Raw genomic sequence first — 455,884 nt, forward strand, 5'->3', positions numbered from 1 at the left:
TCTGAGGGCGCTCCAGAGCGCGCCGTCAGTCCCGCCAAGGCAGGTCCCGGGCCAGGAGACGCAAAGCTACATCCCGCCACGTCCAGTGTGGCGCCGTGCTCAATCAGCGCAAGACCAAGCCGCTGCGCGGCGGCTGGACAGCCGGCCTTGCGCCGATCTGCGCGCGACGCTTTCGAGCGCCCTATGGTCGGGACGAACAGCTGCCCCACGATCAAACCAACAGCTAGCAGATCAACCTCTTGACCCAATGGCCCTCATGTGAGGGGAGAAGGAAGAGGCGCCGCCTCAATGCCCCTCGAACCCGATCAGCGTCCTGACCGGCACGCCGAGCGCTTCCAGCTTTTGGCGCCCGCCGAGGTCCGGCAGGTCGATGACGAAGCAGGCGGCAACGATGTCGGCGCCGATCTGCCTGAGCAGGTTCACCGCCGCTTCCGCCGTTCCGCCGGTGGCGATCAGGTCGTCGACCAGGATCACCTTCTCGCCCGGCGAGACGCCGTCCTTGTGCATCTCCATCTCGTCCAGCCCGTATTCGAGGCTGTAGGCCACGCGCACCGTCTCATAAGGCAGCTTGCCTTTCTTGCGGATCGGCACGAAGCCGGCCGAGAGTTGGTGCGCCACGGCGCCGCCGAGGATGAAGCCGCGCGCTTCGATGCCGGCGATCTTGTCGATCTTCAACCCGGCATAGGGATGCACGAGCTCGTCGATGGCGCGGCGGAAGGCGCGCGCATCGCCAAGCAGCGTGGTGATGTCGCGAAACAGGATGCCGGGCCTGGGGTAATCCGGAATGGTGCGGATGGCCGCGAGCAGTGTGTCTTCGAGGGAGGATTTCATTGGGGCTTTCCGCGTGTCCGGCTGTCGGATTTGGCGGCGTCGGCCATTGCTGCCCGACCCGGCCGGACAAGGGCTACCGCGATGCAGCGCCAGAGACAAGCGTATCCGGCAAAGCATGGCACCGGCCTTGCCCCATAAAAAAGGGCGCCGCGAAGGCGCCCTTCGAAAGGCAGGCGATGTTGCGCAACTACATCCCGAGATCCGAGCGCAGCTCGGACCGCGCCACTTCGTACTCAGCCTTGAAGTCGGGCCGGTTGAGCAGGACCGCCGCGATGACGCTGCCGGAAATCTTGCCCATTTCGATGTCGGACGGATAGTGGATGCCGCCGACCACGCGATTATGGGCAAATTCGGCCGCGCGCGCCATGATCTCGGCGCGCTTCTCCGGAACCATGTCGGCAAGGATGATGCCCATCATGGTGCCGACCGTCGCATGACCAGACGGCCAGGAGCCCGAGCTCGAGAGCTTCACGACCGGCTTGACCAGATCGCTGAGCTGATGCGGGCGCGGACGCTTCCAGACGTCCTTAGCCGGATCGACAACAGCGCCTTCTGTCGCCACCACGCGGTCGAAGAAGGCGCTGAACTTCGGCATTGTTTCCTTGTTGAACTTCGGCCCCATGACATCGGCGAAGCGCCAGACGTTCTCTTCGGCATCGGCGATGGCGCGTTTTTCCATTTCCGGCGTGCGCGTCACCTGCAGCGTCAGCACCTCGCCGAGCTCGGCTTTGGTTTCTGCCGAATCATTGGCCGGCGGCGGCGGCAGGATCATCGTCAGATCAATGTCCTTGCTGGTGACGAAAGGCTGGGCCTCGTCGGCATGGGCGGCGTATCCGGTGATAAGCAGCAGGAAACCCGCCGCGAGCGATGCGTATCTTTTCATGGGTTCGATCCTTTGATGTGGGCAAGGCAGGATCGCCACGCGCGATGACGGCCATGTGACATGGACCCCGTTTCGCGCATGCCAAAATGCAAAAGGGCGCCCTGCGGCGCCCTTCGGATTTCTGGCGGTCGATCGCGCCTCAGTGCGCCACGTCGGCCCACACCCTGCGCTTAGTCATGTAGACCAATGCGCCGAACAGCAGCAGGAACACCAGCACGCGGAAGCCGGTCTTCTTGCGCTCTTCCAGGTGAGGCTCGGCGGCCCACATCAGGAAGGCCGAGACGTCGCGGGCATACTGGTCGACGGTCTGCGGCGAGCCGTCGTCATAAGTCACCTGGCCGTCCGAGAGCGGCTTCGGCATCTTCAGCGACACGCCGGACAGAAAGTACGGATTGTAGTGCGTGCCTTCCGGGATCGCCATGCCGGCCGGCGGCGTCTGGTCGTAACCGGTGAGCAGCGAGTGGATATAATCCGGGCCACCCTGCGCATACTGGGTGAAGATATCGAAGACGAAGCGCGGGAAGCCGCGCTCGACGCCGCGAGCCTTGGCGAGCAGCGACATGTCCGGCGGCGCGGCGCCGCCATTGGCGGATGCCGCGGCCTGCTCGTTCGGGAACGGCGCCGGGAAGTGATCGGACGGCTTGCCGGGACGATCGAACATGTCGCCGGCATCGTTCGGGCCGTCATGAATGGTGTATTCGGCGGCTAAAGTCTTGATCTGCGCTTCCGAATAGCCGAGCCCTTCCAGCGTGCGGAACGCCACAAGGTTCATCGAGTGGCAGGCCGAGCAGACCTCCTTGTAGACCTTGAGGCCGCGCTGCAGCTGCGCCTTGTCATAGGTACCGAACGGGCCGGCGAAGCTCCAGCTCATTTCCTTCGGTTCGTTGATCGGGAAATGCGTCGGCGCGGCCGGGTTCTGCTCTTCCTCGGCGATGGCAACGGCACTTGACATCCAAGTACCCGCAACCACCAGGCCGAGCAGCGCCAGCGAGGTGAGAATCTTCTTCATACCCAAAATCCCCTCAGATTCTCAGCCTTTGGTTTCCGGCGCGGCGGTCGCGCCTGCCGGATGTCCGCCGCCGCCCTTGTTCTTTTCCAGCACCGCCTCGGTGATCGAGTTTGGCAGCCTGCGCGGCGTCTCGATCAGGCCGAGCACCGGCATGACGACCAGGAAGAAGGCGAAGTAGAACAGCGTCGCCATCTGCGCCATGAACACGTAGCTGCCTTCCGCCGGCTGCGAGCCCAGCCATCCGAGCAGGATGGCGTCGGCCACGAACAGCCAGAAGAACACCTTGTACCATGGACGGTAGACCGCCGAGCGCACCTTGGAGGTGTCGAGCCACGGCACCAGGAACAGCATGGCGATGGCGCCGAACATGCACAGCACGCCGCCGAGCTTGGAGTTGATCGGCCCGACGTTGAAGGTGATGGCGCGCAGGATCGCGTAGAACGGCAGGAAGTACCATTCCGGAACGATATGGGCCGGCGTCTTCAGCGGATTGGCGACCGTGTAGTTGTCCGGGTGGCCGAGATAGTTCGGCAGATAGAAGACGAAATAGGCGAAGATGAACAGGAACACGATCATGCCGAACGCGTCCTTGATGGTCGCGTAGGGCGTGAAGGCGACGGTGTCGGTCTTCGACTTGACCTCGATGCCGGTCGGGTTCGACTGGCCGACGACATGCAGCGCCCAGATGTGCAGCACGACGACGCCGGCGATCATGAACGGCAAAAGGTAATGCAGCGCGAAGAAGCGGTTCAGCGTCGGATTGTCGACGGCGAAGCCGCCGAGCAGAAGCTGCTGAATCCAGTCGCCGACCAGCGGGATGGCGCTGAAGAAGCCGGTGATGACGGTGGCGCCCCAGAAGCTCATCTGGCCCCAGGGCAGCACATAGCCCATGAAGCCGGTGGCCATCATCAAGAGGTAGATGATGCAGCCGAGGATCCACAGCAGTTCGCGCGGCGCCTTGTAGGAGCCGTAGAACAGGCCGCGGAAGATGTGGATGTAGACGGCAACGAAGAAGAACGAAGCGCCGTTCGAATGGAGATAGCGCAACAGCCATCCCGAATTCACGTCGCGCATGATCTTCTCGACCGAATCGAAGGCGAGATTGGTGTCGGACGCGTAGTGCATCGCCAGCACGATGCCGGTCAGGATTTGCGCGACCAGCATGATCGAAAGGATGCCGCCGAACGTCCACATGTAGTTGAGGTTGCGCGGCACCGGATAGGCGACGAAACTGTCATAGATCAGCCGCGGCAGCGGCATGCGGGCGTCGAACCAGCGCTCGATACCGGTCTTGGGCGTATAGGTCGAGTGTCCCTCGCTCATCGAAATGTCCCCTGCCTCAACCGATAAGGATCTTGGTATCGGAAATGAACTTGAATACCGGGATCGCCATGTTCTCCGGCGCCGGGCCTTTGCGGATGCGGCCGGCGGTGTCGTATTGCGAACCATGGCAGGGGCAGAACCAGCCGCCGAAATCGCCTTCCTGGCCGAGCGGGATGCAGCCGAGATGCGTGCAGACCTGCACCATCACCATCCAGGCTTCCTTGCCGGGCGTGGTGCGGTTGGCGTCGGTCGCCGGCGCGTCGGACGGCAGGTTGGCGTTGCGCGCGATCGGGTCCTTGAGATCGCCGAGGTTGACGGCTTCACCGTCCTTCATTTCCTTTTCGGTGCGGTTGCGCACCACCACCGGCTTGCCGCGCCACTTGACGATCAGCGAGCTGCCGGGCTGCAGCGAGGAGACATCGACCTCGACCGAAGCGAGTGCCAGCGTCGAGGCGTCGGGACGCATCTGGTCGATGAACGGCCACGCGACGGCTCCGGCGCCGACAACGGCGGCCATGCCGGTGGCTACGTAGAGAAAATCGCGACGGTTGGGATCGTGGATGTCGGTTGCGCTCACGGGTGCCTGATCCTTTCGCCTCTTCCTAACCGGAGGCCGAGCCTTGTCCCCGCTCAATCGCACCTGCCCGACAGCGCATGGCGAACAGGCTAGCGAATTCCTCCGGCATTTGGAGTTCGGTTTATGCGTGCGGCCCGTTTTTGTCCAGCGGGGTGAGGCCACAAGGGCAGATTGTCGCGGGGATGTGCGGCTGCCGTGGCCGGCGCCCCTTCGCCAAGCCGCCGGATGGGGTGAGACAGCGGGAATCCGGGATAAAATCGGGCCGGTGTTCGCCTCGACAGCGGCTCCTGGCCCGGTCTATTCTCCGGCCATGGCGCATGTCATTGAACGCGACAGCTGGGCCGACGCCCCAGACCGCTGGAAAGGCGAGCTGCAATGCGGCCAATTCGGCGCCAATTCCTGCCTGATCTTCAACTATCAGCCGACGGTCGGCGGCGGCCCACGCCTGCATAAGCACCCCTATGTGGAAATCTTCGTGATCCGCTCCGGCACCGGCCTGTTCACGATCGGCGACGAGGAAATCAAGGCTACGGCCGGCCAAATCCTGATCGTGCCGCCCGACACGCCGCACAAATTCACCAATCTCGGCCCCGGCCCGCTCGAAAGCACCGACATTCACGAGAACGGCCACTTCATCACAGAGTGGCTGGAATGATTCTTCCAATCCTTCGACTAGACCTGTCCGAAGGCTGACTGCGGCCTAGTTCCATCCATCTGGCACCGATGGAGATCGAGGCATGCAAACTCGCACCGTTGAGGTCGAGGGGCTGGCTATCGCGATCCGGGAAGCAGGACCGCCCGATGCGTCGGGCTTTCTGCTGCTGCATGGCTGGCCGCAGAGCTCTTACGCTTTTGAGGCAATCATCGACCGGCTGGCCAAGGACCAGCGCGTGGTTGCCCCGGACCTGCCGGGTATCGGCGGCTCGCACGGCATGCCCGGAAGCGGTGAGAAGGCATATCTGGCCAAGCTGATGGACCGTCTGATTAACGCCTGCGGCTTGCGGCAGGTCATCGTCGCCGGCCACGATGTCGGTGGCCAGATCGCCTACGCGCTGTTGCGGGACAAGCCCGCGGAATTGTCCGGCGCGGTGATTATGGATGTCGTCATCCCTGGCGTGGCGCCGTGGGAAAAGGTCATCCGCAACCCGCACATCTGGCATTTTGCCTTCCATGCGATCCCGGCTTTGCCGGAGCTGCTGGTGAGCGGCCATGAGCGCGCCTATTTCGATTTCTTCTTCGATATCCTTTCGAAGGAAAAGTCGGCGATCCCTGCCAAAGCCCGGGACATCTACACAAAGGCCTATTCGCGGCCGGAAAGCCTCAAGGCGGGCTTCGACTGGTATCGCGCCTTTGCCGACGATGCCAAGGCCAATTCCGTGCCGTCTGCGACCCCGATTACCACGCCGGTGCTTTATCTCAGGGGCTCGGCCGCACCCGGCGACATCGCCGATTATCTCGACGGCTTCAGGTCCGCCGGTCTATCGCGGGTCGAAGGCGACATCATCGCCGACAGCGGGCACTTCGCGGCCGACGAGAACCCGACAGCACTCGCTGCAAGATTGGCACGCTTTCGCGAAGAGATCGGCGCGCCTAATGCATGTCGCCCAGAAGTGTGCAGCGGTTCTGGGACAACGACATGCATAAAAACAAAGACTTAAAGCGTGTCGCCTGAATCCGTTTCAGCGCGACACGCTTTAGCTGGCGCCAAGCCTGACCAGAACCGCCCTTGGAATGTCATATTCACGGATCACCGCATCGTGCCTGCGCAACCCGCAAAGCTCGCGCTGGATGAAGTAGGCGTGGACGGCCGCGGCCGCTTCCTTGAGCAGCCGGGCGCGATCTTCGCCCTCGCCGCCCTCGCGCAACTTGCGTAGCGTTTGTTCGACGCGCTGCCCGGCGCGGCCGAGCGCGGCGGCCTTTTCGGCCAGGATTTCGTGGCCGAGCAGGTCGAGCGCATTTTCCTGCGCGCCTGACCGGCCGAAATTCGAAGGCATGCGTACCGACATGGTGCCGTTCTACTCCGCCGGCCGCGTCTCTTCCAGCACGCTTTCCTCGTTGAACAGGAAGCCGCCGGACTGCCGTTTCCAGAGCCGCGCATAGAGCCCGTCGAGCGCCACCAGCTCGTCATGCGTGCCCTGTTCGACGATGCGGCCGTCGTCAAGCACCACCAGCCGGTCGAGCGCCGCGATCGTCGACAGTCGGTGCGCGATGGCGATCACCGTCTTTTTCTCCATCAGTCTGGTCAGGTTCTCCTGGATCGCCGCCTCGATGTCCGAGTCGAGCGCCGAGGTCGCCTCGTCAAGGATGAGGATCGGCGCGTCCTTGAGGAAGACGCGCGCGATCGCCACGCGCTGCCGCTGGCCGCCGGAGAGTTTCACGCCGCGCTCCCCGACATAGGCCTCGTAGCCGGCGCGCTCGCGGTTGTCGCGCAGGCCGAGGATGAAATCATGCGCCTCGGCCTTCTTCGCGGCGGCGATCACTTGCGCGTCGGTCGCATTCGGCATGCCGAGCTTGATGTTGTCGCGCAGCGAGCGGTGGAACAGCGCCGTGTCCTGGCTGACCACGCCGATATTGCCGCGCAGCGAATTCTGCGTGACCCCGGCGATATCCTGGCCGTCGACCAGGATACGGCCGCCTTCCAGGTCGTAAAGACGCAGGATCAGGTTTGCCAGGGTCGTCTTGCCGGCGCCGGACGGCCCGACCAGGCCAACCTTCTCGCCCGGGCGCACGACGAGGTCGATGCCGTCCAGCACCCCTGCCCCTTTGCCGTAGTGGAAGGTGACGTTCTTGACCTCGATGCGGCCACCGGCGACCACCAATTCCCTGGCGCCCGGCGCGTCGGTCAGGCCAAGCGGCTGCGTGATCAGCGCCTTGGAGTTCTCCAGCACGCCGAGGTTCCTCAATATGCTGTTGAGCTGCATCATCAGCCGTCCCAGCAGCATGTTGAGCCTCAGCACCAGCGACAGCGTGAAGGCGACAGCGCCGACGGTGATCGAGCCTTCCACCCAGAGATAGATCGCAAAGGCCGCGATCGCGGTGATCATGACGCCGGAGAGCATGGTCAGCGCCATGCGCACGCCGGTCAGCCGGCGCGTGAACGGCCGCAGCGCGTCGAGATAGATATCGAAGCCGCTGCGGATATAGCGGTCGTCGCCGTCGGCCGAGAACAGCTTCAGCGTCTGCACGTTGGAATAGGAATCGACGATGCGGCCGGTGATCATCGAGCCTGCTTCGGCGGTCGCCTCGGCATGTTTGCGGATCGCCGGCAGATAGAGTTTGGCCAGCCAGCCGAAGGCGGAGATCCACACCACCACCATGACCGCCAGCCGCAAATCCAGCCCCGCCACCAGCGCCAGCGTCGTCACCGTATAGACGATCATGAACCAGACCACCTCGATGAAGCTCTCCATCAGGTCGCCCGTCGCCTGACCCGCCTGCCAGACCTTGGTGGCGATGCGGCCGGCGAAATCGTTCTGGAAGAAGGCGTAGGACTGGCGCGAGACATGCCGGTGCGCCTGCCAGCGCACCAGATTGTAGAACCCGGGCGTAATCGTCTGTTCGTCGACCAGCGCCGACAGGCCGACGACGGCCGTGCGGATGATGAGCACCACCGCGCCCATGAACAGCAGTTCGGGGCCTGCCGCGGCCCAAAGCGCGTGCCAGCTGCGTTCGCCGGGCAACTGGTCCAGGATATCGACCAGCCTTCCGACGAAATAGAAAAGGCCGGCCTCGACCAGCGGCGCGATGCCCCCGATGATGAGCATGGCGAAGAAGGCGAGCTTTGCCTGCCCGACATAGTGCCACAGGAAGCCGCCGACGCTGGCCGGCGGCCGCAGATTCGCGGGCTCGCGGAACGGGTAGACCCAATGCTCGAACCAGCGATAGATGGCTTGCATCATTCCGCGGCTTCACCCTTTGTCGACAGGTCTTCGGCGGCCTGCTTTTGCTCGAGCAGGAACCCGCCCGACTGGCGCCGCCAAAGCTGGGCATAGAGCCCGCCCTTGGCGATCAACGCCTCATGCGAGCCATCCTCGACGACGCGGCCTTTGTCCATCACCACCAGCCTGTCCATCGCCGCGATGGTCGACAGACGATGGGCAATGGCGATGACGGTCTTGCCCTGCATGAGCTTGTACAGATTCTCCTGGATCGCCGCTTCCACCTCCGAATCGAGCGCGGACGTCGCCTCGTCGAGAATAAGGATCGGCGCGTCCTTCAGCATAACGCGGGCAATGGCGATGCGTTGCCGCTGGCCGCCGGACAGCTTTACGCCGCGCTCGCCGACCAGCGCCTCATAGCCACTGTGACCATGCGGGTCGGTCAATCCGGCGATCACATCGTCGATCTGAGCGGCTTTAGCGGCGCTGACCATGGCCCCGTCGCTGGCGGACTGGCGTCCATATTTGATGTTCTCGCGAACGGATCGATGCAGCAGCGACGTATCCTGGTTGACGAAGCCGATCGCCGCGCGGACGCTCTCTTGCGAAACGTTGCGGATATCCTGTCCGTCGATCAGCACCTTGCCGTCCTGCACGTCGAACAGCCGCAGCACGAGGTTGACCAGCGTCGACTTGCCGGCTCCGGAACGCCCGATCAGGCCGACCCGCTCGCCCGGCGCGATTTTCAGCGACAGATCGTCAATGACACCGCCTTTGCCGTCCTTGCGCGAGTAGTTGAAGTTCACCCGGTCGAACTCGATGCCGCCGGCGCTCACGATAAGGGCCGGTGCGCCGGGTTGGTCCTGCATGGTGATGGGACGCGCGATCGTCGTCATCGAATTGCCGGCGACGCCGATCTGCCGGAAGACGTTGCCGCCGACATCGAGGATCCTGCCGGAGATGTTGGCGATCTGCAGCGCGAACGGTATGGCCGTCGCCACCGCCGCGGTGGTCATGGCGCCGGCGTTCCAGCCAGCGAGCGCCAGCCAGCTTATGGCGATAAGCAGCGCCGCGTTGAGCACGAACAAGGCCGACCACATTAGCGTGAAAACGCGCATCAGCTGGTAAAAGGTTTCGGCGTGCTCGACCACCGCTTGCGAGACATATTCGTCTTCGTGTTCGCCGGTCGAGAAGGTCTTGAGCGTCAGGATGTTGGTGTAGCTGTCGACCATGCGGCCACTCACCTGCGACCACCGCTCCGACAGCGCCGACGAGCGCCGCGTGATCCTGGGCATCGCCAACCAGAAGATCAGGCAATAGAACACCAGCCATAGCGCCACCACCGCCAGCAGAAGCGGGTCGAGCCGTGCCAGCACCACGATGGCCACGGCGACGAAGACCAGCGCATACCAGACGGCGTCGACGGTGAGGTTGACGCTCATCTCCACCGAATCGCCGCTCTGCATGACCTTGGTCCCGATGCGTCCGGCAAAGTCGTTCTGGAAGAACGACCAGTCCTGGCGCACGACATGCCAATGGCTCTGCCAGCGGATGAGGTCGATGAGATTTGGCGCGATCGCGTGGTTGCGAATGAGCGCGTCGACGACCATCGACAGCGGACGCAACAGCACGACGAACGCCATCAAGGCGAGCAGCGGCCAATGCGCCGCGAAGAAATCGCCGGGCTTGGCGTCAGTCAGCGCGCCCACGATCAGGCCGACGAAAATCGGCAGCATCGCGTCAACAATGGCGGCGACGGCAACGATGACCATGCGCAACCGATACGCGGCGCGAAACTGGCTTATGAAATACCAGTAGAACCGCCAAAGCCCCATTGGCGGTTGCCGGTCGTCGGCGAGCGCCACCGGCGAATAACGACTTTCGAACCAGGTGAAGATGCGGTCGAACATTTTTCTCTCGTGGACGCCGGAAACCCGCCTGCACCGATCTGGTAGCCGGCCTGCTCTGACCATGCCGTGGTTACGCCCGGGATCGATTCCCGGCAATCGTCGTGACCTGCTGGTGCCAGAGCGGTTCGGCGTTTCACAGAATCGCTGAACCGCTCCAAGTCTTGTTGTTGCGCAATTCCGAACGGAAAACCGCTATGCACTTTTCCTGGAATTGCTAAGTCCTTGTTGCTGCGCAATTCCGGACGGAAAACCGCTATGCACTTTTCCTGGAATTGCTCCAATCGCGATCGCGTTACTCCGCTGCCATCTCGGATTGGGGCCCCTTGGCATCCGACTCAGCCGGCGCGTCATCGAGCAGGAAGCCGCCGGACTGGCGCTGCCAGAGCTGGGCGTAGAGGCCGCCCTTGGCGACCAGCTCCTCGTGCGAGCCTTCCTCGATGATGCGGCCTTTGTCCATGACGACGAGCCGGTCCATCGCCGCGATGGTCGACAGGCGGTGCGCGATGGCGATGACGGTCTTGCCCTGCATCAGCTTGTAGAGGTTCTCCTGGATGGCCGCCTCGGCTTCCGAATCGAGCGCCGACGTCGCCTCGTCGAGGATCAGGATCGGTGCGTCCTTCAGCATGACACGGGCAATCGCGACGCGCTGCCGCTGGCCGCCGGACAATTTGACGCCCCGGTCGCCGACATGGGCGTCGAAGCCCTTGCGGCCGTTGTGGTCGGAAAGCTCGCTGATGAAGTCCAGCGCCTCGGCCCGTTTCGCCGCCTCGATCAGCATCTCGTCGGTTGCGTCTGGCCGGCCGTAGAGGATGTTCTCGCGCACCGAGCGATGCAGCAGCGAGGTGTCCTGCGTCACCATGCCGATCTGCGCGCGCAGCGAGTCCTGCGTCACCACCGCGATCTCCTGGCCGTCGACGAGGATCCTGCCGCCTTCCAGGTCGTAGAAGCGCAGCAAGAGATTGACCAGCGTCGACTTGCCGGCGCCGGAGCGGCCGACAATACCGACCTTCTCGCCGGGTTTCACGGTAAGCGACAGGTTCTCGATGACGCCCTTCTGCTTGCCGTAGTGGAAGCGGATGTCCTCGAAGCGGATCTCACCATGCGCGACGGCGATGTCCTTCGCGCCTGGCCTGTCCTCGACCAGACGCGGCAGCGAGATCGACTGGATGCCGTCGTGCACCGTGCCGATGTTCTCGAACAGCCCGGACATCTCCCACATGATCCACTGCGACATGCCCCACATGCGCAGCACCAGGCCGATGACCACCGCGACGGCGCCGATCGTTACCGCCTGGCCCAGCCACAGCCAAAGCGAGATCGCAGTCACCGAGAACAGCAGCAGCGAATTCAGGATGTAGAGCAGGCCGTAAAGCACGGTCACCAGCCGCATCGAGCGGTAGACCGTGTCGAGGAAGCCGGCCATGCCTTCCCTGGCGAAGGTGGCTTCGCGGCGCGCGTGCGAAAACAGCTTCACCGTCTGGATGTTGGTGTAACTATCGACGACGCGGCCGGTCATGGTCGAGCGCGCATTGGCCTGCTCCTCGCCGACCTTGCCGAGCCGCGGAATGAAAAAACGCAACAGCCCGATATAGCCGACCAGCCAGACGGCGAGCGGCGCGGCCAGCCGCAAGTCGGCCGAGCCGACGATGAACAGCATGCCGAGGAAATAGACGATGACGTAATTGAGAACCTCGATCAGCTTGATGACGCAGTCGCGCACGGCGAGCGCCGTCTGCATCAGCTTGGTGGCGATGCGGCCGGCGAACTCGTCCTGGTAGAAAGCCATCGACTGCTTCAAGAGATAGCGGTGCACCTGCCAGCGGATGCGCATTGGATAGTTGCCCATCAGCGTCTGCTGGTTGAGCAGCGAATGCAGCCAGACCGTGCCCGGCAGCGCGAACAGCACGACGAAAGCCATGCCGGCGAGCTTCCAGCTCTCGGTCTGCAGGAAAGTTTCGCGGTTCTGCGCCGACAGCCAGTCGACGATGCGGCCCATGAAGCCGAACATCCACACTTCGGCGATGGCGATCGACGTCATCAGGATCGCGTCTGGGATGATGTAGGGCAAGGCGCCGCGCGTATAATGCAAGCAGAACGCGATCAGCGTCTTCGGCGGCTCGACCGGCTCCTCGGCAGGGAACGGATCGAGCCTGTTTTCAAACCAGCGGAACATTCCAGGCACTCGACTGTCTCTGCGCTCACGCGGCGCGGGATTGATGGGCAAGGTTTTTCGGCCGCGCGGCGCCGCGGGCCGGCGATACGGATGGTTCCGTATCGCCGGCCCTGCTTCGCGCAATATAGGGTGTCGCGGGCTTTTCGCCGACAGGCTCGTTCGATGAGCCCGACGGCCCCGAACTTCCCGATGAAAAGCTCGAGTCTGCCCGGGCCTTGTCGCCCGGCCGGATCAAGCGGATGATCCGGCGCACCAGCGTGGGCCGGCTGTGGTCGGGCACCGCGCGCGAGAAATCGACGTCCGGCAGCATGCCGCGATGCGGCCTGCGCCGTTCCTCGGCATGCACCGCCGACGAATAGGTCTCGCCGATCAGCAGGGCCCAGGTCGCCGCCTTGCGCTCGTGCAGGCTTCTTGACCCCGGTATCTTATAGGGATCGAACATCGGTCCGTCCTCCATATGCAAATGCGTTAAAAAGGGTGATGCGGCTTCGACCACGGGCATTCGGCCGAAGGCGCGGATCGAATCGGTCGGGACGTGACGGCAAGCGTCGGTTGGGACACGACAAGTGTCGGTCCCGACACTTTCAGGTGGGGCGCGACGCCCTTTTGGCAGTTTGAAAAACATCGCAAGATTCCTTCGAAGGCCGAAAACTGGGTTCGGCGGGAATCGGTGCGATGAAGACTTAAAGTGTCAGAAGAATCGTCGTACCGAAACCGCCTGTGGGCATACGTGCGCCCCGGAAAGGAGCTGGATGTGCATGGTCATCATGTGGTTCCCCTCCTACGGTTTGGGTTGACGATGATGGGCATATACTCGACTTCGCAGAAAATGGCCACCCGCCAGTCCAGAAATCGCCGAAAGCCGGAGATGCCTGTGGCCGATCTGCCACTTATTAGCAGGATGCGGAAATGAACGATCGTCTCCGCATCGCGCTCTACCAGCCGGATATCGCCGGCAACACCGGGACAATCCTGCGCTTCGCCGCCTGCCTCGACCTTGCCGTCGATATCGTCGAACCGGCCGGCTTCCCGCTCGCGGACCGGACGCTGAAACGGGCCGGCATGGATTATCTCGAAATGGCGGCTCTGACCCGTCATGCCGACTGGCACGCCTTCGAGCAGTGGCGAAAGGCGCATGCGCGCCGCCTGGTTCTGCTCACCACCAGGGCCGCGGCCGCCTACACCGACTTTGCTTTCACCGCCGGGGACATTCTCCTGTTCGGCCGCGAATCCGCCGGCGTGCCGGATCAGGTCCACCAGGCGGCGGACGCGCGACTGACCATTCCGATGCGGCCGGGCGCGCGCAGCATCAATGTGGCGCTGTCGGTCGCCATGGTCGCCGGCGAAGCGCTCCGCCAGCTCGGTTAGTATCCGTGGCCCGCCATCCTTGCCGCCGCCGACGATGGCGGTTTCTCCCGTCATTCTCACCCAGGCGCACATCGCCTTCTCCTGCATTTGCCCTATCGACGGTTCTTCGCTACAAGCTCAACTTAACTTGAGGTCAAGCGGAAACTTCGAATGGCTACGGTGAAGGAATTGACGGTCGGCCAAGTGGCGGCGCGCAGCGGCGTGGCGGTATCGGCGCTGCATTTCTACGAAGCGCGCGGGCTGATCCGCAGCCACCGCACGTCAGGCAACCAGCGGCGCTACGGCCGCGACGTGCTGCGGCGCGTGGCGATCATCCGCGTCGCCCAGGAGGTCGGCATCTCGCTCGCCGACATCGCCGCCGCGTTCCAATCCCTGCCCGAGGGCCGGACCCCGACCCGCGAGGATTGGAATCTGCTTTCAACGGCTTGGCGCGATGGGCTCGATCATAAGATCAGCCAGTTGAAGAAGCTGCGAGACGGCCTGACCGATTGCATCGGCTGCGGTTGCATGTCGATCGACAAATGCCCGCTGAGGAACAAGGAAGACCGATTGAGCTCCCAAGGGGCGGGAGCGAGGCGGTTGTTGGTCGAGCGCTGACCAGAGCTTAGATGCTTGATTCTCAAAGGCCGACAGGTATCTTGCCAATCCTGCGAGCCGTCGAGATCGTCCCCAAAATAGTCATTGCCGGACAAGACCTTCGCTTGCAGGAGAATGCCCTAGACCTCAATCTTCTCCGCAACCCCGTGGATCGCAGCGGCATGAGTTGGAACGCCATCGCGTCCTTCGGTCCGAAGGCCCTGCACGGCCTGAATCTCGCCGCGCAGGATTTTGCCTCGCGCCGGCGCCCTGCTCCGGCCGGTCTCGCCGAAGCTTCGACGCATGATCTCTACCTCGCTCCCCATTGCGACGACATCTGCTTTTCGCTCGGGGCCTTCGCACTCAAGCGGCGAAAGGGCGTTCTGCTCACATTGTTCTCGAAATCGGGCTATGTGGCCCGCCCGCAGACGATCGCAGCGCTTGGCGATGAGCGCATCGCCGTGATCTCCAGCCTGCGCCAGCGCGAAGACCTCGCCTTTGCAGAGCAGGCTGGCCTGCGCCCTTGTTTCGGCGGGCTCGACGAGGCGCTGCTGCGCGGGCACGATCCGTTCGAAACCGCCAAGGCCCAGGACGACGCACGGCAGCTCGACGGCGCCGTCATCGCGGCGATCTTCGCCGCGGCAGCGGAACAGCCCAAGGACCGGCAGCCCTGGCTCTTCTGTCCGATGGCCATCGGCGGGCATATCGACCACATGGTGGTCCTCAAAGTCGTGTTGCGGCACTACAACGCCCTGCGGGCTCGCTGGCGCATCGCCTTCTACGAAGATCTGCACTATGCCTCCGCCTGGCAGGCGCGGGCGACCGGGCTTGCGAGGTTCCGTCACCTTGCCGTGGAGTTGAAGCCGCAGCGCTCGCTCTGGCCCATCGGCGCGGCGGCCGACAAACTGGCGCTCGTTGCGCTGTATCCGAGCCAGTTCGTCGAGCCGCCGGCCTCGATAAAGCCGTTCACTCCGGCGCAGCGCATCCCGGCCCCGGCGCATGAGGCGCTGTGGAGCGCCGAACAGACGTGACGCGCTCCAACTCCTCCTTGCCGCCGCTGCACCTTGCGTGGACGGCGCTGGCCAAAAGCTGGTCGGACACTAAAGACAAATGGCGCCGGCTGATGGCTCGCCTTCAGCTGAGGCCTCGCGCCGCCGTATCTCGAGAGCTGTTTTCCGCCCTGGCGCGGTCGCCGCGCGATGATGCGGACCTGCGGCCGCACTTGCTCGTCCTGGTGCCCTGGCTGCCGATCGGCGGCGCCGAAGTGCTGCTTGCCAATATCCTGGACAGCCTCAAGGCCGAATGGCGCCTCAGCATCGTCACCACCGAGCGCGGCGACCAGGCGTTGGCGCCGGCATTCGCGGCAATCACCCCCGAAATCTACCATTTGCCGAATCTGCTCAGTCGGCGGCATTGGTTCGACTTCGTCGCCGCGCTTATGGCCTCACGCGATTCCCGGGCGATCCTGTCGAGCGGATCGCGCTTCCTCTATGCCAATCTGGAGCGGATCAAGACACGCTTTCCGGCGATCCTGAGCTACGACATTGTGCACAATGATGCGCCGAAGGGGCATCTGGCGTCGGCGCTCCGTGCCAGGCTTCACATTGATCGTCTCATCGCGGTGAACGAAAGTATCGGGCGCTCGCTTACGCGTGGCGGCGCCGGTTCCGGGACGGTGGCTGTCATCCCCAACGGCGTAGATTACCAAGGCGTTTTCAATCCGCAAAGAGTTGACCACCACGCAGCCCGCGGACGCTTCGACATCGAGGATGGCGCTTTCGTCATCGGCTTCGTCGGACGGATGAGCGAGGAAAAGCGTCCGCTCGCCTTTCTGGCAGTGGCCGCGCCTATCCTCGCCGCCCATTCCCATGTCCGCCTGCTGGTGCTGGGCGACGGTCGAATGACCAAAGCGTTTCGCGCTGCTGCCCGTACCGCCGGCATCGCCGACCGCCTCCATCATTTGCCTCGCCTCGATCGGGCGGCGATGCCACAGTTTTACGCCGCCTGCAGCATCATGGTGCTGCCGTCGCGCATCGAAGGCACGCCGCTGACGATGCTTGAGGCGCTGGCAATGGGTTGCCCGGTGGCCGCCACCGATGTCGGCGACACGGCGCTCATCATCCGCGAAGGCATCAACGGCTTCATCGCTCCGGTCTCAATCCCGGAAGCGCTGACGCAGCGCGTTGCCGGGCTGGTCGGCGACGAGGCGGCCCTGGAGCGGATGCGCGCGGCCGCGCGGCAGTCGATCATCGACACCGGACGTTCGGCCGATGCGATGCTGGCCGCCTACAGGGCGTTGCTGCGGCCAACCCGGGAAGTTCCCGGGCAGCATCGAAGGTAGCTACGATCGCAGCGCCTCAATCCGCCGCCGGCAGCCGCCGCATGGTGAACTCGATGACATCGCCTGGACGTTCGAACCAGCTTTCGATCTCGGTCCAGTAGGCCTGTTTCGGGAAACGCTCGAACCACTCCTTCGCCTTGAGGCGCGCATCGGGCCGCGGCAGCACGAAGGTCTCGCGCAGGAATCCATCACGCGGCTGGTTTATGCGCTCGGCCCGCGAGCGTTCCAGCCTCTTCTTCAAGCCATCCAGCGGCGGTCTCGCCGGGGTGCGCACGAAGGAACTCCTTTGCACCTGGGTCAGACAGGACTTGACCCTTGTCCCCAAGAGATTAGGGATCGCGCGCAGAAAAAACGAGTCATTTGTCAGGCAGGCGTGCCTATGGCTGGAGACCGAATTGGAAAGACCTGACCTTCCCGTGGGCCTGCCGGCCGACATCGAGCAGAAGAAGATGAAGGCCCGCCTCTGGTTCGAGGCTTTGCGCGAACGCATCTGCGCCACCTTCGAGCAGATCGAGCAGGAACCGACCGGACCGCAAGCGTCATGGTCGCCCGGCCGTTTCGAAAAGACCCCCTGGGAGCGCGACGAAGGCCGCGGTGGCGGCGGCACCATGTCGATGATGCGCGGCCGCGTCTTCGAGAAGGTCGGCGTGCACACCTCGACCGTCCATGGTGAATTCTCGCCTGAGTTCAGGAAGCAGATTCCCGGCGCCGAGGAGAACCCGCGCTTCTGGGCAAGCGGCATCTCGCTGATTGCCCACCCCTGGAATCCCAATGTGCCGGCCGTGCATATGAATACGCGCATGGTGGTCACCACGCGCCAGTGGTTCGGTGGCGGCGCCGATCTGACGCCGGTGCTCGACCGTCGCCGCAACCAGGACGATCCGGACACGATTGCCTTCCATCGCGCCATGCAGTTCGCCTGCGAGAAGAACGCCGCGGTGGCCGACTATCCGAAATTCAAAGCCTGGTGCGACGAGTATTTCTTCCTGCCGCACCGCAATGAGCCGCGCGGCGTCGGCGGCATCTTCTTCGACTGGCTGCATTCGGAGGAGGACAAGGGCGGCTGGAACGCCGATCTCAATTTCGTCCAGGATGTCGGACGCGCTTTCCTCGTCGTCTATGCCCATCTGGTGCGCGGCAACTTCAACCAGAACTGGACCGATGGCGAGCGCGACGAGCAACTCATCCGGCGCGGCCGCTACGTCGAATTCAACTTGCTTCACGATCGCGGCACCATCTTCGGCCTGAAGACCGGCGGCAATGTCGCCTCGATCCTCTCCAGCCTGCCGCCAGAGGTAAAATGGCCGTAACAATCCGGTGAGCGCGGGCATCGCCGCATTGCTGTCCCATTCGCAGAATCTTGGCGGGCATTGTGGCAGGGATGATATCTTTTTCGTCTAATATCCTTTTGAAAAAATTGATGTATTTAACGTTTCCGGGTCGGGAAGCGCCGGCGGCAGAAGTGGAGATTGCGGTCTCCCGCGGGCCGTAACCCGACGCGACTTGACGGCCCTGATCAAGAGGGTGCCTGCCGAACGGGGCACCCGCATCCAGGAGAGCATGCTATGCGCAAGCTGATCGTGACGGCAGCAGCCGCTGCCTTTCTCGCCTCCGGTGGCGCCGCGTTCGCGGCGGTCAAGCACACCACCGGCACCGTGAAGAGCTTTGATGGAACGGCCAAGAGCCTTGTTCTGGACAACGGATCGACTTTCACGCTGTCCAAGGCCTTCAAAGATCCCGGCATTCAGGCCGGCGAGAAGGTCCGCGTGTCCTGGGACATCAGCGGCAAGAACAAAATCGCCGAGGCCGTTAAGATCATGAAGTAGCGGCGCTGAGCATGACGCCGAAAGTGTGAAGCGGTTTTCGGACAACATCGTGCTCTATCTCTTTGATTTGGAGCCGGATTCAGATTTCAGGTCGACTTGATCTGAAATCGCCCGGCTCTAGGCAGGCTCAGGCAACGCGAAAGGCGGAGCATCCTTGCTCCGCCTTTCGGTTTCATGGGTTTTGCCGCGCCGACCGCCCGTGGCTGCTCTTCATGCAACCGAAAACGGCGGCATGTGTTATTGATATCCATCCGAGCAATTCCGCGAAAACGCGCCCCTGCTTCCGACGGATTGCGTAAAAACAATGGCTGGAGCGGCCGGGCTGGGCAGCTCCAAAGCGAGGAAAGGAAAACCCATGAAGGAGTTTCAATGCGGATCGCTGGTTCCCGGCTGTGACTGGCACACGCGCGCCGACGAGGAAGCCGAGGTCATGCGCCGTGCCGTCGAGCATATGCGCGAGACGCATGGTGAGACTATCATCCGCGAGACGATGATCGAGGCGATCCGTTCGCGCATCCAGAAGGTCCGAGACGCGGCCTGACCGGGCCAGGTTGCGGACTTCGAACGTCGCAAGCCGACAGACAAAATAGTGGACGACGCTTCTGGCGCATCCCGTGCCCTGGTCGGCGATCCTTCGATCGCTGGCCAGGGCATTGTTTATGCACAATTCAGGCAAATTCTTATATTCGTAACAGCTTAGATAACCTCCCGGTAACGGTGTGCGTGCGATTGTCCGGCACATAATCCGGCCAGAGGCGGCTGCCCGAGGAGCCCTTCGCCATCAAGGCGCTGTCCGGAATGGTGGGGCGAGGTGCTTCGCGCATGCGCGAGCGGTTCAAGGTCCGGGGCGGTCTCTGCGTGGCGGCACTCCAGTTGTGCGCGTTCCTCTGCGCGCCGGCGGCAACCGCCCAGGAATGGACCACCTCGCTCGTCGATATCCATCAGGGCTCTCCGCTCAGCGACCGCGCCAGGGGCCTCGGCAACGGCGGCTATGAGTTGCAGAGCGGAAGCTGGGTGTCGTTCAACCGATGGTATCATGCGAGCTGGGTCGATATGCATGTCGACCTTCTCACCCAGATCACACCCGAGACGGGCATTCTTTGGGGACTCGGTACTGGGGAACAAGGCGAGAAATACAGCATCGCGCCTAGTCTCAAACTTGGCTTTCTCACCCAGGCCCATCTGAACCCGAACAGCAGCCTATCGCTGTCGGTTGCCTCGATCATCGGTGGCAGCCTGACCGAAAAGCCATGCGTGGCCGACTACGGTGACCTGGGAACCTACAGCGTCAATTGCCGGCTGGCGGCGGGCGAGACGGCGCCCGAGGAAACGTTGAAGTATCTGGTTAACGCCAGGCCGGAGACCATGCATCTCTGGCTGAACTACCGTCTCACTTTCTGATCGGAGGGGCTGCTAATGAAATTCATCTCGTCCCGAAGCTCGCCATCGTCCGTCCGGGCTCTTGTTTGACTGGAGTATGAACATGTCGGTTAATTCCTTGAAGTTCGGCCTAGCTGCTGCCTTGGCCATCCTTTCGGCGCCGATTGTATCGGCGCAGGAGGCTCTCAGCCCCGACGAGATGGCTGCCCTCTGCCATGGCGGCGGGTCAATCTGCGTGAGCGCAACGACCCCGGTCGCACGGACCACGCAAGCCGTGCAGAGCTGGATGAGCCTCGATGTCGGCGCCGCCTGGGCAGCCGGCTACAAGGGCAAAGGCGTCACCATCACCATCGTCGACGATTTCAGCAGCACATCGCGCTTCTCCGGCAATTTCGGCATCGGCGTGCAGACGCAACGGCACGGTGAATGGACGCGCGAGGAAGCAAGCATGATTGCTCCCTCGGCGACCATCCGCTCCAAGGATTTCTCGACGGGTTCGGCCGTCCCACTGGCCGCCGGTCGCAACGTGCTCAACCTCAGCTACGGCATGTACACCACCGCGGGCTACAGCGTGAACCAGATCGGCTGGGCTCCGGAAGAGGCGTCGATCATCTCTTATGCGACCAGGGGATCGGCCGTCGTCTCGAAGGCGGCCGGCAACGACGCCGTCGCCGTCGGCGGGGTCACGGGCGGCCAGCAAGACTATCTCGACCTCGCTCTGATCGGCAAGTCGACAGCGATCTTCGTCGGCGCGCTGTCGACGAACGGCACTACGGCTAACAAGGCTCAGCTCGCCTGGTATTCCGATTACGCCGGCTCCAACCCGCTGGTGCAGAGCCACTTCCTGGTGGTCGGCGTCGAAGGCGACAAGACCGGTCTTTACGGAACCTCATTCGCCGCGCCGATCATCTCTGGCTACGCCGCGATTATCGGCAGCAAGTTCACCAAGGCGACGCCGGTGCAGATCACCAACGACCTGTTCAACACGGCCCGCACCGACACGCTGGCCAATTACGACCCGTCCATCTACGGCAAGGGCGAGGCGAGCCTTTCTCGGGCGCTGGCTCCCGTTGCGATCAAATAACGCGACACTCCGTCGGCCAACCCGGCCAGTTCCCCTAGCTTTCCAGTGCCTGCGCGGCGCGTTCTATGAGCGCGCCGCGTTCCAACGTGAATCCCGACCCGACCCACTCCTTTTCGAGGTTCTTCAGCGTGGCGCCGAGCTTCGGCCCCGGCGGCGCGCCAAGTCCGGTCAGGTCGGCGCCTTTGATCGGAAACACCGGCTTTTCCCATTTCAGGGTGAAATTGAGCAGGCGGGAAAAGCCGCCGGCTTCCATCATCGCCTGATTGTCCTCCACGGCACGCGTCCGCGCGGCGGCGAGCGCCAGCCTGATGCGATCGAGATAGCCGTCGCGATCGCCGTAATAGAGTTTTTTGGCCAGTTCGGTCTCGGTTGCCTTCGCATCCGGGGCGACGGTCAGCGCCCAATGCCGTAGCCGATCGGCCTCTCCGTTCGAAAGTCGCAGCCGCTTGCCAAGCGTCTTCAAGCGCACGGCATCGGGGGGGACGATCGCCTCCAGTCTCAGCATCGGATCGGCGGTCCAGCCGAGATCCGTTCCAGTCCTGACCAGGCCGTGGACGGCGTCGATGCCCCACTTCTCGCTTTCCGGAAGTGCTGCGGACAGCACGCCTGCCTGGCGCATCCACAGCAGGGCGCGGGAAGGGTCCGGGGCAGACAAGAGCTTCTTGAGTTCGGACCAGACGCGTTCGGCCGAAAGCTGGGCAAGCCCGTCCTTCAGCCTGGCGCAGGCCTTTAGCCCTTCCGCGTCCGGCCGGCCGTCGCCATACCAGGCAAAGAAGCGGAAAAAGCGCAGGATGCGCAGATAATCCTCTCGGATGCGCGCTTCCGCGTCGCCGATGAAACGCAGCCGCCGCGCCTCGATATCGGCGATGCCGCCGACAAGATCGACGACCGTCCCGTCGGCTTCGGCATAGAGCGCGTTGATGGTGAAGTCGCGCCGCTCGGCGTCAAGCTTCCAGTCGCGCCCGAAGGTCACTTTCGCCCGCCTGCCGTCGGTCTCGATGTCGGCACGCAGCGTGGTGACTTCATAGGGCTTGCCACCCGTAATCACGGTGATGGTGCCGTGCTCGATGCCAGTCGGCGCCGTCTTGAAGCCGGCCGCCCCGGCGCGTCGGAGGGTCTCTTTCGGCAAGGTGGTCGTGGCGATGTCGATGTCGGCGACCGGCTGTCCGAGCAGCGTGTTGCGCACCGCGCCGCCGGCGACACGCGCTTCCTCGCCGCCCTGCTTCAGCACGGCCAGCAATTGCTGCAGGTGCTTGTCGCCCAGCCAATCGGCCCGGCCCGAGAGAGACACCTCGGCGCTCACGCATAGAGCCTTTCATAGAGGGTGCGAACGATGCCGGCGGTGACGCCCCAGATGCGCTGGCCACCATAGGGCATATCGTAGAAGAACCATTCGAGGTCGTTCCAGAAACGGCTGTCGCGCGTATGGTTGGCCGGATCCATCAGGAAACTCAGGGGCACCTCGAAGGCCGCATCGACCTCATCGGCGTTGAGCGTCAGCGAGAAGCCCGGCCGGACAATGGCAAGCACCGGCACGATGCGGTAGCCGCTGCCCGACACATAATCCGGCATGCGGCCAATGATCTCGATGTGGTCGCGATCGAGGCCGATCTCCTCGAAGGTCTCGCGCAAGGCGGCGGCTTCAGGGCCAGGATCGGTCGCATCGATGGTGCCGCCCGGGAAAGCCACCTGGCCGGAATGGCTGCGCAGCTTCTCGGCGCGCTTGGTGAGCAGCACCGTGGCGCCCTCGGCATGGTCGACCACCGGGATCAGCACCGCCGCGTCGCGCAGCGGCTTGACGTGCTTGAGCCTTGGGTGGCCGGGATTGAAGCGATGGTCGCCGAAATCGTCGCCGGGGGCGATTTCGGCCTGCGCCGCGACGCGGGCGCGAAAATCAGCGATCGAAAACGGCGCCGGCGTCACCTGGTCCATCACGCGCTCAGCCGTTTCAGTTTCTCGGCCGGCATAATCGGATAGACCTCGCCGCCCGAGCGGATGGCGAACATCGCCTTGCCGCCGATGTCGATCTCCTCGCCATGCTCGACCAGTTCATACATCACCGGCCGCGCCACCAACGCCTCCAGCCGTCCGCGCACCAGGACATACGGCTTCAGCCCGCCGGTTTCGTCTTCGTCGACGAAGCGCAACGGATGGCCGGGTCCGGCGGCGACGACATCGCCGACATTAGTGCGGAAGGTGACGACCTGGTCGTCGCCGCTTCCGGACACGTTCATTTCGACGGCGATGAAGGGCGCGTCGACGACGCGGATCCCGACCCGCTCGACCGGCGTCACAAGATAGGTCTTTCCGTCCGCATCCTTGCGCAGCACGCTGGAAAAAAGCTGTACCAGCGGCATGCGCCCGATCGGCGTGCCGAGATAGAACCAGGTGCCGTCGGCCTTGATCTCCATGTCGAGGTCGCCGCAGAAGTCGGGGTTCCAGCGCTCGACCGGCGCCGGCCCCTTGCCGGCCCGCGCGGCCCGCGAGATCAGCGCTTCCAGGCCGCGCGCCTCGGTGGCGCCGGTCAGGCTCTGTTCGCTCGGGCTTTGCTCACGATATTCGCTGCGTTCGGCCATGGTCACGAAATAGTCACTGTTGTCCCGATTGTCAGCCTTGTCGGCGCAAGTCTGTGATTTAAGTTCGAATGCAGGCGGCAGGCGAAGCCGAATCGCGGCATCCTGCGACATTGAGAATGCAGGCCGGTATTTCCAACCACAAGGATCGAACGGCATGAGCGTGATGATCAAGGAAAGCCCGATCAGCGAAAAAGCGATGATCGAGGAAGCCGAAAAGGCGCTTGCCGACATCTCCAGGGTCCGCGACGCGGTCGGCCGGGTGATCTTCGGCCAGGAAGCGGTCGTCGAGCGCACGCTCGTGGCGCTGCTGGCGGGCGGCCATGCGCTGCTGGTCGGCGTGCCGGGCCTTGCCAAGACCAAGCTGGTCGAGACGCTGGGCATCGTGCTCGGCCTTGATTCGCGCCGCGTCCAGTTCACTCCTGATCTCATGCCGTCAGATATCCTTGGCTCGGAAGTGATGGAGCAGGACGAGTTCGGCAAGCGTTCCTTCCGCTTCATTTCCGGTCCGATCTTCACGCAATTGCTGATGGCCGACGAGATCAACCGCGCCTCGCCGCGCACGCAATCGGCGCTGTTGCAGGCGATGCAGGAATATCACGTGACCATCGCCGGTGTTCGCCACGACCTGCCCTCGCCTTTCCATGTGCTGGCGACGCAGAACCCGCTGGAGCAGGAAGGCACCTATCCCCTCCCCGAGGCTCAGCTCGACCGTTTCCTGATGCAGGTCGACATCCTTTACCCGGAAATCGAGGCCGAGCGCCGCATCCTGCTTGAAACCACCGGCGTCGACGAGGCCAGGGCCGATAACATGCTGCAGCCGGCCAGATTGAGGGAAATCCAGACGCTGATCCGCCGCATGCCGGTGCCGGAAAGCGTCGTCGAGGCCATCCTCAAGCTGGTGCGATCGGCCAGGCCGGGCCAGGGCAATGCCGAGACCGACAAGCATGTCGCCTGGGGGCCGGGCCCGCGCGCCAGCCAGGCGTTGACCCTGTGCGCTCGCGCGCGCGCCCTATATGATGGCAGGTTGGCGCCCTCGGTCGACGATGTTCGCGCCTTGGCCGAACCGGTGCTGCAGCATCGCATGGCGCTGACTTTCGCCGCCCGCGCCGAAGGCACTTCGGTGCGTGACGTGGTGGCGAAACTGGCAAAAGGCATCTGATGGGTCGAATAGGCGAGGTCCAGGCACCGGTTGCGACGCGCGACGCGCTCGCCCGTGGCCGATTGCGGGCTTCACTGGTGCCGGACCTGCTGGTCGAGGCGCGCCGCATCGTCAACACGGTGATCGCGGGCTGGCACGGCCGCCGCAAGCGCGGCATCGGCGAGAATTTCTGGCAGTTCCGGCCCTATGTCGAAGGCGATTCCTCGCGCATCGATTGGCGCCGCTCGGCTAGGGACGACCATATCTATGTACGCGACCGCGAATGGGAAGCCGCGCACACCGTCTGGCTCTGGGCCGATCCATCGCCTTCCATGCTCTACAAATCGGCGGGCGCCGCCGTTTCCAAGGAATCGCGCGCGCTGGTGCTGTCGCTCGCCTTGGCGGAGCTTTTGTCGCGCAGCGGCGAGCGCATCGCCTGGCCGGGCCTGGCCGACCCGTTTACGGCCCGCAACGGCGCCGAGCGCATCGCCGCCCAGCTCAGCCATGCCGCCGCGTTGCCGGCCAAGCCCGACCTGTCTGCCATTCGACGCTTCTGCGACATCGTGCTCGTCAGCGACTTCCTCGATCCGGTCGAGGAAACCACGGCCTGGCTCGACGTGCTCGCCCGCCACGGCGTGCGCGCCCATCTGATCGAGGTGGCCGACCCGGCCGAGGAAACCTTCCCCTATGCCGGCCGCACCGAGTTCACCGATCCGGAGACCGGCGACAAGCTGACCGCCGGGCGCGCCGAGACGCTGGCCGAGGAATATCGCCTGCTTTACCGCGCCCGCCGCGAGGAACTGGCCGCCTGGTGCAAGCGTCTCGGCTGGAGCTACACCGTCAACCACACCGACCGTCTCGCCTCCGAGGCGCTGGTGGGCGTCCACTTGGCGATGACCGCCGACGGCACCAATCTTGGAAAGGCGGTCGCATGAGCTGGCTGCCGCTTTCCTTCGGAGCACCCGTGGTGCTGTGGGGCCTTCTGGCGCTGCCGGTGATCTGGTGGCTGCTGCGGCTCACCCCGCCCAGACCGCAAACGGAGGTTTTCCCGCCGCTCAGAATCCTCGCCCGGGTCCTTAGGCGCGAAGAAACCCCGCAGCAAAGCCCCTGGTGGCTGACCTTGCTTCGGTTGCTGATGGCGGCGCTAGTCGTGATGGCGCTGGCCGAGCCGGTCTTCAATCCGCGCGAGAAACTGCCGGCGGAAGGTGCCGCCTTGGCGCTTGTCATCGACAATGGCTGGGCGAGTGCCGCCGACTGGAGCAAGCGCGTCGCCACCGCCGAGCGGCTGATCGCCGATGCCGGCTCCAACGGCGTGCCAGTGGTGATCGCCTTCACCGCCGAGAAGTCCAATGCCGAGATCGGTCCTTTCGATGCTTCGGCCGCGCTCGATCACCTGCGCGCCGCCAAGCCGCGGCCGGTCCCCACGGATCGTCCAGCCGTCTACGCCCGCGTCGCCGCCGCCTTGGAGCGCCTGCCGGGCGCAAGCGTCGCGGTGCTGGCCGATGGGCTTGCCGCCAAAGGCGACGACGCCGCTTTCAAGACGCTGCTCGAAAAGAACGCGACGCGGCTGGTCTGGGCCACATCCGACCGGCCTTCGGTGACCGGCCTGATCGGCGCCGACAACCAGGTCGACGGCTTCGCGCTGACCGCCATTCGCGCGCCGGGCGATCCGGCGCCGGCGCAGGTCACCGCGGGCGCCTTCGACGACAAGGGCCGCCGCATCGCCGATGCGACGCTGACCTTCGCGCCGGGCGAAGCCACCGCCACGGCCACGATGGCGGTCCCGTTCGAGCTGCGCAACGACTTCGCCTCGATCGCGCTCGACGGCGAGCATCAGGCCGGCGCCGTGCGCGTGCTCGACGAGAGCTCGAAACGGCGGCGCGTCGGCCTTCTGTCGCAGGCCGAGGCCGACCAGGCGCAGCCGCTTCTGTCGCCGCTCTATTACATCCGCCGCGCCCTGCAGCCCTTTGCCGATCTGGTCGAGCCGTCGAGCGCCGACCTCGCCGACGCCATCCCGCAGCTTCTCGACCAGAAGCCGGCGATGATCGTCATGGCCGATGTCGGCACCATCCCGCAGCAGGTCAAGCAGCGGCTGGTCGACTGGGTCGACAAGGGCGGCACGCTGGTGCGTTTTGCCGGCCCGCGCCTTGCCGCCGCCGGCAATGACGATGACCTCCTGCCCGTCAGGCTGCGCAGCGGCGAACGCGCGCTGGGCGGTGCGCTGTCATGGACGACGCCGCAGGCGGTCACCGAATTCCCGAAGAATGGTCCGTTCGCCGATCTTTCCCCGCCCTCCGAGGTGACGGTGAGCCGGCAGGTTCTGGCCGAGCCGACGCCCGACATCGTCGAGCGCACCTGGGCCACGCTTGCCGACGGCACGCCGCTGGTGACGGGCATGAAGAAGGACAAGGGCACGCTGGTGCTCTTCCATGTCACGCCCGAGGCGACATGGTCGAACCTGCCGATCTCCGGCAGCTTCGTCGAGATGCTGAGGCGCGTCGTGCAATTGTCGCGCAACCAGGGCGCCGCGATCGCCAATGCCGAAGCCACCGCCGCGTCGCTCGCGCCCTACCGGATGATCGGCGCCGACGGCATGCTGACGCCGCCTTCGCCCGATGCGCGGCCGCTGGTGCCCGGCTCCGGCCCGCTGCCGGTGACGCTGGAAAACCCGCCCGGTCTTTACGGTTCGGAGACCGGCGTCTTCGCGCATAATCTTCTCAACGCTTCGAGCACGTTCGCGCCGCTGGCGCGCCCGCAGGTTTCGCTGCCGGTCACAGCCATTCCCTACGCCTTCGACGAATCGGAGAACCTTAAGGGTCCGCTGGTCGCCATCGCGCTGCTGTTGATGGTGCTCGACACCCTAGCCGTGTTCTGGATGGGCGGCCTGCTGACGCGCCGGCCGCGGCGTAACGCGGCGGCGGCCGCCGCAGCCGTTCTGGTCGTGCTGGGCGGTCTCGTCGGACATGCCGATCTTGCCCGCGCCGACGATTCGAAGCCCGGCGACGCGCAGGCGATCGAGGATATTTCGAAGACCCGCATGGCCTATGTGATCACCGGAGAGCCCGGCGTCGATTCGATCAGCCGCGCCGGCCTCGAAGGCCTGACGCGTTTCCTGATCGAGAAGACCGCGCTCGAGCCCGGCCCCCCGGCCGGCGTCGACATCGCCAAGGATGAGTTATCCTTCTTCCCCCTGATTTATTGGCCGATCGATGCATCGGCGCCTATGCCCAGCCAGGCGGCGATCGCCCGCATCGACGCCTACATGCAGCAGGGCGGCACGGTGCTCTTCGACACACGCGACCAGTTTTCAAACGGCATCGGCGCCGGCTCGGCAAGCCCGGCGACCGAGCGGCTGCGCGACATCCTCGGCAATCTCAACGTGCCGCCGCTGGAGCCCGTGCCGTCTGACCATGTGCTGACCAAATCCTTCTTCATCCTTCCGGAGTTCCCCGGCCGCTTCAACGGCAGCCCGCTATGGGTCGAGGCCTCGCTCGACGCCAGCAACACCGAGAACCGCCCCGTGCGCACCGGCGACGGCGTCTCGCCGATCATGATCACCGCCAATGATTTCGCCGGCGCCTGGGCGGTCGACGAGAACGGCGATCCGATGCTGCCGACCGTGCCGCCGGACCCGATGCAGCGCGTCTATGCGCTGCGCGCCGGCGTCAACATCATGATGTACATGCTGACCGGCAACTACAAATCCGACCAGGTGCATGTGCCCGTGCTGCTCGAACGGCTGGGGCAATAGGTCATGAACTGGTCGATCTCTTTCGAACCGCTCGTCTCCTGGCCGCTCTTCGGCCTGCTCTTCGTGCCGTTGCTGCTGCTGGCGCTGGTCGGCCTGTGGTTCCGCCAGCGCGGCTCGGCGCTGCGCTTCGTCGCACTGCTCGCGCTTGCCGCGGCATTGCTCAACCCTGTCTTCCTCGCCGAGGAGCGCGACGCGCTGAAGAGCGTCGTCGCCCTTGTCGTCGACCGCAGCCAGAGCCAGGAGATCGGCGACCGTACCAAGCAGACCGACGAGGCGCTGGCCGGGTTGCAGCAGCGTCTTGCCCGCTTCAAGCAGTTCGATGTCCGCGTCGTCGAGGCCGGCAAGTCCGAAGCCGCCGACGAGCGCACCGAAACCAGGCTGTTCAGCGCGCTGGAGGGTACCTTCCGCGACGTGCCGCCGTCGCGCATCGGCGGCGCGATCATGATCACCGACGGCGAGGTGCATGATGCGCCTGCCGGAACGCCGGAGTTCAACGCGCCGCTGCATGCGCTGATCACCGGCAACGAGCATGAGAAGGACCGCCGCATCCGCTTCGAGAACGCGCCGCGCTTCGGCCTCGTCGGCAAGCCGCTCGACATGACCTACCGCGTCATTTCGACGGAAGGCAATGGCGCTCCGGTGGATGTGCGCGTCTCGGTCAATGGCGAGCAGGTCTCGGTCGAGCACGCGACCGTCGGCCAGCCGATGAAACTCTCAGTCACCATCCCCAATGCCGGCCGCAACATCGTCCAGCTCGGCATCGACCGCGAGCCGGGCGAACTGACCGACGCCAACAACCGGGCGATTGCGCTGGTCGACGGCATCCGCGAGAACCTGCGCGTGCTCTTGGTTTCCGGCGAGCCGCATGCCGGCGAGCGCACCTGGCGCAACCTTTTGAAGTCGGATGCGTCGGTCGATCTCGTCCACTTCACCATTCTGCGTCCGCCGGAAAAGCAGGACGGCACGCCGATCAACGAGTTGTCGCTGATCGCCTTCCCGACGCGTGAGCTGTTCGTCGAGAAGATCAAGGATTTCGACCTGATCATCTTCGACCGCTACCAGCACCGCGACGTGCTGCCGATCCTCTATTACGACTACATCTCCGAATATGTCGAAAAGGGCGGCGCGCTGCTGATTGCCGCCGGTCCCGAATATGCGGGCGAAAACTCGATCGCGCGCACGCCGTTGAACAGCGCGCTGCCGGCAATGCCGACCGGCGAGGTGGTGGACAAGGCCTTTTATCCGCGACTGACGGATCTCGGCCAGCGTCATCCGGTGACGCGCGGGCTCGATGGCTCGGCGAGCGACCCCCCGCATTGGAGCCGCTGGTTCCGCACCATCGGCGTCAAGAATCCGGAAGGCGAAGTGGTGATGAAGGGCGCCGACGACCGCCCCCTGCTGCTGCTCGACCGCAAGGGCGAAGGCCGTGTCGGCATGCTCTTATCCGACCAGGGCTGGCTGTGGGCGCGCGGCTTCGAAGGCGGCGGCCCGCATGTGCAGCTCTACCGCCGCATCGCCCACTGGCTGATGAAGGAGCCGGAACTGGAAGAGGAACGGCTGACCGCCGACGGCCGCGGCATGATGCTTGAAATCCGCCGTCAGACGATGAGCGACGACCCTGGCCCGGCCCAGGTGATCACGCCCTCGGGCAAAACGGTGACGGTGAAGCTCGAAAAATCCGAGCCTGGTATTTTTACCGGTAGCCTGCAGACCAGTGAGATCGGCCTTTACCAGATCGGCAATGGCGACCTTACCGCGCTTGCCCATGTCGGCCCGATCAACGCGCCGGAATTCTCGGACGTGATCTCAACCGTGGATAGGCTGAAGGCGCCTGCCGAGGCGACCGGCGGCAGCGTGCGGCGGCTGGCTCCGTCATCGACGCTCGGCAATCTCGCCGGCGGCGTCACCTTGCCGTCGATCGTGCCGATCCGCTCTTCGGCGGCCGCTGCGGGCGATGACTGGATCGGTCTGCGCACCACCGACGACAGCGCGCTCAAGGCCGTATCGCGCGTGCCCCTGTTCGGCGGCTTCCTCGGCCTCGGCCTGCTGCTGCTCGCCATCGGCTCGATGTGGTATCGCGAAGGGCGGTAGACGCGGCTCTTCTCCTTCTCCCCTTGTGGGAGAAGGTGGATCGGCGCGATAGCGCCGAGACGGATGAGGGGTGTTCCAGCGGAGTGAGACGTTGGCGTTCCCTGGAACACCCCTCATCCGTCGCCTTCGGCGACACCTTCTCCCACAAGGGGAGAAGGAAAAACCCCTACTCTTCCGGCTCTGTCGTGAACAGCAGCGGATAGCCCTTGGCCTTGCCGGCATCCGTCGCCCGCGTGGCCTTGGTCTCGGCGATGTCGCGCGTAAACACCGCGACGACGCACACGCCGCGCGTATGCGCCGTGATCATCACGCGGTGCGCCTGATCCTCGCTCAGTTTGAATTCGCCTTTGAGCACGGTCACCACGAACTCGCGCGGCGTGAAATCGTCGTTGACCAGAATGACCTTGTAGAGCTTCGGACGCTCGGTCTTCGGCTGCGTCTTGACGCGGGGTTTGATAACGGTTTCGGGCATCGTATCCAGTAGCGAGCAACTGGGTTCTCGCTCTCACTTTGTCACGCGGGAAAACACACGTCCAACCCTCCGCGCGGCTGGCGACGGATTGGACGATCGACCTTATGTGGGGAAGCGCCGCCGGCGGGTCAACGGCCCTGGCGTCCGACCGGACGGCGCATCGCGGTTCCCGGTTTGCCCGGGATGGAGCCGCCATCGATGCCCGAGCCGCGTTCCATGAACGCAAAGAATATCCAGCCGGCAAAGCCGATCAGCGTTATGCCGGTCAGCACGATCAGGACCCAGGATTGCGCCGGGGTGATATAGTCGAAACTCGATGAGATCGCCGGCGCGAAGAGCTCGGGCTCGGTCCGGCCGCTGGCGGGATCCGGAACAGGGCTTGCGGTAAAAATGATCAACGATCGCGCCGCCGCGGTGGCGATCACGCCACCGATGGTCAGCGAGCGCATCAGGGACGAAAACCGCTTCTTCATGCGGATTGTCCTACAGCACCGGCATTGCGATCGGGTTAAGGGCTGCAACAGGCGCGGCGGAAGCTGCCGGCTGGGAGGCTTCTGTCACGCGTAAGCCGCTCCGGCCGAAATGGCTGGAGCGGCTTTGCAAGATGATGCCGAAACCTGGATCAGGTCTTCGGAGCGTCCTTCTTGTCGGTCTTCTTGACGACCTTCTTCGTGGCAGCCTTCTTGTGCTTCTTGACGGTCTTCTTGGCGACTTTCTTCACCGGCTTCGCGGTGCTGTCGGCCGGAACAGCCGTGGTGGTCGCGGTCGAAGCAGCCGGGGCAGCGGTCGTCGTGGCGGCGGCGTTGCCGAGAGCCGGCATCGCGAAAGCGAGAGCAACACCGAGGCCGAGGGCGGAGAGGATGGACTTCTTCATGGCTTCATTTCCTTTTCTTGCAGGTCTGGATGAGCGTCACTGAGCGGGATCGACCGGTGTCACTCCAAGCAGCTTCAAAGCATTTGCGAGCATCCGGATTCCCTGTGCCTGCTTCTTGTTGGCGCAGAACCGGATTCCCTTTCTTTGCAGTGCTTTCGCCGCGGTGACCTGCGTTGCCGCGGCATGGGTTTCGAGGGCTTCGTCAACTTGACGGCTCAGATTAGTGCAGCGCTCGCTCCGGGTGAGCGGCGCGACCTTTGCGGTGGAGGCGCCGGCCGCTGCCGTGACGAGCGATATGCTGAGCAAAGCACCCGTCACGCTGATCCAGAACCTCTGCATTGGTCTTGTCCGTAACTCCGGAAACTCGCGTCGCAGCCGATGACCTGACCGCCACGGCATCAGTTATGCCCTTGAAACTTTTCACCAGTTTTTCCCGACTGTAGAATTTTGTTTCTGGATTGTTTCTGGGGGATCGGGTTCGCGTGACGATCGCGGCCACTGGCCAACATGTGGCCCGAATTCTATCGTGTGGGTGGATCGGCAAAGGGATGCCAGGCAACAGGATCATAGGTTTCGAGTGAAATCAGACGCACACATACTGATCGTCGACGACGACAAGGGCATACGTGACCTGCTGCAGGAGTTCTTCCAGAAGCGCGGGCTGCGCACGACGGTGGCCGGCGACGGCACCGAGATGGAAGCGGTCCTGCGCCGCACGCCGGTGGACCTGATAATTCTCGACGTAATGCTGCCCGGCAGAAGCGGACTCGAGCTTTGCCGCGAGATCCGCGCCAACTACGCCACGCCGATCATCATGCTGACCGCGGTCACCGAAACGACCGACCGCGTGGTGGGCCTCGAAATGGGCGCCGACGACTATGTCCCCAAGCCCTTCGATCCACGCGAGCTTCTGGCCCGCATCCGCGCCGTGCTGCGACGCAACGGCAGCGCCGAGCCGCGTCGCCCCACAGCCAGGCAGATCTACCGCTTTGCCGGCTGGACCATGGATTTCGCGCGGCGCCGCCTGACTGCGCCCGACGATGTCCGGGTGGAACTGACGATGGCGGAGTTCAACCTGCTGCAGACCTTCGTCAAGAGCGCGCAACGCGTGCTTACCCGCGAGCAGCTGATCGAGCTTTCCGGCGGCGACTCCGGCTACAGCTTCGACCGCAGCGTCGACATTCTGGTCAGCCGCCTGCGCCGCAAGATGGAAGACGATCCGAAGACGCCGAAACTGATCCTGACCGTACGCAGCGGCGGCTACCAGTTCCTGCCCGAGACGACGTCCGAATGAGACGCTTCCTGCCGCAGACCCTGCCTGTCTGGGTGCTGCTCATCGTCATTGCCGGCCTCATGATCAGCCAGGTCGCGACGCTCTACATCGTCGCGCGTGACCGCGCCGCCGCCAACAGCGTGGTCGATCTCTACCGGTTGAACGACCGCGCCTATTCGCTCGTGCAACTGATGCATGACGCCGCGCCCGAAGAGCGCAAGGCGACCGCGTCCGGTTTGTTCAACTCGACCTATGCGCTGACGGTTTCGGACACGCCCGCCGTTACCTCTTCGATCGCCAGCGACGACCAGCTGGCCGAGTTGGAGGACATCCTGGTCGGCCGCCTGTCGAAGTTCGGCGTCACCGACGCGCGCGTGCGACGCGATCCGGCCACCCAGGAGGCCGATGTCCCGGACGGCCAGGCGGTGAACAGGGATGTCGGCCAGGTCGAGCGCGACCTGTTGGTTCTGGCAGCCGATTTTGCCCAGAGCGACAAGCTGACCGCGTCGCTGCGCTTCGCGGACGGACAGTGGCTGAATTTCACCGAGCCGATCACGCCGCCGGGGCCGATTCTGAGCCTCGACAGCCTGCCGCTCTACTCGCTGATTGCCGGGCTGGTCGTCGTCATGTCGATCTGGTCGCTGCGCCGGCTGACCGCGCCTTACCGGATGATGGAAACGGCGGTCAAGCGCATCGGCAACGACTTGAAGAGCCCGCCGATCGCCGAAAGCGGCAGCCGCGAGATCCGCGCCGCGGCAAAGGCGATCAACGCCATGCAGATGCGGCTGCGCGATTATGTCGAGGACCGCGAGCACCTTGCGGCCGCGCTGGCGCACGATCTGCGCACGCCGCTGACCAGGATGCGCCTGCGCCTCGAACTTCTACGCAGGTCGCCGGCGCGCGAGGCGCTTGCGCACGACCTCGCCGACATCGAAAGCATCGCCAGCTCGGTCATCGACTTCGCCAAATTCGAGGTGACCGAGGAAAAGGCCGAGCGGATCGATTTCTGGTCGCTGGTGGAATCGGTCGCGGACTCCTTCGACGGCGCGTCCTTCGACGAAGACGCGGTCCCTTCGCGCGGCCTGATCTGCGTTGCGCGGCCGGTGGCGCTGCGCCGCTGTGTCACCAATCTCATCCAGAACGCGGTGACCTACGGCAAGAAGGCGCATCTCGGCGTGCGGCGATCGGGCGACACGATCACGCTTTCGATCCGCGACGAGGGCCCGGGCATCCCGCAGGCGAAACTGGACGCGGTGTTCGGCTCCTTCGTGCGACTGGAGGAATCGCGCAACCGCACGACCGGCGGCCTCGGCCTCGGCCTCACCATCGCCCGCAACATTGCCCGCGGCGCCGGCGGCGAGGTCGATCTTTCCAATTACCCCGGCGGCGGCCTGCTCACCGAACTGCGGCTGCCCGTGGCAAGTTGAGTCAGCAGGCGGCTGCCTGATCTCACTACGCTACTGGATCGGCCGGCTCTTCCTTGTGATAGTGCCGCCCGTCTCGGCATGAGGAAACCACACCATGTTCTACGCTGTCCTTGCCTATCACGTCGAAGAGGCCGTCCAGTCCTGGACGCCCGATGAGGATGCCGCGTTGATGAAAGACCTGCTCGAGGTCAACGACAGGCTGACGCGCGCGGGCAAGCTCGGGCCGGCGGCCAGGCTCGGCGCGACGGCCGATGCCGTGACGCTGCGCGGTCCGGGCGACGGCATGGTCATCGACGGTCCCTTCGCCGAGACCAAGGAACAGTTGCTCGGCCTTTATGTCCTCGACTGCGCGAACCAGGACGAGGCGATCGCGGCGGCGCGCGACTTGAAGCGCGTCAATCCCAGCGCCGTCTACGAGATCCGGCCGATCATGCTCTATCTGCCAGGCGCCGCGCTGCAGGCTGATTGAAGGTACACTTAGCCCGCGTTTCACATAGATGTCGCGGCAGCCTCCCGTCCCAGCCGAAGCATCTCGCGCACCAGCAGGTCGAGATCGTCGCGTCGGGTTCGGTGATTGGCGATCGCCACCCTCAGGCAATGCCGGCCTTGCACCGTGGTGTCGGAAAGCGCCGCGATGCCATCCTCCTGCAGCCTGAGCATGATCTCCGTGTTGAACGCCTTAAGACGCTCCTCGGATGCGCCGTCCAGCCGGTGGCGGAAGCTGACGATGTTGATGGTGGTTGGGGCCATCAGCTCAAGCGCCGGCTCCGCCTCGATCAGCCGGGTCAGGTAATGGGCCTGGGCGATGTTCTGGTCGATCAGCCGGCCGAACTTCTCGACGCCGTGCTCCTTCAGCGCCATCCAGATCTTCAGCGCCCGGAAGCCGCGTGACGTCTGCAGTCCGTAATCGTGCAGCCACTCTCCGGACGCCAGGCCGCGCGGCGCTGATTCCAGATATTCCGGCGTGACGGCAAACGTGTTGCGGTGCGAGGATGCGTCCCGCACCAGCGCGCAACCGGCTTCGAATGGCGCGTGCAGCCATTTGTGCGGATCGAGCGCGATCGAATCCGCCTGCTCGATGCCTGCAACGAGCGATCGGTTTTCGGGGGCGATCGCGATCAGCGCGCCGATGCAGCCATCGACATGGAACCAGAGGTCTTCTTCGGCCGCCACTCTTGCCAGTGCCTGAAGATCGTCGACGGCGCCGGTGTTGACGGTGCCGGCAGTGCCGATCACGCAGGCCGGCTTGAACCCCGCCTCGCGATCCTCCGCGATTGCCGCCTGGAGCGCGGCGATATCGATGCACAATCCGGCGTCGGTAGGAATCCGCCGCAACGCCCGATTGCCGAGGCCCAGCACCTCCATGCCCTTGCGATGGCAGGAATGGACCTGGTCCGAGGCATAGTAGCGCAGCGGCTTGGCGATGGCGCCGACGCCACGCTCGCGCACGTCGACGCCGGCCTTGACGTTACGCGCCACGGTCAGCCCGATGATGTTGGCCATCGAACCGCCGCTGACCAGCGTGCCGCTGGCCGAGGCCGGGAAGCCGACCATTTCCTTGCACCAGTTGACGACCTGGCTGTCCATCAAGCCGGCGGCATGGTTGCCGCCGCCGAGATTGGAGCCCTGGATCGCCGCCAGGAAATCGCCGAGCGCACCGGTGAAATTGCTGGACCCCATGTACCAGGACCAGAAACGCGGATGGATGTTGCCCATCGGGTAAGGCATGACGTTGCTGGCGACGTCCTCATAGACGTCAGCCGCCGGCGCCGGCGATCGCGGCAATGGTGCGCTGAAGAATGACCGCACCTCGGCGGGCATCTCGCGCCAGACCGGGCGGTCGCGCACATCCTTGAGATAGGATATGGCGTCGTCGACTATCCGGTGCGAGAGCGCTCCGACCTCGGCCCAATTCGGCGGATCGAGCGTTTCGTCCGCGGCCGTCGCTTCCTGAAGTGTATCCATCCGGTCTCTCCGCCGACGCATGGCCGCCCCACGCGCAAAAAGAGCGACGCAGCCATGCCAGGCGGCGTCGCGGTTCTTCTCGTCAAGCTTCGAACTGACAGCTCGGCGTCGAGCGCGACAGCGCCGTTTCCCCGGCGTCCATGTCGGCCTCGATACCGTCGAAGAGCGGCGTCGACATGTAGCGCTCGCCCGTGTCGGGCAGCATGCACAGGATCACCGACCCGGCGGGAGCCTTGCCGGCGATCTGGCGGGCGACGGCGAAGGTGGCGCCGCCGGAGATGCCGGTGAAGATGCCTTCCTGCTGCGCCAGCGCCTTGGCCCATTTGATGCCTTCCGGACCGGGGATCGGCACCACCTCGTCATAGTAGCGCTGGTCGATCGCCTCCTGCAGCACGTTGGGGATGAAGTCCGGCGTCCAGCCCTGGATCGGGTGCGGCTCGAAAGCCGGATGGCTGGCGGCCGGCGCGCCGCCGGCGCCGCGCTCCTGTGCCTTGCCGCTGCCGATCAATTGGGCGTTGGCCGGCTCGGCCAGTACGATCTTGACCTCCGGCCGCTCGCGACGCAGCACGCGGCCGACGCCCACAACCGTGCCCCCCGTGCCGTAGCCGGTGACCAGCACATCGAGCCTCGAACCGGCGAAATCGTTGATGATCTCGCGGCCTGTGGTCGCCTCATGAATGGCGGCATTGGCCTCGGTCTCGAACTGGCGGGCCAGGAACCAGCCATTGGCTTCGGCAAGCTCGACCGCCTTCATGTACATGCCGAAACCCTTCTGCGCGCGCGGCGTCAGCACCACCTTGGCGCCAAGCATGCGCATCAGCTTGCGGCGCTCGACGGAGAAGCTGTCGGCCATCGTCACCACCAGCGGGTAACCTTTCTGCGCGCAGACCATGGCAAGGCCGATGCCGGTATTGCCGCTCGTCGCCTCGACCACCGTCTGGCCGGGCTTCAATTTGCCGCTGCGCTCGCCTTCCTCGATGATGTTGAGCGCCAGCCGGTCCTTCACCGACGCAGCCGGATTGAAGAATTCGGCCTTCACATAGATCGTCGCATGGCCCGGGCCGAGATTGTTGATGCGGATGACGGGCGTGTCGCCGACCGTGTCGAGAATGCTGTCGAACAGCCGGCCGCGCCCGGCGGTGGTTCTGATCTTCAACTGATGCAACATGGCTTTGCTCCTTGACGTGCTCACACGCCGGTTACAGGCCGGCGGCTTGGGCGGCGCTGTTTCGACACTTTGCCGCGATAGGTGTTGCGTGACCTGCCGCAAATGCGGCAACGGCGGCGTTCCGACATGGAATGGGGCTGCCGGCTGCCTCCTGTCGTCTTTGGTGATAGAATATGGACCAACTGGCCAGCGTTGGAGAAAGCGTGGAAACATACGTGGAATCCACCCGATCGTGCCGGAACGACACCGCCGGCGTACTCTCCGTGCGTTTGCTCGGGAAACTGACGATCGTGCGCGACGGCACATCTGTTAAGTTGCCTTCCTCGCGCAAGCTGCGCGCCCTGCTGGCCTATCTGGCGCTCGCGCCGCACCCGGTCGGCCGCAGCCGCCTGTGCGAGCTTTTGTGGGATGTGCCCAACGATCCGCGCGGCGAGCTTCGCTGGTGCCTGAGCAAGCTTCGCAGCGCGCTTGACGGCCCGGATCTGCGTCGGGTCGTCACCGACAGCGACACGGTGGCGCTCCGCTTTGCCGACATGAGCGTCGACGCCGTGGAGGCCGCGGCCGCAGTGGCGGAAGGCATCGACAGCCTGGGTATCGAGCAGTTGCGGGCACTTTCAGAGCTTTTCGCCGGCGACTTCCTCGACGGGCTGGAACTCGACCGCAGCCCGGTTTTCAGCAATTGGCTGACAGCGCAGCGCCGCCGTTTCTCGTCATGTCACGTCGCCGTTCTGGAGCACATTATCGGCCTCCTCCCGCCGGAGGCCGAGGAGGCCGCCGCCTACATCGACAAATGGCTGGAGCTCGCGCCCTTCGACGGGCGGGCGCATGTGGCGCTGCTGGAAAATCTCGCGCGGCGCGGACAGATTGGCGCCGGCGAGGAACATCTTGCCGCCGCGGCCGAGCTGTTTCACGCAGAGGAGCTGGATTTCGCTCCGCTGCGCGAGGCATGGCACGAGATACGAGCCCGCAACACCGCAACGCCATGTGCCCGATCCGGGTCGGCTTTCCCGGCCGCGCAACCGCCAATCGCGGCGATCGAATCCGAACCAGCGGCAACGCGCCGGGCTTCGCTTGCGGTGATGCCGTTTGTGGAGAACGCAAGTGCCGGCGGTCCCCGCGGCGGGCTGGCCGACGGCCTCACGCACGACATCATCACGCGGCTTGCCAAGCTCCGTGACTTCTTCGTCATCGCCCGCGGCTCGGTCTTTGCGTTGGCTGAGAAGAACATCGCGCCGGAGGACGCTGGGCGCAGGCTGAATGTCGACTATGTGGCGACAGGCTCGGTCCGCAGCCTCCTGGGCCGCGTTGTCGTCTCGGTCGAGCTCATCGAGGTGCGCACGGCCAGGATCGTCTGGACCGAGACCTTCGAGCACAAGCCCGACGAGATCTTCGTGGTCATCGAGGATATCGGCAACAACATTGTCTCATCCATCGCTGCCGAGATCACGACGGTCGAGCGCAACCGCGCCATGCTGAAGGCGCCCAATTCGCTGAGCGCCTGGGAGGCCTATCATCGCGGTCTCTGGCATATGTACCGCTTCACGCGCCAGGAGAATGAACTAGCACAGCACTTCTTCAACGAAGCGTTGAAGCTCGATCCTACCTTCGCCCGCGCCTATGCCGGCCTTTCCTTCACTCATTGGCAAAGCGCCTTCCAGCGTTGGGGCGACCGCGACCGCGAGACCGCGCTCGCCTTTGAAAGCGCCGGCCAGAGCCTGCTTGTCGACGACCGCAACCCGGCCGCCCACTGGGCGATGGGACGCGCGCTATGGCTGCGCGGCGAACAGGACGGCTCGCTGCTGGAGCTGACGAGCGCCGTCGACCTCAGCCCTAATTTCGCGCTCGGTCACTACGCCCTGTCCTTCGTCCATTCGCAGTCGGGCGACCCGCAATCGGCGATCGGTTCGTCCGATCATTCGCGCCATCTGAGCCCCTTCGATCCGCTGCTGTTCGGCATGATGGGCGCGCGCGCCATGGCGCATGCCCGCCTCGGCGAATTCGAAGCGGCCGCCGAATGGGCGCTTAAGGCCGCAGCACGCCCAAATGCCCATGTCATCATCCTGGCGATCGCCGCACACTGCCTCGCGCTGGCCGGCCGGCCGGATGAGGCGCGAAGCTTCGCCGCCGCGATCCGCAACACGTTGCCGAACTATCGCGCCGACGATTTCATCGCCACGTTCCGCTTCGACCGGGATGGCGAGGCGCTGTTCCGGAACGGCGCAAAGCTGATTGGGCTGAATTAAGTCCAGCCGCTAATGCACGAGCGGGCCGCTGGCCTTCCGCCACGCATCGATGCCGCCCTGGATGTGGCGGGCGCTCGATATCCCGACATCCTGCGCCGCTTGCACCGCCATCGCCGAACGCTCGCCGAAGGCGCAATAGAACAGGAGCTGCTTGCTCGTCGACGTCGCCAGCTCATGCAGCATGCCGCCGGCGGCGATGTTTTCCTGCAGCCGCGCATAGGGCAGATGGATCGCGCCGGGGATGACGCCGTGGCGTTCGCGTTCGGTCTGCTCGCGCAGGTCGATCAGCGCCACGTCGGGCCGCCCGACCAGCGCCAGCGCCTGCTCGGCGCTCACCGCCCAACCGCGGCTGGCGATGTCGTCCTGGTGCAGCCCGACCCGCATATTCGCCGGCACGGCCACATCCATCATCTTCGGGTTGGACAGATTGAGATTGTTCATGATGTTCACATACTCGTCGACCGACTTCACCTGCAGGCGCGGGTTGAAGGCCTTTTCCTCGCCGATCGTCGACACGGTCTCGCCCTTGTAGTCATGCGCCGGGAAGATCAGCGTCTCGTCGGGCAGCTTGAGCAGGCGGCCGAAGATCGATTCATATTGCTGGCGCGGATCGCCGTTCTGGAAGTCAGTGCGGCCGGTGCCGCGGATGAGCAGCGTGTCGCCGGTGAAGACACGGTCGGGCAGGATGAAGCTGTAGGAATCGTCGGTATGGCCGGGCGTGTAGATGACGTCGAGCGCCAGCCCTTCGATGCCAAGCTTGTCGCCGTCGGCAAGCCGCATCGACACCACGTCGGCCTTGGTCTGCTCACCCATCACGGTCACGCAATGCGTCCTGTCGCGCAACGCGCCGAGGCCGGTGATGTGGTCGGCGTGAAGATGCGTGTCCACCGCCTTGACCAGCCTCAGGTCGAGCTCATTGACCAATTGCAGATAGCGGTCGACCTTCTCCAGCACCGGGTCGATGATCAGCGCCTCGCCGCCGCGCCGGCTGGCGAGCAAATAGGAATAGGTGCCCGAGACGGAATCGAAAAGCTGACGGAAGATCATTCGCCATATACCCCGCTGCATCGCCGCCGGGCGCCCTCCGCGCGGTCGCGGCAATATCTTATCGCACGAACCGTCGGAATCGGAATGGATTTCGAAAAAAATATAGACCCGTAGACAGCCTTACCCGCAGCCACGAAGTGCCCGCCTTCAAATGTGGCGCAGGGGTGTGTCGAGCAGCTCGTTCAGAAGGCCTTGCTGAGACGAGCCTGGCCGCGGACAGTGAAGGCGTTGTCGCTTCCGTAGCCGGCCTCGAAGCCGGCATTGAGCGTCATGCCGGCGCCCACCTCCGCCGCGATGTCCGCGCCGGCAAAGCCGCGCAACACCACTTTTTTGCCGCCGGCGGCAAAAGAGATGTCCTGACCAAGAAGCGTCGCCGACAGGTCGTCGCTGTCCTGCGCTATCGCGTCGATCCCGGCTCGGAGCGTGGTTTGCCAGGTCTGGCTTTGCGTGCTGACGGGCGCCAGGGCCAGCGCGAGCTGGCCACGCGCCTCGAAGACGTTGACATCACGCCGCGAGACCGCGAGATCGCCGTTCGAACCGGTCTCCGCATAGTCATTGATGAACAGACCGATGTAGCGCAGCCTCACGCTCGGTATCAGCGTGCCCGCCGAGACCGGCAGCCGCGTGCCGAGCGTGAAAGACGGGCTAAGGAATACGCTGTTGAAATCGGCGCGCGCCGTCTCGACACCATTGAGCACCAAATTGTTCGCGACAAGGCGGCGGCTGCGCTCCTGTAGCACGCCGGCAATGAATGTCGCCTCGGCAAAATGCGCGCCTGCGTCATAGCCGAGATAGCCGCCCGCAAACACGCTGCGATGGACGATCTCCTGCGCATCGTCGTCGACCTCGGTCGATCCGGCGGCACCTCCCAGCAGCACGCCACCCAGGAACCCGTCGCCCGAGCGCCTTTCGGCGCCGGCGACGACGCCGCCCAGCGCCTCGCTGAATCCGGCCGATGCGCCGGAGCCGCCCTGGGCGCGTATCCCGCCGAAGGTGGAGATCCAGGCGTCCGGACCGTTATGCTTCGAAAGCATGGGGTCGCCTGGGGCGGACATGCGCGCCTCGGCGACGCCGGCTATGCCGTCGACAAGGTCTTCGACCAGTGGGCCGCTGCTCGCAAATCCGGTGATATCGACCACCGCCACGCTGTCGCCGCTCGTCACGAACGGCCTGCCGCCGGTCAGGACGGTTTGCGGCAAGCCGCTTCCTGAAAAACTCATGACGGCATTCAGTGCGGGACCGAAGGTCACGGTGTTGCCGCCGCCGGAAAAGACGATCGGTCCCTGGACGGCCGTCCCGCCCAGAAGATTCAGCGTCGCGCCGGGCGCGCCGAAATAGATCGCCGCGCTCTGGTCGCTGAAGACGCGGCCGGAATTGGTGATGACGGAGTTGCTGCCCTGGGCGGCAATGCCCACCGCAGCCAAACCCTCCACGATCACCGAACCGGAATTGGTTATCGTCGCGTTGCCGAGCAGTGTGCCGATGCCTGTCGAGGCTGTCCCGAAGACCTCGACCGTGCCGCTGTTGGCGATGGCGATGTCATTGCCGCTGGCGCCGATACCGACGGAAGCCAGCCCCGCCACCGTGATCGACCCCGAATTGTCAACCCGAAGGCTATCGTTCTGCCAGATGATCCCGGCGGCAGCAGTCCCATAGGCCTCGATCGAGCCGCTGTTGTCTATCGCCAGGTCTGGCCCATCGCCGATGATGCCGGCGGCGGCCGTGCCGGAAACGCCGATAAAGCCATGGTTGTCCACGCGCCCGCCCGGGGCATCGCTGATGATGCCGTACGTGGCGACGCCAAGCGCTTCGATCACGCCGTTATTGAGGATGTGCGCATTGCCACCCTCTGACAAAATGCCGATGGAGCCATCGCCTATCGCCAGAATGGCTCCGCTGTTGAGGATGGTAGCGTCGCTGCCTTGCGAATGCACATTGGCGGCACCGCCGCCCAGCGTTGCAATCAACCCGTAATTGGTGAGCCGCTGGCCCGAATTGAACATCCGCACGGCATCGACGCCGGCGCCGAATGTTTCGATCGCTCCGTTTGGGTCCACGACCCCGGCGTCGCCGGCCCCGGTCATCGTCTGCTGGCCAGCAACGACGCCATTGCCGATGACAAAACTTTGGGAAAACGCCGCGCCGCTTCCAAGCGAGACCCCGGCGAAAATCGACAGCGCAATCGCGCCTGGAACCCCTGTGCGCGACGTCGGCATCACCCCCTCGGCGCATGGCATGGGCACGCAACATAGGGACTCTGCGCTCGACGGAAGCGAAAAACAAGCCGTAGGCGGAACGCCCGGACCTCGGATTGAGCGCCTGCGAAAAGTCCTATCGCCTCAGCACCGCGCTCAGCACGTCGCGGATACCGATCGCACCGACGAAGCGCGAGCCTTCATCGAACAGCGCCACCGGGGCAGTCTGCGAGCGGTGCATGGCGAACATCACCGTTTTAAGCGAGGTGCCGGGATTGGCCCAGAAGACCTGCGAGGTCTCCTCCGGTTGGGTTTCTACGTCGGCGCAGGAAACCCACACCGCCGGCTTGCCGTCGCGTTCGGCCGCCGCCACCAGCCCGTGCTCGTCGATCTTGAAGCGCGTCGTCTTGCGCCGGTCGAGCCAAACCCAACCGTCGGTGCCATGTTCGAGGTCGCGGCGGTCGCGCATGACGTTCCAGGCCGTCAGCACCGAGAGCGGATTCACATTGGCGATGAAGTCGCGGACATAGTCGTTGGCGGGCTTGAGCACGATGTCCTCCGGCGCGCCGGTCTGCACGATGCGCCCGCCTTCCATGATCGTGATGTGGGTGCCGATCTTCAGCGCCTCCTCGAGATCATGGCTGACGAAGATGATGGTCTTCTTCAACTCGGCCTGAAGCTGCAGCAATTCGTCCTGCAGTTTGGTGCGGATCAGTGGGTCGAGCGCCGAGAACGGCTCGTCCATCAGCAGGATCGGCGCCTCGGTGGCGAAGGCCCGGGCGAGACCGACGCGCTGCTGCATGCCGCCGGAAAGCTCATGGGCATATTTCTTCGACCACTGGTCGAGATGGACAAGCTGCAGCTGTTTCTGCACGCGCGCCTTGCGCTCGGCCTCCGGCACGCCGGCAAGCTCGAGGCCGAAGCCGACATTTTCCTCGACCGTGCGCCAGGGCAAGAGGCCGAACTGCTGGAACACCATGGCCACCTGTTTCTGCCGCAGCCGCCGCAAGGTCGCCTCGTCGCAAGTGACGACATCGACGGTGCGGTCGCCATCCTTGACCAGCACCTGGCCGCGCGACACCACGTTCAGCCGGTTGACCGCCCTGAGCAGCGTCGACTTGCCGGAGCCGGACAGGCCCATCAGCACCGAGATCTCGCCCTCGTGGACGGTGAGGCTGGCGCCGGCGCAGCCCAGCACGTTGCCGGTCTTTTCAAGGATCTCGGCACGCGTGGCGCCCTTGTCGATCATCGCCAGCGAACCTGCCTGATCGGCGCCGAAGACGATGTCTACGTTCTTGAAATCAACCGCGACGGTCATTTCTTGCCTCCAACGCCGATGCGGGTCATGCGGTCGAGCACGATGGCGAGCACGACGATTGCCAGGCCGGCCTCGAGCCCGAGATCGATGCGGCGCGAGCCGAGCGCGCGGTTGATTTCCGTGCCGAGGCCGCCGGCGCCGATAAGGGCAGCGAACACCACCATCGACAGCGACAGCATGATCGATTGCGTCAGGCCCGCCATGATGGTCGGCAGCGCCGAGGGCAGCTCCACTTTCCACAGAAGCTGGCGCTTGGTGGCGCCAAACGCCTCACCCGCTTCGACGATTGCCTTGGGCACCGAAACCACGCCGAGATGGGTGAGCCGCACGGCGGTCGGGATGACGAAGATGATGGTGACGATGAGGCCAGGCGCGTTGCCGAGCCCGAACAGCGTGAGCACCGGGATCAGGTAGACGAAGGTCGGCAGCGTCTGCATCAGGTCGAGCACCGGCAGCATGATGCGGTAGACCTTCGGCTTGTGCGCGGCCCAGATGCCGAGCGGCACGCCGATCGCCATGGCCATGGCAGCCGCGGCAACGACCAACACCAGTGTCTGCACCGTCTGCTTCCACAGGTTCTGGTTGATGATGAAGATCAGGCCGAGGAAGACGCCGATAGCGAGCGGCCGCGAACGCTGCAACAGCCAGGCGACGATCGCGATGACCAGCACCAAAAGCACGGGCGGCACCATCAGCAGCAGGTCCACCGCACCGTCGAGGAGGAAATTCAGCCCGTTTGAAAACGCCCGGAAAATGGTGTCGAAATTGTCGGTCAGGAAGCCGAAGAAGGCCTTGCCCCATGGCCCGATGGGGATTTTGTATTCGGTCAGGAATTTCGAAATCGGATCCATCTTCCCCTCTTGGCTTCGCCGCACTTTCCGTACGGTCATCTTCTCACAGCTTAACGCATGTCACCCAAAAGTGTGCAGCGGTTTTGGGAAAATGACATGCGTAAAAACAGAGACTTAAAGCGCAGCGCGCTTTAAGAAAAAGGGCAGCCTTTTCTACTGGCTGCCCTCTTCCGGATCGTTATTCCGGACTCAAAGCCGGCTCAGCTGCCGAGTGCGGTCTTGATGGCAGCCGCCGCGTCGCCGCCGTCAAAGGTGGTGACACCGGCGATCCAGGGCGCGATCGCGTCCGGATGCTTCTTCAACCAGTCGGTCGCCACCGTCTGGGCATCGCCGCCTTTCAGGATGGCGTCCATCATCTGGCCTTCCATATCCAGATTGAACTTCAGGTTGGCGATGAACTTGCCGGCGTTCGGGCATTCGGTGGTGTAGCCCTTGCGCACATTGGTATAGACGGTGGCGGCGCCGAAGCCGCTGTCGCCCATGCCGTCGAGATAGGTGATCTTCATGGCGCCCATCACCGGATGCGGCGTCCAGCCGAGGAAAGCGATCCACTCATTGTTCTTCATCGACTGCTCGGCCTGCGTCAGCATGCCGGCCTCCGAGGACTCGACCAGCTCGAAGCCTTCGAGGTTGTCCTTCGGATTCTTGATCATGTCGAGGATGATGCGGTTGCCGTCGTTGCCGGCCTCGATGCCGTAGATCTTGCCGTCGAACTTGTCCTTGAACTTGCCGAGATCGGTCAGCGTCTTGACGCCGGCGTCCGCGACATAGGTCGGCACCACGATGCCATAGCCGGCGCCGGTCAGGTTGGTGCTGATCGTCTCGACGGAACCGTCGGCGGTATAGTCCTTGATGTCGTTGGTCATCGACGGCATCCAGTTGCCGAGGAAGACGTCGAGGTCCTTGTTCTTCAGCGACGCATAGGTCACCGGAACCGAAAGCTGGATCGTCTGCGGCTCGTAGCCGAGCGCGGTGAGCAGAACCGATGCCAGACCCGTGGTGGCCTGGATGTCGGTCCAGCCGACGTCGGAGAGACGAACGGCCTTGCAGCTCGCCGGATCGCCGGCATAGGCGGCGGTCGTTGTCAAAAGCGCCGCGAGGCCGAGGCCTGCGACGATAGATTTCATACGCGACATGAACTTTCTCCCATTGGAATTCCGAGGCAAAGCGAAGTCACGGTTCTTGCGCCCGCCTTGTTTCGTCAGCCAAACACCATTTTGATGTTGTTTCAAGCGGTTCGACACCGCGATGAACGGCGCGCACTGGCCATTAAGCGACATGACAGGTTTTTGAACGACATGGAGTTTTTGGTGGACGAAGCCGGTGCCCCCTCCCCGCGCCGCGGCAAGTCGGCTTAAAAGCACCTATGGCCAAGCTTTACTTCCACTACGCGACGATGAACGCCGGCAAGACGACCATGCTTTTGCAAGCGTCGTACAACTATCGCGAACGCGGCATGTCGACGATGCTGTTCGTCGCCGGCCACTATCGCAAGGGCGACAGCGGGTTGATCTCGTCGCGCATCGGTCTCGAATCCGAGGCCGAGATGTTCCGTGGCGGCGACGATCTCTATGCCAGGGTCGCCGAGCATCACCGGCATGCTGCGGTGCATTGCATCTTTGTCGACGAGGCGCAGTTCCTCGAGGAAGAGCAGGTCTGGCAGCTCGCCCGCATCGCCGACCGTCTAGGCATTCCGGTGATGTGCTACGGCCTTCGCACCGATTTCCAGGGTAATCTGTTTCCCGGCTCGCGCGCGCTTCTCGCCATCGCCGACGACCTGCGCGAGGTGCGCACCATCTGCCGCTGCGGCCGCAAGGCAACGATGGTGGTGCGCCTGGGACCTGACGGCAAGGTGGCCAGACAGGGCGAGCAGGTGGCGATCGGCAAGGACGTCTATGTTTCGCTCTGCCGTCGGCATTGGGAAGAGGAGATGGGCAGGGCCGCGCCCGACGACTTCATCGGCTTTGTCAGGGCATGAAGAGTCTCAGGCGGCCGAGACACGCCGTATCGGAAACCGCCGGCCAAGCCGCACGCCGAGGGTTGCCAGCGCGATCAGCGCCATGCCCACGGCCTGCGCCGGTCCGAGCGGATGCCGGTGCCTCAAGGCCGATCCCAAGCCCGACCGGTATTGCTGCCGCAAGAGGGCGCTGTTTGATTGCCCTTCGTAAAAACAAGAGCTTAAGGCATATCAGCTAAAGCTTTTCGACGACAGCGCACATTACTGGGCGCCTTACGCATGCTTGCCTTGTCTTTCAAGGATCTAACCAATTCTTTTGTTTTGACGCCTCTCCTTGTCTTCCTTCTTTCAATCCCTTGAAGCCCCACATATATTCGCCGCCACGACACGGAAAACGGATGCCGAAGCGGGAGGCCCCAATGGCGACATTGCAGAATTTCGATGCCGAAATTGCCAAGACCAAGCAGGTCGTGCAGGACATGCGCACCAAGATCGAGCAGTCGGGCACGGTGCTCGACACGCTTGCGCAGGCCGACAAGAAGATCGGCGACGCCAATTTCGACATCGAGAACGCCCGCATCGAGGATGTGCTCAAGCAGCAGAAGGTCATGGAAGGCAACATCGCCGACCTGATCATCGGACTTGAGGACGCTACCAACGTCTTCGGCGCCGAATTCGAAAGCATGAAGAACTACACCGGCTGGGAGAACTTCGTCGGCGTGTTCTCGGCGCAGCGCAAGCAGCGCATGCGTACCGATCGCGTCCGCAACATGTCGCTGGCCGGCAATCTGCAGGAGCTTTTGGCGAAGTCGGATACCATCGTCGGTATCCTTAAGGCGCAGAAACAGGTCCTCGACCAGCGCTACAAGACTTCAGAGACCAGCCTTTCGCAGGTGATCGAGCGCCGCAAGGTGACCATGACCAATCTGGAAGCGGTGCAGAAGCGCATCGAGGAATTGAACCCGATGCTGCTCGACATCGAGAACAAGATCGCCGCCTCGACGACGCAGAAGGAGCGCACCGGGCTTGAAGGCGAACGCTCGAAAATGGCGACCGAATACAACGAAAAGCAGGCCAAGGAACAGGAACTGCTGGCCGAAAGCCAGACGCTCGAGCGCTATACCTCGATGTTCCAGACCTTCGTCGATTCGCTCAACAACCAGATCGCAGCGCAGTCGACGCTGATCAACAAGCTCACCATCGACACCGAGCAGCGCATCGTCCTCTACAAGGCGCTGGAAGACTCGCTGAAAACCGCCGCCCAGCAGGACGTCGCCCACAAGATCAACACCCTGGGCAGCCAGGTCGACAACACGGCCGAGGAGACGATGGCCGGCATCGGCGCCGCCTCGCAGAAGCATATCGGCGACCTTCTGGAGATGCACGAGAAGAACATGGTGGCTTCAGCCGACATCCAGCGCCGCAAGAAACTCGCCGACGATGCCTTCGCCCGCCGCTTCGACGATGTGATGAAGAAGCACAACGCCGCCAACTACGTGCAGCAATAGGCGGCGCCGCTGACTTCATTTCCACGGCAGTCACATGACCCCTGAGAACGACGCGGCGGCACGCTATTTCTCCGCAATCACGGCGGCGCTGAGCGGGCTGGAAGTGTTCATGCGCGACGACCGGTCGCCGCTTTACCGGCACGGCATCGTCGCCAAGATCGTCGCGGAATATATCGCGCGGCTGGACAAGTCCTTTGCCTGCTGGCGCAACCGGCTGGGCTTCATGGACACCTTCCGCATTTCGCGCGCCGATAGCGGCTATCCCGTCTTCCAGAACCTGCTCGAGCTGGAAAACGACCGCCAGCAGGCCGATGCCCGCCTGGCCAACATCCCGCTGGCCGGAGAACTGCGCGAGGAGATGGCCGACTTCATCCTGCGCCACAAGGCGTTTCCGGAAGCTTTGCAGAAGTCGATGGCCGAGCGGCTCTATCTGGAAGACGTCAAGAGCGAGGCGACCTTCGGCCCCTTCACCCTGGCGCAGACGGCCAAGGTCTCGGTCAACCCGAAGACCATGCGGCCCTATTATCTCGTCCACTGGGCCTCGTTCGACGGCAGCGCCAACCTGCCGCTGGTTTACATGGTGACGGTGGAGGACTCTTCCGAAAGCATGGTGCGTCAGTTGGTCGACAGCAACGGCAAGCTGAACGAAAGGGTCGACATCCCGCTTCCCGTCGACGGCCTGCTCAACCCGGAGCTTGCCCACCGTTTCGATGACTTCACCGAAAAGAACTCGGCCTACACGCTCTCGCCTGCGACGATCGCGGTCAATCTCGATAAGGATTTCGAGCCGCTGCATCCCAAGCAGCTGAGGCGCGTCGTGCTTGGGCCCTTCTATTCGGCCGGCATCACCGAGAACAATTCGACCGTGGCCGAGGTTCTGGCCAAAGTGCGCAAGCCGGAGAACGCCTGGCTGCTCACCTGGACGATCCAGGAAGTCTTTTCCAAGGCCGAGAAGCCCGGCCGCAAGGGGCTGTTTTCCAGCGAGAAGACCACGCAGGAATTCTTCATCAACACCGACGACCTCGAAGCGGCGCGCCAGGGCGTATCGAGCTACGAGAACCATGCGCTGATCCCGCACGAGGCCTACCAGGCGCTCTATGCCGCCGGCGAAGCACAAAAGATCTTTTCCGGCTACAAGGTCCACATCCTGTCGAACGGACAGGTCATCAGCGATGTCTGACCGTCAAACCGCGGAGCATCCTTCATGGACACCGGCCTGACAACGATCTCGGAAGCCGCAATCGAAAAGCACCGCGCGACCGCGCAGAGCTTCATCACCCGCATCGTCGTGCTGGAGGATCCGTCCCGCGAATCCGGCACCGCGCTCGCCGGCACCAATCGCCGCTTCGTCTCGACGGTATCGGTCGGTTCGGTGCGCCGCACGCGCGAGGTCGAGCTGTCGAAGACGGTGGCGGCCATTCACCCCGACGACCAGTTGATGAGCATCCCGCAGCACACGCTGCTCTATCGCGCCCGGCGCGGCCTGGCCATCGCGCTCGCTATATCGGATGTCTTCGCCGAGGGCTCCGACCTCGAAAGCCTGCAGGCCAGGAACGTCCGCGCGCCGCTCGAAGGCGACGAAGCGTCGGCCTTCAAGAAGCTTCTGTCGGCCTCGGCTTACGTTTCGGCCTTCAGCCTCTCCTCGTATCTCTTCCAGTTGATCGACAGCGATGGCGAGGCGCCGAACGATAGCCCCGAACCCGACTTCCTGTTCGACACGCCGCAGGACGCGGTGAAGTCGATCGTCGCCGGCCTCGACAAGGCGATTGCCGATTCGAAGGATGACGCCGATCTGATGACGCGAGCCCGGGCCTTTGCCCGTATCGCCATCGATGGTCTGCTGGCGCGCAAGGCCCGCTTCGACGGCATCGGCCCGTTCGAGAACGCGCATATCCGTATCGACATCGACGATTTCACCCTCGACGGCTTCGACGTCGCGCCCGGCAAGCGCGCCAAGCCGCTGGTGATGACCTTCAAGAAACCGGAAGAGGTCGTCGGCAACCACATCGCCAAATTCCAGTCGGTCAGGCTGGCCAAGATGCTGATGGCCTATGATTTCGAGCGCGAGCTGAACCCCTTCGTCGAGCTCGGCGGCTTCCTGTTCACCTTCATCGGCGACGGTGCGCCCGGCACCGGCAAGACGACGCTGATCCAGATGATCGCCGGCCTCGTCAACGGTTACTGCCAGGTCGCCGGCTATCCCTTCGCCTACGAGAATTTCGGCGTCGACCAGATCTCGTCCTATCAAGGCAAATCCGGCCAGAACTGCCGCCAGTTCATCAACAACGTGCTCAATCCACGGGTCATCGGCTTCGGCACCATCGACGACATCGACCAGGTGGCGGCGCGCCGCTCCGACGACCGTGCCTCGGCGGGCCAGCAGGAAATCACCGGCGTCTTGATGGATGCCTTCGCAGGCGCCTCGACGGTCGTGCGCGGCAATTGCTCATTCGGCATGTTTTCCAACTATCCGGAAAATGTCGACGATGCGCTGCGCCAACGCGCCGGCGCCCGCTGGCTGGTCGACGGACCGCAGACCCGCGACGACTATATCGACATCTTCGTGCTGCTCGCCGGCAAGAACCACGAGATCCCGCTGGGCGAACACGAGCTCTATGCAGCGCAGGAGATCCAGCGTGCCGTGACCGAGGCTTATGAAGAGCACGAGAAGCCGCAGGAAGACGGGCTGACGAAGGTCTATGAGCGCTACATGAAGGAGAATGGCGCGCCCAAGACCATGGCCGATGTCGGCACCTACCTGCACATGATCAAGGACGCCGAGCCGCGCTTCACCGGCCGCGCCATCAAGAACGTCACCGACGCCATCAAGATGCGCGCCATGGACATCGAGCTTCCCGACGACTGGTTCGAAAAGCCCGAAGCATTCATGCACAAGGGCTACGACGAAAAGAAAGCGATGATCGAGGAACTGCGAGGCCCGTTCTCGCTTGCCATGGTCATGCAGGAGATCAACCGCTACGCCGATTCCGAATTCCGCTATTCCGACAAGTCCGACGACGCGGCGGTGGAGAAGATGCTGCGCGACGCCCGGCTGCGTGAGAGAGCAGCGCGGGAGATGGAGCAATTGAAGAAGAAGGGGCTGTGGTGATCTCTTCCTTCTCCCCGTTTACGGGGAGAAGGTGCCCGAAGGGCGGATGAGGGGCAGCGCCATGCGTGGAAGAAATGAGCCAAAGGTTGCGAGGGCTCGCGAGCTGCGGAAGGTTGAGAACGATGCCGAGGATAGGCTTTGGCATGAACTGCGCGGACGGCGACTGAATGGCTACAAGTTTGTTCGCCAACTGCCGATTGGCCCCTATTACGCGGATTTTGCTTGCCGTGAGGCCAATCTGGTTGTCGAGGTCGACGGCAGCCAGCACGCGGGTCGTTCTAGGGATCGATACAGGGACGAGACAATGAACGACAATGGTTGGTCGGTATTGAGGGTATGGCATGCGGACGTTTTGACCAGCCGTGCAAGTGTGCTGGATACGATTGTTGCGGCGCTGGATGGTCGGCTGGACCGCAAGATGATTGGTCTCGATGCAAAATTTCTTCCAGCTGCAAGATCGGAGCAAGGATGATGAGCGTCGGCGCCGCCCCTCATCCGCCCTCCGGGCACCTTCCCCCCGTAAACGTGGAGAAGGACAGGTGAAGAAAAAACCCGACCTTCTGCGCGACAACGAGCTGATCTACGGCCGCTTGCTCGCTATCGACGAGCCGCATCTCATCCAGCGCTACAACAAGGCTCTTGCCGCGTTCGGCCTCGAGCCCACCAAGCTAAAGAACTTCCAGATCGACCGCACCGGCTTTTCGCCGGAAATCGCCGAGGAGTGCGGCGACTACGACTATCTCGACCCCAACGAGGTCAACCGCCGCTTCATCATACTGACGCCGTCGCAGATCGACCTGCCGGTGGTGCACACCGCCTTCTCCAACACCTCGCAGCTGATGTTCGAGTTCATGTCGAAGAACCAGCGCGCCATCGACGCGCTGACCATCAAGGACGTGATCTACGGCGAGATCGAGGACTCCGTTCCCAAGGTCAACGACATCGAGGACCTGCTGTCGATCAACCAGGTCGAGTTCAAGGTGCTGTCGGCCGAGGACGTGCTGGGCAAGGCGGCCGAGCTCGGCAAGTTGGTCGACCGGCTGAAGCAGGAGCCCGACGCCTGGCGCGACAACGCTATGCTCGAGCGCATGGTCGACCTCGCCAAGGTCTGCGGCGACATCCGCGAGAACGCGCTGGTGCCAGACCAGGTGATCTTCCGCCACAACGCCTACTGGACCAGCCATTTCGGTGGCCTCTATGTGTTCGTCGACCCCGATATGACGACGGTGATCAGCGACCCCGCCGCGCCCGGCTTCCGCCGCTCGCGGCCGTGGCAGGTGAGCTATCTGTCGATCAACGACGCCGACAAGGTGTTCAGCTTCCTCGCCGCCACTGGCCGCCTCGACCTGCCGCGCGCCTCATGGATCGAGACTTCCGGCTATCTTGAGCATCGCGCCGAAATGGTCGTGCGCGCGCTGATCCGCGACGCCGAGCCCAACCGCAACCTGACCGATGTCGACAAGGTCTGGCTGCAGACCTGGATCCACAGCCATGCCGACCTGATTGCCCAGGACGGCAATTTTCCTTTCCTCAACGCCGCCAAGCGCGAGATCGCCCAACTCGGCCATCTCAAGATCGAGGATGTGCCGCCGCGCCAGCGCTTCCTGGTCGTGCGCGCCAAGCCCGATCATCCCGATGCCTGGCTGACCAACCAGCTGATCTCGGATTTCGTGCCGCAGGACTTCGTGTCGCGCTACGTCTTCAACAAGCCGGGCTTCTATAAGGACTATGACAGCTACAGCGACGCCTGGCGAAGCCATGTTGTGGACGTTCTGAAAACCACATATTTGAAGGACAAGGCAGCATTTCGCGCGCGCCTTTACGGCTTGACTGACTAGTGCAATTCCAGGAAAAGAGTGATCGTTTTTCCGCCCGGAATTGCGTCAAAACAAAGGGTTAGAGCAGATCGCCGTTTCCCGAGAAACGGCGAAATGCCCTGAGGGGTGAAACAGCCATGCTTGATCCGATCGTGAACTTCTTCACCCAGATCTTCCAATGGATCGGCCGCGGCATCGGCTTCGTCATTGGCGTCATCCTGTGGCCGTTCATGTGGGTCGGCCGCTGGTACGGTCAGCGCGGCTGGATCCTCAAGGCTGTCGTCGGTCTTGCCATACTGGTGCTGATCGGCCTCTACGCCAACTTCTTCTACGCCACGCAGTGGTGGAACAATTTCAACCCGAACTATCCCGACACCTACACTTTCGAGAAACGCAACGTTTCCGCCGGCGAGCAGGTTTCGGCCGGCGCTGGCAGCGATACGGCCAAGACCTGCGGCAACTCGGCGATCGCCCAGGTCGCCGCCGATCTGACGGACTTCAACGTCAATCAGAACGCCTGGATCTCGTCGATGATCCTCTACAAGCTCGGCCTGTTCGGCATCGACTGGGACAATACGCCCTGGATGGACAACAAGGCGTCCTTCCAGCGCGGCATCAACCAGGCGGTGCGGCGCACCGCGACCGAGCTTGCCGACAATCTCGGCCGCGTGCGCACGACCTCGCAGATCGACGCCGACCTGCAGGACGCGCGCGGCAATCTGCAGTTCGATGAGTACACCTGGTATTTCGGCTTGAACCCGTTCGGCCCCAAGACGCCGACGCCGAGCTACTATCGCGACGCGGTGCGCAAGCTGCGTTCCTTCAACGCCCGTCTCGCCACGTGCCAGGCGACGTTCGACGCGCGCGCCGACAATCTCAAGCAGTATATCGACCGCATCGCTTCCGACATCGGCTCGACCTCGGCGATCCTCAAGGAGCGCGCCGAAAACCACAACAATGGCTGGTTCGATACCCGCGCCGACGATCGCTTCTGGTTCGCCTATGGCCAGCTCTATGCCTATTACGGCCTGATGAAGGGCGCCCAGGCCGACTTCGACGACGTGATCAAGGAAAAGCACCTGCAGAGCCTGTGGGATACGATGGACCAGCAGTTCGTGTCGGCGCTGCGCATCCAGCCCTTCATCATCGCCAATGGCCGCGAGGATGGCTGGCTCCTGCCGACGCATCTGACGACGATGGGCTTCTACATCCTGCGCGTGCGCTCCAACATGGTCGAGATCAGCAACGTGCTGACGCAGTAGCGGCCTCTCGAGGCAACAAGCCGATGGCGGATTTGCGCCGTCGCCTCTGTCGCTTTTCGCGTATTCGGCGGCTGTTTTGAGACGGCGGAACGATTTCCGCTCTGGCTTCTATACGCCGCAAGCGACCGGGCACCGAAGACCCGAAGAAGGTCGGACCGGGAACAGCAGTACTCTTTCTTCGTAGGAAACATAGTTGCATGAAAGTTGACGCCGCGGCAGCGACAGGGTTAGAACGTGCCCTTGCATCCGCCCGCCGTTTCGAACATGCACAGATGACCACATCCGTCCCTTCCACCGCCCAATCCAGAGGAAAGCCGTCATGGCCGAAGTGAAGTCCGACATCGAGATCGCGCGCGCCGCCAAGAAAAAACAGATCCAGGAGATCGGCGCCAAGATCGGCATCCCGACCGAGCATCTCCTGCCTTATGGCCACGACAAGGCGAAGGTCTCGGCCGAGTTCATCAAGTCCGTGAAGGGCAACAAGGACGGCAAGCTGATCCTGGTCACCGCCATCAATCCGACGCCCGCCGGCGAAGGCAAGACGACCACCACGGTCGGCCTCGGCGACGGCCTGAACCGCATCGGCAAGAAGGCCATCATCTGCATCCGCGAAGCCTCGCTCGGCCCGAATTTCGGCGTCAAGGGCGGTGCCGCCGGCGGCGGCTACGCACAGGTGGTGCCGATGGAGGACATGAACCTCCACTTCACCGGCGATTTCCACGCCATCACCACCGCGCATAATTTGCTTTCGGCACTGATCGACAACCACATCTACTGGGGCAACGAGCTCGGCATCGACACCCGCCGCGTGATGTGGCGCCGCGTCATGGACATGAACGACCGCGCGCTGCGCGAAATCATCTGCTCGCTCGGCGGCGTCGCCAACGGCTATCCGCGTGAAGCCGGCTTCGACATCACCGTCGCTTCGGAAGTCATGGCGATCCTCTGCCTGTCCACCGACCTCAAGGACCTCGAGAAGCGCCTCGGCGACATCATCGTCGCCTACCGCCGCGACAAGTCGCCGGTCTATGCCCGCGACCTCAAGGCCGACGGCGCCATGGCGGTTCTGCTAAAGGATGCCATGCAGCCTAACCTGGTGCAGACGCTGGAGAACAACCCGGCCTTCGTGCATGGCGGCCCATTCGCCAACATCGCGCATGGCTGCAACTCGGTCGTCGCCACCACGACGGCGCTGAAGCTCGCCGACTATGTCGTCACCGAAGCCGGCTTCGGCGCCGACCTCGGTGCGGAAAAGTTCTTCGACATCAAGTGCCGCAAGGCGGGATTGAAGCCGTCGGCGGCGGTCATCGTCGCCACGGTGCGCGCCATGAAGATGAATGGCGGCGTCAAGAAGGAAGACCTCGGCAAGGAAAACATCGAGGCGGTGAAGAAGGGCTGCGCCAATCTCGGCCGCCACATCGAAAACATCCGTCAGTTCGGCGTGCCGGCGGTGGTCGCCATCAACCACTTCTATTCCGACACCGACGCCGAGATCCAGGCGATGAAGGACTATGTCACCTCGATGGGCGAAGAGGCGATCCTGTGCAAGCACTGGGCCAACGGCTCGGCCGGTATCGAGGAGCTCGCCAACAAGGTGGTGGCGCTGGCTGAATCCGGCGCCTCGCAGTTCGCGCCGCTCTACCCCGACGCCATGCCGCTGTTCGAGAAGATCAACACCATCGTCCAGCGCATCTATCGCGGCTCGGAAGCGATTGCCGACAAATCGGTGCGCGACCAGTTGCATGCCTGGGAGCAGGCCGGCTACGGCAACCTCCCGGTCTGCATGGCCAAGACCCAGTATTCCTTCTCGACCGACCCGAACCTGCGCGGCGCGCCGACCGGCCACACCGTGCCGGTGCGTGAAGTCAGGCTCTCGGCCGGCGCCGGCTTCGTCGTCATCATCTGCGGCGAGGTCATGACCATGCCCGGCCTGCCCAAGGCGCCGTCTTCGGAAAAGATCTTCCTCAATGAACAGGGCCAGATCGAGGGCCTGTTCTAAGCATCCACAAGGCTGGGAGTGATCAAGGGCGTCGCGCTATCGCGGCGCCCTTTTGCTTTGCCGGATCCTTACGCCACCGTGGGCGAACCGAACTTTTTGATGGCTGCGACCGACATAGAGACGAACTGGTCGAGGATGGCGAAGAAGATGTCCAGGCTGAAGCCGAACAGGAACGCGAAGGTGAACAGGCTGAAGCCTATCCCGGTGACCTCGCCGCCGAGCTTGGTGCCGGGCGCCATGAACCAGGCGAGGATCATGCCGGCAAGCCCGCCGAGCGCGATGCGGTGGATGAGCCGGGACAGCGGCGGATTGGGCAGCAGCGGATTGAGGATCATTCGCATGTGGAACATGATGCCGCCAAGCGCGCCGTAGAGCGCGGGCAGGATCCACAGTGCATAAGGACTGAGAACCTCACTGAGCGTCTTGGCCTGCAACGTCAGCGTCGAAATCGAATTCGGCGTGATCGTGATGACACCGTCGCACTGCAGGTTGCGTGTCGCCTCATCGAAGTCGGCGTTCACGTCTTCCGCCTGGCCGGACGTGCCGGTGGCACTGACGACTTGTGTGCCGCCTTGAGCATTGCCGTTGTTCTTGCAATCGAAATCCGACTGCTTGAGCGGTTGGCTGTCCCCAGCCCCGCCTTGCTGTTGCGCCAGCGCGACCTCCTGGCCACAGAACTGGTCTATGGCCATCTGCCGGGGGTTCGAGAAATCAAGCGGCGTGCCGGCTTTTGCCGGCGAAGCCGAAAGCTTGCAATAGGCCCATTGCATGCCCCAGAACGGAAACGGCGCCTCCTGCGTCATGAACCCTTGCGCCCTCACCAGCAGCGAGGAAAAACGCTGATCGAGCGAATGCAGGCTGTCGACGGAATTGTAATAGGCGTCTTTCAAGAGCGTAAGGTCGGTCGCTGATGCCTGCTGGGCGGTGGCGGAGCTCAGTTGCTTCTTCGTCGCCCAGACCTGCCTGATCGACTGCCCGAAGCGGGCGCTGAAATCATTGTTGTCGATCTCTTGCAACTCGGTGCTGATCGCGATGCCTCTGTTGTAGACATAGGTCAGCTTGCCGATGATGATCATCATCGTCACCGACAGGGCTATGAGAAAATAGGTCGCGAGCGCGGTCCGGCGCGACATGTCGCCCGGCGACCAGCCGGTGCGCAGGGCAGCCAGGGTGGAAAACGGCACGGTGCCGGAACAGTCGTTGAGCACCGTCTGCAGTTTGACGACCTCAGGCTGGCTTGCCGTCGCATCATGGAGTTTTTCCGCATCGCCGATCGCGGCGAACAGCGCGCTGTCCTTGAACACGCCGTAGCGGCCATAGCCGGCGACCAGCTTCGCATCGGCCAGCAACCCGGAGACAAGGGGATCGTGGGATGCCGTCATCGCGCGCCCTCCGACGACTAACCCAGGTAACCCTGCACGAAGCCGTATTGCGACGGGCATCCGCAGGCATAGCCGGGCGGCCCCGGCGGCTGCGCCCAGCACCAGAAGAATTGGGTAAAGCAGATCGTTCCGGGTGCGTGCGGCGGAACCTGTGCGAAGGCGGGCCACGGCAGCAGCGCTGCGCCGGCGGCGAGAGCCAGGACAACCAAGCTTCGTGCAACGCGCGCTTTCAATTCAGCCCCCAGCCAACCGCGCTTATTCACATGCGCGGTGACTCTCCGGAAGAACCGGGACGACTTCCGTGAAATGGGTCACGCTGTCCTGGATAATTTCGTCGTCAAAGCAAAGGCGCCGCATCTCGGCGGCGCCTTTGCCTGTTCGAAGGCGGCCCGAGCTACGCGGCGTTGCGGGCAAGCGCCCGCTGGTTCGATGCGTAGATCGTGTCGCGTTCCGGCAAAGCGCCGGTTTTCAGGCAATCGACCCATTCGGCGGTCTTCAGCACCGCCGCGAAGCGCGACTGCAAAACGACGCTCACCACCCGGTGGATATCCTCTGCCGACGCATAGCCGGCACTGTTGGCGTAAGGCACCGAGCCGCTGGCATCCGAAAGGAACTCGACGGCAAAGCCCATATGCACGGCGTGGATGATGGTCGACAGATCGCAATTGTGGGTCATGTAGCCAACGACCGCGATCGTATCGATGGCGTTGGCGCGCAGCCAGGCCTCCAGATCCGTGCCGGTGAAGGCCGACGGCAGCGTCTTTTCGACATAATGGTCGCGTGCGCGCCTGGCGATCTCCGGATGCAGTTCGCCGCCATGGCTGCCCTTGGCGAAGATCGGCGAGGTCTCCGGCGCCATCTGCTTGACGACGACGACCTTGATGCCGGCGGCGGCGGCGGCATCCATCGCGCGAGCCACGTTGGCGACACTGTCGGTGAATGGCGGATGCTGGATGGCGAGATTGCCGCCGTTGTAGTCGTTCTGGACGTCGACGACGACGAGCGCGCGGCGCGGCTGGATGGCAGGTGCTGACACGGCGGTTTCCTTTCGACCGGGTTGATGGGCCAAAATTAGGCGGATGCTTCGCGAGCCGAAAGCGGCCCAATTGACATCGTTCGAAAGAATTGGGACAATTCGCCAATCAACCCAAACGATGTCCGCCATGAAGAACCCGATCATTGCCGCTGTCGCCTTCGACGGCATAAGCCCGTTCCATCTCTCCGTGCCTTGCCTGGTGTTCGGCGCGGACCGCACGAAGCTTGGCCTGCCGCGCTTCGACTTCCGTGTCTGCGCGGCCGAGCAAGGGCCTATTCATACCGATGCCGGACTGAGCATCGTCGTGCCGCATGGACTATCCGCGCTCGACGAGGCCGACATCGTCATCATTCCGAGCTGGAAAGACCTCGAGGCGCCTCTGGCCGCGCCGTTCAAGGACGCGCTGCTACGCGCGCATCGGCGCGGCGCGCTGATCGTGGGCTTGTGTCTCGGCACCTTCGCCATTGCCGGCGCTGGCTTGCTTGCCGGACGGAAGGCGACCACCCACTGGGCCTATACGGATCAGCTACAGGCTCTGCATCCCGACATCGAGATCGATGCGAAGGTGCTCTATGTCGACGAGGGCGACATCGTCACCTCCGCCGGCGTCGCCGCCGGTCTCGACTGCTGCCTGCATATCGTGCGCGCCCGCTATGGCGCGGAAGCGGCACTTCGGCTTGCCCGCCACGTCGTGCTTTCTCCGCACCGGCAGGGCGGGCAGGCACAGTTCATCGAGCGCCCGCTCGCGCCGACGCCAAACGCCGACCGGTTCACGCAGGCTCTCGACCAGGTGCGGGCAACACCCGGCGAACCGCACAGTCTCGACAGCGTCGCCGACATGGCCGGCCTCACCCGCCGTACCTTCACGCGCCGCTTCCAGAAGTCGATCGGCACCAGTTTCGGCGACTGGCTTGCCGACCAGCGTGTCGCGCTGGCGCAAAGGCTGCTGGAGCAGACGGACAAATCGATGGACATGGTGGCCTTCGAAGCCGGCTTCGGCAGCGCCACGTCGCTGCGCCAGCACTTCGCCGCGCGGCTCAGAACGTCGCCGATGCAGTACAGGCGCGAATTTTCAAGAGTTGCTCAAACCGCAAACGTGCTCAGCGGCGCTTAACCGCGCGCGCCGGATTGCCAACCACCGTCGTGTTGGCCGGGACATCGCGCGTCACCACTGCGCCCGCGCCAACGATAGCGCCCTCGCCTATGCTGACGCCGGCCAGGATCACCGCGTTGCCGCCGATCCAGGCACTGTCGCCGATCGTCACCGGCCTGGCGATCTCCAGCCCGGCCAGCCGTCCAGTGGCTTCGCGGTGATGCTCGGCGCAGTAGATCTGCACATTGGGGCCGAGCAGCGTCCCGTTGCCGATGCGCACCGGCGCCGTGTCGAGGATGGTGCAGCCGGCATTGAGGAAAGTGCGATCGCCGAGGAACAGGTTGAAGCCATAGGCGCAGTGGAACGGCGCCTCGATGCGGGCCTCTTCGCCGACGCCGCCGAGCAGCGCCCGCAAGGCAGGACCCATATTGCCGCGCTGCCGGGGTGGCAGGCCGTTGTGCTCGAACTGCGCGTCGCGTGCCGTGACGCGCAGCGCCTCCAGCTCATCGTCGATACAGCTGTACCATTCGCCCGCCGCCATCTTCGTTCGTTCGCTTACCGTCATGGCCGCACCTCGGATCTGTCTGCTGCCAAAGCATAATCCATCGTCAGGCAAAAGCCCGTGGCCAAACGCCTGGCCTATGCTAGCCTGCTATCCTGGAACCGTGCGAGGTTCCGATCTTGAGGGGGTCGATCATGCTTTATAGCCTTGCACTGCTGATAGGTGTCGTTGCCGGCCTGCGCGCCATGACCGCGCCGGCAGCCGTTGCCTGGGGCGCCTGGCTAGGCTGGCTGCCGGTTGCCGGCACCTGGGCAAGCTTCATGGGCCACTGGATTGCCGTCGGCATCTTCACCATCCTGGCGATCGTCGAGCTGATCACCGACCAGCTGCCGTCGACGCCGAGCCGCAAGGTTCCGCAGCAGTTCGGCACGCGCATTGTCGTCGGCGCCTTCTGCGGCGCGGTGATCGGCGCCACGGCCGGCGCCACCATCGGCGGCCTGATCGCCGGCGCGATCGGCGCGGTGATCGGCACGCTGGGCGGCGCCGAGGCGCGCGGCCGGCTGGCCGCCGCTTTCGGCAAGGACCCGCCCGCCGCCTTCATCGAGGATGCGGTCGCCATCATCGGCGGGCTGCTGATCGTGGCGGCGGTGGCATGAGCGCGAAGAGCTTCGACGCCATCGTCATCGGCGCCGGCCAGGCCGGCCCGCCGCTCGTCGGGCGGCTCGAGGCCGCCGGCATGAAGGTTGCGCTGATCGAGCGCAAATTCATCGGCGGCACCTGCGTTAACACCGGCTGCATGCCGACCAAGACGATGGTGGCGAGCGCCTATGCCGCGCATCTCGCCCGGCGCGCCGCCGATTATGGCGTCGCGCTCTCGGGCCCCGTTGGCGTCGATTACAAGCGGATCAAGGCGCGCAAGGACAAGGTCACCAATGACGCCCGCGGCAATCTCGAAAAATGGATCGCCGGCATGAAGGGCTGCGCGCTCTATCGCGGCCACGCGCGTTTCGAATCCGCCGACACCGTGCGCGTCGGCGACGAGTTGCTGACCGCGCCAAAAATCTTCCTCAACACCGGCGGCCGCGCCTCGGTGCCCAACCTGCCCGGCGTCAACGAGGTGCCCTACCTCACCAACGCCTCGATGATGGATCTCGATGTGCTGCCCAGCCATCTGATCGTTGTCGGCGGCAGCTACATCTCGCTCGAATTCGCCCAGATGTTCCGCCGCTTCGGCTCCGAGGTCACCGTGATCGAGAAGGCGCCGCGGCTGACTGGCCGCGAGGACGAGGACACCTCGGCGGCCATTCTGTCGATCCTCGAAAACGAAGGCATCGCCGTCCATGTCGGCGCCGGCGATATAAGCTTCGCCAGGCAAGGCAGCGATATCGCCGTCAGCTTCGCCGCTGGCAGGCCGGCGGCGGTGGGCTCGCACGTGCTGCTGGCGCTGGGACGCACGCCCAACACCGACGATCTCGGTCTCGACAAGGCCGGCGTCGAGGTCGACCAGCGCGGCTTCATCGTCGTCGACGACCAGCTGCGCACCAATGTGCCTGGCATCTGGGCGATGGGCGACTGCAACGGCAAGGGCGCCTTCACCCACACCTCCTATAACGATTTCGAGATCGTCGCCGCCAACCTGCTCGACAACGACCCGCGACGGGTGAGCGACCGCATCGAAGCCTACGCGCTCTATATCGATCCGCCGCTTGGACGCTGCGGCATGACGGAAGCCGCCGTGAAGAAATCCGGCCGCCGCGCGCTGGTCGGCCAGCGGCCGATGACCCGTGTCGGCCGTGCCGTCGAAAAGGGTGAGACGCAAGGCTTCATGAAGATCCTGGCCGATGCCGACACCGGAGAAATCCTCGGCTGCTCCGTGCTTGGGCCGGGCGGCGACGAGGCGATCCACTGCGTGCTCGACCTTATGTATGCCAAGGCGCCGATCTCGACGCTGGCGCGCGCCATGCACATCCACCCGACCGTCTCGGAGCTGCTGCCGACCATCGCCCAGGAGCTGGAACCGCTGGCTTAGAGCTCCAGGTTCCCCCCGCAAAGCCGCTCTCGTCTTTCTGCATTGCTGCGTTGCAACAATGACGCTTGCGCGCCGAGCGCATCCAGAGCCAGTCTCGATTTTGAACCGATTCAGTCCGGATATCCCATGCCGCTGCCGATCCTAGCGCTTGCCATCGCATCCTTCTGCATCGGCACCACCGAATTCGTCATCATGGGTCTGCTGCCGGAAGTGGCCGCCGACCTCGGCGTCTCGATCCCCTCGGCCGGCCTTTTGGTCACCGGCTATGCGCTGGGCGTCGTGTTCGGTGCGCCGATCGTGGCCATGGCGACCGCGCGCCTGCCGCGCAAACCGGTGCTCGTCGGCCTCGCCACCCTCTTCGTCATCGGCAATCTCTTCTGCGCCATCGCGCCGAACTATTGGCTGCTGATGGCGGCGCGCGTCTTCACCGCATTCGGCCACGGCGCTTTCTTCGGCATCGGTTCGGTGGTTGCCGCGAGCCTGGTGCCGCGCAACAAACGGGCGAGCGCCATCGCCCTGATGTTCGCCGGCCTGACGCTTTCCAACATCCTCGGGGTTCCCGCCGGCACGGCGCTCGGCGAGGCTTTTGGCTGGCGCGCCACATTCCTCGCCGTGGTCGGCATCGGCCTGATCTCGGTCGCGGCCATCGCCTGGCTGGTGCCGTCGGATGTCGCGGAACCCAGCGGCGGCGGTCTGCTCGGCGAACTGCGCGTGCTCGGCAAGCTGCAGGTCTGGCTGGCGATGCTGATCGCCTCGCTCGCCTCCGCCAGCCTGTTCGCCGTATTCACCTACATCAAGCCTTACCTGACAGACGTCTCCGGCCTGTCGACGGCGACCGTCACCTGGGTGCTGCTGCTGTTCGGCGCCGGGATGACCATCGGCAACATCATCGGCGGCAGACTGGCCGACTGGAAGCTGATGCCGACAGTGATTGCCACACTGCTCGCCATGGCCTTGCTGTTCCTCGTCTTCACCGTGTTCGGCGCCATCGCAAGCGTAGCCGTGGCGATCGTCTTCCTATGGGGCATGCTGATCTTCATCGTCGTGCCGCCCCTGCAGATACGCGTCGTCGAAGCGGCTTCCGAAGGGCCTAATCTTGCAGCCACGCTCAACCAGGGCGCCTTCAATGTCGGCAATGCCGGTGGCGCCTGGATCGGCGGCCTCGCCATCTCCTGGGGCGTGTCCTACGCCAACCTGCCGCTGGTGGGCGCCGCGCTCGCCCTTATGGCCGTCGCGGTAGCCGTGCTGTCGCAGGCGTTCGACCGCCACGCCGTCCCGCAGGCGCAGCCGGCCGAATAAGGCTCGGCGTCTTCGCCGTAGCAGGCTTGGCGTCTTCGCCGTTGCCCTGCTGCCCCGACAGCGCGACGCGGCTGGACCACTCGACAGTCCGATCGCAAAAATGCATGGGTGAAACCTCTTCAGGCGGAGATGTCCCATGCAGAAAACGATCGAACGCATCGCCGGCGACAGCGAGGGCGTCGCTTACGAATTTCCGGTCTTCCGCTTCGAGGGCAAGGACAAGGCGGCCCCTTCCGCCTATCTGCAGGCGGCGCTGCATGCCGGCGAACTGCCGGGCGTCGTCGCCATCGACGCGCTGATGCCTATGCTGGTCAAGGCGGAGGCCGAGGGCCGCATCAAGGGCCCGATCACGATCGTGCCCTGGGCCAATCCGATCGGGCGAGCGCAATATCATTTCGGTGAGCATCAGGGCCGCTTCAATCTCGGCACAAGGACCAATTTCAACCGCTCCTTTCCGCTGCTTGCGGCGCCCGACGCCAGGCTCTTGCCGAATGTCAGCCTTGGCGGCGCCGATCGCCGGCTGAAGAACCGGCTCGTCCAGCTCTCGCTCGGCAACGACATCGTCCTTGACCTTCACTGCGACGACGAGGGCCTTGCCTATCTCTACATCCACACCAGCCTGTGGCCGCATATGGCCGACTGTGCCGCCGCGATGGGCGCCGAAGCCGTCTTGCTGTGGAGCGAGGACAATACCGGCACCTTCGAGGGCGCTTCGATCATGCCCTACCAGAACGTGCCCGCAGGCGTCGCGCGCTTCGACCGGCGCGTCGCCACCACGGTCGAATATCGCGGCATGCTCGATGTCGATGGCGCCCTGGCTGCGTCCGATGCCGAGGGCCTCTACCGCCTGCTGGTGACGCGTGGCGTCGTTCAGGACCCATCTGTCCCGAAATTCGAGAAATTTTCCGGCCCTGTGGTCCCGCTGGGAAACATCGACATGATGCCCTCGCCTCGGGCCGGCGCAATCCTTTACGACGTCAAGCCCGGCGACCGCGTCAGGAAAGGCGACAGGCTGGCGACGATCGTCCATGCGCCCGGCGAGGCCGGCGGCCGCACGGAAGTGTTTGCCCCGCAGTCCGGCTTCATCCTGACCCGCCGCTCGCGCCGCATCATCCGCGCCGGCGAGGACCTTTTGAAGCTCGCCGGCGACGGCAGGAGCAGCGACGCGCGCTCGGGCACGCTGGAGGACTGAGGCCCTCATCCGTCGACGGGAAGCCTCGGATCAAAGGCCGCGCAGGCTTTCCAGATTGTGCACATGGACATGGTCGCCGGCGGCGACGGGCGCCGTCAGCCGGCCGATGACTTCGCCGTATTTGCGGATACTGGCACCGGCCGGCAGATCGCGCAGCGCCAGTTTGTGCCCGGCATCGAGCGATGCGCCGGCCGTGAGCAAGAGCCCTTCGCGGGCCCCGCGCGTCGCAACGCTAGCCCCTGCTTCGACCGGCCCGACCAGCACCGCGACATCGTCGTCCGCATGCAGCACGATGGCGCCCGACACCGTCATGCGCTTGCCAGCCGAACCTGCACGCCGGCCGCGTCTTCCCTGAGTTTCAGCACCGCGCCGACATCCTTGCCGGCCATGCCGGCGTCCATCGTCTCCGCAAGCACCGCAAGCGTGGCGGCGCCAACCGGCGCTTCCAGGCCGAGCGCCTGGTTCATCGCCAGCGCCAGGCGGCAGTCCTTATGGGCCAGCTTGATCATGAAGCCTGGTTCGAAGTCGCCCTTGAGCGCGCGGTTGTGCATGGCGACCGCGAGCTGCTGGTTCCAGGCCATCGTCGTCTTCAGCACGCTGATCATCGTGTCGAGCGTCAGCCCGGCCTTGGCGCCGGCGACCAGCGCCTCCGAGCTGGCGGTGATCAGCACGCTGGCCAGAAGATTGTTGGTGAGCTTCATGGCCTGACCCATGCCGAGCGCGCCGCAATGGATGAGGTCCGTGCCCATCGCCGACAGGATGGGACGGGCGCGCTCCAGCACCGCGGCATCGCCGCCGATCATCAGCGTCGACGTGCCGGCAATCGCGTGCTCGACGGTCTTGCCCACCGGGCTGTCGATCATGTCGACGCCGCGCGCGGCGAGCCACGCCCCGACCCGTTGCGTGGTCTGCGGGTCGATCGTGCTCATGTCGACATAGAGGCTGCCGGATTTCAGCCCATGACCGATGCCGTCGTCGCCGAGCACGGCCGCCTCGACGTCGGGCGCGTCCGGCAGCATCGTGATGACCACGTCCGATCGCTCGGCCACCTCACGCGGCGACGCCGCCGCCCGGGCGCCCGCGTCCACGAGCTTCGCCACCGACGCCGGATTGAGATCGAACACGGTGAGCCCAAATCCCGCCTTGAGGACGTTGCGGGCCATCGGAGCGCCCATGGTTCCAAGCCCGACAAAACCTATTTCGGTCATCAATGCTTTCCTTCACTAACGTCACGGCATGATCCCAAAAGCGGAGTCCGGTTTTTGGAAAAGATCATGCTCAAGCAGGTAGACAGAACTCCATCCCGATCTCCCCGGGATGGGGCTCTGGGGACGCGCCTCAGGAGGGCGCTTTCCACTGGTCGAGCTGCCAGGCCGGCAGGCCACGCAGGTCCTTGGCGCTCTTGTCGGTGAAGCCGCTCTCGTCCGGCACCTTGCCGGTCCCCTCATAGGCCTTCTGCAGCAGCGGAGCCGCCTTGCCGAAGGCCGCCTTGACCTGATCCCAGCTCAGCGCCTCGGGGATCATCTTGCCCGCAACCATGAACTGGGAGATCTGGCTGACCGCGGCCGCATCGCCTTCCGTCGGCCAGATCCAGCCGCGCTGGAAAAGCACTTCGTCGCCGATGACCTTGGCGCCAAGCGTGGGATCGAGCCCCCAATATTTGTTGACTGATTGCGAAATGTCCTTCGGATCGATTTTCTGCAGTTCCGCCAGCGCCCGCTGAGCGGCGACCAGGAAGGCTTGGCCGATCGGCGCGTCATCGCCGACGATGCGGTCGCTGCAGATCCAGAAGGAACGGTGCAGATAGTAGCCGTCGGGGTAGAATTTCGACTTCTTGACGCCCGGCAGCAAGTGCCCTTCGCCCTCGCCCGCCGGTCCGCTGTAGCCGGCCTCGGTGTAGCCGAAGGAATTCATGATGCCCGTCAGCCCGGTCTCGGCATTGGCCTTCAGGAAGGCCGGGTAGATCACGACCGACGCGTCCATGCCTTGCGGCAGGGATGCGGCCACCGCCTGCGTCGGCGTGTTGACGATGTTGATGTTGAACGCGCGCGGATCGGCGTCGCCCAGTTCCTGCAGCAGCATCTGCGAGAGCGCGTTGTAGGGGTCGCCGCCGACCAGCGCGCCGACGGTCTTGCCCTTCAGGTCCTCGATGTTCCTGATCGGCGAACCCTTGCGGGTCGCGAGCACCATGCGCATGTGGCCTTCGCCCACGGTCAGGATGTTTATCGGCTGCGCCTGCGACAGCAGGCGCACGATCGGCGTGTTGCCCCACATGCCGATGTCGAGATCGCCTGAGACGAAGGCCTCGACCATGGGCAGGGCTGAAGGATAGTCGCGCCAGTCGACCGTCAGGTCATAGCCGAGTTCGGCCACCGCCTTCTCCAGCAGCTTCTCGTTGATCATGCGCTGTGTCAGCGGCGAGTTGCCGGCGGCGTAGGGCTGGCGGCCGATCGACACTTTCGCCGCCTTGCGGTCCTGCGCCCGCACGATCGCGGGCATGGCCAAGGCGCCCGCGGCGGCGCCCGCAAGGAACATGCGCCGGGTGAAAATGCTCTGCGTAAATCTTGTCATGACATTCCTCCGTCCTGTCGTGTCAGTTCATCGTTGCGCGATATGCTTCTTCGCGGATCAGCTCCCAGATCGACTGGCAAAGCCTGGCGAACTCGCCTGAGCGGCGGGTCGCGTCGCCACGCGGCCTCGGCAGGTTGATGTCGACGATCTGCTTCAGCCGGCCGGGATGGCTGCTCAGCACCGCCACCCGATCGGCCAGGAACACGGCCTCGTCGATGGCATGGGTTATGAAAACGACCGTGCGCCGTTCCGGCGCCGGGCGGTCCTGCCCCCAGATCCGCAGCAATTCGTCCTGCAGGATCACGCGTGTCTGCGCGTCGAGCGCGGCCAGCGGCTCGTCCATCAAAAGGATCTCCGGCTCGTTCGCCATCAGCCGCGCCAGCGCGACGCGCTGGCGCATGCCGCCCGAGAGCTGGTGCGGATATTTCTCCTGCGAGCCCGTGAGCCCTACCATCTCGATGGTGCGCTCCACGCGCTCGGTGCGCTCGGCCGGCGAAAGCCCCTGCCCGGCCGGCCCGTAGACCAGTCCGAACTCGACATTGCCACGCACCGTGCGCCACGGAAACAGCGCGTAGTCCTGGAACATCACGCCGCGCTCGGCGCCTGGTCCTTCGATCGGCTTGCCGTTCAGCATCATGGTGCCGGACGTCGCAGGCTCGAGGCCGGCCAGCATGTTGAGGACCGTCGTCTTGCCGCAGCCCGAGGGTCCGACGATGGCGAGGAACTCGCCATCCCTGATGTCCAGCGACAGCTTCTCGACGGCGACGACCGAGCCGCCGAAGAACTTGCTGACCGCATCGAGCCGGATTTTCGGCGTGCTCATATCCGGCTCCACGGTACGGTGATGGCGAGTGCCCAGCGCAAGGCGCGGTCGAGGGTGAAGGCGACGATGCCGACCGCGATCATGCAGACGACCATGCCGTTCAGATCGATCGAGTAGGCGTAGAAGACGAACATCATCTGGCCGATGCCGCCGCTGCTGCCGGACTTGGCACCGACCGCAAGCTCGGCGGCTATGATTGCCGTCCAGGCAATCCCCAATCCGATGCGCATGCCGACGAGGATCGACGGCAAGGCCGCCGGCAGCAGCACCACGCGCATGCGGGTGAGCGGCGTGAGCCCCATGGTGAGCGCTGCGCGCATCAGGCTGGGTTCGATGCGCTTCACGCCCGCGATGGCGTTGATCAGGATCGGGAAAAAGGCGGCATAGGCGACGATCGCGACAGCGGCGCCCGAGCCCGAGCCCAGCCAGAGGATGACGAGCGGCAGGATGGCGAGGGCCGCGATCGGGCGGAACGTCTCCACCAGAGGATCGAGATTGCGCTCGACCGTCGGCATGCTGCCCATGGCGATGCCGAGTGGAACTGCCAGGCACGCGGCTATCGCAAAGCCTGCAAAGACGCGTCCGAGACTGGTGGCGAGGCCGGAGAGGAGATCGCCCGTCCGCACCATGGCGATCGCGGCTTCGAGCACGGTGCTGGGGCGCGGCGCCTGGACCGAGCCCGAAGCGAGAAGCTGCCAGCCCACAAGGAGCAGCACCGGAACGAGGAGGCGGAGCGCCACGCGTTTCATTGCGCCGCTCCGGTCTGCGCCCACGGGGTCAGGACCCTCGAAAGCTGGCGCAGGCCCTTGTCGGTCAGGAAGCCGAGCAGGCCAATCGTAACGATGAAGGCCATCACCGTCGGTGTGGACAACATGCTGCGATAATACTCGATCGCATAGCCCAGTCCGTTCGGCGCGCCGACCAGCTCGGCGGCGACGACGGCGGTCCAGGACGCCGCCACCGCAAGCCGAGCCGAAACAAGGATCGCCGGCAGCGCCGCCGGCACGATGACGCGCCGCATGATCGTCGACCTGGACAGGCCCATCGTGCGCGCAGCGGCGATGAGGCGCCTGTCGACGGCGGCGGCGCCCGCGGCGGTACCGACCAGCAACGGAAAGAACGCCGTGTAGAACATGATGAACAGCGGCAGCCGATGGCCGATGCCGAAGAGATAGAGCGCAAGCGGTATCCACGCGATGCCGGCGATCGGCCGCAGCATCTCGACTGGCAGTTCGAGCAGGTCGTTCCACAGGCGGCTTCGGCCCATCAGCAGACCGAGCGGCACGGCAATGACGACCGCGGCCAGCATGCTGGCGGAAAGCCTTGCCAGGCTGATCAGCGCATTGCCGAACAACTCGCCGTTGAGCGCGGTGTCACGAAGCGCCGCAGCGACGGCCAGCGGCGACGGCAGCAGGAGTTTCGACGGCACGAGCAGCGATCCGGCGTACCAAGCAAGCACGAACAGTGCCATCGTGCGCAGATAGACCAACACTCCGCCCAGCCGCGTGGGGCCGGCCGCTTTCGCGTTTGTTGAGGAGACCACGCTCAAAGCGAACCCCGTATCCGGGTCGGAACTTCCAGTCCCTCTCCCAATATCTCGCCGAAGGTGAGCGTGCCGCCGGCGACATTGAATATCGTTGCGAGCAGCCGTCGAGCGGCCTCGTCTATTGTCTCGGTTCCTTCCGAGACCGGGCTGGCGTCGAAATCGATCTGCTCGAGAAGCCGGCGCGCGGTCTCGCGCCTGGCCGTGATCTTGATTGTCGGCGCGAGCGCGCTCGCCGTGCTGTTGCCGGGCCCGGTCGTGAACAGCATGAGCTGGGCGCCGGCCGCGGTGAAGCCGGTCATCGATTCCGGCGAGAAGGACGGGCCGTCCATCAGATAGAGCCCGCCGGTGGCCGGTGGCTCGGCGACGGCTAGCATCCCGTCGATGCGGCAGCTCCCTGTCTTTGCCACCGCCCCGAGCGATTTTTCCTCGATCGTGCTCAGCCCGCCCCGAATATTTTCCTCGCCGGGATTGTTGCCGGTCAGGCTGCGGCCCGACGAGCTGGCAAAGCTTTCCCTGCGCTCCACCGCCCGCAGGATTTCCTGCGCGATCGACGGATCGCGGGCGCGACCGGCCAGGATGTGCTCGGCACCCAGCCACTCGACGGTCTCGCCGGCAATGACGGTCGCGCCATGCGACACCAGGAGATCGACCACGGCGCCGACGACCGGATTGCTGATCAGACCGGAGGTTGCGTCGGAATGACCGCATTCGACGCCAACGACCAGTTTTGTTCCCGGCAGAGTTTCGCGACGGGCGCGGGAGGCCTCGCGCAGCAGCGCGGCACCTCGCCTGATGCCCTGCTCCAGGACCGAAAGCATGTCTTCCTCCTGCTCGGCGAAGGAGACGCTGGCGGCCGGCTTGCCGCTCTTTGAGATGCGGGCCGAAACCACCGCGGTCGTCGCCGCGTCGACACCAACGACCAGCACCGCGCCCACGTTGGGGTTGCGGCCAAGGCCGACAAGTTGATCAACGTGCAATCCGAGATCCGGTTCGACATGGCCCCTGCCGCCGCTCGTGGCCGCCAAGAGCGCGCCCTCCAGGCTGGCGGCGATCCGCTCGCTGACCCGCAGCGCAAGCCCGTTGATGCACAGGATGAGCACGTGATTGCGGATTCCGGCGCTGCCATCGGCCCGCTTGAAACCGCAAAAGGACGGCAGGCGATCGATTTCCCCGTTATCGGAGGCAAATGAAGGCATCTGGCGTTTCCATAATGTCGCTCGGGGCGATCTGTTGGCAAATCTCATATTTGATCAAATGTTCCGTTGGCAAGGGCAAAATTGACTTCTCTTGACGACCGTGCGAGCAATATTTGCTCAAATCCGGGTAGCGGGGACATATGGCGCGGATTCCCGACGTTCAAAAACTGCTTCGTGACGACATCATCTCCGGAGTCATTCCGTTCGGTTCGCGGCTGAGGATCGATGAGTTGGCGAGCCGCTACGGCGTGAGCCACATGCCCGTGCGCGAGGCACTGCGCGCGCTGAGCGGCACCGGTCTGGTGGTGCTGGAGCCAAATCGCGGCGCCCGCGTCAGAACCGTCCACATGTCCTTCGTTGTGGACCTTTTCGACATCCGCAGCGCCATCGAGACCATGCTTGCGCGGCGCGCCAGCGAGCGCCGCACCGCCGAGCATTTGCGCGACTTGAAAGCAGCCGAGGAATTGCTGGAGGCACGTGTGGCGAGCGAGGACTTTCTTGCCGTCCCCCATGCTAACAACATCTTCCACGGCGTCATCAATGAAGCCGCCGGCAATCCCGGCGCCCTGTCGATGGTGGATCGCAACTGGCTCCTGGTGGCGGCGATCTGGCAGCGCTACGGCTATGACGAGGCGCGCTTCCACGGCGTCATCGACGACCACCGCCACATCATCCACGCCATCGAGCGCCAGGATGCGGGCTCGGCCGCCTTGCTGATGGGAGCGCATATCGAGAAGGCTAAGCATGACCTTCTGGACAGGATCGCCGTCAATCCTAAGCCAGACATCGGCCTGCAATGACTGTCGCCATAGAGTTCGACGTCGCCGCGAAGACGGGCGACACGCTGGGCGAAGCGCCGACCTGGCATCCGCATACCGGCGAGTTCTTCTGGATCGATCTGCGCCGCCCTTGCCTGCATAGGCTGCAGCCGGAAAGCGGGAGCGTGACCTCATGGCCGATGCCCGACGTGATCGGCTCCGTCGTGCCGCGGGCGACGGGCGGCGTGGTCGTCGCGCTCGGCCAGGGCCTTCGCCTTTTCGATCCGGACAGCGGCCGGCTCACCCCGCTGACCACGGTCGAATACGGGCCGCCGCAACATCGCCTGAACGACATGAAGTGCGATCCCGCCGGCGGCATAATCTGCGGCAGCATGTGGGACTACGGATTGCATCCATCGGGCGCGCTGTACCGGGTCGACGCGACAGGGCGCCCGACTCTGCTCCGCGAGCGGATCGCCGTGCCCAATGCGCTCGCTTTCAGCCCGGATGGACGCACGCTCTACTTCGCCGATACCAGGAAGGGCGACATCGAGCGCGCGGACTTCGATCCGGCCGATGGGCGCGTCGGCCAATGGTCGAAGTTCGTCGCCGCGCAGGCGGCGCCGGGCCGGCCCGATGGTGCGACGGTCGATGCGGAGGGCTTCCTGTGGAATGCACGTTACCAGGGCGGCGCCCTCGCACGCTTCGCGCCCGACGGCACGCTCGACAGGCTGGTGCAACTGCCGGTCAGCCAGCCGACGTCATGCGCCTTCGGCGGCGAGGGACTGCGAACCCTTTATGTGACCACCGCGACCCAGACGCTGAATGAGATGGAACGAGCGGAACAGCCACTTGCCGGATCCCTGCTGGCGATCGACGCCGGCGTGGCGGGCCTGCCGGAACTGATGTTCGCCGGCTAAAGCAATTCCAGGAAAGGTGCGCGGCTGTTTTCCGTCGGGAATTGCACAAAAACAATGGTCAGAGCAGTTTGGCGTTCCACGAAACGATCAACTGCTCCGGACTCGGAAACGCGCCGCTATTGCCAGCCGAGGTGACGTCCTCCAGTCGCCTGCAGATCGATGCCGGTGATGAAACTGCCGGCATCGGAGCACAGAAGCAGTGCCGCTCCAGCCATCTCGCTTGCCTCCCCCGCCCGCTGTATCGGCGCTGAATTCTTCTGGATATCCGCCCACTTTGCCGCATCCTGGCGCCGCCAGCGATTGCGCTCGGTGATGACAAGGCCCGGCGACAGATTGTTGATCGTCACGCCGTGCGGTGCGTAGTCCTTGGCGAGATTGAATGACAGATTGTGCTGCGCGCTCTTCAGCGCAGCATAGACGGCAAGGTCGGATTCGGGGCGGGTCTGGTTGATGCTTCCAATCGTCAGCACCCGGCCCCAGCCATTGTCCTTCATAGCGGGCAGCGCAGCCTGGAAGAGTTCGATCGTCGCCCTGAAATTGATCTGGATCTGGCGCTCGACCTGATCAGCCGGCAGTTCGAGAAAAGGCGTCCGGTACTGGATGGAGGCGCAGACGACGAGCACGTCGATGCCGCCGAGCGCCTTGATCGCATCCTGGACGCAGCGTGTCGCCTCGCCGGGCTCGGCGAAATCGGCGTCGATCGCGACCCCTCGCCGGCCCTTTTCACGGACTTCGCGCACCGCGTCGGCGGCCGCCTCGGGTTGTCCGAACGCAATGTCGGCGGCGCGGGCGGAATGGACGGCCACATCGGCGCCGGCCTCCGCGAAAACCCTGACGATCTCGCGGCCGATGCTGATGCTGCCGCCGGTGACGAGCGCGCGTCGCCCTGCCATCGAGAAGCGGCGGGCCAGGAGCAGCGCGTTTTGAGTATCGATTTCGTCGTGCGGCATTCCAGTTGGCCCTTCGGTGATTTGATCATACCTATTCATCGAACGTTACAGGACGCGCTGAGATGTCAAGGACGGATCATCGAACTTTTCATGTTTTGATCAAACTTATGCCTCATGAGCTCACATGCGATCGATTGCTGGTCCGACCGCGAGGATCGGCCGACCGCCCATCTCTGCCGGCAGCGCGAGATATCGAAGCCGGCTTAAGCTCTCTTGCACCTCGCACAGCAGGCGATTGCCTCGTCCGACGAGTTCCCTGATTCCGCTTGCCGATCCAGTCATTCGCCGCTATGGGAGTCGGCATGAACATGCGTTCGAACAAGACCGTTTGGTGGTGGGCTCGCTGACAGCGGCCGGTTCGAACGCGCGTGCGTAAAGAGAGGGTGGCCGCAACGGAATGTCCGGGCGGCCATTTGTTTTTTCAAGCCATTCCCGGGTCCGTTGCCCAAAACGCTGATGGAGACGGCAATGACGACTAAGGTTCTGGACAACGGGGCGGAGCGCTTCGTCACCGCGGGCGGCGTGACGATCACCCGCGAGCGGCACGACCGGCCCTATGAAGGCGCGATCGATGCCTATGTCGATGGCCTGAATTCCCGCCGCGGCGCGGTGTTCTCCTCCAATTACGAATATCCGGGCCGCTACACGCGCTGGGATACGGCCATCATCGATCCGCCGCTGGTGATTTCGGCGCGCGGCCGCACGATGCGCATCGAAGCGCTGAACAAACGCGGCGAAGTGTTGCTGCCGGTGATCGGCAAGGCGCTGGCTGGCTTGAGCGAAGTGACGATCGCCGAGACCTCGAAAACGCTCATTCGTCTCGATGTCGCCAAGCCCGGCCGCGTCTTCACCGAGGAGGAGCGCAGCCGCGTTCCATCGGTCTTCACCGTGCTGCGTGCCATCACCGCTTTGTTCAAGACCTCCGAGGATGCCAATCTCGGCCTCTACGGCGCCTTCGGCTACGACCTCGCCTTCCAGTTCGACCCTGTCGACCACAAGCTCGAACGCAGGGAAAGCCAGCGCGACCTGGTGTTGTTCCTGCCCGACGAGATCCTCGTCGTCGACCATTATTCGACCGCGGCCTGGACGGACCGCTACGACTATTCCGGCGACGGTTTTTCGACCGAAGGCTTGCCGCGCGACGCCCATGCCGAGCCGTTCAAGACTGCCGATCGCATCCCGCCGCGCGGCGACCACGAGCCGGGCGAATACGCCAAGCTGGTGCGCCGCGCCATGGAGAGCTTCAAGCGCGGCGACCTGTTCGAGGTCGTGCCCGGCCAGATGTTCTACGAGCGCTGCGAGACCCAGCCCTCCGACATCTCGCGCAAGCTGAAATCGATCAATCCCTCACCCTATTCCTTCTTCATCAATCTCGGCGAAAACGAATATCTGATCGGCGCCTCGCCGGAGATGTTCGTGCGCGTCAACGGCCGCCGCGTAGAGACCTGCCCGATCTCGGGCACCATCAAGCGCGGCGACGACGCCATTTCCGACAGCGAGCAGATCCTGAAGCTGCTCAACTCCAAGAAGGACGAGTCCGAGCTCACCATGTGCTCGGACGTCGACCGCAACGACAAGTCGCGCGTCTGCGAGCCGGGCTCGGTGCGCGTCATCGGCCGCCGCCAGATCGAGATGTATTCACGCCTGATCCACACCGTCGACCACATCGAGGGGCGGCTGCGCGAAGGCATGGACGCTTTCGACGCATTTCTCTCGCACGCCTGGGCGGTCACCGTCACCGGCGCGCCGAAGCTGTGGGCCATGCGCTTCATCGAGCAGAACGAGAAGAGCCCGCGCGCCTGGTATGGCGGGGCGATCGGCATGGTCAATTTCAACGGCGACATGAACACCGGACTGACGCTGCGCACCATCCGCATCAAGGACGGCATCGCCGAGGTGCGCGCCGGCGCCACATTGCTCTTCGACAGCGTTCCCGAGGAAGAAGAAGCTGAAACCGAATTGAAGGCATCCGCCATGCTCTCCGCCATCCGCGACGCCAAGACCGGCAACGCCACCGGAACCGAGCGCACCACCGCGCGCGTTGGCGACGGCGTCAACATCCTGCTGGTCGACCATGAGGACTCCTTCGTCCACACGCTGGCGAACTACTTCCGCCAGACCGGCGCCAACGTTTCCACGGTGCGCTCGCCGGTGCCGGAGGAGGTCTTCGAGCGGCTGAAGCCGGACCTCGTCGTGCTGTCGCCCGGCCCAGGCACGCCGAAGGATTTCGACTGCGCCGCCACCATCAGACGAGCGCGCGCCCGCGACTTGCCGATCTTCGGCGTCTGCCTCGGCCTGCAGGCGCTGGCCGAGGCCTATGGCGGCGAGCTCAGGCAATTGCACATCCCGATGCACGGGAAGCCGTCGCGCATCCGCGTTTCGAAGCCCGGCATCATCTTCTCTGGCCTGCCCAAGGAAGTGACCGTCGGCCGCTATCACTCGATCTTCGCCGATCCGGTGCGCTTGCCAGACGGCTTCGTGGTCACCGCCGAGACCGAGGACGGCGTCATCATGGCCTTCGAGCATCGCAAGGAGCCGATCGCGGCGGTGCAATTCCATCCGGAATCGATCATGACGCTCGGTCACAATGCCGGCATGCGCATCATCGAGAACATCGTCGCGCATCTGCCGCGCAAGGCCAAGGAAAAGGCCGCATAGGAAACATGGCCGCAACGCAGGACACGACGGCGGCCGCGGCGAAAGCCGCGAGCCGGGAGAAGGTTGCCAGGCTCGCCTTCTGGTCGATCCTCGTCGCCTGCGTCGTGCTGGTCTTGAAGCTTGCCGCCTGGTACATCACCGGTTCGGTCGCGCTCTATTCGGACGCGGCGGAATCGATCGTCAATGTGATTGCTTCGGCGGCCGCCTTCTGGGCGATCCAGGTCAGCTACAAGCCCGCGGACCAGGACCATCCCTTCGGCCATCACAAGGCCGAATATTTCTCGGCCGTGCTCGAAGGGGTGCTGATCGTCGTCGCGGCATTGCTCATCCTCAACGAGGTCTGGCGGTCCTGGCAGCATCCGGCCCCGATCGAACAGCCCTGGAAAGGTCTTGCCGTCAACGGCGTGGCGACGATCATCAACGCGATCTGGGCCTGGACGCTGATCCGCGCCGGACGGAACGCGAGGTCGCCGGCGCTTGTCGCCGACGGTCAGCACATCATGACCGACGTGGTGACCTCCGTCGGCGTCTTTGCCGGCCTTGTCGGCGCGGTGCTCACCGGCTGGCAGATCCTCGACCCGGCGCTTGCCGTGATCGTCGCGCTCAACATCCTGTGGCAGGGCTGGCATGTCATCGGCTCGTCGATGAACGGGCTGATGGACCGCGCCGTTGACAGCCAGGAGAACATGCAGATCCGCGACATCATCTCGGCCAATTCGAAGGGCGCGCTGGAGGTGCATGATCTCAAGACGCGCATAGCCGGGCGCGCCACCTTCATCGAGTTCCACCTGGTCGTCGATGCCGACATGACGGTCGGCGCCAGCCATGTCATCTGCGACCGCATCGAGGACGCGCTGAAGGCCGAGATTCCCTCGGTGCGCGTCACCATCCATGTCGAGCCGGACGACGAGGCAAAGCTGCCGAAGGGCACGACAGCGGTGCCTTTCGCGTAGGTCGAGCTTCAATCCCTCAAGCAAAAGATTAATTGAAGATGTCGTCCAGAGCTGGACGCATTTGTTCCGTTGGGCGTTCCAATACCGCCCCGACAAAATCGTCGCCGAGCGGCCCGATGAATTGATCGAGCCAGTGCCAGTCCGTTGGAAGCGTTTCTTCAATCATCGGCAAACCTCACGGCGCGCAGGCCGACTGCGGCATCGGCTGCAGCCGATAGACCTTGTCGTCGGACCTGGTCTTGCCATTCGCCGCCTTCGAGCAGAGATCGAGGACCGCGATCGCATTGTTGGGATTGGCCAGCATCATCATGCCGTTGCCGCCACGCTTGAGGAAAATCTCCTTCTGCGAGATGTCGCAGGCAAAATCGCTCATCTTCGAGCTGGCCGAGCAGCGCCACTGGTCCGCCTCGCCCTGGCAGGAATAGGTCTGCGTGACCTTGGCCCCCTTCCCCCTGGTCGTCACCGACACGGCGATGTCCGCCCCGTCCGGCCAGTTTGCGGTATCCCCGCTTGCGGCAAAAGAGGCGAGCTCGACCGACCCGCGGAAGATGCGGATCGATTGCGTCAGTTGGTTGGGATGCGACTTCAGATGCGCGTCGTCGTAATCGCGCCCGAAGCAGAACGGCTGGTCGGGCTTAAGCCGCACACGCAACGGATCTCCAAGCGCCGGGTCGATCGGATCGATTCGCGCGAACTCTGCCTTGCAGGTCTCGGCCGGCATGGGATCGAGCTTGAAATTGTCGTCCTCGCTGCCCAGCGCCTGCTCGTTGTATTTCGCCTTGCCGTCCTCCTCCTCAGCGCCTGCGTCAAGATACACGTCAGGCTGTACGTTGGTGAGGATCAGCCGGCCCCTGTCGTCGACCTTGAGCGAGGCCAGCGTGCGGTCGCATTCCATGCCGCAGCGGATGCCGCTCGACGGATCGCTCGGGTCGTTCTTGTTGCACCAGCCGCTGGCCCATTCCGGCGCCTTGGCGCCGCGCACGGTGGTGGTGAGGAAGCCGTTATAGGAGCTGTCGGCGTTGGTGGCCGGCTCCTCGTTCGGACGGCTGACCGGGTCATGGCCGTAGAAGAAGAAGATGCGCGCCACCTTCTGTTGCGGATGCGCCTTGAGATGAGCGGCATCGTAGACGCGGCCGAAGCAGGCGTCGGCTCCGTTGGAGCTGAGTTCTTTAAGGCCGAGCGCGTCGTCGGCGCGCGCCGCCCCGGCAAAAATGGCAAGGGCAGTGCAAAGCGCCGCGCCCGCCGCGGTTCTCGCTACCACGCTCCACGATGTCATATGATCCTCCTCCCGCCTACAGGACTGGCATTATGCTAGTCTAGGAGTGCCGCCCGGACCATGCGAAATTGCGCAAGTGGGCGAGTGAAGGGAGGATACCATGCTGCGCCGCGATATTTTTCGCGCCGGTCTTGCAGGCGCTGCAAGCCTTTTCAGCCTGAGCCGGGCAAATGCGGCAACAACTGAGGAAAGGCTGAAAGTGGTCTATCACCTCAGCGACGCCGACAAGGTCAACTTCGTCCTCGGCAACATCAAGAACCACTATGAAGGCACCGGCGGCAATGTCGATATCGTGCTTGTGGTGCACGGTCCGGCTCTCGCAGCCTTCAAGTCCAAGGGCGCTTCCGGCGCGGTTTCCAGCCGCTTTGCCGGCCTTGTCCAGCAGGGACTGGTCCCGCAAGCTTGCGGCAACACCCTGCACGGCATGGACATCACGCTGACCGACCTACTGGCGGGCTTCGAGGTCGCCGAGAAGGGCGGCGTCGTGAAGCTCGCCGAGCTGCAGCACCAGGGCTATGTCTATCTCAGACCCTGAATACGCTCGGACTTGAACGGCAGGCCGGCAATGGCCTACGAAAGACGCCAACCTGGAGGCCAGCCGACATGACGACACTTGCCATCCCCGATCTTGCCGGCAAGGCGGTGCTGGTCACCGGCGCTTCGACCGGCATAGGCGCAGCACTTGCCCGTGCCTACGCGGCGCAGAAATGCCGGGTCGCGCTGCACTACAATGCGAGCCGCGAGGCCGCCGAAAGCCTGGCCAAATCCATCCGCGACGACGGCGGCGAGGTGTTTGTGACCCAGGGCGATTTCTCGATTGCCGCCGATGTAGAACGCGTTGTCGAGGAAAGTGCCCAGCATTTCGGCCGGCTTGACGGGCTGGTCAACAATGCCGGCGGCATGCTCGGCCGCGTCGCCTATGCCGACCAGACCGAGGTGCATTACGACGCGGTCATGGACCTCAACGCCCGCTCGGTGCTGACCGCCTCGCGCAAGGCGATCGCGTGGCTGAAGCGCCAGGGCGGCTTCATCATCAACACGTCCTCGATCGCCGCCCGCAACGGCGCCGGCGGCGGCGCCGGCCTCTATGGCTCATCCAAGGCCTTCGTTTCCAACGTGACACGCGGCATGGCCAAGGAGCTGATCGGCTTCGGCATCCGCGTCAACGCGGTGGCGCCGGGCACTATCCTGACGCCATTTCACGAACGTTATTCGAACGCCGAGCAGATCAAGGCCATGGTCGCCACCATTCCTCAAGGGCGTGCCGGCACGGCGCAGGATTGCGTCGGCGCTTATCTGTTCCTGTCGTCCGATCTGTTGAGCGGCTATATCATCGGCCAGGTGATCGAGGTGAATGGCGGCCAGTTGATGCCGTGAGCTGGCGATTGCATACTTGATGCAGCCTGCAACCTGGAGGGAGATCAAGGCATGTACGGACTGATCGGCAAGATGCGGGCGGCGCGCGGCCAGCGCGATGCGGTCATGGATGTGCTGCGCGAAAGCACCGGCGCGCTCCCCGGCTGCCTGAGCTACATCATCGCCATCGATCCGGTCGACGCCGACGCGATCTGGGTCACCGAGGTGTGGACCGACCAGGCGAGCCACAAGGCCTCGCTGCAATTGCCGGAGGTCCAGGCCGCGATCGCCAAGGCGCGTCCCTTCATCGCCGGCTTCGAATTCCAGGTCGAGACCCATCCTGTCGGCGGCTTCGGACTGCCGTCGCAAGAAAAGGCCGGCTGAACCGCCGCGAAATCTCGACACTGCTGAGCAAGGTCGCGGCTCTGCGACCAGTCGACCTCTCCGGCGGACGCACGATCTACTGATCGCAAGCCGCCTGCTGAGACTTATCGCCCGGCCGCAAGCCGCTCGGGGAGGAAATCGACAAAGACGCGGACCTTCGGCGAAAGGTGGCGATTGGACGGCCACAGCATGCGGAATTGGCCGCGGCCGTCGACATGGCCATCAAGCACTGTGCGCAGCTTTCCGTCATGCAGCGCCTCGCGCACCAGGAAATCGGGCATGCAGGCAATGCCGAGACCGGCGAGCGTGGCGCCCTTCAATGCTTCCATGTTGTTGCAGGTCAGCATCGAGCGGATCTGCGGCGCGGCGCTCCCGGCAGTGAACGGCCAGTGCAGCAGCCTGCCGCTGTTGAGAAAGCGGAAGTGTATGCCGAAATGCGCCGCGAGATCCGCCGGCGTGCGAGGGGTGCCATGGCGATCAAGGTAGGAAGGAGCCGCGCACAGGATCATGCGAAAGGGCGCAACCGGCCTCGACACCAATCGTGAATCGGGCAGCTCGCCGCTTCTGATCGCGACGTCGATACCCTCTTCTATGACGTCGACGATGCGATCGTTGAAATCGATATCGAGCTCGATCTCGGGGTAGCGGGCCATGAATTCCGACAGCACCGGCAAAAGCAGATGATAGGTGACGATCGGGGTCGAGATGCGTAGCCGCCCATGCGGCGTTTCGCGTGTACGCGACAGCATCGCCTCCGCGTCTTCGATATCGTCGAGGATACGGCGCACCCGCTCGTTGAACAGCTTGCCCTCCTCGGTCAGGCCTATGCGCCGCGTGCTGCGTTGCAGGAGCCGTACGCCGAGCTCCTGCTCAAGCCTGGCGACGCTCTTGCCGACGGCGGAAGCGGAGATGCCGAGCGCCCGCCCAGCGGTGACGAAACTGCCGAGCTCGGCGGTGCGGGCGAAAGCCAGAAGGCCGTTCAGACGATCCATGGTGAGCCTATTCGAGCGTTCTAGTCCGGTATGACCGGAGATCTAATACTATTTTGCCGGAAATGTCGCCGGCCTATCTTGTCGTTGCAACCGGCGCCGCCATCCGCGGCACGCCAAAAATCCCGCTTCAGATGGGAAAATCCATGACTTTGATGACCAGAACCGACCCGGCCGGGAGATGGCTTGTGCTGCTGTCGGTTTGCCTTGCCGCCATGACGATGCCGTTGAGCTTCACCGGTCCCGCCGTGGCGCTCTCGCGCATTGCCGCCGATCTTGGCGGCAGTCCGATCGAGCTCAATTGGGTGACGAATGCCTTCATGCTGACCTTCGGCGCCGGGCTGATGGCTGCCGGAGCGCTGGCCGACAACCATGGCCGCAAGCGGATCTTCCTCGCTGGCCTCGCCACCTATGTCCTTGCCGCGCTGGGCTCCACGCTGGCGCCCGGCATCGTCTGGTTCGACATGTTCAGAGCCCTGCAAGGCATCGGCGGCGCTGCCGCCTTCGCCGGTGGCGCCTCCGCGCTTGCCCAGGAATTCGACGGGCAATCGCGGTTGCGCGCCTTCAGTTTCCTCGGCACCAGCTTCGGCATCGGCCTCGCCTTTGGCCCCGTTGCCTCCGGCCTGCTCATCGACGCATTCGGCTGGCGCGCGATCTTTCTTCTGGTGGCGGTGCTTGGCGTTGCCGCCGCCGCGCTTGGCCTGCGCACCGTCGCCGAATCGCGCGACCCGGATGCAACCGGGCTCGACTGGGCGGGAGCCGGCACCTTCACGATCGCGCTTGCGGCGCTGACCTGTGGCGTGCTGCAGGCGCCGCAGAGCGGCTGGGCCGATCCTCTCGTTATCGCGCTTCTCGGCCTGGCTGTTATCGGCTTTGCCGCCTTCGTCATTGTCGAGCGGCGCATGCGCCGGCCGATGCTGGACCTGACGCTGTTTCGCTTCCCGCGTTTCGTCGGCGTGCAGTTCCTGGCCGCCGCGCCCGCCTATGCCTTCGTCGTCCTGCTTGTGCTCTTGCCGATCCGTTTCATCGGCATCGAAGGAATGAGCGAGATCAAGGCGGGGCAATTGATGATCTGCCTCTCCGGACCGCTGCTTGTATTGCCGCTGCTCGCCGGCCAGGCGGCGCGCTGGATCGCTCCGGCCACGATCTGTGGTGTTGGCCTGCTCGTCGCGGCGGCCGGCCTTGTATGGCTGAGCCGCGTGCCGGCGGCGGACGGCGCGCTGGTGGCCCCGCTGATCCTGATCGGTATCGGCATCGCCTTGCCTTGGGGACTGATGGACGGACTTGCCGTCAGCGTCGTGCCGAAGGAGCGCGCCGGCATGGCAGTAGGCATCTTCAACACCACCCGCGTCGCCAGCGAGGGCGTGGCGTTGGCGATCGTCATGGCGACGCTGTCGGGCTTCACCGCCACGCAGCTCGGCGCCCAGGGATTGGCCGCCCCTGCCGAAGCTGCCGCGGCGGCCCAGTTGCTTGTCACCGGCAGTGTCGGCGAAACGGCGCAGCATCTGCCCACGGCGGGCGCTGCCTTGCTGGTCCATGCTTACGAGACGGCTTTCGACCGGCTGCTCTTGGTGCTGGCGACGATCACCGTGATTACCGCCGTCATCGTCTTTGTCGGCCTGCGTCGCGGATCGGCGGCGGAACAAGACGTCACTCCTCTCCCGGCTTGCCAGGAAGGTTAGCGGTCAGGCGAGTCGCTTCCGAGGCTGCGGGAAGCGGCGCGGCGCCTCCGGCCTCAGCTGATGACCAGGCTTGCGATCCGGTCGCCGTCGAGCGTGAAGGCCATGTCGCCCTCGCCGTTGAAGCCATTGCCGGTCACGGCGACGCGGGCATGGTAGACGCCGTCGCGCTCCGCGACGCGCACGATGCGAAGGTTGGACTGCACGCCGATATTGTCCGACTGGTTCCACCGCGCGACCCCGTCGCGGCCATGGAAATCGCGACCCCAGTCGCTCAGGAACGCGTCGTCGGTGAATGTGCCCAGAAAGAGCTCGGTATCGCCGGCGTTGGTGGCTTCGACAAAACGGCGGATCGGATCGGGGGTGGTCATTGGTCTGTGCACTCAAGGTGTGTTGAGATTCAGATCAGGCCGGCATCGCCTGAATAGGCATAGCTTAGTCGAGCCTGTGCATCAGGTCGTCATCCAGCCAGCGGCCGAAGAAATAGACCAGTTGCTTGTGCCACCATGGCCAGTCATGGCTGACGTCGCCGCCCCAATAGTCGACCCAGGCGGGAATGGATTTGTCGCGGAGCACCTGTTCCAGTTCGCGCGTCTCGACCAGCATGCGCTCTTCCCAGGCGCCCTGCCCGCAGCAGAAGATCAGCCGCAGCGCCCTGAGCCGGCCGAGCAGCTTCTGGTCGACGATGCCCGGCAGATAGTCGAGCGGCGAGTTGAAATAGATGTTGCCCTCCAGCGTTCGGCCGAAAAAGTCGCGGGCCGAATAGACGCCGGACAGCGAGATCACGCCGCTCGCCAGTTCCGGAAAGCGGAACACGAAATTCGACGAGTGGTAGCCGCCCATCGAACACCCGCAGAACAGCGGCTTCAGGCTGCGTCCGCCATTGGCCTTGGCGGCGATCGCCTGCAGCTCCGGCAGCGCCTCCTCGCGCAAATAGCGGAAATAGGCCTCGTGGCGGGCGATGCGATGCGCGGCATCGGCATGCTTGTCGAAGAAGGATTCCGAATCGACGCCGTCCAGCGTGAACAGCTGTATACGGCCGGTGTCGATGAACTCGCCAAGTGCTGCGACCCCGCCCGAATCCTCGAACTGGTAGAAGCGTCCCTGCGAGGTCGGGAACACCACCACCGGGCGCCCGGCATGGCCGTAGCGCTTGTATTCCATATTGCGTCCGAGATTGCGGGCATGACCCTTGTGATAGGAGATGTCCATCGGTTCAGGCCTTTTCCGCGTGGATATAGTCGACCGCCTGGCGCAGCGCCTTCCGATCTTTCGAACGCATCTGATAGGCGTAATTGCCCATTGCGCGGCTGAAGACGTCTTCGATGGCCTGATGATGGACGATCTTGTCGCCATGGGCGGCTAGCACGTCCGCATGGCTGTGCAAATAATCGATATGGCGCTTGCGGCTGGCATAGGCGGTGAAATACTTGCCCTTGTAGGGGCCGCCGGCGGCATCCTTGACCACCATGTCGGCCCATGCGGCATAGACGTCGATGTCGAACGTGTAGTTGATGGCGTCCGTCATCCAGGCGCCCGGCGGGCGCATGTTGACCTCGAGCGCGATGACGCGATTGTCCTTGGTTTCGAACAGCTCGATGTGGAAGAAGCGCTCGCGCACGTCGAACGCTTTCAGGATTTTCCGGCCCGCCTCCTCCACCGCAGGCGTGATCTCGGGGAAGCAGGTGTAGCTCATATGGCGGTCGCGGTTGACCGCGTCCATGATGCTCTGATCGTAACGGTGGCTGGCAGCCAACACCACCTCGCCGTCCCGATTGACCAGTCCGTCGAAGGTCACCACCAGCCCCTCGATGAACTGCTCCATGACGAAAGTCACGCCCTCCGGCTTGTCCCTGAAGAACTGGTCGAGTTCCCTGGCGTTCGAGATCTTGAAGGTGTGGGAGGCGCCGGAACCCGAATCCGGTTTGACCACAACCGGGTAGCCGACACGGCGGATGAAGGTCATGGCGCCCCCGCGGTCGGAGCATTTGCGTTGCGGAATGGTTTCGACGCCGCTCTTGCGGAAGAAGGCGCGCATGCGGCTTTTCCGCTTCAGGTTCTTCACGAAGTCGAGCTTGGTGCCGAAGATGTTGAAGTCGGTGCGGATGTTGGCCTCGAGTTCCAGCCAATGCTCGTTGAGCGACTCGAAGCGGTCGATGCGGCCCCATTTGTGGATGAAATGCCCGATCGCCCGGAACACGGCATCGTAATCTTCCATGTCGGCGATGCGGTAATATTCCGAAAGCGCCGCCTTCAGCTTGCCATTCAAGGTCTCGTAGGGCGCATCGCCGATGCCGAGCACGGTGGCGCCGGCCTTTTTCAGCCGGTCGCAGAAATCCGTGCCGTTGGCCGGGAAATGCGGCGAGAAGAACACGAAATTCATGGACGGCCCCTCCCCGGAGCTTCGCGCGGTAGCCAAGCCTTCGTAGTCAAGTCTTCGTGGTCAAGTCTGGCGCATTTGCGAGGCGCGGGGAAGACTATCCGCATCGGCGATCATATTGGACACAATGCGTTCGTCCATGCGTTCCGCCCATGCGTCCCGCTTGCCTCCGCCGGGCCGCTCCTGTAAGAGAACCGCCATGACCACGCGCGTCCGCTCCGTCGCTTCTCCTCGCACCGGCTTTGCCGGCGAGACCGCGCGCGCGCTCGCCTCGACCCTGCTTCTTCTCGGCCTTATCGGCGATCGCCGGGTTCGCTGAAGGAGCGCCCGGCGGTCGAAACCGCCGCCTAAGGCGCATGCTCCTTGGCCAGACTTTGGCAAAGTCACATCAAGCGAACGAATTTTGGTAAAGGCGACGCTCGCCACCCATCCGCCTGAAGCGGGCATGCGGGCCGCCGGGAGAAATGACGATGAACGCACGAGAAGAAATCCGCACCGGCGAGGCTGAAAGCCGGAAGCGCGCGGCCGGCCACATGCCGGATGCGGCACGTAAATATCAATCCTACCCGACCGTCGGTCTGACCGACCGTACCTGGCCGAACAAAATTATCGACAAGGCGCCGATCTGGTGCTCGGTCGACCTGCGCGACGGCAACCAGGCGCTGATCGACCCGATGGGCCATGAACGCAAGGCGCGCATGTTCGCGCTGCTCATCGACATGGGCTTCAAGGAAATCGAGATCGGCTTCCCCTCGGCCTCGCAGACGGATTTCGACTTTGCCCGCTGGTGCATCGAGGAAGGCGGCGTGCCGCAGGATGTATCGCTCCAAGTGCTGGTCCAGTGCCGGCCGGAACTGATCACGCGGACCTTCGAGGCGCTGAAGGGCGCGAGCCGCCCGATCGTGCATTTCTACAATTCGACCAGCGAGCTGCAGCGCCGCGTCGTCTTCGAAAAGGACGTAGCCGGGATCAAGCGCATCGCCACCGACGCCGCCAAGATGATCACAGACATGGCCGCCAGAGCCGGCGGAGGCTTCCGCTTCGAATATTCGCCGGAGAGCTTCACCGGCACCGAGCTTGAGGTCGCGCTGGAAATCTGCAACGCCGTCACCGAGATCGTCAAGCCGACCCCCGACAACAAGCTGATCATCAACCTGCCCTCGACGGTCGAGATGTCGACGCCGAACATCTATGCCGACCGCATCGAATGGATGTGCCGCAACCTCGACAACCGTGAAAACCTGATCGTCTCGCTGCATCCGCATAACGACCGCGGCACCGGCATCGCCACCACCGAGCTCGGCCTGATGGCTGGCGCCGACCGCGTCGAAGGCACGCTGTTCGGCAATGGCGAGCGCACCGGCAATGTCGACATCGTCACGCTGGCGCTCAACATGTTCACCCAAGGCGTCGATCCGGAGCTCGACTGCTCGGACATCAACCGGATGAAGGATGTCTACGAATATTCGAACCAGCTGAAGATCCCGGAGCGACATCCTTACGTAGGCGAATTGGTTTACACCGCCTTCTCCGGCTCGCATCAGGATGCCATCAACAAAGGCATGAAGGCGCTGAAGAAGGCCAACACGCCGATCTGGGAAGTGCCTTATCTGCCGATCGATCCGGCGGATGTCGGCCGCACCTACGAGGCGATCATCCGCATCAACTCGCAATCCGGCAAAGGCGGCATCGCCTATGTGCTGCATGCCGACTACGGCCTCAACCTGCCGCGCAATCTGCAAATCGAGTTCAGCCAGGCGATCCAGGCGATCACCGATGCGGAAGGCAAGGAAGTGCCGGTCAAGCGCATCCATGAGCGCTTCCTCGAAACCTATGTCGACCAACCCGGCGCGCGGCTGAAATTCCTCGATCACCGCACCTATCCCGACACCGAGGTGAAGGGCCGCCGCATGGTCGAGGCTGACATCATCGACAATGGCAAGGAAATGACGATCACCGGCTCCGGCACCGGCCCGATCGACGGCTTTGTCGACGCGCTCTCGCGTCATGTCGGTGTCGACATGTCGGTGCTCGACTATTCCGAGCATTCCCTGCAGCGCGGCTCCAATGCCTCGGCGATCTCCTATGTCGAGATGGAGTATCCGGGCGGCAAGCTGTTCGGCGCCGGCATCAACACAAACATCGTCGCCGCCTCGCTGGAGGCCGTTGTTTCGGCCGCCAACCGGATCATCGGCCGCTAGAGCAATTCCTGGAAAGCGTGAAACGTCAGGCTTGGCGACTTCGCCGTAACCTCCGTCCGGAATTGCGACAAGACAAAGAGATAGAGCGGTTTGCCGTTTCCGCGAAACGGCAAACCGCTTTAATGCATGTCGCCCAAAAGTGCGCAGCGGTTTTGGGAGAACGACATGCATCAAAACAAAGACTTAAAAGCGCGTCGCCTGAATCCGTTTCGACGCGACGCGCTTTTAGGCCGCCCGATCTGATCCAGCGATGGAGCGTGGCGCACGCGCTTCAAAGACGGGCGCGAAAGCCTGCCATTCGTTAACCGGCATGGGAATTTCCGGTGGGCTTACGCGATCGCATAATAGAAGCATCCTTGTGCGCCGGCGCGAGCGCTATATGATCGCTCCCTAACCTGTGCCGACTTCGAAAGGTTCGACACTTGGAGCATGCCCCGCCTGCCGCCCCCGCAGTGCGCGAGACATTGGAGCGACTGCTTGCCAGCGAAACGTTCGGACGCTCCGAGCGTGCCCGCAGGCTTTTACGCTATCTGGTCGAACGCGAGCAGGCCGGCGAGGCCGACAGGCTGAAGGGTGTTTCCATCGCCATGGACGTCTTCGGCAAGGACGGCGATTTCGACGCCTCCACCGACGCCGTGGTCAGGGTCCAGGCCGGTCGCCTGCGCGAACTCCTGGAGCAGTATTTCGCTAATGAAGGTGTCGCCGAGCCGGTGCGCATCGCGATTCCGCGCGGCGGCTATGTCCCTTCCTACGAGCTGAACGCAATCCGGCTGCCTCGCGACGCCAGGTCCACTACCGGCAACATCGCGCAGCGGCCCGACGCATCGGCCGAAGCCGCTCCTGCCGCAACCGAATATTTCGATAGCCCCGCGCCGGGCGAGCCCGTGGCGCTCATGGCGCCGGCGGCACCGGCACAGTCGCTCACGCGGCAACTGCGATTCTTCTGGGCTGCCATGGCTCTGGTCATTGTCATGCTCGGCGTGCTCATCGTTCGTCAGAGCAATGCCTTCCTTGGCGGCGACGCGGCCGCGACGGTCGAAACGGCGGCTATAGGCGGCGCCGCCCAGCCGATATTCGACTCCTTGCCGCTGATCTACATTGCCGTGAAAGCCGACGGGGCGGAGGCGGCTCGCGTCGCATCGTCGCTGCGCGCCGGCCTTGCCGGTTTCGACACCATCGATTTCATCGGGCGCGATGCGGATTCAACGCGCGACCAGTCCGCCGATCCGATCAGTTTCGTCTTCGATGTTGTTCCAGGGCCCGCCGCCGGTGACGTCACGGTCGAATTGCAGAGCGTTGCGACGGGCCGGGTTCTGTTGTCGCGCAACCTTACCTCCACCGACACCGCGCCTTCGGCTGTCGAAAGCAGCATCGCCAGCCTGCTGACCTCGACCGTTCCGGCGTCCGGCGCGATCTACAGCTATATCGATCAAAGCGGGGTCCGGACGAGCCAGATCGGATGCCTGGTGCTCAGCGATCGGTACTATCTCGACCAGAGCGCCAAGACGCACGAGGCCGCCTATCGTTGCCTGGAAAAGCTGGTCGGCGAGAACACCAAGTCGTCCCTGGTCTATTCCGAGCTCGCCTCCCTGCATCTGGAAGCGGCGACGAACCACTACGCCTACCCGCCCGGCGCCAGCATCGAGCAGGCCATGGCATTCGGCCATCGCGCCATTCAAATGGGACCGATGAGCCCGCACGCGCACCGCGCCTACGGCTTTTTCAACAGCCGCCTGGGCAATACGGACGAAGCGACCCGATGGATGCGCAAGGCCTACGAACTCAACCCATACGACCTCGGCATGGCCGCAGCCTATGGCTACGGACTGATCTTCGCCGGCAAGTATGATGAGGGAACGCCGATCCTGGGCCGCGCGGTCGAAGCCTTCAGCGGCCACCCGACATGGTGGGATTATGGCCTGTTCGTCGGAGCCTTCATGCAAGGCGACTTGAAGAAGGCCGCTACCGCCAGCGAGTCGCTGCGCACAACGGCATCCAAGCCGCATTATCTGGCCGCGCGCCTGATCGGCGCCAGGATTTCGGGCCGTGACAAGCTGGCAAACGAGCTTGCCAACGAACTCACCGCCGAATTCCCGAATTTCGCCGCCGACCCGCGCGCGACATTCGCCGACCGCAAATACCCTGCGGATCTCACCGATCGGCTGGTGCAATCCTTGCGTGCCGCAGGGATCGGCAACCCGAGCTAATGCATGTCGCCCAGAAGTGCGCAGCGGTTCTGGAACAACGACATGCATCAAAACAAACACTTAAAGCGCGTCACCTGAATCCGTTCCAGCGCGGCGCGCTTTGGCACACTTCCGTCCGTGTGGGCCACCCGGAATTCTGAAAATATTATGATATGCTAATGTATTATATCGTACGAATCGCTTCGGTCGCGAAAATTTTACTGGCCATCGGTCTCGATCGGGAGCAATTCAGCCATAATTTCAAATAGCTGCCTGCCTTGCTCAGCGTTCCATTTTCATGCCTCCATTCCCCTATGCCGCCGAAGGCGGCGCTGGTCCGAAGACGATCATCTTGCTGCACGGCTTCGGAGCTTGCAGTGAGATCTGGCGCGACGTTATGGCGTCGCTGGCCGCGGAGGCGAGGCTATTGGTCTATGATCTGCCGGGCCATGGTCATTCACTGGAATGCGAAGGCATGGGCGGCGCCAAGCCGGCCGCACGAGCCATCCTCGCCGATCTCGCCGCCCGCCAGTCGGGCAAAATCCATCTCGTCGGTCACTCCATGGGCGGAGCGATCGCCACGCTGATGGCGCTTGCCGAGCCCGGCAGAGTGGCCTCGCTCACTTTGTTGGCGCCCGGCGGCTTCGGCCCGGAAATCAACGCAACCTTGCTGCGCCGCTATGCTGCCGCAGCCGGCAGGAAACAGGTCCGCGCCAGCCTCGCAGCCATGTTGGGCCCGCGGAGCGTGCCGCCCGACCACGTCGTGGACGCGCTCTGCCGGATGCGCAGACGGCCTGGCCAGTTGCAGACCCTGATCGATATGGCCGCAGCGATGACCAGGGATGGCCGGCAAGGGGTCATCCCCGGCGCGCAACTGGATACGCTCGACATGCCGGTGATGGTTGTTTGGGGAGCGGAGGATCCGCTCCTGCCTGTCGAGCAGACCGAGGCCCTGCCGTCGCACTTCCATCTGCACCATGTGCTTGACGCGGGTCACATGCTGGTCGAAGAGGCTCCGGACCTGGTTGCCGAGATCGTGCGCCGCAACACGCGACGGCGCGCCAGACGGTTGCGTCCGGCGCTGGGTGCCGCGGCGAGCTGATTGCAAAGCGATTTCCTGCTGGCTCCGGACCAGCTCGAAAATATCCGCGACGGGTCTCCGGCTGGATCGAAGCAGTCGTGCGGCTTGTCGTCGGCAGTGCATTTTGCCGGCGACTGTGTTAACTCGCTGTTAACCAACAGCGAGGCTGCCGCCATGATGGACGCAGGCGACAAAATCACCCCGAGCGAGCCGTCGCGAAAGCTTTCGGACGCCATACGCGACGTCAAGAACGCCTTCGCCGACCGCGATGACGTGGTCGTCGACATGCGCGAGGCGCACCGCATGCGGCTCGATCTCTTGGCAGCCGAGCTTGCCCCGGTCTTTGCCGATGTTCCGGCCGAAATGGACAGCTTCGACTTCGCCGTCTCGTCGGGCCTGCAGCCGCGGCTATGGATCGATGCGGTGAGCCACGTCGCCATGGGACGCGACCGCCGCACCTACCGCTTTCTCAAGGATACCCGCGTCGGTCGCGTGGTGCTGGCCGAATCGACCGATATGAAAACCGTCGCCGATGCGGTGACGCGCTACGTGGCGGAGCGTGTCGTCGAGCGGCAGCATGTGATAGAGGGCGGCATGGAGAGCGCTGTTCACGGCCTGCATCGTCCCGTGGTCCAGGAAGCGGAGCCGCCTATTCGATCCGAGACCCGTCGCAACGGCTGGACGACCTTCTTCGCCGGCCTCGGCCTCATCGCCGCTGGCGCCCTTGTCGGCCTGGCGGTTTCGCTGGCGTTGTTCTGGGACCGCATCATGCAGATGAAGATCAGCTTCTGACCTGGGCAAATTCCGGGAGAAGCGCGGAACGGTTGGGCTCGGCGCCTTCGCCGTAGCCCTGCGTCCGCAATCAAAAACAAAGAGACGGGTCAGTCCGCCGTTTCTATTAAAGCGCGTCGCGTCTAAACGCTGCGCACTTTTGGGCGACATGCATTAAACTGCGAGCTGCCCTATCCGGCGCGCGGCGCCGGCCGGCACGTCGAGGTCCATGGTTTGAAGGTCCGAAGGCGGGATGGCCGGGCCGGTCAGGCCGCGGCGTATCAGGCGAAGACGCCAGCTACCCTTTTCGCCATCGATTTCGAACATGTTGTACTGCGCCGCCGGGTGCTTGCCGCCGGGCGCCTGGCCAGCGGCGGCAACCCCGACCACCGGCACCTTGGCGCCACGTGGACCGATGGTGAACAAGGACGGCAGGTGAGAGTGGCCGTGCAGGACGAGTTCCGCGCCATGCTGGCGAATGATCTTATGGAAACGGGCAATGCCGAACAGCCGCTTGTGCTGCGGGACCGCGCCGCGCACCGGCGGGTGGTGGATCATGATGGCCCGAAACAGCCCTTGTTTCGACGTATCGTCGAGAATCTGGCCGAGCCGCTCGGCCTGCCCCTCCATGAAGAAGCCGTTTGCCATGAAGGGCGCGGTGGCGCGCGCCGTGGTGATGCCGATCAGCGCGACGTTGCCGCGCACGCGCAGATACGGAAAGGAATTGCGGTCGACCGGACTGTTGACCCCGTCGCCCGTCATCCAGGGAGCCCACGCCCGGCAGACCTTGTCGAAGGCGCCCGGCACATAGGCGTCGTGGTTGCCGGGAACCACGGAAACGTCGTGCGGCGATCCAAGCGTCTCCAGCCAGTGCTTCGCCATCTCGATCTCGCCGTCGAGCGCCAGGTTGACGAGGTCGCCGGTGACGGCGAGGTGGTCGGGCGCACCGGCCTTGATGTCGGCGACGAGAGTGTCGATCACCGCGTCATGCATATGGCGGCGGCGGTTGCGCTGCCAGTTGACATAGCCCAGCACGCGCTTGGACGCGAGGTCGCGATAGGTTACATCGGGCAGCGGTCCCAGATGAGCATCGGAAATATGCGCGAGCCTGAACATGGTCCTTTCTTAAGCGACGCCGACGAGGCTTTCCACTCACCGTTTGCTGTTCGCCTGGGGATCGTTGGATGAATGGCCGAACCGATCCGGACGAGGTATTCCGCCAGACCGGCTGGCCGGGGCTGCGGGCAAGGCTGTTCCATTTCTATTTCCTGCTGCGCCGGCCGATGACGCTTGGCGTGCGCGGGCTGGTTTATGACCGTGCCTCCAATTCGGTTTTCCTGATCCGCCACACCTATGTTCCGGGATGGCAATTGCCGGGTGGCGGTGTCGAAGCGGGCGAGACGCTGGAAGAGGCGTTGGCGCGCGAGCTCGCCGAGGAAGGCAACATCGCCCTGACCGCTCCCCCGGCGTTCAAGTCGATGCATTTCAACCGCCACTCCAGTCGCCGCGACCATGTCGGCTTATATCTGATCGAGGCCTTCAGCCAGAAGGCGCCGAAACTGCCGGATCATGAGATCGCCGAGGCGGGATTTTTCCCGCTTGAACGCTTGCCGGAAGATACGACGCCGGCGACGAGGCGACGGTTAGCTGAGATTTTCGGCCGCGAGCGGCCTTCGGCTTACTGGTAGTCACGCCGCCTTTCTGAACCTGCCCCGGTCATGCGGCGCGGCGTAATCAAGCTCCGGCCCCAGCGGAACGATTCTCGTCGGATTGATCGATCTGTGGCTGCCGTAATAATGCGCCTTGATGTGCTGCAGGTTGACAGTGCCCGACACGCCGGGCACCTGATAGAGGTCGCGCAGATAGTTCGACAGGTTCGCATAGTCGGCGATGCGGCGCAGATTGCATTTGAAGTGTCCGACATAGACCGGATCGAAACGAACCAGCGTGGTGAACAGCCGCCAATCCGCCTCTGTGATGCGATCGCCCGCCAGATAGCGCTGTCTCGACAGCCGCTCCTCGATCTCGTCGAGCGCCGAAAACAACGCGCTGAACGCTTCCTCATAGGCTTTCTGCGTGGTGGCGAAGCCGGCACGATAGACGCCGTTGTTGATCGCCGGATAGACCAGCGCATTGATCTTGTCGATCTCAGCGCGCAGCGCCGCCGGATAGAAGTCGAGGCCCGCATCGCCCCACTCGTCGAAGGCGGAATTGAGCATCCGGATGATCTCGGAGGATTCGTTGTTGACGATCGTCTTTTCCTGCTTGTCCCACAGCACCGGCACCGTCACGCGGCCTGAATAGGCCGGATCGGCCTTGGCATAGATCTGGTGCAGGAAATCGAGGCCGTAGAGCGTGTCCCCTGTGGCGCCGTCCTCGGCTTTGAAGGTCCAGCCGTTTTCGCCCAAGAAGTGGTGCACAACCGACACCGAGATGATGCCGTCGAGCTTCTTCAGGGCGCGGAAGATCAGTGTGCGGTGTGCCCATGGGCAGGCGAGCGAGACATAGAGATGATAGCGGCCGGGTTCCGCCTTGAAACCGCGTGTGCGGCCTTCTGCCGGCCTACCGTCGCGCGTGATCCAGTCGCGCCATTGCGACTCCGTCCGCACGAACCGCCCGCCGCTGTCGGTATTGGGCGAGCGATCCTGCCATTTGCCTTCGACAAGCAATCCCATGTGAAAATCTCCCTGTGGCTTGCATTATCTAGGCTGACGGCCGGGCTGGCGAACCCCCTCAGGCGCTGAACAGTTCGTCAACGACGAACCAGTTCGTCAAACGACATGAAAGAAAGGCGAAAAGCGCCGATTGCAGCGGCGCAAAATTGGTGCTAGCGGAGGCGCCCATGTTCGACTTTGCCTCGATCCGGTTTGACCGACGACGACAGGGCGCCCGCGCTTAGCAAGCGCTGACTGGCGAACGCTGCCGCTTTGCAGCAACCTTCCTCGCATACCGGAACGCAAAGACCATGAGCCTTGCCGACGTGAAATACCTGCCGGAAACCCCGGCGCATGATGCTGAAATCGAAGCCATCAACGACGAGGCCTTCGGCCCCGGTCGTTTCGTGCTTGCCGCCTACAAGATCCGCGAATCGGGAGGGCATGACCGCTCGATGTCGTTTGTCGCCGTCAAGGACGACGCGGTGATCGCTTCCGTGCGCATGACGCGCGTGGCGGCGGGCGCCGGACGCGCCATGATGCTCGGCCCGCTTGCGGTGCGCCCTTCCTTCAAGAATCTCGGCATCGGCCGCAAGCTGGTCGCGATTGCGCTGGAAGCGGCGAGGAAGGCCGGCGCGCCTGCCGTCATTCTGGTCGGTGACGAGCCATATTACGGACCGCTCGGCTTCAAGCGCTTTCCGCGCGGGCAGATAACCCTGCCGCGCCCGGTCGATCTCGACCGGCTGCTGCACCATGAAATCAAGCCGGGCGCCGTCGCCCGCTTTGCCGGCGATGTCTGTCACGCCGACACGACAAGGATTGCGGAATTCGTCCCGGCTTTGGCGCGCTCGGCTGCCAATGCGCAACCGTCGATGGACCCTAGCATTGCGATTGTGCCTCCTTTGCAGGCTTCGTAGCATAACCCGAAATCCTGGGAGGCTTGCATGAACCCGAACGGCCAGATCGCGATCGTCACCGGCGGCGGATCGGGCCTTGGCGAGGCGACGGCGCGCGCGCTTGCGGCCAAGGGTGCCCGTGTCGCGATCCTCGACGTCGGCATCGAGCGCGCGGCGAAAGTCGCGACCGACATCGGCGGCATTGCCGTGCAATGCGACGTCGGCAGCGGCGACAGCGCCACGGCCGCAATCGCCGAGGTGGCTGAAAAGCTCGGTGAACCGCGCATTCTGGTCAATTGCGCCGGCATCGCCATCGGCGTGAAGACGATCGGCAAGGACGGACCCCATCCGCTCGACCAGTACCGCAAGGTGATCGAGATCAACCTGATCGGCACGTTCAACATGATCCGCCTCGTCGCCGACCGGGCTGCCAGGCTCGATCCATTGAGCGGCGGCGAGCGCGGCGTCATCGTCAACACCGCTTCGGTTGCCGCCTATGACGGCCAGATCGGCCAGGCCGCCTATGCGGCTTCCAAGGGCGGCGTTGTCGCCATGACGTTGCCGGTGGCGCGCGACCTCGCCCGCTCTGGCATTCGCGTCTGCACCATCGCGCCCGGCATCTTCAAGACGCCGATGATGGCCGGCATGCCGCAGGAGGTTCAGGATTCGCTCGGTGCTTCCGTGCCCTTCCCGCCCCGGCTCGGCGAGCCGTCTGAATATGCGGCCCTTGCCCTCCACATCGTCGAGAACCAGATGCTCAACGGCGAGACCATCCGGCTCGACGGCGCCATCCGCATGGCGCCGAAATAAGCGGGATGACTGGCTCGCCGACAGGCGCCGGTGTTCCCAGCGAAAAGACCGGCCCGCTCGCCGGCTTGAAAGTGATCGAGCTGGCCGGGCTCGGTCCGCTGCCGCTTGCCGCCTTGATACTGTCCGAGATGGGTGCCGAGGTGCTACGCATCGAACGCGCCGACGCCGGCCAGCCGCTTTTAAGCCTGCCGGAAGAATACGATCTCGACCGCCACGGCCGTTCCATCCTCAAGCTCGACCTGAAGCGTCCGGCGGGCGTGGAACTGTTGCTGCGCTTGGCGGCACGCGCCGACCTGCTTGTCGAAGGCTTCCGTCCCGGCGTGATGGAGCGGCTTGGCCTCGGGCCTGACGACCTGTTCCAACACAATCCGGCGCTGATCTATGGCCGCTTGACCGGCTTCGGCCAGGATGGGCCGCTGTCCGGCCGAGCCGGGCATGACATCACCTATCTCGCCTATGCCGGGCTGCTGCACGCGATCGGCAGGCGGGAGGCGCCGCCGGTGCCGCCGCTCAACCTCGTCGCGGATCAAGGCGGCGGCGCTATGACGCTGGTCGCCGGCGCGCTCGCCGCGCTTTTCCAGCGTTCGCTGACGGGGAAGGGCCAGGTCATCGATGCCTCGATGATCGAGGGCGCCTCGATGCTCGCGGCGCCGATCCACGCCTACCTGGCGGCGGGTCTCTGGAGCGACAGGCGCGGCGAGAACCTGCTCGATTCCGGCGCGCCGTTCTACGACACCTATGGGACGGCGGACGCAAGGCACATTGCAGTCGGCTGCCTCGAGCCGCGCTTCTTCGCCGAATTCGCCAGGCTGCTGCCGCTCGACGGGCATTTTGTCGGCGGCCAATACGACAAGTCGCTATGGCCCGCGATGCGCGCCGCCATTGCCGGCCGGGTCAGGGAGAAAACGCGCGACGAATGGGCCGAGCTTTTCGCCCCGACCGATGCCTGCGTGGCGCCCGTGCTGTCCCTGGTCGAAGCCAGGCACCACCCGCACAATCGCGCCAGGCAGTCCTTTGTGAAGTCCGGCCGGCTAGAGCGTCCGGCGCCGGCGCCGCGTTTCTCGCAAGGCTTACAAGCGCTTGCCGCGGTGCCTACCGCCGCCGATCGCGAGCCCGCAGGCATATTGGCCCGCTTCGGCTTGAACGAACAGGAAATCGAGGCCCTTGCAAAGGCGGGTATACTCGGCCGATAACCGGACAATGGAAATCAACTTATCCCGGGTGAGCTTGTGACCGAGCCGAAAAAAGATGTCATTCGCGACACCGACGCCGAGGCGATCAGGCTGGCGAAAACCTTGATCCGCTCAGCGCGTTTCGGCGCGCTCGCTGTGATCGAGCCCGGCACCGGCGCACCGCTGGCAAGCAGGGTTGGCGTCGCCACCGACATCGACGGCGCGCCGCTGATCCTGATCTCGATGCTGTCCGCGCATACCGGTGCTCTAATCGCCGATCCGCGCTGCTCGCTGCTGCTTGGTGAACCCGGCAAGGGTGATCCGCTTGCGTATCCGCGCATCGGCCTGGCATGCCGGGCACGGCGGCTGGAACAGGGATCGGCCGATCAAATCCGAGCCGAACGGCGCTACCTCAACCGCAATCCGAAAGCAAAGCTCTATGCCGGGCTCGGCGACTTCTCGTTCTTCCGGCTCGAGCCTGAGCGCGCCAGGCTGAATGGCGGCTTCGGCAAGGCCTATCTTCTCGACCGCGATGATTTCATCACCGGCGGTCCCATTGTCGAAGAGTTCGCCGGCAGCGAACAGTCCGCGCTCGACCATATGAATGCCGATCATCGCGACGCGATTGCCCTTTATGCCCGTCATTTCGGCCGCGCCGAAGGCGAAGGGTGGATCGCCACCGGCTTCGACGCCGACGGCATGGATCTCGCCACTTCGGATGCGACCTGCAGGATTTTTTTTCCCCAACCTCTGCGAACGGCCCACGAATTGCGCTCCGTGCTGGTCGAGATGGCCAAGACGGGACGCGCGGCAGAGCAAGAGCGATAGTTGATCGCGCACCGGGGAAAGCAACGCTTGAGATTTAAACGAAATGATCTACCTTGTAATGACGCTGATTCAGCAGCGCCTATCGACATCTGAACATTGTGGAATCAGGCGCCATTGCCCCCTGGCGTCAGGATGAGCCAGGACCCTTGGGGGATCGATGATCTCAAATAAGCTAATCGCCAATGCGGAATCGGCTGCCGCCTTTCTCACTCTTATGGGCAACGAAAAGCGCTTGCTGATCGTGGCCCATCTGATCGACGGCGAAATGTCGGTCGGCGCCATCGCCGAGAAGGTGCAACTCAGCCAGTCCGCGCTGTCGCAGCATCTCGCCAAGCTGAGGGCGCTCGATCTCGTCGAGACCCGGCGCGACCGCCAGATGATTTACTATTCCTGTAAATCCGAGGCGGTTCGCGAATTGCTGCGCATGCTGGAAGGCATTTTCGGCGACGGCGACCTTTCCCAGATGGCCTATCGATTGCGCCGCGCCGGGGCTTGACCCGCGGCTCCAGTCGCTCATTACCTCGCTGACAAACCCTCGGCGAGGCATGTGTGAACCTCATCCCTATCGACGATCCCCGGGACCCGCGCGTCGCCGCCTATCTCGACATCCGCGAGCGCGACCTCGTCGGCCGGCACGGCCGCTTCGTCGCCGAAGGCAAGGTGGTGCTGGACCTCTTGCTGTCGACCGGGCGCTTCGCCGCCGAGTCGGCCCTTGTCCTCGAAAGCCGGCTGGCCGGCCTGCAGGCGGTCTTGCGCAAGGCTCCCGCGGATTTTCCGGTCTATGTCGCCGGCGGCGAGGTCACGGACCGGATCGCCGGCTTCCACATGCATCGCGGCATCCTGGCGATCGGCGTGCGTGGCGATCCGGCACCTGCCGAGGTTCTGGTGGAAACCTTGCCCCGGCGCGCCTTGGCCGTCGTCCTGGTCGGCATATCCAATCACGACAATATGGGGGCGATCTTCCGCAATGCCGCGGCCTTCGGCGCGGACGCGGTGTTGCTCGACCGGACCTGCTGCGACCCGCTCTACCGCAAGGCAATCCGCGTTTCGGTCGGCGCGGCGCTGAAAGTTCCCTTCGCGTCCTTCGGCGATAGCGCAACCTTCATCGCGGCGCTCGACCGGCTCGGCTTCAGCCAGTTCGCCCTCTCGCCGCGCGGAACCGTCGATATCCGTGCCGCGGAACGTTCGGCCAGGCTGGCGCTCTATCTCGGCACCGAAGGCGAAGGCCTGCCGCCGGATCTGCTCGCCAGGCTGCACACGGTGAGGATCGGCATGGCGGAGGGCTTCGACAGCCTGAACGTCGCCGCCGCGTCGGCTATCGCCCTGCATCACTTTTCGAAGCGGTAGTGGTCCCGACCTGGAGCCGAACAGCTGCGACGCTTTGAGGTGTGTTGAGATTCAGGTCAGGCCGAGTCGAAAATGGCGGATTCCAAGAACCGGCCTACGCCGGCCGTAGCCTTCGTCGGGCGGAAACACTTATGAAGGCTTCGGCCGGCGAAGGCCGGAGCGGAGCGTACTTAATGTACGTGAGCACCGGAAGCGCAGGAACCCGGCATTTGCAGGCCGGCCTCACCTGAATATCAACACACCTCAGTTGGCCGAGCCGGCCTTCTGCAGCGCTCTTACCCGGTCGGCAAGGCTGATGCCGCCCCCATTTTTCTGCCCGTCGCCCGCCAGGGCCTTGGCGATAGGCGAATCCGGCCCGTCGAGTTTCATCGTCAGATTGACGACCTCGGCCGCCAGTTCGTTCATTTGCTCGCGAAGGCCGGCGCCGGGGGGCGCGTCGCCTGCCGGTTCGGACATTGCCGTCCCCGAGGCGGCAAGGTCGGTTTTCAGCTGCTTGTTCTCGCGCGACAGCGCCGTCAGCCTTGCCTCCAGCCGTTCCCGATCGCCCTCGAGCCTGGCGATTGCCCTGTCGACATCGTCACCTTTCGCATCGGCGCCGGCAGCCAGCCGCGCAACGCCGTTCGCGGCGGCGGTCTCCTTCGAACGGTCGCGCATTCGAGCGAGGTCCTTCTCGCGCCGGTCGAGCTTTTCCTCGCGGTCGGCGAGCGTGGCAAGCAGCCGCTCGACCTTCTTCTCGAGCTCGGCCGTTTTCCTCTTCTCGGCCTTCAACGCTTCGCGCGCGGCCCTGCTCTCCGAAGCGATCTCCTGGTTTCGCCTGTCCGCCTCCTTGCGCTGACTGCGCAGCGTCGCGATGTCGCTGGCGAGTTTTTCCAGCTCCGATTCGCGGGCAACCAGCTCGATCTGGCGGTTCGAGGACGAGAAGCTGGCGTCGTCATACATCTGCTCGAGCTTCTGCAACTCCAGCGCGCGCTTCTCCAACGCCCGCTCCGTCTGCGCATGCTTTTCCGACAGGCGGTGCAAATCCTCCTCGCGCTGCCTGAGCTCCGCATTTTTGGCCTGCAGATCGGAGAGCGCCTGGTTCTTGTCTTTCTTTTCGACCGCGAGCCCCTTCAAGGCCTCGTGCCCGCGACCGATCTCGACCAACTGCTCGGCCACCTTCTCCTGCAGGTTTTTGACGGTTATCTCCAGCCGGCGCGTCGTCATGGCATATTCCGCCCGTACCCGGTCCTTGTCTGCCAGGATCTCGGCGGACGTCAGCGGCAGCGAGGCCTCGAGGCGCCTGCGTGTCAGGACAACGGCCCGCCGCCAGACCGCCGGCGCGATCAGCGACACCAGAAAAACGGCGCAAAGGAAACCGAGGACGAAGAACAGAACCGACTGGACCAAGGCGTGCTATCCACTTTACGGAGCGGCAATCGCTGGATTGTGTCATCTTGGCATGGCGGAAATTCAACGCCGCGGCAAGAGCTTGCCGCGGCGCGATCAGCACTGTCCGAGCGATTGCAACGGGCAGAACCCGATCAGAACGGGTTCCAGGTCGGTCTCTCGGTGAGCTTCAGATAGCCGAGATTGACGCCGAGACGGGCGCCGACGCCGGTACGGATCGGCACGATCAGCACGCGGTTGCTCTGCAACACGTTGAAGCCGACGCCCGCAATGACATAGGCGGAGCCGGCAACGCCGCCGAAGCGGTTATAGAGGCTGCCGATGTCGTCGAGGTTATAGACCAGCATCATCACCCGCGATCCCTCGCCGCCGAAATCCCAGCCGAGCGACGGACCTTGCCAGAACACCTTATGGTCGCCGGCGTTCTTGGTGTAGAGCGTCCCCTCGCCATAGGTCAGGCCGCCGATCAAGGCGCCGGAACCTTCCTCGCCCAGCAGGTAGCCGTTGGGCAGCCCGTAGGAGGCAAAGATCTTCTCGACGACTGTTGCCAGCCCCCCGGACGTCTCGCCGAAGAATTTATGACCGGAATCGACGATCTCCTGGGCGGTGTACTGTTGAGCCCTTGACGCCGCGGTCGAAAGGACAAGAGCCCCCAGGAGTGTTATGGTCATGGTGAGGACACGGACGAACGTCCGGTCGTAGTATCGGGAAAACATGCTTCCAATCTCCGTCAGGGAGCACTTTCGCCGACGCCTCGCACCCCTGCGGCTCTTGGCGGCCGTTCAAAGTGGCTATCACGGGCAAACTATGCCGTAATCCTTTTTCAACCATTAAGCTCTCACAGGAAGATGGCGGTTCGAAGGCTGCGCTTTCGCCCCGGAGACGGGTTTTCCCCCCGTGAACACACCATTTTCGCCATCGACAATTTGGGATTTGTTGATGCGCGCTCGGGCGCTGTGTATTCAGAAAGTCTTGGAAAAGAGCGTGATTCGCGTGGAGGGGGGCGCGAAGACGGTCGCTCGGCCATGAACAAGAGATTTAAGCAGGGATTTCACCGATGGCCGAGCTCTTTACCCTTTCCGCGCCCGATCTCGCGGCGCTGCTCTGCAGCCGTGTCTGCCACGACATCATTTCGCCGGTCGGCGCAATCAACAACGGCCTGGAACTGCTCGACGAAGGCGGCGCCGACGAAGACGCCATGAAGCTCATTCGCCAGAGCGCCAAAAACGCCTCGGCGCGACTGCAGTTTGCCCGCATCGCCTTCGGCGCCGCGGGTTCCGCCGGCATGATGATCGACACCGGCGATGCCGAGGCCGTGGCCATCGCCTTCTTGAAGAACGAAAAGCCGGAACTGGTATGGAACGGCCCCCGCGCGCTTTTACCCAAGAACAAGGTCAAGCTGCTGCTCAACCTCATTCTTGTCGCTCACGCGGCCATCCCGCGCGGCGGCAGGCTGGTGATCACGCTGGAAAATCTCGAAACCGAACCGCGTTTTTCGCTGTCGGCCAGCGGTCCGATGCTGCGTGTGCCGCCGAAATTCCTCGAACTGCATTCCGGACACAAGCCGGAAGAGCCGATCGACGCCCATTCGGTCCAGCCCTATTACACGCTGCTTCTGGCGCGCGAGGCCAATATGACGATCTCGATCCACGCGACCGCCGACGAGATCGTGCTCACGGCTGCATAATATCAAGAAACGACAAAGTATCGCCTGTTGCTGATATTTGTGCCGACAGCACGGGCGCAGCAATGTTTGCGTCCATTGCCGTAACGGCGCCACGGCCCAAAACGGCGCGGCATGCCTCTTTGGAAAAACTTTACCTAACGGCTTTTCGGCTTCTTTACCAGATTGGGCCTATGGTGCTTTCCGGTTACCCGGAGGTTTGCCGGTTCGGCAGATGGCAAAGAGGACCCGGACATGAAACGCTGCCTGTTCGTCGATGATTCGAGCGTCATCAGGAAGGTCGCAAGACGCATTCTTGGCGGCTCGGACATAATTGTCATCGAGGCGTCGACCGGAGTCGAGGCCGCGGAAATCTGCGCCAGCGACATGCCGGATGTCATCGTCATCGATGGCGGACTGACCGACGTCCGGGCCGTGGACCTTATTCGCCGCATTCGTGCTATCGAAGCTCCCACCAAGCCGCAGATCCTGGTCTCGCTGGTCGAGGTCGATGTCGCGGCGATCATGCGCGCCAAGCGCGCCGGCGCTCAAGGCTATCTGCTGAAGCCCTTCAACCGTGAGCAACTGCTCGAAAGCTTCCGAGTCCTGAAGATAGCCGCCTGATTCGCCGGAAGCGTTTCAAACAAAAAACCCGGCCTGAGCCGGGTTTTTCTTTGAAATCATCAGGTCGCTCAGGCGCTGACGCGGATATCTTCCGGTTCGCGCAGCACGTAACCACGGCCCCACACCGTCTCGATGTAGTTCTGGCCACCGGACGCCGCGTCGAGCTTCTTGCGAAGCTTGCAGATGAAGACGTCGATGATCTTCAGCTCGGGCTCATCCATGCCGCCATAAAGGTGGTTGAGGAACATTTCCTTGGTGAGCGTGGTGCCTTTGCGCAGCGAGAGCAGCTCCAGCATCTGGTATTCCTTGCCGGTCAGGTGCACGCGCTGGCCACCGACCTCGACCGTCTTGGCGTCGAGATTGACCACCAGGTCGCCGGTGGTGATGACCGACTGGGCATGGCCCTTGGAACGGCGCACGATCGCATGGATGCGCGCCACCAGTTCGTCCTTGTGGAACGGCTTGGTCATATAGTCGTCGGCGCCGAAGCCGAGGCCCCGCACCTTGTCCTCGATGCCGGCCATGCCGGAGAGGATCAGGATCGGCGTCTTGACCTTGGAGAGGCGCAGCGTGCGCAGGACTTCATAGCCCGACATATCGGGGAGGTTGAGGTCCAGAAGGATGATGTCGTAATCGTAGAGCTTGCCGAGGTCGACACCTTCTTCGCCGAGATCGGTCGTATAGACGTTGAAGCTTTCCGATTTCAGCATCAGTTCGATGCTTTGTGCGGTTGCACTGTCATCTTCAATCAGCAGAACACGCATTTCATTCCCCTTTTCTGCTGCCGGACCGTGTTACGACCCGTCCGGGACCCGGAGCAGTGATTGCCTGAACAGAAGGTGCCACCGACTGGTTAACAAATCCTAATTTCGTGCCATCCACGATACCAGATTTTTTAACCCCTTTCTACACCCACTTGAATCTAATAACGAATCACAGACCAAAATCGCTAATGCACCACATTAAAAAGTCAGTCTAAGTGACTCCAGAGACTCGCTGGCCCGGGCTTCCCGCCGCTGCCGGAATTTTTACCCGGCCTTAAGTCCTCGCCCGTATGATTAACAATGCCCGTAAACGAATGGTTACCGCCGGCAAAAATCTTTAGGGCTTTGTTTCCCATAGCCCGGGGAAAGCCGGTGGAAACGGGCAGCGCTTGGGTCGTTCCGGGCGGATTGAACGGTATTGCAGTTGTGCGTTTGCGGAGTATCGAGTCATGAAGTCACGTGAAAACCTCGTTCGGCTGAAGCAGTTTCAGGTGAATGAGAAGCGGCGGCAGCTCTTGCAGCTGGACATGATGATCGCCGAGTTCGAACGCATGGCCGTCGAGCTGGAAGCGCAGATCATCGCCGAAGAGAAAAAAGCCGGCATCACCGACATCAACCATTTCGCCTATCCGACCTTCGCCAAGGCGGCGCGCCTGCGCCGCGACAATCTCAGGAATTCACAAAGCGACCTCGCCCAGCAGCGCAGCACTGCCGAATCATTACTCGGCGAAGCTGAAGCGGAGCTGTCCAAGGCGGAGATGCTGGAATCGCGGGACACCAAGATCCGTGAGACCGAAACAGGCGGCCGCAGCGCCATGATCGGCTGATCCGGCCAGGTCCCGGTATCATCGGCGCCTCCGCGCAACGCGTCACGCGATGGCCCGAACGGCTCCGGCCGAATTTGCCGCGGAAGACCGCTGGTCTAAGCGACCAGTTCCCCTTCATTTGTGGCAACCGCCCTGGAACGGGCATCCTTGATCTCAGGTGCATGCTGCTCGGCCCATGACCTGATCTGGGTGAGCAGTCCCGCCAGATTCTGGCCGAGCTCGGTCAGTTCATATTCGACGCGTGGCGGAACGACCGGATAAACCTGTCGCCGCACTAGGCCGTCACGCTCCAGCACCCGCAATGTCTGCGTCAGCATTTTCGGCGTGATGCCTTCGAGCCTGCGGGCAAGCTCGCCATTGCGCTTCCGGCCTTGGCGCAGCGCGCAAACCACCAGATAGACCCATTTGCTGGCCAGCATCTCGAGCACGGTGTGCGACGGACATGTCCGCCGGAATGCGTCATAGCCTAGGCAAGAGTTTTCTTCACTATCCATGAGGTACCTATATATACAAAAGGTACATACTAGACAATGGGATATTACTATCCAAATGATAGTGGCACATCCACCCAACAGGAGGCGTTCATGCGTGCCGTTATCCAGACTTCCGTCGGCGGACCCGACGTTCTTTTCGTGGCCGAACGGCCAGACCCCTCACCCAAGCCGGGTGAAGTGCTGATCCGTGTCAAGGCGACGGGCATCAACCCGGTCGATGGCGCCGTGCGCGGCGGTTTCTACCCGCTGCTCGGCGAGCCGCCATTCATTCTGGGCTGGGACATTTCGGGGACCGTCGCGGCGCTCGGCGCCGGCGTGACCGCCTTCAAAGTCGGGGACGACGTGTTCGGCATGCCGCGCTTTCCCAAACAGGCTGGAGCCTATGCCGAACTCGCCGCGGCGGCGGCGGATGAGATCGCCGCGAAGCCTGCCGCCATTGACCATGCGCATGCCGCGGCGTTGCCGCTGGCTGGCCTGACGGCCTGGCAGGGCCTCTTCCGCCACGGCGGCCTGCAGGCGGGACAACGCGTATTGATCCATGCCGGTGCCGGCGGCGTCGGCCATCTGGCGGTGCAGATCGCCAAGGCGCGCGGCGCCTATGTCATTGCCACAGTCAGCCCGGACAAGCTCGATTTCGTTCGCTCGCTCGGCGCCGACGAGGTGATCGACTACACCAAGGACGATTTCACCCGGAAGGTCGGCAAGGTCGATCTGGTGCTGGATCCGATCGGCGGCGACCATGCCGACCAGTCGCTGGAAATACTGCGTGATAGCGGCGTTCTGGTGTCGCTGCTCAACGTTCACGACGCCACCAGGGCGAAGGCCAGCGCGCGCGGCGTCCGCGTCGAGCGCATGTCCGTGGTGCCCGATCGCGAGGGCCTTGTCGAACTCGCCAAGCTCGTCGATGCCGGGAAGCTCACGCCACACGTGGCCAAGACCTTCCCGCTCGATCAGGCGGGAGCTGCCCACGCCTTCCTCGCCACGCGGCCGATCGGCAAGGTTGTGCTGACGGCCTGAGGCTTCTGCAAAAAGCGAAAAGGGCGCGGAATTCCGCGCCCTTTTCTGTTTTGCGGCTATCCGGCCTAGTGCCTGTATTGCTGGATCCGCGTGGTGCGCAGCCCGGCAAGGCCGTATTCGTCGATCGATGCCTGCCAGGAGAGAAATTCTTCGGTGGTGAGCTTGTAACGCTGGCAGGCTTCCTCGAGGCTGAGCAGGCCGCCGCGTACCGCAGCAACCACCTCCGCCTTGCGCCGGATAACCCAGCGCCTGGTGTTGGTCGGCGGCAGATCGGCGATGGTAAGAGGGCTGCCGTCGGGCCCAATAACATACTTGACTCTAGGTCTAACCAGATCGGTCATCGTACTCTCTACTAAAAACTCAAAGACCCAATCCCCGCCACCGTACCGCCACAGCTTTAAAAATTGCCTAAGCGAACCCTAATCACTAGGTAAGGATCGTGAACGCCCGGTTAGGATTCCGTTTAGAATTTGAAACACCGGCCTCCAGGCCCTGATTTTGCCGATCACCCGTCCTGGGCCGCAAGCTGGCGCATACGTGGCGCTTGACCTATATTCCAGCCATTGGCATTGAGCGCCGCACAGTGAAAGCATCATGAACAGCCTCGATCTCCCCGGCCGCCCCGAAGAAACCCGCGTCGTCGTCGCGATGTCGGGCGGTGTCGATTCGTCGGTGGTTGCCGGCATCCTGAAGCGCGAGGGCTATGACGTCGTCGGCGTGACGCTGCAGCTTTACGACCACGGCGCGGCCACCCACCGCGCCGGCTCCTGCTGCGCCGGGCAGGACATCGACGATGCCCGCCGCGTCTCGGAAACGCTCGGCATCCCGCATTACGTGCTCGACTACGAGGAGCGCTTCCGCAAGGCGGTCATCGATCCGTTCGCCGAGAGCTATGTCGCCGGCGAGACGCCCATCCCTTGCGTTTCCTGCAACCAGACGGTGAAGTTCGCCGATCTGCTTGCGACCGCCAAGGATCTCGGCGCCGACGCTTTGGCCACCGGCCACTATATCCGCTCGCGCGCCAATGGCGCGCATCGTGCGCTCTACCGGCCGGTCGACGCCGACCGCGACCAGAGCTATTTCCTGTTCGCCACCACGCAGGCGCAGATCGATTACCTGCGCTTTCCGCTCGGCGGCCTGTCGAAGCCGCAGGTCCGCGCCATTGCCGAGGAAATGGGGCTGAGCGTCGCCGCCAAGCAGGACAGCCAGGACATCTGCTTCGTGCCGCAGGGCAAATATTCCGACATCATTGCCAAGCTGAAGCCTGCGGCCGCCAATCCCGGCGACATCGTCCACATCGACGGTCGCGTGCTCGGTCGCCACGAAGGCATCCTGCGCTACACGATCGGCCAGCGCCGCGGCATTGGCATCGCCTCCGGCGAGCCGCTCTATGTCGTTCATCTCGACGCTGACCGGGCGCGAGTCATCGTTGGCCCGCGCGAGGCGCTGGAGACGCACAAGATCTACCTGCGCAACATGAACTGGCTCGGCGAGGGACCGCTGTCCGGCATTCCGGCCGGCGGGATCGAGCTCTTCGCCAAAGTCCGTTCGACCAGGCCGCCGCGCCCCGCAGTGCTGCATCACCGCGACGGCGTGACTTCGGTCGAGCTGGCCGACGGCGAATCGGGCATCGCCCCCGGACAGGCCTGCGTGCTCTATTGCGACGACGGCAACGACGCGCGGGTGTTCGGTGGCGGCTTCATCGAGCGCTCGGAACGAGGCGCCGAGGCCGAAGCCATGCTGTCAAGGCTAGCGGCAAGGCCGGCCCAAATTCCCGCCGAGTAAGACCCCACTTCCGTCAGCCCGGCGTTTTCAGGCGGATTGAGGCTGTTTCGGTGCAGCCTCAGGCGGACGAACCGGTATGGATCACCGTGCCGGCGGTCAGGATGCGCAGCACCCGGATCGCTTCCTCGCCGTCGGTGCGCGGTTCGGCGCGCGTCTCGATGCATTGCATGAAATGGGCAAGTTCGCGCGTCAGCGGCATGCCCTCGCCGACCGGCACGTAGGAAGGCTCGTTGGCGGTGAAGGCCCACTGGCCACTGTCCTGCCAGACCGCGTGGCGGTAGACGGCAAGCTTGCGCTCCCAGGGCTCGACGTCGTCGAACACCGCCATCGCCTTGGTGCCGACCACCGTCAGCCGCCGCTCGCGATAGGGATTGAGGCGCGAGGCGAAGAGATGGCTGCGCAGGCCGTTCGGGAAGCGCATATGCAGATGCGCGAAGTCGCTGAGGTTGTCGAGCAGCGCCGCCCCCTCGCCTCTGACCTCGATCGGCTCGGTGCCGGTGATGGCGAGGATCATCGACAGGTCGTGCGGCGCCAGATCCCAGAGCGCATCGTTTTCGGTATGGAACTTGCCAAGGCCGAGCCGGTGCGAATGGATGTAGCGCACCTCGCCGAGCTCGCCATTGTCGATCAGCGCCTTCAGCGTCTCGAAGGCGGGATGGAAGCGCAGCACATGGCCGACCATGAAGACACGGCCATTGTCCTTTGCCGCCTTCACCGCGCGTTCGGCGTCCGCGACCGTCAGCGCGATCGGCTTTTCGACCAGCACGTCCTTGCCGCTTTCGACTGCGCGCACCGCGGTGTCGGCATGGAATTGCGGCGGCAGCGCCATGACGATGGCGTCGATGTCGGCTCGCTCGAACAGCTTGTCCGGCTCGATCGCCAGGCAGTCCTGCTCGCTGGCGAAGCCTTCGGCACGAGCGCGGTTGGCATCGGAAACGGCATGGAGCGCGCCAAGCGCCTTGAGGGTGCGGATGTGGTTGCTGCCCCAGTATCCGCAACCGAGGACGGCGATGCGCGGCTTCATTCGCTCAAACTCTAGAATTTCATGGCCGAGACATAGCGATCTGCCCCGCCGAACTCAACCCCGGGACATGAGCTGAGTGCCTGCCCGGCAAAGCTTGTCCGGGATGAGATTATGCTGGCCGGATTATGCCGGCACTTCGGCCGCTTCCAAGCTTGACAGGCTCACCCTCCCAACCTTATATCCGCGCGACCTTGGCGAACGCCTTGAAACACCCATCCCATTCAGGGCGGTTTTTCGAGCCATTTGCCACCCTGGCGGGGTAGCTCAGTTGGTTAGAGCACGGGAATCATAATCCTGGGGTCGGGGGTTCAAGTCCCTCTCCCGCTACCATCATCGCCACGTAACCATCTGATATTAATATATTTTTTTGGCGGAAGGGTTGGAGGGATACCTACCCAGGTAATCCTGATTCTCCTTAGCTTGTTGATAATAAAAGGCATTTTGTCTCGGGGGTTCAAAACCCCACCGCTACCATACGAGCCTGCCGCGTCCTTGGCCGCGAGCTTCAGGCCCCTTGACGGTCGTTTGGTAGAGGAAGATCGGCCTGCGGCGCCAGAATGCGCGCCCCGAGCAGCCAAGGAAGCGTTGTTAAGGTTCAACACGTGGCCCAAAAAGGATCACTGCAACGGCCACCAACGCGATTACGCCGCCTAAAACGTCCCAGGCATCCGGCCGATGTCCTTCGGCGACCCACAGCCAGAGCAGCGACGCGACGATGTAGATGCCACCATAGCTGGCGTAGGCGCGGCCGGCATAGTTACTCGGCACCAGCGTCAGCAGATAGGCGAACAGCACAAGTGAGGCGAGCCCTGGGGCCAGCCACAGGATCGATTTCCCCTGCCTCAGCCAAATCCAGAAGGCAAAACAACCGGCGATCTCGGCGAGCGCGGCCGCTGCGAACGTCAGGAAGGAGCTGAGGAGGATGGGCATGCCGTCCGAACTTGTCACAGGCTCGTGGTGATGGCCACCAGCCAATCCGGCAAAGCCCGTTCAAGGCCGATTTGTATCGTGCGGTCGAACCCCGACAGCGTCATAACACCGGCCACGACCAGCAGCGCACCGAGGGCCATTTTGACACCGCTGGACGCGCCGAGCATCCGACCCCGCCAGCGTTGCAACGCTTCGCGAGACATCAGAGCAAGAGCCAGCAGTGGCAATGATGTGCCGATGCCGAATGCCAGCATTGTCAGCACCACCATGCCGAGATTTTGACCTCGCGCGGCCATGATCGAAGCGGCACCTAGTGTCGGCCCGACGCAGGGCGTCCATACCGCGCCGAGCAGCATCCCAACGCCGAATTGACCCGAGATGCCGGAGGTCGAGAAACCACCGAAGCGGTTTTGCGTCCAGTTGCTCACCGGGCCGGCGGCTGTGGCAAACTGGGTCTGGAAGCGCGGGACGAGCAGCGCAGCGCCAACCAATATCAACAGCACAGCCGCGGCCGATCGAAACACCGTCATGTCAAGGCCGATTGAAAAGCCGATGGTGGCGACGAACACTCCTATTGCGGTGAAGGAGATGGCGACGCCGGCGGCCAGGGCCAACGGTGCCAGTCGATGTTCGGCCACCGCCCCGGTCAGCACGACCGGCAGCAGCGGCAGTACACAGGGTGAAAGGATCGACAGGACGCCGGCAAGCAGGGCAAGCAGCATGTTACAGGGCCTCGCGCAGCAGCGCTTCGATGACCGCCGGGTCGGTTTGGCCGGTTTGTCGGTCGACCTCCTTGCCACCCTTAAAGACGATCATCGTGCTCTGCATCTGCACGCGGTAGCGAGCCAGGATTTCCTTTTGCGTGTCGAAGTCGACATCGAACTTCTTCATGTTCTTAAAGTCCGGCGAGGCCAGCAGCGCCGCCACGATCGGCTTTTGCGCCTGACAGGTTTCGCACCATGGCGCAGTGATGTGGACCATCACCGGAACGCCGGCCTTGAGCGCTTCGTCGAAGCCAGGAATGGTTTCGTCGCCATTGTGGGCCAGCGCTGGCCACGCAGCGGCAACAGTACCGGCAGCAGCCGAAAGCATCAGAAAGTGACGACGTTGCATGCTATGCAGTCTCCTTGAGGTTGGATGCAGCGAGTTCGGGGGCGAAGTGGTCGAACAAGAGGTCGGCCGCTTCGGCCGCTGCCTGTGGTGCGGTAATGTTCAGGATCACACCGCGAGAATTGCTCTTCAGGTCAAAGGTTAGGAACGCGCAGCAGGTTTGCTCCTTGCGCATCAGATTTCTGACCTCTTCCAGTGCTTCCGGCCCATAGGTGAGTTTGAGTGACAGCGGCGTACGCTCGGTGTGGTGAAGCGACCGGCGAGCCAACGCGCGAATGCCAGCAACTCGCTCCTTGAAATCAGAGGCGCCAAGAGTGCAAGCGATGGACAGGGCATCACTCGCATCGTTCTCAACCGCAGAGGCGCAAGACGGGCCACAGCCGCACTCGCCTTGTGCCATCAATGATTGAAACGTCGCGTTGGGCGCGGCCTTCCGGCGCGAGAGAAGATAAAGCCCACCGGCGGCGACAACCACCAAAGCCAGGCCAAGCTGGCCGATCAATGCCAAGCCGGCACCGCTGGCCGCGATGGCGGCGACAATCGGCGGCGCAATCAGGGGCGCGCAGCAGGCCGCGCAGGCTACCAGAAAAAGGCCGAAGCCTGTGGTCGTCTTGTCAACATTCATTGCGTATTTCTCCCTGTTGCCGGGCCGGCGTGAGTGGAAGCGGCCTGCCAGGCCAAAACGGCGAGGATGACGACCGCAGCATGAGCGAAGGCTGTCAGCGCTGCCAGGCTCGCCACGCTTGCGTTGGCCCGAGCGAGTTGCAGGAAGACCTCGCGGCCATCGAGAATTGCCGCAGCACCAGCCAGCAGAATGGCCAGCAAGAGGGTCGCTTTGCCAAGCTTCAGAACGGCGGCGGCGAGCATGATCGAAACGCCGACGAACCCCCATACCAGCCAAGGGGTTTCGAGGTTGATACCAAGGATCGTTTGCTCGGCGTGACCGTCCGTTTCGCCGACGTCGGCGCTGTCACCACCCTGTTTCGCAGGAGAACTCTCGGCCGCTTCATCATGGCCGCCCTGTTCCTGGGACTCGGCCGCTTCGTCGTGCGCGGCCATGCCCGCGGGCTCCCGATGCCCGCTCCCTTCCATCAAGACAGCTGCGGCGAAGAGAAGCGCCGAGATCGCCAGCATGGCCGACGTCCAACGGACGAGGGCGACACGATTTGCGAAAAAGCCCATCAACAAAATCTTCCTTTCGCATCAGTATGAAGATACCGTACTCCTTCAAGTAACTTGAGGTTCAAGGAGTATTTTGCGATGAACCTTCACGTCCGCGTGTTCACCATCGGCACGCTCGCCAAGGCTACCGGCGTCACGACGCCGACCATCCGCTATTACGAAGAGATTGGTTTGCTGCCTCCCGCATCACGCACGGCGGGCGGACAACGCAGCTATGATGACAACGATTTGGGGCGGCTGACATTCATCAAGCAATGTCGGGACTTCGGCTTCGGCATCGATCAGGTGCGCGTGCTGCTGGACCTATCGATCAGCACTGACCGCGATTGTGTCGAGACGCGCGACATCGCCCAGGTGCATCTTGACGACGTGCGCCAGAAACTCGCCGAACTGCGGTTGCTCGAACGACGGCTGGAGAGCTTTGTGACGCGCTGCAACGTCGCCTGTGCCGGCGGTCCCGGCCAAGACTGTGTGATTTTCAAGGATATGGCGGCGCCCACCAAAGCCGGCGGCTGCTGCGGCTGACAACCCAGCCGTCCACGGGAATCGGTTAGCCGTGCCTCCAAATCTTCACGGCCGAAATCACCAGGATCGCAGCTAGGGCCGGCAGCAGGAAGGGGCTCGGCACCACACCAAGCAGCAGGCCTCCGATGAGCGTGCCGACGATGGAGCCCGTCGCCATGACGAGCAAGAAGGTCTTGTTGCGACCAAGGACAGAAAAGCTCTGGTCCCGGCTATAACGGGTGAAGCCAACGAGCATGGTCGGCAAGCTTACCGCGAGGGAGAGGCTTCCTGCCAGCTTGATATCGGCGCCGAACAGCAGCACCAAGGTCGGGATCAACAGCTCACCCCCAGCTACCCCGAGCAGCGACGCCACGACGCCGATGACGAACCCGGCGGCAATGCCTGCCACCGCCTGCGCAGCCCCGTTCAAAAGGGGTGCGCCGGACCTCGCATCGTGGCCGAACATCAGAACCGCGGCGATCACGACAAGAAGCACGGCGATCACGCGGTAGAGATTGCCCGACTTGAGGCGCGTTGCCCATCCTGCCCCGAGCCAAGCCCCGAGCAGGCTTCCCGCCAGCAGGTTCAAAATTATGGTCCAATGCGCAGCGATTTCAGAGAACGGCACCGTGCGGGCGCGGAAGGGCAGTGCAGATGCCACCACTACGAGACTCATGGCCTTGTTGAGGATGATGGCTTCCAGCGCCGCAAATCGAAACGCCCCGATCAGGAGCGGCAAACGAAATTCTGCACCGCCAAGACCGATCAATCCGCCCAGTGCGCCAATGATCGTCCCGCCACCAAATGCCAACGCCTTGTTTTGTGCCATGCGCAATCCCACCGTTTTTCGGCAACATGGCATAAGCCGCAATATTCGACCATACATATCGGTTGAGGCATGAAAGCGCGAATTACGCTTCGGCCCGGTGTTCCTCTCGTGCCGCTTCCCACACTTCGCGCGCCGCATCCGCGTTCATCCCTGCGATGCCCAGCCCCACGATCAGATCCGGCCACGCCGATTGCCACAACAAGGCCGTCACCAGGCCGGCAGCAATAATGGCGATGTTGGCGATAGCGTCATTGCGGGCCGACAGGAACGCCGCCTTCGTGAGGCTACCGCCATGATGACGGTACGCGGCGAGCATGTAGGCACAGGAGAGGTTGACGGCGAGAGCGCCGAGTCCCGCCAAGGTCAAGGCAATCGGCTGCGGCGGCACCGGCATGTTGAACTTCTCCCACGCCGTCCAGAGCGTTGCCAGGCCGGGCACGAGCAAGATGAGCGCCAGTGCCATCCCCGCCCGTGCGCGAGAGCGCAACGACCAGCCGAGTGCGAGCAGGATAAGGAGATTTACGGAGGCATCTTCCAGAAAATCGATGCTGTCGGCGAATAGAGACACCGACCCGATGGTGAGCGCTACGGCGAACTCGATCCCGAAGTAGGCGAGGTTGAGCAGCGCGACGATGAGGACGATGCGACGGAGTGCTAGATTCATCGTCTGAAAGTACCCGAGGTCAGAGCATCGAGCTACCGGTTCCGCAGTGTGTGGAACCACCCCGTTTTCCCAACACTCGGCGGAGATAGCATCTGACCAGCAATTCGAGACCCTGTGGCACCCCAATTGAATGTCGGCTTCGGCGAAAGGAATTGGGATCTCTTCAGGTCAGATTTGCCGTGGACCGGTGCCATGTCACGACTCGGGTCGCTTCGCGTTACGCGCGGCAGCGAAGTGCGAAATGCGGCGAGGCAGAGTGGGGGGAAAGGCGGTAGCGCTCTCCCGCTACCATCTCCCCACATTTTTGCTTTCGCGCTCGCGGTCATCCCTTGCGTTCCTGCAGGATGTTGCCGCCATCCACGACGAGAACGGCGCCGTTGACATAACTGGCTGCGTCGGATGCCAGAAACAGCACGGCCGCTGCGACTTCCCCGGGGCTGCCGGCGCGCCCAAGCGGCGTGTTGCGGGCAGCGCCGAGTTCCTCCGGCGTCGAGGCGCCGGTCGCGATCCAGCCCGGCGCCACGGCGTTGACCGTGACGCCGCTGCGGCCGACCTCGAGGGCAAGCGCGTGCGTCAGCCCGATCATGCCGGCCTTGGCCGCGGAATAAGCCGCCTCGCCTTCATTGGAGACGTAAGGCCCGGTCACCGAGGCCATGTTGACGACGCGCCCATGGCCGCGCTGCACCATGCCGGCCAAAAATCCGCGCGTGCTCAAGAACGCGGTTTTCAGGCTGACATCGATGCCGCGGTCCCAATCGCTTTCGCTGAGATCGAGAAACCGCCGCTGCAATGCCGGCTGGCCAACAGTGCCCATCCCGGCATTGTTGACGAGTACGTCGATTTCGCCCGCCTCGGAGCGTAAACGCTCGACATCGCCCGCGCGCGTCAGGTCGGCCACGAAAGCGCGGACATCCAGCCCATCCGCCCGCAGTTCCTCTGCCCGTTGCCCGACGCGCGCGGACGAAGCGGTGATGACGACCGAAAGACCGGCCTCGCCCAGCGCCCGCGCTGTCGCGATGCCGATGCCGTCGGCAGCCCCCGCGCCGGTCACCAGCGCCTTGCGGGATTTGCGAAACACCATCATTTCCTCTCCACGACGCAAGTGCCGCCATTCCGGCGCGGCAATCGGTCAGTAGCCGGCACTGACGCCGAAATCGATCGAAAGCGCGGCCCCGGTGATCGGCGCCGCGTCCGGTTGGCAAAGATAGTGGATGAAGGACGCAATCTCTTCCACCTGAATGAACCTTGCCCTGTCGCCTTGCGGATAGTGCCCCAGAAGCCGGCGTTTGTAGCCGTCGGGATCGCCTGCGCCATAAGTCCTGGCCTGATATTCGATCATCGGCGTTGCCGTGTCGCCGGGACAGACGGCATTGACCCTGATGCCTTGCGGGGCGAGTTCGAGGGCAAGGGCCTTGGTCAGCAGCACCAGGCCGCCCTTCGAGGCGCAATAGACGGCTGCCCCGTTGTTGCCGACGATGCCGGCGTCGGACGCGATGTTGACGATCACGCCTTGCGCCGCCGACAGATGGGGGATGGCCGCCGAGATCAGGAAGAACGCTCCTTTGAGATTGACGTCCAGCACCAGGTCCCACTGGTCTTCCTCGACCCCGTTTGCGGGTCCCTCGAGCCAAACGCCCGCGGCGTTGACGAGAATGTCGATTGAGCCACCCCAGTTCCTGGCCCTGCTCACCACGTCGCGGCAGGCAGCGACGGAGCGGATATCGAGCGGCAAACCGATCGCATCCGCTCCGGTCGCGGCGATCTTCGCCACGGCGGCGTCGAGCTTGGGGCCGGGAAGATCGGCAAGCGCGATCCGCTCGCCGTCGGCCGCAAGGCGCAGTCCGGTCGCAAGGCCCATGCCCCCGGCGCCACCGGCGATCAGAACCGTCCTGCCAGCCATCCGATAACCTCCACGAAACGCCGCGCCGGGCACAGGCAACCATGCCCCCAAATCACGTCATCGGGCCATGTCGCATGGACCAGCCAGGCAAAACAATGGTCTCGGCAGCCTCTGGCGTGCCGCCGGCGTTCAGCCCAACTCCAGCGTCGTGATGCCGAAAACCATCGACCGGACGTTGCCGGGCTTGCCGCTCTTGTACATGCGTGTCGTCGTGAAGCCCGCAGCCATCCCGGCGGCCTGAAGCATGGCGGTGAATTGAACCTGGCTGGCCGGCACGTCGATATGCAATGCCTCATTGCCGATCCTGCCTGAGAACTCCGCCACCAACGCCAGGGCATGGTCCGTCCCGTCCGCGAACAGCGGCCCGACCTTGAAACCTTCGCGGCACCGGCGCGCGACGCCATAGCCGGCGATGCCGGCTGATCCGGCGGAGAGCAGCGCGATCCGGGGCTGCCGCAGCCACTCCCGAAGGAAGGCGTCCCGCGGCGCCGGGAAGCACTGACGATCGTATGCGAGTATTCCGGCCGTGTCGGCGGCCGTCACGGGTTGTATGTCGCCACCGTCGGGCAATCCCGCGGGGCGACCGCTGTAGCGGACGGTCTCATAGACAGGCACGAAGCCCATGCGCTGGTAGTTGGCCCGTTGCTCGGCCACCCCGTCGAGACCGATGATGCGGTCGCCGAGGCGCGCCATGCCGGCGTCCCACACCGCCTTGCCATGGCCTTCGCCACGCCGGTCTGGCCGGCAGATATAGAGGCCGATGAAACCGAAACTCGGGCCGTATGCGACAGCCGAAATACCGGCCACCATCTCACCGCCGACGAAGGCGCCGATGAACCCCTCCGGATCGGCCGTCCGTAGCGCCGCGGCATCGCCGATACCTGGATTCCAGCCCTCTATTGCCGCCCAGTCGACGAGCGTTTCCACTTCGCTGGCGGTCAGCGTCCGGATTGTTCTCGGCATCGTTTCACTCTGTCGGCGGCGGGGGCGCCATGGTCAGGCATCAGCCGTCAGGATAGGCCGCCATCGGCGGACTGCAAGGCTGCGGAGCCCGACCATCGGAACGTTGTCGACCGGCGCGTTTGCTGTGCTGGCTTTGGTCGCAACAACGCGGCCTGCGGCAACTCTTTCGCCTTTGTTCCAATGAACAACTGGACACAACCGGCGAAGACTGGGAATCTTCTTTTGTCGTTGCTTGGAATCGCATGGAGTGCCACAGGAAATGCCGCTGAGTCCCGCAGAGATCGCCCGTCATCCGGCAGCGCTTCGCGGTGTCCAGGAACAGTCGCGCGCGCTCATTCATATTTACGAAACAAGTCCGCGGCTGGCCGCCGTCTTTGCCACCCAGCAGCGTTGGCTGCTCGGTCATGTCGGCCTTGCCCTGCATTTCCGGCGTGATCCCAATGACCGCCGCACCGAAATGACGATCGCGCGCTTCATCGAGGTCGTGCGCCGCAATTCCGTCGCCAGCCGCAACACCGCCGAAGCCTTCGTCAAGGAGATGCTGCATTACAACATCGCCGAATATATTTCGGTCAGCGGTGATGGCCGTGCCCACCCCTTGCGGGTCACTCAGGGCACCATCGAGACCTTCACCGGCTGGATCCATGCGCATCTGAGAACGCTGGACCAGATAGACAGCGGAAGCCGGCTGGCGACCTTTCTCGATCGACCCGACATGCTGCCCACATTGCAGCCGCTGATCGCCGACGGATTGCTGACCTGCCAGGACGTGCGGGAACCAAGTCAGACCTTCTCGTTATTTATCTGGCTGAATAACGGCGGCATCGTCATGGACTGGCTGATGTCGGGTGTCGATCCGGAGGACGCTCATCTCGACCGGATACCGACCAGCGTCATCTCGGTCAGTGAATTCGCGCACTGGCTGAAGCTCTCGCGCACCCATCTGGCGCGCAAACTCCATGACGCCGAGACGCTCGGCAGCATCGGCTGGGTCGGCCAGCGCGGCCATTCCGTGATGTGGGTCTCGCGGCAGTTCTTCGACGAATACATGGCCGTTCAGGCGTCCAAGCTCGCGGTCGTCGACGAGGCCTTCGACGCGGCCTTTGCAGCCAGCACGACGCCCGGGACCCGTTGACTTGCGCTTTCCTACCCGGCCTTGAGAATAGCGGAAAAACGCGGATCGAAGGCCCGGCTGATCGGCTCGGCCGCGGCGCCCACGGCGATCGCCCAGGGGTCGGTGGTGCCGAGTTGCAGGCGTGGCAGGCGCCGAACGGGGCGATCCGCAATCGATGGCAGCAGCGGATGCATGGCCTGGAGCAGAAGCCGGGCCAGCGCCTCGGGTGCGCTGCTGGTCAGGATGACCGTTTGCGGATCGAAGATCGTTTCGATCAGATGCACGCTCCAGCGCAGGTCGGAGGCCGCTCTTTCGACCCAGCCCATGACCCTTGGGTCTTGCGCAAGCGACAGCGCGCCAAGCTTCTCGTAAAGCCCTTTCTCGGTGGGGTCGACGCCGAGATGCTGGTAGAGCGAGGCGAGCGAGGCACGGTGCTCCAACGGCGTAGAGCCTGGACCGGCCGGCGAAAGCAGCGCCATGCCGACCTCGCCCGCATTGCCGTTGCCGCCGCTATAGAGTTCGCCGTTGAGGATCAGCCCGGCGGCTATGCCATAACCGACATAAAGACAGACGGCGTGGTCGACGCCATGCGCTGCGCCGACGATCCGCTCCGCCGTCGCACAGGCAGCCGCATCGTTCTGCAGGCCGACATCAAGCCCGGTACCGGCCGCAAGCGCCTCCACCAGCGGAAATTGCTGCCAGGCCGGCATCATCCATTTGTTGTCGGGGTTCTTCAGCCCGAACGGCCCCGGCATGGCGACGCCCAGTCCAACCAGCCGCCGCTCCGACTGGGCAAACAAAGAAGCCAGTTCGCGCCTGACGCGGTCGACGAGGCCGAGGATGATCTTGACGCCCGCCGATGGCTCGTCGAACGGCAGCCCCGCCTCGGCGCGGGCGATCACTTTGCCGACAAGGTCGACCACCACGACGCGCGTCAGATGCCGGTCGATCTGCAGGCCGATGGCGAAGGCGCCCTCGGGGACCAGCCGGTAGGGCGTGAAAGGCTGCCCCCTGCCCTTGCGCACCGCGTCCAGCGCCACGACCAGGCCATCCTGCTCGAGATCCTCGATGATGTTGGAAACCGCCTGCTTGGTAAGCTGCGTCGCCCGCGCCAGGTCGGCGCGCGAAAGCGCGCCGTTGAGCCGCAGCGCCTCGATCATGACGCGGCGGTTATGCGCGCTCGTGCCTTCCTGGTTGGTGCCGCTTTTGGCACGGATCGGACTGATGTCGTGCACTGTCGTTTCCCCTCTTGACTCCATTAAAAGATTGATCGACTAATTAAGTCAAGCGAATTGACTTAATAGGTGAAACCCAGGCGGTTCGACAAAAAGACGGCAGATGCCTCGAGCTCTCGCCGCACGCCGTTCGGGACAGATCCGGTCACACGCGAGGCGCATTCGAGGAAGCGGCACAGCCTTCGCCGCCCACTCGCAGCTGTCGAAAATGGGAGAAAGACAAATGCTGAAATCGATCGGTAAGACACTTCTGGGTGCGGTGTTCGTTGGCGGACTCTTCGTCCCTCACGCCTTCGCCGAAACCACCTTGAACGCGCTCTTCATGGCGCAGGCGGCCTATAGCGAAGCCGACGTGCGCTCGATGACGGAAGCCTTCACCAAGGCCAACCCTGACATCAAGGTCAATCTCGAATTCGTTCCTTATGAAGGCCTGCACGACAAGACGGTGCTCGCGCAAGGGTCGGGCGGCGGCTACGATGTGGTCCTGTTCGACGTCATCTGGCCGGCCGAATACGCGACCAATAAGGTGCTGGTCGACGTATCGTCAAAGATCACCGACGACATGAAGAAGGGCGTGCTGCCCGGCGCCTGGACCACCGTTCAGTATGACGGCAAGTACTATGGCATGCCGTGGATCCTCGACACCAAATACCTGTTCTACAACAAGGAAATCCTGGAGAAGGCCGGCATCAAGGCGCCGCCGAAGACCTGGGAAGAGCTTGGCGAGCAGGCCAAGGCCATCCAGGACAAGGGCCTGCTGAAGACCCCCATCGCCTGGAGCTGGTCGCAGGCCGAAGCCGCGATCTGCGACTACACGACCCTGGTCAGCGCCTATGGCGGCGACTTCCTCAAGGACGGCAAGCCGGACTTCCAGAACGGCGGCGGCCTGTCGGCGCTGAAATACATGGTCGACAGCTACAAGTCGGGCCTCACCAACCCGAATTCCAAGGAATTCCTCGAAGAGGATGTCCGCAAGGTATTCGAGAACGGCGATGCCGCCTTCGCGCTGAACTGGACCTACATGTACAACATGGCCAACGATCCGAAGGACTCCAAGGTCGCCGGCAAGGTCGGCGTCGTGCCGGCGCCGGGCGTTGCCGGCACCAGCGAGGTTTCGGCTGTGAACGGCTCGATGGGCCTCGGCATCACGGCGGTGTCGAAGCATCAGGACGAAGCCTGGAAATACATCGAGTTCATGACCTCGCAGGCAACGCAGAACCAGTATGCCAAGCTCTCGCTGCCGATCTGGGCCTCGTCCTATGACGATCCGGCCGTCACCAAGGGTCAGGAAGAGCTGATCGCCGCCGCCAAGCTTGGTCTCGCCGCCATGTATCCGCGCCCTACCACGCCGAAATACCAGCAGCTGTCGACGGCGCTGCAGCAGGCGATCCAGGAATCGCTGCTCGGCCAGACGACGCCGGAAGACGCGCTCAAGAGCGCCGCCGAAAACAGCGGCCTCTGATCTCGGTTTCTCGACGCACGGGCGGCCTCATCCACGAGCGCCGCCCGTGCCATTTCTGACCGGATGAAGGAAGAGAGGCGCCTCTGATGTCAGGCACCTGGATGACGCTTCGCGCGTGGCTGTTGATGCTGCCACTGCTGGTGATCATGGTCGCCGTCATCGGCTGGCCATTGGTCGATACCGTCAGGCTTTCCTTCACCGACGCCCAGCTGGTCGGAACGGCGGGCAACTACGTCGGCTTCGACAACTATACCAAAATGCTGACGAGCTCGAATTTCACCCGCACGCTCTCGACCACCACCTGGTTCGCGGTCGTCTCGGTCGCCGCCGAGATGGTGCTCGGCGTTCTTGCGGCACTTCTGCTCAACCAGGAATTTCGCGGCCGCGCCGTGCTGCGCGGGCTGATGATCCTGCCCTGGGCGTTGCCCACCGTCGTCAACGCGACGCTATGGCGGCTGATCTACAATCCCGAATATGGCGCGCTCAATGCCGCGCTGACGCAGCTCAATATCATTGGCGACTACCGCTCATGGCTGGGCGAGCCCGGCACGGCGCTTGCCGCGCTGATCGTCGCCGATTGCTGGAAGAATTTTCCGCTCGTGGCGCTGATCGCGCTCGCCGCGCTGCAGGCGGTGCCGCGCGACATAACCGCCGCGGCGCTTGTCGATGGCGCCGGCCCGTTCAACCGCTTCCGCTTTGTCATCCTGCCTTATCTCGCCGGGCCGCTGATGGTGGCGCTGGTGCTGCGCACCATCGAGGCGTTCAAGGTCTTCGACATCATCTGGGTGATGACCCGCGGCGGCCCGGCCAACAGCACGCGCTCGCTGTCGATCCTCGTCTATCAGGAGGCCTTCTCTTTCCAGCGGGCCGGCTCCGGCGCCTCGCTGGCGCTGATCGTCACCTTGCTCGTCACCGTGCTTGCGGTCGCCTACGCGACGCTGGTCCGCAAGACCGCCGGGAGCGCGACCTGATGGAACGCAAGGGCCCGGTCTTCAGCGCTTTCATCTATGTCTGCGCCATCCTGCTCGCCGCCGTGATCCTGGCGCCGCTCGCCTGGCTGTTCGTCATGAGCATATCGCCGGCGGCCGATCTCGCCGCCAAGCCGCTGCGCTGGTGGCCGCAAGTGGCCGACTTCTCCCGTTACGCGCAGCTTTTGTCGACGGTCGAGAACAGTGCCGGCGCCGCCTTCACCGCATCGCTGCGCAATAGCCTGGAAGTCGCCGGCATGGCGACGCTCGCCGCAGTCGTGCTTGCCGTGCCCGCCGGCTGGGCCGTCTCGCGCACGCCTTCGATCGGCTGGTCGCTGTCGATGGTGATCGCCACCTACATGCTGCCGCCGGTGGCGCTCTCCGTGCCGCTTTATATGGGCCTGTCCTATCTCGGCCTGCTCAACAATGTCTTCGGCCTGGCGCTGATCTATCTGACCATCCTCGCGCCCTTCACCACGTGGCTGATGAAATCGGGATTCGATTCCATCCCGCGCGAGATAGAGGCCGCCGCCATGATCGACGGAGCGGGACTGTTCCAGACCTGGCGCATCATCACCTTGCCGCTGGCGGCACCCGTGGTGGCGACATCGGCGCTGTTTGCCGTGCTGCTTGCCTGGGACGAATTCTTCTACGCCTTGCTTTTCACCTCGGACCAGCGGGCAAAGACGCTGACGGTCGCCATCGCCGATCTCGCCGGCGGCCGCGTTTCCGACTACGGACTGATCGCCACCGCCGGTGTGCTTGCGGCCCTGCCGCCGGTGATGATCGGCCTCGTCATGCAACGCGCGCTGATCTCGGGTCTCACCAGCGGCGGCGTGAAAGGATAATGATGACTGCAGAAAAGAGACGCCCGGCAGGCCTTGTCGCGATCGACCGCGAGATGGCGCGCCAGCATGAGGACGCGCTTGCCTCGTTCGAGAGCAATCGGGAGGTGGCTGCCAAGGTCGCCACCTCGATAAGGCGCAACGGCAGGCTCGTCCTGCTCGGCATGGGCGCCTCGCATGCCGTCGCCCGCGCTGTCGAGCCGCTCTATCGCGCGCACGGCATCGATGCCATCGCGCTGCCGCTTTCGGAACAACTCGGCCAGCCGCTGCCGCTCGTCGGCAAGACGGTGATTGTCACCTCGCAGTCCGGCGAAAGCGCCGAAGTGTTGCGCTGGTTTGCCGAGACCGCCGATCACGCCGAGACCTTCGGGCTGACGCTGGAGGCAGGCTCGTTCCTGGGTCGGACTGTGCCTTGCCTCGTCGGCGCCGGCGGTACCGAGCTCGCCTTTGCCGCGACCCGCAGCCTGACCGTGACCTTCGCTCTGCATCTCGCCATCCTGGCCGCGCTGGGCGACGATCCCGACGCCGCGCTTGCTGCGCTTGAAGTGCCGGAGACGGTTGCGATCGACGCAGCGCTTGCGGCCCTCGCCAACGTGGCGACCGTGGTCACATCCGGCCGCAGCCTTCAAGGTGTGGCTGAAGCATTGGCGCTCGGCCTCACGGAACTGTCGCGCCTGCCCTGCTACTCCCTCGAGGGCGGCCAGCTTCGCCATGGGCCGATGGAGATGCTCAGCGAAAGAATCGGCATCGTCCTCTTCCGCGGTGACGATCCGACATCCGACCTCGTCACCGCCATGGCCGCCTCGGTCGTAGAGGCCGGCGCGCGGCTCATTGTCTTCGATGCCTCCGGCAAACCGGAAGTCGCAGGCGCCGTCACATTGAGGTTCAAGCCCGCCTCCGGGCTCGCTGCGATCTTTGCCATGCTGCCGGTGGCGCAGCGCCTGATGATCGCCTTCGCCGATTCCCGCGTCGAGAATGCCGGCACGCCGGTGCGCACCACCAAGATCACGCGGAGCGAATGATGCGGCCGCTTGCGGTGATCGGCAACGTCAATGTCGACCTGATCGTCGGGCCGGTCGCGCCCTGGCCAAAAGCAGGCACCGAGACCGTCGTCGACCATGACGACCTGCGGGTCGGCGGCCAGGCCGGCAACACGGCGCTGGCCTGGCAGGCGCTGGGCATCGATTTCGACATCGCCGCCAATCTCGGTGACGACCAGTTTGGCCGCTGGCTGCGGGAAGCCTTCGGAGGCCGCGCGCGAAAATGGCCGGTTCGTCCCGAAGGCACGACATTGTCGGTCGGCATGACCCATCCCGATGGCGAGCGCACCTTCTTCACCACGCGCGGCCACCTGCCCCGCTTCAGCCTGGGTGACGTGCTCTCCGTGCTCGATGGAAAACGGCTTTCCGGCGGCCATGCGCTGCTCTGCGGCTCTTTCCTCACCGAGGACCTGACGCGCGACTACGACGCTTTCTTCGACTGGGCCGATGCGCATGGCATCGCCGTCGCGCTCGACACCGGCTGGCCGATCGACGGCTGGACGGAAGCGAACTGCGCCGCGGCGCGCGGCTGGCTGTCGCGCTGCGAACTGGCCCTCTTCAACGAGGTCGAGACGACCACGCTGGCCGGCCTGGTAATCCCGGCGGAAGCGGCGCGCAGGATCCGCGACGGCATGAAGGATGGAGCGACGGTCGTCGTCAAACGCGGCCCGGACGGCGCGATAGCCATCGGCGCCGACGGCGATCTCATTGAGGCGACAGCCCCGCGCGTTGCTGTCGTCGACACGATCGGCGCCGGCGACGTCTTCAACGCAGCCTTCCTGGCTGCACTGGCACAAGGCCGGCCGCTGAAGGACTGCCTGTCCGCCGCCATCCGGGTGGCGTCGCGCGCCATCTCAACCTTGCCCCGCGACTATGGCGGGCCGATCCAGTTCGAGGATGCCGTTCATGAGCGCGCTTGAAATCCGCGATGTCCGCAAGAACTACGGCAGCGTCGAGACGCTGAAAGGCATCGACATCGCGCTCGAAAACGGCGAGTTCCTGGTGCTGCTCGGCTCGTCGGGCTGCGGCAAGTCGACCCTGCTCAACATCATCGCGGGTCTCGCCGAGGCAACCAGCGGCGACGTGCTGATCGGCGGCCGGTCGGTGCTTGGCGTACATCCGAAGAACCGCGACATCGCCATGGTCTTCCAGTCCTACGCGCTCTATCCGAACCTGACCGTTCACCGCAACATCGGCTTCGGTCTGGAGATGCGCAAGGTTCCTGGCGTCGAGCGCGACAAGGCGGTGCGCGAGGCGGCGAGGCTCTTGCAGATCGAGAACCTGCTCGACCGCAAGCCCGGCCAGCTGTCCGGCGGCCAACGCCAGCGCGTCGCCATCGGCCGGGCGCTGGTGCGCAAGCCGCAGGTCTTCCTGTTCGACGAGCCGCTGTCCAACCTCGACGCCAAGCTGCGCCTCGAAATGCGCACGGAATTGAAGCGCCTGCACGAGATGCTGCGCACCACGGTCGTCTATGTCACGCACGACCAGATCGAGGCGATGACGCTGGCGACCCGCATCGCCGTCATGCGCGACGGCCGCATCGAGCAACTCGGCACGCCGCAGGAGATCTACAATCACCCGGCGACGCTCTATGTCGCGGGCTTCGTCGGCGCGCCGGCGATGAACATGCTGGAAGCGGTTGTCGAGGACGGCACGCTCGCGATAGCCGGCACCGATGCGCGGCTGGCGCTGCCGGCACGCTACGCAAATGCGGCCCGTGGCGGCGCCCGGGTCATTGTCGGCGTAAGGCCGGAAGCGCTCCGCCTCGATCCGGACGGTGGCGACCTGTCGCTGCCGGTCGAGATCGACGTCGTCGAACTGACCGGCCCCGAGCAGGTCACCACCGCCCGAATCGGCACGCAAAGGCTGACGGCAACGCTGCCGCCGCAAGCCCGCGTCGCCAAGGGCCAGCCATGCGCGTTTGCCTTCGACGCGGACACGCTGCGTCTTTTCGATCCGGCGACCGGCAAGGCTTTCTGAGAAACGGCGCCGCTTTGGCGGCGCCGTTCCGATTCAGTCGATGTCGAAGGACACGCCCTGCGCGAGCGGCAGCGCCTTGGAGAAGTTCACCGTGTTGGTGGCGCGGCGCATATAGGCCTTCCAGGCATCCGAGCCGCTCTCGCGGCCGCCGCCGGTCTCCTTCTCGCCGCCGAACGCCCCGCCGATCTCGGCGCCCGAGGTGCCGATGTTGACGTTGGCGATGCCGCAGTCCGAACCGTCGACGCCGAGGAACCGCTCCGATTCCTGCAGGTCGCGGGTGAAGATCGAAGACGACAGGCCGGCGCCGACCGCGTTGTGCTGCTCCAGCGCCTCGTCGAAATCGGAATATTTCATCACATAGAGGATCGGCGCGAAGGTCTCTTCCGTCACGGGAGACACTTGCTTCGGCATCTCGACCAGCGCCGGATGCACATAATAAGCGTCTGGATGGTCGTTTTCGACGCGCGCGCCGCCGGTCACCTTGCCGCCATGCGCTTCGGCTTCCTTCAGCGCCTTCTGCATATTGTCGAAGGCCGCCTTGTCGATCAGCGGACCGACCAGCGCCTTGCCTTCCAGCGGATTGCCGACCGACACGGACTGATAAGCCTTCTTCAGCCGCGGCAAGAGCGCATCATAGACGCTGTCATGCACGAACAGGCGCCTGAGCGTCGTGCAGCGCTGGCCGGCCGTGCCCATGGCGCCGAAGGCGATGGCGCGCAGCGCCATGTCGAGATCGGCGGTGGGGCACACGATGCCGGCATTGTTGCCGCCGAGTTCCAGCACCGCGCGGGCGAAGCGCTTGGCGAGCCTTGGACCGACCTCGCGGCCCATGCGGGTCGAGCCGGTCGCCGAGACCAGCGCCACCTTGGGATGGTCGACCAGCACCTCGCCGGCGACGCGGTCGCCGATCAGGACCTGCAGCAGGCCTTCCGGCGCGTCGGCGCCGAAACGCTTGGCGGCGCGCTTGAAGATCGCCTCGCAGGCAAGGGCCGTCAGCGGCGTCTTTTCCGACGGCTTCCACACCACCGAGTCGCCGCAGACGAAGGCAAGCGCGGAATTCCACGACCACACCGCGACCGGGAAGTTGAAGGCCGAAATCACGCCGACCACACCGAGCGGATGCCAGGTCTCCATCATGCGGTGTCCTGGGCGCTCGGTGGCGATGGTAAGACCATACAATTGCCGCGAGAGACCGACGGCGAAATCGCAGATGTCGATCATTTCCTGAACCTCACCCAGCCCCTCGGACGGGATCTTGCCGACCTCGATCGACACCAGCCGGCCGAGCTCGTCCTTATGCGCGCGCAATTCCTCGCCCAGCAGCCGCACCAGTTCGCCCCGCTTCGGGCCCGGCACCAGCCGCCAGGCCTGGAAGGCCTTGTGCGCGGCATCGATAGCCTTGCCGGCATCGGCGGCCGAGATCGACTTCAGCGCCGCGACCTGTTCGCCCGTCACCGGGCTGCGCACGATCAGGTCGCCGCCCGAAAGCGCATCCCTGGCAACACCGAGTTTCTCCAGAAGTGACGCCGTTTCCTTCGCCAATGTCATTTTTTGTCCCTTTCAGATCCCGCCTCTCATAGAGCGGAAGTGGAAGCCATGCGCCATGTCGTGGTCCGTACCGTTGGGCACAGCCGGGCGCTTTCATGGCGTGGCATTACTCGTTTCGGGGAAAAACCGCCACCCCGGCATGGTCCAAGGCCGGGTCGCGAAATTGGGCCAGACGATAGCGCATGATCCCGAGAACCGATTTTCGGATCATGCTCTAACAAAGAGTTAGATCAGGATGACGATTCAACGAAACGTCATCCCGATCTGGAGCCGGCTCAGCGCGCTTTTTGGAAAGAAGACTTTTCGGCGCTTTCCTTGATCAGCCGATCGATATGCATGCGGATATGCGCCGCCTCGGCGGCGGTGTTGGCCAAAGCGACGGCGCGGTCGAAGGCGACACGCGCCTCCTCGTTGCGGCCAAGCTGCATAAGCAGCCCGCCCCTCAGCCCGAAGAAGTGGAAATAGCCCGACAACCGGTCTTCAAGCGGCTCGATCATGGCGAGCGCTTCTTCCGGGCCGCGGACCTTGCTGACCGCAACGGCGCGGTTCAGCGTCACCACCGGCGACGGCTGCATCTGCTCCAGCAGGCCGTAGAGCAGGTCGATCTCGGTCCAGTCGGTGTCTTCGGCGGTCGCCGCGCGGGCATGCAGTGCCGCGATTGCCGCTTGCACCTGGTAAGGGCCGGGTTTGCGGTGACGCAGCGCCTTGTCGACCAGCGCCAGGCCCTCGTCGATCATCTTGCGGCTCCAGAGCGACCGATCCTGGTCCTCCAGCAGGACGATCTCGCCATTCTCGTCGAAACGCGCCGGCGCGCGCGCATGCTGGAGAAGCAGCAGCGCGGTCAGCCCCATGATCTCCGGTTCGGCCTGGAAGAGCCTGAGCAGCAGACGGGCGAGGCGGATCGCCTCTTCGCAAAGCGGCGCGCGGGCCGGCGCCTCGCCGCCATTGGTCGAGTAGCCTTCGTTGAAGATCAGGTAGACCATCGCGGCGACAGCGGCGAGCCGCTCCGAACGCTCGACGGCGCCTGGCGTTTCGAACGGCACGCCGGCATCGGCAATGCGAGCCTTGGCGCGGGTGATGCGCTGTTCCATGGCGCTCTCGCCGACCAGGAACGCGCGCGCGATCTGCTTGACGGTGAGGCCGGAGACGATGCGCAGCGCCACCGCGATCTGCTGCGTCGCCGGCAAATCCGGATGACAGCAGATGAACAGGAGCCGCAGGATGTCGTCGCGGTAATGCGCGCCATCGAGCCGCTCGGCGATGTCGCTCTCGGCGTCGTCCAGATCGGAAATCTGGTCTTCTTCCGGCATCGGCGCCTGCTTGGCGCGTTTGCGCACCGCGTCGATGCCGCTGTTGCGGCCGACGAAGATCAGCCAGGCGGCCGGATCGCGCGGCGGCCCGTTCTTCGGCCAGTTGTTGAGCGCTCTGAGACATGCATCCTGGAAAGCCTCCTCCGCGGCGTCGAGGTCGCGGAAGTAGCGCAGCAGCGCGCCCATCGCCTGCGGACGGGCGTTGCCGATTGCGGTGCTTATCCAGGCAAGCTCGGTCATACGGCGACCTTTGTCGGATTGAATACCGAAACGGGCCGGATCTCGTAGGAGCCGCCGCTCGGATTGACCTCGGAAAGCTCACGGGCGAACTCCACGGCTTCGTCGAGGTCGCGGCATTCGAGCGTGTAGAAGCCGAGAAATTGTTCCTTGGTCTCGGCGAACGGGCCATCGAGCACGATCGCTTCGCCCTTGACCCTTCTCAGCGTGGTCGCGGCAGTCGTCGGCAAAAGGCGCGCCACCGGCCCGAGCCGGCCGGCCTTGGCGTATTTATCCTGCACGTTGAGGAGCTTTGCCATGACCTCGTCGTCCTGTTCCTTGCTCCAGGAACAGACAACGTCTTCGGAGGCGTAGCAGAGGATGGCGTAGAGCATGGCAGGTCCTTTCCGTATCAAAGGACGCGACAGTAGGACCCTTCCCGACACAAGGTCGATAAAAAAATTCAGCGCGCGATCACGAGCTTGGCGACCTTTCCGGCCGGTCGTCAGGCGCCGTGCGCCTGCAGCCATCTGAGCACCAGCGCTTCTTCCTCGTCGAGGCCGGACATCAGCCGTTTGCGCTTGTTGGCTTCAGCAATTTCGTCAAGCAGGCGCCCTTCGGCCCACGCCTCGAACACCATGGGGTGAATATAGCATTTGCGGCAGACGGCACGGGTATTGCCCAGCCGCTCGGCGACCTTGTCGACGACGCTGTTTATCACCCGGTTTTGCTGCGTCTTGTTTTCAGGAAGCTCGGTCTGAGCAAACAGCGAGGCGGCATGAATGGTACCGCCCCAGGTGCGGAAATGCTTGGAGCTGAAATCGGCGCCGCAAGCCTCGCGAATGTAGCGATTGACGTCCTCCGAGCGCACCGGCCGCCGATCTCCATCCTCATCGAGATACTGGAACAGTTTCTGCCCGGGCAGATCCTGGGCGCCGCGCACGATCTTGGCGATGCGGCGATCAACCAGCCTCAGCTTCCATTCCTTGCCGGACTTGCCCTTGAAGGCGAAGCGCAGGCTGGAACCCGTGATCTCGACGTGACGGTCGCGCAGCGTGGTCAGCCCGAAACTCTTGTTGTCCCGCGCATAGGCCGCATTGCCGATCCGGATCATGGTGTTGTCGAGCAGCCAGACCACCGAGGCGACAACGCGCTCCAGAGGCAGCCCGTGCCGGCGCAAATCGGCATCGATCTGACGCCTGAGAGCGGGCAGGCTTTCCGCGAAGGCGACGAGGCTCGAATATTTGACGCCGTCGCGTTCCTCGGTCCATTGCGGGTGATAACGGTACTGCTTGCGGGCGCGCTGGTCCCGGCCCGTCGCCTGGATATGGCCGTCCGGATCGGGTGAGATCCACACATCCGTCCAGGCCGGCGGAATGACGATCGTCTTGATGCGGGCAAGCGTGGTTTCGTCGACGGCTCTGCCATCGGGTCCCAGGTAGGAAAATCCCGCGCCTTTCCTCAACCTGCGGATGCCGGGATCGGCATCGCTCACATAGATGAGCGACGCGCTCTCGGCGGAGGTCTGCGCACCGTTCCTCCGCGTTTCCTCGTCCCGAGCTGAACGGGCCGGGGACGATTGTGACCGCTGCAACATGCGGGCTCCGCGAAATTGTCCGTAGATAAAGCCGCGCGCCGGTGACTGGTTCCGAAAGCACTTCTCAGCCGTGCCAGATGGCCGATACATCCGCCATCAAGAGCCCGCCATCGTCGGCATGGGCGGGAAAATACTCTCGCCCGGCCGGTACGGCCTCGAGGATCATTCCCGCCTCGTCCGCCAGATAGTCGTAGCCGATTGATTGGAGTGCCCAGGATACCGACGGCAGTCGTGCTTGAGAAGCGCCTATCGGGAATCGGGTTTGTCGTCACACCTTTTCGACGACGACCGGAATGACGTCGACCGCCTGCTCGCCGGCTTGGCCGCCCGTCGTCTTCAACACACCGACGATCGGCGCCACATCGGAATAGTCGCGGCCGTAGCCGACCGTGATATGATCGTTGCTCGCCCGCATGCCGTTGGTCGGGTCGAATTCCTGCCAGCCGGCGTCGCGCCCGCACCACGCCTTGACCCAGGCATGCATGGCGTCGGCGCCTTCGAGCCGCGGCTTGCCCTTCGGCGGGATGGTGCGCAGGAAGCCGCTGACATAACCGGCCGGGATTCCCAGCCCGCGCAGACCGGCGATCATGATATGCGAAAAATCCTGGCAGACCCCGCGCTTCAGCGCGAAGGCGTCGCTGGCACGGGTCTGCACCGTCGTCGCCTTGCCGTCATAGGTGAAGTCGCGGTGGATGCGGTTGCAAAGATCGACCGCCGTAGCGACCGCCGAGCCGGCGAGGCTTTGCCGCGCATAGGCCGTGATCGCCGCGTCGATCCCAGCGTGGTCGCTTGCGGCGAGGAAATGATGCGGCGAAGCCGGCGCCAGCAAGCGCACCGCCTCCAGTTCGGCCCGCAGGCCATGAATGTCGGGCGAGACATCGAGACCTGGCTCAGGCCGCGAGACCGAGACACGTGCGCTCATTCGGATGTCGAGCGTCTCATGCGCGTCGCGAAAGGCGATGGAGGTGACGTTGTTGCCGAAGAAATCGGTGAAATCGGCGCGCTCCGCAGGCGTTGGCGCGAAGGACAGCGAGGCGGCGATTACCCGCTGCACCCCGGCAATCGTCTGCGGCATGACCCGAACCTGGTGCCGGCCGCCGCCGGCGGCGCCGGCATAATCGTAATGCAGATGAAGTTTGATGTCGTAGAGCACTAGAGAAATTCCAGCAAAAGCGCGCCGCGATTGGGCTCAGCGTCCTGGCCGCAGCCTTGCGCCAGAAACAACGTAAAAACAAAGAGATAGAGCATTGGAGGCGGTCCTTTTCGCTGCAGATGCTCTACCCGAAATAGGCTCTGGAAAGACTGCTGTAGAGATCGCCGATCTGGCCGGCGAAGTCGTCGAGCACCTTGGCGCTCATGTCCGACGGCTCCATGACGGCGATCGCCGTGTTGAGCTGCAGTATCTCCTTGGCGGCCGGCGACATATGCCCTTCGCCGCCAACCGAGGGCAGCAGGCCGATTTCCGCCTTCAGCCGCTCGAGCTGAAACAGGATGGAGCGCGGATTGAGCGGGTCGAGCGCCAAAAGGTCGATCACGGTGCGCCGCCCCGCCCGCACCGGGTATTGCCGGCGATGGGTCATGACGCTGTCGCCGATCTCCAGCATCATGTCGAGCGCCCCTTCCGGCGCCTCTTTCCTGGTCAGCCGGCCTAGCGTGCGGGCGATCTGGATGCCACGCTCCAGCCTGCGGCCGATCTCCAGGAAGCGCCAACCGGTGAAGCGGTACATGTTCTCGTGCAGCAGGCCGGAAAAGCCCGCCAATTTGCGCAGCAATACCGTCATCGCGCGCGTCGCGTCGTCGCCGGGCGCCACGATGCCGGCGAACCTATGGATGGTCTTCGACAGATCCTTCAGCGCCAGCCAGCCGTCCGGCGAAAAGCGGTCGCGGATTTGCCCTGCGCTGTAGACGGCGCTGTCCAGCGTGTCGATCAGCCCTGACGGGATCGCCGACTCGACGTCGATGCCGAACGGCTCGAGATAGTCCTTGATATCGGCAAGCAACGGCATCTCGGGGTCGGACGTCTCCGCCAGCCTGACGTGATAGGCGCGCAGCACCCGCACCGTGTCTTCCGAGCGCTCGATATAGCGGCCGAGCCAGGTCAGGTTCTCCGCCGCGCGGCTGGGCAGGCTGCCCGGCGTGGTTCGGGTGAAGCCGTCATGCTCCTGCGGCAGGAGCGTCTCACGCTCCACCGGCTTGTCGCTGACCACCCAGACATCCGCCGCCTGGCCGCCGCGCTGCATGGCGATCGCGGTCGGGTCGAGCGATAAGCCGACACGGGCGAAGCCGCCGGGCATTACGCTCCAGCCTTCCTGTGTTCGCGCCAGATAGACGCGCAGACTGGCTGGCCGCGGCTCCAGCCGGCCGTCGACAAACACCGGCGTGGTCGAGAGCGTCACCGCTTCCTGGCCGACAAAGCCGGCGCCGTCGGCTTCGATCCGCGCGACGAGTTCCGCCCGTTCCCCCGCCGAAAGCGCCGAACCGAGCCTGGTCGCGCCATCGTCCTCGAAGGCGAGCCGCGTCGACAGCGCCGGGCCAACCACCAAGCGGTCGATATTGGCAAGCACGTGGTCGCGTTCGTTCTGCTGCCCGCACCACCAGGTGGCGACGTTCGGCAACGAAAGGTCTTCACCTTGCAGTTCCCGCGCGATCCTGGGCAGGAAGGAAAGCAGCGCCCGCGTTTCCACCAGGCCTGAACCCAGGGCGTTGACCGCTGAGACCGTGCCGCGCCGGATCGCTTCGACGAGCCCCGGCGTGCCGATTTGCGACTCCGGCCTAAGCTCCAGCGGATCGGCGAAGGCGGCATCGAGCCGCCGCCACAACACGCCGATCGGCATTAACCCCGAAACGGTGCGCACCATCAGCCGGCCGTCGGAGACGGTCAGGTCCTCGCCCTCGAGCAGCATGATGCCGAGATAGCGGGCGATATAGGCGTGCTCGTAATAGGTCTCGTTGAGCGGTCCCGGCGTCAGGATGGCGACGCGGCCGCCGGAATCCTTCGCCATGCCGTTCAGCGCATCGCGGAAACGGCGGAAGAAGCCGGCAAGCCGGTGCACATGCATCTCGCCATAGATTTCGGACAGCGCACGCGTGGTGGCGACGCGGTTTTCCAGCGCGAAGCCCGCGCCCGACGGCGCCTGGGTGCGATCGCCCAACACCCACCAGCGGCCATCCGGCCCGCGCCCGAGCTCGAAGGCGACCATATGGAGGAAATGTCCGCTGGCCGGCCGGATGCCGGCGACAGGGCGCAGATATTCCGGGCTTGCGGCAATCAGCCCGGCCGGCAGGATGCCCTTCTCGATTAACCGGTTCGGCCCATAAATGTCGGCAAGGATCGCCTCGAACAGGTCAGCACGCTGGACGAGACCAACACTTATCTCGGTCCATTCCTTCTCGTCGATCAGCAACGGGACATGCGCCAGCGGCCATTCCCGTTCATTGGCGCCGGCCTCGTCGTAGACACGATAATAGACGCCCGCATCGCGCAGATATTGATCGGCGCGGGCAAACCGTTGTCCAAGCCGCTCCGCTCCAAGCTCGTCCAGCGCGTCGACGAAACTGCGCCAGGCCGGACGCGGGCTGCCTGACGCGTCGACCATCTCGTCGACGACGCCTTCGATCGGCCGGTACCGCTCCAGCAGGCTCTGCGCCCGCGGCCTGCCGCTCACCCGTTTCTGATTCCCCTTGGCCATTCCCGATCAGAGTCTCGCCGGCCGCCTGAGGTCAAGGGTCATCGAGAACTCTTCAGAGGCTTCTTCTTCACCCGGCACATAGGCACCCGGCGTGTGGCCGCGCGGTTCGAATCGCGCAAGCCGCCGCGCCTCGGCTTCGTTGCCGTTGACCGGGAAGGTGTCGTAACTGCGGCCGCCCGGATGCGCGACATGATAGACGCAGCCGCCGACCGAACGGCCCGACCAGCGGTCGTAGATGTCGAAGACCAGCGGCGTGTTGACCGGCAGCGCCGGATGCAGGCCGGACGCAGGCTGCCAGGCCTTGAAGCGCACACCCGCGACCGCGACCTCGCGATTGCCGGTCACTTTCATCGGCACGATGCGGCCGTTGCAGACGACGGCGTGGCGCTCCGGATTGAGGCCTTCCGTCTTCACCTGCAGCCGCTCGACCGAGGAATCGACGAAGCGGACCGTGCCGCCGATCGCGCCCTGCTCGCCCATCACATGCCAGGGCTCCAGCGCCTGCCTTAGCTCCAGCTTGACGCCGGCATGCTGAACCTCGCCGCAGAAGGGAAAACGGAATTCGAGTTGCGCCGCGAACCAATCGGGGCGGAAGTCGAAGCCGTTTTGCTTCAAATCCTCCAGCACGTCGAGGAAATCCGCCCAGACATGATGCGGCAGCATGAAACGGTCATGCAGCGAGGTGCCCCAGCGCACGAAGCGGCCATCGAGCGGGTTTTTCCAGGATCGGGCGATGATCGCGCGGACCAGCAATTGCTGCGCGAGCGACATGCGCGCATTGGGCGGCATCTCGAAGCCGCGGAACTCGACCAGCCCGAGCCGACCGGTCGGGCCATCCGGCGAAAATAGCTTGTCGATGCAGATTTCCGAACGGTGCGTGTTGCCGGTCACGTCGGTCAAAAGATTGCGGAACAGCCGATCGACCAGCCACGGCAAGGGTGCGGCGCCCTTGTCCGGATGCGGCACCTGCGCCAGCGCGATCTCCAGCTCGTAAAGCGAATCGTGCCGCGCCTCGTCGAAACGCGGTGCCTGGCTGGTCGGGCCGATGAACAGGCCGGAAAACAAATAGGACAGCGACGGATGCCGCTGCCATTGCAGCACCAGGCTTTTCAACAGGTCGGGCCGGCGAAGGAACGGACTGTCGTTCGGCGTGGCGCCGCCGACCACGACGTGGTTGCCGCCGCCGGTGCCGGTATGGCGGCCGTCGATCATGAACTTGTCGGTGCCGAGCCGCGACTGCCGTGCTTCCTCGTAGATGGCCGTGGTTGTTGCGACGCATTCCTGCCAATCGGCGGCCGGATGGATGTTCACTTCGATGACGCCCGGATCGGGCGCCACGCGGATGACGTTGAGGCGCGGATCGTGCGGCGGGCCGTAGCCTTCAATGTGTACCGGCAGCCCGATGGTCCTGGCCGCGTTCTCCGCCGCTGCCACCAGTTCGAGATAGTCTTCCAGCGCCTCGACCGGCGGCATGAACACGCAGAGCCGCCCGTCGCGCGGTTCGACCGAAAGCGCGGTGCGCACCGCGCCGCCGATCTCGGTGATCTCCTGCTCGACGCGGTCTTGCTGGCCGGTCGTGGCGGTGAACGACACCGCCTGCTGGCGGCGCGCCATTTCGTCGGCGCCTTCGAGCTCTGCTGGAGCAGCCCTAGGCAAAATCGCCTCGCGCGCCGGCAGCGGGCCGCGCGGCAGCGACGGATCGACCGGCACGATATAGGGGAACTGCGCCGGCGGCACGTAAGGCAGCGTGCCGAGCGGCAGGCGGTAGCCAACCGGGGAGTCGCCTGGCACCAGGAACAGCCGGCCGCGCCGTGTCTTCCATTTCTCCGAACGCCAGCGATGTTCCGCGGCCTGGCTGTTCCAGCGCTGCACCGGCAGCACATAGCCCGACGGCTTGGTCAGGCCACGCTCGAAGACGCGCGCCATGCGGCTGCGCTCCTCCGGGTCTTCCAGCTTGGAGTTGGAGGGATCGACATTGTCCGGCAGCTTGCCTTCCTTGAGCAGCCATTCGGCCGGATCCTCATAGGCCTCGCTGACCATCGCCTTGTCGATGCCGAGCTCGCCGGCAATCGCCGTCAGCAGGCTTTCGGCCTGCTCGGGCCCGACCGCGGCGCTGCTCTTCTCGCGCGCAATCAGCGAAGGGTCGCGCCACACCGGCTCGCCGTCGGCGCGCCAATAGAGCGAGAAGGTCCAGCGCGGCAGGCTCTCGCCCGGATACCATTTGCCCTGGCCGTAATGCAGGAAGCCGCCCGGCGCGAAGCGCTCGCGCAGCCGGCGGATCAGCTCATCCGCCTTGTCGCGTTTGGTCGGGCCGACGGCCGCCGTGTTCCACTCGGCGGCTTCGAAATCGTCGATCGAAACGAAAGTCGGCTCGCCGCCCATGGTGAGGCGCACGTCGCCGTCTCTCAGCGCCGCGTCGACCTTTTCGCCCAGCACGTCGAGCGCTTCCCAGCTTTCGTCAGAGAACGGCTTGGTGATGCGCGGATGCTCGGCGATCCTGTCGACGCGCATGTCGAAGTCGAAATCGACATTGGCGAAGCTTGCCATGCCGGAGATCGGCGCAGCGTTGCGGAAATGCGGCGTCGCGGCGAGCGGCACATGGCTTTCGCCTGTCAGCAACCCGGAAGTCGGGTCGAAACCGATCCAGCCTGCGCCCGGAAGATAGACCTCGCACCAGGCATGCAGGTCGGTGAAGTCGACGGCGGTTCCGGGCGGTCCGTCCAGCGCGACCAGATCGGGCTTGAGCTGGATCAGGTAGCCGGAAACGAAGCGGGCTGCGATGCCAAGGTTGCGCAGAATTTGCACCAGCAGCCAGCTCGAATCCCGGCACGAGCCCTTTTTCGCGGCAAGCGTTTCCTCCGGCGAAAAGACGCCAGTCTCCATGCGCACGATATAGGCGATCTCGCGCTGCAGCCGCGCATTGAGGTCGACGAGGAAATTGACGGTGTTCCTCGGGCTCCGATCGATCGTCGCCAGGAATGCCGAGAGCAGCGGCCCAGCCGGTTCCGGCATGCGGTAGATGGCAAGGTCGTCCCTGATCTCCTCGGGATAGTCGAACGGAAAGATCTCGGCCGATTCCTCGACGAAGAAGTCGAACGGGTTGTAGACCGTCATGTCGGCGACGAGGTCGACCTCGATCTTCAATTCGCTCACCGGCTCCGGGAAGACGAAGCGGGCGAGGAAGTTGCCGTAGGGGTCCTGCTGCAGGTTGACGAAGTGGTTTGCCGGTTCGACCTTCAGCGAATGGCTGAGCACCTTGGTGCGCGAATGCGGCGCCGGCTGCAGCCTGATCACCTGGGGGCCGAGTATGACCGGCCGGTCATATTTGTAATGGGTCAGGTGATGGACGGCTGCCAGAATTGCCATGGTGCCCCGGGGTTCGGCGTTTCAGTGGCCGAACCCTGACATAAGTGCTGGCCATTCTCCAAGCAGAGATGTTGCGCTGCACCTAATTTAAGCAGCGCTGCCGGCTTAGAAAAACGCCTGGATACCGGTCTGCGCGCGCCCGAGGATCAGCGCATGCACGTCATGCGTGCCCTCATAGGTGTTGACCGTCTCCAGGTTCTGCGCATGGCGCATGACGTGGTAGCCGATCTGGATGCCGTTGCCGCCATGCATGTCGCGGGCCTGGCGGGCGATGTCGAGCGCCTTGCCGCAATTGTTGCGCTTGACGATCGAGATCATCTCCGGCGCCATCTTGCCTTCGTCCATCAGCCTACCGACGCGCAAGCTACCCTGCAGGCCGAGCACGATCTCCGTCTGCATATCGGCGAGCTTCTTCTGGAACAGCTGCGTGCCGGCGAGCGGCTTGCCGAACTGCTTTCGGTCGAGGCCGTATTGCCGGGCCCGGTGCCAGCAATCCTCGGCCGCGCCCATGGCGCCCCAGGAAATGCCGTAGCGTGCCCGGTTGAGGCAGCCGAACGGGCCGCCGAGGCCTTTGGCATTGGGCAGCAACGCGTCTTCGCCGACCTCGACGCCTTCCAGCACCACCTCGCCGGTAATTGACGCCCGCAGCGACAACTTGCCGCCGATCTTCGGCGCAGACAGCCCCTTCATGCCCTTTTCCAGCACGAAGCCACGGATTTCATCCTTGCCGTTGTCGCCCTTCAGCTTCGCCCAGACGACGAAGACATCGGCGATCGGCGCGTTGGAGATCCACATCTTGGAGCCGGAGAGCCTGTAGCCGTTCGCGGTCTTCTCGGCGCGTGTCTTCATGCCGCCTGGATCGGAACCGGCATCCGGCTCGGTCAGGCCGAAGCAGCCGATCCATTCGCCCGACGCCAGCTTCGGCAGGTATTTCTTGCGCTGCTCTTCAGAGCCATAGGCATGGATCGGGTACATGACCAGCGACGACTGCACGCTCATCATCGAACGATAGCCGGAATCGATGCGCTCGACTTCACGCGCCACCAGCCCGTAGGTCACGTATCCGGCGCCGAGCCCGCCATATTCTTCCGGGATGGTGATGCCGAGCAGGCCGGCCTCGCCCATCTCGCGGAAGATAGACGGGTCGGTCTTCTCGTCGAGATAGGCCTCCTCGATCCGCGGCGCCAACTTGTCGGCGGCGAAGGCGGCGGCGCCGTCGCGCACCATGCGCTCATCCTCGGAAAGCTGGTCCTCGATCAGGAAAGGATCGTTCCACACGAAGGCATTCTTCTCGGCGGCCATGGCCCGCTCTCCCGGCAAGTTTTTGAGGTGCCCGGCTTATCGGCCTCCGCAAGGGAAAAATCAAACGAAATTGCATCACTGATCAATGAGCGTTAGTAATAGATCATGAACGTCCAACGCCGTCTTTTGCCGAACACCGCCGCCCTTGCCGCCTTTGAGGCGGTGGCGCGCCTCGGCTCCTTCACCGCCGCAGCGCGCGAGCTCGACCTGACGCAAGGCGCCGTCAGTCGGCAGATCAGCCTGCTGGAAGAGCAGTTCGGCCGGCGGCTGCTCGAGCGCGACAGCCGCAATGTCCGGCTGTCGGCGGCCGGCGAGATCTACGCCGAAGCGGTGCGTTCAGCGCTCGGCCAATTGCGCGATGCCGCGCTTGGATTGATGAGCAATCGGCATAGTGGTGTTCTCAATCTTGCCATCCTGCCGACCTTCGGCACGCGCTGGCTGATGCCGCTGATCCCGGATTTCGTCGCCAGAAACCCCGACATAACGATCAACTTCGCCACCCGCATCGGCCGCTTCGACTTCGCCCGCGAACGGCTCGATGCCGCGATCCATCACGGCATGCCCGACTGGCCGGAGGCCGACTGCACGCTTTTGATGCGCGAAACCGTGATGCCGGTGGTCTCGCCCGAATTCCTGGCCAACCGCGACATCACCACGCCGGCCGATATCGGTCGCCTGCCGCTGCTGCACATGGCGACGCGGCCCGGCGCCTGGAGCGAATGGTTCGAGGAGCAGGGTCTGAGCGCGCCGACTGGCCCCGGCATGCAGTTCGAGCAATTCGGCACGGTCGCCCAAGCCTGTATGGCCGGGCTCGGCGTGGCGCTGCTGCCGGAAATCCTGATTGCCGGAGAATTGCAGCGCGGCCAGTTGGTGCCCGCCCCCGGCCAGCCGATACAAAGCCGCAGCGCCTATTATCTGGTCGTGCCGCACGACAAGCGAGGTCATCCGCCGGTCGCCAGTTTTCGCGACTGGCTGCTGGGTCAGATCACCAAGGAGCCGGCTGTCCTTGCGTGGTAACTACTTGCGCCTCATCGCCTCGGCGAGCGCCGCTCCGAACGCGCCCTGTGCCGGCTTTTCCGGCTGGCGCTGCGGCGCCGTCGGGCGCGGCGCCGGCTTGCCGCCGCCGCTGTCACGCTGGCCACCGCGAGACGCCTCGCCGCCGTCCTTGCGCATCGAAAGCGCAATGCGCTTGCGCTTGATGTCGACATCGACGACCCGAACCTTCACCACATCGCCCGCCTTCACTACCTCATGCGCGTCCTTGATGAAGCGGTCGGCCAGTTGCGACACGTGCACCAAACCGTCCTGGTGCACGCCGATATCGACGAAGGCGCCGAATGCCGCGACATTGGTGACTGTGCCTTCAAGCAGCATCCCTGGCTTCAAATCCTTGACGTCGTCGACCCCTTCCGCGAAGGTCGCCGTCTTGAAGCCGGGGCGCGGGTCGCGTCCAGGCTTTTCCAGCTCGGCGATGATGTCGCGCACCGTCGGCAGGCCGAAACGCTCGTCGACGAAGACGCGCGGGTCGAGCGCCTTGAGCGCGGCGCTGTCGCCCATCAGCGCGCGCACGTCGCGGCCGCAGGCGGCGACGATCTTCTTCGCCAGGCGATAGGCTTCCGGATGCACCGCCGAGGCATCGAGCGGCTCTTTTCCGTCTGGGATACGCAGGAAGCCGGCGGATTGTTCGAACGCGCGTGGCCCGAGCCGGGACACCTTGAGCAGATCTTTCCGGCTGGCGAAGGGGCCGGTCGCATCGCGATGCGCGACGATCGCATCGGCAAGCGACGGGCCAAGGCCGGAAACCCGCGCCAGCAGCGGCGCCGAGGCGGTGTTGAGATCGACGCCGACGGCATTGACCGCATCCTCCACCACCGCCTCCAGCGAGCGTCCGAGCCGGTATTGATCGACATCGTGCTGGTATTGGCCGACGCCGATGGATTTCGGTTCGATCTTGACCAATTCCGCGAGCGGATCCTGCAAGCGCCTGGCGATCGACACCGCGCCGCGCAGCGAAACATCCAGGCCGGGGAACTCCGCCGCCGCCGTGGCCGACGCGGAATAGACCGAGGCGCCTGCTTCGCTCACGATCACCTTGAGCGGCTTGGGACCCGGCCCGACAGGCATGTCGGACAGCATGTCGGCCACGAGCTTCTCGGTCTCGCGGCTGCCGGTGCCGTTGCCGATCGAGATCAGCTCCACCTTGTGCTGGCGGATGAGGGCGGCAAGTTCGGCCTGCGTGCCGCGCACATCGTTCCTTGGCGGGAACGGATAGACCGTCGTCGTCACCACCAGCTTGCCGGTGCCGTCGACCACCGCAACCTTGACGCCGGTGCGGATGCCGGGATCGAGCCCCATGGTCGGCCGCGACCCTGCCGGCGCGGCGAGCAGCAGATCCTTGAGATTGCGGGCAAAGACATGGATCGCCTCTTCCTCGGCCCGTTCGCGCAGGTCACGCATCAGATCGAGCGTCAGGTGCAGCGAAAGCTTGATCCGCCACGTCCAGCCGGCAACCTCCATCAGCCAGCGATCACCCGGCAGGCTGCCGCCGATGGCATAGGCATTGGCGACCATCCGCTCGACCGGCTTCACTGGCGAGGTGTCATCGGCATCGACCTCGATGTCTAGCGACAGCACCTCTTCGTTGCGGCCGCGCAACATGGCCAAGGCGCGGTGGCTGGGCACGCCCGACCAGCGCTCGACATGGTCGAAATAGTCGGAGAATTTCGTGCCCGCCTCCTGCTTGCCGTCGACGACCCGGGCGCGCAGGAAGGCGCGCTCCTTCATATAGGCGCGCAACTTGCCGACCAGGTCGGCATTCTCCGCGAACTGTTCCGACAAGATGTCGCGCGCGCCTTCGAGTGCCGCCTTGGCGTCGGCCACCTCTTCCGTGACATAGGCGAGCGCGAGCTCGGCAGGCACTGCCGACCGGTCGGCCAGGATCGCCTCGGCCAGCGGCCCGAGCCCGCGCTCCCTGGCGATTTCGGCCTTGGTCCGGCGCTTCGGCTTATAGGGAAGGTAGATGTCTTCCAACTCGGCTTTGGTGCTTGCCGCGGCGATCTTGGCCTCGAGCTCTTCGGTCAGCTTGCCCTGCTCGCGGATGGAGCCGACGATCGTCTCGCGCCGCGCATCGAGCTCGCGCAGATAGGAAAGCCGCTCGGAAAGGTCGCGCAACTGCGTGTCGTCGAGGCCGCCGGTGACTTCCTTGCGGTAACGGGCCACGAACGGCACCGTTGCGCCTTCGTCGAGCAGCCCGATGGCCGCCGCTGCCTGCTCCGGCCGCGCCCTGATCTCGGCCGCGATGATTGCTGCGATGCGCTTGATGTCCGATGCCATGCTGGTCCCTGCCGAAAAGAGCGGCGACCATAGGCCGGGATGCCTGCTGCGCCAACCGCTCTGTTTTCGTTGGGTCGCTAGGTTCCACAGGAAAACATAGGTTCGAGGCGCCGCCGGCTCCGCTCAGACCATCCCGCTCAACGCCTCGAGAAAGGCGACGATATCGACATCGAGCCGATCGTCCACCGGCTCAGGCTGCGACGACATCTTGGCGATGACCACTTCCGTCTTCGGATTGACGTAAATCCACTGGCCGTGGATGCCGATGCCGCAGAACGCGCCGCTGTCGTGGCCGGTCTGGTACCATTTGTTGCGGTAGCGCCCCTTCGGGAACAGGAATGCCATCGTGCCGCGCTGCCAGGCTTCATGGCTGCCGCCGGCGGTAACCGTGTCGCGCACCCAGGCTTCCGGCACGATGCGGCGGCCATTGACTGTCCCGCCCTGCCGCATCATCTCGCCGATGCGGGCAAGATCGCGCGGCGTCATCGACATGCCGCCGGCGGTGCGCGCCGTGCCTTCCATATCGACCGTCACCGACATCTCGCTCGCGGCGCCCAGCGGCAGCCACAGTTTCCCGCTGAGCAAATCACCGATGCGCTTACCCGATACCCGCTCCACCAGCATGCCGAGCACGTCCGAATTGGGCGAACGATAGCGGTAGGTCTGACCGTGCGGCTCGGCGAGCCGCGGCAGAGTCAGCAGGAATGCCGCCAGGCTCTCGGACCCGCCGCCGGGATTCCACAGCATCGCGCGGCGATAGCGGGCGAAGGCGCTTTCCGGATCGAGATAGGCTTCCTCGAAATCGAGGCTGACTGTCATGTCGAGCACATGGCGCACGCTTGCGTCGCCATAGGCCGAGCCTTTGGCCTCGGGGATGTACTCTGTCACCGGCGCTTCCGGGTCGAACACCCCCTCGCCCTCCAGTATGCCGGCGAGCACCGCAGTCACCGACTTGCTGATCGAGAAGATGATGTGGCGCGCTCCGAACGCCATGTTGGGCGCCGTCCAGTCGCCGACCGGCTTGCCGCCCTTCAGGATCGTCAGCCCGTCTGTATCGGAACGCTGGAGGAAGGCCTGGACGGTTTCGGCGCCGCCGGCCAGCCCGACCTTTTCGTCCAGCAAGCTGCCAAGGGATTTCGCTGGCTCCTCGCCGCCCGGCGCGGCCTCGACATGCACGCTCGGCACCAACTCGCCGACATTCTGGAAAGACCATCGGCTGAACGGCGCCAACCGCCAGGTGTCGAGCCGCACATCCTTGCGGGCAAAGCCGTATTTGGTCTCGAACGCGGTTTTGCCGGTCATGATACTCTCCCGGTTTCCATCTTAAGGCTTTCAGGTCAGCGCGGCGGCGATGGCATGCACCGCCTTCTGCGTCGCCACCGAATAGGCGGGATTGAGGAAATCCGGATAAGTCGAAAGCTTCACCACGACCATCCTGTGCTCCCAGCTCATGTGGATCATTTGGCCGAACACGCCGCGGCACATCAGCGAGCGTGAGCGCGAATCCTCGATCCAGAATTGGTTGCGATAGCTGCCGTCCGGAAGGCTCGGGCTGAAATTCGGCCCATGCTTGCCGCTGCGCGTCGCCTCGACCCATTCGGCCGGAATCACGCCGCCGCCATTGTCGAGGATCAATTGCCCGAAACGGCCATAGTCGCGCAGCGTCGCGTTGAAGCCGCCGTCGGCCAGCGCATAGCCGGCACTGTCGACGGTGAAGCAGGCGCTCTCATCGGCGCCGAGCTTCTGCCAGAGTTCTTCCGAGACAAGCTGCGCAAGGCGCTTGCCGCTCACCCGTTCCATGATGAAGGCGAGCACGTCGGTCTCGATCGAGCGGTATTCGAAGGCCTCGCCGTGCGGGCGCACCTTGTCCTTCAGCCGCAGGATCAGCTCGAACAGATGCGAAGGCCAAGGAAACTTCGGGTCGCTGCCCGGCGGGACCGGCTTCCAGCCGGTGGCGACATCGACCTGGCCGATCTCGGAATAGCGATCGGTGTATTCTTCGGAAAAGCGCACGCCCGTCGTCATGTCGAGCACTTGCTGCACGGTGGCGCCAGCCCAGCCGGTTTCGCCGAGTTCCGGCAGATAGTCGGCCACCAGCTTGGCAGGATCGATAAGGCCGCGCCCGACCAGGATGCCGCACACCGATCCGGTGACCGACTTCGCCATCGATTGCGACAGGTGCAGCGTGCGCTCGTCCATGCCGTTGAAATAGCGCTCATAGGCTATTCTGCCGTCCTTCAGCACCAGGAAGCCGTCGGCATAGGTTTCGTCGAGCAAGCCGGCGAGCGTGGTAGCAGCACCCTTGCTGTCCACCACCGGCAGATCGTCGAGATCGACTTCCGCGCGCTCCAAGCGATGGCGATGGCCGTTGCCGCGCCAGACCTCGACCGTCGGGAGAAATTCGCGAATGTGCTGGAAGGCCCAGCGGTTCCATGGCGGCCGGTCCCAATCGAGCTTCGGCGGCACCAGCGTGGGCGGCGATCCTTGCATGATTGGCGGCCGCGGATCGGAGTTGCGGTAAGACGTCATCCTGTCCTCCCCAGAGCAATTCCAGGAAAAGTGTGAAGCGGTCGGGTTCGGCGACTTCGCCGTAACTTTCCGTCCGGAATTGCGTCAAAACAAAGAGATAGAGCGGGTCGCCGTTTCCATGAAACGGTGAAACGCACTAATGCATGTCGCCCAAAGGTGCGCGGTGGTTTTGGGAAAACGACATGCGCAGAAACAGTCACGCGAAGGGGAGGCCGGAGCCTCCCCTCCTGTCATGCATTCCTGCAGATTACTTGCGCAGGTTGGTCCAGATCTTGTTGTAGATCTCGACCACATCCGGTGGGCACGGCGGCACGAATTCCGGCGTCGGCGCGCCTGCCGGCGGGTTGAGTTCCGGCGAATTGGCGAATTCCGGCGGCAGGAATTTATGGCTGCCGGCAATGCCGTTGTCGTAGCCGGCGAAATCCGAGATCATGGCCGCGTTCTCCGGTGCCATGATGAAGTCCTGGAACAGCTTGGCGTTGTCGAGGTTCTTGGCGCCCTTCAGCACCGCGACATTGTCCATCCAGCCTTCGATGCCTTCCTTCGGATAGGCATATTTGACCGCCGGCATCGCCTTGCGCGAGCGATAGGTCGCGCCGTTCCACTGCTCGGTCACGATCACGTCGCCGGAGGTGATCTTGGTGATCGTATCGTAGCTGAACGTCTTCCACGACGGCTTGGCGGCCATCAGGATGTCGTTGACCTTCTTCAGATTGGCCTTGTCGGCGCCGCAGCGCGGCACGCCGGCATAGCGCTCGGCCGCGTGCATGACGGTGTTGACGTCGTCGAGCACGTTGATCTGGCCCTTGAGCTCATCCGGCGGATTGAACAAGATCGCCAGCGTGTTGATGTCGCCCTTGAACTTGTCGGTGTTGACGGCGAAGGCCGTCGTGCCGAACTGCCAGGGCGCAGTGTAGTGGCGGCCCGAATCCCAATAGACGTCGAGGAAGCGCGGATCGATGTTCTTGCCGTTCGGCATCGCGTTGGGCTCGGTCTTTTCGAGCAGGCCCTCTTCGACCATGATCTTCACGGTGTAATCGGACGGCACCACGATGTCGTAGCCGGAATTGCCGGCGCGCACCTTGGACAGCATGGTTTCGTTGGAATCGTAGTCGTCCAGCGTCACCTTGATGTTGTACTGCTTCTGGAATTTATCGATCAGCTTGGGGTTGGTGTAGTCGCCCCAGTTGTAGATGTGCAGTTCGCCGTCGGCGAGCGCCGGCACGGCCCATAACAGCACCGCCGCGGAAACGGCCGCCATCAGTTTTTTAGACATTTTATGTTTCTCCTTGCCTTCCCATTGTTGTGTTGGAGCTCTCAAGTCATTTTGCGCGTCGCCGCGCGATCAGGAACGAGACCGAGACGAACAGGATCGACACCAGGAGCAGGATCGTGGAGACGGCGTTGATCTCAGGCGTCATCGGTCGCCGGATCTGGTTCCAGATGTAGAGGGGCAGTGTCGTCTGGCCGGGACCGGCGACGAGCTGCGTGATGGTGAAATCGTCGAAGGAGACGATGAAGGCCAGTGCCCCGCCCGACATGATGCCGGGAACCAGCAGTGGCAGCGTTATGCGCTTGAAGGCGTTCCACGGCGTCGCGTAGAGGTCTGCCGCCGCGTATTCGAGCGTCAGGTCCATGTCCTCGAGCCGCGCCCTGATCGGCATATAGGCGAAGGGGATGCAGAACACGGTATGGGCGAGGATCAGATTGCCGATGCCGAAATTCAGCCCGAACGTGCCGGCAATCAGCGCGAAGAAGGAAAGCGTCGCCACCGCCGTGATGATCTCGGGCACCATCAGCGGCAGGTTGATGACCATGAAGGCCGCGGCAAGCCCGCGCCATGGCTTGACCCTGGTCATGCCGATCGCCGCCAGCGTCGCGCAGATCGTCGAGACGATCGTCGCGGTCACCGAGATGATCAGCGTGTTCTTCGCGGCGCTGTGGAACTCCCCGTTGACGAGCGCGCTGCCGTACCAGTTGAGCGAGACGCCTTCCCATTGCGTGACCAGCGAACCGCTGTTCAGCGAGAAGATCATCAGGATCAGCACCGGTACATAGAGCACCAAAAGGCAGATGATGGCGACCGAGCGGAAGCCCGGCTGGTCCTTGATGTCCATGATGCGGGGTTCAGCCATGCTGCAGCTTCCCCGACGTGTTGCGGACATAGAAGAAAAGCGCCACCAGCACCGCCGCCATCAGGATCAGCGCCTGCGCGCAGCCGAGCGGCCAGTTGCGCCCCGATCCGAATTGCTGCGCGATGAGATCGCCGATCATCAGGTGCACGCCGCCCCCCAGGATCAGCGGCGTCACATAGGCGCCGAGCGCCGGGATGAAAACCAGCAGGCAGCCGGCGATGATGCCGGGCTTGGACAGCGGAATGATCACCCGCCACAGCACCTGCCGACGTGTCGCGTAGAGATCGTAGGCCGCTTCGATCAGCCGGAAATCGAGCTTCTCGAGACTGGAATAGAGCGGCAGCACCATGAACGGCAGGAAGGCGTAGAGCAGGCCGAGCTGGATGGCGAAGTTGGTGTAGAGCATGGTGATCGGCTTATCGATCACGCCTAAACCGATCAGCGCGTTGTTGATCAGGCCCTCGTCGCGGATGATGAACATGATCGCCAGCGTGCGCACCAGAAGGTTCGACCAGAACGGGATGGTGATCAGAAGCACCCACCAATTGCGCTGCGCCGGCGACCGGGTCGCCATGAAATAGGCGGTCGGGAAGCCGAGCAGCAGGCAGATGATGGTCGTCACCACCGCGAACAGGAACGAGCGCAGGTAGATGATCAGGAAGTCCGGCGTGAATTGCAGCGTGTCGTCGAAAATGTCGCGCTGGAACAGGAAGTTCAGATAGGCGTCGGTCGAGAACTGCCACTGCACGCCGCCATAGGGCGCGGCGACGAGGAACGAGTACACGCAGATGATGATGAGCGGCAGCACGCCGAATATGCCGATGATGATCAGCGCAGGCAGCGACAGCAGCCGGTTGCGCCGCGCGCCGGCCTTCTCCGCCTGGGCCTCGAACGATGCGGCCTTGGAGAGCGGGATTGGGGAGAGCGTGGCTGTCGTCATCAGTCTTTCAGGACGCGGGCGGCGTCCTCCTCGAACTGGATGCCGACCTTGGCGCCGGTCTCGAAGGTCACCGCGCTCGAACGGCTGTTCTGGTGGCGCACGATGAAATCCTCACCGCCGCCGTCGAGCTTGACGTGATAATGCGTGTCGGTGCCGAAATAGACGATGTTGGAAAGCGTTCCGCCAATCGTGCCCTTTGCCGGATCGGGCACAAGATCGGCATGCTCGGGGCGCACCACCAGCGTGACCTCGCCCGATGGATCGAACCCTTCCGGATAGCCGGCGGAGATCGTCGCGTTGCTGGCGAACTTGACCGTCGCCACACCGGGTTTCTTCGACACCACAGTGCCCGGCAGGAAATTGGTCTCGCCGATGAAGTCGGCGACGAAGCGTTCCGCCGGCCGGTCGTAGATGTCGCGCGGCGTGCCGACCTGCAGGATCTTGCCGGCCGACATCACCGCGATGCGATCGGACATGGTCAGCGCTTCTTCCTGGTCGTGGGTGACGAAGATGAAGGTGATGCCGGTCTCGTTCTGCAGCCGCTTCAGCTCGATCTGCATTTCCTTGCGCAGCTTGTAGTCCAGCGCCGACAGAGGCTCGTCGAGCAGGAGCACCTTCGGCTGCGGCGCAAGCGCGCGGGCCAGCGCCACGCGCTGCTGCTGGCCGCCCGAAATCTGGCTGGTGCGGCGCGCCTTCAACGCCTCCATCTTGACCAGCTTCAGCATCTGGGCGACGCGCGCTTCGATCTCCGCCTTTGGCTTGCCGAGCATTTCCAGCCCGAAGCCGATATTCTGCGCCACCGTCATGTGCGGGAAGAGCGCGTAACTCTGGAAGACGGTGTTGACCGGTCGTTTGAAGGGTGGCAGCGGCGCGATGTCCTGGCCGTGCAGCAGGATTTCGCCCGCGGTCGGGAAATCGAAGCCGGCAATCAATCTCAGCAGTGTCGTCTTTCCGCATCCGGACGGTCCGAGCAGCGTGAAAAACTCGTTCTCGCGGATCGACACCGATACCGTGTCGAGGGCGGCTACCTGGTTTTCGCCGGTTCCAAAAACCTTGCGAACACCGCGAACTTCGATCGCGTTCTTACCCGGATGTTCCGGCACGATTACCCCATTGAGAGAGCCTGCTCTTGTCGGCAGGTGTGTTCCTTTTTGATTGTCACCATAAGCTTGGCGGCTTGGCAACTGCGGAGCAGTGACTCGATCTGAGTGTCGAGTTCAATTAAGCAATTCCTATGCCATCGTTAGGCTTGGTAGGTGATCTTCCCTCCACAGATGGTGGTCACCGGACGCACCGTGTGCAGCGCTTCCGGTGCCGTCGTCTCGATATCAGCCGACAAAACGACGATATCGGCGAGATACCCGACTTTCAGGCGACCCTTGCGGTGTTCCATGAACTCGGCATAGGCGCCCTCGACCGTGTAGCTTTCTATTGCTTCCTGCACCGAGAAGCTCTGGTCCGGCATCCCTTCTGCCCAAGGTTTGCGCATGACTGCCGCCTGGATGGACAGGATCGGATCGACCGGCGAAACCGGCCAGTCGGAAGCGAACACCACGCGCGCGCCGGCGTTTTTCAGCGTGCGCCAGGCATAGCTCAACGGCCACTTGTCGCGGCCGATGCGCGAGATCGTCGGCTCCATCGGGAAGTTCAGCGCGCCCGGCGGATGCGCTGGCTGCATCGACGCCAGCACACCGAGCTCAGCGAAACGCGGCACGTCGGACGACGTGGTCACCTCGATATGCTCGACGCGGTGCCGGCTGTCGCGCCGGCCGTTCTTCTTCAACGCCGCCTGGTAGCCGTCGAGCACGGCACGTACCGCGCCGTCGCCGATCGAATGCACGGCGATCTGCAGGCCGCGCCTATCGGCCTCGACCGCCACTTCGGCGAAATGCTCCGGCGAAAACAACGGCTCGCCGCGCCATCCGGGCCGGTCGGCATAGTCGTCGACCATCACCGCCGTCCAGGAATCCAGCACACCGTCATAGAAGACCTTGACCATGCCGGACGACAGCCACTCGGAATTGTACGTCGCGGCCATCCGCGAGGCTTTTTCCAGCATGTCCAGCTTCATGAAGTTCTTGAAGTGGAACGGGATCTTGGTGCGGCAGATGAGCCGGCCCTCTCTTTCCAACCCAGCCAGCAGCTCGAGCTGGTAAAGATTGCCGTCCATGTTCTGGATCGAGGTGATGCCGTGCCTGGCACACCACTCAAGGCCGCGATGCATCAGGTCGCGATCGGCTGCCAATTCCTTCGCGGAAGGATATGGATCCGGCTCGGCGCCTTCGAGGCCAAGTCGCGTCCTGCTTGCCCCGTAATGGTCGAGGACTGGCCCGAACGCCTCGCCCTCGCGCAGCTCGCCGGCGGCAAGCCCGTCCGCGCCCATGACGATCTCATTGCCCTGCCCAACCTGCCTGCCATGGAGCAGCCCGGCCTCTTCCAGCGCCTTGGTGTTCGCCCACATCGTGTGGTGGTCGGAGGCCGACATGGCGAACGGCCGGTCGGGAATGATGCGGTCGAGATCGTGGCGCGTCACCGGCTCCGGCAGGATGGCGTAGTCGACGCCGGCGCCGATCAGGAGCCTGGCGTCCGGGCGCTTGGCGGCAAAATCCTGGATCGCGTCGCGCAGCGCGTCGAAGCCATGCACGCCCGCCAGATGCAGATTGTCGAGCTCGGCCGCGCCGCCGAACAGATGCATATGCGCTTCAATGAAGCCCGGCAGGACGGAACCGCCCTGGGCATCGATGACGCGCGTGCCGGGGCCTTTATAATCGCGCACGCTATCGCGATCTGCGATCGCAATTATCTGATCGCCCTTGATGGCAATCGCCTGAGCGCGAGGGGTGTCCGGATCAATCGTCAATACACTGGCGTTCTCGACGATCAGATCGGCCGTTTGCGGCATCATTTTCTCCCATTTGCGCCTAGGCTAGCAGAGTATTGGCGTCTGGCAAGCCGTCCCATGCTGGCCTCAGACAACAATTTGCGATGCCTCTTGGCGGCGCCGGAAACCTCTGCCACAAAGCTGTTCGAGAGCCACCGAAACTTGAACCCGAAGAGCGAGCCAACTCCCAAAATGAAGACAGTTTTCTCTCCTCTCCACGCCGGCCACGCCGGGCAGATGGAACTGGTCACGTCGGCGATCGTGCCGGGTTTCGAGAAGCCGTCGCGGGCAGAATTCATAAAGGCGCGGGTGGAGAGCGAGAAGCTCGGGCCAATCATCGGACCGGTCGAGCACGACCTCGCGGCCGCCAAGCGCGTGCATGAGGCGCACTACATCGATTTCCTGCCGACGGTGTGGCCGGAATGGGTCGCCGCCGGTTTCAAGGGGTCGGCCATGGGCTTCACCTGGCCGACGCGCGGCCTGCGTGGCGACGTGCCGCCGAAGCGCGTCGATGCCTTGCTCGGCTACTATTCCTTCGATGCCGGCGCGACCTTCGTCGAAGGCACCTGGGCGGCGATCAAATCGTCCTATGACGTCGCGCTGACAGCCGCCGCCCTGGTCAAGGGCGGCGAGCGGACCGCATTCGCGCTTTGCCGCCCGCCCGGCCATCACGCCGGCGCCGCCTTCATGGGCGGCTATTGCTTCATCAACAACGCCGCCGTCGTCGCGCAATGGTTCCGCGACCAGGGCGCCAAACGCGTCTCGATCCTCGATGTCGATTACCACCACGGCAACGGCACGCAGGAGATTTTCTACCGCCGCGGCGACGTCCAGGTGCTCAACCTGCATGGCGATCCGATGGTCGAGTATCCCTTCTTCCTCGGCCATGCCGACGAACGCGGCGAGGGCGAAGGCGAAGGCTTCAACGTCAATTACCCGATGCCCTTCGGCACCGGCTGGGACGGCTGGAGCGCGTCGCTGGAGGACGCCTGCGCCAAGCTTGCGGCATACGCCCCCGATGTGGTCATCGTCTCGCTCGGCGTCGACACCTTCGAGAAAGACCCGATCAGCCAGTTCAAGCTGAAGAACGAGGACTATCCCAAGATCGGCCGCCGCATCGCCAGGCTCGGCCTGCCGACGCTGTTCGTGATGGAAGGCGGCTACGCGGTAGAAGAGATCGGCATCAACGCCGTCGGCGTGCTGACGGGTTTCGAGGATCGTTGAGCCGCCTCCGATCGAAGGACACACGCCCTCGGATGCAGTCCGGGAGGCGTATTTTTTGCGACCCTGCCGGGAATCATCGGCGGGGTTCGACTTTGAAATCACCCTCAAGTAACGCGACGACGGGCCGCTGAGTCGCAATGCGAGTCCATTGGATTCGATTTTGTCAAATCGCGTTTGATGTCAGATTCAACTGCGGGTAGATTAGACCCGAATCAGCCGGTCCATGGGGGGCGCGGCGACCACCCAAAGTCTCGAGTTCCGGCGCCAGGCCGGCACCAGACGCGGACGGTTTCGCGTTCCCTAGAGGGATTCGGCGCGGTTGGGCGCCGTTCGCGCCCGTGAGTGTGTCTTCGTAAACGTGACGCGTTTCGGGTCCGGCCGTTGGCTTCGCCAACACCGGGCACAAGGATCGATTCCGGCAAGAATCCAAGAATACAAATGAGCAGTCCCGCCGCGCTTCTCCAATCCGATGCTTCAGGCTCGCGCCTGACGTCGCGCGGCGATCTCACCAGTTTTTTCATGCAGCTTGCCGCCGATATCGGTGCCGACAGCTACATGCTGGTCGCCATCGTGCACGACCAGGACCGCAACGATGCGCGCATCGTCTCCTCGAACTGGATCTTCGACGCCATAGAGCTGATCGGCAAAAGGCTGATCGCCAACCTGGCGCTGGGCCCCTTGACCGTGGCGCCCGGCATACGCCCAAGACCGCTGGTGGCGGCGCACGCGCCTGACGCCGCCGCGTTGCTGACCGGGGAAGAGGCCCGGCTGCTCGACGTGCTTGGCCACGCTGAGATCTATTCGTTGCGGCTCAATGTCGGCCGGCAGCGCCTGTTTGTGCTGTTCTCGGCTGCCGAGGCGGGCAAGATCGACCTGACCGCCCTGATGAAGGCGCAGCTCAAATGCTGCTATGCGCTTTCCGGCATTCCGCAGCTGATCGCGGCGGCGTCCATGCAGGATCCGCTGTCGGACCGCGAGCGCGAATGCCTGTTCTGGGTTTCGGAAGGCAAGACCACCGATGAGGTGGCCGTCATCCTCGGCGTCTCGTCGAACACCGTCAACAGCTACATCACGCACGCAATCCAGAAGTTTGCGGCCAGCAACCGCGCGATGGCGATCGCGACGGCGATCAGGAGCGGCATCATTTGAAGCACGCACAGGTCAGAGAGGCCGCCGAGGCCCTTTTCAACGATCAGCGCAGCCCGTTCGGCGCCTTCTCGCTCGGTTCCGAGACCCATCACGCGGCCACCATCCCGGATGCAGTGCGCCGTTGCCGCTGGATCGCCGTCGATATCAACGCTTCGGCCTTCGGCCTCTATTTCGTCAGCCCCTCGCCCGAGCGCGAGCGTCTCGTGGCATGTTTCGATTCCGATTATCCCGGCACGGCGGTCGCGACCAAATTCATCTCCGGCGCCAATGGCGAGGATATGGTGCGCCACAGCCGGCTCTCGACGACCCCGCGCTGGTGGGCCGACGAGGGTACCGCCGGATCGCGGCAGGCCTTGCAGTCACTTGCCTGGGCCGAGCCGGCCGCGCCGCTGGCGCCCGGCACCAACGGCATCGCCTTTCCCGTGCATGCCGATCGCGGTCAATGCGGGCTGGTCGTCTTCCTGGGCTCCGAGATCGCGTTGTCCGACGACTTGCTTTGCGAGATCCACGCACGCTCCTTCGCGCTGTTCGCGGCGGTCGCCCGCATCCGCCCCGGCGACGCCGGCAGGACGCGCTCGATCTCCAAGCGCGAGCTCGAGTGCCTGAAGCTGACCGCCAACGGCAACACCAGCGAAGAGATCGCCAAGCTCCTCAAGCTCTCGGTGCATACCGCCAACCAGTATCTCACCCAGTCGACGCAGAAGCTCAACGCGGTCAACCGCAACCAGGCGGTCGCCAAGGCGCTGCGGCTCGGCCTGATCGAATAGCCGCGCCAAGCGCGCGGCGAGAATTGGGGCGACCGCATCAAAAGGCGAGCGGCTCGGTCCTGCGGATGCGTGCCTCTTCGATCGCGTCATCGAGCAAGGCAGTGTTGTGCTCGGGCGTCTCGCCAGGCTTCTCGAACGACACGTAGTTGACCACCACGGAAGCCTCGTGCTCGGTCAGCGTCAGCTGGAAATATACCGTCACGCCGCGCGGCCGGAGCTCGAGATCGAGCACGATGCGCGGGCTGCCGCCCCAGTCGACATGCGCCTCGCCGCCATGGCCGAGCCGCAGCGTGCCCGGCCGGAAGTAGAGCTCGGCGGCCGAATCCACCAGGTCCGACAGGCAGGCGAAATGCTCGAGCCGGATGAAGGCGATATAGTCGGCAACGTCGATAAGCCTCAATTCGCCCACCACGGCCTCGATGGCGCTGGCGACGATCAGCTCGCGGGAATTGGCGTGTGGTTGCCGGTCCATGGATTAGCGGCGTCCGTTCATTGGGTTGCCTTGCGCGCGGCCTTCTTCGAGTAGACGATCCGCACCAACTCGGCGACTGCCTGGTAGAATTGCGACGGGATCACACTATCAACCGAAACTTGCTTGTACATGGAGCGCGCAAGCGCCACGTCCTCGAAGATCGGGATGTTGTTCTCCCTGGCGATCTCGCGGATCTTGAGCGCGACCAGATCCTGTCCCTTGGCCAGCACGATGGGAGCAGAATCCTCCTCGCGCACATATTTCAGCGCGATCGAATAGTGCGTCGGGTTGGCGATCACCAGCGTCGCGCGCGGCACCGCCGTCATCATGCGCCTGCGCGCCCGGTCGCGCGCCAGCGAGCGCAGCCGCGACTTGACGATCGGATCGCCTTCCGACTGCTTCATCTCGTCCTTGACCTCCTGCTTGGTCATGCGCAGGTCGCGCCGCCAGTGGAAACGCGACCAGACGATGTCGACCACCGCGATCAGCCCCATGACGAAAACGATCGCCACCAATATGTCGACGAAGATGCCGCGGATGACCAGGCCGAACGAGACCGGATTGGTGATCATGCCGGCGAGCAGCTTGCGGTGATCTTGCGACAGCGTGAAGCTCAGCACCGATATAGCGAAACCAAGCTTGGCCAGTGATTTCAGGAACTCGACCCATCCCTGCACGCCGAACATCCGGCTCCAGCCCTTGGCGATCGAGATGCGCGACAGCTGCGGCCTGATCCGTTCGCCGACGATTTGCGGCATGTTCTGGAAAATCGAGGCGCCGATGCCGGCGACCGTCAGCAGCACCAGCAGGCTGACGACGGCGTGGCCGATCTCGGTCATCACCTGCTTGTAGAGCGAGATGACGTCGGTCTCGGTGTCCATCGGCCAGGCTTCCGGCTTTTCCAGGAACGTCGACAGGAATATGCCGAGATCGACAACTGCGTCCTTGGCGTAGAAGACGGCGAAAACCAGTATGGCGAGGAAGGACGCAAAGATCGCGGTCTCGCGCGAATGGGGCAGCTTGCCCTGTTCGATCGTGTCGCGGATCTTCTTTTCTGTGGCTTCCTCTGTTTTGGAATCCTTGTCGACCGCTTCAGCCATGGCGCTCTGACCGGCCGCTTATCGTCAGGCGGCTTCGGCGGTGGCGGTCTGCGTCGAAGGCAGCTCGAAAGCTCCTTCGCGCGACAGCCGGATGGCTGCGACCGATATGCTCTTGCGGGCCGCCATGATGTCGGCGAGCGCAATGCCTTCCGATCCCTGTCCAAGTTCGGACTCGATCATGCGGCGAGAGCGCGCGCCGATTGCCGACAGCGCGGATTCGGCCAATTCCGGCGGCGCGCCGCGCAGCGCCAGCGTGACGAGTTCGGTCGACAGCCCGTCGAACAGCAGGACCCGGGCCTTCTGTGGCAGAAGCGGCAGATCGTCGAAGGCGAATAGCCGCGACTTGACGCCGGCGAGATCTGGCGTTCCGACTTGCTCCAGGTCCTGCATGAGGTCGTCCAGTTCCGGCTTCGCCATTTCGTTGAGCATGCTGGCGACGCGTTCCTGGCCGGCAGAGGTGTCCCTGCTCGCTTTCTGCGACAGCACGCTCACGCGCAACTGGTTCTCGACGATCCGGGATGCCGTATCCGGGATGTTGGCCATCGTCACCATGCGCTTGATGATCTGGCTGCGCATCGGCTTTTCCATGGTGAGCAGCACATTGGCGGCTGTCTGCGGCGCGAGCTTCGAAAGCACCATGGCCGACGTCTGAGGATGCTCGCCGGCAAGGAAGGTGCCGAGCCGCGCCGGCTCGAGCTTTTCGAGGTCCGGCCATATCGGCGCGGGTCCTTCCGCGGCCGGCTCGAACTTCTTGTCGCCCATGATGGCGCTCATCTCCTCGGGCGACAGCGATTCGTTCAGGATCGTATCCATCCGGTCGGCTGAATCGAGCAGGCCGGCGCCCTCGGTGAACTCGGCTTCGAACTCGGCGACGATGCGCTCCAGGTCGGCCTGCGGAATGGTGCGCAGCAGACGCGCGCCCTCGATCAGCGCCTTCAGCTCATCCTGTTTGAAGAATTTGAGCAGCCGGCTGGCCGCGGGCTTGCCCATGGCCACCAGTATGGCTGCCGCCTTTTGCGGACGTGTGAGCGCCAATGCCGTCGTCATGCGTGTTGCCCTCGCTGCCGATTGATCCGCCCGCTGACCATTCTCAGGCGCTCTTCGTCGCCGCGATGATCTCGGTGAGCCGGATGCCGAAGCGCGTCGGATCGCTTTCCAGCACCGTGATCTCACCGCGCGCGATCTTGCGACCGTTGACCACGACATCGACGGGTTCGCCGATGCGGCGGTTGAGCGCGACCGTGGAACCCTTCTGCAGCGCCATCAACTCCGACACCGGCATCTCCGTGCTGCCAAGGATGATCTGCACGTCGACCGGAATGGTCATGATGATCGAGGAATTGGCGCCCGAATGAAGGGCGGCATCGGGGCGAGTTTCTTCTTCCCGCAGAACGCCGCGCAGTTCCTCGATGGCCTTGTCGAGCTGTTCGTCGGGCTGATCGGCTTCGGCTTCCACGTTGGTTTTTACCATCTGTCGTCTCCATAAATCCCGGGCCCGGCGTCAGCCCGGCATCAGTCCGTCGATGAAATCCTGCCCGGCATCATGCGGATGGCTGATGCGGACGGTGTAGTTCTGTCCCAGCTTGCCGAACTCGCAGACAAACAGCGTCTTGTCGCGGGCGCTCAGCCTGGCGTTGAGCTGCGCATTCTCCTCGAATTCGATCACCTGGCCCGGCTCCAACGCGGCGAGGTCGCCGAGCGTCAGCCTGGCGAGCGGCATCGTCGCCTCGAGCCGGACGGTCGAGCGCATCACCTCTTCGGAGAAGCGCGCCCGCCAGTCGAACTCCGTGGTGTCGCCGTCCTCGCGAGCAGCAGCCTCGCCGCCGCGCGAGGTAAGCAGCAGGCGCTGCGGGATCATCACTGTGAGCGTGCCGCTGTCGGACGGCGTCGACAGGCCATAGGCGATCCGCACGGCGGCGCCGTCGCGCAGCACGCGCCGCCTCGCTTCGTTGCCGGACATTGCCTTCGGCACCGGCAGGCGCAGGTCGAGCGAGCGTTTGCCGGATCCGTTGAGCGCCGCGGCGACCTCCTGGAACACAGTGGTCGCGACATCGGCTTCGATCTGCGACAGGTCGCGCTCGATCGGCGCGACCGGCTGATCGGGATCGCCGCCGAACAGCGCGCTCACCATGACAGCAACCGCCTGCGCGTCCATCACCAGCGTCATGGCGTCGGCCGAGGCCGGCGAAGGGATGATGCTCAGCGCGAAGGCCTCGCCGGCGCGTGCGCGCGCCTCTGGAACGCGGCTGACCTCCACCGCCTGCAGATCGACCGTGACCGGCGCGCCGAGCTCGCCGGCAAGCGCCTTCTGCAACAGCGGCAGCGCCCGCTCGGCCATGCCGCGGCCGACGCCGATCACCTGCGCTGCCTCGCCGCTGTCACCGACGAGGCGCTCGATGATCAAAGCCCGGGTTTGCGAAGGACTGCCCGGACTTGTCATGACGGCAAGCGGCCCTGTCTGAGATGCTGCATGCTCAGGCCGCCTTCTTCTCGGCGGCACCAGCGTTCATGGTGCTCTGCTCGACGGCGTCGATCGTCGGGCGCTCGTAGGAGGATATGGTCTTGCGGCCGAACTCGATCGCCACCTGCGGCAGGGCGCCGTTCATATACGCAAGCAGCGTCTGCTTGACGATGATGTAGAGGCGGTTCTTCTTTTCGCGCACCGTCTTGATCTTGGTGGCGACCGGACCGACCACCGCATAGGACAGGAAGATACCGAGGAAGGTTCCGACGAGCGCCGCGCCGATCAGACCGCCGAGGATTTCCGGCGACTGGTCCAGCGCGCCCATCGCCTTCACCACGCCGAGCACGGCGGCGACGATGCCGAGCGCCGGCAGGCCGTCGCCGACCGCGACCATCGCGTGATAGGCCTTCATCTTGTCGGTGCGGATCGTCTGGATCTCCTCATCCATCAGCGCCTCGATCTCGTGCGAGCGGGCATTGCCGATGATGATGATGCGGCAGTAGTCGCAGATGAAATGCGTCAGGTCGTGGTTCTTCAGCACGGTCGGGAAAGCCTGGAAGATGGCGGACTCTTCCGGATTGTCGATATGCGCCTCAACCTCGCTGCGCGACTTCGATCGCAGTTCGCGCATCAGGCTGTGCAGAACGCCCAGCGTCTCGAGGTAGTCGCGTTCCTTCGGCACCGCCTGCTTGAAGGCTTCGAGAATGCCCTTGCCGGTGTCCTTGACCGTCTTCATCGGATTGGCGACGAGGAAAGTGCCGAGCGCCGCGCCGCAGATGACGACCGCTTCCCATGGCTGCAGCAACACATGCAGATGGCCGCCCATGGCCATGAAGCCGCCGAGAACGCAGCCGAGCGTCACCACAAGTCCGATCAGAATGCCCACGACTGGTCCTTCCGCATGTCACATCGCGGACCAGGGATAGTCCCCGTGCCTTGTGTGAGGCTTGAATCGAAGGCAGCGGATGCGATTCAGCTTCGCGCAAGGAAGTGGCGTTATTGTGCCGGGATAGCTTCGGCCGGAGGCGTGTCCTTGCTCAATACCTACATCAGCTATCAGTTGATTGCCAAAGACATCAACAAATCGATCGATCGCATCGAGCAACAGCCGACGGTCGATCGCGATACCCAATATTATCTGGCCAACATCACCAAGGTGAAATCGATCGACGATTTCGTCAACAACGACCGCCTGTTCAAATATGCCATGAAAGCCTACGGGCTGGAGGACATGGACTACGCCAAGGCCTTCATGGTCAAGGCACTCAAGGAAGGCGTTTCCGATCCGGACAGTTTCGCCAACAAGCTGACCGACAAGCGCTACGCCCAGTTCGTCAGCGCTTTCAATTTCACCGCCAACGGCGCCGATGCGACCGTCTACAACAAGGCGCAACAACTGGTGACCAGCAACTACGCGCTGCAAGTCCAGATCGGCGCCTCGCAGCCGGGGCTCTCTTACTACCAGAGCGAGACCGCCTACTACGCCACCAACATCTCCAAGGTGAAGTCGATCGACGATCTGATGGGCGACAGCCGCCTGCTGACATATGCGATGGCTGCATTCGGGCTGGATGCCGAAACCGAACCGGCGGCGACCGTCAGGGCGATGCTGGAAGGTGGCGTCAGCGACCCCAACAGCCCCGCCAACAAACTGGCCGACAAGAGCTACGCCAACTTCGTCTCCGCCTTCAACTTCGCCCAGTACGGCGACCAGACGACCACACGCGACGATGTCCAGAAGGCGGTGCCCAAGAGCTACGTCACCGGAGCTGGATTGACGTTGGTCAAGCCTAGCGCCGACTACATCAAGGGCGAAGCCGATTATTACGCGGCAAACATCTCCAAGGTGAAATCGATCGACGACCTCATGGCCGACAAGCGCCTGTTGACCTTCGCCATGGCTTCCTACGGACTGGATTCGTCCACCGAAACACCGCGGCAGATCCGCACGATGCTCGAGGGCGGCGTCAGCGATCCCGTCAGCCCTGCGAACCAGCTGAAGGACAAACGCTACGCCAACTTCGTCACGGCCTTCGACTTCGCGCAATATGGCGATCAGACCACGTCGCGCGACACGGTGCAGAAAGACACGCCGAAGATCTATACGACGGAGTCGACGCTTGGCCTGATCCAGCCCAATGCGGACTACATCAAGTCGGAAACTGCGTACTACCTGGCGAACGTCACGAACGTGAAATCCATCGATGACCTGATGGCCAACAGCCGGTTGTACAACTACGCGCTCTCCGCTTACGGGCTCGATCCGTCCAAGGAGAGCAAGGATCTCATCCGCAGCGTGCTGGCCGGCGGCATTCGCGACCCCGACAGTGTCGCCAACAAGATGACCAACAAGGCTTATGCCGGGCTCGCCGCCGCCTTCAACTTCGAGCAGTACGGCGAAGCGGCCACCACCATCAATCCGGCGCAGCAGCCTACCGTCGACATGTACATGCGCCAGACGCTCGAGGAAGATGCCGGCAAGACCAATGAAGGCGTCCGGTTGGCGCTCTATTTCGAGCGCAAGGCGCCCAACATCACCAGCTGGTATGACGTGCTGGCCGACACCGCTTTGGCCAGCGTGGTGCGAACCGCGCTCGGCCTGCCCGATTCCTTCGCCACCGCCGATATCGATAAGCAGGCGCAGCTGTTCGAGCAGAAGCTCGACATCAAGGACTTCACCGACCCCGAAAAACTCAGCAAGTTCCTGACCCGCTTCACCAGCATGTATGAGATCAACCACCCGACCTCGACGGCCGTGACGTCGGTCAGCGTGCTGTTCGCGCAGCCGACCAGTGTCGGCATCTCTACCGACCTGATGATGGCCATGCAGCAGTTGAAGTTCTGAGAAGAAGATCATGCAGGACAGCCTTTACGTCGCCCTTTCCTCGCAGATCGCGCTCGAGCGCCGTCTCGACACCATCGCCGACAACGTCGCCAATGCCTCGACCATCGGCTTTCGCGCCACAGGCGTGAAGTTCGAGGACATCGTCTCCGGCACGGGGCCCAAGTCGGTTTCCTTCGCCTCGTCCGGCAACACCTATCTCTCCGGCGCGCATGGCGCGCTGACTGAGACCGGCAACCCGTTCGACTTCGCCGTCCAGGGCGACGCCTGGTTTGCCATCGAGACACCGGCCGGCACAGTGATGACGCGCGACGGCCGGTTCTCCATGAACGAGAACGGCGAGCTGATGTCGATCGAAGGCTATCCGGTGCTGGACGGCGGCGGCGCGCCGATCCAGCTCGATCCGCGCAACGGCCCGCCCAAGGCAGGCGCGGACGGCTCGCTGAGGCAGAACGACCTGCTGGTCGGGGCGATCGGCCTCTACAATTTCGACCCCGGCGAGAATTTCGTCCGCTACGGCAATTCGGGCGTCGTTCCGGCGCGCACGCCCGAACCTGTCACCGATCGCTCGGACGTCGGCATAGCGCAGGGATTTCTGGAAGAATCGAACGTCAACCCGGTGCTGGAAATGACCCGGCTGATCCAGGTGCAGCGCGCTTTCGAGAACACGGCGGCGCTGATGCGGCAGACCGATTCCTCCACCGACGACGCGATCAAGACGCTCGGCTCGAAGTGACGCCATGACGACCGGCTCGTCCCTGTTGCGCGCTTCCGACGACCCGGCGGATACCGGACGGACCGACAGGCTGGCCGCGCTCGAACGCGTCTGGCGGCGGTTCGACGATCCGCAGGCGCTGCTTTCGCGCGGCGGCCGCGTCGCCGAGATATCGCCGACGCATTACAAGGTCCGCGGCCTGTCCGGAATTGCCAGGCTGGGCGACATCGTCGAGCAGCGCGGCAAGGCCGGCGCACGGCGCGGCGAGATCGTCAAGATCGGCAGCGACGAGGTGGTGGTCGCGCCCTTCGAACGCAGCGCCGATGCCGGTATCGGCGACGCCGTCTTTCGCCGTGGCCCGCTCGCGGTCGCGCCGCATGTTTCCTGGCGCGGACGCGCCATTGATGCCTTGACCCGCGCCATTGACGGCGGCCCATCATTGGCCAGGCCGAACGCTGCCAATGCAGTGCATGGCGCGACGCCCGGCGCCCTGTCGCGCCAGCGCGTCGGCACCGGCTTCCTCACCGGCGTCAGGGTGATAGACATCTTCACCCCGCTCTGCTTCGGCCAGCGGCTCGGTATCTTCGCCGGTTCCGGCGTCGGCAAGTCGACGCTGCTTGCCATGCTCGCCGGCGCCGAGGCCTTCGATACCGTGGTCGTGGCGCTGATCGGCGAGCGCGGCCGCGAGGTGCGCGAGTTCCTCGAGGATACGATCGGCGCCGAGAGCATGGCCAAGACCGTCGCTGTCGTCGCCACCAGCGACGAAAGCGCCATGATGCGCCGGCGCGCGCCCGATACCGCCATGTGCGTGGCCGAGCATTTCCGCGACCAGGGCCATCGCGTGCTGCTGGTGCTGGATTCCATCACCCGCTTTGCCCATGCGCTGCGTGAGGTTGCCACCGGAACCGGCGAGCCGCCGGTCGCGCGCGGCTATCCGGCCTCGGTCTTCACCGACCTGCCGAAGCTGCTCGAACGGGCCGGGCCGGGTGCCGAGGGAAAGGGGTCGATCACCGCCATCATCTCAGTGCTGGTAGACGGCGACGACCACAACGACCCCGTTGCCGACTCGGTGCGCGGCATCCTCGACGGCCATGTCGTGCTTGACCGCGCGATCGCCGAGCAGGGCCGCTACCCGCCGGTCAACCCGCTGTCGTCGATCTCGCGCCTTGCCGACAAGGCCTGGAGCGCGGAGCAGCGCATGCTGGTGACAAAGCTGAAATCGATGATCGCGCGCTTCGAGGATACGCGTGACATCCGTCTGCTGGGTGCTTACCAAACCGGCGCCGATACCGAGCTCGACATCGCGGTACGACAGGTGCCGCTGATTTACGAGGCGCTGACGCAATCGCCGAGGGACCGCGCATCCGCCGATCCGTTCGCCGACCTCGCCCGCCATCTCAAGGGGAAGCTGAATGGCGATCAAGGAGACTGAGCTCCAATACACCGAGCGCATGTTGCGCGACAGGCTTGCCGAGGCCGAAGCAGCGGAGAGGGCCCAGGCCGACGAAGCAAGAATTGCCAGGAATAAGGCCGCGCGAGCCAGGACGGAGAAGGCAACGGCGCTTCTGAGCAGAGCCAACAGGCCGCATCCGCCGAGGGCATCCACCGCCGAGACCGCGGACGTGGCAGAGGCCAGCCGTGATTCGTTGCTCAACGGGCTTTTTCCTCGCGCCGAGTGGCCGGAGCCGCCGAAAGCCCAGTTCCCGCGCCTGGTCGACAGAAGCGCCGACCGCCGCAGCGATCTTGTCATCGCCGCGCTCGGCATCACGCTCGGCCTGATCTGCGCGTTGTTTCCCTGGTACATCTTCTTCAACCAGGAGCAGTTCGGCGTCCAGTCCATCAAGTTCGGAGGCAGCGGCAGCAATTCCGGACGCCAGGGCGGCGGCATTGTGGCCGAACGCAGCGGACCGCTGGCGGCCAAGGACGTTCCCAATCCCGATATCGACCTGTTTGCCACCGGAACGGTGCAGGACGACCCCGCGCCGGCGCCCGGCGACCAGCCCTTCCCGGCTGCCGCTTCCGAATTCAAGATGGTGCATGTCGCCAACGGCCGCGCCATGATCGAGGACGATACGGGTCTGTGGCTGGTTCAGCGCGGCTCCGCCCTGCCGGACTCCAGCCGCGTTGCCTCGATCGAGCAGCGCGGCGGCAAGTGGGTGATCGTCACCAGCACCGACAAGGTGATCCAGCTCTCCAAGTGAGACCCGGCCGCATGGCCGTCCCGCGCAAGGTCCGCGCAAGACTGACCGCCTAGTCTTGTGCGTACTTGCCCGGGAGATTCCCATGGAACCCGTAAATCTTTTTGATCTCGCCACACGGCAGTCGCAATGGCTGGCCGTGCGTCAGTCGGCGATTGCCTCCAACATCGCCAACGCCAACACGCCTGGCTACACGGCCAATGATGTCGAGCCGTTCGAAAAGGTCCTTGACCGGACCGCGGTGACGCTTGCCGCCACGCAGGCGGGCCATCTTGGCGCCGAAGCGGCCAACGCCGGCTTCAACGTCAAGCCGCAGGACGCTGACGGCGCGATCATGCCGTCGAAGAACACCGTCGTTCTCGAACAGGAGCTGATGAAGGCAGGCGAGGTCCGCCGCTCCTTCGAACTCAACACGGCGATCGTCAAGGCCTTCCATTCGATGATGACGATGGTGGTGAAGAGCTGAGCATGGACGCCCTTACTGCAGCCCTCAAAGTCGCGGCATCCGGCCTTGGCGCCCAGTCGGAGCGCCTGCGCGTGGTCTCCGAAAACCTCGCCAACGCGCAGTCGACCGGCAGCACGCCCGGCGCCGACCCCTATCGCCGCAAGACGATCACATTCCAGTCCGAGGTCGACCGCGCAAGCGGCGGCTCGATGGTGGAAGTCAGCTCGATCGCCCGCGATCCCTCGGACTTCCCGATCGAATTCCAGCCCGGCAACGAGGCCGCCGACGCCAAGGGGTACGTCAAGATGCCCAACGTCAACACGTTGGTCGAAATGGCCGACATGAGCGAGGCGAACCGCTCCTATGAAGCCAACCTGCAGGTCATCAAGCAGGCTCGCGATCTGATTTCCATGACCATCGACCTGATGAGGAACCAGTAAATGATCGGCGGTATCGGGGCACTACAGTTCAAACCAGCAATCGGCGGCGCTGACTCAGCCGCGCCCGGCCTGCTTCAAGTTGGCGTCGGGACACAAGCCGGCGAAAGCATCGGCAGCACCTTCGCGGAAGTCCTCGGCCAGGCCGCGACGAAGACCGTCAACACGCTCCAGGGCGCCGAACAGATGTCGATACAGGCCCTGAAGGGCGATGCCGATACGCGCCAGGTCGTCGATGCGGTGCTGAGCGCTCAGCAGGCGCTGCAGACCACCATCGCGATCCGCGACAAGGTCGTCTCGGCCTACCTCGAAATCAGCCGCATGAGTATTTAGTATCATGAAAGCACTCGCCATCGCCGCCACCGGCATGAACGCCCAGCAGACCAACCTGGAAGTCATCGCCAACAACATCGCCAACATCAACACTACCGGCTACAAGCGGGCGCGGGCCGAATTCTCCGACCTGCTCTACCAGGTCGACCGCACTCAAGGGGTGCCCAACCGTTCCAACACCTCGCTGGTGCCGGAAGGCGTCTCGATCGGTCTCGGCGTCAAGACGACAGCAGTGCGCAACGTCCACACGCAGGGCGAGCTGACCAGCACCGGCAACAGCTTCGACCTGGCGCTGACCGGCAGGGGCTGGTTCCAGATCGAGGGCGCCGACGGCGGCACGCTCTACAGCCGCGCCGGCGCCTTCAACACCAACGCCACCGGGCAGTTGGTGACCGTCGACGGCGCCAACGTCATTCCGGCCATCACCGTGCCGACCGACGCGGTCGAGGTGATCGTCAACAAGACCGGCCAGGTCTTTGCCCGCATCGACGGCCAGACCGATCTCCAGTTGCTCGGCCAGCTTCAGATCGTCAACTTCGCCAATGAGGCGGGCCTGGCGCCGCTCGGCGACAACCTCTTCCAGGAAACGGCAGCCTCGGGCCCGGCCAATGTCGGCGTTCCCGGCGATCCCGGCTTTGCCACGATCCAGCAGGGTTATCTGGAGTCCTCCAACGTCGATCCAGTGAAGGAAATCACCGAGCTGATCTCGGCGCAGCGCGCCTATGAGATGAACTCCAAGGTCATCCAGGCCGCCGACGACATGGCCTCGGTTGTCTCCAAGAACATCAGGTAACGGATAATGGCCGGGCCGATCTCCTCCGCGCTCCGCCGTGCCGCGCTGACCACCGTTCTGGTGGCCGCCGGCACGCCGGCTTTCGCGCAGGACACGACCGGCCAGTCGGCAAACCAGATCGCCGCCGGCCAACCCGTCGGCGAGGCCGTGCTGATCCCCAACCGGGTCATCTATCCCGGCGAGACCATCGAGACCGCCTCGCTCAAGCAGGTGACGCTTATCCCCGGCAAGCACAAGCCGGACGGCATGGCGACGCAAGCAGAGGAACTCCAGGGCAAGGTTGCCAAACGCACGCTTCTGCCCGGCCGCTATATCCCGGTCGCCGCCATCCGTGACGCCTGGCTGGTCGGACAGGGCGCTTCCGTCCAGGTCTATTTCACCGCCGGCGCGCTGACCATTTCGGCGGCCGGCGTCACGCTGCAGCCCGGTGCCGCCGGCGACCAGATCAAGATCCGCAACATCGACAGCGGCAAGATCATTTCCGGCACCGTGATGGCCGACGGCACCGTCAAGGTCGGCGCTTCGTGACGCGCGTTCTTGCCCTTCTGCTCGCCGCGGCCATCGGTGTTCAGCCGGCTTTGGCGGATGGGCTGACGCCCAAGGCCAAGCGCGAGCTCGCGCAGAAAAATGGCGGCGTCTACGACGATCCGGAATATGATCCGGCCACGACCCAACGCATGTTTCGGGTCTCGACCGGGCCGAGCACGCTGCCGCCCGGCCAGGTCGCCGCGCGCATCAAGGACATCGCCCAGCTGCAGAGCGCGCGCGACAACCAGCTTGTCGGCTACGGTCTGGTCATCGGCCTTGCCGGAACCGGCGACAGCCTGCGCAACTCGCCGTTCACCGAACAGTCGATCCGCGCCATGCTGGAAAATCTCGGCATCGCCACCGAAGGCGGCAGAGCGCGCGCCAAGAACGTCGCCGCCGTCATCGTCACCGCCAACATGCCGCCCTTCGTGCAGTCGGGCAGCCGCATCGACATCGACGTCTCCTCGATGGGCGACGCTACCTCGCTCGCCGGCGGCACGCTGGTGATGACGCCGTTGAAGGCCGCCGATGGCGAGATCTACGCTGTCGGCCAAGGCTCCGTGATCGTGGGCGGCTTCGTCGCGCAGGGCCAGGCCGAGCAGTTGACGCAAGGGGTGCCGACCGCCGGCCGCGTGCCGAACGGCGCCATCGTCGAGCGCGCGGTGCCGGCCGAGTTCGACGACCAGGGCGTGCTTACGCTGCAGTTGCGCAATCCCGATTTCTCCACCGCCATCCGCATCGCCGACGCCATCAACGACTACACCTCGCAGCGCTTCGGCATGCGGGTCGCCGCCGAGCGCGATGCCCGCACCGTGCAGATCAGGCGGCCAAAAAATGTCTCCGCCGCGCGTTTCTATGCCGAGATCGAGAACCTCGTCGTCGAGTCGGACGCCCCTGCCCGCGTCGTCATCGACGAGCGCACCGGCACCATCGTCATCGGCAGCAATGTCAGGATCTCGCGCGTTGCGATCAGCCATGGCACGCTTACCGTGCGCATCACAGAAGCGCCGAAGGTGGTCCAGCCGGAACCCTTCTCCAAGGGCGAGACCGCGATCGAGCCCTTCACCGCCATCGAGGCGACCCGGCCCGACGCGCGCGTTGCCGTGCTCGACGGCCCCGACCTCGAAACGCTCGTCTCCGGCCTCAATCGCCTCGGCGTGAAGCCCGACGGCATCATCGCCATCCTGCAGGGCATCAAATCGGCCGGCGCCTTGCAGGCCGACCTGGTTCTCCAATAGGCACGCCGATGATCAAGTTCCTCTCCTCGAAGATGCACCGCCCCCTCGCAATAGTCGCCGCCGCGGCAGCGGCCGCGCTTCTTGGCAGCGCCTCCGTCGGCGCGGAGGAAGTTCGGCAGGTTCTGCCCGGCGGACCGGCGCCGGTCCAGCCGGCTCAGCTCACGCGCGAGCAGGAGCCGGTGCAGCCAGCCGCGCTTACAGGCGGGAAGGCACCCGACGAAAGTGAGATCCAGCGCTTCTGTTCCAACATTGCGGACGCCGCGCGCGACCGCCGCTACGCTCTGCAGGCCGAGGAATTGAAGCAACTGCAGGCCGGCATCGACGAGCGCATGAAGGCGCTGGAGGCAAAGCGGTCCGAGTATGAGGAATGGCTGAAGCGCCGCGAAGTGTTCCTGGCGCGCGCCGAGGACGGCGTCGTCAAGATCTATGCCGGCATGAAGCCCGACGCCGCCGCCGAACGGCTGGCGATGGTCAATGCCGAACTCGCGGCGGCGATCCTGATGAAGCTCGATTCGCGCAAGGCCGGCGTCATCCTGAACGAAATGGACCAGAAGGCGGCGGCGACGCTCACCGGCATCATGGCCAGCGCGGCGCGAAGGGTTGATCCGTCATGAAGTTGAAGTTGCTCGCCCTGGTCTCTGTCGCGGCGCTGTCCGGCTGTGGCACCAATTTCAAGGAGATCGGCAGGGAGCCGGCCTTGTCGCCCGTCGGTTCCGGTATCGGCGACGGTGCCTCCGGGCCTTACAGCTATCCCGAGCCGCCCGCCGCGCGGCCGAAGAAATTCTCGCTGTGGGACGATCGCCAGAGCCGGCTCTTCACCGATCCCCGCGCGCTGCGCGCCGGCGACATCCTGACCGTCAACATCAGGCTCAACGACAAGGCCAATTTCAAGAACCAGAACGATCGCAGCCGCACCGCCGCGCGCAAGCTCGGCTACGACGTCAATCTCGGCTGGGAGGCGGCGAGCACCAGCGGCAAGGGCGACGCCGGCCTCAGCTCCAGCACGGAGACCAACGCCGACGGCGAGATCAAGCGCTCGGAAAACCTCGAACTCAATGTCGCCGCGGTCGTCACCGATGTGCTGCCCAACGGCAATCTGATGATCAGGGGCTCGCAGGAGGTCCGCGTCAACTACGAGCTTCGGGTGCTGACCATCGCCGGCATGGTGCGTCCGTCCGACATCGGCGCGGAGAACACCATTCCCTATGAGCGCATCGCCGAGGCGCGCATTTCTTATGGCGGCCGTGGCCGCGTGAGCGAGGTCCAGCAGCCGGCCTATGGCCAGCAGGTCCTCGACCAGGTTCTTCCTTTCTAGGGCCGGGAGAGCGCGGTCGTGGCGAATGTCGAGCAAGTCCAGCCCAGGAAGGGACCTTCCGTGGTGATCCAGCTCGCCATGCTGCTAGTCATGACGGGTGCCGCCGTCGGCATGGGCTGGGTGTCCGGCGGCTATCTCAAGCAGGGCGAAACGCCGGCGCCGGTGCCCGCGGCTCCTGAAAACGCTGGCACGGCGGAGAAGCCCGCCGAAACCGGCAAGCCGGCCGCAGGGCCGGCGCTGGTTCCGCTGGCGCCGATCACCACCAATCTCGCCTCGCCGTCGGAGGTCTGGATCCGGCTGGAGGCTTCGCTGCTCTATGATGGCCCGCAGCCGCCGGAAATGACCGAGCAGATCCACCAGGATCTGCTCGCTTACGTGCGCACGCTCAAGCTGCATCAGATCGAGGGCGCCAGCGGCTACCAGCATCTCAAGGCCGATCTCGACGAGCGCGCGGCGCTGCGCAGCGGCGGTCACGTCAAACAGGTTCTCGTCAGGACGATGCTGCTCGAATGAGAAAATTCCTCATAGCCACGGCGCTCGTCGTCGTCACCACTTCCGTCGCCGCGGCCCAGCAGCTCGATCTTGGCGGCATCGGCAAGGCTGACGGAACGACCATTGGCTACCTGATCCAGATGTTCGGCCTGCTGACCGTGCTTTCGGTGGCGCCGGGCCTGCTCATCATGGTGACGAGCTTCACCCGTTTCGTCATCGCCTTCTCGATCCTGCGCGCCGGCATCGGCCTGCAGTCGACGCCGGCAAACCTGATCCTGATCTCGCTGTCGCTGTTCATGACCTTCTATGTCATGGCGCCGACCTTCGACCAGGCCTGGAACACCGGCGTGAAGCCGCTGATGGACAATCAGATCACGCAGGCCGAGGCATTCGACAAGATCTCCGGCCCGTTCCGCGACTTCATGCTGCGCAATGTGCGCGACAAGGATTTCGACCTTTTCGCCGACCTCGCCCGCGAGCGCGGCCAGACCGTCTCGCGCGAGACCGTCGACCTGCGCATCCTGGTGCCGGCCTTCATGATCTCGGAAATCCGCCGCGGCTTCGAGATCGGCTTCCTCATCGTTTTGCCGTTCCTCGTCATCGATCTCATCGTCGCCACCGTCACCATGGCCATGGGCATGATGATGCTGCCTCCGACGGTGGTGTCGCTGCCGTTCAAGATCCTGTTCTTCGTGCTGATCGACGGCTGGAACCTTCTGGTCGGCAGCCTGGTGCGCTCCTTCACATAGACGCAATTCCGGACGGAAGGCTACGGCGAAGTAGGCGAGCCTAACCTTTTGACGCTTTTCCTGGAATTGCTCTGACGCCGCAAAGGCCCAGCGCCGGGATACTGGCTCGAACTTTAGGCAATATATTTTCGATTAACCCTGCGATTTAGCTGTTTGGTAGGGACTGGCCCGCATATTGCTCGCAGATGGCGGGTGATCGGGTTTCAGAGATCATTGGCATGATGCCGCACCGTCATACCGGACATGCCGGTATGTCAAAAAAATCCGTGTAAAAACAAGGTACGAGTACCATGGCCAGTATCATGACCAACGCTTCGGCGTTGACCGCTCTGCAGAGCTTGAACGCCACCCAGAAGAACCTCGACACCACCCAGGCCCGCATCTCGACGGGTTATCGCGTCTCCCAGGCTTCGGACAACGCCGCTTACTGGTCGATCGCCACCACGATGCGTTCCGACAACCAGGCCATGTCCACCGTTTCGGACGCGCTCGGCCTCGGCGCATCGAAAGTCGACACCGCCTACACCGGCATGGACAGCGCGATCAGCACCATCAACCAGATCCAGCAGAAGCTGACCGCATCCTACGGCCAGACGGATGCTTCCAAGGAAAAGACCCAGGTCGAAATCGCCGCTCTTCAGAATCAGTTGAAGGCGTATGCCGATGGCGCCACCTTCTCCGGCACCAACATGCTGTCGGTCAACAGTGGCGCCACCGCCACGAGCGCGGCCGACGTCAAGATCGTTTCGGCCTTCAACCGCAGCGCCACTGGCGCGGTTTCGATCTCGACGATCGACGTCAACGTGGAAAGCATCAAGCTGTACGAAGCTGGCTCTGCTGCCGGCGTGTCGAAGGGTATCCTCGACGCCAACCGCCTCGGCACCGATGGCAGCGTCGTGGCGACCGCCTCGGCCCCGACGCTCGGCGCTGCTGCGGCGGCCACCGACACCTATACGGTCGCCAGCCTGAAGATCTTCTCCGGCACGACCGCTGCAAGCGACACCCAGATCGCGCAGATGATGAACGTCGTCGACGCTGCGCTGAAGTCAATGACGAACGCCGCCACCAAGCTCGGCGCCGCCAAGAGCTCCATCGACCTGCAGAAGACCTTCACCTCGAGCCTGATGGACTCCATCGATCGCGGCGTCGGCCAGCTCGTCGATGCCGACATGAACAAGGAATCGACCCGTCTCCAGGCACTGCAGGTTCAGCAGCAGCTCGGCGTCCAGGCGTTGTCGATCGCCAACGGCTCGTCGCAGTCGATCCTGTCGCTCTTCCGCGGCTGATCGCTCTCAAACGGCTACATCAGACAATCGGGCCGCGCCAAAAGCGCGGCCCGATTTGCGTTTGCTCAAGGCTCGCGCAACCCTCGTTCCTTAACTTCTCAAAGCTGACTTTTAACAGGCCATTAACCATATCGCGCTAGGTATGGTTAACCAATGACTTAGGTTGTCGAATCGGCACGATCGCAACCGATGGCAGGTCGAGACCCGGCCGTGTGGCATGCCGGCTTTTTGAGAAGGAGCGAGTTTCTTGGCAAGCATCATGACGAACGCTGCGGCGTTGACTGCACTTCAAAGCCTCAACGCCACCAACAAATCGCTCGAGCAGACGCAGGCCCGGATCTCGACTGGCTACCGGGTCTCCGAGGCTGTCGACAACGCCGCCTACTGGTCGATCGCCACCACGATGCGCTCCGACAACCAGGCCCTCTCGACCGTGCAGGATGCGCTCGGCCTCGGCGCCTCGAAAGTCGACACCGCCTATACCGGCATGAACAATGCGCTGGATACGATCGGCAAGATCAAGACCAAGCTGCTGTCGACCGTCGGCCAGACGGATGCCGCCAAGGCAAAGACGCAGACCGAAATCACCGCGCTGCAGGCGCAGATGAAGTCCTTTGCCGATGCCGCAACCTTCTCCGGATCGAATTTCCTTTCGGTGACGTCCAAGCAGGTCACGACCGCCAATGATGGCGTCCAGCCCGACGCCCAGATCGTCTCTTCGTTCAATCGCTCTTCGTCTGGCGCCATCTCGCTCGGAACCATCGACATCGATATCGAGAGGACAAAGCTGTTCGATAACGGCCTCGCCACCGAAGTCAAGAACCAGGGAACCCTCGACCGCAAGACGTCGGTCTATGCCACCGCGGCGGCCCAGTCCCAGTACGACACCGCCTATGCCGCCCAGATTGCCACTGGCGCCAGCGACGTCGCCGCCAACACCGCCGCTCAGGCCGCGGTCACGGGCACGGTCGCAAAGATCGACAACGTCTCCGCCTTCAATCTTGACATCACGGCGCCGGGCGTGACCGACGACATCATCACCCAGATGATCGGCAAGATCGACAAGGTCATGAGTCAACTCACCGACTCCGCCACCATCCTCGGCGCGGCCAAGAGCAGCATCGACCTGCAGAAGACCTTCACGCAGAGCCTGATGGACTCTATCGATCGCGGCGTCGGCCAGCTCGTCGATGCCGACATGAACAAGGAATCGACCCGCCTCCAGGCGCTGCAGGTCCAGCAGCAGCTCGGCATCCAGTCCCTGTCGATCGCCAACAGCTCCTCGCAGTCGATCCTGCAGCTATTCAAGAACGGCTAAGCCTCCCGATCTCCCCCCCGCCCGACGAAAAAGGCCGCGTCTGAAGCGCGGCCTTTTTTCGTTTCTCGGGAAGGTCGCCGGTCGGCACTTCGCTCGTTCTCGGCAGCACGCCTATCATCCTCGCACAAGCTTCGCGGTCTAGTCTTCCGGCGGACAGTCATGCTGGGAGCGGTTGAATCGTGCCTGAACAGATCCAGAGCATCATCGCGAATTTCAAGAGCTTCGGCGTCAGGCGTCTGGCGCTCATGGGCGGCATCGCGGCCCTGGTCATGGCCGTCATCGGGATCGCCTCGGTCTATCTCAACCGTCCGGCCTATGAGACGCTCTATGTCGGCCTCGAGCGTTCCGACGTGAACCAGATCGGCCTGGTGCTGGCCGATGCCGGCATCGGCTTCGATGTCGGCTCCGACGGAACCTCCGTACTGGTACCCGCCGGCACCACCGCGCAGGCGCGCATGCTGCTTGCCGAGAAAGGCCTGCCGACCAGCGCCAATGCCGGCTACGAGCTGTTCGACAATGTCGGCTCGCTCGGCCTCACCTCCTTCATGCAGCAGATCACCCGCGTGCGCGCGCTGGAAGGCGAGATCGCGCGCACCATCCAGTCGATTTCCGGCGTCAAGGCGGCGCGCGTCCATATCGTGATGTCCGAGCGCGCAAATTTCCGCCGCGACGAGCAGCAGCCCTCCGCCTCGGTGGTCATCCGCTATGCCGGGAGCGACGCCGAGAAGAGCGCCATGTCGATCCGCCACCTCGTCGCCGCGGCCGTTCCCGGCCTCTCGGCCGACAAGGTCACCGTGCTCGATTCCAACGGCAACCTGCTGGCCGCCGGCGACGATCCCTCCAACACGAGCGCGGCGCGCACGCTCGGCGTCGAGCAGACGGTCGAAGCGCAGATCGGCGACAACATCCGCCGCGCGCTGACCCCTTATCTCGGCCCCGACAATTTCCGCGCCAGCGTCAAGGCCGACGTCAACACCGACACCCGCCAGACCGAGGAGACGATCTTCGATCCGAACTCGCGCGTCGAGCGTTCGGTGCAATCGGTGAAGACCAACGAGGCCAGCAACCAGAAACAGGCCTCGACCCCGACCAGCGTCGAGCAGAACCTGCCCGAGACCCAGACTACCAGCACCGAAGGACCGCAATCCACTTCGCAGAACGATCGCAAGGAGGAGATCACCAACTACGAGATCAACTCGAAGAAGATCGCCACCGTCTCCAACGGTTACACGGTCAACAAGATGTCCATCGCGGTCGTCGTCAATCAGGATCGCCTGAAGACCATCCTCGGCAAGGACGCCACGCCGGAGCAGATCGCCAAGCGCGTCACCGATATCCAGAAGATGGTGGCCTCGGCGACCGGCTTCGACGACAAGCGCGGCGACGTCATCGACGTGTCGGCGGTCGAGTTCATCAACGGCCTCGACGGCGAGCCGATCGATCAGCCGGGCATCCTCGCCTCGATCGGCACCTATACCGGCACGCTGATCAATGCCGGCGCCTTCATCGTCGTCGTTTTCCTGGTTGCCTTCTTCGGCCTGAAGCCGATGGCCGCCGCGCTGACGGCATCGGCGAAGCCCGCGGCCATCGCCGGCCCAAGCTTCGATGACGTGCAGCGCTCGCTGCCGACACCCGATGCGCCGATCGCCGCAATCACCGCCGAAGCCCCGCCCGGCGCGCGCGCCGGCGCGAACCCGCTCGATGATCTGCGCCAGAAAATCCGGCCGGCGCCGCAGGAGCGGCTTGCGCGTATGGTCGACCTCAATGAGGAGCGCACCGCGCAGATTCTGCGCAAATGGGCAGCGGTCCCGGAAGCCGTGGGTTAGGCCATGGCCTCGGCAGCCCTGTTCGATCTCCTGCCCGACTTCGGTTCGCGGACCTCGGCAGCCAGCCCGGCACCGACCGCACGCGACGCCGAACACAGGCCGGCCGCGCCGGCGCCGCAGGCCGATATCGGCGCGCTGATCGCCGAGGCGGTGGCCGACGCGGAGGCAGCGCTTGAGGCGCGCCTTGCGCTCGCCCACCAGGCGGCGCTCGACGCCGAACGCCAGGCCAATGACGATGCGGCGAAAGCTTTCCTTGAAAGTTTCGGCGGCGATCTCGGCACCGCTGTCGCCACGCGGATCGACGCCATGGAGCGGCGCGTCGCCGAGCTTGCCGGCGCGACCGTCGCCCGCATCGTCGGCGGCCTTCTCAGCGACGACCTGCAGGAACGTTCGCTCGCGGCGCTGTCGCGCGCCATCAGCGCCGCGGTCGCCGATGGCGAGGCGGTGCGCATCGGCGTTCGGGGACCGCTCTCGCTGTTCGAGCCGCTCAGTGCGGCGCTCGGATCCCGCGTCGCCAATCTCGACTTCACCGAGGCACCCGGCTTCGACCTGACCGTCATCATCGACGAAACGGTATTCGAGACGCGTATCGCCGAGTGGTCGGCGTCCTTGTCCGAGGTTCTGTCATGAGCGCCATCGACCATGCCGAGCCCAGGCACGAGATCATCATCGTCAAGCGCAGTCACGACGGTCATGACGACGCTCACCATGGCGGCGTGTGGAAGATCGCCTTCGCCGACTTCATGACGGCGATGATGTGCTTCTTCCTCGTCATGTGGCTGATCAACGCCGCCAACGAGCAGACCAAGGCAGCCGTCGCCAGCTATTTCAATCCGGTCGAGCTGATCGATCGCAATTCCAGCCGCAAGGGCCTGGAAGATCTCGGCGACGGTCCGAGCAAGGTAGGGCTGACCGCGGACAACCCCCAGGAGGGCGCGACCAAGGCGGGCGATGACGGCAAGGGCGGCGCCGGCTCCTCCGAACGACGGCAGACCAAGCAAGGGGCGCAAGACGCCCAGCTCTCCGATGAAAAGCTGTTTGCCGATCCTTATGCGGTGCTGGCGGAGGTCGCCGCCGATACCGGCGTCTTGCAGAACGTCAGCGCCAAGGGCGAAGGCGGCGCACAGGCGGCTGGCCCGGCGACCGGTGCTTCCGGTGGCGAATCCTACCGCGATCCGTTCGCGCCGGATTTCTGGTCGCAGCAGGTGGCAACGCCCGGCGCCGAGGCCACCGCCGAACGCGCCAAGGTCGATGGCGATCCGGTCAAGCCCGGCGAGAAGGTCGCCACGGTCGCGGTGCCTAAGGTGAAAGCGGCCCCCGCAGCTCCGCCACTGACCGCCGCGCCGCTCGAGCCGCTGGCTACCCCGGAAAAGGCCGATGCCAAGAGCGGGCAAAAAGCCGTGCAGGCCGAAGCCGGGAAGCCGTCAAGCGAAGCAAAAAAGAGCGAGAAAACACAAGGCGAGAAAGCTGCAGCCGACAAGCGTGAGGCCCAAGCCGCCGACGCCAAGGCCGAAGCGGCGAAGGCGGAAAAGGCCGAAGCCGAACAGACTGCCGGCAAGGGCGACAAGGCGCCGAGCAAGGCCACCCTCCAGGAAGCGGCCGATATCAAGAAAGAGCTCGCCAAGGCATTCGCGCCGGGCGAAAAGCTCGCCGACGGCGTCTCGGTCGAGGCCACCGACAAAGGTGTCGTCATTTCGATCACCGACCAGCTCGATTTCGGCATGTTCGAGATCGGCTCGGCGATGCCGCGCCGCGAGTTGGTGCTGGCGATGGAAAAGATCGGCCACATCATCAACGAGAAGAAAGGCACCATCACCATCAGCGGCCATACCGATGCGCGGCCGTTCCGCAGCGACACTTACGACAACTGGCGGCTCTCCACCGCGCGCGCTCATTCGGCCTATTACATGCTGGTGCGCGGCGGTGTCGACGAAAGCCGCATCACCGAGGTCGCGGGTTTCGCCGACCGGCAGCCCAAGATCGTCTCCGATCCTATGGCGGCCGCGAACCGCCGTATCGAAATCCTGATGGCGGCTGGCGGATGAGGGGCGGAACCGTCATCGGCCGGGCGATAGAGCATTTCACCGTTTCATCGAAACGGCGAACCGCTCTAACTCCTTATTTTGACGCAATTCCGAACGGAAAACCGTGTCGCACTTTTCCTGGAATTGCTCTGGCGCTGTTATTGACTGCCGCGGGATCGCCGTCGGTGGCCTCCGCGCAGGACGCCCTGCAACCCTATCAGCTGGTGCGTTCGCTGCAGCTGATCCAGGATCGTATTGCCGGCGGTGATCATGCCGCGCTGCCGATGCAGGCAAAACTCCTCGAAATGATCGACGCCCGGATGCGCGATGCGAATGCCGAGGATTTCAAGGAGCCGAAGAATTTCCGCGCCCTGCTCGTCTATGGCATGAGCGGCGGCAATCCGGTGACGGTCGCGGCGGCGGCTGCGCGCGCCATAGCAGACCCGCAAAGCCTCGCCATCGCCAAGGGCGTCGTCGCCTATCTCAACGGGCGGCCGGCCGAGGCGATCGACATGCTGAAACCGATCGATCCGATGAGCGTGCCCGCCGACATCGGCGCCTTCCTGGCACTGGTCAAGGGCTCGCTGCTTGCGACCGATGATCCGGCCCAGGCGCTCGCACTGCTGGACGAGGCGCGCCTGCTCAGCCCCGGCACGCTGGTCGAGGAGGCAGCGCTTCGCCGCTCCGTGGGCATCGCGGCCACGCAAGGCGACGCCGCCCGTTTCGCGCTGGCTTCGACCCAGTATGTCGCGTCCTATCTCTATTCGCCCTACGCCAGCCAGTTCGCCGATGCTTTCGTTTCGGGCGTCATGACGCTGCACATGGCGATCAGCCAGGACAAGATCGCCGACATCACCTCGATGATGGATCCCGAGCGCGAAAAGGTGATCTACCTGCGCATCGCGCGCCGTGCCGCGATCGACGGGATGACAGAGCTCTCGGCGTTCGCCTCGGAGAAAGCGGAACTGGGCCGCAACGGCAACGGCAACCAGGACGACCCACGCACCCAGCTCTACTCGAGCCTTTCCACCATGACGTCGGCCAGTGTCGACGACGTGCGCGCCAAGCTCGGAAAAATCGATCGCGGCAAGCTTTCGCAAAGCGACCGCGACCTGCTTGACGCCGCACAGGCTGTCGCGGGCGAAGTGGTGGCGCCGGTGAAAGCGGCCGCCAAGGCAGAAGCTGCGGCAGCCGTTGCAAAAAGAGACGAGGCAAACCCGGCACCCGAAGCCTCGTCCGGCAATCAAGCCGATGCGGACTTGCCTCCGGTGGAAGGGGCGATGCCGGACCAGCCGGCGGTCGCGGCGGTTGATCAAGCCAAGGACATGCCGTCGGCGGCTCAGCCGCCCCTTGCCCCACAACCAGCGCAACCAATCGCTGCAACGATGCCGGCACCACCGGTGCAGGCTGGCGCCGCACCGGTGGTGCCGGTGTCCGCGCCTGCGACAGCCCCAGATGCGCACGACCCTATCGATGCGACGCTGTCCAGCACGCGCCGTCAGCTCGACCAGATCGACCAACTACTTGGAGCAGCCCCAAAATGACCAGCGTCAACCAGACCCTGCCGGGCTTCGCTTCGACCCAGCCCCGGCAGCACGCTGCCGGCGGCAAGGATGGGGATCAGGATTTCGGAGAGATGGTGCACGGGACAGAGAAGCCCGATCGGCCGCAGGACAGGCACACGAGCGGACCGGTCATGCCGGACGCTCATCCGGCAAAGCGCTCACCAGCCGACGACGCCAAGGAGGAGCCGGACCCGCAGGGGAAGACCGGCTCGCACAAAGCGGCGTCTGGAAAGTCCGCGAAAAACAACGGCCAGGCCGAGCAGGCGCAGTCGGCGGCGAGCAAGGATGCCACGGCGCAGGCCGGCAATTCCGCGCCGCTGCAGGACCGCTTGCCTTTGCTGATGGCGCTGAGCGACATGAAGCATTTCGCGCAATCGTCGGGCTCGGGCGGCAAGGCTTCCGCTGACGGTGAAGAGGGCGCTGGCGAGCGCGGCTCGCTGGAGCTGCGGCTGCGCGCGGGCAAGCGTGCGGCAGTCGACAGGTCCGCTGAGCCGCAGTCGCGATCCGCCCGCTCGACGGGAGCGGAAGAGTCCGGGCCGGATTTCGGGCAAAAGCCGGTGAAGGCGGAAGCGGTCCTCGACATGCCGGGCCGGCGCGACGCCAATGCGTTGCCGAAGCAAGGGGACGAGCCATCGGCCGATAGCACGTTGCCGCCCCTGGGTTGGCGGCCAACCTCCGCTTCCAAGGCCTCGCAACAGTCTCAATCCGCGCAGCAGCCACTGGCCAAGCCATCTTCCTCGGCCGGACGCATGGACGTCGTCAGCCAGCAGAGCTTCCCGGCGCCGGCGCAAAACCCGATCGGCCAGACGACGTCGGCGCTGGTTGAAGCGCTTGCCTCCGACAAGGGCGTTCAGCAGGCCTTTGCGAGCGCCTCGAGGGGCTTGCAGGCGACCAATTCTGTTGCCGTTCCGACACATGTGCTGAAGATCGAGCTCCACCCTTCGGAGCTCGGATCGGTCATTGCCAGCCTGCGGCTCTCGGGGGAGCAACTTTCGATTGAGATGAAGCCCGAGACACACGAGGCATATCGTCGTCTGACCGCCGACAGCGATGCCATCGTCAAGTCCATGCGCGGCCTCGGCTTCGATGTCGACAAGGTTACCATTCTGCAACCTTCGATAGCAGCGCACGCAGCCAGCCGCACCGACGCGAACAGCGCCATGCCGATGTCGACAGGTCGCGACCAGCCTTCGTTCCAACCCGGGAACTCGGGCGGCAACGGCGCGGGAGGCGGTCGGCAACCGGGAAGGAACGAGGGCAATGGCGCACAGGATTTCGGGCGTGCCTCTTCGCCTCTTGGCGAGCGCGCTGGCGACGATATGTTTATCTAGTTTCGCTGCCGGCACGGCCAACGCCGCCGCCAATCCCTGCGAGCCGGAAATCCTGCGCGCCGCCGATCGCTACGGCGTGCCGGCCGGCATTCTCTATGCGGTCGGCCTGACCGAGACCGGTAAGAAGGGCAGCCTTCAGCCTAATGCCTTGAATATAGAGGGAAAAGCAGTCTTTCCGCGCAGCCGGACTGAAGCGCTCGCCACGTTCGGCAATGCCCGCCGCGAGGGCAAGACATTGATCGACCTCGGCTGCATGCAGATCAACCACCACTATCACGGCGATCATTTCCGCAGCGTCGACGACATGCTCGACCCGCATCAGAACGTCGACTACGCGGCACGCTTCCTGGCGAGCCTGCACGCCCGGCATATGACCTGGTCGATGGCTGTCGCCCGCTACCATGCCGGTCCCGACAACGACCCTGCGCAGAAGGTCTATGTCTGCCGCGTCATCGCCAACATGGTCGCCACCGGCTTCGGCAAATGGACGCCGAATGCCAGCGCTTTCTGCAACCAATAGTTGTCGAATCCTGAATGCCGATCGGCCTTCGCCGGCCTATCCGCCGGCGCCAATATTCGTCTGCCGACTGCCGGCGCGGATACACCTGCACAACCCCTTTTATACGGGTCCCAAAAAAACTCCCAAGAAAATAGTTACAAGAAATGATGGTTGTTCAGGATTCGTCGAGCCGGCTACCCCTTTACGCACGGGGCAAATGCATTGATTCGGAGGGCGGGCCGATGATCGTGATCGTTGACGAGCGAGAGCTCGTGACAGAGGGTTACTCTTCACTTTTCGATCGCGAGGGCGTGGCCACGGCTGGCTTCGCGCCAGGCGAATTCGGCGAGTGGGTGAGTTCCGCCGCCGACACCGATCTCAGATCCGTCAGGGCCTTTCTCATCGGCGACTGCCGCGACGGCGCGATATCGCCGCGCCAGATCCGCGACCGCACCGGCGCGCCGGTGATTGCGCTCAGCGAACATCACTCGCTCGAAAATACGCTCAGGCTGTTCGAAAGCGGCGTCGACGACGTCGTCCGCAAGCCTGTCCATATCCGCGAGATCCTCGCCCGTATCACCGCCATCCGCCGCCGCGGTTCCGAAGAGGCCGCCTACACCGAAGTCGGCTCGATGCGCATCTTCATGGATGGCCGCGATCCGGAGATCAACGGCGAGCCGCTGCCGCTGCCGCGGCGCGAGCGGCGCATCCTGGAATATCTGGCCGGCAACCGCGGCCGGCGCGTGACCAAGACGCAGGTCTTCAATGCCATCTACGGCATCTTCGATGACGAGGTCGAGGAGAACGTGGTGGAGAGCCACATCTCGAAACTGCGCAAGAAGCTGCGTGAGAAACTCGGCCGCGATCCGATCGATTCCAAAAGGTTTCTCGGCTACCGGCTGGTGTTTTGATGGCCGCCCAGGGCTCATCCCGCCAGCCTCGCGCAAGACACGAGGCATAGCTTTATGGCCTCCTACCCAGGCACTGCGGAGATGTATCGATGAGCCTCTACGGAATGATGCGGACCGGCGTTTCCGGCATGAACGCCCAGGCCAACCGCTTGTCCACCACGGCCGACAACATCGCCAATTCGGATACCACCGGCTACAAGCGCTCTTCGGCCGAGTTTTCGACGCTGATCATGCCGGGCACTGGCGGCGCCTACAATTCCGGCGGCGTGACGACGACGATCCGCTCCGCGATCAACTCGCAAGGCGTCATGCAATACACGACCTCGGTCTCCGACCTCGCCGTCAACGGCGACGGTTTCTTCGTCGTGCAGGATGCCGGCGGCACGCCCTATCTGACGCGCGCCGGCTCGTTCGTTCCGGATGCCCAGGGCAGGCTGGTCAACGCCGCCGGCTACCAGCTGATGGCCTATAGCTACGCCAATGGCGAGCCGGCCGCGACCGCCAACGGCTTCGAGGGCCTAGTGCCGGTGCAGATCTCCGACCAGCAAATGACGGCGACGCCGAGCACCGCGGGCAATTTCTCGGGCAACCTGCCGGCGGGTGCGACGCCGCCTTCTGGCCCGCTGCCCTCCGCCAACGATCCGGCCTCGCAGTACACGTCGAAAACCTCGTTGGTTGCCTATGACAATCTCGGCAACAAGAAGCTGCTCGACGTCTATTTCACCAACACCGGCACCGGCGCATGGCAGGTCTCGGTCTTCGACCAGTCGAAGGCTACCCCAGGCACCTCCTTCCCCTATGCCGGCGGCGCCTTGGCATCGCAGAACCTCACCTTCGACACCACCACGGGCAAGCTCACCGGCACCGGCAACATCTCCTTCACGGTGCCGGGCGGCTCGACTCTCAACCTCGATCTTTCCAAGCTCACCCAGCTCGGCACCGGCTTCACCGTTGCCGATGCCAAGGTCAACGGCAACGCGCCGAGCTCGATCCAGAAGGTGCAGATAGGCCAGGACGGCGTCATTTACGCGCAGTTCGAGGACGGCTCGACCAAGGCGCTCTTCAAGATCCCGCTGGCCGACGTTCAGAGCCCCGACAACCTCACCGCCATGCCGGGCAACGTCTATGTGCAGAGCACCGATTCCGGCGCCGTCCGGATCGGCTTCGCCAATGAGGGCAAGCTCGGCTCCATCGTTTCCGGAGCACTTGAAAATTCCAACGTCGATATCGCCGAGGAGCTGACCAACATGATTGCGGCGCAGCGCAGCTACACCGCCAATTCCAAGGTCTTCCAGACCGGTTCGGATCTGATGGACGTCCTCGTCAACTTGAAGAGATAAACGACGGGCGCCCGCCCGTGAAAGATCAGCATGTCGCTTTCCTCCGCACTAAGCATTGCCCAGTCGGCGCTCCTGGCCACGTCCAAGCAAACCAGCGTCGTATCGCGCAATGTGGCCGATGCGTCGAACCCGGACTATACCCGCCGCATCGCTGTCGTGACCAGCACGGCGCCCGGCGCCCGGATGGTGGAAATCCAGCGCGCCGCGAATGACCTCCTGTTCCGCCAGAACCTTTCGGCGCTGTCGGCATGGAGCGGCCAGAGCGCGCTTTACAACGGCATGGATCAGCTCGATCTGTCGGTCAACGGGGTCGACAACGCGTCGTCCCCCTCGACCGCAATCGCCAATTTGCAGCAATCCCTGCAGCTTTACGCCACTACGCCATCGAACCAGAACCTCGGCACCAGCGTCGTCGACGCCGCCAAGCAGGTGGTGAATTCGCTGAACAGCGGCACCAAGGCGATCCAGGATTTCCGCACCCAGGCGGACAGCCAGATCGCCACCGCCGTCAACGACCTCAACTCGCTGCTCAGCCAGTTCCAGGACGCCAACAAGTCCGTCATCTCAGGCACCCGTTCGGGCACGGACGTGTCCGATGCGCTCGACCAGCGCGACGCGCTCCTGAAGAAGATATCGGAATATGTCCCGGTTTCGACTTTCACGCGCGGCGACAACGACATGGTCATCACCACCAAGGATGGCTCGACGCTGTTCGAGACCATACCGCGCTCGGTGACCTTCACGCCGTCGGCCGGTTACACGGCCGGCACACCAGGCAACACGGTCTACATCGACAACGTGCCGGTTTCGGCGGGCACCGCCGACGGCGCCACCGCCGACGGCAAGCTTGCGGGCCTGCTGAAGCTGCGCGACGGCGTCGCCTCGACCATGCAGAGCCAGCTCGACGAAATCGCGCGTGGCCTTGTCACGGCATTTGCCGAAACCTCGTCGTCGCAGCCCAACGCAGCCGGCCTGTTCACCTGGTCCGGCGCGCCGGCAATTCCGGCCGCCGGCACCCTGGTCGACGGCCTCGCCGGCTCGATCAGAGTCAATGCCGCCTTCGATCCGAGTGCCGGCGGCAATCCCGCGCTGCTGCGCGACGGCGGCGCCAACGGCGTTGCCTATGTCGCCAACTCCGGCGGCGACGCATCCTATTCGGACCTGCTGATCGGCTACGGCGACAAGCTGGATCAACCGATGGCTTTCGATAGCTCGGCTGGCATCACCGTCAGTTCCGGTATCTCCGACTACGCGGCCAATGCCATCGGCTGGTTCGAAGGCGTGCGCCAGCAGGCCTCGACCAATGCCGACAGCAAGCAGGCGCTGGCCGCACGCACGGCCGAGGCGCTGTCCAACGACACCGGGGTCAATGTCGACCAGGAGATGTCGCTGCTTCTCGACCTCGAGCACACCTATCAGGCCTCCGCGCATATGATGAAGACCGTGAGCGATATGCTGGACGCGCTGATGAGCGCGGTAGGATAATTCATGAAAGCGACAGCCGTCTCCTCAGCTGCCATCTCCAACGCGCTGCGTTACCAGCAAGCAAAGATGCAGGCCGACCTCGTCAAGGCGACGAAGGAATCACAGACCGGCGCGGTCGCCGATATCGGCCTGGCGCTTGGCAGCCGCACGACCCAGGCCGTCACCTTCCAGCGCGATCTCGACCGGCTGAACGGCATCGTCGATTCCAACGCGCTCGTCACCGCGCGCCTGACATCGACCCAGGATTCGCTGGGCCAGATCGCCGATACCGCGCAGAGTTTCCTGTCGGCACTGACCAGCGGCGTGTCGGGCGACTCCTCGACCAATATCCTGCAGACCGCTGGCGCCTCGGCGCTGCAGCAGATGACGGGTATCCTGAACACCAGCGTCAACGGCGAATATTTGTTTGCCGGCACCAACACCGACGTCAAGCCGATCGACGATTTCAACGCCGCAGGCTCGCCGGCCAAGGCTGCATTCGATGCCGCCTTTTCGAGCTATTTCGGCTTTACCCAGACCGCTCCGGCCGCGGCCAACATCACCGCCGCGCAGATGGACGACTTCATCACCACGAAGGTCGAGCCGCAATTCCTGGGTTCCGGCTGGCAGACCAACTGGTCGAGCGCCACCGACAATCAGATCACCAGCCGCATTTCGCTCAACGAAACCACACAGACCTCGGTCAGCGCCAACGAGCAGGGCATCCGCAAGCTCGCAATGGCGGCCGCCATGGTCAGCAGCCTGATGACCGGCAGCATCGGCGAGGCCGCGCAGAACGCGGTCGTCACCCGCGCCCAGACGCTTGTCGGCGAAGCCATCGGCGGCATCACCCAGGTGCGGGCCGAAACGGGCCTCGCCCAGCAGCGCGTCTCCGATGCCAGCGACCGCATGAAGACCCAGGTCGACCTCTTCGAGAAGCATATCATCGATCTCGAAGGCGTCGATCCGACGGAAGCGGCCACTCGCGTCGCCGACCTGACGCAGCATATCGAGACGTCCTTCGCCTTGACCGCGCGTCTGCAGCAGCTCAGCCTGCTGAACTATCTGACCTGAACACAGAAACCGGAACGCCAGAGCGCCGACCATGTATCAATTCTCCTACGCCGACATCCAGACCGACTCCGTCGCCGATGCCAAGGACCGGGAGCGGCAGCTGCTCACCCGATCGATCGACATGCTGGCTGCGGCGGCCGCCGTCGGCACCGATTCCATGGAAGCGGTCGAGGCGCTGCACTTCACCAACCGCGTCTGGACCACCTTCGTCGAGGACCTCGGTTCCAGCGACAACGCCCTGCCCAAGGAGCTGCGCGCCAACCTGATCTCCATCGGCCTGTGGCTGCTGCGCGAGACGGAAGACATCCGCCAGGGCCGCACCAACAATTTCGAAGGATTGATCGAGGTCTCCCAGATCATCCGAGACGGCATCCAATGACCAACACGCTGAAGATTTCGCTGAAGCCCAACGAGAAGATCTATATCAACGGCGCGGTCATCCGCGTCGATCGCAAGGTCACCATCGAGCTGATGAACGACGTGCAGTTCCTGCTCGAAAGCCATGTCATCCAGGCCGACCAGGCCTCGACGCCGCTCAGGCAGCTTTATTTCATCGTGCAGATCATGCTGATCAACCCGGTGGGCGCCGCGGAGGCGCGCGACATGTTCCGCCGCTCGCTGCCGATGCTGATTGCAAGCTTCGACAACCAGGACATCTGCAAGGGCCTGAAGCAGATCGACCGCATGGTCGGCGAGGATGATATCTATGAGGCGCTGAAGGCGATCCGCGCGCTCTATCCACTCGAGCGCAAGGTGCTCGAAGACAATGACGACATTCCCGAAGCGCCGCGCGCATTGGCTGTAGGAGCATAAAATGGCCGTCGACATGACGACAACGATCCCGGTTGGCGCCAACCAGGCCAGCCAGCAGACGTCGAAGACGGCGGTGGATTACCAGTCGTTCCTGAAGCTCTTGATCGCCGAGATGAAGAACCAGGATCCGACCAAGCCGATGGATTCGACGCAGTATGTCGCCCAGCTCGCGACCTTCTCCCAAGTCGAGCAGTCGGTGCAGACCAACACCAAGCTCGACCAGATCATGCAGTCCTCGGCCTTGTCGCAGGCCGACGCGCTGATCGGCCGCTCGATCACTTCGGCCGACGGCAAGACCACCGGAACGGTGGCTTCGGTGACGCTCTCCAGCAGCGGATTGATCGCGGTGCTGCAGGACGGCACCCAGGTCCCCGTCGGCGCCGGCGTGTCGATCAAGCCTGCCGCCTAGAGCATGATGCCGAAAAGTGCGAAGCGGTTTCGGACGACATCATGCTCCATTTCTTTGATTTAGAGCCGGTTTCGCATAGAGTCGGCCCATGAACGAGGCCGACGCCCTCGATATCGTCCAGTACGCGGTGTGGACGGTTCTTACCGCTTCCGCCCCGGTCGTGCTGGTGGCGATGGCGGTCGGCATCGGCATCGCGCTCATCCAGGCGCTGACCCAGATCCAGGAAATCACGTTGACCTTCGTGCCGAAGATCGTCGCCATCATGCTTGTGGTGGCGCTGACCGGCCCGTTCATCGGCAGCCAGATCTCGGCCTTCACCAACGTCATCTTCGAGCGCATCGAACACGGTTTCTGACGCGAAGCGGTGGGGAGCGGCGCGCAAGCCGCAAGATCGCTTGCGGCGACGTTTGTTGCAGCTAGATTGTAAGCGCGCCGGCATCGGCCGGCGTCGTTGTCTCGGGCGATTTTTCTGGAAGCGATGCATCAGGCAAGAACAGCCGGCAGGCCATGTGCGGAATAGCCGGCGTCTGGCGAAAACGCGATCCGATCGGCAGCGGCGACCTTTCCGATATCGCCCGCATGATGCAGGTGTTGGCGCATCGCGGTCCCGACGACCACGGCAACTGGAACAACGCCCGCCTGGCGCTCGGCCACCGCCGGCTGACCATCATCGACCCATCGCCCGCCGCGCGCGAGCCGATGCTGACCGCGTCGGGCGACGGTGTCATCTGCTATAACGGCGAGGTCTACAATTTTCGCGCGCTGCGCAAGACACTGGAGGCGGAGGGCCTGACATTCCGCACGGTGTCCGACACCGAGGTGGTGCTTCAAGCCTTGCATCAGTGGGGTCCGCGAACGGCGGTGCCGTTGTTCGACGGCATGTTCTCATTCGCCTATTTCGATGCCCGCGACGGCGCCTTGTGGCTTGCCCGTGACAGGCTGGGCATCAAGCCGATGTCGATCGCCGAAACCGGCGACCGCGTGTTATTCGCCTCCGAGGACAAGGCGATCCTCGCCTGCCAAGACTTTCCGCGTCGGATCGATACACGCGAGCTGACATTGCGGCTGGCCTGGCAGAGCCGCGATTCGAGCTACAGCGTCTTCGACGGCGTCGAGCGGCTGCCGCCGGCCGGCCTGTGGAAGATAACCGGAGATGGCATCGAGAAGCGCCGCTTCTGGCATGTCCTCGACGTCCTGGAGACTTCGCGCATCGCCCGCGACAAGACGTCCGACGCTGAACACGCTGCGACGCTTCAGACGCTGCTCGAGCAAAGCGTCGAGCTGCATTGCATCGCCGATACCAGCCTTGCTACCGCCTGCAGCGGCGGCATCGATTCCGGCCTGATCACCGCGCTTGCCAAACGCTTCAGGCCTGAACTGCACGGCTATGTCGTCGACCCGAAGCTCGGCCGCAGCGAGGCGCAAGACGCCGAGCGGACCGGTCGCCATGTCGGCGTCAGCCTGCGCCGGGTCTCTCTCGACAGAGACCGGTTCCTCGAGCTTTGGCCGCGCGCGGTCTGGCATCTCGAGACCGATGGCTGGCATGCCAGCCATGCCGCGCTGCTGGCGCTTGCCGAACAGTGCCGCGCCGACGGCGTCAAGGTGCTGCTCACCGGCGAGGGCTCCGACGAGCTTTTCGGCGGCTACAAATGGCAGGCGTCGACGATGAAGCTCTGGCGCCAGTCCTGGCTGCAGCGCCTGTTCCGCTCCAAGGCCAGGCGCGACCGCAAATTTGCGGAATTGCGCCGTACGCCGTTCCGCAATTCGATCGGTCGCGGCTCGCCGACGGACCGCGCCATCGCGCTACGAGCCCTGTCGCCCGAGCTGAACTTCCTGCAGACGAAGCTGTTCGACAGGCTGGAAGGCGTCGAGCCGCTCGATGACCGCGCCTTCCTCGCAAGCTGCTTTTACGACCTCTACTCGCACCTGCAGGACCTGCTGCATCGGCACGATCGGCTGAGCATGGCGGCTTCCGTCGAGCTCAGGGTGCCGTTCCTCGAGAACCGGCTCATCGACTTCGCCCTGCATCTGCCGCGCCGGCAGAAATACCGCGACGGGACCGGCAAGTGGCTGCTCAAAAAGGTCGCCGAACGCCACCTGCCGCACGAAAACATTCGTGCCGCAAAGAATGGTTTCGAGATAGCGGACGCTTTTTCAGCCGGCACGCAGGGGCTGCTGCGCGGCGGCCTGCTGCGCGACGTGATGAAATGGTCTTCTTCCGAACTGGACGACCTCATCGACATGGCAAGGAGCCAGGAAACGTCGCGCCTGCGCCTGGTCGGCATGGAAATGCTGCTCAGGCTCTACATGGGCGGCGAGACGACCGGCGGGCTAGCCGAGGCTCTTCGCGCCGAGGCGAAAAACGGGAAATAGGCGGAAATTGGTCCAGACCGGCCAGACGCTTGGTTTAAACCTTCGCCGACGCATTTTCGCCTTTGCCATCCTGTTGTTGGGTCGCACTCTTTGGCGAGTCGCCGGCCCTTCCGGGCGCGGCGAACTTATATAGCGGACGAAGGCGCAACCATGATCGACGACGAGCCGGAAAGCGAACGCGTCTCCGCGCTGGCGCCGTTCCGGCATGGCATCTTCCGGGCCGTCTGGTCGGCCAGCCTGGTGTCGAATTTCGGCGGTCTGATCCAGGGCGTGGGCGCCGCCTGGATGATGACCACGATCGCCACCTCGTCGTACCAGGTGGCGCTGGTCCAGGCCTCGACCACCTTGCCTATCATGCTGTTCGCGCTCGTTGCCGGCGCCATTGCCGACAGCTTCAACCGCCGCAAGGTGATGCTGGTGGCGCAGACCTTCATGCTGGTCGTCTCGGCGCTGCTGACCTTGTTCACCTGGTTCGGCTGGATGACGCCGTGGACGCTGCTTGCCTTTACCTTCCTGATCGACAGCGGCACGGCGCTGAACAGCCCGTCATGGCAGGCGTCGGTCGGCGACATGGTGCCGCGCGCCAAGGTGCCGGCGGCGGTCGCGCTTAATTCGCTGGGCTTCAACATCACCCGCAGCGTCGGTCCGGCGATCGGCGGCGTCATCGTCGCTGCTGCTGGCGCGGCCGCGGCCTTCGCCGCCAACGCCATCAGCTATATCGGCCTGATCGTCGTGCTGTTCCGCTGGAAGCCGGCGCTGCCCGAGCAAACCCTGCCGCGCGAGTCGTTGGGCGCGGCGATGGGCGCCGGCCTGCGCTATGTCGCCATGTCGCCCAACATCGCCAAGGTGCTGGTCCGCGGTTCGGCCTTCGGCTTCAGCGCCGGCGCGGTGCTGGCGCTCCTGCCGTTGGTGGCGCGCGACGTCGTCAAGGGCGATGCGCTGACCTACGGCATCATGCTCGGCGCCTTCGGCATCGGCGCGGTCGGCGGCGCGCTGATCAGCGTGCGGCTGCGGCAGCTGCTGTCCAGCGAGGTGATGGTGCGCATGGCGTTTGCCGGCTTTGCGGTGTGCGCCTTCAACGCCGCCATCAGCCACAATGCCTGGCAGACTTCCGCCGGCCTGCTCATCGGCGGCGCCTGCTGGGTGATCGCGCTCTCGCATTTCAACGTCACGGTGCAGATGTCGACGCCGCGCTGGGTGGTCGGGCGCGTGCTGTCGATCTACCAGACGGCGACCTTCGGCGGCATCGCGCTGGGCAGTTGGATCTGGGGCGTCGTCGCCGACGCGCATGGCGCGGAAACCGCGCTGATCGCGGCGGCGGTCGCGATGCTTGCCGGCGGCGCCATCGGCTTCGTCCTGCCGTTGCCGCGGCAGACCGTCCTCAACCTTGATCCGCTCAACCGCTTCAAGGAGCCGATGCTGGCGCTTGATCTCAAGCCGCGCAGCGGCCCGATCGCCATCATGATCGAGTACATCATTCGCGAGGACGACGTGCCGGAATTCCTGGCCACCATGGCCGAGCGCGGCCGCATCCGCCGCCGCGACGGCGCCCGCAACTGGACGCTCGCGCGGGATCTCGAAAATCCGTCGGTGTGGATCGAGCATTACCATACGCCGACCTGGGTCGAGTATATCCGCCACAACCGGCGCGCTACTCATGCCGACGCCGTGGTCGGCGAACGCATCCGCGCCCTGCACAGCGGCGACCACCCGCCGCGCGTGCGCCGCATGATCGAGCGTCCAACCACCGCGGGCACGACGCTTGTCTCACCCAAGGGCCCGATCGATCACTGATCGCATGTCCGGAAAGGGGCGGTTCGGCGGAGCCGTTCTAGTGGCCGGTGATGCTGTCGGCCAGGGCGGCAAGCTTCGAGGTACGCGCAAGTCCCGCAGCCTCGCGCTGGTCGGCGATGCGGTAAAGCCGGTACATCGAGTGGACGCCCAGCCAACGGAGAGGTTCGGGCTCCCAGGGCCGCACCTTGCGGTTGACCCAGGGCAGCCGCGTCAGCTCGGTATCCTGGCCGAGCACGAGATCGGTCAGCGTGCGTCCCGACAGATTGGAGCTCGACACGCCGAGCCCGACATAGCCGCCGGCCCAGCCGATGCGTGTCGTGGGGTCGAGGCCGACCGTCGTGCACCAGTCGCGGGGCACGCCGAGCACGCCACACCAGGCGTGATCGATGCGGCAGGCCGTGGTCTGCGGCAAGAGCGTGGTCAGGATGCTGTGCAGTTGGTCGATCGTCGCCTGCTGTGTCTGCCCGTTGACGTCGGTGCGCGATCCGTAGCGGTAGGGCACGCCGCGCCCGCCCATGGTGATGCGCCCCTCGCGCGTGCGCTGGGCGTAGCAATAGGCATGTGCGGCATTGCCGAGCAGCTCATGCCCCTCCCAGCCGATCTTGCGCCAGATCTCTTCCGACAGCGGCTCGGTGACGATCTGCGCGCTGTTGAGCGCCAGCCAGGTCCGCTCTTCCCCGGGGATTCCGGCGGTGAACCCCTCCGTGGCGCGGATGATGGTTCCGGCCCGCACCGTGCCGCGATCCGTGGTAACGCCGCCCTTGGCGATCGTCGTCACCGCCGTCTTTTCATAGATCGAAACACCAAGACGCTCGACCGCCGCCGCCAGCCCGCGCACCAGCTTGGCCGGCTGCACCCGCGCCTGGCCGCGGATGACGAAGCCGCCGAGTACATTTCGGATGTTGATGCGTGCCCGCGCGGCCGCGGCGTCGAGCAGTTCGATGCGTTCGGGGTCGGCGTCCCAGGAGCGGATCGTCTCGCATTCCTCGCGCACGCGTTCCAGCTGCGCCGGATTGGTGGCGACCGTCAGATTGTCGACGCGGCGGATGTCGGCTTCGATGCCTTCCTCGGTTGCCACCCGGATCACCTCGTCGACGCAGCCGGCCATTGCCTTCTGCATGGCGGTCACGCCTTGTCGTGTCGACGCCTCAAGGTACTTCTCGCGCGACCACCCGAAGCCGCCCGACAGCCAGCCGCCATTGCGCCCTGAGGCTCCGAAGCCGGCGAACTCCCGTTCGATGAGCACGATGCGCAGCGATGGCTTCGCCTTCTTCAGATAATAGGCGGTCCACAGTCCAGTATAGCCGGCGCCGACGATCGCGATATCCGCCTCGATGTCGCCCGGCAAAGACGGGCGTGGCGCGGGGATAGCACCGATATCCGCATACCAGAACGAGATGTCGCCGTTGCGCTTGACTTGCATGGGATGGCTTTCAGGAGTGGTCTTATTGGCCGGGCTGTCGACCGGGTCAACCTTCGCCGGCCAGGTCCCGCCGCGCCTTGTCGAGTTCTTCGGCATAGCGGCGCATCAGATGGCTTTCGGTGAGCAGGCCAAGCACGATGCGCTCGTCGAAGTCCTCGACCACCGCCAGCTCTTCAGCCCCGGTGCGCTGGAAGGTCTCGGCGGCGGTCTGGACGTTCATCGAAGGCACCAGCACCGCGTCCTTGAATTGGGCCAGCGCGCTCACCGGCGTCTCACCGTCGGAGCGCTCGCTGTGCAGTTCCGGCACCAGCAGCATGCCGACATATTGGTCGGCCTGCTCGACGGCGATGACCCGCTGCGCCGAGCCAAGCGGGATCTCTTTGCGGAATTCGTCAAGAGTGGTCGAGGCGGGAACGGTGCGGACATCCTTGCGCATCATCGAGCCGACGGTGAGGCTGCGCATCCAGCCGACGTCATGGGCGCTGCGGATCGTTTCGCCGCGCAGATGGAAACGCCAGGTCGAGAAGGAGTAGCCGAAGGTCTCGCGCACCAGGATCGCCGACATGATGGAGGCCGCCAGCACCACGCCGGTGAGTGTCAGGTCACGGGTCGATTCCAGCGCCAGGAACGTCATCGTCAGCGGACCTCCAACGACGCCGACCGCCAGCGAGGTCATGCCGACGACCGCGGCGACCGCCGGGTCGATGCCGGCCGAAGGCGCGGTCAGCGCCATGACGCCGGCAAAGACTTTGCCGAGCAGCGCTCCCAGGAACAGCGACGCGAAGAACAGGCCGCCGCGGAAGCCGGAGCCGAGCGAGATGGCCGAGGCCGCCAGCTTCATCACGAAGACGCTCGCCACCACCGGAAGCGCGTAATTCATGGCGAACTCGCGATGCAGCGCACCATGGCCGCTGGACAGCACTTGTGGCGTGACCAGCCCGAGCAAGCCGACGAAGATGCCGCCGATGAAGGGCCTCACCGACGCGTCGATCGACAACCGCACAAAGAGCCGCTCGACGATGCTCACCAGATGCATGATCGCGATCGAGGCAGCCCCGCCGAGCAGGCCCAGCAGGAGGAACGGCACATACTCGCTGGCGGTCAGATTCGGCAGGCCTGAGAGTTCCAGCGGGAACGGCACGCCGCCGAACACTTCCGCCGTCAGCGAGGCGCAGATCGCCGCCGCCATCACCGGCGCCACATTGGCGACGGAGTAGATGCCGATGACCAATTCGAAACCGTAGAAGGCGCCGGTGAGCGGCGCGTCGAAGGCGGCCGAGATCGCGCCGGCCGCGCCGCAGCCGACTAGCATGCGGACGTCGTTGCGGCGCAGCCGGAAGGCGCGCGCCAGTCGGGAAGCTATGCCGGAGCCAATCTGCGTATAGCCGGCTTCCAATCCGACGGAGGCGCCGAAGCCGCTGGAAATCATCGTCTGCGCCACGATGATGAAAGTGTCGGTGAGCGACATACGCCCGCCATAGAGCGCGTTGGCTTCGATCGGGTCGACCGGCGTGCGGAATTTACGCTTTCGCAGCCAGATCACGGAAAGGCCGAGCAGCAAGCCGCCGATGGCCGGGAACATCGCCTGCACCGGGTCGGAAAGCGAGAACATCGCCGAAAGCCGGCCGCCCGGCTGCACGTCGAAGAGCAGGTAGTGCATGCCCTGCACCAGCGCGCTCATGCCGGTCACCAGCGCGCCCGCGATCACGCCGACCATGCCTGCCATCAGCACGATCACGATGCCGCGTGCCTCGAGCACGGGGAGCGAGCTGATCAGCACCGCGCGAAGCCGGCGGGCGTAGACTTGTGGGTCGTTTCTGGCAGGCAACGGGGCGGCTCGCCGGTATGCGAAAGATAAACAACTGCCGTGCCTGATACGCGCGGCGGCTTTGCGTGGCAACCGCAATGCCGACCGCTTGTGGCGCCATTTTGGCGTTGCGCGAAATAGCCCTAGCAAGACTCTTCGCGCGACCAAGGAGATAGACTTAATCAGGTTACAGGGATGGTCAGCGGGCCGCAGTCATCCTCGGCGACGAAGATCGCCAGCAGCTCCGCCGGCTCGTTGGCGCTGGCATTCTCGGCGAACGCGTGGATCGTGCCGGGCGCTTCGAACCAGGTCTGGCCCTTTGTGTAGGTCATCGCTGGCCCGCCTTCCATCTGCGAACGTAGCGCTCCCTTGATGACAAAGGCCGTGACCGAGCCGGGATGACGGTGTCGCGGCGTATAGGCATTGGGAGGGAATTCGACCAGCGCCGTGGTGATCGAATGCCCCGGCACATTCGGCAGCTTTTCGCAGGAGAGCGGCCTGACCGTAGTGGTCGGGCGCGCTGCGGCCCCCTTCCCGGCATCGGCCGCCATCATGTGGATGAGCGCGTCCATTCCACCAGGGGCGGTAATTGCCGTGTTGTTGTGGACCACAGCCATGCCAAGCAGCCCGGCAGAGATCGTGGCGACACCGAGCAGTGTGAGGCTTCGGGACGAGACGTCTTCGATCATGGCAGCAACTCCTTCGCTCAGCCGGCAAGGCGAAAGCCGGCGCGCCAGCCGAGCTCGCTGACCGCCTTTTCCGTCGTGATGTAGCCGTTCGGCTCCGCGACGTTGAACGCGCCCTGCGCATCCCGCTCCACGGCAAGCAGCGCCGCGTAAGCGGCGGCATCGACATGCACCGCCGGGTCCGCGGCGGTTTCCGCGCCGGTGCCCGGCCCGTAGAGATGGCCGTTGCGCAGCAAGATGCCGGTGATTGGCGAAGCGCCGAGCACACGCCTTTCCAGCGCAATGACGCCGGCGACACTGACGGCGCGGCCGCCTTCCGCGCCGCTGTCGAGCGGATCCGTCTCGGCATGCGGTTCGGACCCCGGCGCGTAGACCCAGGCAATGCTTTGCGCGATCAGCCGCTTCGCCCCGGCCGCCTTCGCCGCATCGACCAGGTTGCGGGTTCCTTCATCGCGGATGCGGGCGTTTCTTACGCTCGCCTCGGCCATCTTCGATGGATCGAGCCCGGGCGGCAGGTCGGTAAGCTGATGGATGACGATTTCCGGCTTCGCCGCCACGACCGCGGCGCGCAGCGCGCTCGCATCGAACACATCGACGCCCGCCGGATCGGCGCCAAGCGCTCGAAGATCCTCGGTCTTTGCCGCCTGTCGCGTCGTCGCAGTCACTTGATGACCGGCCGCCAGCAGCTGCGGAATCAACCGGCGGCCGATCGCGCCCGAGCCACCGGCAAGAAAAATACGATAGCCCATCGTCTTTCGCTCCTTGTCGCGGCAATATCAGCATACGAACAACATATAAGAGCTATGACATCATGCGCAAGGGCAATCCGTCCATTCCAGCTCCCGGTGAAGGCAAGCGTGGCGAGGAAGGTTATCTGGGCTATCTGCTGCGCCAGGCGGCTGGCGCTTACCGCCTGAAGGTGGAGCGGGCGCTCGATGAATTCGGCGTGACGCAGGCGCAGTTTGCGGCCCTCACCATGGTTTCGGCCTATCCCGGCATATCCAACGCCGAGCTCGCCCGGTTGGCGGTGTTGACGCCGCAGACGGTGAGCGTGATCGTCGGCAATCTGGAAAAGGCCGGCTCCCTCATCCGTCGGCCGCATGCGGTCCACGGCCGCATCCAGCATCTCGACCTCAGCGAAGACGGCCACGCCTTGCTGAAGAAATGCCGGGAACGTGTGTACAAGCTTGAAGATCAACTGACCGCCGGCCTCTCCGCCGAGGAGGAACGGGCCGTGCGGCGCTGGCTGGTCGCCGTCGCGACCGCGGACGCGGCACAGTCCTGAAGCCTGTCGCTGTCAGGTTGGCGCGCCGCTGTCTGTTTCGTAAAGCGTGAGCTTGCGGTCGCCGATGCCGAGCTCGGCCCAGCTCGCGCGCCACTAGGCGATATGCGCCGATTTGAAATGCGCTTCGAGCGCGGCGCGGTCGCGCCACGCTTCCGAAACATGGATGAGCCCGGCGTCCAGCACATCCTGCGCGTAGGAATAGCCGAGGCAGCCCGGCTCGGCGCGGCTCGCCGAGATCATCCGTTGCATCGCTGGCTTCGCTTGTTCGAGCCCGTCGGGCGGCACCCGAACCGTGCCGATGATCAGGAGCATGTGACTTCCTTTCGCCATGCATGTCGCCCAAAAGTGCGCAGCGGTTTTGGGGGAACGACATGCATCAAGACAAAGACTTGAAGCGCCTCGCCCTGAATCCATTTCGGTGCGACGCGCTTTAAGGCCGCGATGAGGTCCCGTAGCCACTCTCCCACCTTCGCGCAAGCTTGGCCGGTTACGGTCGGCGGGCCTGCTGTGTGTGTGGCGGCTCTGGATTTGAGGACGACATGGCGATCAGCGAAACACTTGCGCCCGGCGCGGTGGCCAAGAACGGCCGCGACGTCTTCTTCGCGCTGGGCATCGTCTTCATCCTGGCGGTGCTGTTTTTGCCGATCCCCGCCTTCCTCATCGATATCGGCCTCGCCTTCTCGATCGCGCTTTCAGTACTGATCCTGATGGTCTCGCTGTGGATCCAGCGACCGCTCGACTTCTCGTCCTTCCCGACCGTGTTGCTGATCGCCACGATGCTGCGGCTGTCGCTCAACATCGCCACCACGCGCATGATCCTGTCGCACGGCAATGAGGGCACGCATGCCGCCGGCTATGTCATTTCCGGCTTCTCGAAGCTGGTGATGTCGAGCGACTTCGTCATCGGCCTCATCGTCTTCATGATCCTGATCGTGGTGAACTTCATCGTCATCACCAAGGGCGCCACCCGTATCGCCGAAGTCGGCGCGCGCTTCACCCTCGACGCCATCCCCGGCAAGCAGATGTCGATCGACGCCGACCTTTCCGCCGGCATGATCGACGAGAAGACCGCGCAATTGCGCCGCCGCGAGCTGGAGGAAGAATCCTCCTTCTTCGGCTCGATGGACGGTGCCTCGAAATTCGTGCGTGGCGACGCCATCGCCGGCCTGATCATCACCGCCATCAACATCGTCGGCGGTATCGCCATCGGCTACCTGCGCCATGGCATGGGCCTCGGCCAGGCGGCCGACGTCTTCATCAAACTGTCGGTCGGCGATGGCCTCGTCACCCAGATCCCGGCCCTCATCGTTTCGCTCGCCGCCGGCATGCTCGTCTCCAAGGGCGGCACGCGCGGCTCGACCAACCAGGCGGTGTTCGGCCAGCTCGGCGCGCATCCGCGCGCGCTCTACGTCGCGGCCTCGCTGCTGGTCATCCTCGGCCTGATGCCCGGCCTGCCGCTGTTCCCCTTCTTCGCGCTCGCCGGCGCCATGGCCAGCCTCGGCTACATCATCCCGCTGCGCCAGAACCGCGAACTTGCTGCCGTCGAGGCCTTGAAGACGCAGGAGAAGGCCAACAAGGTCGAAGAGGAAAAGAACTCGGTCAAGGCCTCGCTGGTCACCGCCGAGATCGAGCTCCTGATCGGCAAGCAGCTCTCGACCAGGCTGATGGTGGCGCATCAGGAACTCGTGTTCCGCATGTCGAAGATGCGCAAGAAATTTGCCCAGCAATACGGCTTCGTGGTGCCGGAAATACGCGTCGTCGACGACTTCGCCATTCCGCCGAAGAGCTATCAGATCAAGGTGCACGGCACGGTGGTCGCCGAATACCAGATGCGCGTCGGCGAGATCATGGTGCTGCTTGGCACGCGCGGCGTGCCGGAAATCCCCGGCGAGGAAATCCGCGAGCCGGCCTTCGGCATGCGCGCCTATTCGGTGCTCGAAACCTTCGCCGAGGACTTGAAGCGCGAGAACTTCACCTTCGCCGACAACATGTCGGTGTTGCTCACGCATCTTTCCGAGGTCATCCGCAACAACCTGCCGCAGCTTCTGTCCTACAAGGACATGAAGGCGCTGCTGGAGCGGCTCGACCCGGAATACCGCAAGCTCGCCGACGAGATCTGCACCTCGCACATCTCCTATCCGGGCCTGCAGGCCGTGCTGAAACTGCTGCTCGCCGAGCGCGTCTCGATCCGCAACTTGCATCTGATCATCGAGGCCATCGCCGAGATCGCGCCGCATGTGCGCCGCACCGAGCAGATCGTCGAGCATGTGCGCATCCGCATGGCGCAGCAGATCTGCGGCGACCTGTCCGAGAGCGGCACGCTCAAGGTGCTGCGCCTGGGCAACCGCTGGGACCTCGCCTTCCACCAGAGCCTCAAACGCGACGCCAAGGGCGAGGTGCGCGAATTCGACATCGATCCGCGCCAGCTCGAGGAATTCGGCCAGGACGCGACCAAGGCGATCCGCAAGCATCTCGAGGCCGGCGAGCGCTTCGTGCTCGTCACCGCGCCCGACGCGCGTCCCTATGTGCGCATGATCATCGAGCGGCTGTTCACGACGCTCCCGGTGCTCAGCCATGTCGAGATCGCCAAGGGCGTGGAGATCAAGGTGCTCGGAACGATCTCGTGAACACGCTCTCGCAAGGCGTCATCATCGCCGCCTTCCTGGCCTTCTGCCGCATCGGCGCTTGCTTCATGCTGATGCCCGGCCTGTCGAGCGCCCGCGTGCCGCTGCAGATCAGGCTGTTCGTCTCGCTCGCCGCCACCGGCGGCCTGCTCGCTTTCCTGTGGGACCGCATCTATCCGTTCGTCGATCCGCGCCCGCAGGTGCTGGCGCCGATGATCGTCTCCGAGCTTCTGGTCGGCGGGCTGATCGGCGCCATGACCAGGCTCTACATGGAAGCGCTGCGCTTCATGGGCTCGGCCATAGCCATGATGATCGGCTACGGCGGCTCGGGCGGACCGGCGATCGAGGAGCCCGAACCGCAGGCAGCGCTTGCCGCCATCATCTCGTTCTCGGCGCTGCTCTTGCTCTTCGTCTTCGATTTCGACCACGAGATCGTCAAGGCGCTGGTCGCCTCCTACACGGTCGCCCCCGTCAACGTCTTCTTCAACCCGCAGGCCGCCCTCGTCGACGTCACCGATACCGTGTCGGACGCCTTCTTCCTGGTCATCCGCCTGGGAAGCCCCTTCGTCGCCTATGCCATCCTGGTCAATCTGACGATCGGCTTCGTCAACAAGCTGACGCCGCAGATCCCGGTCTATTTCATCTCGCTGCCGTTCGTCATCGCCGGCGGGATGATCATCTTCTATTTCGCCGTCGGCACCTTGCTGTCGCTGTTCGTCGACGGCTTCGTCGACCTCACGCTGGCGAGATAGCCATGACCACGCGAAAAGACCGCCTGAAGAAACTGGTCAAGGTGCAGGAGCAACTGAAGGCGCTGCACGAGACGCGCCATGCCGGCTTCCTCGCGGCCGCGGTCAGGGCGGAAGCGGAGGCCAAGGAACTGATCGAACATTTCGACACCGACGGCTCGCTGGCGGGCCTTTTCCCGGCGCTCTACCATCGCCGCATCACCGACGCGCTCGGCCGGCAGAAACAGAACCTGGAGGATGCGCGCCAGGAGGCGTCGCTGATCGCCACCGCCACGGCGCGCACCAACATGGTCGAACGCGCTTACAAGGACGTGCGCCGCCGCGACGAGCGCGAGCGCTCCGACCGCGAACGGCTCGATCTCATCACGCAGAAGCGGGCCGAAGAGTAGCTCGGCAATTCTGCCTGTAACCCGACTCACGGACTACACCACGTGAACATCCGCTTTGCGCCGCAATCTAGGCCGTATAGATCCGTTTTGCCGTTTCCTGAAAGCTGACGTCGCAGGCGGCTGGAGGCCGTGGTGCGCTTAATTTCGGCCATTGCAGCTGGCTTGGTCGCGATTGGGCAAAAGCAGGCACATCGCAGGAGATAGTGGCTGCGCGAAGGCGCGGGCCAGGTACTGTCAATCAGGCGCTTGGCATGTAACAGTGCCTGCTAATATGCGATGGACTGTTGGGAAAGGGCGGCCCTAACTCTTGCGGGCGCCGCCTCGCTATCCAGAACGCCTATGCGTTTCGCCGCGCTTCGAAAGCATTTGAGGAGATCATCATCATGAGCGCTCAAGGCTTGCCCAGCGTTCTCGCATTCGAACGCTACGATCCGACTGACGCCTCGCTGGACTGGCTGCGCGAGCGTGGGGTCAACGTCATTTTCGGCAATGCGCTCTGGGAAATGCCGTTCAAACGCTTCACCGAGGATGAGCTAATTGCCAAGGCACTTGGCTGTGTCGCCTTGATGGGGGCAAGCGGCACCCGCATCACCAGGCGCGTCATGCAGGCGCTTCCCGGTCTGCGCTACATCTCCAAATACGGCATTGGCGTCGACAGCATCGACATCGACGCCGCTACCGAGCACGGTATTCTGGTTTCCAGCACGCCGAACGATTTTCAGATCTTTACGGTCAGCGAGCACACGGTCGCCCTGATGCTGGCAGTTGCCAAACAACTTGGCACGTGGACGCCCGATTTCATGCGGCGTGGCGGATGGCGCGGCCTGACCCATGGCGCGACGCTACGCGGCGCAACCGTCGGCATCCTTGGGCTCGGCCGCATCGGACGCGGCGTAGCGCAACGGCTGTCGGGCTGGGAGGCCCACATCGTTGCCTATGATCCTTTCCTGAACGAAGCGCCTGCGGGCATCGAACTCGTCGACTTCTCCACACTGGTGGAGCAATCCGACTTCCTGACACTTCACGCAACGCCGAGCCCGGAAAATCATCACATCCTGAACGCCGCCGCGTTCGCGCGGATGAAACCGACAGCCATCGTCGTCAACACCGGGCGCGGATCGCTGGTCGACTACACGGCCATGCGAGCAGCGCTGGCCAACGGCCAAATCGCGGGTGCGGCCCTCGATGTGTTCGACCAGGAGCCGCCGAAAACCGACGATTCATTGTTTTCGCTGCCCAATGTTTTGTGCACGCCGCATGTCGCGGCCTGGACGACAGAAGGAACCCAGGCAATCGGCTGGCATGCGGCCAAGAACCTGTGGGCCATGATGAGCGGTGAAGGAGACGCTGATATCGTCAATCCGCAAGCGCTTGCAGAACATCGTGGATTTGCAAGGTGAAAGGCCTCCGGTGCCCTAGGAGCGCTCTCGGGTTGAGCAACAAAGCAAACTTCATCCCTCAATAGCCTGCCTGAGTCTTATTCAGACTTCGGCGCAGCCACGTTCGCATCGTATCGTGTTGAGCGGAACGTCACGTGAACATCCGCTTTGCGCCTCATTGCGCTCGTTAGGCCTAGCCCATACGTTATCTACAAGGCAGACAACGAAGCATTTAATGACGTCGGCATTTAACTGATGCGACTTGGGCAGGCTCGTTGCGCCCTCCTTTCCATAGGATCAGATTTTCCTCCGGCTGCCAGATTGTGATAGCCGTTTCGTCAGCCGGCGCAGGCGAGACATTGAACTATCCTTTTCAAGGGCAATCAAAATCTGATCGGGATCGGTGACGCCTCGACCGAACAGGCTCATCACTTTGCCCGCCACCTGCTCGCGATGATCGATGCGAACGATCTGGTGGCTGGTGCAGAACTCGATCACCGCCTTTGCTAAAAGCGCGACTTGAGCGGGGTCCGCCGCTCCGTTTTCTATCATCCGGTAAACCCCAATCCCAGTTGCGTCGTCCGCCCAGCGCTCCGCGGAACTCATCATGAGCAAAACTGCTGCCAGCATCCCTTGGTTCCAAAACGACATAAGGGGTGCCGCCAAGCGTGCTCAGTGGGGCTCCTCATCAAGTGGTAAGCCGGCTGCCCGAATGGCTGATTTGAGTTGGGCCGGGACAGAGGCAGCATCGAGCCATACGTACGAGGTGTTTGAAATGGCTGATGACATTTACATCCAGGCATACCGGCGCGGGAACGTGGAGGCGGTCAACGCACTTCTGAAAAGGCAATACCCCGACGACGAAGAACGGTTGCGAGTTTTGGAAATGTTTGACGACAGCGGCCTGTGGTCGATCGGATGGCAGCTGGAGCACGGCGGGAGCGCGGAAGTGCGGGCCTATCTGGGGGGATGATTAGCCAGTTTCATCCCCCATTACTCACTAGGGTGTAGCGATACACGTATTGCTTGTACGACATACCTCCTTGTGCAAGCGTCCTGGATGCTGAACGGGCGTACAATCGCCTTTAGCCGGCGCCCTGTATCTTTTCCGTGCCCCCGCCGGTCAGGCCCGGCTCGCGCGTTAACCCGCCGCCGGCCGGGCCGCCCCTCGTAGCGCGAAGCAGGCGACCGACCCACACATCCGCATTCCGCCTCCCTTTTCCCGCAAGCCTGCCACAAGCTTGTTCAGTCATTGTGCAGATAACAGAACCGGCAAAGGGCGGACTTTCTTGGCCATCTCCCCACCCAGCGACATCGTCATGGACGTTGCCCGCGCAGCGGAGCCGGCCGATGTCGAGGCCGCGCGCGCGGCGCTCGCGAGAAGGGCAAACGGCACCTCGGCACCGTTCTCTGTCGATCCATCCGCCACGGCCGATGCCGGCTCCGTGCTCTCGCGCGCCACGGCCGACAAGGCGGAAGCCACCAATCCGGCCAAAAAGTTCCAGCGCTTCGAAGCGATGGTGCTGACGACCTTCGTCCAGAACATGATGCCCAAGGACACCGAGGGCGTTTACGGCAAGGGCCTGGCCGGCGACATGTGGAAATCGCAGCTCGCCGAAAAGGTAGCCGATGTCATGGCCGCGCATGGCGGCATCGGCATCGCCAAATCGATGCTGGCCGACCATTATCTCGACGGCAAGCACAAGGTGTCGGTCGGCCCGGTTGCCGGCGGGCCGCAGAAAACCGAGATCGACCACCAGACCATGCGTTCGACATCGATGCTCGAGGAGCTTGAGCGCAAAGCCACACGGTCAATGACCGGTGACGACACGACCATAAAAACGGATATCAAGATCTAGGGACCTACATGGCCGACCAAACGGACCTTTCCAATCTTCCGGCGCGGACCAACGCAATGGAAGCGCCCGCCGCCGCACGACCCGGCAACCTTGCCGCCATCATCGGCCGCATCGAGGAAGTCGTGGAAGAGGAGACCGCTGGTATCCGCAGCGGAACAGCCTATGATCTCAAGGCCTCTAACGCGCGCAAGAGCCGGTATCTCTACGAGCTGAACCGTGCCATGAAGGGCACCAACGAGATCGAATTCCTCGAGCAGCATCGCGAAGGTCTGCTGCGGCTGCGCCAGAAACTGGCGAAGAACGAAGCGGCGATCCTCGCCCATCTCAACGCCGTCAACGAGGTCGCCACACTCCTGAGGAACGCCATCCAGCGCGCCGATACCGACGGCACCTATTCGGTGGGCGAGTTCGGAATGGCGCGGGCATGATCCCGAACCGCAGGACCGCGTCAGCGAAAAGTGGAGGCTGGTTTTCGCACAAGATCATGCTCGAACCAACAAATAGAACATGATAAAATTCATCGCCGCCGCGCTGTGGATTTGCGCCGTGACGCTTGGCGCGGTCTTCTATTCCTTCCAGGCGGCCGGCCAGCGCGGCGTCGGCGAACCGCCGAAGCCGATGCTGGGCGGCCTCGACTATGTCAAGGCCGACATGATCTCGGTGCCGTTGCTGCGCGACGGTAGGATCGAGGGCTACTTCCTCACCAAGCTCGTCTACACGGTGGAACCGGACCAGATAAAGAAGCTGTCGATCCCGGCGCAGGCGCTGATTACCGACCAGGTCTATTCCTATCTCTATTCCAACCCGCAGATCGATTTCACCAAGAAGGAATCGATCGATCTCGACGCTTTCCGCAAGTCGATCCGCGAAACCATCAACACCCGCGTCGGCGTCGATCTGGTGCATGAGGTGCTGATCGACCAGGTCAACTTCCTCTCCAAGGACGATATCCGCGACAACGCGCTTCGCCGCCGCAAGAATGCCGGCGACACAGCGGCGGCAATGACCAAGCCCTTCCAGGAACATTGATCGCCCGTCCAATGCATGTCGCCCAGAAGTATGCGGCGGCAAACCGCTTACCCGTGATGCGACATGACGCATGGTGACCGCGTTGACGTTAACGTCAACTCGAAGCTATATGCGCCGGTGACAGGCGACCGCGCAGGCGCGGCGCGCCTACCTCGCCCAGCGGCTCGACAAGCCGGTGCGCGTCAACGCAACCAACGAGGAGAACCGCCATGGGCGTTCAGGAGATTGCCGACAAGATCAAGTCGCGCGTGGCAAGCGCGGGCTTCGAGCATTCGGTCAAGTTCGACACCGGCAGCGACGGCGTCATCGTCATCGACGGCGCGACCGTCTCGACCACCGACGCGCCGACCGACTGCACCGTCAAGCTCTCGCTCGACGATCTGGATTCGCTGATCGCCGGCGACCTCAACCCGACCATGGCCTTCATGTCGGGCAAGCTGAAGGTCGAAGGCGACATGACGGTCGCCATGGCGCTGAGCCAGCTGCTCGGCTGACATCTCGCTCAAACCGAAGCGGCGCCACCCTAGAGGTGACGCCGCTTCGATGATTTCAAGCGGGTTCGATACCGTCAGGCGACGAAGCCCTGCCCCTTGAGCTTGCGGCCGGCAGCCTTGATCGTGCCCTTGGCGCCGCCTAGCGCGCCGTCCTTCAGCTCCAGCGCCAGAAGCCGGTGCCGCTCATAGGGGCCAGGCATGGCGAGCGCTCCGGTGCGGTCGGCCGAGAAGCCGAACCGCCCATAATAGGGCGCGTCGCCGACGAGCAGGATCGCGCCATGGCCGAGCCGCGCGGCTTCGGCGACCGCGTGCCGCATCAGCGCCGAGCCGATGCCGCCGCTCTTCAATCCCGGCTCGACCGCGAGCGGGCCGAGCAGGAGCGCCGGGCCGCCCTCGCCCAGCCTCACATCCCAAAGCCGCACCGTGCCGACGACCGCGCCCGACGCGTTGCGCGCGACAAAGGCCAGGCCTTCCGAAGGCCGGCGGCCGCGCCGCAGCTTCTCGGACGACTTCTTCTTGCGGTTCGGCCCCATGGCGCGGTCGAGCAGCGTTTCGCGCGCCGCGGCGTCGCCGGCGCCTTCGCCAACGATGACGAAGGCGCCGGCAATCTCCCCCTCAAGGGGGAAGATTCCGACCGCGCCACTGTCAACGATGAAATTTGCCATATCCATGTCCGCGATCCTTCACGAGCGGAGATCTGTTCCACAAGCGAGCCCGGGCGGGCGACAGGCGCCCACCTGGGATGATCTGAGCGGTTCCTTGCGAACTGCTCAGATCACGTAGGATCGGAGGGGCTCGAAGCCGTTGAAAGCGACCGCCGAATAGGTGGTCGTGTAGGCTCCGGTGCCCTCGATCAGCACCTCGTCGCCGATGCTCAGCGACAAAGGCAGCGGATAAGGCGTCTTCTCATACATCACGTCCGCCGAATCGCAGGTCGGGCCGGCGAGCACGCAAGGTGCGGTCTCCGAGCCGTCATGGCGGGTGACCAGCGGATAGCGGATCGCCTCGTCCATGGTCTCGGCGAGACCGCCGAACTTGCCGATATCGAGGAACACCCAGCGCACATTGTCGTTGTCGGCCTTCTTCGAGATCAGCACGACTTCCGACTTGATGACGCCGGCATTGCCGACCATGCCGCGGCCCGGCTCGATGATCGTCTCGGGCAGCGCGTTGCCGAAATGCTTGCGCAGCGCCGAGAAGATCGCCTGGCCATAGGCCTGGGCGACCGGCACGTCCTTCAGGTAACGGGTCGGGAAGCCACCGCCCATGTTGACCATCTTCAAGACGATGCCTCCCTCGGCGAGCGTCGCGAACACCTTCTTGGCGTCGCCAAGCGCGCGGTCCCAGGCGGTCAGGTCGGTCTGCTGCGAGCCGACATGGAACGACACGCCATAGGCGTCGAGGCCGAGGCCCTTGGCATGGCGCAGCACGTCCACCGCCATTGCCGGCACGCAGCCGAATTTGCGCGACAGCGGCCATTCGGCGCCTTCACCGTCGGTCAAAACGCGGCAGAACACGCGCGAGCCGGGAGCGGCGCGGGCGATCTTCTCCACCTCCTCGACGCAGTCCACGGCGAACAGGCGGATGCCGAGCTGGTAGGCGCGTGCGATGTCACGCTCCTTCTTGATGGTGTTGCCGAAGGAAATGCGATCGGCCGGCGCGCCGGCATCCATCGCCATCTCGACTTCGGCAACCGATGCGGTGTCGAAGGACGAGCCCATCGCAGCAAGCAGGCGCAGGATCTCCGGCGCCGGATTTGCTTTCACCGCATAGTAGATCTTGGAATCGGGCAACGCCTTCTCGAAGGCGCGGAAATTGTCGCGCACGACATCGAGGTCGACCACGAGGCAAGGGCCGTTCGGACGTCGGGTGGCGAGGAAGTCAAGGATGCGCTGGGTGGCCATCGGGGTCTCTCCATCACGCCTTTCGGCGCGCACAAGGGTGCGGACGCGGGCTGTCGGCCTCGCGAACACGCGGTGGACAAAGGCGGGACGGAAATCCATGGAACCAGCCGGTGGAGACCCCGGAACCATGAAGCGCCGTCTCGCGGCGATGAACCTCAGCCTTGCCCGGCCTCGGTTCGCTTTGTCTGCCTTGGCTTGGATTGGGAGAACCCGCTCCGCACTGCCGGCAATGAAGGTGTGCCTCTTTAGTAACCCCGGTCTTTGGACAACCGGAAGAGAACCAGAAAGGCCCGCACCGTCGTTGCTTCAAGGTGTCCTCGGGCTGGCGGTTGGCCGCTAGACCGACTGGAGGGGTTGGCTCCAGTTACCTTACCGATTTCCCTCACCATTCGAGGATCGGCGGACACCCACAGGCACGTGCGACTTTGGGCAAGCGCGATATAGGAGCGAAGGGTTTCACAATCAATAAAAATCGTAAGCGCAGGTTGTAAAATTTCTGGCATCGAACAATGTACGCGTCACCGTATCCGGATATCGAACGATGCCAGGAACCCAAGGCCCGCTCAACGCCTTCCTCGATCTGCGCCAAATGCCTGTCGCGAATGCGGAATCGGGCCCGCTCGCCGGCCTGCGCCTGGCCGTCAAGGACATCTATGACGTCGCCGGCTACCGAACCGGCTGCGGCAACCCGCAAAAGTTCGAGGAAGCGCATACCGCCTTGCGCACCGCGGAACCCGTGCAGATGATTCTCGACGCAGGCGCGCGATTCGTCGGCAAGACGCAGACCGACGAGTTGGCCTTCTCGCTGTTCGGGCAGAATTCGCATTTTCCGTTTCCGGTAAATCCCGCGGCGCCCGAGCGCGTCACCGGCGGCTCGTCCTCGGGTTCGGCATCCGCGGTTGCCGGCGGCTTGGCGAACATCGCCACCGGTTCCGACACCGGCGGGTCGATCCGCGCGCCGGCGAGCTTCTGCGGTCTGATCGGCCTGCGAACCACCCATGGCCGCGTCCCGCTCGACGGCGCAATGAAGCTGGCGTCGAGCTTCGACACCTTCGGCTGGTTCGCCGACGACATCGAGACCTATGAGGCGGTCGGCAAGCTGCTGCTTGGCCGCGATCCGCACCAGCACCCGCTCAGCCGCCCGCTGTCGATCCGCTGGCTGGACGCCTTCGTGACCGGTCCGGCGGAAGCCGCGGAATATGCGCGCATGAAGGCGTTGGCCGCTGGCGTCATTGGCCGGCCGGCGGAGACCGAACATACGTTCGCCTCGTTCCCCGATGAGCTTTACTGGTGCTTTCGCCGCTTGCAGGCCTTCGAGGCCTGGCGCGAGCATGGCGCCTGGATATCGTCCGGCGGCCGCCTCGGCCCCGGCGTCGCGGAACGCTTCGGCTTCGGCCGCACGATCGATGCCGGAACTGTCGCCGCCGAGACGGCGCGGCGGCTGGCTTTCCGTGCCGAGCTCGGCGCCTTGCTCGGCGACAACGGCTTCCTCGTCCTGCCAACCGTTCCCGGCGCGGCACCGCTCGCTTCGAGCACGCCAGAACAGTTCCAGGCCTATCGCGAAAGGGCGCTGCACCTGTTGTGCCTTTCCGGCTTGTCCGGCTTCCCGCAGATCACGCTGCCGGTCGGCTCCGTCGACGGCGCGCCCTTCGGCCTGTCGCTGCTAGGCCCTTCCGGCAGCGACGTTGCCCTGATACGGCTCGGCCGCAAGATTCTCGACGCGGCACGAAAGGTCTGACCATGGACACATTGACCCGCATGCGCGCCTTCATCGACGTGGTCGAGGCGGAAGGCTTTTCGGCCGCGGCGCGCAAGATCGGCCGCTCCAAGGCGCTGCTGTCGAAATATGTACGCGAGCTGGAGGACGAGCTCGGCGCGCTGCTTCTGAACCGCACCACGCGCCAGTTCTCGCTTACCGAAGCCGGCCACACCTATTATCAGCGCGCTTCGGAAATCGTGCGCGAGGTCGACAGCCTCGCCGAGGCGGTGCGCCAGTCTTCCGGCGACGTTCGCGGCAGGATCAAGCTGTCGGCCGCCCGCACCTTCGCCGACGCGCCGATCGGTCAGTCGCTGATCGACTTCGCCAAGCAGCACCCCGACATCGTGCTCGACATCCATCTCGACGACCGGTTCGTCGACCTTGTCGAGGAGGGTTTCGATGTCGCGGTGCGCATTTCGCGGCTGGAGAATTCGTCGCTAATCGCCAGGCGCCTGGGGCCGTTTTCGATCAAGCTTTGCGCGTCTCCCGAACTGATCGCAAAGCACGGCACGCCGACGCGCCCGCAGGACCTTTCCAACATGCCCTGCATCGTCGACACCAATGGTCGCTCTTTAGCCAACTGGCGCTTCAAGGGCGACGGCGAGGATTCGGTCAGCGTCTCGGTATCGGGTCCGATCGAGGTGAACAGCCCGATGGCCGCGAGAGCCGCCGCCGTTTCGGGCCTGGGCTTCACCATTCTGCCGGATTTCATCGCCGCGCCCGACGTCGCGAGTGGCCGGCTGGTAACGGTGCTCGACGACCGCATCCTTTCGGGCAGCGGCATCTTCGCCGTCTATCCGCACCGCCGCTACCTGCCCGCCAAGGTCCGCGTCTTCGTCGATTTCCTGGTGCACTGGTTCAAGACGCGCGACGCAGTGTGATAGCCCGCGTCCCAATTTCGCCCCCTTTATGCTAACTCTCGCGTTTCACCCCCGAAGTCGATGGAATCGCGGCCCGGAATGCACCTGAAACGGCAAGCAACCATGCTGGCTTCGGCCGCAGCAGTGACATTTGCCGCGGTCGAGCCAGCCGAGGTGCACCCGCATGTCTTCGCCGAAGCCCGCCTCGACGTCATCCTCAGCCAGGATCACCAAAGTGTGACGGCGCTGCGCCACCTTTGGCGCTTCGACGACCTGTTTTCGAGTACGGTGATGATGGAGTTCGACAAGAACTCCGATCTGAAGCTTGACGACAAAGAGCTCAAGGAAGTGGCCGACACCGTCCATTCCTCGCTGGCCGAGTTCAACTACTTCCAGCTCGTCACCCAGGACGGCAGGGACGTGCCGATGGTGCCTCCACCGCATCTGATGGCGAACTTCGACAACGACCAGCTGATCATCCTGTTCGAGTCGCAGCCGAAGACGCCGATCAAGCTCACGGGCAAGATCGACATCGGCGTGTACGATCCGACCTTCTATACGGCGATCGACTTCACCGACGACGCCAACCTTACCGTCGAAGGCCTGCCCGCGACCTGCACCAAGAAGGTCGTTCGTCCGGACCCGGACGAGGCGATCAAGGAAAACCAGAAGACCCTGACGGATGCGTTCTTCAACGATCCGACAGGCACCGACATGAGCAAGATCTTCGCCACCAAGCTCGAGTTGAACTGCCCGCCGGAAGGATGATTTGGTGATGAAACCGTCGCTGCGCGCAAGCAGGTTCGGCAAAAGTGTCGCACGGTTTTGCGACCGGAACCTGCGACAAACAAGGGAATCCAGGCGGATATTCGTGGGACATCCCACGAATATCCGCTTAGCGCTCGGCCTCTTGGCCGCTGCCCTGGTGATCGCCTATCTGCCTGTCGTTGCGCATGCGCAAAGCTCGCTTGGCATCGGCACCAATGACGGCATGGCGCCGACCGCCACCGGCCCGTTCGCCCACATCCTGATGTGGATCAATCTCAAGCAGCAGGAATTCTACCATTCGCTGGCCGCCGCCATGAAGGCGATGCGCCAGGACGGCAGCAAGCTCTGGCTGCTGATCGGGCTGTCCTTCGCCTACGGCATCTTCCACGCCGCCGGACCCGGCCACGGCAAGGCGGTGATCTCGTCCTACATGGTCGCCAACGAAGTCGCGCTGAAGCGTGGCATCATGCTCTCCTTCGTCTCGGCGCTGCTGCAGGGCCTCACAGCGGTTGTCGTCATGGTGCTTGCCTATTTCGTGCTGCGCGGCACCGCCGTGTCGATGACCGACGCGGCATGGTTCCTCGAAATCGCGAGCTATGTGCTGGTGACGCTGTTCGGCGCCTGGCTGCTCTGGCGCAAGCTCGGCCCGTCGATCCTGCGGCTGTTCGGCAGAACGCCCGCTTACAGCCTGTCGGCCGCTCATGCAGGCCATTCGCATGGCGGGCATTCCCATGCCGGGCACGCGCACGCTCATGCACATTCCCATGCAGGCCATTCCCGAGCGCATGCGCACGCCGCGCATTCTCACGCTACGCATGCGCCGCACGCGCATCATGATCATGATCATGATCACGCCGCACACGACCATGGCCCGGGCGAAATCTGCGAGACCTGCGGTCATTCGCATGCGCCGGACCCCGCAATGCTTTCGGGCGACCGCTTCGACTGGCGAACGGCCTGGTCGGCGGTGGCTGCAGTCGGCATCCGCCCCTGCTCCGGCGCGCTGATCGTGCTGAGCTTCGCGCTGCTTAACGGGTTGTGGGTAGGCGGGCTGCTGTCGGTGCTGGCGATGTCGATCGGAACCGCGATCACCGTCTCGGCCCTGGCGACGATCGCGGTGACGGCCAAGAACTGGGCGGTCTATTTCGCCGGCGACAGCCGCCTCGGCAACCACATCCATTCCATCGTCGAGATCGGCGGCGCGGCCTTCATTTTCGTTGTTGGACTTCTGCTTCTGTCCGCCAGCCTGTCCGGCGGCGTCTGAGCTAAGCGACCTTCCCGCCCAGCTCATCCTCGATATGAGCGCGGATAATCTCGTCGAAATTGCTTTCGGCGGCAAAGCCTAGCTCTCGCGCCCGCCTCGCCTCGAACCGCGTCGGCCAACCCTTGACGATGGCCCAGATGGTCTCGTCGGGCTGCTCGCGGATCCGCCTCGCGACCTCGGCGCCGGCAATGCGCTCCAGCGCCTCGATCTGCTCGCCGACCGTGACGGCGACGCCGGGCATTGTCAGGTTGCGGCGCGGCCCCACCGCTTGGCCGTCGATCTCGGCCGCATGGACGAGGAAATTGACCGCCGAGCGCGGGCTGGCATGGGTGTGCAGCACCGAGCGCGGCACCGGCAGGATCGCCTCCTGGCCGCTCAAGGGCTCGCGGATGATGCCGGAGAAGAAGCTCGACGCGGCCTTGTTCGGCTTGCCCGGCCGAACGCAGATCGTCGGCAGCCGAATGCCGATGGCGTCGAAGAAGCCGCGCCTCGTATAGTCGGCAAGCAGCGCTTCGCTCATCTGCTTCTGCGTGCCGTATGAGGTGAGCGGCGTCGGGTGGAATTCGTCCGGGATGACATCGGGAAACGGCGCGCCGAACACGGCGATCGACGAGGTGAAGACAAGCCGCGGCGCAAACGCCGCCAGCCGCACCGCGTCGAACAGCGCGCGCGTGCCGTCGAGATTGACCCGGTAGCCGAGATCGAAATTGGCCTCCGCCTCGCCCGACACGATGCCGGCGAGATGGAAGACCACATCCGGGCGGGAAGCCACGAGAGCCGCCATCGCGCCGGGCGCGGAAAGATCGCCGGTATGGATCGAGACATCGATGCCAGCAAGCGCCGGCGGCTGCGGCGCCACGATGTCATGCAGGTCGAGTGCCGTTATTTTCCGCCCACGCAAGACGCCGTCCTTGGCCAGTCGCGCGATAAGCTTGCGACCCACCATGCCTGCGGCACCCGTAATCAGAATTCTCATCCTCAGAGACCTTTCTTGCGCTGGCTGCGTCCGCGCAGCCAAAGGACCACGAACAGCCCGACCATGAAGATCACGGCGATGACGGCCGCCAGGACCGTCGATATCTTGCCCGCGGCCAGCATGATGGTCGGCAGGAAATAGGCTGCGAGACCGAACAGGAGCAGTATCACGGCCGCGGCGATCGCCGAATTTCGGGTGTCACGATCCATCAGCGGGCGTTCCTCGTTTCGAGGCTGTTCGGCTTCGTCATCACGGCGCGCTCAGTGATAGTGCCGGCGGTCGGCGGGCGCGCCATGCGCGTGGTCGTGATCATGATGGTGGTCGTGCTCGTTATGGCTGTCTGCGCATTGGCCGAATTCCGGTTCGACCGTGGCATGCTCGATGCCGTGCTTGACCGCAAGCCGCTTCTTGATGGCGCTGACTGCCACATGGGCGTCGACGCCGTCATTCAGGCAGGCGTGCAGCGTCGCCATGTTGGAGGTACCGTCGAGCGACCAGACATGCATGTGGTGCACCTCGCGCACACCTTTGATGGCGCCTTCGATATCCTTGGCGATCAGGTCGCGGTCGAGGCTTGCCGGCACGCCTTCGAGCAGCACATGCGCGGCCTCGCGCATCAGCGACCACGCCGTCGACAGGATGAGCAGCGACACCAGCACCGACAGGATCGGATCGATCGGCGTCCAGCCCGTAGCGATGATGATGACAGCGGCAACGATTGCCGCGGCGGAGCCCAGCAGGTCGCCCAGCACATGCAGGATGGCGCCGCGCATGTTGAGGCTCTCGCGGTCGCCGCCATGCAGCACGAAGAAGGAAGCGATGTTGACCAGCAGGCCCGCGACCGCCACCACCAGCATCGGCCCGCCGAGCACTGGCGCAGGTGCCATCAGCCGCCCCCAGGCTTCGTAGATGATCCAGAGCGCGATGACGAAAATGGCGATGCCGTTGGTGTAGGCGACCAGCGTCTTCACCCGGGCGAAGCCATAGGTCAGGCGCCCGGTGGCCGGACGCCCCGTCAGATGGAAGGCATACCATGCAAGGCCTAGCGCGATCGCGTCGGCCAGCATGTGCCCGGCATCGGCGACCAGCGCCAGCGATCCGGTCAGCCAGCCGCCCAGCGCCTCGGCGACCATGAAACCGGCGGTCAGGCAAGTGGCGATCAGCACCCGCTTCTTGTCGGTCGAGCCATGCACGTGGCCGGGTCCATGGCTATGACCGGCCGAGCCGTGATCATGCGAACCGTGCGCCATCGCCAAACTCCTGTCACCGACCATGATCTTTTCCGAAAACGGGTTTCCCGCTTTTCGGGATCATGGTTTACGCGCCAAAGTCGGCGCGAAAATCCTCCAGCCGCCGCTTCTGGCCGCCTTCGCCATCGAAATTCGCCGGATCGAGCCAGGCCTCATAGGCTTTGCGCAATGCGGGCCATTCCTTGTCGATGATCGAATACCACGCCGTATCGCGGTTTTCGCCCTTTACCACAAGATGCTGGCGGAAAATGCCTTCTAACCTGAAGCCGAAGCGCTCGGCGGCGCGCTTCGAGGGTTCGTTGCGGTTGTTGCATTTCCACTCGTAGCGGCGGTAGCCGAGGTCGTCGAAGAGATATTTCGCAAACAGGAACTGCGCCTCTGTCGCGGCCGGCTTGCGTGAGATCAGCGGCCCCCAATAGATGTTGCCGATTTCGCAGACGCCGTTGTTGGCGTCGATGCGCATCAGCGTCTGGCGCCCGGCGATCTTGCCGCTCGCCTTGTCGATGACGGTGAAGAACAGCGGATCCTCGCTCGCTTCCGCCTTGTCCAGCCATGGCTGGAAGGCTGCGCGGGTTTCCGGCGGGTAGTCGGGCAGCCAGGCGAAACGTCCGCCGGCATCCGAAACCGAGGAGGTCTCGTAGAGACCGTCGCCATGCTTGGCCGCGCTCAGCGGTTCGAGCCTGACCGTGCGCCCCTCGATCGCCTTGCGTTCCGGACGCGGACGCGGCTGCCAATTTTTGAGATTTTCCGACACCCCAATATTTTCTGGCACGGGAACTCCAATCCGTTTGACATTTCCTGGCGGACGCTCACAAAAACGCTCGCTCATAGAAAGAACCACAGGGACGGGAAAAATGCTCCACACGATCGCGGCCTTCGACCGTCTCGGCGAGGAAAATGCCTTCGCGGTGCTGGCCAGGGCCACCGCGCTTGCCCATCAGGGCCGCGATATCATCAACCTCGGCATCGGCCAGCCTGACTTCAAGACGCCGCAGCACATCGTCGAGGCGGCGATCAAGGCGCTGCGCGACGGCCATCATGGCTACACGCCCGCCAACGGCCTTTTAGCCACCCGCGAGGCCGTCGTCCGCCGCACGCTGACCACCACCGGCGTCGAGGTGTCGCCGGAAAACGTGATGATCCTGCCCGGCGGCAAGCCGACCATGTTCGCAGCGATCCTGATGTTCGGCGAGCCCGGCGCGGAGATCCTCTACCCCGATCCCGGCTTTCCGATCTACCGCTCGATGATCGAGTTCACCGGCGCCACTCCGGTGCCGGTGCCGATCCGCGAGGAAAACGGCTTTGCTTTCTCGGCCGACGAGACCCTGGCGCTGATCACGCCGAAGACCAGGCTCCTGATCCTCAACTCGCCCGCCAATCCGACCGGCGGCGTGACGCCCCGCGCCGAGATCGAGAAGCTGGTCAAGGGGCTGGAGAAGCACCCCCAGGTCGCCATCATGTCCGACGAGATCTACGACGTCATGACCTATGACGGCGAGACGCATTTCTCGCTGCTCAATTTCCCCGAAATCCGCGACCGGCTGATCGTGCTTAACGGCTGGTCGAAGACCTGGGCGATGACCGGCTGGCGCATGGGCTGGTCGATCTGGCCGAACGGCGAAAAGGGCGCGCATCTCTACGACAAGGTGCGCAAGCTGGCGGTGAACTGCTGGTCCTGCGTCAACGCGCCGAGCCAGTTTGCCGGCATCGCGGCGATCGACGGCCCGCAAGACGATGTCGAGAAGATGATGCGCGCCTTCGACAACCGCCGCAAGATCGTGGTCGAGGGGCTGAACGCGCTGCCCGGCATTTCGTGCATCACGCCTAAGGGCGCCTTCTATGCCTTCCCCAACGTGTCGAAGACCGGCTGGAAGGCCAAGAAGCTTGCCTCGACCCTGCTGGAGGACGCCGGCGTGGCGCTGATCGGCGGCCCCGATTTCGGCGTGCTCGGCGAAGGCTATATCCGGCTTTCCTACGCCAATTCCGAGGAAAACATCCTGCGCGCGCTGGAGCGGATCGAGGCGTTCCTGAAGAAGTAAAGCTTCAGCCCCGGCCGACGAACGGCATCTTCGTCGCCATCACTGTCATGAACAGCACGTTGGCGTCGAGCGGCAGGCTCGCCATATGCAGCACCGCGTCGGCGACGCGCTGCACATCCATCACCGCCTCGGCGGCGATCGAGCCGTTGGCCTGCGGCACGCCCACCGTCATCGGCTGCGCCATCTCGGTCAGCGCATTGCCGATGTCGATCTGGCCGCAGGCGATGTCGAAGGGCCGGCCGTCAAGCGCCAGCGTCTTGGTGAGCCCGGTGATCGCGTGCTTGGTCGCCGTATAAGGCGCGGAACCGGGCCGCGGCGCATAGGCCGACACCGAGCCATTGTTGATGATGCGGCCGCCCATCGGCTTTTGCCGGCGCATGGCGCCGAAGGCTGCGCGCGCGCACAGGAACGAGCCGGTGAGATTGACGCCGACGACGTCGTTCCAGACCTCGACCGGGATCTCGTCGATCAGGGTCGACTTGTAACCCATGCCGGCATTGTTGAAGAGCAGGTCGACGCGGCCGAAGGCCTCGAGCACGGTCTCGAACATGTCGTCGACTTCTGCGGCCTTGCTGATGTCGCAGGCGACGGCCAATGCCTTGGCTTGCGTCTTCCCGGCCTCGGCGATCGCCTGTTCCAGCACCTTCTTGCGGCGGCCGCAGAACACGGTGTTCCAGCCTGCCTTGAGCAGCGCCGTCGCGACGCTCTTGCCGATGCCGGTGCCGGCGCCGGTAACGATGGCGGTCTTCTCTGCTATGGCGGTCATCGCAGTCCCTTCCGGTCATGGATGGAAAGACGTGGCATCGCAAATGGCGGGGATCATTTCAAGCAGTTGTTGGCGATAAAGAAAGAGGCCAACAAAAAGGGCGGTCATTGGCGACCGCCCCGATCTGAACCGCGCTTGGGAGGAGGAAAAGCCGGTCCGACTGATTAGAATGATGCGCTTGCTCGGTTAACGAGAGATTAAGGGCAATCGCAGGCGCTAACCCTGTTGCTCACCAGCAACCTGTTGCTCACCAGCAACCCTGTTGCTTTACCAGGGCGAACTGGGCGCCGCGCCGGCCGGCGCCTTTGCCGCCGAGACCGTCGCCTCGACATGATCGACCAGGGCGTCAGGCAGGCCGAGCCGTCCTGCAAGCAGGTCGAGATAGCCGCGCTCGGTGCGTGTGTCGGGATCGATGGTCAGCCGCGAGGCGGTGTAGAGTTCCAGCTTCTGCGCATCGGTCTTGGCGCCGGCGACAAGCGTGTCGAGATCAAGCGGGCTCTCAAGCTCTGCAAGCAGGAATTTCTCGGCTTCCGCGCCGATGCCGGCGAGCTTGAGCTTGTCGGCGATCTTCTTGCGCTCGTCATCGTCGACATGGCCGTCGGCTTTCGCCGCCGAGATCATTGCCCTGACCAGCGTCAGCGTGAACTCGGCCTCGCCTTGCGGCGCCTGCGAAGGATCGAAAGCGGTATCGGCCGGCGGCGGCAGCAACTCAGGTTCGCCGGACGCCGGCGCCTGCGCCGGTTCCTTGCCTGCCTTGTAGTTCTGATAGGCCTTGTAGGCGAGGCCGCCGATCGCGGCCAGGCCGCCGAGCTTGATGGCCGTGCCCGTCACCTGCCGGCCAGTGCCGGTGCCGAGAAGCACCGCCGCCAGCGCGCCGGCGGCGAGCGGATTGTCCTTGGCCATCTGCACCGCTTGCCCCGCCTTGTCGCGGACGGTCGATCCCGTGCCGGGAATTTGCGAGCCGAGAAGGTCGTCGAGCAGCTTCTTGGGGTCGAGCATCAGTGCCTCCAGATTGGCCCGGCGAAATGCGGCCGGGCAAGGTTTCGGACCGGCAAGAGGTAGGCCCCGCGCATTGGCATTACAATGACGGGCGGACATTTCGCCCACACGATGCCCGCTCGGGCGGGGTCCTCGTGTGTCGAAACAGTGGAATGCTTCGTGTAGGATCGCGGCAATTTCGGAAAAGGAGCGTTCGGATGACGAATGCAGAAAACCGCGCGCCGGTGCGCGATCCGCAGGATCTGGAACGTTTGCTGATCGATCGGCAATGGGCAGGCGACATCGAGGGCATGCTGGCGCTGTTCGAGCCCGACGCCGTCGTCGACAGCGGCGGTGACGAGCCGGTTCGTGGCCGGCATGCTATCCGTGCGCTCTTCGAGCAGGGCATCGCCGCAGGTCGCAAGTTCCAGCGCGGCGAGCAGCGCCCCGCCCTCGTCAACGGCGACCTGGCGCTGACGTCGACGAGACTGCCCGACGGCAGCATAACCAGCGAGGTCGCTCGTCGTCAGCGCGACGGAACGTGGCTCTGGGCGATCGACCGCTATTCGGTGAGCTGATCTTCCGGCAACACGCTCAGCTTCCGATGTGGCGCTTAGCGCCCCGCGCGTGCGCCAGTTCCACCTGGCGATGGCGTTCGGCATAGCGTTCTCGATCCTCGTCGGACCGCGCTTCAAAACAATGCGGACATGAGACGCCGGCGGTGAATTTCGGCGACAGCCGGTCCTCGACCGTCAGCGGGTGCCGGCAGGCGCGGCAGAGTTCGGCTTCGCCTTCGGCCAACCCATGCGAGACCGACACGCGCTCATCGAAGACGAAGCATTCGCCTTGCCACAGGCTTTCCTCGGCCGGAACGTCCTCCAGATATTTCAGGATGCCGCCCTTGAGATGGAAGACATCTTTGAGGCCAAGCGACCTCACATAGGCCGTCGCCTTCTCGCAGCGAATACCGCCGGTGCAGAACATCGCCACCTTGCGGCCTTCGAAGTCTCCGCGGTGCTGCTCGACCCAGGCAGGGAACTCGCGGAAGCTGGTGGTCATGGGATCGATCGCACCGGTGAAAGTGCCGAGCGAGACTTCGTAGGCGTTGCGCGTGTCGATGACGACGGTATCGGCATCTAAGATCAGCGCGTTCCAGTCGGCCGGCGCGACATAGGTGCCGGCGCTGGCCGCCGGATCGATGTCCTCGACGCCCATGGTGACGATCTCGCGCTTCAGCCGCACCTTCATGCGGTGGAACGGCATCTCGGCGGCGCCGCTGTATTTGACTTCCAGCCCGGCAAGGCCTTCGATCGCCTGCAGATGGTCCATGAGCGCGGCAATCGCGTCCTTACCGCCTGCGACCGTGCCGTTGATGCCTTCACGCGCCAGAAGCAGCGTGCCCTTGATACCTCGCCCGCAACAGAACGCGGCGAGCGGGGCGCGCAGGGTCTCGTATCCGTCGAGCCGGGCAAATTTGTAGAGCGCGGCGACGCGAACCGGCTGAGTTTCTAGGGTCGTTGTCATGACCATGCCCCTAGACCGTGCTGAAAGCGGTTTCAAGGCGAAGCAACACAGGGCCGGCGACGCGGCATCACGACACGCCGCGTTTCGTGGACTTGGCATACCCCTTCTGCTAATCGGTTGAAATCGATTGAAATGGAGATCAGCAAATGACCAGCAAGACCGAAAAGCTCCTGTCGCTTCTCAATGGTCAGCCGGTTATCCCGGTGCTCAAGATCGCCAATGTCGCGGACGCGGTGCCGCTAGCCCGCGCTTTGTCACGTGGCGGCCTGCGGGCTATCGAGATCACATTGCGCACGGCCGATGCGCTGGAAGCGATCCGCCGCGTCGCCGCCGAGGTCGAGGACGCAGTCGTCGGCGCCGGCACCATTCTCGATGCCAAGCAATTCGATGAAGCCGCCGCCGCCGGTTCGAAGTTCATCGTCAGCCCGGGCATCACCAGCCAGCTTCTCGACGCGGCCAAGGACAGCCCGGTGCCGCTGCTGCCCGGCGCCATCACGCCCGGCGAGATCATGGCGGCGCGCGAGGCCGGCCTGCGCTTCCTGAAATTCTTCCCGGCCGAGCAGTCAGGCGGCATCGCCTCGCTGAAGGCTTTCGCCTCGCCGCTGGCGGACGTGAAATTCTGCCCGACCGGCGGTATCACGGCCAGGAACGCCGCCGATTATCTGAGCCTGCCCAATGTCATCTGTGTCGGCGGCTCCTGGGTCGCGCCGGACGATCTCATCAAGGCCGGCAAGTGGGACGAGATCGAAGCGCTGGCGCGTGGGGCGAGCAAGCTCGCCAAGTAGCTTAGTTGCTCACCAGGGTAACTGACCGTTCTCATCAAAATAGCCGCCCGTCGGTCCGCCGGGCTCCAGCGTCGCCAGCCGCACGATGACCTCGGCTGCCTGCTGCACGGTGCGGCCGCCTCTATGCGCGTTGAGGTCCGTCGCGGTGTAGCCGGGAGCGGCGGCATTGACCATGACGCCGTGCGGCGCGAGTTCCCGGGCGAAGGCCAGCGTGATGGCGTTGAGCGCGGTCTTCGAACTGCCATAGCCCATGACATTGGGCGATTGGCTGTTGCCGGCCGCGCGCGCCAGCGATCCGAGATAGCTGCTGACCATGACGATGCGGGCAGCGGGTGGTGTCAGGAGCACGCCGGGTTGGCGCCGAAGGGCATGAAGCGGCCGGCGACGCAGTGGGTCAAGCGGGGCTTGATAGGGCGCGTCAAACACCTGCGTGGCGAGGACGGTCTACGCCACGCATCGCTTCAGAATTTCTGGGAAGAAGACTAGGTCCCGAAAGAGTTCTCAACTACAAACTTGCCGACATTTCGCCCCAAAGCGATCCCGTCCTCTCCATCATATCGCCAATGGACACCAAGCCACACACGACTGAATGCATTCTCGAACTCGGCATCTTCCAGGGCGACGAAGGACAAAGGCAGGTAGGGTCGGTTGGCCTTATCGTGGATTCCCTTGTGTTTTCCATTGAACTCGTCCGAAACCAAAACGAACGGGGTATCGTCGCCGGTATCGGGGAAGATCAACCTCAACGCAGTAAACAACGCCCCACCGAATGTAGCGTGCCCGGACGGATATGCGGGAAAGGGCGGGGTAAAATTACTTTTTATTGAATCGGTATTAGGCGATCCAAGAGGCTCCCAAGTGGGATCGGGCACGTTGGATGTGTCCCCACCCATTCCGGTCCATTGTATGCCAGTGACAGGCCGCCAAAAGCGGTGGTGATATTTCGAGTCCCAAGCGGCGATTGCGGCATCCGCCATCACTGTATTGCAAAGCGCGAATACCCGGGAAAGCTCTAGGGCATCGGATATTTTCTTGTCATTTGTAATTGTTCGTATCAGTTGATTATACAACCGGGGCGGCGCGCAAAGATTAGGCGTTCCGTCATACCCCCAGAAGATCGCGCGAAACGTTTCGCCTTTTCGGCGTGAGGTGTCAGCAGGGTACTCCCCTTTTCGTCCGATGTCCTTCACCTCGTTGAAGGCCTTGATGTATTTTTCGTCGGTGAGGTTTGGTGGATCAGACAATCGGAACTGGTCCGCCTTGGAGAGCACAAATGGCTTCACGGTCGGCCATTTGGCCCCCAACGCTGTCTCGATTTTGCTGACAGGATCGATCGACCATTTGCGTGGCCCGTCGTCGACTGGCAAGTCTTTAAAGTTGATTTCCGTGTGATCACTCCCGTCGCCATCTCGCATCTCGATGATCGACTTTGCAGCCGCTTGACCAACCTTCTGGCCTGCCTGGGTGGCTTTAACATCCACGGTGTTCGAAATTCGCGCGATGTCGCGATCGAAGAGGCCTTTGGGGTCGTCTTTCTTGAACGGGTAAAGGTGTCGCATTGCATCATATGCGGCTTGTGTGATTGCCGCGTCGATCGACGCCCCTGCTTCGGGTGTGGCCGTGGCACTGTACCCTGTGTAGCCCTTATATTTTTTTGAGAATGCGTTCGCCGCTTCAAAGACAGCAATCTGGATTATTGCCATGGCATACGACGCCCGGTGGGGGCCGAGTTGTTCGCCAAATCTCCTTGGGTCCGGTTTCTGCGACGGATCGCTACCCTCCGGCAATTGTGCAGGAGGGGTATGATCCGTAGCAGATAAGTTAAGAGCGACGTTATTCCAATAATATACCCGATCCAACGGCCCTTCTGGGTCACCTGCGAAGTCTGTTACAGCAAGTAATTGCCGATCCATACCCGGTTGAACGGATAGTAACTCTTCAAATTCCTTGCGACTCTCATCGCTAAGATGAATTTTCTGGGCATTTGACGTCTCTGTTGCTGCAGCAACAAATCCTGCTGCGGCCGAAAACTTCATAAAGTCTCGCCTGTCCATTACGGAAACCCTCCCATCTAAATATATCCCAAGATAATTGAACGATACTTCTTTTCAAAAAGCAATAGCTAATATGCTGAGGCTCCGGGGTGATTTTGCGTTCGGTGTATAATCGCGAAGCAAGGTAGCGCGCCGGACGATCTCATCAAGGCCGGCAAGTGGGACGAGATCGAAGCGCTGGCGCGTGGGGCGAGCAAGCTCGCCAAGTAGCTTAGTTGCTCACCAGGGTAACTGACCGTTCTCATCAAAATAGCCGCCCGTCGGTCCGCCGGGCTCCAGCGTCGCCAGCCGCACGATGACCTCGGCTGCCTGCTGCACCGTACGGCCGCCTCTGTGTGCATTGAGGTCCGTCGCGGTGTAGCCGGGGGCGGCGGCATTGACCATGACGCCGCGTGGCGCGAGCTCCCTGGCGAAGGCCAGCATTATGGCGTTGAGCGCCGTCTTCGAGCTGCCATAGCCCATGACATTGGGCGATTGGCTGTTGCCGGCCGCGCGCGCCAGCGATCCGAGATAGCTGCTGACCATGACGATGCGGGCAGCCGATGATGCCAAAAGCAGCGGCAGGAAGGCCTGGGTGACCCGCACCGGACCGAAGAGGTTGACGTCAAAGGTGGCTTTCATATCCGCGACATCCTCGCGGCTGGGTGGCCGCTCATAGCGGCCGTCCGGGCCGAGCGCATCGACATAGCCAGGAGCGATGCCGGCGTTGTTGACCAGCACGTCCAGGCCAGGCACCCGCGCCGCGACAGCTTTGGCCGCGCCCGCCGCGCTGTCGTCGCTGGCGACGTCGAGCGCAAGCCACTCGACGTCGAGCCCTTCATCGCGCAGCGCCTGTGCCGCGGTCTCGCCGCGCTCGGGATCGCGAGCGCCGAGCCACACCTTGTATCCCATCGCGGCCAGCCGCCGGGCTGTCTCGAGTCCGATGCCCTTATTGGCGCCGGTCACCAGCGCATTTTTCTGTGTTGCCATATCCTTTGTCTCCTTTGCAGAGCCTGGAAATGACGTGGAACTGCCGATTTTACGCGCCGGAAGCTCTCATGCTCTTGCCCAATCCTCTCTGGTGCGCGTCTTCGCGTCACCGGCGCGCGCTTGCGCGTCACCGGCGCGCGTCTTCGCGTCGCCTGGGCTTGCGCGTCGTTGCGCGGCCCACAGGGATCGGCAATGCTGCAACGATGAATGAAGCACTGCGGGAATTGATCGCGATTGCCAGCCGGCATGCACGCGGGCGGCGGACGAGGACGGCTGTCCCGCGCGTCACGATCGGCCGCAGCGAGGTTCCGACGCCACCGCTGCCGGAGCTTTGCCAGCCGACCGTGCTGTTTGTGCTGCAAGGGACCAAAACGGTGCTGATCGGCGACCGCACGCTTGCCTATAGCGCCGGCAGCTATTTCGTCTATGCGGTGGAGACGCCCGCGACCAGTCAGTTGATCGAGGCCAGCAGCGCCCGGCCCTACATGGCCGTCGCCTTCGCCCTCGACGTCGAGTTGATCGCCAGCCTGCTTATCGACCACAGATCGGCTGTCGGCGGCGACAGCTTCGTCACCAATTCCGCCGACGACGAACTGCTCGACGCCTGGCGCCGGATGCTGCGCTTGCTTGACCGGCCGGCCGAAATTCCGGTGCTTGCGCCCATGCTCGAACGGGAGATCGCATTCCGGCTATTGCAAGGCCCGCAAGGCGAGAAGCTGCGTCAGCTCGCACATGCCGACGGGCGCCTGTCGCGGATCCGCCGCGCCACCGCCTGGATCCGGGCGCATTACAACGAGCCGATCGATGTGACGGAGCTGGCCGCGCTGTCGCATATGAGCAACGCCGCGTTTCATCGCCACTTCAAGGCGGCGACGGCCATGAGTCCGATCCAGTATCAGAAGCAGCTGCGTCTGCTGGAGGCGCGGCATCTGCTGATCGCGCAACCGGGCAATGCCGCGCATGTCGCCTTCACCGTCGGCTACGAAAGCGCTTCCCAATTCAGCCGGGAATATGCGCGCCAGTTCGGACTGCCGCCCGCGCGCGACGCCGCGCGGCTTCTTGCCAGAGGCGAAGCGGCCACGCTGGAAGTCGACTGAACCATCTCACGCGGCATGAAAAACCCGGCCGGCTTGCGCCGACCGGGCCAATGGCTTGGCATTCAATTATCCGCAGACTTTGACCTTCTCGGTGACCGTCAGGTCGTGGTCGGCTGGTTCCCGCTCATGGATTCGAACCACGATTCACGCCTTCAAAGGGCGCTGTCCTACCATTAGACGAAGCGGGAATATGGGTGGCCTCATGATGCCATGGCAAAAACAAAGCCGCCAACGCGGCTTTGCGGCGGCCAGGCTGATCCGCTTACTTCGTTTGGAAGCGCGCGACCGAGAGGAACTTCACCGCGTTGCCGGTGAAACGACTTGCGTCGGGCACCTGGTCATCCGCCTGGAAGCCGGCCGTATAGACCTCGCTCGGCGGGGTGTGCACGATGTTGTAGGCATAGCGCGGTGCCGTCGTCGGATCCGAAACCGTGGCGATGTTCACGCCGGCGCCCAACGCCCAGCGCGCGGCCTGCGGCACCGCCGCCACCACCATGGCCTTCGGTTCCGGCTTCAGGTCGTGAGCAGACGCCCTGGCCTCCTTGCGCGTCGTCTTCACCCCGGCGCCGATCGCTTGCGCGGGATCGCTGCCTGCCGGAAGGGCGGCGATGGCCTGGCGCGGCGAGGCCGCATCGACGCCTGACGGATCGTTGAATGCCGAGCGCGGCTCCGGTTCGGTCAGCGATGCGAGCTGGTATTCGGCGCCGGCTCCACCGGCCTCCACCGTCGCATTGGCCTGTTCGAGAACGGCCTTGATCTCATCCTGCTTGCCGGGCTGCGGCTTGGCGGCCGGCAGCACGGAGAACGCATCGGTCGCGCGCTTGTCCTGCGACGCGGTTTCGGCCAGCGCCATAAGCACGTTCCTGTCCTTCGGCGCCAGTTCGGCCGGCGTCGAGCGGTCAGGACGCCAGGTCGGCAGCGGAATGTTGTTGACCGCCACCTGCGCCGGATCGTTCGCGGCGTCTGCCGCGCTGGCTGTGCCGAACGGAACCTTGTCCGGCGCGGGCGCCTGGGCGGTCGAAACCGCTTGCACCGTCGTCGCCGAGGCATCCGCCATGGCAAACGGGACATTCTGCGGTGCCTGCTGGCCGACATCGGCCTTCGGGCGCGGCGCGAAGTCGGGCAGCGGGATTTCCTTGGGCGGCAGCGCGGCGATGATCGTCTCCGGCGTATCCTGCTGCGGCTGCGAATCGTCGGCGCTGTCATCCGCGATCTGCGGGATGTTGGCGCGCCTGGCATCCTTCGGCGAGACAATCGCGATGCCCGGAAGATTGCTGTTGCGCGCTGTGGCTGCGGTAGCGACCTGGACCTGCTTCACGGCCTTGGCCTGAGGCGCAGCGCCGCCATCACCGGTATCCGCGTCGTCATCGGCCTCGTCGGCGCCACCGCCGAACCAGGCGGCAAGCAGGCCGCCGGAGCGCTTGGTCGCGCCACCGGCGCTGGCCAGTTCGATGTTCGGGGTACCGGAGCCCTTGCGCGCCTGATAAGCCGCCACCGCTTGCTCATAGCCGGGCAGCGGGCGCCCGTCGCTCGGGACATGCAGCGTCTTGCCGTTCGGGAACAGGCTGACCAGTTCCTGACGGCTGATGCCCGGCCAATGGCGCACATTGCCGACATCCATGTGGACGAAGGGCGAGCCGGAGGTCGGGTAATAGCCGACGCCACCGCCCTGCATCTTGAGGCCGATGTTGCGCAGCTTCTTCAGCGGCACGCCGGGAATGTAGAAATCCATTGCCTTGCCGAGCATATGCTGGCTCTTCTCGGCGACGCCACGACTGCGCGAACGCAACAGCGCGTTGGTCGACGGCGAGCGATAGCCGCAGACGACCTGGATGTAGTCGGTCGCGCCGCTTTCGCGATAGGCTTCCCAGACGAGGTCGAGCAGCCGCGGGTCCATCTTGGTGGGTTCGTTGCGGCGCCAGTCGCGCAGGATGATGTTGATCTTGCGCAGGCCTTCCTGAACGTAGCGGCCATTGCGCTTGTAGACGATCTCGGCTTTTTCGTGCGTGTGCAGGTGATAGAGCTTGAGCGTACGAACTTCGGCCCGGGCGCCTGGTGTCGCCGCGGACAGAAACCCGACGGCCAAAATCACGAACGTCAGCCACCTCGGCCAGACGCTCATGTGAAAATGCCGCCCGTCTTTGTGTCGTTCGACTTTGTTCAAATCAAATGGCCTTGCAGGCTGCCGTTTGTCCCCGGATTTGACCAAACGGATGCGTCGTTTTCACATCCGAATATCGATCCTAATGGTTAATCATCGTTTATTGAAGCCGAAATGCGGTAACACCGTGGCGATATCCCGTCAAAAATGATGCACAGCATTTCGTGGTAAACCGCTGGTTTAGATCACGAATCCGGCCTCGGCCAGAACACGATCTGTTACCGTTAGCGTTAATGCGTGATCCTCAGCAAGGTCAACCGCTGAAAACCCGGGGCTTTCACGTCAAAAGCGACAATTTGACTCGGATTTTAAGCGGGCAAGCTGGTTCGTGGCTTGCCAGTCATGAGGCAAGCCGGTCGACGCGGCCAGCTTCAGGATCAATGCCATATTCCTTCAACTTGCGGTAGAGCGTCGAGCGGCCGATGCCCAAGCGGCGGGCAACCTCGCTCATCTGGCCGTTGTAATGGTCGATCGCAAGCTTGATCATCTCTAGTTCGACGTCGGCCAGCGCCCGCACATTGCCGCGCTCGTCGAGCGCCCGAAGCGTTCCGGAACGCGGCTGCAGCCTGGCGGGCGCCTCGCTGTCGAACAAGGCAGCCCCCATTGCGTCGGCAACAGTCTCGTCCGCTTGCCGGGACGCGTCCGCGGTTGTTTCGGCGATGGCGGATGCCGGTTCTGCTTCGAGATGTACCGTTCCTTCCACCTGCGCCCGGATCTGCGGGAACTCCTCTTCGGTCAGCACGTCGCCCTCGGCAAGCACAGACGCCCTGAAGACGGCATTCTCCAACTGGCGGATGTTGCCCGGCCAGTCATAGGCCTGCAGCATCGCAAGCGCTTGCGCCGATATGCCGGAAAGGCGGCGGCGCGGATCGGTCGGAGCGACCTTTTCCATGAAGTGCCGGACAAGGTGGGGAATGTCGTCGCGGCGATCGCGCAGCGGCGGCACGAAGATCGGATAGACGTTCAGCCGGTAGAACAGGTCCTCGCGGAACTTGCCGTCCTTGACCTGCTGCAGAAGGTTGCGGTGCGTGGCCGAGATCAGCCTTATATCGACCTTGACGGTCGAGCGGCCGCCGACCGGATCGACCTCGCCTTCCTGCACGGCGCGCAGCAGCTTGACCTGGACGTCGATCGGCAGATCGCCGATCTCGTCGAGGAACAGCGTGCCGGAATTCGCCTCGACGAATTTGCCGGTATGCTTGTCGGTGGCGCCCGTGAAGGAGCCTTTCTCGTGGCCGAACAGGATCGATTCGACCAGATTGTCCGGGATCGCGCCGCAATTGACGGTGACGAACGGCCTTGAGCGGCGATCGCCGCTGCCCTGGATAGCGCGCGCCACCAGTTCCTTGCCGACGCCGGACTCGCCCTCGATCAGGATCGGGATGTTGGAGGCCGCCGCTTTCTGCCCGAGGCGTATCACCCGGTCCATTGCCGGGCTGCGCGTGATCATGTCCTTGAAGGTGAGATGGCCGCCGCCGCGTCGCCGCGATACGCGCTTCATCTCGTCCTCGACGGCCTCCACCTTGAGCGCGTTGGAGATCGAGGTCTGCAGCCTGTCGGGCGATGCCGGCTTGACGACGAAGTCGAAGGCGCCGTGCCGCATCGCCGAGACGACCGTCTCGATGCCGCCTTGGGCCGTCTGCACGATGACGGGAATGTTGATGGCGCGCTCGCGCATCGCCTTCAGCACGCCGATGCCGTCGAGGCCGGGCATGACAAGGTCGAGAATGACGACGGAGACCTCGCGCCCGTTTGGCCCGTCGAGCACGTCGAGGCCCGCGTCACCGCTATCCGCGACGATCGCGGTGTGGCCGAACTTGGTCAGCGCGGCCTCGACCAGCCTGCGCTGGACCGGATCGTCATCGACTATGAGTATGGAACCTGTCATGACTGTTTGAGTCGTCCGCCCGAGAAAATCCCCATGGATCATCTTGGCACAGGGTTCTAAATAAGGTTTCAAAAAACCCGGTGAACGAATTCCTTAGGATTTGACCGGCTTCTCCTTTCCCCTTGATTCTGGCCCGTTGGTTCCAAAAAAGGTGTTGTTGATGCGCATGATGCATGGTCGGCGGCTTGCAGCGACGGCGTCGGGACAGGGCGCAGCGGAGCTTGGCGACCTGCCGGAGTGGAATCTCGCCGATCTCTATTCCGGCATGGAAGCGCCCGAGTTGAAGCGCGACATCGCCAAGGTGGCCAGCGACGCCATCGACTTCGAAACCCGCTGGAAAGGCACGCTGGCCGCGGAAGCCGGGCGCGGCGGCGCCGGCCGGCTCGGCGAGGCGCTGAAAGCCTATGAGGCGCTTGAGGAACTGATCGGCCGCATCGTCTCGTATGCCGGCCTCGTCTATGCCGGCAACACCGCCGATCCGCAGCGCGCCAAGCTCTACGGCGACGTCCAGGAAAAGATGACGGACGCCAGCGCGCATCTTCTGTTCTTCGCGCTCGAGCTCAACCTGATCGACGACGCGGCGATCGAGAGCGCTTTAGCCGCCGACAAGGCTTTCGGCCATTACCGGCCCTGGGTGCTCGACCTCCGAAAGGACAAACCCTACCAGCTCGAGGACCGCGTCGAGCAGTTGTTCCACGAAAAGTCTGTCACCGGACGCGGCGCCTGGAATCGTTTGTTCGACGAGACGATGACCGACCTTCGTTTCGACGTCGACGGCGAGGAACTGACGCTTGAGCCGGCGCTCAACCGTTTGCAGGACGCCAATGGCGAGGTGCGCCGCCGGGCTTCCGAGGCACTCGCCGCGACCTTCCGCAAGAGCCTGCGCACCTTCACGCTCATCACCAACACTTTGGCCAAGGACAAGGAAATCTCCGACCGCTGGCGCGGCTTTCAGGATATCGCCGACTCGCGCCACCTCGCCAACCGCGTCGAGCGCGATGTGGTCGACGCGCTGGCCGCGGCCGTGCGCGAGGCCTATCCGCGGCTTTCGCATCGCTACTACGCGATGAAGGCGCGCTGGCTCGGCATGGAGGTGATGAACCACTGGGACCGCAACGCGCCGCTGCCGGAGACGCCGCAGGCGGTGATCAGCTGGGACAACGCCAGGGACACGGTGCTCTCGGCCTACCAGCGCTTCTCACCGGACATGGCCGAAATCGCGCGCGGCTTTTTCGATCGCAGATGGATCGACGCGCCGGTGCGCCCGGGCAAGTCACCCGGCGCCTTCGCCCACCCGACGGTGCCGTCGGCGCATCCTTACGTGCTGCTCAACTATATGGGCAAGCCGCGCGATGTGATGACGCTGGCGCATGAGCTCGGCCATGGCGTGCACCAGGTGCTGGCCGCCGGCCAGGGCGCGCTGATGGCCTCGACGCCGCTGACGCTGGCCGAAACGGCCTCGGTCTTCGGCGAGATGCTGACCTTCCGCTCGCTGCTCGAACACACCAGCGACAAACGCGAACGCAAGGCCATGCTCGCCCAGAAGGTCGAGGACATGATCAACACTGTCGTGCGCCAGATCGCCTTCTACGAATTCGAGCGCAAGGTGCATGCAGAGCGCAAGAATGGCGAGCTGACGTCGGACAGGCTCGGCGAATTCTGGCTGGAGGTGCAGGCCGAGAGCCTGGGGCCGGCGATCAAGCTGCGCGAGGGCTACGAGGTCTTCTGGACCTATATCCCGCACTTCATCCACTCGCCTTTTTACGTCTATGCCTATGCCTTCGGCGATTGCCTGGTGAATTCGCTCTACGCCGTCTACCAGAATGCCGAGCATGGGTTTCAGGAGAAGTATTTCGAGATGCTGCGCGCCGGCGGCACGAAACATCACTCCGAACTCCTGGCGCCCTTCGGCCTCGACGCCACCGATCCGGCTTTCTGGCAGATTGGCCTTGGCGTGATCGGTTCGTTGATCGACGAGTTGGAGGCGCTCGACAAGTGACAGCAACCAGGCAGCGAGCATCGGTCACAATAGTTTAGCCGTGGCGCATATTAGCGACGATCTATTCTTGCTCTAAATAGCTGTTCTTGAATAACTCTCCGAGCGTTTTTCAACTGGCTTTCGACAAACCATATGATAGCGTCCGGCCTCAAGCTCAGCCGGACGCATCGCGCAGGCCAGAGGTGGCTGGCGCGGCGCTAAGGCGAATGCGATGATGGCCGTCGGCCCGGACAAGGCTGAACGCCGATGGCTCGATGGAAGCCGGTGGTTCCGCCGACCACGGAACCTTTGATGATCCTCGCGGCAAGCTCGCCTTCCGGGCCTCGGCCGACAGATCGGACTGGAGAGAGAAATGAGCACTTTCTTCTACATGCTGCTGGCGTTCGTTGTGGGTATCCTGGTTGGCTGGTTCCTCTGGGGCCGCCTGCGCGGCGAGCTCGACAACCTGCGTGGCGATCTCGATCGCACGCGGAGCGAGCGCGACAGGCTGCGCGCCGATAGCGATCGGTTGAAGGGCGAGCTCGATGCTTGCGGCCGCGCTCGCGCCGATCTCGAAAGCCGGCTGCGTGACGCGCCGGCCGCCAAGGCTGGCGCCGGCAAGGCCGCGGCGCCCGCGCCGGCGGCGCTGATGTCGACCCCGGCAGCCGCGACATCCGCCGCTCCGGCGAAGTCGGCCGCCGCGAAGAAGCCGGCCGCAACAAAGACTGCGGCAGCGCCGAAGCCTGCGGCCAAGAAAGTCGCGCCAAAGAAGGCGGCAGCGCCAGCGGCAAAGAAAGCGGCCGCGCCGCAGGCCGCATCCAGCAAGGCCGACAATCTGCGCCGCTTGATCGGCATCGGTCCGGTCAACGAAAGGCTGCTCAAGGGCCAGGGCGTCACCACCTACGCCCAGATCGCCGCCTGGACCGACGCCGACGTCAAGCGCATCGAGGAGGTGCTCAATTTTGACGGTCGCATCGCGCGCGAAAAATGGATCGAGCAGGCGAAATTGCTCGCCTCCGGCGACGAGACCGAATTCGCCCGCCAATTCCCGACGGCCGGAACCGCAAGCAACACTTGAGCAATCAGCCAGGTTGGCAGAAAGACGGCCTCCTCACGGAGCGCCGTCTTTGTTTTGGGCCAGTCACCTTTGCGCCGCCCGACGCCGTTCCCTCGATTGCGCCTCGGCGAGCCCCCATATAGAGCGGTCGACGGCGCTCTTGTCCGCATCCGAGGCTCATGTCCCTGCCCGCAGCTATTTTCCGCAACGACGCGACCGCTCGTCAACTGGTCTTCGACAGCCCGGATGAGGTCATCGTCGCGCATGACGCCAACGAGTTCATGCCGGCGTTTGAGCGAGCGCAGGCCGCTTCGGATTCCGGCAAATGGCTGGCGGGCTATTTCTCCTACGAGGCCGGTTACCTGCTCGAGCCGAAGCTGGTGCCGCTGCTGCCCGAAGGCCGCCGCGCGCCGCTGATCTGCCTCGGCGTCTTCGATGCGCCGGTCGAACAAGCGGTGCCGCAAGAACAGGCGTCCGCCAGCAACGGCCCGATTTTCGACGCCAGGGCAACATGGTCCGCCGAGGACTATGCCGGCCGCTTCGCGCGCCTTCACAACCATATTCGCAAGGGCGATTGCTACCAGGGCAACCTCACCTTCCCGGTCCGTGCGCAATGGTCCGGCGATCCGTTCGCCGCCTTCGACGCGCTGACCGAACGCCAGCCGGTGAAATATGGCGCATTGGTCTCGCTCGGCGACCCGATCGTCTTGTCGCGCTCGCCCGAATTGTTCTTCGAGATCGATGCCGACGGCATGATCGAGACGCACCCGATGAAGGGTACCGCGCCGCGCGGCGCGACCAAGGCTGAAGATGCGAAGCTGAAAGCCTTCCTGCGCAACGACGAAAAAAACCAGGCCGAGAATCGGATGATCGTCGACCTTTTGCGCAACGATATCTCGCTGATCAGCGAAGTCGGCACGCTGGCCGTGCCGGAACTGTTCCGCATCGAAACCTATCCGACGGTGCACCAGATGGTGAGCCGGGTGCGGGCGAAGCTGTTGCCAGACATCGGCATCCGCCAGGTCTTTGCCGCGCTCTTTCCCTGCGGCTCGATCACCGGCGCGCCGAAAATCCGCGCCATGGAAATCCTGCACGAGCTGGAAGACGCACCCCGTGACGTCTATTGCGGTGCCATCGGCTGGATCGCGCCTGGCGGCAGGATGCGTTTTTCGGTGGCGATCCGCACCATCTCGCTCTTTGCCGACGGCGAGGCCGTCTACAATGTCGGCGGCGGCGTCGTCTTCGATTCCACCGCCGAGGAGGAGTATAAGGAGTGTCTTCTGAAAGCACGCTTCGCGACAGGGACGGTGCCGGCTTCGAACTGATCGAGACCATGCGCTGGGAGCCAGGCTCGGGCTTCCTGCGCTTCGAGCGCCACCTTGCGAGGCTTTATGCGTCCGCCGCCGAACTGGGCTTCGCCTGCGATCCCGAGCGGATCGGCGAAGTGCTTTCGAACGCCGTCAACGGGCACAGGGTTGCTTTGCGTGTGCGCCTCGCCTTGCAGCGCAATGGCGAAGCGACGGTCGCCGCTCAAGCCTATGAACCGCTTCCCGCGGACAAGGTCTGGCGGCTTCAGCTGGCTCGGATCCGTCTCGATTCCGCCAACATGCTGCTGCGCCACAAGACCAGCCGCCGCGAGGCCTACCAGCAGGCGCGGGCTGAATATCTCGTCACCCGCGCCGACGAAGTGCTTTTGGCCAACGAGCGCGGCGAACTTTGCGAGGGCACCATCACCAATGTCTTCGCCGACTTCGGCGGCGGCCCGTTCGCCACGCCTCGCCTCGACTGCGGCCTTTTGCCTGGAATATTGCGCGGCGCGCTTCTGGACGAAGGCCGCGCCGTGGAAGCGATCTACAGCTTCGATGATCTGAAGGCGGCGAAGGCGATCTTCGTCGGCAACTCGCTGCGCGGGCTGATCCCGGCGCGGCTTGGCTGACACTGAAACCGTCAGCCGTTCCTATTTTTGAGAAAAAGCATGACCATTCGCCAGCCGACCCACACGCCCTATGACGGGTCTTCAAAACTCTTCACCATCGGGCTGAAGCCGCTCGAATTCGATCGCTGGATCGAGGTCGACGAATTCCTGCTGCCGCATCTCGCCGAAAAGCAGCGGCTTTACACCCAGATCCCGCAAAAGGTCTTTGTCGCGGAAGACGGCACCCGCGACGCTCAACGCGAAGTGCTGGACCTGCTGGTCGCGCATCTCGAAGCCGCGCATCCCGGCACGCACCGCCGCGACGGCGCCGAGCCGGTTGGTTTCGAGGGGACAATCGACAGGCTGCCCCCTGCCCTGCGCGAGGCGCCGCTCGCAAGGGCTTCGCTGCTCGTCCAGGAAGACCTGATCCTGATGCGTCGCGACGATCGCGGCTGGCGGCTCGCCGCCGGCTCGCTCTGTTTCCCTTCGTCATGGTCGCTTCAGGAAAAATTCGGCAAGCCGCTGCAGGAGATCCACGCACCGGTGCCCGGCTTCGGACCCGGCACGCGGCCGGCCGATCTCATCAATCGCATGTTCGACGGCCTGCAGGGCCAGGCGGTCGAGCGCTTCAACTGGTCGATCCAGGCTGACGACTCGCTCTATCATCCGCTCTCCAACCTCGAGCGCATCGACCGCGCCACCAACCGCCCGAGCCGCTTCCCCGATGGCGACATCGACGCCCATGCCTTCATCCGCGTCGAACGCCAGACGCTGCGCAAGCTGCCTACTTCGCGCTACATCCTGTTCACCATCCGTATCCATCTCGATCCGCTCAAGGTGCTCGCTGGCCACCCGGATCTGGCAACGCTGGCCGCCTCGTTCGCGGAGCAGCTTCAGACTCTCGACCAGCAACAACTCGACTACAAAGGCCTGACCGCCGACCGCGACAGGCTGGTTGCGTTCCTCGACAGCATGGCCGGATAGGCTTAACCACGCCGCGAAGCCGGCTTGACCGGCGTTGGTGCTTTTCGCTGGTTTATGACAATGATCTGTGGTTGTAGCGCTTGGCCGTCCTGCGGAAGCGCCCGGTTTTGCATGTGTTTGAAGGAGTGCGCGAAAAAATGGCGAATGAAAACTGGCCCGTTTACGGCGAAATCACCGGTCCTGTCGTGATGATCGGCTTCGGCTCGATCGGGCGGGGAACGCTGCCGCTGATCGAGCGCCATTTCAAGTTCGACAAGTCGCGCATGGCGGTCATCGACCCGCGCGACACCGACCGCAAGCTGCTCGACGAGCGCGGCATCACCTTCGTCCAGGACGCAGTGACGAAGGAGAATTACAAGAAGCTGCTCACGCCGCTTCTCACCAATGGCGGCGGCCAGGGCTTTTGCGTCAACCTGTCGGTCGACACCGGTTCGGTGGACCTGATGAAATTGTGCCGCAAGCTCGGCGTGCTCTACATCGACACCGTCGTCGAACCGTGGCTCGGCTTCTATTTCGACGCCGAGGCCGACAATGCCAGCCGCACCAACTACGCGCTGCGCGAGGCGCTGATCAAGGAAAAGCATGACAAGCCGAGCGGCGCGACGGCGGTCTCCACCTGCGGCGCCAATCCCGGCATGGTCTCGTGGTTCGTCAAGAAGGCACTGGTCAACCTCGCCACCGATCTTGGTCTCGAGTTTTCGGAGCCCGCGCAGGAAGACCGCGAGGCCTGGGCCAAGCTGATGAAGAAGGCCGGCGTCAAGGGCATCCATATCGCCGAGCGCGACACCCAGCGCACCAAGAAGCCGAAGCCGATGGACGTGTTCTGGAACACCTGGTCGGTCGAGGGCTTCATCTCGGAAGGCTTGCAGCCGGCCGAGCTCGGCTGGGGCACGCACGAAAACTGGATGCCGAAGAACGGCAAGAAGCACAAGCACGGCTCCAAGGCGGCGATCTATCTGGAACAGCCCGGCGCCAACACGCGCGTGCGCAGCTGGTGCCCGACGCCGGGCCCGCAATACGGCCTGCTGGTGACGCATAACGAGGCGATCTCGATCGCCGACTTCTTCACCGTTCGCTCGAAGAAGGACAAGGTTCAATACCGCCCGACCTGCCACTATGCCTATCACCCCTGCAACGACGCCTTGTTGTCGCTGGACGAGATGTTCGGCGCCGTCGGCAAGCCGCAGCCAGTTCACCACGTGCTCGACGAGCACGAGCTGGTCGACGGCGTCGACGAGCTTGGCGTGCTGCTCTACGGCCACGACAAGAACGCCTATTGGTACGGCTCGCAGCTGTCGCTGGCCGAGGCGCGCAAGCTCGCCCCCTACCAGAACGCCACCGGCCTGCAAGTCACCTCCGCGGTGCTCGCGGGCATGGTCTGGGCGCTGGAGAACCCGACGGCCGGCATCGTCGAAGCCGACGAGATGGACTACCGCCGCTGCCTCGAAGTGCAGTTGCCTTATCTCGGGCCGGTCAGGGGCTATTACACCGACTGGACGCCGCTGGACCATCGTCCGGGCCTCTTCCCGGAGGACCTGGACAAGGACGACCCGTGGCAGTTCCGCAACATTCTGGTCCGATAGCGGTTCGGCCGGCGCGTCTCTGCGCCTTGCAATCGCCCGGAAATCGGGCGATTGAGTATCGGCGGACTGAGGAGAGGATTTTCAAAATGACCATTGCGCGCAAACTGCTTTCGGCAGGCGCCGCGGCAAGCCTTCTGGCTGCGGCCGCCTGCACCACCACCGGCCCTTCCGAGCCGATCGCAGCGGCGCCCAAGGGCGTCGAGGGCAACTGGATCGACGCCAAGGGCACCGGCCTATCGACCTTCGCTGCCGGCAGCTTCAACACCGTCGCGACCGATACCGGCCAGAAGCTGTCCGAGGGCAGCTACACCATGACCGGACCGACCTCGGTCGAGATCCACGGCACGTCGCTGATCCGCCAGACGCCGGTCAGCTTCAACTGCCTGATGGTCTCCACCAGCCAGCTCAACTGCACCAGCGCCAGCGGCCAGAATTTCGTGCTGACGCGCCGGGCTTGAGGGCTCGCGAATATCCAGCCGACAGGGATGGCGGCGCAGGCCGCCGTCCTTTTTTGCGCCGGCAGACATCACCCTGATTTGTACTTGCGTCGACCGGAACCCGGTGTGAACATGACCCGAAGCTGACTGTTATTTTCCAGTCAAGCGAGGGGATTAATGCATGTCGCCCAAAAGTGCGCAGCGGTTTTGGGAGAACGTCATGCACGAAAGGAAAACCTTGAAGCGCATCGCTCGAATCCGATTGGACGCGGCGCGCTTCAAGCACCTTGGAAGTCAGCTCATCCGGGAGACGAAGATGAAGAAGATTGCCGCCATTTTAGCCCTGTCCGCCTCGACGCTTGGCCTGTCGGCGGGCGTGTCTTTTGCCGACTACACACTGAACATCCTGCATTTCAACGATTGGCACAGCCGCATCGAGGGCAACAACAAATACGAGTCGACCTGTTCCGCCGACGAGGAGACCAAGGGCGAATGCATCGGCGGCGCCGGCCGGCTGATCACCGCGATCGCTGAGCAGCGCAAGAAGCTCGAAGGACAGAACGTGCTGATGCTCAATGCAGGCGACAGCTTCCAGGGATCACTGTTCTACACCACCTACAAGGGAGCCGTGGAAGAGGAATTCCTCAACCAGATCAAGCCCGACGCGGTGACGCTGGGCAACCACGAATTCGACGACGGCGAGACCGCGCTGGTGCCCTACCTCGACAAGGCGAATTTCCCGATCGTCAGCGCCAATGTCTTGCCCAACGACAAGTCCGGCGCGGCGGGCAAGATCAAGCCGTCGATCGTGGTCGAGGTCGGCGGCCAGAAGATCGGCATCATCGGCGCCGTCACCAACGACACGCCGGAACTCGCCTCGCCCGGCCCGAACATCGCCATCGCGGACGATGTCAAGTCGATCACGGCGGAGGTTGAAAAACTCAAGGCGCAAGGGGTCAACAAGATCATCGCCGTCACCCATATCGGCTACCGGCGCGAGCGCGACGTCATCGCCAAGATCCCGGGCATCGACGTGGTGGTCGGCGGCCACAGCCATACGCTTCTGTCCAACACCGATCCGAAAGCCGAGGGACCGTATCCGACGATGGTCGACAACCCCGACGGCTCCAAGGTGCCGGTGGTACAGGCGGCGTCCTATTCGAAATATCTCGGCGAATTCAAGGTCGTGTTCGACGACAATGGCGTCGTCCAGGAAGCGAGCGGCGACCCGATCTTTCTCGACAAGTCGATCACGCCCGATCCAGCCGTTCTGGCCCGCATCAAGGAGCTTGGCGCGCCGATCGAGGCGCTGAAGAACAAGGAGGTCGCCGAGACCACCAAGCCGGTCGACGGCAGCCGCGAGAATTGCCGCGCCCGCGAATGCGAGATGGGCAATCTCGTCTCCGATGCCGTGCTCGACCGCGTCAAGGGCCAGGGCGTCGAGATCGTCATCTCAAATGGCGGCGGCCTGCGCGCCTCGATCGACCAGGGCACGGTGACCATGGGCGAGGTGCTGACCGTGCTGCCGTTCCAGAACACGCTGGCGACCTTCAAGATATCGGGCAAGGACCTTGTCGCGGGCCTCGAAAGCGGCCTCAGCCAGATCGAGGACGGCGCCGGCCGCTTCCCACAGGTTGCCGGCCTCAAATATTCCTTCGACAAGTCGGTGGCGCCCAATGCCGGCCGCGTCAAATCGGTCGAGGTGATGGAGAACGGCGCCTGGACGCCGATCAACCCGGACAAGCAGTACCTCGTCGCCACCAACAATTATGTCCGCCAGGGTGGCGACGGCTACAAGGTCTTCGCCGACAAGGCCACCGATGCCTATGACTACGGTCCTGGCCTCGAACAGGTGGTGGCGGATTATCTCGGCGCGCATCGGCCCTACACGCCGAAGCTCGACGGCCGCATCACCGAGGTTGCGGCAACGACGGCGGCGGCGGAACCCGCCAAGCCTGCGGAACCGGCGGCTGCGGCGACGGCGCCCGCACCGGCAGCGGAACCGTCGAAGCCCGCCGAGACCACCCCGGCAACGCCTGCTCCTGCCGCCGAGCCGGCCAAGCCAGCGGAAGCAACGCCGGCTGAAGCCAAGCCTGCCGAGACCAACCATACCGTCGCCACTGGCGACACCTACTGGGACCTGGCCAAGAAAGCCTATGGCGACGCCACCAAGTGGAAGCTGATCTCCGAGGCCAACAAGGACTACAGGCCGCGCCGCCTGCCGCTCGGCGCGACGCTGACCATTCCGCCGGCCGCGAAGTAAGCCTTCCAGGAAATTCACGGCACCCGTCCTGGAAACAGGGCGGGTGTCCTGTTTTTAGCTGGGCCAGTTTTCAGCTCGGAAGGTGCGGCCAGACGCAGCATTGTAAACCGGCGCGGCATCGTTAGTTTCGCGGCCCGAGCAATTCCAGGGAAAGCGCGCGGCGGTTTTCTATCCGGAATTGCGCTAAACAGGCATTGCTACGACCCTGTGGTCGGTGAAAGCTGAGCCGCTCCTGTTGCGCCCGGAGACAGTCGATGACGCTTGCCAACCCTGCCGATGCGAAAGCCGCCGAGACCGCCGGTCCGGCGCAGGCTGCCGCCGCGCCGGTCAAACCGGGCAAGGTCGGCATCATGCTTGTCAATCTCGGCACGCCCGACGGCACAGACTTCAAGCCGATGTGGCGGTACCTGCGCGAATTCCTCTCCGACCCGCGCGTCATCGAGCTCAACAAGGCGATCTGGTATCCGATCCTCTATGGACTGGTTCTGACCACCCGGCCGAAGAAATCCGGCGCCAACTACGCCAGGATCTGGAACCGGCAGATGAACGAGTCGCCGCTGCGCAGTTTCACCCGCGCCCAGGCCGGGAAACTGGCCCCGGCGCTGGCCGACCTGCCCGATGTGGTGGTCGATTGGGCGATGCGCTACGGCAGTCCCTCGACAGCAAGCGTCGTTCAAAAGCTGGTCGAGCAGGGCTGCGAGCGCGTCCTCACCTTTCCGCTCTATCCGCAATATTCGGCGACGACGACGGCGACTGCCAACGACCAGTTGTTCCGCGCGCTGATGACGATCAGGCGCGCGCCGGCGATCCGCAGCGTGCCGCCCTATTATGACGAACCGGTCTATATCGAGGCGCTTGCCCGTTCGATCGAGAAGCATCTGGCGACGCTCGATTTCGTGCCGGAGGTGGTGATCACCTCCTACCACGGCATCCCCAAGCCGTATTCCGACAAGGGCGACCCCTACCGGGCGCATTGCCTGGAGACGACGAGGCTGCTGCGGACAAGGCTCGGCTGGGACGAGAAGAAACTCATCACCACCTTCCAGTCGCGTTTTGGCGCGCAGGAATGGCTGCAGCCCTATACCGACGTGACCGTCGAGAAGCTGGCCAAGGACGGCGTGAAATCGATCGCCGTCGTCAATCCCGGCTTTTCCGTCGACTGCATCGAGACGCTGGACGAGATCGGCCGTGAAGCGGCCGAAACCTTCCATCACGCCGGCGGCGAGAACTTTGCCCATATCCCCTGTCTCAACGACAGCGCCGAGGGCATGGCGGTCATTGAAGCGCTGGTGCGGCGCGAGCTTTCCGGCTGGGTGTGACCGGTTTCACCGACAGGCTCGAAACCGGTGCGCAAAACCCGCCGCTAACCAATATTAGCGATCACCCGATTGTAACGTTGCGGAAACACACTTAAGTGATTCTGTGAGGTCGCCGCCTTTTGAGGGGAGAAACGAAATGGGTTTCAGCGGTTTCGATATTGCCATCATTGCTCTTGTTGCACTTGTCGTATTGGTGCTTTTCAAGGGCATCCGGACAATCCCGCAAGGCTACAATTATACGGTTGAGCGTTTTGGTCGTTATACCAAGACATTGAGTCCGGGCCTCAATCTCATCGTCCCGTTCGTCGACCGCATCGGCGCCAAGATGAACATGATGGAGCAGGTGCTCGACGTCCCGAGCCAGGAAATCATCACCCGCGACAATGCCATTGTCGGTGTCGACGGCATCGCCTTCTTCCAGATCCTCAACGCGGCGCAGGCGGCTTACCAGGTCGCCGGCCTGCAGAACGCCATCCTCAACCTGACGATGACCAACATCCGCACGGTCATGGGTTCGATGGACCTCGACGAGCTTCTGTCGAACCGCGACGCCATCAACGAGCGCCTGCTGCGCGTGGTCGACGAGGCCGCGCACCCATGGGGCATCAAGATCACCCGCGTCGAGATCAAGGACATCAATCCGCCGGCCAACCTCATCGAATCGATGGGACGGCAGATGACGGCCGAGCGCAACAAGCGCGCGCAGATCCTCGCCGCCGAAGGTCTCAAGCAGTCGCAGATCCTGGAGGCCGAGGGTCGCAAGGAAGCCGCGTTCCGCGATGCCGAGGCTCGCGAACGCTCGGCTGAAGCCGAAGCCCGCGCCACACAAGTCGTGTCCGAAGCCATTTCCAAAGGCGACGTCCAGGCTCTCAACTACTTCGTCGCCCAGAAATACACGGAAGCGCTGACCAAGATCGGCTCGGCCGCCAACAGCAAGGTCGTGCTGATGCCGCTTGAGGCTTCTTCGTTGATCGGCACGCTTGGCGGCATTGGCGAGATTGCCAAGGAAGTGTTCAGGAGCGAAGGCAGCAACGGCGCGCAACGGCAGGCCGCCCGCCCGCCCGTGGTTCGCCCGAGCGAGAGCTGAGTTCATAGGAGGCTGCTCCCATGCTCGACCGCATTGTGTTCGAACTCGGCCCGTGGAACTGGATGGTTCTCGGCTTCGTGCTGCTGGTGATGGAGGTTATCGCTCCCGGCATTTTCATGCTGTGGATCGGCATCGCGGCGCTGCTCATCGGCGCGATCTCGCTGCTGATCTGGGACGCGAGCTTCTGGACCTGGCAAGTTCAGGTGCTCGCCTTCCTCGCGCTTTCACTGGTTTCGGCCTACGTCGGCAAGAAGCTCGTTGGCGGCCGCCACGATCCGACCGATCAGCCGTTGCTGAACCGCCGTGGCGCGCAGATGGTCGGCAAGATGGCCACGCTTGCCGAGCCGATCAAGGACGGCCGCGGCCGCATCAAGCTCGGTGATACGCTGTGGCGTGTCTCAGGCCCGGATCTGCCGGCCGGGACACAGGTGCGCGTGACGGGCGCCGCCGACACCGATCTGGATCTGACGGTAGAGGCGGTCTGAACCGAGGCGACGTCAGGATGCGTTGAGATTTTCAGGTCAGGCCAACCTCGCCTGAATTTCAATGCATCCTGGAAGCAATTCCAGGAAAAGAGTGAGCGGTTAAGTTCGGCGTCTTCGCCGTAACGTTCCGTTCGGAATTGCGTCAAAACAAAGGGATTGAGCGGTTCGCCGTTTCCATGAAACGGTGAAACGCTCTAAGCCGCGCCGATCCGCAGCAGATCGTGCAAATGGACGAGCCCGACCGGCCGTCCGCCCTCGACCACCATCAGGCTGGTGATGGCGGAAGCGTTGATCGTTTGCAGCGCCGTCGCGACCAGCGTGTCAGGGGCCGCCGTCTTCGGCTTCTTCGTCATCACCTGATCGACGCTCATCGACAGAAGATCGGTGCCGATATGCCGGCGGATGTCGCCATCTGTGATGATGCCGACAAGCGCGCCGTCAGCACCGGTGATCGCCACACAGCCAAAACCTTTGCGCGAAAGCTCGGCAATCGCTTCGCGCATGCCGGTGCCCGACGGCACCAGGGGCAACCGTTCGCCGACATGCATGATCTCGCGCAACTGGGTCAGATTGGCGCCGAGCTGGCCGCCAGGATGGAAGGTCCGGAAATGGTCCGGCGTGAAGCCCCGCGCCTCGAGCAGCGCGATCGCCAGCGCATCGCCCATGACGAGCTGCAGCAAGGCGGAGGTTGTCGGTGCCAGCCCATGCGGACAGGCCTCAGGCACGGCCGGCAGCAGCAGCACCACGTCGGCGGCGCGCGCCAGCGCCGAGCTCTCGCCCGACGTGATGGCGATCAGCGGGATGGAGAAGCGCCTGGAATAGGCGACGATGCCCATCAGTTCCTTGCTCTCGCCCGACCAGGACATGGCAATGATGGCGTCATCCCGGGCGATCATGCCGAGATCGCCGTGATTGGCCTCTGCAGGATGGACGAAGAAAGCCGGCGTTCCGGTCGAGGCGAGCGTCGCTGCGATCTTGCCACCGATATGGCCGCTCTTGCCGACGCCGGTGACGATGACACGCCCCTCGATCCGAGAAATCAGATCGATGGCTGCCGCGAATGGCTCAGCCAGTCCGTTTGCGAGCGCGGCGGCCAGCGCCGCCACACCGGCCTGCTCCGTCGCCACCGTTCTCAGCGCCGATTCGATCGCAGCCTGCCTGTCCGGCTGCTTTCTTTCTGGGGACCCCGCATGCATGGGGCAAGCGATTAGCGCTTTGCCGCGCCCCTGTCCAACGGAATTGCCGCGGTCTGCCGATCCGGACGTCTCCAGGGCGGCTCTCTCAACCCTCCGTTAACCATCCGCATTTACGGTTCGGTAAGTATGGCGCAACCGCGCCGCGCAAGCAGTGGTGACGATGTCCGGGGGCCAGCCTGAAACGAAAATCGGTCGAAGGGGCATTGCCATTGCGGCACTGCTGCTGACGGCAAGCGCTCTCGCTTTGCTGCGCCCGGTTCCGGCATTTTCGCAGGAAACCGAGCTGCGTGGCGAGGTTTCCGAATCGGCCATACTCGCCGACCAGCAGCGCAAGGCCAGGCAGTTGAGGGCGCAAGGGTCGCAGGATCAGAACTCGCCCGCCGCGGTGCCCCTCCAGGACACGACGACGACCTATCAGCCGGCAAGCCCCGGCGCTGTTCCCGATGACGACCAGGCCGCGGGAGCAACGGACAGCATCTTCGACCAGCAGCCGCAGGCAACCGACGACTCATCGGCCGGCACGACGGCGCCGGTAAAACCGCGCCGGCCTTCGACGGCGAAGCAGCGCACGCAGGACGCCAAGGCAAAGGCCGACACCAAGGCGGTCGACAAGAAAAAAGCTAAGAAGAAAACGGCCACGGACGCCACGACCACCGCTGCCACCGCCCGCACAAGCAGCCAGGCCGACGCCGCCGCCGATGAGGAGGATGCCAACCGCCGCGCGGTCACCATCGACAGCGTCGACAGGCAGAAGCTGGATCCCGGAGCGGAGCGCACGGCATCCATCGAGGGCCAGAAGATCAAGCCCGAGGACGATCCCTTCGCCGCTCCCGGTGTCAAGATCGGCACCTTTCTGTTCCGGCCGACGCTCGAGCAGGGTTTCACCGCGACGTCCAACGCCGATTCCAGCAGCACCGGCAAATCAGCGGTTCTATCCGAGACGGCGCTGCGTTTCACGGCGACCTCAGACTGGCGCGAGAATTCGGCTTTGATCACCGGCTACGGCCTGTTCCGCAACACCGTCTCCGGCCAGAAGATCGACGACGCGCAGGGCCGCATCGAAGGCCAGCTCAATGTCGACCTCGACAACGAGCTGCGCGCCATCGCCAAGCTCGGCTATGAGGCGGCACCGGAATCCGCCTCCTCGCCGGACGCGATCGCCGGCGTCACCCAACAGCCGCTGCGTCAGACCGTGGACGGCAGCCTCGGCATCGAAAAGAGCGTCGGCAAGATGCACTATGCGCTGACCGGCGCGGTCTCGCACGACTTCTACGGCGACGCCGAACTTTCAGACGGGACCAGCATATCGCAAAAGGACCGCGACTCCACGCTCTACACGGCGACCTTGCGCACCGGCTACGAGATTTCGCCGGCGCTGACGCCCTTCACGGAGGTCGAGGCCGGGCGACGCATCTATGACCTGCGCGTCGACGCCGACGGCTTCGAACGGTCCTCGACCAGGCTTGGCGCGCGCGCCGGGCTCGAGCTCGACATGGGCGAGAAGCTGTCCGGTGAATTTTCCGTTGGCTGGCTGCGTGAAGCGATCGACGACGACCGCCTTCCGGCTGTGGCGGGTCCGAGCATCGACGCCGGCCTGAAATGGTCGCCCGAGCGCGGCACGATCATCGGACTCACCGGAAAAACCAACGTCGAGACCACCACGACGGCCGGCGAGAGCGGCGATATCCTCTACTCCGGCCGTCTGACCGGCGAGCGCCAGATCCGCGCCAATCTGACGGCGAATTCAGCACTTGGCCTCGATTGGCGCGATTATACTGGCTCCGACGGCCACGACCTGATCCTGAGCGCCGAGGCCGGGCTGACATGGTGGCTGAACCGCTATGCCGGAATTACCACCCGCGTCAGGACCGAGAAGCTGACCAGCAACCTGCCCGGACGCGACTACACCGCCAATAGCGTGTATCTCGGGCTGAAGGTTCAGCGGTAAAGTTCGACGGAAGGCAGGCCTAAGAAGCGGCCCCGCGGCGCTCCTCCGGCTGAACCTCATCCAGCAGCGTGCGGATGACGTCGGCCATGCTGCCATTCATGTCGCTGCGCCAGAGCGCGAAGGCGACATTGGCCTCGACGAAACCCTCCGGCGAGCCGCAGTCGAAGGTGCGCCCCTTGTAGTGATAGCCGTAGAAAGCCTGCTTTTTCTCCAGCTTCAGCATCGCGTCGGTCAGTTGGATCTCGTTGCCGGCGCCGCGTTCCTGGCTTTCCAGGATGCCGAATATCTCCGGCTGCAGGATATAGCGGCCGTTGATGAAGAGGTTGGAGGGCGCGGTGCCCTGCTTCGGCTTCTCGACCATCCCGGTGATGCGGAAGCCGTGATGGGTGTCCTCGCCGCGGCCGACGATACCGTATTTGTGGGCCTCGGCCGGGTCGCATTCCTGCACGGCGATGATGTTGTTTCCGGTCTCGGCATAGAGCTCGACCATGTCCTTCATGCAGCTCTTTTCCGACTGCATGATCATGTCGGGCAAAAGCAGCGCGAAGGGCTCGTCGCCGACCAGCTCGCGGGCGCACCAGACGGCGTGGCCGAGGCCCAGCGGCACCTGCTGGCGCGTGAAGCTCGTCTGTCCCGGCGCCGGCTGCAGCCGCTGCAGGCGGGCAAGCTGGTCGTCCTTGCCGCGCTGTGCAAGCGTGTCATAGAGCTCGAACTGGACGTCGAAATGGTCCTCGATGACCGCCTTGTTGCGCCCGGTGACGAAGATGAAATGCTCGATGCCGGCCTCGCGCGCCTCGTCGACCACATATTGGATGACCGGTCGGTCGACGACGGTCAGCATTTCCTTCGGGATGGCCTTGGTGGCCGGAAGGAACCGCGTGCCGAGGCCGGCGACCGGGAAAACTGCCTTGCGAACACGCTTCATGCTGACACCCCTGCGTTTCAATCAATTATCCGCTCGGCGGCGCGCTCCGCAATCCCCCTGACACTTTCACGGCGGAATCATTTTAACGCCGGAATGTTGGACTACCGAACCGCCAGGCCGACTGTGAGAACTAAAGCCCTGACACCTCTTTTCGTTCCCGGCGGCACCTATGGTAAACTAAATGCTAACCCGGTTCGGCGTTGAATGATCCTTCCTGATTTGACGAAGGAGGAAATGATGTCCGTTCGCAGCACCGCAAGGCGCCTGACGGCACTGGTGACGGCCGCCGGCCTCACGCTGGCCTTGCTGATGTCCGGACCCGCTTTCGCCGATGCCGGGTTCCGCCAGTGGGTCTCGGCTTTCCGCGCCACCGCGGTCGCGGGCGGCGTTTCGGGCGCTGTCTACGATCAGTCCATGAGAGGCCTCGAGCCCGACCCGGTCGTGCTGGAAAAGGCCCGCACCCAGCCGGAATTCACCGCGCCCGCCTGGGACTATTTCGACAACCGGGTGCATGACCAGTCGGTGGCCAACGGCCAGGCGATGGCGAAGAAGTGGAAGCCGTGGCTCGATCGCATCGAGGCGCGGTTCGGTGTCGACCGCAACATCCTTCTGGCCATCTGGTCGATGGAATCGAACTATGGCGAGACGCTCAAGCGCGACGATATCATGCGCAACGTCGTCCGTTCGCTGGCAACGCTCGCCTATGGCGATCCAAAGCGATCGAAATATGCCCGCACCCAGCTGATCTCGGCGTTGAAGATCCTGCAGACCGGCGACATCGACGAAAGCCATCTGATGGGCTCCTGGGCCGGCGCGATGGGACAGACGCAGTTCATCCCGACCAGCTATCAGCGCTATGCGGTCGACATGGACGGCAACGGCAAGCGCGACATCTGGAATTCGATCCCCGACGCGCTGGCGACCTCCGCCAACCTGCTCAGGAAGAACGGCTGGCAGGCCGGCAAGACCTGGGGCTATGAGGTCACCATACCGGCAGGCAAATTGCCTGGCGGGGCCAAGACGATCGCCCAATGGCAGGCGCTCGGCGTCGCCAGGGCCAGCGGCAAGCCGTTCAAGAACCTGACCGACAAGGCGACGCTGAAGGTGCCGGACGGCCGGGGCGGCCCCGCCTTCCTGATGATCCGGAATTTCTCCGTCATCAAGGCCTACAACAATGCCGACAAATACGCTTTGGCCGTCGGCCTCCTGGCCGACGAGATCTCTGGCGGCACCGGGCTGGTGCAGGACTGGCAACGGCCTTTCACCAAGCTCAGCTTCGAGGAGCGGCAGGAATTGCAGAAGCGGCTTTCCGAGCACGGCTATTATGACGGCAAGTTCGACGGCAAGATCGGCGATGGCTCGAAAGCCGCCATCATTGCCTATCAGGCAAAGGTCGGCCTGAGCCAGGATGGCTATCCGAGCATGGAAGTGCTCAAATGGCTCCGCAAGCAGTAGAGCCGTCCAGAGCAATTCCAGGAAAAGTGCGCAGCGGTTTTCCGCTCGGAATTGCGCAAATAAGATACTTGGAGCGGACTGGTGATTCTATGAAACGCTGAACCGCTCTAAGGCGCCAAGCATCCTTTCAAATACCGTAAGGATGCTGTAGCGCTTCGGCTTGCGCATGACTTTCCCATGTCTGCCTGGTCATGCGCCGGGGATGGAGAGGTGATTGGTTACGGTTGCGCGTATCAGGCAAAGCATTCGCCGGGCGCCGATCCTGATTCTCGCCCTTGCCGTGCTTGTCGTCACCGCCGCCGGCGCCTTCCACGCCCCTGCGTTCGCGCAGGAGGAGAGCCACGGCTGGTCGCTGCGTGATCTCCTTTTCCCGCGCCGCAGCGAACGGGTCGAGCCACCGGTCGAAATCCAGAAAGCAAGGCCGAAACCGAAGAAGAAATCCAAGCCGCGCCCGCCGGCCGAGCCGGAGACGCCGATCGTCGAGAAGACAAACGACGCCCGTGTCGTGCTGGTGGTCGGCGATTTCCTGGCGAGTGGGCTGGCCGAAGGCCTGGACACCGCTTTTGCCGACAATCCCGCCGTCAGGATCGTGGCCCGCAGCAACGGTTCGTCCGGCTTCGTCCGCGACGATTTCTATAACTGGCCGGCCGAGATCAAGTCGCTGATCGAGACCGAGAAGCCGGCGGCCGTGATCGTCATGCTGGGCTCCAACGACCGCCAGCAGATGAAGGTCGGCGACGTGCGCGAGCAGCCGCGCTCGGAGAACTGGACCAAGGAATATGAGCGCCGCACCGATGCGCTCGGCAAGGCGATACAGGACGCCAAGGTGCCGTTCCTGTGGGTCGGCATGCCGGCATTTCGGGTGGCGAAGATGAACTCGGACATGCTTGCCTTCAACGACATCTATCACTCGGCCGCCGAAAAGCATGGCGGCGAATTCGTCGATGTCTGGGACGGCTTCGTCGACGAGAACGGCGCTTTCGTCACCTCCGGCCCGGACATCAACGGCCAGCCGGTTCGCTTGCGTTCCGACGACGGCATCAACGTCACCAAGGCCGGCAAGCGCAAGCTCGCCTTCTACACCGAAAAGCCGCTGGCCAAGATCCTCGGCCTTGCGGCGCCGGGAAGCATCACGACCGTGTCGGCGCCGACCGGCGCTCCGGTCGAGGCGCCGGCGCCGGCAACGGCGCCCGTCATCGTCGACCGCACCGCGCCGATGCTGCTTGGCGACCCGGCGCTCGATGGCGGCTCGGAATTGCTCGGCGCCGCGCCGCCGGCCAAGGCTGATCCGAACCTGCCTGGTGAAAAGCTGATCAAGGAGGGCAAGGCGCCCGCCGCCTCGCCCGGCCGCGCTGACGATTTTTCCTGGCCGCCGAAACCGGCCACCGCGGCCGCCGCCGGGTCGGACACGACGACGGCGATCACTCCTTAGAGCAATTCGAAAGAGTGTCGGCGAACCCGTCCGCAATTGCGTAAACCAAGGAACGCCTCGCGCGATGGCGAAAGGCTGGCGTCTAATGCATGTCGCCCAGAAGTGCGCAGCGGTTCTGGGACAACGACATGTATCAAAACAAAGACTTTAAAGCGCGTCGCCTGAATCCGCTTCGGCGCGACGCGCTTTAGAACCCGCCGATGGACGGCATCGCCGATACCGCTGTGCGCCGCCGCCAATCTCGCGTAGACAGTCCTGCCCCAACCTGGCCCCTGCGCGTGAGAACTCCATGCGGATACTGTTGCAAACCCTCTTCCTCGGCCTTGCCGCTGCCGGCAGCCTGTCGCCCGCGCGGGCAGCAGCCGGCGATTGCGGCGATGCCGCCGCCCTGGTGCAGCAGGCCTATCCCCAGGCCCGAAAGACCGCCGACGGCGCCTTGTTCACGCTCCAGCCCCATACGAGCATCGCCCCGACGGAGGGCGATACGCCATTCGATCTGGTCTGCAAGATCTGGCCCGCCCATGACGACCTGCTCTTGGTCGCGGTGCCGCTGATGGACAGTTCCCAACCCAGCGACTACGCGCATGCCGGCGATATCGAGCTTTTGATCGTCGACAGGAAGAGCCGGCAGGTGCGCCAGCGTTTGCTCCAGGCTGGGCTAATGAATGACGATGCCATCGCCATCCGCAAGGTCGAACTCGATACCGGCCGCTATGCGCTGGCGCCCGATGTCACCGCCTTCGGCCTGCGCATCGAAATGGCGAACAATTCGCTGCCTGACCCCTTCAGTGAAACCGACCTGCGGCTCTATGCCGTCGGTGGCGATTCCCTGCGGATGGTGCTCGATGGCCTGGTCGTGGCCGGCAATGGCGGCGAGGGCGATACCAATTGCGCCGGATCCTTCCATACCAGTCAGGTCAGCCTGGCGATGAGCCCGGCCAAACATCACGGCTACCACGACATCACGGTTGTCGAGCGGATGGATACCGACAATCCGCTGCCCGACAACAATGGTGAGTGCCAGTCCCATCCCGGCAAGTCGGTGAAGCGGACCTATCGGCTGCGCTATGACGGCAGCCGCTATGCGTATCCGGCGGCGCTCAAGGCCTTGGAGCCGCCGTGAGACGGCCTCTCAGGTCATTCGGACATCGTGTGCGCGACGGCCGTCATTTTCTCGGGATGACCGAGCCTGTGAGCGCGCGAGCGTAGACGATAAGGGCGGCCGTGCACGGCGTTGCAAGCATTCCGCGCCAAGTGGAATAATGGCATTATCCGCTGGTGGCAATATCCGATGGCTGCGGTCAGGATTGGGGGCGAAATGTCAGCGACGGGCTACGCGTTGACCGGGTTCATGGCTTGGACGCTTTGCTTACTCATCTGCATGGAGGTCGTGCGGACCTATCTCGTTGCGACAGGCCGGGTGCCAGCAAATGGTTTCAGCCCCGACAACGCCGGCCTGTCGCCCTTTATGCAGCGACTGGCGCGGGCTCATGCGAATTGCGTCGAGGGCCTGCCCATATTCGGAGGTCTCATGGCGCTGGCAATCATGACCTCTCGCGTTTCGATCACCGATCCTGTTGCGTACTGGTTCCTCGCGGCTCGTGTCACGCAGTCGATCATTCATTTGACGTCGACAAGCCCAACGGCGGTCAAGGTCCGATTTTCGGCGTTTGCGGTCCAGATGGCCGTCGGCGCCTACTGGGCGGCAGCGCTACTGGTCAGCTAGCCCGAGCATTTTTTCGCCCGAGCGGAAGCATTTGACGTTCATAGAACGCGTCCGACCTCAGCGCGGCAGCACCGTCGATCCCATCAGCGCCTCGTCGATCGAGCGCGCCGCCTGGCGGCCCTCGCGGATGGCCCACACCACCAGCGACTGGCCGCGGCGCACGTCGCCTGCCGCATAGAGCTTGTCGACACTGGTCCGATAGTCGCGGTCGTTAGCCTCGACATTGTTCGAGCGGCGGCTGTCGGTGACGACCTTGATCTCGCCGTCGAGCTCCTTCATCAGGCTGTCGCTCGCCGGTCCGGCAAAGCCGATGGCGACGAAGGCGAGGTCGGCGCGGATCACGAATTCGCTGCCGGCGATCGGCTTGCGCTTGTCGTCCACCTCGCAGCAGCGGACGCCGGTCAGTTGGCCGTCCTCGCCGATGAATTCGAGCGTCGCCACCTGGAATTCGCGCTCGGCGCCCTCGGCCTGCGAGGAGGACGTGCGCATCTTCGTCGCCCAGTACGGCCATACCGCCAGCTTGTCTTCCTTCTCCGGCGGCTGCGGACGGATGTCGAGCTGAGTCACGCGTACTGCGCCCTGGCGGAAAGCGGTGCCGATGCAGTCGGACGCGGTGTCGCCGCCGCCAACCACGACGACATGCTGGCCGCCGGCGATGATCGGGTGCGAGGGCCACGCCACCGACTGGATCGGCTCGCCGCCGACACGGCGGTTCTGCTGCACCAGATAGGGCATGGCGTCATAGACGCCGCTGAGATCGCTGCCCGGAATGCCGGCCGGACGCGGCGTTTCGGAGCCTCCGCAATAGAGCACCGCGTCATATTCTTCGAGAAGTTCGGCGACCGGCTTGTCGACGCCGACATTGACGCCGCAATGGAATGTGACGCCCTCGCCCTGCATCTGTTCGATGCGCCGGTCGATATAGTGCTTCTCGATCTTGAAGTCCGGAATGCCGTAGCGCATCAGCCCGCCGGGGCGGCTCTCGCGCTCATAGACATGCACGTCATGGCCGGCGCGGCCGAGTTGCTGCGCCGCCGCCATGCCGGACGGGCCGGAACCGACGACGGCAACCCGCTTGCCGGTCTTCTTTTCCGGCGGATAGGGCCGGATATGGCCGGTCTCGTAGGCCTTGTCCGCGATCGCCTGCTCGACCGTCTTGATGGCGACCGGAATGTCCTCGAGGTTCAGCGTGCAGGCTTCCTCGCAAGGCGCGGGGCAGATGCGGCCGGTGAACTCCGGGAAATTGTTGGTCGAATGCAGGTTGCGGATCGCGTTGTCCCAGTCGCCATTGTAGACGAGATCGTTCCAATCCGGGATCTGGTTGTGGATCGGGCAGCCCGTCGGCCCATGGCAGAACGGAATGCCGCAATCCATGCAGCGCGCGGCCTGTTTCTCGACCTCCTTGTCCGACATCGGCAGCGTGAATTCGCGGAAATGCCGGATGCGGTCCGAGGCAGGCTGGTACTTGTGCACCTGCCGGTCGATCTCGAGAAAGCCTGTTACCTTGCCCATAGTCCAGTCCCTGCTGTCCGAAGGCACGCTTTTGTCGGCGCACCCGTTAACCCCATAAGGCTGTCATGGCAACCGCAGTCCGGGGTCAGGATTGTTTGTGAGGATGGCGGCCGGAAAGTCATCTTCCCGGCCATGCCCGAAACCTATTCCGCCGCCACGCTCATGCGCATGCGTTCCATCTCGATCAGCGCGCGGCGGTATTCGACCGGCATGATCTTGCGGAATTTCGGCCGGAAGTTCTGCCAGTCGTCGAGGATTTCGCGGCCGCGCACCGAACCGGTGAAATGCACGTGGTTCGAGATCAGCTGGTAGAGACGTTCCTCGTCATGGCTGGTCATGTCGCCCGACACGTCGACGCGACCCTTGTGGTCGAGGTCGCCGCCGTGGTGGAGCAGCTTCTCCATCAGGTCGTCCTCTTCCGGAACCGGCTCCAGCTCGACCATCGCCATGTTGCAGCGCTCGGCGAAATCGCCCTTCTCGTCCAGCACATAGGCGACGCCGCCCGACATGCCGGCGGCGAAGTTGCGCCCCGTCTTGCCCAGAACGACGACGATGCCGCCGGTCATGTATTCGCAGCCATGGTCGCCGACGCCTTCGACGACGGCCGCCACGCCCGAATTGCGCACCGCGAAACGCTCGCCGGCGACGCCGGCGAAGTAAGCCTCGCCTTCGGTGGCGCCGTAAAGCACCGTGTTGCCGACGATGATCGAGTCCGCCGCCACGATCTTGGCCTCGTCCGGCGGGCGGATGACGATGCGGCCGCCCGACAGGCCCTTGCCGACATAATCGTTGCCGGCGCCGACGAGCTCGAAGGAGACACCGCGTGCCAGGAAAGCGCCGAAGGACTGGCCGGCGGTGCCGGTCAGCTTCACCTGGATCGTGTCTTCGCGCAGGCCTTTGTGCCTGAAACGCTTGGCCACTTCGCCCGACAGCATGGCGCCCGTCGACCGGTCGACATTGCGGATGTCCACCTCGATCTTGACCGGCTGCTTGGCATCCAGCGCCGGCTTCGCCAATTCGATCAGCTTGCGGTCGAGCACGTCGTCGATCGGATGCTTCTGCCGCTCGGTCCAGTGCAGCGCCTCATGCGGCGCGTCCGGCTTGAAGAACATCTTCGAGAAGTCGAGCCCCCGCGCCTTCCAATGCTGGATGACGTCGCGCTTTTCCAGGAGATCGGTGTCGCCGATGATCTGGTCGAGATGCGTGAAGCCCATTTCGGCAAGCAGCGCCCGCACCTCTTCCGCCACGTAGAAGAAGAAGTTGATGACGTGTTCGGGCGCGCCCTTGAAGCGCTTGCGCAGCACCGGATCCTGCGTCGCCACGCCCACCGGGCAGGTGTTGAGGTGGCACTTGCGCATCATGATGCAGCCGGCCGCGATCAGCGGTGCGGTCGAGAAGCCGAACTCGTCGGCGCCGAGCAGCGCGCCGATGATGACGTCGCGCCCGGTGCGCAATCCGCCGTCGACCTGCAGCGCCACTCTGCTGCGCAAGCCGTTGAGCACCAGCGTCTGGTGCGTTTCGGCCAGGCCCATTTCCCAGGGACTGCCGGCATGCTTGAGCGAGGTCAGCGGCGACGCGCCGGTGCCGCCGTCATAGCCGGAGATGGTGATGTGGTCGGCGCGCGCCTTGGCGACGCCCGCCGCGACCGTGCCGACGCCGACCTCCGACACCAGCTTGACCGAGACATCGGCCGCCGGGTTGACGTTCTTCAGATCGTAGATCAGCTGCGCCAGATCCTCGATCGAATAGATGTCGTGATGCGGCGGCGGCGAGATCAGGCCGACGCCGGGTGTCGAGTGCCTGACCTTGGCAATCGTCGCATCGACCTTGTGGCCAGGCAGCTGACCGCCTTCGCCGGGCTTGGCGCCTTGGGCTACCTTGATCTGCATGACATCGGAATTGACCAGATACTCCGCCGTGACACCGAACCGCCCCGAGGCGACCTGCTTGATCGCCGAACGTTCCGGGTTCTTGCCGCCGCCGGGCAGCGGCAGATAACGGTCGGCCTCTTCGCCGCCCTCGCCGGTGTTCGACTTGCCGCCGATGGTGTTCATGGCCCGCGCCAGCGTCGTATGCGCTTCCCTGGAGATCGAGCCGAACGACATCGCGCCGGTCGAGAAGCGCTTGACGATCTCGGCCGCCGGCATGACGTCCTCGATCGCCACCTTCTTGCGCCCGGTCTCGTCCGCCGGCCTGATCTTGAACAGGCCGCGGATGGTCTGGGCGCGTGCGGTCGCGCTGTCGATTTGCGCCGAATAGTCCTTGAACGTATCCCATGAGCCCTGCCGCACGGCGTGCTGCAAGGTGGCGACGGCGTCAGGCGACCACATATGCGCCTCGCCGCGCATGCGGTACATGTATTCGCCGCCGACTTCGAGGCTGTTGCGCAGCACCGGATCGCTACCGAAGGCATCGCTATGGCGGCTGAGCGTCTCGGTGGCGATCTCGTCCAGGCCGACGCCTTCGATCAGCGTCGCCGTGCCGGTGAAATACCTCACGACGAAATCCGACTTCAGCCCGATGGCGTCGAATATCTGCGCGCCGCAATAGGACTGGTAGGTCGAGATGCCCATCTTGGACATCACCTTGAGGATTCCCTTGCCGATTGACTTGATGTAGCGCGAGACCACTTCGTACTCGTCGACCTCTTCCGGCAGCTCGCCGCGCTTGTGCATGTCGAGCAGCGTGTCGAAAGCGAGATAAGGATTGATCGCTTCGGCGCCGTAGCCGGCCAGGCAGCAGAAATGATGCACCTCGCGCGGCTCGCCGGATTCGACGACCAGCCCGACCGACGTGCGCAGGCCCTTGCGGATCAGGTGGTGGTGCACCGCCGCCGTCGCCAGCAGCGAAGGAATGGCGATGCGATCCGGGCCGACCTGGCGGTCGGACAGGATAATGATGTTGTAGCCGCCGGCGACCGCCGCCTCCGCCCGCTCGCAGAGCCGGTCGATGGCGCCCTGCATGCCGGCAGCGCCCTCGTTCGAGCCGTAGGTGATGTCGATCGTCTTGGTGTCGAAACGGTCTTCGGTATGACCGATCGAGCGGATCTTCTCCAGATCGCCATTGGTCAGGATCGGCTGGCGCACTTCGAGCCGCTTGCGGCGCGATGTGCCGACGAGGTCGAAGATGTTCGGCCGCGGTCCGATGAAGGACACCAGGCTCATCACCAGCTCCTCGCGGATCGGATCGATCGGCGGGTTGGTGACCTGGGCGAAGTTCTGCTTGAAATAGGTGTAGAGCAGCTTCGACCTGTCCGACATCGCCGAGATTGGCGTGTCGGTGCCCATCGAGCCGACAGCTTCCTGCCCGGTGGTCGCCATCGGCGCCATCAGGAGCCTGGTGTCCTCCTGCGTGTAGCCGAAGGACTGCTGGCGGTCGAGCAGGCTGACATCCTTGCGCAGCGCACGCGGCTCGACCGGCTTCAAATCCTCGAGGATGAGCTGCGTGTTGGCCAGCCAGGTCTTGTAAGGGTGCCTGGTCGCGATCTCCGACTTGAGCTCTTCGTCGGAGACGATGCGGCCCTTCGCGAGATCGATGAGCAGCATGCGGCCGGGCTGCAGCCGCCACTTCTGCACGATCTTCTCCTCCGGCACCGGCAGCACGCCGGCCTCCGAAGCCATGATGACGCGGTCGTCATCGGTGACGATATAGCGCGCCGGGCGCAGGCCGTTGCGGTCGAGCGTGGCGCCGATCTGGCGGCCGTCGGTGAAGACCACCGCTGCCGGACCGTCCCACGGCTCCATCAGGGCGGCATGGTATTCGTAGAAAGCCTTGCGGTCGGCGTCCATGAGCTTGTTGCCGGCCCAGGCTTCCGGGATCAGCATCATCATGGCGTGGCTGAGCGAATAGCCGCCCTGGAACAGGAATTCGAGCGCGTTGTCGAAACACGCCGTGTCCGATTGTCCTTCATAGGAGATCGGCCACAGCTTCGAGATGTTGTTGCCGAACAGCTCGGAATCGACCGAGGCCTGGCGCGCCGCCATCCAGTTGTTGTTGCCGCGCACCGTGTTGATCTCGCCATTATGCGCGACCATGCGGTAGGGGTGCGCCAGCTTCCACGACGGAAAGGTGTTGGTCGAGAAGCGCTGGTGGACCAGGATCAGCGCCGTTTCGAAGCGCGGATCCTTGAGGTCCTTGTAATAGGCGCCGACCTGGTAGGCCAGGAACATGCCCTTATAAACGATGGTGCGCGCCGACAGCGACACGCAATAGGAACCGATGTCCTTGTTGTCGTTCTCGGCATAGATGCGGCCCGAGATCACCTTGCGCAGCAGATAGAGCCTTGCCTCATATTCCTCGTCGTCGGGAATGTCGGCCGTGCGGCCGATGAACACCTGCCGGTGGAACGGCTCGGACGCCACGATGTTGGGCGCCTTAGACAGCGACGAATTGTCGACCGGCACGTCGCGGAAGCCGATAAGCGGCAGTCCTTCCGACTGCGCCGATTCGGCGATGATCTCCTCGATGTGGGCGCGAAGCGCCGCGTCCTGCGGCATGAACCAATGGCCGACGCCATATTGGCCGGCCGGCGGCAGCTCGACGCCCTGCGCCGCCATCTCCTCGCGGAAGAACCCGTCCGGGATCTGAACCAGCAAGCCGGCACCGTCGCCGACCAGCGGATCGGCGCCGACGGCGCCGCGATGGGTGAGGTTCTCCAGCATCATCAGACCGTCCTCGACGATCTGGTGCGACTTCACGCCCTTCATGTTGGCGATGAAGCCGACGCCGCAGGCATCATGCTCGTTGCGCGGATCGTAAAGGCCTTGCGCGGTCATGCCGTTGGCAGTTCGGAGGTCTTTGGTCAGGACGGTATTTTTAACGGCTGGCGCTTTCGTCTGCGCGGCCTGGCCGTTCATCGCAGATGGCGTCAGTTCCGTCATCGTCCTATCCTCCGTTCTTCACCTTGACCTGAATTGTCTCAGGGCGCTGGTTTGCCTTGGGAAGCACAATGCTTCCCCTTCATCCTGCTGCACGTCTCGCGAAATCCATCGAACCATATGGCTATACGCCCGGTTCGCATCCGGTATCGTACAGGCCAGAGCCGGGCCGTCTACCCGCCGCTCGCGACAATGGCCGGAATGGCAGTGATGATACGCCAGTCCAGCCTGTTTTGTGCGACAAAATAAGACAGCACTACTGTCCTAAATTTTTTATGGCAGAAATCCGGCAGCCACACAAGACCGATTCACAAAAATCTTGGCGGCGCCGCGACACAAAATTTCGTGACAAGCGCTGGAAACGTAAGCTTTGGTCCCGGCCTTTTTCGGCTGCTGGCTGGCTTCACCGCTTTGCCAGCGATTGGCCCTTGCGCTTCGACGGCCAAAGCGGTCAAGTCGCGCCGCTTTTTGCCAATAACGATATGGACCTCTCGATGTTCTTTGCATCCGACAACTGGGCGGGCGTCCACCCCAATATCGCCGGCGGACTGTCAGCCAACGCCGGCGGCTTTTCGACCGCCTATGGCGATGGTGAACTCGACCTGGCCGTCTACCGGCATTTCAGCGAGGTTTTCGAGCGCGAGGTCGCGGTGTTCTTCGTCGCCACCGGCACCGCCGCCAACTCGCTCTCGCTAACTGCCTACAGCAAACCCGGTGGCATCTCCTTTGCGCACCGTGAATCGCACATCGTCGAGGACGAATGCGGCGCGCCGGAATATTTCAGCGGCGGCTCGCGGCTTCATGCGGTCGACGGTGCGTTGGGCAAGATCGACGCGCACAACCTCGAACGGGCGATCTCCCGTTTCGCACCAGAGATCGTCCACTGGGGACGGCCGACTGCAGTCTCTATCACCCAGTCGACCGAAGTCGGCACGGTCTATGGGCTCGACGACATCTCCGCGATTTCGCAAATCGCGAAGCGCTATTCTTTGCCGCTGCATATGGACGGCGCCCGTTTTGCCAACGCGCTGGTCGCCCTCGAGACGACGCCCGCCGAAATGACCTGGAAGCGCGGTGTCGATATCGTTTCCTTTGGCGGCACGAAGAACGGTTGCTGGTGCGCCGAGGCCGTGGTCCTGTTCGATCTCGACCGGGCCAAGGAACTGGCTTTCCTGCGCAAGCGGGCCGCGCAGCTGTTATCCAAGTCGCGCTTCATCGCCGCCCAGTTCGACGCCTATTTCAAGGACGGGCTGTGGCTGGACACGGCCCGCCATGCCAATGCCATGGCCGCGCGCCTGGCGGCGGCGATCGAGGACTCGGCAACCGCCAAGCTGGCCTGGCTGCCGCAGGCGAACGAGGTTTTCGCCGTGATGAAAAAAACGGAGGCCGAAGGGCTGCAAGCAGCGGGCGCCGCCTTCTATGACTGGCACAAGCCGCATAGCTTCGAAGGCCATATCGGCGAGGACGAATTGCTCTATCGCTTCGTCACCAGCTTTGCCACGACGGCCGACGAAGTCGATCGTTTCGGCCAGTTGATCGCCTGATCTTTACGGCATGGAGAGCGAGCGGATGACCAAGCCTTCCCTTGGCTCAACGATGCGGCTGGTTCGTCCGGCGCCGAACGTGCTGGGCTTCTACGATGGCCGCATCGATGGCGTTCGCATCTGGTCGGAGGAGCCCAATTGGCTCGATGACGGCGCTTATACGCTCGGCATCTGCACCTATGCGATCGTCGATGGATCGCACGCGCTTGTCTATGACACGCACATATCCCTGCCGCATGCCCGCTACATCAGGCGAACGCTCGAAGAGATGGGCGTAACCTCGATACGCGTCGTGCTCAGCCACTGGCATGACGACCATATTGCCGGCAACGAGGTGTTCAAGGATTGCGAGATCATCGCCAATCGCCTCACTGCCGCGGCACTTGAACGCGGCCGGGTCGACATCGAGGGCGGCAATCCGCCGATCAAGCCGCTCGTGCTGCCCAACAGCATGTTCGAGAACAGCCTCAGCCTGACGGTCGGATCAATCCCGATCGAACTGCGCCAGGTCGAAATCCACAGTCGTGACGGCACGGTGCTGCTGATGCCCGACGCCGGCCTGCTGCTGGCGGGCGACACGCTGGAGGACTCCGTCACCTATGTCTCGGAGCCGGCGCGCCTGAACGAGCATCTGGTCGACCTCGAGCGCATGGCCGGCTGGCGGTTCGATCGGATCCTGCCCAACCACGGTTCCTTGGAGGCAATCGAGGCCGGCGGCTATGACAGAAGCTTCATCGCGGCGACTGAGACCTATGTTCGAAAGCTGCTTGCCTGCCGGCAGGACCCCGACCTGGCGAAACAGGATCTGAGGACCTTCGGCGCCGACATATTCGCCACGACCGCGACCGAGTATTTCGAGCCATACGAAGCCGTCCACCGGCAGAACGTCGAGGCTGTTATCGCGGCGAATGGCCAATAGGATGCGTTAGAGCAATTCCAGGAAAAGTGTGAGCGGTCGGGCTCGGCGGTAGTGGGTCAGTTTGAAATCCGGTCTTTGAACTCGCCTTCGGCGATGCCATATTGGTGATATGGGAACCTGGAGCACCGGCACTGACGAATTTACCTGCAAATGCGGGGCGCGGTACAAAGCGCACTACAAGGATTTTCCGGAGCGCGACAAGGGCACCTTCAACTGCACGCTATGTGGTGAAGAGGTCCACAGTTGGAAAGGCACTCGTGACTACATGAAATGGGAATTGATGGTGCCCGAATGACTGGACCTAAATCCCCTAAACGCCCGCGCGATCCGAACCAGTTGGCGAAGTCGATTGTTGATATCGCGACTGGCGAAGCGCCTGCCGAAGAGGATCACAAGAACAAAGCCGCTGTGGAGCTAGGGCGGCGCGGCGGTAAGATTGGCGGTCGTGTGCGGGCCGACCGCATGTCGGCAGAAGAACGGGCCGACGCAGCAAGGTTAGCCGCATCGGCCCGTTGGAGAAAGCGCGGCGATTAGGCTGCCTCTGCTGCCTCGATTTCGGCCAAGTCCATCGTGAAGTCAAAATCCATCTGGATGGGCTCTTCGTCCCTCGCATCATTGTAGCTATCGACGTCGATCTTCAGCTGCCGAACGTCACCGACGATCCCGCGACGGCGCTGCTGAAAAGACATCTGCATATGATGGCGCGGGGCGGTTCGAATGTCGTCCCACAAAACCATCTGCTGACCGCCCGACTTGATCGTGGCGGGGTGCAGCTTCCGAACCTTCCTCCCGCGCTTGTCGGTAATGTAGTCTTCGCGCATGGCCGACTGCAAATCTTCGGCGCATTTGGAGATGGCTGCCGACTCCGGCAATTCCCATCGTCCGGTTCGGATAGCCCAAGCGGCCATTGTTCTGGTGCCTGCCGGCCATGGCTCGCCGGACATGCGGTACTCTGCAACGATTTTCTGCATCTGCTTGCTGTAAGTCATGCTTCAGATCTCCTTCAGATGCGGTGTAACCCCATACCCATCGGTCATAGCCGTACGTATGAGGACATGCCGCACCTTGGCTTGGTACTGCTTGAATAAGTCCCATCTGTTGAGGTGTTTTTGTATTTGCCCGGCCACGATGCCGGGATGGCGCTTCACTAATTTCGAAAACCCAATCAACCCTGGCTTGGAATAGATCGGGTCATGCCGACGAATGAAGCTTTCCATCTTCAGTTTCGGCACACAGAAATCCGCCGCAGCAGCATCGGCTGCACGTTCGGATTCGTCGGCAAGTCGGTCATCATCTTCGAAGTTGTCGATGACCGGATTATCTCGGCCTTCAAGCCTCAAAATGTGTTCGATCTCATGCCGTAGATTAAACCAAAAGCGGTCGATCTGGTCGCCACCCTTAAGCGATAGGGCAATGACCGGCGACCTGTTTTTGTCCAGCCAGAAACACACCCCATCAATACGCGAGCCGGGAAGCGGTTCCACAACCAAAAATCGCACGCCACAATCATGCAAGATACGCGGCACATGGCGAACCTCTTCCGGATCAACCATCAAGGCTTCAAGCTGGACAAGCGCATCGCGCAGTAGTGTTTGCGAGAACTTCGGCACGACCATCGCTTCTGCAAGGCGCTTTACGCGGATAAGCCAAGCCAGTTGGATGGTGGAAATCTCTTCGTTGTTCCTCTTCCTCCATGCGGCGAACGATCCGGTGATGGGATCGCCAATCGAGGCGATTCCGAAGAAGCGGCAAACTGATGCCTCCATACTCTCGCCGGGGCGCAGCGGAAGCCAGCCACGCTTAGCCAAATCCCGCACGGGGAAGCGCCTCCGCATCTCGGCTTCACGAGCAATACGGTCATCAGCCGGCGAGGCTTTCGACAGCTGATAGGCAGACTCCAAATTCAACCAATACTGCGCCGTCGTATCCAGTGCCGCCGCAATCTCTCTGGCGGTATCTGGAGTTATAGAACGCTTTCCCGTGATGATCTCATTCACCACGTTGGCCTTACGGCCGATGATTTCCGCAAACTCAGTCTGCGACCAGCCCAAATCTTCCAAGGCGTCCTTAAGGAACTCGCCCGGAGTGAAAGTTTCAGCCGGCGTTCGGTCAGTCATGATCCTTGGCATCAGTGATAATCCGCTATTTCAATTACCCGCAGTCGGGTGCCTTCGTTGTCGGTGACGATCTCAATAATGAGCCGCCACTGCTTGGTTAGCCTCACCGAATGCTGGTGGCCCCTTCTCCCCTGAAGCTTTTCGAATCTGAGTCCGCCACGATAAAGGTCCCGCTGGTCAACAGCTTGGCGCAAAGCCCACAAGGCTTTGCGGAATCCTCGCACAACGTCCCGGCCAAAGCCTGCCGTAAAGCTCGGGTCCACCTCCAACTTATCGAGATCATCGTCGGCAAAATCGATCTCCATGCCTCACGTTCCTTTTATATAGTGCCGAGGAAAAATTCTCAATACCCTTTATCCCGGATAGCGTAATAATTGTTGCATAGCAAGAGCGCTTATGCATAATGGTCAGTATGAATAAGTTGGACACCCAAGCCCGGTCACGCATCCTTCACATGCTTTGCGAAGGTCAGTCGATCCGCGCCATTACCCGCGTCATGGGTACCAGCAAAAACACCGTGGCAAAACTTCTCTCTGATGCCGGCGAGGTTTGCGCACAATATCAGGACCAAGCTCTTCGCAATCTGACCAGCAAGCGCATTCAGGTCGATGAAATCTGGTCGTTCACCTATGCCAAGCAGAAGAACGTCGCGGCCGCCAAAGCTGCCCCGGAAGGTGCTGGCGACACTTGGACGTGGACGGCTATCGATGCCGACACCAAGCTTGTCATGTCTTGGCTGGTCGGCGGTCGCGACAGTGAATATGCAATGGGCTTCATGGACGATCTATCGCGCCGCCTCGCCAATCGCGTCCAGCTGACCAGCGACGGCCACAGGGCATACCTGGAGACCGTTGAAGGCGCATTCGGCGGCGATATCGACTACGCCATGCTGATCAAGCTCTATGGCGCTTCGCCTGACAGCGCCAAGGGCCGCTATAGCCCTGCCGAACGCACTGGTGCGCGGAAAGAACGGATCGAAGGCAATCCAGACATCAAACATGTCAGCACGTCATTTGCCGAGCGTCAGAACCTAACCATGCGGATGCATATGCGCCGCTTTACGCGCCTGACCAATGGCCTTTCTAAAAAGGTGGAGGCTCACGCCAATGCCCTGGCGCTTCACTTCATGTACTACAATTTTGTTCGCATCCATTCGTCGCTGCGCATGACCCCGGCGATGGCCGCTGGCGTGACTGGCAAACTTTGGGAGATTGGCGATATCGTCGCGCTGATCGAAGCGAAGGAAGCCGACAAGCCGACAGCGCGCGGTCCCTACAAGAAAATGAATTAAGTGAAAATTTGAAGTTGAAAAATATAAAGGCATGCTCTATCAACGAGCCTTCAACAAAGGAGGCTCAAAATGCCGATAAGAAAACGTGTTTTCCTTTTGGACACATTCCCGGAGCGCCTGCGCGCAAAAATGATCGTCAACAGGCTTAGCCAGTCGGACATAGCTCGGCTGGTTGGCTACACCCCAACAGGGGTGTGGAACTGGCTGCAAGGCAATACGTTCCCTCGTCCAGAAACCTTATCGGCGCTCGCCGAGAAGCTAGACGTTACCGAGGATTGGCTACGAGATGGCGATGCCACTCCAGACTCTGACTCTTCCCCGGATGAAAACGAACAGCCTGAAAGCATAGCTGAACGAATGGAAAGCCTTCGCGTCGAGATTGCCGCGCTCATCGGCTTTGACCTAAGCCGGGTAAAGCTCAGCTTGGAATTTGGTCCGGGCTAATTTCAAACTGACCCACTACCGGCTCGGCGACTTCGCCGTAGCCTCCGTCCGGAATTGCGTTAAAACAAAGAGATAGAGCGGTTCGCCGTTTCCGTGAAACGGTGAAACGCTCTAGGCCAGGAAGGGCCGGAGCAATAGCTCGAAGCCGAGCAGGATCAGGAAGATCAGGAACCATCTGCGAAAGGTTGCCGGACTGATCTTCCGGCGCAGGATCTGCCCCAGCCACATGCCGAGCAAGGCCGGCAGCACGGCAAGCGAGGACATCGCCAGATGTCCGGCGTCGAACGCGCCATGCGAGGCAAGGCCCAGCGCCAAGGCGATCGTCGACACAGTGAAGGAAAGACCGAGCGCCTGGATGAGATCGTCCCGGCTCAGGCCCAGCGCCTGGATATAAGGGACGGCAGGAACCACGAAGACGCCGGTGCCGCCGGTAACCAGGCCGGTGAGGAAACCCACGACAGGCGAAAACCAGCGCTCTGCTCTCACAGGAACCGAAGGCTGCCGCGCCAGCAATGTGTAGGCGGCGTAAAGAATGAGAGCCGCGCCGAGGCCGGCCGTGGTCCATTTGACGTTGTCGCCGGCAAGCAGCCGGGCGCCGATGATCGTGCCCGCCAGAATGCCGGCCATCATCAGCCAGAGACGGCGCAGGATCGCCGAGAAGCTCGGGCCGGCGAAAAGCTGCCAGACATTGGTGATGAAGGACGGCACGATGAGCAGCGATGCCGCCGTCACCGGCGGCATCATGGTGCCCAGCAATCCCATGGCCAGCGTCGGCAGGCCCATGCCGGTCACGCCCTTGACGATACCGGCGAGCAGGAAGGTGATTGCGATCGTGGCCGTCGGCAACACGGAAAAATCGGACATCGCCCTTCATGATCCGTCGCTGCGTGCTTCAAAAGGGCCAGAAAGCCTCGTTGCCGATGGCACAACAAAAAGCGGCGCCTCGCGGCGCCGCTTTCGTCTCGGGAGGGAGACTTGGGTCTTGGATCGGGCTCGCGGGTTACGCGGCGGCCTTCGCTTCGATCTGCTTGGCCTTGTCCGAGGACTGGGTGATCGCGATCTTGCGCGGCTTCAGCTCCTCGGGAATGTTGCGCGTAAGGTCGACGAAGAGCAGGCCGTTCTTCAGCGTAGCGCCCTGGACCTCGACATGGTCGGCAAGCTGGAAGCGGCGCTCGAAGGAACGCGAGGCAATGCCGCGATAAAGCAGCTCGGAACCCTCGCTGTTGTTCTCTTCCTTGCGCTCGCCCTTGACGGTCAGCACGTTGCGGTGGGCTTCGATCGAGATCTCGTCTTCCGAGAAGCCGGCAACGGCCATCGAGATGCGATAGGCGTTCTCGCCGGTGCGCTCGATGTTATAGGGCGGGTAAGTCTGCACGCTCTCGGGCTGGCCGAGCGAGTCGAGCATGGTGAACAGCCGGTCGAAGCCGACGGTCGAACGATAAAGCGGGGAAAAATCAACGTGACGCATAAGGTGTTCTCCTGTTGAGCAACATGGTTTGCGTATGGCCCGGTGCGAAACCCTCGAAAGGCGTTCCGGATAGGCCAGCGGCCCCGGTATCGGCGGCCGCAACCCTCATTTGGGAAGCGGAAAAAGCCATTTCAAGGTTTTTGACCGGCGCAAAACCGCCATGTTGATGAACGGCAGATGAACCCGGGCTTCGGCATCCGTTCAGCCAGGCCTCGCTAAGCTTCGGCCAAGTTGGAGCAATTCCAGGAAAAGTGTGAAGCGGTCAGGCTCGGCGACTTCACCGTAACCTTTCCGTCCGGAATTGCGTCAAGACGAAGAGACAAGCGGCGCCTTCACTGCGGTGCCGCGACGAGGCCGAACCGGGTGCAACGTCCCTTCCTCCCGGATCGACAGAGGCCGGAAGTGCGCCGCAGGCACTTCCGGCCTTCCACGTTCGTAACGCCTTTGCTTTTGCCGCCTGGCCGTCTATCACCATGCCGACGCCTCGCCCGTCCGGGCAAGAACAACCAGCGACGCGCCGAATGACGGATCTTTTCCACCACACCGAGGATAATCCCGCGCCGCAGAATGCCGCGGGCGGCTTCTTCACCACACCTGACGGCAAGAAGATCCGCTACGGCGTCTTTGCCGCCGTCGCTCGCCCGCTGCAGGGCACGGTGGTCCTGCTGACCGGGCGCAACGAATGCATCGAGAAATATTTCGAGACCATCCGCGACCTCGCCGATCGCGGCTTCGGCGTCGCCATCCTCGACTGGCGCGGCCAAGGCGATTCCAGCCGGCTGCTGCGTAACCGCCAGCGCGGCTATGTCCGCAGCTTCCGCGACTATACGCGCGACCTCGAGCAATTCTTCGAGGAGATCGTGCTGCCCGACTGCCGCGGCCCCTATTACATCCTCGCCCATTCGACGGGGGCCGTGATTGCGCTGCTTGCCTCGCCGTCGATGGTCAATCGCGTGCGGCGCATGGTGCTGCTGGCGCCTTTCCTCGCCGTGCCCGACCTGCCGGTTTCGATAGGCACGCTGCGGCGCGTCTGCGCGGTCTTCTGCGCACTGGGTCTCGGCCGGCTTTATGCCGCCATGGGTCCACGGCCGAAAGTGCCGCCGCCTTTCGAGGCAAACAAGGTGACGTCGGATCCCGGGCGTTACCGGCGCAATGTCGGGATCTACGAGGCCTGGCCGCAGCTCGCGCTCGGCGGCCCGACCATCCGCTGGCTGAAGGCCGCCGCCGCGGCCGCGGAAGCCGTCAGCGATCCGGATTTCATGGCAAGGGTCCAGGTGCCTATGCTGATCGTCGCGGCCGGCGCCGACCGCGTGGTCTCGACCAGGGCCGTTGAAGCCTACGCCAGGAAACTGCGCGTCGGCTCGCTGCTGATGATCGACGGCGCGGAACACGAGCTCCTGCAGGAGAAGGACATCTACCGCGAACAGCTCTTGGCGGCTTTCGATGCCTTCATCCCCGGCACCGGCGACGCCGCCTGATCGCGCTTTAAATCCGGTCGCCGCCGGCCGTCGCCGCGGCGCGGATCAACCGCGCAGCGCGGCCATTGCCGCCGCATGAAGCTCGGGCGTCGCCGCCGCCAATATGTCGCCGCCGTTTTCCGCCGGCCCGCCTTCGAAAGTGGTGATGACGCCGCCGGCCTTCTCGATGATCGGAATCAGCGCGACGATATCGTAGGGCTTCAGGCCCGGATCGGCGACGATGTCGACGCTGCCCGCCGCCAGCATGGCGAAGGCGTAGCAGTCGGTGCCGTAGCGGGCGAGCTGAACCTTTGTCTCGAACTGGTCGTAGCGCTTGCGCGCATCGTCCTTGAACAGAGCAGGCGTGGTCGTGAACAGCGTCGCTTGCCCGAGCTCGGTCGTTTTTCGGGTTGTGAGCCTGCGCGGGCCGCCCGGTCCTTCGAAATGCGAACCGGAAGCGTTGGCATAAAACAGCTCGCCGGTGAAAGGTTGCGACATCATGCCGGCGACCGCGTCGCCATCGACGGTCAGTCCGACCAGCGTTCCCCAGACCGGGATGCCGGAGATGAAAGCGCGCGTGCCGTCGATCGGGTCGATCACCCAGACATGGCGGCTGGTTATGTTCTGGCTGCCATGTTCCTCGCCGAGAATGCCGTGATCGGGATATTCGGAGGAAATCAGCGCCCGGATCACCCGCTCGGCCTCACGATCGGCCTCCGTTACCGGATCGAAGCTTCCCGCCAGCTTGTTGGTAACCACCCCCTGGCTGCGGAAGCGCGGCAAGGTTTCCGCGGCGGCGGCATGCGCGATGCGCCGCATGAAATCGAGGCTGATATCCAAGTCGCTCTCCCCATCGCGGCCTTTGCCAGCCGCTCTTTCTCGCAGAACAGGCGCGCCGAAGACCAGTCAAGCGGCCGCTATCTGTTGCCCGAATGCCACATTTGAGCCGCCGAAGCGGAATTTCCACATCATATTGAATTAAAAAAGCCTGGTGTCGATTGACATTTGTGCGCCGCACAATAATTTTGTCATCGGACAGGTTATCCTGTCCATGCCCTCCTTGGGCGTTTCCTCCCTAGACTTCGACCGTGTCGTGAAAACGATGCGGTCTTTTTTTCGGGCAATTCCAGGAAAAGTGTGAAGCGGTTTTCCGTCCGGAATTGCGTTTATAAAGGGACTCGGCGCGCCGACCGCGCCGTCATTCCGCCGCCAGCGGCAGATCGACGAAATGATCGTCGGGCATCGACATGAGGTCGGCCGAAAAGCGGGTCAGGTTGTCGGCCAGGGCATCGAAGCCGGCCGATTTCTGGAACGTCCGCTCATCCATATAAAGCCCGCGATTGACCTCGACCTGCAGCGCATGCAGATGCCGCGCCGGCCTGCCATAATGCTCGGTGATGAACCCGCCGGCATAGGGCTTGTTGTGCGCGACCGTGTAGCCCATGCCGACAAGCAGGCCAATCGCCATTTCGGTGAGCGCCGGCGAGGCCGAAATGCCGAATCGGTCGCCGATGATGAAGTCGGGCCGCGCGCCGTTGTCACCGACGCGGATGCTGGCCGGCATCGAGTGGCAATCTATCAGCACGGCGTAGCCGAACCTGGCATGCGTCCTGGTCAGGAGCCGCTTCAGCGCCTCGTGGTAAGGTTTGTACACCGCTTCGATGCGCGCCACGGCTTCGGCCAGCGGCAGGCGTCCGGGATAGATGTCGAGCCCTTCGCCGACCAGCTTCGGCACCGTGCCCAGTCCGCCCGCGACACGGGCCGAGCGGATATTGCAGAAGGACGGCACCGGCTCGGCGAACATGCGTGGATCGAGTTCCCAGGGCTCGCGGTTGACGTCGAGATAGGCGCGCGGAAAATTGGCCGCCAGCAGCGGCGCGCCGAGTGCAACGGCGCCGCCGAAAAGCTCCTCGACATAGCAGTCCTCCGACCGGCGGATGGCGTTGCGGTCAAGCCGAGCCATGGCCAGGAAACGCTCCGGATAATGGCGGCCGCTATGCGGTGAGTTGAAGAGGAAAGGGACGCGCTGTTCGGCGCCCGATCGGATTTCGAAGGGTGGAACGACCGAAAAATCCTCGGCTGCCGTCTTCAATTTGCACGTACCAGGAAACAGTATTGCATCATGACGTAAAACTGCCACCTTGCGTTCGGCATGTCCAGCATTTCAGGCGGCGAAACCGCACCTCGAAGCGGATGCGGGATGCCCTTCATTCACTTGATGTTTACCGACGCAACCTCATATACAGGATGGTTAACGGCCTTGCCCGGCGGCAGGCTTGGGGCGGGTGATTCGGACGGGATATGATGGCACGCATTCTGCTGGCGGAAGACGATGACGATATGCGCCGCTTCCTCGTCAAGGCGCTGGAACGCGCCGGCTACCAGGTGAGCGATTTCGACAATGGCGCCAGCGCCTATGAGCGGCTGCGCGAGGAGCCTTTCTCGCTGCTCCTGACCGATATCGTCATGCCGGAGATGGACGGCATCGAGCTTGCCCGCCGCGCTACCGAGATCGACCCGGACCTCAAGGTGATGTTCATCACCGGCTTTGCCGCGGTGGCTCTCAATCCCGATTCCAAGGCGCCCAAGGACGCCAAGGTGCTGTCGAAACCCTTCCACCTGCGCGATCTCGTCAACGAGGTCGAGAAGATGCTGCAGGCGGCCTGAGCCACCTTCGGCAGCCATCGGCGCGCGCCGCGCCGATGCGACAAACGGAAGCCGTCTTTCCACATTCCCACTATTGACGCGCCGGATCAAAAGTGGTGTATGCGCGGCTTCGGATGGGCGTGTAGCTCAGCGGGAGAGCACTGCATTGACATTGCAGGGGTCACAAGTTCAATCCTTGTCACGCCCACCATCCTTACAATAATTCTGGCACAGAATCCCCCGGCAGCCGCTCGTAGCTGCTACCCGAGATCCCCTTCGAACAGACGAGCACACGGTTCGACGCTGAGCGGCGCATCTATTGAATAGAGCCGTGACACGATCCGACTAACAGGCTACGCAGAGCCGAGTTCTGGAGGATCATTCCATAGAGGCTCTGTTCTTCTGTCAGCCAGCAATTGCAAGCGGACTGCGATTTCCAGCCGCGAGTCTCGACTCGTGAGCTCTGGCCCGACAAAGCGCCCGGTCTGGTTGCGCGTCTATCTCGAGCTCAAGCGCGCAGGCAAACTCGCCGGCGCGCCGCTTGCCACCCTCGCCCGCATTCGCGAACGGGCGAAAAACAAAGCCGTCCGCGATCGTCTGGCACGACAGCGCGTCGGTGCTGCCCGTCGAGCTTACGAGGTGTCGCGGTCTGCCCCTGTGAAGGACAGCTTCGTGCTCGTCCGCATCATCGGCAATGACCTGGAACCGCGGCACAGGAAGGGCCAGTCATACGACAATGTCCGGTTCATCCTGGACAATGAACCTGAGTTCCCGGACTGCGAGAAATTCTGGATCGTCAACCGGATTGTCGACCCTAGCGAGGAAGCGCGCATCGTCGACCTGCTGCAAAGCCGCGGGCAAAGCTTTCACGCAATCCCGTTCGAGCTCGACACCTATCGGCAAATCCCCTGGAACACCGACGGACTGGCGGCGAACGAATCCAGGCTTTCCAACGCCGATAACCGGCCGGGCGGGCAGAATGCGTCGCGTTACGAAACGCATGTCCGGCACCGCAAGAACCTCTATGCGATGAACAATAACGGCGCGCGCAACGCGGCGCTGGAAATTGCCCGCGGGCGGGCCAAATGGCTGATGCCCTGGGACGGCAATTGCTATCTGACAGCGCCTGCCTTCCAGCAGATCCGGACGGCGATCGAACACAATCCCTATTTTCGCTATGTCGTCGTGCCGATGGCGCGCATCGTCGACAACGCGCTCCTCCTCGACGAGACCTTCACGCCGCCGGCGGAGGAAGAGCCGCAGATCATTTTTCGAAGCGACACGACCGAGCTGTTCGACGAAAATTACGGCTACGGGCGCCGGCCGAAGATCGAGATGCTGTGGCGGCTCGGCGTCCCCGGACTATGGGACCGCTTTCGCGACGATGCATGGGACATCCCGCGCCCCCGCCTTGCGGCGGATGCCGGGCTTTTCCAGAATGCGGGCTGGGTTGCGCGCCTGGATTCAGGGCGTTCGCATCTGGAAGTCGGCCGGGCCGGTTTCCGCGCCCGGTTGGGCAAGCGCGACGAGGCGATCGTCGGCATGCTCGACCGCTGCGACGCCAGCGCGATCGCCCAAAAGCTCGATCCCGCGCGCCTGGCCTACTACGACGAGGACATGCTCGTCGCCGCGCGCCAGGGGCAAAACCCGCATGTTCAGCAAGAGCTGCGCGCCGGCGCCGAGCAGGCGCTCCTTCGCGGTCCGTTCAGCGTCATGGACAAGAGCGGCTGTGCCCCGAGCTGCGATCGGCACGACTATTTCCAGCCCGCACCATATTGGTGGCCGGATCCGCGAAAGCCGGATGGTCTTCCCTTTATCCGGCGCGACGGCGAACACGCTCCCGGCACAGCACTGTATTCTGCGGGCAGCGAAGCCTACGATCGAACCCGCCTGCAGCGGGTTCTCGACGACACCACCGTGCTTGCCCTAGCGACGACCGTGCTTGGGGACCTGCGCTACGCCAGTCATGCCGCACGGCTCGTCCGTACGTGGTTCGTGGACCCCGAGACCAGAATGAACCCGAACATGCGCTATGCGCAGGTGCGACGCGGGCGCGACAACAATGAAGGCCCGGGATACGGCATTCTTGAACTCGCGGATCTCTACTTCTTCCTCGATGCGGTCAGGTTGATCGAGCGGACTGGAGCGCTGGACGAGCGCGACAGTCAGGGCTTCAGAGCCTGGCTTTCTTCATATTGCGAATGGCTGGATACCGCGCCGGCCGCGAAATTTGAATTCTATCGGCTGAACAATCACGGTGTTTTCTTCGATCTGCAACGGGCGGCCATCGCAGCGTTCCTGGGCGACGGCGCGGCGCTTGCGAAAGCGGGACTCTATGCCCGCGAGAGGATCGCTGACCAGATCGCGGCGGATGGCCGCCTGCCCGAGGAACTGTCGCGCACCCGCCCGAGGCACTACGCCATGTTTGCCTTGCAGGGATGGACGACGCTGGCGCGGATCCTGTCCTCGGTCGGCGACGATCTCTGGGGCTATCGGGCCAGGGGCGGACAGGGGCTGGTCGAGGCTCTGCGCTGGGTGGCGGCACATGCCGATACGCTGGCCACGATACGCGGCGAAAAATTCGACGAGGAGCGCATCCAGCCCTTGCTGGACGATCTGGCGCGGCATGATGGCGGCGAAACCATGCCCGCAGGCATGCAACCGGAAGCAACGAAGCTGGTCTTCCATCCGGACTGCGCGATCCCGCCATTCTGGATATTGCGGCGACCCTGATTTCTCATGCGGCACTGCGCGCCAGCGCCGAGCCGACCATGCCGCGATGACCGCCAACGAAAATGCGCTTCCCCTGAGATCGAAGCTCTTGTCCATAGCGCCCACTCCTAAAGCATGTCTCCCGAAAGTGGGACCGGTTTCGGGACAAAGACATTCTTAAAATCAAGGACTTAAAGCAGGTCGCGTGAATCCTTTTTCACGCGACCTGCTTTAGAGCAATTCCAGAAGCGCACCGATTTCTCCGGCGCCGACTTTGGCAAGCGAATACAGATTTGCCGGCGGAACGCAAAATCCCCGCGCGGGGGATCGGCTCAGATGCCGGCCACAGCCAATAGGGTTTTCATCCTGGCGGCGGCAAGGTCAGGGTCGGCTAAGAGACCGGCCTGGTCGGAGAGGCGAAAGACATCCGCGTAGTGGCATATGCCGCGCGCCGACTGCATGCCGCCCACCATCGTGAAGTGATCCTGATGCCCGTTCAGCCAGGCCATGAAGACGATGCCGGCCTTGTAGTATTCGGTCGGCGCCTCGAAGATCTTTCGCGACAGCGGCACGGTCGGCGCCATCAGCGCGTCATAACCGGCCTTGTCGCCCCCCGCCAACTTGGCCAGCGCCGCATTGGCGACCGGGGCGATGGCGTCGAAGATGCCGAGCAGCGCGTGCGAGTGTCTCCTGCCGTCGCCGGCGATCAGGTCGGGATAGTTGAAATCGTCGCCGGTGAACATCACGACCCCGTCGGGCAGCCGGTCGCGCAGCAGCACTTCCTTGCCGGCGTCGAGCAGCGATATCTTGATGCCTTCGACCTTGCTCGCGTGCCGCTCGATGATGGCCACGACCGTGTCGAGCGCGGTATCGAAATCGTTGCTGCCCCAATAACTCTTGAGCGCCGGATCGAACATGTCGCCCAGCCAGTGCAGGATGACCTTGCCCGACGCCTGGCTCAGCATGCGGTCATAGACGCGGGCATAATCGTCCGGCCCCTTTGCCACCGCCGCCAGCGCCCGGCTCGCCATCATGATCGCCTTGCCGCCCTCGCCTTCGATGAAGGCGAACTGTTCTTCGTAGGCGCCAACAACGTCGTCGAGCGTTTTGGCCGCCGCCGGCGCCAGATGGTCTGTCCCCACGCCCGAGGCGAGGTCGGCGCCCGGCACCGTTTTAGCCTCCGCGATCGAGCGGCGGATCAGTTCCTTCGCGCTCGCCCAGTCGAAACCCATGCCACGTTGAGAGGTATCCATGGCCTCGGCGATGCGGAAGCCGAGGCGCCACAGATGGTGGCGAAACGCCATGGTCCTGTCCCAGTCGACCGCCGGCCGCGACCACGGATTGCTCATCGCGAAGGGGTCGGCGACGACATGGGCGGCGGCATAGGCGATGCGCGAAAAATGCGCGCCTGTTTTCGGCTCGACCGGTTTGCCGACAAGCCGGTAACTGACCCGGTCGCCGTTTTCCGCAGGCAAGGTGATGTCCATCGAACTCTCCCGTTGCGGCCGCTATAAATGGAACGTTCCAATAAATCAATAAGCTTTACGATTCCGGACATTCAGAGTCGGCGAGAGCAGCGCTGAACCTAAGAACCCTTGCGATGCCTGTGTTTTTGAACCGCTCCAATCAATTTTTGGAATCCCACGAGATTCTCGATTGACTCCGATTTCGAACGATGATTTAGAACGTTCCAATAAATTCGCTCAGAAAATGTGGAGGATGGGACGAGGATGGCCAGCCGGGCCAAGGCAACGATCCTGGACATTGCCCGCGAGGCCGGCGTGTCCAAATCGACGGTGTCGCTCGTGCTGCAAGGCAGCGGGCTGATCCGGCCTGAAACCGCGGTCAAGGTGCGCAAGGCGATCGAGGATGTCGGCTATGTCTACAACCGCGGCGCCGCCAATTTGCGCAAGGCCCATTCCAACGTCATCGGCATGGTGATCAACGATCTCACCAACCCCTTCTTCGCCGAGCTTGCGGTCGGCATGGAGCGCGTCTTCCAGGCGGCGGGCGTGGTCCCTTTCATCGCCAACACGGCGGAGAACCCGGTGCGCCAGGAAGAGGTGCTGAAATCGCTGATGGAGCAGGGTGTGGCCGGCCTGATCGTCTCGCCGGCGCGCGGCACCACGCCGGGCGCCTTCCGCCGCATCGAGACGGCGGGCGTGCCGATCGTCTTTGCCATGCGCCGGCTGCCCGATAGCCGCATCCCGGTGATCACGCCGGACAATCATCGCGGCGCCGTCCTCGCCACCGAGCATCTCATCCGCAAGGGTCATCGCCGCCTGGCGTTCTTCGGCGGCTCATCGGACCTCGTCGTCTATCACGAGCGGCTGGGCGGTTTCCTCGAGGCCTGCGAAACGCTTGGCATCCCTTCCGCTGACCGGTTGATCGTCGAAGGCGAGACCAGCCGTAAGGGCGGCATGGCTTGCCTGGAGACAGCACTTGCTGCGGCCGAGTCGCCGACGGCAGCACTCTGCTTCAACGACGCCGTTGCCTTCGGGGTAATGCTGGCGCTGCGCCGGCGCAATCTGGAAGCAGGAGCCGACTTTGCCGTCGTCGGCTTCGACGACGTGACGGAGGCCGAGCATTACAGCCCGGCCCTGACCAGCGTCGCTGTCGATACCGCCGGCCTCGGCGAGCGCGCGGCCCACGTCATGCTGAAGATGATCCAGTCGCGCACCACGCGCGCCGAGGACCATATCGGCGCCGTCAGTCTCGTCATCCGGGAAAGCAGCGGCCCGGATCGCAACAAGCAAGTGGGAGACGCGGCATGAGCGTGCGATGGGGACTGATCGGCGCCAGCACGATCGCCAGACAGTTCATGATCAATGCCATTCGCGCGCAAGCCGATGGCGAGGTCGCTGCCGTGATGAGTTCCAGCGCGGAACGCGCCGAAGCTTATGCCCGGGAAAATGGCATCCCGGCGGCCGTTTCGACGCTCGACGCGCTGTTCGCTGCCGACATCGACGCCGTCTACATCTCGACCACAAACGAGTTGCACCTCGAACAGGGGCTTGCAGTAATCAAAGCCGGCAAGCATGTGATGTGCGAGAAGCCGCTGGCGCTTAACAGCTCGGATGCACGCAAGATGGTCGCCGCCGCCAAGGCGGCTGGCATCGTCTTCGGCACCAACCATCATCTGCGCAATGCCGGCGCCCATCGAGCCATGCGCGAGGCGATTGCCGCCGGACGCATCGGTAAGCCGGTCGCCGCGCGCGTCTTCCACTCCGTCTACCTGCCGGAAAACCTGCAGGGCTGGCGCATCACCAGACCCGAGGCCGGCGGCGGCGTGGTGCTCGACATCACCGTCCATGATGCCGACACGCTGCGCTTCGTGCTCGGTGACGATCCGGTCGAGATCTCGGCCTTCACCCAGTCAGCCGGCATGGCTGGCGGCGGCCTGGAGGATGGCGCCATGTGCATCTGGCGCTTCAAATCCGGCGTCATCGCACAATCGCATGAGGGCTTCACGACGAAATTCGCCGGCACCGGTTTCGAGGTGCACGGATCGGAAGGCTCGCTGATCGCTACCAATGTGATGACGCAGAAGCCGGTCGGCTCGGTGCTGCTGCGCACCGCGAAGGGCGAGGAAGAATTGAGCTTCGACCGCGAGGACCTCTACACGCGTTCGCTGCGCCAGTTCCACGCCGCGATCCGCGGCGAAGGCCAGCCTTCGGCCACCGGCGAGGACGGCATTTGGTCGCTCGCATCCGCTGAGGCCGCCCTGCATTCGTCGAAGACCGGCAAGGCCGTGACGATCGACCCGCAACTTGGGGGTCTCGCGTGAGCAAGCTCGTCTCGGCGGCCCACGCCGCCAGCCTGATCAAGGACGGCATGGTTGTATCGGTGTCGTCGTCGAGCGGCCTCGGCTGCCCGGACGCAGTGCTTGCCGCGATCGGCGAGCGCTTCGACGCGGAAGGCCATCCGAAGCATATCACCACGTTGCACCCGATCGCCGCCGGCGACATGTACGGCATCAAGGGCATCGACCATCTCGCCAAGCCGGGCTTGCTCAAGCGAACGCTCTGCGGCTCCTATCCGTCAGGTCCTTCCTCTTCCGAGCCGCCGCAGATCTGGAAGATGATCGGCGACAATTCGGTCGCGGCCTACAACGTGCCTTCCGGCATCCTGTTCGATATGCATCGCGAGGCCGCCGCCAAGCGGCCCGGGGTGCTGACCAAGGTCGGCCTCGACACCTTCGCCGATCCGCGCCACCAGGGCTGCGCCATGAACGCCGCGGCCAGCGAGCCGATCGTTTCGGTGCAGCAGTTCGACGGCGAGGAATGGCTCTATTTCCGCGCCATCGTTCCCAACATCTCCATCATCCGCGCCACTTCCGCCGACGAACGCGGCAACCTCACCTATGAGCATGAAGGCGCCTATCTCGGCGGCCTCGAGCAGGCGCTGGCTGCCCGCAACAATGGCGGCATCGTCATCGCGCAGGTCAAGCGCGTCGTCGAGAACGGCACGCTGAAGCCGCATGATGTGCGCGTTCCAGGCATCCTTATCGACCATATCGTAGTGGCGCCCGACCAGTTGCAGACGACGCTGACACCTTACGACCCGGCGATCTCGGGCGAGATCTTCCGGCCGCTGTCGACCTTCCGCAACGCGGAGATGAACGTTCAGAAGGTGATCGCCCGCCGGGTCGCCATGGAATTGCGCGACGGCATGGCCGTCAACATCGGCTTCGGCATCTCGGCCAACGTGCCGCGCATCCTTCTCGAGGAGGGCCAGCACGGCAAGGTCACCTGGGTGATCGAGCAGGGCGCGGTCGGCGGCGTGCCGCTGCTCGACTTCAAGTTCGGCTGCGCCTCGAACGCCGAGGCGATCATGCCTTCGCCGCATCAGTTCATCTATTTCCAGGCCGGCGGCTTCGACGCCTCGCTGCTGTCCTTCCTGCAGATCGACCGCCATGGCTCGGTCAACGTCTCGAAGCTCTCGGCGCGGCCGCATGTCACCGCCGGCGCCGGCGGCTTCGTCGACATCACGTCGCGGGCGAAGAAGATCGTCTTCTCCGGCTTCTTCAATGCCGGCGCCAAGCTCTCGCTGGCCGATGGCGGCATCCATATCGACCAGGAAGGCAAGGTCAAGAAAGTGGTCGACGAGGTCGAGCATATCTCCTTCTCCGGCAAGCGCGCGGTCGCGCAAGGGCAGGACATCACCTACGTCACCGAACGCTGCGTGATGAAGCTGACGCCTGATGGCCTGATGGTGACGGAACTCGCGCCCGGTATCGATCTTGAACGCGATGTGCTGGCGCAGGCCGACATTCCGCTTGGCCTGGCCAACGACCTCAAGGTCACGCCCGCGGCGCTCTATCAGGACCGGCCGATCGGCCTGTCGCTCAACGGCGGCGCCTCGCTCGGAGGCGCGCATGGCTGAGCGTCTCGTCACCTTCGAAAAGGACGGCGCGATCGGCATCGTCACGCTGCGCCGGCCCGAGAAATTCAACGCGCTCGACATCCCGATGCTGCGCGCGCTCGAAGCAGCGCTTGATGACGCGGAGTTGGCCGAGAGCGTGCGCGTCGTGCTGATCCGCGGCGAAGGCAAGGGCTTTTGCGCCGGCGGCGACGTCGAGGCTTGGGCCGCGATGAGAGCCGCCGACTTCCAGGTGCAATGGGTGCGCTATGGCCACCGCGTCTTCGACCGGCTGGCGCGGCTTCGGCAGCCCACCATCGCAGTGCTCTCCGGCCATGCGCTGGGTGGCGGGTTGGAACTTGCCACCGCCTGCGATTTCCGTGTCGCCGAAACCCAGGTGAAGCTCGGCTTTCCAGAGACTTCGATCGGCGTTGTGCCGGGCTGGTCCGGAACGCAGCGCGCCGTGCGCCGCTTCGGCGCTCAAGTCGTGCGCCGCATGGCGCTTGGCGGCGAGATTTTGCTGGCGGCCGAGGCACTGGCGCTTGGCATCGTCGACCGCGTTGTCGAAACCGCCAAGGCGTTCGATGAAGCCAAGGCATGGGCTGAAAAAATCGCCGAGCGCGGCCCGCTGGCGACGGAAGCCGCCAAGCTGATGATCGGCGTTGCCGAGGGCGAGGAGGATGCCGCCGCGACCGAGGCGCTGGCTAGCGGCTTCATCGCGCTCACCGCCGACCTCAAAGCCGGCGTGGGTGCCTTCAAGGCCAAGCAGAAGCCGGAATTTTCGAGATCTTAGAGAAGAACGATGAACGCACCGCTCAACATCTCCATGCCGGCCGAGGCATCGCAAGCGCCGAAGGCCTACAAGCTGCTGATCGACGGCAAGCATGTCGACGCCCGCGACGGCCGCGCCATCGAGCGCGCCAGCCCCGGCCACGGCTTTGTCGTGTCCCGCTACGCGCAAGCAGGCGCCGCTGAAGTCGACGCCGCCGTGCAGGCCGCGCACAGGGCCTTCGAAACCGGCCCATGGCCGCGCATGAAGGCTTCCGAACGCGCCGCGGTTCTGCTGAAGGCCGCCGACCTGATCGAAACCAGGCTGGAAGAGATCGCCAGGCTCGATGCACTGGAATCCGGCAAGCCGATCGCTCAGGCGCGTGGCGAGATCGGCGGCGCCGTCGACATCTGGCGCTACGCCGCTTCGCTTGCCCGTACACTCTCTGGCGAAAGCTACGCCAATCTCGGCGACACTATGCTGGGCGTGGTGCTGCGCGAGCCGATCGGCGTCGTCTCGCTCATCACGCCGTGGAATTTCCCCTTCCTGATCATCAGCCAGAAGCTGCCTTTCGCGCTCGCCGCCGGCTGCACGGCGGTGGTGAAGCCGAGCGAGATGACGTCGGCCTCGACATTCGTGCTCGGTGACATCCTGCTCGAGGCTGGATTGCCGGCAGGCGTCGTCAACGTCCTCGCCGGCTTCGGCACCGATGTCGGCGCGCCGATGGTCAGCCACCCGCTGGTCGAGATGGTCTCCTTCACCGGCTCGACCCGCGTCGGCAAGATGACCATGGCCGCCGCCTCGAATTCCTTGAAGAAGGTGTCGATGGAGCTCGGCGGCAAGAACGGCCAGATCGTCTTTCCCGACGCCGACCTCGAAGCGGCGGCGGATGCCGCGGTGTTCGGCGGTTTCTTCAACGCCGGCGAATGCTGCAATGCCGGCAGCCGCCTGATCGTGCACGAGGCGATCGCCGACGAGTTCCTCGGCGCGGTCAAGGCGCTTGCCGCAAAGGTCCGCGTCGGCGATCCGCTGGACGACCGCACCAAGGTCGGCGCCATGATCTCGGCCGACCATATGGAAAAGGTAGCCGGCTATGTAACGGCGGCGAAAACCGACGGCGGCAACGTTTTTGCCGGCGGCGCCCGGCTCGCATCCAATGCCGGCCAATATCTCGATCCAACCATCATCCGCAACGTTACGCAGGACATGGCGATCGCCCGCGAGGAAGTGTTCGGACCGGTGCTGTCCGTGCTCACTTTTGAAACGATTGAAAAGGCATTGCGCATTGCCAACGACACGCCCTATGGTCTGTCGGCAGGGGTATGGAGCGGCAGCATCGACACGTGCATGTCGGTGGCGCGCGGTGTGCGTTCGGGGACGGTTTGGGTGAATACGTTCATGGAAGGTTATCCCGAACTGCCCTTCGGCGGCTACAAGCAGTCCGGTCTCGGACGCGAACTCGGCAAACGCGCCGTCGAGGACTATACCGAAGAAAAGACTATCCAGTTTCATCAAGGCCAGCGCACCGGATGGTGGGTCGGCTGAGTTGGGAGAACCCCGGCGGACACCCGCCGGTTATGTGTATGCAACAAGGGAGGTAGTACATGTTGCGCAAACTGCTTATCGGAACGGCTCTTGCGACGAGCTTTGCGTTCTCGGCGCATGCCGCGGACGTCAAGGAAGTGCAGATGCTGCATTGGTGGACGTCGGGCGGCGAAGCGGCTGCTCTGAACGTGCTGAAGCAGGATCTGGCCAAGGAAGGCTATGCCTGGAAGGACGTGCCGGTAGCCGGCGGTGGCGGCGACGCCGCCATGACCGCGCTGAAGGCGATGGTCGCGGCCGGCAACTATCCGACCGCCTCGCAGATGCTCGGCTACACCGTGCTCGACTATGCCGCCGCCGGCGTCATGGGCGACCTGACCGAGACTGCCAAGAAGGAAGGCTGGGACAAGTCGGTCCCGGCCGCGCTGCAGAAGTTCTCCGTCTATGACGGCAAGTGGGTGGCCGCTCCGGTCAACGTCCACTCCGTCAACTGGCTGTGGATCAACAAGGCGGTGATGGACAAGATCGGCGGCACCGAGCCGAAGACCTTCGACGACTTCGTCGCCCTGCTCGACAAGGCAAAGGCTGCCGGCGTCACCCCGCTCGCGCTCGGCGGCCAGAACTGGCAGGAAGCCACCATGTTCGACTCCGTCGTGCTGTCGACCGGCGGTCCGGAGTTCTACAAGAAGGCGATGAACGACCTCGATGAGGACTCGCTCAAGTCCGACACGATGAAGAAGTCGTTCGACAATCTCGCCAAGCTCGTCGCCTATGTCGATCCGAACTTCTCGGGCCGCGACTGGAACCTCGCCACCGCCATGGTCATCAAGGGCGACGCGCTGGTTCAGGTCATGGGCGACTGGGCCAAGGGTGAGTTCCACGCCGCCAACAAGACCCCGGGCACCGACTTCCTTTGCTACCGCTTCCCGGGCACTGACGGCTCGGTGATCTACAACTCCGACATGTTCGGCATGTTCAACGTTCCGGACGACCGCAAGGCCGCCCAGGTGGCACTTGCCACCGCCACTTTGTCGAAGAGCTTCCAGTCGGCCTTCAACGTGGTGAAGGGCTCGGTCCCGGCTCGCACCGACGTGCCGGACACCGACTTCGACGCTTGCGGCAAGAAGGGCATCGCCGACCTGAAGAAGGCCAATGAAGGCGGCACGCTGTTCGGCTCGCTGGCCCAGGGCTACGGTGCCCCGCCGGCCGTCGCCAATGCCTACAAGGACGTCGTGTCGAAATTCGTCCATGGTCAGATCAAGACCTCCGACGAGGCCGTGACCGAACTGGTCAAGGCAATCGACGACGCCAAGTAAGGCTTCAACTTGAACTCATCTCCCCCGCTTCGGCGGGGGAGATCTCCCGTCGACAAAAGGTGCGGGACAAACCCTGGTGCGTTTCGCGCCGGGCAGGTTCCGACCAACCGGTACTGGATGAGCCGATGAGCACAGTTGCCGAAACCCAGATCAAGCTGACACCGGAGCACGACGCCCGCCCTGGCGCCTCCGTCCGTTCGCGGCTGCAGGACCTGTTGCCGAAGATCGTCCTGGCGCCAAGCTTCGCGGCGACGATCATCTTCGTCTACGGCTTCATCCTATGGACGATCTATCTGTCCTTCACCAATTCCAAGACCTTCCCGTCCTATGCCATCACCGGCGGCCGCGCCTACCAGCGGCTGTGGCGCTGGACGTTCGAGAGCGACCCGCCGTCGAGCTGGTATACCTCGATAACCAACATGGGCATTTTCGGCTTCCTCTACATCGCGATCTGCCTGGCGCTCGGCCTGTTCCTGGCCATCCTGCTCGACCAGAAGATTCGCGGCGAAGGCGTGTTGCGGCCGATCTATCTGTATCCGATGGCGCTTTCCTTCATCGTCACCGGCGTCGCCTGGAAATGGTTCCTCGACCCCGGCCTCGGCCTCGAGCAGACGCTGCACCAGTGGGGCTGGACGAGCTTCCATTTCGACTGGATCAAGAACAAGGATTTCGTCATCTACACGGTGGTCATCGCCGGCGTCTGGCAGGCTTCCGGCTTCGTCATGGCGATGTTCCTGGCCGGCCTTCGCGGCATTGACGGCGAGATCATGAAGGCGGCGCAGATCGACGGCGCTTCCACCTTCCAGCTCTACCGCCGCATCGTCATTCCGCTGCTTCGGCCGGTGTTCCTGTCCGCCTTCATCGTGCTCGCCCACCTCGCCATCAAGTCCTACGACCTGGTCGTGGCGCTGACCAGCGGCGGGCCCGGCGGCTCGGCCTGGCTGCCGTCGAACTTCATGTATGAGTTCACCTTCAAGCGTAACGAGATGGCGGTCGGCTCGGCGAGCGCGGTGATCATGCTGATGACCATCACCGCGATCATTGTTCCGTATCTTTATTCCGAGCTCAGGGAGAAGTCGCGATGAGCGCCGTCTCTTCACCTGCGCCCCAGGCGTCGAGCGGCGCCAGAGCCAGGACGATCAACCGCATCGTCATCTACGGCCTGCTCGCGCTGTTCGCGATCTTCTACCTGATGCCGCTCTTCGTCATGCTGGTCACTTCGTTCAAGACCATGGACGAGATCCAGAACGGCAACATGCTGTCGCTGCCGCATGCGCCGACCTTCGCGCCATGGATAAAGGCGTGGAGCGAAGTTTGCTCGGGCCTGACCTGCGTCGGCATGAAGGGCTATTTCTGGAACTCCATCAAGATGGTGGTGCCGGCAGTGCTGATCTCGACGCTGCTCGGCGCGCTCAACGGCTACGTGCTGACCAAATGGCGCTTCCGCGGCCACATACTGGTTTTCGCCATGATGCTGTTTGCCTGCTTCATCCCGTTCCAGTCGGTGCTCCTGCCGATGGCGACGATCCTCGGCAGCCTAGGCCGCTTCGGCGTCACCCTGCAGAACGCGACCGGCTTCAATTTCGGCCTCGGCAATTCGACGGTCAATCTCGTCTTCGTCCACGTGGTCTACGGCCTTGGCTTCACCACGCTTTTCTTCCGCAACTATTACGAGGCCTTCCCGACCGAGTTGGTCAAGGCAGCACAGGTCGACGGCGCCTCCTTCTTCCAGATATTCCGGCGCATCATGCTGCCCAACTCGCTGCCGATCATCGTTGTCACTGTGATCTACCAGTTCACCAACATCTGGAACGACTTCCTGTTCGCCTCCGCCTATGCCGGCTCCGGCGACGTGATGCCGATGACGGTGGCGCTGAACAATGTCGTCAACACCTCGACCGGCGTCGTCGAATACAACGTCAACATGGCGGCGGCGATGATCGCCGCCCTACCCACCCTGATCGTCTATGTCGTCGCCGGCCGCTATTTCGTGCGCGGGCTGATGGCAGGCGCGGTCAAGGGCTGACCCTCTTTCTTGAAGGAACGATCATGGCTTTTCTGGAAATTGATGGGCTGAAGAAGCGCTTCGGGAATGTCGAGATCCTGAAGGGCATCGATGTCGAGCTTGAAAAGGGCGGCTTCCTGGTGCTGGTCGGCCCGTCCGGCTGCGGCAAGTCCACGCTGCTCAACACCATTGCCGGCCTGGAGCAGATCACCGAGGGCGAGATCCGGGTCGAGGGCCGCGCAATCAACGACCTGCATCCTTCGAAGCGCGACATCGCCATGGTCTTCCAGAGCTACGCGCTCTACCCGAACATGACGGTGGCCGGGAACATCGCCTTCGGCATGGAGATGCGCGGCGTGCCGGCGGCGGAACGCCAGAAGGCGATCGACAAGGTGGCCAAGATCCTGCAGATCGGGCACCTCCTGAAGCGCAAGCCCAGCCAGCTTTCCGGCGGCCAGCGCCAGCGCGTCGCCATGGGCCGCGCGCTGGTCCGCGACCCGAAACTCTTCCTGTTCGACGAGCCGCTCTCCAACCTCGACGCCAAGCTGCGCGTCGACATGCGTATCGAGATCAAGCGCCTGCATGCGACAACCGGCACGACGATCGTCTATGTCACGCACGACCAGATCGAGGCGATGACGCTGGCGACCAAGATCGCCGTCATGCGCGACGGTGAGGTGCAGCAATTCGGCACGCCGGCCGAGATCTACAACAACCCGACCAACATCTTCGTCGCCGACTTCATGGGCTCGCCTGCGATGAACCTTGTCCCGGCGACGATCGGCGGCAATGGCTCCGGTCTGTCGGTGGTGCTCAAGCCAGACGCGCGCGCGGCGATTTCGCTGCCCCTGGCCAACGCCCCGGCGGGTCTCTCGGCATTCAAGGAGAAGCCGGTCATCTTCGGCGTCCGCCCCGAGGCGCTGACCGATCCGGAAGGTGCGGAGCGCAATGCCTCCAACATCGCGACCGCCGATTGCCACATCGAGGTGATCGAGCCGGCCGGCTCCGACACTTTCGCCGTCACCAATCTCGGCGGCAAGGCTGTAGTGGCGCGGCTGCGCGCCGATGCCAAGATTCAGCCGGGCACCGTCACGCCGCTGGCCTTCAACCTGACCAAGGCGGTGTTCTTCGATCCGGCGACCGAGAAGCGCATCCTTTAAAAAGCTATGGCAAACCCGGATATCGTCATCATCGGCTCCGGCATCGGCGGCGCCACGATTGCTTCCGGCTTGGCCGGCAGCGGCGCCTCGATCCTGATCCTGGAGCGCGGCGAGCCATTGCCGGCAACGCCGCATGCGCGCTCGACGCGGTCGATCTTCGTCGACGAGCATTACCGGCCGAAGGAGATGTGGCGCGAGGCCGGCGGCCCTGCCTTCAATCCCGGCAACTACTACTATGTCGGCGGCAATTCGAAGTTCTTCGGCGCCGTGCTCATCCGCTACCGCAAGGAGGATTTTTCCGAGCTCGAGCATTTCGGCGGCGTCTCGCCGGCCTGGCCGTTTTCCTATGACGAATTCGAGCCATGGTACTCGAAGGCCGAGCAGTTGTTTCGCGTGCGCGGCACGCTTGGCGAGGACCCGACGGAGCCGTTCCACTCGATCCCCTATGCTTTTGGACCGGTGCCCGACGAGCCGCCGATCGCGCGCGCCCGCGCCGAGTTGAAGAGCCTCGGCCTGCACCCGGCGTCGCTGCCGCTCGGAGTCGACATCGAGGCCTGGTTGAAGGACGGCAAGACCGGTTGGGACGCGTTCCCGAACACCGGCCAGGGCAAGATCGATGCGCAGACCGGCCCGCTGACCGCGGCGCTTACCGACAACAACATCCGCCTCGAAACCGGCGCCTATGTTGACTGGCTCGAAACCGCGCCGGACGGCAAGACGATTGCCGCCATCCACTACACGCGGAATGGCGCGCAAAAGACGCTGTCACCGAAACTCGTCATCCTCTCGGCCGGCGCGGTCAATTCCGCCGCCATCCTGCTGCGCTCGCCTTCGGCCAATGATGGCAAGAAGGGGGGCAAGGGCCTTGCCAACAGCTCCGACCAGGTTGGCCGCAATTTCATGAGCCACAATTCGAGCGCTATGCTGGCGATCGATCCGCGCCGCCGCAACGACAGCGTTTACCAGAAGACGCTGATGCTCAACGATTACTACCTGTCGGACGGCAAGGGCGGCAAACCGCTCGGCAATGTGCAACTGCTCGGCAAGATCGACGGCAACATGCTCAAGGCCAATGTGAAGACGATGCCGAAATTCGCGCTCGATTTCATGGCCGGTCACGCCATCGACTGGTATCTGATGTGCGAGGACCTGCCCGATCCCGAAAGCCGCATCTTGGTCGACGGCAAGGAGATCGTCATGCAATGGCGGCGCTCCAACATGCAGTCGCTGGACGGCCTGACCAAGGTGATGCGGGAGAATTTCCGCGCCTGCAGCTATCCGATCGTGCTCTCGCGCCCCTTCGACAAGCGCACGCCGTCACATCAGTGCGGCACCGTGAAGATGGGCAACGATCCGGCGGCAGCGCCCCTCGATCCATTCTGCCGCGCCTATGACCACCGGAACCTGTTCGTCGTCGATGGCGGTTTCCTGCCGACATCGGCGGCGGTTAATCCGGCACTCTCGATCGCGGCTCAGGCGCTGCGAGTGGCTGATCACATCCGCAAGACGGAATTGGTAACATGATAGGCTGGCGCCGCCCCTCATCCGCCTGCCGGCACCTTCTCCCCGTAAACGGGGAGAAGAGGGCTGGCCGCACCCGCGGCGCCCATTCTGCAGCTCTGACAATTGGCGAAAGCGCCGACGACAGCGTCCTTCTCCCCGTCACCATACGGGGAGAAGTGCCCGGCAGGGCGATGAGGGGCAGCGCCGACCTTCGCAAGGCTAACCTCCAATGACCCGCCCCGCGGCTATCATAACCGGTGGCGTGCGTGGTATCGGCCTGGCCTGCGCCGAAGCTTTGGCTGACGCCGGCTTCGACATCCTTGTCGCCGACCTTGCCGAAGACCCTACCAAACGTCTTGTAGAGAACATCACGACGCGTGGTGCAGCATTCGCCTACCATCGCTGCGATATTGCCAATCTTTCTGATCACGCGACGCTGGTCGGTGCCGCCCTGCACGCCTTCGGCCGCATCGATTGCCTGGTCAACAACGCCGGCGTCGGCGCCGTGGTGCGCGGCGACCTGTTGGAGCTAAAGCCGGAGAATTTCGACCGCACGCTAGGCATCAACCTGCGCGGCACGGTGTTCCTCAGCCAAGCCGTCGCCAAGGCCATGCTGGCGACGCCTGCCGTTTCAGCCAGGTCGATCATCACCATTACCTCGGTGAGCGCTGCCATGGCTTCGCCGGAACGCGCCGACTACTGCATTTCCAAGGCCGGGCTTTCGATGTGGGTCAAAAACCTGGCGCTGCGGCTAGCAGCGGAAAACATCGGTGTCTTCGAGGTGCGGCCGGGCATCATCCGCACCGACATGACGGCCGGTGTCTCCGCCAAATACGACGCGTTGATCGACGGCGGCCTGGTGCCCGCCAAACGCTGGGGCGAGGCCGGTGATATCGGCGGCGTCGTGGCCGCGCTTGCGTCCGGCAAATTCGGCTTTTCGACCGGATCGGCCATCGATGTCGACGGCGCGCTTTCCGTGCCTCGCCTATGAGTAGGTGGAACCATGGCTGACTACATCATCGTTGGCGCCGGTCCGGCCGGCTGCGTTCTCGCCAACCGGCTGAGCGAGGATCCGGCGAATTCGGTGCTGCTTCTGGAAGCCGGCGGCAAGGACTGGCACCCGCTGATCCATATGCCGGCGGGCTTCGCCAAGATGACCAAGGGCATCGCCTCCTGGGGCTGGTCGACCGTGCCGCAGAAGCACATGAAGGACCGTGTCTTCTGGTACACGCAGGCCAAGGTGGTCGGCGGCGGCTCGTCGATCAACGCGCAGATCTACACGCGCGGCAACGCGCGCGACTACGACGGCTGGGAAAAGGAAGAGGGCCTATCTGGCTGGGGTTACCGCGACGTGCTGCCCTATTTCAAGCGCGCCGAAAACAACCAGCGCTTCGCCAACGACTATCACGGCGACCAAGGCCCGCTCGGCGTCTCCAACCCGATCTCGCCGCTGCCGATCTGCGAGGCCTATTTCCGCGCCGGCCAGGAGATGGGCATTCCGTTCAACCCGGATTTCAACGGCGCTGCCCAAGAAGGCGTCGGCTACTACCAGCTCACCCAGAAAGACGCGCGGCGCTCGTCCGCGTCCGTCGCTTATCTGAAGCCGATCCGCGACCGCAAGAACCTGACGGTGAGGACCGATGTTCTGGTGACGCGCGTCGTCGTCGAGAAGGGCCGCGCCATCGGCGTCGAGATCGTCGAACGGCCGGGTGGTGAGAAGACGCTCCTACGCGCCGAGCGCGAGGTGATCGTCTCGTCCGGCGCCATCGGCTCGCCGAAGCTCCTGATGCAGTCGGGCATCGGCCCGGCCGACCACCTGAAGTCGATCGGCGTGACGCCTATCCACGATCTGCCCGGCGTCGGCTCCAACATGCAGGATCATCTCGACCTGTTCGTGATCGCCGAATGCACCGGCGACCATACCTACGACAACTACGCCAAGCTGCACCGCACGCTATGGGCGGGTCTCCAGTATCTGCTGTTGAAGAAAGGGCCGGTCGCCTCCAGCCTGTTCGAGACCGGCGGCTTCTGGTACGCCGACCCGACCGCCGCCTCGCCCGACATCCAGTTCCATCTCGGTCTCGGCTCCGGCATCGAGGCCGGCGTCGAGAAACTGAATAACCCCGGCGTGACGCTGAACTCCGCTTTCCTGCGCCCGCGCTCGCGCGGCACGGTGCGCCTGAAAAGCGCCGATCCGGCCGACCATCCGCTGATCGACCCGAACTACTGGTCCGACCCGTATGATCGCGACATGTCGATCAAGGGCCTGCGGTTGGCGCGCGAGATCATGCGGCAGAAGGCGCTTGCCCCCTTCGTGCTGCGCGAGGTGCTGCCAGGCTCCTCGCTCGCCACCGACGACGAGTTGTTCGACTATGGTTGCCGCACCGCCAAGACCGACCATCACCCGGTCGGCACCTGCCGCATGGGCCATGACGCGATGGCTGTGGTGACGCCGGATTTGAGGCTGCGCGGCATCGAAGGCTTGCGCGTCTGCGACGCCTCGGTGATGCCCCGCGTCCCCTCCTCCAACACCAATGCGCCGACCATCATGGTCGGTGAAAAAGGCGCCGACCTCGTGCTCGGCCGCGAGCCGCTGCCGCCGGCCGTGTTCAAAGGCAACCAGGCGGCATGAGGCATTAACAATGATCCGGCATTGCGTCTTTGTCCGCTTTCGCGACGACGTACCTGCAACCGAGCGTGCGGCGATCCATGCCGACCTCGAAGCACTGCGCACAGTCATTGACGGCATGGGGAAGGTGCAGTTCAGCGCCAATGTCAGCCCGGAGCCGTTCGCGCGCGGCCTCACGCATGGCTTCACAATCGATTTCCGCGATGCCGCTGCCCGTGACGCCTATCTGGTGCACGAAGCGCATCAGCGCGCCGGCGCCCGGCTGGTTGCGGCCCTTGAAGGCGGCACCGACGGGCTGATGGTCATCGATCTTGAGGTGACGCAAATGTGACTGCTCGCCGGCTTAAAACCGGCTGCCGTCCCGTTCTCTTTTGCCCGCCGTGGAACATATCGTTCCTTGGCGGATGCAAAAGGAGGATCGCCTTGAACCTCACCACCGAGCAGAAGAAAACTGTAACCGCATCTTTCCTTGGCTGGACGCTCGACGCATTTGATTTCTTCCTTCTGACTTTCCTGCTCACCGATATTGCGAGTGAGTTTCAGACAGACGTCCCGGCAGTCTCCAAAGCGCTGTTCCTGACCCTGGCGACGCGCTTCATCGGCGCGTTCATCTTCGGCATGCTTGCCGACAAATATGGACGCAAGCCCATGCTGATGCTTAACATCGTCAGCTATTCGGTGATCGGCGCGCTCGCCGCCTTCTCACCCAATCTCGGCATATTCCTGGCGCTGCGCGCCCTGTTCGGCATCGCCATGGGCGGCGAGTGGGGCCTGGGCAGCTCGCTTGCAATGGAATCCATCCCGCCCAGCGCCCGCGGCATGGTTTCGGGAATCCTGCAATGCGGTTATCCCGCCGGCTATCTGCTGGCCGCGGTGGTCTATGGGCTGCTCTACGGCCAGAAGATCGGCGACTTCACCTTCGGCTGGCGCGCCATGTTCCTCTTGAGCTTCGCGCCGGCGCTGATCGTGCTTTTCATCCGCTCGAATGTGCCGGAATCGCCCGCCTTCGCCGATGCCCGGACGCAGGCGCGTCCGGGCATTCTTGAAAGTTGCGGAGGCACTGGCGCATCGCGCTCTATGCCGTGGTGCTGATGATGTTCTTCAACTTCTTCAGCCACGGCACCCAGGACCTCTACCCCACCTTCCTGAAGAAGCAGCACGGCTTCGACCCGCACACGGTGAGCTGGATCACCATCGTCGCCAATATCGGCGCCATCGTCGGCGGACTGGCGTTCGGCGCGTTGTCGGAAAAGATCGGCCGTATCAACGCCATCACGCTCGCCTGCCTGATCGCCTTACCGGCAATTCCGCTCTGGGCCTATACGACGACGCCCTTCATGCTGGCGCTCGGCGCCTTCGTCATGCAGGTGGCGGTCCAGGGTGCCTGGGGCGTCATCCCGGTGCATCTCAACGAGCTGTCTCCGGGCTCCGTGCGCGCGACGCTGCCAGGTTTCATCTACCAGGCCGGCAACCTCGCGGCGTCGTATGGCGGTCCGTATCAGGCCGGCATCGCCGAAGCACCCGGAGGCAGCTACGGCTATGCGCTGGCATTGTTCGCGGGCGTGGTCGCGGTCTGCATCATTGTCGTCATCCGTTTTAGCCCGGAACGGCGTGGGCAAGTGATGACGGTGCTCGATCGGGACGTCAGCCGAGTCTGAGTGCGACGACGCCGGCGACGATGCCGAGCGCGGCGGCCGCGCGCCAGGCCGTCATCTTCTCGCCCAGCGCCAGCACCGAGATCAGCATGGCGAACAGGATCGAGGTCTCGCGCAGCGACGCGACCGAGGCGATCGGCGCCTTGGTCATCGCCCACATCACGATCCAGTAGGCGGCACCGCTGAGCACGCCGGTGAAAAGCCCTGCCTTCCAGTCGCGCGCCAGCACCGGCAACGACTGCGGCCCGCGAAAGACGACGCACAGCACCAGCGCCCACGCTGCGTCGCAGACGAACAGCCACGCAGCATAGCTCGTTGCCGTGGCAGCCAATCGCGCGCCGCTGCCGTCGGAGAGCGTATAGCTGGCGATGAAGATCGACGTGCCGAGCGCGAAGCCGACCGCGCGAAGATTGAAACGTTCGAGATGGACGCCGCCGCGAAACGACATCACCAGCGTGCCAGCCGACAGAAGCACGATACCAAGTATGGCGAGCGGCGCCGGAACCTCGCCGAGCATGACGATGGCTCCCATCGCCGAGAGTAATGGCGCGGTACCCCGCGCCAGCGGATAGGTCTGAGCAAAATCGCCGGCCTTGTAGGCGCCGATCAGGAACGTCCGGTAGCCCATATGGAAGATCACCGAGGCGAGAATGAACGGCCACACCTCCGCTTTCGGCACTTCCACGAAAGGCAGCGCCAGCAGCGCCGCAAACCCCATGCCGAGCGTCATCAGCGTGATCGACAGGAAGCGGTCGAGATGGACCTTGACCAGCGCGTTCCAGATCGCATGCATGGCGGCCGCCGAGAGCACCGCGAGGAAGACGAACGGCGTCATGTCCGGTTCACCTGCCCGTCGGCCCCGGAGCGATGCCCGGCGTTTCCAGATCGATGTCGACCCTGAGCGGAAAATGGTCGGACGCGACCTCGCCGATGTCGGCTGTTACCGAACGCACCCGTCCGGCCAGCATGCCGCCGACGAAGCAATGGTCGAGCCGGCGTTTGGCCAGCCTGCCGTCGATGATCTTTTCGTGTGTGTGGAAGTCCGCGACTGGCTCGCTGGCAACAGCCGCGGCATCGACGAACCCGTCTAAATAGGCAGCGCCGCGATGGTAGGGCGTGCTGCCGACGATACGCCGGTGTTCGGCGCTGCCCGGCTCCATGTTGAAGTCGCCCAGCCAGATCGCCGCCAGCGGGCTTTCCGGCTCCGGCTGGCCATCCGACCAGTTGCGATGCGGTTCGTCATCGACGCCGCTCCAGGGACCGCCCTCGAACCGCGCGCGTCGATGTTCGGCATTGAGATAGTCGATCTGCTCCAGCCGCTCCTCGGCCGCAATATGCGCCAGATGCAGCGAAAGCACACGCACCGGTCCAGCCGGTGTGCGAATCATGCATTCGAGCGCCGCGTTGCGGGTGTTGAGCGGCCTGAGCGTGCGCCGCATCGGCAGCGTGTGCAGGCGCGACCAGATGATCGGCAGCTTCGACAGCAGCATCGTGCCGAACTGCCGCCGGCGGTTGACGACGCGGCCGTCGCGCTTCTCGCTGGCGTCCATGTCGAAGGCGGGGCCGTAGGCCCAGTAATAGCCGGGAAGCAGGCTGGACAGGATCTCGGGCTGGTCGTCCTCATTGCTGCGCCGCCAATGCCGCTCGACCTCCTGCAGCGCGATGATGTCGGCGCCGTCCACCAGCCTGGCACAGCGGCTGAGATCGTAGCGCCCATCGCTGCCGTAGCCGTACTGGATGTTGTAGCTGATCAGCTTCATTGATTAACCGGCTCACTTCCGACGATCGCAGTAGAGCAATTCCAGGAAAAGTGTGAGCGGTTTTCCGTCCGGAATTGCGTCAAACAAAGAGACAGAGCGGTTCGCCGTTTCCATGAAACGGTGAAACGCTCTAGCGCCCGGCCCACTGCCTTGCAATGGACCGCGGCGGCAAGTGGAATAGTCCAATGGGGACCGGCGAACCCAGCGCGCGCTAATAGGTCGTCAGCGGCTGATAGCTTCCCGCCGGCGACGCCGCCAGTTCCGACCAGTCGATCTCCTCTTCCAGCCGGTGATAGGCCTCGTCGCCGATCGTGCCGTTGCGGCGCAATTCTTCCAGCGTGTCGCGCTGCCGCTTGATGGCATAGAGGCGCAGCCGGTCGTATTCGGTCGCTGCCTGCGCGTCATCCGGATTTTCAGCGATCCGTCGCTCGGCCTCATATTGCTCGCGCACGACGGCGGCCGCGGCCGACGTCTTGCGACTCAGCACGTCGAGCGCGGCCTGCATGATGGCGACACGCGCCTCGGCCACTTCGCGGTCTATCGTTGTATCCGGTTCGAAGTTGAGTATCCGCAGCAGCGGCTTCAGGCTCATGCCTTGCAGCACCAGCGTGCCGAGAACGACCGCGAAGGCGGCAAGCACGATTGGATCGCGGCCGGGGAAATTGGCTGGCAGTGCAATGGCCACCACCAGCGTCACCAGCCCGCGCATGCCGCACCAGCCGACGAGCACGGCGCCGCGGAAGGTCGGCGCGTCCCGCCTTTTGTCTTCGCTGTCGAAACGGGCGAACCATCGGATGATCGCAACGTAACTCGCCACCCAGACGAGACGCGCCACGATGACGACGGCCAGCACCGTCGCAGCGAAGAGAAAGGCCTCGCCTTGCCCGTCGCCGGACAGCCGGCCGACGATCGACCGGGCCTGCAGGCCCATCAGCACGAACGCCAGCACGTTGAGCACGAACACCGCCGACTCCCAGACCGAATAGGTGCTGACGCGGCGTCTCGCCGACATGCGGCGCGGTCCGGTGCGCGCGATGGTGATGGCATAGACGACGATGGTGATGATGGCCGAAAGGCCGAGCTTGTCGGCAATGATCCAGACAGCGAAGGTTCCGGCGAACTGCACCACGGTGCTGCTTGCCGCATCCTCGATGCGCGTAAGGGTGAGCAGCGAGAAGCGGCCGAACAGGTAGCCGGCCGCGACGCTGCCGATCGTCGCCAGCAGGATGACGGGCACGGCGTCGCTCAGCACGAGCGAGCCGATGGCGGCCGAAACCGATATCCGATAGATCAACAGCGCCGTGGCGTCGTTGAGCAGGCTCTCGCCCTGTAGAATGGCGGTAAGCCGATGCGGTACTTTGAACTGGTTGAGCACCGCGCTTGCCGCCACCGCGTCCGGCGGCGCGACGATAGCGCCGAGCGCTATCGCCGCCGCGACCGGCAGCCCGGCCATCTTCCAGCCGACGAAGGCGACGGCCACCGTGGTGAAGATGACGGCGCCGAGCGCCAGCAGCGCCAGCGACAGCCGGTAGCGCTTCAGGTCGCGCAGCGAGGTGTCATAGGCGGCATCGAGCAGCACCGGCGCGATGAACAGCGCAAGCGCCAGTTCCGGATCGATCTCGATCGTCGGTGCGCCGGGCACGAAGGCAATCCCGACCCCGGCAAGCGCCAGCAGCGACGGGTAAGGGACTTCCAGCCATCGCGATACCGCTGTCAGCGCAACCGCGATGAGAAGCAGGATGAGGGTGAGTTCGAACAGCGCCATGGCTTATCGTAACGATGGAACCAGGCGTTTGGCACTGCAAAAGTGAATGGTGAATAGTGAATGGCAATCAGCGAAGAGAGTATCTTACGTGCTCGGATTCCTCTGATGGCGCCCATTCACTATTCACCACTCACCATTCACTCTTTTCCTAGTGCAGAACCAGCATGTCACCCGACGAGAACGAAATGTCCGCCTTGTCTCCGACGGCTGGCGGCGGCGTCGTTGGATTGTTGAAGGTGTCGAGCGACACCGTGTTGCCGCCGATGCCGACGCGCACGCGGATGACCGAGCCGAGGAAATGCACTTCGGCGATCTCGCCTGACAGGCTGGCGTCATGGCCGGGCTGCCGTCCGAGCGAAATAGCCTCAGGCCGCAGCGCCAGCGACAGCGTGTCGCCGGACTTCGAGCCGTTGAGCTTGCCCTTGAGAGAGACTTCCTGGGTGTCGACCTGCACCTTGCCCGAGGCCGCGTCGGTGACCTTGCCTTCCAGCACGTTGAGCGTGCCGACGAAATTGGCGACGAATTTCGTTGCCGGCCGGTTGTAGATCTCGAACGGCGTTCCGACCTGCTCGGCCTTGCCGCCATACATGACGGCGATGCGGTCGGAGATCGAAAGCGCCTCCTCCTGGTCATGCGTGACGAAGATGGTGGTGATGCCGAGCTTCTTCTGGATCGAGCGGATTTCCTCGCGCAGCGACACACGCACCTTGGCGTCGAGCGCCGACAGCGGCTCATCGAGCAAAAGCAGCTTCGGCTTCGGCGCGATGGCGCGGGCCAGCGCGATGCGCTGCTGCTGGCCGCCGGAGAGCTGGTAGGGATAGCGGTCACCCATCTGCGGCAGCTTGATGATGTCGAGCATCTCGGCGACGCGCCTGTCGGCGTCGGCCTTGGGCATGCCGGCAACCTTGAGGCCGAAGGCGATGTTCTGCGCGACGGTGAGGTTGGGGAAAAGCGCATAGGCCTGGAACACCATGCCGACATTGCGCTGATTGGGCTTCAGCCGGGTGATGTCCTTGCCGCCGACCACGATCTTGCCGGCCGAAGGCTCCTCGAAACCGGCGACCATGCGCAACACCGTCGTCTTACCGCAGCCGGACGGCCCGAGGAAGGAGACGAATTCTCCCGGTTCGACGTCGAGATTGAAATCCTGGACCACGGTTGTGGCGCCGAAGGATTTTCGAACGTGCTGGATTGAGAGGAATGGCTCGGCCATGGCTTTTTCTTTCGATCAGTACTTTTCGCTCAATTCGGGCGGTTCGCCGACTTCGGCGCGAAACGGGACAGAATCTGGATCAGCGACATGCAGCCCCACGTAATGGCGAAGGCGATGATGGCAAGTGCCGCCGGCTCGTAGGCGCGGTTGGCGCCGATGTTCTGCAGATACGGTCCGAACGCCGGGCGGTTAAGCAGGCTGGCCATCGTGAACTCGCCGATCACGATAGCGAAAGTCAGGAAGGCGCCCGATAGCACCGCGATCAGAACATTGGGCAGGATAACCCGGACGATGATAGTGGACCAGCCGGCACCGAGGATTTGCGCCGCTTCCGTCAGCGTCCGGACATCGATGGTGCGAAGACCCGTGTCGACCGCGCGATACATATAAGGCAGCGCCAGCGTCGCATAGCCGATCACCAGCAGGGCGCTGGCGCCGAGATCGCTGGACAGGAACGGCAGCGGCGAATTCGACCCGTACATGCGGATATAGCCGAACACGATGACGATCGCCGGGATGACCAGCGGCAGCAGCGTGATGAACTCGACGACCGGCCTGATTTGAGGCAACCGTAGACGGATCCAGTAGGCGGCCGGCACCACGACCAGCACACCGAGGATGATTGTGAAGATCGCTGCGACCACCGAATACAGGAAGGTTGCCTGGAAGCGTGGGTCGCCGAGCACGACCTGATAGGCATCGAAGGAATGAACGCCGCGCCGCATGCGCAGCGAGAACTCGAACGTCGCCAGCAGCGGAATGAAGAAGTAGGCCGTGCCGATGCCGAAGACGACCCAGGCCCAGAATTTGCCCGACTTCATTTCAGCCACCTCTCGGAACGGGTCCGGAACCAGATGTAGAAGACATTCGCCAGCCCGGTGATGACGATCATGCCGAAAGCGATGGCGTAGCCGAGTTGCGGGTTGTGCAGCACGTCGCCGTTGATCTGCGAATAGAGCTTGATCGGGACGATGTTGAGCTGCGGACCGGCGAAGGCATAGGCCGTGGCGATTGCGCCGAAGGCATTGGCGAACAAAAGGATGACGGTGCCGAGGAAGCTCGGGAACAGCACCGGTATCACCACCATGCGCCAGTACTGCCACTGGGTGGCGCCAAGCGTGGCGGCCGCCTCGTTCCATTCCTTCTTCAAGCCATCGATCGCCGGCACGATGATCACCACCATCAGCGGAATCTGGAAGAAGAGATAGACCACGATCAGCCCCCACGTGGTCAGGAAATTGAACCCCAACGCGTAGATGTTGAGGTTGAATATGTCGCGCAGCAGCACCGTCACGATACCGACGCGGCCGAGCGTTGCGATGAAGGCGAAGGCGAGCGGCAATCCGGCGAAATTCGAGGCGACGCCCGAGAAGGTCAGCGTCGCGGATCGCACCCATCCGGGCAGGCCGCCGCGCACGATGGCGATGGCGATCGCCAGGCCGGCAAATGCGCCAACGATAGCCGACCAGAAGCTGATCTTGATCGAAACCCAATAGGAATTGCTGATTGAAGGATCGCTCACCAACTGCAGGACGTTGTCGAGCGTGAACCCGCCTTCCCCGGTCTGAAACGCGCCGATGACCAGATAGAGCGTCGGCATGATCAGGAACATCAGGGTGAAGACGAAGAACGGCGCCACGCCGAACCATTGCGTCGGCAGGCGGAAAGCGGTCGCCTCGGTCGGCGGCGCGGGCTTGGTGGCAACTGACTGATTTGAAAGCGATAGATCGGTCATGCGCCCGGCACCGTCTTCGAGGGAAAGCCGGGCGGCCAGGTGGCCGCCCGGCAGATTTCAAGTCTTACTTGACGTTGGCGCCGACAGTGGCGTCCCAGTTCTTGCTGATGGTTTCCTTGGCCTTGCCCTGCTCGTCGAGCGTCGGGAAAGCCGCCGCGGCATAGGATTCAGCCGGCGGCAGCTTGGCCAGCACGTCCGCCGGGACCTTGCCGTTCTTGGCGAGATCGTTGAAGCGGATCGGGTGGCAGTAGCCCTTCAGCCAGCCGACCTGGCCTTCGTCGGAGTAGAGGTATTCCATCCACAGCTTCGCGGCATTCGGATGCGGCGCGAAAGCGCTGATCGCCTGCACATAGACGCCGGCGACAACGCCGGTCTTCGGCACGATCACGTCGACGGGCGGATTGCCCTTCAGCGTGTCGCGGCCGGCAAGCGCGTTGTAGTCCCAGTTGATCAGGATCGGCGTCTGGCCCTGGGCCAGCGTCGCCGGCTTGCCGACCACCGGAACGAAGTTGCCGGCGGCGTTGAGCTTCTTGAAGAAGTCGAGACCAGCGGTGCCAGCGGCTTCACCGGCGGCGGCGCCGGACGACAGACCGGAGGCGTAGACCGCCTGGATGGCCTGGTTCGAAGCGCGCGGGTCACCGGCGAGCGCGACCGAGTTGGCGAATTCCGGCTTCAGGAGATCGGCCCAGTCGGCCGGCGATTCCTTGACCAGGTCCTTGTTCACCATGAACGACAGCACGCCGTAATAGTCGCCGTACCAGGCGCCGTCGGCATCCTTGGCGCTGTCCGGGATCGAGTCCCAGGTCGACACCTTGTAAGGCTGGATCAGGCCATCGGCCTTGGCGGTCGGGCCGAACGACAGGCCGACGTCGATGACGTCGGGCGCCTGCGGACCCTTGTTGTCCTTATTCGCCTTGATCGCCTCGACCTCATCGCCCGAGCCGGCGTCCGGGTTGAGTTCGTTGACCTTGATTTCCGGATACTTAGCCTTGAAAGCGTCGATCACTGCCCCGTAGCCGCACCAGTCATGCGGAAGCGCGATGGTGGTGAGCTGGCCTTCAGCCTTCGCGGCCTTGACGAGATCGTCCATCGAATCCGCGGACGAAATCACCGTCGACGCAAAGAGCGCCGCGGCCGAGAGGGAAAGCACTTTCCCCGTGAACTTGAACATGTGTTCTCTCCGTTGAACTGGCACCGCTAGGCGCCTGCGATGCGGGTATCGTTTTCGTGTGACAGCCAGATGAAGGCTTTTTGAAACCGGAGCCCCGCGGCGAAAAAAGTTAACTCTTTTTAACGGACTGTAGCAATTAGCCCGCGCTTAATTTTCCGGCTAATGGTTATTTGCCTTGATTTTTGCCCGCTCTCCTTCTCCTTTGCACATCCCCTTGTTCAACTTCGGCATTCAAAGCCGGCTCTCATAATGAGCCGGCGATGGCGTTTTCGAGCAGCGTCAGCGCCGCCTTCTTGGTGAGCTTGACCGGGTTGCCGCCCGCCGTCGGGTCAACCACCGCCATGTCGGCGATCAGCGCCTTGCGCTTCTTGTCCATGTCGAGGCCCTTGATCAGGCCGGGCAGCGCATGCGGCACCTTGAGCTCCTTGCGCAGCTTGATGATCGCCTTGGCGAAACCATCGAAGCCGCCTTTGATGCCGCAATAGGCGGCAAGCCGCGCGATGCGCTCCTCGATGCTGTCCCGGTTGAAGGCCAGCACATAGGGCATGAACACCGCATTGGTCATGCCATGATGGGTGTCGTAGAGCGCGCCGATCGGATGCGACAGCGAATGGATGGCCCCCAACCCCTTCTGGAACGCGGTGGCGCCCATGGCCGCCGCGCTCATCATGTGCGCGCGGGCGACCAGATCCTTGCCGTTGGCAAAGGCCTTCGGCAGGTTCTCGAACACCAGCCGGATGCCCTCCACCGCGATGCCGTCGGCCATCGGATGATAGCCCGGCGCGCAATAGGCTTCCAGACAATGCGCAAGGGCATCCATGCCGGTGCCGGCGGTGATGAAGCCGGGCATGCCGACCGACAGTTCCGGATCGGCAATGACGATTGCCGGCAAAAGCTTGGGATGGAAGATGACTTTCTTGGTGTGGGTCTCCTCATTAGTGATGACGCCGGCGCGACCGACCTCCGATCCGGTACCGGCGGTGGTCGGCACCGCGATGATCGGCGCGATCGCATCCGAATTGGCCCGGGTCCACCAGTCGCCGACATCCTCGAAGTCCCATACCGGCCGTGTCTGCCCGGCCTGGAAGGCGATGAGCTTGCCAAGGTCGAGCGCCGAGCCGCCGCCGAAGGCGATGACGCCGTCATGCTTGCCTTTCTTGAACACGGCGACGCCGGCGGTCAGGTTGGATCCGACCGGGTTCGGCCGCACATCCGAGAAGACGCCGTACGGGACCTTGGCATCGTCGAGGATCTTCAGCGTCGAGGCGACGACCGGCAGTTTTGCCAGGCCCGGATCGGTGACGAAGAGCGGGCGCTTGATGCCCGTGGCATCGAGCACCTCGGGCAATTCCTTGATGCGCCCGGCACCGAAGCGGACGGTGGTGGGGTAGTTCCATTTGGACATGAGCTTGGACATGGCTAGTCTTTCAAAAAGTCAGATTGCTTCACGCAGGTGATAGGATTTCGGCCTGGTCAGATTGTCGTAGCCGATGGCCGAGAGCGAGGCGCCCTTGCCCGTGTCCTTGACGCCGGTCCAGACCAGCGCCGGGTCGAGATAGTCGCAGCGGTTCATGAACACAGTGCCGGTTTCGACGCGGTCGCCGATGGCGATCGCGCGCTCCGTGTCGCGCGTCCAGATCGAGGCCGTCAGGCCATAGGGGCTGTCATTCATCAGCGCGATCGCCTCCTCGTCGTCGCGCACCTTCATGATGCCGACGATCGGGCCAAAACTTTCCTCGCGCATGACGCTCATCTGGTGGTCGACGTCGGTGAGCACTTCCGGCGCCAGATAGGGCGAGCCGGCCTTGTCGTTCTCGACCTTCATGTTGACATGCGCCCGGGCGCCCTTGCGCAGCGCCTCCGCCTTCTGCTCGCGGATCAGGTCGGCAAAGCGCGCCTGCGCCATCGGCCCCATCGTCGTCGCCTGCTCCAGCGGGTTGCCGACGACATAGTTCTTCGTCTCGGCGACAAAACCCTCGACGAACTCGTCATAGACCTTCTCATGCACATAGACGCGCTCGATGCCGCAGCAGCACTGGCCCGAATTGTAGAAAGCGCCGTCGACCAGATTGGCGACCGCATGGTCCATCTTGGCGTCGGGCAGCACATAGGCCGGGTCCTTGCCGCCAAGCTCGAGGCCGAGCGTCATGAAGGTGCCGGCCGCGGCCTTCTCGATGGCGCGTCCGCCGCCAACCGAGCCGGTGAAGTTGACATGGTCGATCTTGCCCGAGCCAAGCAGCTTCTCGGTCTGGGCGTGGTTCATGACCAGGTTCTGGAACAGGCCTTTGGGCAGGCCCGCCTTGTCGAAAGCCTGGCCGAAACGCTCGCCGACCAGCAGCGTCTGCGCCGCATGCTTGAGGATGACGGCACTGCCCGCCATCAGCGCCGGCACGATCGTGTTGACGGCGGTGAGATAGGGATAGTTCCACGGCGCGATCACCAGCACCACGCCGAGCGGCATCTTCTTCACATAACGGCGGAACCCGTCCTTCGGATTTGAGGCCAGGACCGGCTTCAGCGCAGCTTCAGCGATCTCGACCATATAGCTGGTGCGTTCCTTGACGCCGCCGAACTCGCCGCCATAGCGCACCGGCCGGCCCATCTGCCAGGCGATCTCCGGAACGATCTCGTCGGTCATCGCAACCAGCGCCTCGAGCATCGCCAGCATGTATTTGCCGCGCTCGACGATCGGCGTCTCGGCCCATGTCTCCTGCGCCGCCTTGGCGCGCTCGACCGCGGCGTTGATCGCCTGGTCCGTCGCGACCGGCCTCTCGGCGTAGATCGAGCCGTCGATGGGGGATTTCAGTTTGACCGTTTCGGTCATTTCTTCCTCGCAGTTTTACAACAATCAAAAATCGTGGCTGACGCTGAACTTGCACACCTGCCTGCATCATCTTCCCGCATGCTGGCGGGAAGGTGGAAGCTCGCGGCCCTCTCCCGCCTATCGCGTAGAGGGCAGTGCTGATCTCACGGCGCTTTAATACCGCTCGAATCCCCGGTGCAGCTCCCAATCCGTGATGCGGCGGTCGTATTCGAACTGCTCCCAGCGGGCGGTGTGCACGTAATGTTCGATCACATCGTCGCCGAACGCCTGCTTCAGCATCTTCGACTTGGCCAACGTCTCGGTAGCGTCGCGCAGCGTCTTCGGGATTTCCGGCAGGCGCGAGGCCTGGTAGGCGTCGCCGACGAATGGCTTCTGCAGTTCCAGCTTCTCGTCGATGCCGGCGAGACCCGAAGCGATCAGCGCCGCGAAGGCGAGATAGGGGTTCAAGTCCGCGCCGCCGATGCGGCACTCCATGCGGATGCCTTTGGTGCCCTCGCCGCAGAGCCGGAAGCCGGCGGTGCGGTTGTCCTCGCTCCACATGATCTTGGTTGGCGCGAAGGTGCCGGCCTGGAAGCGCTTGTAGGAGTTGATGTAGGGCGCCAGGAACCAGGTGAACTCCTTGGCGTATTTGAGCTGGCCGGCTGCCCATTGCTGGCCGAGGCTCGATAGGGTCCACTCAGCTTTCTTGTCGAAGAACAGCGGCGTCTTGCCGTCGGCGCTCCACAACGAATTGTGGATGTGGCTGGAGTTGCCCGCGAGCCCGTAATTGTACTTGGCCATGAAGGAGATGGCCTTGCCTTCGGAGTGGGCGATCTCCTTGGCGCCGTTCTTCAGGATGACGTGGCGGTCGGCCATGTCGAGCGCTTCGGCATAGCGCACATTGATCTCTTCCTGGCCGGGACCCCACTCGCCCTTGGAGTTCTCGATCGGAATGCCGGCCGCTTCCATCTCGTTGCGAAGCCGGCGCATGACGCCTTCTTCCTTGCTCGTGATGCCGATCTGGTAGTCGCCAATATAGGGCGAAGCGCTATCGAGCCCCTGCCAGTGCTTCTTGCGCGCGGAATCATAGGTCTCGCTGAACAGATAGAATTCGAGCTCGGAAGCGAAATAGCCGATATAGCCGCGCTCGCTCAGTCGCTTGACCTGCTTCTTCAGGATCGCGCGCGGAGAATGCGCCAGGTCCTCATGGTCGTGATGATCGAGCACGTCGCAGATCACCAACGCCGTCTTCTCCAGCCATGGAACGCGTCGCAACGTCGACAGATCGGGCTTCATGACGAAGTCGCCATAGCCCTTCGACCAGCTTGCCGCCTTGTAGCCCGGCACCGGCTCCATATCGATGTCGCAGGCCAGCAGATAGTTGCAGCCATGCGTCTCGCCATATGCGGAATCGACGAAGTACTGGGCCAGGAAGCGTTTTCCCGAGAGCCGGCCCTGCATATCGACGATGCAGGCCAGCACCGTGTCGATCTCGCCGTTCGAGACCGCTTTCTTCAACTGATCGAACGAAAAATTCCCGGCCATTCCTTTGGCACTCCAGCGCTTGTCGATTGAAAAGGGAGAAACAAAACCATGGCCGGCGTTGCGCCGGCCATGGCTATGAAGCGAAGTATCAGTGGCCGGTCTCGCCCACCGCCCGTTCGGCCGCCTTGATTGCTGCCTGGCGCGCCGCGATGATCTCGCCGAGCGGCGGACCCTGGAAGCGGTTGCGCTCGAAGGCGAACCACACGATCGCCGTCAGAATGAAGAAGCCGACGGTGATGTAAAGCGCCCAGTCATTCGGCGGCTGGATGCCGATGACGAAGATCAGGATCATCGACAGCAGCGACAGGACCGAGAACAGCATGAAAATGCCGCGCCCCATGTTCCACGGCCCCATCTTGTCCCACTTCGGCGTTCCCCACGCCGCCATTCCGAGCACGATCGGCACGATGAAGGACAGGAACAGGAAGATGACGGTGCATGAGACCACGATCGTGTAGGCTGAGGTGCCGGCGACCGAGACCACCGTCGAGCCCCAAACGAACAGCACCGACAGGATCGACGCCGTCCAGATCGCCGCCACCGGCGTGCGGTAGGTCGGGCTGACCTTGGAAAGCGCCGACGAACCCGGCAGGCCGCCGTCGCGCGAGAAGGCGAAGATCATGCGCGAGGCCGAGGTTACGGTGGCCAGCCCGCAAAGCAGCTGCGCCAGGAACACGACGAGATAGACGAATTCCTTGAGCCCGGTGCCGACACGCTGGTCGAAGGCCCAGAAGAACACGTTCCAGCCTTGCTTGGCGGCGTCGTCCATATTCGGGATCATCAGGATGAAGGCGGCCAGGAACAGGTAGCCGAACAGCGCCGACCAGATGACCGACATCACCATCGCGCGCGGCACCGAAGAGGCCGCCTTGATGGTTTCCTCCGAGGTGTGCGCCGAGGCGTCATAGCCGGTGATCGTGTAGATCGGCAGCAAGAGGCCGAGCGCGAACACCCAGGCATTCGACACCGACGGCCACACACCGTTGCCGGCATCGCCGGAGTAATTGTGGAAGGTGAAGAGGCGGCTGAAGTCCCAGGTCTCGGCCGAGAGCAGGCAGACGATGGCGATCAGGATCGAGCCGAAGAAGATGAGGTAGCCGGAGAAGTCGGTCAGCTTGGCCGTCAGCTTGATGCCGAGATGATTGATCAGCGCCTGGGCGCCGGTGATGATGACCAGGAAGATCATCTGGTTGGTCAGCGTGCCCTCAATGCCCAGCGTCGGCCCGAACGCGCCGAGGAAGAACGTCCAGGTGCCGACATTGATGGCACCGAGCACGGTGATCAGGCCAAGCAGGTTGAGCCAGGCCGTTACCCAGCCGGTGCCGCGATTGCCGAGGATCGAACCCCAGTGATAGAGGCCGCCGGCCGTCGGATAGGCAGAGCTGATCTGCGACATCGCCACCGCGAAGGTGAGCGACACGAAACAGCCGACCAGCCAGCCGATGCCGATGCCGATGCCGCCGGCTCCCGAGGTTGCCTGCGCCAGCGAGTTGATGCCGCCGGACAGGATGCAGATGATGGAGAAGGAAACCGCGAAATTCGAGAAGCGGCTGAGGCGCCGCTCCAGTTCCTGGGCGTAGCCCATGCTGTGAAGGACCTTTATGTCCTCCTGCTTGTCGACGTCGGTATAGTCCGGTGTTGTCATGTTGGAATTCCCCTATGGTTCTTGGCTGGACCGGTCCTGCATATCGACGATGCAAGCCAGCACGGTTGTAGATCCCCTCGCCGAAAACTTCTTCTTCAACTGATCGAACGAGAAATTCTCGCCCACTTGGCAGCATCCTTCAATGCTGAAAACCGACTGTCGACGCGATGCCCGATCGACCTCAGCCGATCGGGCAATTTTGCGTTTGCCGTCAGGTCGCGGTCTGGCCGACGGCCCTTTCCGCCGCCGCGATCTCCGCCTGACGACGGGCGATATCGGCGCCGATCGGCGGACCTTTGAAGCGGCGAGACTCTATTCCGAACCACAAAACGGCGAGCAGGATGATCAGGCCGATGGCATAGTTGATGAGGATGTCGAATGGCGGCTGGATGCCGGCATACATCAACACCAGAACACCTAGCACGGTGATGACGGCGAACGGCTTTGACCAGATGCCAAGGCGGAACGGACCGAATTCGGTCCAGGTCTTGCCTTCCGCAAGCAGGCCCGCCGCCACCGGCATGGCGTACGATACATAAAGGAACAACGCGCAGCCGGCTGCCAGTGCGGCAAAGGCCGGCGAGTACAGCGTGGCGGCGATTGCGAGCACGACGCCGAGCCAGATGGCCGGGACGGGCGTGCGCCAAGTCGGCGAAACCTGCTTCCACAAAGACGACCCCGGCAGGCCTCCGTCACGCGAAAAGGCGAAGATCATGCGCGAGGTCGATGTGAGCCCTGCCAGCGCGCACAGATAATTCGCCAGCACGATGCAGATGCCGAGCAGATCCTTGAGCCAGGTCGGCGCCGGCAGATTGTTGAACAGGTTGAACCAGGCATTGCCGCCGTCCTTGGCGGTCGCCGCAAGATCGGGACTCGCCAGCACGAAGGAGACCGCCATGACGAAACCGAAGACGAGAGACCACAAGACAGCGTGGATCATGCCCCTGGGCACCGCGACGCGGGCATTGTGCGTTTCCTCGGCGGTATGCGCGGAGGCGTCAAAGCCCGTGATCGTATAGAGCGGGTAGAGCAAGCCGATCAGGAAGGCCACGAGCGCGGTGCGGGCCGTCGGAACATAGCCGCCGCCGGGATCGCCGGTCGTGTTGACGAAAGTCGTCAACCGGGCAAGATCGAAGCCATGCGCGCCCCAGATCAGGAAGGTCAGCGTCAGCACCACCGCAACAACGAGGATGAGGTAGCCGGAAAAGTCGGTCAACCTTGTCGTGGTCTTGATACCGAGATGATTGAACAGGCCTTGGGTGACCGTGATGATGACGACTGCACCCGTCTGCTGCCAGAAGCCCCAGGTCGATGTGTCCAAACCGAGGATCGGACCCGCGACGAGCCCCTGAAACAGCAGGTAGACGCCGACATTCACCGAAGCGACGACGAAGATCAGCCCGAGCAGATTGATCCAGGCTGTTGCCCAACCCCAGCCGCGCCCGCCGAGAATCGAGGACCAGTGGTAGAGCCCCCCGGCGGTGGGATAGGCCGAGCCGATCTGGCCCAGCGAAGCGGCGACCACAAGGGCGAAAACACCGCCGACGACCCAGCCGATGGTCGCCTCGAACCCGCTGCCGGTGCCCATCGCCAGCGGGAATGACGTGATGCCCCCGGCCAGAATGCAAATGATCGAGAAGGAGATGGCAAAGTTGGAGAAGCCGCTCATGCGGCGAGCCAATTCCTGGGCATAGCCCATACTGTGAAGGACTTTGACGTCCTCTGGATTGTCCGTTGTCATTTTGAAGTCCCCTTTGGTTCTTAGCTGGCCGTTTGTACTGACTTTCCGACTGCGCTGGTTCGAGAGCCCTTGACCTCCCCGGGCTCCAGATTTGAGAAAATGCCGGTGAGCAGATCCGCCCATTTCCGCTGCCCGGTCTCGCCGGAGATTTCGTCGTTGCGGATTTCGATCATCGCGCAGGCAAGGCCGCGCGAACGCGCATGCCGCTCCAGCGTGAAATAGACGCGGTCGGCCGGCGAATAGGGTTCATTGACGCCAACCGTGACGCCGGCAAGCCGCTTGAGCGCGGCAATCAGCGTCGCGGCCAGCCTGCGATCGTCATCATGGATGATGCCGATATGCCAGGGCCGGCTCTTGCCCTTGTAGACCGGCGTGAAGGAGTGCACCGACACCAGACGCGTCTCCTGGCCGCGCGCCAGCCGCCCGTCGATGATCCGGGCGATCGTGTCGTGGAATGGGCGCCAGGCAAGTTCGACGCGCGCGGCGCGTTGCTTGTCGGACAGGCCCGAATTTCCGGGAATGGCTGTCGTCTCGCTGACCGGCGGCACGAGGTCGGGCGCGTCGAGCGGACGGTTGCAGTCGATGACGAGCCGCGACACGCGGGTCTCGATCAAGGTGGCGTCGAGCGCCTCGGCCATGCGGGTGGCGACAGGCAGCGCACCCGGGTCCCAGGCGATGTGACGGGAAAGGTCCGCGGCCGGCAGGCCGAGCGTTCCGAATTTGGCGGGAAGGACGTTGGAAGCGTGGTCGCAGGTGAAGACGAAGGGGCTCGAGCCGCCGGGGTTGGTCACCCTCACGGTCTCAGACGGTGCAAGGCTGGCGAGCCGTGCTTTCTCCATACTGCCGTCCCCTGGAAAGCGCTGTATCGTATGTTACGTATTTTGCCTCATTGCGCTCCTATGAATGATTTCATACAGTTTATCCGGCTTTGTCAAACGCGGAATTCCAAAACGGCGTCAAGCGGGCCAAAGGGTGGGGGAAAACGATGATCTCCAGCATTGCCGAACTGATTTCTGACCGCATCGGCACGATGCCGGCCGGCGAGCGCCGCGCCGCCCAGACGCTGATTGCCAACTATCCCTTGACCGGGCTGAAGACCGTCGCTGAATTCTCGGCCGCGGCCGGCGTGTCGTCGCCGACGATCCTGCGCTTCGTCGCCAGGCTCGGCTTCCAGAACTACCCCGAATTCCAGTCGGCGCTACAGGATGAGCTGGCGGCGCAATTGCAGTCGCCGGCTTCGCGCACGCTCGATCCGTCTTCTGGCGGCGCTGCGTCGCCAATGCTGGAAGCGACGCTCGACAACATGCGCGAAACGTTCCGCCACCTCTCCGACAAACAGCTCGCCGACATCGCCGCGCGGCTTGCCGATCGGCGCGGCAAGACCTTCCTGATCGGAGGCCGCTTCACCGATCCGCTGGCGCGCTATATGGCCGCCCACCTCGCCATCATCCAGCCGGATGTCTACCACCTCGCCGGTCAGGAGAGTATATGGCGTGACCGCCTGATCGACATGGGCAAGCGCGACGTTCTGGTGATCTTCGACATCCGCCGCTACCAGGAAAGCCTGGTCCGCTTTGCCGAGAAGGCGCATCAGCGCGGCGTGCAGATCATTCTGTTTACCGACCAGTGGCTGTCGCCGATCTCCCGCTTCGCCCGCCATGTGATCGCCGGGCGGACCGCCGTGCCTTCGGCCTGGGATTCGTCGGCCGCTCTGTTCGTCGTCGCCGAGACCCTGATCGGCGCTGTGACCAGGCAATTGGAAGCCGCCGGCGCCAAACGCATCCGCGACCTGGAGAGCTTGCGCTAGCACCTTCGGCGCCCGCGCAAATGCGGCAAAGATCGGGATCGAGGCGGCAACCCGGCTTCAAATTACCGAGATTTAATGTGCACGACTGCGTGATAATTGCCATAAACCGCTGATATCGGGGTGTGGCGTGGCCGGATTTTTTGCCCCCAGCCCGTGTCGTCGCTTGTGCCTGCTTCCATTGGAATCCGGCAGACGAGTCCTGCCACTGGAGTGTCGATGTCGAGCTGGAAGCAGATTGTTGCAGCGCTTGTGATTCTGGTCGCTGCCGTGGCCGCCTGGGCGCGATTTTATCCTGGCGCGCCGGAGATCCTGGCGCGTTGGGGAATGGACTGGGCCATCGCCGCGACACCTCCTGCCACGGAAAGCGCCGCCGCCGGTCCCGGCCAATCCGGACGCAGCCGCGCCAGCCAGATCGTGACCATCGTCGCCTCCCCCGCCGGCACTGCCACCATCAACGACAAGCTGCAGGCGATCGGCACCGGCCGCGCCAACGCAACAGTCACCGTCAATCCATACTCGTCCGGCCGCCTCACTGAACTGCTGGTCAAGTCCGGCACGCATGTCGAAAAGGGCGATGTCATCGCCAAGCTCGATTCCGAAACCGAGGTGATCGCGCGCGACCGCGCCCAGCTGGCGATCGAAGATGCTCAATCCAAGCTCGACCGGGTGAAATCGCTCAGGGCTTCCAATGCCGCCACGCCTGTTGCCGTCGCCGACGCCGAGGTGACGCTTGCCAACGCCAAACTGGCGTTGCGCGATGCCGAGCTCGCGCTCGAGCGCCGCTCGATCGTGGCGCCGATCGAAGGCACCGTCGGTATCCTGCCGATCGCGGCGGGCAACTACGTCACCAGCCAGTCGGCGATCGCCACGCTCGACGACCGCTCCAGCATCCTGGTCGATTTCTGGGTGCCGGAACGGTTTGCCGCCGCGGTCAAGGTCGGCGCTCAGCTGTCGGCCACGCCTTTGGCCAACCCCAACCAGGTCTATACCGGCACCGTCTCGGCCATCGACAACCACATCGACGAGAGCAGCCGCACGCTGCTCGTCAAGGCGACGATCGCCAACCCTGCCGATTCGCTGCGCGCCGGCATGTCCTTCCAGATCGGCATGCGGTTCCCCGGCGATACCTATCCGGCAGTGAGTCCCCTGGCCATCCAGTGGGGCACCGGCGGCGCCTATGTCTGGGCCGTCGACAACGGCAAGGCCAGGCGCGTTCCGGTACGCATCATCCAGCGCAATACGGAGACCGTGCTGATCGATGCTCCGGTCGTGAGCGGCGACATGGTGGTGACCGAAGGCACGCAAGGCGTCAGCGAAGGCGGCGATGTCCGCATCGCCGGCGAGGATCGCGCCACCGAGGCCGAAGGCTCATGAGCAGCGCAGGCGATGCCGCCGTGGGATCGGGCCTGACCGCGCTTTTCATCCGCAGGCCGGTCATGGCCTTCGTGCTCAACACGCTGATCGCGGTTGCCGGGCTTGCCGCCTTCTGGGGCGTCGAGATCCGCGAACTGCCGGATGTCGACCGCCCCGTCATCACCGTCAACACCACCTTCGAAGGCGCTGCCGCCGAAACCGTCGACCGTGAGCTGACGGACGCGATCGAGGGCGCCGTCGCGCGCGTCTCCGGCGTCAAGTCGATCTCGTCGACCTCTTCCTTCGGCCAGAGCCGCGTCACCGTCGAATTCAACGATGGCGTCGACCTCAACGTCGCGGCCTCCGATGTGCGCGATACCGTCAGCCGGATCACCAATCAGCTGCCTGAGACCGCCGACGCGCCGCGCATCGTCAAGGCCGACGCGAATTCGGACCCGGTGATGCGGCTGGCGGTCACCTCAGACACCATGCCGGTGCAGGACATGACGGTGTTCGTGCAGGACCGCATCGAGGATGAGCTCGCCGCTGTTCCTGGCGTCGCCGACGTCCAGGTATCCGGTGACCGCGACAAGATCTTCCGCATCGATGTCGACCAGAACAAGCTGGCGAGCGTCGGCTTCACCGTCGCCGACCTGAGAAAGGCGCTCGCCTCGGTCGCTTTCGATTCCCCGGCCGGGTCGATCACCACGACCAATCAGGACCTCATCGTGCGCACGACCGCCGACGTGACCACGCCGGAGGAGTTCGAGAACATCGTCATTGGCGGCGCGACGCGCATCCGCGACGTCGCCACCGTGACGCTCGGTCCCGACATCGGCCAGACCACGCTGCGCTCCGACGGCAAGACCGGCATCGGCCTCGGCATCATCCGCCAGGCGGAATCGAACACGCTCGACATCTCGACCGGTGTAAGGGCCGCCGTCGCGAAGCTGCAGGAGACATTGCCCGCGGGCATGTCGATCAAGGTGACCAGCGACGACGCCGTCTTCGTCAACGGCGCCGTGCATGAGGTCGAGATCGCGCTGGCGCTGTCGGTCTCGATCGTGCTCGTCGTCATCTACGCTTTCCTGCTCGACTGGCGCGCCACGCTGATCCCTGGCCTGGCGATGCCCGTCGCCATGATCGGCACCATCGCCGCGATCTATCTCGCCGGCTTTTCCGTCAACATCCTGACACTGCTGGCGCTGGTGCTTGCAACCGGCCTTGTCGTCGACGACGCCATCGTCGTGCTCGAAAACATCGTTCGCCGCCGCAATGTAGGCATGGGTCCCCGGGCTGCCGCCGTGCTCGGCACGCAGGAAGTGTTCTTCGCCGTCATTGCCACCACGCTGACGCTGGTCGCCGTCTTCGTGCCGATTTCCTTCCTGCCGGGACAGACCGGCGGCCTGTTCCGCGAATTCGGCTTCGTGCTGGCGATGTCGGTGCTGCTCTCCTGCGTGGTGGCGCTGACGTTGTGTCCGATGCTCGCCTCGCGCATGCTGACCGGCGCATCGCTTCACCGTGAAGGCGGCGCCGGTATCGGCGCGCGCATCGGCGGCGCCTTGCACCGGCTCTATAAGCGCTGCCTGCATCTCTGCCTCGACGCGCCCTGGATCGTGGTGCTGGTCGCGCTCATTTTTGCGGGCACCGCCTTCGCGCTGTTCGGCACCATCCGCCAGGAACTCACGCCGACCGAAGACCGTGCGGTGGTGCTGTTGCGCATCAACGCGCCGCAGGGCGTCAGCCTCGATTACACGACAGAGCAGATGCGCAAGGTCGAGCGGCTGATCCAGCCGCTGCGCGATTCCGGCGAGATCCGCTCAACCTTCGAGAATGCCGGCAATAACGGCTCCTATAACAGCGGCTTCATGGTGATGACGCTGGCGCCGTGGGACGAGCGCAGCCGCAGCCAGCAGGAGATCATGGCCGACATCAGCCGGCTGACGAAGCAGGTGCCCAGCGTGCGCGTCTTCCCGGTGCAGCCGAACAGCCTCGGCATCCGCGGCGCCGGCAACGGCCTGCAATTCGCGCTGGTCGGCAACGACCGCAAGGCGCTCAGCGAAGCGGCGGTGAAGATCGTCGAGGAGATGCGCAAGGATCAGCGATTCCAGACGCCGCGCCTCTCCGTCGACCCGACGCAGCCGCAGCTGGCGGTGGCCATCGACCGCGAGCGCGCCTCCGATCTCGGGATCGACATCACCGGGCTCGCCGACACGTTGCAGGCCATGCTCGACGGCAACGATGTCGTCGATGTCTACATTGCCGACCGCAGCTACGGCGTGAAGCTGGTATCGACCACCAACCCGATCAACGATCCGACCGATCTGGAAAACATCTTCCTGAAGACTTCCGATGGCCGTTTCGTGCCGATGTCGACCATCGCCACGCTGACCGAGCGCGCCGTGCCGCCGTCGCTGACGCGCGAGCAGCAGCAGCCTTCGGTCGCAATCACCGCCAATCTCGGCAACGGCTTCGCGCTTGGCGAGGCACTGACCCGCGCCGAGGCGATCGCGACGCCGCTGCTGCCGCCTGGCGCGCGCATCCTGCCGCTCGCCGAAGCCGCCACGCTCGGCGAGAGCAACAGCGCCATGATCGCCGTCTTCAGCTTCGCGCTGGTCATTATCCTGCTCGTGCTGGCGGCCCAGTTCGAAAGCTTTGTCAGCGCCGTCATCATCATGGCGACCGTGCCGCTGGGGCTGGCCTGCGCCATCTTCGCGCTGCTCCTGTCGGGCACCAGCCTCAACGCCTACAGCCAGATCGGCCTGGTGCTGCTGGTCGGCGTCATGGCCAAGAACGGCATCCTGATCGTCGAGTTCGCCAACCAGCTGCGCGACCGCGGGCTCGGCGTGCGCGAGGCGATCGAACAGGCTTCGACCATTCGGCTGCGTCCGGTGATGATGACCATGATCTGCACCGTGCTCGGCGGCGTGCCGCTGGTGCTGGCCGCCGGCGCCGGCGCCGAGGCGCGCGTGGCGCTGGGCTGGGTGATCGTCGGCGGCCTTGGGCTAGCCACCGTCTCGACCCTGTTCCTCACCCCTGTCGCCTACCTGCTGCTCGGCCGCTTCGTCACGCCCAAGGCGCATGAGGAAGCGCGGCTGAAGCGCGAGCTCGAGGAAGCCGCTTACGCGGAGCCGGCCGAGTAGACTACTTCAGCAGCCGGCCCTCGATCGACCAGCGCGCGGCCAGGAAGTTCAGCACGGCCGCCACCACGACGCCGATGATCTTGGCCGGCCACACGCCGATGGTCCCAGCCAGGATGGCGATTGAAAGACTGGAAACGCCAAGCGAGATCAGCGCTCCCAGCGAGGCGAAACGCAGGAAGGAGTGGTGCAACCGGATGTCCGGATCCCGCTCGAACGACCAGAACCGGTTCGCCGCGAATGAGAAGAGTACGGCGACGAACCAGGCGCCGACATTGGCGGCCAGCGCCGATACCGCGAGCTTGAGCAGCAGGAAAAATGCGGTGAGGTCGATGCCGGTGTTTGCCAGCCCGACCAAGGCGAAGCGGACGATCTTGTTGCCGGTCGAACGCTGCGGCTGGCCGGCAGTGCTCATGCGCTGCCATCCATGACGCGGGCTCCGGCCCTGTCGAGCCTGGCGCCGAACTCCTCCGAGGAGAGAACCGCGAACTCAACCTCACGCACGCCTTGCATCGAGTCGCGCGCGCGTAAAATGTCATCGACATGGCCCGGGTGGCACATGAACACCCCCTGTTCGGGCAAAGTCTCGATCGCGGCGCGCAGCGCCGGCGCGAATTTCGCCGGCTGCCGCCAGTCATAGATGCCGGAAAGCGGCGTCATGATATTGAAGCCTGCCCGTCGCATCGACCTGTTGAAGCCCGCGGCCAGAGCGGCGATCGCCGCGATCTTGGCCGTCGCCGCGTCCAGGCCGGGAAGCCCCGGCGCACCTCGCAGCGCCGGCTTGCGCGCGCTTCCCTCAAAACGCGCGAGCAACCAGTTTCGCACCACGGGAAGAAAATGCACGTGCTGGTGTCCGTCGATATAGTCGGGCGGGCCAGCCAGCGCTTCGGCGAAACGGTCGTACTGGGCATCGAGCTCGGCATGAACGTCCCGCTCGTCGATACGCCCGCGCCGCACCGGCAGCGCGAGGGAAGCGAGTCCGGGCAGCTTGCCGTCCGGCGCCAAGCTGGACGGACCGGTCACGGCGATCTGATCGGTAAGGGTCAGATGCAGCCCGACGGCGGCCCTTTTGCGAAAGGGCCTGATGCGCGCCGCCGCCTCTTGCCATTCGGGAAAGCCGGTCATGCAGCCGGTTCCGGTCAGGCGGCCGCGCTCGATCAACTCGAGGATCGCGCTCGATACCCCCGGCGCCAGCCCGTAATCGTCGGCAATCAGGCGGATCGACCGGGTCATTTGCCGCGGGCGACCGGCTCGGCGTTACCGCGGAGGACATCGCGCACGATATAGACGGGCCGATCCTTGCTTTCGCTGAGCGTGACCCAGACATATTCGCCGATCAGGCCGAGCAGCGCCAGATTGAGGCCGCCCAGCAATACGACGGCGACCATGATGCTCGGGTAGCCAGGCACGGCGATGCCGTAGAACAGCACCTCGAAGAGCACCTTCACGCCATAGGCGAGACCGGCGAAGGCCGCCAGCAATCCGATGAGGCTGATGACGCGCAGCGGGATCACCGAAAACGAGGTGAACCCTTCCAGGGAGAACGCGATCAGGTTGAACCGGCTCCATTTCGACGTGCCGCTGGCGCGGTTTTCCGGCGAATAATGCACCGCCTTCTGGCGGAAGCCGGCCCAGGCGAACAAGCCCTTGTTGAAACGGCGCTTGTCGCGCACGCTGGTCAAAGCACGCGCCACCGCGCCGCGCATGACGCGGAAGTCCCCGGCATTTTCGGGAATGTCGAAGCGCTGGCTGCTGTTGATCAGCGTGTAGAAGAGCCGCGCCAGCTGGCTGCGCCGCCAGCTCCCCTCGCGCCTGTCGTTCTGCGCATAGACGACATCGATCTCTGGGTTCTCGACCAGTTCGCCGATCATCTTCAGGCTGATATCCATGGAATGCTGGAGGTCGGAGTCCATGATCAGGACCATGTCGCCCCGCGAATGATCGAGGCCGGCGAGCACCGCGGCTTCCTTGCCGAAATTGCGGCTGAGCCGCACGATCTCCCAGGAGCCCGACAGCACCGACGCGAATGCCTCGGCGCTGCCGTCGCGGCTGCCGTCGTCGACGAGTATCTTGCGGACCGTCATGCCGAAGCGCTCCGCCACCGCCGCCTCGAGCTTGTCGAGCAGCCCGACGAAGGCAACAGCGGATTCGGCCTCGTTGAAGAATGGCGCGATGATGTCGAGCATCTCAGCCATGCGCGGCGGCTCCGCCGGCCGGCATCTTCTGTCTGCCCCGCGTCCAGAACCAGCAGATGAGCACGCAAGCAATTATGCTGATGCCGATTGGCCAGAACCACGGGTGGAAAAGATCGTGCAGCCGCCCATCGACACTGGTCAGCCCGGTAACGAAAAGGAGCGCCGCCAGCAACCAGCGCGTGGCCCCGGCTCCCTTCTCCCGCCAAAGCAGGGCGATGCAGAGGCCAGCAGGCACCGCCACCATGGCATAGGTGTTCTGCTCGACCCGCGGATTGAAGACGCACATGTAGAACGCCGCGGTGAGGAAGATGGCAAGCCCGCGGGCGTTCGGGTCCAGCCTGCGATCGAACTGGAGCACCACCCACAGCGTAAGCAACCCTGCGACGACACGCACGATCGTCGCGTCAAACTCCGGAAGCGTGATCCCAAGTCTCGCGAAAGGCGCAGTGAAGTCGGCCGCGACGAAGGGGCCTGTCGGGTCAACCGCCATCGAAGTCAGCATCCGGAAAAAATCTTGGTACTGGGCATTGGTATAGCCTGTGGGTGCAACGCCATAAGGGATGGCGAGCACGACAAGGACCGCCAAGGCCAGCACCGGTATCAGTCTGGGACGCAGCGCTCCCGCCAGAAGCAGCATGATGATCGCCGTGGGCTTGGCGATGATCGCAAGCGAGGCCCAGAAGAAGCTTTCGGCTCGGCGCCCCTCGAGTGCCGACATCGTGAGGAACCAGCACGCTCCGGCGAGCAGGATCGTCGCCTGGCCGTTGCGAAGGGCCGCCAGCGAAACCGGCAAGGCAAGGAAGAGACCGAAGGACAGCAGCCATGTCTGCTCCGGGCCGCCGACCTTGCGCGCCTGACGCATTGCGGCAAAGGTAAGCACCCCGAAGCCCAACGCGTGCCATAAAAAATTGCTGATAGACGGCCCGAGCTTCAGCAGGGGGACGTAGAGGACGGCGAAGGCGGGCGCGTAAAGATACCCCATGGCGACTTCGACCTGATACAGCGGTTGGCGGCTCAGGAAAGCCTCGCTGCCATGTCTATAGATAGGGACGACCGAACGCGGATTGGGCGACCATAGCACCAGGCCGAGCACGACAAGAAACGACCCGACCCACAGCCAAAACCCCAAACGGTCGAAAACCGTCTTGGAAATCGTCATCGAATGCCCCACGCAATGCTCGAAGCCGGATCAGTTGAGCACCGTCCCGGCATTTTGATGGCGGCCGGCATATCATGGCGAAAACTGCGCGGCATAGCCGCCGCCGGCCCGCCTCCCGCCGATATCATGGTTTTATGAACACCTTTCCGTCGGGCTTGGCGAGCTCGGCCGGCAGCCGCGCCATCGCCTCGTCCAGCGGCACGACCGCCGTGACGTCGGTCGACCAGCGTCCGTCGGAAAAGCGCTTCTGCGCTTCCAGCACCGCCGGGCCCAGCCTGTCGCGGAACTGGCGCATCCATTCGGCCAGCCAGAAGCCTTCGACGCGCTTATGCTGGAAGATCAGTTGGCCGGGCTCGCGGATGACCGTCGGCTCGGCGTCGAGCCTTCCATAGACGATCCAGCGCGCGCGCCTCGGCATGGCATTGAAGATGGTCGAAGCCAGCGGGCCGGTGACCGCGTCGAGGAAGATGCGCGGCTGCTCGGCCTTCACCGCCTCGCGCAGCGCAGTCTCGAAATCGGCCGCCTTCTCGTTGAGCACATGGGTGGCGCCGAGGTCCTTCAGCACCGGGATCTGCTCGTCACGGCGTACGGTGACGATCGGCCGGAAGCCTTCCTCCTTCGCCAGCCCGATGATCAGCTTGCAAAGCTGGCTGGCGCCGGCGGTCACGATGAAGGCTTTTTCGCCCTCCCGCTTGACGGTGTCGAACATGGCTAAAGCGGTCAGCGGATTGACGATCATCGCGGCAGCGTCCTCGTCGCGCACCGTGTCGATGAGCGAGAAGCAGGACGCGGCCTCGGCAACCGCATAGTCCGCCCATGCCCCCCAGTTCGACACGCCGGTGGCAAAGGCGACGCGCTTTCCCGCAAGGCTCCTGGCATAGGCGTCGTCGCCGGTGGCGACGACGATGCCGACCCCTTCGAAACCCGCCGGGCGGCCCTTTACCCGCGGCTGGCCGTACTGGCCCTTGACGAAGGCGATGTCGGACGGGTTGATCGAAGCGAGGCTGACCTTGATCAGCGCCTGCGACGGGCCGGGCGCCGGCACCGCGATGCTGCCGAGTTGGAGATAGGGCTCCATCGCCTCCAGCGCGGCCGCCGAAGGCGTCCTCGTATAGCCGTCGCCGACAAGCAGCAGGCCCCGCATTTGCGATGGAAGCGTCATGGCCGTCAGACCTTCTCCTGCGTGTATTTCTTCAGCTCCGTGCGCGCCACCTGGCGCCGGTGCACGGCGTCCGGCCCGTCGGCCAGCCGCAGCGTCCTCAGATGCGTCCAGGAGCGGGCCAGCGGCGTATCCTGGCTTATGCCTTGCGCGCCGAACATCTGCACCGCCTCGTCGGTGACTTTCAGCGCGACGCGGGGTGCCACGACCTTGATCTGGCTGATCCAGGGCGCGGCGGCGCGCGCATCGCCCTGGTCGATCATCCAGGCCGCCTTCAGGCAGAGCAGCCTCGCCATCTCGATCTCCATCCGGCATTCGGCGATGATGTCGAAATTGGCGCCGAGCTTTGCCAGCTTCTGGCCGAAGGCTTCGCGCCGCACCGAGCGCTGGCACAGCATCTCCAACGCCATCTCGGCCTGGCCGATGGCGCGCATGCAGTGATGGATGCGGCCGGGCCCCAGCCGCCCCTGCGCGATCTCGAAACCCCTGCCCTCGCCCAGGATCAGGTTCGCCGCCGGCACCCGTACCTTGTCGAACCTGAGATGCATATGACCGTGCGGCGCGTCGTCGTCGCCATAGACCTGCATTGGCCGCAGCTTGGCGATGCCCTTGCTGTCGGAGGGCACCAGGATCATCGAATGCCGGCGATGCTGCGGCTCCTCGTCCGAGCCGGTCCTGACCATGACGATATAGATGGCGCAGCGCGGATCGCCGGCGCCCGACGCCCACCATTTCTCCCCGTTCAGCACATAGTCGCCGCCCTGCCGTTCGCAGCGCATCGAAATGTTGGTCGCATCCGAGGAGGCGACGTCCGGCTCGGTCATCAGGTAGGCGGAGCGTATCCGGCCCTCGAGCAGCGGCTCCAGCCAGTCCCGCTTATGCGCTTCTGAGCCGTAACGCTCCAGCACCTCCATGTTGCCGGTGTCGGGCGCCGAGCAGTTGAAGGTCTCGGCGCCGAGATGCGCCTTGCCCATCTCCTCCGCCAGATAGGCGTATTCGACGGTGGAAAGGCCGTAGCCGCGCTTGGAATCGGTCAGCCAGAAGTTCCACAGCCCGCGCTGCCGCGCCGTCTTCTTCAAGCCTTCCAGAATCTCTGTCTGCCGGGCCGTATAGGCCCAGCGGTCACCATTCTTGCCGATTTCGGCAAGAAACTCTTCGCCGAGCGGCGCAATCTCATCGCGCACCATCGCCGCCACCCGCTGATGGATTGGCTTCAGTCGCTCGGTCATGCCGAGATTCATATCCGCCATCGCTTCCGGCCTTTCCGAAGATAAATCTTTACCCGTGGCAAGGATGACCGTACTTCGGCTAGCCTTGTCAACGCGAGTCCTTGGCGAGTCCCCGGCCGGGCGGAATGCGGAGGAATGCGATGAGCTATCTGGACAAGCTGTTCTCGGTTGCCGGCAAGACCGCGCTGGTGACGGGTGCGGCGACCGGCATCGGCCGCATGGTGGCGACCGGGCTGGTGCGCGCCGGCGCTCATGTGATGATCGCCTCGCGCAAGGGCGAGGATTGCACAAAAGTCGCCAACGAATTGAACTCACTCGGCGGCTCCGGCCAGGCCGAGGGTTTTGCGGGCGACGTGTCGAGCGAAGCTGGCATAGCGGCGCTTGTGGCCGAGGTCAAAGCGCGCACGGAGCGCCTGCACATCCTGGTCAACAATGCCGGCATTTCCTGGGGCGCGCCGCTGCGGGAATTCCCATACCATGCCTGGGCCAAGGTGTTCGGCGTCAACGTCACCGCCGTCTTCCATCTGACCAGGGAGCTCCTGCCGCTGCTCGATGCCGCCGCCAATGACGAGGATCCCGCCCGCGTGATCAATCTGGGCTCGGTGATGGGCAGCCAGCCGCTTGCCGACGACGCCTATTCCTACGCTGCCTCGAAAGCGGCGGTGCATCATTTGACGCGCACGCTGGCAATCGAGTTCGCCGCCCGCCGCATCACCGTCAACGCCTTTGCCCCCGGTCCTTTCCAGAGCCGGATGACGGCGTTTGCCACCGCCACCAATGAGCAGGCGAAACATGTCGGTAACCACGTTCCGCTCGGCCGAATCGGCGTGGCGGATGACATTGCCGGCGCAACGCTCTATTTGTGCAGCCGTGCCGGAAGCTACGTCACCGGTGCCATCCTGCCGATCGACGGCGGCCAGTCGGTGCAGCATGGGATGACTTTGTTTAAGGAATAGCGCCCGATTCAAGGAATCGTAATCCGGGCGGGGTGCGGAGGACATCAGCGTGGAACCGATCAGTCTGGATCTGCTTCTGGCAAGCGTCGGCAAGGAGGTCGGCGTCTCGCCCTGGCGAACGGTGACGCAGCGCATGATCGACCAGTTCGCCGACGCGACCGACGACCACCAGTTCATCCATTGCGATCCGGAGCGCGCCGAGCGCGAGACACCGTTCGGCGGCACCATCGCGCATGGTTTCCTGTCGCTGTCGCTTTTGTCGGCAATGACCTTCGAGACCATGCCGCCTCTGGAGAACACCAAGATGGGCGTCAACCACGGCTTCGATACGCTGCGTTTCCTGGCGCCGGTAAAGACGGGCGCGCGCATCCGCACCCGCTTCGTGCTGGCGGACGCCAAGGTGAGGCCGTCCGGCTGGGTGCAGACGGCGCATGACGTGACCATCGAGATCGAAGGTTCGAAGAAGCCGGCGCTGACCGCCCGCTGGCTGACCCTGACCTTGATCGAGCGCCAGCCCGAGACCGCATGAGCGGCGACGCCGGTGCCATAGACCAGGCGGCGCTTGCGCCCTATCTTGAGGCGCATATTCCGGACTTTACCGGCCTGTTCGCGATTGAAAAATTCAAGTCCGGACAGTCCAATCCGACCTATCTCCTGACCGCCGCCAGCGGCCGCTATGTGCTGCGCGCCAAGCCGCCGGGACAGTTGCTGAAATCCGCGCATCAGGTCGACCGCGAGTTCCGCGTCATGCAGGCGCTGGCCGGCACGGCGGTACCGGTGCCGCGCATGCTGCATCTCTCAGGCGACGGCACGCCGATCGGCCGCATGTTCTACGTGATGGAATATCTCGACGGCCGCATCTTCTGGGATCCCTCGCTGCCTGACGCTTCCGGCAATGAGGAGCGCGCCGCGATCTACGATGCTATGAATGCCACGCTTGCCGCCTTGCACGACGTCGATGTGGACGCCGTCGGTTTGAGCGATTTCGGCAGGCCCGGCAGTTATTTCGAGCGCCAGCTCTCCCGCTGGACCAGCCAGTACCGCGCCTCCGAAACCGAAACCATAGCCGACATGGACCGGCTGATTGCGTGGCTCGAAACGCATATGCCGGCCGATGACGGCCGCGTTTCGCTTGTCCATGGCGACTACCGGCTCGACAACATGATGTTTGCGCCGGACGCGCCAAAGGTCATCGCGCTGCTCGACTGGGAATTGTCGACGCTTGGCCACCCCTTCGCCGACCTCGCCTATCAATGCATGCAATGGCGTCTGCCGCATGCCTCGGGCTTTCGCGGTCTCGGCGGTGTCGACCGCGCTGCTGCCGGCCTGCCCTCCGAGGAGGCGTACGTCACCGTTTACTGCCGCAGGCGCGGCATCGAGGCGATCGACAACTGGACCTTCTTTCTGGCCTTTGCCTTCTTCCGGCTGGCGGCGATCTGCCAAGGCGTCTATCGCCGCGCGCTGGACGGCAATGCTTCCAATCCGGAGAAGGCCAAGACCTACGGCCAGGCGGTGGAGCTGATCGCGATGCTCGCGGCGGAGCTGCTCGACAGGAAGAACTGAAAACAGGGAGAGCCGAGCGATGGGCCGTTTCGATGGGATGACGGTGCTGATCACCGGTGCGACCGGCGGTCTCGGCAGCGCCGCCGCAAAAGCCTTCGTCGCCGAAGGCGCCCGGCTCGTGCTCTCCGATCTTGACGAGACGGCGCTGGGCGCTCTCGCCGCAACAATCGACGCCGAGACAGCTCACCTTGCCGGCAACATCGCCGACGAAAAATTGTCCGAGGATCTGGTGAAGCTTGCCGTCGAAAAATTCGGCCGGCTCGACATCGCCGTCAACAATGCCGGCATCGTGCACAGCTTCGTACGCCTGCCGCAGGTGACCTCGGAAGAGGCGCGCCGTGTGCTGGAGGTCGACCTGCTCGGCGTCTTCTATGCCATGAAGCACCAGATTCCTCGGATGGAGCGGCAGTTCAAGGAGAGCGGCAAGGGCGGCGTCATTGTCAATGTCGCCTCGGTCGCCGGTCTCTCCGGCGCGCCGAAGCTGTCGGTCTATGCCGCGGCCAAGCACGGCGTGGTCGGGCTGACGCGCTCGGCGGCCGCCGAATATGCCAGCAAGGGAATTCGCATCAACGCTGTCTGCCCGGCGCATACGCGCACAGCGATGGTTGACGGCTTCGTCCGTTCCATCGGAGCGCCCGAAGCCGAAGCGCTTGCCGAGCTCACGCGCGGCGTGCCGATGAAGCGTGTCGGCGAGGTCGACGAGATCACGCCGGGTATCCTGTTCCTCGCCGATCCCGCCAATTCCTTCATGACCGGCCATACGCTGGCGCTTGACGGCGGCATCGGCGCCATTTGAGCTATCCCACGAACCGGCATGACGGCTTTCGTCCGCAATTGCGTTAACCGAAGAGTTTGAACGGACGTTGCGGAACCAGCCCGCTCTCTTGTCCGTTTCCGTACAGCGTATATAATTTCGTCAGGCAACCAACGACAAAGGCAGGCGGACATTGGCGCTGAGCGTTCAGAAACGCCGCGAAAAACAAAAGGCGGAGCTCCGCTCGGAACTGGTCGCAGCGGCTCACAAGCTTGTCCAGGAAGAAGGCTACGAGGGCCTCACCATCCGCAAGCTGGCCAAGCGCGTCGGCTACGCGCCGATGTCGGTCTATTCCTATTTCGCCGACAAGCAGGACATCCTGTTCGCGCTCGCCGAGGACGCCTTCGAAACGCTGGCGCGGCGCATCGAGGAGCATCCCGCCGACGACCCGATCGAGGCGCTCAAGGCGGTGATGACCGAATACGCCGCTTTCGGCCTTGGCAACCCCAACGAATACCGCACGGTGTTCATGACCGAGAAGACCAAGCTGCCGGAGGGGCGCAGCTATGAGGACATGGAAGAGGGCAACCCCGCCATGAAGGTGCTGATCAGCCGCGTCGAGGCCTGCGTTGCCGCCGGCAAGCTCAAGGGCGACCCGCGCGCCATCGCCACCATGCTTTGGACCGTCGGCCACGGCACGATCTCGCTCCTGATCACTTTCCCCTTCTACCCATTCGGTGACGCGCAGGCCTATGTGAAGCGCATGTGCGATTTCACGCTGGCGGGGCTGTCGGCGCGCGACGTTCCTCCCCTCACCGACATCGACTGCTGACCGCTTTCGCCAGAGTTTGCGCTGCCGGCCGCTTGATTCGCGCGCCTGAATTCCTACCTTCAAAAAAAGTTGTCGTACACGTACAGATTTCCTCTTGAATTCCGTTTCCAGCAGTCGTATGTGTACGTTACATCGTACATGTACGAAAAGAGATGACTGGAGACGGAAAATGAAGAAGACAATCCTCACCCTCGCCACCGTGCTGGCTTTCTCGGGCGCCGCCTTTGCCGGTGCGAACCAGCCGGCCAAGCATGCCCCCGCTGCCTGCACCCAGGCCAATGTGAAGCTCGACTGCAATGCCACCGGCTCGGTCGAAAAGACCGGCGCCACCAAGGCCCAGACGAAGAGCCCGAAGCTAGGCATCGACGTCAGCCCGTGGTTCGTGCCCGGCCTCTAAGCGCTATTCGGGCAAGACCTCGAACGAAAACGGGCGGCACTTGGCCGCCCTTTTTCGTTTTATCTGTAGCCAGAGCGATCTGCCCAAGTCCTATTTCTTACGTGGTTTCATTCCCGGCACGGTCTTGGCCTTGCCGGGCTTTGCCGGCCCGCCGGAAATGGAAGTTCCGGTGATCGACACCGGATCGCTGGCCGGAAATGTGTCCTCGAGGCCCTCTTCGAGTTCTTCTTCCTCAATCTCGTGATGCCTTTCACGCTCCAGCGATCGGACTGCCGGCGTTTTCTTTGGCGATTTCGGCACGGTCTTGGACGGCATCGGGCTTCTCCCTCGCAAGTCGCAGAAACGGAGCGAGACGGCAATCGTTCCTGCCCTCGCCCGTTTCACATGGTCAGCGGCCGGGACTTCAGTTCGCCGCGTCGCTCGCCGCTTCCGACAGCAAAGTAAAAACATAGTCCGAGAAGGAACGCCAGCATTCCACACGGAACGCGTCGGCCGCGGTGCGCAGCAGCACGGCCTCGGATTTGCCCAGAATGGTGCGCGAGGCCGCGCCGACCGGGAACGCCTCAAGCGACAGGTCCTGCGGACAGCCCGAATTGACCGTCGCGGCGGCCACTGGCCCGGTGACCGAGATCGCGACATTGCGGTGCGAGATGCCGACCGCCGAATGCAGCGCCGTGACCTTGGCGCAGTCGGCGAGCGGATCCTTGCCGGTCTCGTCGATGATCAGCCATTCGTCCGGCCCTAGCCACAGCGCCGTGCGCCCGTCCTTCGTTGCCGAGGTCTTCGGCTTGACCGGCAGCGTCACGCCAAGCGCCTTGGAAAGCGCCGCGAGCGAAGCCTGCGGCGCGCGCAGCGAGATGCGTTCGGCCGGCGGCAATATCTCGACCTTGACGCCCGGCGCCGACAGCGCGCGGCCGGCCAGCGCGGGACGCCGTTCGACGGAAGGCGAAGCGGCGGCGGCTTTTGTCCTGGCGGCGGCCTTAGCCATTGAGGCGTTCTCCCTTCTCGTCGACGAACACCATGCCGGTGACCTCCACCTCGATCATGCCGTTCGGCATCGGCACATAGAGCGTCTGCCTCATGCGGTCGCGGCCGCCGGCGACAAGCCCCAGCGCGATCGAGCGGCCGCAGTTCTCCGACCAGTAGCTGGAGGTGACGTGGCCGATCATCTTCATCGGAACAGGCTGCTTCGGATCCTCGACGATCTGCGCGCCCTCTTCCAATACGACCTTCGGATCCTTGGTCTTGAGGCCGACAAGCTGCTTGCGGCCCTTCGCCACCAGGTCCGGCCGGGTCAGGCCGCGGATGCCGACGAAGTCGGTCTTCTTCTTGCCGACCGCCCAGTCGAGACCGGCATCGTTCGGCGTCACCGTGCCGTCGGTGTCCTGGCCGACGATGATGTAGCCCTTTTCGGCGCGCAGCACGTGCATCGCCTCGGTGCCGTAGGCAGTCGCGCCGTGCTTCTGGCCCTCGGCCCACAGCGCTTCCCAGACCGCCTCGCCGTAGTCGGCCGGCACGTTGACCTCGAAGCCGCGCTCGCCGGTGAAGGACATGCGGAACAGCCTTGTCGGCACGCCGCAGATCTTGCCTTCGCGCACCGACATATGCGGCATCGCCTCGTCCGACATGTCGATGCCCTCGACCAGCGGCGCGATGATCTCGCGAGACTTCGGCCCCTGCACCGCAACGACAGCCCATTGTTCGGTGATCGAGGTCAGCCAGACGTTGAGATGCGGGAATTCGGTCTGGAGGTAGTCCTCCATGTGGTTCATGACGCGCGGCGCTCCGCCGGTCGTCGTCGTCACATGGAAGCGGTCTGGCGCCAGCCTGCCGACGACGCCGTCGTCATAGATGAAGCCGTCCTCGCGCAGCATGATGCCATAGCGGCAGCGCCCGGTTTCCAGCTTCTCCCACGGGTTGGTGTAGAGCAGTTCCATGAACTTCGCCGCGTCCGGCCCGACGACCTCGATCTTGCCGAGCGTCGAGGCGTCGAACAGGCCGCCGACCTTGCGCACCGTCACGCATTCGCGGTCGACGGCGGCGTGCATGTCCTCGCCGGCCTTGGGGAAATACCAGGCGCGCTTCCACTGGCCGACATCCTCGAACACCGCGCCCTGGCGCGCCGCCCATGGATGGATCGCCGTCCGGCGTGTCGGATCAAACAGCGCGCCGCGCGCGTGTCCGACGATCGAGCCGAAGGTCACCGGCGTGTAGGGCGCGCGAAAGGTGGTCAGGCCGACTTGCGGGATCGGCTTGCCCAGCGTCTCGGCGGCGATCGCCAGGCCGTGCATGTTCGACGTCTTGCCCTGGTCGGTCGCCATGCCGTTGGTGGTGAAGCGCTTGACGTGCTCGATCGAGTGCATGCCCTCATGCACGGCCTGGCGGATATCCTTGGCCGTGACGTCGTTCTGGAAATCGACGAAGGCCTTGATCGTTGTGCCCGGCCCGGCGCCGGGCGCTGCGCCCAGCATGCCGCGCGACCAGCTCTCGCTGGCATCGACCTTCGGTTTGGCGCCCTTGCCAGTCTTGCCGCTGGAATCCTTGCCGACGGCGTCCTTCGCCGCCTTGGCGCCGGCCGCGTAAGCCTCGTCGACCGAAGCCGCCAATCCATCGGTGCCGTTGCAGGCGCCGACCGAGACGCAGTCCTGCGCGTAGGTGCCCGGCACGAAGCGCTTGGTCTCGTCGTTGAAGGCGACCTTGCCGCGCGACTGCGAGAACAGATGCACCGACGGAGTCCAGCCTGCCGACATCAGGATGGCGTCAACCGGGATGGTCCGTTCGCCGCCGCCGTTCTTCGGCTGCACGGTCATCGACGACACGCGCAGCTTGCCGCCGGCGCTGACCACGGCGCGGCCGAAATTGATCTCGATGCCGAGCGTCCTCGCCTCGTCGATCACCGGTCCCGACGGATTGTCGCGAAGGTCGACGATTGCCGCGATGTTGACGCCGGCCTTCTTGAGGTCGATGGCCGCAGCATAGGCGGAATCGTTGGCCGTGTAGACGCCGACATTCCTGCCGACCGCCACGCCATAGTGGTTGAGGTAGGTACGCGCCGCCGAAGCGAGCATGACGCCCGGCCGGTCGTTGTTGGCGAACACCATGTGGCGCTCGATGGCGCCGGTCGCGATCACCACGCGCTTGGCGCGGACCTGCCAAAGACGTTCGCGCGCGAGTTCCCGGCCCGGGCTCTTGAGATGGTCGCTGACCCGCTCGACCAGGGCGACGAAATTCTGCGCGTAATAGCCGAAAGCAGTCGCGCGCGACAGCACGCGCACATTGTCCATGGCCTTGAGCTTCGCGATCGCGCTTTGAGCCCAGGCATAGCCGGTCTCGCCATCGATCCTGGCGCCGCTCTCGAAGCGCAGGCTGCCGCCGAATTCGGCCTGCTCGTCGCAGAGGATCACCCGTACGCCCGTTTCGGCCGCGGCGAGCGCGGCTGCAATGCCGGCGGCGCCGCCGCCCAGCACCAGCACCTCGCAATGGGCGTAGCGCGCGGCATAATGGTCCGGATCCGGCTTGTCGGGAGAAACGCCAAGGCCTGCCGCGGCGCGGATCTTCGGCTCGTAGAGGTTCTTCCAGGCCGACTTCGGCCACATGAAGGTCTTGTAGTAGAAACCGGCTGAAAATAGCGGCGAGGCGATGTCGTTGACGGCACCGACGTCGAAGGCGAGCGATGGCCAGCGGTTTTGCGAATTGGCCGTCAACCCCTCATAGAGTTCCTGCACGGTCGCCCGCACATTCGGCGTCTTGCGTGCATCGTCGCGTACGATCTGCACCAGCGCGTTGGGTTCCTCCGCGCCGGCCGATAGGAAGCCGCGCGGCCGGTGGTACTTGAAGGAACGCCCGACCAGGTGCACGCCATTGGCGAGCAGCGCGGAGGCCAGCGTATCGCCCTCGATGCCGGTGTAGGACTTATCATCGAAGCTGAAGGAGGCGGTCCTGGCCTGGCTGAGGCGACCGGCGCCGGAGATGCGGAACGCGGCGTTCATTTCGAGGCTCCAGGCAGCTTCGCGGGCTTCGGCTCGCCGGCCTTGTAGGTCATGACGAACTTGTCGGTGACGGTGTCGCGAACCGCGTTGAAGAAGCGCGCGCAGCCATGGATATGCCGCCAGCGCTCATAGATGACGCCCTTCGGGTTCGCGCGGATGAAGAAGAATTTCTCGAAATCGTCGTCGCTCTCGGCGTCAATGTTGGCCGAGCGCGCGATATGCGCCTCGCCGGCATTGCGGAACTCGAGTTCCGGGCGCTCTTCCTCGCAATAGGGGCAGCGGATGAGAAGCATTTGGGTGATCCTAAAACTTGCCGTGACCGACGCGCGCGCCGGCCGGTTGATCGCAAGACGGCTGAAGGGCCATTTGCGCCATCGTCAGTGCGCCACCGCCGCCGCCGCGGCCTCGTCGATGAGACGGCCGGTGCGGAAGCGCTCGAGCGTGAAGGGGGCGTTGATGGGATGCGGGTCGTCCTTCGCGATCGTATGCGCAAACACGTGCCCCGAACCCGGCGTCGCCTTGAAGCCGCCTGTGCCCCAGCCGCAATTGACATAGAGGCCCTTGACCGGCGTCTTCGCCAGGATCGGCGAGCGGTCGGGCGTCACGTCGACGATGCCGCCCCAGGAGCGCAGCATCTTCATGCGCGTGAAGATCGGGAACATCTCGCAAATGGCGTCCAGCGTGTGCTGCAGGATGTGCAGGCCGCCGGTCTGCGAATAGGAGACATATTGATCGGTGCCGGCGCCGATGACCAGCTCGCCCTTGTCCGACTGCGAGATATAGGCGTGCACCGTGTTCGACATTACCACGCATGGCACCACCGGCTTGACCGGCTCCGACACCAGTGCCTGCAGCGGGTAGCTCTCCAGCGGCATGCGCACGCCGGCCATGTTCATGATGACCGACGAATGACCGGCCGCGACCACGCCGACCTTCTTGGCGCCGATGAAGCCGCGCGTCGTCTCGACGCCGCTCACCGCGCCATTGGCCGCGCGCTTGATGCCGGTGACCTCGCAGTTCTGGATGATATGCACGCCGCGCGCCGAGGCGCCGCGCGCATAGCCCCAGGCGACCGCGTCGTGACGCGCCGTGCCGCCGCGCCGCTGCAACGCCGCGCCCATTACCGGATAGCGCGCTTCCCTGGAGATGTTGAGCGGCGGGCAGAATTCCTTCGCCTGTTCCGGCGTCAGCCATTCATTGTCGATGCCGTTGAGGCGGTTGGCGTGGACATGCCGCTTCAGCACCTGGACGTCATGCACGTTGTGCGCCAGCATCATGACGCCGCGCGCCGAATACATGACGTTGTAGTTGAGCTCCTGGCTGAGCCCATCCCAAAGCTTCAGCGCATGATCGTAGATGCCGGCGCTCTCGTCATAGAGATAGTTGGAGCGGATGATGGTGGTGTTGCGGCCGGTGTTGCCGCCGCCGAGCCAGCCCTTTTCCAGCACCGCGATGTTGGTGATGCCGTGCTCGCTCGCCAGGTAATAGGCCGTCGCCAGGCCATGCCCGCCGGCGCCGACGATGATGACATCGTATTCCTTCTTCGGCTCGGGCGATGTCCACTGCTCTTCCCAGCCCTTGTGGCCGCGCATCGCCTCGCGGGCAATGGCGAATACCGAGTATTTCTTCACGTTCCAGCCTCGCGCCAGTAGCTTTCGCGGATTTGCGGCCGGGCATCCCTGTCCCGGCTTGCGAGGTGTATCACTAGCGAAACCACGCTGCCATCCTTGCGCTGTTTGCGACGGCGCTTGCCGCTTTGCGCCACAGTCAAACGAAGCATCCATCTGGCTTCGGCGGCTGTCTTCGGCGACACTCCCTGTCGCGTGACACTAATGCATGTCGCCCAGAAGTGCGCAGCGGTTCTGGGACAACGACATGCATCAAAACAAAGACTTAAAGCGCGTCGCCTGAACCCGTTTCAGCGCGACGCGCTTGGGGGGACAATGATGGGTAACGCCTGGTGGAATCTGACCCTGCGCTTTCTGCTCGAGCTTTCTGCGCTGCTTGGCCTCGGCATGGCCGGCTGCAGTTTTCCGGCCGGGTTCGGGCGCTGGATTCTCGCGTTCGCCTTGCCGATCGTCGCGGCTGTGTTGTGGGCACCTTCGCGGTGCTCAACGATCCGAGCCGATCGGGCCGGGCGCCGGTGCCGGTGCCGGGCGCCGTCAGGCTGATGCTGGAGCTTGTCATACTGTTCGGCGGCGCCGCTGGGTTCTATCTGGCCGGCCATGCGGCAGCGGGCATTGTCATGGCTCTGCTGATTGTCTTCAGCTACGCCTTCTCACTGGACCGGCTGGGTTGGCTGTTGCGGCAGTAGAGCAACCGCGGTCTTGGCGGGTTTCGGGTGGCCGCGGCCATCCTCATTTGCGACCTCACATCCAACCGCCGGCAAGCCCGGCACAAAGGAAGGATGCCGAAAAAATGTTCGTACTCACAGATAAGGTCGCCGTCGTCACCGGCGCCAGTTCCGGCATCGGCCGCGCCACCGCCAGGCTGTTCGCCGAGCAGGGCGCCATGCTCGTCGTCGCGGCGCGCCGTCAGGCCGAACTCGACACACTGGTCGACGAAATCGAGGCGGCCGGCGGCACGGCGGCAGCCCTTGCCGGCGATGTAAGGGACGAGGCCCATGCGAAGGCGCTCGTCGAACTCGCCGTCGCAAGGTTTGGCGGCCTCGACATCGCCTTCAACAATGCCGGCGCCGTCGGCGTGATGGCGCCCGTTCCCGACATGGCGACGGCGGCATGGCACGAGACGATGGACACCAACCTAACCAGCGCCTACCTCGCGGCCAGGCACCAGATACCAGCCATGCTGAAACGCGGCGGCGGTTCCCTGATCTTCACCTCGAGCTTCGTCGGCCACACCGCCGGAATACCGGGCATGGCCGCCTATGCCGCCGCCAAGGCCGGCCTGATCGGGCTGACGCAGGTTCTGGCCGCCGAATACGGCCCAAGGGGATTGCGCGTCAACGCGCTGCTGCCCGGCGGCACCGATACGCCCGGCGCCACCACCACGACGCCGGAGGCGCGCGCCTTCGTCGAAGGCATCCATGCCTTGAAGCGCATGGCGCAGCCGGAAGAAATCGCCCGCTCGGCGCTCTATCTGGCCTCCGACGCCTCAAGCTTCACCACCGGCACGGCCTTGTTCGCCGACGGCGGCGTCTCGATAAACCGGACGTGATTCATCTGACTGTCGGCAGCCATGCTCGTCTGCCGAAATATCGCGATGGGCCTTGCATTCCGGTCCGTTTTGACGATTTTCGTTTCCCGTCGAAAACGGACCGGAACAATGTTGCTGATCAGGACCTATGTCGCGCAGAGCGCAATCGAAGGCGTCGGCGTCTTCGCCGCCGAACCTGTCCGCAAAGGCGCTTCGATCTGGCGGCTCGATCTCGATTTCGATCGACTGATCCCGATGGAAAAATATGAAGCCGCGCCCCCGCATCTGAGGGAGCTGCTCGACCGCTACGCCTATCCAAGCCCGGACAAGCCAGGCTTTATGGTCTATGAGGTCGACAACGGGCGCTTCATGAACCACTCGGAGCGGCCGAACACGGATTTTTCGCAATATGGCGGCGCCACCGCGACCCGCGATATCGCGGCCGGCGAGGAAATCACCTGCGATTACGGCGAGTTTTTCGAGGATTTCGCGCGCCTCCATCTGGCAGCGGCGGAGGCCTGACGCATAGCCAGGCGCAGCGCTCCGGTTTTTGATCGCGGTTCCCGCAATCAGCGGTGGACAGGACGGCTTGATTCTGCTATCAGCCGCCACAATTCGTGGTGCAACTCGCCGCGGAGGCATGTCAGCTATTGCTGTTTTGCCTGAAGATTTCAAACCCGAAGACAGGATTGCCCGTGCAGGTACTCGTCCGCGATAACAACGTTGATCAGGCGCTTCGCGCGCTGAAGAAGAAGATGCAGCGCGAAGGTATTTTCCGCGAAATGAAGATGCGCGGTCACTACGAGAAGCCGTCCGAGAAGCGTGCCCGCGAGAAGGCGGAAGCCGTGCGCCGCGCCCGCAAGCTGGCCCGCAAGCGCGCCCAGCGCGAGGGCCTGCTGCCGATGACCCCGCGCCCGGCTCCGGCTGGTGCCGCCGGCGCATCGCGCTCGCCGCGCTCATAACGCCTATTTTTCGTCCTTTTCGAAGGATACCGAGGGTGGCGCGATGCGGAATCGCCGCCACCTTTTTATTTATGCATGGATGCCGGTTCGGAGAGGGAACGGACTGACGGCGCTGCGGCAGTGAGGACAAAGATGAACGCAATTACCGTGGAGCGCAGAGCCGCTTTTCGCGGCTTCGCCCTGACGGCGGCCCTGCTTTCAGGCCTGGCGCTTGCAGCATGCCAGACGGCCCCGACGGGCGAGTTCAACTCAGTCGATAAGGCGCAAGGGTCGAGCGAGAACATCTCCTCGCTTTCGGCGGTCATCCAGCGCAATCCGCAGGATCCCGAGGGCTACAATGTGCGCGGCTCGGCCTATGGCCGCGGCGGCCAGTACCAGGCGGCGCTGAAGGACTTCAACCAGGCCATCCAGCTCAACCCGAACTTCTACCAGGCCTATTCGAACCGCGCGCTGATCCAGCGCTTCCTCGGCAATCAGGACGCAGCGCTTGCCGACTACAACCGGTCGATCCAGATCAACGCCAATTACGACGCCGCCTATATCGGCCGCGGCAATCTCTACCGTAAGGCGGGCCGCACCCAGGATGCCTTCACCGATTTCCAGAAGGCGATCCAGCTCGACACAACGGACGCGCGCGCCTACCACAATCGCGGCTTGATCTATCAGAGCCAGGGTCAGCACAAATTTGCCATCGAGGACTTCTCGACCGCGATCTCGCTGGCTCCGGACGCTGCCGAGCCCTACAACGGCCGCGGCCTCTCCTATCTGGCGACAGGCGACGAGGACAACGCCTTCTCCGACTTCAACATGGCCATCAAGCTCGACGGCAAGAACGCCGAGGCCTGGGCCAACCAGGCGCTGATCTATGAGCGGCGCGGCGACAAGGTAAAGGCGGCCAAGTCCTATCGCGAGGCTATCCACCTCGACCCGAACTACCAGCCGGCCAAGGACGGCCTGTCGCGCACCGGCGGCAACGCCAGCTGATCGGAAACTGACGCCGGAACGGCTATTTTGCGCGGCCCGCTCGGGCCGGCGACTGCCTTGTCGTGGCGTGGAGACGCCGATAGCGATCCGTTAACCGCCAAGGGCGATGCGTTAACCCTCGCCATGTTCGCGCCAAGTTTTCGGCGGAACGCTCCGCGCACCTCGATCGTTTCAAGCCGGGGCCAAAATTTCGCGAAAGGACCTTTCCAATGATCAAAACACTTGCCTGTGCCGCTGCCGCGCTTGCCGCCACGGTCCTCGCTTCTCCGGTCAGCGCCGGCACGCTCCGGCTCGGCACGCTCGATTGCTCCATCGACGGCGGCGTCGGCTACGTCATCACGTCGAACAAAGGCGTGTCCTGCGTCTTCCGGCCCTCTCATCGCGGATCGCCCGAGATTTACACCGGCATGATCTCCAAGCTCGGCGTCGATCTCGGCAAGACGCATCAGGGCCAGCTCGTCTGGGCGGTCCTGGCCGCCACCCCCAATCATGATGCGGGCGACCTCGCCGGTAGTTATTACGGCGTCAATGCCGAGGCGAGCGTCGTGACCGGCGGCGGCGCCAACGTCCTGGTCGGCGGATGGAACAGCGCCTTCATGCTTGAGCCGCTCAGCGTCCAGGCGCAGACCGGCGTCAATCTGGCCGTCACTGTGGCCTCGCTGGACCTCGTCCACTCCTACAAATAGCGGCCCGACCACGGCATTCTGCGGACCGCGCCCGACAAAGGGCGCGGTCTCGTCGCATATATGCGGGGCCACCCGTCACAGTTGGAAACACAAGCACGCGCGGGATTATCAATTGCGTGTGGCGACTTTGCTTGTCTTGTGCTATCAAGCTGAGATGTTGGTGGCCATCGCCGGCAGAGGGGTAGCCTCCCAACGGATGCAAAGACGTCGTTGACTGCAATTTTTGTTGCAGGTGAGGGGCTGTGGTGGATTTCATCGAGCAGTTATTCGGATTTTCGCCTGACGGCGGCTCAGGATCTTTCGAACTTCTTCTGATCCTTGCACCGTTCTTGGTTGCTGCGATCTGGTTCTATATGCGTCGGCAACGACGCTGACGACCCGAGACAGGCCGTGAACCCGGTCCCCAAAATACTGGAATTCCTGAAGGCGATCGTCGACGCCTTCAGGCATTGGCCGGACAATTTGCGCCGGATAGCCGGCCAGATTTGCGCGCTCGTCAGGTTGCTTTGCGAACGAGCCAAGCTTCCCAGCCGGCTCGACCGAAGCGGACCGCAGCGCTGCGTCAAGATCAGCGATCCCGCTTACAAGCGGCCGGACCCTTTGATCTACGCTCAGTATTATCTGATGGGCCAGGGCCTCGCTGTCACCTGGGACAATCCGGATATCGAGATCAAGCGCGGCGGTATTACCGTTCCGCCGCACATGCTGGAGCCGGACACCGAATATGAGGTCGTCGCGCGTATCTGGAACAACTCGACCGAGGCACCGGTCGTCGATCTGCCGGTGAAGTTCTCCTATCTGAGTTTCGGCATCGGCACCACCTCGACCTGGATAGACGAGACAAAGACCGATCTCGGAGTCAAAGGCGGCGCAAATCATCCGGCCTTTGCTTCGGTCAAATGGCGGACGCCGGCCGAACCCGGTCATTACTGCATCCAGGTCCTGCTCGATTGGCTCGACGACGTGAACCCCAACAACAACCTCGGGCAGGACAACACCACCGTCGGCATCGCCCATTCTCCGGCAAAGTTCGAGTTCCGTCTGCGCAACGGCGAACGGGAACGGACCGAGTTTCGGCTTGAAGCCGACACCTATGCGTTGCCTGAATTACCAGTCTGCGGCGAGCGGCCCCGCCCGAAGCCAGCCCGGCGGCCGCTGCGCACCTTTCCCGGCACTATCGCGGCAGTGCCTGCCGGCCATACCCGCCAGGCACATCCCATTCCAGCCGGCTGGCTTGTCACCTTCGATCCTGCACAAGCCGCCCTCGGTCCCGGGGAAGAGATCCCCGTTGTCGTCAATATCGAGCCGCCTGCCGGCTTTGCCGGCCGCAAGGCGGTCAACGTTCATGCCTTCTCGGCTCGCGGACTTGCCGGCGGCGTGACGCTTTATGTCGAACGGTAGGAACCGCCATGGCTTACCGGCAATACACAAAATGCATCTCGGTCGGAAATCATGTCGGCAAGCAATATGCGCAGGTGATCATCGCCGCTGCCGTAGTCGCGCTGCCGCTGATCCTGGTCGGCGTCGTTGCCGGACCGGCGGTCCTTCTGGTCGCACTCGCCGCGATCCTGGCATACTGCCGCTGGTGGCTTTACGATCGGCTGATCTGCCTCGGCGGCGACGAATGCGCAATCGGCTGGCTGCTCAAGATCGATCCACCCGATGAGAAGTCCGGTCTCGATCGCTTCGATACCGACTACAGTCTCAATCTGGTTCCGGGAAACGTGCTTGAATTCACGCCGCAGGCCGAGGCCGAGAAGATCCCGCCGCTCGGACGCCTGATCGCCAACACGCCCGCAATCCAGAACGCCGGCCTCGATTGGCAGGGACTGGAGGCACGCCAATGGGCCAACGATGACCCTACTGCGGTGCTTCATTGCGAATTCGAAGGAGCCGGCGTCTACGACCTGATGATCGCGTGCCTTGCCGCGATCCCCGTGGCCACCGCCGCGGTGGTGGCCTGCGCCATTCCCTTCTTCGGTTGGATCGCATGTGCGATCCTCACGGTCATCGCAGCGGCAATTGTCATAGTCGGAGGCATCGTTGGCATTCTCGACACAGCCAATCCAACCGATCTCGACGAAAATCTCGGCGACCTTCATGTCAATGATCCGACGAGGCGAGGTGCCGACATCCTGTTCGTCCAGGGGACGTGGGTCTATGATTCTGCCCACGAAGGATGGAATGAAATCCACCCGATCAAGCACTGCCAGAAGATCGGCGCCTGGAACGGCAGTTGGAATGAAACTCCGATTCCAGACGGCAGCCCTGCCCGTTGGTGCGAAGCCGTGAATTCGGCTGGCTCGCCACTGACAGTCGCAGCCCAGCAGGATCCGGAAAACCAGTGGACCATACACCCTGCCATCGACGGCTGCCGACATGAATCCGAAGCGGGGCCAAGCCCAATTCACTGACGTCCCGGATTTGGTTCGCGAGCATTCATCTTCCATGGCAAATGATCCGACGTGATCTCGTAGGGGCGTTCGCCAGCCGCTCAGCGTCCAGACCCAGACCGGTCTCAACATCGCCATCGGCGTCAGCCAGTTCCAGTTGCGCAGCACGGCGAACTGATCGGCGAAATGAACGTGGCTACCCAACGCTTCGTCATCCACGGGCGGAGTAGGAGCGTAGCGACGCGGCGCAGACCCGAGGATCCATGCCGGGACTCTTGAGCGCCGCTACGGTGGAGAATTTCGATCTGCTGTGCCCTCCACGAGGTCGCGGCATGCATCCTCGGGTCTTCGCGACGCCGCTTTGCGGCTGCTGCTCCGCCCGTGGATGACGAAGCTGAGAGGCTTTCCGTCAATATCAAACGTTGGGATTTCCACAAAAAGACGCTTGAACTCAATCATGGTTGAGGTTTTAGAAGCCTGCCCTGACTGAAACAGCGCGCATGGCGCCGCTGGAAACCTTCACTGGCTTCTGGTGCCATGCGCCGGCATCGATATATGCAAGAGCAGGGGTGGAAATGACCGAAATCACCAGCAATAGGGTCGACTGGCGGGCGCTGTGGGCGAGCGGCGACCTGGCGCGCTTCTGCTTCGTCAGCCTGGGCATCCTGCTGCATGCCACCAATGAGACGATGGTGGCGACGGTGATGCCGGCCATGGTCGGCGAACTGGCAGGCGTGCAGCTGGTCGGCTGGTCGTTGGCGATCTACGAGCTTGGCGCCATCGTCGCCGGTGCCGCGGCAGGCCGGCTCGTCAGTTATGTCGCGCTGCGCTCCAACATGATGGTCGCCGCCCTCCTCTATGCGGTCGGCGCGCTGATCTGCGCCACGGCACCTTCCATGCCGCTATTCCTCGCCGGACGCCTGGTCGAGGGATTTGGCGGCGGCGCGCTTGTGTCGTTGGCCTTCGTCTCGGTCGAGCGGCTGTTCCCACGCAACATCTGGCCGCAGCTCTTCGGCATCATATCCGCGATCTGGGGCGTCGCCGCCTTCAGCGGTCCGATGCTCGGCGCGATCATGACCGAGTTCCTGTCGTGGCGCTGGGCTTTCGGGATCTTCACGTTCGGCGGCGCGGCGATGGCGCTGGCGAGCTTCATCGTGCTGAACACGCCCGAGGCGACGAAGCCGCAGGCGGGCGGCACGCCGCAGCCCTTCCCCTATTCTGCGCTCGCCTGTCTCGCCCTCAGCGTGATGCTGATAGCCGCCGCCGGCATCGACATTGCCCTGTTTCGTTCATCGCTGTTGCTCCTCCTCGGCCTGATCGGGCTCACGCTGTTCTTCCGCATCGATGCCCTCAGGCCGCGCTCGCGCCTCTTCCCGTCGCCTTTGTTCTCATGGCGCTCGCCGCTTGGCTGCGGCATGACGATGGTTGCGGCATTCTCTGTGGCCACCTGCACCTTCACCATTTACGGGCCGCTGCTCTTGACCACGCTTCACGACATTCCGTTGCTTACCACCGGCTACATCATCGCCGCCGAATCGATCGCTTGGTCGGTCCTGTCGATCGTCATCGCCAATGCGCCATTGGAGCGTGAACGCCTGATCATCGTCGTCGGCGCGCTGATGATCGCCTCGGGCCTCGCCGGCTTCGCCTACACCATCCCGGCAGGGTCGATCCCACTGATCCTGCTCTGCGCCCTGCTGCAAGGCGGCGGCTTCGGCGTTTGCTGGCCCTTCCTGACGCGCGTCATTGTCGCTTCGGCGCGCGAGGGCGAGCAAACCATCGCCTCGGCCGCCGTGCCGACCATGCAGCGCATCGGCTATGCCGTCGGCGCCGCCCTTGCCGGCATCATCGCCAATGCCAGCGGCTTCTCCGAAGGGCTAAACCGCGATGCGGCCGCTTCTGTCGCCGGCTGGCTGTTTCTGGCCTTCGTGCCGCTCGGCGTTTTCGGGTGCCTGGCGGCGCTGAGGATCTATTCGGCAGCGAACCGGCCGCGACTTGCGGCGGGTTGACGCCGCCGACCTCAAAACTCACACCACAAGGGTCTGCTGCAACCGCTCCGCAATCAGCGCGGCAAGCCGCGCCGCAACCTCGTCCTTGCCCATTTCCGGCCATTCTTCGACGCCGGTCCTGGAGACGATGCGCACCTTGTTGCGGTCGCCGCCCATCACGCCGGACGGACCGATGCCGCTTTCATGCGAGACGTCATTGGCGACGATGAAGTCGGCGCCCTTTTTCCTGAGCTTGGCCTCGGCATTGGCGACAAGGTCCTGTGTCTCGGCGGCGAAGCCGACGACAAGGGCCGGCCTCCGGGCGTGGTGGCCGATCCCGGCCAGGATGTCGGGATTCTCGACCATCTGCAGCGACGGCGGCCCCTCGCCCGCGACCTTCTTGATCTTCTCGCCCGCGGCGTTCGCCGTGCGCCAGTCGGCGACCGCCGCGACGAACACGGCGGCATCCGCCGGCAACAGGCTTTCGACCGCTTGCTTCATCTGCGCGGCTGTTTCCACATGGGTGGTGGCGAGACCGGCCGGATCGGCGATGGTAACCGGGCCGGAGACGAGCCGCACATCGGCGCCGAGCTTCGCCAGCGCCGCGGCGATGGCATGGCCCTGCTTGCCCGACGAGCGGTTGGCGATGTAGCGCACAGGGTCGATCGGCTCATGCGTCGGCCCCGAGGTGACGATGATCCTGCGGCCGGCCAGCGGCCTCGGCTTCTCGTCGAGCATCGCCTCGATCGCGGCGACGATCTCCAGCGGCTCGGCCATGCGGCCCTCGCCCGCTTCGTTGCTTTCGGCCATTTCGCCTTTGGCGGGGCCGACAAAGGCGATGCCGTCCTTCTGCAGCGTCGCCCGGTTGCGGCGCGTTGCCGGATGCGCCCACATCTTCGGGTTCATCGCCGGCGCCATCAGCACCTTCTTGTCGGTGGCCAGAAGCACGGTCGAGGCGAGGTCGTTGGCATGGCCGTTGGCAAGCTTCGCCATCAGGTCGGCGGTGGCGGGCGCAACGACCAGCAGGTCGGCTTCGCGCGACAGCCTGATATGGCCGACATCGTGCTCGTCATTGCGATCGAACAGTTCGGTGAAGACATGGTCGGCCGAAAGCGCGCCGACCGACAGCGTGGTGACGAATTCCTGCGCCGCCGATGTCATCACCACCCGGACGGAAGCGCCGCGCTCGCGCAGCCGCCGGATCAGGTCGAGCGCCTTGTAGGCCGCGATGCCGCCGCCGATGATGAGCAGGATGCGTTTGCCGGAGAGAGAGCCTCGCAGGACTGGCTTGCCGGCAGCGGCGACGACCGGCGCCGTCCGCTCCTTCGAAGCTGCCAGCGTACGCAGCGCCTCCTCGATCTGGCCGATGCGGTCGGCCTGTCCCGCCCGGCCTTCGACCGCGGCGCGGATCATCGTCCGCGCCTGCTCCTCCATCGAGCAGCCATTTTCGGCCGCGAGCTGTCGGAGCAGGTCCTTGACCTCATCATCGAGATTCCGGATCGTGATGCTGGCCATGTGATTGCACTCGCTTTGGATAGCACGCTCGCAATGATAGCAATGCAATCAGACAGCAGCAAGGCGGATGGCGGTCAGAGCAATTTCCATGCAATGTAGATCAGCGTCAGCGCAATCACCCACAGCGCCACCCGGCCGGAGCGGGTGTGGCGCGCCTCGGCCTTGCCGATGGCGTGGGCAGTCGCTTCGTCGAAGCGCAGGCCGTTCTCGGCCATCAGGTCGATCTCGCGCGACAGCCGGTCGGTGCGGGCGGCGAGGTCCGGCGCCTGCCTTGCCAGGGTCAACAACGCCTTGGCGCCGTCGCGCGCGTCGGTAAGCATGCCGCGCGGACCAAGATTGCCGGCGATCCAGTCGCCGACCACCGGTTCGGCAGTCTTCCACATGTTGAAGGCCGGATCGAGCGTGCGGGCAACGCCCTCGACGACGACCATGGTCTTCTGCAGCAGGATCAGTTCCGGCCGCGTCGCCATGTCGAACAGCTCGGTGACCTCGAACAGCAGCGTCAACAGCTTCGCCATCGAGATGGTCTCGGCCGACTGGCCATGGATCGGCTCGCCGATGGCCCGGATTGCCTGCGCGAAGGCCGAGACATTGTGTTGGCGCGGCACATAGCCCGCTTCGAAATGCACCTCGGCGACGCGCTGATAGTCGCGCACGATGAAGCCGTAGAGGATCTCGGCGAGGAAGCGCCGCTCCTTCTTGCCGAGCCGCCCGGCAATGCCGAGATCGACGGCAACGATAGTGCCGTTGGCCTCGACGAACAGGTTGCCCGGATGCATGTCGGCGTGGAAGAACCCATCGCGCAACGTGTGCCGCAGGAACGACTGGACGAGATTGGCGGCGATCGCCTTGAGGTCGTGGCCAGCAGCGGCAAGGCCGGCAATGTCGTTCATCTTGACGCCGTCGATCCACTCCATGGTGAGCACGTCGCGGCCGGTCCGCTCCCAGTCGACCGCCGGCACGCGAAAGCCCGGATCGTCCTTGGTGTTCTCGCCGAGTTCCGAAAGCGCCGCCGCCTCGAGCCTCAGATCCATCTCGATTCTGGTGGTCTGCGCCAGCGTCTGGGTCACCTCCACCGGACGTAGCCGGCGCGACGAGGGGATGTATTTCTCCTGCAGGTGGGCGGCAAGGAAATAGCTTTCGAGATCCTGGAAGAAGCGGTGCCGCACACCGGGCCGGATCACCTTCACCGCCGCGCGCGAAGCGGTGCGCTCGCGAACGACCTCGGCGCTATGCACCTGCGCGATCGACGCCGCCGCCACCGGCGCGCCGAAACTGGCATAGAGATCGTCGATCTTGCGCCCGAGCGAGGCTTCGATCGCGTGAATCGCCTCCGCCTTCGGGAAGGTGTGCATCTTGTCCTGCAAGAGCGCGAGGTCCAGCGCCATGTCGTTGCCGACGACATCAGGCCGCGTCGCCAGGAACTGGCCGAGCTTGACGTAGGAGGGTCCGAGCCGCACCACGGCTCGCGCCAGCCTGTCGCCGCGCTGATAGCTCAGCGCCCGCCGGCGGGTAAAAAGCCGCGCCACGCGCCAGCCGAATTTCGGCATGCCGGAGAGTTCTTCGCCAGGCAACGCCGCGACGACGCCCTCGCGGACCAGCACCCAGCCGGCCCGGGCCAGCCTGAAGGCGGCGGCGACGCTGCTCATAATCCAGCCTGCTTCAAACGGTTCCGCCTCAAAGCTTCCAGCCGGAATGAAGGGCGGCAATGCCGCCCGAATAGTTGCGGAAAGTGACGCGGTCGAAGCCAGTGCGGGCGATCATCGCCGCGAAATTCTGCTGGTTCGGGAACTTGCGGATGGATTCGACGAGATAGGAATAGGGCTCGCCGTCGCCGGTCACCGCCTTGCCGATCTTGGGGATCGCGTTGAACGACCAGGCCTCATAGGCCTTGTCGAGCAGCGGCATGTCAATCTCGGAGAATTCGAGGCAGAGGAACCGCCCGCCCCGCTTCAGCACGCGATAGGCTTCGGCAAGCGCGGCCTCGATGCGCGGCACGTTGCGGATGCCGAACGCGATCGTATAGGCATCGAAGGTAGCGTCCTCGAAAGGCAGCGCCTCGGCATTGGCCTCGACGAAGTTGGTGTTTGCCGCAAGGCCGTGCTTCTCGGCGCGGTCGCGGCCGACAGCCAGCATCGAGCCGTTGATGTCGAGCACCGTCGCATGGGCCTGGCGCTGACTGGCCTCGACGATGCGGAAGGCGACATCGCCGGTGCCGCCGGCGACATCGAGAACCTTCCAGCCCGGCCGCTTCGGCGGGTTGAGCCAGGTGACCATCGCGTCCTTCCACAACCGATGCAACCCAGCCGACATCAGGTCGTTCATGAGGTCGTATCGATTGGCCACCTTGTGGAAGACGTCATTGACAAGGGGCTGCTTCTCGCCTTCCCCGACCTTCCTGAAACCATAGGAAGTTTCCATGCCGCCCGCGGCCGTGGTTCTCTCAACTGACATTATTTTGATCCGTCATAAAACCGGCGGGACCATAGCCGATCGATGGTGCCGACGCTATTGTCCAGGGCGCGGTTTTCGGCCGCGCCTTCAAGACGGGCCCGGGACGTGCTTCGCATGATTTCCGGTCAGAATCTGTGCCAAAACAGCGTACCGGACGGGATGACCGCATGATTTTGAAGGCCGAACTGCACTGCCACATCGAAGGGGCGGCGGCGCCCGAGCTCGTCGTCAGCCAGGCCCGCAAATATGGCAAGGATTCATCGCCCTATATCCGCGACGGATCCTTTGTCTGGCACGATTTCACCTCGTTTCTCGCCGCCTACGATTTCGCTTCCGACCTGTTTCGCACGGAAGAGGACTATGCGCGCCTCGCCGACCATTACCTGACCAGCCTCGCCCGCGATGGCGCCATCTATTCCGAGGTCTTCACCTCGCCGGACCATGCGAAAAAGGCCGGGCTCTCGCCAAAGGCCTATACGGACGCGCTGGGTGAAGGCATGGCCCGCGCCAGGGCCAAGACCGGCATCGAAGGCCGCATGATCGTCACCGGCGTGCGCCATATCGGGGTCGAGGCGATCGAGCAGGCGGCGCGCTTTGCGGCGCGCTGCGGCCATCCGCTGGTGACCGGTTTCGGCGTCGCCGGCGACGAGCGCATCGGCGATTTCGAGGATTATGTCCGCGCTTTCGAGATCGCGCGCGAGGCGGGCCTGGGCATCACCATCCATGCCGGCGAGCTGATGGGCTGGGAAAGCGTCAAGTCGGCCCTCGATCACATCCGCCCCTCGCGCATCGGCCATGGCGTTCGCGCCATCGAGAACCCGGATCTCGTGCGGCGCATCGCCGCCGAAGGCGTGGTGCTGGAATGCTGCCCCGGCTCCAACATCGCGCTGAAAGTGTTCGACAGCTTCGCCGACCATCCCTTTCCGGCGCTGCGCGCCGCCGGCTGTAAGGTGACGCTCAACTCCGACGACCCGCCCTATTTCTGGACGTCGCTCAAGCGCGAATACGATATCGCCGCCGAGCATTTCGCCATGAACGACAAGGCGCTTGCAGGGATCACCAGAACGGCCATCGAGGCGGCCTTCGTGGACAAGAAGACCAAGGCGATGCTGCTGGGCCGGTTGGACGTGAAGGTGCGGTGAGTAGGAATAGTCAGTAGTCAGTAATGATTTGGCCGTGCGCGCATCGCGCGGTCGAAGGCCGGCGCTTTCCCTCAGTCAGGGACTCGCAAATCGGCTCACTATTCACTACTCACTATTCGATACCCACTGCGAACCAGTCGGAGCACATCATGCAGGGCGTCACCGTCGTCGACCACCCCCTTGTCCAGCATAAGCTGACCATCATGCGCAAGAAGGAGACCTCGACGGCCGGGTTCCGGCGGCTGCTGCGCGAGATTTCGCTCCTGCTCGGCTACGAGGTGACCCGCAACCTCGAACTGACCACGACCATGATCGAGACGCCGATCGAGGAGATGGAGGCGCCGACGCTCGAAGGCAAGAAGCTGGTCTTTGCCTCGGTGCTGCGGGCCGGCAATGGCCTGCTCGAAGGCCTGCTCGACCTCGTGCCGGCGGCACGCGTCGCCCATATCGGCCTCTACCGCGACCATGAAACCCTGGAAGCGGTCGAGTATTTCTTCAAGGCGCCGAGCGATCTTGCCGACCGTCTGGTGATCGTCGTCGATCCGATGCTGGCGACCGCCAATTCGGCGATCGCCGCGATCGACAAGCTGAAAGGCCGCGGCGCCACCAACATCCGCTTCCTCTGCCTGCTTGCCGCCCCGGAAGGCATCGAGCGCTTTACCAAGGCGCATCCGGATGTGCCGATCTTTACCGCCTCGATAGACCGCCAGTTGAACGACAAGGGTTACATCATGCCCGGCCTCGGCGACGCCGGCGACCGTATGTACGGGACAAAGTGAGCGCTCTTCTTTACCGCCTGTTTACGCAAGCCAGCGGTTCCGGCGCGCGTTAAAGCCGCAAACACCATGTCGGCTTAAGGATGCACCTACGCGAGCAATTCCAGGAAAAGTGTAAGGCGGTCTTCCGTTCGGAATTGCTCCAAAACAAAGGGATAAAGCGGTTCAACGTTTCCTTGAAACGATGAAACGTTCCAGGGGCATCCATGCTGCGCAAGCTTCTCATCCTTGGCATCTTTGCCGGAACCTCGGCTTCTATTCCGATCGTCTATCAGGCGAATCCGCATCTGGTGGACGGCCTGCTGAAGTCGACCGTCGCCTCGCAGCCGGCAGCGCCGAAGACCGAGCCGCAGGTCAACCTCGCTTCGGTCCCGGACAAGCCGGTGACGCCGATGCCGCTCGGCCGCCAGGTGCTGGTCAACGCCGATGCGCGCGGCCATTTCACATCGCAGTTCAAACTCAACGGCCGCCAGATCGACGGCATGATCGACACCGGCGCGACGTTGGTCGCCATCAATACCTCGACCGCGCGCAGGATCGGCATCTCGCTCAACCCATCCGATTTCAATCATCAGGTGAACACCGCCAACGGCGCGATCAAGGCCGCCGTGGTGATGGTCAATCACCTGCAGATCGGCAAGATCTCCGTCGACAACGTCCAGGCGATGGTGCTCGACGACAGGGCGCTGCAGGTCAATCTGATCGGCATGAGCTTCCTGCAGCGGCTGCAGAAATACCAAGTCCAGGACGGCGCGTTGCTGCTCGTGCAGTAGGGCTCTACCGAGGCAATATCCGCCTGAGCACGGTTTTGTCGGCGGGCGGCTTGGAAGCCCCGATCGTATAAGCAGCACGCACGGCTGCCGCGGTCGTCTCGGCCTCGGCGTCGGTGCGGGCATGTACCAGCGCCAATGCCTCGCCGGAGCGCAGCTCGGCACCGACCGGCAACAGCCTGGTCAAGCCAACGGCATGATCTATCTTGTCGTCCGGACGGGAACGCCCGCCTCCAAGCGTGACGACGGCAAGCCCGATATCGCGCGTGGCGATGCCGGTCACAAACCCGTCCTGTTCCGCTTTCACCGCCAGTTCGACCGGCGCCGTCGGCAGGTACTTTTCCGGGTTCTCGATGAAATCGCCGGGACCGCCAAGCACGGACACCATCCGCGCGAAGACGGCTGCCGCCCTGCCGCCGGAAAGCGCTTCGGTGGCGCGCCTGATACCGTCCTGGTGGGACGAGACGAGCCTCGCCGACTGCAGCATCTCGGCAGCCAGCGCCAGCGTCACATCCTCCAGCCGGCGATCACGATAGCGGCCGGTGAGGAAATCGACCGCATTCTTCACTTCGACCGCGTTGCCGGCGGCCGAGGCGAGCGGTTCGTTCATGCCGGTCACCAGCGCGGAGGCGTTCAGGCCGGCGCCATTGGCGACCTCGACCAGGCTGTTCGCCAGGGCGACGGCGTCGCGCGACTTTTCCATGAAGGCGCCGTTGCCGAGCTTGACGTCGAGCACCAGCGAGCCGAGCCCGGCGGCAAGCTTCTTCGACAGGATCGAGGCGGTGATCAGCGGTATCGATTCGACCGTCCCCGTCACGTCGCGGATCGCGTAGAGCCTGCGATCGGCCGGTGCCAGGTCCGCGGTCTGGCCGATGATGGCGCAGCCGGTCTCGAGCACTGTCTTGCGCAAAAGCGCAACGTCCGGCTGGCTGGTGTAGCCGGGGATGGCATCCATCTTGTCCAGCGTGCCGCCGGTATGGCCGAGGCCGCGGCCCGAGATCATCGGCACATAGGCGCCGCAGGCGGCGACGATTGGTGCCAGCATCAGCGAGACGTTGTCGCCAACGCCGCCCGTCGAATGCTTGTCGGTGACCGGACCCGGCAGGTCGGACCAGTCGAGCACGTCGCCGGAATCGCGCATGGCGAGCGTCAGCGCCACCGCTTCCTCGCGGCTCATGCCGTTGAGGAACACGGCCATCGCGAAAGCGCCGACCTGGCCCTCGGAGATGCTGCCGGCCGTCAACCCTCGAACGAATGCCGCGATCTCCTCGGCTGAGAGTCTGTGGTTGTCGCGCTTGCGGCGGATGATCTCCTGCGGCAGCATCAGTCGGGCAAGCCATCCTGGAAGACGCGCTGCAGGATCGTCGCCAGCCGCGCGCCGCCGATCGGCGCCATATCCTTGGTTTCCTGATGCGACAGCTCCGCTCCGGTCATGCCGGCCGCCAGGTTGGTGATGACCGAGCAGGCGGCGACCTTGAGTCCGAGGAAGCGCGCCAGGATGACCTCCGGCACGGTCGACATGCCGACGGCGTTGGCGCCCATGACGCGCGCCATGCGGATCTCGGCCGGCGTCTCGAAGCATGGTCCGGAGAACCACATATAGACGCCCTGGTGCAGCGCCGTGCCGGTTGCGTTCGCCGCCTTTTCGATCGCGCCGCGCAAGCCGGCGTCATAGGCCTCGGTGAGGCCGACGAAGCGGCGGTCGCTCGGCTCGCCGATCAGCGGATTGGAACCGGAGAAATTGATGTGGTCGGTGATCAGCATCACCGAGCCCGGCCCCATTTCAGGGTCTACCGAACCGGCGGCGTTGGTGAGGATCAAATGCGAAATGCCGATGCCGGCAAGCACCTCCAGCGCGGGACGCATCGCGGCCGCGTTGCCATGCTCGTAGTAATGCGCACGGCCTGACAGCATCAGCACCGGCGTGCCGGCGAAATGCCCGGCAACCACCTCGCCGGCGTGGCCGGAAACACCGCTTCGCGGGAAGCCCGGCAGCTCGGCATAGGAGATGCGCCTGGCATCCTTGACTTGGTCGACCAGCCCGCCAAGGCCCGAGCCCAGCACGAGCGCAGCCGTGGGCGCCAGCCCGTCCAGTTTCTCGACCAGATGATCCAGCGCTTCCTTCATTTCAGCCTGCTCTTCATTTCAGCCTGCTCTTCATTTCAGCCCGCTCTTCATTTCAATATGTCGCCTCTGAAGCCGTAAGGCAGCATGTCGCCCATGGTCACGGTTTCGGCCACACCGCTCTCGTCGCATAGATAGAGCTTTGTCTCCGGCCGGCAGAACTCGGCAAGTCGCTGCCGGCAGCCGCCGCAAGGCGAGCATTTGGCCATGCGTTCGGCAATCACCGCGATCTCGACGATCTTGCCGCCACCGCCCATGATGTAGTGGCCGAGCGCGGTCGTCTCGGCGCACCAGCCTTCCGGATAGGACGCCACCTCGATATTGGCGCCGGTGAAGATGCGGCCGTCCTCGGTGCGCAACGCAGCCCCCACCGGGAACTTCGAATAGGGCGCATGGGCCTTGGCCATCGCCGTCTTCGCCGCCTCGAACAGATCATGCGACATCCGGTTCTTCTCTCCCACGATCTTGTTCAAATGCCGGCCGCCGCTGGACGGAAATACCGCCTCAGCGTTCCTTGACGTAGGGCACGCCGCCGGCGCGCGGCGGGATGGCCTTGCCGATGAAGCCCGCGAGCAGGATGACGGTCAGCACATAGGGCAGCGCCTGCATGAACTGCACCGGCACCTTGCCGATGATCGGCAGCGGCGAGCCCTGCAGGCGGATCGCGGCGGCGTCGAGGAAGCCGAACAAAAGGCAGGCGAACATGGCGTTGACCGGCTTCCATTTGGCGAAGATGAGTGCTGCCAGCGCGATATAGCCCTTGCCCGCGGTCATGTCCTTCACAAAGCCGCCATTCTGCACCATGGAGAGATACGCGCCGGCAACGCCGGTGAGGATGCCGGTGCAGATCAGCGCCCGGTAACGCAGCCAGGCGACGGAGATGCCGGCGGTATCGACGGCAGCCGGGTTCTCGCCCACCGCGCGCATCCTGAGCCCGAAGCGGGTGCGAAACAGCACCCACCAGGTGAACGGCACCATGGCGAAGGCGAAATAGACCAAGATCGAGTGGCCGGAGATCAGCTCGGCATAGATCGGGCCGATGATCGGCACATCTCTGATCGCATCGGCGCCGGGCCAGATGATCGCCGCGAAGCGTTCGTCCGGCTGCAGCGCCGGCGTGCGCCCGCCTTGGCTGAACCAGGCCTGGCCGAGGATGATGGTCGATCCGGCGGCGATAAAATTGATCGCCACGCCGGACACGATCTGGTTGCCGCGATGCGTGATGGAGGCGAAGCCATGCACCAGGGCGAAGGCGACCGAGATCAGGATCGCCATGCCGAGGCCGATCAGCGCCGAATGGAAGACGGCGGCCGCGGAAGCGCCGGCAAAGGCGCCGACAAGCATCTTGCCTTCCAGCCCGATGTCGAAGATGCCGGCCCGTTCCGAAAAAAGACCGGCCAGGCAGGCGAGCAGCAGCGGCACCGAAAGGCGGATGGTCGAATCCAGCACCTGGATGATTGCGTTGAAACTGTCCATCTCAGGCCCCCGTCCCCTTGACCGTCTGCATGCCGACCGACTTCGGGCTGAGAGAGGCGAAAAGCGTCTGGATGTAAGGCCTGAACATGTGCTCCAGCGCGCCGGCAAAGAGGATGACCAACCCCTGGATGATGACGATCATGTCACGGCTGATCGCCGGCATCTCGAAGGCAAGTTCGGCGCCGCCCTGGTAGAGCATGCCGAACAGGATCGCCGCCAGCACGATGCCGACCGGATGCAGCCTGCCCATCAGGGCGACCGCGATGCCGACATAACCGGCGCCGGAAACGAAATCGATCGCGACATTGTGCTGGTCGCCCATCACCGGGTTGAGCGCCATCATGCCGGCCAGCGCGCCCGAAATCATCATCGCGGTGATGATGATGCGGGTTTCCGAAATGCCGGCGTAACGCGCCGCCTTCGGGCTGTGGCCGTAGGTGCGCATTTCATAGCCGAGCCTGGTGCGCCAGATCAAAAGCCAGACCAGGAACGCCATGACCAGCGCAAGCAGGAAGCAGATGTTGAGCGGCGCCGAGCGGATCTTTGCGCCGAACAATTCGATGACCCAGTTGAGCTTCGGCAGTTCGGCGCCGGCGAGGAAATTGCGCGTCTGCGGCGCCTGCGAGCCGGCCGGCTTCAGCGCGCCGACCAGCAGATAGACCATCACCGAGGCGGCGATGAAGTTGAACATGATGGTGGTGATGACGATGTGCGAGCCGCGCTTGGCCTGCAGATAGGCCGGGATCAGGCCCCAAAGCGCGCCGAACGCGGCCGCGGCGACGATCGCGATCGGAAAGATCACCCACCAGGGCAGCACGCTGTCGAAGCTCAGGCAGACGAGCGCGATGCCGAGGCCGCCAATATAGGCCTGGCCCTCGGTGCCGATGTTGAACAGGCTGCAATGCGCCGCCACCGCCACCGACAGCCCGGTGAAGATGAAGGTGGTGGCATAGAACAGGGTGAACGCAATGCCCGTGCCCTTGCCGAAGGCGCCCTCGACCAGGATGACGGCGGCGCGGAACGGGTTCTCGCCGACCAGCATGACGACAAAACCGGCGACGACGAAGGCGATCGACAGGTTGATCAATGGAATCAACCCATAGTCGGCCCAGGCGGGCAGCTTGGCGTAAGGCGTGCTCATTGCGCGGCCTCCTGGTGCTCGACGCCGGCCATCAGGAGGCCGAGCTCGCCTTCCGTCGCGTCCGGGCCGCGCTCGCCGACGACACGGCCGGCGAACATCACCAGGATGCGATCGGAAAGCGAGCGGATCTCGTCGAGCTCGACTGACACCACCAGCACCGCCTTGCCCTGGTCGCGCATGGCGATCAGCCGCTTGTGGATGAACTCGATGGCGCCGACATCGACGCCGCGCGTCGGCTGGCCCACGATCAGCACGCCCGGATCCTGTTCCATCTCCCTGGCCAGCACGATCTTCTGCTGATTGCCGCCGGAGAAATTGGCCGTCTTGAGACGCGGATTGCCGGGGCGGATGTCGTATTTCTCGATCTTGTCCTTCGCGTCGGCCATGATGGCATCGACGTTGAGGAACGGCCCCTTCAGGTAACGCTCGTCGTCATGATAGCCGAGGATCGAATTCTCGTTCTCCTCGAAGGCAAGCACCAGCCCGACATGGTGGCGGTCCTCGGGCACATGGGCGAGCCCGCGATCGCGCAATTCGCCTGGATCGGCCTTGCCGGTGAGATCGATCGGCTTGCCTTCGAGCATCACCTCGCCGGAAACCGCATGCCTGATGCCGGAGATCGCCTCCAGCAGCTCGGACTGGCCGTTGCCGGCAACGCCGGCGATGCCGACGATCTCGCCGCCGCGCACATCGAAGGAGACATCGTCGACCATGGTGACGCCGCGGGAATCCTTGACCGTCAGGTTCTTGACCGAGAGTTTTATCGCACCGGCTTCTGACTCGCCCTTCTCGACCCGCAGAAGAACGCGCCTGCCGACCATCAACTCGGCCAATTCGCCGACCGTGGTTTCCTTCGTCACCCTTGTGGCCACCATCGTGCCTTGGCGCATCACCGAGACCGTGTCGGTGATCGCCATGATCTCGCGCAGCTTGTGCGTGATCAGGACGATCGTCTTTCCCTGCTCCTTCAACTGCTTGAGGATGCGGAAAAGGTGGTCGGCCTCGGCCGGCGTCAACACGCCCGTCGGCTCGTCGAGGATCAGGATCTCGGCGCCGCGATAGAGCGCCTTGAGGATTTCGACCCGCTGCTGCAGGCCGACCGGCAGCTCTTCGATGATGGCGTCGGGATCGACCTCGAGGCCGTATTCGCGCTCCAGCCGCTCGAGTTCCGAGCGCGCCTTGGCGATGCTCTTCTTCAACAGCGCGTCGCTCTCGGCGCCGAGGATGATGTTCTCCAGCACCGTGAAATTGTCGACCAGCATGAAGTGCTGGTGCACCATGCCGATGCCGAGCGCGATGGCATCGTTGGAGGTGTGGATGGATACGGGCTTGCCGCCGACACGAATTTCGCCGCTGTCGGCCTGGTAGAATCCGTAGAGGATCGACATCAGCGTCGACTTGCCGGCGCCGTTCTCGCCGACAATGCCATGGATGGTGCCGCGCGCGACTTCCAGGTTGATGTCGCGGTTGGCGCGCACGGCGCCAAAGCTCTTGTCGATGCCTATGAGCTCGATTGCGGCTTGCGCCATGCAGCCTGTCCCACTCAGTTTTTTTATCGCTTGGTCAAAATGCCTATCATGATGACCTGCCCGTGCCAATTGGCTTTCACTCTCGACAAATCCCCGCGCCCTTGTCAATTTCGAACCTGGGGCAGGTTCCGCAAAAGTGTCCCACGGTTTTGCGATCAGAACCTGCGAGAGCCAACAGAGCATAAGCAGATTTCGTGGGCATCCCACGAATATCTGCTTGGGTGGAAACTTCACATTCGCAAGGGTCGGATTTTGCATGGCCATGGCTGACGATCGGCTGACGACGCTGGAAATCCGCGCCGCCGAGCAGGAAAAGACCATCGAGGAGCTGTCCGGCCAGATCGCCGAGCAGTGGAAGGTGATCGAACGCATGGAGCGCAAGCTTGCTGCCCTGACCGATCGGTTCCTGGAATTGGAGGAGCAGGCCGCCCCCGATGTGCCGGTGACCAAGCCGCCGCACTGGTGAGAAGCATGGGAGAAGACGGCCATGTCCAGTGAAAGCGACCGTGTCGCCAGGGCCGGCGACTATGTCTTTGGCCTGATGAACGACAGGGAACGCGCCCGCGCCGAGCGCGACCTCGAGATCGATCCGGCCTTTCGCGACACGGTGCTGCGGCTCGCCGAGCGCTTGCGCGCGCTCGATCTCGCTGCACCCGAAGGACGCGGCAATCGCTGGCAGCTGGTCACGCAACGCCTTGCCGAATTGCCGCAAATGCAGACACGCCTCGCCGGCATTGCCGCCCCCGAGACCGAACCGCCGCCGGTGGTGATCCACCGGCTCGAGCGCAAGCCCTACGGCGTCGGCCTGCATTCGCTTGGTGGCAGGCTTGGCTTCGTCATTGCGCTTGCCCTGGTCGCCGCCTTTGCGCTGGGTTATCTCGCCGGCACGCTATAGGTCGCGCGACATCAGGAGCATCGGTCCGCCGTCCTGCTCGAAAGTCTCGACTGTCGACCAGCCGAGCGCTTCGTAGAAGCCCCGCGCCTGCCAGGTATAGAGGTAGAGCGTGCCGACACCGGCCGCCGCGGCATGCGCCTCGACGGTTCTGACGAGCGCGGTGCCGGCACCGCCGCCGCGATGTGCTTCCTCGACGATCAGCCCGGCCAGCCATGGTGTGAGATCGTGCGGCGAATCGATTTCGGTGCGGACGAGCAGGCAGCTCCCAATAGGCTGGCTCTGGTCTCGCGCAACGAAGGCCGCCTCGAAACCATCGCCGGCGATCAGCCCGCGCAGCCCGGCGATGTCTTCGTCGAGTGTCCGGCCTGTGCCTTCAAAGAAGGCCTTCAGCCGAAGCCGCGCGATCACCTCGACATCGCCTTCGGCCATGGCTTCGATTGTCGGCCGCATCATCCCTTCTCCAAAACGAAACCGCCGGGCGTTGGCCCGGCGGTTCAAACCTTGCTTCAGCTGCCGATCAATAGGGGCAGGCCCAATCAATACGGGCAGGCATTGTCGGTGGTGTAGTCGTGCACCTGGATCTTGCCGGAGATGATGTCGGCCTTGGCCTTTTCGACGGCGGCCTTCATCTCATCGGTGACCAGCGCCTTGTTGTTGTCGTCCATGGCATAGTCGACACCGGCTTCCTTGAGGCCGAGATTCTCGAGGCCGCCCTTGAAGGTGCCGTTCTTGCCATCCATGAAGGTGTTGTAGACGGCGACGTCGACGCGCTTCATCATCGAGGTCAGCACCTTGCCGGGCTGCAGGCCATTCTGGTTGGAATCGACGCCGATGCCGAGCTTGCCGGCATCCGCCGCAGCCTGCAGCACGCCGACGCCGGTGCCGCCGGCCGCCGCGTAGACCACATCGGCGCCCTGGTCGATCTGCGTCTTGGCGATCTCGCCGCCCTTGGCCGGGTCGTTCCAGGCGGCCGGCGTGTCGCCGGTCATGTTCTGGATGACGTCGGTCGCGCCGGCCGACTTGGCGCCGCCGACATAGCCGCATTCGAACTTGCGGATCAGCGGGATGTCCATGCCGCCGACGAAGCCGACCTTCTTCGACTTCGACGCCATCGCCGCCAGGATGCCGACGAGGTAGGAGCCTTCATTCTCCTTGAACACCAGCGAGCGGACATTGGGCAGGTCGACGGCATCGTCGATGATGGCGAAGTTGAGATCGGGATATTCGGCCGCGACCTTCTTCAGCGCGTCCTCCCAGGCGAAACCGGCCATGACGATCGGGTTGTGGCCGTCCTCGGCGAAACGGCGCAGGGCCTGCTCGCGCTGGGAAGCATTGGAAACCTCGAACTCGACATAGGGGACGCCGGTTTCGGTCTTGAATTTCTCGGCGCCGTGAAAGGCCGCCTCGTTGAAGGATTTGTCGAACTTGCCGCCCAGATCATAGAGGATGGCCGGCTGCACATCCGCGGCGAAAGCCGGAAGAACCATTGCGGTTGCGGCCAGAAGGCCGAGAACGATACGTTTCATGTGATCCACACCCTGTCGGTTATTTTTCCGTTATGCACCGCCTGCCAGCCCGGTTCTCCGGCGGGCTTGCGACGCCAGGCAGGAAGTGTTTTCCCCTCCCGCTCGCGGTCAATCTGGCACGGCGCGAAACAAAATTCACGTGGAATTTTGACCTGTTGGAAAAAGCGGTTACCGGCAGTCCGGCCACCGCTTTCCGGTGGCTTCAGGGACTTGGAGCGAATTGCGCGCCGCGGCGCCTGCGCCGATAACCGATGGCGTAGAGCAGGAAGGCAAGCACCGCGAACACCGCAAAACCGGGTTGCGCAAGCACCCAGGCCAAGGCCCAGTCCCAGACCAGCGGGCTGGCCTTGGCGCGCACCAAGGTCTCGAAGGCAGCACGGGTATCCGGCGAGACCGCCAGCCAGCTTGCGTTGAGCGGCGTCATCACCAGCGACGAGGCGGCGACCGAGCGTGTCGTGTCGATCACCGCCATGATGACGGAAATCGACAGCGCAACCATGGCCGCCAGCCGAAAGATGAAACGCAACATCGACGCTCTCCCCGGGAAAGCTCCCGTCTACCCCGCAATCGACATAGAGCGTGCTTGGTTCCCGCGCAATCGCGGCCCCCCTGAAATTAACGGGCTTGAAATTAGCGAGCCGGCGCCGGCCTGCGCCGGTTGACCCGCCAGATGGCGAAAATGCCGCCGGCGATCGCGCCGGCGACCAGGCCTCCCAGGCCGACAAAAGCCGCGAAAAATCCGCAGGCGCCCTCGAAGCAGCTCATATGGGTGGCGTCCGCGATCAACGAGCCGGCGAAGAATCCGAGGCCGGCCCCGATCACGCCGCCGAGGATGATGCCGAGCAGCGCGGCAAGGATCGAGACGAAGACCGGCGGCCGTCCGGTTTCCGGATTGGCGTAGACCGTCTCGGCGCCCGCGCCGCGGCGCAGCAAGTAGATGCAGAGCAGGCCGATGGCGATCTCGGCGACGGTGAAGCCCAGCGCCTCGACCGAGAAGACGAAGTCGGGCACAAGCAATACATAGGCCTCGCGCACGACGAGCCAGATGATGATGGCGATCTGCCAGATCGTGTAATGGCGCGGGAAGCGGGCCGAGCGGTTGAACGCGAGGCCAAGCAGGTACAGCCCCCACAGGATCGTGATGACGCCGCCGGTAAGGCCGCCATAGATCAGGAAGAAGACGTTATCCGGCAGGCTGAAGTCGCCGATCAGCCGCCAGCTCGAGATCAGGCCATAGGCCGACAGGCCCATGACGATGACGAGCCACGCCACCGGGATGAAGGAAAGCCCGCTGTCCGGACGCCCCGCGGGTTGCTGATCGATCGATGTCATGCCAGGACGATGCCCCTCGCCCAAGCAATTCCAGGGAAGCTCGCAACCGTTCCAACCGGGATTGCATGAAAACCAAAGATTTGCGGCAGTCGACAGCCGGCCGGAGCCGAAGTCAAGCATGGCCGGCGGGGGCGACCGGGCTGTGCACATCATTCGAACGCGCCGGCCCCTCCCGAGCCCGCCTTTGCGCCATCCGCGACAAAAGCCGCCGCAATGCCAATATGGCTTGGCATTCGCTTTCGGATCGACTAGATGAGCCCCGCGCCTGTTTGCCTGGACGGCTGGCGGCGCAGGGAAGGGTTGCCCTCCGGTTGAAGGCACCCCAGATGTCCGTTGAAGACTTCCCATGGGAGCATCTCCCCAACCCGCGCGGCGAAACCAACCGCGCGAGATGTTAACGACGGAGAGGTGGCCGAGTGGTTGAAGGCGCACGCCTGGAAAGTGTGTTTACGGGAAACCGTAACGCGGGTTCGAATCCCGCTCTCTCCGCCAGTCAAGCCCTAAAATGCCTTGGGAAGCTTGAGGTTTGGCGAATTTCGGTTAGTGACCGACTAACCTTTCTACTAACCAGTACCGTAGTGATCGGCGTCAAAGCCATTGCGTATCGCTTCGGTACGCGACTCTAGATCGACGCCACCAACGTTTCGCAGTCTGATTGCGGCCAGCCTAAGCATGATTGCCAGATCGGCGCGGCTGATATCGCCATGGCGATTGCTTCAATCGACCAACTCAAGCATTAGATACGGCGGCACCTGATCTGCCGGCCAATCGGCACAGCAAGCATTGATGGCGGCTTTGTTGGCTTCCATCCAAATCGCAGCGGCGTTGTCATCGTCTTCGGTCGGCTCGCCGTCATCGGGAAAGCTGGCGTCGTCCCACCCCTCCAAGGCGAACATTCCATACGCTGCTTGCTCAGCCGAAACGCCGGCAGTTGCAAAAACCTTTTCAGCCGCTTCGATACCGCGTCGCATTTCCGCTTCGGTCGCTCCGGGGATGTTCAAGCGAAGTGTCATTGGCGTTGCCGTGATCCGGACAGCGCATCGAGCCGCTGTTGAAGGTGTCCATTGAGCACGATCATTTCCTTGAGCGCCTTCACGGGATCGCCTTTGTGAAGGGCAATGAATTTGTCGGCTGTGGCTTGCAACGCAGCCTCTTGGTGGCTGTCGAGCCTGACAATGTGGTCCATTTCATCGGCTCTCTAGTGGTCCATGCCATCAGTGAACAAAATGGGAACAAAATTGTCAAGGTCGAATTGACTTGGCGAGGAATAGGTTCCTATTTCATCGCTATGCCCGAGCAGCCACCCAAGCGCCGCACAATCATCTGGTTCCTTAGTTCCGCCGTCCAGAACGGACAGTTGATATGGGTCGATTGCGGCTATTGTCATGATCGGTACGGCCGGCGCTATTACGATCCCGGCGATCTCATGAAGCTCTTTGGCGATGTCGATATGAACCGCCTCAGCGGCGCGATGAAATGCGAACGGTGCGGTCGAAACGACAACATTGAATGCGATGTCATCGTGCCTGTCGCCGCCGAGCGCGAGCGGATTAAGGTGCGCCGCTTGGTCAAGATAGAAGTTCGGAAACGCCCCGTCTGGCGTGACGGCTAGGAGCGTATGCGACGGACGACCCCTACGACCAAAATAGTAAGCAGAATGGCCAGCGTAAGCCACGGCGCAAACTCGAACAGAATTCGAAGACCGCCCCACATCTAGAACAGCGATCCTTGCGCCGGAGCCTGTTGCGGAAATTTGATCTGTGTGGCCGGCTTCTCAACAATCACCAGGGCATCGTCCGGCGCTGTCCGCTGCATGTGCCGCGCTTCCGACCACGGGGCGGTGAGCCAGGTCTCCACCTCATCCCTGGTGGTCAAGATCACCGGCATTGCCTTCTCATGGATTGGCGCAATGAGCGCGTTCGGCTTGGTTGTCAGGAAGCCGTAAAGCTCAAAGTCTCCCGGCCCGTCCTTGACCCTGCGGACACCTTGCCAGCGCGTCCAGAAGCCGGCGAAGAAGAACAGCAGGCCGTCCTCGCTTCGGGCAAACCAGTAGTTCCGCTGAATGCCCGTCTCAGGGTCCTTATCGTTCGGCTTGGGGCTCGGTTCCGCGAAGCTCGTCACGGGCACCACGCAGCGGTTCTCGACGCCGACGTATTGCTGCCAATGGCCGTATTGCGGGTTGCGGATGTTGGTGGTGCCGTAGTCCGCCTTAGCCTTCACCCGCTCTGCCGGGGTCGGCATGCCCCACAACAGTCGGGCAAGCTCGCGCTGGCCATCAGGCGCGTTGCGCACAACTGGCCCTGGCAAGTTGGGATAGACATCGAGCGACGGTTCAAGGTTCCCCATGATGTCCCGCATGGCGCGGGTCCATTCGCGGATGGCGTCCTGGCTGGTGGTGATGTTGTAGAGATTGCACACGGGAAGCCCTAACTCGCCCCAAGAACCCAGTCTATCTCCTTTGAGAAACTACCTACAAAGCTGCTCAAAACGAAGAACCATATGCCTAAAACATCCCAGCCAATACCTTCGACAAACGCCGCCTGAACGCGTTTCGTGAGTCCCGCATCTCCAGCAACTCGTTGGCGGCCCTCGTCATCAACCCTTCTACCAAGATCGCTAAGCCCCTGCTCTAACTTTTCCTTTAGCCGACCGTGGTCATCGCGGAGGGCCTCTATGCCTCGCTCGGCGTGGTCCATTCGCATTTCCAGCGTGGCGTCGGGGCTCATTTGGCTTGATACCTTGACCGCACCGAACGTAACCGCCGAAGTGGTGATGCCCGTGGTGGAGAGCGCAACAATTCGTCGCGAGAAGGGGCGTTCTCCCCACCAAACAGCAATCCAACCAAAGATGGTCGCGACTGGACCTCTGTCTACCAGCTCGTTCACCACCCCTGATAGGCCGCAGTAGGCTGCCAAAAAGCCAAATAGCTGAAGTGCCAAGCCAGCAGACCGCACCGCAACGTCAGAATGGAAGAAGCGAGCGGTCACTACCAGCAGCAGGATCGGCAACACGAGCCCAATCCAAACGAGCATCGGCCGGCCAATCAGCCACCGGAGCACCCTACGAAGTCTGCTCAAGCCTGCCCCCCTGCTAGAATTGCGGCACCGACCCTATCTCGGCATCCAAATTTGCCACCGGCTCCCGAAACCTTGATCCTCGAATCGTAGAACCTGCCCTTGGACTCTGCGGCCACCAGCGCGGACACCGTGCCCTGGACAATCTCGCAGTAGTGATACCAAGTCTGCTTGAGGCGGACGAGCATATAGGAGTGGTCGGCGTTGTAGCACACGCGCTTGACCACGCTGCTGTCTAGCTCCCCGTGCGATCGAACTTGGCGAGGTCTACCGGCCCACGATACGTCACGTCCACGGTTTCAGCGAAGGCCGGTCCGAACGCCAATATCTGGAGCACTATCACGGCGCTAGTCGAAGCTAGCCCTAGCCTCATTCGTCCAATCCCCAATCCCTCCGGCAGAACGGAGCACTAGGCTCTCAGCTTTGCAGAGACAAAGCAATCACAGGTTCAAGACGCCTATTCAGTGGACGCGACAATTGACGCCAACTGTTGGGCCGTATCCTGGCGAGGTCGCTAAAACGTAACACGAGGCTCAAGGCGGCATACTTTCAGCCGGGAGTCGCCAGATGAACAGATTAGAAATATCCATACGCGTTATCCTCGGCGCAGGTTTGTGTCACACTGATTCGGGAAATTGTGAACTGGAGGGGGAGCAACCAGTGAAGAAACGATTATTTATCGGCTCGTCAGTCGAAGGATTAGACGCAGCCTACGCAGCACAAGAGAACCTTGAACACGATCTCGAAGTGACGGTTTGGTCCCAGGGTGTTTTCGAACTGAGCAAGACCAGTATCGAAGCTCTTTATGAAGCCCTTGCCCGCTTTGACGCCGCCGCATTTATTTTCAGGGGCGATGACACCTTGGTCAAGAACGGGGTGCAACGCGACGCGGTGCGGGACAACGTGCTGTTTGAGTTGGGCCTATTTGTAGGCCGGATCGGGAGGGAAAAGTGCTTCATAATAAAACCCCGCTCGCAGAGGGCACTCCATTTCCCCACCGATCTTCTCGGGGTGACAACTGCCGACTACGATGACAGCCGTGGCGACGGCAACCTAGTGGCCGCACTAGGACCGGCTTGCAATCGAATAAAGAAGACGATGGTTCCTCACAGGGACCAGGAACCGGCGGTAGCAGGCGACATCAGCTCCCTGTTGATCGCACGACCTTACCGCCTGTTCTTCAAGCCGCCCGACCGATCTAAGCGGATGCGATTTCAAGAAGGTGGCCTGATCGTGGAGGGCAATAATCAGAACGAGCATGCCTGGCGTGTCGTGCGCAACCGCTTGGAGCTAATCCAATTAGACGGGCGCGTCCATTCTCGCTTCGAGTATGAGCCAGAGGAGAACACATTTCGAAATACGGACGACTTCGACACGCTGTCGGTCCGTGGACAAATCATGGTTCCAGACGTGTAAAGCTAGACGACCAGTTTCCGGGTTACAGGCAGCACCGCTCTAACAATCACAACCGCTGCCCGCTCCATCGCGCGTCTCGCCTCCTGCTCCTTGGAGCCCGGGCACCATGATCCCGTCATGCATCGGCATGGCCGGGACGCCCTGTTCCATGAGGAAACGCAACGCTGCGACTAGGATGCGGCTTTCGGTGAACATGAGCCTGAGATGGCTCGACCGACCAGGGCGATAGGTTGAACATCCGTCCAGGTGGCTTGTGCACAGGATCCTGCGCTGGCTTCGCGATCGAAATGTCGCAAGCGCGCTGGCTATTCCGCCGCGACCCGTTGACCGCCGGTGCGGCGCAGGAGCGCATAGCCCGCTTCATCGACGGCCTGCGCGGCGCGTTTGCGGATCGCCTCGGACACCAGAACGCCGTCGGCGAAATCCTTGTCCGTCGCATAGACCGCCGTCGGCAAGGCAAGCGCCTCGAAGAAGCCGAACAGCGGTCGCAGTTGATGCTCGACGATCAGCGCATGGCGTTCGCCACCGCCGGTGGCAAGCAGCAGCACCGGCTTGCCCCTTAGCGCCGACGGATCGAGCAGATCGAAGAAATGCTTGAACAGCCCGGTATAGCTGCCCTTGTAGGTCGGCGACCCGACCACCAGCACATCGGCGTTGACAACCTTGTCGAGAACATCGCGGCCCTGCTGATCGAGATCGCGCGCCCATCTGGCGCCGCCGAGCGAGGCTCCGACGTCCTCGATGTCATAGGTGCTCGCGGACAGATTGTTGCGGACCGCGATATCCCTGACGACATGCTCGACAAAGCCGCGCGTCTTCGACGGCCGGGTGAAATTTCCGGAGAAACCGACAACGGTTGGATTGGGCATGCTGTGGCACTTTCTCGGTATGTCGACGCCGGGCGTCCAATGTCTATAATTTTTATAGACTCTGGCCCGCCTTAGAAGGAACGATCCGCCCCTGGAGGGCTTCTCACCGAACAATTTTTCCATGGATCGAACTGTTTATGGATGCTCGGCAGGCGCTTGACGCCTGCATCAACCGCGGCATGGCACTGCCAAGAGATGAGCGACGGCCCTTCCATGCGCCGAACGCCTGACGAAGCTCTCAGCCCTGCGGGTGAACCTGCGGCAGGGCGGCGGCGAGCGACCGCTCGAACGCATCGACCAGCGCATCGACCTGCGCCTCGGTGATGATCAGCGGCGGACAGAAGGCGATGGCATCGCCCATGTTGCGCGAGATCACGCCATTCTGCTGCAGCAAGCCGTTGACCAGCGCGCCGAGCGCTGCCGGCTTGCCCCAAGGCGCCTTGCTTGCCTTGTCGGCGATGAGCTCGACCGCCGCGATGAGACCGACGCCACGCACTTCGCCGACCAGCGGATGCGGAGCGAGTTGGCGCAGCCTTGCCTGCAGATGCGCGCCGACCTTGCTTGCATTGCCGACAAGGTCGCGCTCCTCGATCAGCTTGATGTTCTCCAGCGCGACGGCCGCGGCGACCGGATGACCGCCGCCCGTGAAGCCGTGGCCGAAAGTCCCGATGCGATTGCTCTCGTCGGCGATCGGCTCGAACACCTTGTCGTTGATCAGCAGCGCTGAGATCGGCAGGTAGGACGAGGAGATCTGCTTCGACAGCACCATGATGTCGGGCTTCATGCCGAAGGTCTGCGAGCCGAACATCTCGCCGGTACGGCCAAAACCGCAAATCACCTCGTCGGCCACAAGCAGGATGTCGTATTTCGACAGCACCGCCTGGATCCTTTCCCAATAGCCGGCGGGCGGAACGATGACGCCGCCGGCGCCCATGATCGGCTCGCCTATGAAGGCGGCGATCGTCTCAGGTCCCTCGGCAAGGATCAGCTTCTCCAGGTCGTCGGCGAGCCGGGTGGAGAACTGCTCCTCGCTCTCGCCGGGCTCCGCGTCGCGCCAGTGATGCGGCGTCGAGGTGTGCAGGATGTTGGCGATCGGCAGGTCGAAGGAAAGATGATTGTTGGGCAGGCCGGTCAGGCTTGCCGAGGCGATGGTGACGCCATGATAGCCGCGCTTGCGGCTGATGATCTTCTTGCGCGCCGGCTGGCCGAGCGCGTTCGAGCGATACCAGATCATCTTGATCGCGGTATCGTTGGCCTCGGAACCGGAATTGGTGAAATAGGCCTTGCTCATCGGCACCGGCGCCATCTGCACCAGCTTCTCGGCCAGGTCGATCAGCGGCGAATGCGCCTTCGAGCCGAAGTCATGATAGAAGGGCAACTTCGACATCTGCCTCGTAGCCGCTTCGACCAATCGCTTTTCCGAGAAGCCGACAGCAACGCTCCACAAGCCCGCCATCGCTTCGATATAGCGATTGCCGGCGATGTCCTCGACATAGACGCCGTCGCCCTTTTCGATGACTAGCGGACCGGTTTCCTGATGCTTGCGGGCGTTGGTGTAGCCATGCAGGTGGTAGCGGATATCGCGGGCTTCGGGGGAATTCGGTCTGGCGTCCATCACGGGCTCCTGTCTGCAGGCGTCCAAGACGAAAGAGGACCGCTCGTTGAGGAGTCGCGCAATTCCGCCTTGCATTATGGCGCTTGATGCCTCATCGGGCAGGCTGACCGCAAGAGCCGCAACATCGAGATCGATAGCGCCAACAAGCCTCGGCCGTCGCGGCCAATGATGTGCAACAGCCGGATTGAGCATGGAACAAGTCGATTGCATCATCGCGGGCGCCGGCGTGATCGGTCTGGCGATTGCGCGCGATCTTGCCGCGCAGGGTCTCGATACGCTGATCCTCGAAGCGGCCGACGCCATCGGCACCGAGACCAGCTCGCGCAATTCGGAGGTCATCCACGCCGGCATCCATTACCCGCAAGGCTCGCTGAAGGCCCGGCTGTGCGTGGCCGGACGCGACTTGCTCTACCGCTACTGCGCCGACCGTTCGATCCCGCACCGCCGCTGCGGCAAGCTGATCGTCGCGACCGATGAGACACAGGAGCCGCTGCTGGCCACAATTCGCGCCAACGCCGCGGACTGCGGCGTCGGGGACCTGCGCTTCCTCTCCGCCATGGAGGCCAAGGCGTTGGAACCGGCACTGCATTGCACCGCGGCGCTGCTCTCGCCCTCGACCGGCATTGTCGACAGCCACGCGCTGATGCTTGCCCTGCTCGGCGATGCCGAGCGGAGCGGCGCGATGCTGTCGCTCAACACCCGCATCGTCTCGGGCCGCGTCGAGGCAGGCAGGATCGTGCTGCGGACGACAGATTTGGCGAGCGGCGAGCAGTTCGAGATCGCCGCATCGCGCCTGATCAACGCGGCCGGCCTCGGCGCTGTCGCCTTGGCGGGCTCGCTCGAAGGGTTCGGCCGGCAATTCCTGCCGACGCTTCGCTACGCCAAGGGCAATTATTTCTCGGTTGCCGGGCGCGCGCCCTTCTCGCATCTTGTCTATCCTGTGCCCGAGCCTGGCGGGCTCGGCGTCCATCTTACCCTCGACCTTGCCGGCACAGCCCGTTTCGGCCCGGACGTCGAGTGGACGGACACAATCGACTATCGCGTCGATCCGGCGCGCGGCGAACGGTTCTATGCCGCGATCCGCAAATACTGGCCTGATCTGGCCGATGGCAGCCTGCAGGCCGCCTATAGCGGCATCCGGCCGAAACTCTCTGGCCCGGGCTATGCCAACAGCGATTTCGTGATCCAGGATGCCGCGACGCACGGCATCGACGGCCTGATCAACCTGTTCGGCATCGAAAGCCCCGGCCTGACCTCCAGCCTGGCGATTGCCGACTTGGTGGCGCGCATCGATGCATCGGGCACGCGTTGATGATCCCGTGACGAGATAGGCTTCGAGCTTCTGAGCCACCTCGGAATCGTAGCGCAACCTCCACACCGCCGAAGGGTACTTCCGGCAGCACGGGGCCACATGAGGCGCGGCAAGGGTGAGGTGCTGACGGCCGCGACATGCACCGGCCTTGCCCCAGGGCTCCGATTGCCTATCTGAGCCGCATGCCACCTGCCAAAAGCCGAACCGCGGCGAGCGCCTTCCAGGGCGACCTCTTCGATGCGCCCGCAGGCCTGCCGCCGACAAGCATGCCCGAAGGCTTCTCCTACCAGCCGGACTTGATTGCCCGTGACGAAGAGCACGAGCTGATCGGTCATATCCAAAGCCTGCCTTTCAAACCGTTCGATTTTCATGGTCATCTTGCCAACAGGCAGGTCGTCGGCTTCGGCTCGCGCTACGATTACGAACGCCGCACGGTCGTGGAGGCGCCGCCCATACCCGACTTCCTGCTGCCGGTTCGCGCCAGGGTCGCCGATTTCGCCGACGTCCCCGCCGCCCAGTTCGCGCAAGTGCTGATCAACGAGTATCGTCCGGGCGCCGGCATAGGCTGGCACCGGGACAAGCCGCATTTCGAGCTGGTTGCCGGCGTCTCCCTGCTGGCGCCCTGCAGCTTCCGGCTGCGCCGCAAGAACGGCGCCGCATGGGATCGTGAAACGATCGAAGTCGAGCCCGGGTCTGTCTATCTCATGGCAGGCCCGGCGCGAAACGAGTGGGAACACAGCATCCCCCCTGTCGAACGACACCGCTACTCCATCACCTTCCGGACCATACGCGGCGTTTAAGTTGCCGAACCGGCGGATGCCCGGGAACCATCGTCCGGTCCTGGGGTTGTGTCGTCAGATTTCGAGATGGAAAGGAAAGAAGATGCGCACGTTGACGATGGTCCTGACGCTGTCGGCAATGGCTCTGGCGCAGCCCGCCTCTGCTCAACTCGCCGATCCGCAGCCGCAGGCCCCACCCCCAGCTCAGGAACCTATCCCCAATCAGCCGCAACCCGGTCAGGATAATGCCGGCCAGGGCGTCACCAACATTGTCGTGGTGGCGATGGAGGACTTGCCTTCGGAAGTGAAGGCGCAGGCGGAAGCCATAGTCACCAGGACGACCGCCAAGGAGCTGGCAAAGCTGCAGAGCTCGGTCGATGCCTCGCCCGAGGCGACGTCGATCCTGCGCGCCAACGGCCTCAACTCCAGTCAGGTCGTTGCCGCGAATATCGACGGTGACGGCACGCTGACGCTGATCATCCAGACGACAGCATGACCGGACGGACCGCGCCTGGTGGCTGCGAAAGCTGAAGGAGGGAGCGCGGAGAATCCCAAATCTCCGTCGCTCCCATCAGCGTCTTGAACCGGCGCGATCGCGCACATCGTGTTCATCGCTAATGCATGAACACCGCTCTCAGCCAGGCAAGAATGCCTGCGCCCGGCGAGATCGCCGCGCGCACGCGCGACGCCGCCCAGCGCGACGGCATGTTGGCACCGACATGGCAATGGCAGACGACCTCATGCAGCTGCCAGTCGCTCATTTCGAAGAAGCGCTTGGCTTCGCCGTAAGTGTCGTTCCGCAAGCCTTGCGCGCGAAAGATCGGATCCTCGAAAGCGACGGTGATCGCCGACCCGTCGGCGCGCATTCTTTCACGCACGTCGGGTGGGGCATATTCGGTGCCCGCGAGCGCCGTGAGGCGGCTCGGACTGTGTTCGAGAAGTTGCGCCCAGCGCTCGAGGCGCTGACCGCGATTGGCGATGAGAGCCGGTGCTTCGGGTTGAACGTCGGCAACGGCGTTGATTTGATCGAGAGTTTGGTGCTTCACGGCCGTCTCCTGTGTCGGCAGATGGCCCCCGTCCTCAACGGGAACTAAGGCGCCGACCGACGCCGGCAAGAGCCGAAACAGGCGTGGGGAATCATTTGATCGTTACTTGTCGCCATCGCGCGGTGCGATCGAGTTGGAACCATCCGCGAGCGCGACCGTTCTGCCAGCTTGCGCCGCCGATCGCTCGCGACGAGGCGTCTGGATGCGGCGGCCAACTCCGTCATTTCAGGTCGGGCAGGACATCCCGCTTGTTGGGATCGCAGCAGAGCTTGCCAAGGCACCGAGCGAAGGAAAACGCGATGGCCATTCTCCCCAATCCGGACCCGTCTCCAACGCCGGTGCCCACGCCGCCGCCCATCCCGGAACCGAGACCGGTGCGCGAGCCGGACCCGGATCGGCTGCCTGACGAGGAGCCGATCCCCAATCCTGATGAGAATGACGAGCCGCCCATGCATTCCGCCGACAGGTAGCGCCGGCTTTGAACGGCCCATGGAAGGCGCCGGACGCGCCTCCAGCTGCCTAATCATTCTCCGCGCATCGTCGCCTGGAAGGTCGGCAGGTGCTTCTTCTGCGCCTCGATCATGCGCTCGCGGTAAACGCCGTAGATGACGTCGGTGTCGTGCAGCGTGACGCCCGCAATGGTAGGCGACGCAAAGACCGGCAGCTCGATGCCGCGCTTCGACAATTGCTCGGCCGTGCGCGCCAAGAGCTCGTGCGCCATGATCATCGCCAGCACCGTCGACGAGCCCGACACTGGCCGGCTCCAGCCTTCGATCGGCACCACGGCGTCCTCGATCGGCGAGCAGGTGTCGATGACGAGGTCGGCGGCGTCCGCCAGCCGTTTGCCCGAGGAGTGCGTGGCCGGCTTGTCGAGATTATTCTTGCTGGTGACGGCAACGACGAAGATGCCGCGCTTCTTGGCATAGAGCGCGGTGTCGATGCCGGAGGAATTGCGGCCGCTATGGCCGAAGATGATGATGGAATCGCCCTTGTTCAGCGGCTGATGATCCAGAAACTTTTCGGCGTATTTTTCCGTCCGTTCCAGCCACAAAAGCTCGCGCACGCCGCCGGCGCCGAGCACGTTGTGCCACATCACGCGCGGATCGGTCAGCGGATTGAAGCCGACAAAGCTGCCGTAGCGCGGGAACATCTCCTGCGCCGGCAGCACCGAGTGGCCCGAGCCGTAGAGATGCACCAGTCCGCCATTTTGCAGCGTGTCGGCGAAACGGCTCGCAGCCTCGCCGAAGGCTTCCGAATTGGCCTTCGAGGCCTGCTCGATGAGGGCGACGAGACGAGGGATGTAGAGATCGGACACTTTTGTACTCCTGTTTATGTGTCAGCTTCTGGTGTTTGGGAGACGGCCGGCGCGCAGCGTCGAGCGGATTTCGTAGCGGTCGCCGCGCATGACGGAGACGGTGAACTCGAACGGGCCGCGCTCGTCGATGGTGATGCGCTCGACGACGAAGGCGGGACTGCCCGCGGGCAGGCCGAGCAGCTCGGCATCGGCGGCGCTGACGGCGCCGACGCGATAATTCTCGCGCGCCTCGACCGGCACGATGCCGTACTGGCGCTCCAGCGCCTCGTAGAGCGAGCCCTTGAGCAGGCCGGCATCGAGGAAGCCAGGCACGCGCTCGGCCGCCAGTTGCGCCGTCTGGATGCCGATCGGCTCGTTGTTGCCGAGCCTCAGCCGCCTGATCCGCACCACCGGATCGCCCTCCTCGATTTCCAGCGCGCCGGCGGCGGCCGCATTGGCCGTCGTCAGGCTGCAGTCGAGCAGGCGCGAACCTGCCACCACGCCGATATTGCCCATCTCCTGGGTGAAGGAGGTGAGCTCGCGCGTGCCGGCGACCAGCGTGGTCGAGCGCACGAAAGTACCCCGGCCGTGCTCGCGCCTGAGCAGCCCGCTTTCCTCCAGGTTGCGCAGCGCGTGGCGCAGCGTGATGCGGCTGACGCCGAACAGCGCGCAGAGCCGGTCCTCGGCAGGGATCTGGTCGCCGGTTGCCCATTCGCCGCTCTTGACGATGGCGCGGATCGCCTCCTCGACCTGATACCAGAGCGGCTCCGGCCGCCTGCGGTCCGGCTGCTGAAAGCTTGCTTCGCTCATCGGATCTGCCTCCACCCGCTTCCCACCTGCCCCGCAAGCGCAGCACCAACCAGGCCGGCGCGGGAGCCGAACAGTCCGGGCTTGACTTCGATGCCGCGCAGATGCGGCGGCAATTGATGCCGAAGCGCCGCAAGCAATGGCGGCGCAATCACATCCAGCGCATCCGCCAGGCCGCCGGAGATCAGGATGACGCCTGGATCGAGCAATCCGACGGCGCCGGCGAGCGCCGTGCCGAGCTGGCGCGCCGGCACCTCGAGCAGGGTCTGTGCGGCAAGCTGGCCTGCCTTGGCGGCTGCGAGCAGCTGGCGGCTGTCGGCCAGTCCGATCTGTCTGGCAATGGCGTCCAGTGCACGGCCGGATGCGACACGCTCCAGCCAGCCGTTGCGCTCCTCGCCCTGGTCTTCGATGTCGGCGCAAGCCCAACCGAAGGAGCAGGCGCCGCCGTGCGAGCCGGCGACGATGCGGCCATTGGCCAGCACCGCCGAACCGATGCCGGTGCCGATCGCAAGCAGGATCGCGTCGGAGATGCCCTTGGCCGCGCCCTCAGCGGCTTCCGCCAGCAGCGCGATCTGCGCATCGTTGCCGACTGCGACGCCGATGTCGGGAAAGAGCGCCGCGACGTCGACGCCGTCGAGCCAGGGCAGGTTCGGAATCCAGCGGCAGATTGAGCCTTCGACCAGACCCGGCACCGCAAGCCCGAGCGCTTTGGCTTCGCCTGCAGCCGCAAGCGCGCGGACGCGGGCGACGAAAGCGTCGAGGCTTTCCGGCGCCGGCTCGCGAACTTGCGTCGCAAGGGCGCCGATATCGCCCGTATGGACGGCGGCGCGCAGGTTGGTGCCGCCGAGATCGATGGCCAGAACCCGCCTCATGTGCCGCGCCCCCGATCGGCGGGCGGCGCGAACAGCCCGCTGCCGGCATTCCAGGAGTGCGAGGCCGCCGCAAAGGCCTGCGCATGGCGGGTGCCGCGCAGGCAGCCGCGCAGCCTATAGAGCGCGCTGTAGTAGTCGACATAGGGAAAGCTGCTTAAGCCCCGCGCCAGCTCATACTCCATCACCGCCTCGTGCCAGGCGTCGAAACCGGCACTGACGTCTACGAGATGCTCGGGGCGAAAGCCTTCGTCGTCCTCCCAGTTCTCGCCGAAAAGCAGCAGTTGCGGCGGATACGCGGGATGAGCGCGTTTCAGCGTCGGCAGGGCGGCAAAGAAGATGCCGTTCTGGGTGAGGTGCGCCGCCGCGCGATGGTCCTTGTGCCAGCTGCCATGCCAGTGCGTGATGACGACCTCCGGCTGCACCTCGCGGATGAGGTCGCAGACCTGCAAGGCGGTCGCGTTGTCGTTGGGCAGGAACGCGTCGCGCAGCTTCATGTTGCGCATCGTCACACCCAGCCGCGCCGCCGCCTTCGCCGCCTCGTCCTCCTTCTGAGAGGAATAGTGTTCCGGGATCAGGCGGGGATGGCCCTGCTCGCCCATCGACAGATGCAGGAAGGTGACCTCCGCGCCGCCCTTGGCGGCCGCCGCGGCCAGCGGGCCGGCGATGACCTCGGCGTCGAAGGCATGCGCCCCAACGACCAGGATCGAGCGCGCGGCATAGACCTTGTCCTCGATCATTTCATGCCTCCCCCGGCGCCGACGCCCTCGCGAATCTGGCGCGCCAGCAAACAATACATGATCAGGATCGGCGCCATGGAGATCGCCAGCGAAGCGAACACCAGGCCCCAATCGGTGCGGAACTGCCCGACGAACACGCTGATCGCCAACGGCACCGTCTTGTAGCGGTCGTCGAAGATGAAGATCAGCGGGAAGAAGAAATCGTTCCACACTGCGATCGCCGTGAAGATGGCGACGATCGACACTGCCGGCTTCACCATCGGCAGCACGATCTGGAACAGGATGCGCGCCTCGCCGGCGCCGTCCATGCGTGCTGCCTCGTCGAGCTCGGAGGGCAGCACGCGCATGAAATTGGCGAAGATGAAGACGGCGAACGGAATGCGGATCGCGGAATAGACCAGGATCAGCCCGGTGAGCGAATCGAGCAGGCCGAGACTGCGCATCAGCGTGAACAGTTCCACCGAGGCGAGCCGGATCGGCAGCATGATGCCGGAGAGAAAGAGGCCAAGCATGATGCCGTTCCAGCCAAGCCTGTAGCGGCTGAGCGGATAGGCGGCCATCGCCGAGACGACGATGGTGAGGATCACCGCGCCGCCGGTGACGATCAGGCTGTTGATGAAATTCTGGCCGAGATCGGCGCGTGTCCAGGCGCGCACGAAATTGTCGAAGGCAAAGCTTTGCGGCAGGCCGAGCCGATTGTCGTAGATTTCCGCCGTCGTCTTGAAGCAGGAGACGACGAGGATGTAGAGCGGCAACAGCACCGCCGCTGTCCAAAGTACCAGGATGGCCCAGCCGGGCAGCCGCGCCAGTTGCTGCGGAATAGCCAATCCTTGCTGGAGGGCCAGTCTTCTATGAAGAGACGGGGCGCTCATAGCTCGACCGTCCGCTTGTCGAAGAAGCGCAGCATCAGAAGCGTACCGAAGCTGAGGATGAGGAACAGCATGGTGCCGAGCGCCAGCGCCAGCCCGATGTCGGTGATGCCGACCGCACCCTCGGCGCCGAAGGCCAGCCGGTAGAAATAGGTCACCAGCGTATCGGTGGAATAGCTCGGATTGCCCTGCACGCCCTGCATCACATAGACGATGTCGAACTGGTTGAAGGTGTTGATGAAGGAGAGCGTCGTCAGCGTGCCGAGCGCCGGCATCAACAGCGGCAGCGCGACGGAATAAAGCATGCGCGCATTGCCGGCGCCGTCGAGTTTCGCCGCCTCGAACACTTGCGGCGAGATCTGCCTCAGGCCCGCCGTGTAGATCAGGACCGGCAGGCCCATCCAGTTCCAGGCGTCGACGGCGATCAGCATGCCAAGCGCAGTGTGGCTGTTGCCGAGCACGGTCAGGCTGCCTTGATGCAGGCCGAGGCCGTTCAGCGTCCATTCGACGATGCCGCCCGGCGCCAGCAGCAGCCGCCAGAGCGCACCGACGATGACGGGGCTGAGCACCGCCGGGAAGAAGAACACCGACTGGAAGAAGGCGGCGCCCCTGCTGCGCAGGAAAAGCAGCCAGGCGAACAAAAGGCCGAGACCGTTCTGCAGCACCATGATACCGAAGAACCACGCCACGTTGTGCCAAAGCGCCCCATAGAGCCGCGCGCCGCTCGGGAACACGAACAGCCGCGAGAAGTTCGCCAGTCCCGCGAACTCCTGCATGCGCAGCCCCTTCCAGGTGAAGAAGCTGCCCCACAGCGACAACAGCAGCGGATAGAGCACGAACAGCCCGTAGACGGCCAAAGCCGGCAGGATGAACAGCACCGCCATGCGCTGCTGCGTGCGCTGGAGGCTGGTCGTGCGGCGGAGCTTGGTCATGCGCTGCATTCTATCGAGGTAAAGCGCCGGGCGACTGGGGCATGATGCCGAAAGGTGTGAAGCGGTTTTCGGACGACATCATGCCCGTCTCATTGATTGGAGCGGCCGGCACTTCTTACTGCTTTGGCTTGAACCAGGTGGCGACGGCCGCCTGCATGTCGGCCGCCAGCTTCTCCGGCGCGACATTGCCTTCGACCATGTCGATGATCTCGGATTGCAGCACCGACGACGCGGTCGGCGTCTGCCAGCGGAAGCCGACGAGTGTCAGGTAGGGCGTCGAGTTTTTCGACATCTCCATCATCTTGGCAAGCACCGGGTCCTTGACGGTGACGTCGGTGCGGGCCGGCGGCCAGCCGAGCTCGTCGGCGAAGGCCTGGGCGAATTCGGCCGAGGCCATGTAGTTCAATACCTTGGTCGCTGCTTCCTTGTTCTGGCTTTCCGAGACCAGGCCGTAGGAGCCGTCGGAGAAGGCCGAGGCGTAGAGCTTGGTCGAGGCGTCGTCGGCCGGGAACGGGAAGATCGAGAATTTCAGGTTCGGGTTCTGCGATTTGAAGCTGCCGTTCTCGAACGAACCACCGAAGAACATTGCAGCCTTGCCGCCGATGAATTGCTGCGTCGCGGTGGTGTAGTCGATGCCGGCAAACCCGTCGGAATAGTATGGCTTGAGCTCGGCGAAACGCTTCAGCGCTGCGACATAGCGCGGATCCTCGAAACTCGCCTTGCCGCTCATCATCTCGTCATAGAAACCGGGGCCATAAAGCGTCGGGCCGATAACGCCGACGCCGATCTCCAGCTCCCAGGCCGAACCGTTGGCGCCGCCATTGGCGATCGGCGTGATGCCGGCCGCCTTGAGCTTCTCGCAGGCGGCGATGAAGTCCTTGTAGGTCTTCGGGATCTCAATGCCCTGGGCTGCAAAAATGTCCTCGTTGTAGAAGACGCCCATCATCGGCACCGAATAGGGCACGCCGTAGATCTTGCCGTCGGCGCGGCCGCGCGCGCCGCCAAGGGCTGCGTCCGGCATGTTCTTCAATTCCGCCACGCTGTCGTCGAGCGCATCGAGATAGCCGCCCTCGATGAAAGGCTGCAATTCGCCATAGGCCTTGAGCTGCGCGATATCGGGCCCGCGGCCGCCACGCAGCGCCGTGCTCAGGCGGTTCTGGTAATCGGCATCCGGCGTGAACTGGATGTCGACCTTGATATCAGGGTTCTTCTTCTCGAAGGCCTCGAAGATGCGGTGCATGGCGGCTTCGTCCTCGGTGCGCCAGCTCCACAGCGTCACCGTCGAGTCGGCGCGGGCCGGCAGTGTCGTGACGACGCCGGCACAGGCCGCCGCGATACCGCCGATCAGACCGAGCGCGGCGCGCCGATGAATTGAAAACATGCTCATTACCAGTTCTCCCATTTTCGGTTTTGAGGCTCGCGCGGCAACAGGCCGGAGGCAGTTGTCTGCTTTTCTGCAAAGTCATTATAACGACATGATGCCATCCGCAAGAGCTATGAAGATGCTGACTGCCGACAGTCGATCGGAAGTCAGACGGGAGGAGACGTCATAACCATCTGATTTATATGAATGATTTAGTGCTGTCGGTATTGCCGGGGATTTTTGATCCACAAGCGTAATCAAAACGTTCGCGTGCAAGGGCTTGCGCCTTAGCCCAAACTTGTCATAACGTCATTTGCTCTCGTACGGCTATGTGGAGGATGCGGATGTCGCTTGCCTGGATTTCGAAGCTCGCTCTCGCCGCGGGGCTCATCGTCCTCCCCGCGACTGGCTGGGCGCAATCGGTCAACATTTCCTATCTGACACATTGGTCGCCGGAAACGGTCGCGCTGCTCGAAGCGGCGGCCAAGGATTTTGCCAAGGCCAATCCGGATGTCGCCATCACCGTTCGCGCCGTTCCCTTCGGCGATCTGCTGACCACGTTGCGGTCGCAAGGCGGCTCCTCCGACGGTCCGACGATCGGCGGCATCTACGATTTGTGGCTGCCGGAACTGGCAAGGGACAAGCTCGTCGCCCCTGCCCCCGAACCGGTGGCTGCCGAGGTGAAAAGCGCCTGGCCGGCCGGCGTCGTCAGCGCCGCGTCGGTCGGCGGCACGCTCTATGGCATCCCGAACGAGATCGACGTCTACGCGCTGAACTACAACAAGGAACTGTTCAAGGAGGCAGGCATCGCCGCGCCTCCGAAAACATGGGCCGAATTCAAGGAAGCCGCCGCCAAGCTGACCAACAAGGACAAGGGCCAGCAGGGCTTCGGCATGATCAACTCGTGGGCGGCGGGGGTGGTCCATCCCTTCGCCTCGCTGCTCGTCTCCAATGGTGGCAACCTGGTCAAGGATGGCAAGCCGGCGCTGGACAGTCCCCAGGCCGGCGAAACCTTCGCGCTCTACGAAGACTTGATAAAGTCCGGCGCGAGCAATCCGGCGATGGCGACGGCCGACGCCAACACCACCGGTCCGTTCCTCGACAATTTCGTCTCCGGCAAGACCGGCATGATCATCATGGCCAATTGGTGGGAAAGCGCGCTGAAGTCCGGCATGGGCGACAAGTTCGCAAACGTCGCCACCGCACCGATCCCGGTAGGTCCGAGCGGCGACAAGCCGCATTCGATCTCCTATTCCTGGATGACCGTCGTCAACGCCAAGGCAGGCGAGGCAGAGCAGAAGGCGGCCTGGGAGTTCCTCGCCTGGCTGAACAGCCCGAAATCGGGCAAGAACGGCGCCTCGGCCATGTCCGACATATTGATGTCGATGGGCATCCTGCCGTCACGGAACTCCGACATCGAGGCGCACAAGGACAAGCTGGGCTCCGAATTCCTGTCCGGCTATGTCTCCGTGCTTGCCGATGCGCGGCCCTTCCCGGTCGTGCCCGGCGGCCAGGAGTTCTCGGAATCCCTGCAGCAGACGCTCGAAGCGTTGCAGTATGGCCAGGTCTCGGCCAAGGATGCGCAGGCGAACGCGCAGGCCGACGCCACGTCGATCCTGGAGCGCGCGGCCAAGTAAGCTCGGGTCTCCAGCCCGGCTGTGTTTTGGGTCCGATGAATGGCCAAAGCTTTTCGTGCTTCGGCGGGCATCATGCTTGCGCCCGCCGTGACATTGATCGGCGTGTTCGTGCTGCTGCCGATGCTGCTGACCGTCTGGCTGTCCTTCCAGGATTGGTCGACGCAGACGCCCTTTTCCGACGCTGGTTTCATCGGGCTCGGCAATTTCCGCGAGATCTTCGGCCCGACATCGGTCGGACGCGATTTCAAGACTGCTTTGCTCAACACCGCGATCTACACCACGCTGTCCGTCATCCTCATCCTGCCGCTTTCGGTCGTCTTCGGCCTGCTGGTCTATCAGCGTGAGGTCGCCGGCGGCACCACGCTGCGCACGGTGCTGTTTTCCACCTATATGGTGCCGATGATCGCGGTGGCACTCGTCTGGTCGAAACTCTATTCGCCGAGCGAGGGCCCGCTCAACCAGTTGCTCGGCCTGGTCGGCATCGGCCCGCAGCCCTGGCTCTCCTCGCCGCGCTCGGCGCTGGTCTCGATCGTTTTCCTCAATGTCTGGCAGCAGGTCGGTTATTTCACGGTGCTTGCGATCGCCGGACTGACGCAGATCCCCGGCAGCCTCTATGAGGCGGCGACGCTCGACGGCGCCAACCGTCGCGAGCAGTTCCGCTTCATCACGCTGCCCCTGCTTCGCCGCACGCTTTTGTTCAGCGCCGTCATCGCCATCATCAACGCCGTGCAGGTGTTCGAGCCGGTGGCGCTGATCACGCAAGGCGGACCGGTCGGCTCGACCAATGTGCTCACCTACCACATCCGCCGCGTCGGCATCGAACGCGCGCAGGGCGGGCTTGGCTCGGCCATGGCGGTGATGCTGATGCTGTCGCTGATCGTCTGCGTCTCGGCGCTGTTCGCTTTCGTCAACCGGAAGGACAGCAGCGAATGAGCGCGGCAACCCGTTCGCTCGCCCGCAGGCGCCCGTCGGGGCGCAAGGCGCTGGTTGCGACACTGATGCTCCTGGTCGCCGTAGCCTCCGCATTCCCGCTGGCCTGGATGGTGCTCTCCAGCCTGAAGACGCCGGCCGAGACCATGCAGGTGCCGCCGGTCTGGATCCCGCGCACACCGACCCTCGAGGCCTACGAAAAGGTCGCCGGCGTCATCAATGTCGGCCGTTCGATGTGGAATTCCTTGGTTATCGCCACTATCACCACGGCCGGCATCCTGGTCACCAGCATGATGGCCGGCTACGCCTTCGCCAAATATTCCTTCGCTGGCCGCTCGCTGCTGTTCTCGCTGCTGATCGCCACCATGTTCCTGCCGCCGATCGTGACGCTGATCCCGCTCTACCGCATGGTCGGCTCGCTTGGGCTGAATGCCAGCCTGGCCGGCATCATCATGCCCAATCTGGCCAACGCCTTCGGCATCTTCCTGATGCGCCAGTTCATCGCCGGGGTGCCCGATGATTTGATCGACGCCGCGCGCATGGACGGCGCTTCCGAGTTGCTCATCCTGTTCAAGATCGTGGCGCCCAGTGTCGCTCCCGCGATCGCCGCGTTGGCGCTCTTCGCTTTCGTCTATCATTGGAACAGCTATCTCTGGCCGCTTACCGTGCTGCAGGGCAATGCCGACGCCTATCCGATCGTCATCAGCCTGAGCCGGCTGCTGAGCTACAACCGCGGCGCCGTCAACACCGGCCTGGTGATGGCCGGCGCGACGCTCGCCGTGCTGCCGCCGCTGGTCCTATTCGTTTTCCTGCAGCGCTTCTTCGTCGATTCCATCGTCGGCTCGGCGATCAAGGGGTAGCTCTCTCGGCATTCAGGTACCAGGCGGCAATTCCCCTCCGGCGTAGTAGCACCTGAGCATCATTGCCACCCGCCGCCGCGCCGTTGCGACATCCAGGATTGACGCGCATGCCCGCGCACTGCAATGTGCATTAACCAGCTGTTTACCATGCGGCGGCTGAAGATCGGGGGCCATTTGGAACCGTTTTTGGACGCGAACCTCCTGAACTGGGATGATCGGGCCGAGCTGCATGCGACCGACAGAACCGGCAGCTACCGCATCGAGAATGTGCTGGCTGGCGGATCCAATCTCTATGAGCTGGAAGCGCGCGAGGTTGGTGACATTCTCGGCAAGGACATCGTCCATCTGCAATGTCACATCGGGCTCGACACGATCAGCCTGAGGAACCTCGGCGCGGGCAGCGTGACAGGCCTGGACTTTTCACCAAAAGCAATCGCTGCAGCGCGGGATTTCGCCTCCAAAGCGGGCAGCGACGTTCGCTTTGTGGAAGCGCCGCTGTATGAGGCTGTCGAAGCACTCGACCGGACCTACGACATCGTCTACGTCACCTGGGGATCGGTAAACTGGCTTGACGACGCCTTCCGTTGGGCCCGGGTGGTCGCCGATCTTCTGCGGCCCGGCGGCCGGCTCTATTTGGCCGAGGGCCATCCCTTGATGTTCCAGTGCAATCGCAAGGCCGCGGCGCTCGAGTTGAAGCACGACTGGCGCACGCCACTGACGCGGCCGCTCGTCTGGAACGAGGATCTGACCTACACCGGCGATGAGCGCACCTTGAAGCATCCTCGATATTATGAATGGATCCATCCGATCAGCGACGTGGTGAACGCGCTGATCGCAGCGGGGCTATCGCTCGATTTTCTCAACGAGCACGAGACGGTTTCCTGGCAGCACTTTTCCTTTGCAGTGAGGGCCGGCAAGGATATGTACGGTCTGCCCGAAAATGCTCCCAAGATTCCGATGGCCTATTCAATCGGAGCGACCAAGCGCGGCGCAGGGACATATCGGATCATGCCGAAGAAGGTCGATAGCCACTAGTTTCGCCATGTACGGGTTCTGGGGATTCCGCGCGCAACGGCGCCCGAACTGTCGGAAGGCACAGAAATTTTAAGGATTGTGAAGGCTAATATTAAGTTATTGCGAACTAATATTCCCTCGGTCAGGTTCGCCCGGAGAGCCTGAGAAGCACAGGGAAACTCGCCCTATTGGCTTTTTTCGCCAGCAGGTTCGGCCGCCTAAAGGGGGTCTTTTCACCGGCAAGGATTCCGGCGGCGATCGCTATTGTGGTTATTGCCGTTTGCGCGATGTTCGCGGACCATCAGAATAAAATCGTCTCCGACCAGGCCACCCGCGCCGACGTTCTGGCCAAGGTCAGTGTCATTCGCGCCAAGCTCGAAGGAAACATCAACGGCAACCTTCAGCTGACTCGAGGACTGGTCGCGGCAGTCACGACCGAACCCTACATGGGACAGCAACGTTTTGCTGAGCTTGCCAGCCGGCTGTTCAACGAAGAGTCACAACTTCGCAATATTGCAGGCGCGCCCGATCTGGTCATTTCCTTGATGTACCCGATGGCCGGCAACGAGAAGGCAGTGGGCCTTGATTACCGCAAGAACGACCAGCAGCGTGCGGCTGCCCTGCGCGCGCGCGACGAGCGCAAGCCTATTCTCGCCGGTCCGATCGATTTGCAGCAGGGAGGACAGGCCTTCGTCGGCCGATTTCCGGTATTTGTAAAAAGCGCAGGCAACACCGACCGATTCTGGGGCATCGTTTCCGCGGTCGTCGACGTGCAGCGCCTTTATCAGGCGAGCGGTCTTCTCGACAAGGATCTCGGAATTGACGTAGCCCTCACCGGCAGTGATGCCCTTGGCGCGAAGGGACTCCAATTCTTCGGTGACGAGCGGGTCGTCAAGAGCAATCCGGTGACGGCAGATGTTCTGGTTCCGTCGGGCTCCTGGCAGATTGCTGCCATTCCCAAGAACGGTTGGCCCGCCACTCCCGCCAACGCATGGCTGCTGCGGACGATCATGGCGGTGGCGGCGGCGTTGATCTTGATCCCCTTCCTGGCGGCAGGCCGCCTCATTGATGAAAGGCAGCGAAACTATTGGGAACTGCAACGGCTGTCGCGACGGCTGGAACTTGCTTTGGAGGCGTCGGCCATCGGAGTGTGGGAGCACGATCTCGAAACCAACCATCTTGGGTGGGATGATCGTGTCAACGAAATATACGGCAGAGAGGTTGACGGCGGGCCGCGCGGATATACCGACTGGGCCCAAGCCATTCATCCTGCCGATCTGCCTGGCGCGCTTGCGGACTTCGACAAAGCCGTTGCCGGACGGAGCACATATTCCTCGGAATACCGCGTCGTTCGTCCCAACGGCGAAATTCGTCACGTCCGGTCCAGGGCAATGTTTTACCAGACTGCAAGCAATTCGCCTCGAATGGTCGGCGCGGAGTGGGACGTAACGGCAGACGTTTTGCTGAACAACGATCTGGTTCGTGCAAAACAGCTGACCGAGTCGAAAAATGTGGAACTCGAGTCTGCCAGGGCGCGCATAGAACACATCGCCCTGCACGATTCGCTGACGGATTTGCCCAATAGGCGTTACCTGGACCAGGTGCTGGAGGATTACGCGGCAAAGGCCAGGCTCGACGGCGGTTACGCAGCGCTGCTTCACGTAGATCTGGACCGCTTCAAGCACATCAACGATACGCTCGGCCACGCGGCAGGCGACGCAATGCTGGTGCATGCGTCATCCGTTCTCCAGTCCAACGTCGGCGACCACGGTTTCGTCGCCCGGATTGGGGGAGATGAATTCATCGTGCTCTGCACGGTGCATGATGATGTCGGCCAAGCAGCCACGCTCGCCGACCGTATTATCGAGCAGATGCGCCGACCCGTGTATTACCACGGTCATCAATGCCGTTTTGGCGTCAGCGTCGGAATAGCAATCGACAACGACAGAGATGCCGATGCCAAGCAGTTGCTGGTGAACGCCGATATCGCGCTTTACCGGGCAAAGAGGCGGGGGCGCAATCGGCATGAATTCTTCAGTGGAGAGCTGCAAAGCGAAATCGTCAACACGAAGAGGATTGCCGACGAGATTCTGGCCGGCCTCGAGCGAAACGAATTCATCGTATTCTACCAGCCTCAATTCGACGCGAAGACACTGGAAATTGTGGGCGTTGAAGCACTGGTGCGGTGGAAGCACCCGCAGAAGGGTATTCTGGCTCCTGACGTTTTCCTGAAGACCGCCGAAGAACTGAACGTCGTCTCGATGATAGACCAGAAGGTCCTCCAGCAAGCGCTTTTGGATTTCGAGGCGTGGTCTGCCGAGAAGATTGGCATTCCGCGCGTGTCAGTCAACGTCTCGGCGAGGCGCCTTCGCGATGAGGAACTCCTGAAGAGTTTGCGCGACCTCAATATCGGGAAGGGAACTTTTTCATTTGAGCTCGTTGAGTCGATCTTCCTCGACGACAACGACGATCTGGTCACATGGAACGTTGAGCAGATCAAGCAACTCGGCATCGACATCGAAATTGACGATTTTGGCACCGGCTATGCGTCCATTGTCAGTCTGCTCAAACTGCAGCCGCGCCGCCTGAAGATAGATCGCCAACTGGTGGATCCCATCGTGAACTCACCCCAGCAAAGGCAGATCGTCTCCTCGATCATCGAGATCGGCAAATCCTTGGGCATCGAGATCATTGCCGAAGGTGTCGAAACAATGGAGCACGCACGTCTGCTCAGGGGGCTGGGCTGCGACATACTGCAAGGCTATGCATTCGGGCGCGCAATGGATTCCGATAGTCTGAGAAGGTTTGTTCGATCTCGTCGGTTTCGCGTCGCAAGCTAGCTCGCTGCGCCACAGTTCACGTCGGGCGCCGCAGCCGCTATGGCGTGACCGCAATCTTCACACTCTGATGCCGCGCAGGAAATGCAGGCCGAGCCAGTTGAGCGGACCGCCTTCGATGCGCTCGAAACCGGCTGTCGCCAGCGGTTGGCGGAGGCGATGCAGGTCGAACTGGCCATGCAGGCCGTGCTTTGCCGACATATGTCCGCGCTCGCTGACGGGACCGGCATAGTCGATCAGCAATAGCCGTCCGCCCGGGGGCAGAACGCGCGCTGCCTCGCGCAGGCAAAGGCTGCGCCTTGCTTCCGGCACCATGTGCAGCACCGTCGTGAAAGTGACAACATCGAAGCCTCCGTCCTCGAACGGCAGTTTGGCCGCATCGGCATGATAAAACGCGATGTCGAGGCCCGCTCGGCCGGCCTTGCGACGGGCGGCGGCAAGCATCTTCTCGGAGACGTCGACGCCAATCACCGATCCACCGGGCTGGACGCGGCGCCAGGCCGAAATCGCCTGGGTGCCGGTGCCGCATCCGACGTCCAGCAGTTGGAAGCCCGGCGCCAGGCCAGCCAGGTCGAGCAGAGCCTCGCGATAAGCCCGGTCCCGACCACGGGTCAGCATCAGGACCAGCAGGTCATAGAGGCGCGGAAAGCCGATACCCTTGTTGGCATCCGGGCCGATTGTAGCCCCGGCATTGCGCACTTCGCTTCGCATATGATGCATGTTCGTCACGTCCTCTCTTCAACGGCACCAGAGCCCGCGAGTGCCGGCACAGTGGCTGTCAGCTGGCGAAGCTTCAGAACAATCAGTATGATAATGGACACTCTGTCCTGAATTTTCGACAGACGATGCGGACGGAACGTCCGTTAGTGAACAATTCGGGTCTGCCCGTCCTGGAAAAGGCGCCGGGGATTAGCGAAGGAGGAGTGATCGATGCCGCGGGATATCGATCGGCGGGCCGCCCGTACGCGCAAAGCGCTTCATCAGGCTCTGCTGACGCTCATGCTGCGCAAGGGCTATGAGGCCCTGTCTGTGCAGGACATCATCGATGAAGCCGACGTTGGCCGCTCGACCTTCTATGCACATTATGCCGGCAAGGAAGACCTCCTGCGTAGTGGCTTCCAGATGCTTCGCAAGGAGCTCAAGGAGGCGCAATCGACGGTACGCGTGGGAGCCGAAGCATCACACGACGATCCGCTTGGCTTCAGTACGGCCATGTTCGAACATGCGGCCCGGTATGCCGACCACTACCGGACGATGACCGGCGGACGAGGCGGTGCCGTGACGGAGAACGAAATCCGCCTGATCCTGTCGGAAATGGTGCGACAGGAATTGCCCTCTAGCCTTCACGGCGACACCATCCCGCGCGACTTCGTCGTGCAATTCATCGTCGGCGCCTTCCTTACGGCGCTGAACTGGTGGTTCGAGCGAAAGGCGAAACTGTCGCCGTCTCAGGTCGACGCCATGTTCCGGAGCCTTGTGCTCGACGGGCTTTCACCGCTGATCGGCGAAGAGCACCGTTAGGCGGCGGATTAGCCTGCCACATATCGCGACGTGGATTGACTGATCTGAAGGATCCGGCCGCGTTTACCCAAACCTTGCCTGCGTCCAGGCTCCACTCGCCGCGTTCGACTCCACCGCCGCCGCCACGAATTTCACGCCGCGCGCACCGTCGACCACATCGGGCACCTGCGCCACGCGCGCCGGATCGACCGATCCGCCCGAGCGATGCGCGCGGATGATGTCGGCGGCGTCGCGGTAGAAATTGGCGAAGGCCTCGATGTAGCCTTCGGGATGGGCTGCCGGCATGCGCGAGACGCGCCGGGCTTCCGCCGTCGAGCCATGGCCGCCGCGCACCAGCGTACGCGTTTCCTCGCCATAGGGCGAGAAGCGCAGTTCCTCTGGCCGCGAGCCCGACCATTCAAGCCCGGCCTTCTCGCCATAGATGCGCACCGAGAGGTCGTTGTAATGGCCGGGCGAGGTCTGGCTGGCAAGGATGGTGCCGCGCGCCCCCCCGGTCCAGCGCATCAGCACATGCGCGTTGTCGTCGAGGCGCCGCCCGGGCACGGCGGTAAAGAGGTCGGCGGAAACCGCCTCGGCCTCGAAGCCGGAAACGAAACTCGCCAGGTTGAAGGCATGCACGCCGATATCGGCGAGCACCGCCGATTGCCCGGCGCGCGCCGGGTCGGTGCGCCATTGCGCCTGCTTCTGGCCCTCGGCGTCGATCGGCTTGGTCAGCCAGTCCTGGATATAGGCGCCATGCACCGACACGATGCCGCCGAGCTCGCCCGCTTCGACCATTTCGCGCGCCTGGCGGACCATGGCATAGCCGGTGTTGTTGAGCGTGACGACGAAACGGCGCTTCCTCGCTTTGGTCAGCGCCACCAGCGCTTCAGCCTCGGCAAGCGTCGTCGACAGCGGCTTGTCGCAGATCACGTCCATGCCGGCCTCGAGGAAAGCGGTCGCGATCGGCGCGTGCAGATGGTTGGGCGTGACGATGACAACCGCCTCGATGCCGTCCGGCCGTGCTGCTTCGGCCTTCGCCATGGCATGGTAGTCGGCATAGCTGCGTTCGGGCGCGATCCCGATTTCCGTGGCGGAGGCCGCGGCATTGTCCGGATCCGAGGACAGCGCGCCGGCGACCAGCGCGATCTGGTCGTCGAGCCTCATGGCCAGCCGATGCACGGCGCCGATGAAGGCATTGCGGCCACCCCCGACCATGCCGACCCGGAGACGTTGACGCGACATACCATCGGCGGTTGCATAGACCATGATTGCGATTATTCTCCCTAAAGTTCGATGTGCCGGCCGGCGCGGATGCCTGCCGTGACCGACAGCCATTGTTTTCGAATGATATTTCTATTTTTTGTTTTGTAAAACGATTGTGCCGCGTTAGCTTTTGCACAGGTCCGGCTAGAGCATGATCCCGAAAAGTGGGAACCGGTTTTCGGAAAAGATCATGCTTCAAAAGGAACCGCATCCGGAGGGCAGCGATCGGATGACGCATCCGATGGTTGGGGTCACAATGAGGCATATCCTATGAGCGGCCGTCGCGGAGCGGTCGGCGAGCCGTCTGCGCATAGCCTGGAAACGGCGGCGAGAAAGCGAAGCCGTTCGCTGGCGGCGTTGGGTTACACCAAGCCGCAAACCTATGAAGAGCTGCGGGCGGTGCTTTCGTCAGGCACCGTGCATTTCCCGAAGCGGCTTCGCCAGGTCGCGATCTTCCTGTGGCAGCATCCGAGCGAAGTGGCTCTGGGCACGATCGCCCAGGTGGCGGACCAGGCCGGCGTGCAGCCTTCGACTCTGGTGCGCTTCGCCCAGATCTTCGGCTTTTCCGGCTTTTCCGATTTCCAGATCCTGTTCAAGGACCGGATGAAAGGCTCCTGGCCGGATACGCACGGCAGCCAGGAAAAGGCCGCCGAGCCGAATGCGAACCTGCATTTCCTCAATGGCATGATCGGTGCCTGCCAAGCCTCGCTCGGCCGCGTCGGCAATACATTCGACATCGACCGTTTCGAGACGATGGTCGGCCATCTGGCGGCGGCGGAGCTGATCTATGTCATCGGCAGCAAGCGCGCCTTCCCCGTCACCGCCTATCTGTCGCTCACGCTGTCGCAACAGGGCGTGCGCAACGTGCTGGTCGACAATGTTGGATCGACCGCGCTCGACCAGGTCGGCTGCATAGGCCAGCGCGACGCGGTGCTTGCCGTCTCCTTCAGTCCTTACAATTCGATCACGCCCGATCTCGTCGCCGTCGCGCATGAGCGCAAGGCGCGCATTGTCACCATCACCGACAGCACCTTTTCACCGCTTGTGAAGCTCTCCGACACCTGGCTGGAAGTGGTCGAGCAGGATTTCGCGGGCTTCCGCTCGCTCGCCGCCTCGCTGGCGGTCGGCATGGCCTTGGTCCACGGCGTCGTCGCGCGGCGGACAGGCTGACGAGAACGATTGACTAAAAAGAACTGCCGTTCCATATTTGAAAAAATGGAAACTTTGTTCCGGGAGGAGGAATGGAGGTTCGTCTCGACGGCAAGGTGGTGCTGGTCACCGGCGCGACGCAAGGCATCGGCCGCGCGATCGCCCAGATCGCCGCGCGCTCCGGCGCCGCCGGACTGCTGATCACCGGCCGGGACCAGAAACGCGGCGACGCTGTCGCCGCGGAGATCTCGGCCATGGGCACCGTTGCCAGCTTCGCTTCCGCCGACCTCGGCGATCCCGAAGCTCCAGCGCGGCTGGCACAAGCCTGCATTGAACGCTTCAGCCGCATCGACGGCCTGGTCAATGCCGCCGGCCTGACCGACCGCGCCTCCTTCGGCGATGCCACGCTCGACGATTGGTCGTCGCTGTTCGCCGTCAACGCGCGCGCCCCCTTCTTCCTGATGCAGGCGGCCATTGCCGACATGAAGAAGCGCGGACAGGGCGGCGCCATCGTCAACATCCTGTCGATCAATGCGCATTGCGGCTCGCCGGAGCTTGCCGTCTATTCCGCCACCAAGGGCGCGCTGGCGACGCTGACCAAGAACGCCGCCAACGCCCACCGCTTCGACCGCATCCGCGTCAACGGCATCAATGTCGGCTGGACCGACACGCCGGCCGAGCGCGTCATGCAGGCCGACACGCTCGGCCATGGTCCGGGTTGGCTCGACGCGGCCAATGCGACCCAGCCCTTCGGCCGGTTGTTCTCCGTTACCGACATCGCCAACCTTGCCGTCTTCCTGCTTTCCGATGCGGCCGGCCCGATGACCGGAACGCTGGTCGACCAGGAGCAATGGGTGATCGGAGCCAACCGGTGAGGCCCGAAAACCTCGGCCCTCCCCTGCTCGGCCGCTTGCCGTCAGAGGTTCGCAAGCCGGCCTATGATCGCGCCGCGCTGAAGCCGGGCATCGCCCATATTGGCGTCGGCGCCTTCCATCGCTGCCATCAGGCCGAATATACCGACGATCTTCTGGCAAAGGATTTCGACCGCTGGGGACTGGTCGGCATCAACATACGGCCGCCTTTGCTTGGCCGGTCGCTTGGGCGGCAGGACGGGCTCTACACGCGGCTTATCCGCCAGAACGACGAAGTCGAGGCGCGCATCATCGGCAGCATCGTCCGCGTCGTCGACAGCCAGGAGAGCGCTGCCCCGGCGCTGGACGTGCTCGCCTCGCCGGAGATCGAGATGGTCACCATGACAGTGACCGAGAAAGGCTATTGCCACGTCCCGTCGAGCGGCGCGCTCGACCTCGATCACCCTGATATCGTCCATGACCTTGCCAATCCCGAGACGCCGCGCAGCGTGCCCGGCATTCTGGCAAGAGCGCTGGAACTGCGCATGGCCCCTCATGGGCGGCCGGTGACGCTGCTTTCCTGCGACAACATTCCGGCCAACGGCCTCATCCTCGGCAATGTCGTGAAGACATTCGCCGAACGGCGCGGCGCCGCTCTGGCGGACTGGATCGAAGCCAACGTCGCCTTCCCGTCGGCCATGGTCGACCGTATCGCGCCAGCGACGACCGAGGCCGACATCGATACGATCGCAAAACGCTTCGGCTACCATGACAGCGCCGTGGTCGTCGGCGAGCGCTTCCGCCAATGGGTGATCGAGAACCGCTTCGCCGGCCGCGTGCCGCGCTGGGATCTCGTCGGCGCCAGTTTTGTCGACGATGTCACGCCGTTCGAGCATCTCAAGATGCGGGTGCTGAACGGCGCCCAGACGACGCTCAGCTATCTTGGCGTGCTCGGCGGTTTCGAGCACACTTTCGAGACGATCGCCGACCCGCTTCTGGCAGGCTTCGTCCGCCGCATGCTGACCGAGGAAACGCTGCCGACACTTCATGCGGTGCCCGGCATCGCGCCGGCCGCCTATGTCGAGCAGAGCCTTTCACGCCTCACCAACACGGCGATCCGCCACTGCAACCACCAGATTGCCACCGACGGTTCGCAGAAGATCGTGCAGCGCCTGCTCAACCCCATTCGCGATCGGCTGGCGAAGGGTGCGGGCATCAGGCTTCTTTCGGTGCCGGTCGCCGGCTGGATGGCCTATCTGATCAAGGCTTCCGTGCGTTTCGGCCGCGCCTGGCAGGTGTCGGATCCCTTTGCCGGAAGAATTGCGGAAATCGCCGACCGCATCGGCCAGGACAGCAAGGCGCTTGTTGACGCGATCCTGGCCATCGACGCCATTTTCGACCCGTCTTTGGCCGCCAACGCGACATTCCGCACGCATGTCGTGGCCGGGCTCGACGGCTTGCTTTCGAGCGATCCGATAGGCTTTGTCGGGCAAGTCTGCGCTGAGCCAACAGATGTGCGGTTGAAGCAGCCGGCGCGATCTGCATAGTTAGGAAACTGGGAGGGACAATGAAGCTTGGACTGCTCACCGCACCGTTTCCGGATACGCCGCTCGGCGAGGTCGTCGACTGGGCGCGCTCGGTCGGTTTCGAAGCGCTGGAAATAGCCTGCTGGCCGAAAACGTCAGGCGACAGCCGCCGCTATGCCGGCACCAGCCACATCGATGCCGCCGGCACTTCGGCCTCGCAGGCGAGGGACATTGCCGCCGAACTCGCCGGCAGGGGCATAACCATCTCCGGCCTCGGCTTCTACCCCAATCCCTTGCATCCCGATCGGGCGCATCGCGAAGCGGTGACCGATCATCTGAAGAAGGTGATCGTGCTGGCGAGCCGCATGGGCGTGCCGCTGGTCAACACCTTCTGCGGCGGCGATGCTTCGAAGACCGTCGATGCCAATTGGGAAGACGCGCAGAAAGTCTGGCCGGCGATCATCGCCCATGCGCGGGACCATGGCGTGAAGCTCGCCTTCGAGAACTGCCCGATGATCTTCAGCTATGACGAATGGCCGGGCGGACACAACATCGCCTATTCGCCTTATGTCTGGCGCCGCATCCTCGAAGCCTGGGGCGGCGATGTCGGCATGAACTTCGACCCTTCGCATCTTGTCTGGCAGATGATCGACAAGGAGCGCTTCATCCGCGAGTTCGGCAAGCACATGCTGCATGTCCATGCCAAGGATCTGATGATTGATCATGATGGTTTGTACGAGCGCGGAATCCTTTCGGCTGGCATAGGCTGGCAGGTGCCGCGCGTGCCGGGGCTTGGGGATATCGATTGGAGCAGGATTTTTTCGGGCCTTTACCGGGCCGGATATGACGGGCCGGTCATCATCGAACATGAGGACCGCCGCTTCGAGGGGACGGACGAAAAGGTCAAGCGCGGCTTCCTGCTTGCGCGCGATGTGCTGCGCCCTTTCATCAAATAAAGCTTGGCTCCGATCGCTTCGGAGCCCTGGAACTGACATCAATGTGGAGGAGTACTGAAATGAAGAAGCAACTGACCATCGCCTCGCTGCTTGCCGGTGCCGCCCTGCTTGCCTCGGTGGGCGTTTCGGCCGCCGCCGGCAAGTACACGATCGGCATTTCCAACACCGTGCAGGGCAATGGCTGGCGCGAGGAGATGATCTGCGCCATGAAGGCGCAGGCGCTCGCATCGGGCGAGGTGGCGAAACTCAACATCGCCCACCGCAACACCGACGCCGCAGGCCAGCTCGAGGACATCCGCAACCTTATCAGCGCCAAGGTCGACGCCATCGTCGTCAACCCGGCCGATCCGGCAGGCATCAAGGCCGGTCTCGAGGAAGCCACCAAGGCCGGCATCGTCGTCGTTGCCGTCGACCAGGCGGTGACCGAGCCGTCCGCCTACATCATCTCCAACAACCAGGAACAATATGCCTATCTCGGCGCCAAGTGGCTGTTCCAGCAGATGGGCGGCAAGGGCGAAGTGTTCTATATGCGGGGTGCCGCCGGCGCTTCGGCCGATAGCGACCGCGACAAAGGCTTCAAGAAGGCGCTCGCCGAATTCCCCGACGTGAAAGTCGCGCAGGAAGTCTTCACCGGCTGGCAGCAGGATCAGGCCAAGCAGCAGATCCTGTCCTTTCTCGCCACCGGCACCCCGATCAACGGCATCTGGACCTCGGGCATCGACAACGTCATCGTCGATGCGCTGGTCGAGCAGCAGGCCCCCATGGTGCCGGTCGTCGGCGCCGACAATGCCGGCTTTGTCGGCCAGCTCAGCTCGGTCAAGGACCTAGTCGGCGCAGCCGTCACCAATCCCGGCTCGATCGGCGGCGCCGGCGTGACGCTCGCCCTGCAGATCCTCGACGGCAAGAAGCCGGCGCAGCAGACCGTGCTGGTCGAGCCGCAGCTCTGGGAAAACGCCACCGACGAAGGCAAGGCCAAGCTGAAGAGCGTCGTCGATCCCTCGCTCAGCCCTGAATGGCCGGTCTCGATTTCGATCCCCGATTGGACGACCTACACCAAGGATCAGATCGTCGCCTGCAAGGGCCCAGGCGAATAAGCGCCTGATCTGAACGGAAGCGCGAGGACGCCGGACCAAGGTCTGGCGTCCTTGCCATTTGATTTGGCACGCATAATTTTGAGCCGTTAGACCGAGAACGCTTTGACCAACAACCCACTCCTCGACGCCACCGGCGTAGCGAAGAACTATGGCGCCGTTGCCGCGCTGCGCAACGCCTCGCTGTCCGTGCTGCCGGGCGAAGTGCACGCGCTGATGGGCGCCAACGGCGCGGGCAAGTCGACACTGGTGAAGATCCTCACCGGGGCGATCCGCGCCGATGCCGGCCGCATCCTGATCCGCGGCGAGCAGCTCGATGTCCGCTCGCCCGCCGCCGCCCGCCGCGCCGGCCTGCTGCCGGTCTACCAGGAACCGTCGCTGATCCCCGATCTCGATGTGTTGTCCAATTTGCGGCTGACCGGCACGCCGGTCGAGCCGTTCCGCGCCTGGGTGCGCGAGCTCGGCATTCCCGACCTCGATATCCGCGAGACGGCGCGCCATATCCCTTTGGCCATCCTGCGCGTGCTCGACCTGGCGCGCGCGCTTGCCGTCGAACCCGACGTGCTTCTGCTCGACGAGATGACCGCGGCGTTGCCGGCGAACCTCGCCGAGAAGGTGCTTGAAGTCGTGCGGCGCCAAGGCGACGCCGGCCGTTCCGTCATCTTCATCTCGCACCGTTTCGTCGAGATCTCCGCGCTTTGCGACCGGGCGACCGTTCTGCGCGACGGCTCCACGGTCGGTGTCGTCGACATCCAACCGGGCATCGAGGAAAAAATCGTCGAGATGATGCTCGGAACCCGCATCGAGAAGACCCGTGTCGCCGCGCGCGCGGCGGGCGATGTAGCGGCTGCCGACGGCAGCCGCCCGCGACTGTCGGTCCGCAACCTGCAGCTCGGCACCAAGCTCAACGACGTCTCCTTCGATCTCGCCAATGGCGAGGTCGTCGGCGTGTTTGCGCTCGAGGGACAGGGCCAGGACGAGCTCTTCGCCGCCCTTGCCGGCTCGATCCGTCCGACGGGCGGCACCATCGACGTCGATGGCGCGCCGGTCAAATTCTCGCATCCGAGCGACGCCATCCAGGCCGGCATCGCCTATGTGCCTGGCGACCGCACCGAGGCGCTTGCCATGCAGCGCTCGGTGCGTGAGAACATCGCGCTCCCGTTCAGCGCCGCGCTTCGCAAATGGGGGCCGATCCGCATGCGCCGGGAGCAGGTGGTGGTTTCGAGCGCCATCGCCAGATTGCAGATCGACACGCGTGCGCAGGGCGAAGTGCAGCGCCTCTCCGGCGGCAACCAGCAGAAGGTGACCATTGCCCGCTGGATAGCGGCGAACGCCCGCACCATCCTTTGCTTCGACGCGACGCGCGGCATCGACGTCGGCACCAAGCAGGAGATCTACAAGCTGCTGCGCGAGCTCGCCGGCCAGGCCAAGTCGGTGCTGTTCTACACATCCGAAATGGAAGAGGTGCAACGTGTCTGCGACCGCGTCATCGTCATCTTCGGCGGTCGCGTCGTCGATACCTTCCCGGTCGAGCAGGCCGACGAGCCGGCGCTGATGCGGGCCGCCTACGGCCTCCCGCGCGGTGCCAGGGCGGATGTCGGCATCCTTGCCGAAGTCAAACCCGGTTCCAGTGCGGAGGCCGCGTCATGAGCCGCTTCTTCCGCAATCAGGGCTGGGTCGCCGGCCTGCTCGCCCTGCTGATCTTCGTCTTCGTCATCACCAAGCTGATCCAGCCGGGCTATGGCAGCGGCGACTTCGGCTCGCTGGCGCGGGCGGTTCTGCCTTACGCCTTTGCCGTCGCGGCCCAGACCGTCGTCGTCATCGCCGGCGGCATCGACCTTTCGGTCGCCGCGATGATGGCGCTGACCAGCGTGACGGCCGCCTCGATGATGAACGGCGCCAGCGAGGAATATGCGCTGTTCGTCATACCCTTCGTGCTCGCCATGGGGCTGGTGCTCGGCGCGCTGAACGGCGTCCTCATCGTCGTCACCCGCGTGCCGGACATCGTGGTCACTTTGGCGACATTGTTCGTGTTGCAGGGCGCGGCGCTGCTTGTGCTTGGCGCTCCCGGCGGCGCGGCCGCAGAATGGCTGAAGGCGAGCGTCGTCGGCACCGCGCCGATCCCCGGCCTGCCGGATTGGGCCGACGCCTGGGTTCCCAAGGCGCTGGTGCTGCTCGTCGTCTGCCTCTGCATCGTCTGGATTCCGCTCAGGCGCTCACGCCTCGGCCTCTCCATATACGCCATCGGCAGCAATGAGCTCGCCGCTTTCCGCAGCGGCGTGCCGGTGGCGCGCACCAGGATCATTGCCTATGCGCTCTCCGGCCTGTTCGGCGCGATGGGCGGATTGTCGCTCACCATCAGCACCGGGATAGGCGCGCCGATCCCCGGGCCTTACCTGCTTGCCAGCGTCGCCGCGGTGGTGCTGGGCGGCGTCGCGCTCGGCGGCGGCAAGGGTGGCCTGCTCGGGCCGATCATCGCCGTCTTCGTGCTGAGGCTGGTGCGTACCGACCTGACGCTCTTGGCCATCGATCCGAACGTCACCGCCATCATCGAAGGCGCCATCATGGTCGCGGTCGTGATGTTCGGCGCCTTCATCACCATGCGGAGCCGCCCGGTGGGAGCAACGCCATGACAGACATCGCGACCATGCCCCAGCCTGTCTCGTTCGGTCGCCGCCTGAAGCGCTTCATGGCGGATCGTCCGCTCATTCCGCTGATCATCCTGCTGGTCATTCTTGTGGTGATCCTGCAGATCCTGCGCCCCGGCATCGTCAACGAGCGCTGGCTCGCCAACACGGCGAAGTTCGCCATCCCGCTGGCGATCCTTGCCGGTTGCCAGACCATGACCATGCTGACCGGCGGCATCGATCTTTCCGTCGGCACGGTGGCGACCATGAGCGCCTTCATCATGGCGACCCAGATCGTCAACCAGGATCCGGCGGTGGCTTTCCTGCTCGCCATGCTGCCGGCGGTGCTGATCGGCCTCGTCAACGGCATCGGCGTCGGCGTGTTCCGCGTCCACCCGCTGATCATGACGCTAGGCACCAGCCTGATCGGCACCGGCTTCCTGCAGGTCTACCAGCGCACCGTGATCGCTTCCGGCGCGAAAATCCCGGATTTCCTGAACTGGCTGGGCACCGGCGTCACCTACGGCTTTCCCAACGCGCTTTTCCTGTTCGTGCCGGTGGCAGTGCTGATCGTCTTCACGCTCAACCGCACCGGCTTCGGCCGCCTGCTCTACGCCGTCGGCGACAATGAGCACGCAGCGAGACTCTCCGGCGTCCGCTACTGGCAGGTGATCACGGCGCTTTATATCGTCTCGAGCCTGCTCGCCGGTATCACGGGGCTGCTCTATATCGGCCTGATCAAGGCGCCATCGCTGTCGCTCGCCGAGCCGCTGGTGTTGCCTTCGGTGGCTGCCGCCGTCATCGGCGGCACCTCGATCTTCGGCGGTCGCGGCGGCTACATGGGCACCATCGTCGGCGCTCTGATCCTGACCGTGTTGACGACGCTGCTTACCATCCTGCAGATGCCCGAAGGCGGCCGCCGCATCCTGTTCGGCTTCATCGTGCTGTTCGTGACCGCGGCGTATCTGCGGATCGTCGAGGACCGGTAGGCGGAAGTGCTTAAACGAATGGCCCCTTTGACCCGTTGCCGAAGGATTTGAGCTAAGTTTGCCCATCCTGCCGTATCAGAGAGTCACGCCTATGGCAGAACGTCCGAGTGGGAGCGAAACCAACAGAACCGCCGCAAGCGACCTTGCCGACGACGATCCCCGCCTTGCCTTCATCTATCAGGAGGCGGTGAGAGGTCTCACCCATCAGCAGACCGTGGTGGAGAACATGAGCACCCGCGCCGGCAGCCTGATCTTCGCCACCGCATTCGCGAACTCGCTGCTCGGCGGCGCGGCCCTTTCCGACGGGCTCGGGCTTTGGGAATGGATTGCGGTGGCCCTGCTGTTCAGCATCGGCGGGCTGATCGTCTTCATGCTTTGGCCCTACCACCAATACTCATTCCGTTTCGATCCGGAAGAACTGCTCCGTGAATATGTCGATGGCGATGGGCCGACAACGATGACGGCGATGCACCGCGCGCTTGCCCTTCGCATCAAGGCGGACATGGCCGGCAACTGGCGAATTATCCAGCGCCTGCGGATGGCTTTGCAGATTGCGCTGCTCTGTCTGTTGCTCAATATTCTGGCCTGGCTTTTGGCGATCGCGGGCGTCTGAGCCAAAACGCGCTATGGCCTACGCCGGATCGGAACAAGTGGAGCGAAGGTCGAAATAGAACATTTCGAAGCCGGCGACCGTGACACATATGGGTTACTCGGCCGCCTGCGCATGGCGTGCATCGATGATCGCCCTGATCTCCGAGCGGCACGAGCCGCAATTGGTGCCGGCACGCAGCGTCGACCCGATCGCTTCCAGACTGTCGCATCCGGCGGCGACCGCAGAAGCGAGCTGGTTGGCGCCGACATGGAAGCACGCGCATACGACGCGCCCGATGGCCGGCATCGGCACCGGCGAGCGGCCGGACAGGAGCGCGTGGCGATCGGCAGTCGACAGCGGCTGGCGCGTGGCAAGCAGCGACACCAGCCAGTCCCGCACCGGCAACTGGTCCGGAGCGGCGACAAGCAGGGCTTCGGCCATGGCGCCGGCATCGTCGACGGCTGCGGCGCGATAGGCGAGCCCGCGGCGGTCGGTGTATTCCAGGAGCTGGTCCTGCCGCTGGACGCCGAGCAGCTTGCGCGCCAGGAGGATGCCCTGGTCCGGCGGCTCGGTCCCGGTCAGTTCGTAGACCCAGCCGCCCTCGACCGCCTGTCGGCTCCAATGGACGAAACCCGTTGGCCTGAGATCGCGCCGCGTGATGAGCACGCCGGCCCAGCCGGTCTCTTCCCGCACGATCCTCGCCGGAACATGCTTGAGTTCCGGCTGGCCGGAATGCGGGTCGGTCACCGGCGAGGACAACAGGCCGGCCGCGGCCCTGGCCGCGAACTGGCCGCTCCAATGCATCGACATGAAGGCCTGGCCGCGCCGCTGCGCCTCCGTCACACGCACCCTCGCACGGGCGAAGCCGAAGCGCGTCGAAAGATGCGCCAGGTCGCCATCCTTCAGATGATGGGCGGCCGCATCCGCCGGATTGAGGTCGACCGCCGGCTCCGGTGCGTTCGCCATCAGGCGCGGCACGTTTCCGGTGCGCGTCATGGTGTGCCATTGGTCGCGCAGCCGGCCGGTGTTCAGGGCAAGCGGATAATCCGCATCGACTGCATAGGCGGTTGCCTCTTGCCGCACCGGCACGAAACGAGCACGACCATCGGGGGTCGGGAAACGACCGTCGGCAAACAATCTCGCCTCGTGTTCGTTTCGGTCCGGCGCGGGCCAGTGGCGCGGCGCGAAGACGGCGTAGTCCGCTTCGCTGAGATCAGCCACGCCGCCGAGGTCGAACAGGCGCCCGCCGTCGTTCTCGAAGGCGGAGAGCGCGGCATGTTCGCGAAAGATCTCGGCCGGCGACCGATAGCCGAAGGCGTTGCCGTAGCCCATACGTTCGGCCACATCGCAGACGATGCGCCAGTCGGCCCTCGCCTCGCCCGGCGTCGGCAGGAACGGCCGTTGACGCGAGAGGCGCCGTTCCGAATTGGTGACCGTGCCGTCCTTCTCGCCCCAACCGGCGGCCGGCAGCAGCACGTCGGCATAGCGCGTCGTGTCGGTGCGGGCCACGTCCGAGACCGCGACGAAATCGCATTTGGACATGGCGGCCCGAACGCGTGAAGCGTCCGGCATGCTGACGGCTGGGTTTGTACCCATGACCCACAGCGCCTTGATGCGGCCATCGGCGACCGCCTGGAACATATCCACCGCCTTCAAGCCGGCGCGGCGCGCGATGCTGGGCGCCTTCCAGAAGCGGGAGACGCGGTCGATAGCCGACTGATCCGTGAAGTCCATATGCGCGGCGAGCTGGTTGGCCAGGCCTCCCACCTCGCGCCCGCCCATGGCGTTCGGCTGGCCGGTGACCGAGAACGGTCCCGTGCCGGGCTTGCCGATGCGGCCGGTGGCGAGATGGCAGTTGATGATGGCGTTGACCTTGTCGGTGCCATGCGCCGATTGGTTGACGCCCTGGCTGTAGACGGTGACCGCTCGCTCGGTGCCGGCGAAGAGACCGTAGAAGGCTTCGACATCGGCAGCTGCCAGGCCGCAGCCTTTCGCGACGCGCGCGATCGACGGCGCATCGGCGCCGGCGAGCGAGGCTGCCGCGTCGAAGCCCGACGTATGGTCGCGGATGAAGCCGGCATCGGTCTTTCCGGCCTGGACGAGATGCGCAAGCAGCCCGTTGAACAAGAGGACATCCGAGCCGGGATCGAGCGCCAGATGCAGGTCGCATTCGTCGGCGGTGGCGGTGCGACGCGGATCGATGACGACGATCCTGGTCCCGCGTTCCCTGCGCGCCGCGAGCATGCGCTGATAGAGCACGGGATGGCACCAGGCCGTGTTGGAGCCGGTCAGCACGATGAGATCGGCGCAGTCGAAATCCTCATAGACGCCGGGTACGATGTCCTCGCCGAAAGCGCGGCGGTGGCCGGCGACGGACGAGGCCATGCAGAGCCGCGAATTGGTGTCGATATTGGCCGAGCCGATGAAGCCCTTCATCAGCTTGTTGGCGACGTAATAGTCTTCGGTGAGCAACTGACCGGAGACATAGAAGGCGACCGAGTCCGGCCCGTGCTCGGCAATCGCCTGCGAGAATTTCGCGGCGACGAGGTCGAGCGCCTCGTCCCAATCGGTCTGCCTGCCGCGGATTTCCGGCTGGAGCAAGCGGCCTTCAAAGCCGAGCGTCTCGCCAAGGGCGGCACCTTTCGAGCAGAGGCGCCCGAAATTGGCCGGATGATCGGGGTCGCCGCGGACGGTTGTCTTGCCCTCCGCGGCGACCTCGGCCAGCACGCCGCATCCTACCCCGCAATAGGGGCAGGTGGTCCTCACCTCGCGTGCGTCCTCCATGCCTCAGGCTGCTTTCGAGGCCAGCGCTTCGAGCGCGATGTAGAGCCGTTCGCCTTCGAGCTTGACCGGGATGGTCCTGACCGAGCCTTCGTCCGCGCCCAGCGCCTTGCCCGTGTCCAGCGAAATCACCCAATTGTGCAGCGGGCAGGTCACTGCCGCGCCGTGGACGATACCCTGGCTGAGTGGGCCGCCCTTATGCGGGCAGTGATCGTCGATGGCGAAGACCTGATCGTCGGCCGTACGGAAGACGGCGATCTTGCCTTGCGGGGTTTCGACACAGCGCGCGCCGCGTGGCGGAATGTCGGCGATGGAGCCGATTGCGATCCAGTTCATGTTGTTTCTTTCCTGCCGGCTCACTCCGCCGCCTCCGCGAAGCCCACCGACGCCATCGGCCGGAATTCGTGCTTGTCCTTGCCGGAGACGCGTTCGGACCAGGGATCGACCTGCGCGAATTTCTGGGAGAAGACGAAGCGGTCGAAGAGGCTCCCGCGGCGCTCGGCGTCGTCGAGGATCTGGCGTTTGATCTCGGCCGTGCCGACGCGCTTGGCCCATTTGTAGATGCGCTCGAGATAGCGGGCCTGCTCGCGATACATCTGGACGAGCGCCACGATCACCTCCAGCGCCTCGTCCTCGGTCTTCACCATGCCGAGCACCTCGGTGCCCTTGATGTCGAGGCCGGCGGCGCCCGCGAAGTGGATCTCATAGCCGCTGTCGACACACACCACGCCGACATCCTTGCAGGTCGCTTCCGCGCAGTTGCGCGGACATCCCGAGACCGCCATCTTCACCTTGGCCGGCGTCCAGGAGCCCCACATGAACTTCTCGATGCGGATGCCCAGCCCGGTCGAATCCTGCGTGCCGAAACGGCACCAGTCGGAGCCGACGCAGGTCTTCACGGTACGCAGGCCCTTGGCATAGGCATGGCCGGAGACGAAGCCGGCCTTGCCGAGATCGGCCCACACCGCCGGCAGGTCTTGCTTGCGGATGCCCAGCATGTCGATGCGCTGGCCGCCGGTCACCTTGACCATCGGGATTTCGAACTTGTCGACGACGTCGGCGATGGCGCGCAACTCGTTGGAATTGGTCACCCCGCCCCACATGCGCGGCACGACCGAATAGGTGCCGTCCTTCTGGATGTTGGCGTGCACGCGCTCGTTGATGAAGCGCGACTGATAGTCGTCGGCATATTGGTCAGGCCAATCGCAGACGAGATAGTAGTTGAGCGCCGGCCGGCACTTGGCGCAGCCGCATGAGGTCTTCCATTCGAGTTCCTGCATGACGGCCGGTATCGTCTTCAGGCCCTTCGCCTTGATCAGGCGGCGCACGTCGTCGTGGCCGAGGTTCGTGCAGGAGCACATGGGCTGCACCGCCGCCGGATTGTAGGCCTCGCCAAGCGTGAGTTTCAGCAGCTGCTCGACCAGGCCCGTGCACGAGCCGCACGAGGCCGAGGCCTTGGTGTGGGCGCGCACGTCGTCGAGCCCGGTCAGCCCCTTGCCCGTGATCGCGCCGGTGATCTTGCCCTTGCAGACGCCGTTGCAGCCGCAGATTTCCGCATCATCCGCCAATGCCGCAACGGCCGCCAAAGGGTCCGAGGAAGCGCCCCCCTGGAATGCCTGTCCGAAGATCAGCGTGTCGCGCATCTCCGAGATGTCGGTCGCCTTCTTCTTGAGGTCGTTGAACCAGGCGCCGTCGGCCGTCTCGCCGAACAGCACCGTGCCGATGATGCGGTTGTCCTGCAGCACGACGCGCTTGTAGATGCCCGCTGATGCATCGCGCAGGATGATCTCCTCGCGGTCGTCACCATCGGCGAAGTCGCCCAGCGAGTAGAGGTCGATGCCGGTGACCTTAAGCTTGGTCGGCGTATCCGAATGGACGAAGCGCTTGTCCTCGCCGTCCGCCAGCCTGACTGCCGCCACACGGGCCATCTCATAGAGGGGCGCGACGAGCCCATAGACATGGCCGCCGACCTCCGCGCATTCGCCGAGCGCCATGATCGCCGCATCCGAGGTTTCCATGCGGTCGTTGACGACGATGCCGCGATTGACCTCCAGCCCGGCTTCCTTCGCCAAGGCGATGCTGGGGCGAATGCCGACCGCCATCACCACGAGCGTCGCCGGGATGATCGTGCCATCCATGAGCTCGACGCCCTCGACCTTGCCGTTGCCGAAAATGGCCTTGGTGTTGGCCTTGGTCATGACCTTGATGCCGCGCGCCTCGACGGCCTTCTGCAGCAGGTAGCCGGCGGCCGGATCGAGCTGGCGTTCCATCAGCGTCGGCATGACGTGCAGCACGGTGACGTCCATGCCGCGTTCCTTGAGCCCGGCCGCGGCTTCCAGGCCGAGCAGGCCGCCGCCGATGACGACCGCTTTGGCGCGCGACTGGGCGGCGAGCAGCATGGCCTCGACGTCGTCGAGGTCGCGGTAGGTGAGCACTCCGGGCAGATCCTTGCCGGGCACCGGGATGATGAACGGCACCGAGCCGGTGGCGATGACGAGCCTGTCGTAGCTTTCGGTCACGCCGTGGTCCGAGGTGACGGTCTTGGCTTCCCGGTCGACGGCGACGATCCTGTGCCCCTTGTAGAGAGTGATGCCGTGCTTGATGTACCAGCCGTCGCCGTGGATGACGATTTCCTCGAACGCCTTCTCGCCCGAAAGCACCGGCGAGAGCATGATACGGTCGTAGTTCACGCGCGGCTCGGCGTTGAAGATGGTGACGGCATAGCGGTCAGGGGCTGCCTCCAGCAGGTGCTCGAGCATCCTGCCCGGCGCCATGCCATTGCCTATGATGACGAGTTTCTCGGTCATGTCGGTCTGCTCCGGTCTATTCGGCGGCATAGGAAAGGGACGGCGTCTCGACCTCGGCCGCGCGCTCCATCCGGCGGACGGTGAGATGCATCCAGACCAGGCAGGAGACGACGAGCAGGAACAGCAGCATGAAGCAGCTCGACCAGACGCCGGTGAAGTCGTTCAGCGCGCCGAAGGCGATCGGCAGGATGAAGCCGCCAAGGCCGCCGATCATGCCGACCACGCCGCCGACAGCGCCGACGTTGCCCGGATAGTAGACCGGGATGTGCTTGTAGACGGCGGCCTTGCCGAGGCTCATGAAGAAGCCGAGCACGCAGGCGACGGCGATGAAGGCGAGCGGGCCGATCTCGAAATGGAATGCGATCGGCCCGCTGATGCCGCGCACGACGTAGTCTGCCGAGGGGAGAGACAGAACGAGCGTCGCGACGGCACAGACGGTGAAAGTCCAGTAGAGCACGGTACGCGCGCCGATGCGGTCGGAAAGCACGCCGCCATAGGCGCGAAAGATGCTCGCCGGAATTGAATAGGCGGCGCCGATCATGCCGGCGGTGGCGATGCCGAAGCCGTAGACGCCGATCAGGTAGCGCGGCAGCCAGAGCGACAGCGCCACGAACGCGCCGAAGGAGAAGAAATAGTAGAAGGCGAAGCGCCAGACCTGCAGGTTCTTGAGCGGCGCGAATTCCTGCCAGAAGCTTCTTACCGGCGTCGCCTTGCCGGCGCGGCGCTCGCGGATGACCGGATCGTCGTTGGTCATGAACCAGAAAACGGCGGCCATGACCACCAGTGCCGCGGCCCAGATCAGCGCGACCGACTGCCAGCCCCAGGAAAGCAGCACGAACGGCGCCAGGAATTTGGTGACCGCGGCGCCGACATTGCCGACACCGAAGATGCCGAGCGCGGTGCCTTGTTTTCCAGCCGGGAAGAAGCGCGAGACATAGGCGACGCCGACGGCGAAGGAGCCGCCCGCAAGCCCGACGCCGAGCGCCGCGATCAGCATCTGCCCATACGTATGGGCGAAAGCGAGCAGGAACGTCGCCACCGCCGCGGCCAGCATGGTCATGGTGTAGACGAGGCGGCCGCCATAGCGGTCGGTCCAGACGCCGAGCACCATGCGCACGAGCGAGCCAGTCAGGATCGGCGTGCCGACCAGCAGGCCGAACTCGGTTTCGTTCAGGCCGAGCTCCTGCTTGATGCGCACGCCGATGATGGAAAAGATCGTCCACACCGCGAAGCAGACGGTGAAGGCAATGGTGGATATGACGAGCGCCTGCCGGGGAGCATTGTCCTGGCTGGGCGCGGCTGGGAGGTTTGCGGTCATGGTCGGCTCCGATTTGCGGCGTGGGAGGCGCCGCATGTTGTGTTGATCATGGTCAGCGCGGCGGGACTTGCGCGGTCACTTGCGGCCCCTTGCCCTCGGCCTCGTGACTGGCGGGAAACAAGAGCAGTGCGGCGCCGAACAGCACCGCCGTCAGTATGCTGCTCGCCAGGAAATCGCGGCGGACGAAATCCTTGAGCGAGGGTCTGATCCGTTTCGTCATCGTCTCTCCGGTTGGCACCGCGCGGGATCGGCACCATCGATTGCGTTTCGGGTCCAAAACAAAAAAGCTGCCGTCAGGCCTCTCGCGTCCGTGCATCCGGGATCGCGTGGTGACCTGAGCGGCAGCTTTGCCTGTGGCGCCCGCCATTGGACGCCGTGTCTCTTGGCCCTTGTGGGCCTACAGTCTGACAATCAAGAAGCGTGCCAATTTGACGGTCGTCAAGATTATCGAATAGAATCAATATGAAACCGTAGCCGCGCGGTTATTGGTCAGGCCCGGCGGCGGACCAAAGATTAGTCAGAATGCTCGCGTAGCAGCATAATATTTGTGCAGTGCGGCAGATTGCCCATTGTCGATGCAGATTGTCCCTTTGCCGATGACGGCGAGTTTCGGTCGTGGCGCTACTGCGCGGCTTCGACGAAGCGATGGCGTTCATAGAGGAACTTCAGCACGGCTTCGCGGCAGCGCAGAAAGGTGCGGTCGGATGCAAGCTCTACGCGCCGGCGCGGGCGGGCGAGCGGCACGGAAAGCACCTCGCCGATGGTGGCCGCCGGACCGTTGGTCATCATCACGATGCGATCGGACAGAAGCACCGCCTCATCGACGTCGTGGGTGATCATGATCATGGTCGAGCCCAGCCTGGCATGGATGTCCATCACCGCATCCTGGAGGTGAGCACGGGTCAGCGCGTCGAGCGCGCCGAACGGCTCGTCGAGCAGAAGGATCTTCGGTTCCATGGCGAGAGCGCGGGCGATGCCGACGCGCTGCTTCATGCCGCCGGAAATCTCGGCCGGACGCTTGTCCTTGGCATGCGCCATCTGCACGAGATCGAGGTTGCGCATGATCCAGCCATGCCGCTCTGCCCGGCTTTTTGTCCGGCCAAAAACCTTGGACACGGCAAGGTTGACGTTCTCGTAGACGGTGAGCCAGGGCAGCAGCGAGTGGTTCTGGAACACCACCGCGCGCTCCGGTCCGGGGCTGTCGACCTCCTTGTCTTCGAGCAGCACGGCACCCTTGGAAACCTTGGTCAGCCCGGCGATCAGGTTGAGCAAGGTCGACTTGCCGCAGCCGGAATGGCCGATGATGGAGACGAACTCGCCGGCGTCGATGGTGAGCCTGATGTCCTTCAGCACCTCGCTGACCTGGCCGCCACGGACGAAGGATTTGTCGATATGGTCGAGCTTCAGATAGGCGGCCATCCTGCCCTCCTCACTTTGCCGTCGTGCCGCGGGTGACGAAGGCGCCGGCCGCTGCGACCAGCCGGTCGAGGCAGAAGCCGGTGACGCCGATATAGGCGAGGGCGACGATGATGTCGGGCAGCCGTGACGAGTTCCAGGCGTCCCAGATGAAGAAGCCCACGCCGACGCCGCCTGTGAGCATCTCGGCGGCCACGATGGCGAGCCAGGACAGCCCGATGCCGATCCTGAGACCCGTGAAGATGTAAGGCGCGGCGGCTGGCACCATGATCTTGATGAAGAATTCAAGCTGGTTGAGCCGCAAGATGCGGGCGACGTTGCGGTAGTCCTCGGGGATGTTGCGGACACCAACGGCGGTGTTGATGATCACCGGCCAGATCGAGGTGATGAAGATCACGAACAGCGCCGACGGGTTGGAGTCGCGGAAGGCGGCGAGCGACAGAGGCAGCCAGGCGAGGGGCGGCACAGTGCGCAGGATCTGGAACACTGGGTCGAGGCCCCGCATCGCCCAGACCGACTGGCCGACGAGCGCGCCCAGCGCCACGCCGACCGCCGCCGCCATGCCGAAGCCGATGGCGACGCGCTGCAGCGAGATCAGCACGCGCCAGGCCAGACCGATATCCTGCGGCCCGTTGTCGAAGAACGGATGGGCGATCAGGTCATAGGCCTCGTTCCACACCTGGCTTGGCGGCGGCAGGCTGGCCGTCGGCGACGAGCAAGCCACCTGCCAGACGACGAGCAGGATGAGGATAACGACGGCCGGCGGCACCAGCGCCGTCGCCAACCGGCGGGCAATGGCGAGCGGGTTGATGCGGCGCCTCGCCTTGGCGGCGAAGGCGACGACCTCGGCGGGCTTTGCCGGAAACGCCTTCACCTCGGTGTCCTCGACGGATTGGATGGACATGTCGCAGAAAAACTCCGTGGGCGGTGTTGGCGACGACGGCGCGAAGGGCGCCGTCACGCTTTGCTGCGCTTGCGCCGATGGCGCAAACGGCGCCAGCGCCGTTTGCGCTTAAGCCGAAGCCTTGATCTTCAGACTGTTGAGATAGGCGGACGGGTTGGCCGGATCGAAGGTCTTGCCGTCGAAGAAGGTCTCGACGCCGCGCGAAGGCGATGCCGGGATATCGCTCGCGGCGACGCCCAGATCCTTCGCCGCCTCGCGCCACAGATCCTCGCGGTTCACCTGGTCGACCAGCGCCTTGATGTCGGTGGTCGGCGCGAACTTGCCCCAGCGGATGTTCTCGGCGAGGAACCAGGCGTCGTGGCTCTTGAAGGGATAAGAGACCCCGCCCTTCCAGAACTTCATGTAGAGGTCGGTGCCCTTGGCGACGCGGTCGTTGCCGTAATTGATATCGCCCTTGAGGCGACCGATGATGTCGGCGACAGGCACGTTCATCCATTGTCGTTTGCCGATGATCGAGGCCATCTCCTCTTTGTTCTCCATTGCCTCGCACCATTGTTGGGCTTCCATCACGGCCATCAGGATCGCCTTGGTTGCGTTGGGGTATTTCTCGATGAAGGCGGCGCGCAGGCCGAGCGCCTTTTCCGGATGGCCCTTCCAGAGCTCGCCCGTGGTCGCGGCGGTGAAGCCGATGCCCTGGTGGACAAGTTGCTCGTTCCACGGCTCGCCGACGCAGAACACGTCCATGTTGCCGACCTTCATGTTGGCCACCATCTGTGGCGGCGGCACGACGATCGTCGAGACGTCCTTGTCGGGGTCGATGCCGCCGGCGGCCAGCCAGTAGCGCAGCCAGAGGTCGTGCGTGCCGCCCGGGAAGGTCATCGCGGCCTTGACTTCCTTGCCGGCCGCCTTCTTGGCGGCGAAGGCTTCCTTCAGTTTGGAGGCGTCGAGGCCGACGCCGGTCGCTGCGTATTCCTGTGCCACCGAAATGCCCTGGCAGTCGTAGTTCAGCCGCGCCACGATCGCCATCGGCAGCGGCTGTTTGTTCTGCGTCACCTTGCCGGTGTGCATTAGGTAGGGCATCGGCGTCAGGATGTGTGCGCCATCGATGCCGTTGGCCTCGCCGCCGAGCACCAGATTGTCGCGCGTCGCGCCCCAGGAGGCCTGCTTCAGCACCTCGACGTCGGGCATGCCGTATTTGGCGAACAGCCCCTTCTCCTTGGCGATCATCAGGGGTGCTGCATCGGTCAGGGCGATGAAGCCAAGCTTGGCGCCGGTCACCTCGGGCGCGGTGGTCGCCGCATAGGCGCCGGAGGGAAACAGCTTGCGTGCCGCCATGAGCAGCCCCGCCGTCACTGCGCTGCTGGCGAGGAAGTCGCGCCGCGTCATGTCCTTTAGCGTCGTTCCAGTTCCGATCCGTTTCGTCATCGTCATCTCCATTGGCGCCGCTTGGGACCGGCGAGTCGATTGCGTGGTCGGTCAAAACAAAAAAGCTGCCAGCCAGGCCGTGCGCGTCCGTCCATCCGGGATCGCGTATCGACCTGAGCGGCAGCTTTGCCTGTGGGCGCCCGCCATTGGACGCCTGTTCCGTGGCTCCTGGGGAGCCTGCCTGTTGCAAAGCAGGAACTGTGCCAGTTTCTGGCTGGATGAAAAACATAAATTAATTCAAATATATACTACAATGGTCTACGCGCCGGCCGGCAAGGCGAGCAGGGCAAAGATTGCTCATTAGCGCAAGCGCACGCATAATTCTTGTGCAATGCACAAGAATGGCGCGCAAATGATCAGGCGCGTTTCTGGCCGGCGATGTAGGCGTCGATCTTGTCGGGATCGAAGATCTGGCCGTCGAAGAAGCCGTCAGGACCAAGCACGAGACTCGCCCCGGCGGAGCCGACTGGCGTCGCGACCTTCAGCGCGCCCTCGACCTTCGCATTGGCGCCGGGCAAGGCCACGCCGAGCGGTTTCAGCGCCGAGCGGTAGAGATCGGGCCGATAGCAGTCGCGGGCGATGGCCAGGTTCTGCGGCGTATGCGGCAACTGGCCCCAGCGCACCATCTGCGTGTAGAACCACAGCGCGTGGCTCTTCCAGGGGAAATTGGCCGCCTTGTCGAAGGGCAGGAAGAAATCGTCGACGCGCCGTTCCGCGCCGCCGCCGAGTTGAAGCTGTCCGGTCAGGATCGGCATCTGGATCGCCTCTGGCTGGCCGAGGAAAGCGGGCTTCGCCATCAGCGCGGCCAGCTCGCCGCGATTTGCCGGCTCCTGGCACCAGCGGGCGGAATGATGCAGCGCTCTCAGCAAGGCGGCCAGGGCATCCGGGTTTTCCTCTGCCCACGCCCTGCGCGCGCCGATCACCTTTTCCGGGCTGTTGCGCCACAACAACGCCTTGACCGTGACGATATGGCCGATGCCGACGGCGACGGCGGCGCTGTTCCAGGGCTCGCCGACGCAATAGCCGTCGATGCGGCCGGCGGCCAGCGCGTCGGCCATGAAGGGCGGCGGCACGATGACGATCTCGATGTCGCGGTCGGGATCGACGCCGCAGGCGGCGAGCCAGTAGCGCAGTTCGTAATTATGCCCGGAATGCGGATGCACGACCGCAAAGCGCAGCGGTTCGCGGCCGGCCGCCGCCCGCTCGCGGATCAGTGCGCCAAGCGCGGTACCGGCCCGCGCGGGCTCGAGGTCGGTCGCAGCCCCGTGCGCCGCCATGCCTTCCCACACCGCGTTGGAGACGGTGACGCAGTTGCCGCCGAGCCCGAGCGAGAAGGGCACGATGGTCTCGGAGGCAATCGGCGTGAGACCGAGGCTGCAGGCGAGCGGCATCGGCCCCAGCATGTGGGCGACGTCGAAATGACCGATGGCGATACGGTCGCGGATGTTGGCCCAGGAGGTCTCGCGATGCAGCTTGAGCTCGATGCCCTCGCGGGCGGCAAAGCCCATCTCGCCGGCCGCGATCAGGACGGCGCTGTCGAAGAGCGGCATGAAACCGGCGGTGATCTCATACGGCGCGTCCATGCTCATTCGCCCTCCAGAGGCCCCAGCAATCCCGCTGCCGTCACCAGGCTTTGGGCGATTTCGGCGATCTTGCGGTTCTGGTTCATGGCGGTCTTGCGCAGCAGCGCGTAGGCCGCTTCCTCGCTCAGGCCGCGCGACTTCATCAAGATGCCCTTGGCCCGGTCGATGACCTTGCGGTTCTCAAGCTCGCTGCGTGCCTCCTCCAGCTCGCGCGCCATGCGCGAGAAGGCGTTGAAGCGGCTGATCGCCATGTCGAGGATCGGCTTGATGCGTTCCTTCTTCAGCCCGTCGACGACATAGGCGGACACGCCGGCATCGACGGCCGCCTCGATCGAGGCCTGGTCGGAGCGGTCGACGAACATGGCGATCGGCCGTTTTACCGCGCGAGAGAGCTGGAACATGTTCTCCAGCATGTCGCGGTTCGGATTTTCGAGATCGATGACGATGACATCCGGCTCGATCTCGGCGATGCGCTTGGCGATGCCCGCGACGTCATGGACCACCGTGACATGGCGATGGCCGGCCTCCCGCAATCCGGCCTCGATGATCGAGGCACGGATGCGGTTCTCGTCGATAACAAGGATGGTCAACGAACCGGAGGACATGCCCTATTGTGCAGCCGGTGCGCAATTGTGCAATGCGGTAGTCGACTGGAGGTGAGATTCAGGCTCCCGTTGTCCGGCGCCTTGGTTGAATCTCGGATCAGTACCGGCCATCGATCCGGTCACGCCGCCGAACTGTCCTGCTCTGCGGCGTTCGGATCGCCCGGCGCCGTCGCCCAGGCGAGCTCGACCAGCGTCACGGTACGCCGGCCGGCGCCATCGACCTGGCAGACGATAAGGCCCTGCTCCTCGATATAGTCGAGCAGCCGCCGCGCGCGGCGCAGCGAATGCGAGCCATAGGCCCGCGCGATCGCCGCGTCGCTCGGGCAGGGCCAGCCCTCCTTCGCGGCGCGGGCGATCATCATGAACACGCCTTGCATGTCCTCGGGCAGCAGCGAGGCGCGCACGGACACGTCCCGCCATGCATCGTCCTCGGCCATGTCGGAGCCGACGCCGGCGCGGGCCCGTGTCAGCATGCGGCGGAATTCCGAAAGATCGGGCACCACGGAAGCGAGCCCTTCGATCCGGCAGCGGACCACGAACTCCTGATAGAGCACGCCGATGACGCGGAAGCCGGCATCCGGCTCGGCCAGGATGGCGCGCAGGATGCGGTCCATCCGCTCGCGCCGCTCGGCAAGGTCCTCGGCGCTCGGCTGCGGCTCCGCCGGCTCGGGGCGGATGTCCAGCGACGCGGCCTTGGCCGCCATCAGCTGGTCGAGCAGATCGGGCGAAGACCTGCGTTGCTGCCGCATTGTCTCCGGCGGCGGTGCGGCAAGAATGATCGCGCGCGCATCTTCAAGCGCGGCTCCCGGCATCGGCATCAGCCGCGGCGTGCCGTTGCGCGGGCTGGTTTCGGTCTGGCCGATGCGCACGCCGAGCGGGCGACGCGACAAAGCAGGACCGAGCGCCATGAAATGCCCGCGCTCCAGATCGCGAAACGCTTCGGCCTGCCGCCGCTCCATGCCGAGCAGGTCGGCCGCGCGCGCCATGTCGATGTCGAGGAAGGTGCGGCCCATCAGGAAGTTGGAGGCTTCCGCCGCGACGTTCTTGGCAAGCTTCGCCAGCCGCTGCGTGGCGATGATGCCGGCAAGCCCGCGCTTGCGGCCACGGCACATCAGATTGGTCATGGCACCGAGAGAGAGCTTGCGCGCCTCATCGGAGACTTCGCCGGCGACGGCGGGCGCGAAGAGCTGCGCCTCGTCGACCACCACCAGCATCGGATACCAATGGTCGCGCGCGACCTCGAACAACCCGCCGAGGAAGGCGGCGGCGCGCCGCATCTGGTTTTCGGCGTCGAGCCCTTCGAGGTTGAGCACCGTCGAGACGCGGTGGATGCGCGCCCGCTCGCCGGCCGCCTGCAGGCCGCGCTCGGTGTGCTCCTCGGCATCGATCACCAGATGGCCGTAACGCTCGCCGAGCGACACGAAGTCGCCTTCGGGGTCGATGATGGTTTGCTGGACCCAAGGCGCGCTCTGTTCGAGCAGCCGGCGCAACAGATGCGACTTGCCGGAACCCGAATTGCCCTGCACCAGCAGGCGGGTCGCCAGCAGTTCCTCAAGGTCGAGGGCGGCCGGCGCGCCGGCCGACGTCTGCCCCATCTCGATTGCAACGGTCATGTCTCGACTCGGATCCCTGCGAGCGACGGGCTTACCAACCTGAGCGCGGCGCGTCGAGCATACGATCGCTGGCCGCCCGGCGTTCTGCACAAGAGTACGGGTGCTATCTCCGGTATGGCGTGGCCTATCCCGCAAGATCGACGTGATGTGCGCCATGCGGCAGCGGGATTCGGCCGATTCGTTCGAGGGCGGGCTGGTCGCCCTTGACGACACGGAACACCTCAAGCCCCGCGCCGGCTTCCGGTCCCGCGCCGTCATGGCCCTGGAACACAGTGGCGAGGAAATGATCCCCCGTTCGGTCGAAGGTGCCGCCTTCCGGCAACGAGCCCTCGAAAGGGTAGTCGGCAATCTTGGCGATGCCGCCGGTCGCCGGATCGAGACTCATCAGGCTGACGGAGGCCTGGCGCTGAAAGCGGGCGGACTGTGTTGGGAGAGCGGTGCCCCGCATGTTGACGGTCGCCACCAGCCGGCCATCGGGGCTCACCGCGATTCCCTCGGCCGACAGGTCGCTCTCGATGGCGGCGACAACCTCATGTCGGCCCATCGATGCCGCGGGATCGGCAAGACGCACGACGCTGATGGTCGAAGGCGTCTCGGGGATGCGGCCTTCAAGGTTGGCGGCGGCAAGGTCGCGTCCCCAGTTGGAGGTCAGGTAATGGCGTCCGTCCGGCGTGAAACGGCCGACGAAAGGATCGGCGCCCACATTCACAATATTGCCCCACGGGCGCAGGCGGGGCGCACCATTCTCCTCGCCGACAGCGAAGAAGGCGACGCGGTTCTGTGTGTTGATGTTTACGGCGATGAACCGGCCGCCTGGATGCCAATGGACGTTGGTCGCTGTGACGCCGCCGCGAGGCGTGGCAGCTGACCCCGATATCCCGAGATCGGCTAGATCGAACCGGGCGACGGGGCCGAATCGACCGTCGGCATAGCCGATGATCTGGACGAGACTTGCCTCCGGCGTGTTCGATACCACGGCAACGCGGCGTCCATCCGGGCTGACCGACAGACCTTCGGGAAAGGCGGCGATCTCGACTGTGTCCGCCAGGCGAGGCGTGGCGGCGTCCGACAGGTCGACCGCGAACAGGCGTCGCCCTGGCGGGAGGTCTTTGATCGTGTCGCCCGCCGCCGGTCGCTCCCCCAGCCTTTCGGTGACGAATGCGGTTTGCCCGTCCTTGCTCAGTTGCAGGATTTCCGGCGCCGCGGTGACGGAATTCGAGACCGCAATCGTGCCTTTCACGACCTTGCCGTCGGCGACGGACAGCACCGTCAACATGTCGCGAAAACCCGAATCGCGCGGCGAAAGCCGTCCGGTCGCGTAGGTCTGGGCGCTGAAATCACCGTCGGAGACCACTGCGATCCGCGAGGCTGAAATCCGCCCGGAAAGGTCGAGCGGCTGTGCCGCCGTGACGGACGGCGCGGCGGCGGACAGTATAATGGAGAGGGCTATGGAACTGAGGACAGGTCTGATCATGATCGGTTCCCTACGGTCAGTTGAGCTGCTTGCGCCTCCCGAAAATAGCGACAAGATTGATTGCGATCCAATTGGAATGCCACCATCTGTGATAGGCAATTCGCATCGGGAGACGCCATGGACATTCGCACGCTTGCCTGCTTCGTCGCCGTGGCAGAGGACTTGCATTTTCGCCGCGCGGCCGAGCGAATGAATCTGACCCAGCCATCGCTCAGTCAGCGCATCCGCGCCCTGGAAATCGAGGTTGGCGCCCAGCTGTTCGAACGGGATCGCCGCGGCGTCGCGCTCACGCCGGCCGGAGTTGCCTTTCTCGGCCCCGCCCGAAAGGCGGTCGAGCACGCCAATGCCGCCACGACCCAGGCGCTCAGGGCCGTTCGCGGCGAGGTCGGCCGCCTGCGGCTCGGCTTCACCGTCATCGCCTTCTACGGCGTGCTGCCGGAGGCGGTGCGAAGCTTTCGAAGCCGCCATCCAGATGTCGATGTGGATCTGATCGAAATGAATTCACCGCTGCTTGAGTCAGCGCTTGCAGCGGGAGAGATCGACCTCGGTGTGCTGCACCCGCCGCTATTGACGCCGGATCTTGTCGTTCACGCTTTACCTGACGAACCGTTGGTGCTGGCACTCCCTTCGGCGCACCGGCTTGCCGGACAGGCGACGATCCGCATAGCGGACCTCGACAACGAGCCTTTCCTGCTGGCGCCACGCGCCATAGGCCCAAGCATCTATGATCGCGTGATCGCACTGTTCCAGGCCGAAGGCCTCAGCCCGCGCGTCGTCCAGGAAGTAACACCGATGACGACGCTGGTGGGTCTGGTCGCGGCAGGCGCAGGCGTGGGATTCGTCACTGCCGGCATCGCCCGGGCGGCACGCCCGGGCGTGGTCTATCGCCCGGTCGTCCCGCGCCCACCAGCCCTGCCGATGGCAGCCGCCTGGCGCAAGCCGTCGCTATCGGCCAGCGGCAGGCGTTTCCTTGAATTGGTCGAGACGCTGATCGAAGCCTCTAGGGCATGATGCCGAAAAAAGTGTGAAGCGGTTTCGGACCACATCATGCTTTCGAGCACTGGTCGGACCACCATTTCGCTGGCGCTATCCAACCATTGGCGTATCATCTTTCCAGGGAGGGTTCATGGCAGGAGGAGGCCGATGAACGTCGCTGCGGAAATGCCCGTCATGGACCCGACGGTGCAAGATCTTGTTTCGTCTGCTCTTTCGAAATTTCGCGCCGGCGACACCGTGTCCACACGCGCCATGCTCGATGCCGTACGCCATGCCGACCCGTCTTGCGAAGACAGCGACGACCATCTGATCGAGCTGATTGTGATGGCCGCCATTGGTAAGACCATGGGGGTCGTGTTCGACCACCGTTCCCCGGACGAACGGTTGCCGCATCTCTAGCGTGCCTTTGGGCAGTAGGGTTTGTTGAGATTCAGGTCAGGCCGAGTCGAAAGTGGTGGCTTCCGAGAACCGGAGCGGAGCGTACTTGAAGTACGTGAGCACCGGAAGCGCAGGAAGACGCCACTTGCAGGCCGGCCTCACCTGAATGTCGGCAGACCCGCTAGCTTCCCAGCGGATGCGGCATGTAGCCGACGAAACCGGCGATCTTCCACCGGCCGGCGACCTTGCGGCAGAAGTAGAGCGTCTGCCATTTGAGCCGGTCGACGCCGCCATCGGCCTTGGCGACCGAACCGTCGAATTTCTTGTGCAGCACCGCGCGGTCGCCATCGACATCGATGTCGCGCATGTTGGTGACGCGGAACAGCGCCTCGCGCAGCGGTTCGGCGAATTTGGTCGCGGCCGTTTCCTTGGCCTGCCGCAGCCATTCGTCGCGATAGACGTCCAGCCTGGGAAACTGCAGCCGCCAGGCATCGGCATTGGCAAGGAAATGCGCATGCATGCCGAAGAAGCTCTCGGCGATGAAATCGTCCTCGACCATCGACCAGTCCTGTCCGAGGAAGGCATCGATGTCGCGCCGCACCAGCATTTCCCAAAGCGCGTGGCGGTCTGCATCGCCCTGCGGAAACGGATTCTTGTCGAAGGTCATGCTGGATCTCCCCTCTCGCAAGCAATTCCCGGAAAAGTGCATAACGGTCTTCCGTCCGGAATTGCGTAAAACAAAACAGAGCGCGCCGGCCGCCGGCGGTCGCCCACCTGTCGCTGCAGCGTCGTCGAGCGCAAGATGCTCAGCCTTCTGTAATAAAGCAACATGGATTTCGAAAAAATGTTGCTTTCCGACATTGCCTCTATGAAGATCATGCCGACAGGGGTAGACGGCTATGCGACCCGGTTCCCGTCGGTTGACAAGATGGAGGCTCACTTGCCCAAGCAGTGCTTTGGAAAATCGCATGTCCCGCTCTCGCCCGCCGTGCGCGCCGGCGATTTCGTCTATGTCTCGGGCCAGGTGCCGGTGGGCAGCGACGGGCTTGTGGTGAAGGGTGGCATCGCCGAGCAGGCCGAGCAGGTGCTGCAGAACGTCAAGGCGGCGCTGGCGCTCGCCGGCTGCGCCATGGACGATGTGGTGAAGACCACCGTCTGGCTGGAGGACGCGCGCGATTTCGGCACTTTCAACGCCGTCTATGCCAAGCATTTCCCGAAGGACCCGCCGGCGCGCACCACGGTCGAGTCACGCCTGATGATCGACATCAAGATCGAGATCGAAGCCGTCGCCTACCGGCCGGTCTGATCGCGACCACACAAAGGAGGGCACCGATGCAGTTCGATCTCCTGATCAAGGGCGGGCGTGTCATCGATCCCGCATCGGGCCTGGATGCGCAACGCGACGTTGCCATTGCCGACGGCCGCGTCGCTGCGATCGACGCAGCCATCGATGCCGAGGCGGCGGGTAAAGTCGTCGACGCCAGGGACTGCATCGTCACGCCCGGCCTCGTCGACCTGCACAGCCACGTCTATTGGGGCGGCACCTCGCTCGGCGTCGATGCCGACCGACTGGCGGCCAAGAGCGGCACCACCACCTTCATCGATGCCGGCAGCGCCGGCGCCGGCAACTTCCTCGGCTTCCGCCGCCATGTCATCGAGCGCTCGAAGGTCCGCATCCTAGCTTACGTCAACATCTCCTTTGCCGGCATATTCGGCTTCTCGAACACCGTGTCGGTCGGCGAGTGCGGCGACCTCAGGCTCTGCGAGCCGCGCGAGACCGTGGCGGCGGTGCGCGAGCACGCCGATGTCGTCGTCGGCGTCAAGGTGCGTTCCGGCAAGCATGCCGGCGGCACCAGCGGCATCGCGCCGGTCGACCTTGCGCTCGAAGCCGCCGATAAGGTCGGGCTGCCGCTGATGGCGCATATCGACGAGCCGCCGCCCGGACGCTCGGAAGTGCTGCCGCGCCTGCGCCGGGGCGACATTCTCACCCACTGCTTCCGGCCGTTCCCCAACGCCCCGGTCTTCGCCTCCGGCGCGGTGCGCCCGGACATGCGGCTGGCGCGCGAGCGCGGCGTCATCTTCGACATCGGCCACGGCATGGGCTCCTTCGACTTCGAGGTGGCGAAGGCGATGCTCGCCGAAGGCCTGGCGCCCGACGTCATCTCGAGCGACGTGCATCTCTACTGCGTCGACGGCCCCGCCTTCGACATCCTGGTCTGCATGTCGAAGCTACTGGCGCTCGGCATGCCGCTGGTCGAGGTGCTGCGCGCGGCGACGCAGCGCCCGGCCGAGGCGATCGCAAGGCCGGAGCTGGGTACGCTGAAGGTCGGCGGCATCGGCGATGTCGCGGTGCTGAAGCTGCTGCCGGGACGGTTCACCTTCGTCGACGCGGTCGGTGCGTCGTTGACCTCGGATCAGCGGCTGGTTTCAAACGGCATCGTCATCGGCGGCACATGGTGGCCGAACGAGGCGCCCGACTACATTGAGACGGAGCGTTTTGAGCCGCACGCGCGTCACACGCATGTCGATGTGGCGGCGAAGCATTTCGGGCGATGATTAGCCAATCTCCCCCTTGTGGGGGGAGATGCCCGGCAGGGCAGAGGGGGGCGCTGTCCCGCCGACATTTCAATTGGTAGCATTCGCCACCAGCCGGCTCTTGTTCGATCTCAAAACGACGAAGGTTGCGATCCTTCGCACCCCCCTCTGGCCTGCCGGCCATCTCCCCCACAAGGGGGGAGATCAGCTCTTCACCGTCTCGCGTTACTTGGCTCGCCATAAATCGGCGTCGCAATCCCTTCCATCCTCGCCTTGAGTTGCAGCGCCACGAACTTCGAATAGAAGCGCGACAGCGCCAGGTTGCCGCCATGGAACCACAGCGCTTCTTGCGCCGTCGGCTTCCACATGTTGCGCAATTCGCCCTGCCAGGGTCCGGGATCGCCCTTCACGCCGGAGCCGAGGCCCCAGCACGGGCCGACCTTGTCGGCGACCTCGCGCGAGACGATCGCGGCAACCGTCTCGTTCATCGACTGGTAGCCGGTGCAGCAGACGATCGCGTCGACGGCGAGCTCGCTGCCATCCTCGAACAGGATGCCGCTCAGTGTCAGCGACGTGATGCCGACGCCGCTCTTCACCTTGATCTCGCCGTTCAGGATCAGCTCGCAGGCGCCGACATCGATGTAGTAGCCCGAACCTGTGCGGTAGGCTTTCATCAACAGCCCTGTCTCGTCGTCGCCGAAGTCGATGGCGAAGCCCGTGTCGCTGAGGCGCTTGTAGAAATCCGCGTCGCGCGCCCTGATCACATCATAAAGCGCGCGCTGGCCCTTCGGCACCAGCGCGAAGGGTGTCGAGGCGACGATCATGTCGGCCTTGTCGGTGGTGATGCCGCGCGCCAGCGCCTTTTCCGAGAAGATCTCGAAGCCGACATCCATCAGCGTGTCGGATTTCACCACGGTCGTTGGCGAGCGCTGGACCATGGTGACCTTGGCGCCAGCTTCCCACAGATCGACGCTGACATCATGGCCTGAGCTTGCCGCCCCAATCACCGCGACGCGCTTGCCGCGGAATTTCTCGCCGGTGGAATACTGGCTCGAATGCACGAGCTCGCCCTTGAAGCCGTCGGCGCCCGGTAGTTCGATCTGCCGTGGCGGCCCGTAAGCGCCGGTGGCGAAGACGATGTGCTTCGGCTTCAGCGTGATCCGCTGGCCGACGCGGTCGACCACCACCGTCCAGACCTTGTCCGTCTCGTCATAGGCGGCGCTGATGCATTTGGTGGCGACCCAATAGTTCAGCTCCATGACGCGGGTATACATTTCCAGCCAGTCGCCCATCTTGTCCTTGGGCGTGAAGACCGGCCAATTTTCCGGGAACGGAACATAAGGCAGATGGTCGTACCAGACCGGATCGTGCAGCACGAGCGAGCGATAGCGGTTGCGCCAGGAATCGCCGGCGCGCGCGTTCTTTTCGATGACGAGCGTGGGGACGCCGAGCTGCCGCAGCCGGGCGCCCAGCATGATGCCGCCCTGCCCGCCGCCGATCACCAGGCAATAGGGCTGCTCCTGCATGCCGAGATCGCGCGCTTCGCGTGCCCTAGCTTCCGCCCAGGTCTCGCGCTCGGGGTCGGCCTTGTGACGGATGCCAAGCGGCCGGGCGGGGCCTTTCCGCTCCTCGAAACCCTTGAGCTCGCTCATCGCCGTGAACAGCGTGCGGCAGCGGCCGTCCTTGAGCCGCAGGATCCCTTCGCCGCGCGCGACCGCCGTCTCGAAGGTAAACCAGGCTTCGATGATGCCGTCGTCGACGCTTGGCTCCCCGGACGGCCGCCAATGCGACGGCTGTGCCGTGGACAGCGTCGCCTTCAGCATCTCGCGGATCGCCGCCTGCCCCTCCATGGTCTTGATGTTCCATGTGAAGGTCAGCAGATCGCGCCAGTAGCAATCCTCGGCGAAAAGATTGGCCACCGCCTTGATGTCGCCGGCCTCGAGCGCGCGGCCGAAAGCGCCGAGCCATGTTGCCGCCTGTTGCGATGGTGCGATATCGAGCATTCTTCTTCGTTCCCTTTTTCATACCGCCGAAGTCGGCGCAGTATTGGTTCGTTGAAGCCGGCGTCGCCGCATCTTCCTTCTCCCCTTGTGGGAGAAGGTGGATCGGCGCGGTAGCGCCGAGACGGATGAGGGGTGTTCCAGCGGAGTGAGACGCCGGTGGCATCTGGAGTACCCCTCATCCGACCTCGCTTCGCGAGGCCACCTTCTCCCACAAGGGGAGAAGGGAAAGCCCGTCTCAATCCCCGAGCGGCTCCATCTCCTTGCCTGTCCGATGGATCTGGGCGTTGTATTTGATCCGGCGCACGGTTTCGCGCGCTGGGCCGTCGATCCTGTAGGCGGTCGCCACCGCAAGAAGATCAATGGCCGCAAGGAAAGCGTAGCGCGACGCGGTCGGCTTCAGCGTGTCGGGATATTCGGGAACAGCCATTGTCAGCCGCACGTCGCAGACCCGCGTCAGCTCGGTATCGGGCGCCGTCACGCAGATCGCGTTGGCGCGGTAATGCTTGGCGAGTTCCACCGCTTCGATCACCTCGCGCGTGCGGCCGGTGGCCGAGATCGCGATCACCAGATCGCCGGGCTTCAGCGTCGAGGCTGTCATGCGCATCAGGTACGGATCGCATTGCGCGCTGACGGTGATGCCGTAGCGGAACAGCCGGTATTGCGTCTCCTGCGCCAGCGCCGACGAACTGCCGCCGAGGCCGAACACCGTCACCTGCCGCGCCTTGGCGATCAGTTCCGCAGCCTTCTGCAGCTGTCCCGGATCGATCTGTCGCTCCGCTTCCTGCAGCGCGCGCCGCGCCTCGCCGAACACCGCGTTCCAGAACGGCATGCCGCTGTCGCTGTTCGCGGGTTGAGGCTTGGTGCTGAGATAGAGCGCGCCGACGACGAGGCTCTGCGCCAGCTTCAGCTTGAAATCACGCACGCCGTCGCAGCCGATGGCGCGGCAGAACCGGGTGACGGTCGGCTCGCTCACCCCTGCTCGCTGGGCAAGTGCGGCATTGGAAGCATCGACGGCATATTTGACGTCGTCGAGCACGACGTCGGCGACGCGGCGCTCGGCCGGACGCAGCTCGGCATAGCTGTCCTTCACCTGCGAAATAATGTCGGGGAAGCGCCTGACATGGTCGTGTCGGTCGCCGTCCTCGTCTGAGGTCCGCAGCGCCTGGCTGTCAGCTTCGGTCATTGGCCAGTCCTTCCCTGCCCGTTTCTGGACCACCATTTTCGCGATTATCCGCCCGCTGGCCATAGGCTATCAACCGAGCTGAGTATGTAGGAAAGTAACACGCGCCGCAAGATGGCAAAAAATGTCACAAAATCATATGCTTAGATAAATACTGATTGAACCTGATTGCTTCCGTTCTTTGTCGCCGCTTGACAGTAAAGTAGGATAGTTACAGACTGATTTTGCGGACAGATGGGGCCTCCGGCAACGCATCGCGCAGTCTCCGAGGGGGAGCATGAGTACGGCAAGCGCAAGAACGCCGAAGCTCGGCGTGCAGGCAGCGACCAAAGTCTATCAAACGGCCTCCGGCGATCTTCTGGCGCTGGATCGCTGCAGCCTGGATGTTCAAGCCAATGAGATCGTCTCGATCGTCGGCCCTTCCGGCTGCGGCAAGACCACGCTGTTATGGTCGATGTCGGGCCTGCACCGGCTGACCGGCGGCTCCATCGTGCTCGACGGCAAGGAGATCACCGGACCGCGCCCCGAGATCGGCATCGTCTTCCAGGAAGCGAACCTTTTGCCCTGGCGCAACCTCGACGCCAACATCAACTTCCCCTTCGAGATCAAGGGTGAAAAGCCCGATCGCGCCTGGATCGCGCATCTGCTCAACCGCGTCGGGCTCGAAGGCTTCGGCGACAAGTTCCCGCGCGAGCTTTCCGGCGGCATGCAGCAACGGGCGGCAATCGTGCGCGCGCTCGCGCTGAAACCTTCCGTGCTCTTGATGGACGAGCCGTTCGGCGCGCTCGACAGTTTTACCCGCGAGGAGATGAACCGGCTCGTCGAGGAGATCTGGCTCGACACCAAGACCACCATCGTCTTCATCACCCACAGCATCGAGGAAGCGATCTTCCTCTCGGACCGCGTGGTGGTGCTGACGACAAGGCCAGGCCGCGTCGCCAAGGTCTACGACGTGCCGTTTCCACGGCCGCGTTCGCTGGAGATCATGGCGACGAAAGAAGTCTTCGACCTCACCAACCGTATCAAGATGGACATCGTCGGCGAACGCCGGCCGAAGGGCTCGGAACAGCAGGGACAAAAGACCGCTGAAATCGTGAGGATCAGGCCGTGAGCGGGGGCGATGCCATTCCGGAATTCTCAAAAGCCAAATCCGGCGATGGCCAGGATGTCAGCCTGACCAATCTTTCGGCTTTTGCCAGCGGACCCGGCATCAAATCCGGCGCCGAAGTGGTTGCGATCCTAGCCGTCGCCGTGGTGATCATCGGCGGTATCGAACTGGCGCTGCGGATCTTCCATGTGCCGCAATACATCATGCCGCCGCCGAGCTCGATCGCTTACGCTTTGTTCGACGAATTCCCGCTGATCGCGCCGCATCTCGGCTACACGCTGGTCGAGCTCCTCTCCGGCTTTGCCATCGGCGCCATCGTCGGCCTTGTGATGGCGGCTGTCATCACGCAATTCCCTTTTGCCGAAAAGATCGTCGCACCCTACATCCTGATCCTCGTCACCACGCCGATGCTGGCACTGGTGCCGCTGCTGATCCTGCGCTTCGGCTTCGGCTACACGCCGCGCATCATTGCCGTGGCTTTGGCCGCCGGCCCGATGGTGATGATCAATGCCGCGACCGGCTTCCGTCGCGTCGACAGCGCCAAGATCGCTTTAGCCCGCTCCTATGGCGCGAGCACGTTGCAGATCTTCTGGAAGATCCGCGCCCCAATGGCGCTGCCGATGATCCTGGTCGGCCTGATGATCGGTGCGATTTTCGGACTGCTCACCGCCGTCGGCGCCGAGATGGTCGGCGGCGGTTTCGGCCTCGGCAACCGGCTCACCTCCTATTCGTCGATGATCCAGATGCCGCAGTTCTTCGCGGTGGTGCTGATCCTCTCGACGCTCGGCATCCTGATCTACGTGTTGTTCTTCCTGATCGGCAAGAAATGGGCGAGCTGGGAGACGTGAGCGCGAAAGGATGAAGTCGCCCGGGAGGCGGGTGAAAAGGCAAGGCAAGCAATCAACAAAAGGGGAGTGCCATGACAAACGAAAATCCGATCCATTCCAGTGCTCCGGCCGGCATCAGCCGCCGCTATTTCCTGCAGGTGACTGCGGCCGGCGTCGTCACCGCCACCGCGCTCGGCGCTTCCGGCCTGAAGGCCAAGGCGGCGGCTTATGAGAAATTCACCTGGATCTCGCCGCGCGGCACGCTCGAAGTGCTGGACGATTATCCCTACTGGTCGGCCAAGAAGGCCGGCTATTTCGGCGACCTCGCCACCGACATGCAGCCGGGGCCGTCGGACGGCACCGCGACAGTGAAGTTCGTCGATGTCGGCCAGGCCGATATGGGCTTCCCCTCGCCGGGCGTGTTCTCCTTCGCCATCCAGAACGGCATGAAGCTGAAGTCGGTGTTCCATATGGGCGCGCGCGACACGTTCAGCATCGCCTTCCGCAAGGGCGAGGGGTCGAACGACCTTAAGAAGCTTGAGGGCAAAACCGTCCTGCTCGGCTCCGCCGCCTGGCAGTCGATCACCGATCCGCTGCTGGCAGCGCAAGGCGTCGACATCAAGAAGGTGAAATATGTCGAGGCCGGCTGGCCGACCTGGGGCACGGCGCTCGCCGGCGGCCAGGGCGATGCGGCACTCTCATGGGAAGGCCTGCGCGCCGAATGGATCGCCAAGGGCCTCGATTTCGAATACTGGCTCGGCGTGAAGAACTCCAAATTGCCGGCCAACACCTTCGTCGTGCGCGCCGCCGATCTCGAGGATGCCGACAAGAAGGCGTTTCTGGAAAAGTATCTGCGCGGCTGGGCGATGGGTCTCGAATTCGGCTACCAGAACCCGCGCGCCGCGGTCGAGGCCGTGTTCGAGCAGTTCCCGACCTTGGCCAAGAACCTCGGCCCCGAACTCGGCACGACCTCGATCCTGCAGCAGATCAACGTCTTCCGCGGCGACATGGACAAGCGCGGCGGCTGGGGCTCGCACGACATGGCGAGCTGGCAGGGCTTTTTCGACGAGATCCTCAAGATCGGCCAGATCACCGCGCCGGTGAAAGCCGAGGACGTCTGCACCAACGACCTGATCCCGGCCGCCAACGACTTCGACAAGGCCAAGGTCAAGGCCGACGCCGACGGTGTAAAACTGTCGGAAGGCTTTGCCGCGCTCGACGTCGACAAGATCAAGGCGCACCTGTTCGACTCCGCCGTGAAGTAGCCCGGCGACGGACATTAGCGATAAACGGGCGGCGACTGAATCGCCGCCCCAATCAACGAAAATGCGGGAGGCTGCAGTGGCCGACAGGGTAAAAATATTGATGGTTGGTCTGGGCAATATGGGCGCTTCGCATGCCAGCGCCTATCATCGCTCCGACGGCTTCGAGATCGTCGGCATCATGAGCCGCTCGATCAAGAGCAACAAGAAGATCCCCAAGGAACTCGCCGGCTATCCGCTCTACGAGGATTTTGACCTGGCTCTGAAGGAGACCAAGCCAGATGCGGTCTCGATCAACAGCTGGCCGAATACCCATGCCGAATATGCGTTGAAGGCAATCGACGCCAACTGCCATGTCTTCATGGAAAAGCCCTTGGCCACCAACATCGAGGACGCCGAGAAGGTGGTGGCCGCGGCGCGGGCGAAGAACCGCAAGCTGGTGCTCGGCTACATCCTGCGCGTCCACCCCTCCTGGATCAAATTCATCGAGGTCGGCAAGACGCTCGGCAAGCCGCTGGTGATGCGTCTCAACCTCAACCAGCAGAGCAGCGGCACGGCCTGGCACTGGCATAAGAACCTGATCGACTCGCTGATCCCGATCGTCGACTGCGGCGTGCACTATGTCGACGTCATGTGCCAGCTTACCGGAGCCAAGCCGGTGCGCGTGCACGGCATCGGCGCCAAGCTATGGGCCGAGGCCGACAAGCAGAATTACGGCCATCTGCACGTCACCTTCGACGACGGCTCGGTCGGCTGGTACGAGGCGGGCTGGGGTCCGATGATGAGCGAGACCGCCTATTTCGTGAAGGACGTGGTCGGCCCGAAGGGTGCCGTCTCGATCGTCGCCGGCCAATCGGGCAGCGGCGCCAAGGACGCCGAGGACGTTTCGGATTCCGCCGACATCGACCGCCACACCAAGACCGACGCGCTGAAAATCCATTACGCGCAGGTCGACGGCGACAAGAACTTTTCCAAGCCCGACGAGATCGTCAGCATGGAGGACGAGCCCGGCCACCAGGAGCTTTGCGACCGCGAGCAGGCCTTCTTCCTGCGCGCCATCCGCGAGGACCTCGATTTGACCGAGCAGATGGATGCCGCCGTCAACAGCCTGCGCATCGTGCTGGCGGCCGAGCAGAGCATAGCGGAAAAGCGCACCGTCGAGCTGGCCTGAGGCCGCGCCAGCCCCCTCATCCGGCCGCTTCGCGGCCACCTTCTCCCCGTTGGGGAGAAGAGATTAGCGCCGAAAGCCTCCTCTCCTCGCCGGGGAGAGGTCAGCCGAGCGAAACGGAGGCTGGGTGAGGGTGAGTCCGCCGAGCCCTTCTTGGCTCTCACCGCATCATGGAGGAGGAAGACATGGCCGCGATTTCCGAGAGCCTTCTCGAGACCTACACCAGTTCCGACGCCCTGGGCCTGGCAAGCCTCGTCAAGCGCGGCGAGGTTTCTCCCGCCGAGCTGGTCGAAGCGGCGATCACCACGATCGAGCGCCTCAACCCCTCGCTCAACGCGGTCGTCCACCGCCTCTACGATATAGCGCGCGCTCAGGCGAAAACGGTCGACAAGACGGCGCCTTTCGCCGGCGTTCCCTTTCTGCTCAAGGAGCTCGCTTCGTCCTGGAAGGGGGCGCCCCTCACCAACTCCTGCCGCTACCTGAAGGACTTCGTCGCCGATTCCGACAGCGAGGTCGTGCGCCGCATCAAGGCGGCTGGCCTCGTGCTCGTGGGCAAATCCAACGCGCCCGAGAACGGCTGGTCGATCACCACCGAGCCGAAACTCTACGGTGCGACGAAGAACCCGTGGAAGGAAGGCATCACGCCGGGTGGCTCGAGCGGCGGCGCCGCCGCCGCGATTGCTGCGCGTATGGTGCCGATGGCCGAAGCCAGCGACGGCGCCGGCTCGATCCGCGTGCCGGCCTCCTGCTGCGGCATCGTCGGCCTGAAGCCGTCGCGCGGCCGGGTCAGCCTCGCCCCCTTCGGCGACTATTGGTATGGCGGCGCCTACTTCCTCTGCTGCTCGCGCACCGTGCGCGATACCGCCGCCTATCTCGACGCGGTGGCCGGCGCCCTGCCCGGCGACGCCTATACGCCGCCGGTACCGAACGACAGCTGGCTCAACCTGTCCGCGCGAACACCGAAGAAACTGCGCATCGGCTTCACCGTCACGCCGCCCCATGGCGCGGCGATAGATCCTGAAGTCAAGGCAACGGTGCTCTCCACGGTCGCCGCGCTCGAACGCCTCGGCCATGATGTCGAGGAGCACGATATGCCGCTCGACGCCGATGCTGCGTGGAGAACCTACACCGACATGACCAATGTGCAGACGGCCGCCACTTTCGGTTTCCTCGAAACGCTGGTCGGGCGGCCCGTCACACCCAACGACGTCGAGCCGGTGACCTGGGCCGTCATCGAGCGTGGCCGCGCGACCAGCGGCATCAAGCATGTTTCCGATGTCGAGCAAATGAGGCTGATCGGCCGCGACATTGTCGGCGACCTCAACGCATACGACATCTTCATCACGCCGACGCTGACCCAATTGCCCCGCCCCTTCGGCTACTACGACATGTCGGAGACCGACCTCGACCGCTACAACGCCAAATGGGGCGACGCGGTCTTCAACTTCCCCTTCAACATCTCCGGCCTGCCGGCGATCTCGCTGCCGCTCGGGCAGTCGGCCGGCGGCGTGCCGATCGGCGTGCAGCTTGTCGGCCGCTACGGCGACGAGGCGATGGTGCTCGCGCTTTCCACGCAGTTGGAGGATGCAATGCCTTGGAAGGATCGGCGACCGGCGATGTAGTTTGAGGGCCTTACCTGGCAATACGCGCCTGGCCCGCCGGTCCGATCCAAAACCCCTATAGAATTCCTATATCTTTCCTCCCCGCCCCGTCTCGAACTTTTATGGCGATCGGGTCCATATTTCCCATTGAAAAAACGCTTTGATAGCCGTCACCGGCAAGGTGATGCGCGTCCGCGTGCAGTTTTGATCCCGCCGATGCGGGACACGAACACAAAGTGGAAAACAAGGAACGCCTGCCATGGACCTCATTGTTCTCGGGATCGGGGTTTTGTTCTTCGCCCTGTCCTTGGCCTACGTCAAAGCCTGCGACAGAATCTGAGTCAAAGGATCAGCCCATGCTTTTCGACTACATCCTCGGCGGCGCGGTGACCTTGTTCCTGCTTGCCTACCTCACTTACGCCCTCATCCGCCCAGAGCGCTTCTGACCGGCGCGCGGAGAACTCATCATGACCATTAACGGCTGGATACAGATCCTCCTCTATTGCGGGATCCTGCTTTTGCTCGTGAAGCCGCTCGGCGGCTACATGTACCGCGTCTTCAGCGGCGACCGCACCTTGCTCTCGCCCGTGCTCGTCCCGATCGAGCGCGGCCTCTATCGCCTCGCCGGAACGAGCGAGAAGGAAGAGCAGCACTGGGCGGTCTACGCGACCGGCATGCTGCTCTTCAATCTCGCCGGCTTCCTGGTTCTTTACGCGCTGCAGCGGCTGCAGGGCGCCTTGCCCTATAATCCCGCGGGCATGACCGCGGTCGAGCCCGGTCTCGCCTTCAACACGGCCGTCAGCTTCGTCACCAACACCAACTGGCAGAACTATGGCGGCGAAAGCACGATGTCCTACCTCGTGCAGATGGCCGGCCTCACCGTCCAGAACTTCGTCTCGGCCGCCACCGGCATCGCCATCGCGATTGCCTTGATCCGCGGCTTTGCCCGCGCTTCCAGCAAGTCGATCGGCAATTTCTGGGTCGATCTCACCCGTTGCACGCTCTACGTGCTTCTGCCGCTCTGCATCGTGCTGACGCTCGTCTGTGTCTGGCTGGGCATCCCGCAGACGCTCGGCGCTTACGTCGACGCCACGACGCTGGAAGGCGCCAAGCAGACCATCGCGCTCGGGCCGGTCGCCTCGCAGATCGCCATCAAGATGCTCGGCACCAATGGCGGCGGCTTCTTCAACGCCAACGCCGCGCATCCGTTCGAGAATCCGAACGCGATCTCCAACATGATCCAGATGCTGTCGATCTTCGCGCTGGGTGCCGCTCTCACCAACGTCTTTGGCCGCATGGTCGGCAACCAGCGCCAGGGCTGGGCGATCCTGGCCTCGATGGGCGTGCTGTTCCTCGTCGGGGTCGCCGTCTGCTACTGGGCCGAGGCCGCCGGCAACCCGCTCGTCCACGCGCTCGGCATCGACGGCGGCAACATGGAAGGCAAGGAGACACGCTTCGGCATCGCCTTGTCGGCCCTGTTCGCCGTCATCACCACCGCCGCCTCCTGCGGCGCCGTCAACGCCATGCATGATAGCTTCACCGCGCTCGGCGGCATGATCCCGCTGATCAACATGCAGCTCGGCGAGGTCATCGTCGGCGGCGTCGGCGCCGGTTTCTACGGCATCCTGATGTTCGTCGTGATCGCGGTCTTCGTCGCCGGCCTGATGGTCGGCCGCACGCCGGAATATCTCGGCAAGAAGATCGAGGCCAAGGAGGTCAAGATGGCGATGCTGGCCATCCTCTGCCTGCCGCTGGCGATGCTGATCTTCACGGCCATCGCCGTGGTCCTGCCGAGCGCCGTGGCTTCGATGGCCAATGGCGGCCCGCACGGCTTCACCGAGGTGCTTTATGCCTATACCTCGGCCGCCGCGAACAACGGCTCGGCTTTCGGCGGGCTCACCGGCAACACGCCCTGGTACAACGTCACGCTGAGCCTCGGCATGCTGATGGGTCGTTTCCTGGTCATTATCCCGGCTTTAGCCATCGCCGGCTCGCTGGCCGCCAAGAAGACGGTGCCTGCTTCGGCCGGCACCTTCCCGACCGACGGCATGCTGTTTGTCGGTCTGCTGGTCGGCGTCATCATCATCGTCGGCGGCCTCACCTTCTTCCCGTCGCTCGCCGTGGGTCCGATCGTCGAGCACCTGGCGATGATCCATGGACAGACCTTCTGAGATGAACCATGCCCCGCTTCAACGATATCCGTCGGAACGACCATCACCAGACCGGTGACGGAGCTCCCGACAACGGAAAGGACGAGAAGCCTCGTCCTTTCCCGACGCTTTCAACCTTTCTCGGTATGGCGGCCGTGCTGTTCGTGCTGTGGCTGCTGGCCACCGGCCTTCCGCACCTGTTCCCGAAGACCGAACATCCGGCGCCGTCCACCAAAATCGATACTGGAGCCCAAAAATGAGCCAGTCTAAATCCGCGAGCATTCTGGATGCCCGCATCCTGGGGCCGGCCATTGGCGGCGCCTTCCGCAAGCTTGATCCGCGCACGCTGGTCAAGAATCCGGTGATGTTCGTCGTCGCGGTCGTCTCACTGCTCACCACCGTGCTTTTCATCCGCGACCTAACCACCGGCGGCGGCGATCTCGGCTTCACCCTGCAGATCATCATCTGGCTGTGGTTCACGGTTCTGTTCGCCAACTTCGCCGAAGCCGTGGCCGAGGGCCGCGGCAAGGCGCAGGCCGACTCGCTGCGCAAGGCGCGCACGGAGACCCAGGCCAAGCTGCTCGCCAATGGCGATCGTGCGAAGTTCAAGCTGGTACCCGGCACCAGCCTGAAGGTCGGCGACATCGTGCTGGTCGAGGCCGGCGACATCATCCCCTCCGACGGCGAGGTCATCGAAGGCGTGGCTTCAGTCAACGAGGCCGCGATCACCGGCGAATCCGCGCCCGTCATCCGCGAATCCGGCGGCGACCGCTCCGCCGTCACCGGCGGCACGCAAGTGCTGTCCGACTGGATCCGCGTGCGCATTTCCGCCGCCTCCGGCCACACCTTCCTCGACCGCATGATCTCGCTGGTCGAGGGCGCCGAACGCCAGAAGACGCCGAACGAGATCGCGCTCAATATCCTGCTCGTCGGCATGACGCTGATCTTCGTGCTGGCGACCGCGACTATTCCGAGCTTCGCCTCCTACTCGGGCGGCTATATTTCGGTAACGATCCTGGTCGCCTTGTTCGTGACGCTGATCCCGACCACGATCGGCGCGCTGCTGTCGGCCATCGGCATCGCCGGCATGGACCGCCTTGTGCGCTTCAACGTGCTTGCTATGTCCGGCCGCGCCGTCGAGGCCGCCGGCGACGTCGACACGCTGCTTCTCGACAAGACCGGCACCATCACACTCGGCAACCGCCAGGCGACCGAGTTCCGCCCGGTCAAGGGCGTCACCGAGCAGGAGCTGGCCGATGCGGCGCAGCTCGCCTCGCTGGCCGACGAGACCCCGGAAGGCCGCTCGATCGTCGTGCTGGCCAAGGACAAATACGGTATCCGCGCCCGCGACATGGCGACGTTGCACGCGGCCTTTGTGCCCTTCACCGCCCAGACCCGCATGAGCGGCGTCGATATCGACGGCTCGTCGGTACGCAAGGGCGCGGTCGACGCGGTGCTCGCCCATGTCAACCAGGCGACGGCCGCGGCGCATGGCGCACGCCCGGCCAGCGAGACGATCCGCGACCTGCAGGCGATCGCCGACGAGATCGCCAAGGCCGGCGGCACGCCGCTCGCGGTCGAGCGCGACGGACGCCTGCTCGGCGTCGTCCACCTCAAGGACATCGTCAAGGGCGGCATCCGCGAGCGTTTCGCCGAGTTGCGCAAGATGGGCATCCGCACCGTCATGATCACCGGCGACAACCCGCTGACGGCAGCGGCCATCGCCGCCGAAGCCGGCGTCGACGACTTCCTCGCCCAGGCAACGCCCGAGAACAAGCTGTCGCTGATCCGCGAGGAGCAGGCCAAGGGCAAGCTGGTGGCCATGTGCGGCGACGGCACCAACGATGCGCCGGCGCTCGCCCAGGCCGATGTCGGCGTCGCCATGAACACCGGCACGGTCGCCGCCCGCGAGGCCGGCAACATGGTCGACCTCGACAGCGACCCGACCAAGCTGATCGAGATCGTCGAGATCGGCAAGGCCCTGCTGATGACGCGCGGCTCGCTGACGACCTTTTCGATCGCCAACGACGTGGCCAAGTATTTCGCCATCATCCCGGCGATGTTCGCGGTTTTCTATGTCGCGCCCGGTCATTCCACCGGTCCGCTGCAGGCGCTCAACATCATGCATCTGGCGACGCCGCAGAGCGCCATCCTGTCGGCCATCATCTTCAACGCGTTGATCATTATCGCGCTGATCCCGCTGTCGCTGAAAGGCGTGAAATATCGTGCCATCGGCGCCGGCTCGCTGCTCACCCGCAACCTGCTGGTCTACGGCCTCGGCGGCATCATCGTGCCGTTCGTCGGCATCAAGGCGATCGACCTGATCGTCACGGCCTTCGGCCTCGCATAAGGATTGACCCGATGTTCAAGCAACTCAGACCCGCTTTTGTCATGATCGTCTTCTTCACGGTGCTGACCGGCCTGATCTACCCGATCGGCATGACCGGCATTGCCCAGGCGCTGTTTCCGAACCAGGCCAATGGCAGCCTGATCGCCAGGGACGGCAAGGTGATCGGCTCCAGCCTGATCGGCCAGGCCTTCGCCAGCGACCGCTACTTCCACGGCCGGCCGTCGGCAGCCGGCAATGGCTACGACGCCAGCGCCTCCAGCGGCTCCAATCTCGGTCCGACCAATTCCAAGCTGATCGAACGCATCAAGGGCGATGCCGGGAAGCTGAAGGCGGAAAACCCGAACGCGCCGGTTCCGATGGATCTCGTCACCACTTCCGGCAGCGGCCTCGATCCGGACATCAGCCCGGAGGCAGCCTATTTCCAGGTACCCAGGATCGCTAAGGCCCGGGACATCGACGAAACCAAGGTCAAAGCGCTTGTCGACAGCAATGTCGAGGACCGCGAGCTTGGCGTCCTCGGCGAGCAGGTGGTCAACGTTCTGGCGCTGAACCTCGCGCTGGACGACCTGAAATAATCCGCTTCGCGCCGGGGATCGACACGATCCCCGGCGCAATTCATGATTGGACCTGATGCCGGACGACAGGACCGACCCACAGAACAGACCGTCCCCCGACGCGCTCCTCGAGCATGCCGAGCGCGAGGGCCGCGGCCGCCTGCGCATATTTCTCGGCGCGGCACCCGGCGTCGGCAAGACCTACGAGATGCTGATGGCGGGCCGCACGCAGCGCGCCGACGGCATCGATGTCGTGATCGGCATCGTCGAGACGCACGGCCGCAAGGAAACCCAGGCCCTGGTCGACGGCTATGAGGTGATCCCGCGCCGCCTTGTCGACTATCGCGGCCAGACGTTGGACGAGATGGACATCGACGCCATCCTGAAGCGGCGTCCCGCTTTGGTCCTGGTCGACGAACTTGCCCACACCAACGCGCCCGGCAGCCGGCACCCCAAACGCTATCTCGATGTGCAGGAGGTCCTCGCACAGGGTATCGATGTCTACACCACGCTCAACATCCAGCATGTAGAAAGCCTGAACGACGTCGTCGCCCAGATCACCCGCGTCCGGGTCCGTGAGACGGTTCCCGATTCCATCATCGACGAGGCCGACGACATCGAGATCATCGACCTCACCCCCGATGACCTGATCAAACGGCTGCAGGACGGCAAGGTCTATTTCCCCAACACGGCGGAGCGCGCGATCGAGAATTATTTCTCGCCGGGCAATCTGACGGCGCTGCGCGAACTGGCGCTGCGCCGCACCGCCCAGCGCGTCGACGAGCAGCTGCTCAACCATATGCAGTCGCACGCCATTCCAGGTCCGTGGGCGGCGGGCGAGCGGGTTCTCGTCTGCGTCGACTCGCAGCCTGGCGGAGCAGCCCGCATCCGCTATGCGCGCCGGCTTGCCGACCGGCTGCGCGCCCCCTGGACGGCGCTGCATGTCGATACGCCACGGCTCGCCGGCCTGTCCGAGGAGGACAAGGACCGCCTCGCCAGGAACCTCCGCCTTGCCGAACAGCTCGGCGCCGAGATCACCACCATTCCAGGCCAGAACGTCGCCCAGGACATCGTGCGCCACGCGACGACGAACAACTTCAGCCATATCGTCGTCGGCAGGCCGACCCGCTCGCGCTGGCGCGAGTTGATCGAGGGCTCGCTCACCTATGATCTGATCCGCAATGCCGGCGACATCAGCGTCCACGTCATTTCGGGTGCCGAGCGCGATGCCGACGCGCCGCGGGTGAAGGCTGCACCCGAGCAGAAGCCCTTCCAGATCTGGCCCTATCTGTTTTCGACGGCCTATGTCGCCGGCGCACTGGCCGTCAGTTCGATCCTCGACCAGTTCCTCGACGTCCGCAACCTCGCCAGCGTCCTGCTTCTGGCCGTGCTGACATCGGCCGTGACGTTCGGGCTCTGGCCGGCGCTCTATGCCTGTTTCCTGAGCGCGCTTGCCTTCAACTTCTTCTTCCTCGAGCCGCGCTACACGCTGACGATCCGGGACCCGGAAAGCATCGTTGCCTTCACGGTCTTCCTCGTCGTCGCCGTGATCGCCAGCAATCTGACGGCGCGCGTGCAGCGCCAGGCGGTCGCCGCGCGCTCGCGGGCGCGCGCCACCGAGGACATCTACTCCTTTTCCAAGAAGCTCGCCGGCGCCGGTACACTCGACGACGTCCTGTGGGCCACCGCCTTCCAGATCGCTTCGATGCTGAAAGTCCGCGTCGTGCTGCTTCTGCCGGAAAACGGCACCATCACCGTCAAGGCCGGCTACCCACCGGACGACACCCTGGCCGAGGCCGACATCGCGGCCGCCCGCTGGGCCTGGGAGCACAACCGGCCGGCGGGCCGCGGCGCCGACACCTTGCCCGGCGCAAAACGTCTCTATCTGCCCTTGCGGACAGGGCGAACCGCCATCGGCGTGGTCGGTCTCGACAATGACAAGCAGGGGCCGCTGCTGACGCCCGAGCAGCAGCGGCTGCTCGATGCTTTGGCCGACCAGGCCGCGGTCGCCATCGAGCGCGTCCAGCTCGTCGCCGATGTCGACCGCGCCAGGCTGGCGGCCGAAGCCGACCGGTTGCGCTCGGCGCTGCTCACCTCGATCTCGCATGATTTGAAGACGCCGCTTGCCGCGATCATGGGTGCGGCCGGCACGCTGAAGGAATTCGCGCCGGCGCTACCGGAGAAGGATCGCGCCGAACTTCTGTCGACGGTTGTCAGCGAATCGGAGCGGCTGAACCGCTTCATCGCCAATCTGCTCGACATGACCAGGATCGAGTCGGGCGCGATGGAGCCGAACTGTGCACTCCATGATGTCGGCGATGTTGTCGGCTCGGCCCTGAACCGGGCGCGGAAGATCACCGCCGAGCACACGATAGAGACCGACATTCCGGCTGACCTGCCGATGCTTCGGCTCGATCCGGTGCTGTTCGAGCAGGCGCTGTTCAACCTCCTCGACAATGCTGCCAAATACGCTTCGCCCGGCTCGGCCATCCGGCTGCAGGCCTGGGTCGACAACGGCGCCGTCATCCTGCAGGTGATGGACGAGGGACAGGGCATTCCGGACGACGACATGGAGCGGATCTTCGACACCTTCTACCGCGTGCGCAAGCGCGACCAGGTGCGCGCCGGTACGGGTCTCGGCCTGTCGATCAGCCGCGGCTTTATCGAGGCGATGGGCGGCACGATTTCGGCGGCCAACCGCACCGATCGTCCAGGCGCGATCTTCACCATCCGCATGCCGGTACCTTCGGAATTGCCCGTCCTGGGCACACCCCTTACGGACGATGCGGCATGACAAATCAGACCGTCTCTATCCTGGTCGTCGACGACGAGCCGCCGATCCGCAAATTGCTGCGCGTCGGCCTCGGCAGCCAGGGCTACACGGTCTCCGAGGCGCCGAACGCCAAGGCGGCGCTCGAACTCATGCAGGCCGAGCGGCCGGACCTGATCCTGCTCGATCTCGGTCTGCCCGGCATGACCGGCCTCGAACTGCTCGGCAAATGGCGCAGCGACGGCCTGGACATTCCGGTCGTCATCCTTTCCAGCCGCACCGACGAGGCCGGCATCGTCGCGGCACTCGAGCTCGGCGCCGACGACTATGTGACAAAGCCCTTCGGCATGAATGAGCTCGTCGCGCGTATTCGCGTGGCGCTGCGCCACAAATTCCAGCAACAGGGCGAGAAGCCGGTTTTTCACACCGGCGACCTCTCGGTCGATCTGGTGAAGCGCATCGTCAAGGTCGAGGGCAAGGAAGTGAAACTGTCGCCCAAGGAATACGACATCCTGCGCATGCTCGTGCAGTATGCCGGCAAGGTACTCACCCACCGGTTCCTGATGAAGCAGATCTGGAACGACTCGACCGATGTCCAGTATCTGAGGGTCTATGTGCGCCAGCTACGACAGAAGATCGAAAAGATCCCGGACCAGCCGCGCTACATCATCACCGAAACCGGCGTCGGCTACCGTTTGCGCGAGGCGGACGGAAACGAATAGGGCAACCGGTTTCTGCCGATCGCCCCCAGACGAATCCCTTACCTTCGTTGCTCAGTCCGCCGACAAATCCGCCGTCCGGGCCAGCGCGCTGCCGAAGCCGTTGAGCGAGATGGTAAACGCGATCGGCTGCATGGTGTCCGCCGCTGTGGCGTTGATCTTCAGCGTCGTGCCGCTTTGCAGCATCGGCGTGGTATCGGCGTCGAACGTCACCGGCACCAGGCAGCCGACTGCCTGGCAGGTGCTGAACTGCAGCGCGCCATCCAGCTTCTTGTCGTCGATTTCGAGCGCAATGCCGTTGGCCAAGGCAAGTCCGAAGGGCAGCGCCAGCGTTCCGGTGGCGTCCTGGCCGGTCTTGGTCGTCAATTCGATCGCCAGCAGCCGCTGGCCGCTTTGCTTGTTGAACTGCTGATGCGACAGGCTGCAGACCTTGTTGTTGCCGGTGACCTGGCAGTTGACCGTCCAGTCGCCATGCGTTTCCGACAGCGCCGAGGCGCCGCCCGGCAGCTGCGGCTTGGCCGCCGCGTCGGCGGGCTGAGCGGCGGCAGGCGCCACCTTGTCGGTCTTGTTCTGCGCGGCAAGCCCCGCCGCCGGCACACCGCCAATGCAGGCGGCTGCCAGCATCGCCGCCAAATACGCGTACTTCGTCCTCATGACATCCCTTCTTGGCCGCCGCTCGCGTCAGCTGGAAGCTGACCTTCAGAGACGCGCTGACCGCATTCTGCCTAACCGTTTCGCCGAAGGCGCCGTTGTACCTGATCGCCAAGCCGACGCCGTTGACGCCATTGAGCTCCAGCTCGGCGCCGACGCGATAGAGCGGCGAATCGACGGCTTCCGTCAAGTGCAATGCCGGGTTGCCGGGCAGATTCCCGGCGGCGGCGAAGCGCCCTCGCAGTCGCCCATGGCGCCATTGGCCGGCCGCACTATATAAACCACATGGTTTTTCGTACGGGAGCCGACCGGATGCTTCGTCATACCCTGGCTGTTCTTGCAGGCGCCTTGCTGGTGGCCGCGATTTCCCAGGCCGCACCGTCTTACGCGCAAATCGTCATCCCGACGAACCGCAACGCATTGGTGCAGCAGAATGAGCTGCAGCAGTTCGAGAACCGGTTGCAGCGGCAGCAATATCAGCAGCAGCAGCAAATCTATCGCGAGCTGGACCGGCCGGCCGCGCCCAGGAGCCAGCCCAACGTGCCGATCTATGACAAGACATGTCGGATGGAAGCGGTCGGCAATACGATTTCGCGGGTTTGCCGCTGACATTCCGCTTTTTCCAGTTTATTAGCCGACTTACTTGCTGGCAAAATGCCGGATTGCAAGGGCAGCGGTTTTAAGGTTTGCAGCGGACAGGTTTTTGCCCGCGCGGATAGCGTCGGCGAAGATTCTGCTCTCACCGGAATTTGGGATGGCAACAACCAAAAATAAAGCAGTTCGCAAAGCCAGGAAAGGGCAACGGATCCGCCAGGTGGCGGCCATTCCATTTCGGTTGCGGCAAGACGGCAGCCTCGAAGTGTTGCTGGTCACCTCACGCACCACGCGGCGCTTCATCGTGCCCAAGGGCTGGCCGATGAAGGGCAAGAGCGGGCGCAAGGCGGCAACGATCGAAGCCCAGGAGGAAGCCGGCGTTCTCGGCAAGGCCCTGAAGCAGCCTGCCGGCAGCTATTCCTATTGGAAACGCATGACCACCGGCTTCGTCCGCGTCGATGTCGTCGTCTATCTGCTCGAGGTCACAGAGGAACTTGCCGACTGGCAGGAAGCCGCGAACCGGCAGCGCGCATGGCTTCCGGCGGCAGACGCCGCCTTGCTCATCGACGAGCCGGAGCTTTCGACGCTGTTGAGGGATTTGATCATCCCGGCAGCCGATCCGGCATAAGCAGACACCTGTTTAGTGCCGTTCGGGAAAGGCCGTACCGGCGTGCCTATAAAGATCCACAGCCGCGGTTTCGGCCGGGCGCCCTCATTCGCCGCTTGACTCATACATATCCCGGCGGTTATACGTCAATCAATAGCCAATGGGTTATCGATCTCAGATGCCGGCCACGCACGATATGCTGTTCAGGACGCTTGCCGATCCGACAAGGCGCGCCATCTTCGAGCGTCTCTGCCGCCTGGGCGAGCAGACGGTCGGAGCCCTCACCGCGCAGGCCGGCGTGTCGCAGCCGGCGGTGTCAAAGCATCTCGGCGTGCTCAAGGAGGCGGGACTGGTACGCGACCGTCATGAGGGGCGTCAGACCCATTACAGCGCGCAGCTAAAAGCGCTTGCGCCGTTGATGGATTGGACGCGCGACATGGCGGGGTTTTGGGAAAGCCGGTTCGACGATCTGGAAGATCTGCTCAAAAGGATGGATCAATGAACGAAGTGCCGGCCGCAAAGCGCTCCGTCATTGTCGAGCGCGAGATACCGTTTGCACCGGAAAAGATCTGGCGCGCGCTCACCCAACCGCATCTCATCGAGGAGTGGCTGATGAAGAACAACTTCAAGCCGGTCGTGGACCACCGCTTCAATCTGAGCGCGGAATGGGGCGGTGTCGACTGCCAGGTGCAGACGGTCGAGCCCAACAGGACGCTGTCCTATACCTGGGACACCAAGGATCTTGAGAGCGTTGTCACCTGGACGCTCACCCCGACGAGCACGGGCACGCATCTGCGCATGGAGCAGATCGGCTTCCGTGCCGACCAGGAGCCGTACTACCGCGGCGCCACGGTGGGCTGGAAGCGCAACTTCGCGGCCCTGGAAGAGTTGCTTTCGCGGATCGATTGAGGTCCGCCGCAAGGGTTCAAGAAACAATCAGGTCTGGCGGGCGGCACCGCAAGCGTGAGCAATGGAGACACCGAAATGAAGATCAAACTGACCAGCATCTATGTCGACGATCAGGAAAAAGCTCTGGGATTTTACACCGGCGTTCTGGGCTTCACCAAGAAGGCCGACTTCACCAATGGGCCGTTTCGCTGGCTGACGGTGGTCTCACCGGACGACCCTGAAGGCACCGAGCTGCAGCTGGCGTTGAATGACAACCCGGCGGCAAAGACCTATCAGCAGGCGATTTTCAAGCAAGGCCAGCCGGCGCTGATGCTGTTCACCGATGACATCAAAAGCGATCATGAGCGGATCAAGGCCAATGGCGGCAGCTTCGCCATGGCGCCGACCGAAGTGACCGGCGCGACCATTGCCCAGCTCAACGACACCTGCGGCAACCTCATCCAGCTTTCGCAGCTGGCGCGCTGGTAGGCAGCTCGATCGATCTCATCATTTGCAAGGGAGGTTAGATTGGACTGGAGCAAACGGATCAGGCAGCTTCACCGCTGGCTGTCTATCATCTTCGCCGCCACCGTTATTGCCAATTTCGCCGCCATGGCCATGGGCCCGCCGCCCGCCTGGATCGTCTATTCGCCGTTGATTCCGCTTTTCCTGCTGCTGTTCAGCGGCCTCTATATGTTCGTGCTGCCCTATGCTGTGAGATGGCGCGGTGACGAGGCGCGCGAGCGTATATAGGATCGATCTGATGGCGAAGGCGAAATCGCCGAAAATTACCGCCGGATCTCCGGCCGCGAAACCCGGCCTGCTTTCAGGCGGCAACCCGCAGATCGCCAAGGGCTATGGCGATGCTCCCGTGCAGGCTTATATCGCGGCGATGCCGGGCTGGAAGAGCGAGGTCGGGCGGCGGCTCGACCAGCTCATTGTGCAGGCCGTTCCCGGCGTGCGGAAGGCCGTCAAATGGAACTCTCCGCTTTACGGGATGGAGGGCGAAGGCTGGTTTCTCGGCATCCATTGCTTCACCAAATACATCAAGGTGGCCTTCTTCCGCGGCCTGTCGCTCAAGCCGGTGCCGCCCGGCGAATCCAAGAGCAAGGACACGCGCCATTTCCACATCCATGAGAACGACCCTCTAGACGAGGAGCAATTCATCTCCTGGGTGAAGCAGGCGAGCCAGCTGCCCGGCGAACGGATGTAAGCGGACGGACGATCAAGCGCCGCCTCCCTGAAACCGACACGATGGCAATCTCTTATCCAGCCTCGAAGGAGAACCGTACATGCAAGAAGGCAATGCGCAGGACGGCAAATCTCCGTCGGAACTCATCGACGGAAGGATCAAGGAACTGGGCGACTGGCGCGGCGAGACGCTTGCCAGGCTCCGCGCCCTTATCAGGCAGGCCGCGCCCGAAGCCATCGAGACATGGAAATGGCGCGGCGTGCCGGTCTGGGAGGACGCCGGCATCATCTGCACCGGCGAGACCTACAAGGCCGTCGTCAAGCTGACCTTCGCCAGGGGCGCGGCGCTGCCCGATCCGGCGAAGCTCTTCAACTCCAGCCTCGAAGGCAACACCAGGCGCGCCATCGATTTCAAGCAAGGCGACAACATCGACGCCGACGCCCTGAAGGCGCTCGTCCGCGAAGCCGTGGCCCTCAACAAATCGAAGACCAAACGCTGAGAGACGGCTGTCGCGGGACGCTATCGGGTTTGATGTTGCCGACCTTTTCTTCCGTGCCCTCGCGCTGCGGATCGATACTATGCAGCAAATATCGCCATCACGTGGCGTAAGCGTCCTTCTGTTGCTTAGCAATAAATCATGAAACAAATACTGGACGAATTTATCGCCTGTTAAGCGAGGAGTATTATCTGGAACATTGTCGCCAGTAACCGGACGACATGCGGGGAAGAACATCGTCTCAACCGACGGATGAGCCGGTCGGACAGACACCGGGGGAGCCAGCATAAGCTCCATGGGAATGGGATGAAGCTCTCATCGACCGATGCCAGCCCGCGTCTCATCGGACTGGTCTGGCCCTTCGTCGCCGTCGTCCTGATCCAGGCACTGGTTGCCACCCTCAGCCTCCACACGCTATCGGCCGTCCGCGCCTATGTCGGCGGCGAAAGCCAATGGTCGAAAGGGCAGAAGCACGCCATCTATTTCCTGAGCCTTTACGCCGATACCGGCCAGGAAGAGTATTTCAACGAATATCGCCAAGCCATCGCCGTGCCGCTCGCCGATCGCGCCGCGCGGCTGGCGCTCGAACAGGCTGAGCCCGACACGAATACGGCGCGGCTTGGCTTCCTTGGCGGCAACAACCATCCCGACGACGTCGCCGGCCTGATCTGGCTGTTCCGGAATTTCCGTGGCGTGAGTTATCTCGATACCGCGATCCGTCACTGGACGGAGGCCGACGAAATGATCCTGGCCATCGAAAGACTTGGCGGCGACGTGCACCGAAGGCTCGAAAAAGGGCCGGCATCTGCGGACGAGATCGGTCTCTGGAAGGCGGAAATCCACCAGCTCGACCGCCAGATCGGACCGCTTTCCAGGGCCTTCTCCGACAGTCTCGGCGAGGGATCGCGCTTTATCAAGATGGCGCTGACCGCAGCCAATCTCGCCACCGCCGCCCTGCTTATCGCGCTTGCCGTCTGGCGTACGCGCAAGCTGATGAAACAGCGCCAGGCATTTCAGAACGCCCTCAACGCCGAGCGCGAGCGTGCTCAGATCACGCTGGCCTCGATCGGCCAGGCCGTCATCAGCACCGATGCCTGGGGACGGCTGGACTATATGAATCCCGGCGGGGAAAAATTGCTCGCCTGCTCCCTCGATGCCGCCAAGGGCAAACCAGTTGATGCCTTGTTCCGCCTCATCGACAAGGACAGCGGCGTCGAGGAGACCGATTTGATGCCGCGGCTGCTGGCAGGCGAGCCGCGGCGCTCCAATGTGCGCCCGCAGCTTCTGGAGCGTCCCGACGGTTCGGTGGTGCCGGTGGCGCTGAATGGCGCTCCGCTGATCGTTTCCCACAAGATCCTCGGTTGCGTCCTGGCCCTGCACGACATGACGCGCGAGCAGGATTACATCGAGCGCCTGTCGTGGCAGGCATCGCATGATGCGCTGACCGGGCTCGTCAACCGCCGCGACTTCGAGAACCGGCTGGCGGGCACGATCTCGGAGGCGCCGGAAAAGCCGCGCCGGCACGCGCTGATGTATCTCGACCTCGACCAATTCAAGCTGGTCAACGACACGTGCGGCCATGCCGCGGGCGACCAGTTGCTGCGCCAGATCTCGGTGCTGCTCGCCAACGAGTTACCGCCCGGCGACATCCTGGCGAGACTGGGCGGCGACGAGTTCGGCGTGCTGCTCTTCGATTGCGATGCCGACTGCGCGGCCGTGACCGCCGAACGGTTGCGCGCCACGGTCCAGGATCTGCATTTCTCCTGGGAAGGGCGTCCCTTCAACGTCAGCGTCAGCATCGGCATGGTCGAAGTCGCCAATGCCGGCATGACGCTGGAAGAGGTGCTGCGCGCCGCCGACGTCGCCTGCTACATGGCGAAGGAAAAGGGCCGCAACCGTGTCCAGCTCCACAGCGACGGCGACACGGCGCTGCGCGAGCGCTTCGGCGAGATGGCCTGGGTGCAGCGCCTGCATGCCGCGCTGGATGAGAACCGCTTCAGGCTGCACGCGCAGGAGATCGCGCCGCTGCGGGACGATATCGCCGAGACGGGCGCGCATGTCGAAATCCTGCTCAGGCTGACCGACGAGGACGGCAGCTTCGTCACCCCGCAGAGCTTCATCCCGGCGGCGGAGCGCTATGGATTGATGCCGGCGATCGACCGCTGGGTGGTACGCAACACCTTCGCCACATTGGCGGTCAGGCGCACCGATCCACATGCGACGCCGATATCCACCTGCGCGATCAACCTCTCCGGCGCTACTTTCGGCGACGAAACATTTCTCGGCTTCATGCGCGAACAGTTCACCGCGCACGCCATTGCGCCCGAAACGATCTGCCTGGAGATCACCGAGACCAGCGCCATCGCCAATCTTTCGGAAGCCATGCGTTTCATCGCCGACCTGCGTGGGTTGGGCTGCCGCTTCGCGCTCGACGATTTCGGCTCCGGCATGTCGTCCTTCGCCTATCTGAAGCATTTGCCGGTCGACTACCTCAAGATCGACGGCGGCTTCGTCAAGGACATGCTCGACGACCGCATCGATCGCGCGATGGTCGAGATGATCCATCATATCGGCAAGGTGACGGGAAAACGCACCATCGCCGAGTTCGTCGAAAGCGATGGTATCGTCGAAGCCCTGAAAGCGATCGGCGTCGACTACGCGCAAGGCTATGCGATTGCACGGCCCCAGCCATTCGACGCAGCCACGGTGCTGCTGGGAGGCCGGGTTGACCGCGGTGCAACCGCAGACACCTGGCAGACTTTGGCACAGACTTTGCGCCGCAAGGTCGGCTAGTAACCCGGCCCTCTAGTGCATTGACGCAATCTAGGCAATCGCCCCTCCAGCCTGCCGTTCCAACAGGATCGTGGGCTTCTCGTGGTAAGCGGTCCGCAGCGTTTCGCGATAGCCGTTCTTTTCGGCCACCTTCAGCGAAGCGCCATTTTCCGGATCGATGATGCAGACGGTGCGCCCGGGCGGCCCGAACACCTCGTCGCCCCAAGCCACGACCCGTCCGACGACCTCGCTGGCCAGTCCATGGCCGTGCGCGGCCGAGGCCAGCGCCCAGCCTGCCTCCGGCACGCCTTCGATCGAGGGCTCGATCTCACGCTTCAGGTCATGGAACCCAGCCTCGCCGATGAAGCGCCCCGTCGCCTTGTCCTCGATCGCCCAGAACCCATAACCAAGCAGCGACCAGAGGCCGGCATGGCGCAGGAAGCGCATCCAGCTCTCCTCGCGCGTGCGCGGCTTGCCGCCAATGAAACGGGTGACGGCGGGCTCCGCCCACATGGCGGCATAGGTTTCGAAATCGCCTAGCCTGTGCGGCCGCAGGATGGTCCGCGCCGTCTCGAGGATCGGCACGCCGGCTTCCTTTTCGATGCTCATGGCATTTCCTCGTTGAGCCGGCAGCGCATAGCAAACCAGCGCGTTCGAACAAGGGCCAGGATAAGCCAGGATCATCCTCCAGCGCAGCGATTTCGGCGTCTGGGATTTTTGACCGACGATGCTACTCTTCGGACGCACGATCCAGCCACGTCGCGGCGGCCTAACGCAGGGAACGAACATGGACACCACTGATCTTGTATTGGCGATTCTCCATCATCTGCTGGTGTTCTCGCTGGCCGGCATCATTGGCGCCGAGTTCGTGCTGGTGCGCGGCGATTTGGGGGCGGCGATGCTCAAGCGCCTTACCGGCATCGACCGTCACTACGGCATCATCGCCGCGCTGATCGTCATCGTCGGCATCTGCCGGGTGTTCTTCGGTCTGAAAGGCTGGGAATTCTATGTCTACAACTGGGTGTTCTGGGCAAAGATGGTGGCCTTCATCATCGTCGGCCTGCTGTCGATCATCCCGACCATGCGCTTCATCTCCTGGAACAGGCAGGCGAGCGGCAATCCCTCCTTCGCGGTGCCGGCGGCGGAATTGGCCTCGGTGAAGAACTATGTCCGCGCCGAAGGTTTCATCTTCCTGCTTATCCCGGTTTTCGCCGCGGCCATGGCGCGCGGCTATGGTTACTAGGCCTCGACCGGAAACGTCTCGTCAAGCGGCGCGATCGGCACCAGCGGCGCCGGTATGTCGGTGGTCTTTTCCTTCGACTTGCAGATGTCGGCGATGACGCAGGCCGGGCAATCGGGCTTGCGCGCCTTGCAGACATAGCGGCCATGCAGGATCAGCCAATGATGCGCATGGCGCATATATTCGGCCGGGATGACCTTGAGCAGCCCCTGCTCGACCTGTTCCGGCGTCTTGCCGGGGGCAAGCCCGATTCGGTTGCCGATGCGGAAGATATGGGTGTCGACCGCCATGGTGTGCTGGCCGAAGGCGACGTTGAGCACGACGTTGGCGGTCTTGCGCCCGACGCCCGGCAGCTTGACCAGGTCGTCGCGGTCCTCCGGCACTTGGCCCGCATAGTCGTCGATGAGCGCCTTGGACAAGGCGATCACATTCTTCGCCTTGTTGCGCCACAGGCCGATGGTGCGGATATAGTCGCCGACCTTGGCCTCGCCCAATGCCAGCATCTTGGCCGGCGTGTCGGCCGCTGCGAACAGTGCCTTGGTCGCCTTGTTGACGCCGGCGTCGGTCGCTTGCGCCGACAGCACCACCGCGACCAGCAGGGTGAAGGCGTTGCCGTAGTCGAGCTCGCCTTTCGGCTCCGGCCGCTGGACCGAAAAACGCCGGAAGATCTCATGCACCTCGGCGGGGCTGTAAACCGATCGCGAAGCGGCTTTTCGCGGCCGTCCGCCGGGCGTTCGGCCGCCGCCCGCAACCGCGGACTGAGGCTTTTTGACTGCTAACGATTTTTTGGATTTGGGAGGCGCCATTTCCCTCCTATAGTATTCCCTCATGAGCGACACAAACGCCTCGTTCCAGGCCGACGAGCCATTCTTTCAGGCTCTGCTCACTCCGCATCGTTCGCTAGGCCGCACCGGCTTCCAGATCCTGATGGGAGCGCTTCTTTTCGGCTGGGCCGTCACCGGCGCGTTTTTCCTGGCGCGCGGCGCCTGGCCGGTGTTCGGCTTCTTCGGCCTCGACGTGATCGCCGTCTACATCGCCTTCCGCGCCAATTACCGCGCCGCGCGCGCCCGCGAGGAAATCTCGGTCTCGCGCACCAGCCTCGACATCCGTAAGACCGCACCGTCCGGCCGTTCGGAAGCGCATCATTTCAATCCGTTCTGGACACGGTTTTCGATCGCCCGCCACAGCGAGATCGGCATCACAAAGATGGCGGTGGAGGCGCAGGGCAAGAGCGTGGCGATCGGCGGCTTCCTCAATCCCGACGACCGCGAAAGCTTTGCCACCGCCTTTTCGCGCGCGCTGGCGACCGCCAAGACACGCTGAGCATGATCCCGAACCGAAGGTCCGCGTCAGCGAAAAGTGGGCACCGGTTTTCGGATAAGATCATGCTCCAGACCAACCACGCGCCTCAGAACCGATATCGCAGCAGCCTGCCGACCTTGCGCATCGCTGGGATAAGTTTCCAAAGGCCGACGAACAGGCGCGCGGACCACCCCAGACGGGCCCCCTGCTCGGGCTTGTAGGGCGGAATCTCGCCGATGAAGCGAAGTTTAGGCACCGCCTGCTCCAATTCATGCGGATCCTCGATGGCCCAATGGACTTCGGCCCCGGTTGCCTTGATGGCCGGATTGAGGCGCATCAGTTTCAGGCCGAAACGGCTATAGGCGTCGAACGCCAACTCACCGCCGGCAAGATGCGAAACAAGCCGCGCAAGCAGTCGCGGCCCCTCGTCGGCGGCGAGATACGGCGTCAGCCCCTCGGCCACCACGATCGCCGGGCGATTGCGGGGCACTTCAGCCAGCCAATCCGGTTCGGTCACCGACGCGGCGACCAGATGGTAACGGTCCCTGGACGGATAGAGCCTGCGCCTGAGCTCCATGACCTCCGGGTAGTCGACATCGAACCAGTCGATGCCTTGCGGCGGGTCGATGCGGAATATCCGCGTATCGAGCCCGCATCCCAGATGCAGCGCGATCGCGTCCGGATACCGCGCAAGGAAATCCGCAACGCAAACGTCCAGTGTTTTCGCCCTGATTGCAAAACCCAGCCCGAGATTGCTGTCGACCTTGAGCCTTGAGAAATCATAGTCGATCTTGCGCACCGCCTCGTCGGCGAAGCGATCCTGGAGCAGCGAATGCGGCAGCCGGCTCTCCAGCGCCTTGCCGTAAAGCGTCATCAGCAAGGTTTCCCTTGCCCCGGTCAGATCAACCTTTTCGCCGGCCATGACTGTCCTCTTCGGCTCGAAGCTGACTCTATCTGGGAGTAGACCGCGGGAAGGCAAGTTTCGGGTGGCTGCAAAGCTTTGGAAGAACGATATTGGCGGTCAAGGAGATATTGCCATGAACGCCCAGATGACCATGAATACGCAGATGAAACCGACCGCGATCCTTGAGAACGACATCACGCCAGAAGGCAGCGACTACGAGGTCGTGCGCCGCGCCATCGAGAAGATCAGCCTCGACTACCGCGACCAGCCCTCCCTCGAGGTCCTTGCCGAGGAAGTCGGCGAGACGCCGACCGGCCTGCAGAAACTCTTCACCCGCTGGGCCGGCCTGTCACCCAAGGCCTTCCTGCAGGCGGTCACGCTCGACCATGCGCGCAGGCTGCTCGATTCCGGCATGCCGCTCCTGGAAACCTCGTTCGAGCTCGGCATGTCCGGCCCCGGCCGGCTGCACGACCTCTTCGTGACCCATGAAGCGATGTCGCCCGGCGACTACAAGACGCGGGGCGCCGGCCTGACCATCCGCTACGGCTACCACATCTCGCCTTTCGGCATCGCGCTGATCATGGTCACTGACCGAGGTCTCGCCGGCCTGGCCTTCTGTGACGCCGGCGGCGAGCGGGCTGCCTTAGCCGACATGTCGAGCCGCTGGCCGAATGCGACTTACGTCGAGGACATGTCCGCCACCCAGTCTTACGCCGCGCGGGTTTTCGACCCGACGCGCTGGCGCGCCGACCAGCCGCTGCGCGTGGTGCTGATCGGCACCGATTTCCAGTTGCGCGTCTGGGAAGCCTTGCTGCGCATCCCGATGGGCAAGGCCTGCAGCTATTCCTCGATCGCGGCAAGCATCGGCGCGCCGAGCGCCAGCCGGGCCGTGGGTGCGGCAGTAGGCGCCAACCCGATGTCGTTCGTGGTGCCCTGCCATCGCGCGCTGGGCAAGTCGGGCGCGCTGACCGGCTATCATTGGGGTCTGACGCGCAAGCGCGCCATCCTCGGCTGGGAGGCGGGACAGGTGGCGTCCTGAAGATCGATTTTTTTGTTCTCTGTTGCGGAAAGTCGCTAGTTACAGTATAAGAAGTGTAACTATAAATAATTTCAGATATTATTCATTGAGCACAACCGGCGACAACCTGTGGTTTCGCCGGTTGTTCTGCCGGTTGCTTTCGGTTATTATTTTACTTAACGCTAAATTAACCACGATAAAGAGATGATCCTCCTACATTGAGCCGGCGTCATCCGGCTCGAAAGAGGGGTCTCGATGAAATTCGCGCACGCCGCAATGGCAGCAGGCCTGCTGGCCGGCTGCGCCTGCCAGACAGCATCGGCGGCCACCACTGGAAATGTGCTGTTCAACGGCACGATCACCGCGACCTGCACTGTCACGATCAACTCCAACGGCACGATGACCGTCAGCAGCAATCTTCAGTCGCTGAGCTCGCACAATGCCGGCGGCTCAGCCGGCAGCGCTCAGGTCGATACTACGGGCGGCGTCTCGCTCAGCGTGGATCCGGTAACCACGACGACCGTGCCGGCCTCGGATGTTACGGCGACGACATGGACGCCGACCTTCGCCACCTCCGGCGCGCAGACGATTGCCGAAACCGGCACCGCGACTGCGCTGACGGCGCCGGGCACATCGACGGTCGCGGTCAATCTTGCCGGAACCAAGAGCGGCACAAACCGCTTCTCCGCCGGCAACTACCAGGCAACGGTGACGCTGCGCTGCGAATAGCCCTCTCGCGAAAGGAGCGGTCCTTGAGAACGATTGCAATTCTGGCGGCGGGCCTGACTGTCGCGCTGTCTCCTGCTGCAGCGACGGGCCAGTCGATGACGCCCATGCGGGGCGAGGTGCGATCCTTCACGGATGCCTTCGCCGTTCGCGTGTTCCCAGGCAACCCGTACAACCAGCGCATACGCGTCGAGGTCCATGTCTATGACCAGGATTTCCAGCCGGTCGACGCCAAGGTCACGCCGAGCACCTTCCTTCTGGCTGGCCAGGCGTCCCGCCCTGTTCTCGTGGTCGTCCCATTCGACGGCGCGAGCGAACGCAAAGTGCGTATCTGTACCGAGAGTATCCCCTTTCCAAGCGAGCAGACCCAGATAAGGGCACAGATATGCGGAAAGTTTTTCGGGCATCGCAGGTTCTGACCTTATCCTTGCTGCCCGCCCTGGCTATCGCAAGTCAGGGATTTGCCGAGGATATCCTGAACCTGAACCAGAACCAGACGGGTTTCAGCTTGCCCGGCGTCAGCCTGCCACAGGGCCAGGACGAAGTTCATGCCAGCGACGGCACGACCTGCCGCTCAGCCGTCTCCGGCAGCGGTGCCTATCTCGACCTCGGTATCATCCGGGGCAACAACAACAGCAACCAGGTCAATAGCGACATCGCCACATATGGCCGCGTGGTGATCCCGATCGGGCGGACGCCGAAACGCATCGATTGCAGCCGCCTCTACGAGCTGGAAGTCGAGCGTCTGCAGCTTGAGTTGAAGCTGCTCAAAATGGGCCTCGGCACCGACGGCCAGACGACGGCGAGCACGACGAGCACTGCTGCCGCGGCCCCCACGGTCCATTCGGCGACGTCGGCAGGATGGGCCAACGAAGGCTGGAGCATCAGAGGCACGACCGGCAATGAAAAGAAAAAGAAGAGAAAATAGCTGCGCGCTGCTTGGCGTGGCCGCGCTTGCCGGTTTCTGCCTCCCGGCGCAGGCAGCGATCATCGGCACTTGCACGATCATGATCGGCGCATCGGGAACGATGAAATCGAATCCCGCCATCAACATCTTCGGCTCCAAGCAGGCGGGCGGGTCGAGCGCCGGCGCCACCATCACCGCGAACTCGACACTGTGTTCCATCCTAAACCTGCTAGACTGCTACTCCGTGTCCGCGCCGGCGCCGATTGCCTTCACATCCGCGCCGAGCGGTGGCGACACCAACGTCTCTTTCGCCTCCGTCTTCCGCCTCGACGGCTCGGGGCTGGATAATCCGGGCGGCTCGGCGCAAAAGCTGACCAACGGCACCCATACCGTCCAGGTCGATCTGACCGCCACGAAGTCGCCGGGCATCTTCCCGGCGGGCAGCTACCAGGCCCAGGTCACGGTCCGCTGCGAATGATGCTGTGGGCCAGGCGGCACCGACAGCGACATGATCTGGCAACCGGCGGGCTTTGCGGCTAGCTTCGCGCCCAGCCCGCAATTCCTGGAATTGCGCAAAAGCGTAGTCTTGGAGCAGGTCCGCCCTTTCAGTGCAGGCTGACCCGCTTCAACGGGAGGCAGTTTTTTGATTATCGTTGTCGGTTCGATCAACCTCGACCTCATCGCCAATGTCGACCGCCTGCCGGGACCCGGCGAGACGGTGCGCGGCTCAAGCTTCGCCACCGCGCCCGGCGGCAAGGGCGCCAACCAGGCCCTGGCCGCGGCGCGCGCAGGGGCCCAGGTGCGCATGGTGGGCGCTGTCGGCAAGGACAGTTTTGCCGCCGAAGCGCTCGCCCTTCTCAGGGCCGGCAATGTCGATCTCTCCGGCGTCGGCCAGAGCTTCGCCTCCACCGGCACGGCCTTGATCCTGGTCGGCGCCGACGGAGAAAACGTCATCGCCGTCGTGCCTGGCGCCAATGATTCGGTCGTGCCAGGGGATGTTGCCAAGGCTTTTCTCAAAAAGGGCGATGTCGTGCTCTTGCAGCACGAGATCCCGTTGCAGACGGTCGAGGCCACGCTCGATGCGGCGCGCGCGGCGGGCGCCGTCAGCGTGCTCAACACCGCCCCCTTCCGTCCGGAGGCCGCAGGCCTGCTCGGCAAGGCCGACTACGCTGTCGCCAACGAAACCGAGTTCGATCTCTATGGCGAGGCCCTGGCGCTCTCCGGGCGCGACCGCCCTGCCCGCATGCGCGACTATGCCGGCAAGACAGGCCGCGCGATCGTCGTCACACTCGGCGGTGACGGCGTGCTGGCCGCCACGCCGGATGATTTCCTTACCATCGCGGCGCTGAAGATCACGCCGGTCGACACGGTCGGCGCCGGCGACACCTTCTGCGGCTATTTCGGCGCCGGCCTGTCCTCCGGCTTGTCGCTTGAGCAAGCGCTTACCCGTGCCGCTGCGGCCGGCTCGCTCGCCTGCCTGAAGCCCGGCGCGCAGCCGGCGATTCCCTTGGCAAAGGACGTCGACGCGGCTTTGGCGGGCACCCGTTAAGCCATGCGTCCCGTGACCAAGCATCCCGCACCGCCAGCAGGCGATATCTGCCGCCTGTCCGCCGTCGAGCTCGCCGACAAGATCAGGCAGCGCCATTTGTCGGCGCACGAGGTGGTCAGCGCTTTCCTGGACCGCATCGAGGCCGTGAACCCGTTGGTCAACGCCATCGTCTCGCTGCGCGAGCGCGCCGATATCTTGGCCGAGGCCGACAGGGCGGACGCCCATCTGGCACGGGGCGGCGAGACGGGATCGCTGTTCGGCCTGCCGATCGCCATCAAGGACCTCGCCCTGACCAAGGGGCTCAGAACCACGTTCGGTTCGCCGATCTTCGCCGATTTCATTCCCGACGAAGACGAATTCTTCGTCGAGCGCATCCGCAAGGCCGGCGCCATCATCATCGGCAAGACCAACGTCCCGGAATTCGGGCTGGGCTCCAACACCTACAATCCCGTCTTCGGGCCGACGCTCAACGCCTTCGACCCGGCGCTGACCGCCGGCGGCTCGAGCGGTGGCGCGGCTGTGGCGCTGGCGCTCGACATGGTGCCGGTCGCCGACGGCAGCGACTTCGGCGGCTCGCTGCGCAATCCGGCCGCCTATAACAACATCTACGGCTTCCGCCCCTCGCAGGGTCTTGTGCCTGCCGGTCCGGCCTTCGAGATCTTCCAATCCCAGATGGGCGTCGAAGGGCCGATGGGCCGCAGCGTGCGCGACATAGCGCTGTTGCTCGACGAACAGGCCGGTTATCACCCGCATGCACCGCTTTCGCATGACAAAGAGGTTTCGTTCCTCGACGGCCTGGGGCTGAAAGCATCCGGCGGCCGCATCGCCTGGCTGGGTGACCTCGGCGGCCACCTGCCGATGGAACCGGGCGTTCTCGATCTTTGCGAGGCCGCCCTTGCCCGCTTCGAGGACGCGTCGTTCCACAGCGAAACGCTGGTGCCGGACGTCGACTTCGAGGCCCTGTGGCAGGCTTTTATCACCTTGCGCCAGTCAAGCAGCGGCTGCGGGCTGAAGGCACACTACGACGACCCGGCAAAACGCCACCTTCTGAAGCCAGAGGCTGTGTGGGAAGTGGAGCAAGCGATGCGCCTCACCGCGCCGCAGATCCATGCCGCGACCGTCCGGCGCAGCTCGTGGCATCGCACGCTGCTTGCGCTGTTCGAGCGCTTCGACCTGATCGCCCTGCCGACCGCGCAGGTCTTCCCGTTCGACGTGACCACCCATTGGCCGCGCGAGGTCGCAGGCCGCGCTATGGACAGCTATCACCGCTGGATGCAGGTCTCGGCCTTTGCCACGCTCGGCGGCTGCCCCGCGCTCAACGTGCCCGCCGGCTTCGACGGGAACGGCCGGCCCATGGGCATGCAGTTGATCGGCCGGCCGCGCGGCGACCTGGGCGTGCTCAAAGCCGGCGCCGCCTATGAGGCGACGCTGCCCTGGTCGGCAGGAGCGGCTTGAACGATTGGTAGGCAAGACGGGCGACTTGCAACGGCAGCGGCGCCGTGCATTGATCCGCGGCCACCGCCGCATCACCTCTGTCGCCGCTCGAGGAAAGACCATGTCGCTGGAACTTTACGCAACCTATGTCGTCGCCTGCATTGTCATCATCCTGGTGCCCGGGCCGACAGTGACGCTGATCATCGCCAACAGCATCCGCCACGGCTCGCGCGCCGGGCTTGCCAATGTAGCCGGCACCCAGGCCGGCCTTGCCATTATGATCGCCATCGTCGGCATCGGCCTCAACACGCTGATCGCCGGCATGGGCCACTGGTTCGAATGGGTGCGGCTGATCGGCGCCGCCTATCTGATCTGGATGGGCGTGCAGATGTTCCGCGCCAAAGGTACGCTGAACTCCGACGGCTCGGCCAAGAAACCGCGCGGCGGCTTCTTCCTGCAAGGCCTCCTGGTGGCGATCAGCAATCCCAAGACGCTTGTCTTCTTCGGCGCCTTCTTCCCGCAGTTCATCGCGCCGCAGGGCAATTACACGCTGCAGATCGCGGTCATGGGCCTGACCGCGATGATCTTCGCCGCCATGTCGGACTCGACCTACGCCCTTGCCGCCGGCCGCGCCGGCCGGCTGCTGTCGGCCAGCCGCGTCAGGCTGATGTCGCGCATCAGCGGCAGCTTCCTCGTCGGCGGCGGGCTGTGGCTGGCGTTTTCCAAGGCAAAGTGAGCGGCGCCCTCCCCTTCTCCCCTTGCGTGAGAAGGTGGCCGAGCGAAGCTCGGTCGGATGAGGGGTGTTCCAGGGAACGCCAGCGTCTCACTCCGCTGGAACACCCCTCATCCGTCTCGCCGCCTCGCGCCGATCCACCTTCCCCCACAAGGGGGGAAGGAAGAGGCGCTTCTAAAGCCGCCCGAGCCGCTCCACCAGCAGCGCGAAGAAGCCGTCATGGTCGATGTCGCGCATCACCGTGGCGTTTTTCTCCCGCTTGGTGACGCCCCACCAGTCGATCACCGTCATGCCCATGGTCAGCTCCGAGGAGGTCTCGACGCTGACATTGCAGCGGCGGCCCTTGAACAGCTCCGGCTTGATCAGATAGGCGATCACGCACGGATCGTGCAGCGGCCCGCCATCGGTGCCGTATTTCTCCTCGTCGTAGCGTTCGAAGAATTCCAGCATCTCGGCCGTCGCGGTGCCTACCTTGGTGCCGAGCTCGCGGAAAGCCTGTATGCGCTTGGAGGTGGTCAGCGCCTTGTGGGTGACGTCGAGCGGCATCATCACGATCGGAATGCCCGATTTGAACACCACATCGGCGGCCTGCGGATCGACATAGATGTTGAATTCGGCCGTCGGCGTAGTGTTGCCGCCTTCGAAGAAACCGCCGCCCATCAGCACGATTTCCTTGATGCGCGGCGCGATCCTGGGCTCGCGGATCAGCGCCAGCGCGATGTTGGTGAGCGGTCCGAGCGGGCAGAGCGTGATTGTGCCGCTTTCTTCGCGCATCAGCGTCTCGACGATGAAATCGACGGCGTACTGTTCCTGCAGCTTCATGGTCGGCTCAGGCAGTTGCGGGCCGTTCAGGCCGGTCTTGCCATGCACTTCCTCTGCGGTGACGAGTTGGCGCGCCAGCGGGCGGATGGCGCCGGCATAGACCTTGATGTCGGGCCTGCCGGCCAGTTCGCAGATCTTGCGGGCATTGTTCTGGGTCAGCTTCAGCGGCACGTTGCCGGCAACCGCCGTTATGCCGACGATCTCCAGTTCGGAACTGCCGAGCGCCAGCAATATGGCGACGGCATCGTCCTGGCCGGGATCCGTGTCGATGATGATCTTTCTGGATTGGGGCATTTCAATTCCTTTTGGGAGTCTTTTTGGGCGGGGGTCTTGGTGGCTTGAACTTGATCGCGCGGCGGACCATATCAAGACCATCGGGAAAAATGCCATCCGGGTTTTTCCAGTTTGTGTCGCTCTTCAGAGGACAGTGTAACAATGAGTCGAATGACGCCCTTCTCCAGCCCGCTTCTTTTGGGTTTTGATGCCATGGAAAAGACGCTCGAGCGTCTGGCGAAATCCGGCGACAGCTATCCCCCGTACAATATCGAGCGCCTCAACGCCGACGACGGCAAGGCCGAAAGGCTGCGCATCACGTTGGCCGTTGCCGGTTTTGCCGAGAGCGACCTCGATGTCACCACGGAGGAAAACCAGTTGATCGTGCGCGGTCGTCAGACAGACGACACCGAGCGCGAATTCCTCCACCGCGGCATCGCCGCGCGCCAGTTCCAGCGCTGTTTCGTGCTGGCCGACGGCATGCGGGTGGTCGCGGCGGAACTGAAGAACGGCTTGCTGTCGATCGATCTCGATCGGCCGGAGGCCGAGCGGCTGGTACGGAAAATAAACATATCGGTGAAAGACTAACCTTCGCCGATGGCTCTATGCGAGGCGGCCAATCCAGGCGTCCTCGCGCCAAGGAGGCTTGAAATGACCAGAACTGACGAAACGATCACCATGACCAGCGGCGAACTCGCCCATCTCGGCGAAGGTTCGGTCGCTTACCTGAGGAAAGTGTCGAGCGATGACCTGCGCGGCCGCTTCCCCGGCCTCGGCGAAATCGCGCCCGGCCTGGAACTGTGGGCGCTGTTTGCCGCCAACGGCCAGCCGATCCTGCTTTCCGATGCCCGTGACCGGGCGCTGGCGGGTGCGCTGGAGAACGACCTGACGACGGTCGCGATCCACTAAACCATGATCCCGAAAAGTGGTACCCGGTTTTTCGGGTAAGATCATGGTTAGATAAAAGGCGACTTAGGCCTTCGAAACGGAATGGGGTCGCCCGCCGCGGCCCTTCGAAGATTTAATCCAAAAACTTCAGGCTGCGTGCGAAGCCTGCGTGTCCGACAGCAGCGCATGAATTGCCACCGCGTCGCGCGTCCCCCGGATCTTGGCGACCGTGTCAGCGTCGCGCAGCACGCGCGCGATGCGCGACAGCGCCTTGAGATGGTCGGCGCCCGCACCTTCCGGCGCAAGCAGCAGAAACACCAGATCGACCGGCTGGTCGTCCAGCGCCTCGAAATCGACCGGCGTTTCCAGCCGGGCGAAGACGCCGGCGATCCGCTTCACGCCGGCGAGCTTGCCGTGCGGAATGGCGATGCCGTTGCCGACGCCGGTCGAGCCCAGCCGTTCGCGCTGCAGGATGGTGTCGAACACCTCCCGCTCCGGAATCCCCGAAATCGCCGCCGCCCTTTCCGACAGCAATTGCAGAAGCTGCTTTTTGGAATTCGCCTTCAACGCCGGCATGATCGCCGAGACGCTGATGAGATCACTCAGATCCATGCTTGAAAAATCCCTTGCTCGCCTGCCGCGCCAGTCGTCGCCCCCTCGCACGGCTGGCTTCTTATCCCTGCGCGACTTTGGTCGTCGATGGATCGATCCAGCCGATATTGCCATCCGGCCGGCGGTAGACGATGTTGAGATGGTCGTTTCCGGCATTGCGGAAAACGAAAACCGGGCTGTCGCTGGTGTCGAGCTCAATGACAGCCGACGCCACCGACATGGTCCGCAGCGTCATGCTTGATTCGGCCACGATGACCGGAGCGAAGTCCTCCGGAATATCTTCCTCATCGTCGGTGAGAGGAGCCATCACGGTGTAGGCGATGTCGGTAGGCTCTTCGCCATTGCCGGTATTGCGCGACTTCAGCCGGCGCTTATAGCGGCGCAGCCGCGTTTCCAGGCGATCGGCGGCTGCCTCGAAGGCAAGCGTCGGGTCCTGGGCGTCGCCGGTCGCCTGCAAAGAAGCGCCCGAATCGAGCCGGACCATGCAGTCGGCGGAGAAACGCGACCCCGATTTGATGACCGTGACATGTCCTGAAAAACCCCGATCGAAATATTTCTCGATCGCCTCGCCGACCCGGTCGTTGATGCGCGTACGGAACGCATCGCCGATGTCCATGTGTTTTCCCGAAATGCGTAGATTCATCTGAAAACTGACCTTCCTTGCTCAGGCTTCAAACTGTTCCCGAGTTTATACCCGTGGTGCGCGCGCACAAGCTTTGCAGCGGCATGCGCGCCGATTTTAGACCCGAACTTTCCGGTTGATCACAAGTCGCCTTCTTGGCCGTCCATGGCCGTGTCTGACGGACCCATTCGCAAGCGGGATTACCGCCCCGCTCATGCGGGCGGGCTTCTAGACACTTCATTGCGGCTTGTCAATGAAGCTTGGAAATTGTGGAAAATCCGCCGTCGGGTGCTCTTTCAGCGCCCGACATTCGCGAGCGCCCGCTTTTCCCGTCGCCGCTGCACCGACGATGGAATGTTCATGCCTTCGCGATACTTCGCGACGGTGCGGCGCGCGATGTCAACGCCGTTTTCCTTGAGCATGTCGACAATGGCGTCGTCCGAAAGCACGTCGGCGGGCTTTTCCTCTTCGATCATCTGCTTGATGCGGTCGCGAACGGCCTCGGACGAATGCGCTTCGCCGCCTTCCGCCGAGGCGATCGATGCGGTGAAGAAATAGCGCAGCTCGAAGACGCCGCGCGGCGTCAGCATGTATTTGTTGGCGGTGACGCGGCTGACAGTCGATTCATGCATGCCGATGGCGTCGGCCACCGTGCGCAGGTTGAGCGGCTTGAGGTGCCGTACGCCATGGACGAGGAAGGCGTCCTGCTGCCGCACGATTTCCGAGGCCACCTTGAGAATGGTCTTCGCCCGCTGGTCGAGGCTGCGCGTCAGCCAGTTGGCGTTCTGCAGGCATTCGGCGAGAAAATCCTTTTCCGCCTGGTCCTTGGCGTGCCTCGAGATGCGGGCAAAATAGACATTGTCCACCAGCACGCGCGGCAGCGTGTCGGCGTTGAGCTCGACCGCCCAACTGCCGTCATTGGCGGCGCGGACCTCGACATCGGCGACAATCTCATCGCTTGCGCCGCCAGAAAACGCCAGGCCGGGTCTCGGATCGAGCGCGCGGATCTCGGCCAGCATGTCGAGGAGGTCCTCCTCGTCGACCCCGCAGATGCGTTTCAGCGTCTGGAAATCCCGCCGCGCCAAAAGCTCGAGGTTGGCGACCATGGCTTTCATCGCCGGATCGAGCCGGTCGCGCGCCGCCAGCTGCAACGACAGGCACTCGGCAAGGTCGCGCGCGAAAAGGCCTACCGGCTCGAAGGTCTGGCAGACGCCGAGCACACGCGCCACCGCCGCTTCATCCGTACCGAGCCGTGCCGCGATCTCATCGAGGTCGGCGCGCAGATACCCGGCCTCGTCGAGCCCGTCGGCGAGCTCACCCGCGACGAGGCGATCGCCGGGACTGAGGGAAGCAAGCGCGACCTGCTCGCCGACATGTTCGCGCAGCGTAACGGCGGCCGCGGCCATGTCGCCGACATCGAACCCTTCCGATGACGCCGCCGCGCCGGCGCCACTGCCGGCGGCCGACTTCCACTGCGCCGTGAGATCCGGCCCTAGCCTCTCACTGGTGCCGGGATCGTCGGGAAACAGGTTCTCCAGGGAGGAATCGAGCTTTTGCGAGATCGCTTCCGCGCTCCACTCCGTCTCGCCCTCGAACCAGTCGCCTTCGGGATCCCGCTCCGGCGCGACCTCGCTTTTCTGGGCCTGGTCGCTGGCCGCATCGTCCTGCGGTTCGGCCCGCTCCATCAGCGGGTTGCGCTCGATCTCCTCGTCGATGAAGCGCTCGAGCTCGACATGGGTGAGCTGCAGCAGCCGGATCGACTGCATCAGCTGCGGCGTCATCACCAGCGACTGGGACTGTCTGAGCTGCAGTTTGGCTGCCAGCGCCATGGTGGGGTTCAAACGCCTCGTCTACGCGTCGGATTATTGTTTTTCGGTCGGGCATACAAACTGGCCCGGCTTTTGCTTGTCAAGGAAAACGCTAGCAGCTCCGGCTTACCGGAGCGTTATCGAGTGCTAAAATAGCCGAAAGTTGCAACCCGGCCACCGAAAATCAGAGCGTAAAGCCCTCGCCGAGATAAAGCCGCCGCACATCGGCGTTGGCGACGATCTCGTCGGCCCGGCCATGCGTCAGCACCTGGCCGGCATGGATGATATAGGCGCGGTCGATCAGGCCGAGCGTCTCGCGCACATTATGATCGGTGATCAAAACGCCGATGCCGCGCGCCGTGAGATGTCGGACGAGCTGCTGGATGTCGGCGACCGCGATTGGGTCGATGCCGGCGAAGGGCTCGTCGAGCAGCATATAGGCTGGCCGTGTCGCCAGCGCCCGCGCGATTTCGAGGCGCCGCCGTTCGCCGCCCGACAGCGACATCGACGGTGCCTTGCGCAGATGGCTGATGTGAAACTCCTCGAGCAGCTCGTCGAGCGTGCGTTCGCGCTCCTTGCGGCTCTTTTCCACCACCTCGAGCACGGCGCGGATGTTCTGCTCGACATTCAGGCCGCGGAAGATCGATGCTTCCTGCGGCAGATAGCCGATACCAAGGCGGGCGCGCCGGTACATCGGCATCGAGGTGACATCGAAGCCGTCGATCTCGATCGTGCCTTCATCGACCGGAACAAGGCCGGTGACCATGTAGAAACAGGTGGTCTTGCCGGCGCCGTTGGGGCCAAGCAGGCCGACCGCCTCGCCGGCGCGCACGCCAAGCGTCACCCCGCTGACTACCTTGCGGCCCTTGTAGCTCTTGGTCAGGCCCTTGGCGATCAGGGTGCCCTTGAACTTCGCCTTGTCGGTGCCGACCGTCGCCGGAGCAGCGGGTTGTGCGGCCACCCGCCCCGGAAGGCGGGCAAGCAGCGAAGTCACGCCGGCCATTACTTGCTCGACGCTCCCTGCTGCTGCGCGTCCTGCTTCTGCGGCTTGAACATCATGACGACGCGAGGGCAACCTTCGACATTGCCGAGGCCGCTCTTCATCTGCACGGTGAGCTTGCAGCCCTTGAGCACATTGTCGCCCTGCGACAGCACCACTTCCTTGCCCGAAAGCACGAGCACCTGCGTCTTCATGTCGAATTTGCCGGTGTCGCCGGTGGCGATCTGGTCGTTTGATTTGATGTAGACTTTGTTCTCGACCTCCAGGTGGTCGATATTGGCTGCGCCCGTCATCGCCGACGCGCCGGCCGCGGCAGTTTTGCCGTTATTGGCATCCTTGACATAATAGACCGTCATCTTGCCGGCCTTGAGCAAGGTCGGCCCCTGATTGACGGTCACGTTGCCGCTGAACACGGCCATGCTGTCGGCCTGCCGGACCTCGAGCTTGTCGCTCTCGATCTGGATCGGCTGGTCACCCGACAGTTTGAGCCCGGGGATCTGGCTGGTCGCGCTCGATTGCGCAAACGAATGCGCCGTTCCCAAAAACAGCAATGCGGCAGCGCCCAGAAGCCATGCGGATTTACTGCGACGCATTCTGTTCTCCACTGTTGACCCCTGCCGCCTTCAACGCAGCTGGATCGATGTTGACCCGCACCCGGTTCTCGAAGACCACGAGCCTGCCATTGTCCTCGACCGACATCGAGTCCGCGGTGATGCGCGACCCGCCACGGCTGACGTCGACCGGATTGCTCGTCTTCATAGAGCCTTTGCCCATGTCTAGGAAGATCGATTTGAATTTCGCCACAAGGCCGTCTGTCGTGGTTACGCTGACGTCGCTGGTCAAATCCATCGTATTGGCATCGCGGTTGTAGATACCGTGCGCGGCATCGACCGACACGATGTTGTCGCTGGCCACCGGCAGTTTGGCGTTGATGCCTTCGAGGTCGATGACGGCCTGCTGGCCGACATCCTGCGTCGCCCTGGTCGCCGTCAGCGAATATGGCAGCTTCTGCTTGGTGAAACCATTGAGCTTCGGATTGGCCATCACCAGCTTGCCGTTCGAAAAGGCCGTGCCGTCTGCCTGCACGGAGACGGACACGGGCGCTTTAAGGTAGGAATAGACCGGAAAGGCGACCGCAATCGCGACCGCGAGCAGCGGCACCGCGAATTTCAGGACGCGGACGCGGCGCGAGTGCCGTTGCGCGCGGTTGAACGCATCGCCACGCGTGCCGCCTTGGGCCGCGGGAGCCGATACCGTTTCGGCATCGCTCGTTTCGTCAGATCGCGCCAACATGACTTTTCTAATGGACCTTTGTCCGCCCAAACACCGACTATAGGTGGTATGCCGGCACCTACAAGCAAGCACAAGCGGAGGAAAACTGCAAAAATGTGACGGCTGCCGCCCGCAAAATCGTGACCAATCCGGCGGCACGGCCTGTACTTCATAGCAGATACAGACCGGTTGCGTTAATTTTTCGTGAGATCGGCGTCAACGTCGAAGCTCGAAGCCGGACCTTTCAGGAAACGGTAGCCGTGTGCCGAGGCTTGCTTTAAAAGCGTGCTTTCCCACCGACCCATGAGGCTGACGATGGCAATGAGAGCCGACGACCTGATCGACCGCCGCCGCTTGCGCCGCAAGCTGACTTTCTGGCGCGTGGCCGCTTTTGTGGTTCTGGCGGCAGCCGTGGTCGCCTTCTCGGCCTGGTTCTATGACGATAATTTTACCGGCCGGGCGGTCCCCCATATTGCCAAGGTCAAGATTGAAGGCACCATCACCGAGGACGAGGAGCTGCTCAAAAGGCTTGAAGCCATCCGTACATCGCCGGAGGTGAAGGGCGTCATCCTGTCGATCGATTCGCCCGGGGGCACCACAGTCGGCGGCGAGTCCACCTTCGAGGCAGTGCGCAAGCTTGCCGGCGACAAGCCGGTGGTGGCCGAAGTCGGCACGCTGGCGGCGTCGGCAGGCTATATGATAGCAAGCGCGGCCGACCATATCGTTGCCCGCAAGACCTCGATCGTCGGCTCAATCGGCGTGCTGATCCAGTATCCCGATGTCAGCGGCCTCATGGATAAGCTCGGCATCAAGCTGGAAGAAGTGAAATCATCTCCGCTCAAGGCTTCGCCCTCGCCCTTCAAGCCGACCAATGACGACGAGCGCGCCATGGTGCGCAAGCTGATCCTCGACAGCTATGACTGGTTCGTCGGCATCGTCGCCGACCGCCGCAAGATAACGCATGAACAGGCGCTGGCCCTGGCCGACGGTTCGATCTTCACCGGCCGCCAGGCCTTAGCCAATCATCTGGTCGATGCCGTCGGCGGTGAGCAGGAGGCGATCGACTGGCTGGCGACCAAGGGCGTGGACGGCAAGCTGAAGGTTGTCGAGTGGAAGGACAAGGACAGGCGGGGCGGTTTCCTGTTTTCCCAGTCGATGGCAAAAGTGGCGGCCAAGGCCCTCGGCCTGCCCGATTCCGGCGGCGATATCATTCATGAGCTCGGCGCCGACCGCTTGTTTCTTGACGGTCTCGTTTCGGTCTGGCACCCTTGAGGTGCCGTTGGGACGTGCCAAAAAAGCAATAAAATCATCCTGATAATCGGTTGCAGTGGTTTTACGGGGAACGTTCTATGATCAAATCCGAACTTGTGCAGATCATTGCTGCACGCAACCCGCACCTTTTCCTGCGCGACGTCGAAAACATCGTCGGCGCGATCTTTGACGAGATCACCGACGCGCTTGCCGAGGGCAACCGGGTCGAGTTGCGCGGTTTCGGTGCCTTTTCGGTGAAAAACCGTCCCGCCCGCACCGGCCGCAACCCGCGCACCGGCGAATCCGTCGAGGTCGAGGAAAAGTGGGTGCCGTTCTTCAAGACCGGCAAGGAGTTGCGCGAAAGGCTGAACGGCGGCAAATAGGCGCCGCGCCGGCGAGTTGAAACGGCATCTTGGCGCTTAAAGCATGTCTTCCGAAAAAGTGAGGACCGGTTTCGGGACAAAGACATGCGCGCTTCAAGAAGCCTCTCCATGGAGATTTGATGTTCAATCGCTTCATCCTCGTCGTTGTCTTCGTGCCGCTGGCCGTCATCCTGATCGCGCTCGCCGTCGCCAACCGCGGCTCCGTCGCCTTCACGCTCGATCCATTCCATCCCGGCAATCCCGCGCTGACGCTGAACTTGCCGCTTTTCATCTTCCTTTTCCTGGCCTTGGCCATCGGCATGGTTGTCGGCAGCTTAGCCACGTGGGTGAAGCAGGGCCGCTATCGCAAGCTCGCGCGCCAGCGCGGTCTCGAGGCGGAAAACCTGCGCAAGGCGGTGAGCCGCGCGCCCGTAACGCCTAACGAACCGGCGCTGCCCAAGCCGACGAACTAATGCATGTCGCCCAGAAGTGTGCTGCGGTTCTGGGACAACGACATGCATAAAAACAAAGACTTAAAGCGTGTCGCCTGAATCCGCTTCGGCGCGACACGCTTTAAGTAGCCCTTTACGGAGCCTCTGATGCTGACCATTTCGGCCGCCGAGGTCGACCGCGCGCTGACCTTTCCCGGCCTTGTCGAGACGCTGCGCACCGCCTTTCGCGATGGCGCCGTGCAGCCGGTTCGCCACCATCATGGCGTCGAGCGGCCGGACGGCGCTGCCTCGACCCTGCTTTTGATGCCGGCCTGGACCGACTTCAACGCCGCGGGCACCTCGGCGGGGGGCCATATCGGCGTCAAGATCGTCACCGTGTCGCCGGACAACAACGCCATCGGCAAACCGGCGGTGATGGGCCTCTATCTTCTGCTCGACGGGGTCACCGGCGAGCCCGAAGCGCTGATCGACGGCCAGCGGCTGACGCAGTGGCGCACGGCCTGCGCCTCCGCGCTCGCCGCCTCCTATCTCGCGCGCCAGGATGCCTCGCGGCTTTTGGTGATCGGCGCCGGCGCGCTGTCGCCGTTCCTTGCCAAGGCGCATTCGGCGGTCAGGCCGATCAAATCCATCCGCATCTGGAATCGCACGCCGGCCAATGCCGAAAAGGCGGCGGCCGCCTTGCGCGCCGAAGGCCTTCCGGCAAATGCCGCTGGCGATCTCGATGCAGAACTTGCCGAGGCCGACATCGTCACTTCCGCGACGATCTCGAACACGCCCTTGGTCAAGGGCGCGCTGCTGAAACCGGGCGCCCATGTCGATCTCGTCGGCGGCTTCACGCCGGCGATGCGCGAAAGCGACGACGACGCCATTTCCCGCGCCCGCGTTTATGTCGACACTCGCGCCGGCGCCACCAAGGAAGCCGGCGACATCGTCCAGCCACTGGCCTCGGGCCTGCTGAAGCCGGAAGCGATCATCGCCGACCTGCACGAGCTCGCGCGCGGTGAAAAACAGGGCCGGCAAAACGACAGTGAGATCACACTGTTCAAGTCGGTTGGCGCAGCACTTGAAGATCTCGCCGCCGGCATCGCCGTCTACAAGGCGCTAAAAGTAGGGCAGTAGGGGAATAGGGCAGTAAGGCAATAGGGAACTGATGCCTACTGCCCTACTGCCCTACTGCCCTACTGCCCTACTGCCCTACTGCCCTACTGCCCTACTGCCCTACTGCCCTACTGCCCTACTGCCCTACTGCCCATTCGGCCAGTAGACGCGCACGCGATGATTGTCCGGATCGAGCGCGACGAAGGTGCGGCCGAAGTCCAGATCGGTCGGCGTCTGCAAGATATTCAGTCCGCGCTCAGTCCAGTCCGCATGCGTCGCATCGACGGCGCTCGCGTCCGCAACCGCGATCACGATCTCGCCGCCTCCGCCCGTCGCCGCGGCCGCCGGCTCCACCGTATGGCGCGACCACAGGCCGAGCTTGAAGCCCCTGTCGAGCACGAACATCACGAAGGTCGGCGAGGACTCGACCGGCTCGCGTCCGAGCAGCTTGGCATAGAAAGCACCGCTGTCTTCCGGGCTGTCGACATAGAGGATGACGAAATTCGGCGTGGTCATATCTGATCTCCAAAGTGTCTGAACCTTGGGAACCATACGCGGGCCTACTGTCAGATTCTGGCAGCAGCGATCAACCTGAAGCGTTTTTGGTGCTGTTCTGGCCGGGTGCGTAGAGCGTCGCCCTCCACTCCTTCAGCATTGCCTGGCGGCGGCGCGGATAGCGCATGTCGGTCGCTGTCAGGTCGGACATCCGGTCGGCGCGAAAATGGCGGAAATCCTGGCGCATCTCGCACCACGCCACCATTACCCGCACCTTGTCGAAGAAGGCGAGCGCGAAGGGCCAGACCATGCGCCCGGAGGCCGCGCCTTCGGCATCACGATAGAGGAAGCCGAGCTTGCGCTCGTCGCGGATCGCCTGCCGTACGACACCAAGGTCGACGGTCTCGGTATTTTCCGCGCGTGGTCCGACGAGCAGCGTCGTCGCGTCGAGATCCTCGCGCAGGTCGTCCGGCAGCACCGCCGCGATCTTGGCAAGAGCATCCGCCGCGGCTGCAGCCAACCGCTTGTCCGGCTGCTTTGCCACCCAGCGCGAGCCGAGCACGATCGCCTCGATCTCCTCGTCGGTGAACATCAGCGGCGGCAGCATGAAGCCGGGCTTCAGCACATAGCCAAGCCCCGCCTCGCCTTCGATCGGCGCGCCCTGCCCCTGCAGCGTCGCGATGTCGCGATAGAGCGTGCGGATCGAGATGCCCATCTCGTCCGCAAGCGTGTGGCCGCTCACCGGCCGGCGGTGGCGGCGCAGTATCTGGACAAGGTCGAGCAGGCGTTCTGAGCGGGACATCGATTTGCTATTTGCTGCGACCGGACGATAGGTCCGCAACGCGCGCTGCCGCAAGATAGCGTTGGAACACCCCCGCTTTAGCATCGTTCTCCCTAAATGGAGATGCGCGGATTCCTGATATTTTGGTCTGTGCTCAGCGTGACTATCGCTGCGCTCAGCCTCGGACCATCATTTGCTCATACCTTGGAATCCCTCCCCAGATTGACGAAATGGTCGCCCGCGCTTTGGCGCGAGACGACCGTTTTCAATGCGCAGTTCCAGCTGTTTCTGCTAATTGGAGCGCCGCTCGATATCGCAGCCATTGTCTGTCCGGCGGTGCTCGTCTGGATGCTACGCGATGAGCCTCGCGCCTTTTGGTTTGTGCTGGCCGCCACCTTGCTCTATGCGCTGGCGCTCGTGCTTTGGACCGTTCTCGTCAAACCGGCTAATGGCGTCCTTGCGACCTGGACGCCGGGACCGATTCCCGGGAATTTCGACTCCATCCGGCTGCGCTGGGAGACCGGACACATGGCGGTTACAGCGGCCAAGGCCATCGGCTTCGTTTCGCTTGCTCTCGGCTTGCTATCGATCCGGCAGGCGTGAGCCCTCGATCATCGCAATGCAGCGCCTTTGTTGCGCCGGTGGGTTGAGCTGTGGCAGAAGCGGGCCGAACCGCCGGAGATGATCCCTCTTGAAATCTTTTCGCGACAAACGCCGCGATGGCCGCCCGCATCCCGCAAGGGCGGAACAGGCCCGCCCCCGTGATGCGTTCGCGGCTGGACGCCAGCAGGCAGCGCCCGCCGAGCGCCGCGAAACGAAACCGACGGACCGGCAGGAAGCCAGGCCGGCGCCGCGCGTGCTTGCGCGCCGCGAGGGCGCCTTGCCCGCCGAGCGCCTGCCAGTGATCCTCGAAGTCGCGCCCAACGCCGATTACGCGCTGCTGGACAGCGGTGCTGGCGAGAAGCTGGAACAATACGGCCCCTACCGCATCGTGCGCCCCGAGGGCCAGGCGATCTGGCAGCGAGCCCTTCCGGCGAAGGAGTGGGAGCGCGCCGACGCCATCTTCACCGGCGACACCGACGAGGAAGGCATCGGCCGCTGGCGCTTTCCAAAGGCGCCGCTCGGCGAGACCTGGCCGATGAAGCATGACGGCATCGACTATCTCGGCCGCTTCACCTCGTTCCGCCATGTCGGCGTCTTTCCGGAGCAGGCTTCGCATTGGAACCATATGGCGGAGCTGATCGCGGCAGCGAAGCGCCCGGTCAAGGTGCTCAACCTGTTCGGCTATACCGGCTTGGCCTCGCTGGTGGCGGCCCGCGCCGGCGCCGAGGTCACCCATGTCGATGCCTCGAAGAAGGCGATCGGCTGGGCGCGCGAGAACCAGGAAATGGCCGGCCTTGCCGACAAGCCGATCCGCTGGATCGTCGAGGACGCGGTGAAATTCGCCGAGCGCGAGGAACGCCGCGGCAGCCGTTACGACATCGTGCTTTTCGACCCGCCGGCCTACGGCCGCGGCCCGAAGGGCGAGGTCTGGCAATTGTTTGAGGACCTGCCGGGCCTCACCGATCTATGCCGCTCGATCCTGACGCCGAAGCCCTTGGCCGTCGTTCTCACCGCCTATTCGATCCGCGCCTCCTTCTTCGCCATCCATGCGCTGATGCGCGATACCTTCGCCGGGATGGGCGGCACGGTCGAATCCGGCGAACTGATCATTCGCGAGAAATCGGCCGGCCGCGCGCTGTCGACCTCGCTGTTCTCGCGCTGGGTGGCTTGAATGACTGCATATGACGGCGCGCGCCCTGTCGGGCAGGTCAAGGAAGTCACCAGCCTTGCCAACCCCCTGGTCAAGGACATCAAGGCGCTTGCGCTGAAGAAATTCCGCGACCAGCAGAACGCCTTTATGGCCGAGGGCCTGAAACTCGTCATCGACGCCCTCGATCTTGGCTGGTCGATCAGGACTTTGGTCTTCGCCAAGGCTGGCCGCGGCAACGCG

438 protein-coding genes, 4 tRNA genes and 3 pseudogenes (1 of these 445 cut by a window edge) are annotated in these 455,884 nt (G+C 63.8%); 248 read left to right on the top strand and 197 right to left on the bottom strand.

Annotated features, from left to right (window positions below; genetic code table 11):
- Positions 1-285: 285 nt before the first annotated feature.
- From YU3_RS0103620 to petA, 5 genes are all read right to left on the bottom strand, one after another.
- Positions 286-831: an adenine phosphoribosyltransferase gene (locus YU3_RS0103620; protein WP_027164962.1), complete on the bottom strand. Its 546-nt coding sequence runs from the start codon at positions 829-831 to the stop codon at positions 286-288.
- A 187-nt stretch (positions 832-1,018) separates the two neighbouring features.
- Positions 1,019-1,714: a phosphatase PAP2 family protein gene (locus YU3_RS0103625; RefSeq protein ID WP_027164963.1), complete on the bottom strand. Its 696-nt coding sequence runs from the start codon at positions 1,712-1,714 to the stop codon at positions 1,019-1,021.
- A gap of 139 nt (positions 1,715-1,853) precedes the next feature.
- Entirely contained in the window at positions 1,854-2,723 is an 870-nt protein-coding gene (locus tag YU3_RS0103630; protein ID WP_027164964.1) for a cytochrome c1, read from the bottom strand.
- Positions 2,724-2,744: 21 nt separating this feature from the next.
- Positions 2,745-4,046: a cytochrome b N-terminal domain-containing protein gene (locus tag YU3_RS0103635; protein WP_027164965.1), complete on the bottom strand. Its 1,302-nt coding sequence runs from the start codon at positions 4,044-4,046 to the stop codon at positions 2,745-2,747.
- A gap of 16 nt (positions 4,047-4,062) precedes the next feature.
- Positions 4,063-4,623: a ubiquinol-cytochrome c reductase iron-sulfur subunit gene (gene petA / locus YU3_RS0103640; RefSeq protein WP_027164966.1), complete on the bottom strand. Its 561-nt coding sequence runs from the start codon at positions 4,621-4,623 to the stop codon at positions 4,063-4,065.
- A gap of 310 nt (positions 4,624-4,933) precedes the next feature.
- On the opposite strand from petA, the gene YU3_RS0103645 reads away from it, so the two are divergent.
- Complete coding sequence (locus YU3_RS0103645) at positions 4,934-5,278, top strand: cupin domain-containing protein (RefSeq protein ID WP_027164967.1); 345 nt, start codon at positions 4,934-4,936, stop codon at positions 5,276-5,278.
- A gap of 82 nt (positions 5,279-5,360) precedes the next feature.
- Complete coding sequence (locus YU3_RS35960) at positions 5,361-6,281, top strand: alpha/beta hydrolase (protein WP_084507906.1); 921 nt, start codon at positions 5,361-5,363, stop codon at positions 6,279-6,281.
- 36 nt (positions 6,282-6,317) lie between these two features.
- On the opposite strand, the gene YU3_RS0103655 is transcribed toward YU3_RS35960, so the two are convergent.
- The 5 genes from YU3_RS0103655 to YU3_RS0103675 all read right to left on the bottom strand — a co-directional run bounded on the left by YU3_RS0103655 (position 6,318) and on the right by YU3_RS0103675 (position 13,026).
- Complete coding sequence (locus YU3_RS0103655) at positions 6,318-6,629, bottom strand: DUF6665 family protein (RefSeq protein ID WP_027164968.1); 312 nt, start codon at positions 6,627-6,629, stop codon at positions 6,318-6,320.
- Between the two features lie 9 nt (positions 6,630-6,638).
- Positions 6,639-8,522: an ABC transporter ATP-binding protein gene (locus YU3_RS0103660; RefSeq protein WP_027164969.1), complete on the bottom strand. Its 1,884-nt coding sequence runs from the start codon at positions 8,520-8,522 to the stop codon at positions 6,639-6,641.
- Positions 8,519-10,411, bottom strand: a complete 1,893-nt coding sequence (locus YU3_RS0103665) for an ABC transporter ATP-binding protein (protein WP_156913335.1) — start codon at positions 10,409-10,411, stop codon at positions 8,519-8,521. The genes YU3_RS0103660 and YU3_RS0103665 overlap by 4 nt, the downstream gene beginning before the upstream one ends.
- 292 nt (positions 10,412-10,703) lie before the next feature.
- On the bottom strand, positions 10,704-12,584 hold the full coding sequence (locus YU3_RS0103670; protein WP_027164971.1) for an ABC transporter ATP-binding protein: 1,881 nt from the start codon (positions 12,582-12,584) through the stop codon (positions 10,704-10,706).
- 25 nt (positions 12,585-12,609) lie between these two features.
- Entirely contained in the window at positions 12,610-13,026 is a 417-nt protein-coding gene (locus YU3_RS0103675) for a hypothetical protein (RefSeq protein WP_156913336.1), read from the bottom strand.
- Between the two features lie 467 nt (positions 13,027-13,493).
- Here YU3_RS0103675 and YU3_RS0103680 point away from each other — a divergent pair, with 467 nt between their 5' ends.
- From YU3_RS0103680 to YU3_RS0103695, 4 genes are all read left to right on the top strand, one after another.
- Positions 13,494-13,952: a tRNA (cytidine(34)-2'-O)-methyltransferase gene (locus YU3_RS0103680; protein ID WP_027164973.1), complete on the top strand. Its 459-nt coding sequence runs from the start codon at positions 13,494-13,496 to the stop codon at positions 13,950-13,952.
- A 150-nt stretch (positions 13,953-14,102) separates the two neighbouring features.
- Positions 14,103-14,549, top strand: coding sequence for a redox-sensitive transcriptional activator SoxR (gene soxR, locus YU3_RS0103685; RefSeq protein ID WP_027164974.1), 447 nt, complete (start codon positions 14,103-14,105; stop codon positions 14,547-14,549).
- Between the two features lie 161 nt (positions 14,550-14,710).
- Positions 14,711-15,559 (top strand): hypothetical protein, encoded by an 849-nt coding sequence (locus YU3_RS0103690; protein WP_156913337.1) that lies wholly within the window; start codon positions 14,711-14,713, stop codon positions 15,557-15,559.
- Between the two features lie 92 nt (positions 15,560-15,651).
- Entirely contained in the window at positions 15,652-16,869 is a 1,218-nt protein-coding gene (locus YU3_RS0103695; RefSeq protein WP_156913338.1) for a glycosyltransferase family 4 protein, read from the top strand.
- Positions 16,870-16,885: 16 nt separating this feature from the next.
- Here YU3_RS0103695 and YU3_RS0103700 read toward each other — a convergent pair whose 3' ends face one another.
- Positions 16,886-17,143, bottom strand: a complete 258-nt coding sequence (locus tag YU3_RS0103700) for a hypothetical protein (RefSeq protein ID WP_027164977.1) — start codon at positions 17,141-17,143, stop codon at positions 16,886-16,888.
- 121 nt (positions 17,144-17,264) lie between these two features.
- On the opposite strand from YU3_RS0103700, the gene hemF reads away from it, so the two are divergent.
- The 5 genes from hemF (at position 17,265) to YU3_RS39070 (ending at position 21,159) form a co-directional block, all read left to right on the top strand.
- On the top strand, positions 17,265-18,179 hold the full coding sequence (hemF, locus tag YU3_RS0103705) for an oxygen-dependent coproporphyrinogen oxidase (RefSeq protein ID WP_027164978.1): 915 nt from the start codon (positions 17,265-17,267) through the stop codon (positions 18,177-18,179).
- A gap of 255 nt (positions 18,180-18,434) precedes the next feature.
- Positions 18,435-18,695 carry a DUF1344 domain-containing protein gene (locus YU3_RS0103710; RefSeq protein ID WP_027164979.1) on the top strand — a complete coding sequence of 87 codons (261 nt, stop codon included), beginning with the start codon at positions 18,435-18,437 and terminating at the stop codon, positions 18,693-18,695.
- A 355-nt stretch (positions 18,696-19,050) separates the two neighbouring features.
- Positions 19,051-19,236 carry a DUF1059 domain-containing protein gene (locus YU3_RS0103715; protein ID WP_027164980.1) on the top strand — a complete coding sequence of 62 codons (186 nt, stop codon included), beginning with the start codon at positions 19,051-19,053 and terminating at the stop codon, positions 19,234-19,236.
- 281 nt (positions 19,237-19,517) lie between these two features.
- A complete protein-coding gene (locus tag YU3_RS0103720) occupies positions 19,518-20,096 on the top strand; it encodes a hypothetical protein (RefSeq protein WP_036257862.1) in 579 nt (192 codons plus the stop codon).
- Positions 20,097-20,178: 82 nt separating this feature from the next.
- Entirely contained in the window at positions 20,179-21,159 is a 981-nt protein-coding gene (locus tag YU3_RS39070; protein ID WP_084507928.1) for a S8 family serine peptidase, read from the top strand.
- A 34-nt stretch (positions 21,160-21,193) separates the two neighbouring features.
- On the opposite strand, the gene YU3_RS0103730 is transcribed toward YU3_RS39070, so the two are convergent.
- The 3 genes from YU3_RS0103730 to YU3_RS0103740 are packed head-to-tail and all read right to left on the bottom strand — an operon-like array spanning position 21,194 to position 23,735.
- Positions 21,194-22,462, bottom strand: coding sequence for a CCA tRNA nucleotidyltransferase (locus YU3_RS0103730; protein WP_027164983.1), 1,269 nt, complete (start codon positions 22,460-22,462; stop codon positions 21,194-21,196).
- Positions 22,459-23,091: a CoA pyrophosphatase gene (locus YU3_RS0103735; RefSeq protein WP_027164984.1), complete on the bottom strand. Its 633-nt coding sequence runs from the start codon at positions 23,089-23,091 to the stop codon at positions 22,459-22,461. Before YU3_RS0103735 ends, YU3_RS0103730 begins: the two co-directional genes overlap by 4 nt.
- Positions 23,091-23,735 (bottom strand): DUF1285 domain-containing protein, encoded by a 645-nt coding sequence (locus YU3_RS0103740; RefSeq protein WP_027164985.1) that lies wholly within the window; start codon positions 23,733-23,735, stop codon positions 23,091-23,093. Before YU3_RS0103740 ends, YU3_RS0103735 begins: the two co-directional genes overlap by 1 nt.
- Before the next feature lie 154 nt (positions 23,736-23,889).
- Here YU3_RS0103740 and YU3_RS0103745 point away from each other — a divergent pair, with 154 nt between their 5' ends.
- From YU3_RS0103745 to YU3_RS0103760, 4 genes are read left to right on the top strand one after another with little or no spacing between them, the layout of a single operon-like run.
- The gene (locus YU3_RS0103745; RefSeq protein WP_027164986.1) at positions 23,890-24,894 is read left to right on the top strand and encodes a MoxR family ATPase; all 1,005 of its coding nucleotides are present in this window, start codon (positions 23,890-23,892) and stop codon (positions 24,892-24,894) included.
- Positions 24,894-25,808, top strand: coding sequence for a DUF58 domain-containing protein (locus YU3_RS0103750; RefSeq protein ID WP_027164987.1), 915 nt, complete (start codon positions 24,894-24,896; stop codon positions 25,806-25,808). Before YU3_RS0103745 ends, YU3_RS0103750 begins: the two co-directional genes overlap by 1 nt.
- Positions 25,805-28,624, top strand: a complete 2,820-nt coding sequence (locus tag YU3_RS0103755; RefSeq protein ID WP_027164988.1) for a DUF4159 domain-containing protein — start codon at positions 25,805-25,807, stop codon at positions 28,622-28,624. The genes YU3_RS0103750 and YU3_RS0103755 overlap by 4 nt, the downstream gene beginning before the upstream one ends.
- 3 nt (positions 28,625-28,627) lie before the next feature.
- Positions 28,628-30,715 (top strand): membrane protein, encoded by a 2,088-nt coding sequence (locus YU3_RS0103760; RefSeq protein WP_027164989.1) that lies wholly within the window; start codon positions 28,628-28,630, stop codon positions 30,713-30,715.
- Positions 30,716-30,881: 166 nt separating this feature from the next.
- On the opposite strand, the gene clpS is transcribed toward YU3_RS0103760, so the two are convergent.
- The 4 genes from clpS to YU3_RS0103780 form a co-directional block, all read right to left on the bottom strand.
- Positions 30,882-31,187 (bottom strand): ATP-dependent Clp protease adapter ClpS, encoded by a 306-nt coding sequence (gene clpS / locus YU3_RS0103765; RefSeq protein WP_027164990.1) that lies wholly within the window; start codon positions 31,185-31,187, stop codon positions 30,882-30,884.
- 128 nt (positions 31,188-31,315) lie between these two features.
- Entirely contained in the window at positions 31,316-31,660 is a 345-nt protein-coding gene (locus tag YU3_RS0103770) for a hypothetical protein (RefSeq protein WP_036257863.1), read from the bottom strand.
- 149 nt (positions 31,661-31,809) lie between these two features.
- Complete coding sequence (locus tag YU3_RS0103775) at positions 31,810-32,061, bottom strand: hypothetical protein (RefSeq protein ID WP_027164992.1); 252 nt, start codon at positions 32,059-32,061, stop codon at positions 31,810-31,812.
- Positions 32,062-32,097: 36 nt separating this feature from the next.
- Complete coding sequence (locus YU3_RS0103780; RefSeq protein WP_027164993.1) at positions 32,098-32,400, bottom strand: hypothetical protein; 303 nt, start codon at positions 32,398-32,400, stop codon at positions 32,098-32,100.
- Between the two features lie 238 nt (positions 32,401-32,638).
- On the opposite strand from YU3_RS0103780, the gene YU3_RS0103785 reads away from it, so the two are divergent.
- The 3 genes from YU3_RS0103785 (at position 32,639) to YU3_RS0103795 (ending at position 35,230) form a co-directional block, all read left to right on the top strand.
- Positions 32,639-33,355, top strand: coding sequence for a response regulator transcription factor (locus YU3_RS0103785; RefSeq protein WP_027164994.1), 717 nt, complete (start codon positions 32,639-32,641; stop codon positions 33,353-33,355).
- Complete coding sequence (locus YU3_RS0103790; protein WP_027164995.1) at positions 33,352-34,761, top strand: ATP-binding protein; 1,410 nt, start codon at positions 33,352-33,354, stop codon at positions 34,759-34,761. Before YU3_RS0103785 ends, YU3_RS0103790 begins: the two co-directional genes overlap by 4 nt.
- Positions 34,762-34,855: 94 nt before the next feature.
- Positions 34,856-35,230 (top strand): YciI family protein, encoded by a 375-nt coding sequence (locus tag YU3_RS0103795; RefSeq protein WP_027164996.1) that lies wholly within the window; start codon positions 34,856-34,858, stop codon positions 35,228-35,230.
- Between the two features lie 20 nt (positions 35,231-35,250).
- Here the strand turns inward: YU3_RS0103795 and YU3_RS0103800 are convergent, their stop codons facing one another.
- A complete protein-coding gene (locus YU3_RS0103800) occupies positions 35,251-36,726 on the bottom strand; it encodes a pyridoxal-dependent decarboxylase (RefSeq protein WP_027164997.1) in 1,476 nt (491 codons plus the stop codon).
- 82 nt (positions 36,727-36,808) lie between these two features.
- The gene (locus YU3_RS0103805) at positions 36,809-37,894 is read right to left on the bottom strand and encodes a pyridoxal-phosphate dependent enzyme (protein WP_027164998.1); all 1,086 of its coding nucleotides are present in this window, start codon (positions 37,892-37,894) and stop codon (positions 36,809-36,811) included.
- A gap of 173 nt (positions 37,895-38,067) precedes the next feature.
- Between YU3_RS0103805 and YU3_RS0103810 the strand changes: the two genes are divergently transcribed.
- Positions 38,068-40,137: a BTAD domain-containing putative transcriptional regulator gene (locus YU3_RS0103810; RefSeq protein WP_084507907.1), complete on the top strand. Its 2,070-nt coding sequence runs from the start codon at positions 38,068-38,070 to the stop codon at positions 40,135-40,137.
- A gap of 9 nt (positions 40,138-40,146) precedes the next feature.
- Here the strand turns inward: YU3_RS0103810 and YU3_RS0103815 are convergent, their stop codons facing one another.
- From YU3_RS0103815 to YU3_RS0103835, 5 genes are all read right to left on the bottom strand, one after another.
- On the bottom strand, positions 40,147-41,184 hold the full coding sequence (locus YU3_RS0103815) for an MBL fold metallo-hydrolase (protein ID WP_027165000.1): 1,038 nt from the start codon (positions 41,182-41,184) through the stop codon (positions 40,147-40,149).
- Between the two features lie 182 nt (positions 41,185-41,366).
- Positions 41,367-43,400, bottom strand: coding sequence for an autotransporter outer membrane beta-barrel domain-containing protein (locus YU3_RS0103820; protein WP_027165001.1), 2,034 nt, complete (start codon positions 43,398-43,400; stop codon positions 41,367-41,369).
- A 115-nt stretch (positions 43,401-43,515) separates the two neighbouring features.
- A complete protein-coding gene (gene choV, locus YU3_RS0103825) occupies positions 43,516-44,697 on the bottom strand; it encodes a choline ABC transporter ATP-binding protein (protein ID WP_027165002.1) in 1,182 nt (393 codons plus the stop codon).
- Complete coding sequence (gene choW / locus YU3_RS0103830) at positions 44,694-45,548, bottom strand: choline ABC transporter permease subunit (protein WP_027165003.1); 855 nt, start codon at positions 45,546-45,548, stop codon at positions 44,694-44,696. Before choW ends, choV begins: the two co-directional genes overlap by 4 nt.
- 200 nt (positions 45,549-45,748) lie before the next feature.
- Positions 45,749-46,684 (bottom strand): choline ABC transporter substrate-binding protein, encoded by a 936-nt coding sequence (locus YU3_RS0103835; protein ID WP_027165004.1) that lies wholly within the window; start codon positions 46,682-46,684, stop codon positions 45,749-45,751.
- A gap of 230 nt (positions 46,685-46,914) precedes the next feature.
- Here YU3_RS0103835 and YU3_RS0103840 point away from each other — a divergent pair, with 230 nt between their 5' ends.
- The 8 genes from YU3_RS0103840 to YU3_RS0103880 all read left to right on the top strand — a co-directional run bounded on the left by YU3_RS0103840 (position 46,915) and on the right by YU3_RS0103880 (position 57,200).
- The gene (locus YU3_RS0103840; protein ID WP_027165005.1) at positions 46,915-47,526 is read left to right on the top strand and encodes a thymidine kinase; all 612 of its coding nucleotides are present in this window, start codon (positions 46,915-46,917) and stop codon (positions 47,524-47,526) included.
- 398 nt (positions 47,527-47,924) lie between these two features.
- Entirely contained in the window at positions 47,925-49,013 is a 1,089-nt protein-coding gene (locus YU3_RS0103850; protein ID WP_027165006.1) for a hypothetical protein, read from the top strand.
- Between the two features lie 34 nt (positions 49,014-49,047).
- On the top strand, positions 49,048-50,193 hold the full coding sequence (locus tag YU3_RS0103855; protein WP_027165007.1) for a hypothetical protein: 1,146 nt from the start codon (positions 49,048-49,050) through the stop codon (positions 50,191-50,193).
- Between the two features lie 24 nt (positions 50,194-50,217).
- Positions 50,218-52,122, top strand: a complete 1,905-nt coding sequence (locus YU3_RS0103860) for an ATP-binding protein (protein WP_027165008.1) — start codon at positions 50,218-50,220, stop codon at positions 52,120-52,122.
- Between the two features lie 61 nt (positions 52,123-52,183).
- Entirely contained in the window at positions 52,184-52,594 is a 411-nt protein-coding gene (locus YU3_RS0103865) for a DUF559 domain-containing protein (RefSeq protein WP_027165009.1), read from the top strand.
- Between the two features lie 67 nt (positions 52,595-52,661).
- A complete protein-coding gene (locus YU3_RS0103870) occupies positions 52,662-53,960 on the top strand; it encodes a DUF6638 family protein (protein WP_027165010.1) in 1,299 nt (432 codons plus the stop codon).
- Positions 53,961-54,076: 116 nt separating this feature from the next.
- A complete protein-coding gene (locus tag YU3_RS0103875; protein WP_027165011.1) occupies positions 54,077-55,201 on the top strand; it encodes a DUF2333 family protein in 1,125 nt (374 codons plus the stop codon).
- 319 nt (positions 55,202-55,520) lie between these two features.
- Positions 55,521-57,200 (top strand): formate--tetrahydrofolate ligase, encoded by a 1,680-nt coding sequence (locus YU3_RS0103880; RefSeq protein ID WP_027165012.1) that lies wholly within the window; start codon positions 55,521-55,523, stop codon positions 57,198-57,200.
- A 68-nt stretch (positions 57,201-57,268) separates the two neighbouring features.
- Here YU3_RS0103880 and YU3_RS0103885 read toward each other — a convergent pair whose 3' ends face one another.
- On the bottom strand, positions 57,269-58,582 hold the full coding sequence (locus tag YU3_RS0103885) for a hypothetical protein (RefSeq protein WP_027165013.1): 1,314 nt from the start codon (positions 58,580-58,582) through the stop codon (positions 57,269-57,271).
- A 394-nt stretch (positions 58,583-58,976) separates the two neighbouring features.
- Entirely contained in the window at positions 58,977-59,618 is a 642-nt protein-coding gene (locus YU3_RS0103890; RefSeq protein ID WP_027165014.1) for a cysteine hydrolase family protein, read from the bottom strand.
- A gap of 127 nt (positions 59,619-59,745) precedes the next feature.
- On the opposite strand from YU3_RS0103890, the gene YU3_RS0103895 reads away from it, so the two are divergent.
- Positions 59,746-60,732, top strand: a complete 987-nt coding sequence (locus YU3_RS0103895) for a helix-turn-helix domain-containing protein (RefSeq protein ID WP_027165015.1) — start codon at positions 59,746-59,748, stop codon at positions 60,730-60,732.
- On the opposite strand, the gene YU3_RS0103900 is transcribed toward YU3_RS0103895, so the two are convergent.
- Positions 60,719-61,276 (bottom strand): sugar O-acetyltransferase, encoded by a 558-nt coding sequence (locus YU3_RS0103900; protein WP_027165016.1) that lies wholly within the window; start codon positions 61,274-61,276, stop codon positions 60,719-60,721. The genes YU3_RS0103895 and YU3_RS0103900 overlap by 14 nt on opposite strands.
- A 131-nt stretch (positions 61,277-61,407) precedes the next feature.
- Between YU3_RS0103900 and YU3_RS0103905 the strand changes: the two genes are divergently transcribed.
- From YU3_RS0103905 to YU3_RS0103920, 4 genes are all read left to right on the top strand, one after another.
- The gene (locus YU3_RS0103905; protein WP_027165017.1) at positions 61,408-61,869 is read left to right on the top strand and encodes a membrane protein; all 462 of its coding nucleotides are present in this window, start codon (positions 61,408-61,410) and stop codon (positions 61,867-61,869) included.
- Positions 61,866-63,242 (top strand): FAD-containing oxidoreductase, encoded by a 1,377-nt coding sequence (locus tag YU3_RS0103910; protein ID WP_027165018.1) that lies wholly within the window; start codon positions 61,866-61,868, stop codon positions 63,240-63,242. The genes YU3_RS0103905 and YU3_RS0103910 overlap by 4 nt, the downstream gene beginning before the upstream one ends.
- 126 nt (positions 63,243-63,368) lie before the next feature.
- On the top strand, positions 63,369-64,541 hold the full coding sequence (locus tag YU3_RS0103915; RefSeq protein WP_027165019.1) for an MFS transporter: 1,173 nt from the start codon (positions 63,369-63,371) through the stop codon (positions 64,539-64,541).
- Between the two features lie 136 nt (positions 64,542-64,677).
- Positions 64,678-65,733, top strand: a complete 1,056-nt coding sequence (locus tag YU3_RS0103920) for a succinylglutamate desuccinylase/aspartoacylase family protein (protein ID WP_027165020.1) — start codon at positions 64,678-64,680, stop codon at positions 65,731-65,733.
- Positions 65,734-65,763: 30 nt separating this feature from the next.
- Here YU3_RS0103920 and YU3_RS0103925 read toward each other — a convergent pair whose 3' ends face one another.
- The 7 genes from YU3_RS0103925 to YU3_RS35980 all read right to left on the bottom strand — a co-directional run bounded on the left by YU3_RS0103925 (position 65,764) and on the right by YU3_RS35980 (position 71,869).
- A complete protein-coding gene (locus YU3_RS0103925; protein ID WP_027165021.1) occupies positions 65,764-66,045 on the bottom strand; it encodes a UxaA family hydrolase in 282 nt (93 codons plus the stop codon).
- Complete coding sequence (locus YU3_RS0103930) at positions 66,042-66,941, bottom strand: NAD(P)-dependent oxidoreductase (protein WP_027165022.1); 900 nt, start codon at positions 66,939-66,941, stop codon at positions 66,042-66,044. The genes YU3_RS0103925 and YU3_RS0103930 overlap by 4 nt, the downstream gene beginning before the upstream one ends.
- Before the next feature lie 130 nt (positions 66,942-67,071).
- A complete protein-coding gene (locus tag YU3_RS38560) occupies positions 67,072-68,304 on the bottom strand; it encodes a PhnD/SsuA/transferrin family substrate-binding protein (protein ID WP_027165023.1) in 1,233 nt (410 codons plus the stop codon).
- 22 nt (positions 68,305-68,326) lie between these two features.
- Complete coding sequence (locus YU3_RS0103940) at positions 68,327-69,127, bottom strand: ABC transporter ATP-binding protein (RefSeq protein ID WP_027165024.1); 801 nt, start codon at positions 69,125-69,127, stop codon at positions 68,327-68,329.
- Entirely contained in the window at positions 69,124-69,876 is a 753-nt protein-coding gene (locus tag YU3_RS35970; protein ID WP_156913342.1) for an ABC transporter permease, read from the bottom strand. The genes YU3_RS0103940 and YU3_RS35970 overlap by 4 nt, the downstream gene beginning before the upstream one ends.
- A complete protein-coding gene (locus tag YU3_RS35975; protein WP_156913343.1) occupies positions 69,873-70,619 on the bottom strand; it encodes an ABC transporter permease in 747 nt (248 codons plus the stop codon). Before YU3_RS35975 ends, YU3_RS35970 begins: the two co-directional genes overlap by 4 nt.
- Before the next feature lie 53 nt (positions 70,620-70,672).
- Complete coding sequence (locus tag YU3_RS35980) at positions 70,673-71,869, bottom strand: UxaA family hydrolase (protein ID WP_051333842.1); 1,197 nt, start codon at positions 71,867-71,869, stop codon at positions 70,673-70,675.
- Between the two features lie 140 nt (positions 71,870-72,009).
- Between YU3_RS35980 and YU3_RS38565 the strand changes: the two genes are divergently transcribed.
- Positions 72,010-72,669, top strand: coding sequence for a GntR family transcriptional regulator (locus YU3_RS38565; protein WP_051333843.1), 660 nt, complete (start codon positions 72,010-72,012; stop codon positions 72,667-72,669).
- Positions 72,666-73,547 (top strand): SMP-30/gluconolactonase/LRE family protein, encoded by an 882-nt coding sequence (locus YU3_RS0103965; RefSeq protein ID WP_027165025.1) that lies wholly within the window; start codon positions 72,666-72,668, stop codon positions 73,545-73,547. Before YU3_RS38565 ends, YU3_RS0103965 begins: the two co-directional genes overlap by 4 nt.
- Positions 73,548-73,663: 116 nt before the next feature.
- On the opposite strand, the gene YU3_RS0103970 is transcribed toward YU3_RS0103965, so the two are convergent.
- Positions 73,664-74,497: an SDR family oxidoreductase gene (locus YU3_RS0103970; RefSeq protein WP_051333844.1), complete on the bottom strand. Its 834-nt coding sequence runs from the start codon at positions 74,495-74,497 to the stop codon at positions 73,664-73,666.
- 468 nt (positions 74,498-74,965) lie between these two features.
- On the opposite strand from YU3_RS0103970, the gene YU3_RS0103975 reads away from it, so the two are divergent.
- Entirely contained in the window at positions 74,966-77,155 is a 2,190-nt protein-coding gene (locus YU3_RS0103975; protein ID WP_027165027.1) for an anthranilate synthase, read from the top strand.
- Between the two features lie 5 nt (positions 77,156-77,160).
- The gene (locus tag YU3_RS0103980) at positions 77,161-78,108 is read left to right on the top strand and encodes a cation diffusion facilitator family transporter (RefSeq protein WP_027165028.1); all 948 of its coding nucleotides are present in this window, start codon (positions 77,161-77,163) and stop codon (positions 78,106-78,108) included.
- Between the two features lie 28 nt (positions 78,109-78,136).
- On the opposite strand, the gene YU3_RS40370 is transcribed toward YU3_RS0103980, so the two are convergent.
- Together YU3_RS40370 and YU3_RS0103990 are read right to left on the bottom strand one after the other, a co-directional pair.
- The gene (locus YU3_RS40370) at positions 78,137-78,274 is read right to left on the bottom strand and encodes a hypothetical protein (protein ID WP_156913345.1); all 138 of its coding nucleotides are present in this window, start codon (positions 78,272-78,274) and stop codon (positions 78,137-78,139) included.
- Positions 78,275-78,283: 9 nt separating this feature from the next.
- Positions 78,284-79,384, bottom strand: coding sequence for a hypothetical protein (locus YU3_RS0103990; protein WP_027165029.1), 1,101 nt, complete (start codon positions 79,382-79,384; stop codon positions 78,284-78,286).
- A 100-nt stretch (positions 79,385-79,484) separates the two neighbouring features.
- On the opposite strand from YU3_RS0103990, the gene YU3_RS0103995 reads away from it, so the two are divergent.
- From YU3_RS0103995 to YU3_RS0104005, 3 genes are all read left to right on the top strand, one after another.
- Entirely contained in the window at positions 79,485-79,919 is a 435-nt protein-coding gene (locus YU3_RS0103995; RefSeq protein WP_027165030.1) for a DsrE family protein, read from the top strand.
- A 68-nt stretch (positions 79,920-79,987) separates the two neighbouring features.
- Complete coding sequence (locus tag YU3_RS0104000) at positions 79,988-80,761, top strand: SDR family oxidoreductase (RefSeq protein ID WP_027165031.1); 774 nt, start codon at positions 79,988-79,990, stop codon at positions 80,759-80,761.
- A gap of 51 nt (positions 80,762-80,812) precedes the next feature.
- Positions 80,813-81,124: a putative quinol monooxygenase gene (locus YU3_RS0104005; protein ID WP_027165032.1), complete on the top strand. Its 312-nt coding sequence runs from the start codon at positions 80,813-80,815 to the stop codon at positions 81,122-81,124.
- Between the two features lie 104 nt (positions 81,125-81,228).
- Here YU3_RS0104005 and YU3_RS0104010 read toward each other — a convergent pair whose 3' ends face one another.
- The gene (locus tag YU3_RS0104010; protein WP_027165033.1) at positions 81,229-82,116 is read right to left on the bottom strand and encodes a LysR family transcriptional regulator; all 888 of its coding nucleotides are present in this window, start codon (positions 82,114-82,116) and stop codon (positions 81,229-81,231) included.
- A 143-nt stretch (positions 82,117-82,259) separates the two neighbouring features.
- Between YU3_RS0104010 and YU3_RS0104015 the strand changes: the two genes are divergently transcribed.
- Positions 82,260-83,795 (top strand): MFS transporter, encoded by a 1,536-nt coding sequence (locus tag YU3_RS0104015; protein WP_036257964.1) that lies wholly within the window; start codon positions 82,260-82,262, stop codon positions 83,793-83,795.
- A 53-nt stretch (positions 83,796-83,848) separates the two neighbouring features.
- On the opposite strand, the gene YU3_RS0104020 is transcribed toward YU3_RS0104015, so the two are convergent.
- The 3 genes from YU3_RS0104020 to YU3_RS0104030 all read right to left on the bottom strand — a co-directional run bounded on the left by YU3_RS0104020 (position 83,849) and on the right by YU3_RS0104030 (position 86,175).
- Complete coding sequence (locus tag YU3_RS0104020; RefSeq protein WP_027165035.1) at positions 83,849-84,163, bottom strand: nuclear transport factor 2 family protein; 315 nt, start codon at positions 84,161-84,163, stop codon at positions 83,849-83,851.
- Between the two features lie 64 nt (positions 84,164-84,227).
- Positions 84,228-85,004, bottom strand: a complete 777-nt coding sequence (locus YU3_RS0104025; RefSeq protein ID WP_027165036.1) for an alpha/beta hydrolase-fold protein — start codon at positions 85,002-85,004, stop codon at positions 84,228-84,230.
- Positions 85,005-85,008: 4 nt separating this feature from the next.
- Positions 85,009-86,175, bottom strand: a complete 1,167-nt coding sequence (locus YU3_RS0104030) for an ATP-grasp domain-containing protein (protein ID WP_027165037.1) — start codon at positions 86,173-86,175, stop codon at positions 85,009-85,011.
- Between the two features lie 530 nt (positions 86,176-86,705).
- Here YU3_RS0104030 and leuA point away from each other — a divergent pair.
- The 4 genes from leuA to YU3_RS0104065 all read left to right on the top strand — a co-directional run bounded on the left by leuA (position 86,706) and on the right by YU3_RS0104065 (position 92,432).
- Complete coding sequence (gene leuA / locus YU3_RS0104045; RefSeq protein WP_027165038.1) at positions 86,706-88,373, top strand: 2-isopropylmalate synthase; 1,668 nt, start codon at positions 86,706-86,708, stop codon at positions 88,371-88,373.
- Positions 88,374-88,795: 422 nt separating this feature from the next.
- Complete coding sequence (locus tag YU3_RS0104050; RefSeq protein ID WP_027165039.1) at positions 88,796-90,580, top strand: hypothetical protein; 1,785 nt, start codon at positions 88,796-88,798, stop codon at positions 90,578-90,580.
- 277 nt (positions 90,581-90,857) lie between these two features.
- Positions 90,858-91,661, top strand: a complete 804-nt coding sequence (locus YU3_RS0104060) for an alpha/beta fold hydrolase (RefSeq protein WP_027165040.1) — start codon at positions 90,858-90,860, stop codon at positions 91,659-91,661.
- A 153-nt stretch (positions 91,662-91,814) separates the two neighbouring features.
- Complete coding sequence (locus tag YU3_RS0104065) at positions 91,815-92,432, top strand: hypothetical protein (RefSeq protein ID WP_027165041.1); 618 nt, start codon at positions 91,815-91,817, stop codon at positions 92,430-92,432.
- 153 nt (positions 92,433-92,585) lie between these two features.
- Here YU3_RS0104065 and YU3_RS0104070 read toward each other — a convergent pair whose 3' ends face one another.
- Positions 92,586-93,527 (bottom strand): metallophosphoesterase, encoded by a 942-nt coding sequence (locus tag YU3_RS0104070; RefSeq protein WP_027165042.1) that lies wholly within the window; start codon positions 93,525-93,527, stop codon positions 92,586-92,588.
- A gap of 68 nt (positions 93,528-93,595) precedes the next feature.
- On the opposite strand from YU3_RS0104070, the gene YU3_RS0104075 reads away from it, so the two are divergent.
- The gene (locus tag YU3_RS0104075) at positions 93,596-94,099 is read left to right on the top strand and encodes an NUDIX domain-containing protein (protein WP_027165043.1); all 504 of its coding nucleotides are present in this window, start codon (positions 93,596-93,598) and stop codon (positions 94,097-94,099) included.
- On the opposite strand, the gene YU3_RS0104080 is transcribed toward YU3_RS0104075, so the two are convergent.
- The gene (locus YU3_RS0104080) at positions 94,100-95,086 is read right to left on the bottom strand and encodes a glutathione S-transferase family protein (protein WP_027165044.1); all 987 of its coding nucleotides are present in this window, start codon (positions 95,084-95,086) and stop codon (positions 94,100-94,102) included. It abuts the gene before it with no gap.
- 290 nt (positions 95,087-95,376) lie between these two features.
- Between YU3_RS0104080 and YU3_RS35990 the strand changes: the two genes are divergently transcribed.
- From YU3_RS35990 to YU3_RS0104115, 6 genes are all read left to right on the top strand, one after another.
- Entirely contained in the window at positions 95,377-95,982 is a 606-nt protein-coding gene (locus tag YU3_RS35990) for an N-acetyltransferase (RefSeq protein ID WP_084507910.1), read from the top strand.
- 27 nt (positions 95,983-96,009) lie between these two features.
- Complete coding sequence (locus tag YU3_RS0104095) at positions 96,010-96,771, top strand: 3-hydroxyacyl-CoA dehydrogenase (protein WP_027165045.1); 762 nt, start codon at positions 96,010-96,012, stop codon at positions 96,769-96,771.
- A 5-nt stretch (positions 96,772-96,776) separates the two neighbouring features.
- Positions 96,777-97,964, top strand: coding sequence for a CaiB/BaiF CoA-transferase family protein (locus YU3_RS0104100; protein WP_051333845.1), 1,188 nt, complete (start codon positions 96,777-96,779; stop codon positions 97,962-97,964).
- A 36-nt stretch (positions 97,965-98,000) separates the two neighbouring features.
- Complete coding sequence (locus YU3_RS0104105) at positions 98,001-98,771, top strand: HugZ family protein (protein ID WP_036257867.1); 771 nt, start codon at positions 98,001-98,003, stop codon at positions 98,769-98,771.
- Between the two features lie 157 nt (positions 98,772-98,928).
- The gene (locus YU3_RS0104110; protein ID WP_027165048.1) at positions 98,929-99,267 is read left to right on the top strand and encodes a metalloregulator ArsR/SmtB family transcription factor; all 339 of its coding nucleotides are present in this window, start codon (positions 98,929-98,931) and stop codon (positions 99,265-99,267) included.
- Between the two features lie 53 nt (positions 99,268-99,320).
- Positions 99,321-100,118, top strand: a complete 798-nt coding sequence (locus YU3_RS0104115) for an RNA methyltransferase (protein WP_027165049.1) — start codon at positions 99,321-99,323, stop codon at positions 100,116-100,118.
- Between the two features lie 243 nt (positions 100,119-100,361).
- Here YU3_RS0104115 and YU3_RS0104120 read toward each other — a convergent pair whose 3' ends face one another.
- Together YU3_RS0104120 and YU3_RS0104125 are read right to left on the bottom strand one after the other, a co-directional pair.
- On the bottom strand, positions 100,362-101,504 hold the full coding sequence (locus YU3_RS0104120; protein ID WP_027165050.1) for a hypothetical protein: 1,143 nt from the start codon (positions 101,502-101,504) through the stop codon (positions 100,362-100,364).
- A 134-nt stretch (positions 101,505-101,638) separates the two neighbouring features.
- Entirely contained in the window at positions 101,639-102,175 is a 537-nt protein-coding gene (locus YU3_RS0104125) for an EipA family protein (protein WP_245273438.1), read from the bottom strand.
- Between the two features lie 386 nt (positions 102,176-102,561).
- Here YU3_RS0104125 and YU3_RS0104130 point away from each other — a divergent pair, with 386 nt between their 5' ends.
- A complete protein-coding gene (locus tag YU3_RS0104130; protein WP_027165052.1) occupies positions 102,562-103,191 on the top strand; it encodes a histidine phosphotransferase family protein in 630 nt (209 codons plus the stop codon).
- 231 nt (positions 103,192-103,422) lie between these two features.
- On the top strand, positions 103,423-103,791 hold the full coding sequence (locus YU3_RS0104135; protein ID WP_027165053.1) for a response regulator: 369 nt from the start codon (positions 103,423-103,425) through the stop codon (positions 103,789-103,791).
- A gap of 68 nt (positions 103,792-103,859) precedes the next feature.
- Here YU3_RS0104135 and ctrA read toward each other — a convergent pair whose 3' ends face one another.
- Positions 103,860-104,555 (bottom strand): cell cycle two-component system response regulator CtrA, encoded by a 696-nt coding sequence (gene ctrA, locus YU3_RS0104140; protein ID WP_006203583.1) that lies wholly within the window; start codon positions 104,553-104,555, stop codon positions 103,860-103,862.
- 449 nt (positions 104,556-105,004) lie between these two features.
- On the opposite strand from ctrA, the gene YU3_RS0104145 reads away from it, so the two are divergent.
- Positions 105,005-105,382, top strand: coding sequence for a flagellar export protein FliJ (locus YU3_RS0104145; protein ID WP_027165054.1), 378 nt, complete (start codon positions 105,005-105,007; stop codon positions 105,380-105,382).
- Between the two features lie 95 nt (positions 105,383-105,477).
- Here the strand turns inward: YU3_RS0104145 and YU3_RS0104150 are convergent, their stop codons facing one another.
- Complete coding sequence (locus YU3_RS0104150) at positions 105,478-105,876, bottom strand: helix-turn-helix domain-containing protein (RefSeq protein ID WP_027165055.1); 399 nt, start codon at positions 105,874-105,876, stop codon at positions 105,478-105,480.
- A 90-nt stretch (positions 105,877-105,966) separates the two neighbouring features.
- Here YU3_RS0104150 and YU3_RS0104155 point away from each other — a divergent pair, with 90 nt between their 5' ends.
- Entirely contained in the window at positions 105,967-106,893 is a 927-nt protein-coding gene (locus tag YU3_RS0104155; protein ID WP_027165056.1) for an NADP-dependent oxidoreductase, read from the top strand.
- A 65-nt stretch (positions 106,894-106,958) separates the two neighbouring features.
- On the opposite strand, the gene YU3_RS0104160 is transcribed toward YU3_RS0104155, so the two are convergent.
- A complete protein-coding gene (locus YU3_RS0104160) occupies positions 106,959-107,234 on the bottom strand; it encodes a DUF1153 domain-containing protein (RefSeq protein ID WP_006203587.1) in 276 nt (91 codons plus the stop codon).
- Between the two features lie 253 nt (positions 107,235-107,487).
- Between YU3_RS0104160 and mnmA the strand changes: the two genes are divergently transcribed.
- Positions 107,488-108,678, top strand: a complete 1,191-nt coding sequence (mnmA, locus tag YU3_RS0104165) for a tRNA 2-thiouridine(34) synthase MnmA (protein WP_027165057.1) — start codon at positions 107,488-107,490, stop codon at positions 108,676-108,678.
- Positions 108,679-108,736: 58 nt separating this feature from the next.
- Here mnmA and YU3_RS0104170 read toward each other — a convergent pair whose 3' ends face one another.
- Positions 108,737-109,702 carry a Gfo/Idh/MocA family oxidoreductase gene (locus YU3_RS0104170; RefSeq protein WP_027165058.1) on the bottom strand — a complete coding sequence of 322 codons (966 nt, stop codon included), beginning with the start codon at positions 109,700-109,702 and terminating at the stop codon, positions 108,737-108,739.
- 253 nt (positions 109,703-109,955) lie between these two features.
- Between YU3_RS0104170 and YU3_RS0104175 the strand changes: the two genes are divergently transcribed.
- Positions 109,956-110,032 (top strand) — tRNA-Met (locus YU3_RS0104175).
- Positions 110,033-110,290: 258 nt separating this feature from the next.
- Here the strand turns inward: YU3_RS0104175 and YU3_RS0104180 are convergent.
- From YU3_RS0104180 to YU3_RS0104200, 5 genes are read right to left on the bottom strand one after another with little or no spacing between them, the layout of a single operon-like run.
- Positions 110,291-110,632, bottom strand: a complete 342-nt coding sequence (locus tag YU3_RS0104180) for a YnfA family protein (RefSeq protein ID WP_027165059.1) — start codon at positions 110,630-110,632, stop codon at positions 110,291-110,293.
- A 14-nt stretch (positions 110,633-110,646) separates the two neighbouring features.
- Positions 110,647-111,354: a cytochrome c biogenesis CcdA family protein gene (locus YU3_RS0104185; protein WP_027165060.1), complete on the bottom strand. Its 708-nt coding sequence runs from the start codon at positions 111,352-111,354 to the stop codon at positions 110,647-110,649.
- 1 nt (position 111,355) lies between these two features.
- Positions 111,356-111,745 carry a thioredoxin family protein gene (locus YU3_RS0104190; protein ID WP_027165061.1) on the bottom strand — a complete coding sequence of 130 codons (390 nt, stop codon included), beginning with the start codon at positions 111,743-111,745 and terminating at the stop codon, positions 111,356-111,358.
- 1 nt (position 111,746) lies between these two features.
- A complete protein-coding gene (locus YU3_RS41595) occupies positions 111,747-112,367 on the bottom strand; it encodes a hypothetical protein (protein ID WP_245273416.1) in 621 nt (206 codons plus the stop codon).
- A complete protein-coding gene (locus tag YU3_RS0104200; protein WP_156913349.1) occupies positions 112,364-112,927 on the bottom strand; it encodes a hypothetical protein in 564 nt (187 codons plus the stop codon). The genes YU3_RS41595 and YU3_RS0104200 overlap by 4 nt, the downstream gene beginning before the upstream one ends.
- Before the next feature lie 75 nt (positions 112,928-113,002).
- On the opposite strand from YU3_RS0104200, the gene YU3_RS0104205 reads away from it, so the two are divergent.
- On the top strand, positions 113,003-113,449 hold the full coding sequence (locus YU3_RS0104205) for a helix-turn-helix domain-containing protein (RefSeq protein WP_027165064.1): 447 nt from the start codon (positions 113,003-113,005) through the stop codon (positions 113,447-113,449).
- 25 nt (positions 113,450-113,474) lie between these two features.
- Here YU3_RS0104205 and YU3_RS0104210 read toward each other — a convergent pair whose 3' ends face one another.
- From YU3_RS0104210 to YU3_RS0104230, 5 genes are all read right to left on the bottom strand, one after another.
- The gene (locus YU3_RS0104210; RefSeq protein ID WP_036257870.1) at positions 113,475-114,257 is read right to left on the bottom strand and encodes a sulfite exporter TauE/SafE family protein; all 783 of its coding nucleotides are present in this window, start codon (positions 114,255-114,257) and stop codon (positions 113,475-113,477) included.
- An 82-nt stretch (positions 114,258-114,339) separates the two neighbouring features.
- Positions 114,340-114,921, bottom strand: a complete 582-nt coding sequence (locus YU3_RS0104215) for a cation transporter (protein ID WP_027165066.1) — start codon at positions 114,919-114,921, stop codon at positions 114,340-114,342.
- A gap of 322 nt (positions 114,922-115,243) precedes the next feature.
- Complete coding sequence (locus YU3_RS0104220; RefSeq protein WP_245273417.1) at positions 115,244-116,005, bottom strand: SDR family NAD(P)-dependent oxidoreductase; 762 nt, start codon at positions 116,003-116,005, stop codon at positions 115,244-115,246.
- A gap of 45 nt (positions 116,006-116,050) precedes the next feature.
- Entirely contained in the window at positions 116,051-116,821 is a 771-nt protein-coding gene (locus YU3_RS0104225) for an SDR family oxidoreductase (protein WP_027165068.1), read from the bottom strand.
- Positions 116,822-116,950: 129 nt separating this feature from the next.
- A complete protein-coding gene (locus YU3_RS0104230; protein WP_027165069.1) occupies positions 116,951-117,784 on the bottom strand; it encodes a GNAT family N-acetyltransferase in 834 nt (277 codons plus the stop codon).
- 259 nt (positions 117,785-118,043) lie between these two features.
- Between YU3_RS0104230 and YU3_RS0104235 the strand changes: the two genes are divergently transcribed.
- Positions 118,044-118,919, top strand: a complete 876-nt coding sequence (locus YU3_RS0104235; protein WP_036257873.1) for a hypothetical protein — start codon at positions 118,044-118,046, stop codon at positions 118,917-118,919.
- Between the two features lie 11 nt (positions 118,920-118,930).
- Here the strand turns inward: YU3_RS0104235 and YU3_RS0104240 are convergent, their stop codons facing one another.
- Positions 118,931-120,133: an ROK family transcriptional regulator gene (locus YU3_RS0104240; protein ID WP_027165071.1), complete on the bottom strand. Its 1,203-nt coding sequence runs from the start codon at positions 120,131-120,133 to the stop codon at positions 118,931-118,933.
- Between the two features lie 223 nt (positions 120,134-120,356).
- Between YU3_RS0104240 and YU3_RS0104245 the strand changes: the two genes are divergently transcribed.
- From YU3_RS0104245 to ugpC, 6 genes are all read left to right on the top strand, one after another.
- Entirely contained in the window at positions 120,357-121,595 is a 1,239-nt protein-coding gene (locus YU3_RS0104245; RefSeq protein ID WP_027165072.1) for an extracellular solute-binding protein, read from the top strand.
- A gap of 86 nt (positions 121,596-121,681) precedes the next feature.
- Positions 121,682-122,566, top strand: a complete 885-nt coding sequence (locus YU3_RS0104250) for a sugar ABC transporter permease (protein WP_027165073.1) — start codon at positions 121,682-121,684, stop codon at positions 122,564-122,566.
- A complete protein-coding gene (locus tag YU3_RS0104255) occupies positions 122,566-123,411 on the top strand; it encodes a carbohydrate ABC transporter permease (protein WP_027165074.1) in 846 nt (281 codons plus the stop codon). The genes YU3_RS0104250 and YU3_RS0104255 overlap by 1 nt, the downstream gene beginning before the upstream one ends.
- The gene (locus YU3_RS0104260) at positions 123,408-124,430 is read left to right on the top strand and encodes an SIS domain-containing protein (protein ID WP_027165075.1); all 1,023 of its coding nucleotides are present in this window, start codon (positions 123,408-123,410) and stop codon (positions 124,428-124,430) included. The genes YU3_RS0104255 and YU3_RS0104260 overlap by 4 nt, the downstream gene beginning before the upstream one ends.
- On the top strand, positions 124,430-125,368 hold the full coding sequence (locus YU3_RS0104265; protein ID WP_027165076.1) for a PfkB family carbohydrate kinase: 939 nt from the start codon (positions 124,430-124,432) through the stop codon (positions 125,366-125,368). Before YU3_RS0104260 ends, YU3_RS0104265 begins: the two co-directional genes overlap by 1 nt.
- Positions 125,355-126,428: a sn-glycerol-3-phosphate ABC transporter ATP-binding protein UgpC gene (ugpC, locus tag YU3_RS0104270; RefSeq protein WP_027165077.1), complete on the top strand. Its 1,074-nt coding sequence runs from the start codon at positions 125,355-125,357 to the stop codon at positions 126,426-126,428. Before YU3_RS0104265 ends, ugpC begins: the two co-directional genes overlap by 14 nt.
- 33 nt (positions 126,429-126,461) lie before the next feature.
- On the opposite strand, the gene YU3_RS0104275 is transcribed toward ugpC, so the two are convergent.
- From YU3_RS0104275 to YU3_RS0104320, 8 genes are all read right to left on the bottom strand, one after another.
- Positions 126,462-127,976 carry an aldehyde dehydrogenase family protein gene (locus YU3_RS0104275; RefSeq protein WP_027165078.1) on the bottom strand — a complete coding sequence of 505 codons (1,515 nt, stop codon included), beginning with the start codon at positions 127,974-127,976 and terminating at the stop codon, positions 126,462-126,464.
- A 275-nt stretch (positions 127,977-128,251) separates the two neighbouring features.
- On the bottom strand, positions 128,252-129,526 hold the full coding sequence (locus YU3_RS0104280) for an RNA polymerase sigma factor (protein ID WP_027165079.1): 1,275 nt from the start codon (positions 129,524-129,526) through the stop codon (positions 128,252-128,254).
- A complete protein-coding gene (locus tag YU3_RS0104285) occupies positions 129,523-129,897 on the bottom strand; it encodes a YciI family protein (RefSeq protein WP_027165080.1) in 375 nt (124 codons plus the stop codon). The genes YU3_RS0104280 and YU3_RS0104285 overlap by 4 nt, the downstream gene beginning before the upstream one ends.
- Positions 129,898-130,007: 110 nt before the next feature.
- Complete coding sequence (locus YU3_RS0104290; protein ID WP_027165081.1) at positions 130,008-131,099, bottom strand: DNA topoisomerase IB; 1,092 nt, start codon at positions 131,097-131,099, stop codon at positions 130,008-130,010.
- Between the two features lie 268 nt (positions 131,100-131,367).
- Complete coding sequence (locus YU3_RS0104300) at positions 131,368-132,252, bottom strand: transglutaminase family protein (protein WP_027165082.1); 885 nt, start codon at positions 132,250-132,252, stop codon at positions 131,368-131,370.
- 124 nt (positions 132,253-132,376) lie between these two features.
- The gene (locus tag YU3_RS0104310; protein ID WP_027165083.1) at positions 132,377-134,788 is read right to left on the bottom strand and encodes a circularly permuted type 2 ATP-grasp protein; all 2,412 of its coding nucleotides are present in this window, start codon (positions 134,786-134,788) and stop codon (positions 132,377-132,379) included.
- 6 nt (positions 134,789-134,794) lie between these two features.
- Positions 134,795-138,154, bottom strand: coding sequence for a transglutaminase family protein (locus tag YU3_RS0104315; protein WP_027165084.1), 3,360 nt, complete (start codon positions 138,152-138,154; stop codon positions 134,795-134,797).
- A 105-nt stretch (positions 138,155-138,259) separates the two neighbouring features.
- On the bottom strand, positions 138,260-139,456 hold the full coding sequence (locus tag YU3_RS0104320) for an acyl-CoA dehydrogenase (RefSeq protein ID WP_027165085.1): 1,197 nt from the start codon (positions 139,454-139,456) through the stop codon (positions 138,260-138,262).
- A 105-nt stretch (positions 139,457-139,561) separates the two neighbouring features.
- On the opposite strand from YU3_RS0104320, the gene YU3_RS0104325 reads away from it, so the two are divergent.
- Positions 139,562-140,473 carry a LysR family transcriptional regulator gene (locus YU3_RS0104325; protein WP_027165086.1) on the top strand — a complete coding sequence of 304 codons (912 nt, stop codon included), beginning with the start codon at positions 139,562-139,564 and terminating at the stop codon, positions 140,471-140,473.
- Here YU3_RS0104325 and YU3_RS0104330 read toward each other — a convergent pair whose 3' ends face one another.
- The 8 genes from YU3_RS0104330 to YU3_RS0104365 form a co-directional block, all read right to left on the bottom strand.
- Positions 140,474-142,789, bottom strand: coding sequence for a Tex family protein (locus YU3_RS0104330; RefSeq protein ID WP_027165087.1), 2,316 nt, complete (start codon positions 142,787-142,789; stop codon positions 140,474-140,476).
- Between the two features lie 123 nt (positions 142,790-142,912).
- Complete coding sequence (locus tag YU3_RS0104335; RefSeq protein ID WP_027165088.1) at positions 142,913-144,091, bottom strand: serine hydrolase; 1,179 nt, start codon at positions 144,089-144,091, stop codon at positions 142,913-142,915.
- Positions 144,092-144,121: 30 nt separating this feature from the next.
- The gene (locus YU3_RS0104340) at positions 144,122-145,318 is read right to left on the bottom strand and encodes a serine hydrolase (protein ID WP_027165089.1); all 1,197 of its coding nucleotides are present in this window, start codon (positions 145,316-145,318) and stop codon (positions 144,122-144,124) included.
- Positions 145,319-145,565: 247 nt separating this feature from the next.
- Entirely contained in the window at positions 145,566-146,594 is a 1,029-nt protein-coding gene (locus YU3_RS0104345; protein WP_027165090.1) for an extracellular solute-binding protein, read from the bottom strand.
- Between the two features lie 46 nt (positions 146,595-146,640).
- Positions 146,641-147,453, bottom strand: a complete 813-nt coding sequence (locus YU3_RS0104350) for an ABC transporter permease (protein WP_027165091.1) — start codon at positions 147,451-147,453, stop codon at positions 146,641-146,643.
- Positions 147,446-148,393: an ABC transporter permease gene (locus YU3_RS0104355; RefSeq protein WP_051333846.1), complete on the bottom strand. Its 948-nt coding sequence runs from the start codon at positions 148,391-148,393 to the stop codon at positions 147,446-147,448. Before YU3_RS0104355 ends, YU3_RS0104350 begins: the two co-directional genes overlap by 8 nt.
- On the bottom strand, positions 148,393-149,496 hold the full coding sequence (locus YU3_RS0104360; protein WP_027165093.1) for an ABC transporter ATP-binding protein: 1,104 nt from the start codon (positions 149,494-149,496) through the stop codon (positions 148,393-148,395). Before YU3_RS0104360 ends, YU3_RS0104355 begins: the two co-directional genes overlap by 1 nt.
- 140 nt (positions 149,497-149,636) lie before the next feature.
- Positions 149,637-151,295 (bottom strand): amidohydrolase, encoded by a 1,659-nt coding sequence (locus YU3_RS0104365; RefSeq protein ID WP_027165094.1) that lies wholly within the window; start codon positions 151,293-151,295, stop codon positions 149,637-149,639.
- A gap of 171 nt (positions 151,296-151,466) precedes the next feature.
- On the opposite strand from YU3_RS0104365, the gene YU3_RS0104370 reads away from it, so the two are divergent.
- The 3 genes from YU3_RS0104370 (at position 151,467) to YU3_RS0104380 (ending at position 154,414) form a co-directional block, all read left to right on the top strand.
- Entirely contained in the window at positions 151,467-152,498 is a 1,032-nt protein-coding gene (locus YU3_RS0104370) for a histone deacetylase family protein (RefSeq protein ID WP_027165095.1), read from the top strand.
- A gap of 438 nt (positions 152,499-152,936) precedes the next feature.
- Positions 152,937-153,647: a helix-turn-helix transcriptional regulator gene (locus tag YU3_RS0104375; RefSeq protein ID WP_027165096.1), complete on the top strand. Its 711-nt coding sequence runs from the start codon at positions 152,937-152,939 to the stop codon at positions 153,645-153,647.
- On the top strand, positions 153,644-154,414 hold the full coding sequence (locus YU3_RS0104380) for a helix-turn-helix transcriptional regulator (protein ID WP_027165097.1): 771 nt from the start codon (positions 153,644-153,646) through the stop codon (positions 154,412-154,414). The genes YU3_RS0104375 and YU3_RS0104380 overlap by 4 nt, the downstream gene beginning before the upstream one ends.
- A 37-nt stretch (positions 154,415-154,451) precedes the next feature.
- On the opposite strand, the gene YU3_RS0104385 is transcribed toward YU3_RS0104380, so the two are convergent.
- The 6 genes from YU3_RS0104385 to motA all read right to left on the bottom strand — a co-directional run bounded on the left by YU3_RS0104385 (position 154,452) and on the right by motA (position 159,336).
- Positions 154,452-154,886, bottom strand: a complete 435-nt coding sequence (locus YU3_RS0104385) for a hypothetical protein (protein WP_027165098.1) — start codon at positions 154,884-154,886, stop codon at positions 154,452-154,454.
- Positions 154,887-154,903: 17 nt separating this feature from the next.
- Entirely contained in the window at positions 154,904-155,986 is a 1,083-nt protein-coding gene (gene flhB / locus YU3_RS0104390) for a flagellar biosynthesis protein FlhB (protein ID WP_027165099.1), read from the bottom strand.
- Positions 155,987-156,010: 24 nt separating this feature from the next.
- Positions 156,011-157,033 carry a flagellar motor switch protein FliG gene (locus tag YU3_RS0104395; protein WP_027165100.1) on the bottom strand — a complete coding sequence of 341 codons (1,023 nt, stop codon included), beginning with the start codon at positions 157,031-157,033 and terminating at the stop codon, positions 156,011-156,013.
- A 43-nt stretch (positions 157,034-157,076) separates the two neighbouring features.
- On the bottom strand, positions 157,077-157,457 hold the full coding sequence (fliN, locus tag YU3_RS0104400) for a flagellar motor switch protein FliN (RefSeq protein ID WP_027165101.1): 381 nt from the start codon (positions 157,455-157,457) through the stop codon (positions 157,077-157,079).
- 30 nt (positions 157,458-157,487) lie between these two features.
- Entirely contained in the window at positions 157,488-158,390 is a 903-nt protein-coding gene (locus YU3_RS0104405) for a FliM/FliN family flagellar motor switch protein (RefSeq protein ID WP_245273418.1), read from the bottom strand.
- A gap of 70 nt (positions 158,391-158,460) precedes the next feature.
- Positions 158,461-159,336: a flagellar motor stator protein MotA gene (gene motA / locus YU3_RS0104410; protein ID WP_027165103.1), complete on the bottom strand. Its 876-nt coding sequence runs from the start codon at positions 159,334-159,336 to the stop codon at positions 158,461-158,463.
- Between the two features lie 141 nt (positions 159,337-159,477).
- On the opposite strand from motA, the gene YU3_RS0104415 reads away from it, so the two are divergent.
- The 32 genes from YU3_RS0104415 to YU3_RS0104570 all read left to right on the top strand — a co-directional run bounded on the left by YU3_RS0104415 (position 159,478) and on the right by YU3_RS0104570 (position 190,562).
- Positions 159,478-161,295 (top strand): DUF1217 domain-containing protein, encoded by a 1,818-nt coding sequence (locus YU3_RS0104415; RefSeq protein WP_245273419.1) that lies wholly within the window; start codon positions 159,478-159,480, stop codon positions 161,293-161,295.
- A 10-nt stretch (positions 161,296-161,305) separates the two neighbouring features.
- Positions 161,306-162,028, top strand: coding sequence for a flagellar basal-body rod protein FlgF (gene flgF, locus YU3_RS0104420; RefSeq protein ID WP_027165105.1), 723 nt, complete (start codon positions 161,306-161,308; stop codon positions 162,026-162,028).
- A gap of 4 nt (positions 162,029-162,032) precedes the next feature.
- Entirely contained in the window at positions 162,033-163,439 is a 1,407-nt protein-coding gene (gene fliI / locus YU3_RS0104425; protein ID WP_027165106.1) for a flagellar protein export ATPase FliI, read from the top strand.
- Positions 163,420-164,208 (top strand): hypothetical protein, encoded by a 789-nt coding sequence (locus tag YU3_RS0104430; protein WP_027165107.1) that lies wholly within the window; start codon positions 163,420-163,422, stop codon positions 164,206-164,208. The genes fliI and YU3_RS0104430 overlap by 20 nt, the downstream gene beginning before the upstream one ends.
- 82 nt (positions 164,209-164,290) lie before the next feature.
- On the top strand, positions 164,291-164,671 hold the full coding sequence (gene flgB / locus YU3_RS0104435) for a flagellar basal body rod protein FlgB (RefSeq protein ID WP_027165108.1): 381 nt from the start codon (positions 164,291-164,293) through the stop codon (positions 164,669-164,671).
- 2 nt (positions 164,672-164,673) lie between these two features.
- The gene (gene flgC / locus YU3_RS0104440) at positions 164,674-165,090 is read left to right on the top strand and encodes a flagellar basal body rod protein FlgC (RefSeq protein WP_027165109.1); all 417 of its coding nucleotides are present in this window, start codon (positions 164,674-164,676) and stop codon (positions 165,088-165,090) included.
- On the top strand, positions 165,091-165,420 hold the full coding sequence (locus tag YU3_RS0104445) for a flagellar hook-basal body complex protein FliE (protein ID WP_027165110.1): 330 nt from the start codon (positions 165,091-165,093) through the stop codon (positions 165,418-165,420).
- A gap of 4 nt (positions 165,421-165,424) precedes the next feature.
- A complete protein-coding gene (gene flgG, locus YU3_RS0104450; RefSeq protein WP_027165111.1) occupies positions 165,425-166,213 on the top strand; it encodes a flagellar basal-body rod protein FlgG in 789 nt (262 codons plus the stop codon).
- A gap of 6 nt (positions 166,214-166,219) precedes the next feature.
- Positions 166,220-166,741 carry a flagellar basal body P-ring formation chaperone FlgA gene (flgA, locus tag YU3_RS0104455; protein WP_036257877.1) on the top strand — a complete coding sequence of 174 codons (522 nt, stop codon included), beginning with the start codon at positions 166,220-166,222 and terminating at the stop codon, positions 166,739-166,741.
- Positions 166,742-166,890: 149 nt separating this feature from the next.
- On the top strand, positions 166,891-167,979 hold the full coding sequence (locus tag YU3_RS0104460) for a flagellar basal body P-ring protein FlgI (RefSeq protein WP_245273439.1): 1,089 nt from the start codon (positions 166,891-166,893) through the stop codon (positions 167,977-167,979).
- Between the two features lie 8 nt (positions 167,980-167,987).
- A complete protein-coding gene (locus YU3_RS0104465) occupies positions 167,988-168,593 on the top strand; it encodes a MotE family protein (protein WP_027165114.1) in 606 nt (201 codons plus the stop codon).
- Positions 168,590-169,294: a flagellar basal body L-ring protein FlgH gene (gene flgH, locus YU3_RS0104470; protein WP_027165115.1), complete on the top strand. Its 705-nt coding sequence runs from the start codon at positions 168,590-168,592 to the stop codon at positions 169,292-169,294. The genes YU3_RS0104465 and flgH overlap by 4 nt, the downstream gene beginning before the upstream one ends.
- 18 nt (positions 169,295-169,312) lie before the next feature.
- The gene (locus YU3_RS0104475; RefSeq protein ID WP_027165116.1) at positions 169,313-169,807 is read left to right on the top strand and encodes a flagellar basal body-associated FliL family protein; all 495 of its coding nucleotides are present in this window, start codon (positions 169,313-169,315) and stop codon (positions 169,805-169,807) included.
- Positions 169,804-170,535 carry a flagellar type III secretion system pore protein FliP gene (fliP, locus tag YU3_RS0104480; RefSeq protein WP_027165117.1) on the top strand — a complete coding sequence of 244 codons (732 nt, stop codon included), beginning with the start codon at positions 169,804-169,806 and terminating at the stop codon, positions 170,533-170,535. Before YU3_RS0104475 ends, fliP begins: the two co-directional genes overlap by 4 nt.
- Positions 170,536-170,825: 290 nt before the next feature.
- Complete coding sequence (locus YU3_RS0104485) at positions 170,826-171,821, top strand: flagellin (protein ID WP_027165118.1); 996 nt, start codon at positions 170,826-170,828, stop codon at positions 171,819-171,821.
- A gap of 247 nt (positions 171,822-172,068) precedes the next feature.
- On the top strand, positions 172,069-173,139 hold the full coding sequence (locus YU3_RS0104490) for a flagellin (RefSeq protein ID WP_027165119.1): 1,071 nt from the start codon (positions 172,069-172,071) through the stop codon (positions 173,137-173,139).
- A 179-nt stretch (positions 173,140-173,318) separates the two neighbouring features.
- Positions 173,319-174,965, top strand: a complete 1,647-nt coding sequence (fliF, locus tag YU3_RS0104495) for a flagellar basal-body MS-ring/collar protein FliF (protein WP_027165120.1) — start codon at positions 173,319-173,321, stop codon at positions 174,963-174,965.
- A 3-nt stretch (positions 174,966-174,968) separates the two neighbouring features.
- Positions 174,969-175,595: a hypothetical protein gene (locus YU3_RS0104500; protein WP_027165121.1), complete on the top strand. Its 627-nt coding sequence runs from the start codon at positions 174,969-174,971 to the stop codon at positions 175,593-175,595.
- Positions 175,592-177,010: a MotB family protein gene (locus YU3_RS0104505; RefSeq protein ID WP_027165122.1), complete on the top strand. Its 1,419-nt coding sequence runs from the start codon at positions 175,592-175,594 to the stop codon at positions 177,008-177,010. Before YU3_RS0104500 ends, YU3_RS0104505 begins: the two co-directional genes overlap by 4 nt.
- A gap of 164 nt (positions 177,011-177,174) precedes the next feature.
- The gene (locus YU3_RS0104510) at positions 177,175-178,533 is read left to right on the top strand and encodes a chemotaxis protein MotC (protein ID WP_245273420.1); all 1,359 of its coding nucleotides are present in this window, start codon (positions 177,175-177,177) and stop codon (positions 178,531-178,533) included.
- Positions 178,530-179,885 carry a flagellar hook-length control protein FliK gene (locus tag YU3_RS0104515; protein WP_027165124.1) on the top strand — a complete coding sequence of 452 codons (1,356 nt, stop codon included), beginning with the start codon at positions 178,530-178,532 and terminating at the stop codon, positions 179,883-179,885. Before YU3_RS0104510 ends, YU3_RS0104515 begins: the two co-directional genes overlap by 4 nt.
- Positions 179,872-180,405, top strand: coding sequence for a lytic transglycosylase domain-containing protein (locus tag YU3_RS0104520; protein ID WP_027165125.1), 534 nt, complete (start codon positions 179,872-179,874; stop codon positions 180,403-180,405). The genes YU3_RS0104515 and YU3_RS0104520 overlap by 14 nt, the downstream gene beginning before the upstream one ends.
- A gap of 221 nt (positions 180,406-180,626) precedes the next feature.
- A complete protein-coding gene (locus tag YU3_RS0104525) occupies positions 180,627-181,295 on the top strand; it encodes a response regulator transcription factor (RefSeq protein ID WP_027165126.1) in 669 nt (222 codons plus the stop codon).
- 89 nt (positions 181,296-181,384) lie between these two features.
- Complete coding sequence (locus YU3_RS0104530; protein ID WP_027165127.1) at positions 181,385-182,635, top strand: flagellar hook protein FlgE; 1,251 nt, start codon at positions 181,385-181,387, stop codon at positions 182,633-182,635.
- Between the two features lie 30 nt (positions 182,636-182,665).
- Positions 182,666-184,120 carry a flagellar hook-associated protein FlgK gene (gene flgK / locus YU3_RS0104535; RefSeq protein ID WP_027165128.1) on the top strand — a complete coding sequence of 485 codons (1,455 nt, stop codon included), beginning with the start codon at positions 182,666-182,668 and terminating at the stop codon, positions 184,118-184,120.
- A 3-nt stretch (positions 184,121-184,123) separates the two neighbouring features.
- Positions 184,124-185,173 carry a flagellar hook-associated family protein gene (locus YU3_RS0104540; protein WP_027165129.1) on the top strand — a complete coding sequence of 350 codons (1,050 nt, stop codon included), beginning with the start codon at positions 184,124-184,126 and terminating at the stop codon, positions 185,171-185,173.
- Positions 185,174-185,204: 31 nt separating this feature from the next.
- Positions 185,205-185,552 (top strand): flagellar biosynthesis regulator FlaF, encoded by a 348-nt coding sequence (flaF, locus tag YU3_RS0104545; protein WP_027165130.1) that lies wholly within the window; start codon positions 185,205-185,207, stop codon positions 185,550-185,552.
- Positions 185,549-185,986 (top strand): flagellar biosynthesis repressor FlbT, encoded by a 438-nt coding sequence (gene flbT / locus YU3_RS0104550; protein ID WP_027165131.1) that lies wholly within the window; start codon positions 185,549-185,551, stop codon positions 185,984-185,986. Before flaF ends, flbT begins: the two co-directional genes overlap by 4 nt.
- A 1-nt stretch (position 185,987) precedes the next feature.
- Positions 185,988-186,395 (top strand): flagellar hook assembly protein FlgD, encoded by a 408-nt coding sequence (gene flgD / locus YU3_RS0104555; RefSeq protein WP_027165132.1) that lies wholly within the window; start codon positions 185,988-185,990, stop codon positions 186,393-186,395.
- Between the two features lie 88 nt (positions 186,396-186,483).
- On the top strand, positions 186,484-186,750 hold the full coding sequence (fliQ, locus tag YU3_RS0104560; RefSeq protein WP_027165133.1) for a flagellar biosynthesis protein FliQ: 267 nt from the start codon (positions 186,484-186,486) through the stop codon (positions 186,748-186,750).
- A gap of 152 nt (positions 186,751-186,902) precedes the next feature.
- On the top strand, positions 186,903-188,768 hold the full coding sequence (gene asnB, locus YU3_RS0104565) for an asparagine synthase (glutamine-hydrolyzing) (RefSeq protein ID WP_027165134.1): 1,866 nt from the start codon (positions 186,903-186,905) through the stop codon (positions 188,766-188,768).
- A 150-nt stretch (positions 188,769-188,918) separates the two neighbouring features.
- Complete coding sequence (locus tag YU3_RS0104570) at positions 188,919-190,562, top strand: MFS transporter (protein ID WP_027165135.1); 1,644 nt, start codon at positions 188,919-188,921, stop codon at positions 190,560-190,562.
- 37 nt (positions 190,563-190,599) lie between these two features.
- Here YU3_RS0104570 and YU3_RS0104575 read toward each other — a convergent pair whose 3' ends face one another.
- The 4 genes from YU3_RS0104575 to YU3_RS0104590 form a co-directional block, all read right to left on the bottom strand.
- A complete protein-coding gene (locus YU3_RS0104575; RefSeq protein WP_027165136.1) occupies positions 190,600-191,985 on the bottom strand; it encodes an FAD-binding oxidoreductase in 1,386 nt (461 codons plus the stop codon).
- A 46-nt stretch (positions 191,986-192,031) separates the two neighbouring features.
- Positions 192,032-193,813: a chloride channel protein gene (locus tag YU3_RS0104580; protein ID WP_027165137.1), complete on the bottom strand. Its 1,782-nt coding sequence runs from the start codon at positions 193,811-193,813 to the stop codon at positions 192,032-192,034.
- A gap of 161 nt (positions 193,814-193,974) precedes the next feature.
- Positions 193,975-194,481, bottom strand: a complete 507-nt coding sequence (locus YU3_RS0104585; protein WP_027165138.1) for a cupin domain-containing protein — start codon at positions 194,479-194,481, stop codon at positions 193,975-193,977.
- A gap of 17 nt (positions 194,482-194,498) precedes the next feature.
- Positions 194,499-195,227: an NAD(P)-dependent oxidoreductase gene (locus YU3_RS0104590; protein WP_027165139.1), complete on the bottom strand. Its 729-nt coding sequence runs from the start codon at positions 195,225-195,227 to the stop codon at positions 194,499-194,501.
- Positions 195,228-195,289: 62 nt separating this feature from the next.
- Between YU3_RS0104590 and YU3_RS0104595 the strand changes: the two genes are divergently transcribed.
- Positions 195,290-195,763, top strand: a complete 474-nt coding sequence (locus YU3_RS0104595) for a MarR family transcriptional regulator (RefSeq protein ID WP_051333847.1) — start codon at positions 195,290-195,292, stop codon at positions 195,761-195,763.
- Between the two features lie 96 nt (positions 195,764-195,859).
- Here the strand turns inward: YU3_RS0104595 and YU3_RS35995 are convergent.
- A pseudogene (locus tag YU3_RS35995) lies at positions 195,860-196,075 on the bottom strand (putative quinol monooxygenase); the annotation flags it as partial.
- Between the two features lie 227 nt (positions 196,076-196,302).
- Between YU3_RS35995 and flhA the strand changes: the two are divergent.
- The 4 genes from flhA to YU3_RS0104620 all read left to right on the top strand — a co-directional run bounded on the left by flhA (position 196,303) and on the right by YU3_RS0104620 (position 200,925).
- The gene (gene flhA / locus YU3_RS0104605) at positions 196,303-198,390 is read left to right on the top strand and encodes a flagellar biosynthesis protein FlhA (RefSeq protein ID WP_027165140.1); all 2,088 of its coding nucleotides are present in this window, start codon (positions 196,303-196,305) and stop codon (positions 198,388-198,390) included.
- Complete coding sequence (gene fliR, locus YU3_RS0104610) at positions 198,387-199,139, top strand: flagellar biosynthetic protein FliR (RefSeq protein ID WP_027165141.1); 753 nt, start codon at positions 198,387-198,389, stop codon at positions 199,137-199,139. Before flhA ends, fliR begins: the two co-directional genes overlap by 4 nt.
- A 2-nt stretch (positions 199,140-199,141) precedes the next feature.
- A complete protein-coding gene (locus tag YU3_RS0104615) occupies positions 199,142-199,525 on the top strand; it encodes a hypothetical protein (protein WP_027165142.1) in 384 nt (127 codons plus the stop codon).
- A 383-nt stretch (positions 199,526-199,908) separates the two neighbouring features.
- Positions 199,909-200,925 (top strand): hydroxyacid dehydrogenase, encoded by a 1,017-nt coding sequence (locus YU3_RS0104620; RefSeq protein ID WP_027165143.1) that lies wholly within the window; start codon positions 199,909-199,911, stop codon positions 200,923-200,925.
- A gap of 276 nt (positions 200,926-201,201) precedes the next feature.
- Here the strand turns inward: YU3_RS0104620 and YU3_RS0104625 are convergent, their stop codons facing one another.
- Positions 201,202-201,534: a hypothetical protein gene (locus tag YU3_RS0104625; protein ID WP_156913351.1), complete on the bottom strand. Its 333-nt coding sequence runs from the start codon at positions 201,532-201,534 to the stop codon at positions 201,202-201,204.
- Between YU3_RS0104625 and YU3_RS0104630 the strand changes: the two genes are divergently transcribed.
- The 5 genes from YU3_RS0104630 (at position 201,512) to YU3_RS0104650 (ending at position 204,286) form a co-directional block, all read left to right on the top strand.
- Positions 201,512-201,877: a hypothetical protein gene (locus tag YU3_RS0104630; RefSeq protein WP_156913353.1), complete on the top strand. Its 366-nt coding sequence runs from the start codon at positions 201,512-201,514 to the stop codon at positions 201,875-201,877. The two genes, YU3_RS0104625 and YU3_RS0104630, sit on opposite strands and share 23 nt — an antisense overlap.
- Positions 201,878-202,193: 316 nt before the next feature.
- Positions 202,194-202,763, top strand: a complete 570-nt coding sequence (locus YU3_RS0104635; RefSeq protein WP_027165146.1) for a rod-binding protein — start codon at positions 202,194-202,196, stop codon at positions 202,761-202,763.
- An 8-nt stretch (positions 202,764-202,771) separates the two neighbouring features.
- The gene (locus YU3_RS0104640; RefSeq protein WP_027165147.1) at positions 202,772-203,191 is read left to right on the top strand and encodes a hypothetical protein; all 420 of its coding nucleotides are present in this window, start codon (positions 202,772-202,774) and stop codon (positions 203,189-203,191) included.
- A 79-nt stretch (positions 203,192-203,270) separates the two neighbouring features.
- Complete coding sequence (locus YU3_RS0104645; RefSeq protein ID WP_027165148.1) at positions 203,271-203,792, top strand: hypothetical protein; 522 nt, start codon at positions 203,271-203,273, stop codon at positions 203,790-203,792.
- 209 nt (positions 203,793-204,001) lie between these two features.
- Complete coding sequence (locus tag YU3_RS0104650) at positions 204,002-204,286, top strand: SCP2 sterol-binding domain-containing protein (protein ID WP_027165149.1); 285 nt, start codon at positions 204,002-204,004, stop codon at positions 204,284-204,286.
- A 74-nt stretch (positions 204,287-204,360) separates the two neighbouring features.
- Here the strand turns inward: YU3_RS0104650 and YU3_RS0104655 are convergent, their stop codons facing one another.
- Together YU3_RS0104655 and odc2 are read right to left on the bottom strand one after the other, a co-directional pair.
- Positions 204,361-204,951, bottom strand: a complete 591-nt coding sequence (locus YU3_RS0104655; RefSeq protein WP_051333863.1) for an N-acetyltransferase — start codon at positions 204,949-204,951, stop codon at positions 204,361-204,363.
- Positions 204,952-205,056: 105 nt separating this feature from the next.
- Positions 205,057-206,190 (bottom strand): ornithine/lysine decarboxylase, encoded by a 1,134-nt coding sequence (gene odc2, locus YU3_RS0104660; protein ID WP_027165151.1) that lies wholly within the window; start codon positions 206,188-206,190, stop codon positions 205,057-205,059.
- Positions 206,191-206,731: 541 nt separating this feature from the next.
- Between odc2 and YU3_RS0104665 the strand changes: the two genes are divergently transcribed.
- The 4 genes from YU3_RS0104665 to YU3_RS0104680 all read left to right on the top strand — a co-directional run bounded on the left by YU3_RS0104665 (position 206,732) and on the right by YU3_RS0104680 (position 210,841).
- Positions 206,732-207,928 carry an amidase gene (locus YU3_RS0104665; RefSeq protein ID WP_027165152.1) on the top strand — a complete coding sequence of 399 codons (1,197 nt, stop codon included), beginning with the start codon at positions 206,732-206,734 and terminating at the stop codon, positions 207,926-207,928.
- Positions 207,929-207,930: 2 nt separating this feature from the next.
- Positions 207,931-208,830, top strand: a complete 900-nt coding sequence (locus YU3_RS0104670; protein ID WP_027165153.1) for a LysR family transcriptional regulator — start codon at positions 207,931-207,933, stop codon at positions 208,828-208,830.
- A gap of 78 nt (positions 208,831-208,908) precedes the next feature.
- Entirely contained in the window at positions 208,909-209,577 is a 669-nt protein-coding gene (locus YU3_RS0104675) for a DUF1007 family protein (RefSeq protein ID WP_027165154.1), read from the top strand.
- Positions 209,578-209,680: 103 nt separating this feature from the next.
- Positions 209,681-210,841, top strand: a complete 1,161-nt coding sequence (locus tag YU3_RS0104680) for a nickel/cobalt transporter (RefSeq protein ID WP_245273421.1) — start codon at positions 209,681-209,683, stop codon at positions 210,839-210,841.
- A 1-nt stretch (position 210,842) separates the two neighbouring features.
- Here YU3_RS0104680 and denD read toward each other — a convergent pair whose 3' ends face one another.
- The 4 genes from denD to YU3_RS0104700 form a co-directional block, all read right to left on the bottom strand.
- The gene (denD, locus tag YU3_RS0104685; RefSeq protein ID WP_027165156.1) at positions 210,843-211,817 is read right to left on the bottom strand and encodes a D-erythronate dehydrogenase; all 975 of its coding nucleotides are present in this window, start codon (positions 211,815-211,817) and stop codon (positions 210,843-210,845) included.
- A 2-nt stretch (positions 211,818-211,819) separates the two neighbouring features.
- Positions 211,820-212,026 carry a hypothetical protein gene (locus YU3_RS0104690; protein ID WP_027165157.1) on the bottom strand — a complete coding sequence of 69 codons (207 nt, stop codon included), beginning with the start codon at positions 212,024-212,026 and terminating at the stop codon, positions 211,820-211,822.
- A 51-nt stretch (positions 212,027-212,077) separates the two neighbouring features.
- Positions 212,078-213,067, bottom strand: coding sequence for a cation diffusion facilitator family transporter (locus tag YU3_RS0104695; RefSeq protein ID WP_027165158.1), 990 nt, complete (start codon positions 213,065-213,067; stop codon positions 212,078-212,080).
- Positions 213,068-213,134: 67 nt separating this feature from the next.
- A complete protein-coding gene (locus tag YU3_RS0104700; protein ID WP_027165159.1) occupies positions 213,135-213,821 on the bottom strand; it encodes a GNAT family protein in 687 nt (228 codons plus the stop codon).
- A 100-nt stretch (positions 213,822-213,921) separates the two neighbouring features.
- Between YU3_RS0104700 and YU3_RS0104705 the strand changes: the two genes are divergently transcribed.
- A complete protein-coding gene (locus tag YU3_RS0104705) occupies positions 213,922-215,106 on the top strand; it encodes a pyridoxal phosphate-dependent aminotransferase (protein ID WP_027165160.1) in 1,185 nt (394 codons plus the stop codon).
- 4 nt (positions 215,107-215,110) lie between these two features.
- Here YU3_RS0104705 and YU3_RS0104710 read toward each other — a convergent pair whose 3' ends face one another.
- Both YU3_RS0104710 and YU3_RS0104715 read right to left on the bottom strand, forming a co-directional pair.
- Positions 215,111-215,872, bottom strand: a complete 762-nt coding sequence (locus tag YU3_RS0104710; protein ID WP_027165161.1) for an SDR family oxidoreductase — start codon at positions 215,870-215,872, stop codon at positions 215,111-215,113.
- Between the two features lie 267 nt (positions 215,873-216,139).
- Positions 216,140-216,871, bottom strand: a complete 732-nt coding sequence (locus tag YU3_RS0104715; protein WP_027165162.1) for a tellurite resistance TerB family protein — start codon at positions 216,869-216,871, stop codon at positions 216,140-216,142.
- Positions 216,872-217,068: 197 nt separating this feature from the next.
- Between YU3_RS0104715 and YU3_RS0104720 the strand changes: the two genes are divergently transcribed.
- Positions 217,069-217,428, top strand: a complete 360-nt coding sequence (locus tag YU3_RS0104720) for a nuclear transport factor 2 family protein (RefSeq protein ID WP_027165163.1) — start codon at positions 217,069-217,071, stop codon at positions 217,426-217,428.
- A gap of 16 nt (positions 217,429-217,444) precedes the next feature.
- Here YU3_RS0104720 and YU3_RS0104725 read toward each other — a convergent pair whose 3' ends face one another.
- Positions 217,445-218,374, bottom strand: coding sequence for a rhodanese-related sulfurtransferase (locus tag YU3_RS0104725; protein ID WP_027165164.1), 930 nt, complete (start codon positions 218,372-218,374; stop codon positions 217,445-217,447).
- A gap of 146 nt (positions 218,375-218,520) precedes the next feature.
- Between YU3_RS0104725 and YU3_RS0104730 the strand changes: the two genes are divergently transcribed.
- Positions 218,521-219,159 (top strand): 2-dehydro-3-deoxy-phosphogluconate aldolase, encoded by a 639-nt coding sequence (locus YU3_RS0104730; RefSeq protein WP_027165165.1) that lies wholly within the window; start codon positions 218,521-218,523, stop codon positions 219,157-219,159.
- A 9-nt stretch (positions 219,160-219,168) separates the two neighbouring features.
- Here the strand turns inward: YU3_RS0104730 and YU3_RS36000 are convergent, their stop codons facing one another.
- The 3 genes from YU3_RS36000 to YU3_RS0104745 form a co-directional block, all read right to left on the bottom strand.
- Positions 219,169-219,507 (bottom strand): SDR family NAD(P)-dependent oxidoreductase, encoded by a 339-nt coding sequence (locus YU3_RS36000; RefSeq protein ID WP_245273422.1) that lies wholly within the window; start codon positions 219,505-219,507, stop codon positions 219,169-219,171.
- A 134-nt stretch (positions 219,508-219,641) separates the two neighbouring features.
- Positions 219,642-221,195, bottom strand: coding sequence for a vanadium-dependent haloperoxidase (locus YU3_RS36005; protein WP_198021633.1), 1,554 nt, complete (start codon positions 221,193-221,195; stop codon positions 219,642-219,644).
- A gap of 237 nt (positions 221,196-221,432) precedes the next feature.
- Complete coding sequence (locus tag YU3_RS0104745; RefSeq protein ID WP_027165166.1) at positions 221,433-222,182, bottom strand: SDR family oxidoreductase; 750 nt, start codon at positions 222,180-222,182, stop codon at positions 221,433-221,435.
- 203 nt (positions 222,183-222,385) lie between these two features.
- Here YU3_RS0104745 and YU3_RS0104750 point away from each other — a divergent pair, with 203 nt between their 5' ends.
- Positions 222,386-223,279 carry an AraC family transcriptional regulator gene (locus YU3_RS0104750; RefSeq protein ID WP_027165167.1) on the top strand — a complete coding sequence of 298 codons (894 nt, stop codon included), beginning with the start codon at positions 222,386-222,388 and terminating at the stop codon, positions 223,277-223,279.
- A 114-nt stretch (positions 223,280-223,393) separates the two neighbouring features.
- Here the strand turns inward: YU3_RS0104750 and YU3_RS0104755 are convergent.
- The 3 genes from YU3_RS0104755 to YU3_RS0104765 all read right to left on the bottom strand — a co-directional run bounded on the left by YU3_RS0104755 (position 223,394) and on the right by YU3_RS0104765 (position 227,328).
- Positions 223,394-223,467 (bottom strand) — tRNA-Gln (locus tag YU3_RS0104755).
- A gap of 74 nt (positions 223,468-223,541) precedes the next feature.
- A complete protein-coding gene (locus tag YU3_RS0104760; protein WP_027165168.1) occupies positions 223,542-225,401 on the bottom strand; it encodes a DUF882 domain-containing protein in 1,860 nt (619 codons plus the stop codon).
- A gap of 379 nt (positions 225,402-225,780) precedes the next feature.
- Positions 225,781-227,328, bottom strand: coding sequence for a sigma-54 dependent transcriptional regulator (locus YU3_RS0104765; protein WP_027165169.1), 1,548 nt, complete (start codon positions 227,326-227,328; stop codon positions 225,781-225,783).
- 160 nt (positions 227,329-227,488) lie between these two features.
- Between YU3_RS0104765 and YU3_RS0104770 the strand changes: the two genes are divergently transcribed.
- From YU3_RS0104770 to YU3_RS0104820, 11 genes are all read left to right on the top strand, one after another.
- A complete protein-coding gene (locus tag YU3_RS0104770) occupies positions 227,489-229,327 on the top strand; it encodes a M3 family oligoendopeptidase (RefSeq protein ID WP_027165170.1) in 1,839 nt (612 codons plus the stop codon).
- Positions 229,328-229,679: 352 nt separating this feature from the next.
- Entirely contained in the window at positions 229,680-230,384 is a 705-nt protein-coding gene (locus tag YU3_RS0104775; protein WP_027165171.1) for an NADH dehydrogenase, read from the top strand.
- A 158-nt stretch (positions 230,385-230,542) separates the two neighbouring features.
- Positions 230,543-231,688, top strand: coding sequence for an aminodeoxychorismate synthase component I (locus YU3_RS0104780; RefSeq protein WP_027165172.1), 1,146 nt, complete (start codon positions 230,543-230,545; stop codon positions 231,686-231,688).
- Positions 231,637-232,299 (top strand): aminotransferase class IV family protein, encoded by a 663-nt coding sequence (locus YU3_RS0104785; RefSeq protein WP_036257975.1) that lies wholly within the window; start codon positions 231,637-231,639, stop codon positions 232,297-232,299. The genes YU3_RS0104780 and YU3_RS0104785 overlap by 52 nt, the downstream gene beginning before the upstream one ends.
- A gap of 39 nt (positions 232,300-232,338) precedes the next feature.
- Positions 232,339-233,262, top strand: a complete 924-nt coding sequence (locus YU3_RS0104790) for a DUF3445 domain-containing protein (RefSeq protein WP_027165174.1) — start codon at positions 232,339-232,341, stop codon at positions 233,260-233,262.
- A 137-nt stretch (positions 233,263-233,399) separates the two neighbouring features.
- Positions 233,400-234,845, top strand: coding sequence for a homospermidine synthase (locus YU3_RS0104795; RefSeq protein WP_027165175.1), 1,446 nt, complete (start codon positions 233,400-233,402; stop codon positions 234,843-234,845).
- 86 nt (positions 234,846-234,931) lie between these two features.
- Positions 234,932-235,303 (top strand): hypothetical protein, encoded by a 372-nt coding sequence (locus YU3_RS0104800; protein WP_027165176.1) that lies wholly within the window; start codon positions 234,932-234,934, stop codon positions 235,301-235,303.
- A 295-nt stretch (positions 235,304-235,598) separates the two neighbouring features.
- On the top strand, positions 235,599-237,545 hold the full coding sequence (locus YU3_RS0104805; protein WP_027165177.1) for a bifunctional UDP-sugar hydrolase/5'-nucleotidase: 1,947 nt from the start codon (positions 235,599-235,601) through the stop codon (positions 237,543-237,545).
- Between the two features lie 254 nt (positions 237,546-237,799).
- Positions 237,800-238,864, top strand: a complete 1,065-nt coding sequence (gene hemH / locus YU3_RS0104810; RefSeq protein WP_027165178.1) for a ferrochelatase — start codon at positions 237,800-237,802, stop codon at positions 238,862-238,864.
- A 136-nt stretch (positions 238,865-239,000) separates the two neighbouring features.
- Positions 239,001-239,951 (top strand): SPFH domain-containing protein, encoded by a 951-nt coding sequence (locus YU3_RS0104815; protein ID WP_027165179.1) that lies wholly within the window; start codon positions 239,001-239,003, stop codon positions 239,949-239,951.
- A 20-nt stretch (positions 239,952-239,971) separates the two neighbouring features.
- Positions 239,972-240,436, top strand: a complete 465-nt coding sequence (locus YU3_RS0104820) for an NfeD family protein (RefSeq protein WP_027165180.1) — start codon at positions 239,972-239,974, stop codon at positions 240,434-240,436.
- Positions 240,437-240,630: 194 nt separating this feature from the next.
- On the opposite strand, the gene YU3_RS0104825 is transcribed toward YU3_RS0104820, so the two are convergent.
- Positions 240,631-241,632: a KpsF/GutQ family sugar-phosphate isomerase gene (locus YU3_RS0104825; protein ID WP_027165181.1), complete on the bottom strand. Its 1,002-nt coding sequence runs from the start codon at positions 241,630-241,632 to the stop codon at positions 240,631-240,633.
- 160 nt (positions 241,633-241,792) lie between these two features.
- Here YU3_RS0104825 and YU3_RS0104830 point away from each other — a divergent pair, with 160 nt between their 5' ends.
- Complete coding sequence (locus YU3_RS0104830) at positions 241,793-243,580, top strand: outer membrane beta-barrel protein (protein WP_027165182.1); 1,788 nt, start codon at positions 241,793-241,795, stop codon at positions 243,578-243,580.
- 19 nt (positions 243,581-243,599) lie between these two features.
- Here the strand turns inward: YU3_RS0104830 and galU are convergent, their stop codons facing one another.
- Positions 243,600-244,505, bottom strand: coding sequence for a UTP--glucose-1-phosphate uridylyltransferase GalU (gene galU, locus YU3_RS0104835; protein ID WP_027165183.1), 906 nt, complete (start codon positions 244,503-244,505; stop codon positions 243,600-243,602).
- 237 nt (positions 244,506-244,742) lie between these two features.
- On the opposite strand from galU, the gene YU3_RS0104840 reads away from it, so the two are divergent.
- From YU3_RS0104840 to YU3_RS0104855, 4 genes are all read left to right on the top strand, one after another.
- Positions 244,743-245,960 (top strand): lytic murein transglycosylase, encoded by a 1,218-nt coding sequence (locus YU3_RS0104840; RefSeq protein ID WP_027165184.1) that lies wholly within the window; start codon positions 244,743-244,745, stop codon positions 245,958-245,960.
- 214 nt (positions 245,961-246,174) lie between these two features.
- Positions 246,175-247,392 (top strand): DUF459 domain-containing protein, encoded by a 1,218-nt coding sequence (locus YU3_RS0104845; RefSeq protein ID WP_027165185.1) that lies wholly within the window; start codon positions 246,175-246,177, stop codon positions 247,390-247,392.
- A gap of 289 nt (positions 247,393-247,681) precedes the next feature.
- On the top strand, positions 247,682-248,515 hold the full coding sequence (locus tag YU3_RS0104850) for a hypothetical protein (protein ID WP_027165186.1): 834 nt from the start codon (positions 247,682-247,684) through the stop codon (positions 248,513-248,515).
- A 168-nt stretch (positions 248,516-248,683) separates the two neighbouring features.
- Positions 248,684-249,118 carry an MAPEG family protein gene (locus YU3_RS0104855; RefSeq protein WP_245273423.1) on the top strand — a complete coding sequence of 145 codons (435 nt, stop codon included), beginning with the start codon at positions 248,684-248,686 and terminating at the stop codon, positions 249,116-249,118.
- Positions 249,119-249,175: 57 nt separating this feature from the next.
- On the opposite strand, the gene YU3_RS0104860 is transcribed toward YU3_RS0104855, so the two are convergent.
- Positions 249,176-250,630 carry a glutamate synthase subunit beta gene (locus tag YU3_RS0104860; protein ID WP_027165188.1) on the bottom strand — a complete coding sequence of 485 codons (1,455 nt, stop codon included), beginning with the start codon at positions 250,628-250,630 and terminating at the stop codon, positions 249,176-249,178.
- 143 nt (positions 250,631-250,773) lie between these two features.
- Entirely contained in the window at positions 250,774-255,510 is a 4,737-nt protein-coding gene (gltB, locus tag YU3_RS0104865; protein WP_027165189.1) for a glutamate synthase large subunit, read from the bottom strand.
- A gap of 491 nt (positions 255,511-256,001) precedes the next feature.
- On the opposite strand from gltB, the gene YU3_RS0104870 reads away from it, so the two are divergent.
- Both YU3_RS0104870 and YU3_RS0104875 read left to right on the top strand, forming a co-directional pair.
- Positions 256,002-257,051 carry a low specificity L-threonine aldolase gene (locus YU3_RS0104870; protein WP_027165190.1) on the top strand — a complete coding sequence of 350 codons (1,050 nt, stop codon included), beginning with the start codon at positions 256,002-256,004 and terminating at the stop codon, positions 257,049-257,051.
- A 25-nt stretch (positions 257,052-257,076) separates the two neighbouring features.
- Positions 257,077-257,970 carry an MBL fold metallo-hydrolase gene (locus tag YU3_RS0104875; RefSeq protein WP_027165191.1) on the top strand — a complete coding sequence of 298 codons (894 nt, stop codon included), beginning with the start codon at positions 257,077-257,079 and terminating at the stop codon, positions 257,968-257,970.
- Positions 257,971-258,500: 530 nt separating this feature from the next.
- Here the strand turns inward: YU3_RS0104875 and YU3_RS0104880 are convergent.
- From YU3_RS0104880 to YU3_RS0104890, 3 genes are read right to left on the bottom strand one after another with little or no spacing between them, the layout of a single operon-like run.
- Positions 258,501-258,959, bottom strand: coding sequence for a hypothetical protein (locus YU3_RS0104880; RefSeq protein WP_027165192.1), 459 nt, complete (start codon positions 258,957-258,959; stop codon positions 258,501-258,503).
- A gap of 3 nt (positions 258,960-258,962) precedes the next feature.
- A complete protein-coding gene (locus YU3_RS0104885; RefSeq protein ID WP_027165193.1) occupies positions 258,963-260,099 on the bottom strand; it encodes a HigA family addiction module antitoxin in 1,137 nt (378 codons plus the stop codon).
- Positions 260,099-260,392, bottom strand: coding sequence for a type II toxin-antitoxin system RelE/ParE family toxin (locus tag YU3_RS0104890; RefSeq protein WP_027165194.1), 294 nt, complete (start codon positions 260,390-260,392; stop codon positions 260,099-260,101). Before YU3_RS0104890 ends, YU3_RS0104885 begins: the two co-directional genes overlap by 1 nt.
- Positions 260,393-260,499: 107 nt before the next feature.
- Between YU3_RS0104890 and YU3_RS0104895 the strand changes: the two genes are divergently transcribed.
- The gene (locus YU3_RS0104895) at positions 260,500-261,378 is read left to right on the top strand and encodes a helix-turn-helix domain-containing protein (protein ID WP_084507932.1); all 879 of its coding nucleotides are present in this window, start codon (positions 260,500-260,502) and stop codon (positions 261,376-261,378) included.
- Positions 261,379-261,447: 69 nt separating this feature from the next.
- Positions 261,448-261,822 (top strand): helix-turn-helix transcriptional regulator, encoded by a 375-nt coding sequence (locus YU3_RS0104900; protein WP_027165196.1) that lies wholly within the window; start codon positions 261,448-261,450, stop codon positions 261,820-261,822.
- Between the two features lie 111 nt (positions 261,823-261,933).
- Here YU3_RS0104900 and YU3_RS0104905 read toward each other — a convergent pair whose 3' ends face one another.
- Entirely contained in the window at positions 261,934-262,686 is a 753-nt protein-coding gene (locus YU3_RS0104905) for a sulfite exporter TauE/SafE family protein (protein ID WP_027165197.1), read from the bottom strand.
- Between the two features lie 136 nt (positions 262,687-262,822).
- Positions 262,823-263,290, bottom strand: coding sequence for an Hsp20 family protein (locus tag YU3_RS0104910; protein ID WP_027165198.1), 468 nt, complete (start codon positions 263,288-263,290; stop codon positions 262,823-262,825).
- 521 nt (positions 263,291-263,811) lie between these two features.
- Here YU3_RS0104910 and YU3_RS0104915 point away from each other — a divergent pair.
- Positions 263,812-264,768: an alpha/beta hydrolase gene (locus tag YU3_RS0104915; RefSeq protein WP_027165199.1), complete on the top strand. Its 957-nt coding sequence runs from the start codon at positions 263,812-263,814 to the stop codon at positions 264,766-264,768.
- Positions 264,769-264,813: 45 nt separating this feature from the next.
- Here YU3_RS0104915 and hisN read toward each other — a convergent pair whose 3' ends face one another.
- Both hisN and YU3_RS0104925 read right to left on the bottom strand, forming a co-directional pair.
- Positions 264,814-265,587: a histidinol-phosphatase gene (hisN, locus tag YU3_RS0104920; RefSeq protein WP_027165200.1), complete on the bottom strand. Its 774-nt coding sequence runs from the start codon at positions 265,585-265,587 to the stop codon at positions 264,814-264,816.
- Positions 265,588-265,945: 358 nt separating this feature from the next.
- A complete protein-coding gene (locus YU3_RS0104925; protein WP_027165201.1) occupies positions 265,946-266,887 on the bottom strand; it encodes an N-formylglutamate amidohydrolase in 942 nt (313 codons plus the stop codon).
- A gap of 164 nt (positions 266,888-267,051) precedes the next feature.
- Here YU3_RS0104925 and YU3_RS0104930 point away from each other — a divergent pair, with 164 nt between their 5' ends.
- The 3 genes from YU3_RS0104930 (at position 267,052) to YU3_RS0104940 (ending at position 270,126) form a co-directional block, all read left to right on the top strand.
- Positions 267,052-267,414: a response regulator gene (locus tag YU3_RS0104930; protein ID WP_006199474.1), complete on the top strand. Its 363-nt coding sequence runs from the start codon at positions 267,052-267,054 to the stop codon at positions 267,412-267,414.
- Positions 267,415-267,529: 115 nt separating this feature from the next.
- A tRNA-Val gene (locus tag YU3_RS0104935) sits at positions 267,530-267,604 on the top strand.
- A 245-nt stretch (positions 267,605-267,849) separates the two neighbouring features.
- On the top strand, positions 267,850-270,126 hold the full coding sequence (locus YU3_RS0104940) for an alginate lyase family protein (protein WP_027165202.1): 2,277 nt from the start codon (positions 267,850-267,852) through the stop codon (positions 270,124-270,126).
- Between the two features lie 311 nt (positions 270,127-270,437).
- On the opposite strand, the gene YU3_RS0104945 is transcribed toward YU3_RS0104940, so the two are convergent.
- Positions 270,438-271,592, bottom strand: a complete 1,155-nt coding sequence (locus YU3_RS0104945) for a dihydrodipicolinate synthase family protein (protein WP_027165203.1) — start codon at positions 271,590-271,592, stop codon at positions 270,438-270,440.
- Between the two features lie 243 nt (positions 271,593-271,835).
- On the opposite strand from YU3_RS0104945, the gene YU3_RS0104950 reads away from it, so the two are divergent.
- From YU3_RS0104950 to YU3_RS42215, 14 genes and pseudogenes are all read left to right on the top strand, one after another.
- A complete protein-coding gene (locus YU3_RS0104950) occupies positions 271,836-272,879 on the top strand; it encodes a LacI family DNA-binding transcriptional regulator (protein ID WP_027165204.1) in 1,044 nt (347 codons plus the stop codon).
- Positions 272,876-273,892, top strand: a complete 1,017-nt coding sequence (locus tag YU3_RS0104955; protein ID WP_027165205.1) for a Gfo/Idh/MocA family oxidoreductase — start codon at positions 272,876-272,878, stop codon at positions 273,890-273,892. The genes YU3_RS0104950 and YU3_RS0104955 overlap by 4 nt, the downstream gene beginning before the upstream one ends.
- The gene (locus YU3_RS0104960) at positions 273,889-275,490 is read left to right on the top strand and encodes an acyl CoA:acetate/3-ketoacid CoA transferase (RefSeq protein ID WP_027165206.1); all 1,602 of its coding nucleotides are present in this window, start codon (positions 273,889-273,891) and stop codon (positions 275,488-275,490) included. Before YU3_RS0104955 ends, YU3_RS0104960 begins: the two co-directional genes overlap by 4 nt.
- A complete protein-coding gene (locus YU3_RS0104965; protein ID WP_027165207.1) occupies positions 275,483-276,259 on the top strand; it encodes an enoyl-CoA hydratase/isomerase family protein in 777 nt (258 codons plus the stop codon). The genes YU3_RS0104960 and YU3_RS0104965 overlap by 8 nt, the downstream gene beginning before the upstream one ends.
- A 9-nt stretch (positions 276,260-276,268) precedes the next feature.
- Positions 276,269-277,780 (top strand): aldehyde dehydrogenase family protein, encoded by a 1,512-nt coding sequence (locus YU3_RS0104970; RefSeq protein WP_036257897.1) that lies wholly within the window; start codon positions 276,269-276,271, stop codon positions 277,778-277,780.
- A 59-nt stretch (positions 277,781-277,839) separates the two neighbouring features.
- A complete protein-coding gene (locus YU3_RS0104975; RefSeq protein ID WP_036257900.1) occupies positions 277,840-279,093 on the top strand; it encodes an ABC transporter substrate-binding protein in 1,254 nt (417 codons plus the stop codon).
- Between the two features lie 125 nt (positions 279,094-279,218).
- The gene (locus tag YU3_RS0104980; protein WP_027165210.1) at positions 279,219-280,178 is read left to right on the top strand and encodes a sugar ABC transporter permease; all 960 of its coding nucleotides are present in this window, start codon (positions 279,219-279,221) and stop codon (positions 280,176-280,178) included.
- Positions 280,175-281,119 carry a carbohydrate ABC transporter permease gene (locus YU3_RS0104985; protein ID WP_027165211.1) on the top strand — a complete coding sequence of 315 codons (945 nt, stop codon included), beginning with the start codon at positions 280,175-280,177 and terminating at the stop codon, positions 281,117-281,119. Before YU3_RS0104980 ends, YU3_RS0104985 begins: the two co-directional genes overlap by 4 nt.
- Positions 281,120-281,142: 23 nt before the next feature.
- Entirely contained in the window at positions 281,143-282,258 is a 1,116-nt protein-coding gene (locus YU3_RS0104990; RefSeq protein ID WP_027165212.1) for an ABC transporter ATP-binding protein, read from the top strand.
- A 6-nt stretch (positions 282,259-282,264) separates the two neighbouring features.
- Entirely contained in the window at positions 282,265-283,782 is a 1,518-nt protein-coding gene (locus tag YU3_RS0104995; protein WP_027165213.1) for a GMC family oxidoreductase, read from the top strand.
- A gap of 208 nt (positions 283,783-283,990) precedes the next feature.
- Positions 283,991-284,752, top strand: a complete 762-nt coding sequence (locus YU3_RS0105000; RefSeq protein WP_027165214.1) for a 3-ketoacyl-ACP reductase — start codon at positions 283,991-283,993, stop codon at positions 284,750-284,752.
- 12 nt (positions 284,753-284,764) lie between these two features.
- Complete coding sequence (locus YU3_RS0105005; protein ID WP_027165215.1) at positions 284,765-286,393, top strand: choline dehydrogenase; 1,629 nt, start codon at positions 284,765-284,767, stop codon at positions 286,391-286,393.
- 10 nt (positions 286,394-286,403) lie between these two features.
- Entirely contained in the window at positions 286,404-286,721 is a 318-nt protein-coding gene (locus YU3_RS0105010) for a Dabb family protein (protein ID WP_027165216.1), read from the top strand.
- Positions 286,722-286,813: 92 nt separating this feature from the next.
- Positions 286,814-288,048 (top strand): annotated as a pseudogene (locus YU3_RS42215) (MFS transporter).
- Here the strand turns inward: YU3_RS42215 and YU3_RS0105020 are convergent.
- From YU3_RS0105020 to YU3_RS0105080, 13 genes are all read right to left on the bottom strand, one after another.
- Complete coding sequence (locus YU3_RS0105020) at positions 288,035-288,880, bottom strand: EamA family transporter (RefSeq protein WP_027165217.1); 846 nt, start codon at positions 288,878-288,880, stop codon at positions 288,035-288,037. The pseudogene YU3_RS42215 and the gene YU3_RS0105020 sit on opposite strands and share 14 nt — an antisense overlap.
- Positions 288,881-288,887: 7 nt before the next feature.
- Positions 288,888-289,805 (bottom strand): endonuclease/exonuclease/phosphatase family protein, encoded by a 918-nt coding sequence (locus YU3_RS0105025; protein WP_027165218.1) that lies wholly within the window; start codon positions 289,803-289,805, stop codon positions 288,888-288,890.
- A gap of 211 nt (positions 289,806-290,016) precedes the next feature.
- On the bottom strand, positions 290,017-291,570 hold the full coding sequence (locus YU3_RS0105030; RefSeq protein WP_027165219.1) for a sodium:proton antiporter: 1,554 nt from the start codon (positions 291,568-291,570) through the stop codon (positions 290,017-290,019).
- Positions 291,571-291,718: 148 nt separating this feature from the next.
- A complete protein-coding gene (locus tag YU3_RS0105035; RefSeq protein ID WP_027165220.1) occupies positions 291,719-292,783 on the bottom strand; it encodes an ABC transporter ATP-binding protein in 1,065 nt (354 codons plus the stop codon).
- Positions 292,784-292,812: 29 nt separating this feature from the next.
- Complete coding sequence (locus YU3_RS0105040; protein WP_027165221.1) at positions 292,813-293,604, bottom strand: ABC transporter permease; 792 nt, start codon at positions 293,602-293,604, stop codon at positions 292,813-292,815.
- Positions 293,601-294,395 (bottom strand): ABC transporter permease subunit, encoded by a 795-nt coding sequence (locus tag YU3_RS0105045; RefSeq protein WP_245273440.1) that lies wholly within the window; start codon positions 294,393-294,395, stop codon positions 293,601-293,603. Before YU3_RS0105045 ends, YU3_RS0105040 begins: the two co-directional genes overlap by 4 nt.
- A gap of 187 nt (positions 294,396-294,582) precedes the next feature.
- Positions 294,583-295,689 carry an ABC transporter substrate-binding protein gene (locus YU3_RS0105050; protein ID WP_027165223.1) on the bottom strand — a complete coding sequence of 369 codons (1,107 nt, stop codon included), beginning with the start codon at positions 295,687-295,689 and terminating at the stop codon, positions 294,583-294,585.
- A 244-nt stretch (positions 295,690-295,933) separates the two neighbouring features.
- Positions 295,934-297,106, bottom strand: a complete 1,173-nt coding sequence (locus tag YU3_RS0105055; RefSeq protein WP_027165224.1) for an iron-containing alcohol dehydrogenase — start codon at positions 297,104-297,106, stop codon at positions 295,934-295,936.
- An 18-nt stretch (positions 297,107-297,124) separates the two neighbouring features.
- Complete coding sequence (locus tag YU3_RS0105060) at positions 297,125-298,513, bottom strand: aldehyde dehydrogenase family protein (RefSeq protein ID WP_027165225.1); 1,389 nt, start codon at positions 298,511-298,513, stop codon at positions 297,125-297,127.
- A 153-nt stretch (positions 298,514-298,666) separates the two neighbouring features.
- Complete coding sequence (locus tag YU3_RS0105065; protein ID WP_027165226.1) at positions 298,667-300,037, bottom strand: glutamine synthetase family protein; 1,371 nt, start codon at positions 300,035-300,037, stop codon at positions 298,667-298,669.
- An 88-nt stretch (positions 300,038-300,125) separates the two neighbouring features.
- Entirely contained in the window at positions 300,126-301,682 is a 1,557-nt protein-coding gene (locus tag YU3_RS0105070; protein WP_027165227.1) for an amino acid permease, read from the bottom strand.
- Positions 301,683-301,893: 211 nt separating this feature from the next.
- On the bottom strand, positions 301,894-303,423 hold the full coding sequence (locus YU3_RS0105075; protein ID WP_027165228.1) for an amino acid permease: 1,530 nt from the start codon (positions 303,421-303,423) through the stop codon (positions 301,894-301,896).
- A gap of 20 nt (positions 303,424-303,443) precedes the next feature.
- Positions 303,444-304,262: an N-formylglutamate amidohydrolase gene (locus YU3_RS0105080; protein ID WP_027165229.1), complete on the bottom strand. Its 819-nt coding sequence runs from the start codon at positions 304,260-304,262 to the stop codon at positions 303,444-303,446.
- A 146-nt stretch (positions 304,263-304,408) separates the two neighbouring features.
- On the opposite strand from YU3_RS0105080, the gene YU3_RS0105085 reads away from it, so the two are divergent.
- The 3 genes from YU3_RS0105085 (at position 304,409) to YU3_RS0105095 (ending at position 309,726) form a co-directional block, all read left to right on the top strand.
- Complete coding sequence (locus tag YU3_RS0105085; RefSeq protein WP_027165230.1) at positions 304,409-305,230, top strand: MurR/RpiR family transcriptional regulator; 822 nt, start codon at positions 304,409-304,411, stop codon at positions 305,228-305,230.
- Between the two features lie 216 nt (positions 305,231-305,446).
- The gene (locus YU3_RS0105090; protein WP_027165231.1) at positions 305,447-306,604 is read left to right on the top strand and encodes an efflux RND transporter periplasmic adaptor subunit; all 1,158 of its coding nucleotides are present in this window, start codon (positions 305,447-305,449) and stop codon (positions 306,602-306,604) included.
- Positions 306,601-309,726: an efflux RND transporter permease subunit gene (locus tag YU3_RS0105095; protein ID WP_027165232.1), complete on the top strand. Its 3,126-nt coding sequence runs from the start codon at positions 306,601-306,603 to the stop codon at positions 309,724-309,726. Before YU3_RS0105090 ends, YU3_RS0105095 begins: the two co-directional genes overlap by 4 nt.
- A gap of 1 nt (position 309,727) precedes the next feature.
- Here the strand turns inward: YU3_RS0105095 and YU3_RS0105100 are convergent, their stop codons facing one another.
- The 6 genes from YU3_RS0105100 to YU3_RS0105125 form a co-directional block, all read right to left on the bottom strand.
- Positions 309,728-310,138, bottom strand: coding sequence for a GtrA family protein (locus YU3_RS0105100; protein ID WP_027165233.1), 411 nt, complete (start codon positions 310,136-310,138; stop codon positions 309,728-309,730).
- Positions 310,135-310,956 (bottom strand): ChbG/HpnK family deacetylase, encoded by an 822-nt coding sequence (locus YU3_RS0105105; protein WP_027165234.1) that lies wholly within the window; start codon positions 310,954-310,956, stop codon positions 310,135-310,137. Before YU3_RS0105105 ends, YU3_RS0105100 begins: the two co-directional genes overlap by 4 nt.
- Positions 310,953-311,918, bottom strand: coding sequence for a glycosyltransferase family 2 protein (locus YU3_RS0105110; protein ID WP_027165235.1), 966 nt, complete (start codon positions 311,916-311,918; stop codon positions 310,953-310,955). The genes YU3_RS0105105 and YU3_RS0105110 overlap by 4 nt, the downstream gene beginning before the upstream one ends.
- Positions 311,911-313,011, bottom strand: coding sequence for a glycosyltransferase family 87 protein (locus YU3_RS0105115; RefSeq protein ID WP_245273426.1), 1,101 nt, complete (start codon positions 313,009-313,011; stop codon positions 311,911-311,913). The genes YU3_RS0105110 and YU3_RS0105115 overlap by 8 nt, the downstream gene beginning before the upstream one ends.
- Before the next feature lie 190 nt (positions 313,012-313,201).
- Positions 313,202-314,239 carry a zinc-binding dehydrogenase gene (locus YU3_RS0105120; protein ID WP_027165237.1) on the bottom strand — a complete coding sequence of 346 codons (1,038 nt, stop codon included), beginning with the start codon at positions 314,237-314,239 and terminating at the stop codon, positions 313,202-313,204.
- A gap of 5 nt (positions 314,240-314,244) precedes the next feature.
- Positions 314,245-315,486, bottom strand: coding sequence for an acyl-CoA dehydrogenase family protein (locus YU3_RS0105125; protein ID WP_027165238.1), 1,242 nt, complete (start codon positions 315,484-315,486; stop codon positions 314,245-314,247).
- A gap of 119 nt (positions 315,487-315,605) precedes the next feature.
- Between YU3_RS0105125 and YU3_RS0105130 the strand changes: the two genes are divergently transcribed.
- The 6 genes from YU3_RS0105130 to YU3_RS0105155 all read left to right on the top strand — a co-directional run bounded on the left by YU3_RS0105130 (position 315,606) and on the right by YU3_RS0105155 (position 319,967).
- On the top strand, positions 315,606-316,421 hold the full coding sequence (locus tag YU3_RS0105130) for an SDR family oxidoreductase (RefSeq protein ID WP_027165239.1): 816 nt from the start codon (positions 315,606-315,608) through the stop codon (positions 316,419-316,421).
- A 43-nt stretch (positions 316,422-316,464) separates the two neighbouring features.
- A complete protein-coding gene (locus tag YU3_RS0105135) occupies positions 316,465-316,950 on the top strand; it encodes a MaoC family dehydratase (RefSeq protein ID WP_027165240.1) in 486 nt (161 codons plus the stop codon).
- Entirely contained in the window at positions 316,947-317,984 is a 1,038-nt protein-coding gene (locus YU3_RS0105140) for a phosphotransferase family protein (RefSeq protein WP_027165241.1), read from the top strand. Before YU3_RS0105135 ends, YU3_RS0105140 begins: the two co-directional genes overlap by 4 nt.
- A 19-nt stretch (positions 317,985-318,003) precedes the next feature.
- Complete coding sequence (locus tag YU3_RS0105145; RefSeq protein WP_027165242.1) at positions 318,004-318,780, top strand: SDR family NAD(P)-dependent oxidoreductase; 777 nt, start codon at positions 318,004-318,006, stop codon at positions 318,778-318,780.
- 151 nt (positions 318,781-318,931) lie between these two features.
- Entirely contained in the window at positions 318,932-319,570 is a 639-nt protein-coding gene (locus YU3_RS0105150; protein ID WP_027165243.1) for a TetR/AcrR family transcriptional regulator, read from the top strand.
- A 169-nt stretch (positions 319,571-319,739) separates the two neighbouring features.
- On the top strand, positions 319,740-319,967 hold the full coding sequence (locus tag YU3_RS0105155; RefSeq protein ID WP_027165244.1) for a DUF680 domain-containing protein: 228 nt from the start codon (positions 319,740-319,742) through the stop codon (positions 319,965-319,967).
- A 90-nt stretch (positions 319,968-320,057) separates the two neighbouring features.
- Here YU3_RS0105155 and YU3_RS0105160 read toward each other — a convergent pair whose 3' ends face one another.
- The 5 genes from YU3_RS0105160 to YU3_RS0105180 all read right to left on the bottom strand — a co-directional run bounded on the left by YU3_RS0105160 (position 320,058) and on the right by YU3_RS0105180 (position 325,587).
- Positions 320,058-320,282: a hypothetical protein gene (locus tag YU3_RS0105160; protein WP_027165245.1), complete on the bottom strand. Its 225-nt coding sequence runs from the start codon at positions 320,280-320,282 to the stop codon at positions 320,058-320,060.
- Positions 320,283-320,370: 88 nt separating this feature from the next.
- Positions 320,371-320,955 (bottom strand): sarcosine oxidase subunit gamma, encoded by a 585-nt coding sequence (locus YU3_RS0105165; protein ID WP_027165246.1) that lies wholly within the window; start codon positions 320,953-320,955, stop codon positions 320,371-320,373.
- Complete coding sequence (locus YU3_RS0105170) at positions 320,948-323,956, bottom strand: sarcosine oxidase subunit alpha (protein ID WP_027165247.1); 3,009 nt, start codon at positions 323,954-323,956, stop codon at positions 320,948-320,950. Before YU3_RS0105170 ends, YU3_RS0105165 begins: the two co-directional genes overlap by 8 nt.
- Positions 323,953-324,249 (bottom strand): sarcosine oxidase subunit delta, encoded by a 297-nt coding sequence (locus YU3_RS0105175; RefSeq protein ID WP_027165248.1) that lies wholly within the window; start codon positions 324,247-324,249, stop codon positions 323,953-323,955. Before YU3_RS0105175 ends, YU3_RS0105170 begins: the two co-directional genes overlap by 4 nt.
- An 84-nt stretch (positions 324,250-324,333) precedes the next feature.
- Complete coding sequence (locus YU3_RS0105180; protein ID WP_027165249.1) at positions 324,334-325,587, bottom strand: sarcosine oxidase subunit beta; 1,254 nt, start codon at positions 325,585-325,587, stop codon at positions 324,334-324,336.
- A gap of 315 nt (positions 325,588-325,902) precedes the next feature.
- Here YU3_RS0105180 and YU3_RS42220 point away from each other — a divergent pair, with 315 nt between their 5' ends.
- The 11 genes and pseudogenes from YU3_RS42220 (at position 325,903) to YU3_RS0105225 (ending at position 334,146) form a co-directional block, all read left to right on the top strand.
- Entirely contained in the window at positions 325,903-326,127 is a 225-nt protein-coding gene (locus YU3_RS42220; RefSeq protein ID WP_348631162.1) for a DUF2568 domain-containing protein, read from the top strand.
- Positions 326,049-326,270 carry a DUF2568 domain-containing protein gene (locus YU3_RS36025; RefSeq protein WP_280795052.1) on the top strand — a complete coding sequence of 74 codons (222 nt, stop codon included), beginning with the start codon at positions 326,049-326,051 and terminating at the stop codon, positions 326,268-326,270. Before YU3_RS42220 ends, YU3_RS36025 begins: the two co-directional genes overlap by 79 nt.
- A gap of 104 nt (positions 326,271-326,374) precedes the next feature.
- Positions 326,375-327,133 (top strand): SDR family oxidoreductase, encoded by a 759-nt coding sequence (locus YU3_RS0105190; protein WP_027165250.1) that lies wholly within the window; start codon positions 326,375-326,377, stop codon positions 327,131-327,133.
- A gap of 108 nt (positions 327,134-327,241) precedes the next feature.
- On the top strand, positions 327,242-327,634 hold the full coding sequence (locus YU3_RS0105195) for an SET domain-containing protein-lysine N-methyltransferase (RefSeq protein WP_027165251.1): 393 nt from the start codon (positions 327,242-327,244) through the stop codon (positions 327,632-327,634).
- A gap of 173 nt (positions 327,635-327,807) precedes the next feature.
- Positions 327,808-328,074, top strand: a complete 267-nt coding sequence (rpsU, locus tag YU3_RS0105200; protein WP_027165252.1) for a 30S ribosomal protein S21 — start codon at positions 327,808-327,810, stop codon at positions 328,072-328,074.
- Between the two features lie 132 nt (positions 328,075-328,206).
- Positions 328,207-329,058: a tetratricopeptide repeat protein gene (locus tag YU3_RS0105205; protein ID WP_027165253.1), complete on the top strand. Its 852-nt coding sequence runs from the start codon at positions 328,207-328,209 to the stop codon at positions 329,056-329,058.
- 209 nt (positions 329,059-329,267) lie between these two features.
- Positions 329,268-329,744 (top strand): DUF992 domain-containing protein, encoded by a 477-nt coding sequence (locus YU3_RS0105210; RefSeq protein WP_027165254.1) that lies wholly within the window; start codon positions 329,268-329,270, stop codon positions 329,742-329,744.
- A 390-nt stretch (positions 329,745-330,134) separates the two neighbouring features.
- Entirely contained in the window at positions 330,135-331,145 is a 1,011-nt protein-coding gene (locus tag YU3_RS0105215; RefSeq protein WP_027165255.1) for a hypothetical protein, read from the top strand.
- Between the two features lie 74 nt (positions 331,146-331,219).
- A complete protein-coding gene (locus YU3_RS0105220; RefSeq protein ID WP_156913355.1) occupies positions 331,220-332,158 on the top strand; it encodes a hypothetical protein in 939 nt (312 codons plus the stop codon).
- Positions 332,159-332,231: 73 nt separating this feature from the next.
- Positions 332,232-332,315, top strand: a pseudogene (locus YU3_RS40390) (DUF992 domain-containing protein); the annotation flags it as partial.
- Between the two features lie 397 nt (positions 332,316-332,712).
- A complete protein-coding gene (locus YU3_RS0105225; protein ID WP_027165257.1) occupies positions 332,713-334,146 on the top strand; it encodes an MFS transporter in 1,434 nt (477 codons plus the stop codon).
- An 18-nt stretch (positions 334,147-334,164) separates the two neighbouring features.
- Here YU3_RS0105225 and coaBC read toward each other — a convergent pair whose 3' ends face one another.
- The 3 genes from coaBC to ubiE all read right to left on the bottom strand — a co-directional run bounded on the left by coaBC (position 334,165) and on the right by ubiE (position 338,094).
- Positions 334,165-335,640 carry a bifunctional phosphopantothenoylcysteine decarboxylase/phosphopantothenate--cysteine ligase CoaBC gene (gene coaBC, locus YU3_RS0105230; RefSeq protein ID WP_027165258.1) on the bottom strand — a complete coding sequence of 492 codons (1,476 nt, stop codon included), beginning with the start codon at positions 335,638-335,640 and terminating at the stop codon, positions 334,165-334,167.
- Between the two features lie 74 nt (positions 335,641-335,714).
- A complete protein-coding gene (gene ubiB, locus YU3_RS0105235; RefSeq protein ID WP_027165259.1) occupies positions 335,715-337,289 on the bottom strand; it encodes a 2-polyprenylphenol 6-hydroxylase in 1,575 nt (524 codons plus the stop codon).
- Between the two features lie 28 nt (positions 337,290-337,317).
- A complete protein-coding gene (gene ubiE / locus YU3_RS0105240) occupies positions 337,318-338,094 on the bottom strand; it encodes a bifunctional demethylmenaquinone methyltransferase/2-methoxy-6-polyprenyl-1,4-benzoquinol methylase UbiE (RefSeq protein WP_027165260.1) in 777 nt (258 codons plus the stop codon).
- A 167-nt stretch (positions 338,095-338,261) separates the two neighbouring features.
- Between ubiE and YU3_RS0105245 the strand changes: the two genes are divergently transcribed.
- The 3 genes from YU3_RS0105245 to YU3_RS0105255 all read left to right on the top strand — a co-directional run bounded on the left by YU3_RS0105245 (position 338,262) and on the right by YU3_RS0105255 (position 340,785).
- Positions 338,262-339,236 carry an adenosine deaminase gene (locus tag YU3_RS0105245; RefSeq protein WP_027165261.1) on the top strand — a complete coding sequence of 325 codons (975 nt, stop codon included), beginning with the start codon at positions 338,262-338,264 and terminating at the stop codon, positions 339,234-339,236.
- 149 nt (positions 339,237-339,385) lie between these two features.
- Complete coding sequence (gene upp / locus YU3_RS0105250; protein WP_027165262.1) at positions 339,386-340,015, top strand: uracil phosphoribosyltransferase; 630 nt, start codon at positions 339,386-339,388, stop codon at positions 340,013-340,015.
- Between the two features lie 203 nt (positions 340,016-340,218).
- On the top strand, positions 340,219-340,785 hold the full coding sequence (locus YU3_RS0105255; RefSeq protein WP_027165263.1) for a TIGR02281 family clan AA aspartic protease: 567 nt from the start codon (positions 340,219-340,221) through the stop codon (positions 340,783-340,785).
- A gap of 4 nt (positions 340,786-340,789) precedes the next feature.
- Here YU3_RS0105255 and deoA read toward each other — a convergent pair whose 3' ends face one another.
- The 6 genes from deoA to YU3_RS0105285 all read right to left on the bottom strand — a co-directional run bounded on the left by deoA (position 340,790) and on the right by YU3_RS0105285 (position 347,052).
- The gene (gene deoA / locus YU3_RS0105260) at positions 340,790-342,106 is read right to left on the bottom strand and encodes a thymidine phosphorylase (protein ID WP_027165264.1); all 1,317 of its coding nucleotides are present in this window, start codon (positions 342,104-342,106) and stop codon (positions 340,790-340,792) included.
- Positions 342,106-342,909 carry a purine-nucleoside phosphorylase gene (locus YU3_RS0105265; protein ID WP_027165265.1) on the bottom strand — a complete coding sequence of 268 codons (804 nt, stop codon included), beginning with the start codon at positions 342,907-342,909 and terminating at the stop codon, positions 342,106-342,108. The genes deoA and YU3_RS0105265 overlap by 1 nt, the downstream gene beginning before the upstream one ends.
- A gap of 47 nt (positions 342,910-342,956) precedes the next feature.
- Complete coding sequence (gene cdd, locus YU3_RS0105270; protein WP_027165266.1) at positions 342,957-343,349, bottom strand: cytidine deaminase; 393 nt, start codon at positions 343,347-343,349, stop codon at positions 342,957-342,959.
- A 61-nt stretch (positions 343,350-343,410) separates the two neighbouring features.
- Entirely contained in the window at positions 343,411-344,382 is a 972-nt protein-coding gene (locus YU3_RS0105275; RefSeq protein ID WP_027165267.1) for an ABC transporter permease, read from the bottom strand.
- A 1-nt stretch (position 344,383) separates the two neighbouring features.
- Positions 344,384-345,523, bottom strand: a complete 1,140-nt coding sequence (locus YU3_RS0105280; protein ID WP_027165268.1) for an ABC transporter permease — start codon at positions 345,521-345,523, stop codon at positions 344,384-344,386.
- On the bottom strand, positions 345,520-347,052 hold the full coding sequence (locus tag YU3_RS0105285; RefSeq protein WP_027165269.1) for an ABC transporter ATP-binding protein: 1,533 nt from the start codon (positions 347,050-347,052) through the stop codon (positions 345,520-345,522). The genes YU3_RS0105280 and YU3_RS0105285 overlap by 4 nt, the downstream gene beginning before the upstream one ends.
- A gap of 256 nt (positions 347,053-347,308) precedes the next feature.
- On the opposite strand from YU3_RS0105285, the gene YU3_RS0105290 reads away from it, so the two are divergent.
- The gene (locus YU3_RS0105290) at positions 347,309-347,518 is read left to right on the top strand and encodes a SlyX family protein (RefSeq protein WP_027165270.1); all 210 of its coding nucleotides are present in this window, start codon (positions 347,309-347,311) and stop codon (positions 347,516-347,518) included.
- Positions 347,519-347,539: 21 nt separating this feature from the next.
- A complete protein-coding gene (locus YU3_RS0105295; RefSeq protein WP_027165271.1) occupies positions 347,540-347,947 on the top strand; it encodes a hypothetical protein in 408 nt (135 codons plus the stop codon).
- On the opposite strand, the gene YU3_RS0105300 is transcribed toward YU3_RS0105295, so the two are convergent.
- The 4 genes from YU3_RS0105300 to YU3_RS36030 form a co-directional block, all read right to left on the bottom strand.
- A complete protein-coding gene (locus YU3_RS0105300) occupies positions 347,942-348,400 on the bottom strand; it encodes a GNAT family N-acetyltransferase (protein WP_245273427.1) in 459 nt (152 codons plus the stop codon). The genes YU3_RS0105295 and YU3_RS0105300 overlap by 6 nt on opposite strands.
- Positions 348,401-348,483: 83 nt before the next feature.
- Complete coding sequence (locus YU3_RS0105305) at positions 348,484-349,473, bottom strand: BMP family ABC transporter substrate-binding protein (RefSeq protein WP_027165273.1); 990 nt, start codon at positions 349,471-349,473, stop codon at positions 348,484-348,486.
- Between the two features lie 202 nt (positions 349,474-349,675).
- On the bottom strand, positions 349,676-350,002 hold the full coding sequence (locus tag YU3_RS0105310) for a resistance to Congo red protein (RefSeq protein ID WP_027165274.1): 327 nt from the start codon (positions 350,000-350,002) through the stop codon (positions 349,676-349,678).
- Positions 350,003-350,103: 101 nt separating this feature from the next.
- Positions 350,104-350,805, bottom strand: coding sequence for a hypothetical protein (locus YU3_RS36030; protein WP_036257907.1), 702 nt, complete (start codon positions 350,803-350,805; stop codon positions 350,104-350,106).
- A gap of 402 nt (positions 350,806-351,207) precedes the next feature.
- On the opposite strand from YU3_RS36030, the gene YU3_RS0105320 reads away from it, so the two are divergent.
- A tRNA-Ser gene (locus YU3_RS0105320) sits at positions 351,208-351,297 on the top strand.
- A gap of 224 nt (positions 351,298-351,521) precedes the next feature.
- On the opposite strand, the gene YU3_RS0105325 is transcribed toward YU3_RS0105320, so the two are convergent.
- A complete protein-coding gene (locus YU3_RS0105325; protein ID WP_027165275.1) occupies positions 351,522-351,818 on the bottom strand; it encodes a hypothetical protein in 297 nt (98 codons plus the stop codon).
- Between the two features lie 38 nt (positions 351,819-351,856).
- Between YU3_RS0105325 and YU3_RS40395 the strand changes: the two genes are divergently transcribed.
- Positions 351,857-352,417, top strand: a complete 561-nt coding sequence (locus YU3_RS40395; RefSeq protein ID WP_051333850.1) for a hypothetical protein — start codon at positions 351,857-351,859, stop codon at positions 352,415-352,417.
- Positions 352,418-352,518: 101 nt separating this feature from the next.
- Here YU3_RS40395 and YU3_RS0105335 read toward each other — a convergent pair whose 3' ends face one another.
- Together YU3_RS0105335 and YU3_RS0105340 are read right to left on the bottom strand one after the other, a co-directional pair.
- Entirely contained in the window at positions 352,519-353,223 is a 705-nt protein-coding gene (locus YU3_RS0105335; RefSeq protein ID WP_027165277.1) for an SOS response-associated peptidase, read from the bottom strand.
- Positions 353,224-353,231: 8 nt separating this feature from the next.
- Positions 353,232-353,816, bottom strand: a complete 585-nt coding sequence (locus tag YU3_RS0105340) for a hypothetical protein (RefSeq protein WP_156913357.1) — start codon at positions 353,814-353,816, stop codon at positions 353,232-353,234.
- A gap of 630 nt (positions 353,817-354,446) precedes the next feature.
- Between YU3_RS0105340 and YU3_RS38575 the strand changes: the two genes are divergently transcribed.
- Positions 354,447-355,295: a nucleotide-binding protein gene (locus tag YU3_RS38575; protein WP_084507918.1), complete on the top strand. Its 849-nt coding sequence runs from the start codon at positions 354,447-354,449 to the stop codon at positions 355,293-355,295.
- A gap of 305 nt (positions 355,296-355,600) precedes the next feature.
- Here YU3_RS38575 and msuE read toward each other — a convergent pair whose 3' ends face one another.
- Positions 355,601-356,164, bottom strand: coding sequence for an FMN reductase (gene msuE, locus YU3_RS0105360; protein ID WP_027165280.1), 564 nt, complete (start codon positions 356,162-356,164; stop codon positions 355,601-355,603).
- A gap of 238 nt (positions 356,165-356,402) precedes the next feature.
- The gene (locus tag YU3_RS0105365; protein WP_027165281.1) at positions 356,403-357,779 is read right to left on the bottom strand and encodes an aspartate aminotransferase family protein; all 1,377 of its coding nucleotides are present in this window, start codon (positions 357,777-357,779) and stop codon (positions 356,403-356,405) included.
- Between the two features lie 190 nt (positions 357,780-357,969).
- Between YU3_RS0105365 and YU3_RS0105370 the strand changes: the two genes are divergently transcribed.
- From YU3_RS0105370 to YU3_RS0105380, 3 genes are all read left to right on the top strand, one after another.
- Entirely contained in the window at positions 357,970-359,091 is a 1,122-nt protein-coding gene (locus YU3_RS0105370) for an NAD(P)/FAD-dependent oxidoreductase (protein WP_027165282.1), read from the top strand.
- A 266-nt stretch (positions 359,092-359,357) separates the two neighbouring features.
- A complete protein-coding gene (locus tag YU3_RS0105375; protein WP_245273428.1) occupies positions 359,358-359,891 on the top strand; it encodes an alpha-ketoglutarate-dependent dioxygenase AlkB in 534 nt (177 codons plus the stop codon).
- 82 nt (positions 359,892-359,973) lie between these two features.
- Positions 359,974-360,366: a hypothetical protein gene (locus YU3_RS0105380; RefSeq protein ID WP_027165284.1), complete on the top strand. Its 393-nt coding sequence runs from the start codon at positions 359,974-359,976 to the stop codon at positions 360,364-360,366.
- Between the two features lie 118 nt (positions 360,367-360,484).
- On the opposite strand, the gene YU3_RS0105385 is transcribed toward YU3_RS0105380, so the two are convergent.
- Positions 360,485-360,916: a hypothetical protein gene (locus YU3_RS0105385; RefSeq protein WP_027165285.1), complete on the bottom strand. Its 432-nt coding sequence runs from the start codon at positions 360,914-360,916 to the stop codon at positions 360,485-360,487.
- Between the two features lie 299 nt (positions 360,917-361,215).
- On the opposite strand from YU3_RS0105385, the gene YU3_RS41165 reads away from it, so the two are divergent.
- On the top strand, positions 361,216-361,386 hold the full coding sequence (locus YU3_RS41165; RefSeq protein WP_198021634.1) for a hypothetical protein: 171 nt from the start codon (positions 361,216-361,218) through the stop codon (positions 361,384-361,386).
- 53 nt (positions 361,387-361,439) lie between these two features.
- On the opposite strand, the gene YU3_RS0105395 is transcribed toward YU3_RS41165, so the two are convergent.
- The 7 genes from YU3_RS0105395 to YU3_RS0105425 all read right to left on the bottom strand — a co-directional run bounded on the left by YU3_RS0105395 (position 361,440) and on the right by YU3_RS0105425 (position 367,814).
- Positions 361,440-362,231, bottom strand: a complete 792-nt coding sequence (locus YU3_RS0105395; RefSeq protein ID WP_027165286.1) for an SIS domain-containing protein — start codon at positions 362,229-362,231, stop codon at positions 361,440-361,442.
- A 21-nt stretch (positions 362,232-362,252) separates the two neighbouring features.
- A complete protein-coding gene (locus YU3_RS0105400; protein WP_036257909.1) occupies positions 362,253-363,020 on the bottom strand; it encodes a GntR family transcriptional regulator in 768 nt (255 codons plus the stop codon).
- A complete protein-coding gene (locus YU3_RS0105405) occupies positions 363,017-363,889 on the bottom strand; it encodes an ROK family protein (RefSeq protein ID WP_027165288.1) in 873 nt (290 codons plus the stop codon). The genes YU3_RS0105400 and YU3_RS0105405 overlap by 4 nt, the downstream gene beginning before the upstream one ends.
- Positions 363,886-364,626, bottom strand: coding sequence for a PIG-L family deacetylase (locus YU3_RS0105410; protein ID WP_027165289.1), 741 nt, complete (start codon positions 364,624-364,626; stop codon positions 363,886-363,888). The genes YU3_RS0105405 and YU3_RS0105410 overlap by 4 nt, the downstream gene beginning before the upstream one ends.
- Positions 364,623-365,453, bottom strand: coding sequence for a carbohydrate ABC transporter permease (locus tag YU3_RS0105415; protein ID WP_245273429.1), 831 nt, complete (start codon positions 365,451-365,453; stop codon positions 364,623-364,625). The genes YU3_RS0105410 and YU3_RS0105415 overlap by 4 nt, the downstream gene beginning before the upstream one ends.
- A gap of 41 nt (positions 365,454-365,494) precedes the next feature.
- Positions 365,495-366,427 carry a sugar ABC transporter permease gene (locus YU3_RS0105420; RefSeq protein WP_027165291.1) on the bottom strand — a complete coding sequence of 311 codons (933 nt, stop codon included), beginning with the start codon at positions 366,425-366,427 and terminating at the stop codon, positions 365,495-365,497.
- Positions 366,428-366,542: 115 nt separating this feature from the next.
- The gene (locus YU3_RS0105425; protein ID WP_027165292.1) at positions 366,543-367,814 is read right to left on the bottom strand and encodes an extracellular solute-binding protein; all 1,272 of its coding nucleotides are present in this window, start codon (positions 367,812-367,814) and stop codon (positions 366,543-366,545) included.
- Positions 367,815-368,134: 320 nt separating this feature from the next.
- Here YU3_RS0105425 and YU3_RS0105430 point away from each other — a divergent pair, with 320 nt between their 5' ends.
- The 5 genes from YU3_RS0105430 to YU3_RS0105450 all read left to right on the top strand — a co-directional run bounded on the left by YU3_RS0105430 (position 368,135) and on the right by YU3_RS0105450 (position 375,071).
- The gene (locus YU3_RS0105430; RefSeq protein WP_027165293.1) at positions 368,135-369,427 is read left to right on the top strand and encodes an extracellular solute-binding protein; all 1,293 of its coding nucleotides are present in this window, start codon (positions 368,135-368,137) and stop codon (positions 369,425-369,427) included.
- Positions 369,428-369,466: 39 nt separating this feature from the next.
- The gene (locus YU3_RS0105435; protein ID WP_027165294.1) at positions 369,467-370,360 is read left to right on the top strand and encodes a sugar ABC transporter permease; all 894 of its coding nucleotides are present in this window, start codon (positions 369,467-369,469) and stop codon (positions 370,358-370,360) included.
- Positions 370,357-371,217 (top strand): carbohydrate ABC transporter permease, encoded by an 861-nt coding sequence (locus tag YU3_RS0105440; protein WP_027165295.1) that lies wholly within the window; start codon positions 370,357-370,359, stop codon positions 371,215-371,217. The genes YU3_RS0105435 and YU3_RS0105440 overlap by 4 nt, the downstream gene beginning before the upstream one ends.
- A 147-nt stretch (positions 371,218-371,364) precedes the next feature.
- A complete protein-coding gene (locus YU3_RS36040; protein WP_245273430.1) occupies positions 371,365-372,252 on the top strand; it encodes a class I SAM-dependent methyltransferase in 888 nt (295 codons plus the stop codon).
- A 236-nt stretch (positions 372,253-372,488) separates the two neighbouring features.
- Positions 372,489-375,071: an EAL domain-containing protein gene (locus tag YU3_RS0105450; RefSeq protein ID WP_036257989.1), complete on the top strand. Its 2,583-nt coding sequence runs from the start codon at positions 372,489-372,491 to the stop codon at positions 375,069-375,071.
- Between the two features lie 57 nt (positions 375,072-375,128).
- On the opposite strand, the gene YU3_RS36045 is transcribed toward YU3_RS0105450, so the two are convergent.
- Positions 375,129-375,788 carry a methyltransferase domain-containing protein gene (locus YU3_RS36045; RefSeq protein WP_084507919.1) on the bottom strand — a complete coding sequence of 220 codons (660 nt, stop codon included), beginning with the start codon at positions 375,786-375,788 and terminating at the stop codon, positions 375,129-375,131.
- 210 nt (positions 375,789-375,998) lie between these two features.
- Between YU3_RS36045 and YU3_RS38580 the strand changes: the two genes are divergently transcribed.
- Positions 375,999-376,589, top strand: coding sequence for a TetR/AcrR family transcriptional regulator (locus tag YU3_RS38580; RefSeq protein WP_051333854.1), 591 nt, complete (start codon positions 375,999-376,001; stop codon positions 376,587-376,589).
- Between the two features lie 63 nt (positions 376,590-376,652).
- Here YU3_RS38580 and YU3_RS0105465 read toward each other — a convergent pair whose 3' ends face one another.
- Positions 376,653-377,837: a Gfo/Idh/MocA family oxidoreductase gene (locus YU3_RS0105465; RefSeq protein WP_027165297.1), complete on the bottom strand. Its 1,185-nt coding sequence runs from the start codon at positions 377,835-377,837 to the stop codon at positions 376,653-376,655.
- 267 nt (positions 377,838-378,104) lie between these two features.
- Between YU3_RS0105465 and YU3_RS0105470 the strand changes: the two genes are divergently transcribed.
- The 9 genes from YU3_RS0105470 to YU3_RS0105510 all read left to right on the top strand — a co-directional run bounded on the left by YU3_RS0105470 (position 378,105) and on the right by YU3_RS0105510 (position 387,636).
- Positions 378,105-379,004, top strand: a complete 900-nt coding sequence (locus tag YU3_RS0105470) for a MurR/RpiR family transcriptional regulator (RefSeq protein ID WP_027165298.1) — start codon at positions 378,105-378,107, stop codon at positions 379,002-379,004.
- 71 nt (positions 379,005-379,075) lie between these two features.
- Entirely contained in the window at positions 379,076-379,858 is a 783-nt protein-coding gene (locus YU3_RS0105475) for an SDR family oxidoreductase (RefSeq protein WP_027165299.1), read from the top strand.
- Positions 379,834-381,381 (top strand): mannitol dehydrogenase family protein, encoded by a 1,548-nt coding sequence (locus tag YU3_RS0105480; RefSeq protein ID WP_027165300.1) that lies wholly within the window; start codon positions 379,834-379,836, stop codon positions 381,379-381,381. The genes YU3_RS0105475 and YU3_RS0105480 overlap by 25 nt, the downstream gene beginning before the upstream one ends.
- 20 nt (positions 381,382-381,401) lie before the next feature.
- Positions 381,402-382,316 carry a sugar phosphate isomerase/epimerase gene (locus YU3_RS0105485; RefSeq protein WP_027165301.1) on the top strand — a complete coding sequence of 305 codons (915 nt, stop codon included), beginning with the start codon at positions 381,402-381,404 and terminating at the stop codon, positions 382,314-382,316.
- Positions 382,317-382,375: 59 nt separating this feature from the next.
- The gene (locus YU3_RS0105490; RefSeq protein ID WP_027165302.1) at positions 382,376-383,410 is read left to right on the top strand and encodes an ABC transporter substrate-binding protein; all 1,035 of its coding nucleotides are present in this window, start codon (positions 382,376-382,378) and stop codon (positions 383,408-383,410) included.
- Positions 383,411-383,512: 102 nt separating this feature from the next.
- Positions 383,513-385,057: a sugar ABC transporter ATP-binding protein gene (locus YU3_RS0105495; RefSeq protein ID WP_027165303.1), complete on the top strand. Its 1,545-nt coding sequence runs from the start codon at positions 383,513-383,515 to the stop codon at positions 385,055-385,057.
- Positions 385,054-386,040: an ABC transporter permease gene (locus YU3_RS0105500; RefSeq protein ID WP_027165304.1), complete on the top strand. Its 987-nt coding sequence runs from the start codon at positions 385,054-385,056 to the stop codon at positions 386,038-386,040. Before YU3_RS0105495 ends, YU3_RS0105500 begins: the two co-directional genes overlap by 4 nt.
- The gene (locus YU3_RS0105505; protein ID WP_027165305.1) at positions 386,037-387,023 is read left to right on the top strand and encodes an ABC transporter permease; all 987 of its coding nucleotides are present in this window, start codon (positions 386,037-386,039) and stop codon (positions 387,021-387,023) included. The genes YU3_RS0105500 and YU3_RS0105505 overlap by 4 nt, the downstream gene beginning before the upstream one ends.
- A 58-nt stretch (positions 387,024-387,081) precedes the next feature.
- Positions 387,082-387,636 carry a hypothetical protein gene (locus tag YU3_RS0105510; RefSeq protein ID WP_245273431.1) on the top strand — a complete coding sequence of 185 codons (555 nt, stop codon included), beginning with the start codon at positions 387,082-387,084 and terminating at the stop codon, positions 387,634-387,636.
- Between the two features lie 93 nt (positions 387,637-387,729).
- Here YU3_RS0105510 and YU3_RS0105515 read toward each other — a convergent pair whose 3' ends face one another.
- The 12 genes from YU3_RS0105515 to YU3_RS0105575 form a co-directional block, all read right to left on the bottom strand.
- On the bottom strand, positions 387,730-390,399 hold the full coding sequence (locus tag YU3_RS0105515; RefSeq protein WP_027165307.1) for a nitrate reductase: 2,670 nt from the start codon (positions 390,397-390,399) through the stop codon (positions 387,730-387,732).
- A 3-nt stretch (positions 390,400-390,402) separates the two neighbouring features.
- Positions 390,403-390,732: a nitrite reductase small subunit NirD gene (gene nirD, locus YU3_RS0105520; protein ID WP_027165308.1), complete on the bottom strand. Its 330-nt coding sequence runs from the start codon at positions 390,730-390,732 to the stop codon at positions 390,403-390,405.
- Between the two features lie 20 nt (positions 390,733-390,752).
- A complete protein-coding gene (gene nirB / locus YU3_RS0105525) occupies positions 390,753-393,203 on the bottom strand; it encodes a nitrite reductase large subunit NirB (RefSeq protein ID WP_027165309.1) in 2,451 nt (816 codons plus the stop codon).
- A gap of 16 nt (positions 393,204-393,219) precedes the next feature.
- Positions 393,220-394,521, bottom strand: coding sequence for a nitrate/nitrite transporter (locus YU3_RS0105530; RefSeq protein ID WP_027165310.1), 1,302 nt, complete (start codon positions 394,519-394,521; stop codon positions 393,220-393,222).
- Between the two features lie 52 nt (positions 394,522-394,573).
- The gene (locus YU3_RS41170) at positions 394,574-394,741 is read right to left on the bottom strand and encodes a hypothetical protein (protein WP_198021635.1); all 168 of its coding nucleotides are present in this window, start codon (positions 394,739-394,741) and stop codon (positions 394,574-394,576) included.
- 401 nt (positions 394,742-395,142) lie between these two features.
- Entirely contained in the window at positions 395,143-395,940 is a 798-nt protein-coding gene (locus YU3_RS0105540; protein ID WP_027165311.1) for an ABC transporter ATP-binding protein, read from the bottom strand.
- Between the two features lie 10 nt (positions 395,941-395,950).
- Positions 395,951-396,841, bottom strand: a complete 891-nt coding sequence (ntrB, locus tag YU3_RS0105545) for a nitrate ABC transporter permease (protein ID WP_027165312.1) — start codon at positions 396,839-396,841, stop codon at positions 395,951-395,953.
- 108 nt (positions 396,842-396,949) lie between these two features.
- On the bottom strand, positions 396,950-398,266 hold the full coding sequence (locus YU3_RS0105555; RefSeq protein ID WP_027165313.1) for a CmpA/NrtA family ABC transporter substrate-binding protein: 1,317 nt from the start codon (positions 398,264-398,266) through the stop codon (positions 396,950-396,952).
- Positions 398,267-398,622: 356 nt separating this feature from the next.
- A complete protein-coding gene (locus tag YU3_RS0105560; RefSeq protein WP_027165314.1) occupies positions 398,623-399,849 on the bottom strand; it encodes a CmpA/NrtA family ABC transporter substrate-binding protein in 1,227 nt (408 codons plus the stop codon).
- A 2-nt stretch (positions 399,850-399,851) separates the two neighbouring features.
- Entirely contained in the window at positions 399,852-400,454 is a 603-nt protein-coding gene (locus YU3_RS0105565; RefSeq protein WP_027165315.1) for an ANTAR domain-containing response regulator, read from the bottom strand.
- 119 nt (positions 400,455-400,573) lie between these two features.
- The gene (locus YU3_RS0105570; protein ID WP_027165316.1) at positions 400,574-402,067 is read right to left on the bottom strand and encodes an ATP-binding protein; all 1,494 of its coding nucleotides are present in this window, start codon (positions 402,065-402,067) and stop codon (positions 400,574-400,576) included.
- 124 nt (positions 402,068-402,191) lie between these two features.
- Positions 402,192-403,541 carry a hypothetical protein gene (locus YU3_RS0105575; RefSeq protein ID WP_027165317.1) on the bottom strand — a complete coding sequence of 450 codons (1,350 nt, stop codon included), beginning with the start codon at positions 403,539-403,541 and terminating at the stop codon, positions 402,192-402,194.
- Positions 403,542-403,658: 117 nt separating this feature from the next.
- On the opposite strand from YU3_RS0105575, the gene YU3_RS0105580 reads away from it, so the two are divergent.
- Both YU3_RS0105580 and YU3_RS0105585 read left to right on the top strand, forming a co-directional pair.
- Positions 403,659-404,552, top strand: a complete 894-nt coding sequence (locus YU3_RS0105580) for a LysR family transcriptional regulator (RefSeq protein ID WP_027165318.1) — start codon at positions 403,659-403,661, stop codon at positions 404,550-404,552.
- Between the two features lie 132 nt (positions 404,553-404,684).
- The gene (locus YU3_RS0105585) at positions 404,685-404,936 is read left to right on the top strand and encodes a hypothetical protein (protein WP_027165319.1); all 252 of its coding nucleotides are present in this window, start codon (positions 404,685-404,687) and stop codon (positions 404,934-404,936) included.
- A gap of 160 nt (positions 404,937-405,096) precedes the next feature.
- Here the strand turns inward: YU3_RS0105585 and YU3_RS0105590 are convergent, their stop codons facing one another.
- The gene (locus YU3_RS0105590; RefSeq protein ID WP_027165320.1) at positions 405,097-405,582 is read right to left on the bottom strand and encodes a hypothetical protein; all 486 of its coding nucleotides are present in this window, start codon (positions 405,580-405,582) and stop codon (positions 405,097-405,099) included.
- 261 nt (positions 405,583-405,843) lie between these two features.
- Here YU3_RS0105590 and YU3_RS0105595 point away from each other — a divergent pair, with 261 nt between their 5' ends.
- On the top strand, positions 405,844-406,221 hold the full coding sequence (locus YU3_RS0105595) for a RidA family protein (protein ID WP_036257997.1): 378 nt from the start codon (positions 405,844-405,846) through the stop codon (positions 406,219-406,221).
- A 26-nt stretch (positions 406,222-406,247) separates the two neighbouring features.
- A complete protein-coding gene (locus YU3_RS0105600) occupies positions 406,248-407,471 on the top strand; it encodes an amidohydrolase/deacetylase family metallohydrolase (RefSeq protein ID WP_027165322.1) in 1,224 nt (407 codons plus the stop codon).
- Positions 407,472-407,662: 191 nt separating this feature from the next.
- Here the strand turns inward: YU3_RS0105600 and YU3_RS0105605 are convergent, their stop codons facing one another.
- Together YU3_RS0105605 and YU3_RS0105610 are read right to left on the bottom strand one after the other, a co-directional pair.
- A complete protein-coding gene (locus tag YU3_RS0105605; RefSeq protein WP_027165323.1) occupies positions 407,663-409,453 on the bottom strand; it encodes an NAD(P)/FAD-dependent oxidoreductase in 1,791 nt (596 codons plus the stop codon).
- A gap of 235 nt (positions 409,454-409,688) precedes the next feature.
- Positions 409,689-410,636 (bottom strand): MurR/RpiR family transcriptional regulator, encoded by a 948-nt coding sequence (locus YU3_RS0105610; protein ID WP_027165324.1) that lies wholly within the window; start codon positions 410,634-410,636, stop codon positions 409,689-409,691.
- Between the two features lie 274 nt (positions 410,637-410,910).
- Between YU3_RS0105610 and YU3_RS0105615 the strand changes: the two genes are divergently transcribed.
- From YU3_RS0105615 to YU3_RS0105675, 12 genes are all read left to right on the top strand, one after another.
- Entirely contained in the window at positions 410,911-411,744 is an 834-nt protein-coding gene (locus tag YU3_RS0105615; protein ID WP_027165325.1) for an ABC transporter ATP-binding protein, read from the top strand.
- On the top strand, positions 411,741-412,589 hold the full coding sequence (locus YU3_RS0105620) for an ABC transporter permease (protein ID WP_027165326.1): 849 nt from the start codon (positions 411,741-411,743) through the stop codon (positions 412,587-412,589). The genes YU3_RS0105615 and YU3_RS0105620 overlap by 4 nt, the downstream gene beginning before the upstream one ends.
- A 71-nt stretch (positions 412,590-412,660) precedes the next feature.
- Positions 412,661-413,833 carry an ABC transporter substrate-binding protein gene (locus tag YU3_RS0105625; RefSeq protein ID WP_027165327.1) on the top strand — a complete coding sequence of 391 codons (1,173 nt, stop codon included), beginning with the start codon at positions 412,661-412,663 and terminating at the stop codon, positions 413,831-413,833.
- 76 nt (positions 413,834-413,909) lie between these two features.
- The gene (locus tag YU3_RS0105630; protein ID WP_027165328.1) at positions 413,910-415,001 is read left to right on the top strand and encodes a Gfo/Idh/MocA family oxidoreductase; all 1,092 of its coding nucleotides are present in this window, start codon (positions 413,910-413,912) and stop codon (positions 414,999-415,001) included.
- A 182-nt stretch (positions 415,002-415,183) separates the two neighbouring features.
- A complete protein-coding gene (locus YU3_RS0105635) occupies positions 415,184-416,620 on the top strand; it encodes an amidase (protein ID WP_027165329.1) in 1,437 nt (478 codons plus the stop codon).
- Positions 416,621-416,955: 335 nt separating this feature from the next.
- Positions 416,956-417,045 (top strand): K(+)-transporting ATPase subunit F, encoded by a 90-nt coding sequence (locus tag YU3_RS36055; protein ID WP_036257910.1) that lies wholly within the window; start codon positions 416,956-416,958, stop codon positions 417,043-417,045.
- A 21-nt stretch (positions 417,046-417,066) separates the two neighbouring features.
- Positions 417,067-418,770, top strand: coding sequence for a potassium-transporting ATPase subunit KdpA (gene kdpA, locus YU3_RS0105650; RefSeq protein ID WP_027165330.1), 1,704 nt, complete (start codon positions 417,067-417,069; stop codon positions 418,768-418,770).
- An 8-nt stretch (positions 418,771-418,778) separates the two neighbouring features.
- Entirely contained in the window at positions 418,779-419,009 is a 231-nt protein-coding gene (locus YU3_RS0105655; RefSeq protein ID WP_027165331.1) for a hypothetical protein, read from the top strand.
- Positions 419,006-421,099 carry a potassium-transporting ATPase subunit KdpB gene (kdpB, locus tag YU3_RS0105660; protein WP_027165332.1) on the top strand — a complete coding sequence of 698 codons (2,094 nt, stop codon included), beginning with the start codon at positions 419,006-419,008 and terminating at the stop codon, positions 421,097-421,099. Before YU3_RS0105655 ends, kdpB begins: the two co-directional genes overlap by 4 nt.
- Positions 421,100-421,110: 11 nt before the next feature.
- On the top strand, positions 421,111-421,674 hold the full coding sequence (gene kdpC, locus YU3_RS0105665) for a potassium-transporting ATPase subunit KdpC (protein ID WP_027165333.1): 564 nt from the start codon (positions 421,111-421,113) through the stop codon (positions 421,672-421,674).
- Positions 421,675-421,729: 55 nt separating this feature from the next.
- Positions 421,730-424,447: a sensor histidine kinase KdpD gene (locus YU3_RS0105670; protein ID WP_027165334.1), complete on the top strand. Its 2,718-nt coding sequence runs from the start codon at positions 421,730-421,732 to the stop codon at positions 424,445-424,447.
- Entirely contained in the window at positions 424,444-425,145 is a 702-nt protein-coding gene (locus YU3_RS0105675) for a response regulator transcription factor (RefSeq protein WP_027165335.1), read from the top strand. Before YU3_RS0105670 ends, YU3_RS0105675 begins: the two co-directional genes overlap by 4 nt.
- 51 nt (positions 425,146-425,196) lie before the next feature.
- Here YU3_RS0105675 and YU3_RS0105680 read toward each other — a convergent pair whose 3' ends face one another.
- Positions 425,197-425,796, bottom strand: coding sequence for an invasion associated locus B family protein (locus YU3_RS0105680; protein ID WP_027165336.1), 600 nt, complete (start codon positions 425,794-425,796; stop codon positions 425,197-425,199).
- Positions 425,797-426,078: 282 nt separating this feature from the next.
- Between YU3_RS0105680 and YU3_RS0105690 the strand changes: the two genes are divergently transcribed.
- The gene (locus tag YU3_RS0105690) at positions 426,079-426,402 is read left to right on the top strand and encodes a hypothetical protein (protein WP_245273432.1); all 324 of its coding nucleotides are present in this window, start codon (positions 426,079-426,081) and stop codon (positions 426,400-426,402) included.
- Positions 426,403-426,432: 30 nt separating this feature from the next.
- Here YU3_RS0105690 and YU3_RS41175 read toward each other — a convergent pair whose 3' ends face one another.
- Positions 426,433-426,618 carry a hypothetical protein gene (locus tag YU3_RS41175; protein WP_198021641.1) on the bottom strand — a complete coding sequence of 62 codons (186 nt, stop codon included), beginning with the start codon at positions 426,616-426,618 and terminating at the stop codon, positions 426,433-426,435.
- Between YU3_RS41175 and YU3_RS0105695 the strand changes: the two genes are divergently transcribed.
- The 8 genes from YU3_RS0105695 to YU3_RS36060 all read left to right on the top strand — a co-directional run bounded on the left by YU3_RS0105695 (position 426,548) and on the right by YU3_RS36060 (position 432,363).
- Positions 426,548-427,015, top strand: a complete 468-nt coding sequence (locus YU3_RS0105695; protein ID WP_027165339.1) for an NUDIX hydrolase — start codon at positions 426,548-426,550, stop codon at positions 427,013-427,015. The two genes, YU3_RS41175 and YU3_RS0105695, sit on opposite strands and share 71 nt — an antisense overlap.
- 157 nt (positions 427,016-427,172) lie before the next feature.
- Entirely contained in the window at positions 427,173-427,496 is a 324-nt protein-coding gene (locus YU3_RS0105700) for a metalloregulator ArsR/SmtB family transcription factor (RefSeq protein ID WP_027165340.1), read from the top strand.
- Positions 427,493-427,903, top strand: a complete 411-nt coding sequence (locus tag YU3_RS0105705; protein WP_027165341.1) for an SRPBCC domain-containing protein — start codon at positions 427,493-427,495, stop codon at positions 427,901-427,903. Before YU3_RS0105700 ends, YU3_RS0105705 begins: the two co-directional genes overlap by 4 nt.
- A 75-nt stretch (positions 427,904-427,978) precedes the next feature.
- Positions 427,979-428,371, top strand: coding sequence for a VOC family protein (locus YU3_RS0105710; RefSeq protein ID WP_027165342.1), 393 nt, complete (start codon positions 427,979-427,981; stop codon positions 428,369-428,371).
- 39 nt (positions 428,372-428,410) lie between these two features.
- The gene (locus YU3_RS0105715) at positions 428,411-428,635 is read left to right on the top strand and encodes a hypothetical protein (protein ID WP_027165343.1); all 225 of its coding nucleotides are present in this window, start codon (positions 428,411-428,413) and stop codon (positions 428,633-428,635) included.
- Positions 428,636-428,645: 10 nt separating this feature from the next.
- Positions 428,646-429,095: a DUF1801 domain-containing protein gene (locus tag YU3_RS0105720; RefSeq protein WP_027165344.1), complete on the top strand. Its 450-nt coding sequence runs from the start codon at positions 428,646-428,648 to the stop codon at positions 429,093-429,095.
- A 79-nt stretch (positions 429,096-429,174) separates the two neighbouring features.
- On the top strand, positions 429,175-429,573 hold the full coding sequence (locus YU3_RS0105725) for a DUF1801 domain-containing protein (RefSeq protein ID WP_027165345.1): 399 nt from the start codon (positions 429,175-429,177) through the stop codon (positions 429,571-429,573).
- Positions 429,574-429,876: 303 nt separating this feature from the next.
- Positions 429,877-432,363, top strand: coding sequence for an EAL domain-containing protein (locus YU3_RS36060; RefSeq protein WP_036257911.1), 2,487 nt, complete (start codon positions 429,877-429,879; stop codon positions 432,361-432,363).
- A 30-nt stretch (positions 432,364-432,393) separates the two neighbouring features.
- Here the strand turns inward: YU3_RS36060 and YU3_RS0105735 are convergent, their stop codons facing one another.
- Positions 432,394-432,951, bottom strand: a complete 558-nt coding sequence (locus YU3_RS0105735) for a GNAT family N-acetyltransferase (RefSeq protein WP_027165346.1) — start codon at positions 432,949-432,951, stop codon at positions 432,394-432,396.
- 178 nt (positions 432,952-433,129) lie between these two features.
- On the opposite strand from YU3_RS0105735, the gene YU3_RS0105740 reads away from it, so the two are divergent.
- A complete protein-coding gene (locus YU3_RS0105740) occupies positions 433,130-433,585 on the top strand; it encodes a DUF2214 family protein (protein WP_027165347.1) in 456 nt (151 codons plus the stop codon).
- Here the strand turns inward: YU3_RS0105740 and nth are convergent.
- Positions 433,582-434,388 carry an endonuclease III gene (gene nth, locus YU3_RS36065; RefSeq protein ID WP_036257912.1) on the bottom strand — a complete coding sequence of 269 codons (807 nt, stop codon included), beginning with the start codon at positions 434,386-434,388 and terminating at the stop codon, positions 433,582-433,584. The genes YU3_RS0105740 and nth overlap by 4 nt on opposite strands.
- Before the next feature lie 22 nt (positions 434,389-434,410).
- On the opposite strand from nth, the gene YU3_RS0105750 reads away from it, so the two are divergent.
- Positions 434,411-434,905 (top strand): DUF2244 domain-containing protein, encoded by a 495-nt coding sequence (locus tag YU3_RS0105750; protein ID WP_027165348.1) that lies wholly within the window; start codon positions 434,411-434,413, stop codon positions 434,903-434,905.
- 85 nt (positions 434,906-434,990) lie between these two features.
- Here the strand turns inward: YU3_RS0105750 and YU3_RS0105755 are convergent, their stop codons facing one another.
- Positions 434,991-435,806, bottom strand: a complete 816-nt coding sequence (locus tag YU3_RS0105755) for a class I SAM-dependent methyltransferase (protein WP_027165349.1) — start codon at positions 435,804-435,806, stop codon at positions 434,991-434,993.
- 115 nt (positions 435,807-435,921) lie between these two features.
- On the opposite strand from YU3_RS0105755, the gene YU3_RS0105760 reads away from it, so the two are divergent.
- From YU3_RS0105760 to YU3_RS0105795, 8 genes are all read left to right on the top strand, one after another.
- On the top strand, positions 435,922-436,827 hold the full coding sequence (locus tag YU3_RS0105760; protein ID WP_036257918.1) for a methylated-DNA--[protein]-cysteine S-methyltransferase: 906 nt from the start codon (positions 435,922-435,924) through the stop codon (positions 436,825-436,827).
- A 234-nt stretch (positions 436,828-437,061) separates the two neighbouring features.
- Positions 437,062-437,535: a hypothetical protein gene (locus tag YU3_RS0105765; protein WP_027165351.1), complete on the top strand. Its 474-nt coding sequence runs from the start codon at positions 437,062-437,064 to the stop codon at positions 437,533-437,535.
- Between the two features lie 23 nt (positions 437,536-437,558).
- Positions 437,559-437,951, top strand: coding sequence for a hypothetical protein (locus YU3_RS0105770; protein WP_027165352.1), 393 nt, complete (start codon positions 437,559-437,561; stop codon positions 437,949-437,951).
- Positions 437,918-438,460, top strand: coding sequence for a hypothetical protein (locus YU3_RS0105775; RefSeq protein WP_027165353.1), 543 nt, complete (start codon positions 437,918-437,920; stop codon positions 438,458-438,460). Before YU3_RS0105770 ends, YU3_RS0105775 begins: the two co-directional genes overlap by 34 nt.
- Entirely contained in the window at positions 438,435-438,917 is a 483-nt protein-coding gene (locus YU3_RS0105780; protein WP_027165354.1) for a hypothetical protein, read from the top strand. Before YU3_RS0105775 ends, YU3_RS0105780 begins: the two co-directional genes overlap by 26 nt.
- A gap of 165 nt (positions 438,918-439,082) precedes the next feature.
- A complete protein-coding gene (locus tag YU3_RS0105785; protein WP_027165355.1) occupies positions 439,083-439,988 on the top strand; it encodes a ribokinase in 906 nt (301 codons plus the stop codon).
- Between the two features lie 3 nt (positions 439,989-439,991).
- On the top strand, positions 439,992-441,443 hold the full coding sequence (locus YU3_RS0105790) for an amidase (protein ID WP_027165356.1): 1,452 nt from the start codon (positions 439,992-439,994) through the stop codon (positions 441,441-441,443).
- A gap of 100 nt (positions 441,444-441,543) precedes the next feature.
- Positions 441,544-442,158: a LysE family translocator gene (locus YU3_RS0105795; RefSeq protein ID WP_027165357.1), complete on the top strand. Its 615-nt coding sequence runs from the start codon at positions 441,544-441,546 to the stop codon at positions 442,156-442,158.
- Positions 442,159-442,329: 171 nt separating this feature from the next.
- Here YU3_RS0105795 and YU3_RS0105800 read toward each other — a convergent pair whose 3' ends face one another.
- On the bottom strand, positions 442,330-443,271 hold the full coding sequence (locus tag YU3_RS0105800; protein WP_027165358.1) for a nucleoside hydrolase: 942 nt from the start codon (positions 443,269-443,271) through the stop codon (positions 442,330-442,332).
- Between the two features lie 141 nt (positions 443,272-443,412).
- Between YU3_RS0105800 and YU3_RS0105805 the strand changes: the two genes are divergently transcribed.
- Both YU3_RS0105805 and YU3_RS0105810 read left to right on the top strand, forming a co-directional pair.
- Positions 443,413-443,838, top strand: a complete 426-nt coding sequence (locus YU3_RS0105805) for an Hsp20 family protein (RefSeq protein WP_027165359.1) — start codon at positions 443,413-443,415, stop codon at positions 443,836-443,838.
- A 63-nt stretch (positions 443,839-443,901) separates the two neighbouring features.
- Positions 443,902-444,159, top strand: a complete 258-nt coding sequence (locus YU3_RS0105810; RefSeq protein ID WP_036257920.1) for a DUF1150 family protein — start codon at positions 443,902-443,904, stop codon at positions 444,157-444,159.
- A 126-nt stretch (positions 444,160-444,285) separates the two neighbouring features.
- Here the strand turns inward: YU3_RS0105810 and ptsN are convergent, their stop codons facing one another.
- From ptsN to lptC, 6 genes are all read right to left on the bottom strand, one after another.
- Positions 444,286-444,750: a PTS IIA-like nitrogen regulatory protein PtsN gene (gene ptsN, locus YU3_RS0105815; protein ID WP_027165361.1), complete on the bottom strand. Its 465-nt coding sequence runs from the start codon at positions 444,748-444,750 to the stop codon at positions 444,286-444,288.
- 61 nt (positions 444,751-444,811) lie between these two features.
- Positions 444,812-445,393: a ribosome-associated translation inhibitor RaiA gene (gene raiA / locus YU3_RS0105820; protein ID WP_027165362.1), complete on the bottom strand. Its 582-nt coding sequence runs from the start codon at positions 445,391-445,393 to the stop codon at positions 444,812-444,814.
- Between the two features lie 275 nt (positions 445,394-445,668).
- Positions 445,669-447,201 carry an RNA polymerase factor sigma-54 gene (gene rpoN / locus YU3_RS0105825; RefSeq protein ID WP_027165363.1) on the bottom strand — a complete coding sequence of 511 codons (1,533 nt, stop codon included), beginning with the start codon at positions 447,199-447,201 and terminating at the stop codon, positions 445,669-445,671.
- A 163-nt stretch (positions 447,202-447,364) separates the two neighbouring features.
- Positions 447,365-448,183, bottom strand: coding sequence for an LPS export ABC transporter ATP-binding protein (gene lptB / locus YU3_RS0105830; RefSeq protein ID WP_027165364.1), 819 nt, complete (start codon positions 448,181-448,183; stop codon positions 447,365-447,367).
- Positions 448,183-448,773, bottom strand: a complete 591-nt coding sequence (locus YU3_RS0105835; protein ID WP_036257923.1) for an LptA/OstA family protein — start codon at positions 448,771-448,773, stop codon at positions 448,183-448,185. Before YU3_RS0105835 ends, lptB begins: the two co-directional genes overlap by 1 nt.
- Positions 448,760-449,473 carry an LPS export ABC transporter periplasmic protein LptC gene (gene lptC, locus YU3_RS0105840; protein ID WP_027165366.1) on the bottom strand — a complete coding sequence of 238 codons (714 nt, stop codon included), beginning with the start codon at positions 449,471-449,473 and terminating at the stop codon, positions 448,760-448,762. The genes YU3_RS0105835 and lptC overlap by 14 nt, the downstream gene beginning before the upstream one ends.
- A gap of 294 nt (positions 449,474-449,767) precedes the next feature.
- On the opposite strand from lptC, the gene sppA reads away from it, so the two are divergent.
- The 4 genes from sppA (at position 449,768) to YU3_RS0105865 (ending at position 452,636) form a co-directional block, all read left to right on the top strand.
- Positions 449,768-450,724: a signal peptide peptidase SppA gene (gene sppA / locus YU3_RS0105845; RefSeq protein ID WP_027165367.1), complete on the top strand. Its 957-nt coding sequence runs from the start codon at positions 449,768-449,770 to the stop codon at positions 450,722-450,724.
- Between the two features lie 77 nt (positions 450,725-450,801).
- Positions 450,802-451,086, top strand: coding sequence for an integration host factor subunit beta (locus YU3_RS0105850; RefSeq protein ID WP_027165368.1), 285 nt, complete (start codon positions 450,802-450,804; stop codon positions 451,084-451,086).
- Positions 451,087-451,205: 119 nt separating this feature from the next.
- Positions 451,206-451,538 (top strand): LapA family protein, encoded by a 333-nt coding sequence (locus YU3_RS0105855; RefSeq protein WP_027165369.1) that lies wholly within the window; start codon positions 451,206-451,208, stop codon positions 451,536-451,538.
- Between the two features lie 126 nt (positions 451,539-451,664).
- A complete protein-coding gene (locus tag YU3_RS0105865; RefSeq protein ID WP_027165370.1) occupies positions 451,665-452,636 on the top strand; it encodes an ornithine cyclodeaminase family protein in 972 nt (323 codons plus the stop codon).
- 123 nt (positions 452,637-452,759) lie between these two features.
- On the opposite strand, the gene YU3_RS0105870 is transcribed toward YU3_RS0105865, so the two are convergent.
- Both YU3_RS0105870 and YU3_RS0105875 read right to left on the bottom strand, forming a co-directional pair.
- The gene (locus YU3_RS0105870) at positions 452,760-453,131 is read right to left on the bottom strand and encodes a VOC family protein (protein WP_027165371.1); all 372 of its coding nucleotides are present in this window, start codon (positions 453,129-453,131) and stop codon (positions 452,760-452,762) included.
- Between the two features lie 70 nt (positions 453,132-453,201).
- Positions 453,202-453,912 carry a YafY family protein gene (locus YU3_RS0105875; protein WP_027165372.1) on the bottom strand — a complete coding sequence of 237 codons (711 nt, stop codon included), beginning with the start codon at positions 453,910-453,912 and terminating at the stop codon, positions 453,202-453,204.
- Between the two features lie 96 nt (positions 453,913-454,008).
- On the opposite strand from YU3_RS0105875, the gene YU3_RS0105880 reads away from it, so the two are divergent.
- The 3 genes from YU3_RS0105880 to YU3_RS0105890 all read left to right on the top strand — a co-directional run.
- The gene (locus tag YU3_RS0105880; protein WP_051333855.1) at positions 454,009-454,494 is read left to right on the top strand and encodes a hypothetical protein; all 486 of its coding nucleotides are present in this window, start codon (positions 454,009-454,011) and stop codon (positions 454,492-454,494) included.
- An 88-nt stretch (positions 454,495-454,582) separates the two neighbouring features.
- The gene (locus YU3_RS0105885; protein WP_027165374.1) at positions 454,583-455,665 is read left to right on the top strand and encodes a class I SAM-dependent rRNA methyltransferase; all 1,083 of its coding nucleotides are present in this window, start codon (positions 454,583-454,585) and stop codon (positions 455,663-455,665) included.
- On the top strand, positions 455,666-455,884 hold the beginning of the coding sequence (locus YU3_RS0105890; protein ID WP_027165375.1) for an RNA methyltransferase. 636 nt of this gene lie beyond the right edge of the window; 219 of the gene's 855 nt are visible here — the first part of the coding sequence; its start codon is at positions 455,666-455,668; its stop codon lies beyond the right edge, outside the window.

Origin of the sequence: Mesorhizobium sp. WSM3224, assembly GCF_000427725.1 — a bacterium.
GTDB lineage: Bacteria > Pseudomonadota > Alphaproteobacteria > Rhizobiales > Rhizobiaceae > Mesorhizobium.

Bases quoted from the DNA above. Each gene is read 5' to 3' on its own strand.
- YU3_RS0103620 (WP_027164962.1), bottom strand. From the start codon at position 831: ATGAAATCCTCCCTCGAAGACACACTGCTCGCGGCCATCCGCACCATT.
- YU3_RS0103625 (WP_027164963.1), bottom strand. From the start codon at position 1,714: ATGAAAAGATACGCATCGCTCGCGGCGGGTTTCCTGCTGCTTATCACC.
- YU3_RS0103630 (WP_027164964.1), bottom strand. From the start codon at position 2,723: ATGAAGAAGATTCTCACCTCGCTGGCGCTGCTCGGCCTGGTGGTTGCG.
- YU3_RS0103635 (WP_027164965.1), bottom strand. From the start codon at position 4,046: ATGAGCGAGGGACACTCGACCTATACGCCCAAGACCGGTATCGAGCGC.
- YU3_RS0103645 (WP_027164967.1), top strand. From the start codon at position 4,934: ATGGCGCATGTCATTGAACGCGACAGCTGGGCCGACGCCCCAGACCGC.
- YU3_RS35960 (WP_084507906.1), top strand. From the start codon at position 5,361: ATGCAAACTCGCACCGTTGAGGTCGAGGGGCTGGCTATCGCGATCCGG.
- YU3_RS0103655 (WP_027164968.1), bottom strand. From the start codon at position 6,629: ATGTCGGTACGCATGCCTTCGAATTTCGGCCGGTCAGGCGCGCAGGAA.
- YU3_RS0103660 (WP_027164969.1), bottom strand. From the start codon at position 8,522: ATGATGCAAGCCATCTATCGCTGGTTCGAGCATTGGGTCTACCCGTTC.
- YU3_RS0103665 (WP_156913335.1), bottom strand. From the start codon at position 10,411: ATGTTCGACCGCATCTTCACCTGGTTCGAAAGTCGTTATTCGCCGGTG.
- YU3_RS0103670 (WP_027164971.1), bottom strand. From the start codon at position 12,584: ATGTTCCGCTGGTTTGAAAACAGGCTCGATCCGTTCCCTGCCGAGGAG.
- YU3_RS0103675 (WP_156913336.1), bottom strand. From the start codon at position 13,026: ATGTTCGATCCCTATAAGATACCGGGGTCAAGAAGCCTGCACGAGCGC.
- YU3_RS0103680 (WP_027164973.1), top strand. From the start codon at position 13,494: ATGAACGATCGTCTCCGCATCGCGCTCTACCAGCCGGATATCGCCGGC.
- soxR (WP_027164974.1), top strand. From the start codon at position 14,103: ATGGCTACGGTGAAGGAATTGACGGTCGGCCAAGTGGCGGCGCGCAGC.
- YU3_RS0103690 (WP_156913337.1), top strand. From the start codon at position 14,711: ATGAGTTGGAACGCCATCGCGTCCTTCGGTCCGAAGGCCCTGCACGGC.
- YU3_RS0103695 (WP_156913338.1), top strand. From the start codon at position 15,652: ATGGCTCGCCTTCAGCTGAGGCCTCGCGCCGCCGTATCTCGAGAGCTG.
- YU3_RS0103710 (WP_027164979.1), top strand. From the start codon at position 18,435: ATGCGCAAGCTGATCGTGACGGCAGCAGCCGCTGCCTTTCTCGCCTCC.
- YU3_RS0103715 (WP_027164980.1), top strand. From the start codon at position 19,051: ATGAAGGAGTTTCAATGCGGATCGCTGGTTCCCGGCTGTGACTGGCAC.
- YU3_RS0103720 (WP_036257862.1), top strand. From the start codon at position 19,518: ATGCGCGAGCGGTTCAAGGTCCGGGGCGGTCTCTGCGTGGCGGCACTC.
- YU3_RS39070 (WP_084507928.1), top strand. From the start codon at position 20,179: ATGTCGGTTAATTCCTTGAAGTTCGGCCTAGCTGCTGCCTTGGCCATC.
- YU3_RS0103735 (WP_027164984.1), bottom strand. From the start codon at position 23,091: ATGGACCAGGTGACGCCGGCGCCGTTTTCGATCGCTGATTTTCGCGCC.
- YU3_RS0103740 (WP_027164985.1), bottom strand. From the start codon at position 23,735: ATGGCCGAACGCAGCGAATATCGTGAGCAAAGCCCGAGCGAACAGAGC.
- YU3_RS0103745 (WP_027164986.1), top strand. From the start codon at position 23,890: ATGAGCGTGATGATCAAGGAAAGCCCGATCAGCGAAAAAGCGATGATC.
- YU3_RS0103750 (WP_027164987.1), top strand. From the start codon at position 24,894: ATGGGTCGAATAGGCGAGGTCCAGGCACCGGTTGCGACGCGCGACGCG.
- YU3_RS0103755 (WP_027164988.1), top strand. From the start codon at position 25,805: ATGAGCTGGCTGCCGCTTTCCTTCGGAGCACCCGTGGTGCTGTGGGGC.
- YU3_RS0103760 (WP_027164989.1), top strand. From the start codon at position 28,628: ATGAACTGGTCGATCTCTTTCGAACCGCTCGTCTCCTGGCCGCTCTTC.
- clpS (WP_027164990.1), bottom strand. From the start codon at position 31,187: ATGCCCGAAACCGTTATCAAACCCCGCGTCAAGACGCAGCCGAAGACC.
- YU3_RS0103770 (WP_036257863.1), bottom strand. From the start codon at position 31,660: ATGAAGAAGCGGTTTTCGTCCCTGATGCGCTCGCTGACCATCGGTGGC.
- YU3_RS0103775 (WP_027164992.1), bottom strand. From the start codon at position 32,061: ATGAAGAAGTCCATCCTCTCCGCCCTCGGCCTCGGTGTTGCTCTCGCT.
- YU3_RS0103780 (WP_027164993.1), bottom strand. From the start codon at position 32,400: ATGCAGAGGTTCTGGATCAGCGTGACGGGTGCTTTGCTCAGCATATCG.
- YU3_RS0103790 (WP_027164995.1), top strand. From the start codon at position 33,352: ATGAGACGCTTCCTGCCGCAGACCCTGCCTGTCTGGGTGCTGCTCATC.
- YU3_RS0103795 (WP_027164996.1), top strand. From the start codon at position 34,856: ATGTTCTACGCTGTCCTTGCCTATCACGTCGAAGAGGCCGTCCAGTCC.
- YU3_RS0103800 (WP_027164997.1), bottom strand. From the start codon at position 36,726: ATGGATACACTTCAGGAAGCGACGGCCGCGGACGAAACGCTCGATCCG.
- YU3_RS0103805 (WP_027164998.1), bottom strand. From the start codon at position 37,894: ATGTTGCATCAGTTGAAGATCAGAACCACCGCCGGGCGCGGCCGGCTG.
- YU3_RS0103810 (WP_084507907.1), top strand. From the start codon at position 38,068: ATGGACCAACTGGCCAGCGTTGGAGAAAGCGTGGAAACATACGTGGAA.
- YU3_RS0103815 (WP_027165000.1), bottom strand. From the start codon at position 41,184: ATGATCTTCCGTCAGCTTTTCGATTCCGTCTCGGGCACCTATTCCTAT.
- YU3_RS0103820 (WP_027165001.1), bottom strand. From the start codon at position 43,400: ATGCCGACGTCGCGCACAGGGGTTCCAGGCGCGATTGCGCTGTCGATT.
- choV (WP_027165002.1), bottom strand. From the start codon at position 44,697: ATGACCGTCGCGGTTGATTTCAAGAACGTAGACATCGTCTTCGGCGCC.
- choW (WP_027165003.1), bottom strand. From the start codon at position 45,548: ATGGATCCGATTTCGAAATTCCTGACCGAATACAAAATCCCCATCGGG.
- YU3_RS0103835 (WP_027165004.1), bottom strand. From the start codon at position 46,684: ATGTCGCGTATGAAATCTATCGTCGCAGGCCTCGGCCTCGCGGCGCTT.
- YU3_RS0103840 (WP_027165005.1), top strand. From the start codon at position 46,915: ATGGCCAAGCTTTACTTCCACTACGCGACGATGAACGCCGGCAAGACG.
- YU3_RS0103850 (WP_027165006.1), top strand. From the start codon at position 47,925: ATGGCGACATTGCAGAATTTCGATGCCGAAATTGCCAAGACCAAGCAG.
- YU3_RS0103855 (WP_027165007.1), top strand. From the start codon at position 49,048: ATGACCCCTGAGAACGACGCGGCGGCACGCTATTTCTCCGCAATCACG.
- YU3_RS0103860 (WP_027165008.1), top strand. From the start codon at position 50,218: ATGGACACCGGCCTGACAACGATCTCGGAAGCCGCAATCGAAAAGCAC.
- YU3_RS0103865 (WP_027165009.1), top strand. From the start codon at position 52,184: ATGCGTGGAAGAAATGAGCCAAAGGTTGCGAGGGCTCGCGAGCTGCGG.
- YU3_RS0103875 (WP_027165011.1), top strand. From the start codon at position 54,077: ATGCTTGATCCGATCGTGAACTTCTTCACCCAGATCTTCCAATGGATC.
- YU3_RS0103880 (WP_027165012.1), top strand. From the start codon at position 55,521: ATGGCCGAAGTGAAGTCCGACATCGAGATCGCGCGCGCCGCCAAGAAA.
- YU3_RS0103885 (WP_027165013.1), bottom strand. From the start codon at position 58,582: ATGACGGCATCCCACGATCCCCTTGTCTCCGGGTTGCTGGCCGATGCG.
- YU3_RS0103895 (WP_027165015.1), top strand. From the start codon at position 59,746: ATGAAGAACCCGATCATTGCCGCTGTCGCCTTCGACGGCATAAGCCCG.
- YU3_RS0103900 (WP_027165016.1), bottom strand. From the start codon at position 61,276: ATGACGGTAAGCGAACGAACGAAGATGGCGGCGGGCGAATGGTACAGC.
- YU3_RS0103905 (WP_027165017.1), top strand. From the start codon at position 61,408: ATGCTTTATAGCCTTGCACTGCTGATAGGTGTCGTTGCCGGCCTGCGC.
- YU3_RS0103910 (WP_027165018.1), top strand. From the start codon at position 61,866: ATGAGCGCGAAGAGCTTCGACGCCATCGTCATCGGCGCCGGCCAGGCC.
- YU3_RS0103915 (WP_027165019.1), top strand. From the start codon at position 63,369: ATGCCGCTGCCGATCCTAGCGCTTGCCATCGCATCCTTCTGCATCGGC.
- YU3_RS0103920 (WP_027165020.1), top strand. From the start codon at position 64,678: ATGCAGAAAACGATCGAACGCATCGCCGGCGACAGCGAGGGCGTCGCT.
- YU3_RS0103925 (WP_027165021.1), bottom strand. From the start codon at position 66,045: ATGACGGTGTCGGGCGCCATCGTGCTGCATGCGGACGACGATGTCGCG.
- YU3_RS0103930 (WP_027165022.1), bottom strand. From the start codon at position 66,941: ATGACCGAAATAGGTTTTGTCGGGCTTGGAACCATGGGCGCTCCGATG.
- YU3_RS38560 (WP_027165023.1), bottom strand. From the start codon at position 68,304: ATGACAAGATTTACGCAGAGCATTTTCACCCGGCGCATGTTCCTTGCG.
- YU3_RS0103940 (WP_027165024.1), bottom strand. From the start codon at position 69,127: ATGAGCACGCCGAAAATCCGGCTCGATGCGGTCAGCAAGTTCTTCGGC.
- YU3_RS35970 (WP_156913342.1), bottom strand. From the start codon at position 69,876: ATGAAACGCGTGGCGCTCCGCCTCCTCGTTCCGGTGCTGCTCCTTGTG.
- YU3_RS35980 (WP_051333842.1), bottom strand. From the start codon at position 71,869: ATGCCTTCATTTGCCTCCGATAACGGGGAAATCGATCGCCTGCCGTCC.
- YU3_RS38565 (WP_051333843.1), top strand. From the start codon at position 72,010: ATGGCGCGGATTCCCGACGTTCAAAAACTGCTTCGTGACGACATCATC.
- YU3_RS0103965 (WP_027165025.1), top strand. From the start codon at position 72,666: ATGACTGTCGCCATAGAGTTCGACGTCGCCGCGAAGACGGGCGACACG.
- YU3_RS0103970 (WP_051333844.1), bottom strand. From the start codon at position 74,497: ATGCCGCACGACGAAATCGATACTCAAAACGCGCTGCTCCTGGCCCGC.
- YU3_RS0103975 (WP_027165027.1), top strand. From the start codon at position 74,966: ATGACGACTAAGGTTCTGGACAACGGGGCGGAGCGCTTCGTCACCGCG.
- YU3_RS0103980 (WP_027165028.1), top strand. From the start codon at position 77,161: ATGGCCGCAACGCAGGACACGACGGCGGCCGCGGCGAAAGCCGCGAGC.
- YU3_RS40370 (WP_156913345.1), bottom strand. From the start codon at position 78,274: ATGATTGAAGAAACGCTTCCAACGGACTGGCACTGGCTCGATCAATTC.
- YU3_RS0103990 (WP_027165029.1), bottom strand. From the start codon at position 79,384: ATGACATCGTGGAGCGTGGTAGCGAGAACCGCGGCGGGCGCGGCGCTT.
- YU3_RS0103995 (WP_027165030.1), top strand. From the start codon at position 79,485: ATGCTGCGCCGCGATATTTTTCGCGCCGGTCTTGCAGGCGCTGCAAGC.
- YU3_RS0104000 (WP_027165031.1), top strand. From the start codon at position 79,988: ATGACGACACTTGCCATCCCCGATCTTGCCGGCAAGGCGGTGCTGGTC.
- YU3_RS0104005 (WP_027165032.1), top strand. From the start codon at position 80,813: ATGTACGGACTGATCGGCAAGATGCGGGCGGCGCGCGGCCAGCGCGAT.
- YU3_RS0104010 (WP_027165033.1), bottom strand. From the start codon at position 82,116: ATGGATCGTCTGAACGGCCTTCTGGCTTTCGCCCGCACCGCCGAGCTC.
- YU3_RS0104015 (WP_036257964.1), top strand. From the start codon at position 82,260: ATGACTTTGATGACCAGAACCGACCCGGCCGGGAGATGGCTTGTGCTG.
- YU3_RS0104020 (WP_027165035.1), bottom strand. From the start codon at position 84,163: ATGACCACCCCCGATCCGATCCGCCGTTTTGTCGAAGCCACCAACGCC.
- YU3_RS0104025 (WP_027165036.1), bottom strand. From the start codon at position 85,004: ATGGACATCTCCTATCACAAGGGTCATGCCCGCAATCTCGGACGCAAT.
- YU3_RS0104030 (WP_027165037.1), bottom strand. From the start codon at position 86,175: ATGAATTTCGTGTTCTTCTCGCCGCATTTCCCGGCCAACGGCACGGAT.
- leuA (WP_027165038.1), top strand. From the start codon at position 86,706: ATGCCGGATGCGGCACGTAAATATCAATCCTACCCGACCGTCGGTCTG.
- YU3_RS0104060 (WP_027165040.1), top strand. From the start codon at position 90,858: ATGCCTCCATTCCCCTATGCCGCCGAAGGCGGCGCTGGTCCGAAGACG.
- YU3_RS0104065 (WP_027165041.1), top strand. From the start codon at position 91,815: ATGATGGACGCAGGCGACAAAATCACCCCGAGCGAGCCGTCGCGAAAG.
- YU3_RS0104070 (WP_027165042.1), bottom strand. From the start codon at position 93,527: ATGTTCAGGCTCGCGCATATTTCCGATGCTCATCTGGGACCGCTGCCC.
- YU3_RS0104075 (WP_027165043.1), top strand. From the start codon at position 93,596: ATGAATGGCCGAACCGATCCGGACGAGGTATTCCGCCAGACCGGCTGG.
- YU3_RS0104080 (WP_027165044.1), bottom strand. From the start codon at position 95,086: ATGGGATTGCTTGTCGAAGGCAAATGGCAGGATCGCTCGCCCAATACC.
- YU3_RS35990 (WP_084507910.1), top strand. From the start codon at position 95,377: ATGAGCCTTGCCGACGTGAAATACCTGCCGGAAACCCCGGCGCATGAT.
- YU3_RS0104095 (WP_027165045.1), top strand. From the start codon at position 96,010: ATGAACCCGAACGGCCAGATCGCGATCGTCACCGGCGGCGGATCGGGC.
- YU3_RS0104100 (WP_051333845.1), top strand. From the start codon at position 96,777: ATGACTGGCTCGCCGACAGGCGCCGGTGTTCCCAGCGAAAAGACCGGC.
- YU3_RS0104110 (WP_027165048.1), top strand. From the start codon at position 98,929: ATGATCTCAAATAAGCTAATCGCCAATGCGGAATCGGCTGCCGCCTTT.
- YU3_RS0104125 (WP_245273438.1), bottom strand. From the start codon at position 102,175: ATGACCATAACACTCCTGGGGGCTCTTGTCCTTTCGACCGCGGCGTCA.
- YU3_RS0104130 (WP_027165052.1), top strand. From the start codon at position 102,562: ATGGCCGAGCTCTTTACCCTTTCCGCGCCCGATCTCGCGGCGCTGCTC.
- YU3_RS0104135 (WP_027165053.1), top strand. From the start codon at position 103,423: ATGAAACGCTGCCTGTTCGTCGATGATTCGAGCGTCATCAGGAAGGTC.
- ctrA (WP_006203583.1), bottom strand. From the start codon at position 104,555: ATGCGTGTTCTGCTGATTGAAGATGACAGTGCAACCGCACAAAGCATC.
- YU3_RS0104145 (WP_027165054.1), top strand. From the start codon at position 105,005: ATGAAGTCACGTGAAAACCTCGTTCGGCTGAAGCAGTTTCAGGTGAAT.
- YU3_RS0104150 (WP_027165055.1), bottom strand. From the start codon at position 105,876: ATGGATAGTGAAGAAAACTCTTGCCTAGGCTATGACGCATTCCGGCGG.
- YU3_RS0104155 (WP_027165056.1), top strand. From the start codon at position 105,967: ATGCGTGCCGTTATCCAGACTTCCGTCGGCGGACCCGACGTTCTTTTC.
- YU3_RS0104160 (WP_006203587.1), bottom strand. From the start codon at position 107,234: ATGACCGATCTGGTTAGACCTAGAGTCAAGTATGTTATTGGGCCCGAC.
- mnmA (WP_027165057.1), top strand. From the start codon at position 107,488: ATGAACAGCCTCGATCTCCCCGGCCGCCCCGAAGAAACCCGCGTCGTC.
- YU3_RS0104170 (WP_027165058.1), bottom strand. From the start codon at position 109,702: ATGAAGCCGCGCATCGCCGTCCTCGGTTGCGGATACTGGGGCAGCAAC.
- YU3_RS0104180 (WP_027165059.1), bottom strand. From the start codon at position 110,632: ATGCCCATCCTCCTCAGCTCCTTCCTGACGTTCGCAGCGGCCGCGCTC.
- YU3_RS0104185 (WP_027165060.1), bottom strand. From the start codon at position 111,354: ATGCTGCTTGCCCTGCTTGCCGGCGTCCTGTCGATCCTTTCACCCTGT.
- YU3_RS0104190 (WP_027165061.1), bottom strand. From the start codon at position 111,745: ATGCAACGTCGTCACTTTCTGATGCTTTCGGCTGCTGCCGGTACTGTT.
- YU3_RS41595 (WP_245273416.1), bottom strand. From the start codon at position 112,367: ATGAATGTTGACAAGACGACCACAGGCTTCGGCCTTTTTCTGGTAGCC.
- YU3_RS0104205 (WP_027165064.1), top strand. From the start codon at position 113,003: ATGAACCTTCACGTCCGCGTGTTCACCATCGGCACGCTCGCCAAGGCT.
- YU3_RS0104210 (WP_036257870.1), bottom strand. From the start codon at position 114,257: ATGGCACAAAACAAGGCGTTGGCATTTGGTGGCGGGACGATCATTGGC.
- YU3_RS0104215 (WP_027165066.1), bottom strand. From the start codon at position 114,921: ATGAATCTAGCACTCCGTCGCATCGTCCTCATCGTCGCGCTGCTCAAC.
- YU3_RS0104220 (WP_245273417.1), bottom strand. From the start codon at position 116,005: ATGATGGTGTTTCGCAAATCCCGCAAGGCGCTGGTGACCGGCGCGGGG.
- YU3_RS0104225 (WP_027165068.1), bottom strand. From the start codon at position 116,821: ATGGCTGGCAGGACGGTTCTGATCGCCGGTGGCGCCGGGGGCATGGGC.
- YU3_RS0104230 (WP_027165069.1), bottom strand. From the start codon at position 117,784: ATGCCGAGAACAATCCGGACGCTGACCGCCAGCGAAGTGGAAACGCTC.
- YU3_RS0104235 (WP_036257873.1), top strand. From the start codon at position 118,044: ATGCCGCTGAGTCCCGCAGAGATCGCCCGTCATCCGGCAGCGCTTCGC.
- YU3_RS0104245 (WP_027165072.1), top strand. From the start codon at position 120,357: ATGCTGAAATCGATCGGTAAGACACTTCTGGGTGCGGTGTTCGTTGGC.
- YU3_RS0104250 (WP_027165073.1), top strand. From the start codon at position 121,682: ATGTCAGGCACCTGGATGACGCTTCGCGCGTGGCTGTTGATGCTGCCA.
- YU3_RS0104255 (WP_027165074.1), top strand. From the start codon at position 122,566: ATGGAACGCAAGGGCCCGGTCTTCAGCGCTTTCATCTATGTCTGCGCC.
- YU3_RS0104265 (WP_027165076.1), top strand. From the start codon at position 124,430: ATGCGGCCGCTTGCGGTGATCGGCAACGTCAATGTCGACCTGATCGTC.
- ugpC (WP_027165077.1), top strand. From the start codon at position 125,355: ATGAGCGCGCTTGAAATCCGCGATGTCCGCAAGAACTACGGCAGCGTC.
- YU3_RS0104275 (WP_027165078.1), bottom strand. From the start codon at position 127,976: ATGACATTGGCGAAGGAAACGGCGTCACTTCTGGAGAAACTCGGTGTT.
- YU3_RS0104280 (WP_027165079.1), bottom strand. From the start codon at position 129,526: ATGACCGAGCTTGCCTGGATAAGCACCGCAATCGGCAACGCCCGTCCG.
- YU3_RS0104285 (WP_027165080.1), bottom strand. From the start codon at position 129,897: ATGCTCTACGCCATCCTCTGCTACGCCTCCGAAGACGTTGTCTGTTCC.
- YU3_RS0104290 (WP_027165081.1), bottom strand. From the start codon at position 131,099: ATGTTGCAGCGGTCACAATCGTCCCCGGCCCGTTCAGCTCGGGACGAG.
- YU3_RS0104310 (WP_027165083.1), bottom strand. From the start codon at position 134,788: ATGGCCAAGGGGAATCAGAAACGGGTGAGCGGCAGGCCGCGGGCGCAG.
- YU3_RS0104315 (WP_027165084.1), bottom strand. From the start codon at position 138,154: ATGGCAATTCTGGCAGCCGTCCATCACCTGACCCATTACAAATATGAC.
- YU3_RS0104320 (WP_027165085.1), bottom strand. From the start codon at position 139,456: ATGGCCGCCGAGAAGAATGCCTTCGTGTGGAACGATCCTTTCCTGATC.
- YU3_RS0104325 (WP_027165086.1), top strand. From the start codon at position 139,562: ATGAACGTCCAACGCCGTCTTTTGCCGAACACCGCCGCCCTTGCCGCC.
- YU3_RS0104330 (WP_027165087.1), bottom strand. From the start codon at position 142,789: ATGGCATCGGACATCAAGCGCATCGCAGCAATCATCGCGGCCGAGATC.
- YU3_RS0104335 (WP_027165088.1), bottom strand. From the start codon at position 144,091: ATGACCGGCAAAACCGCGTTCGAGACCAAATACGGCTTTGCCCGCAAG.
- YU3_RS0104340 (WP_027165089.1), bottom strand. From the start codon at position 145,318: ATGACGTCTTACCGCAACTCCGATCCGCGGCCGCCAATCATGCAAGGA.
- YU3_RS0104345 (WP_027165090.1), bottom strand. From the start codon at position 146,594: ATGTCTAAAAAACTGATGGCGGCCGTTTCCGCGGCGGTGCTGTTATGG.
- YU3_RS0104350 (WP_027165091.1), bottom strand. From the start codon at position 147,453: ATGGCTGAACCCCGCATCATGGACATCAAGGACCAGCCGGGCTTCCGC.
- YU3_RS0104355 (WP_051333846.1), bottom strand. From the start codon at position 148,393: ATGACGACAGCCACGCTCTCCCCAATCCCGCTCTCCAAGGCCGCATCG.
- YU3_RS0104365 (WP_027165094.1), bottom strand. From the start codon at position 151,295: ATGCCGCAAACGGCCGATCTGATCGTCGAGAACGCCAGTGTATTGACG.
- YU3_RS0104370 (WP_027165095.1), top strand. From the start codon at position 151,467: ATGAAGACAGTTTTCTCTCCTCTCCACGCCGGCCACGCCGGGCAGATG.
- YU3_RS0104375 (WP_027165096.1), top strand. From the start codon at position 152,937: ATGAGCAGTCCCGCCGCGCTTCTCCAATCCGATGCTTCAGGCTCGCGC.
- YU3_RS0104385 (WP_027165098.1), bottom strand. From the start codon at position 154,886: ATGGACCGGCAACCACACGCCAATTCCCGCGAGCTGATCGTCGCCAGC.
- flhB (WP_027165099.1), bottom strand. From the start codon at position 155,986: ATGGCTGAAGCGGTCGACAAGGATTCCAAAACAGAGGAAGCCACAGAA.
- YU3_RS0104395 (WP_027165100.1), bottom strand. From the start codon at position 157,033: ATGACGACGGCATTGGCGCTCACACGTCCGCAAAAGGCGGCAGCCATA.
- fliN (WP_027165101.1), bottom strand. From the start codon at position 157,457: ATGGTAAAAACCAACGTGGAAGCCGAAGCCGATCAGCCCGACGAACAG.
- flgF (WP_027165105.1), top strand. From the start codon at position 161,306: ATGCAGGACAGCCTTTACGTCGCCCTTTCCTCGCAGATCGCGCTCGAG.
- fliI (WP_027165106.1), top strand. From the start codon at position 162,033: ATGACGACCGGCTCGTCCCTGTTGCGCGCTTCCGACGACCCGGCGGAT.
- YU3_RS0104430 (WP_027165107.1), top strand. From the start codon at position 163,420: ATGGCGATCAAGGAGACTGAGCTCCAATACACCGAGCGCATGTTGCGC.
- flgB (WP_027165108.1), top strand. From the start codon at position 164,291: ATGGAACCCGTAAATCTTTTTGATCTCGCCACACGGCAGTCGCAATGG.
- flgC (WP_027165109.1), top strand. From the start codon at position 164,674: ATGGACGCCCTTACTGCAGCCCTCAAAGTCGCGGCATCCGGCCTTGGC.
- YU3_RS0104445 (WP_027165110.1), top strand. From the start codon at position 165,091: ATGATCGGCGGTATCGGGGCACTACAGTTCAAACCAGCAATCGGCGGC.
- flgG (WP_027165111.1), top strand. From the start codon at position 165,425: ATGAAAGCACTCGCCATCGCCGCCACCGGCATGAACGCCCAGCAGACC.
- flgA (WP_036257877.1), top strand. From the start codon at position 166,220: ATGGCCGGGCCGATCTCCTCCGCGCTCCGCCGTGCCGCGCTGACCACC.
- YU3_RS0104460 (WP_245273439.1), top strand. From the start codon at position 166,891: ATGTTTCGGGTCTCGACCGGGCCGAGCACGCTGCCGCCCGGCCAGGTC.
- YU3_RS0104465 (WP_027165114.1), top strand. From the start codon at position 167,988: ATGATCAAGTTCCTCTCCTCGAAGATGCACCGCCCCCTCGCAATAGTC.
- flgH (WP_027165115.1), top strand. From the start codon at position 168,590: ATGAAGTTGAAGTTGCTCGCCCTGGTCTCTGTCGCGGCGCTGTCCGGC.
- fliP (WP_027165117.1), top strand. From the start codon at position 169,804: ATGAGAAAATTCCTCATAGCCACGGCGCTCGTCGTCGTCACCACTTCC.
- YU3_RS0104485 (WP_027165118.1), top strand. From the start codon at position 170,826: ATGGCCAGTATCATGACCAACGCTTCGGCGTTGACCGCTCTGCAGAGC.
- YU3_RS0104500 (WP_027165121.1), top strand. From the start codon at position 174,969: ATGGCCTCGGCAGCCCTGTTCGATCTCCTGCCCGACTTCGGTTCGCGG.
- YU3_RS0104505 (WP_027165122.1), top strand. From the start codon at position 175,592: ATGAGCGCCATCGACCATGCCGAGCCCAGGCACGAGATCATCATCGTC.
- YU3_RS0104515 (WP_027165124.1), top strand. From the start codon at position 178,530: ATGACCAGCGTCAACCAGACCCTGCCGGGCTTCGCTTCGACCCAGCCC.
- YU3_RS0104525 (WP_027165126.1), top strand. From the start codon at position 180,627: ATGATCGTGATCGTTGACGAGCGAGAGCTCGTGACAGAGGGTTACTCT.
- YU3_RS0104530 (WP_027165127.1), top strand. From the start codon at position 181,385: ATGAGCCTCTACGGAATGATGCGGACCGGCGTTTCCGGCATGAACGCC.
- flgK (WP_027165128.1), top strand. From the start codon at position 182,666: ATGTCGCTTTCCTCCGCACTAAGCATTGCCCAGTCGGCGCTCCTGGCC.
- YU3_RS0104540 (WP_027165129.1), top strand. From the start codon at position 184,124: ATGAAAGCGACAGCCGTCTCCTCAGCTGCCATCTCCAACGCGCTGCGT.
- flaF (WP_027165130.1), top strand. From the start codon at position 185,205: ATGTATCAATTCTCCTACGCCGACATCCAGACCGACTCCGTCGCCGAT.
- flbT (WP_027165131.1), top strand. From the start codon at position 185,549: ATGACCAACACGCTGAAGATTTCGCTGAAGCCCAACGAGAAGATCTAT.
- flgD (WP_027165132.1), top strand. From the start codon at position 185,988: ATGGCCGTCGACATGACGACAACGATCCCGGTTGGCGCCAACCAGGCC.
- fliQ (WP_027165133.1), top strand. From the start codon at position 186,484: ATGAACGAGGCCGACGCCCTCGATATCGTCCAGTACGCGGTGTGGACG.
- asnB (WP_027165134.1), top strand. From the start codon at position 186,903: ATGTGCGGAATAGCCGGCGTCTGGCGAAAACGCGATCCGATCGGCAGC.
- YU3_RS0104570 (WP_027165135.1), top strand. From the start codon at position 188,919: ATGATCGACGACGAGCCGGAAAGCGAACGCGTCTCCGCGCTGGCGCCG.
- YU3_RS0104575 (WP_027165136.1), bottom strand. From the start codon at position 191,985: ATGCAAGTCAAGCGCAACGGCGACATCTCGTTCTGGTATGCGGATATC.
- YU3_RS0104585 (WP_027165138.1), bottom strand. From the start codon at position 194,481: ATGATCGAAGACGTCTCGTCCCGAAGCCTCACACTGCTCGGTGTCGCC.
- YU3_RS0104590 (WP_027165139.1), bottom strand. From the start codon at position 195,227: ATGGGCTATCGTATTTTTCTTGCCGGTGGCTCGGGCGCGATCGGCCGC.
- YU3_RS0104595 (WP_051333847.1), top strand. From the start codon at position 195,290: ATGCGCAAGGGCAATCCGTCCATTCCAGCTCCCGGTGAAGGCAAGCGT.
- flhA (WP_027165140.1), top strand. From the start codon at position 196,303: ATGGCGATCAGCGAAACACTTGCGCCCGGCGCGGTGGCCAAGAACGGC.
- YU3_RS0104615 (WP_027165142.1), top strand. From the start codon at position 199,142: ATGACCACGCGAAAAGACCGCCTGAAGAAACTGGTCAAGGTGCAGGAG.
- YU3_RS0104620 (WP_027165143.1), top strand. From the start codon at position 199,909: ATGAGCGCTCAAGGCTTGCCCAGCGTTCTCGCATTCGAACGCTACGAT.
- YU3_RS0104630 (WP_156913353.1), top strand. From the start codon at position 201,512: ATGAGCAAAACTGCTGCCAGCATCCCTTGGTTCCAAAACGACATAAGG.
- YU3_RS0104625 (WP_156913351.1), bottom strand. From the start codon at position 201,534: ATGCTGGCAGCAGTTTTGCTCATGATGAGTTCCGCGGAGCGCTGGGCG.
- YU3_RS0104640 (WP_027165147.1), top strand. From the start codon at position 202,772: ATGGCCGACCAAACGGACCTTTCCAATCTTCCGGCGCGGACCAACGCA.
- YU3_RS0104645 (WP_027165148.1), top strand. From the start codon at position 203,271: ATGATAAAATTCATCGCCGCCGCGCTGTGGATTTGCGCCGTGACGCTT.
- YU3_RS0104650 (WP_027165149.1), top strand. From the start codon at position 204,002: ATGGGCGTTCAGGAGATTGCCGACAAGATCAAGTCGCGCGTGGCAAGC.
- YU3_RS0104655 (WP_051333863.1), bottom strand. From the start codon at position 204,951: ATGGCAAATTTCATCGTTGACAGTGGCGCGGTCGGAATCTTCCCCCTT.
- odc2 (WP_027165151.1), bottom strand. From the start codon at position 206,190: ATGGCCACCCAGCGCATCCTTGACTTCCTCGCCACCCGACGTCCGAAC.
- YU3_RS0104665 (WP_027165152.1), top strand. From the start codon at position 206,732: ATGCCAGGAACCCAAGGCCCGCTCAACGCCTTCCTCGATCTGCGCCAA.
- YU3_RS0104670 (WP_027165153.1), top strand. From the start codon at position 207,931: ATGGACACATTGACCCGCATGCGCGCCTTCATCGACGTGGTCGAGGCG.
- YU3_RS0104675 (WP_027165154.1), top strand. From the start codon at position 208,909: ATGCACCTGAAACGGCAAGCAACCATGCTGGCTTCGGCCGCAGCAGTG.
- denD (WP_027165156.1), bottom strand. From the start codon at position 211,817: ATGAGAATTCTGATTACGGGTGCCGCAGGCATGGTGGGTCGCAAGCTT.
- YU3_RS0104690 (WP_027165157.1), bottom strand. From the start codon at position 212,026: ATGGATCGTGACACCCGAAATTCGGCGATCGCCGCGGCCGTGATACTG.
- YU3_RS0104695 (WP_027165158.1), bottom strand. From the start codon at position 213,067: ATGGCGCACGGTTCGCATGATCACGGCTCGGCCGGTCATAGCCATGGA.
- YU3_RS0104705 (WP_027165160.1), top strand. From the start codon at position 213,922: ATGCTCCACACGATCGCGGCCTTCGACCGTCTCGGCGAGGAAAATGCC.
- YU3_RS0104710 (WP_027165161.1), bottom strand. From the start codon at position 215,872: ATGACCGCCATAGCAGAGAAGACCGCCATCGTTACCGGCGCCGGCACC.
- YU3_RS0104715 (WP_027165162.1), bottom strand. From the start codon at position 216,871: ATGCTCGACCCCAAGAAGCTGCTCGACGACCTTCTCGGCTCGCAAATT.
- YU3_RS0104720 (WP_027165163.1), top strand. From the start codon at position 217,069: ATGACGAATGCAGAAAACCGCGCGCCGGTGCGCGATCCGCAGGATCTG.
- YU3_RS0104725 (WP_027165164.1), bottom strand. From the start codon at position 218,374: ATGACAACGACCCTAGAAACTCAGCCGGTTCGCGTCGCCGCGCTCTAC.
- YU3_RS0104730 (WP_027165165.1), top strand. From the start codon at position 218,521: ATGACCAGCAAGACCGAAAAGCTCCTGTCGCTTCTCAATGGTCAGCCG.
- YU3_RS36005 (WP_198021633.1), bottom strand. From the start codon at position 221,195: ATGAAGTTTTCGGCCGCAGCAGGATTTGTTGCTGCAGCAACAGAGACG.
- YU3_RS0104745 (WP_027165166.1), bottom strand. From the start codon at position 222,182: ATGGCAACACAGAAAAATGCGCTGGTGACCGGCGCCAATAAGGGCATC.
- YU3_RS0104750 (WP_027165167.1), top strand. From the start codon at position 222,386: ATGAATGAAGCACTGCGGGAATTGATCGCGATTGCCAGCCGGCATGCA.
- YU3_RS0104760 (WP_027165168.1), bottom strand. From the start codon at position 225,401: ATGAGCGTCTGGCCGAGGTGGCTGACGTTCGTGATTTTGGCCGTCGGG.
- YU3_RS0104765 (WP_027165169.1), bottom strand. From the start codon at position 227,328: ATGACAGGTTCCATACTCATAGTCGATGACGATCCGGTCCAGCGCAGG.
- YU3_RS0104770 (WP_027165170.1), top strand. From the start codon at position 227,489: ATGCGCATGATGCATGGTCGGCGGCTTGCAGCGACGGCGTCGGGACAG.
- YU3_RS0104775 (WP_027165171.1), top strand. From the start codon at position 229,680: ATGAGCACTTTCTTCTACATGCTGCTGGCGTTCGTTGTGGGTATCCTG.
- YU3_RS0104780 (WP_027165172.1), top strand. From the start codon at position 230,543: ATGTCCCTGCCCGCAGCTATTTTCCGCAACGACGCGACCGCTCGTCAA.
- YU3_RS0104790 (WP_027165174.1), top strand. From the start codon at position 232,339: ATGACCATTCGCCAGCCGACCCACACGCCCTATGACGGGTCTTCAAAA.
- YU3_RS0104795 (WP_027165175.1), top strand. From the start codon at position 233,400: ATGGCGAATGAAAACTGGCCCGTTTACGGCGAAATCACCGGTCCTGTC.
- YU3_RS0104800 (WP_027165176.1), top strand. From the start codon at position 234,932: ATGACCATTGCGCGCAAACTGCTTTCGGCAGGCGCCGCGGCAAGCCTT.
- YU3_RS0104805 (WP_027165177.1), top strand. From the start codon at position 235,599: ATGAAGAAGATTGCCGCCATTTTAGCCCTGTCCGCCTCGACGCTTGGC.
- hemH (WP_027165178.1), top strand. From the start codon at position 237,800: ATGACGCTTGCCAACCCTGCCGATGCGAAAGCCGCCGAGACCGCCGGT.
- YU3_RS0104815 (WP_027165179.1), top strand. From the start codon at position 239,001: ATGGGTTTCAGCGGTTTCGATATTGCCATCATTGCTCTTGTTGCACTT.
- YU3_RS0104820 (WP_027165180.1), top strand. From the start codon at position 239,972: ATGCTCGACCGCATTGTGTTCGAACTCGGCCCGTGGAACTGGATGGTT.
- YU3_RS0104825 (WP_027165181.1), bottom strand. From the start codon at position 241,632: ATGCATGCGGGGTCCCCAGAAAGAAAGCAGCCGGACAGGCAGGCTGCG.
- YU3_RS0104830 (WP_027165182.1), top strand. From the start codon at position 241,793: ATGTCCGGGGGCCAGCCTGAAACGAAAATCGGTCGAAGGGGCATTGCC.
- galU (WP_027165183.1), bottom strand. From the start codon at position 244,505: ATGAAGCGTGTTCGCAAGGCAGTTTTCCCGGTCGCCGGCCTCGGCACG.
- YU3_RS0104840 (WP_027165184.1), top strand. From the start codon at position 244,743: ATGTCCGTTCGCAGCACCGCAAGGCGCCTGACGGCACTGGTGACGGCC.
- YU3_RS0104850 (WP_027165186.1), top strand. From the start codon at position 247,682: ATGCGGATACTGTTGCAAACCCTCTTCCTCGGCCTTGCCGCTGCCGGC.
- YU3_RS0104855 (WP_245273423.1), top strand. From the start codon at position 248,684: ATGGCTGCGGTCAGGATTGGGGGCGAAATGTCAGCGACGGGCTACGCG.
- YU3_RS0104860 (WP_027165188.1), bottom strand. From the start codon at position 250,630: ATGGGCAAGGTAACAGGCTTTCTCGAGATCGACCGGCAGGTGCACAAG.
- gltB (WP_027165189.1), bottom strand. From the start codon at position 255,510: ATGACGGAACTGACGCCATCTGCGATGAACGGCCAGGCCGCGCAGACG.
- YU3_RS0104870 (WP_027165190.1), top strand. From the start codon at position 256,002: ATGTTCTTTGCATCCGACAACTGGGCGGGCGTCCACCCCAATATCGCC.
- YU3_RS0104875 (WP_027165191.1), top strand. From the start codon at position 257,077: ATGACCAAGCCTTCCCTTGGCTCAACGATGCGGCTGGTTCGTCCGGCG.
- YU3_RS0104880 (WP_027165192.1), bottom strand. From the start codon at position 258,959: ATGACTTACAGCAAGCAGATGCAGAAAATCGTTGCAGAGTACCGCATG.
- YU3_RS0104885 (WP_027165193.1), bottom strand. From the start codon at position 260,099: ATGCCAAGGATCATGACTGACCGAACGCCGGCTGAAACTTTCACTCCG.
- YU3_RS0104890 (WP_027165194.1), bottom strand. From the start codon at position 260,392: ATGGAGATCGATTTTGCCGACGATGATCTCGATAAGTTGGAGGTGGAC.
- YU3_RS0104895 (WP_084507932.1), top strand. From the start codon at position 260,500: ATGAATAAGTTGGACACCCAAGCCCGGTCACGCATCCTTCACATGCTT.
- YU3_RS0104900 (WP_027165196.1), top strand. From the start codon at position 261,448: ATGCCGATAAGAAAACGTGTTTTCCTTTTGGACACATTCCCGGAGCGC.
- YU3_RS0104905 (WP_027165197.1), bottom strand. From the start codon at position 262,686: ATGTCCGATTTTTCCGTGTTGCCGACGGCCACGATCGCAATCACCTTC.
- YU3_RS0104910 (WP_027165198.1), bottom strand. From the start codon at position 263,290: ATGCGTCACGTTGATTTTTCCCCGCTTTATCGTTCGACCGTCGGCTTC.
- YU3_RS0104915 (WP_027165199.1), top strand. From the start codon at position 263,812: ATGACGGATCTTTTCCACCACACCGAGGATAATCCCGCGCCGCAGAAT.
- YU3_RS0104930 (WP_006199474.1), top strand. From the start codon at position 267,052: ATGGCACGCATTCTGCTGGCGGAAGACGATGACGATATGCGCCGCTTC.
- YU3_RS0104945 (WP_027165203.1), bottom strand. From the start codon at position 271,592: ATGGACATCACCTTGCCTGCGGAAAACGGCGACCGGGTCAGTTACCGG.
- YU3_RS0104950 (WP_027165204.1), top strand. From the start codon at position 271,836: ATGGCCAGCCGGGCCAAGGCAACGATCCTGGACATTGCCCGCGAGGCC.
- YU3_RS0104955 (WP_027165205.1), top strand. From the start codon at position 272,876: ATGAGCGTGCGATGGGGACTGATCGGCGCCAGCACGATCGCCAGACAG.
- YU3_RS0104965 (WP_027165207.1), top strand. From the start codon at position 275,483: ATGGCTGAGCGTCTCGTCACCTTCGAAAAGGACGGCGCGATCGGCATC.
- YU3_RS0104970 (WP_036257897.1), top strand. From the start codon at position 276,269: ATGAACGCACCGCTCAACATCTCCATGCCGGCCGAGGCATCGCAAGCG.
- YU3_RS0104975 (WP_036257900.1), top strand. From the start codon at position 277,840: ATGTTGCGCAAACTGCTTATCGGAACGGCTCTTGCGACGAGCTTTGCG.
- YU3_RS0104980 (WP_027165210.1), top strand. From the start codon at position 279,219: ATGAGCACAGTTGCCGAAACCCAGATCAAGCTGACACCGGAGCACGAC.
- YU3_RS0104985 (WP_027165211.1), top strand. From the start codon at position 280,175: ATGAGCGCCGTCTCTTCACCTGCGCCCCAGGCGTCGAGCGGCGCCAGA.
- YU3_RS0104990 (WP_027165212.1), top strand. From the start codon at position 281,143: ATGGCTTTTCTGGAAATTGATGGGCTGAAGAAGCGCTTCGGGAATGTC.
- YU3_RS0104995 (WP_027165213.1), top strand. From the start codon at position 282,265: ATGGCAAACCCGGATATCGTCATCATCGGCTCCGGCATCGGCGGCGCC.
- YU3_RS0105000 (WP_027165214.1), top strand. From the start codon at position 283,991: ATGACCCGCCCCGCGGCTATCATAACCGGTGGCGTGCGTGGTATCGGC.
- YU3_RS0105005 (WP_027165215.1), top strand. From the start codon at position 284,765: ATGGCTGACTACATCATCGTTGGCGCCGGTCCGGCCGGCTGCGTTCTC.
- YU3_RS0105010 (WP_027165216.1), top strand. From the start codon at position 286,404: ATGATCCGGCATTGCGTCTTTGTCCGCTTTCGCGACGACGTACCTGCA.
- YU3_RS0105020 (WP_027165217.1), bottom strand. From the start codon at position 288,880: ATGACGCCGTTCGTCTTCCTCGCGGTGCTCTCGGCGGCCGCCATGCAT.
- YU3_RS0105025 (WP_027165218.1), bottom strand. From the start codon at position 289,805: ATGAAGCTGATCAGCTACAACATCCAGTACGGCTACGGCAGCGATGGG.
- YU3_RS0105030 (WP_027165219.1), bottom strand. From the start codon at position 291,570: ATGGCGCTGTTCGAACTCACCCTCATCCTGCTTCTCATCGCGGTTGCG.
- YU3_RS0105035 (WP_027165220.1), bottom strand. From the start codon at position 292,783: ATGGCCGAGCCATTCCTCTCAATCCAGCACGTTCGAAAATCCTTCGGC.
- YU3_RS0105040 (WP_027165221.1), bottom strand. From the start codon at position 293,604: ATGAAGTCGGGCAAATTCTGGGCCTGGGTCGTCTTCGGCATCGGCACG.
- YU3_RS0105045 (WP_245273440.1), bottom strand. From the start codon at position 294,395: ATGTTCCTGATCATGCCGACGCTCTATCTGGTCATCGGCGCGTTTCAG.
- YU3_RS0105050 (WP_027165223.1), bottom strand. From the start codon at position 295,689: ATGTTCAAGTTCACGGGGAAAGTGCTTTCCCTCTCGGCCGCGGCGCTC.
- YU3_RS0105055 (WP_027165224.1), bottom strand. From the start codon at position 297,106: ATGTCCAAGCTCATGTCCAAATGGAACTACCCCACCACCGTCCGCTTC.
- YU3_RS0105060 (WP_027165225.1), bottom strand. From the start codon at position 298,513: ATGACCGAAACGGTCAAACTGAAATCCCCCATCGACGGCTCGATCTAC.
- YU3_RS0105065 (WP_027165226.1), bottom strand. From the start codon at position 300,037: ATGGCCGGGAATTTTTCGTTCGATCAGTTGAAGAAAGCGGTCTCGAAC.
- YU3_RS0105070 (WP_027165227.1), bottom strand. From the start codon at position 301,682: ATGACAACACCGGACTATACCGACGTCGACAAGCAGGAGGACATAAAG.
- YU3_RS0105075 (WP_027165228.1), bottom strand. From the start codon at position 303,423: ATGACAACGGACAATCCAGAGGACGTCAAAGTCCTTCACAGTATGGGC.
- YU3_RS0105080 (WP_027165229.1), bottom strand. From the start codon at position 304,262: ATGGAGAAAGCACGGCTCGCCAGCCTTGCACCGTCTGAGACCGTGAGG.
- YU3_RS0105085 (WP_027165230.1), top strand. From the start codon at position 304,409: ATGATCTCCAGCATTGCCGAACTGATTTCTGACCGCATCGGCACGATG.
- YU3_RS0105090 (WP_027165231.1), top strand. From the start codon at position 305,447: ATGTCGAGCTGGAAGCAGATTGTTGCAGCGCTTGTGATTCTGGTCGCT.
- YU3_RS0105095 (WP_027165232.1), top strand. From the start codon at position 306,601: ATGAGCAGCGCAGGCGATGCCGCCGTGGGATCGGGCCTGACCGCGCTT.
- YU3_RS0105100 (WP_027165233.1), bottom strand. From the start codon at position 310,138: ATGAGCACTGCCGGCCAGCCGCAGCGTTCGACCGGCAACAAGATCGTC.
- YU3_RS0105105 (WP_027165234.1), bottom strand. From the start codon at position 310,956: ATGACCCGGTCGATCCGCCTGATTGCCGACGATTACGGGCTGGCGCCG.
- YU3_RS0105110 (WP_027165235.1), bottom strand. From the start codon at position 311,918: ATGGCTGAGATGCTCGACATCATCGCGCCATTCTTCAACGAGGCCGAA.
- YU3_RS0105120 (WP_027165237.1), bottom strand. From the start codon at position 314,239: ATGACGCTTCCATCGCAAATGCGGGGCCTGCTGCTTGTCGGCGACGGC.
- YU3_RS0105125 (WP_027165238.1), bottom strand. From the start codon at position 315,486: ATGGCGGATATGAATCTCGGCATGACCGAGCGACTGAAGCCAATCCAT.
- YU3_RS0105130 (WP_027165239.1), top strand. From the start codon at position 315,606: ATGAGCTATCTGGACAAGCTGTTCTCGGTTGCCGGCAAGACCGCGCTG.
- YU3_RS0105140 (WP_027165241.1), top strand. From the start codon at position 316,947: ATGAGCGGCGACGCCGGTGCCATAGACCAGGCGGCGCTTGCGCCCTAT.
- YU3_RS0105145 (WP_027165242.1), top strand. From the start codon at position 318,004: ATGGGCCGTTTCGATGGGATGACGGTGCTGATCACCGGTGCGACCGGC.
- YU3_RS0105155 (WP_027165244.1), top strand. From the start codon at position 319,740: ATGAAGAAGACAATCCTCACCCTCGCCACCGTGCTGGCTTTCTCGGGC.
- YU3_RS0105160 (WP_027165245.1), bottom strand. From the start codon at position 320,282: ATGCCGTCCAAGACCGTGCCGAAATCGCCAAAGAAAACGCCGGCAGTC.
- YU3_RS0105165 (WP_027165246.1), bottom strand. From the start codon at position 320,955: ATGGCTAAGGCCGCCGCCAGGACAAAAGCCGCCGCCGCTTCGCCTTCC.
- YU3_RS0105170 (WP_027165247.1), bottom strand. From the start codon at position 323,956: ATGAACGCCGCGTTCCGCATCTCCGGCGCCGGTCGCCTCAGCCAGGCC.
- YU3_RS0105175 (WP_027165248.1), bottom strand. From the start codon at position 324,249: ATGCTTCTCATCCGCTGCCCCTATTGCGAGGAAGAGCGCCCGGAACTC.
- YU3_RS42220 (WP_348631162.1), top strand. From the start codon at position 325,903: ATGGGTAACGCCTGGTGGAATCTGACCCTGCGCTTTCTGCTCGAGCTT.
- YU3_RS0105190 (WP_027165250.1), top strand. From the start codon at position 326,375: ATGTTCGTACTCACAGATAAGGTCGCCGTCGTCACCGGCGCCAGTTCC.
- YU3_RS0105195 (WP_027165251.1), top strand. From the start codon at position 327,242: ATGTTGCTGATCAGGACCTATGTCGCGCAGAGCGCAATCGAAGGCGTC.
- YU3_RS0105205 (WP_027165253.1), top strand. From the start codon at position 328,207: ATGAACGCAATTACCGTGGAGCGCAGAGCCGCTTTTCGCGGCTTCGCC.
- YU3_RS0105210 (WP_027165254.1), top strand. From the start codon at position 329,268: ATGATCAAAACACTTGCCTGTGCCGCTGCCGCGCTTGCCGCCACGGTC.
- YU3_RS0105225 (WP_027165257.1), top strand. From the start codon at position 332,713: ATGACCGAAATCACCAGCAATAGGGTCGACTGGCGGGCGCTGTGGGCG.
- coaBC (WP_027165258.1), bottom strand. From the start codon at position 335,640: ATGGCCAGCATCACGATCCGGAATCTCGATGATGAGGTCAAGGACCTG.
- ubiB (WP_027165259.1), bottom strand. From the start codon at position 337,289: ATGAGCAGCGTCGCCGCCGCCTTCAGGCTGGCCCGGGCCGGCTGGGTG.
- ubiE (WP_027165260.1), bottom strand. From the start codon at position 338,094: ATGTCAGTTGAGAGAACCACGGCCGCGGGCGGCATGGAAACTTCCTAT.
- YU3_RS0105245 (WP_027165261.1), top strand. From the start codon at position 338,262: ATGATTTTGAAGGCCGAACTGCACTGCCACATCGAAGGGGCGGCGGCG.
- upp (WP_027165262.1), top strand. From the start codon at position 339,386: ATGCAGGGCGTCACCGTCGTCGACCACCCCCTTGTCCAGCATAAGCTG.
- YU3_RS0105255 (WP_027165263.1), top strand. From the start codon at position 340,219: ATGCTGCGCAAGCTTCTCATCCTTGGCATCTTTGCCGGAACCTCGGCT.
- deoA (WP_027165264.1), bottom strand. From the start codon at position 342,106: ATGCTGCCGCAGGAGATCATCCGCCGCAAGCGCGACAACCACAGACTC.
- YU3_RS0105265 (WP_027165265.1), bottom strand. From the start codon at position 342,909: ATGAAGGAAGCGCTGGATCATCTGGTCGAGAAACTGGACGGGCTGGCG.
- cdd (WP_027165266.1), bottom strand. From the start codon at position 343,349: ATGTCGCATGATCTGTTCGAGGCGGCGAAGACGGCGATGGCCAAGGCC.
- YU3_RS0105275 (WP_027165267.1), bottom strand. From the start codon at position 344,382: ATGGACAGTTTCAACGCAATCATCCAGGTGCTGGATTCGACCATCCGC.
- YU3_RS0105280 (WP_027165268.1), bottom strand. From the start codon at position 345,523: ATGAGCACGCCTTACGCCAAGCTGCCCGCCTGGGCCGACTATGGGTTG.
- YU3_RS0105285 (WP_027165269.1), bottom strand. From the start codon at position 347,052: ATGGCGCAAGCCGCAATCGAGCTCATAGGCATCGACAAGAGCTTTGGC.
- YU3_RS0105290 (WP_027165270.1), top strand. From the start codon at position 347,309: ATGGCCATGGCTGACGATCGGCTGACGACGCTGGAAATCCGCGCCGCC.
- YU3_RS0105295 (WP_027165271.1), top strand. From the start codon at position 347,540: ATGTCCAGTGAAAGCGACCGTGTCGCCAGGGCCGGCGACTATGTCTTT.
- YU3_RS0105300 (WP_245273427.1), bottom strand. From the start codon at position 348,400: ATGATGCGGCCGACAATCGAAGCCATGGCCGAAGGCGATGTCGAGGTG.
- YU3_RS0105305 (WP_027165273.1), bottom strand. From the start codon at position 349,473: ATGAAACGTATCGTTCTCGGCCTTCTGGCCGCAACCGCAATGGTTCTT.
- YU3_RS0105310 (WP_027165274.1), bottom strand. From the start codon at position 350,002: ATGTTGCGTTTCATCTTTCGGCTGGCGGCCATGGTTGCGCTGTCGATT.
- YU3_RS36030 (WP_036257907.1), bottom strand. From the start codon at position 350,805: ATGACATCGATCGATCAGCAACCCGCGGGGCGTCCGGACAGCGGGCTT.
- YU3_RS0105325 (WP_027165275.1), bottom strand. From the start codon at position 351,818: ATGACACTTCGCTTGAACATCCCCGGAGCGACCGAAGCGGAAATGCGA.
- YU3_RS38575 (WP_084507918.1), top strand. From the start codon at position 354,447: ATGAACAGATTAGAAATATCCATACGCGTTATCCTCGGCGCAGGTTTG.
- msuE (WP_027165280.1), bottom strand. From the start codon at position 356,164: ATGCCCAATCCAACCGTTGTCGGTTTCTCCGGAAATTTCACCCGGCCG.
- YU3_RS0105365 (WP_027165281.1), bottom strand. From the start codon at position 357,779: ATGGACGCCAGACCGAATTCCCCCGAAGCCCGCGATATCCGCTACCAC.
- YU3_RS0105370 (WP_027165282.1), top strand. From the start codon at position 357,970: ATGGAACAAGTCGATTGCATCATCGCGGGCGCCGGCGTGATCGGTCTG.
- YU3_RS0105375 (WP_245273428.1), top strand. From the start codon at position 359,358: ATGCCCGAAGGCTTCTCCTACCAGCCGGACTTGATTGCCCGTGACGAA.
- YU3_RS0105380 (WP_027165284.1), top strand. From the start codon at position 359,974: ATGCGCACGTTGACGATGGTCCTGACGCTGTCGGCAATGGCTCTGGCG.
- YU3_RS41165 (WP_198021634.1), top strand. From the start codon at position 361,216: ATGGCCATTCTCCCCAATCCGGACCCGTCTCCAACGCCGGTGCCCACG.
- YU3_RS0105400 (WP_036257909.1), bottom strand. From the start codon at position 363,020: ATGAGCGAAGCAAGCTTTCAGCAGCCGGACCGCAGGCGGCCGGAGCCG.
- YU3_RS0105405 (WP_027165288.1), bottom strand. From the start codon at position 363,889: ATGAGGCGGGTTCTGGCCATCGATCTCGGCGGCACCAACCTGCGCGCC.
- YU3_RS0105410 (WP_027165289.1), bottom strand. From the start codon at position 364,626: ATGATCGAGGACAAGGTCTATGCCGCGCGCTCGATCCTGGTCGTTGGG.
- YU3_RS0105420 (WP_027165291.1), bottom strand. From the start codon at position 366,427: ATGACCAAGCTCCGCCGCACGACCAGCCTCCAGCGCACGCAGCAGCGC.
- YU3_RS0105425 (WP_027165292.1), bottom strand. From the start codon at position 367,814: ATGAGCATGTTTTCAATTCATCGGCGCGCCGCGCTCGGTCTGATCGGC.
- YU3_RS0105430 (WP_027165293.1), top strand. From the start codon at position 368,135: ATGTCGCTTGCCTGGATTTCGAAGCTCGCTCTCGCCGCGGGGCTCATC.
- YU3_RS0105435 (WP_027165294.1), top strand. From the start codon at position 369,467: ATGGCCAAAGCTTTTCGTGCTTCGGCGGGCATCATGCTTGCGCCCGCC.
- YU3_RS0105440 (WP_027165295.1), top strand. From the start codon at position 370,357: ATGAGCGCGGCAACCCGTTCGCTCGCCCGCAGGCGCCCGTCGGGGCGC.
- YU3_RS36040 (WP_245273430.1), top strand. From the start codon at position 371,365: ATGCGGCGGCTGAAGATCGGGGGCCATTTGGAACCGTTTTTGGACGCG.
- YU3_RS36045 (WP_084507919.1), bottom strand. From the start codon at position 375,788: ATGCATCATATGCGAAGCGAAGTGCGCAATGCCGGGGCTACAATCGGC.
- YU3_RS38580 (WP_051333854.1), top strand. From the start codon at position 375,999: ATGCCGCGGGATATCGATCGGCGGGCCGCCCGTACGCGCAAAGCGCTT.
- YU3_RS0105465 (WP_027165297.1), bottom strand. From the start codon at position 377,837: ATGGTCTATGCAACCGCCGATGGTATGTCGCGTCAACGTCTCCGGGTC.
- YU3_RS0105470 (WP_027165298.1), top strand. From the start codon at position 378,105: ATGAGCGGCCGTCGCGGAGCGGTCGGCGAGCCGTCTGCGCATAGCCTG.
- YU3_RS0105475 (WP_027165299.1), top strand. From the start codon at position 379,076: ATGGAGGTTCGTCTCGACGGCAAGGTGGTGCTGGTCACCGGCGCGACG.
- YU3_RS0105480 (WP_027165300.1), top strand. From the start codon at position 379,834: ATGGGTGATCGGAGCCAACCGGTGAGGCCCGAAAACCTCGGCCCTCCC.
- YU3_RS0105485 (WP_027165301.1), top strand. From the start codon at position 381,402: ATGAAGCTTGGACTGCTCACCGCACCGTTTCCGGATACGCCGCTCGGC.
- YU3_RS0105490 (WP_027165302.1), top strand. From the start codon at position 382,376: ATGAAGAAGCAACTGACCATCGCCTCGCTGCTTGCCGGTGCCGCCCTG.
- YU3_RS0105500 (WP_027165304.1), top strand. From the start codon at position 385,054: ATGAGCCGCTTCTTCCGCAATCAGGGCTGGGTCGCCGGCCTGCTCGCC.
- YU3_RS0105505 (WP_027165305.1), top strand. From the start codon at position 386,037: ATGACAGACATCGCGACCATGCCCCAGCCTGTCTCGTTCGGTCGCCGC.
- YU3_RS0105515 (WP_027165307.1), bottom strand. From the start codon at position 390,399: ATGGAGGACGCACGCGAGGTGAGGACCACCTGCCCCTATTGCGGGGTA.
- nirD (WP_027165308.1), bottom strand. From the start codon at position 390,732: ATGAACTGGATCGCAATCGGCTCCATCGCCGACATTCCGCCACGCGGC.
- nirB (WP_027165309.1), bottom strand. From the start codon at position 393,203: ATGACCGAGAAACTCGTCATCATAGGCAATGGCATGGCGCCGGGCAGG.
- YU3_RS0105530 (WP_027165310.1), bottom strand. From the start codon at position 394,521: ATGACCGCAAACCTCCCAGCCGCGCCCAGCCAGGACAATGCTCCCCGG.
- YU3_RS41170 (WP_198021635.1), bottom strand. From the start codon at position 394,741: ATGACGAAACGGATCAGACCCTCGCTCAAGGATTTCGTCCGCCGCGAT.
- YU3_RS0105540 (WP_027165311.1), bottom strand. From the start codon at position 395,940: ATGGCCGCCTATCTGAAGCTCGACCATATCGACAAATCCTTCGTCCGT.
- ntrB (WP_027165312.1), bottom strand. From the start codon at position 396,841: ATGTCCATCCAATCCGTCGAGGACACCGAGGTGAAGGCGTTTCCGGCA.
- YU3_RS0105555 (WP_027165313.1), bottom strand. From the start codon at position 398,266: ATGACGAAACGGATCGGAACTGGAACGACGCTAAAGGACATGACGCGG.
- YU3_RS0105560 (WP_027165314.1), bottom strand. From the start codon at position 399,849: ATGGACGCGCCGTATGAGATCACCGCCGGTTTCATGCCGCTCTTCGAC.
- YU3_RS0105565 (WP_027165315.1), bottom strand. From the start codon at position 400,454: ATGTCCTCCGGTTCGTTGACCATCCTTGTTATCGACGAGAACCGCATC.
- YU3_RS0105570 (WP_027165316.1), bottom strand. From the start codon at position 402,067: ATGACCGTTGCAATCGAGATGGGGCAGACGTCGGCCGGCGCGCCGGCC.
- YU3_RS0105575 (WP_027165317.1), bottom strand. From the start codon at position 403,541: ATGATCAGACCTGTCCTCAGTTCCATAGCCCTCTCCATTATACTGTCC.
- YU3_RS0105580 (WP_027165318.1), top strand. From the start codon at position 403,659: ATGGACATTCGCACGCTTGCCTGCTTCGTCGCCGTGGCAGAGGACTTG.
- YU3_RS0105585 (WP_027165319.1), top strand. From the start codon at position 404,685: ATGAACGTCGCTGCGGAAATGCCCGTCATGGACCCGACGGTGCAAGAT.
- YU3_RS0105590 (WP_027165320.1), bottom strand. From the start codon at position 405,582: ATGACCTTCGACAAGAATCCGTTTCCGCAGGGCGATGCAGACCGCCAC.
- YU3_RS0105595 (WP_036257997.1), top strand. From the start codon at position 405,844: ATGGAGGCTCACTTGCCCAAGCAGTGCTTTGGAAAATCGCATGTCCCG.
- YU3_RS0105600 (WP_027165322.1), top strand. From the start codon at position 406,248: ATGCAGTTCGATCTCCTGATCAAGGGCGGGCGTGTCATCGATCCCGCA.
- YU3_RS0105605 (WP_027165323.1), bottom strand. From the start codon at position 409,453: ATGCTCGATATCGCACCATCGCAACAGGCGGCAACATGGCTCGGCGCT.
- YU3_RS0105610 (WP_027165324.1), bottom strand. From the start codon at position 410,636: ATGACCGAAGCTGACAGCCAGGCGCTGCGGACCTCAGACGAGGACGGC.
- YU3_RS0105615 (WP_027165325.1), top strand. From the start codon at position 410,911: ATGAGTACGGCAAGCGCAAGAACGCCGAAGCTCGGCGTGCAGGCAGCG.
- YU3_RS0105625 (WP_027165327.1), top strand. From the start codon at position 412,661: ATGACAAACGAAAATCCGATCCATTCCAGTGCTCCGGCCGGCATCAGC.
- YU3_RS0105635 (WP_027165329.1), top strand. From the start codon at position 415,184: ATGGCCGCGATTTCCGAGAGCCTTCTCGAGACCTACACCAGTTCCGAC.
- YU3_RS36055 (WP_036257910.1), top strand. From the start codon at position 416,956: ATGCTTTTCGACTACATCCTCGGCGGCGCGGTGACCTTGTTCCTGCTT.
- kdpA (WP_027165330.1), top strand. From the start codon at position 417,067: ATGACCATTAACGGCTGGATACAGATCCTCCTCTATTGCGGGATCCTG.
- YU3_RS0105655 (WP_027165331.1), top strand. From the start codon at position 418,779: ATGCCCCGCTTCAACGATATCCGTCGGAACGACCATCACCAGACCGGT.
- kdpB (WP_027165332.1), top strand. From the start codon at position 419,006: ATGAGCCAGTCTAAATCCGCGAGCATTCTGGATGCCCGCATCCTGGGG.
- kdpC (WP_027165333.1), top strand. From the start codon at position 421,111: ATGTTCAAGCAACTCAGACCCGCTTTTGTCATGATCGTCTTCTTCACG.
- YU3_RS0105670 (WP_027165334.1), top strand. From the start codon at position 421,730: ATGCCGGACGACAGGACCGACCCACAGAACAGACCGTCCCCCGACGCG.
- YU3_RS0105675 (WP_027165335.1), top strand. From the start codon at position 424,444: ATGACAAATCAGACCGTCTCTATCCTGGTCGTCGACGACGAGCCGCCG.
- YU3_RS0105680 (WP_027165336.1), bottom strand. From the start codon at position 425,796: ATGAGGACGAAGTACGCGTATTTGGCGGCGATGCTGGCAGCCGCCTGC.
- YU3_RS0105690 (WP_245273432.1), top strand. From the start codon at position 426,079: ATGGTTTTTCGTACGGGAGCCGACCGGATGCTTCGTCATACCCTGGCT.
- YU3_RS0105695 (WP_027165339.1), top strand. From the start codon at position 426,548: ATGGCAACAACCAAAAATAAAGCAGTTCGCAAAGCCAGGAAAGGGCAA.
- YU3_RS41175 (WP_198021641.1), bottom strand. From the start codon at position 426,618: ATGGCCGCCACCTGGCGGATCCGTTGCCCTTTCCTGGCTTTGCGAACT.
- YU3_RS0105700 (WP_027165340.1), top strand. From the start codon at position 427,173: ATGCCGGCCACGCACGATATGCTGTTCAGGACGCTTGCCGATCCGACA.
- YU3_RS0105705 (WP_027165341.1), top strand. From the start codon at position 427,493: ATGAACGAAGTGCCGGCCGCAAAGCGCTCCGTCATTGTCGAGCGCGAG.
- YU3_RS0105710 (WP_027165342.1), top strand. From the start codon at position 427,979: ATGAAGATCAAACTGACCAGCATCTATGTCGACGATCAGGAAAAAGCT.
- YU3_RS0105720 (WP_027165344.1), top strand. From the start codon at position 428,646: ATGGCGAAGGCGAAATCGCCGAAAATTACCGCCGGATCTCCGGCCGCG.
- YU3_RS0105725 (WP_027165345.1), top strand. From the start codon at position 429,175: ATGCAAGAAGGCAATGCGCAGGACGGCAAATCTCCGTCGGAACTCATC.
- YU3_RS36060 (WP_036257911.1), top strand. From the start codon at position 429,877: ATGAAGCTCTCATCGACCGATGCCAGCCCGCGTCTCATCGGACTGGTC.
- YU3_RS0105735 (WP_027165346.1), bottom strand. From the start codon at position 432,951: ATGAGCATCGAAAAGGAAGCCGGCGTGCCGATCCTCGAGACGGCGCGG.
- YU3_RS0105740 (WP_027165347.1), top strand. From the start codon at position 433,130: ATGGACACCACTGATCTTGTATTGGCGATTCTCCATCATCTGCTGGTG.
- nth (WP_036257912.1), bottom strand. From the start codon at position 434,388: ATGGCGCCTCCCAAATCCAAAAAATCGTTAGCAGTCAAAAAGCCTCAG.
- YU3_RS0105750 (WP_027165348.1), top strand. From the start codon at position 434,411: ATGAGCGACACAAACGCCTCGTTCCAGGCCGACGAGCCATTCTTTCAG.
- YU3_RS0105755 (WP_027165349.1), bottom strand. From the start codon at position 435,806: ATGGCCGGCGAAAAGGTTGATCTGACCGGGGCAAGGGAAACCTTGCTG.
- YU3_RS0105760 (WP_036257918.1), top strand. From the start codon at position 435,922: ATGAACGCCCAGATGACCATGAATACGCAGATGAAACCGACCGCGATC.
- YU3_RS0105765 (WP_027165351.1), top strand. From the start codon at position 437,062: ATGAAATTCGCGCACGCCGCAATGGCAGCAGGCCTGCTGGCCGGCTGC.
- YU3_RS0105775 (WP_027165353.1), top strand. From the start codon at position 437,918: ATGCGGAAAGTTTTTCGGGCATCGCAGGTTCTGACCTTATCCTTGCTG.
- YU3_RS0105780 (WP_027165354.1), top strand. From the start codon at position 438,435: ATGAAAAGAAAAAGAAGAGAAAATAGCTGCGCGCTGCTTGGCGTGGCC.
- YU3_RS0105790 (WP_027165356.1), top strand. From the start codon at position 439,992: ATGCGTCCCGTGACCAAGCATCCCGCACCGCCAGCAGGCGATATCTGC.
- YU3_RS0105795 (WP_027165357.1), top strand. From the start codon at position 441,544: ATGTCGCTGGAACTTTACGCAACCTATGTCGTCGCCTGCATTGTCATC.
- YU3_RS0105800 (WP_027165358.1), bottom strand. From the start codon at position 443,271: ATGCCCCAATCCAGAAAGATCATCATCGACACGGATCCCGGCCAGGAC.
- YU3_RS0105805 (WP_027165359.1), top strand. From the start codon at position 443,413: ATGAGTCGAATGACGCCCTTCTCCAGCCCGCTTCTTTTGGGTTTTGAT.
- YU3_RS0105810 (WP_036257920.1), top strand. From the start codon at position 443,902: ATGACCAGAACTGACGAAACGATCACCATGACCAGCGGCGAACTCGCC.
- ptsN (WP_027165361.1), bottom strand. From the start codon at position 444,750: ATGGATCTGAGTGATCTCATCAGCGTCTCGGCGATCATGCCGGCGTTG.
- raiA (WP_027165362.1), bottom strand. From the start codon at position 445,393: ATGAATCTACGCATTTCGGGAAAACACATGGACATCGGCGATGCGTTC.
- rpoN (WP_027165363.1), bottom strand. From the start codon at position 447,201: ATGGCGCTGGCAGCCAAACTGCAGCTCAGACAGTCCCAGTCGCTGGTG.
- lptB (WP_027165364.1), bottom strand. From the start codon at position 448,183: ATGGCCGGCGTGACTTCGCTGCTTGCCCGCCTTCCGGGGCGGGTGGCC.
- YU3_RS0105835 (WP_036257923.1), bottom strand. From the start codon at position 448,773: ATGCGTCGCAGTAAATCCGCATGGCTTCTGGGCGCTGCCGCATTGCTG.
- lptC (WP_027165366.1), bottom strand. From the start codon at position 449,473: ATGTTGGCGCGATCTGACGAAACGAGCGATGCCGAAACGGTATCGGCT.
- sppA (WP_027165367.1), top strand. From the start codon at position 449,768: ATGGCAATGAGAGCCGACGACCTGATCGACCGCCGCCGCTTGCGCCGC.
- YU3_RS0105850 (WP_027165368.1), top strand. From the start codon at position 450,802: ATGATCAAATCCGAACTTGTGCAGATCATTGCTGCACGCAACCCGCAC.
- YU3_RS0105855 (WP_027165369.1), top strand. From the start codon at position 451,206: ATGTTCAATCGCTTCATCCTCGTCGTTGTCTTCGTGCCGCTGGCCGTC.
- YU3_RS0105865 (WP_027165370.1), top strand. From the start codon at position 451,665: ATGCTGACCATTTCGGCCGCCGAGGTCGACCGCGCGCTGACCTTTCCC.
- YU3_RS0105870 (WP_027165371.1), bottom strand. From the start codon at position 453,131: ATGACCACGCCGAATTTCGTCATCCTCTATGTCGACAGCCCGGAAGAC.
- YU3_RS0105875 (WP_027165372.1), bottom strand. From the start codon at position 453,912: ATGTCCCGCTCAGAACGCCTGCTCGACCTTGTCCAGATACTGCGCCGC.
- YU3_RS0105880 (WP_051333855.1), top strand. From the start codon at position 454,009: ATGGAGATGCGCGGATTCCTGATATTTTGGTCTGTGCTCAGCGTGACT.